This is a genomic window from Sphingobacterium lactis (assembly GCF_011046555.1).
GTDB classification, from domain to species: Bacteria; Bacteroidota; Bacteroidia; order Sphingobacteriales; family Sphingobacteriaceae; genus Sphingobacterium; species Sphingobacterium lactis.
Window position 1 is genome coordinate 634,384 of sequence record NZ_CP049246.1, and the last position, 461,373, is coordinate 1,095,756.

Here is a 461,373-nt window from a genome sequence, read left to right on the forward strand (position 1 = left end):
GCGTTTCTTTAAATTGTCGTGACCTTATTTTTTGGAAGGACTGTATTCCATTGCTCGGTAGGTACCCTCGGTAGCACTGAATATTTTGAATTGCACGTCATATTCTTCAGGAATATAAATTATGATCGGCATCTTTCCGTTATAGCGTACAGCGGTGGGCTGTGCCGACACGAAAAGGTTCCGTTTAGCGGCATCTGGACAGCCCATCTGCGTGCCTATCACTTGTCCATCGGTCTTAAACACATAATATGTATATCCCCAACCTTGCAAATCCAGCTGTGTCGTTTCCCCATTTAACCCAAAATGATTGCATCCGTCAACTTCCATCATCTTACCGACACTGAATTCAATACGTTTGTCTTGATCTCGATCTGAATAAGGCACATCAATGACCATCATCTTATACCCTTTTTCAGGTTTTGGAAAAATCTGGGGGTCAACCTTGGTCAAAGTTTCCTGTGCACTTGCAGAATGTACTGCAAAAATAACCCCCATCAGCAGGGTCATTAGAAATGGTAAGCGAAACAACGTTTTCATAGCTATTTTCATTTATTTTTTTGTGTCTGTTAATTTAATATCGCGAAATATAAACAAAGATGAACAAAACTTGTTTATTCCGCCAATGGATTTAGTTTCTCCGGTGCGATATTGGCGATTAGCGCGCGTGCAAGGATTCTATTGGGGTCAACCACGGGCAATCCATAATAGGACTTCTCACGCAAAGCCAGAGGGAGCTCCGTACAGCCCAAGATGATGACTTGTGCCCCTTGCCCCTTCAGCTCTTGGATTGCGGCTACCAATTCATCATGCGCTCGGTTGGTAACCGGCGAGGAATACGCCTTAATACCGTACGTTTCATCATATATAGCGGCATGGATCTTTTCTTGCAGCGCATCATTGGGCTCTACGCAGGTCAAGCCATATCGTTCCAGCACATTTTTATATTGCCCCGTATTCCGGGTGCCAATCGTAGAAAGGACGCCAACCGAAGCCTGTGGGTAGTGCTCGCTGATAAAGTTTGCTGTTTCCTCAATCATATTCAGCAACTTCGCGTTTGAACCAGAAGCATGCAACTGCTCTTTGATTACATCGAAAATCCGAGGAGCATGGGCCGTATTGCATGGCACGCCTAGAACGGTTGCCCCTGCCTGTTCGAGCTCCCTTGCGATTTCAGCGATCGCAACTCCGGGATTTTCCATTACTTTCCCCAACAGGTATTCCGTGCGGTCCGCAATGCGATGGGATTGAGAGGAAAGCAAAACGGGTAGGTGATCCTGATCACGGCGCGCATTGGTTTCTTCAATAATCTTTTTAACGATGTCGACCCCAGCTAAGGGTCCAACACCTCCTACTATACCTATCATCTTGTATATTTTTTAGTCTAATTCTCCATTTCGCCAGGCATATGCCCAGAACGTTTGTTTAGTATTCAAAAATAACGCCAATATAGCCGGCATGGTGGCAAATCCACGGTCAGAATTTGTAAAGGCAACCAGGATTTCTTGGTCCTTGGGATAGGCAAGAAAATAGCACCTGAACCCCGGGTTGGATCCGGTGTGCCAATAAGCCGTACCAACTTCATTGATCTGCATGCGCATACCTAGGGTGCAGGGTACATACGCATCCTCTGGACTGCCTTCTTTCCCTTTTTTAGCTTCCCCGGCCCGTTCCATCGCTAATTGCCATGTGCTCTCTTTCAGCCCAAACCCCTCGAACAGAAATTTCCGTATGAATCGGGCATAATCTGCTGCGGTGGTATAAAGGGTGTACGCTGCATTACTTTTTTTATACCTGCCCATCTGCCGGGCGTTTCCGTTCGCCAAATGGCCATAGGCCGCCGCTGTATCCAACCCATCTTGCCACAGAATCGCTGAATTGCCCATACCGAACGGGCGCAACACTTCTTCCTCAACTAGTGTGCGAAAAGACTTTCCGGTCACCTGCTCCATCACTTCCTGAAGGAAATAAAACCCCTCACCGGAGTACATATAATCTGTGCCGGGAGTAAACTGCGAGGTTAGCGGAGTAGCCCGCCAGGCCTCAGATGGCACATCACCTTCCCAATTCAACAACCCTGTTCGATGCGTCAGCACCATTCGTGCCGTAATTTTATTTCGGTTTGGGTTCTCAAGAAGCCGGTCATAGGGATAGTACGAATATAGCGGTGTATCCAGCGAAATCAACCCCCGGTCGAGCAGTCGAAAGAATGTATAGGCCGCAACCACCTTTGTTAGAGAAGCCGCTTGAAAAACAGTCTGGTCATGGACTGGCTCTTGAGAGGTCACATGTTTGACGCCATAACTGTACAATGCTGTAGCTCCTCCTTTTACATGGGCAACCTGTACGCCCGGAATCTCAGCCATAGCAGCTATGCGCGCGATGTCCGAATGCCGATCCTGACCGCAGCTTGGGCTAGCCAGGAGTAATAACAGCAGCAGTACACTACTTTGAAACAGCCTTGGGCAATTTATCATATTCTAAGGCATTATATTTTTTCAAAATCCGCAGGGTCTCCGCAATTGGCAAGGCACGGACCGTTCTCCCACGGATCCCTTTCACATCCTCTGCCATAAACATCGAGTTCAAGATAGCCTCTTCTGTCGCTTCCCAAACTGCCATAAACAAAGGAGACATATAATCATTGCCAACCGATGTAGCATTCAGTTCGATGCTATCGGATTCATGGGGAATCCTATTCTTTGGATTTGTCGAAAAAGCGATGGAATAGTCGCCACTGCCATTGGAAGAGAAGGCCCCTACATTTCCGAAAGCAATGTAGGATCGTTTCGCCAGACGCTCCAAGTTTCGCGCAGAAAGCGGGGCATCTGTTGCTATTACGATCATGCAGGACCCATCGACTTTATGGGCTTCCTTCGGTTCCTGCATATAAAAATTATGGAGTTCACGACCTACAGGCGCGCCGTTGATGGACAGCACCCCGCCAAAATTGGTCTGTACCAACACGCCGACCGTATAGCCGCCGCGTGATGCCGGCAATTTCCGCGATGCCGTTCCGATACCGCCCTTAAATCCTAAACACTCCGTTCCTGTCCCTGCGCCGACGTTTCCTTCGGCAACCGGTCCGGTAGAGGCAGCAGCGATTGCGGCAAGCACATCATCCGCCGACACATGACGACCCCGGATATCATTCAGCCCCCCATCGTTGGTTTCTCCGACGACAGCATTGACGGATTTTACCCGTTCGTTGCCCGGCAGGGCCAGCATATAGTCGATTAAGCCATTGGCTACGATTGGTGCATTTAAGGTGTTGGTCAGGAGAATGGGTGTTTCTATATTCCCGAGTTCTTGGATCTGGGAGATCCCCATCATTTTACCGAAGCCATTGCCTACATATACGGCCGCTGGGACTTTCTCCTGAAAAAGGTTGCCCTGATGAGGAATGATTGCGGTTACTCCCGTTCGAATGGAGTCGCCAGCCATCAGGGTTTTTTGGCCTACGGAGAGGCCGGGCACATCGGTGATCGCATTGTGGGTGCCAGTGGGTAAAATACCAATCTGCAGGCCGAAATCGCGTGCGCGACCTCGTTTCTCCTGGGCATTTCCCATCTGGAAAAACAGCATGATGGCGAGAGCCACCAAAGAATAGCGTTTGCTCATAGTGTTAGATTCATGTAGATGAGCAAGTATACAGAATTCTTTGAATAGGCGGTCTACTCTTCCGCAAATTCTTGCTGCAGCTTATCCATTCGGCGTTTTATGGACGCTTCCACTCGGTAATCGTCGATCTTATCGATCGCTGTCTTCTCCACATTCACACCCGTGTCGGATTCGTAATCATGGATTTCCCGTTGATTTTTCAACGCATTGTCGTACGAGTCCTTCCCACTCATCAATTTAACGAAAACCGGTAAGCATTCGAAGAAGATAAATAAGAGCGCTATGAAGATAACGGCGTATTCCGTAGATTTATTGACGGTGCCATCAGGCTTTTTATGGAGATTGCTCAACGCGGCATTCCGGTCGGCAAACCCCGCTACATTGATGGCACTATCGAGGGTTTTATCGGACAATATGCGCTGGTTCATTAACCCTTCTGCGGTTTTCCGTTGCAGGAGATCGGTCTCCTTCAATTGGATACGGCTGCGCAATGAGTCCAGATACACCTCCTGTTTGATCAGTTCGGCTTCTTTCATCTTCGCATAGGGGCCATAGCCCATCACACCGGAAGTTTCTTCCGTTTTTGTTCCGAAGATTTCATGGTTCATCTTCTGCCGTGCAGTTTTGATGCTCGATTCCATGGTATCAGCCTGTACTTTCAACGAAGCCAATTGGCTGTATTCCACTTTATATTTATTGGCAAATGTTTTATTCAAGGTGTCTATCTTCGCATTCTGCTGCACCAGGTATTCCGCACGGAGATATTCTTTGATCTCCTTATCGAAGATCTTCAGTTCCAGGGGACGTGAAATGATCATACCGATCAGGATGGCGAGCAAGATCCTTGGCAGCGCCTGGAGAAATTGCATCCAGGGTTTTCGACTTTTGTCAATACTCAAAACAATATAACGGTCAAGGTTAAAGATCGCCAAACCCCAGATCGCCCCGAAAATTAACGCGTAGAAAATGGCAAACGAGGTGCCACTGAACACGAAATACAAGGCATATCCTCCTGCTAATGCAGCAAATAATCCTGTAAAAAATATCGTCGCACCAATGCTGATGTATTTGCTGTGTTCTTCAGGATACCGATCCAATGTTTCCCGATGTACGCCTGAGCACCACCAAAAGAATTCCTTCATATCATAAATCTTTGTCAGTTAGACGCTAACACGCTAACTTTGTTACAACGAAGATGGTAAAAATTTTAGATTTTCTTACGATTTTGTAGTCGCCATATCATTACAAAACTTATAATATAATACTTACCTTTGCACAAAATTGAAACAAACTATTAAAGTATAATGAGCAAAACAGGTTTTTTACCTTACTGTCTGGTTATTGCCAGCATGTTAGTAGGGTGTAACAACGAAACTAAAAAACAAGAAACTGTTGATTTGAAAAATCCATTATTAGCCAAGTACGAAACGAACTTTGAAGTCCCTCCTTTCGACCTGATTAAGGATGAGCACTTCAGACCTGCCTTCAAAGAGGCATTACGCATTCACGAGGCAGAAATCGACTCCATCGTTAAAATCGATGCCGCACCGTCTTTTGAAAATACAATTGTTGCGCTAGAACACGCAGGGCAATTGTTGGGTCGCGTTTCGACGGTATTCTTCAACCTGAACAGTGCAAACACCAACGACACCATCCAAGCGATCGCGAAGGATCTTGCACCCGTTCTATCAGCACACAATGATGAGATCAATTTGAACCCGGAGTTGTTCAAACGCGTGAAAACAGTTTACGAGCAGAAGGACAATCTAGGTCTGGATGCGGAAGACCAAAAGCTGTTGGAGGAAACCTACAAGGGTTTTGTCCGTTCAGGCGCGAACTTGAACGACAAGGATAAAGAACGCTTAAAGAAAATCAACGCAGAGCTTTCTGTATTGTCCACGACGTATGGTCAAAATTTATTGGCAGAGAGCAATGCTTATGAATTGGTCATTGACAAGGAAGAAGATCTTGCAGGCTTACCCAAAGAAATAAGAGAAGCGGCAGCTGCAGAAGCAAAGACCAAAGGTAAAGAAGGCAAATGGGTGTTTACTTTACAGAACCCTTCGGTTATGCCTTTCCTACAATATGCCGACAATAGAGCGTTACGCAAAGAAATCTGGAATGCTTACCAAATGCGAGGCAATAACGGCAATGGAAATGACACCAACGATATCTTGGTGAAGATCGCCAATTACCGTTTGGAGAAAGCAAAATTATTGGGTTATAGCTCACATGCAGCTTATGTTCTGGAAGAATCCATGGCGGAGAACCCCACCAATGTAAATGCCTTGTTGAACAAACTATGGGCACCAGCTTTGCAAAAGGCAAAACTGGAAGCCGCAGATATCCAAAAAGAGATCGATGCTGCCAAGGACACCTTCCAGGTTGCTCCATACGATTGGCGTTATTACCAAGAAAAAATCCGTCAGAAGCGTTTTGCGCTGAACGAAGAGGAAATCAAACCTTATTTCAGTTTAGCGGATGTGCGTGAAGGAGCTTTTGCCACAGCGAACAAATTGTGGGGATTAACTTTCGTAGCCTTGAACAATGTTCCAGTTTACCATCCTGAGGTAGAAGTTTATGAAGTACGCGATAAAGACGGATCACATTTGGGATTGTTGTATGCGGATTTCTTTCCACGTGCTTCCAAGCGCTCTGGCGCATGGATGACTTCCTACAGAAGTCAGGATAGAAAAAATGGAAAACGCATCGCTCCGGTTATTTCCATTGTTTGTAACTTCACCAAACCGGTAGGTGATAACCCCGCATTATTGACTTTTGACGAGGCAACCACTTTATTCCATGAATTCGGACATGCCCTTCACGGTTTGTTCTCCAATGTGAAATATAAAAGCCTAGCTGGAACTTCTGTTCCTCGTGACTTTGTGGAATTGCCATCACAGATCATGGAAAATTGGGCGAGTGACCCAGAAGTGTTGAAAACATACGCTAAACACTACCAAACCAAAGAAGCTATCCCTGATGCCTTGATCGAAAAGATGCAGAATGCAGGAACATTTGACCAAGGGTTTGCTACGGTAGAATACCTGGCCGCATCCCTATTGGACATGAACTACCACAGTGCGACCAGTCCGATCAAAGGCAAAGCCAATGATTTCGAAAAAGCTGCGATGGGCAAGATCGGATTGATCGATGCCATTATCCCGCGCTACAGAAGTACCTACTTCCAGCATATTTTCAGTGGTGGTTACTCCGCAGGTTACTACAGCTACATCTGGTCTGAAGTACTTGACTCCGACGCCTTCGCGGCATTTAAGGAAAAAGGTCTTTACGATCAAGCAACAGCGGCAGCATTCCGCAGCCACATCTTAGAAAGAGGTGGAACAGGAAATCCTGCTGAAATGTACCGCAAATTCCGCGGTGCAGATCCAAACCCAATTCACTTGATGACAAAGAGAGGCCTTAATTAAACCCGGCCAATCCACATATAAAAAGAGCGCTGTTCCATGGAATAGCGCTCTTTTTATATATAGCCTTCAGCCGATAAGCATTGGATTTAAGCAATGGGATTCCTGAAGAACACCAATGCTTTATTTCCTTATCCTATACCCGCTGAATTAAACTGCAGATCGTATAATTTTCTGTAATGGCCATCCATTTCCAGGAGCTCGTGATGGGTACCCATTTCCTTGATCTCCCCTTTGTCCAATACGATAATCTTATCCGCTTTCTGAATGGTTGATAACCTGTGCGCAATGACGATGGAGGTCCGTCCATCCATGAGGTTTTCGATCGCATTCTGGATCAATCCTTCCGTTTCCGTATCGATGGAAGATGTTGCTTCGTCGAGGATGAGAATCTTCGGATCGTGCACCAAAGCACGGATAAAGGAAATCAACTGCGCTTGTCCGGCAGACAGGGTAGAACCACGTTCCTGAACCTGATAATTGAAATTCCCCGGGAGACGCATGATAAAGTCGTAGGCACCTACCTTTTTTGCAGCATCGACGATCCGTTCGTAGGAAATATCGGGATTGTGCAGGTTGATGTTGTGCAGCACGGTATCCGAAAAAAGAAAGACATCCTGCAAAACCGTAGCTATTGTCTGACGTAGAAATGTCAGGTCATACTCCCGGATATCAACACCATCCAATAAGATTTCGCCCTTCTGAATTTCATAGAATCGGCTCAAAATATTGATGACGGAAGATTTACCGGCGCCGGTAGCTCCAACCAGTGCAAGCGTCTCGCCAGGCTTCACGTGAAAGCTGACATCCTTTAGCACCCATTTTTCGCCATTGTAAGCGAACCATACATGCTTAAAAGTAATTTCACCGCGAACATGTTCCGGTTTATATGTTCCTTCATTCGGTGTGAATTCATCCGTATCCAGTACATCAAAGATGCGTTCGGCAGAAACCATACCCATCTGCAGGGTATTGAACTTATCGATAAGTTCGCGGATCGGCCGGAAAATCATGTTGATGTACATGATAAAGGCAACCACGACCCCTGGGGAAATGGCGTCTGCCAAGATCTGTCTGGAGCCGTACCAAACCAAGAGACCTGTGGCAATGGCCACAATGATTTCCAAAACCGGAAAGAAGATAGAGAAATACCAGTTGGCACGGATGTGCGCATTCCGGTGTTCTGCATTGATTGCTTTGAATTTACGCATCTCCTGATCTTCACGAGCGAAATATTGGATCACATTCATTCCCGTAATATGCTCTTGCAAGAACGTATTCAGGTTGGAAACCCACAATCGAACACTCTGAAAGGCTGATTTCATGGCCTCCTTAAAGATATAGGTCGCTGCAATCATCAGCGGCATCGGCACGAGCACCACTAGGGTCAATTTCCAGTCCGTATAGAACATTACCCCCAGGATCACGACCAACTGCAACAGGTCACCGATGATCTGAATCAATCCTTCGGAGAAAATGTTCGCTATCGTTTCCAGATCGGAGATTGTCCGAGTGATCAATCTTCCGATAGGTGTATTATCGAAATATTTTAAGCGCAGGTTCGTAATGTGATTGAATACCTGAATCCGGATATCACGGATGACGGATTGCCCGAGGGTGTTAGTCATCAAGGTATGGAAATACCGAACCACTGTTTGTGCAATCAACAGGGCAAACATCAGGAGCAGCATATTGGTCAGGCCCTCGCTTTTTCCCGACAGGATATAATGGTCGAGGGTGTATTCCACCAACAGTGGCAGGGCGGGTGCTACCGCAGCCAATAAAATCGTCAGCACCACAGAAATCCAGAATACAGTCTTATAAGGGCGGATATATTTCGCTAATCGCCCCAATAGTTTACTGTCGTAAGCATTTCCTGCAATTTTTTCTTTTTCCAATCTATTTCGAATTATCGATATACGGATAGACAACTGAGGTCAGGTACAAGCCGCAAGCAGGAACGGAAGTTCCTGCCATTGCGCGATCCTTACTGTCAATTACCGCTTTAATATGTTCTATAGGTTTCTTGCCTAGGCCGATTTCCATCAGGGTCCCCACAATGGCACGGACCATATTCCGTAAAAACCGGTCCGCTGTGATGTGAAACACCAAATCTTCCCCTTCCCAACGCCATTCTGCATGTTTAATATCGCAAATATTTGTGAATACTTGGGTATTGGACTTGCTGAAACAGGAGAAATCCTGCTTTCCTAACAAATCACGGGCAGCAATGTTCATTTTCTCCGCATTGGGCGTATCGCGCAGTTGCCATGATTTCAAATGGCGGAAAGGATCTTTTCGGAAATGCACGTGATAGGCATAGCTCCTTTCCGTGGCGTCGAATCGAGCATGTGCATCTGCTGCTACAGGAATCAACCGGTATGCGGCAATATCAAATGGCAGCAGGGCATTTAGGGAGTGGATAAATTTCTCCTTATTCTGTAATACTGCAGCTTCACTGTCAAAATGCACATACAATTGTTTTGCATGAACGCCAGCATCTGTCCGCCCCGCACCGACAGTCTCTACTTCCGTGCGCAAAAGGACCGATAAGGCGGCATTTAGCTTCTCCTGAACGGAAACAGCATTATCTTGAACCTGCCATCCGTGGTAGGCCGTTCCATCATAGGCAATCTCTAAAAAAAACCTGGGCATTTGTTCTTCCACTTTACAAAGGTAATTAATAATGGAATAGCGCAAACCGGTAAAAGTAAAGTGCCGGTAAAAAATAATCCGTTCGCTGAACTTGACTTTTAACGGCCCTTCACAACGGAAATACGGCAAACTTACCTGCTGTAGGGCAAGCTGCATTCATGGTTTTCAAGTACAAATTTTGACTAAAAAGTGGGTATTTATCTCCCTCCCTAATTCCCCTACCTTAGCTTTATAAATTTTAAAAAATTGGATATGAAAAAGTTAGTATTAATACTTGCCCTTGTTTTTTGTTTTTCGGCGGCCAGCCGAGCACAGGGCTTATTGGACAAAATTGAGGGTGCACTGAACAAAGTGGAGAACACCTCAAACAAAGTGGATAGAAACGCGGAAAAAGCAAACCGCATCGGTGGTAAGTTAGGCGGTCTCATGGGCAAAAAAGGGGCTAAGGCCACAACTTTCACGGTATTGATCGAGGGAATGAAATTGGCGGAGTTGAAATCGTTGGCCAGTGATCTGGAATCCAATAAAAAAGTGGCCGAAGTAAAGACCAAGTATAATGCTAGTGGCTCTGCATTGACTGTACAATTCTCAGGAGATTCAGAAGACCTGCTCAACCTGTTGAAAAAGAACAGCCCGAAGATTACAGATGATACAGTACAAGCGATTGAGGATGATGGGATATCCATTAAAGTTGAAAAATAGTTTATCTTTATACCCATCATGCATAGGCAGTGATAGCTCACTGCCTTTTCTATTTAATGAAACCGGTTCGAACGGACGCCTATGAACTTACGCAAGCTGTGTTTGCTTTCCTTGTTGATGCTGTGCCTGTGTGGCTACAGCAGCGCATTACAGACTCCTATCCCCTATCAAAAGGAGATTGACAGCCTATTGCAAAAACTGAAAACCAAGGAATCAACAGAACAGGTTGCGGAAGACCTATTCGAACTATCTCTATATTATTCCTATTCTGATTCGGCAAAAGCTCATCAATACCTGTTGCAAGGCAAGCGTTTGGCAAAAAACTCCCCATACATCCAAGCACTGGGAAACCGATATGAAGGTATGTTTTTCATGGATTATGATCTGCCAAAGAGTATTGTCCTCTTGGAACGATCAGTAGAACAGCTTAAGCCGCTCGGCACACCGCAAGCCAAGCTAGCCCTTGCACGTGCCTACAACACGCTGTCAACAGCTTACCAGTGGCAGGACAACCACATGCGGATGCTGGAAATCCTGATGAATGACGCTCTGCCTGCAGCGGTCGCCTCCAAAGATGATGTCCTGATTGGCACCGTCTACTATAAGATCGGCCTTAATTATTGGAACAACCTGCAATATGAGTTGGCAAGCACCTATTTGCAAAATGCCATCACCTATTTGCAAAAGGGAAATTATGATCCTTACATCTTGAATGAAAGCTTTAAGCTACAGGTGATCGCTTTGGGTGTTACGGGAAAACGCGAGGCCTCGAACACCATGATCGAGAACTTTCGACAATTCTTCAACACCCACCGCACCGAACTTCCAGCCAATGAATACCATTATGTGCTTTCTGCATACTACAGATACGCCAAACAATATCGGCAGGCAAGAACAGAAATTGACCGTGCCATTCAGGAACTGAAAAAGAATGAAAAAGTAAACCCTCGGGAGCTTGCTTCCTACTACTACCAACGTGCGCTGATAAATTTTGCCGACCTGGAATTCAAAGCTGCCTTGGCAGATCTTGATGTGAACGATGAACTGTTGATAAACCCTGGCTTAGGCTTTTTTCAGGACAGCCTCAATATCTCCGCACTCAAAAAAAGAATCTACGAGACCCTTGGCGATTACAAATCGGCCGTATTCTGGTCGAACCAAACTGATGTACTGAAAGACACCTTGCTGAATCGCCGCATTCGGGAATCCATCCTGGCAAATGAAATCAAATACCAATCGCTCCAGAAGGAAAATGAGATAAAAACCCTCCTAGCTGAAAAAGAAAAAACTGCCAGTGATATCCGAAATACACGGATCATCATCGTGCTCATCATGACCATCCTGATCTTGATCGGTTATTTTATCTTCAAAAATCATCAGAAGAACAAGCGTCTGCTGCACCATCAGGAAATCAATGCCCTACAGAAACTGCAGGAGGAGAAACAGAAACAGAAATTGGTATCCTTGGATGCGATGCTCCAAGGGGAGGAAAAAGAAAGAAACCGGCTTTCACGGGACCTTCACGATGGGCTCGGTAGTGTCCTGGCGTCCATACGTTACAAAGTACTCGATCTCCAACTTTCCCAGCCAAACGATCGGGTCGATTCGGTGTTAAAGGATATGGACTATGCTATTTCCGAAATGCGCCGTATTTCGCACAACCTGATGCCTGAAGCATTGCGCCGGTTTGGTCTGGAAATATCCCTGGAAGATCTGTGCAAGAGCCTGCAGAACCCGCAGACCAAAATCGAACTCCAATTATACGGCTCCTTCCGAGACCTCTCGATGGACCAACAGACACATATTTACCGCATAATCCAGGAATTGCTCTACAACTCGCTGAAGCACTCTTTTGCAAGCAATATTCTCGTACAGGCCAGCTTGGAGGATCACATGGTCTTTATTACGGTAGAAGATAATGGTGTGGGCTTCCCGATGGAAATCCTTGATGAGGAGTCAAAAGTCGGTGTAGGCCTTAACAATGTTAAGATCCGGGTCAACTATCTGCATGGAAAATTGGACATCCGTTCCGAAGAGGGACGCGGCACAAGTGTGGATATTGAGCTGTTCGTATGATTATTTTCCTGAATGTCGCATTCCGAAGGCTAAACCAAAACCATTTTCCTTTGTTTGTATTATATTTGTGAATAAATAAACTATACATATGATACAGCGCATCCAATCCATTTGGCTTTTAGTTTCAAGCATCGTCCTCTTGGGTTTATTTCTATTCCCCTACGTAAGCTACATCGACCTGGTCGGGTTGGGCAAGAACATTTATGTAACCGGTGTTTATTCCTCGGCGAACAACGTGACGAACAAGGAATCCGGATCTTTATTGATGACCATTGCTACCGTCGTATTGGCGCTGATCCCTCTGTTGATTATCTTTCAATATAAAAACCGCAAGTTGCAGCTCAAGCTCATCTTCGTACAGGTGGTGCTGATCTGTTTGTTTGCCATCTGGATGTTCATCCACGCGAACAATATCTTGGGCTTAATCAATCAACATATTAATGCCAGCAATATCGGGATCGGATTTTTCCTATTGCCGGTATCCATCTTATGTTTGAGCTTCGCTATCCGTGGTATCCGCAACGACGAAAAGTTAATCAAATCTGCGGACAGACTACGTTAATTCACATACAATGAAAAATATCTTTCTCAGCCTGTTTTTTGCCCTGGCACTGACCATACCACATTTGGGCTTTGCCCAAGAACAGGATACGACACTGAATGTAGTCGATGATATACAGTTTGACCTCCATTCGGTCACCACTTCCGGCGACAGCTTGGTAATCGATGTGTTCGTCATTTCCTACGACAAGAACCCTCGAGAATTTCGATTGAATGTATTCGCTTCGGCAATAATCGATAGTGAAGAACAATCGCATATGTTAACCACCGCACAGATGGATCGAGTGATTGTCAACTTGGATGACCGGCAGAACTACCTCAACTTCCTGCTGCATCAGGACAAACCTGCTGCCATTAAAATCAAACTTTCTCCGCTAACGGAAGAAATTAAGCAGGCCAAGCTCTTGAAGCTGGTGTTCAATGCACTGGATGATGAAGGGCAATTTCTGGAGGCTTACATCGACCTGGATAAAGAATAATATTTCGGACAAAGGTAACAAAAGTCCTGCGCCCGAAATGAACCAGCATACTTGCGCAGGTAGCCGCAACAATCCGGATGGAGCACATCCGGTCAAAAGAAAAGGAGATGCTTTTGGCATCTCCTTTTCTTGTTATATGTTCAATGTCTATCTGGAATAACGGAATTGTTGTTTGTCCATCATTCCCATTTGTGATTTCATCATTTTAATTTGCTCCTCCAGCAATTTATTCTTGTCGGCTTTCTTCGCTTCGGCCAACAATTTCTCAGCTTCGCGCTTGTTGCGTTTCGCCATGGCGATTCCTGCCAAACTTAATTTGGCAAGTGCCACATTGTGGTCCATGTGCAAGCCCATCTGTAAAGCTTTCTTGAAGAATTTCTCGGATTGTAACGGTGCACGCTGTGATTCGATCAATCCCAAGAGCATATGGTAATAACCATGCTGAGCGGAAACCAACTCCTTTTCGTAGTTCTTGATTTTGTTCAACCACACTTCTGCTTTATCCATCCGCTCCTTGCGTAGGAACCATTGTGCAATAAGCATTTTTTCATTAAAGAAAACGGTTATCCAAGCGATAATGGTTACCAAAATGGCCAAGATACCCCACCCCCATTGCCCAAACCAGAACAATGCCACGGTGCCAATAACCATTAAACTACAAATGATAATACGAACTATATTTGACATAATTATACTGAATGCTGTAAGTTTGCAAATATCCGTTAATTTGCTGTGTTATACAACTTGTTTGCAGCAAAATAATGTAATTTTTTAAGCTGAAATGATGTCAGACCGCTATGATGCCTCGTGGGGGCAGTTAATCGACCCACTTTTTGAAACACCAAAGTTAAAAGCGCTATCGACCTTTGTACAGGCGGAGCGACAAGGCCATACTGTCTTCCCGCCTCGGGAGCTGGTCTTTCAGGCATTCAGGTTAACCCCTCTTCAAAACCTGAAAGTTGTTATCCTTGGACAGGACCCCTACCACAACGATGGACAGGCTCATGGGCTATCTTTTTCTGTTCCCGAAGGGATCGCCATTCCGCCAAGCCTACGGAACATTTATGCCGAGTTGAGCACCGATATCCCGGGTTTTCAGGTGCCTAATCACGGCAACCTGACCAAATGGGCAACACAAGGTGTCCTGCTGCTCAATGCAACACTTACCGTACGGGCGCATGCTGCAGGGTCACATCAGAAAAAAGGTTGGGAATACTTTACGGATGAAATCATAAAGGGCATCTCCGACCGCACGGAACATGTGGTCTTTATGCTTTGGGGAAGTTACGCGCAAAAAAAATCCGTATTGATCGATCAGGACAAGCATCTGGTGCTAACATCAGTCCATCCTTCCCCGCTCTCGGTATACCGTGGATTTTACGGATCTGCACCATTCTCCAAAGCGAATGCGTATCTGCGTGCGCATGGAAAACCAGAAATCGATTGGCAGGTTTAATATTTGCTTTCGGTCCCGAGCCACACTTTACGCATAACGCTCAGCAAGATTTTTATAGCGGAAATCCTCTATCGGCAGGATTTCGAGATGCTTGATTTTTATTTTCTGCCCATTCTGGATGATATGGGTGAACAACAGGTGACTATCATAGGTGATATCCCAATCGGCATGGAAATCTATTGGACTGGTCGCTTCACCGAGGACAACATATTCCAGGTAACCTTGGGTACTGTATCTGGAAATCTCAATGTGCGCATCGGGCCGTTCATTCAGGAAATACCAGGCACCATCTCCTACTCCACCCAGATACTTGGCCTGTTTCGGCACCGCAATTGGCTTGGAGCCAAACTGAACAGCCCCAATAATGATATCATTGGGCAAGAGACTGGCTTTGCGTCGGAAAACATTGTCTCCAAGTTGCTTTACCAGGAAGAAAAAGGATTGCCAACGGTTCATCCGAAAGGTCCGCACACCTTCTTCCGGCGTATAGCTGCTAACTACGCGATCGCGGCAGGCATTCACAACGTTGCTGATGGGGCTCGCCTTTATGGTCTCGGGCAGGTTGATGCCGTGCCAGAAGTGGTATTTATCGGAAGCTTTCATGAGCATGCGGGTAATGAATCGGGAGCAGTTGTTATTATTCCGTGCCACGGCCCCGTATGGGTAAGTACCCTCCATGACGCACTGGTCGCCATACGCTTTGGCAATACCGAAATCAATCTCCTTGGCGATTGAGAAAAACAATCGACCTTCCCCATACATGGCCGCTTTCATATCCTCAAAGTACCTTACGATTTCTTCAATGTTCTGCACCTGACCATTGTTGATGACCGCTTTTAGGGAAATGGTCAGCAGGGGATCTGAATCCTTAGAACGCGCCCTTCCATAACCTCTCGGCGTAATGTACCGACCGAAATCATAGAACAGCATTTCACCGGTCTGGTGATTCACCAGAACAACGCCTGTATGGCCAACTTTAAAATTAAGGTTTTTCACAAGGCCGATCTTCTTAAAGAACATCATCCATTGCTCGTCACCTCGGATGGTCGCATCCGGCCATGTTAAAATGATTGCAAAATCCTGATAGGCCATTCCAAATAAATTAATATTCTAGGGGAACGATTGGTTCTTTTTTACTTGTTGACATGATCATCATGGTCTGGAAAGTTTTCACGAACGGAATCTTGGAAATCTTCTCCATGATGACTGCCTCATATGCCTTGATATCCTTCACATACACCTTGAGCATAAAGTCGCAATTGCCCGTCACGTGATGACACTCGGTCACTTCGGGGATGGCGCGCACGGCTTCCACAAATTCGGGAATCGCGTTATGGGTATGGAAATCCAATGAAACCTGTATAAAAGATTTGATGCCCAGGCCTAATTTCTCCTCATCCACAAAGGCATGGTAACTCTTAATGAACCCAGAATTCTCCAATTTCCGAACCCTCTCCAAGGTTGGTGCTGGGGATAACCCAATATTGGTGGCCAATTGCAAATTGGTGATTCGACCATTCTCTTGCAATAGTTTCAGAATCTTCAAGTCCGTTTTATCAGGTTGGTAAGACATAGGCTTTATATAAAATTAAAGAACGCTAAATATACAAAATTAAATTTGGTTTAATACTTTTTTCAATGCCACATTATTGGTACGCTTTGCAATAGATATAAATTATAATGTTTGTAACAATTAATAAACAACAGCTATTAGAATCATGCTATTGTCAAAATATAAACATTCTAAATAGCCCCAAAGGGTTGATAAATGACATTTGTCATTTTTTTTATGAAAAACCATTTAGGAAGAAGCGGAAATAAGCGTTTTTCTGCTTAATAAGTCGTAACTTTGCGAATCAAAACCATTGGGTCCAATCCCATTTTTAAAGTGAAAGAGATATGAGCACCAAAGATGACGATTTACTGAAAGAGTTAGAGCTCGAAGAATATAAGTACGGTTTTACGACAGATATCGAGATGGAGATTGCCGCGAAAGGTCTTAATGAGGACACCGTGCGCTTTATTTCGAAGAAGAAAAATGAACCGGAATGGCTTTTGGAATGGCGTCTAAAGGCGTACCACCACTTCTTGAAGATGAGCATGCCGACTTGGCAGAACTTTGAGAATCCCGAGGTGGATTTCCAGGACATTTCCTATTACGCTGCACCTAAGCCCAAGAAACAATTGGAGAGCATGGATGAAGTTGATCCGGAATTGCTATCGACTTTTGAAAAGTTGGGTATTCCTTTAGATGAACAGAAGATCCTGGCGGGTGTAGTAGCGGTGGATGCCGTTTTCGACTCCGTGTCCGTAAAGACTACCTTCCGTGAGAAATTAAAGGAGCAGGGCGTTATTTTCTGCTCGTTCGGCGAAGCTGTTCAGGAGCATCCTGAGCTGGTTAAGCAATATTTAGGTACTGTTGTACCGCAGACCGACAACATCTACGCTGCTTTGAACTCGGCAGTGTTTTCCGATGGGTCTTTCGTATACATTCCAAAGGGCGTTCGTTGTCCAATGGAGCTATCGACTTATTTCCGTATCAATGCACAGAACACCGGACAGTTTGAGCGCACGCTGATCATCGCCGATGATGATTCCTATGTATCTTATCTGGAAGGGTGTACCGCACCGATGCGTGATGAAAATCAATTGCACGCAGCGGTTGTTGAGCTGATTGCCAACACCAATGCAGAGATCAAATATTCAACAGTGCAGAACTGGTATCCTGGCGATAAGGATGGAAAAGGTGGAATCTACAACTTCGTTACCAAGCGTGGTATCTGTAAGGGCAACCACTCCAAGATTTCCTGGACGCAAGTGGAAACAGGCTCGGCGATTACATGGAAGTATCCGGGTGTTATTCTTAAAGGGGACCACTCCGTTGGCGAATTCTATTCTGTGGCAATGACCCGGAACAGACAGGTTGCCGATACAGGAACCAAAATGATCCACCTGGGTAAGAATACCCGTTCGAAGATCATCTCCAAAGGGATCTCGGCAGGATTCAGCCACAACAGTTACCGTGGATTGGTCCGTATCGGTCCAAATGCAGACAACTCTAGAAACTTTACGCAATGTGATAGCTTGTTGATTGGCGATCGCTGTGGGGCACATACCTTCCCATACATCGAGAGCAAGAACAAAAGTGCACAGTTGGAGCATGAAGCCACAACATCGAAAATTGGTGAGGACCAAGTGTTCTATCTCAACCAACGTGGTATCGATTCAGAAAAAGCCGTTGGCCTAATCGTGAACGGTTATGCCCAGGAGGTATTGAACCAATTGCCAATGGAATTTGCCGTAGAGGCACAAAAACTTTTGGCGATCTCCCTTGAAGGATCGGTAGGATAATAAATTAGAAGGAATTGATTGGGCGTGCAGATGCCCGAACACACTATACGCAACAAAAAGAATATGTTAAGCATTAAGAATTTGCATGCGTCAATCGACGACAAACAAATATTAAAAGGATTAAATTTAGAGGTTAAAGCAGGTGAAGTACATGCCATTATGGGGCCAAACGGTGCTGGAAAGAGCACGTTGGGCAATGTATTGGCCGGTAGGGATGCCTATGAAGTGACCGAAGGCGAAGCCAACCTTGACGGCGTGGATCTATTGGATCTATCCCCTGAAGACCGTGCTCGTGAAGGTCTATTCCTTGCCTTTCAATATCCTGTGGAAATCCCAGGAGTATCCAATATCAACTTCTTGAAAACTGCGGTGAACGACATCCGTGAGTATAAAGGCCTTCCGCCAATGGAAGCCAAAGAATTCTTGCAGATGGTAAAAGAGAAACAGAAGTTGGTCGAATTCTCTGCAAACCTGGCTAACCGTTCTTTGAACGAAGGCTTTTCAGGCGGTGAGAAAAAACGTAATGAGATTTTCCAATTGGCGATGTTGAATCCGAAGTTATCCATCTTGGACGAAACGGATTCTGGTCTTGACATCGATGCATTGCGTATTGTGGCAAACGGAGTGAACAGCTTGCGCAGCAAGGACAATGCATTCATTGTGATTACCCACTACCAACGTCTGTTGGATTATATCGTGCCTGATTTCGTGCATGTCCTGCACAATGGTCGCATCGTAAAATCGGGACCAAAGGAATTGGCATTAGAATTAGAAGAAAAAGGTTACGACTGGTTAAAAGAATTAGATACGCAGAATGCCTAATCGGTCGATTAAAGAAACGAGGTAATGAGCGGATTGATAACAAATAACATGAGTACACTAGTAGCAAACTCCTTATTCCAACAGTTGACTTCAACATTTCAGGAATTGGAAACCAGCAACGATACAGCAGCTGTAAAGGCGCTTCGCGAAGAGGCCTTTGCACATTTTTCATCGCAGGGTTTCCCGACTGTAAAGAATGAGGACTGGAAATATACCAATATCCACAGTTTGATCAACAGGACGTACCTGTTGAATGAGGACGTGGATGTATCGAACATTGATCTGCGGGCGGCCGACATCCCTGAATTGGATGCGCACCGGATCGTATTGATCAATGGGCAATATGTTCTGGCATTCTCCTCCCTTGAGGATGAAATCGGCCTGATCGTGAAACCTATCGAGGAAGCACAGGATGAACCGCAGTTCCAGCAACATTTTGCCAAGCATGCCGACAAGACAGAAAGCGCAATGGTCGCGCTAAACACGGCATTCCACACGTCGGGAATCTTCCTTCAGGTGAACAAGAACAAAGTGGTATCCAAACCGATACAGATTGTCCATGTCGCTACAGGAAGTCAGGATTTCTTTGCGCAGACACGTAATCTTTTTGTCCTTGAACAAAATGCAGAAGCGGAGATCATCGAAACATTTGTGTGTCTTGATGGCTCAGCATTCAACCTGAACAACAAGGTAACCGAGATCGTGGTGGAAGAAAATGCCAAACTTCAGCATTATTACCTGCAGTTGGCTACGGAAAAAAGCCACTACATCAACCACATTGAAGTTTACCAGACGAAGCATAGCTTGTACAACAACTACAACTGTAACTTCCCTGGCGTTTCCTTTGTTCGCAATGACATCAATGTGCGCCTGGATGCCGAGCAAGTGGAGTCCCACCTATACGGTATCAACCTATTGGCGGACAAGCAATTTGTCGATAACCATACCGTTGTAGATCACATGAAACCACACTGTGAATCCTACGAATGGTACAAGAATATCCCTCAGGACGAATCCATTGCCGTCTTCAACGGTAAGATCTTCGTTCGCGAGGACGCACAGAAGACGAATGCCTTCCAACAGAACAACAATATGTTGATTGGCGATAAGTCAACGGTGTACACCAAACCGCAATTGGAGATATTTGCTGACGACGTGAAATGTTCACATGGATGTACCATGGGGCAATTTGATGACGACGCATTGTTCTACCTCCGTGCGCGTGGTATTGGTGAAGAAAGTGCACGCATTTTATTGGTGCACGCTTTTGCTTTCGACGTGACGACCCGTTTCTCCAATGAAGCCGTGAGAAACTTTGTGGAAGAACGCGTAGCAAAAGGTCTGGAAAAGAAATAATAGTAGTGTAGTTTTAGTAATAAGGCGTTCTGGTGCAAACTAGAACGCTTTTTTTATTTTACCCAATAATTTTAAGGGAATTGCATTACCTTTGAACCATGAACACGTGCAATTATACGGCATTGATCAAAAGCCCTTTGCTTTACTGAGTTAGCTATTCCCTTTGGGAACTTAGTAAGGACCAGCGAATCTACTTCCTGGTTTATTTTCGTATATATTCAATTTTAATTTCATGGAAAAGAAACATTGGTTCAAAACCTATATCTATATATGGGTAGGGCAATTTGTCTCACTGATAAGTAGCTCTGCCGTAAACTTCGCGATTATCATCTGGCTTAGTCTGGAATTCAAATCCGCCGAAGTGCTTGCCTATGCAGCCATTGCTGCGCTGCTTCCGCAAGCGATGATCGGCCCCTTTGCAGGCGTATATATCGACCGCTGGGACCGCAAGAAAGTCATGATCTTTGCAGATGCCTTTATTGCAACCTGTACGCTATTAATGACCTTTACGCTGCGAGATGGGAACATTCAGCTAGACCTCATGTACCTGTTGATGGTCTGCCGTTCCCTGGGTTCCGCATTTCACCAGCCAGCTATGCAGGCCATTGCGCCATTGATCGTCCCTGAAGACGAATTGCTTCGGGTGTCGGGAATCAACCAGATCCTTCAGTCGGTCAGCAGCATTGCCGGACCAGCTTTGGGAGCCCTGGCCATCGCCAATCTGCCCATTAACCAAGTCCTTTACCTGGATGTGATAGGTGCTGCATTCGCCATCATCAGTTTGCTGTTTATCAGCATACCGTATATCAAGTCAGACAGTAAAGCGTCCATCCACCAGGTATGGCGCGATCTAAAACTTGGATTCCTGGCGATACACGAGAATAAGGGACTCAACAGGATGTTCCTTTACTCGATCATTGCGACAATGGGTATTATGCCGGTTGCCATCATGTTTCCACTGATGACGATCGAACATTTCGGTGGCGATAAGTTCGAAATGAGTGTCATCGAAATCATCTGGGGCATTGGCATGCTCATCGGCGGATCGCTATTGAGCATTTTCAAAGTAACTTACCGAAAGGTGTTGATGCTGAACTGCATGCATATCCTGCTAGGATTGACCTTTGTGCTATCGGGTATATTGCCCGCAAAAATGTTCATCATATTCGTTGCTCTGACTGGGTTCGGGGGTGCGGCAATGTCCATCTTCAGTGCTGTATTTATGACCATCATTCAGGAACAGATTGCACCGAATATGCTGGGGCGGGTATTCTCGCTCTACTTTAGCTTTGCTATCATACCTAGCCTAATCGGGCTGCTCTTTGCCGGAAATATTGCAGATTCCATCGGTGTGGCCAATGCCTTTATCATTGCCGGAGGATTATGTATCCTACTGGGGATCGTATCGTTTATGACCCCAAGCTTAATGCTGCTTGGAGAAAATAGAAATACCGAACAGGTAAATTCATAAAAATAGCCCGTCAAAGCGACGGGCTATTTCTTTGTATGGTAAGTTACTTGTATAGCTGGATTGATTTTCAGAAGCTCCTGCACAAAGGATACATTATCCGTTGGAGAGATATAGAATTCATCGTACCTGTTATAATACACAATTATACCGTGTCTGGCAATTGCTGGGCGCATGCCCACATGCAGGGTCTTTCCCACATCCAATTTATGGATATCCCGGATTCGGGCTTTTCCGAAAAACACCAAACTACGATAACGGAGGTATTCACCATCAATCGTATATTCGGTCGTCCAGTATACGATCAGGATCAACATGGTACAACCTCCCAATATACAGGCCATAAAGATCCCCCACTGCTGCAAGCTGGCATCGGTCAGGAAAAGGATAATCGAAAATAAGGGAACCATCAGCAGGCACATAAAATAGAGGGTAAAGGGTTCCCATCTGGATCGGTAACGAATTGGCATACCTAAAAATACAAAAAGCTTCCGAAAATCGGAAGCTTTTTAGTGGAGCGAAAGACGAGATTCGAACTCGCGACCCCAACCTTGGCAAGGTTGTGCTCTACCAACTGAGCTACTTTCGCTTGAAGTGCTACAAAAATACGATTATTTTGTTTATTGACAACATTAACGCGGATTTTTTTGAAAATTTTTCTGTAGCTGCTTTATCTTTTTATTGCATCGATGCAGTTCATTCCGTCGATTGCGGCCGAGACGATCCCACCGGCATAGCCTGCTCCTTCAGCACAAGGGTATAAACCAGCTACTTGCGGATGTTGCAGCGTATCTTTATCTCTCGGAATACGAATTGGCGAGGACGTCCGCGATTCTACCCCGACCAGGATGGCCTCATTGCTGTAATAGCCTTTCATCTTCTTTCCAAAGATAGGCAAGGCCCCACGGAGGGCTTCATGAACAAAGTTTGGCAGCACTTCGCGAAGATCTACCGATCGTGTTCCAGGTTTATAGGAGTTCTCCGGTAAATCCATCGACACCCGATTTTCCACAAAGTCCACCATGCGCTGGGCCGGTGCAACCAATTGGCCACCGCCCAGGGTAAAGGCCCGTTGTTCGATTTGACGCTGGAATGCCAGAAGCGCAAAGGGATCTTGATCAGCACCCACTACGTCTTCCAAATTGATCTGGATAACGGTACCCGAGTTGGCATGTGGGTTATTTCGTTTGGAGGGCGACCAACCGTTCACTACGATTTCATCCGCATCTGTCGCGCAGGGGGCAATAATCCCTCCCGGGCACATACAGAAGGAGAACACCCCTCTCCCGTCCACCTGTTCGACCAAACTGTAATACGCTGGCGGAAGGTTTTCAGGACGTACGGAACAATGGTACTGCGCCTGGTCGATAACTTCCTGTGGATGCTCAATACGGACCCCCAAGGCAAACGGCTTGGCTTCCAACAACCAGCCCTTGGAACGGAAGAGCTCAAAGATATCCCGTGCGGAATGGCCCGTTGCAACCACGACATGCTTGGCATGCAGGGTGCCCGCCGTTGTTGTGTGAACACCTTGCACATGCCCAAACTGTTCGATGATATCGGTTACCTTGCAGTCGAAATGCACCTCTCCACCGTATTCCAATATACGCTCGCGAATGCTTTCAATGATATGGGGAAGTTTATTGGTACCAATATGTGGGCGTGCATCCACCATGATATCTTCAGGCGCTCCATGTTCTACGAATATGGAAAGGACCTGCTGCACATCCCCTCGCTTATTGGACCGGGTATAGAGTTTTCCATCGGAATAGGTCCCAGCGCCACCTTCACCGAAGCAATAGTTGGATTCGGGATTCACCAATCCTTCACGATTGATCTTGGCCAGATCACGGCGGCGGTCTTTCACCTGTTTCCCCCGTTCCACAACAATCGGTTTTAATCCCAATTCCAAACAGCGGTATGCTGCAAAAAGACCTGCTGGACCAGCGCCAATAATAATGACCGGCTCAGCATCCTGAACCGACTGAAGCTTTGTTGCATACACCGGCGCGGCCGCTGGCTCATCGATAAAGTAGACCACCCGCATACGGAAGAGTACCTGCCGACCTCGCGCGTCGATGGACCGCTTGCGGACATGGAAACCCTGGATACGTTTTTCTGGAATACGGAGCTTCTTTGCCCCCTCGGATAGGATGCGCTGCTCATCCTGCACTTCCGCAGGAATCAAGGCGATTTCAATTTCTTTCTGCATATGCCTGTTGGGGTTTTATCCCAAAATTTTACGCAAAGATATCAAAAACTGACATTATTTCTTCAATATTCAGGATTGGTATGTGGTTTGATACTGCCTTTATTAAAACAAATTATTACTTTTAAGTATTACTAGAAAAAACATTACACATGAAAAGATTATTAATCGTATTTGTAGGCTTGCTTACGGCTCTTTCTTTTAGCTCTTGTGGTTACAATACCATGGTTTCAAAAGATGAAAATGTAAAAGGAAAATGGGCTCAGGTAGAAAATGCCTACCAACGTAGAGCGGATTTGATCCCGAACTTAGTCAATACCGTAAAAGGTGCTGCACAACACGAGCAGGGAACCCTGACCGCTGTAACAGAGGCACGCGCGAAAGCGACCTCCGTACAGGTTGACCCGAATAACTTGACAGAAGAGTCGATTGCAAATTTCCAACAAGCACAGGATGGTCTTTCCCAATCCTTAGGCCGTTTATTGGTTAGCGTGGAATCATACCCTGATTTGAAAGCAAATGCGAACTTTCAGGAGTTGCAGGCACAATTGGAAGGCACGGAAAATCGCATCTCTGTAGAACGCCGAGCGTATAATGAAGCTGTTCAGGATTACAACACGACGGTGCGTAGCTTCCCGAACAACATTATGGCAGGTATTTTCGGATTCAAGGCTAAAGGTACATTCAAGGCTACTGAAGGATCTGACAAGGCGCCTACCGTTCAGTTTTAATGAATTTTTTATTGTTGTTAATATCACGTAAAGATGAATGTTTGGGGGGCATATCTTCAACATTCATCTTTTCTATTTTGAGGCCAAATGGAAATATTCAATCAAGAAGAACAAGAGCAGGTTGTCCAGGCGATTAGCTTGGCAGAGAACCTCACCTCCGGTGAGCTTAGATTAGTGGTGGAACGGAAGACACACGGTCTTGAAGCCTATGAACAGGCTAAATCTTATTTTGAAAAACTCAAGATGCACCAAACGGCGCAACGGAACGGCGTATTGATCTACCTAGCGATCGACGACCATCAGTTTGCCATTATCGGCGATGCCGGAATCAATGAAAAAGTACCTGCAGATTTCTGGGAGTCCACCAAAGAACTGATGCTTTCCCATTTTAAGCAGGAAGATTATGTTCACGGTCTCATTGTGGGCATTGAAAAAGCAGGACAGCAGTTGGCGACCTTCTTCCCGAGAAGAGAAGATGATGTCAATGAGCTTCCAAATGATATACATTTCGGTAATTCGTAATTATTATGCACAGAAAAATTAGCCTTAGAACCTTTTCAACAAGCATTTTCTTCACCATATTATTGGCCTTTGTCGGCCAATTCCAACTGTTCGCACAGGACTTCCCTCCCGTGCCGAATGCCTTGGTTACGGATTATACGAACACGCTGTCCTCAGGACAGAAAGCGGAACTGGAGCAGAAGTTGTTGCGTTTTGAAGACTCCACGAGCATACAGATCGCAGTGGTCGTTATGACGTCCACGGGGGATTATGATGTTGCAGATTATGGCGATCGCCTGGCTGCAAAATGGGGTGTCGGGAATAAAAAGTTCAATAACGGTATTCTGTTCTTGGTAGCTTTAGGCGATCGCGCAATGACCATCCGGACGGGTTATGGCCTTGAGGGTGCTGTTCCCGATGCTATCGCTTACCGCATCATTGAGAATGAGGTAAAGCCAGCTTTCCGTCAAGGCGATTACTTCACAGGGATCAACCGAGGAACAGATGCGATTATTTCCTATTCCAAGGGTGAATACAAGGTCGATCCGAATGATTCCTACTCCACGGAAGGTGGGGGCGGCATTCCGATCATCTTTATCATTATCGTGATCATTGTCATCATTTCGGTGATTTCAAAATCCGGTGGTGGCGGAAAAAATGGTGGCGGTCGGGTCATGGGCGGTCGTGGATCGTCTGACTTATTCTGGTGGACCTTACTGAACTCCCTGGGCGGCGGCGGTCGTGACAACGATGGTGGCGGCTTTGGAGGTGGCTTCGGTGGCGGTGGCGGCGGAGGTTTTGGCGGCTTCGGCGGCGGAGGCTTCGGCGGAGGTGGTGCCAGTGGCCGGTGGTAATTGGAACAGTATATGTTGTATATAGTAAAAATATAAAATAAGTAATATGAAAAAAGCAATTGTAGGAGTACTTGCAGCAATCCCTTCCCTGTTGTTCGCACAGGAGGATTTCTCTATCAAGGGCTCGTTAAAAAATGTGGATGCCCCAGCGAAGGTATTTATGATGTATGCGGAAAATGGAGAGCGCCATATCGATTCTGCCATGGTACAAAAAGGCGCTTTTGCCTTCAATGGCATTGTTGCTGAGCCTACGCAAGCGCAATTGATCATGTCTCCGGAGGGGAAATCCCTACAGGAGCTGGCAAGTCCCGGAAAAACAATTGATATGACCATGCTCTATCTGGCAAAGGGTGTCATTCAAGTACAAGGTGATAACCTTGCTTCCGCGAACATCAGCGGAAATGAGATCAATAAAGATTTTGCAGGTTACAAAACCGCGATAAAAAGCTTTGCCGATCAATTTGCCGTATTGGAGAAAGAATTCCAATCCGCTACGCCTGAGCAACAGCAAGATGAGGAATTCATCAATAGCCTGCAGTCTCGTGCGGAGAAGCTTTTTGCCGAACAAGCACGGATCAATGAAGACTATGTGAAGCAAAACCCGAACAGTTATGTCAGTCTTGGCCTACTCTCGGAACTGGTAAATGCCGAAAATGTAAATTCGGTGGCTGTCCCGGCTTATGGTAAAATGTCTGCAGCGCTCAAAAATACGGCTCAAGGTAAGCGCCTGGGCGAGAAAATCGAAAAATTGAAAGCTGTAGCGATCGGTTCCGTAGCACCGGAAATCGCGTTACCTGATACTTCAGGAAACGTCGTTAAATTATCTTCCCTTCGCGGAAAATATGTGCTGATCGATTTCTGGGCAAGCTGGTGTGGACCATGTCGCCAGGAAAATCCGAACGTAGTTGCAGCATTCAATAAATACAAGGACAAGAACTTCACTATTTTTGGTGTATCCTTGGATCGTGAAAACGGAAAAGAAGATTGGATGAAAGCGATCAAAGATGATAAATTGGAGCAATGGACACAGGTTTCAGATTTGAAATTCTGGCAATCTCCAGTTGTTGCACTATATGGTATCGAAGGTATTCCACAGAACTTCCTGTTGGATCCAGAGGGCAAGATCATTGCAACAAACCTTCGCGGTGAAGCACTTGAGGCTAAACTTGCTGAAGTTATTAAATAGCAGATCAGTCTGCGATAAAAAAAGGCGAGCTTGTGTAAAGCTCGCCTTTTTTTATCCGAATAATATCCGGAATACATCCTCGAGGGTCGCCACGGGCCGTACTAAAATCTGGTACCGTTTGACATCCAGCCCCTTGGTATTGTATTTGGAAATAAATATCTGTTCAAAGCCTAATTTTTCGGCTTCCTGAATGCGCTGTTCAATACGGTTCACTGCCCGAATCTCACCCGACAGGCCGACTTCACCCGCAAAGGTGATGTTTGCTGGAAGGGGGATATCCTGTTGCGATGAAATCAGCGAAGCAATGACTGCAAGATCCACGGCAGGATCTTCAACACGTAAGCCACCGGCAATATTCAGGAACACATCCTGTGCGCTCATGCGGAAGCCAAATCTTTTTTCCAGCACGGCCAATAACATATTCAATCGCTTGGTGTCAAACCCCGTTGAGCTACGCTGCGGTGTGCCATAGGCTGAGTTGGAAACCAATGCCTGTACCTCAATCATCAAGGGGCGCATACCTTCCAGCATGGCGGCTACCGCTACCCCACTCACCTGTTCCTCCCGTTGCGACAGCATAATCTCCGAAGGGTTGGAAACTTCCCGCAGACCGGACCCTTGCATCTCGTAGATCCCCAATTCCGATGAAGATCCAAATCGATTCTTCACGGCACGCAAGATCCGATAGACATGGTTTCTATCGCCCTCAAACTGCAGCACGGTGTCCACCATGTGCTCCAGCACCTTTGGCCCTGCAATGGAACCATCTTTCGTAATATGGCCCACGATGAAAACAGGCGTATTGGTCTCTTTAGCAAATCGCAATAGCTCTGCGGTACACTCCCGAACTTGGGACACCGATCCCGGAGCCGATTCGATCTGCGCAGAATGCAACGTCTGGATCGAGTCGATGACCACCACATTCGGTTCTACCTGATCGATCTGTTTGAAGATGTTCTGCATACTCGTCTCCGTGAGGATAAAGCAATTGGCATTGGAGCTCTGCGACAATCGCTCCGCCCGCATCTTGATCTGTTGCTCGCTTTCCTCCCCTGAAATATACAACGTCTTCACTTTCGGAATGGAAAGGGCCAATTGCAACATCAAGGTTGACTTGCCGATTCCCGGCTCGCCGCCGATCAGTACCAGTGAGCCCGGCACGATGCCCCCACCTAGAACACGGTTAAACTCCTTATCTGGAGCTTCTAGCCGCTGTTCTTCGGAGTAGACAATCTCATGGATTATCGCTGCCTTGTTGGTACGCTTCGTCCCCGTATTTGCCACAGTGGAACTCCGCCATTCCGGCACCCTACTGGAGGATTTCTCCACCACCTCTTCCACAAACGTATTCCATTGCTTACAGGATGGACACTGCCCTAACCATTTCGGGGATTCATACCCACATGATTGACAGAAATATGCTGATTTTGTCTTCGCCATTGAGCGAATTTAAAAAATTGTAAGAACATTTGTAACAATACCTTACTATTGTCGACAAATACCCATACATGGCAAACGTCCTAGAACAAGAATTCGTGAACCTGCTGGAGGAAAACCAAAATATCCTCCACAAGATCTGCAAGCTGTATACCACAGATCTCGCGGCTCACCAGGATCTGTTCCAGGAAATGGTCATCCAATTGTGGCGATCCTATCCCAAATTCAAGGGCGATGCAAAATTCTCCACGTGGGCCTATCGGGTATCCTTAAACACGGCCATCTCCTTATATCGCGGTAGCAAATCCAAAATTCAAACCGTTGAATGGGATCATGACTTATCCAATATCCGCTATGAGGAATACAATACCGAAGCCGATGAACAGCTGAAATTCCTGTACGATGCCGTCAGGCAGCTGAACGATATCGACAAGGCTTTGGTCTACATGTACCTGGAGGACAAGGATTATGCAGAGATTTCCGAAACGTTGGGTATCAGCGAAGGGAATGCCCGCGTAAAGATGAATAGGATCAAGAATAAATTAAAAGAAATGCTTAGCAGGAAAGGAGTCGTATAATGAATGAACTGGATTTATTGAAGCAACATTGGCAGCAGGACAATAACTTCCCCCAGGTAAAGAGGAATGAGATCCGCAAGATGCTGTACAAAAGCTCATCTTCACTGGTGAAATGGATATTCTATATTTCCATTATCGAGCTGTTCGTGGGAATCGGATTGAATATCTGGTCTTCCCAGCTCAACCTGGATGATAAGGCTGATCCAATTTTCTATCAGATCGCCATAACGGTGGTCGATACGTTGGCCTACATCTTTATCCTATATTTCATTTACAAGTTTTTCACTTCTTACCGAATGATCCGGAGCACCAACAATACCAAAAAGTTGTTGGAAACGATCTTGGATACCAGGAAGACGGTCTATTTGTACATCAAATTCAATATTTACCTGATTATCTTCTCCATGATTCTCGGTGCTGGGAGTGTCATCTGGCAGGAAAATTTCGGCGTCAAATCCGTTGGGGAAATCATCTTTTATACCACCGCAATGGCCATTGTGCTGTTCTTGATGGGCTGGCTCGTCATATCCGTTATGCGGCTCTACTACCGTCTGATCTATATCCGATTGGTCAAGAAACTCGATAAGAACTATGAGGAGCTTGTCCGGCTGGAAGAGGAGGAAGAGCACGGAAAAACACCATAGATTAATTATATAGTTAAATTCAGAAAATGAAAAGGGCGCTTGAATTAGCGCCCATTTCATTTTGTCGATCTTTTATTTTGTGATTCGCTTCCACGTTTCCGTGCGTCCCAATAGGCTGATGCCCATATACCCGCGAATATCAAGTTGATTATCTCCCTTTAGGGTCATCTTACAACTGTAGGTCTTTCCCGATTTTGGATCATAGATCTCACCATCTTCGTAGGTCTTTCCTTTTTTAGTGAATCCTGTTAGGATCTCCAGCCCTTGGATATCACGCGTGCGCAAATTTGGGTCGGGGTTCTTCGCGTCTTTCCTACCCGCATTCTTGATCCAATAGAGCTTTCCATAGAACTTATTGTTTTTCTTATAGATTTCAATACGTCCCTCACCACTTGGATTTTCCCATTTTCCTAAAATGGGATCGTTGTTTTGCCCAAAAACCATCATTGTAAATAGCAGGGCACAAAATGTTGCAACTAGCTGTTTCATAACCAATACGTTTAAAATTGTTAAGTGAATATACGTATATTTTTATATGTTGGCATAATATTATTTTTAATACAGCTAATTAAAACCAGTAAAAAAGGGTTATTGGCATTAATTTTGTCCATTTAGGGTACACACAAATAATTTAAGTTATGAGGTTCATTATTAGTCTCTTAGTTACAGGTTTAGTTGTTGCTATAGCATCATGGATCATCCCTGGAGTTACAGTTGCGGGATTTGGATGGGCAATCCTTACGGGTTTGGTCATCGGTCTGGTTAATGCTATTGTTGGCGGAATTTTACGATTATTCACCTTTCCTCTGAATTGGTTGACATTTGGTTTGGTATCCTTTATCATTACGGTATTGATGATCATGCTATCTGACAGTATCATGGGATCAAAGTTTGATGTTGATGGATTCTGGCCTGCGGCACTTTTTGCTATCGTTGTTGCGATTATCGAAATGATCATCGGCAAATTGGGAAGTGACAAAAAATAAAGAAATTAATCGAGGAGATCGTAAAAACGACCTCCTCGATTTTTTATGTCCTTACCTGGATGAACTTCCGTTTCTCCCATGAAACAGAAAAGCCAGGTGCCCCTAAGGACCACCCGACTTTTCGCTGCTAATTCGCTATTGGGTATTTGGATTAATAAATGCCGATATATTGATTTCCGGTTTTATTGATCAATTTGGCGCCTTTCTCCATCTTGTCTGAATTTTTATCGAACACATAGATGTTGCCATTCTCCCCTACTGGTGCAACAGCTAGGAATACATCGTTACCTTCCATTCCGACATGTTGGATCTGACCGAACCGCAATTTATCTTCATTCGGTAGGTTATACTTTTTGGCCGTACCTGCATTCAGGTCAATCTTTGCAAAGTAACCACCTTTTCCAGCGATTTTGTACACGACAAATCCCTTGCCTCCACCTGTATACAACCAGGTTTCAATGTAAGAATCTGTAATGCCCAATGCTTTATCCAGGTTGAACTCGAACGTATTATCATATTCATTGGTTTCAGAATTGATCCTTAAGATGCGTGAGCCCCCGGTTCCAGCAGTTTCGCCAGATGTTGCCTGGTACACATGGCCATCCGTTCCCAGGTATTGCATTGGTGCTCTGTACCCATTGGTGCTGCCCTTCGTCTTGGTAGAGGTAATCAATTTTGGATTGGCTAACGATGGATAATCCAATACCAACGTCTTGGCAGCAATGCGCGGAGCGTTTCGATCCACTGGATACGAAACTACCCCCTTGTCATCTGCTGTAGGCGAAGTGGTGTTCTTTTTAGATGTAGCAACGCCAATGAAAACTTTATTGTTTGCTTTATTCAGCACAGGCATATCGATCCGACTGACATAGTACCCAGCAGCAACCTCATCAGGAGAAAGCTTCAAATCAAAGCTATTGGTTTTGGTAATTTTCGGATCTTTCAGGTCCAAGGTAATCACATCGGTCTTGGCACTGGTTTCCACGTAGGTTAAATTAGGAAATGTTCCCGTATATTCAGATGCTTTAGCTTCCGCACGTACACCGACACCGACGCCATCCGAAACCTTCAACCACCTCGGGGTTTTGCTGACGTAACTCGCAGTTGCAACCTGAGGGCCTTCAGGACTGATACGATTCCCGCCAAGGACGCGGTATTTTTGGAACACACCGCCGTCGTCTCCCAAATATTGAATGTTGAAGAGGTATTTCCCATCTGAAGAGGCCTGCAAGCGTGCCGTCCGTTCGGATTTTATTTCAGCCCCACCATCAAAGACATTGACTTCGAAATTTGGATTTTTGGCATCTTCAACAGTCAGGCTGAAAACCCGGCCGCCGCCGTTTCCATCGCCTGCCGTTGTCTGCATCAATGCACCAGAAACTGTAATCCAACGGGTGTTGTCATCCTCCTTTACCGGTTCTGATCCTGTTTTGGTACAACTCGTCGTTGTTATAGCCGTAACGGCAAATCCCATCAAGGCTAATTTTAAAAATGTGGCTTTCATTGTATACTTATTTATTAAAATTTAAAAAGTGAATAACTCAGTTTTAGATAGTACCCTCGCCCAGGTTTCTGTACCCCGAAGTTGTCATAGACCTCCGCATTGAAGAGATTCTTGACATCCACACTAGCAATAAGGCGCCGGGAAGGGAAGGTATAGCTCGCACCAACGTTCTGGGCCCATTGGCGTGGGGTAATAAACCAATCCGTTTCCGGCCAAATCGTCCGGAAAGGCGCTACATAACCCACCGTATAGAACATGTTCAATTGCGAATTTCGCTGAATCAGGTTTTCGAAACGGTAATGAACATTTCCATTGATGGTAAAGAAGGGTTCATTGGGAACCTGTTTGTTATAATAAGTCATTTCGCGCCCCTCATCGTCATATTGCTGTTTGAATAGCGAGTTGAATTTGGAGAAGTTTACCATCGCTGTCAGCTTATTCTTATAGCCATAGGTAAATTCACCTTCGAACCCCAGGGTCTGTGCCCGACCGAGATTGATAAATTGTGTCACCTCGATTTCTTGCGCACTGATATTCTCGTTGGCTTTTGGCATGATCCGATCTTTAATGTTTCGCCAGAATGCATTTCCCGACAGGGATAACCTATGGTTGCCAAATTCGTACATGCCCAACCGGAATCCTGCATTATAATTGTCGGAGACCTCTGGCTTAATCGAAAAATTGGATAGTACATTGTCCTCGGGACTGCCAAACGTTTCGGAATCCGCAGGCATACGCACTGCTCGTTCTGCAGAGGTCAGGAGGTAAACTTTAGGAATGATGGCATAGGATACAGAAAGACCATATCCCGAATTGGTGCGCGCATCCCGGACCTCTTCCTTGACCGCCACTGCTTGCTGCCCTACCTGCGCAGACGTATACCAGGTATTCCCGATGGTTTGCTGATAAAGCTTATAGAACAGATTGGTCAACAATCGGTCATTCAGGGTTGAAGCCTCATAATTAAAGGAAAAAACATTTTTTGAGAGATCATTCTTACTTCTGAACTCCTGAGCGGCAACCACATTGAGCAGGTCGGTGTCCTTTCGGTCCACGGTATAAAAGACATGATTTGCGGAAAGACGATGGCCTTTGAAGACCTCATACGCCAAATTCGATCGGATATTGGCCACTTGCCTGTCGATATCGATATGCGTTGGTTTACCTTGTTGTGCGCCAGTGAGTGTCTTCAAGGGTTTGCCGTTCAGGTCCAAACGAATGGCACCATCCCAATTATAGGCCCATGGTACGGTATCGAGTATCGCGGTATTGCGGAAACTGTACACCCCATTCACGTTGAGACTCAACCCCTTTACGAAAAGGTCCCGTTTATTGTAATGTAGATTGAGAGCGTTAGCCTGTCCTTGTGATGTCCTTCCCATATAGGGTGTTCCCATCGTCTGCCCATGCTGGATCTCATTGTACACGTCTGAGAAGTTATAGCCCAAGAAAAAGGAATCTGCCCATTTCACATCGGAGAAACCAAACTCAAACCGGGCCGTCGCAGAACGGTATCCATCGAAGAATCGCTTCGTCCTGAAATTACGACGGACAACACCGTTGGGTTCGATGTATTTGGAGAATTTACCCCAGATCTCATAGTCATTATCCGAATTTAGGAATGCTCCGGATATACGGGTTGTAAAGCCGGTCTTCTGATCACGGTAAAATCCACTGACATCTGCTTGAGTTGTGTTGAAGGAACCGTAGGATAGGGACGCGTTCAAGTTGTTCTTGACGTTCCTTTTGTTCAGCACGATATTGATGGCACCGCCCAACAGGTCTCCGGAAAGATGTGCCGGGAGGACACCTTTGTAAACTTCGATCCGTTCGATCATGGCCGGCGGGATGTTATTGAGGTTAAAGGAGGCACCATACGTGGAAATCTCGATACCATCCACGAAAATGCCGACCGAACGACCGGTCATTCCGTTCAGGTTGTACTGCACTTCAGCACCGACACCGCCACTCTGCCGCACACGGACACCTACTGTCCGGTCTAATAACTCATTGGTCTGCACATTACGTGTTGCCGCCTCTTGGGTTTCAATGACGTTGACCGCAAAACCACTTGTTTCAATCTTCCGCTTTTCCGTTTTCCCTTCCACTCGAACTTCTTCCAATCCAATATCTCCGCGAAGCTCCAATGCTATCGGCAAAACGTGCATCCGGCTCTCCACCAGCACTGGCAGACGTTTCGGTTGTATTTCAACAGAAGTGACCACAATGTGCTGCTGCCCATACGGCACTTCCTTTAATTCATAACCACCATCTTCATTGGTCACTGACACAATCTTAGTCCCTTCCAAACGGACCGTTGCTTTGGCAATGGCCTTACCTCCTGTAGATTGCACCTTCCCCCGGATTGTAGCCGTTTGCCCAAAAACTAACGTACAGGTTAATAAAAATAATAGGATGAGGTAAAAATGTTTCATTATTCCAGATTAATACACTACTTTTGAAGTTCTTTAGAACAAGTCTAAATAAATACTGCTGCAAAACTAGAATTATTCTAAATAGCAAAATGACGCAATCAGAAAAAAAGATTTCACAATCGGAAATATTACCACCTTCTTCCCTAGAACCTGCTAGAAATATGCAGGAATTGGGTACTCAGCTGTATTTTACGGTGCTGAAAGGTAGGCAACGGTTCCGCTTTACCTCGCCGATTGATGGTTATCTGAATTTCTTGCTGGATGAAGATTCCAACCATTGCAGTGTGGTCATCGCTAACCAGGATTACCTCGTGCAAGCCGGCGAAAACATCCTATTTCATCTGAAGAAAGGCGATCAAATGGAGCTGAAGAGTATCAATTCAGACAACAACATGTTACTGATGCTCATTCCAAGCGATAAATTCCCAGCATACCACGATAAATACCAAGCAGATGAAACACGATTCCGCAACGGGATGCTCACCAAGGCGGATAAACGGATTGGGTTGGCACTCCAACAGATCTTTCACCTGTACCTTGCCGATTCCTACCTCAATCAACTGAAGATTCAATCCCTTATGTTGGATATTATCATCCACCAGGTGGAAACCCTTTACGTGGAGAATGAAAATAAGGAGATCTTGGTCAACAAGACCCACTTTGATAAAATCCAGCTGGCTAAAAAAATGATCGAAGAGGATCTCAGCCGCAACCACACCATATCCGAATTGGCAAAAGCCGTGGGTACCAATGAGCAGTACCTCAAGAAGCATTTTAAGCAGTATTATGGGAAAACAGTCATGAATTTCATTACGGAGATGAAAATGGAGCATGCCAAGCGCTTGATCATGATGGGGAAATACAGGATTTCCGATGTCGCTCGAATGACGGGATATAAGCACTCAACTCATTTTACGACCGCCTTCAAGAAATATTTCGGGATTATCCCCAATTCCCTACGCTATTCTTTCTTGGTTGCGCATGAAGGTATTTTGGCGATTCCAGATTTGATTTCTTCGTTTACCGTATAACTGAATACAGCAGGCACAATAAACATAAAGAGGCCCACGCTACTACACGTGGGCCTCTCCTATTCTTTACGGCTGTACGCTTAGTTAAACTTCCAGCGAACAAAAGCTTCGATTGCTTCGTAATTTGCCAATCCCAATTGGTGGTAAAGGCCAGCAGTCTCACTCGTACGGTCTTCCGCGCGCACCCAGAATTCTCTTGGATCATCTCCTGGGAAAACAGGTAGATCCTTCTGTGATTGGTGCTTGAAGATCGCCAGACGCTTGCGTTTCACTTCCTGTGGAGAAAGCGGAACGGCCATTTCGATATCATGGATTGGGTATTCATGCCATGCGCCACGGTATAACCACAACCAACAGTCTTTCGTCCATTCGTCGGTTTCACGAAGGCGCATCAAAGCTTCAAGGATAATATCGAAACATACCTTATGCGTTCCGTGCGGATCAGCGAAATCTCCTGCGGCAAATACCTGCTCAGGTTTAACCTCGCGCAACAGGGCCATGGTCTGTTGAATATCATCTTCAAAATCCACTTCTTTGGAGAATTTTCCACGATCGTAGAACGGAAGGTCCATAAAATGGATATTTTCGTCCGGAAGGCCCACAAAACGAGCACCGGCAATGGCTTCACCCTTACGGATCAGGCCTTTGATGGTACGGATAATTTCCGGATCAACCTGATTGGGTTGTTTTACCTTGAAGAATGCACGTGCTTCATCGTAAATATTACGTGTAATGCCGTTATCATCCTCAATGGCAACCGCGAAATCCTGAACAAATTCCAGATAACGAAGGACATCATCGTCCCATACGGCTGTATTTCCGGATGTTTGGTACGCCACGTGCACATTGTGCCCTTGATCCGCCAAGCGGATAAAGGTACCACCCATGGAAATGACATCATCGTCTGGGTGCGGTGAAAACAGAATGACGTTCTTATGTGCTGGTTCAGCACGCTCTGGACGGTTTGAATCGTCCACACCTGGCTTACCACCTGGCCAACCGGTAATCGTACGCTGCAATTCGTTGAAAATGCGGATGTTGATGCTGTATGCAGGACCCTGCTCGGTAATCAACTGCGCCATACCGTTGTTGTTGTAGTCGTCATCCGTAAGCTTCAGGATGGCTTTATCCAAGTGAAGGGATAACCATACCACGGCTTTCTTTACCAATTTGTCTTCCCAAACCACATCGTGCGCCAACCAAGGCAGGTTGAAGCGTGTCAGTGCGGATGCAGCATCCTTATCCAGGACAAACTCCACATTGTCTGACATCTGCAGATAGGTTGCTGGAATATCGGAAGAGATTTCGCCTTCGACAGCTTTCTTCACGATTTCTGCTTTCTTCTCGTTCCAGGCCATCAATACAATTTCCTTGGCTTTGAAAATTGTACCTACTCCCATGGTAATCGCTTTTGTCGGTACGTTTTCCTTTCCCCCGAAATCGCGTGAAGCGTCTCTACGGGTAAGGTCATCTAAGGTTACCAAGCGAGTACCGGAGTTTGGCGCAGATCCCGGTTCGTTAAAACCGATGTGACCTGTACGTCCAATACCTAAAATCTGAATATCCAATCCCCCAAGGTTGGAGATCTTCTGTTCGTATGCAATACAGAAAGCCTGCACATCTTCAGGTGCTAACGTACCATCAGGAATGTTGATATTCTCCTGTGGAATGTTGACATGGCCGAACAGATGCTTTTCCATAAACGCAACATAACTCTGCTCTGCAGTGGGTTGCATTGGGTAGTACTCATCCAAGTTGAAGGTTACAACGTTCTCAAAACTCAAGCCCTCTTCCTTATGAAGACGGACCAATTCTTTGTAAACCTTAATGGGTGTAGCACCGGTTGCAAGGCCTAGGACTGCCTTTTCCCCTTTCGCCTGCTTATCCTGGATGATACCGGCGATGCGTTGAGCAACTTTAACAGATGCCTCATCTTGTGAGGGGTAAACCGTAACGGGAACTTTCTCAAAACGGGTTTCCTCTAATAAATTTAATCTTGCCATTTAAAATGAAAAATACCTTAGTGAGCCTCAAATTTAACAATTTATTAGGCTGAGCGCATAAAAAATGCAACTTCTTTTTATGAATGTAGCTTTCACTGATGAAAATCATAACCATGTAAACTTTTTTATTCAATAATTAGCTAATTTATACGTTATACCTAAATGAACAGGTGCGCACGTTATCATCGCACTTATTTTACAAATAAAATCTACTAGACCAGTAGTTTATTTTTACATTTGTACAAACGACAGCATGAACATGAAGAAATTACTCCTATTGATAATCTGCCTACCTACCTTTCTTTTCGCACAGACGAAAGAAGAATTGATCAATCAGGTAAAGGCAAACCCGGCTGACAAGAACAGCATCCGCATCATACAAAAGGTTGGCGGTTACTTCCCGGATTACAATGAACTGAACACCTTGTTTAAGGGGTTGGATAAGAAAGTCCGAAAATCCACCGAAGGCAAGATTTTCGAACGTTATCTGGATGCACTCAAGAATACAATGGTCGGCAAAAAGGCGCCGAGCATAACGCAGTTTGATCTGAATGGGGATCCTTATTCCCTTTCCGACCTGAAGGGCAAGTATGTCCTGATTGATTTTTGGGCATCCTGGTGTCCGCCATGTCGGGAGGAAAATCCCAAACTGGTGAAAACATATGCTGAATTCAAGGACAAGAATTTTGAGATATTGGGTGTATCCTTCGATAAGGAATTCACCGCTTGGGAAAAAGCCATTAAGGACGATAACCTGACATGGAAACATGTTTCCGACCTGCAGGGTTGGAACAACTCCGCCGGGCAATCCTACGGTGTCAAGGCGATACCGCAGAATCTGCTGGTGGATCCAGAGGGCAAGGTGATCGCCAGGAACCTCCATGGGGAAGAGCTGAATGCGAAACTCCGCGAACTCCTGAAGTAAAATAAATTTGGCGAACGGAACTTCGGCCCGTAACCCAACAAAAAAAGACCGCTTATGCCCAGGTGCACAAGCGGTCTTTTTATATATTCAGTAATGAATTAATCCAATTTATAAGCCACCACGCTATTGTTCAAGAACGTTGGGACATACAAGATCTTCTCTTTCTGGTTGTATCCTAAATCAGCTGTTTTCATCTTATCGCGTACATCCAGCAATTGTGTGACCGTACCGTCCGCTTTGATATGATAGATCAGCCCGCCCCAACAGGTCACTAAAAAGCTCCCATCACCAACAGGCTCCAAGCCGTCTCCGCCCAAGGCCAATCCTTTGGCAATTACCGTTTTGTTCTTATTGTTATCTATCTTCCACAATTCGGGACCCGCCATGGCATATAACGAACCGTTCACCACGCGCAAGCCATTCACATCTTTCACATCCTTCATGAATAAGCTCGATTTCCCATTATGGATCAGATGGATCTCCCCTTTGCGGGTATCGGATACATAGACCTTACCGTTATCATCCACCGTGACATCATTCAAGAAAACAGACTCCGGAACCTTAACCTGATTGATCACATTTCCGGTCACTACATCAATCACCACTACCTCATCGATATCTGCTACATACAGCAGGTCTTTGTAGAGCGCCATCCCTTTCGGGGCATTCAATCCCTGAACCCAGGTCGCATCTTTCATGGTGCCATCCATGTTCAGTATAGCGACGCCACCCTTGCCATCCTTGGCACTGCCGTCACCATCGATCAAAGAAACATATAATGCCGATTGTCCGGGCACATAAAGTACCGATTCTGGCGTTGGAAGTTGCTCCGTGGATTCCCACAGCTGCGTTAATTTACTTTGGCTGAAACCGACTAGGGAGGTACAGGCTAATACAAGAGTTAAAATGCTCGTTTTCATAGTTAACTTATTATTTCACAAACTGTTAATTAATAAATATAACATTTTTTGAGCCATATTGTTAGAAATTAGTGTATAATTCCTTAATTTTCCGCTTCTTTCAATTCTAAACTTAATACTAAGACGAAACGAAATATGAAGCCATTCCTGGATGATAACTTCCTCCTGCAGAGCAGCATTGCGGAAGAGCTGTACCACAACTACGCAAAAGACCTGCCCATTATCGACTACCACAATCACCTGCCTCCGCAAGAGGTTGCCGAGAACAAAAAGTTCAAGAACATCACGGAGATCTGGTTACAGGGTGATCATTACAAATGGCGGGCCATGCGTGCGAACGGCATTCCTGAGGAATACATTACAGGCCAAGCTTCGGATCGGGATAAATTCCGCCAATGGTCGGAAACTGTTCCCTATACCCTTCGAAACCCCTTATACCACTGGACTCACCTGGAACTGCAACGCTATTTCGGCGTCCATGACCTGCTGGGACCGGATACGGCCGATAACATATTCGACCGCGCAACATCCATGCTGCAGGATGAGCAGATGCGTGTCCATGGCTTGCTCGAACAGATGAAGGTCGAAGTGATCTGTACGACGGACGATCCCATCGATTCCCTGGAATACCATCAGGCCTACAACGAGAAGCCGGGAAACTTTGCCATGTATCCCGCTTTCCGGCCGGACAAGGCGATGAGTCCGGAAATCCCCGAAGTCTTCAACACCTATGTGGAAAAATTAGCCGCGGCTTCCAACAGCGATATCAATACCTTCCAGCATTACCTGGATGCGCTGAAATCACGGCATGACTTTTTTGCAGCTCAAGGTTGCTGCGTGTCGGATCATGGCTTGAGCCACCTCTATGCCGATGATTATACAGCAACGGAAATCGCTGCGATCTTCGATCAGGTCCGCTCTGGAAAAACGTTAAATACAGATCAACTCAATAAATTCAAATCGGCGATGCTCGTTCAGTTCGCAGAATGGGATCACGAAAAGAATTGGGTTCAGCAATTCCATGTCGGCGCCTTCCGAAACACCAATACCGGTGCACTACAGAAATTGGGTCCCGATACGGGGTTCGATAGCATTGGCGATTATCGACAGGGCGATGGCTTAGTGAAGTTCTTGGGAAAAATGGCGGAAAAGGACCAACTCGGCAAGACCATCCTCTACAATTTGAATGCTGCGGATAACGATCTTTTTGCGGCCATGGCCGGTAACTTTAATGATGGGAGTATTGCCGGGAAGATGCAGTACGGGTCGGCATGGTGGTTCCATGATCAAAAGGATGGCATGACCAAGCAGATCAACAGCCTATCCAATATCGGATTGATCAGCAGGTTTGTCGGCATGTTGACCGATTCGAGGAGTTTTCTATCCTTCCCGCGACATGAATATTTCCGCAGATTGCTCTGCAACATCTTTGCCGAAGATGTTGTCAACGGAGAATTGCCTAACGACACCAAATGGATCGGGAAAATAATCCAGGACATCTGTTATTATAACGCCAAGGCCTACTTCCCCTTTCCCAAAAAGTAAGGTTATGTACTGGCGATATTGAGCCATTTCGGAACAGGTGGTGCCTCAAAGGATTCCATCTGTTCCAATAGATCTTCGATATTATCGGAATGGAGAATCATCTTTTGGTTTTCTGCTTTTAACAGGCCTGTATCGACCATGTGCTGTATAAAGTTGATCAGGTGATCATAGAAGCCATCTACATTCAAGATGCCGATAGGCTTTTTATGCAGACCTAGCTGTCCCCAGGTGGTCATCTCGAACAATTCTTCCATGGTACCAAATCCGCCGGGCAATGCGATTACGCCATCACAGAGGTTATTCATCTTTGTCTTGCGCTCATGCATGGTATCCACCTCGATCAACTCCGTGATTCCGGTGTGCCCGATTTCCTTGCTGTTCAGGAATTTGGGGATGACCCCAACGACCGAACCGCCATGCGCCATAACCGAATCGGCCACCGCACCCATCAGCCCGACACGCCCACCACCAAATACCAACCGAATGCCACGCTCCACGAAAACCTGACCCACAACTTTCGCCGCTTCTACGAAGCTCGGACCGTGCCCCGGACTCGAAGCACAGAAAACAACAATGTTCTTTAATTTCATACCGAAAGGTAACGATAAGAAATTAATTTACCAGCCCCATCATAAAAATTCCCAACCCCAAACAAAATCTTTCCCCCACAATCATAACCCCCTCGAGCTCACCCACCCAACAACACCCTTCATAGGTCTTAAAGCTTCACTCTAAACAACCTCATGATATCACAAATCTCAAATCTCACTTCTCATATCTAATCTTAATACTTAATTCTAACTACTAAATACTTTAAAAACCCATGATATCGCAAATCTCAAATCTTACATCTCATATCTAATCTTAATACTTAATTCTAACTACTAAATACTAAACAAAAGCCCCCATAATCACTACGGAGGCTTTAACTTAACTAAACATTGAAACAAATATTGTTATTGCGATACGCGATCTTTCTCTTCATTTCTGGAGTCACTCTTCCGGATCTGCTGTTTCAGGTTTCCGAATTTGTAGGTATAGGTCAAGCGTACAGTCTGTCTGTCGTTGTACTGACGGATCTTGGACTGGAACTCATTGAAGTTAGTCGTCAGGTTATTCCGATTGCTTCTGAATACATCGGTCACGGCCAGCTTCAAGGAGCTCTTCTGGTCTTTGAAATTGTAGTTGGCGCCGATATCTACCCCGATCCGTGCATGGATCTTGAACAGGTTATACACAAATGGTGTATTTCCATTGATGGTGGCTTCTGCCGACCACTGCTGGCCCAACCTGAAATTGTGGTAACTGTTCCCTTGGATAAAGAAGGATCCCTTGTCGATCTCATATCCAGCAATTGGCCCTTTAAAGTGCATATAGAGCGCCGTAATGTTGTTGTTCATCGTCCAGAACTTACCCACGCGGTAAGGGATATTCATGTTCAGGTAAGATGTTACGGATTTTCCAAGGTTTTCCTTCGTCACCCAAGTACGGATAGAATCCTGACCCATACTTTCCACGATGGCATCGTTCGTAATGTCGGTACCCAGGGTAAAGTTGAACATCTTCATCAGGGTATAGTTCAGGGAGAACCCATGGGTGTACTGGGGATTCACGTATGGATTACCCAACTGATACGTCAATTTATCGATATAATACCGGAAAGGATTCAGCGAACGGTAATTCGGACGGCTTACCTTCTTGGCATAACTTAACGATAGGATATGGTTCTCATTGATGTTGTAACCAATATTTGCCGAAGGGAAAAAGTCCAGATAATCGCGTTTTACGGTTGAGTTGTTCGTGACCAAGTTTCCATCAGAGATGGTGTATTCGGCACGGACACCTACTTTTGCAGACCATTTTTTTCCCAATGGGCGGCTATAGTCCACATATCCTGCCGAAATCTGCTCGGTATAGATAAAATGGTTGGTCCGGTCCTCGACATTCTCCCAAGTGGAACCCACCAGCCGCTCGAACATCATGTTGTTGTCTGATTTGACATTACTGTATTTCAATCCCGCTTCAAGACTTCCCTTCTTCAACGGTTTGATATAATCCAACTTCCCTACATAAATATCGATATCTGTAGGCATGTTGCTATGCTCTCGTTCCTCAGGGTAGAACAGTGCCCCGGTATTCGGATGTTCCGTGCGGTACACGTAATCCATGTCCGAACGGTTCTTAAACAAACTGTAGTCCAGATCCAGGGTTAATTTTGATCCCAAGGTATCGATCTTATACTCGTTGTTCAGGTTGAACGATATGCGGCCAAAGCTCATATCCACAATGCTCGGCGAACGTAGCACCGTATCAATCGTCGTCGGTGTGAATCCGATATTGGTGATACTGTTGTTATTTGCATCCTCCAGGTAATTATTTCCGGACACCTGGAACATCAGGGTATTGCTGTTGGAGGTCTTCTGCTCCACGCCTACACGGAAGGTGTGGGATTGGTTCTTCTCGATCATGTCAGCTTCCTGATTGAAATAAGTGGTCCGCTCCTTCCCCGCGATATCACGGATGATGTCAAGTTCATTGATTTCCTTGTTGTTCGTATAGGCATAGGACCCAAAAAGGGTGGTATTTTTCTTTTTATAGTTCAATGCAAGGGAGCTGTTCCCGCGGAAGTACTTTCCATGACCGGCACTGGCCACAAAGCTCCCGTTGAAACCCTCGGTATTGTTCTTCTTCAATACGATATTGATGGTACCAATGGCTCCTTCGGCATCATCCTTTGCCTGTCTGGTCGTTGTGACTTCCACACTCTTAATCTGTGCGGCATCGGTAGACTTCAGAAAGGTCGCCAGTTGCTCTCCGGACATGTAGGTCAGGCGTCCATCGATCGTCACGTTTACGCCCTGTTGTCCCATTAGCTGCAGGTTATCGTCCTTATCGACGCTCACGCCCGGTGCACGTTTCACCACCTCCAGCGCATTGTTGCCGGCGGCCAGTGTCGAGTTCTCCACGTTCAACACCAGCTTCCCATTCACATTCTTTACCGTTGGCATTTGGCCCTGCACGGTCACGGTTTCAATCGTTTGGCTGGCCGGTAAAAGTTTGATGTCTTCCACGGTGACCAACTTGTCGTCCAGGTCAAAGGCAGCAGAACGGGCCTTGCCGTAGCCCACGGACGTCACCTCAATATAATAATTTCCTTTCGGCGCTTTTAGGATGGTATAAGCGCCATTCTCGTCCGTTACGGCACTTTTGATCAGCACATTGCCCGTGCTGGACATCAGGTAAACCGATGCGGAAGCTACCGGTTGATTTTCCGGGTTGACGACTTTTCCTTTTATATCTGCATCCTGTGCACGTGCTGCCGCGTAGGAGTGATTTAGTAGTGATGCTACATACAGGATTAGGATTGCGATAATACGTCCCATTTCTTTTCTTGGTTAGATTGTTTAATTGTTAATATTTGGTTTGGATTTTGTCTTATGCTCTGCTGTCCGCGGCGGATGACTCACCATCCCCCGCTGCAGCTTCGCTATTTTCTTTTTTCTTTTCTTTTTCTAGTTCCTTCGCCTCTTTTTCTAAGTCCTCAGCACGTTCCTTCGCTTCTTTCGCACGCTTTTCAGCATCTTCCTTCGCATCTTCCAATGCTTTTTCTTTTTCCTCTTTCAACTTCGCCACACATTTCAGCCCATCTTTTGTCATGGTGAATTCCGCATATTTCGCTTCATCATTCACCCGGCAATCGTACGCCCAGATATCACGGACTTTATAATCCAGATCCCGGTTCAGCATCACCGTTGTCCCAACCGGCAGATAAACGACCATCTGCACCCTTTGGTCTCGGATCAACTGCTTTTCCTGCAGGGCAAAATGACTGTCGAACAAGATATTCTCACCATTCTGCACAACTTGGTACTTTATCTTAGATGCACGAGCGGACGCATCTCCATAAGAATTTCCTTTCGCTTGGTAATTATATTGCAAATAAGGTGCTTTTAGGGAGTCCAAGGGTTCGAAACGGATACCGATGTCATCACGCAGGTGGTTGCCAATCAAGCCATATTTCCCAAGGTTCAGATTTTTCTTGCTGAACTCCTCATCCGAGGTCTTGATGACGCGAACATCATTCATCGACAGGATGTAGGTATCCTTTTTCTCCAGCGGTTTCTCCACGGAAATTGTACTCTCCTCGATAAAATCCTGATTCGTGACGATCACAAAATAGAGGATCATCACAATGGACCCTACCCAGGCAGCCCACAGGGACATACTTGCATAGTTGTTCATCGGGTTTGATTTGAACACTACACGCAGCATAATGAAGAACAGGGCCAGGAATGGAATGCCCACCGCCAATGTTCCGGCCAACAAGGCAAAAAAGCCAGATGTGGAATCCATGATTTCCAATGGCGGGAAGAAGATTGGGTTCTGATAGCCCATCAGGTTCAGCGCATTGAAAACAAAGAATATAAAGATCCCCACAACGTTCAATCCGGCAAAGATCAACAACAGCACGGCGAGAACCTTTCCAATGACCGAGAAAATGCGGCCCAATGAGTCGCCAACCGAGCGAGCGCCTCGATTAAAATGCTCGCCGGCCCCCGAAAAATTTTCGCGCACCCCCTTCATTTCCTCATCGAAGGATTTTTTGAAATTCTGCAGATTGGGTTGTTCGCCACGCATCGCTAATCTATCCGCGCGGGTGATCGCCTTCGGCATCACCGCCATCAATACAAAGTACAACAGCACACCTGATCCACCGAATAGGAAGAAAAGGACAAAGATAATCCGCACCCATTTCGCTTCGATGTTGAAGTAATGGCCCAAGCCACTACATACCCCACCGATAATCTTATCGTCCGGATCGCGCATCAATTTCTTGGACGTCAGGTATTCCGTAAAGGAAGGTTCCGAATCCACTTTTTGCTCCTCCGCTTGGGCTTCACCACCAAGTGCAGGTTCCTCAGGTTGAGGTTCCGAGCTGAAGGCAGCCTGTGCCGAAGCAGGTTCTTCCACACGCGGTTCTTCACTGAACTCCGATTCAAAGTCGCTCACACGACCCATCTGTGCAATCACCTGATCTACATCCTCCCGATTGATCACCTCCTTACGGCCAGTTTGGATACGCTCCGAAAACATCTCCGCAATACGGTTCTCGATATCCTCTAGGATCTCCCGGCTATCCTCCGATTTACCAAAGTGTCGCTTGATTTCGATCATATACGATCGAAGGGTTTCATAGGCATCCTCCTCAATGTGGAAAACGATGCTATTTATATTGATAATTATGGTCTTGTTCATGATTCTATGTTAGTTAAATGGTTGACGTTGATTATAATTCTCGATTCTGCAAGGATGTCTCCACTGCGAAAAGCAATTCTTTCCAGGTCACATCCAACTTCTTCAGCACCTCCATCCCTTCGGCGGTGATCTGATAATATTTACGCGGTGGCCCTGATGTCGACTCTTTCCAGCTATAACTCAACAGACCGTTATTCTTCAATCTGGTAAGCAATGGATATAAAGTACCCTCAACCACCAACAGCTCAGCTTTCTTCAATTCGCTGATTATGTCTGAGGCATATATTTCTCCCCGAGAAATAATGGATAGAATACAGTATTCCAGTATTCCCTTCCTCATTTGGGTTTGTGTATTTTCAGCTATCATAACAATACAAAGATATATCCTTTGGACAGTACTTTGCAATACATAGTACTATATTTTTTGACAATATTTTTCCAACACACTGATTTTCAGTGCAATAATTTTTCAATGTCATTTTAGGATCGCTAGATTTACGCAAAAAAAAGAGCTATATACTTTTTATTCTGACAATTAAATCCGACTTTTATCCATAATGAATTGGATTATAAATTACGCCTGGGCCATACTTTGGGCAATCATCATGATGGTCCTTCTGTTACTTCCTCCGAACAACCTCCCTTCCGTTGGGTATTTCCCAGGATTCGATAAACTGGTGCATACCGGATGTTTTTACCTCCTGACTACCTTGATCATCTTCGGTCGCGTTGTGGATACGAAAAGGAGAGCGACAAAATTGAAGACATTTATTATTGTCTTCTGTGTGGCATCCGTGTTTGCATTCATGACAGAAGCCGCCCAGATGTATTTCACAAAAACCAGACAGGCCGATTGGCATGATATTTTTGCAGATTACGTAGGTATCGGTATGGCCCTGTTCAGTTATCTATTGCTTTACAACAGAAAATTTCAGTACTAACGGCGTTAGGCTTTGGCAATGGTCAGGATGGAGACCCTGCATTGCGGAAAAGCTTCCTTAACACATTCCACTGCGGCGCATAAGGTTGCCCCGGTCGTGAAGACATCGTCCACGATCAGGATATGCTGATCGGAGATAGCATCCAAGTGGCGGCATTCGAAGATATTCTCCACATTCTGTGCCCTTTCCACCCGGGATAGACGCGTCTGACTCTTGTGATGTATCCGCCTGTATAGCAAATTCAAATCAATCGGTTTTTCCATGCTCCGACTCAACCCTTTGCAGATGTATTCACATTGGTTGTAGCCCCGCTTTGCCCGCCGGTCCGGATGCAGGGGAATGGGCACCAAAACATGGACCGCCTCAAAAACACATGCTTTCTGTAAAATATGTCCGTACATCTCCCCCAGTCGTTCCCCAACCTGAGGATGATTCTTATATTTCAGGTTATAAATCAGGTTCTGCACAATGGTTTTGGGAAAAAGAAACAGCATAGCGGTCCCAAATTCCACGTCAGCCCGCCCTTTCACCTGTTGCATGACCGGATTGTTGGGATCCAAGTGAAAATCTGTATACGGCAGGTGATACAGACATTCACTACAGATTAAATTTTCCTGGTCGAATAAAACAATTCCACACCCCATACATAATTCGGGGTAGATCAAATGGAGCAATGCGCGCCATAAACGAGATAAAAACATAATAAAACTTTTATGAAAGTTACCAATTCGATATTAATTAATAATTAATAACAGGCAATTAAGTAACCTTCTTTTCTTAACATATATCAAGACTTATGAACATAAATGCCGGTACCTTTGTCTTATACTTAGAAAAGGAAAACAAATGATGGAATTAGGAATAGGAATGTTTGGGGATTTACAGATAGATGCCCAGACAGGAAATATACAAGCCCCGCAGCAACGGTTGCAGGAAATAATCGAAGAAGTAAAATTGATGGATGAAGTCGGCGTGGATTTCTTTGGTATCGGTGAGCATCACCGGCCGGATTATGCCGTGGCTTCACCGGAGATCGTTCTGGCTGCGGCCGCAACGGTTACCAAACGGATCAAATTGGGTTCGGCAGTATCTGTCCTGAGCTCTACCGATCCGGTAAAACTCTACCAGAACTTCGCCACCGTGGATCTGATCTCCAATGGACGGGCGGAAATCATGGCCGGGCGCGGATCGTTCATCGAATCGTTCCCACTGTTCGGCTACGACCTGAAGGATTACAGTTCCCTGTTCGAGGAGAAATTGGACCTGCTGCTGAAGATCAACAAGAACCAAACGGTCAATTGGACGGGTAAGCATCGGGCAAGCTTGGTTAACCAGTCGATCTACCCACGTGCCGTACATGACAGCATGCCGATCTGGATTGCTGTTGGCGGTACGACCGAGTCGGTGATCCGTGCGGGACGATTGGGATTGCCGGTTATGTTCGCCATTATCGGAGGCTCACCAATCAACTTCAAACCGCTGTTTGAGGTGTATGAACAGGCCTACCAAGACAATGGACATGACATGAGTAAATTCCAGGTCGGCGTGCACATGCACTCTTTCTTCGGCGAGAATTCACGTGAGGTCGCTGATTGGTATTACCCATTCTATTCGGCCCAGATGAACCGCATCGGGGCATCCCGTGGATGGCCACCGTATCAACGCACGCAATACGATTACGGACGCTCCAACCATGGGCACCTGATCGTCGGCGACGTGAATGAATCCGTGGATAAAATCCTAGCTCTGCAGGAATCCTTCGGCCTGACCCGCTTTTCTGCGCACATGGATGTGGGCAGCCCAGACCACAGCAAAATGATGAAAGCAATCGAGCTTTACGGAAATCAGATCATTCCGAAAGTTAAGGATGCTTTAAAATAAGAGAAACATATTTGTCTATTTCGTTCGATAGCAGCCATGGAGGTCAAAGCCCATGGCTGTTTCGTTTACAAGCCATCTTGTTCACAGCATGAGCAGGCGAATGCAAGGCTCCCAAAGCTCCCGCAGCAGACCAAAAAGGCAAGATTGAACTTGCCGCTACCGCTTCCATACGATCCATGCATGCAGGTAAAAACCAAATTTTTCTACCTTTTACGTGGTTTGCGGTAAGCAGCAAAGTAAAACACCCGAATAAACGATTAATCCATATTTTACAAAACACCCCGGAAAAGCCATAACCAATTGTATATCTACATATTACAGAATTTTATCAATAAAAATCATGTCAATCGCACCTGGACCTTGTCTGAGGTGAGAGCGTGGTGAGAGCGTACTGAGAGCGTACTGAGAGCGTGTCTATAGGCACGCTCTCACCACGACTGCACCTCGCTTACAGTACGGCTTCACCTCGGACAAGGTCTAGGCAGGCTGGGCGCGGATTCGGCGTGAACCTTGGATTTCGAAAAGTAAAAGCGGGTAAGTACACGAAATGGAAAGGGCGAAATGCTAGAGCGTGTTGGCGTTATGAAACCAGAAAGAAAAATGGGAATTCGTTATGGATCTATCTATATGTGGAGAAAAGGTTGATTTCGAGAATTACTGTACCTAATATACGGAATATCCAGCCGATTGCGCCAAGATAAGTATTTAAGTTGTGCCAGCAGGTCCATACAAAAAAAGATAGTCCGCTATTATGGAATCTGGAGAACTTCGGCATCCCTACCTAAAGCCATGACAATGAAAAGAAAGATCATCTGGGGCATCCTTCTGTCTATGACATTGGGAGCCTGCAATCAAATACAGGGCGTAAAGGACGAAATGGTGGCGCCGGAAGCTGAAGCGTATGGCATGGCCGCCACAGGGGAAGTAGCCGCTGATGCGGCGGCCGTGGAAGGGAAAGCTGCCGCAGCACCACAACAGGCGGAGCCCCAAAAGTTTGTGGACAACGGGATCAAGATCGTCCGTACTGGGAATCTCTCCCTTGAATCCAAGGATATCAATGCCAGTAAGCAGAATCTCGATCGATTGATCAAGCGTTTCCAGGGGTATTACGAAGAAGAATCCGCTAACAACACCCAGGATTTCACTTCCTATAACCTGATCATCCGCATACCCTCCACATCCTTCGATCAGTTTCTGACCGCCATCTCATCAGGGAGTGATAAGGTGACATCGAAAACGATCTCCGCCTCGGATGTGTCCATGACCTATTTTGATCTGGCCTCCCGGTTGAAGAGCAAACGGGCGTACCTGGAGAAATATCAGGCCATGGTGGCAAGTGCCAAGAACGTGAAGGAATTATTGGAAATCCAGGAACAGATCCGCCAACTGCAGGAAGATATCGATAGCAGCGAGAGCCTGATGCGGAACATGAACAGCCAGATCAAGTACAGCACGCTCACGATAAACCTTTTTGAATACCAGGCCAATCTGCCCATGGGCACGAATTCCTTCTGGATACAGCTGAAGGATGCCCTGGCATTCGGGATGAGCCTAATACGCTCGATCGTGTTGGGGATTATCGGACTGTGGCCAATCTGGATCGTCACTGCACTTGCCGTTTGGATCGTCCTGCGCATCCGTAAAACCAGAAAAGCGAAAAGTATAGGTCAATAAAATTCTTGCGGTAGTATGTATATGTTTTCCCGGCAATCAATTGATTGTCGGGATTTTTAGTCCACCTCGACGGCCAACTGTGTATCCAGCGTGTCCTTGGGCTGCTGAAACTGTCCTTTTGAATTCCGAACAAAGAAACTTGCCTTTCGATCCACAAACAGGTAGCTTCGCGAAAACACCTCCTGTTGGATATAATCCGTAAAATCGCATTTCCCTTTCTCCAAACTCAGGATTTGCGCTACCTGGTGATCTTTGATAAAAGCAATATGGATGAGGTGCTCTCCCTTTTCACGCAGGGTCGGTGGAATCCGTATCCCCGTTTCTTCCAGGATCTGTTGGTCATAATGGTAGGATGTGATCAGCATCAGCGAGTCCCAAGCGAAGCAATGCACCGCGTTGAAATCCACATCCGCCATCATGTTTGGATCCTGCAGGTCTGCTTTCAGGGCTGTCAGGCAACTCGGCTCATCCCGATCGGCGCACGAGAACAACAGGGCTATCGCAACCAGATTAGCCAATAAGAAAATATTGTGAGACAAGCTTTTAACCATTCCAACGGCAATAATAAAAAATAGGAAAGGATCCCGCGCCATAAACCCAAAGAGATAACAATTTCATAATATTTAGGTATCACGGAAACAAGCGCTAGCCGGGCTTGGGTATTTTATTACTTCTAGCTTATATTTTTTGATGTATCTTTGCATTGTGGAAAAAGCAGTAAAGACAGTAGATATCAGGAGTTTGAGTTTAGCTCAATTAAAGGATGCCCTAGTGAACATGGGGGAGCAGGGATTCCGTGCGAAGCAGATTTATGAATGGCTATGGCAGAAATCCTGTACTGATTTTGATGAAATGAGCAACCTGAGCAAGTCCCTTCGCGAGACGCTAAAACAGCATTTTACCATCAATGCTGTGCGTGTAAAGGAGTCACAGATCAGCGCCGACAAAACCATCAAGAGTAGCTTTTTCCTGTACGATAACAACGTCATCGAAGGTGTCCTGATCCCCGCAGAGGACCGCATGACGGCATGTGTGAGTTCCCAGGTAGGCTGCAGCCTGACCTGTAAATTCTGCGCAACGGGCTATATGGACCGGAAGCGCAATCTGAATGCCGATGAGATCTATGACCAGGTGGTTCTGATCGCAAAACAGGCGGAAGATAAATACAACCACCCGCTTACCAACATCGTGTATATGGGCATGGGCGAGCCGCTTCTGAACTACAGCAACATGATGAAGTCTGTCGAGCGCATTACGGCACCCGACGGTCTGAACATGGCCGCGAAACGGATCACCGTATCCACGGCCGGAATTGCCAAGATGATCAAAAAATTAGGTGATGACCAGGTTCGGTTCAATCTGGCGCTTTCCCTGCACGCGGCAAACGATAAGAAAAGGAATGAGATTATGCCCATCAATGAGCAGAACTCCCTGGCAGCATTGGCCGACGCCCTGAAATATTTCTATGCCAAGACCAAGAACCCCATTACCTTCGAATACATTGTCTTCCACCACTTCAACGATGAACTGGAAGATGCAAAGGAATTGGCGCGTTTCTGTAAACATGTTCCATGCAAGGTCAATATCATTGAGTACAATCCGATTGCCCTTGCCGATTTCGTCAATGCGGAAGCGGATAAAATCGAAGAATTTGCCGATTACCTCCGCAGTCAGGGCATCATCACCAATGTTCGCCGCAGCCGCGGAAAGGATATCGATGCAGCCTGTGGCCAACTCGCCATTAAAGAAAAAGATAAAGAAGCAGATCCGGCTTAAACAGCATAAAAAAAGGGACAATGTTCATGACATTGTCCCTTTTCTTTTGGGAACCTCTTCCGTTCCCAATACCTTTAGTGCCTGTTATATCCTTTATCAATTCCACCACTCCCTACCCATGGATATGCTCCTTCTTTCCATAGGATTGTATCAACTCTCCTTCAAATTCCAGCCATTGTTTCCAGCGTTTATCCACGTCAACATCGGTACTATACTTCTTCGCGAAGTTCAGAAAAGTGGTATAGTGATTTGCTTCGGAGACCATCAAGTCATGGTAGAACTTGGCCAGCTCCTGGTCATTAATATTCTTCGACAGCACCCGAAAGCGTTCGCAGCTCCGTGCTTCGATCATCGCTGCAAAAAGTAACCTATCGATGAAGGCCATATTCCTGGAACCATCTTTTTTGGCGAATTTCATCAATTGCCCCACATAATCATCCTTACGCTCGCGCCCCAGGGTATATCCTCTTTCCTGGATAATATCGATCACCATCTTAAAGTGTTCCATTTCCTCAATGGCAATCGCTGTCAGTTCATGCACCAGGTCCTCATGCTCTGAGTTCTGGGTAATCAGGGAAATGGCATTCGATGCGGCCTTCTGCTCGCACCAGGCGTGGTCGGTCAAGATCTCCTCCAAATTCGATTCCGCAATATTAGCCCATCGTGGGTCCGTCAATAGTTTTAATCCTAACATAGTCTTGAATATATGCACAAAGGTAATGAAAACAAAAACATCCCCCCAATAGCGGAAAATATGTTACTTTGCAGTATGGGAAACAGGACGTTGATCATTGGGCTGGTGTGGCCGGAGCCGACCTCTTCGGCGGCGGGCTGGCGTATGCTGGAACTTATCGAGTGCTTTCTGCAGGAAGGCATGGAGGTACACTTCGCTTCGGCCGCCACCCTCTCCGAATTCTCCCACCCCCTGGCCGACATCGGTGTTACCCAACACCAAATCTTACTGAACGACTCTTCTTTTGATACCTGGATCAGTGCGCTCCAACCGGACATGGTGCTGTTCGACCGGTTTATGGTCGAGGAACAGTACGGTTGGCGCGTTGCCGAGCAGTGTCCGAATGCGATCCGGATCCTGGATACCGAAGATTTGCATTTCGTGCGCCATGCCCGACAGGCCGCCTATAAGAAAAAAGTGAAATTTGAACCAGACCAGCTGTACTCGGATATGGCCAAGCGGGAGTTGGCCGCCATTTACCGGTCCGATTGCAGCCTGATTATTTCCCAAGCCGAGATGGACATCCTCCTCCAGCAGTTTAACGTGCCGCCATCCATCTTGGCCTATCTTCCGTTTCGTATGGTAAGGAAGGGAGACCCCAAGGTCCACCCTGGTTTTGGGGATCGGCAACACTTTATGTTCATCGGAAATTTCATCCATGAACCGAACTGGAAAACCGTGCAGGTGCTAAAGGAGATCTGGCCCGACATCCGGAAAGTTCTTCCTGCCGCCGAGCTCCACATCTATGGCGCCTATCCTACCGAAAAGGTCTGGCAATTGGACAACGCCAAACAAGGCTTCCGCATCAAGGGTAGAGCTGTAGATGCCGTGGAAACCATGAAAGATTATCGCGTCCTGCTTGCGCCGATACCCTTTGGCGCAGGGTTAAAAGGCAAATTTATCGATGCGCTGCATGCACAGACCCCATCGGTATGTACCGCCGTTGCCGCCGAAGGATTGACAGGGGGAATACATTGGCCGGGTTACATTGCGGAGGACCTATCCGATTTCATCGAAAAGGCACAGCTCCTCTATTCCGATGAGGAATGTTGGAACAAAGCGGTGGACTACGGACAGGAGATGTTAAAATCCGGTCCCGATCCGGATTGGGGGAAAAACCTGATGGCACGTATTGCAGCGATCCGTGCAGATTTAAACCAGCACCGCAACCACAACTTCATCGGCCAAATCCTGATCAGCAATCAGTTCCAGGCCACGAAATACATGTCGCAGTGGATCGAACTGAAAAATAAAAAAGCGCATATGTAGTACATATGCGCCCGCTCTCATATTAAGTCTATTCTTAACGTCTCTTGAATACAATTTTATCGGTCTTCCCGTTGGTGGTACTCGTTCCGGAGAACTGTTTCAATCCACCGATCAAGCTTTGTTCAATCTGGTACGTAACGCCATCAAAAATCAAGACCTGTTTCTCAGGCATGCTGTACGGGATGGCAGGTCCAAAGTTTTTATCTGACTGCATGATGTACGCAAAATCGTTTGCACGGAACTCAATGTATTCCGTTGTTTTATCACCCACCAAGGTGTCCGAGGTATTTGCACCGTTTACATCATTGTATTTTACCACATCGTACCATTTATTGGCACGTAGCAGGTTCAATGCCGTATCACGTTCTGCATAGCTCAATGTTTCCTTGCTGCATGACGCAAAACCCAATGCCACTAAACCCAAAATCATTAACTTTTTCATATCCGAATATTCTAGTTCCCTGTATAAAATTAATTTTAACCTATGGGCATTCTTCCAATCATTATGCCAACAATTTATAACCTAGGCAAAACAGACATAAACTTCGGTTATATATTTAGCCCTAAGCGGCTATATTGTAGCGGTTAGGAAAGTATCCTACAGTCCACATCCGGGAACCTTTTCTCTTGAAAAAATATTTTCCCGCAGGCGGTTGCCGGTGCGGTTTCTCCTAAAATTAGCGCAATACGGTTGCCTTGTCCGACAGTCAGTTGGCAGGTCGTGTGGAGAAAATAGTGTGCGGAATACACTATTTGATTCTGGAATTATTATATTTAGGGAAACTATTAATTTATGAAAACATTAAAAGGACCGGGTATTTTTCTAGCCCAATTTATAGCTGAAGAGGCACCGTACAACAATTTGGAGAGCATCAGTTCCTGGGCGAAATCCATAGGATTCGAAGGGGTTCAGATACCGACGAATGATCCGAATTTCTTCGATATGGAGAAAGTTGCGGAGAGCAAGACCTATGCCGATGAAATCAAGGGCAAGCTGAACGAAATGGGTGTTGCGATTACCGAACTGTCCACTCACCTGCAAGGGCAATTGGTGGCTGTTCACCCTGCCTATGACAAGCTTTTTGACGGTTTTGCGCCAGCAGAATACCGCAACAATCCTGCTGCACGCACAGAATGGGCCATCAACCAATTGAAATTGGCGGCCAAGGCTTCGGCGAATCTCGGTCTGAATGCGCATGCCACCTTCAGTGGCGCTTTGCTGTGGCACATGGTGTACCCATGGCCGCAACGCCCAGCAGGTGCGGTAGAAACGGGCTTTAAAGAGCTTGCTAAACGCTGGACCCCTATCCTGGATGAATTCGATAAGTACGGTGTGGATGTGTGCTATGAAATCCACCCTGGCGAGGACCTGCATGATGGCGTGAGTTACGAGCGTTTTCTGGAAGCCGCAAACAACCATCCCCGTGCATGTTTGCTGTATGATCCTTCGCATTTATTATTGCAGGGCATGGATTACCTCAGCTATATCGACCACTATCACGAACGCATTAAAATGTTCCATGTGAAAGACGCCGAGTTCAATCCAACGGGTAAACAGGGCGTATATGGCGGTTATAGCGGCTGGGTTGAACGAGCCGGCAGATTCCGTTCTCTTGGTGACGGGCAGGTAGACTTCAAGGGAATTTTCAGCAAACTTGCGGCGTACGATTTCGATGGATGGGCCGTTATGGAGTGGGAATGTGCACTGAAGAATAGTGTCGACGGAGCCATTGAGGGTGCTGAATTCATCAAGAAAAATATCATTAAGGTTACGGATAAAGCATTTGATGACTTCGCTGCAACCGGTGCAGATGAAAACTTTAACAAAGAGATATTGGGCATTAAATAAAGCCGATCACACATTTTAAGCGGAAGGGATATCAGGAATGGTATCCCTTTTTTTGGGCCGCGAAATCAAGCAGCTCGGTTAACTCTTGTGCAATGTTCAACAGGAACCGGAAACCCAACTTATACTTCCCAACCCGTATTGCTCCATCACTTTCAGTCCATTCCCATTTCTACCTACGACCGGCTCATGGAACACCCTCATCCCAAGGCATTTTAACGCTAAATTGATTTTTTAGGAAATATTTTCATTTTATTAACAACAAAATACGTTTAGGTGCGTTTAGGTAGTGCGCACTTATGTAACAAACTTGATATAAATTACTCCAAGTATTGGCTGTCTATGCGGTCAATGCTGCTTGCTTTGTGTGCCTTTTATGCGAATTACATTCTATAAGCACTCTGATATAATAACTACGTATGATGCACTATCTCTACCGAACGCTTTTTATCACATGCGCGTTCATGCTTTTCAGCCAAATAGGCACCGCGGATCCAATCCGGAAGAGCAATCCCACACCTTTACATGTCCTCACTGCACATTCCACTGCGCTTGATTCGCTGGAAATTGTCGGCAAGATTACCGACTCGGTGGGAACAGCCGTTGCCGGCGTTGTGGTCACTGAAAAAGGAACCACCAATAGCGCCCTATCCAACGAAAATGGAGAATACAAAATCTCCGCCAGCCCCAATGGCATTCTTGTTTTCCTGAAGTCGGGATTTGCGACCAAGGAAGAACATGTGAACAACCAAAAGCAGTTGGACATTCAGCTTACCGTTGCTACAGCAGCAACCGAAGCACAGGAACAGCAGGAAAATGCTGCTGGTACGGACAGTACAGCAACCGCTGTGGACAGTACGGCAACTACCCCGGACAGCACCGCAGTGGTGCCGGATAGCACGCAGCAGACAGGCACTGTTCCTCCGACCACTACTGCTCAGGACAGCGCTGGGACTGCACCTGTTCCAACCGGACAGCAAGTGGTTTCGGGAACAGTGACGGGACCATCGGGTCCACTTCCAGGCGTAACCGTACGCGTTGTAGGAACAGACCTAGCCGCCAACACCGATGAAAACGGGAAATTCCAGATTGCCGCAGGCCCTAAGAACAGACTCCGCTTCTCATCAGTGGGTTTCAAAACCGTCACACAGGCCGTGGGTACCCGAAAGGATATCCAAGTGGTACTGGCAACGGAAACCAATACCATCGAATCGGTACAGGTTGTTGCCGTTGGATACGGTACAATGAAACGTGCGACCCTACCGACTGCCGTTTCCAGTATCGGCGCCAATGAGATTGAAAACGAAGTACTCCCTAGTGTTACCCAGGCCATCCAAGGTAAGGCCGGTGGTGTACAAGTTACCCAGAAATCTGGTTCACCGGGCGGTGGTATCTCCATCCGCGTGCGCGGTACGACATCCATCAATGCGAGTTCCGACCCACTCTATGTGGTCGACGGTATTCCGGTGAACAGTGCCACAAATTTCACAGGCGGATCAACCTTTGATTTTGGTGGTGGTACCCAAGGGATCAATATCCTGTCTTCTCTGAACCCATCGGATGTCCAATCCATTGAGGTTTTAAAGGATGCCGCATCATCGTCCATCTATGGTTCCCGCGCCGCCAATGGCGTGGTCTTGATCACGACCAAAAAGGGTGCCGCAGGACAGAGTCAGTTTAACTTCAACATGTACGAAGGTTTCTCGCAGGTACCGAAAGAACGGTATTACGACTTTATGAATACCGAGCAATACCAAGACTACATGCGCGATTATTATGATATCCTAAAGAAGGAAAAACCGGAGACGGTGGTACCTGAACAGATTTTCTCCAATCCCGGCGTCAGTACTGATTGGCAGGATGCCATCTTCAGAACATCTCCTACCCGCAGCTATGAGCTATCGGCAAGCGGAGGCAGCGACAAAACACAATACTACACTTCCGTGGGCTACATGCGCCAAGGCGGTGTGCTCCTATACTCCGATTTCGATCGCTTGAGTGGACGATTGAACCTCAATCATCAGCACAACGAAAAGTTGAGATTTTCCACATCCATGAACATCACCCGCGCGACAAACAAGCGTGTGCAGGAAGAGAACTCCAAGCAAGGGGCAACCAAGAATGGTATCTTTGCGCCTCCTAACCTTGCGGTGTTCGACGGCAACGGTAATTATGTGTATGACAATGTGAGTTTGGTTCGTGAGAATCCGGTGGCGATGTTGGAATTACCGGTGAATGAGGCAAATACATACCGCATCCTTGCCAACGCCAGCGCTGAATACAACATTATCCCGAGCTTATTGCTGAAAACCAGTTTCGGTACGGACCTAAGCTTTATCGACGAAACATTTTTCATGCCGCCAACAGGGCTCCGTTCTTATACGGGACAGGGCGGTATCGGTGCGAGCCGCAGCACGCGCGATCAACTGTGGATCAATGAGACCACATTGACGTTCGATAAGACCTTCGGTGACCATTACCTCAATGCATTGGGTGGGTTTTCCGTGCAGGGCTCACGTTTGGAATTTACGCACGCACAGCGGGCGAACTTCCCGAACAATGATATCCCGTACATTGTTGCCGGCGGTGTCATCACCGGTGCCAATGCCTATCCAGAAGAATGGGCCATTGCCTCTGGCTTTGCGCGGGCAACCTATGTATACAAGGACCGCTATATCCTGAATGCCAATATCCGCACGGATGGTTCTTCCCGATTCGGTGCAGACAACCGTTGGGCGGTATTCCCATCCCTGGCCGGTGCTTGGCGTATATCCGAAGAGGACTTCCTGAAAGAGAACAAGACATTCAGTGACCTGAAGTTGCGTGCCAGCTGGGGGATCACGGGTAACCAGAATATTGGCAACTACGCTGCGCGTTCGCTTTATTCCGGTGGATACAACTACATGGGCGGTGCGGGTTTCGTACCGAATGTATTGGGAGACCGTGGCCTAAAATGGGAAACCACCCGCCAATGGAATGTCGGTGTTGATGCAGGATTCTTCAACGACCGGATTTCCCTATTAGCGGATTATTACTACAAAAAGACGTCTGACCTGCTGATCGGTCTGCCGATCTTACAAAGTTCTGGTTTTGTGAACCGTTTCACGAATTCGGGAACCATCGAAAATAAAGGTTTTGAATTCGAGATTACCTCACGCAACCTGGTGGGCGAGTTCAGGTGGTCCACTTCCCTGAACATGACCTTCAACAGAAACAAGGTATTGGACCTGCCTGAAGGACTAACCGAAATGCGTGGTGGTGTGGGCGATCTGAACAGAGCCATCCCAGGACAGCCACTGGGTGTATTCTATGGCTGGCAAGCTGCGGGCGTGAACCCGGAAACTGGAATGATCAACTATATCGGAAAAAATGGGGATATGGTGCGCCCGAACAGCATGGAGGATCACGTCATGATCGGGGACCCGAACCCAGACTTTTTCGGTGGTATTACCAACAATTTCGAATACAAGAATTTTGACTTGAGTGTCCTGGGGCAATTCACCTATGGAAACGACATTTTCAACTATAACCTGGCATCCGGACTGGAAGGTTTCAACCCAAGTTCCAATGCTTTTGTAGACTTTGTCGACAGATGGAAAAAACCTGGCGATATAACCGATGTACCGCGTCCTGCACCTGGAAACCTGGATAATGGTGCCGTATCCTCCCGTTTTGTGGAAGATGGCTCCTTCTTCCGTCTTCGGAACATCACCTTGGGCTATACCCTACCGGAAGGTGTTGCTGAACGCATCAAGATGAAACGCTTACGTTTCTATGTGACGGTACAGAATGCCTATGTATTCACCAAGTACAGAGGTTATGACCCAGAGGTAAGCTCCAGTCATGGCGGCGCCAATACCGGTCTGATCTATGGTTATGACTATGGTAGCTACCCGCAGCCACGAATTTTCACTACAGGTATCAACTTAACATTCTAAAAGCCATCACATGAATATCAGAAATAAATTTTTAACCTATTGTTCCGTTGCAGCCTTGGCTTTTTCAATGACCTCCTGCAATAAATTCCTGGATAAGGATCCGCTGGGGCAAACGGCGGAGGACGAGTTCTTCAATTCCGAAACGAATGCCAACGCTGCCGTTCTGGGGGCTTACCGGTCCATGATGAACTCCTTTTCCTTTGGGCAGTCGGTGGTCATCGTACCGGAGTTTTCTGCGGTTCACGTACGCCATGCTGCCGTTTACCCAGAGTATGAATTGATTGCACAACATGCCATCGACGCTACGAATCCGTGGATTGCCAATATGTGGCAAGCCACCTACGCAGCCATCAATGCGGCAAACAACATCATCGATGAGGTCCCGGCAATGGAAGCGACCGCTATATCTGAAGAGAAAAGAAAACAATTCGTTGGGGAAGCGAAGTTTATCCGTGCCCTGAATTACTTCTTCCTTGTTCGCGCCTATGGGCGGGTACCGCTGAAACTTAAGGCCACGAAAGAAGGAGACGACATCGATACACCACAGGCAGAGAAAAAGGCGACCTACGAACAGATCGTTAAAGATCTGACCGAAGCCATTGCTGCTCTTCCGAAAACAAACCCCAATACAGGCGATGCGGCTCGTGGACGGGCTTCCCATTGGTCTGCCAAAGCCCTCTTGGCCAAGGTCTACCTGTACCAAGCGAGTATCACCAATGATTACAAGAAATCGGCCGATTTAGCCAATGAGGTCATTACGGCGGGTGGATTTGGTTTGGTCAGTGATTTCAGTACCATCTGGACTACCCAGAATACGAACGAGGCCATCTTCGAAATCCAATTCGATGACCAGGCGACCAATCCATTGGCATCCGTTGCTAACGACAATGCCAGTGTGCTGTTCTTCGCGAAGGACACCACGGTGTTGGACCTGTATGAAGATGCCGATAAACGCGCAGCTTTTACCATCAAAAAGGGCAGTAAGAATAATTATTTCATGGGCAAGTTCCCGAATTTCTCCCCTGCCAGCCAGAACCTGCCGGTCATCCGCCTGGCAGAGCTCTACCTGATCCATGCCGAGGCCAAAGCCAGAGTGGACGGTTCGGTTACTCAAGCGGCATACAACAGCCTTAAGAAAGTACAGGAAAGAGCTGGTGTTGTCAAACCCATGAGCACCTATACCTCACTGGCGAACTTTATAACAGCAGTTCAGGAAGAGAAAGAAAGAGAGTTGATGTTTGAGGGAGAAACCTGGTTCGATTTTGCACGGACCAAGCTGGCACTCAAGAAATACAAAACATTAACGGATGAAAATGACCTGATCTATCCGATCCCGGCCACCCAGATCGGCCTTGGAGAAGGATTGACCCAGAACCCTGGATATTAAACGCATAATTCGGTAATCAGGAACTTCGGTTCCACTAAAATCCCCAATTCATTTGGGGATTTTTTATTGCTCACCGCTTTCGGTTTAGGTCAGGGATTATTGGTTACACACCTACTTCCTGCAGGAAAGTTTCCAAGTCACTCTCCTTGGGTAACCCAAATTTCTGCTTTAATCTATACTTGAACATCCGTACACTCTGCGCTTCCACATGCAGTACTTGGGCAATCTGCTTGGTAGACATCTGCAAATAGATATATGCACAATACCGTAAATCCAAAGGTGTCAATTTCTGCGTGGCCTTTTCGATCAGCTGCTGAAAGAACGTGGGATGCAATTGTTGGATCTGCCACTTGATATCCTCAAAATCCGCATTCAGCATGGTTTCTTCGCGTAGGAGCTTCTGCACATCACGCGGATCCCCATCCTGTAATTTCGTCTTGATCTGCTTGAGCATATCGTTCTTATGTTCGATAATCAGGGAGTTCGCCAAGGCTTCCTTTTGGAGTTGCTGGTGTTTCAACTCCAGTAAGTCCTGTTCGGCTTTGAGGCGTGCCTGTTCTTCTTTTTCTAATTGCATCTGCATTTCCGCTTGTCGCTGGGCGTCCTCTTTGTCCTTGGCCAGCTTTTTCTCGCGTTCGATGGAATAACGCAATTTAAAATGATAGGAACGGAACATAAAGGCCAAGCCCAAGATCGCCAATATGGCCAAACCACCGTATAAGTAATTCTGGCGCTGTCTTAAAGATGCTGTTTCTGTGAGGAGTTTCAGTTGCTCATCTTTCTTCTCAATTTCATATTGAATATCCAGCTTCTGTGCACTCATGATCATCTGCTGGTTGAAGTTATCGCTCAGGATCTTTTCTGCAGTTTTCTGATAGTTCAAGGCCGATTGCAGGTCGCCCTTTTTCTCGGATAGGCTTACCAATGCTTTATAGACGGTATATTCGAGTTTCAGCAGGCTGTTGTCCCGCCTTCCCTGGACCCTGCTTACGGCTTCGATAAGGTACTGTTCAGCTAATGCCAGGTTGCCCTGCTTCATGGCAAACTCACTGCGGATGCCGTAAATATTGATCCAGCGGCTGAACCGGGCTCTATTGTTCTTTAACTCCACCTCTGCCGCATCCAGGTACCGGTAGGCCTGTACCCGGCGCTCCTCCAAGGGAGCCGTTGAAAATTCCAATAGGTTGTTCGCTAAATTGACACTTACCACAACGAAGGTATTGCTGCTCACCTGTTCCGGATGATCCTGAAAGAGTTTATAGGCTGCTTGCAGGTGCTTGTAATTACTATCCAGATCCGCTTTTTGCTTTTCTTTCCGGTAACGGTTTATGTACACGCTCGCCTGACCCAAATGTACATTCGCGATCAGGTTGGGATCACCGGACTGCACGGCATAGCGCTTGCATAAGTTGATGTACTCCTCCATCTTATCGCTTTCGTTCCAACCACTGTAAACGGCATAGATCAGGTAGTTCAGAAAATACTTCATTCGATCCTCACCCTCAACATGCTCCAGCAGTTTCAATCCCTCCTTGGAATCCTTTATCACCAGGTCTGAAAGGTTCAGGACACTGTTCATATACGCTCTTGCCCGATAGGCCAATGCTTTAGAAACTGGGCTCTGGGTATTCTTGGAAAGTTCCATTACCTCATCGACCAATTGACTACCCAGTTTAAGGCTGTCAATTTCAAAGTACTTGCCGCTTAGGTGACTTTTCAACAGAATAAGGTCATCGGTGGTGTTTGCCGGATTCTTCAGGGCGTTTTCAATCAGTTGAATTGCTTTGTCATCTTGATTCTTTAGATCAAAGCGTTCAATTTCCTTGATCACCTCACGCGTACCCTTCAGCAGATCTTGCGCCATCACCGTATGGCAAACAATAAATAAAACCAGCAGTAATTTTCTCATAGTCGTGGATAAATAAGTAGGATTGGTCTTCCTTAGCTCCTTCTTAAGGTAGTATAATTTAGTTAAACGCAAAAACCTAGCCAAGTCATAATATACGCTTATTTGCTCAAATTTAAAGGTTTGTAGACAACGTGTATATGCCTAAAGAAAATCCGTATATGATTTGTAAGGACTGCCATTTAACTTACTTCTAAAAAATTATCCATCTTTATCTATGGATAATTCTTGCTCAGGTATCCATCGTAAAACCGAGCAATTTGTATTAAATTTTAAACACGGATAAGATGTCAGAACAAAATTCTTTAGTCATTCGGGTGCATATCAGCCCTGAAAAATTGGCGCAAATGCACCAATCTGCACCTCAAGCAATTGTGTTGGACGAAAATATGAAGACCTGGTGGGCAAGCAGGGAAATGTACGGGAAGTCGGATTTAACAAATGTACCAACGTATACTGTCCGAGATAATCGAGAACTCCTAACTGAGTTGGTTCGTGATCGCTATCTTATTGCTCGGGAATACTATGATGAAGAACGGCAGATCTGGACTTTCTTTGCGCTGCAGTTTAGCGAGAATTATTCGGAAATATTGCCGATGATCAGCTGGATTATAGGTTTGGCAGCGTATCTAAACCAAGGAGATACTGGATTTGCGATCATTTACGATTACCAATGGGGCAGCGAAGATGTTATGGCCTATATCAAATTGGAAGACCAAAAAGCCAAGCTCACCAATGCCAAGCATATATCCGCGATACCCCAAGAAGACTATTTACAAGCAAAGGGCATTCTCGATAAATTTATGGACGAAATGCAGGATCAGTAAGTAAAATCAATCCACTAGAAGAACTCATCATGATAGAAATAAAGATTATTTTCCTGATTATCGGCACCTTCTTTATGCGGGAGAATCCATCCTTAATTGCGAAAAAGGCGATCGTTACGGTTGATCCCACACAAAAGACCGTTTCTGTTGATATGTTGGACTTGGTGGCACCCTTGGCTAAAACCGCAGCGAACAAAACCGAGGAATTTGACTTGCTCGAAAAGGGGGCTATTTCTTGGATTCCCGAACTGCAACCTTTTACAGCAAAGACATGCACATTTCAGGAAGACAACGGCATACATGGTGCAAGAATCAGTTTTTCCTATGCGCATCCGGAAGACCTGCAGGTAATGGGAATCCAATTCCATGAATCGAAATTTTGGGTCTTCAAAGATGAACAGACTTCCAAAGTCACGGGAACAGCTATCGAAGAGAAGAACAGCTTGGGATTTGCCGACACGACACCTTTTAGTTTCCAGATTGCATTACCTGCAGATTGGGAAAACAGGGTCCGCGAACAACAGGCTGCGGGTTTGGGACTATGGTCACCGCGTTCGGGTATGATCCGCGGTACGGAATGGCTGGAAACAGACGAGACCTGGACTACCAAAACAAACAGCAAGCTCTTCTTTGCAGAGTTGAAATCGGAATTTACGCACGATGAAAAGGAGGGCGAAGTTTCCTTTTTGGACAATGATATCTTGGTGACATCCCACAATCTATCGGATAAAACAGCAAGTAAAACCCGGTACAGGTATAGTATGGATCATCAGCAAATGCGATTGACCTTAATTCCAATACATGCGGATGGAAAGGAAAATACGGAAGGAAAGACGTTATATTTTGTCTTTGTTCCTAAAACTGAAGGGTAATGGATGAGCGTGGAAACTGACACAACGTTATAATATTGCACACCGAAATGCAAATCATCTACGAATCAACGTTTTACACACATTGCTTCGCAACCATTAACCAATATGAAGAAGAGTAAATGGAGCTTGTAAAGCTTACTTGGACTTAAGGAGGCTGTTCAAGTGACTCAACTTCAAAACTGCTGGGGTCAGACTCAAAACCGCTGCGGAAATAAATACGATTTCCATTAAGTCTTGGTCACCCTTTACGAATGTTTCAATGGTAAACAGCATTAATATGGTAAGTACTATCCCACCAAAAATAATGGCATAAAGGAATTTGCGCTGCAAATTCACTTCTCGAATCGATATTCCTGAAATTCTTGCCTGTTTCATCTTTAACTCGCTAATATTACCGAATAAAACATATTTTAAAAGCATTGTAACAAATTGGCTTTTTTAAAATATGTAGATACTAATTTACAAATGATCATACAAATATTCAAAAAAATAAAAACAATTTGTTGAAACTTTGGTATTCATTTTCGGTAAGCATGCCAGCAATTCACATATTAATTCGTCGAACGAGTTGATTTTGGGCATACAAAAATCCCATGAACAGCGCAATGTTCATGGGATTTTACTTAGGTAAAGTTTGTTTATTCTTAGAATAGGCTAACCTGTACAAAACCGCCGATATTTTTGTCGGTTATTTTTTGTGGGCCGTAAAAGTCAAAGTTTGCTCCTACACCGAATGTCACATCCCCAAGCGTTACCCCTGCCCTGGCCATGATGTAGCTTCTTGCATGGTAATCATTACTTACGTTCTGGGTGTACAACCCCTGTAATCTGGTATACAGTTTCAAATTCTCCTTCAACTGTGGTTTATATTCCGCTAAGGCAAGCACTTCACCATTGGTATCCTTAGTCAGGTCTATTCTTGGATTTGCCACCACAAGCCAAGTTGGGTTCGCATAGGTGTACATGATCCCTGCGGATGGGCGAATTCCCTGGAAAGGGACCCAGATAAATCCGGAACTGATATCCAAACCCTTGATGATTTCAAAGGTTAGGTTTCCTTGCATCATATAATCTTTCATCTCGGAAGATTTCCAATCCGTTTGAAAGTTCATAACGGAGAAAAACCCGAGACGGGGAACACTTTGGAATTTCTTATTGACGATCATTTGGTAGGAAAGTCCACGACTACCAACCAACATTTCCATATTCAATGGTGGGTTCTGAACCCGTAAAGCTGGTCCTTCTTGGCCAAAAGCGGTGCATGTTGTACCTATAGCGAGAAATGCTGCAAATAAATAAGTTAAGAGATTTTTCATGATTGCTTAATTTATCGGCAAAATTAAGGCACAAAACCCCGAAAAATAGGGTAAAATCGGGTATAAATTAGTAAAAATCAATCCTTTTACGGTACACGGCAGGTGACTCGCCTGTATGCTTCTTGAAGAATTTTCCAAAATATCCACTATCATCAAAGCCAAGTTGCAGTGCGATTTCAGCAATGGAGTCATTCGTTTGCAGGAGCAAAACCTTGGCTTCCTGTATTTTGATTTCATATAAAACGTCCGAGGCAGAACGATGAAGATATCGCTTCACGGTTTTATTGAGGTGGTTCGGTGTCACCTGCAAACGCTCGGCATACTCGCCAACATTCCAATCCCGCATATAATGGAGACGGATAAGTTCTTGATAGGCTTCCACGAGTTTGGCTCCCTTTTTCAGGACCGCCGGATTCCGGTCGCGCACGGAATGGTACAGTTCCGCCAACAGTACCTTGAGGTAACTGCCAATCAGCAATTGGTTGAATTCGGCATCATGCGCAGTTCGGTAAAGCTCATAGATAGTCGTGAACAGGGTTTTGACCCTTTCCAGTGCCGCGCCATCGAAATGATTCCACCGTTGATGTTCGGATAGGGCAAGTAATTTCTTCAAATAAATGGAGGATCCCAAGAAGTCATCGCTGAAATGGCAGTAGTATCCTTCGATATCCTCGGACATCAATTCCGTATTGGAGATGGAGGAATTCGGCACCAGAAGGAGATCTCCGGCCTGCAGGTCATACTGCGTGAGACCGATCTGCCTGCGGGATTGTCCTTTCGTCACGAACATGAGATCGGTAACCGTTTTTCGATGAATGGGAAGTGGCAAACGCAACTCCACCTTATCGTCGCGGAATGAATGGATAAAAAAATGCTCCACATCAAACTTGAAGATCTCCTTATCAAAATGATTGTTGATAAAGATGCTCTTAAAGGCCAACGGACGGAAAGTGTTGATTTTCTTCATGTGCTTGCGACAGCCAAATTTACAACGCTTGGTTGGGGTATACAAATTACCTATACTATCTCCATAAAAAATAAAAGACGGGCCCCAGGCCCGCCTTTACCGATTAATTATACTAACAACTAACTAAAACAAACAATTTAAACTCATCATTATTTGCTAGTTACTCTTACTGGCAACTGATCTGTATAGCCAGATCCGCCTTTTATCCATTTTGCTGCTTCCCCAGTAATCCATAGGTAATGGTCGGTAGGCAGGTGGTTTTCAATTCCTATAAATTTCAATCGGTCTCCATTCAAAGGTACTTCATTTGCGCGTGCGCTTTTGAAGATTGCCGTTGCTTCATCGATTTCATCGAACATCGCAATGTAGAGGGATTTGGACCCGGCTTTGATCAGCGTCGCGATTTGTTTCCACATAAAGGTTCCGCCCTCACGTGGGATCTGGTCATAGCGGGTCGGGTCATTGTGCATATTTCCCCAGCTAAAGCCCGGGAATGCCAAAGGCACATAGGTTACATTTTGCTGGGTCGCCCAAGCCAGATCGTCTCGCACTTGATTGGGGTTAAAATCGCCGGAGCTGTAGCGCCCTACTGCCCACGGCATGATGATATCCACCTTCTTAATCAGGTCATGCAAAGCTGTACTGTTTTCCGTATCCTTGTCCAAGGTCCGCCAATAATACGGTACGCCCAACATGATGGACACCTTCTTTTCTCCGGACTTCAGGTTGGTCACCATTTTATCTACATCAGCAATGCTGTATTTTCTTCCGTCGCTAAAGCCAACCCCCCAAAGGGTCATTAACGGCTTGGCGTTATGCCAAAGGTAGGTCGGATTCTGGGCTTTATCATACAGTTTATGTGTTTCCACCAATTCCTTCCAATCGGCTTCCAGGTATTTGAAATCTTCCGGAGCACTTCCGCTGAGGTCATACATAATGGAAATGGCGCGTCCATATTTCTTGGCGGCTTTCAGTGCGCTGGTCAAAACTTTGTTGAAGTGCTGCTTGCCCGAAGGATTGGTTGGCTTTACCTCGCCCAAGAAGCGCTGCATGTGTACACCGTCGATACCGTAATCCTTCATCCATTTGAAGTGGAGGTCGATTGTTTCTTCATCGTAGCTACTGAATACGTAGGCATCTGATCCATCGGGAAACTGAAACGCAGTTTTATACTTCTTGGTATATTCACTCATATCGGGCCAGAAATCGACATTCGTTATACCCGGTTCAAATTTCTGATCGGCACCTCGATAATGGTACCATCCCCGATCCGCACCGTCACCAACGGCATTGAACCAGCCTTGATATCCGGCCATTACCAAGCCTTCATATTTGGGATATAAGAGGCCCGACGTGTCGTAGCCCGTATCGTCCCTTCCCGGCTCCTCTTTTGGTGGTTCTTTCGTTGGCGGCGGTTCGGGACTTGGCGTTCCTCCTTTTGAACATCCCAATAGCAAACCCATTCCCAACAGCATCCCTACAAATTTTAATCTATTCATAGCCTATCATTTTTATGAGGCTGCTTGCGCAGCCTCAGGTTAAACATCATTTTATGGCACTTTTATGGTCACCACTTCCGAGTAGTTGAATTTTTCGAAGGTATCCCGAACTTTCGCCCCCATGCGGAAGAAATAGGTATACCCGGATTTTAAGGGCATACCATTGATGGTATAGGTTTCATTGCCCTTTCCGGTCTGCATATTGCCGATCTCGTCCCAATTCTTATTGATCAGCACGCGGAATTCGTCCTTGTAATAGCCATCGATACGGCTACCTGCTCCACAATAGGGCGTCAAACTTAAGAATGGGCGAACTTCGATGACCTGCGGCAATCCCTGTGTCTGTGGCGCCTCCAAGGTACAGGAAACACTCAGTGTTTTGTCAGCCTTTACTTCCCATTTTACATTGGTGACCTTCAGGTAGGGTTTAACCGTAAAATCCTGCGTTCCGGATCCGTTCAGCACAAAATCTGCTGTTGGATCCACAGGCCAGAAAGCGCCACCATAGGGCTGTAGCGAATAGGTTGCGTTGAAGAGCTTGGTATTCGCGTAGGTACCATCTTGTTTTACCGGCAGGTCCTGCGGAGCAGGATTCTCGCCCCAACTGGTTTCCAGCATCCGGATCACAAATTCACCCGGTCCTGTCAATAGCGGGGCATTGGTGGTCTCATCGATGATGGTTCCCCGCAGGGTCGCATCCGGTGCGTTATAATTATCGATCTTTGCACATGAACTGAACCATAGAAGCGGTGCAGCGGCAAATAATAGAATTAGCTTTTTCATGATTCGTCAATTAATAAATTGGGTTCTGTGGATATAGGTTCGGATTCTTGTTCAGCTCGCCCCCTGGAAGTGGCTCATAATACCATTTCTTCTCAAAGTTGAACGTCTTGTTCCACGGTTCTTTTTCTTTCAGGAAGATGTACGAATTGATGCGCTGCCCTTGGGCATTGTACTTCATTTCATCCAATACCAAGTAAGGCATCAAACAGTTTGGCACAAAATTGTTCAGCTCCACATCGGCGGTCCGCCAGCGGCGCATATCCCACCAATGGTGGTTCTCGAAGCACAATTCCCTATAGCGTTCCTCCCGGATAAACTGAAGATTCTCATCCAATGGATAGCCATATTTATTGATGTTGCCCGCAGCGGCGTTAAACGTTTTCGGCGTCGCGCCTGCACGCTCCCGGATCCGTGCGATATAGGTGAAGGCCTCGGCTTTCAGTGCATCATTGTTCGTGATCAAGCCCAGCTCATACGCAGCTTCAGCCTTGTTCAGGATAATTTCCGCTAAACGGATGGTCTTCCACGGTTGGGTACTGTTGTAAAGACGGACATCCTTACTGGAGATTTTATAATTGATGTACTTGCGCACATAGAAACCCGTTCTGGTGTTGTTGGCATGGCCATCTTTCCACATCCCATGCTCTCCCGTGATATTGATCTTGGTTCCCTTATAATCGTACTGCGCGTTCTTCGGACCGGCAAGGATACGGTTGGCCTGGCTGTTGATCGGCGCATTGGTGGATCCCATCTGCGCATCACTTGCTTTTCCAGGAAAAGTCAAGTAAAGTCCGCGTTGCATATCAAAAGCCATACGTTCCGATCCTTCCCGAAGTTCCATTCCCGAGAAGTACACGATGGCACGCATACGTGGCTCCAAGCCAGCGTATAGGTCTTTCCGGTTGGTGTAGCGGATAGGTTTCCCCTCTGCGTCCGTAATCGGTAAAGCGCCAAAAAGCTCCACCAGATCCAGAACCGGATAGGCGCCGGATTCCACCTCGGCCGCTAAACTTGGGCTCGGGAGAAAGTTCGCATCGTAACTGTGCTTTAACCGCGTTCCATAAGGCGCAGTAATGTCATATTGCTTGATAAAGATATCTTCCGGACTGTCCGCATCCAGAAACAAATCCACATAATTTGCTTCCTTATCATTCGGTTTCTTGTTATATAGGGAGTATGGCCCGTTCATCACGACCGTTGAGGCATCAAATGCTTTTTGGTAGAACCACTCAGCCTCTTCCCTTGCGATTCCTGCAAAGCCTTTGCTCGCTGCTTCCCCGCCTAAATTTGCATAGGAACCGTATTTGGCGATACTGCCGGCATAGAGCATGGCACGGGATAGCAGCGCTGCTGCCACATATTTGTTGGCACGCCCCTTTTCGCTGGTTTCGCTCATATTGTCGATCGCAAACTGCAGGTCTTCCTGAATGAAACGGTACACTTCAGACTCCTTGTTCCGCGGCACCAATAACGATTCTTTATCGGCCGTTGGGTCCTGAACATCCTTTACGATAGGCACTCCGCCGTAGCGCTTTACCAACGAAAAGTAGAAAAACGCACGTAGGAAATGAGCTTCCCCTAGGATGTTGTTGTAACGGTCTTCCGCAAAATTATCCTTATAGGTCGGTAATCCGACGATAAAGGTATTGATGTTCCTGATCCGATCGTATGGCCAATAGCCGAAGCCCTGAGCGCCGACCACGCCCCAGAACTGTCCGGTCATTTCGCCGGACATCGCCGTTAGGGCTTCGTGGTTCTGCCAATAGTTATCCCAACGGAATCCGCGCTCCGGGTGGTATACAAAGTCCTCGATCGGGAGGTGCCCATAGATGGCGGAAACAAATTTCCGGGCGCCGTCCTCATTTCCGAACAGGGCCTTTTCATCCAATACGCCCAAAGGCTCCAGATCCAGTTTCCTGCAGGAAGCGGCGCTCACAAGCAGAAGGACTGATAATATCTTGATGATTGTTGATTTCATAATGTACGAGATTGATGTTAGAATTTAATCGATGCTCCAATGTTGTAGGTTTTGTTCAATGGATATTTATAAGTATCCACCATATGCGAGGAGGATCCTCCCGCGGAACCCGGATGTTCCGGATCGGTATATTTCATACCTGTCCAGGTCATCAGGTTATAGCCACTGGCGTAGATTCGTAAGCTCTTCACCTTTAGAGACTGTAACCACTCCGTCGGGAAGGTGTATCCTATCTCCAGCGTCTTCAAGCGGATATAGGATGCATCCTCGATGGACCGACTTCCTTCTGCCATCGCAGAGCCTGTAGAGGGATAATAACCCGAAACCCACTCCGTATTCGGATTGAACAAATCCGCATTCGGATCTACAGGTCTCCAGCGATCCAGAAACTGCTCCAAAGCGCCACCTTCAAATTGCAATGGTGCAGCTAATACCTCAATATATTGGGCATATACCTTGGAAGCACCTTGGAAATTCATGGCTAAATCCACTCCTTTCCAAGAACCTCCAATACTCAACCCATAATTAATCAACGGCATATTGAACGTGGCAATCGGATGGTCATCAGCACCATTCACGAAGCCATCGCCATTCCAGTCTTTATAGTAGTAGTCTCCCGGCAGGGTTCCGCTGCCCACCTGTGTTGGGTGATTGTAGATCTGCTCGTACGAAGTAAATTGGCTGTCGTATTCCTTGCCCCACCAGATATCCTTGTAACGGTCTGCATAGCGGTTCCGCCATTGATCGTAGGAGTTACCGGCGCGTGATTCGATACGGTCCATAAATTGATTTTTCGTCGTCGATACCTGACCGGACACGAAATAATTAAAAGCATTGATGCGGTTGCGATGCGTTAGGGAAACCTCATAACCAAAGGTCCGGTCGCTTTCCAGGTTTTCCTGTGGCAGGTTGGCCCCAACTGTTCCCGGTACCAGGTCCAGACGTGTCGCCAAGAGACCGTCACGACGGCGGTCGAAATAATCGAAAGTCATGCCGAATTTGCCATTCCATAGATCCACATCCAAACCAAGATTGGCAGTTCTAGACGTATACCAAGTCAGGTTCGGATTAGGAATTGCCGTTGGCAAAGCTCCGCTTACCAGATCCTCCCCGAAGATCCAACCCAAGTTGAATGGATCCAGTGCATAGCCTACAAAAGTTGAAGGATAGTTTCCAGCAGAACGGTCATCCCCGAGCTTACCATAGGACGCACGGATTTTCAGGTTATCGATAAACGTCACGTTATCCTTGATGAAGTTTTCCTCGGAAATACGCCAGCCCACGGAAGCCCCAGGGAAGAAACCCCATCGCTTGTCTTTCGGGAATTTGGATGATCCATCATAACGGAAACTGAACTCCGCCAGGTATTTTCCCTTGAAATCATAGTTGAATTTTCCAACGAGACCACGCGCGGTTCGCTCGCCAACACCTTCCATATCTGCAAGCTGATTTTTGGCCTCCCCGGCAAACAGGTATTCCGAATTCACCTTGATCTCCCGTTGGGCATAGAAACTATCCCATTTGTTGTATTCCTCAACAAATAATAATAGAGCGGATAGGTTATGTTTATCCAGGAAGCTCTTGTTGTAGTTCAGGGAGAATTGCATCAAGGTATGGTAATCCGGATAGGACGTCCTCCGCACGGTGGAAGGTGAGTTCTTCTCATGTGCATTGTACTTCTCCGGAGTGACTACCTCGCCGTTCTGGCCCAATACCGCTGGGGTATGGCTGTAGAGGAAATACGAGCGTTTATAATCCGTATTGTCGGCATATTTAAAGTCATAGTTATAGGTTCCCTTTGCCGTTAGGCCATCCACATACGGAATTTTATATTCCAGGGATAGTATACCATTGAATTGCTTGCGCAAGAACTTCCGATAACCGGTTTGGTCGGCATCCGTAACCACCACTGGGTTCTCGTTGTCGATCATGTCGAAGTTTGGATACAAGGGGTTATCATTGGCATAGATCGGTTTATCCGGTCGCTGACGCCATGCTTGTTTATACACCGCCCAAATATCTGTGCGGGGTTGGTTAGTTTCGTCCGCGTATCCACCGAGATCAACTGAAGCCTTTAACCGATCCGTGATCTTTACGTCCACATTGGACCGGAGGTTATATCGGTTATAATTTAAGCTCTTGCTCTTGTAGGACCCCATTTGATCCATGTATCCTAAGTTGAAGAAATAATTGACCTTTTCGGATCCACCATTCAGGCTCAGGTTATGTTGCTGTTGCGGCGATGTCTTGTCGAATGCCGCATCCAAGTAATTGTATGATTTTTTCGTGCCGTCCAAATAAGCCGCGATGTCCTGCTCGGACCAGGTTGGCGGTAGACGGTTGGGATAATTGTTGTTGAAGTTTCGCCACAATTGTTCATTCTTGAGGGTCATGAAATCCGCAGCACCTACTGTATTCGGCACATAAAGAAACTGTTGGAAACCTTGATTAAAGGAATAACCGATTTCAAAGGCCTCTCCTGATGTTCCCCGTTTTGTTGTGACCAAGAGCACACCATTGGCAGCACGCACACCGTAAACCGCAGCAGATGCATCTTTCAATACGGATACACTTTCAATTTCGGTAGCATCCATCCTGGAGAAATAATCCTTATCCCGTGGAATTCCATCGACCACGATCAAGGGCTCGCCCATACCACGGATGTCGATATTTGATTCAAATGCTCCCGGTTGTCCGGTCTGTTGGGTAATGCGCACGCCGGGAAGTTTTCCCGTCAGCATATTGATGACGTTCTCATTTTTGGTAACCGTCATTTCCTTATTGGTGACCGATGATACGGCTCCTGTCAAAGTCGCCTTTTTCTGCGTGCCGTAACCTACGACAACCACATCTTCCAGCGTGGTATTATCTGTTGGCATTTCCACCACCACGGTGGCTCCATCGCCAACAACAATTTCCTGTCCCTGATACCCGACGTAGGTAATGATCAGGCGATCTCCTGTCGACACAGGAAGGCTGAAATTACCTCGCGCATCGGTCGTGGTGCTCTGTCCACTTTTTGCTACCCGAACGGTCGCTCCAGAAAGCGGTTTGTTATCATCCCCACGTACTGAGCCGGAAATATTCCGCTGCTGTCCAAAGACAGTCCCCGAGGATAGCGCCAATAGTGGAATGAGCGCCCATTGCCAGGATAGGTTTTTTACTCGCTTGCCCCATTTGCCGGTGCAAGAAGTGATACTTCTAAATCCCATAGTGTTAGTTTAAAAATTGGTGATCATAATCAGGGCTAAAGCCCCATGTATAGTTAGTTTTGTACGGTAAATTTCCCTTACCGCATGGGACGGTACTTCCTTACTTATCAAGGAAGCGTACGCAGAAGTAGAGTAGTTTTTCGTTTCATAAGTGATTTATAATTGATTATGAAACAAGGATAATTTTAGGCCTATAACAAAGCATTAATAAAACATTAACGGCCAGAAACTATCTTTTAAATAGCTGATAATCAGCAAAATAAATTTTCAAATAATTTTTCCTCAATAACGAATCCTATAGTAACCACCCAGCGTATTTGACCTTATTTGCAAGGGGTGAATGTCGGTTATCCTAAGGATTCACCGGCAAAGGCCTTGGGAATATGAGGGATTAAATTCCCCAACCTTTAACTTTAACGTTCTACCAAACCAGTCGTAAAAATACCCGGATGTAAAAAATCACTTAACGAATAAAAGTGGGCCCGAAAGCCCACCTTTACCGATTATTATTACTAACTACTTATTTACTGACAACACCTTTACCTTTTGCCAGTAATCCTTTTCGGTAACTGGTCGGAATAACCAGTTCCTCCTTTTATCCATTTTGCGGCTTCTCCCGCCAGCCAGAGGTAATGATCTGTTGGCAGGTCGTTCTCAATGCCCACGAATTTCAACTTATTTCCATTTTCTGGGGTATCTTCCTCACGCGCGCTCTTAAAGATTGCCGTTCCTTCATCAATCTCATCGAACATGGCGAGGTAAAGGGAAATAGCCCCTGCATTGATGGCCGTGGACATTTGTTTCCACATAAACTTTCCTTTTTCCCGAGGGATAGCGTGATAGATCGTTGGGTCGTTGTTCATATTCGCCCAGCTGAACCCAGGAAAAGCCAATGGCACATAATCCACTTTATTCTGGGCGGCCCATTGCATATCTTCCTGAATCTGCTTCGGATCGAAATTCGCTAGCTTATACCGACCGACGGCCCAAGGCATGATAATATCTACTTTTTTGATCAGGTCGTACAGCATGGGGTCATTTTCGGTGTCCTTGCTCAGCGTGCGCCAATAATAGGGCACACCCAACATAATGGACAATCCCTTTTCACCACCCTTCAACCGATCAACCAAGCGATCGACATCCTGTACGGTGTACTTCCGGCCATCGTTGAAACCAACTCCCCAGATGGTCATCAATGGTTTTTCATTGTGCCACAGGTAGGTTGGATTGGTTTCTTTATCGTATAGCTTGAAAGTGTCCACCAACGCTTTCCAATCCTCTTCGAGGAATTTAAAATCTGCCGCAGTACTGCCGCTCAGGTCATACATCACGCTGATGGCGCGATCGTATTTCTTCGCTGCCTTAAGGGCACTGCGCAACACTTTATTGAAATGTTTTCGTCCCGAGGGATTCTGCGGATTCACTTCTACCAAGAAGCGCTGCATATGCACGCCATCAATCCCATAATCCTTCATCCATTTGAAATGCAGGTCTATGGTTTCCTCATCGTACGAACTGAAAAGATAGGCATCCTGTCCATCGGCAAATTTAAAGGGGGTTTTGTACTTCTTGCTGTATTCGGTCATGTCCGGCCAGAAGTCGACCTTGGTTGATCCCGGCTTAAATACGCGCCCTTTTCCCCAGTAATGATACCAGGAACGATCTGCACCATCTCCCTCGGCGTTGAACCAACCTTGGTAACCGGCCATCACCAACCCTTCATATCGGGGGTACTTTAACCCGGAGGTATCATATCCCTTTAGGGTGTCGGTGGAATTCGGTGGGTTCTGAGCTTGGCCGTGCTTTCCTGACGTATGCGAACAGGACAGCAAGGCCGCGAGAGATAGCAACAATGGAACAATGGATAATCTTATCATCTTTAGGTTGTTTATGGTTATGTGTTTTCGTTTCTGCAAATACGATGGTTCGCCTTATTTATGCGGCGTTGGGTGTTCCTGTTGTACAGGAGCTTCCCTCCTCAACATCTTTCCCGCATCCTTTGTCAGGCGGAGATAGAAGTCTGAAGATACTTCAACACCATCGGCATCCAAGGTGAGGAAATATTGATTTGTCGGGATCTGGGAACTATTTTCCGCTGCTTTGGCAATGGCCGTTCCTTCGTCATATTCGTCAAACATGGCGATATAGACATTCTGCATGCCCAGCTCCACAATATTCTTGAATTGACGCCACATAAAGTCGCCGTGGAGGCGAGGGATTTCATTCCTTGGCGTACCGGGTTTCCAGTTTGACCAGGCAAAGCCCGGGAAAACTACCGGTTGGTAATCTTGTTTGTTGGCCGTCAGGAACTCCAGATCTGCTTTCAGATCCTTGATGTATTCATCCACCTTTTCTAGGTTGCGCATGGACCCCACAGACCATGGGGATACCATATCGGCCGCTTTATAGGCTTCCATATTGGCTGTATCGGAACGCCAGAATTTGGCTACCCCAATAATTACGTAATACCCTTTCCCTTTAAACCAGTTGATCAGGTCTAAGTAACTGTTTACATCGCCTGGGCGATTGGCAACACCTAGCCCCCAAATACTGACAACGGGTTTTCCATTTTGCTTGGCATACATAGGCGAGCTGACATGGGCCTCCATTTTATTGGTCCAGTCTTCTTTCAATTCGGTGGAGAAATTGGTCCATCCCGAAATATCATAGGCTACATAGAATTTCACTTGATGCGCTTCTGCAGCGACCTTTGCCTTCTGCATAACACCATCCTTAAATCCACGATCGCGGGCATCTTTCAGGAGATAATTGCCGAAGCGCTGTACCGCAGCAGTCTGTACCCCATATTGCTTCATCCATTTGAAATGCAGGTCCACGGTTTGGTCATCCCAATGCGAAAATAGATTCGCAGGGTTGCCATTGCCCAGTGCAGCATAACCTGTTGCATAGGTCTTGCTGTATTCCCGAATATCCGGATAGAGCTCAAAAGATTGATTGTTTGGCGCCGGTGCTCCCGATACCGCCCAATGCCGCCAGGAGTTGAAAGGCGAACCGTCACCTGCCGCTCCGAACCAACCCTGATAGCCTGCGACCACCTTTCCTACGACATCACCTTTGGGTGAAGGCGACACAATTGTCGAATCCTCTTCCTCAACAGGGGTATATTCTCCATCCTTACACGACGTAATAAATAAGCTGCAGATCGCCAATCCCAATAGGCCTCCTGCAAATAACCGAGCCACCCATTGCTGGATCGACAGGTTTTGTTTGTTCTTTAATGTCTTCATTTGGTTTAACGTTGATTGTTTTAAAATAATAACATCTCCCGCTCATCCTGAGACTCCCGCTTCCACAGGACGTGAAAGCGGAGTCTAAAGATTTCGGGTTTATTGGCCGATTAACCATTAGGAACTGTAACTGTTTTAATCGTTGTGTAGTTGTATTTTTTGTATGTGTCGTTCACCCGCGCGCCAATGCGTACAAAATAGGTCGTTGCGTACTTCATCGGTTGGAGTGAGGTAATGGTAAACGTATCGTTCGCTTGGGTGTTGGTAATCTTTACGGGCTGACCGACACGGGTACCGTCAAAATTATTGTTCCCTACGTACTGAGTCGTGGAAATAAACAGCTGGTAATCCATAAGATCCGGCATATTCTCGCCATTCGGACCGGCATTACGCTTCAATTTAAAAGAAGCCGTTACCTTGTTATCTGCAGTTAGCGCGGGTTCACTCACCCATTCCAATTCAAGATAAGGTACAATGGAAAAGTCATGCTTGTATTCACCGGCCACAGCAATCTCCTGTCCCTCTTGGGGGTAGAAGGCTCCTTCTACCAAGGTCGCCAAGTAGGTGCCTGCAAAGAACTTGGTATTTACATAACTACCATCCTGTCTAATATTCAGGTAAAGTGGCACCGGATTTTCACTCCAGCTGGTTTCCTCTAGTTTTATACGTCCGGAACCCTGTCCCTGTTCAAACTGGACAGCTTTACCGTTTTGGTCGACAATTGTCCCTTGAATCGAAGCATCAGGTCCTTCATAATTATCTATTTCACATGATTTGAACATGACCGCAGCCAGGACCATCATGCCTAAAAATATCTTTTTCATCATCATTGGATTAATATTCATCATTCTGTTCCATGTTCGGGTTGGAAGCAATCTCATCGCCTGGAATCGCTTCATAGTATGCTTTTGTAGGAATGGAAACCCGACCATTGCGTTCATCGAAACGGCAGTCAAAGATGTACTTCCCGCGGACATAGTCTGTCAATTCCGGTTTTGCGCCTTTGGCAAATAAGAACGGATTCAACTTTCGCCACGTGCGCTGGTTGACTTCCACATCTGCCGTTCTCCAACGGAGCATGTCCCACCACAGCTTGTTCTCGAACGCCAATTCTTTACGGCGTTCGATCCGGATGATCTGTAATCCACGGGTCGGTGCCAATACATAGGAGCCTACCCCTGTTCCTGGGGCTAGTGGTGCGCCGGTGGACAGTTCCGCATCTGAGGTTAGGAGGACGGCTCCTGCCCTTTCACGGATCTGGTTGATGCAGTTAAAGGCATCGGCCTGCAGGGAAACCCCATCGACGGAAGACACGCCGTTCTGTGCTAACTCCAATGCGGCCTCCGCACGATTCAGGACCACCTCTGCATAGCGTAGGTCAATCCAACGTTGGGAGGATCGGTGCAATTCTGTCGCGGAAATTTCCAAATTAGGATTTAGGTATTTGCGACCGTGGAAGCCTGTTACCGTTGCATTGTTTGAAGACGTTGGACCATCCATCCCAGTTGGGTTGATCTTCTCGCCCGTCGATAATGTGATCGGTGTCTGCTGGTTCCAGGTACCCGATTGTTTTACATTGGCGGCATAGAATGGGTTGGACGTGTAAGGAGCCGTTAATCCCTCTCCAATGAATTTTTGAATAGGCACTGCAGGATCTACACTTTCAACCAAGGTGCCGCGCCGGATATCGGTTCTGGCCTTCTTGAATGGCATCCCCGGCAGCAGCACGGTTCCGCGCAGGCGCGGCTCACATTCCTCAAACAACTGTTCCACATAATCGTAGACGATATAGGTTCCATCATCATTTAGGGTTTTCAGCTCCCCGCGTTCGTTCTTTGGTAGGCCATCGAATAATTCTACGTAATCCAAAGTCGGATTGAAGCGATCACCATAGGTGGTAGTCATGTGTGGTGGGCTAAATACCGCATCAAAACTGTGAACAGAATTCGGGTAGAAGTAATCTTTATAAAAGATCGTTTCCGAACTGCTGTTATCCAGGAAAAGTGCGGCATAATTGTCCGCTGTTGCTTGCTTGTCCGTTGCGGACCAATTCTTCTTATAGAGCGAATATTTGCCTTCGATATTCTTTGCCGCTTTGAAAGCCTGAGTGAAATAATCGTTGGCCCTTGCTTTCGGAATCCCGGTGAGCATCACACCCTCAACAGTGTATGGAATACCATAACGCGCCTTTGATCCAGCGTTTAGTGCCACCCGGGATTTAAAGGCCTCGATAATGTACTTGTTGGCGCGTCCGGGTTTTTCACTAGCCTCCGGCATGGCGACCATGGCTTCATCCAAGTCCTTCAGGATAAAATCATAGGTTGCTTCCTCGCTGCTTCGCGCAATCTGAAGGGGTTCCACATCCCCGTCGAGGTATTGCAGGACCTGATCGGTTATCGGCACCCCTCCGTAGCGGCGCGCCAGCGCAAAATAAGTATAGGCACGGATAAATTTCGCCTCACCAATCCAGCGGTCGATCTTATCTTGACCCATGGTACTCACGTATTCCGGTAAATGTTGGATCAGGTAATTGGCGTTCCGAATCACGACATAGGCATTGTCCCAATAGCCGCGTGCCGGGTTAAAGTATCCATTTTGGTTTCTGTTGGCATTCTCGCCGGTATTCAGGCTGGGCAGCCAAATCTGGTTCCAGGTATTGAAACCATCGTTCTCAGAGCCACTGTAGCGGAAGTCCTCCATAGGAATTCTACTGTACAGGGCAGCCATGTAGGCTTGCATCCCATCATCCGTAAAGACCACCGGGTCTTGTACAATATTGATCGGTGCTATATCTAGGTCATTACAGGCTGTAAATCCTCCCATGAGGAAAGCTAAAGCCAATAGTTTGAATCTCTTTTTCATCTCATACTGTTTTAATAGTCAACAATTTGCTCACATTAGAATGTTAAGCTTATTCCAAAATTGAATGTCCGGCTCAACGGGTATAGATACCCGTATACTTCGGAAGGGTGCTCAGGGTCTACGCCTTTTACACCGGTAACCGTAAACAGGTTATACCCATTGGCGAATACGCGCACGCCTTCAATTTTGGCCCTATCCAATAGAGATTTTGGCAAGGAATAGCCCAGTTCAGCACTTTTCAGACGGACGTATGCTCCATTTTGAATGGCACGTCTGGAGTTTTCATTGATCACCGTTCCTGTAAAAGCATGGTATCCCTGGGTCCATTGTGTTGCTGGGTTGTATGGATCAGCCGTTGGATCGGTCGGTCTCCAGCGGTCCATAAAGATGTCCAGCGCATTCCCATCGAATGCCAGCGGCATGATCAACTGCTCGCCATAGGATACGTAGGACATCGCCCCGCCCTGGAAGAGGAGGTTGAGGTCAAACCCTTTGTAGTCGAAGTTGAAGGTTGTACCGAAGGTCATCAATGGAATATTTCTTCTTGCCCCACCCCCAGAAGCGGATGAGCTGTTCGGGTTGATGGATGTTGCAATTGGATGCCTGTCCATATCATCCAAAACGCCATCGCCATTCCAATCTTCATAGATATAATCGCCAGGAAGAACACCTCTGCCTACGAAGTAGCTGTGGTTTGCGATGTCACTATAGTTCTGGAATTGACCGGTATAGCCATAGCCAAACCATATATCGTTATAGCGTTCCAACGGGTTGTTCCGCCAATTGCTGTATGAGTTTCCATCACGGTTTCTTTCTGCGTACATAATCTTTGTCCGCGTAAGAGCTACCATTCCGCTGATGCTGTAGCGGAAATCGCCGATCATATTCTTGTGGCTCAGCTGCAATTCAATACCACGCGTCTGGTCCTTGTTCAGGTTTTCCTGTGGCAGTGGCGTACCGAACATGCCCGGTACCGTAACGGTTCTGTTGCCCAATAACCCGCTGCGATCCCGTTGGAAAAGCTCCAAGGTCACCCCCAATTTGCCGTTCCACATCTCGGCATCCAACCCGACATTGATCATGTCGGTTGTGAACCATGTGATATTCGGGTTGGGTGCAATCCGGAAACCAAGGGAGTTGATGAATTGCCCATCGATCACGTGTCCGCCTGGTAGCCCCTGCCCATTTCCGTTGAAAGGATAATCATAGCCAGAGATAAATTGGTAGGAAATCGCGGAGTCATCCCCCACTCGCCCGTATGAACCCCGAATCTTCAGGTTGTCGATAAACGCAAGGGACTCATTGTCCTTGATGAAGTTCTCTTCAGATATACGCCATCCCACCGATGCCGCCGGGAAGAAACCCCAACGCTTGTTCTTCGGAAATCGGGACGAGCCATCATATCGGAAGCTCAGCTCTGCCAGATATTTACCGGCGAAATCATAGTTTACCCGCCCCACATAGGCACGGGTTGCGTTTTGAAAGATTCCGCCTGCATCTGCCAAGGCCACTTGGTTTTGGGTAATCCCGGCAAACAGGTATGGAAGGGGAATTCCCAGCTCACGCAGGGCGTAGAAGTTGTCGCCACTGCTCTTGCCTTCTTCGTACAGGAATAATCCTTTCACATTATGAACCTCGCCAAACGTTTTATCGTAGTTCAGGGATACCTGCAATAACGTGGACGGATTGTTTCCATAGGCCCGACGCACTTGATTTGGGGCATTGTTCGTGGCCGGGTTGAAAGAGTTATCGGCCGCATTGTACTGATACACATCAAATTTCTTGCGGAAATTTTGATTGTCATTGAAACGGGTATCATACGCGAAGGATCCTCTAGCAGTCAGGCCTTCCACAAATGGAATGCTGTAATCCAAGGATACCTGACCCTGTAGCCACGTATTTTTATCTTTTGCAAAACCTGAAATCTCATCATCAGAGAACGCGCCAGGGTGCACAAAGGATAGCCTGTTGAGGTAATCGGGGTTATCATTGGCGAAATACTGCTCATTTGGCTGTGCACGCCACAATGCGCGGAAGATCTCCCAGGATGGTAGCGTCGGGTTCTGCTTGATTTCGTAGATTCCGTTGATTTTAACACCTGCCGTCAGGTCTTCCGTAATTTTTGCGTTCAGGTTTGTTCTAAAGTTATATCGATCATAGCGTAAGCTGTTGCTCTTCCAGTAGCCGTCCTGACGCGCATATCCTGTATTAACGAAATAGTCGATCGCCTGGTCTTTAGAGGAACCGCTGATGCTGAGGTTGTGCTGCGATTGTGCGGCCGATTTCTTCATGACCATGCCATACCAATCCGTACTGGTTCTTGTACCATCCAAGAAAGGGGCAAAGTCATCCTCATTATAGGTGATTGTCGGTGCATCTACATTGTGCATGGACCGTTCATTGAAGAGGGTATAGCGGTCGATTGCCCCAATTGGGCTCGGCAATCCGATGGGTTGCTGAAATCCGAGGAAATTGGAATAATTGATATTAGCCTTACCAGACTTTCCGCGTTTGGTGGTAATCAGGACCACCCCGTTACCGGCGCGAACACCGTATACGGCTGCAGCAGCATCCTTCAGTACGGAGATGCTTTCGATTTCATTGGGGTCCAATCGGGTCAGGGTACCGCGAGGCACGCCATCCACGACGACCAATGGCGAACCGAAGCCACGGATATCGAATTCATTGGAAAAGTCCCCCGGCTCTGAGGTTTTCTGTACCACACGCACGCCCGGCACCTTACCGGTCATCATATTCTGAACGTTCTGTGTTTTTGTTGTCTTGAGCTCATCGCCCGATATCGTCGATACCGCTCCGGTCAGGGTGGCCTTTTTCTGTGTACCATAGCCCACCACTACGACATCCTCGAGCGTGGTGTTGTCATTGGGCAATAGCACTTCAATCGAGCTGTCACTGCCGATAACGACTTCTTGACCTTGATAACCGACATAAGTAATAATTAGTTTATCGCCGGTATTCACCGGGATGCTGAACCGACCGTTGGCATCGGTAGTCGTGCTGACACCCGTTTTTGCCACTTTAACAGTTGCTCCAGAAAGAGGTTTGGCGTCATCTCCACGCACAGAACCCGTCACATTTTTTTGTTGGCCAACCGCCGTCCCTACGGACAGCAATAAAAGTGGAACCATAGCCCACCGCCAGGAAAGTTTCTTCAAATTCTTGCACCATAGGGACGTGCAGGAATTCTTTTTTCTAAATCCCATAATAGTTTGTTTAAATTGGTGAATGCTATTGATGAATGCCATCAATAGGTCTCATAATTAGTTGTTAGTGTATTCTGCTTTTCTGTTCTTTTTTATCAATCGGTATAAAAAAGAACATCATGTATCCGGCAGAATCTGGAATTCAAGCTTTCGTTTCATCGTATTTACAATTGATTATGAAACAAGATTAACTTGAAGACCATAACAAAACCTTAACAAAGTATTAATAAGGGTATAATAAAAAATAAAGCGCTGTTAGTCAGCGCTTTATTTTTTATTTAATTTTCATTAATGACGTTACTTAAATAATTTCTCGGTAGGATTTTCCGTAGGATTCGCCATATAATTGCTGATAGACCTGGCAAAAATTTTCAAAACACTGATGCGCAAGACTGTGATAACCAAGCTGAACCAGCGCCTTGCATTTATATACCATCGCTTCTTCATGGACGGAGTCAAAATGGAAAATGCGATTTGCGATTTCTACAATGAATTCCGCATCGGTGCTCAATGCGAGGCCACGAAGGGTTTCGTTCAGAATGGTTGTTGTATGGATGGAAATTTCGTCTTTAATGACATCCAGCCACTCATAGTCCGTTTCGAAAAGGAAAGAACCTTTGTCTAGAATACGCAGGAGCTTGGAGAGGCTGACCCGATCGAGTTTCTCTTCCTGTTGTAGGATTTTCATGTATTCCGCAAAGTCAATGCAGATCTGTTCGGAACCATCCAGACACCAATACCCACTTTTTTTAGAAATCTTGACATCGCCTACACTTTCCAGCAAGCTGTTGATCTTGGCGATGTTGACCGAACGGTTGTTGTTCGCACTAGCGCTAGATTTGTCTGACCAGAACAACTCAACCAATTTTTCAGAACTGATGCCGCGCCCTCTGTAAATTGTATAGACCACGAAAAGGCTAAACAACTCCTTTAACAATGGGGAAAACTGCTTGGTAATCTCATCCCCATGTGCATTGATGATTTGAATATCTCCTCGGAAGAGATAAATAGCTGATTTTTTATCCTCGCTGCATATTTCCTCTTTAGCAGGAATGGTCACTGTAGCTTCTGCTATAGGAAGCTGCTGAGGTTCTTCACTGACCGATGGAAATGGTGATACATGTTTTTCTTTTTCGTCTTCTTGGCGCCTACGTCCTTTGAACTGCAGCAACAAAATGAAACAAGCAGCAATAGAAACTGCACCAGAAGCATACCAAACCCATTTTTTAGTTCCAGATGTTGCGCTGCTCTCATCCAGCTCGTAGCGCATGGCTGGTGCCAGCAAGGAATAAATCCGAACCCTGCTCTTATTAGATTCACTGTCGAAGTATAAGGTTACTGCCACATAGCGATTGGATGCCGGAGAATAGAACAGATCTGCGAAAGATTTAATATCGTGGAAATCGAAGGGAATCATACTCCCCAATTCCTGCAGCTCCTGTCCATCTAAAGAAACAGAAACCAATTGGAGGGACGACTTGAATTTATTCTTCGGAAACATCAACCCAAACAATTGCTGACCCGGCCCCACGGCCAGGGAACTCGCCCATACAGCATTCTGGTCAGGAAAGGTAATTTCATTTATCTTTTTGAATTTTCCTCCAAACAGGTCCATCTGCATCAGGTCATTGGATATCCGTGGATTCAGCATCTGATCGCCGGTATTGCTGCCATACCCGCCCAAAAGGTACACTTTACCATCGCAGAAACCCAACGCCCCAAGGTAATGAGGGAAGAGCCTGTCGCCGGTATAGGCTAAGCTATCCCATTGCTGGGTCGGGACATGGTACTTATGCACGGAATTTTGATAATGGAAATGCCCGTAGCCGCCCACCATATAGATGCTGGAATCTTGCGGTGAATAGAATTTATTGAAGGACAGGTAGTTTGTTCCTCGACTCGGATAGGTAAAAGGTTTGCTCCAGGATCGGCTCAGCGTATCGAACGTGGAAACGATCTTTTGGTCTATGGAGATGCAATGTACCTGTCCAAGATGGGGGTCGAATAGGGATTGGCTGCCGTCTGCAATATGGAGTGGAGCATTTTGGTAGGCCCAGGAGTTGCTGCTCCGCGACCCAAGGAAAGTCCGTACGAGGGAATCTTCAGACACTACGTACACACATTCCCGCTTGGGATCAAAGGTAACATTCGCCTGCCCCGAGACCTCATAATCATTCTCCATGCGCCATTCTTGCCGCTGCCGCTTGATCCAAAAAGGATTGGAGACCCCACCCTTAATCTTACCGACAGCGTCCTCTGCCTGGAGACCGGTTGCCTGATCCAGTTTCCAATGGTGCTCAAGGTGTTGACCATCTTTGATCCGTAAATCCTTGATGCGCATCGGCGGTAGGTCGGAGGATTGAAATTGCTTGTAATTGCTTAATCCAAAGAAAGTTTGGAATTTATTAAAACCATTTAGCATTACGCTATAATGATAAGTTTTACCCTGGCAGGTGAAAATAAGTTGGTTCTTATCTTTGTCCATAACCAACTTAATAGGATTCCATTTATAGAATAGCTGCTCACCTGGAATATTAAATGCAATATCGGTAAACTTATCGCCCACCACCAGTTTAAAATGGTTGCCAATTCCCGGTCTGCGGTCATAGATCAGATCAATGTTCAACTTATCGTTTAATATGATCCGAAATATATACCCGAAATAGTCGTGTTGATAGGGCTTGAATTGTAAATCGAAGGAAAGCTCTGTCTTCGGAAACAGGGTCACAGCTTCCTTTTCCCCAATGGAAAGACTCGTCCGTTTATCCAATTCACGCTCATGACTTGCAAATTCAAGACCGTACTGAGCCGCTGCTTTCTGGCAACAGAATATCAAAAAAAAGGCAAAAACCGCAGAAATCAGGTTTATTTCGTTTCTTCTCACAAGTTTAGAATTGGCTAGCTAGTCTTCAAATATAACACTAGCTTTTTGAAATTTAATCTTTTATTATAGGAATAAAAAAAGAGAAGTGCCCAATTATCCGTATCCATATCCATCCAACTATCGTTAAAGTTGCTCCAAATGCCTATAAACCAGTAAATAAGAATTAGACAAAGGATAGATTTGTAACAAGACTTTTTTCTTGCTCGTTGGCTAAAAATATTTCAAATTTCCTCAACATAAAATTTCTGATTTTGGAAAAACATTTTTTAATCCCTCTTTGAAACATGAGGGTATATTACATTAAAACACAACATCTATTTATTTTTTTATAGCTGAATTACAATTAGTTATATTATTTTTAAATAAATCCTATAGAATTAGTAGACATTATTAAAATTATGTCTTTACATTTGTTGGTATACCAGAACAAGATACCTGATGCAAAAGAAAAAAAATTATTATTCGATCAGTACCGAACGTAAGCATATATACCCACATTCAACTCGTGTTTGTCGAATGTGTCCTTAAGTCTATCTTCCCCAATTAAATAGGATTTGTAGGGAAGGGTCACTCCTTCCCACTTATCCCTCGATTCAAGTTATCCACCTAACCAACATCCAAAATGAATACGAAAATTAAATTAGCCATTGGCTATATAGGCATCCTTATGTCCATACTCCAGGGAACAAGCTCGGCTCAAGAAATTCCGAAAGCGATTATTAATTCCACCCTTAGCGGGACAGTTGTTGACTCCGTATCCGGGGCTCCCCTCTCCGATGTTACCCTGAAACTTGATGGGGTAACCCACCAGGTCAAGACCGATGCCGAAGGATTCTTCAGCTTTGTGACCGGACAGAAATTACCCCTCAACCTGACGGTCAGCCGCGTGGGCTACCAAACCCAACGGATTGAGGCAAAAAACCCTGAAATCACAATTCGATTACGTGCTCAATCGGAAGTTATCGATCAAGTAATCGTGACTTCCCGAAGGCGAAAAGAGCAACTCCAATCCGTTCCCATTCCAATCACGACGCTGACCGGAACAGCGATTGAAGACGCGGGGGCATTCAATGTGAACCGTGTTAAGGAAGTAATCCCCTCCGTCCAGCTATATGCCTCGAATGCAAGGAACACCACCTTGAACATCCGTGGTCTAGGCTCCACCTACGGACTTACGAATGACGGAATCGATCCAGGAGTTGGGTTTTATCTTGACGGTGTATATATCGCCCGCCCAGCGGCGACTTGGCTGGATTTTATTGACATTGAGCAACTGGAGGTCTTACGCGGTCCCCAGGGTACACTATTTGGCATGAACACCACCTCTGGCGCATTTAACATCAGCACACGCAAGGCTTCCTTTGACCCATCGGCCACCTTTGAACTGAGTTATGGGAACTACGGTTTCCTGCAGGGAAAAGCGACCTTAACAGGCCCTCTGACCAAAACACTGGCGGTGAAGGTTTCCTTTTCCGGTAGCCAAAGAAATGGAACACTGCACAATGTACAGACGAACCGCCCCATCAACAACCTGAACAATTTGGGTGTTCGCGCGCAATTGCGCTATCAGCCACATGAAAACCTGGAAATTACCTTATCTGGAGACCGCAGCGCACAGCGTCCGGACGGTTATGGCTGGGGTGTGGCCGGTGTTGTCGAAACCCAACGTGCGGCATATCGACAATTTGATGCCATAACTAAGGACTTGGGATATGAACTCCCCTACGCGAATGCATTTGAAAGAAAAGTAGACCTGAATACCCAATCGAAAGCGGACAACGAACTCGGCGGCGTGGCGCTGAATGTGGAATATAAATTAAAGCGCGGCACGCTAACCTCAACTTCCGCTTGGCGCTATTGGAAATGGGTACCGCTGAACGACCGGGACTATATCGGACTACCGGTCTTTACAGTATCGGCCGGAAATTCAGCCCATGATCAATATTCACAGGAGTTCCGCTACGCAGGGGATATACGGGAAAATCTGACGTTGGTGGCTGGACTATTTGGTCTATATCAAGACCTGCGGACAGATCCGGTACATACTGAAGAAGGAGGATCAGCTTTATGGCGGTTTGCCCAGAATTCAACCTCGGAACTCTGGAAAACACCTGGTCTTTTCGATAATTTTGGCATCAAAACAATATACGGTATCAAGACCACCAGTCTGGCAGCTTATTCCCAATTGGACTGGGCTATTACATCCAAGTTCCATGTCCTTCCTGGCCTACGCTATAACTATGATAAAAAGGAAGCACATTATAATCGCCAGACTTACGGTGGCCTGCAGACAGATGACCCGGCCTTATTGGCTTTAAAAAATGGCGTGTACACGAACCAGGCATTCGAAACTAATGCTTCAGCAGGTAATTTCTCCGGTCAGCTCTCCATTCAATACCGGCCAAATCAACAATTGAATGCATATGCTACGTATGCCATCAGTTATAAGCCTGTCGGCATCAATGTCGGCGGGTTGCCTACGGCCAAAGGGGAAGTGCTGTTGGATCTTGCCCGGGTGAAACCGGAAGCTGTTCGACATAAAGAAATTGGCCTAAAGAGCAGTCCGGATCGGCAATCCCTCCTCAACCTTTCTCTATTTCAAACGGATATCACCGATTTCCAGACCTTGGTACAGACCCCTGAACCGGGTGTCAACCGCGGGTACCTCGCGAATGCCGAAAAAGTGCGTGTACAGGGTATAGAACTTGATGGCAGCCTGCGGTTAGGGCAGATCGCAAAATTTAATGGTGCCCTGTCCTATACGGATGGTAAATACATTAAATTCAGTAATGCCCCAGTTCCTCTTGAAGAGGTTGGTGGACCCGAAGCCTTTAAGGATATATCCGGAGGAAGATTGCCCGGGATTTCCAAGTGGTCTGCCACATTGGGCGGAGAGTGGAGTCAAAAAGCACGTCTATTAAACTTAGATGGTAGATTCTACATTGGAGCCGATGTTTTTTACCGATCGGAATTCTCGTCCAGCCCCTCGCCATCGCAATACCTCAATATTGAAGGATACGCTTTATTGAATGGACGCATTGGCTTCCGTGCGGACAACGGGTTAACACTATCCATTTGGGCACGCAATATTACCGACAGCAACTATTACGAACAGCTTCTGGCCGCTCCGGGAAGCTATGGCCAATATGCGGGCATCATTGGTGATCCACGCACCTACGGCGTCAGCATCCGGTATGCAATAAACTTCTTTTAAATAGAAATCGAAGGGGAACGGCCCAACCAGGTTGGTCCGGCCCCTGAATTTTTTTTGGCCAGCGACTGCCTCGATTATTGTGCTTTAAACATTAAGACATAATCTCCCGAAAAGGGGTCTCCCTGCATCTTGCTCTCGCCAATTATAAGTTTATAAGGTCCCGGAGTCTTAACCTCGTAATCCAATTCTCTCCCGAATGGACCATCCGACGAACCATCGGGCATGATGATCTGGTTGATACGGATATTACCCAAGGAATCCGCAGCGATCTCGGCCTGTATACGCTTAAAATTGGGATTGTTCAGGATTATAGTATCCTGCTTGCTTATAATTTTGTGACGCGCCACAGAGTCCCAATCCGTTTTTAAGATCAAACTATCCTGAGTAATGTCTCCAACAGGTGAAGTGTTGATCGGAATACTATCCTCCTGCCCCATCACGGTATCCTGGTGAGTCTTTTCTTGCGACTGGTTGCAGGATTGGATGACAGCAGCCAAGCCTATCGCTAAAGGAATTATACTATATTTCATCTTTATCTTTTTAGGATAATTGCCCAATTTGCATACCAAAACGAAGAATGCAGGATTGCAGTACTCCAATTTGATTTATTACAGGATGGAAGGACAAGCGCTATTTCAGCTGATTGATCCATTGCCTGATCAGCGCCACAGCTTCTTTGTGCACCAATGTTCTCGCCAGCTCCGGCATTGCCACTCCAGGCTCGGTGCTGTTCATCCGGTAGTGCAGGATCGACTGTTCCGCATGTCCCGGTACCAAATCATAATTAAGCCCACCAGCTCCGGCGCCAGCTGAAACCGGCGACTTGTAGTACCCTAACCTTGTGGTATCCCTTTGGGTATATTCCAAGAACAAGCCAGTATTGTAGGCATCCCCTCCTTCACGGTGGCAGTGGGCACAATTGATATCCAAATACGCCCGCGCCCGCTGGTCGAGGGAATAGTTTGCCTTATCCAACCAGTTGGGTAGTGCTTCGACCTCCGAAAGATCCGGCAGACCGCCGATTTGTCCCGCCCTGGCCAGCTTTACCAGCTGGTTTTGACTTCCACCCGGAATGCTAACATTTAAGTTTCGGGGTTTCGGCCCGATGGGCAGTAACTTGCCGTCCTTATTGTGGCACCGCTTGCAGTCGTTGGTATTCGGCACGAGATAATTCGTGCGCTGCAGGTCCCCGGCATCATCCTTCAGAACAATGGGCACCGAGGCACCTCGGATATGCTTCACCGCATCCTTTTGATCTTCAGACCAAAGGTAGTTCATGACTTTCCATGCGTGGTCTGCTGGGTCCTTCACCAGCAACCGTGTTTCAATCATTATCTTTTTATCCACTGCATTTAGGTAGGAGAAATTCTTGATGATGATCGTGGAATCAGGGAAATCAAGCTCCTCACTATTCACAAATTTCAACTTTTGGCCTTTCGGCAATACAATGAACCTATCTTTTAAAGCATAGTCGGTAAAGAGTGTCGAACTGAGCGTATAGGGAATAAGGTGATCTTTTGGATGTAATTCCGCAAGAGCCCCACTAAAAAAGCCATAGTCCGACAATCGCTCCAGGAAAACAAAACCTTGCGTGGATTTTTCTTGATTCGGCTGTTTGTTTTGGCAGGCTTGCATGGTCAACACCACTAGGAACAACACCAGACCGACATATCCTATTTTGTTTAACTTACTCACAGGCAAAAGGTTTACTATCCGAAGAAGGCTTCCATGCTGCCGGTGTTGACAGATTGCCGAAGTCAGCACGTACGAACATGTTCTCTCCAGGCTGTTTGATGCAGATTTCATCGGGGTTGGGCGCGATGCCCTGATTGAGCACGTTGCTCGTAACTCCATCATAGAGGATAGCAGGAATCCTTTTGTAAGCTCGGTTGGGCTCGACCTTATTCAGTTGACTTTCCGTTGCAATCACGAGCTGCCCAATGTGATGGACACGTGCCGGCTCGGGAAAAGAACTCCCCATACGAATGGTATTTCCGTACACTTTGATTTTCTTCGGAATCGGGAAGTACTTTTCATTTATCTTTTCTGCAGCTTTTTCATCCACACTGAACCCTGAAGCGATCATAATCGCAGAAGTATTGTTATCCACGATCTCATTGTCATAAATCTGCACATCAGAGGTCGCCAAGATGATCACACCACTGCCCGGAGCGGCATTGCCAACACCCCACGACGTCCCAAACGAACCGGACTTCGCGAAATTCCGAAAGTTATTGCCATATATCTTGTTGTTATAGGCTTTCACGCGACCACCCCGCTGGGAAAGATCCGGCAGGTCAAACACTAAGAATCCAGCCGTATTGTTATAGAATTCATTGCCATAGACCTCGGCATCCGTAGAATTCTCGATTTCACATCCGGCAACATTTTGAGATGCCTTGGAATTACGGACGATTATACCATTGGACTGCCCTACATAAATACCGGCATCCGAAGCACCTTGCGCATAGCAATTTTCGATGAGTACATTGTTGCACAGCACAGGATAGATCCCATACCCTCCATTACTGGAATCGGGAGTATTCCATACTGCGTGCAAGTCCATGATTTCAATGTCATTCCCCTTATTGATTTTCAGGAGATCCCCTTTGGAATTTTGGATCAACATCCCGGAAATCTTAAAATTCCGTACATCTGTAACCCGTATCCCCTCACCGCCCTGTTTCTGATTCTTAAAGTCCAGGATGGTCTTTCCGGAACCTTCCCCACGAATGGAAATATGCTTTACCTGAGCAATGCTTAGGGTCTCAAAATTATAGGTACCGGCCTTTAAAAGAACTTCTGTGCTATCTGTTAAAGAGAGGAAAGCTTCTTCAATCTTTGTTTCCTCGCCCGGACCAAAACTGAGCTGAGTGGTATAATCCGAATCGTGCCGAGGCCCCTGCTTGCAGCCCAGCATCAGAGCCGATAAGAGGACGGCCATCCATGTTAATTTTTTCATGTTTTTTTCTATTTAAGTTTATAATTCGACAATTAGCCCTCCTGAAGGAACCCCGTAAGGAATCATCTTCCTTCCATTTTTCCCGGACATACAAATACCGGTAAACAGGGGATTCCTCATTCGGATAATCGCCTATCTGCCTCATTGTCATTGGGCTACTTAAATTTATTACGCATTGCTTATATTTCAAATCAGGGGCTTTAAAAGTTCTTGATCTGGATATCACTTCTAACAAAACACGTGTTCTACAAGCCGTTATCCTTATCATATCCTTAAAAAATGTGAAACAGGTTGCATAGGCCAAGGTCGGTCTCTTTTAAGATTCATTAGGTAACTTTAAATATTTTGCTACATTTGCTTTTACAAAAGGAAATGGTGTTCTTCCTTACCCAACCGCTCCACGAGAGCTGATGACGCCTGATTAAATTAAGTGATAAGCATTTAATCAGCAACGTTATGCCAAATAGAAAACAGATGTCGTCAGCCAAGAAAGCCACAATATCCATCCGATTATTTTTCAGGAAATATCCTTCCATTGGCTATATATTCCGATGGACGCTCATTTGCATGTTATTGGGACTCTGCATTGGTACCGCATCGGCAGGATTTCTGGTTTCCTTGGAATGGGCGACCACTTTTCGGGAAAACCACCTGTGGTTGATCGCGCTTTTGCCGATTGCCGGATTTGCTGTTGGCTTGCTCTATCATTATAGGGGAAAAGGGGTTGAAGCAGGAAACAACCTGCTTATCGATACGATACATGCACCCGGCAAGACTATCCCCTTCCGGATGGCTCCATTTGTTTACCTTGGCACTATAGTGACCCATTTTTTCGGCGGGTCGGCAGGTCGAGAGGGCACGGCTTTGCAAATGGCCGGCGCGATAGCCGATCAATTCAGCAAACCGTTACGACTCAAACCTGAGGACCGCCAGGTATTGATCATTGCGGCGATTGCCGCCGGTTTCGGATCTGTTTTCGGCACCCCGATCGCAGGCGCAATATTTGGATTGGAGGTTTTCCTTATCGGTCGGATCAAATACAACGCCCTGTTTCCAGCTTTTATGGCTTCCATCCTAGCAGATTTGGTCACACGGATGTGGGGCGTACCGCATACCCATTACCATATCGAGATGGTTCCACAGATCACTGTCCAACACATCCTGCTTGCCATCCTTGCCGGCGTGCTGTTCGGCATCTGTTCAGCAGGTTTCAGCAAGGGGATGCATACATTGACCGGATTTTTCAAATCCAAGATCGCCTATCCCCCATTGCGTCCCGTCTTGGGTGGAGCTGTGGTAGCCTTGGCCGTGCTTGCTTTAGGTACAACAAAATATATTGGCCTAGGCATACCTACCCTTGTAGATTCCTTCCATGTCCAAATGGAGCCCTATGACTTTTTATTGAAGATGCTACTGACCATCATCACCTTATCCGCAGGTTTTAAAGGTGGAGAAGTTACTCCCTTATTCTTCATTGGCGCTACGCTGGGAAATGCGCTTTCACTTTTCATTCCTTTGCCGATGGGCCTTTTAGCAGGAATGGGTTTTGTAGCGGTATTTGCCGGAGCGACCAATACCCCCATTGCCTGTACGTTAATGGCCATAGAGCTGTTCGGTGTGGAATGTGGGGTATATGCTGCTGTCGCCTGTATTGTCGCTTACTTAGTCTCCGGGAATAACAGCATCTATGGAAACCAAATCATCGGCGAACCCAAAAACCGTAGATTTCTTGCCCACATTCGAAAAAGAATTGGGGACCTATAAGACGTTTTCAGCACTCCATGGTTATTTGCTCCAAGAAAATCAGGATGCCATATTTAATATATCCTTAATGAAATTTTAATCTCTTGTTAAGGTAGGTTGAGCATTGAGTTAATATTGCGAAGTTAGTTTTGCGCCATAGACAACCAACGAACAACTATGTTAAAACAATCTACTCTAAAGTTGGCCCTTACCTGCTGGCTACTTTTCTTACTTCTTCTGATAACCCACGGACATGCTTTCGCACAAGGCACGCAGGCCGTAATCAGCGGTTCGGCTGTTGATAAGTCCGGGAATTCCATTCCCAATACGACTATCCGCGTGCGGAACACGTCTACAGGCTTTAGCACGACCACAGTTACCAATGAGCGTGGTAACTTCGAAATCAAGCAATTGCCTCTGGGCGGCCCTTATACGGTTACGGCGACCAACTTGGAAAACGGAGAAGGTTCCGTGACGGGAGTCATGCTGAATCAAGGTGATGTTGCCCGTGTGAAGATCGAAATGATCTCCAATGACAATGTAATCGATGCGGTTGAAGTAACAGGAACGTCCTTGAAGAACAGTAAGGACTACTATGGTGCTGCAACAGCGTTTTCTTCAAAGGATATCAACTCTCTCCCGGTAAACGGACGAAACTTTACATCCCTCACAGATCTTTCTCCACTGGCAAGTGGTAGCAGTATCTCAGGGCAGTTGGGTTCCTCAACCAACTTTACCATTGATGGGATGAATGCCAAGAACCCGACTTCTGCAGGGAGTACGACAAGTCGTTCCGGCGCACCTTATTCTATCTCAATGGAGGCGGTTCGCGAATTCAAAGTCGTAACGAACCAATATGATGTTACTTTCGGCCGTAGTGGCGGGGGTACCATTTCCGCAGCTACAAAAGCCGGTACGAATACACTGACAGGATCTGCATTTGTCTTTGGTCGTACAGATTGGTTGGCCAGCAAATACGATATTAAAGGCGCTAAGCGCGCCGGTGATTACGACACCTATCAATTCGGTTTCTCCCTAGGCGGACCTATCATCAAGGATAAATTGCACTACTTCTTGGTTTGGGATAGACAGCAGGACAACCGTTCCTTGGCCATTGCCAACATCCAATCTGCAGCAGATGAGGAATTCTACAAGATCAACCAAAATTCATTGGATCGTTATCTGGAAATTGCCCGTGCGAAATATGGTGTTTCCGATGCTGCACAGATCGGCGAGCTTCCAAAGAAGAGAACTTCAGACGCCGTTTTCCTACGCTTGGATTACCAGATCAACGAGAAAAACCTTTTGACGGTTCGCAACAACCTTACTCATGACAAAAATCCATTGGGATTGGGTGACAATACTCCGATTAACCTGTTGGAATCTTATGGTAATGATAAGAACTTCGACAACTCTTTCTTGGCGACTTTACGTACAGCAATTTCTCCAAGAATAACGAACGAATTAAAGGTTCAACACTTGTATGTTTACCAAAACTCCACACAGGGAGATCAGATCCATGCCCCTTATATCCCACGCGCCATAGTTGAGAACATTTCTTCTGAAATCGGAACGAAGAACTTGGCGACTGCTATTCAATTGGGTGGACACCGATTTGCACAGGAAAGCTTCAAGAACAATGTTTTCCAATTGACGAATAATTTATATTACGATACGGACTTCGCGAAATACACCTTCGGTATCGATTTGATGGCAACGAATTCCAAATCCATCTATGGATCTGAAGTAAACGGTAGATTCCATTTCAGTAACGCCGGAGATATCACTTCGTTGGAGAACTTCAACAACTTAAAGCCTTACCGTTACTACCGTGAGGTTCCCCTAAAGGATGATGTTTCCGTTCGCGGCACGATTATGAACTTTGGGCTTTATGGGCAGATGCGCAAGAACATTGCCGCCGGTCTGGAAATGACGGCAGGTATCCGCATGGATTATGCTTCCTACCCGAAAGCGACCTACAATAAATTGGTCGATGAAGAATTGGGTATTCGTACCGACAATAAATTGAGCTCATTTATTTTACAGCCAAGATTACAATTTACTTGGGATATCAACGAGAACCAGACCGACTACCTTCGCGTAGGTGCCGGTATCTTTGCCTCAGATATCAACAACTACATGATCATCAACAACCTGACATTTGATGGCTCTAACTTTGCGACGGTCGATGTCCGTGGTGCAAATGTACCGGCTGTTGATTTCAATGCCTACCGTCAGGATTACAAGAACATCCCTAGTTTGGCCAATCACCAGTTACCGACGATCAACTATACAGGAAAGGATGCAAAAGTACCTACGGTTTATAAAGCAAACCTTTCCTATTCACGCCTGATCTCCGACAATGTGAAACTGGGCATCACGGGATTCATGACCATTGGCCGCAACAACTATACGTACATCGAACGCAACATGGTCGAAGATCCGATATTCATCCTTGCAAACGAAGGAAATCGTGGTGTCTATGTACCTGCCGATAAAATCCCTGCCAACAATGGGCAGCCGGATTGGAAGGATGCGCGCATTTCGAATAAATTAGGACGTGTATTGGAATTAACCTCTTTAGGAAAAGTGAATCAATTTGCGGTAGTGGTTGATGGAACCTACCGTTATTTCCGTGATGGTGAGATCACTGCAAGTTACACGTGGAACGACACCAAGGACAACACGTCCTTCAATGGGAATGTGGCGAACACAGCGACTTTGGTACAGCCTGTAAAGGATGATCCACGGGATTTGAGCGCCATTACCTATTCGGACAACCAATTCCGTCATAAAGTTGTTGTTTACGGAACATTGCCGACTTTCTATGGCATCCATATCGGTGCACGCTATACCGGTGTCGGTGGAACCCGTTTTACGGTTCGCTCCGGCGGTAACACCAATGGTGACTTTGTGACTTCGGACAATGATTTGGCTTTTATCTTTGACCCGAACAGCAACAACACTCCAGAGGCCATTCGTAATGGAATCCAAGCCATCTTGGATAATCCAGAAGCTAGTCAGAGCTTGAAGAACCTAATCACTGATTATGCAGGAAGAATTGCGGAGCGGAATGCTGGAGTCAATGGTTTCTACGGAACCATCGACCTGAAAGTGAGCAAAACGTTCAAAACCTACAAGACGCAGCAAATCGAATTCTCGGCAGAGATCTTCAACTTCGCAAATATGTTGAACAAGGAAAAAGGCGTAAACCACAGTTTAGGAAACCAAGCGCTTTACGGTGTGACTGGATTCAATCAAGCAACCCAAGAATTCAACTACAAGGTGAACAGCATTGGAACCAAAGGTTTCTCAGGAAGACCTTGGCAGATTCAGCTGGGCGCAAGGTACTCGTTCTAAAAAGAGTCGAATACCAATAGAAATCCCTCACACGGTCCATATTTGGATCTGTGTGAGGGATTTTCTATTTAAACTTATCTTTAAATTTTAAAGCTGGTTGTTCCACATAATGCCAGGAAAGGTAAGCTAATAAATATGTCACAGGTAAGGCAAAGGCCGTCAGGGCATAAGGGCATAAGGGCGAAGTTCAAAATATTACTATAGCTAATTTCAGCAAGGGCAATAGAAAACTGAAAATCAACGGCTTATTTTAGTGTACTTTTCACACTATACTGATGGTATATTAAAAGATTTCTTCTACTTTTGCACAAATATCTTCGCTATGACATCATTAGAGGGAGTGGGTCTGCACATCTCGAATCAAATGAAAAAACGCATTCGGTTAGCCGTTTCCCTTTTCTATTTTGGCCAGGGTTTAGGGTTTGCTTCTTGGGCAAGCCGCATTCCCAGCATAAAAACAGCCTTGGGTCTCTCTGAAGCACAATTGGGCACCTTATTGTTAATGATTCCCATAGGCCAATTGGTTACCATGCCTCTTTCAGCGGCGTTGGTAAATAAATACGGAAGTCATAAGATATTGCCCATTACCGCAGCTATATATGCCATTGTACTTTTCTTGATCGCTTTTGCGCCGAATATATGGATACTGGGGGCCATTTTATTTCTATTTGGCGTGTCCGGAAATATGTGCAACATTTCCGTGAATACCCAAGGGGTTCTGGCCGAACAATTGTATGGCAAACCGATCATGTCTTCCTTTCATGGCGCATGGTCACTAGCTGGTTTTACCGGCGCTTTATTGGGACTACTCAGCATGAACTTCCAAATCGGTACGGTAGGTCATTTCGCCGGCGTATTGGTATTACTTTTGGTCAACATTGTCCTGAACAGGAATTTCCTCGTTGCCGAAGAGAGCAAGGAAAAATCCACCAAAAAGAAAGAGAAATTCAAACCGGATTGGCTGATCGTACAATTGGGCATCATTGGCTTCTTTAGTATGGCCACCGAGGGAGCGATGTTCGATTGGACGGGTGTTTATTTCAGTGATGTTGTCCAGGCTCCGGAGAAGTGGATTACTTTAGGGTATGCTTCCTTTATGGTCATGATGGCAGCCGGCCGCTTTATCGGGGATGGCGTCATCGCCAAACTTGGTAGACAGCGCACTTTGCAGATTAGTGGCTGCATGATGTTCGTCGGCATGCTCACCTCTGTTCTCTTTCCGAATCTATGGATCTGTACCTTAGCCTTTATGATTGTTGGGCTAGGGGTTGCCTGCAATGTCCCTACAGTATATAGCGTAACGGGAAGCCATAAAACCATTCCTGCCGGTGTGGCTTTGGCGATGGTTTCCAGCATTTCTTTTCTAGGCTTTCTCGTTGGTCCCGTGCTGATCGGCTATATTGCTGAGCTTTCAAGCCTTCGCTATTCCTTTGCTGTGTTTTCCCTGTTCGGGGTACTGATGTTCTTTATGGTGAGCCGATTAAAGATATTCAATCAGTAATTCCTGTTTTTCCGGGGATGGTCACCTCAGCATCTGTAAGCTCATTTCAGATTTTGGTATTCTTGCGCGGACACACGAAAAATACTTCCATGGCGTATTCCCTCGGGCATTTCCAATTGCTCGGTAAGATCTTCCCAATGCTGGAGGTCCTTGGAACGTATCACGCCAAAATGATGATCCGTATACCGATCGAAGTAAACATAAAAGTATCCATCCTTTAGGAGCACCGTCGGCCCTTCTGCCCAATAGTCACCGGTGATCGGCTGAGAAGCTTCCGAATAGGGGCCATCCAACTCCAATGCATAGGCCAACTTCAGGTTCTTTTGAACAGGTTCCCGCGTTTCATCCTTAATCACCATTGTCCATTTGCCCATATGGTTCAGGATCGTCGCATCGATGCTATTGAACCCCGGGTCGTACAGCAACATTGTTTCCGAGTAGGTTTTGAAGTCCTTGGTTTTCGTAAAATACATCCTGTGATTATATGCATCATCGGCTTCGATCTGTGTTTCTGGAAACTCCCCGGTTACTGTACTGGCCCAGTAGATCATATACTCCTCGGTTTCCGGATCGTATGTAATTTCTGGAGCCCATGAGTTTCGTGCATTTTCCTCATATTCCATCACGGGAATATACTGCTGCTCCGACCAATGGATCAGGTCTGGGGAACTGGCATAACCGATTCCTTTCTGTGTCCAACTAACCGTCCACACCATGTGGAAATTTCCATCCCCGCCTCGGATTATACAGGGATCACGCATGAGTTTATCAGGACTCAGCTCGGGACGCAGGAAGGCACTACCCTCCCGAACGGCCTGCCACTTCATGCCGTCAATACTCGCCGCCAAGTGCAGTCCGTCTTCTCCGTTTCCCTTAAAGTAGGAGAACAGATAGATCGAATCCTGCTGGGCAAATCCGAGGAGCGAAAATAGGGACATGAATATTGTAAAAATGGGTTTCAGCTGCATGGTTTAGGGTTTTAGGTTAAACCAAATATACTGAATTTCCCTAAAACACCACAGCTTTCAGGAATTCGATCACCTCTCCATTAGGACTATAGACTAGGCCATTGTGCACAGTAACCTGTTTATCCCCATGGCGAAGGTCAATTTCCCACGCGCCATCACTTAAGGGTTTCGCTCCAGCGGCGATCGCATCCCGAATGGCCGATTCGACGTCTTTTACCACAAAACAAATATGCAACAGTGCATTTTCAATATAACCATCTCCTTCAACCCGCTTCCGCCCCTGGGTTGGCATTTCGGAATCGGCATCACAGATTTCCAGGTAATAGCCGATGTTGCTATTGAAAAGCATCACACAGCGTTCCATGTTGAAATCCGGAAGCGACCACTCGTGTACAATAGTAAAACCCATTTCCTCATAGAAACGAATCGTGGCATCAAGATCCTGGGCTTTTATGGATACGTGATGAAATCCTATTATATTTTCTTTCAAACTCATCTTGATCTCATTTTTACTTCTTTTTACTTTAGCAATTTTCTCTAATCGAACCAATAGACCCCGTTATTCATTATTCGCCCGCTGATATGCAGTGGGTGTGCCTGCTTTTAGTTTCCATTGTCTTCCATTTTATGCCTACACAAATTTATTGGCTACCTTTAGGGATAACAAGAACGCACAAAATTGTGGGTACCCAAATAGGACAGCATATGAGAAAAGAGTCATCGACCAACTTCTTAAATGAAAAGGATCTTACCGAACATTGCGGGATGTTCTTTACCCTAAAAGTAATCGGTGGAAGGTGGAAGGTCAGCATTCTTGCGGCACTCCTGGATGAAGAGGAACTTCGCTATGCTGAAATCAAGAACCGACTGCCGGGTATTACCGAACGCATGCTCATCAAGCAATTGAAGGAATTACAGGATGATGAAATCTTAACCCGAATTGAACTCAGCAAAAAGCCGCTTAAGGTCGCTTATCGCTTAACCAATCTGGGCGAAAGCCTAAGATCGGTGATGGAACACATGTTGCAATGGGGAAAGGAAAACAAGCCTCGGTAATAATGTCGCCTCACAGCCAATATGCGAGAGCGAACTTTCTGCAGGTTAAATGTTTAAAACCTTGCTCTCAATAATCTTTATAATTATCTTTAGGCAACCAAGATATAAACTATGAGCATTTTATACATCCTATTTGCTCCTTTGGCGCTATACATAGTGAATCAGCGCATAACATTTCTTTCTACTGCAATTCAGGAAAAGAAAGGTACAGGAGCAGTTAAATCAGAAAGCCTATTCTTAGGCATCACCTTACTATTTGTTGCCTTAATGGTAATTGTCATTCAGTCCGTTGGTCCTTTAGGATAAGGCATGTGATTCAACAGCAATCTCTAACTTAAAATTATTGGCGCTATTGATCAAAATATATAAACAATGAGCATCCTATATATATTGTTCATACCGTTGTTTACTTATGTATTAAGCACACGGATCTCTTTTCTCTATTTAGCTTTTCGAGAAAAAAAAGGCCCGGGAGCAATTAAGGTCGAAGTGTTATTTTTAAGCCTTACCTTATTTACCGTATTATTTATGGTATTAGTCATTGAATCTGTTTTTTGGCCTAAATAAGATCAAGGGGATAACAGAAAAAAGAGGCGCCGTACTGGCGCCTCTGCGTTGCTTAGTTATGTATTGTTTAGGATATTTAAGATTTTAAGGTGCCGTAATTATGGCTGAACAGTACAATTAATGCGATTTCGACCATATGCTACCCCGTCCATATTGGTCGGCCCAGAGTTAACCTGTGAAGCATGGATGGTATTCGTCTGCCCAACATTCCATACAATGTTCGGGTTCAAGCGCGCTTGATAGTAATACCGTATGGTTGTCTTATGATCATTGTTCAGAATCGGGCCTCTCTTTTCGGTCCATATTTCAATTTCTTCCAATTGGCCATAATCCTCTCGGCTTCCATAAAACTTAATCTCTCCCGATGGCAGAATATGGATTCGGAAAATAGGATGATCGGGATCTCCCTCGATGAAATAGATCTCTGGAATGTCCGGCTCAGTAGCACCATTATATTTTATTCCCCATCTCTTCTGATCGCTTTTGAAACGGATATTCTGCACCAATGGCGGCACATCCGTATGTAGGTCAACGAACTGAAAATCATAATTCCGGATCTCGTTGATCTTCTCTACCCAACGGTATTCCTGAAAAGGCCAAATACCCACCTGTTCATATCTCTCCTCAATAAATCGTCTTTGTAAAAGTGCTTGACCATTGATTTGCAGGTTCAGGGAATTATCCAAGTAATACACATCAAAAATAAACCCATAATCAGAAGGAGGTGCTGTAAACTGTTTGGATTCCCCATTGGATAGGCTGAAATCCTGAATAAATACACGCTCGGTACATGGTGCGTTTACCGTCAGTCGGAGATTATATTTCTTACCTGGGTTAAGTTTCAGGTTTTCAACAGTCAACGGTTTATTGAGGTCATTAATGCTCAATTCCGCTATCGTTAAAGTCCCATTGGTGATTGCAGGAGAGATCATGATAAGCGGATCACTGCTTATGGTTGGCTTGTTTACTTCGGTATCCTGAAAATTAAACGCTTTAGCTTCTGAAGCTGTTGCATAGGTTACTGCCCCATCAGCCAATTTAATGGACCCCGATACGCGTGAAGAACTGAAAATTGGACCCTCCACAAAATTAACAACTCCACCATAGGATCCCGTGTTCACAATGAGGGTTACTTCACTGTACACATGTTTCAGAATAATGGAAAGAAGATTATCCTCATTGCCGTTCATCATTTGCTCTGTCCGAAACCACATGAAATCAGCATCAACATTCTCAACAGACACAGTGTTCAAGGACGATTTGTTCACTGCCTCTGGAAGATCCGTTTCGCTGTTTACCGAATAGGAAAAAAAGGTATAGGTTTCCCCTCCATCTAAATACATTGGTTGTACCGTCCCTTCTTCCCCATGTTTTAAGGATCTTTCTTCAACAAGAGTACCATCCAAGTACACCAAAATTTTATACATGATTCCTATATCCAGATTGTACCGTTCGATGGCCGCCCGTTTATCTCCCGAGCTCTGTCTTTTCATCGTTGAAATCCCTCCATTGCCCTTGTTTCTTTTTTTCCCTGTATGCTTAACCTCTTCCAATTCGGCCAAAATCTGCATATCCTCGGCAAAAGGAATTAACGAACGTTGGGTATTATCCATCGATATGCCCTGGTTAGCCTTGGCCATGACCTCTTTTACATCATCCTTATTGGGTGTGATATCCTCTTGGTCATGCTCCCCTCCCATGAGTTCAAATTTTACTTCTGCGGGACCCGTATTAACATTCATCCCCATTTCCTTTTGACATCCTGTCAGCAGGAAAAACAGCAGAAACGCTGTTGTTATTGTTTTTATAGACATGTTTTTTCTAATAATAAATCACCAATCCCATTCATAATCCCGGTTATCATCTGTTTCCGTTTCCCATTCATGCTGAACATCAGTAGAGGTACTAGGATCATACACCGCCGAATCTGCGGCTATCCCATTTTCGAGAAAAATATCCTCTCGCTTTAATTGTGGCGTTTTGTAGATCATTTTAAAATAGTTTTTCATGGTTCGCTTCATGCCTGCTAAGCACAACGCTTTTAAGTAATTGCCCCCAAAATTATTTTATTGAGCAATAACTTTATTACAAAAACAATGAATTATGTTTTTTCGTCAATTTTTTCCTACAAAGACGTACAATTAAATTATAAAAATAATTATGGTAAATATATGTATAGGATATCTCAAAATGTGTTTAAACAATGTTTTATCGGGGAATGTGCCTTCCTATTTTCTAGAGTTTTAAATTACAGGTAAACAAAACCCATTATCCGGAAATTAAATGGATGATGAGTTGTCAGAAAACTAGGAGCATTAAAACAAAATCTCCTTTACACTTATTTAATTAAAAGTATGTATTTATAAACGCTAATATGAAAAATCACGAATCACACCATAATGAACCCATTTATACCTGCCCCATGCATCCGGAAGTGCGCGGCAACAAAGGGGATAAATGCCCAAAATGTGGCATGAACCTCGTTGCAACAGATGGAGGAACATCTACGGAACACGAAGTTGATCTTCAGGGCGCGGAAGATATTAAAGAACGACAGCAGGTAGAATTGAGTTTTCGCTATTTAACGAAGGGAGAATCAATGCCACTTGAAATATCGCATGAGAAGAAAGTGCATTTGATGGCCTTCAATGAAAATCTGACCTGGTTTGCTCATTTGCATCCGTTGGAAAGAGATAATGAAGTTTATACCGTCTTGGTCACTTTCCCTTTTGGGGGTAAATACTACCTGTTCTCCGATTTGAAACCGAAAGGTGGTGCAGGCTTTGTAGACAAAAAGACCATCACCGTAGCGGGTAACACTAACCCGCCGGTTGAAAGTACCGCATTAAAACTTACGAGCCAAGTCGATGGACTCACGGTTAAGATAGAAAATGGGAATGAACTCCAGGCCAAGGAGAATCAAGGCATCAACATAACCGTGGAAAAGGGCGGAGAAAATCTAAAGGATAAAGATATCCAACCCTATCTGGGAGCCAATGCACATATTGCTTTGGTCGGAACGGAGGATAAAATGCTGATCCATATTCACCCCATGGAAAATGAACATTATCCCATCTATGCTGAAACGCATTTCGAAAACCCCGGCATATATAGGATGTGGGTGGAGTTTAAGACCAGTGGGATTGTCCACACAGCCGATTTTACGTTGCATGTAAAGGCAGGTAAAGAAAGCGGCGGATCGATGGACCATGGCAGCCATAGCCATTAGCTGCAATAGCAAATTTAAAAAACGGAAAAAGCGACCTGAGAGTCGCTTTTTGTAGCCCCGAGCAGAATCGAACTGCTATCAAATGTTTAGGAAACATCTATTCTATCCGTTGAACTACAGGGCCGTGCTGCAAAACTAAGATTTTAAGCAATGCCAACAAATAATATTTTTTTGAAAACACCAATTTTGGGTCTGTAGAAAAGACCTTCAAAACCAAGTCTTTACACAAACCACAACAATTACCGCTGAATCCACCATTATTTCCAACCCGCTATCAACCAACGAATAATGAAATTCTGATATAAATCATATTTATATGTGTTTATTGTCAAAAATAGACAAAATTGATAATCAATTGTAAATATCAATACCTTTAGGCTGATTTAAATCGTATCTTTGTAGCACAAAAAAGAAAAGAAAAATATTATGAGTTTCACAGGTAAAAATTTCCCGAACATTACAGTAGATGCGATTGACTATTTAGGTGATAACTTCACCGTTAATGTTTTCGAAAAAGCACAACAAGAGAATAAAAAAATCGTGTTGTTCTGGTATCCAAAGGATTTCACTTTTGTATGTCCTACAGAATTGCATGCTTTCCAAGAAGCTGTGGCAGAATTCGAAAAAAGAAACACGATTGTTATCGGTGCTTCTTGCGATTCAGCTGAGGTTCATTTTGCTTGGTTAAACACAGCAAAAGATAACGGTGGTATCGAAGGTGTTGAATATCCTTTGATCGCGGATACAAACCGCAACCTTTCCAGCGTATTGGGCATCTTGGAAATGAAAGAAGTTGAACACCCAGAATACGGCACATTGGTAGAAGGATCAGCAGTTTCTTACCGTGCTACCTATTTGATCGACGAGACAGGAAAAGTATTCCACGAGTCAGTAAACGATATGCCTTTGGGTCGTAACGTAAAAGAATACATCCGTTTGATCGATGCTTATACGCACGTTCAGAAACACGGTGAAGTTTGCCCAGCGAACTGGGAAGAAGGTAAAGAAGCGATGAACGCTACACGTGATGGCGTTGCTTCTTACTTATCGAACAACTAATAACCCACAATAAAGGAGAGGAGGCTCCCTCCTCTCTTTTTTCCAAAACAAAATCATTATGTTAGAAGAATTAAGCGCAGATAATTTACAAGAAATCATCGACAGCAATGACACTGTCATGGTCCAATATGCAGCATCTTGGTGTGGTAACTGCCGCATCATGAAGCCAAAGTTTAAGAAAATGGCGGGCGAGAATGAAAACGTAAAATTCATCATCGCTGATGCAGAGAAATTCCCGGAATCCAGAAAACTTGCGAATGTCAATAACTTACCTACTTTCGCAGCTTTTAAAGGCGGAAAACTGGTGAATCAAGTACAGACAAACAAAATCGAAGGATTAACAGATTTATTAAATGAAGTTACCAATAATTAAGCACCTCACGGAGTTCATCGCTGAAAACGATGCGGACTTTGTCTTGGAAACCATTGAAACTTTAGAATCCCTGACAGAAGTTTCCCAGTTGAAGGACGAGGAACTGGATGTTATCGGCGAGTTGATTTCCAATATGTACGGCGCCATTGAGGTGAACAAGCTTGTACAGGAAGGAATGCCGCAAAAAGAAGCCCTCAATACGTTTATGAAACGTGTTATGGGGTCAATCGACAAGTAAACACATAATCAATACATAGGTCAATCAGTTGACTACTATTCTTTTCCACAAAAACCTGTGCATAACTGCGTTTTTGTGGAAAAGTTTTTTATAAATATCTCCCTGAAAAAGATTCATTTATCTTACTTTTATAGTCATTAAAGGTTAGACCAAAAAAGCGCATCATCCTGCTAAAAAAATGAACCATCGAACGATAAGTCGTGGTTTTAAGTCGAAGATTTTTAATTGTTGGTAAAAGGAATCAAAAATATTTTGATTCCTTTTATTTTTTAAGGTTAATCTTCCTATTTTTAAGCATGATTAACAGAATCTTAAGCCTGATTATCTTCTATCTAGCCTCTTTCTCCCTTGCATTTTCTCAACAGGAATCCAATGCAGCACAGATAAAGCTGAAAATGGATAAGCTTTCCGTGCTGGGTACAGCCCTTTATTTTGCAGCGCATCCTGATGATGAGAACACACGCTTGATCGGTTGGTTGGCAAATGAACGGAAATACCGGACCGCTTATCTATCGCTGACCCGTGGAGATGGCGGACAGAACCTGATCGGCACGGAACAGGGAATCGAACTGGGCTTAATCCGGACGCAGGAACTCCTGGCGGCACGGGGCATTGACAAGGGCGAGCAATTCTTCACCGCAGCCTATGACTTCGGCTTCTCCAAGACCCATGAGGAGACTTTTACCTTTTGGAAGAAGGAAGATGTCCTGCGTGAGGCCGTTTACCTTATCCGTAAGATTCAACCTGATGTGATCATCAATAGATTTCCGCCCGATACCCGTGGGGGCCATGGGCATCACCAAGCCTCAGCCATCCTTGCCAAGGAGGCCTTTGAAGCAGCAGCCGATCCAAAGCGTTTCCCGGAACAGTTAAAGGAGCTTAAACCGTGGAAAGCAACCCGGGTGGTATGGAATACCGCAAATTTTGGAGGCATGAACAACACAAGTGAAGATCAACTGAAAATAACACTCGATGATTACAACCCATTACTGGGGTATTCGTATGGTGAGATTTCAGCATTGAGTCGGTCACAGCACAAAAGTCAGGGTTTCGGTGCAGCATCGCAAAGAGGAACTGTGGTTGAGTATTTTGATGAAGTTGCCGGCAAGAAAGCCGATGCAGATCTTTTTGACGACGTGAATACGACCTGGTCACGCTTAGGGGAAAATACGCAGCACATCCAGGATAGAATACAGCAGATCCAAAGTTCCTATAGCATCAACCATCCCGAGAAATCAATTCCCGAACTGGTACAACTCCATACCGAAGTAAAAAGGCTAAAGCCATCGGTATACAGGGATAGCAAATTAAAGGACATCGAAGAGCTAATCCTGGATTGTTCAGGTATCGTTCTGGCCTCTGTCGCAGCGCAGCCAAACTTCGTGGTCAACGAACGGTTTCCGATCACCCATGAGGTTATTCTCCGGGCACCGAACACAACGGTTCGATTGACGGCCATTGATCAAAAAAACATAGGCGAAGACCTTCCTTCGCATGAAACCAAGATATATACTGGCGAAAAGACATACAGCCATACTACACAGCCCTATTGGCTCGTGAAGCCCCACTCCGTGGGTAAATTTGAGGTTGAGGAAGCCAATTTCGGTGCTCCAGAAAATCTGGATAACCCAAAAACACTGTTTCAACTGGAAATTGCCGGAATCCCTATTCGCGTAGAGCGACCGATTCGCTACCGTTTTGTGGACCCCGTCCGTGGAGAGGTGAACCAGCCAATCAGCATTTCGCCAGTACTTACGGGATCACTGAGCAGCAATCAGGCCCTTTTGGAGCAAGGCGGCAAGAAAATGTTCACGTTGCTGACCAAGAACAATAGTGGCCAACAGCAATCGACCAAATTGACTTTTAAGCAGAGCGATGGGTTGCAGATCACACCATCCACAAGCACAATTGACATCCCGGCAAAACAGAGTAAAGCGGTGGCCTTTGAAGTCAGCAACCCGAACGATACCGAAAAAAGTACGATCGAACCGCTTTTAGATGGCCAACCGATTGCCGGCTTCCAGCGTATTGCCTATGACCATGTTCCGGATATCACTTGGTTCCCTCCGGTAAAACTTGAGGTAAAGCGTCTGGCGATGAATAACCCGATAAAAAGAATCGGATATATCCATGGCGCAGGGGATCTGGTGCCAACAGCATTACAGAACGTGGGCATACAGGTGGATATCCTTAATCCGAATCAGATCAATGCGGCAGCGCTTCAACCCTATGACGCGGTAATCGTTGGCATACGGGCCTTCAATGTAAGCGCCAATGCAAACCAATGGTATCCCCGTTTGTTACGTTATGTGGAAGATGGCGGCACCGTAGTGGTTCAATATCAGGTGAATTCCCGGATGAGTACGGATCAGTTAGGGCCGTATCCATTCAAGATCAACCGAGATCGGGTCACGGAAGAAGATGCGAAAGTAACTTTTACAGATCCCCAAGACCCCTTGTTGAACTATCCGAACAAGATTACAGCGCAGGACTTTGAGGGTTGGGTACAGGAAAGAGGCCTTTATTTCACTACGGATATCCCAAAGGAATACCGCACACCTTTGACGATGGCCGATCGAAATGAAAAGCAGAACCGGGGTTCCTTACTGGTGGCAAATCATGGAAAGGGCAAGTTTGTCTATACGTCGCTGTCCTTTTTCAGACAATTACCTGCCGGAGTGCCCGGAGCTTACAGATTATTTGTAAATTTGCTGGCTAAGAACGTAAAAAACTAAATCACATAATGGAAAATCAAGTCGAAAATCAAATCAACGCAAAAGGAATTATCTTATTGGTAGGATGTATTTTGGGCGCAATCACAGCATGGGTTGCTAACGGAACTTTCTTGGGAGTAGTCGGTGGATTAGTGGGCGGATTAATCTTCGCGATCATCTTCATCAACGCTTTATTACCACACAAACCGCATGACAGATAAGGGACTACCGCCATTCGTACGTAGTTGGAGACAGTTTTACTGGTTAATTGTCCTCTGGCTTGTCGTTTGCATAGTTCTCATGTATATCTTTACAATCTACTTTGGATGAGTAGTATCGACTGGATAGTACTCATCCTTACCTTGCTTGCCATCGTAGCGTATGGCATTTACAAGAGCAAGAACGTCAAATCCATTGACGGCTATATCCTCAGTGACCGTTCCTTACCTTGGTATACGGTCGGTCTATCGGTCATGGCGACCCAGGCCAGTGCAATCACCTTTCTTTCTGCACCCGGATTGGCCTATAGCTCAGGCATGAGCTTTGTCCAGTTCTATTTCGGATTGCCCCTGGCCATGATTGTGCTCTGTATTACCTTTGTCCCCATCTTTCATAAGCTTAAGGTCTACACAGCGTATGAGTTCCTGGAAAAGCGATTCGATGTGAACACCAGGATCCTTACCGCAGCACTATTCCTGATACAGCGGGGAATTTCTACAGGTATCACCATTTTCGCTCCAGCTATTATCCTCTCTGCGATCCTCAGGATAGATCTAACGTTAACGACCATAGGTATTGGGGCTCTCGTGGTAATCTATACCGTATATGGAGGCACAAAAGCCGTTTCGTATACCCAGTTGCTACAGATGTCCATTATCTTCGGAGGACTGCTCCTAGCGGGAGTTTTGGTGGTCAAGCTCCTTCCGGAAAACATCGGTTTTTCCGAAGCCCTGCATATAGCGGGTAAATCCGGAAAGGCCAATGCCATTGATTTTAAACTGGATCTCAGCAATCAATACACCGTATGGACAGGTCTGATCGGTGGGTTTTTCCTGCAACTCTCCTATTTCGGGACAGATCAGAGTCAAGTTGGTCGGTACCTGACGGGCGCGTCCGTGAAGGAAAGCCGCATGGGACTGTTGATGAACGGCCTACTCAAAGTGCCCATGCAGTTCTGCATTCTGCTGATCGGTATCTTGGTATTTGCTTACTACCAATACCATACCCCACCCCTGTTTTTCAACGATCAAGAGATTGAGAAACTGGAAAACAGCGGCTATCGCGATCAGTATAATGATATTATGGCTCGACATGAGCAATTGAGCACAGCAAAAACAGTGCATATCAACGAACTTACAGCGGCACTCAAACAGGAGGATCAAGGGCAAATTGAAGGTATCCGGGAGAAACTCCAGGATTTCAACGAGCAAGATCAGGCGTTACGGACCGAACTGGTCGACCTGATCGAGAAAAACGACCCCAATGCTGAGACAAATGACAACAACTATATCTTCTTGCGTTTCGTTATTGATAGTTTCCCCAAGGGCCTAATTGGCCTGCTGATTGCCATTATATTCCTGGCATCTATGGGTGCGACGGCCAGTGCCATCAATTCGCTTTCTTCAACGACTGTAATCGATATCTATAGGCGCTTTATCCGTAAGGATGGAAACGACGCCCACTACCTGAATGTTTCACGCATCACCACCCTATGTTGGGGCCTTTTCACCATTGTAATTGCCCTATATGCCAGTAAACTCGGCAACCTCTTGGAGGCGGTCAATATCTTAGGCTCCTTATTCTATGGAACCATCTTGGGAATTTTCCTTGTGGCTTTCTATGTAAAGGCGATTGGTGGCAAAGCGGTCTTCTGGGCGGCGGTCATTACAGAATTTATCGTCATCGGCATCTACAGCCTCGACGTCATTGCCTTCCTTTGGTTAAATCTGATCGGATGCGTACTGGTTATCCTGATCGGCCTGCTGCTGCAGTTCCTGCTGCCCAACTCGCCTCAAACACAAAGAAAAACCGCTTAGCGGTTCTTCACTAAGCGGTATCCATGCTTAATAATATTTTCTGTAGAGGTCATACAGTACGGCTTTATCGTGTTCCGTGAGTATGCCCGAAAGGTCACTTTTGATGTACTTCCTCTTGAAGGCTTTAATCGCGTATTCCTGATTGGTCAAATCATAGCCCATTAACTTCAGGGCATCAATGGGATTGAAGGTAATCGGTGGTTGTACGAGGTAATTTGGATTGTACCAGATACCGAAACCACGTTCGGCAAGCAGTTGCCACGGGAAGAACACATTTGGATCATCCTTTCTTCCGGGTGCAAAGTCTCCATGTCCAATGAAGTTTTTCTGCGGAATGCTGTATTTCGTTTTCAAGGTATCCAGGAGCACCAACAGGGAGTTAATCTGTGCGTCGGGAAAAGGCTCCCGTCCATTGTTATCCAATTCGATACCGATGGATACGGAATTCATATCCGTTATGGCTCCCCATTTTCCACGTCCTGCATGCCAGCCGCGCAGGTAATCGTTTAGCATCTGTACCACACGTCCATCCCGACCGATCACATAGTGGCTGCTCACCTTGGTATGGGCCAATTGAAATGTTCTTACAGTCTGCGCAAGGCTCGACTGCGAGGTATGGTGTATCATGACAAACTGGGGCTTGCGCACATCATAGTGCATGGCCGCGGCAAAGTCGTAATTCTTGTGCAATCCTTCGCGGAACATCTCCCAAGCCTTTTGCTCTGGGGTAAGGGTGTTGTCTATAACGGCAGGGTTGTTCGCTGCTGCCTGTTCTTGTACCGCTTCTTTAATTGCCACTACGGTATCTAAACGGGGTGCTGTTTTTTCCACGATTTCGGAAGGTGCGATCAAAGGCGCCTTTCCCTGTTTTGATGCCGTATTCTTTGGAGCCGAGCAGCTCCCCATAATCACTAACCCACATAGCGCAAACAACAGTTGCACGGTACTTCTCTTCATCTATCTTATTTTGGTAAATTTAATAGCAATCCCATGGAAAGCATTTGGTTCCACTGTACTTTACCATCTAACGCAGAATCATATAAAACAGTACCTCCCAGGCCAACATTTATCAAAGAAGTGATTTTGGCGGTCAGGGTTGCATCCAAACGGTGTGCAGGATCATTGATGTCCTCATAGTCTGCAAACAGGTTATAACGTGCTTTAAGATTCAGGTTTTTGGAAAGATTACGGTTTAGATCCGCAGTCAGCTGGAATGCGAGTTCATTCTTGAACGTTCTGCCCTCTTTTACACCGAAGATTTCACCGGTTCCTTTGGTGACATCATCCGGATTCGGGTAGCGTCCGTACTTCTCGTAATAGTCGCGTGCATTGCGTGGCTTCAGGCGATCGTCCAGGATCAAGGTCTGTCGCGCAGTACCCGTACCGAAACGTAGCGAGAAGGTCTGATCAGGCTTGTACTCCAAACCGAAGGATTCCGTAAAATACCCCGGTGCCATAAAGGAAGATTTCAATCCGGTAATGATCTCATCGCCGTTCACATCCTTGCCATAGAGAAAGGCATTGTCAAACTGCGTCTCATAGGTCAACGCCAAATAGACCGCCCATGATTTCGCCAATTTATAGGAAAGTTTATTATCCCAGAATATACGGTCGTTGTTCGGTTTTGCTAATTGGCCTTCATTCTTCACTTTACCGTATTTCATGTCGATTTCGGATGTAAAGTTGAAGTTGTTGCGGTTAAACTCCGATTTGTGCCACAGGATTCCCCCGATGGCATAGGAGTTCAATCCCCCCAGGCTCCAGTTTTCACTGAATTGCGCTTGGTTGAAATTGATACCTACTTTTGTCCAATGCTTCCAATAGTTAACCTGCAGGTCCAGCTTGGGAATTGGAACGTTGATGTTCTTTATGGTCAAGGCATCGCCGTCGACATTGTTTGAAATCGTGCTATCCGGTTTTACGCGCAGTTCCCGCAAATCTTGCGCCTGCACCTTAATAGCGCCCAAAGAAAGAATGAAGACAGGTAATAGGTAAAATTTAATATGCATACTAGTTTTCTTTTTTTACATCCATTTTTATATCCGGTAATTCTCGCAAAGGTCGCAAATTTGGATGTAGTTTAAACACCTCGTACTTACTTTTTATATATTGGACCATTTGGTAATAGCTAGCTTTTGATACAAATTCGTAACTCGGCCTGAACAGTTGCATGAAGGCTTTCAGATCGTCGCCTTCCAATCCTATCAAATTCCGTACTAATTCTGGCGTAAATCGAAAATCTACGATATTTTCTTCGTGAAGTTTCTCGATAAAGCCTGTAAACCGGCGCGCATTCCGTGCTTCTTTGCTCACTAAATTATAAAGGGTATTGATATTCAGACCTGCTCCGGTCATGCCTACGGAGAAGGCCTCTCCTGGTGTGGCTAGCTCGAATGCCTTCCGATATTCGGCCTTGATTTCCTTCAGGACTTCATCGGGATCCCGCCGGCCCACCACCGTGACGGCCTCGATACTCTTGACGTCCTCCCGTAGATTGATGATTAGTGCTTGTTGGTTATTATAATGTAGGGTATCTGGAAAATAGCCTGCCTTCCGGAAAACAAGGATATCTCCGGCAGAGACATTTGTCTTGAATTCCCCGCGGGCATCGTTAAAGATATATTTTTGGGTCGTCAGGTTGCGCACCTGCACCTCCCCTAGGCGTCGCTTCGTTTCCGCATCATAGACAATACCTTCCAGCCGCTGTTGCGCATGCAACAGAATAGGGCTAAACAAACAGATACAGCACAGAATACGGATCAAGGTTTTCACGCGTATAAAACTACATCTTAGATGAATAGCTTGCTAATTTTTAACATCTTTTAATGGGAAGTGTAACTATTTTGATACGACCAACAGCTGCCCTTGGTAGACATTATCTACGGAAAGGCCGTTCCATTGTTTGATATCTTCAACGGAAACATTGTTCTGACGGGCAATAGCCGACAAAGTATCACCGATTTTCACCTCATAGATCTTCATGACCACGGGTTTCTTGATTTCTTCAACGGGCACTTCCGGTTCTACTTCTTTCTTGATCTCGATGACCTCTTCCACCTTCTCCACGCGAGCGATCGCTTCTGCGGGTTGCTCTGCGCGATCGTATTGCTGCAGGTCATACCGTTCGATCAGGTCGATCAACAATTCGGGATAGCGCGGGTTGGTGGCATATCCTGCCGCTTTGAGGCCTCTAGCCCAGCCTTTATAATCATCCTTGCGTAGGGTGAATAGTTTTTCGTAGCGTTTGCGGAGCAGGAACTGCGAGTGGTCCCGGAAGGATTGTTCCGGATCGTTATATACACGGAAGCAGTCGTTTGCGGTATCATCGGGTCTATTGACGGAGCGTCCTGACCAGGAACCGCCACACTTGATGCCGAAGTGATTGTTTGCATTTGTTGCCAGGTAGCTGTTTCCATTTCCGGATTCCAGGATCGCCTGTGCAAGCTTGATGCTGGCAGGGATGCCGTACTTGTTCATTTCCTCGATGGCGATGCCTTTATACCGGTCGATATAGGCCAGCCCACTCATGGAAGTTCCACGGTTGCCGGAAGAAGAACTGCTACTGGAACTGCTGGTTTTCCCAGCGGGATGCTTAACCGTTGAGGATCTTTTAGTTCCACATGAAACAAAAAATAAGGCCAATATTAAACTGGCCAAAATAAACTTCTTCATCTTTACGATTCTTGAACTTAGTTAAGACTTACCTTTTCGTCGTATTTCTCCAGGTTGTAACGGTCAATGGTGGAGATCACCTTGCGCGACCAGTCGCCGGTTTCGGAGTAACCGGATCGTGCGATCCCTTTTACCCAGCCTTTATAATCCGATGAGGAATGATTGTCGAATAACGGCTTTGTTGCTTTTCTGCGCTGAAGCAGGCCGACAAAATCACGGTAAGAATCCAGAACGGAACCATAGCCTTTGTAAGCGGAACGGATCTTGGTGCTGTTGTTCTTGCCCTTGATGCCGAAGTGGTTGTTCAGGTAACGGGCAATTCTACTGTTCCCGTATGCGCTTTCGTGGATCGCAACAGCTAAGATAACCGATGCAGGAACCCCTGTCTCACGCATTAATTTCTGTGCAGCAGGACTGTGCTTTTCAATGTAAGTCCTGGTGGTGTAGTCTTGGGCTTGAAGCCCGAATGTAGTCAATACAGTAAGTATACATACTGCAAGAATCTTTCTACAATGTTTTAGCATAAAAACTTGTTTAGTTTAACACTACTTTTTGCGTAGCACAAAAAGCCCATCACGTATCGGCAGGATCAACTTCTCTACGCGGTTGTCCGCTGCCAGTTTTTGATTTAATTCAATCACTTGTTGTGTCTGTTTATCCGGATTTGCCTCGAAAACCTTGCCCTTCCATAGGACATTGTCCAAAAGGATCAGACCGCCCGGGCGAACCCTATCGATCAATGTCTCGAAGTAATACAGGTTCCGCTTTTTATCAGCATCGATGAAGATCAAGTCAAACTCTCCAGTGATTCCTGGAATCACCTCCGCAGCATCTCCAATGTGGTACTTAATCTGCTCCCCATAAGGTGAAGCATCAAAATACCCCTGAACGCGCACTTGCTGTTCTTCATTAATGTCGATCGTGTGTAAGATGCCATCCTCCGCTAACCCCTCAGCCAAACACAAGGTGGCATATCCTGTAAAAGTCCCAATCTCCAAAGCCAGTCGCGGTTGTTGCAATTTGCTCATCATCGACAAGACCCGACCTTGAAAATGTCCCGACAACATGTGCGGCATTGTCTCCTTCAGATAGGTCTCTCGATTGACCTTTTTTAACAACGAAGATTCTTCGTCGGTAGTATCTTCCAGATAGCTGTTCAGTTGTTCGGACTCTAAAAACATACCCGGCAAAGATAAACAATCAAAAAACAATAGAAAAGAAATTTTTTATCAAAACATTGACAATCAACAGTTTAGTTCGTAACGTGTATGCGTTAAATCTGTGTTTAAGCGCTCTAAACACCGATTTTGAAAACATGAAATCGAGGCAATTTTTTTCACAAAAAAGCAAAAAACGTCAGATTTCTAGCCTTTTCCAGATTTCGGTGACAAATACAAATGAGGGAAAAAGAGGACGTGATCATAAGGCAATTACCGATAATCCTTAAAGTCAGGAGATTTCAAAGCGATCCTTATGCTCCCTATGGTAGCTACTTCAAAAAAGAGCGCCCATGCACGGGTTAAAAGTACATGGGCGCTCATCAGCTGCGCTGTATCGTTGTGTTATTTTTAGCCTAAAGAAGCCGTGATCAGGCGCAGGAATTCAGAACGTGTTACATCATTCTGGAATGCACCCGTAAAGGCAGATGTCGTCGTTACAGAGTTCTGTTTCTGCACGCCGCGCATGGCCATGCACATGTGCTTACATTCAATAACCACAGCAACGCCTGCTGGGTTAAGGGTTTCCTGGATACAGTCGCGAATTTCATTCGTTAAACGCTCCTGAACCTGTAGCCTTCTCGCGAAAATATCCACCACACGCGGAATCTTGCTCAGGCCTACGATATGGCCATTCGGAATGTAGGCAATATGTGCCTTTCCGAAAAACGGTAGCATATGATGTTCGCACATGGAGTATACCTCAATATCTTTAACCACGACCATTTGGCTGTACTCTTCCTGGAACATAGCACCGCGCAGTACTTCTGCGGGATCCACGCCATAGCCATGTGTCAGGAACTGCAAAGCTTTTGCAACCCGCTCTGGCGTCTTGATCAGGCCTTCGCGCGTAGGGTCCTCACCAATGGCTTCTAAAATATCCGTATAATGTTCTGCAATTCGTTCAACAGCCTTTTCGTTGTATTGGTCGATTTTTAAGTAACCTTCCTGTTCTGCTTCATCAAATTGTTGAATTTTACTCATTCTAATCCTTGTTTTGGGGGTTATTCGCCGAAATATTCGACATAATTGTTCTCTGTTTCGTGTAATCTCACCACATGGAGGATTACATTTTCCTTATCGAAGAATGGTTTCAGGATATTGAAGATCTCCACAGCGATAACTTCGGTCGAAGCCATCTTTCCTTTCATGAAGTCAACATCCAAATTGACGTTCTTATGATCCAATTTATCGATGACCTCACGAATGATGATATCCTTCATCACCTTCAGGTCAATCAAGAAACCTGTTTCCGGGTTGATATGTCCTTTTACGGTAACAAAAAGGTCGTAGTTGTGTCCATGCCAGTTTGGGTTGGAACAGTTGCCAAAAACCTTCTCATTTTCTTCCAATGACCAATCTTCACGATAAAGTTTGTGGGCTGCGTTAAAGCGTTCACGTCGTGTAATATATATCATATGGCAAAGATAAATTAAATTTAATGTAAATTAGTCCTTCGATATGAAAACTCTAATCGTAGCAGCCACAGAGATGGAAATTGCAGCGTCCATTCCTGCACTTGTAGAAAATCGGATGGATTATTTAGTAACGGGTGTGGGTATGCTGGCCACTGCTTTCAGTATGGGACAAAACCTACGTGAACGGCAATTTGACCTGCTTGTCAATGTGGGTATTGCAGGTTCTTTTCAAGCCCAGCACACCTTGGGTAGCCTCTTCAAGGTCCGCAAGGATCATGTGTATGAATTCGGTGCTGAAAATGACCGGGAGTTTATCCCTATCGATCAGATGGGGTTTGGCAGTTCCATCTACAGCGAACGACTGCCTGAGCGCCCCATGTCTGCTGCCTTTTACCAGCTACCCTATATCGACGGTATTACCGTGAACAAGGTCCATGGTTCCGAGGAGGGTATACGACGGGTATTCGAACAGCATGGACCCAATACCATTGAAAGCATGGAGGGTGCAGCGTTCTTCTATGCCGCCCAAAAGCACGGGCTTCCCTGCATCCAGGTACGCAGCATTTCCAATTGGGTCGAGAAACGTAATGTTGAGCGCTGGAATATCCCCTTAGCGATAAAGGCATTAAATGAATGGTTGATTGCTTTCGCTCAGGAGCATGCTCAGAAATAAGTATGGGAAAGGTCCATTGCATCGAAAATAGTACAATGCCCTTACGGAAATTCGAGAAATAATAGTATTTTTGCGTATCTAAACAAAATTCACTATCTGTAATACTCATGAGAGAAATACAATTCAGAGAAGCGCTTCGTGAAGCAATGAACGAAGAAATGCGTAAAGACGAAACAATCTTTTTAATGGGCGAGGAAGTCGCTGAATATAATGGAGCCTACAAAGTGAGTCAAGGTATGCTTGATGAATTTGGCGCTAAACGTGTAATCGACACGCCTATTGCTGAGCTTGGATTTGCGGGTATTGGTGTTGGTGCAGCCATGAACGGTTTAAAACCGATCATTGAGTTCATGACATTCAACTTCTCCCTAGTTGCTATTGACCAAGTGATCAATGCGGCAGCAAAAATCCGCCAGATGAGTGGTGGTCAGTTTTCCTGCCCGATTGTATTTAGAGGACCTACAGGTAATGCAGGCCAATTGGCGGCACAGCACTCACAGAACTTCGAAAACTGGTTTGCAAATACTCCAGGTCTGAAAGTAGTTGTTCCTTCAAACCCTTACGATGCGAAAGGATTATTGAAATCCTCGATCATCGATCCAGATCCAGTAATTTTCATGGAGTCGGAAGTGATGTACGGTGATAAAGGAGAAGTGCCTGAAGAAGAGTACTACCTTCCAATTGGTAAAGCGAACGTAATCCAAGAGGGTAACGACGTGACAATTGTATCATTTGGTAAAATGATCCCTCGTGTTGTGATCCCTGCGGTAGCAGAATTGCAAAAAGAAGGAATCAGTGTAGAATTGATCGACTTGCGTTCCGTACGCCCGATCGACTACCCTGCGATCTTGGAGTCTGTTAAGAAAACCAATCGTTTGGTTATCGTTGAAGAAGCATGGCCATTGGCTTCCATTTCTTCGGAAATCACTTTCCATGTACAAAAGAACGCCTTCGATTATTTGGACGCGCCAATTATCCGCGTTACATCAGCAGATGTGCCTTTGGGCTATGCCCCTACGTTGGTTGAAGCGACCCTTCCAAGCATCGAAAAGGTAGTAAAAGCGGTGATAGACGTTTCTTACATCAAAAAATAAGGTTTACACCTCAAAAATATAACGCCCTGGTAATTTCTTGCCGGGGCTTTTTTATGGAAAAAAATTGTATTTTTAAAGAAATTATAATCGCATTAAAGAGAAACTAATTAAAAACGTATAAACCCTTATCAATGAAAAAATTATTTGTGCTATTTATGTTTTCAACAGCTGTGATCTGTACGAAAGCGCAAGAAGTAAACTTTAAACTTAAAATGCCCCTGAATCAGCCGTTGAAATCCGTGGTGACAATGAAAATGGATATGGAGGGTGAGCAATCCATGATTATGGATATGGTAACGAAATCAACAATTGCGGCAACGAAGTTCGAAAACCAGAACTATACCTTTGAGAATATAACGGACGCGATTAAGATGGATATGGATGCAGGTGTCATGACAATGAGCTATGACTCTGAGAAACCTACCGAAGACCCAATGGCGGAAATGTTAGCCGCACAGATGAAACCTTTGATCGGCAAAAAGATCACCATGATCCTGGATGAAAAAGGAAAGATGATCGAAACCAACACCGATGAGATTGAAGGTTCGGAAAATCCTTACGAGAATATGGGTATGACCGCTACGTATCCGGACAAACCTGTAAAGGTTGGTGATACCTGGACTTCTGAAGCCGAAAATAAAGGCATGAAGACCAAATTGACGAACAAGTATGTTGCTAAAACAGCGGATGGCCACGTGGTAGAAACGGCTGGTGACCTATTCAATGAGAAAGAGGAGAAGATCGGCACCATGAAATCAACATATACCGTTGACCCGGAAACATTCTTCACGAAGACCGCAACGGTGAACATGGAAATGGATGTCGAAGGAAAGAAGGTAAAAATGAATATGCAAATGGATATCCAGAAGTAATACTAAGAATATCCATAAAATAAGAAAGCCCGATAATTAAACATTATCGGGCTTTTTTATGCTTTATGCTGTTTATGCGTTTACTTCAGCTTTGTAATCATCTGCGGACATCAATGCATCAACATCTGCAGTATTGTTCAATTTAACACGGATAATCCATCCTTCACCATAAGGATCGGAGTTTACCAACTCTGGGTTAGCGTCGATTGCATCGTTTACTGCAACCACTGTGGATGTAACAGGCATAAATAGATCAGAAACCGTTTTTACAGCTTCGATTGTACCGAAAACTTCGTTGGCAGCAACTTCATCACCTACACTGTTGATGTCGACGAATACGATATCGCCCAATTCGCGCTGTGCGAAGTCAGTAATACCAATAACAGCTTCATCACCTTCCACACGAATCCATTCGTGATCTTTGGTGTATTTTAATTCAGAAGGAAAATTCATGTCTTTTTTGTATTTGTTTTTCCCCCAAAAATAGGATTAAACCCGGAGAATACAAAAGTTATTGTATTTTTATCAGATGAATCCTGGTATCGCTAAATTATCGCAAATCGCACAGAAAAAGGAACGTCTCATCATCGGTCTGATGTCCGGCACTTCCCTCGATGGATTGGATATCGCACTGTGCCGCATCCAAAGCAGCGGAACAGCTACCCAACTCCACCTGGAGCGTTTTGAAACCATGGATTACCGCCCTTCCTTCCGGACAAATGTGCGGGAAATATTTGCGAAGCGCAGCATTGATCAACAAACACTTTGTGGGTTAAATCCCTACATTGCGGAAGTACATGCGGACTTGATCCTGCAGGCACTTCAACAGTGGGGATTAAAGGCAGCAGCTATCGATTTAATCGCCAGCCATGGCCAAACCGTATACCATGCACCTCAATCCCTGACCGGAGATCGCGCCTTACCCAACAGTACCCTACAACTGGGCGATGGCGACCATATCGCCGTTCGGACCGGTATCATCACGCTATCGGATTTCCGTCAGAAACACTTGGCTGCCGGAGGTGAAGGCGCTCCATTGGCCGCTTATGGAGATTACCTCCTCTTTAGCGATCCGACCGAGAACCGCATCCTTTTGAATATCGGTGGCATTTCCAATTTTACCTTTCTTCCTGCCCAAGCAACAACTGCACAGGCATACGCAACGGACCTTGGGCCCGGCAACACCATGATGAACCAATACATGGAGGTTCATTTTCAACAGGAAATGGATAAGGATGCTGCATTGGCTCGACAAGGAAAGGTCATTCCGGAGTTACTGCAGGAACTTCAGTCGGAAGATTTTCTAAAACTGGACTTTCCCAAAACGACGGGACCTGAACTGTTCAACTTACGGTTTCTGGAACAGGCAATACAGCGGCTTCGTACGCAGGAGTTAGCACATGCGGACATCATGGCCACACTGAATCATTTTGCTGCAAGCAGTATAATCGATGGAATTCAGCGAGCAACCCGGCATTTGGATGGCTTCACTGTTTATGTGAGTGGTGGCGGTTTGCACAATCCGCTTCTATTGGAGCAGATTCAAGCGGCTTTTCCCGGAGAGGTTCACTCTTTTACAAAATTGGGGTTGAATCCGGATGCCAAGGAAGCGTGCTTATTTGCTGTTCTGGCCAATGAAACGTTGGTAGGAGAACCGTCATCTGTTTCACAAATCAAAGATTCTCCTGCTATCTGTATGGGGAAAATTAGCCTTCCCTACTGATCCAAAGCTTGGTGGATAAAGTTCTTGAACGGAATCATAGACGCATACACGCCTATAACGGTTTCTAGAGCGCGTGGAGACTCCATTTCCTTTCTTCCAAGGCTCTTGTGCAGAATGAAGCTGCGGTGCTTCAGCAGCTCGATATGGGGGTTGTCAGCAGCATAGCCATTCGGTGGCCTTTGCAGCCTATCTTCTGCGGATAACTCCTCCGCTTGCCAACCGCCCTCCTTCAATGCCTTGAAAAGATCCTCAGCACTGTAATCAATTTCCTGACGGATGGCTTCCAAATGCTGTTTTTCGGGACGCCAATACCCTACAGCTAGGAAAGTACCTTCTGGTTCAATATGAATATAATATTCCGGACCCGCCAACTTTCGGCCATCAATGGAGATGCCCGCAGCAAACCAACTTTTATAGGGATCCTTATTCTTGGAAAAACGGACATCCCTGTAAATCCGGAACAGACATTTCTTCGCTGAAATCTCTCGGTTGATATGGGGATCTAGATCGGAAAGACGATCAATGATCTGCTCGATAAATGCCGTAACATTGACCAGTGCCGCTTCGTATTCGCCCTTATGCTCTTGGAACCATTCCCTATTGTTGTTTTCCTTCAGGTCGTTTAAGAAATTAAAGGTTGATTTTTCGATTTTCATAGCGATTAGATTAGCATTAAAAAGATATAGACCAATGGAGCTGCCATTAGCAGACCATCAAAACGGTCCAGAAAGCCACCATGACCCGGCAGTATATTGCCCGAGTCTTTGATCCCCAAGCTCCGCTTTAGCATGGATTCAACAAGATCCCCCAAGGTACCAAAGGCACCGATGATCACGGCAATGCACACCCACTCTAGGCGGCTGAGCGTTCCATAGAAATACTGTAGACTCAAACTGATCGCTACAGCCAATAGAATCCCGCCGATAAAGCCTTCCCAGGTTTTATTCGGGCTAATCCGTTCGAAAAGCTTGGTCCGACCAAATGCCCTTCCCGCAAGATAGGCTCCCGTGTCATTTGCCCAGAGCATGATCAAGAAACCCATGGGAACGGCGAAATTAAATGACCCGTCCAAAAATCCAAGACCTACAAAAAAGAGAAAGGGTATGGTTCCATAACAGATCCCTAAAATGGTATAAGCGATATCATGGAATGGCTTTTCTCTTTTCAGATAAAGCGAGGAAATAAAGAGCAGGGCAAATAAGGGTACAATTGCCGCCAGATAAGCCAGCGGGCTCAAACCCAAGAAATAACCGGAAACCAACAGGCCCAACCCTAGGGCTATCAGTATCCCAACAGTCTTTAGGGGTTTAGTCTCTGGGGTGGTGGTAATCACAAAAAATTCACGTGCAGCAAAGACGCCTACCAAACTGAAGAACGCAGCAAAAACGTATTGGTTGAAGATTGTTGCACATACCAACACGATAATAAAAAAGAATCCTGTAATTGCTCTTGTTTTCATTTATTCGTCTTCTTCTCCATAACTATCGATCAATGCAGCGGCTTCCGCAAAATGATCATTGTCCACATACAGTTCGATCACGCCGAATAAATAGGAGGAGTCCTGTTTGTTCAGCACGACGGCAGGGATATTGTTCTCTACCAACATCTGTTTGACGATTTCCGCCTGAACAGCATTAGTATAAACCTTGATCTTTGTCCAATTTGGATTCATGGGTTAGTTTTTGTTGATTTGATTGCTTATAAAAATAATAGCCGATGGCGATACAGCCGATTATGCTCGCGATATAGATCGGCACGCTGTACACTTCGGAAGCCTGCAGTTCCTCAAAGGTTTTGCCTTCCTTTGCATAGGTATAGGCATAGATCGTCACATAGGCATTGTTCACAAAGTGTCCAATGATGGGAATCCAGATATTATTGGTCCAGAGCAGGGCATAGCCAAATATCAAACCCAGGATCATCCGCGGAAAAAACCCATAGAACTGTAGGTGTATTGCGGAGAATATTATGGCCGTCACCCAGATGGCTACATGTGCATTCCTGAACATCCTGCCGAAAATATGTTGCAGGGATCCTCGGAAATAGAATTCTTCTACAACTGCGGGAATGACTGCCATCACCAAGAGATTTAACAGCAGCAACGGAATGCTGTCCACCATCACTATGCGACGGATCAAATCACCCATGTTGTCCTCATTCGTTCGCATCCAATTTTCCAGCGCATCCAGACCGGCAGGCAAATTCATGCTCTTGTTCCAATCGCTGATCAATGCCATCATTGGCCCGCTTGCCACCATAAACAGCAAGGTCAGGACAATGTACAGGCTTGCTCGCTGTGGTTGAGCCGGAAAATATAGATATTGGCGCTTTTCGATCATTTGCAAAATCAGGGCCGGTATCAGAAAAGTCGACAAACTGCTCGCTCCGAGCAGCACATAGATCACGAACGTATTTTCAGGATTGGGTTGCCCCGTCGTGAAATCAATGACCTGTGTATCAAATCCCGAAAAGATCAACACGAGGATAATCGCGAAAAACTGAATAAACAGGGAACACGCAAAGGTCAGCCCCAATAGGATAATCAGGGATTTCCAAGCGGGATTTTTCGGTTCCTCAAATAACATTGTTGGTTCCATGGTTAAATCGAACAAGAGTCATCGGTACAACTTGGCGCATCCTTGTCCGGGTTCAGGAAGGTAATCTTTGGGTTGCTCTCGCGCCATTCGGAGAAACTCTTTTCCAAAACTTCCACAAAGGCATCCGTTGGCTGTGCGCCGGATACCGCATATTTACGGTTAAATAGAAAGAACGGTACCCCACGGATACCAATCTGCTTGGCTTCATTCAAATCCTGCTTTACCTCATAGGCATATGTATCGGATGATAGTGCTTCCTTGGTCCCGGCAGCATCAAGTCCCACCTCCGTGGCCAAGGTAACCAGGACTGATTCATCCTCGATGTTCAGGCCCTCCTCAAAGTGTGCCTTGAATAGACGTCCCTTCATTTCAGTCCCCTTGCCTACACTTGCCGCATAATGGATCAATTCATGGGACTTGAATGTATTGGCAGGGATGCTCCTGTCAAAATCAATTACCAATCCCGTTTGTTTCGCCATTTGGACAACTTGCCCAGTCATGGCGCGAACCTGGTCGATAGGCATACCCTTGGACTGACTCAGGTAGGAATACGTCGTATCACCAGCCTGATGGTGGTAATTCGGATCCAATTGGTAGCTTCTGTACACCACTTCCAATTCATCCTTAAAGCTCAGCTGTGCCAAAGCTTTCTCAAAATGATCCTTGCCGATGTAGCAGAAAGGACACATGATATCTGACCAGATTTCTATTAACATAGTCAAAAATAATCTTTTAAAACCACTAATACGAATAACAGCCTAACCGAATGGTTAGGCTGTTCCAATTTTTTTAGTTCACACGAACGGGATCGTTCGGTTTCTTAAGTTCTTTGTATGGATAGGTTTTCATCTCTTCCAGCAGCAACTGAACCGTTCTCTCCAGCTGTGGGTCTCGTCCGCTCAACAGGTCTTTCGGGGTTTGCTCCACAAAGATATCCGGCGCTACGCCTTCATTTTCAATGATGTAGTTTCCATTCAGGTCAAAAACACCGAAGTTCGGCGAGGTTACACTACCTCCATCCAATAGCGGCGGATAACCGGAAATACCCACCAGGATACCCATGGTCGTCCTACCGACCAATTTGCCTAAGCCCTTGAACCGGAACATATACGGCATCATGTCTCCACCAGATCCAGCGTTTTCATTAATGATCATCGCTTTTGGACCGAATATGCCGTTTCCAGGTGTGGTAAAGCTTCGTCCATCACGAATTCCCCAGCCTGATATCAAGTCTCGTGACAACAGGTCGATGACGTAATCGGCAACCGATCCACCACCATTGTTTCGCTCATCCAATAGAAGGGCCTTTTTGTCCATCTGCGAGAAATAATACCGGTTGAAGGATGTGTACCCTTCCCTACCCGTGTTCGGCATATAGACATAGGCTATCTGTCCATTGCTCAATTGGTCCACCTTCTTTCTGTTGTTCTCCACCCATTCCTGGCGGCGAAGGGCGACTTCGTTGCCAAAGGAAATAGGTTTAACGATGATATCGCGTGCGCCAGATAGGCTTGGTTTGTCGTTTACCTTCAAACTGACTTGCTTGCCAACGGTAAAATCAAATAAGCTGTAAATATCGATATCAGCCGTCAGCTCCTGACCATTCACGGCCAGAATATACATTCCTTCCCGTAGATTTAATCCCGGCTCGGCCAATGGGGCTTTAAAGCTTGGGTTCCAATCCATACGGTTATAGATTTTCGCAATTTTGTACCTGTTGTTATCGATGACATAGTCTGCACCCAATACACCTGCGGAAACCGACGGTGCGGTTGGCTCATCACCAGGATAAATATAGCTATGGCCCACGACCAACTCTCCGAGCATTTCATTCAGCAGGTAGCTCAGGTCGGAGCGGTGGTTCACATAAGGCAGGAATTTAGCATATTTCTTTTTTGCAGCTTCCCAATCAGCGCCATGCATGTTCTCCACATAGAAGAAATCCTTCTGCATCGCCCAAACTTCGTTATAGATCTGGTTCCATTCCGCTTCCGGATCCACCTTGAGCTTAATGTTCTCCAGTTTCAATTTCCCGGCATCGCCCGCAGGCTTCTGTCCGGCAGCAACGATATAATATCCCTTTTGGTCACGATAGAACATCTGTTTCCCATCTGCGCTGATCTCAAAGCCGCCCGCATTCTCAACCAACTGTTTCTCTTCCATCTTCTTCAGATCATAGGCATAAATATTCCGATTGCGCATATAGATCAACATATTCTCTACGGTACCATCAAAACCATAGGAGCCCGACTCGATCGGAAGCGCCATGATCCGGTTGTTGATATTGGCAAAGTCAACCTTGATCTCCTTAGGTGTCTGGACCTCCTTGGTCTTCTCGTCCTTGCCGTTTTTGGTCGTTTTCTTATCGTCTTTCTTTGTGTCTTTATTTTTATCCGATTCTTTCTCCGCAATGGCACCTTCCGTTACTACGGCTTCTTCATCGCTTTCGTTCTTGAAAATAGACGGGCTGTCACTGGAAAGGATAAATGCATAAGGCGCATACTCTGTTGCACGGTCATAGGCGGTCATGTGTAGGCCCGAATTGGTCAATCCGACATTTGTACTTGCCGTAAAGATCAGGTACTTGCCATCCTTGGTAAATTTAGGCTGACGTACCGCACTCATCCCGTCCGTAATCTGTTGGGTCTGTTTGCTATCGATATTATACATATAAACGGCATTCACCCCGTTTTTCAACGTCTTCAGGTAGGCAATCCATTTGGAATCCGGAGACCAACTGGATTGGAAATAGTTGTACCCGCGTCCAGTATGTGATCCCAGGTAATCATCGGCAACTTTCGTTATCTTTTTACTTGCCACATCCACGAAATACAGATTCAGGTGTGCATCGTTATAGAACAGCTTTTTGCTGTCCGGAGACCAGGTCGGCTGGAAGTAGTAATTATCCTTGCCCAAGCTGATATACATTGGTTCATCCACACCTTTCTGATCCCGCAGTACGAGTTCGTACCGACCATTTTTATCCGAAATATAGGAAATCCACTTTCCGTTTGGCGACCATGCAGGGAATCTTTCGTGGCTACCCGGTGCATTGGATATATTCCGTGCATCACCTTTCTCTTTCGGAACCGAGAATATTTCCCCGCGGGATTCGAATAACGCGCGTTGCCCTGTTGGTGAGATTCCAAAACCACGGATATCATCCTTCATCTCCACATAACGCGCCCTTTTCGACAGTGCATCCGCCTGTATGTTGATTTTCAGAGGTGAAGAGGTTTTATTCGCCGTATTCAGAATATGGAGCTTGCCGGCTTGTTCGTAGATCAATTCCCCATCCCGTCCCTGCAAGGTACGCACATCGTAGTCCGTAAAATTCGTCAGCTTCTCCACGCTCTTGCTTTGCACATCATAAGCGAAGATATTGACGATCTTATCCCGATCGGATAGGAAATATACCTTTCCACCCAACCAGATCGGTTTCACATCGTTGGATTTCTCTCCCGGAACCACCTGGATATCATGCGTCTTGGAATCGAAAATCCAAATGGAAGGCATACCGCCACCACGATAGCGTTTGAACGCTACACGCTCGCGCTCGGTCGGATCGGAATTCTTGATATACGCCCAGTATCGGCCATCAGCAGATGGTGATCCCTGATAGGCTTCCGGCATCAGCAAGGGATAGTCCACCGAACCGTTCAACTTTGTTTTGTATAACCGGCCACCTAAAGAGTAGGTCAACTCGCGCTGCGTACTGAAGTAAACTTCATCGTTTGAGATCCATCCTCTTAACACATCTGCTGCCGGATGGCTGGTTACCCGTTGGGGATCACCACCATGGATAGAAATCACATACACATCCGTATTGCCATCATAATTTCCTGTAAAGGCGATCTTGCTGCCATCAGGCGAGAAAATAGGATTCTGCTCAACCGCAGGGTTTACGGATAACCGACGTGGATTACTGCCGTTCTTATCGGCGATCCAGATGTCACCACCATAGACAAAGCTGACATGGTTCGCGCTGATACTGGGATTCCGGAGCAATAAAGTTTCATCTGTTGTTTGGGCCATGCTCAGTTGTGCTGCAGCCAAGGCCATCATGGTAAGGATATTCTTTAGCATTATGTGTTAATTGGATTGATCATAAAAATAGAAATTTATTGCAACTAACTAAAAAATTGCCCGCATATAACCTAAATATTACGTATTGGCGTTTAATTCTTGTTTTTTCACCCCGCAAGTCCCAAAAATTACTCAGGAATTGGCAGCACCTTGTCCGACATGAGAGCGTGGTGAGAGCGTGGTCAGAGCGTGGTGAGAGCGTGTCTATGACACGGTCCCACCTCCTATGGAATACGGACGCACCACGGGCGCATGTCGGACAAGGTCTAGCCCAAGTTTCCCACTAATTTTCACTCCAAATGGACTAATCCACAGAAAATTATTGAGTGGGCCACAACCAAAGGGCATAAAAAAAGGAGATATCGAAACGATATCTCCCTTATATTTTTAAATCTGTTAAATCTATGCTTCTTCTGATGCGATTTCTTCGTCAACTAGAATACGGCCACAGTGTTCACAGATAATGATTTTCTTTCTTTGGCGAATTTCAGATTGCAACTGAGGTGGTATTTTGTTGTGGCAACCTGAGCAGCTATCACGCTCGATAGAAACTACGGCCAATCCGTTTCTGAAGGATTTGCGCAATTTCTTGATCACTTTCAATAAGCGGTCATCGATGCTCTTTTCTGCTTTCTCAACCTCGCCTACCAACTGATCTTCTTCTTTCTGTGTTTCAGAAGTAATGGTTTCAAGTTCTTGTTTCTTGGCATCCAATTCACCTTTGCTGAAATCAACATTCTTTACAGTTGCTTCGTAAGCTTCTGTCTTGTTCTTGATCTCAAATTCAGCTTCACGAATACGCTTCTCGTACACTTGAATTTCCAACCCTTGGATTTCAATTTCCTTGGAAATTGCATCATACTCACGGTTGTTCTTTACCTCATTCAGTTGTGTTTCGTATTTCTTGATCGCAGTTTGCGAATCTTTGATCATATTCTTGCGCTTCACGATTGAATCTTCCAATTCATCCAGCTCATTACGAATTTTTTCGATACGTGTGTCCAAACCCGCGATCTCATCCTCTAGGTCAGCTACCTCAATAGGTAGTTCTCCACGTACTTGGCGAATTTTATCAATCTGTGTTTCCACGGATTGCCATGCCCATAAAGCTTTTAGTTTTTGTTCTACGGTTTGTTCCATTAACTGTAGTATTTATTAGATATATTGTAACTAACTATTTATCAGCGATATTACACACTGCTCGGTATGTTTAAATGTCCGATTTAAACGGTTTAATGCAGCTAAATTACTGAAATAAACCCAAATGAGACATTAACAGCATGCAAAGATACTATTTTTTCCTCAAAACTTTTTCCTTATAATTTGGAACGCAACACATGAAATTCACTTTTGGCGAAAGAACTGAATTAACCTATTGATTATTAGCACGATAATAACGAAAGAGCTATCATGGATATATTTATTCCCGACCTTTCCCCTACTGGTTGGAGAAAATGATCGGGAATATGAAAAATGTAGCATTTAGGTATTAATTTCCTATTTCAGCATAGGTCAGCACAACCTTTACCAGTGCATCAGCTGGAGCAGTACGGTTACCGGATCCTTTAAATTCCGCAAAGAGCCCTATCCTGCCGACCGAGTAGTTCGCCGAAAAGCTGTACTGTCCAAAATAAGAAGGAATAATTTCATAGAACTTCGGATTATCATCGAAAGAAAGCGCCATGTTTACATAGCCGTCTTCAAAGATCGCTTCATCCAATTCTTTGATGTCAATATTGACAAAGTAAAACCCGTTTTCCGAATCATATTCCCAGTTTGCGGACTTCACCTGGTACACATAGCTTGCGCTTTCGGATTTGCCGCGGAGAGAAATGGCTTTTCCCCAATCACCCTTATTCCGTGGACCATAGAAATCCATATTGGTCAAGTTGATGTAGAAATCTCCATCCCTACCATCCTTGATTGTTGGAGCACCATATCCACTTAAGATTGTGTTCCCATCGGTTCCATCAATACCGTCCTTACCATCCGTTCCGTTTGTCCCATTGGCTCCGCCGGTCAGGCTAATGCCTGTTCCCCATTGTCCATTGGATTGTTTTGGCCCAAAAAGTTTCTTGCTGGTCAGGTTGATGTAGAAATCACCAACATTTCCGATCGCTGAAGTGGGGTCGGTCGTTCCGCTGTGTGTCTTTGTCCCGTCCTTTCCATCCTTACCGTCTTCCCCAGGCACACCCTGAGTACCTTCAGGTCCCTGCGCACCGGGATCTCCATCCTTACCGCAGGAAATGAAAAAGGAAAGCAGCAGCAAAAAGCCGAGCTTGCGAAATAAAAATTTCATGTTCATCATGTTAATTGGTTTTAATGAATAAAAAATAGAAAATTATTGTTGTTTTATTTTAAGGCAACAACACATTGCCTCTCCTTTGACGCAAGAAATGGGAAAAAGTAAAACTCAATATTAAAATTTTTATCTTTTTTTTTATGGGCTGGCGTCGGAATACCGGGTAGTACACACAACGATTGCCCAATACACCCTCCATTCAAATGGGATTTAAAGGTGCATTGGGCAATAGATGGGCAAATTAATTTTATTATGCCCTGAATAGCATAGCAGGTTCTTCCCTAGCTAAAATAGTGTATTGGATTGGTTTCGACCTCCGTCAGCAACACTGCGGCATGGGCAAACTTTTTCTGGATAATATCCAGCAAAAGTTCCTGCGTAAACTGTTCACTTTCGAAATGACCGATATCGGCAATGATCAATTGACCTTCCGCATCGAAGAATTCATGGTATTTGTAGTCGGCCGTAATAAAGATGTCCGCTCCGGAGCGTTTTGCGTCGCCGAGTAGAAATCCTCCAGCTCCACCACAGACCGCTACGCGGCTAATGGGTTTCCCCAAAGTTTCGGTATGGCGGATCACCTGCAGGTTCATCCTGTTTTTTAGATACCGTAGGAATTCCCGTTCCTCCATCGGTTCGATCAGGTTTCCGATAACCCCCGAACCGACATACGTATGTGGGTTCTCGATAGCGACGATGTGGTAGGCCACTTCTTCATAAGGGTGGCTGGCCAACATGGATACGAGTATCTTCCGTTCCAATTGTGCGGGGTAGATCACTTCGATCTTTGTTTCCTCCACACGTTCCTGCTCGCCCACCTTTCCGATTGCCGGGTCAGCGCCCTCCAAAGGACGGAATGTGCCATATCCCGCGGTGTTATAGCTGCATTCATCGTAATCGCCGATAGCACCGGCACCCGCTTCGAAAAGCGCAGCTCGAACATCCTCAACATTCGCACGTGGAACATAGACCACGAGTTTCTTCAGCAATCCCGCCTTTGGGCGCAGGATCGCCTGATCGACCAGGTCCAATCGCTCGGCCATCTTCGAACTAACACCCCCCAGCACATTGTCCAGGTTGGTGTGGATGGCGTATAGGGCAATGTTATGTTTTATCGCCTTGATCACCACGCGTTCCACATAATTCTTACCCGTAAACTTCTTCAGACCTGAAAATACGATCGGGTGATGGGAAACGATCAGGTTACAGCCTTTGGCGATCGCATCATCGACCACAGCTTCCGTACAATCCAGGGAAACCAATATTTTCTGAACTTCTTCCTGCGCGTCACCAACAATGAGTCCCGAATTATCATAACTTTCCTGGTAGGTCAATGGAGCGACCTCCTCCAGGTATTGGATTACTTCTTTAATCTTCATGTTTATCTTCGTTTTCACGGCGTGCTTCCTGCCACTTGTTATGCTCCAAGAGCAGCACACGGTATTGATTGATCTTGAACCAGTAGGAAATAAAATAGACGAAGCAGACGATCATCGCCAGCATCCGGATAAAAGGCGGAAAGGGCAGATGAAAGACCAGGTAGGACCAGGCATAGATCATACCGGCGTTGTAGCCTGGATTTTCTTCCACGGCGATCTTGCGATCGAAAAACTCATTGTTCAGGGAATAGGATAAACGCCTAGCCACTTCGAAATTCCAATAGATATTGAAAAAAGGCAGCAGGAGGAACCAGGACTGACTGGGCAGAATCGCTTGGTTTTCCTTGGCAATCAAACGTAAGGTGTTTCGGACTGTGTTTGCAAATAGTGCCCACACGATCAGCATGACAACCCCAAAAAATATACTTAATCGCTCTATCTCGGCCGCCAGTTCCGGCGTCATAACATCATTCATCTCCGTACTATTTCGCTGTCAATAATATCTGAACCAGTTCTTTTAAATGTTTTATTTGGGGGTTATGATCTGCTTCCATTCCAACAACCTGGAAATTGTGTTTCTGGGCGCGTGTCGAAAAGAAGTAGAAAGGATCCTTTTCCTTGCCACCCAACGCACTTTCATACGTAAGAATATAGGTCGTCGGGATCTTCAACCGTTCGGGATTGTCCAATTTGATCTTTTCCTTTAAGGTTGCGATCGGATGGGGTACATCCCGCGGAAATTTGGTGGTATCCTTCACCCAGTTTGGCTTTACGTAAAGTCCGTCTTCGCTCTGCAGCAAGTCCGCATCTGGATTTCCCTGCAAGTAGAAAGCTACGCTTTCGCCGTCCTCAGGAAGGAAGGCATCCAGATAGATCATCTTTTTGATCTTTCCGGGAATGCTATCCGCCACACCGGTGATTACCATCCCCCCATAGCTGTGGCCCACAAGAATAACGCTATCCAGACCTTCAAACATGATGGCATTTACCACGTCGGTAATATGGGTACTTAGGTTCACCTCGGGTGAAGCCAAATGGTAACGGTCGCCCAAACCGGTCAAGTTTACGCGGTATACGTTGGCACCCTGCTGGGTCAGCTGCTCGGCGGTTTTCTTGAACTGCCACGCTCCACCCCAAGCGCCGTGCACAAAGACATAGGTAGGCTGTTGCGCTATCACTGTTGCTGAAAGGAACAGTAAGCTGCAGGTTAGGTATAGAATAAGTTTATTCATCTTTATAAAAATACGATTTTAAGACGCATAAATTAAAAATATACACGGTTTCTTATGAAAGTCGTAGGTCAATCCCTTCCATTTCGAAATTGTGGTACTGATAATCTGTTCGTCTGCTGCCGTAATATTGCAGGCAACGCACAATCGGGTATTCGGTTTACAGGTCTTCAATAATTCAGCCAAAAGCTGGTTGTTCCTAAAGGGTGTTTCAATGAATATCTGTGTACATTTCTCCCGTAGGCTCTGCCCTTCCAAGTCCTTGATGGCTTTATTGCGGGCGGACTTATCAATTGGAAGATATCCTTTAAAGCTAAAATTCTGTCCATTAAATCCGGAGGCCATCAGACTGAGCAAAATAGAACTCGGCCCGACCAGTGGCACAACCTTAATTCCACGCCTATGTGCCTCAGCAACAACATCCGCACCCGGATCGGCAATCCCTGGGCAACCCGCTTCCGACATCAATCCCACATCCTTCCCAGCTTCAAGATTTTTAAAGAGGATAGAATAATCTACCTTATCGCGAATATGCTTTCCATAATCATGGATGATCAATTCACTTTGCGGAGTTTTCAGTCCCGCTTCCTTCAAGAACCTCCTTGCGGTCTTTTCGTTTTCTACGATATATTCCTTGATCGTATTGATCAGCTCGTAATGCAGCAGACTGTACGACTTCCTTTCGGCCTGTTCCGCCAAGGGTACCGGTAAGAGATATAGGATTCCTTTTGCCATACTGCAAACCTACTTATTTTGTTGCTTAATTCGAACATCCCTGTGGGTGCAACACATTGTTACATCCTAGCTATAAAGATATTACACAAAGATTTGTAATTAAAAATATTTGTTTGTTACTTTAATTCAAACAGTTATAGCGTATAATTGTCTAATAATTGTAAATAAGGGCTGGTGAAAAGCAGATATTTTTGCGCAAAAAGCCAGTTTCTATATATTTGGTTGAATATGACAACACAGACAACCTCGGGCGTAAAGATTTCGGTAGAATCCACCTATCAAGCGGAATATTCCAATCCGGAAAACGAACACTATATGTTCGCCTATAGGATATCGATAGAGAACCTTAGCGGCTATACCGTTCAATTGTTGCGTAGGCATTGGAATATCTTTGACTCCATTGGCATGAACAAACAGGTTGATGGAGAGGGTGTTGTTGGGGAACAGCCGGTGCTGGAACCGGGAGAAGTACATCAGTATGTATCGGGCTGCAACCTGAAGAGCGATATGGGTTTTATGGAAGGCTATTATGAAATGGTCCGCGAAATGGACAATTCCATCTTCCACGTACATATCCCCCGCTTTAACCTCATGGCGAGTTACCGATTGAACTAACGCCAATCTTGCTAAGTCATCTACTTGCTACTTTTCATCTAAAAAAGATAAGTACTGATAAATATTTAATAATTTTGTGCTTGGATTATTACGTCAAGACATCAGCGTGAGTATATTAAGCACAGAACAGGTAAGTCATTCCTTCAATGACAGGTGGCTATTTTCAGATTTACATTTCGGATTACTAAAAGGAGACCGAGTGGCCTTGGTCGGGATCAATGGTACGGGGAAGTCTACCCTACTGAAGATCTTGGCGGAAATCGTTGAACCTACTAAGGGTCGCGTCGTCAAGGAAAAAGGCTTGCGCATCGGTTACTTGCACCAGGATCCGGATTTTTCTGATCTGAAGACCATCAATGATTTCATCTACAGTGCTGATAACGAACAGCAACAATTAATTAAGGAATACGAACAATTAATTGAAAATCAAGATGTTACATCAAAAAAATTTCTAGAAGTTACGGAAAAGCTCACTGCTTTGAATGCGTGGGAATATGAAAATAACATCAAGACTATCCTAAGCAGGTTCCAGATCACCAACTTTGAGCAGCGTATCGAATCATTGAGCGGTGGACAGAAGAAGCGACTGGCTCTGGCCAAGCTCCTGATCGATGAGCCCGATATCTATATCCTGGATGAGCCGACCAACCACTTGGATATCGAAACGATTGAATGGTTGGAAAAGCTCCTGACAACGGGAAGTAAGACCGTTCTCTTGGTATCGCACGACCGCTATTTTCTGGACAATATCTGTACGGAAATCCGTGAGCTCGACAAGGGCCAGGTCTATACCTATAAGGGTAACTACGCCTTCTTCTTGGAAAAGAAAGCAGAGCGCGAGGCAAACGAAATCCTTGCAGCGGATAAGGCCCGGAACCTGTGGCGCAAGGAACTTGAATGGATGCGTCGGCAACCTCAGGCCCGCGGTACGAAAGCGAAGGCTCGTATCGAATCCTTCTATGACTTGGAGGAGAAATCCAAGGGTCCACGCAAAAAGGACCAGGTAGAACTGAGTGTGCAAGTCGCACGTCAGGGCAACAAAATATTGGAGTTGGAAGGCGCTGGATTTTCGGTTCCCGGAAAGACAATCCTCTCCCCTTTCACCTATACGTTCAAGAAGGGCGACCGCATAGGTTTGGCCGGGAAGAACGGTAGCGGGAAGACCACCTTCCTGAACCTGATCACTGGAAATATCCAGGCCACTACGGGCAAGGTCGACGTTGGTGAAACAACCAAATATGGGTACTATCGCCAAGAAGGTTTGCAGTTCCAAACCGACGAGCGCGTATTGGATATCGTCAAGAATGTTGCTGACTATATCGAAATGAAGAACGGCGAGGTCATCACGGCTTCCCAACTGCTGACCAAATTCCTCTTCCCTCCGGAGAAGCAATTTGGATTTGTGAACAAGTTGAGCGGTGGTGAAAAGAAGCGTCTTCAGCTGATGCGCGTGTTAATGGCAAACCCCAACTTCCTGATCCTCGATGAGCCGTCCAATGATCTGGACATCGACACCCTGAATATTCTGGAAGAGTTCCTGGAGAATTACCCTGGGGTACTGATCCTTGTATCGCACGACCGTTACCTCTTGGACAAGTTGACCGATCAACTTTTCATTTTCCCGGGGAACGGCGAAGTCGTGATCTATAATGGAAACTATGCCGATTACAAACTCGAGCAGGAGGCGCTGATCAAAAAACCAGAAAAGAAAGTAGAACGGGAGAAGCCAGTCGAAACCAAAAAGAAACTGAGCTTCAAAGAGCAGAAAGAATTCGAGACTTTGGAACAGGAAATCGAAACGCTGGAGCAGACGATCGGCAGCAAGACCGAAGAACTATCGGGCACCACGGATCATGTGGAGCTGCAACGGATCGCGAACGAGATCGAAGATATTAAGAACACGCTGGATGAAAAGACAGCGCGTTGGATGGAATTAGCAGAATTTATTTAAGCGTTCCACGTGAAACTCCGAACAGCAGTTTCACGTGGAACTTGAAAGAGTGACATATGTTCAATAAGTATAATGTAATAGTAGTGGGTGCCGGTCATGCCGGATGTGAAGCGGCAGCGGCAGCAGCAAACCTGGGTTCATCGGTTCTTTTGATCACCATGAATATGGGGGTCATCGCACAGATGAGCTGTAACCCGGCCATCGGCGGTGTAGCGAAAGGACAGATCGTTCGCGAGATCGATGCCATGGGTGGATACACCGGTATCATCGCTGATAAGTCCACCATACAGTTCCGCATGCTCAACCGTTCCAAAGGTCCGGCCATGTGGAGCCCACGTACACAAAACGACCGCATGCGTTTCGCCGAGGAATGGCGCTGGCAACTGGAGTCCATACCTAACTTGGATATGTGGCAAGATACGGTCAAAGAAGTAATCGTCGAGAACGGAAGAGCCAAAGGTGTGGTAACCTCAATGGGTATCCGCATAGAAGCAGACGCTGTGGTCCTGACGAACGGTACGTTCCTTAATGGTGTGATCCATGTCGGCGAAAAGAAATTCGGTGGAGGTCGTACAGGAGAGAAAGCAGCAACCGGACTTACCGAGCAATTGGTATCCTTGGGTTTTGAATCCGGAAGAATGAAAACCGGAACCCCTCCCCGGGTGGATGGACGGAGCTTGAATTACGCGGCCATGGAAGAACAGTGGGGCGACGAACAACGCGGAAGATTCTCCTATACCGACGTGGAAATTCCAACAGAACAACGCTGTTGCTGGATCACCTATACAAACGATAAAGTACATGAAATTTTAAAAACGGGATTTGAAAAATCTCCGATGTTCACCGGTCGAATCAAAGGATTGGGACCTCGGTATTGTCCTTCTATTGAAGATAAGATCAATCGCTTCGCCGAACGCGAACGCCATCAGATCTTCGTAGAACCAGAAGGATTCCGCACTGTGGAAATTTATGTGAATGGATTCTCCACTTCCCTACCGGAAGATGTACAGTTGAAAGCACTGCAGCTGATACCAGGATTTGAAAATGCCAAAATGTACAGACCGGGATATGCCATCGAATACGATTATTTTCCGCCGATGCAATTGGACCTTACACTCGAAACCCTGGCCGTGAAACACCTTTTCTTTGCCGGACAGATCAACGGAACAACAGGATATGAGGAAGCCGGTGCGCAGGGATTCATCGCAGGTATCAACGCCCACCAACGTATCAATGATGAACATGAGTTGATCCTTAAAAGATCCGAATCGTATATCGGTGTCCTTATCGATGACCTCGTAACGAAAGGTACGGATGAACCATACCGTATGTTCACCTCCCGGGCAGAACACCGGTTACTATTGCGCCAGGATAATGCAGATATCCGCCTCACCCCTATCGCACATAAATTAGGATTGGTTTCCGACGAGCGCTTGGATAAGGTCAAGGCCAAAATTCAAAATTCAGATGCCATTGTCGACCACATGAAAGCTACGTCTATCGGTATGGCAGAGATCAATCCGATCTTGGAAGAAAAAGGCTCAAGCGCAATCGTACAGAAAACTAGATTGATCAATATCCTGAGCAGACCTCAGATTGCAATCGAAGACATCGCGAAAGCCGATCCTGAATTCTCGGAATACCTAAACACCTTCGACGAGGACACCATCGAACAGGCAGAGATCAAAGTGAAGTATGAAAGCTACTTTGAAAAGGAAATGGAGATCGTGAATAAAATGAAGAAAATGGAGGATAAAGAAATCAATCCAGAATTTGATTATAATTCACTAACTTCACTCTCCATTGAGGCACGTCAGAAACTATTGAAGGTGAAACCGAGGACGCTGGGACAAGCATCCCGAATTTCAGGTGTTTCACCAGCCGATATTTCGGTTTTAATGGTACATATGAGTTAAATATCTGATTATCAGTATTTTAAATAAATATAAAACAACTTAAAATAAAGCGATATAAGACATTATTTTAAATTTTATGACTCCGTATTCCAAAAAAGATAAAAATTCAGCAGAGCGCTTAAAAAGTAGCTTATTTCAAAAATTACTCTTTTTAAGCTTTGCGATCATGCTATCTTTAAGTTTCACCCAATGTGCGAACATGCAGAAGCCAACAGGGGGACCCAAAGATTCCATACCACCAAAACTTTTGCAGGTAACTCCGGCGAACCTGAGCAAAAATTTCAAGGAGAAAACAATTACCATGACTTTTGATGAATATATCAAAACTGTCAATCCGGGTAAAGAATTCAGTATCTCTCCTGATGTGGAAACACAACCGATCTATAAAGTGAAGAAAAAGAACTTTATTATCGAGCTACCGGATTCTTTGGAAGCCAACACAACCTATACCATAAACTTTGGAAAAGGTTTGGTGGATTACAACGAAGGTAATCCATTTATCAATTACAACTACGTATTTGCCACAGGTGACGAATTGGATTCCTTGAGTATTGCTGGAAAGGTCATGAACGGATATACCAAAGAATTCGATCTGGAAAAGGATAAGGAGGTAATCGCAATCCTGATCCCAACCAGCCGCGATACCATATTCGGAAAACGGAAAGCATCATACTATACGACCGTGGATTCATCCGGTAATTTCAAATTCAATAATCTTCGCGAAGATACCTACCGTGTATATGCCCTGAAGGATATCAACAACGATAAAATATACAATGGTAACGATGAATGGATCGGCTTCCTGAACGATAGCTTAGTCCTAAATGCCAATATATCCGGTTTACATCTGGAATATACAAAAGGTAAACCACAGATATTCAGAAATTTAGAGAAGAAGGTAGAAAAAGATGGGGCAGTCCTATTGACCTTTAATAGGCCGTTGGAGGAACCTGACCTACGCATTATTGACCCGCAGAACCTCGAGGCCAATAAATTGGTGAAATATTCACCAACCTTGGATACAGCAAAAATGTACCTGGAAAATCTGGAGTTCGATTCACTTAAGATTGAAGTAGCCGAATATAACGAACCTGTAGATACGATATTGATCCGTAGAGCACGCAATATTAAAGTCGACAGAACGATCGAACCGAAGTTGAACATCGGTAATAAAGTGGACCGGATCAAACATATCGAACTGACTTCCTCCTACCCTATCGCTTCGGTGGACAAGAATAAGATCCAGATCCTGGAAGATTCCGTATCCCGACGCAATTTCCAGTTGCAGCAAGACTCCCTGAATAGAGAAATGTACCATATCCGCTTCAATTGGAAACCGAAACGGAATTACGAACTTGTCCTTCAGGAAGGAGCAATCCTAGGTCCATTCGATGAAACCAATAAGGAGAGCAAAACACAGTTTACCCTGAACGAAACAGAAAACTATGGCGATATCATTCTGACATTCACAGGATTGGATAGTGCCAATAATTATATTGTCGAACTGATTGATGAGAAAAAGGAAAAAATATTCGATGTACGCACGGTAGGACCTGATAATAAACTTTCCTACATCAAATTTCCGGGAGGAAAATATACCTTGCGGATCATCGAAGATGCGAACAAGAATGGCAAATGGGATGCTGGAGATGTATTTACCCGGAGGCAGGCCGAAAGAATCTGGTATCTGGACAGAACCTTCACCATTCGGGCCAATTGGGAACAGAACGAAACCATTGATGTCAAAATGGAATAGTACTATTCCATGAACCAAGAACTATAAAGCACATAATTGTGCGGTAATTTCTTTAATAATTGAAGCTGCTCCGCTGTGAGCGGCTTTATTTTTTTAGCCGGTACTCCCGCATATAGGAAACCAGATTCACAGACTGTATTTTCCAGAACAACGGCACCAGCGGCAATAATCACATTCGATTGGATATGCGCCCTGTCCATCACGATGGCACCCATACCTATCAACGCGTAATCATCTATCCTACAACCATGTACAATGGCATTATGACCGATATTAACATAGTTACCAACATCTGTTCCGTTCTTCTCAAACGTCCCGTGAATGGTCACATTATCCTGGATATTGGAATAATTACCGATTTTAATGTAATTCACATCGCCGCGGATTACAGCATTGAACCACACAGAACAATGATTTCCAAGTTCTACATCCCCAACAAGGGTAGAATTAGGCGCTATAAAGCAATCGTTTCCAATTTGAGGGACTTTATCCTTTACGGGCAATATCGTTGGCATATCCTTTAAAATTAATCTTATAGTACAGTATCTTCTAAATAGTCAGCATGTTGTGGATAATCCGTTGTGTAATGCAACCCTCTACTTTCCTTCCTGTGCATCGCGGATTTCACGACCAGATAGGCCACTTGGATCACATTCCGCAGTTCACAAAGCTTCACCGATAGTTTCGTGTTCTTATAAAAGGATTCCGTTTCTTCATGCAATAGGCCCAATCGACGCATCGCACGATCCAATCGAAAATCGGAACGCACAATGCCCACATAGTCACTCATTAATTTCTGTGTTTCACGTAGATTATGCGTCACCAAGATATCTTCATTGGATAATTGTGTATTGGATTCATCCCATGATGGGACATCATCTTGAAAATCGACACCTTGAACTTTCTTTGCGGCATCTTCAAATATACGATGTGCATAAACAGCAGCTTCCAATAAAGAATTGGATGCCAATCGATTAGCACCATGCAATCCCGTAGAGGAACATTCCCCACAGGCATATAACCCTTGAATGGATGTAGCGCCGTATTCATCCACCATAATACCGCCACAAAGGTAATGTGCAGCTGGACTAACAGGAATGAGATCTTTGGTCATGTCCAAACCAACAGAAAGACATTTCTCATAAATATTCGGGAAATGAGAAAGAATATCCGCTTTTGAACGGTGCCTGATATCCAGGTAAACATAATCCAGTCCAGATTTTTTCATTTCCGCATCGATCGCGCGGGCAACGATATCCCGCGGAGCTAATGAACCACGTTCATCGTATTCCTCCATAAAGGATTCGCCATTCGCACGCTTCAATATTCCTCCGAAACCACGTACAGCTTCAGAAATCAAAAAAGCAGGATATTCCCTTGGATTGTACAATGCAGTCGGATGGAATTGGATAAACTCCATATTCCTCACCTTTCCCTTTGCCCTATATACCATGGCTATGCCATCGCCTGTAGCAATGGTCGGATTGGTCGTACTGGAATAGACATGCCCAGCACCTCCGGTAGCCATTAGGGTAATCTTGGAAAGGATCTTTTCCACATGCCCCGTTTTGGTATTCAGGGCATATATACCATAGCAATTGATATCCTCCGTACGTTTATCCACATGTACTCCCAAATGATGTTGGGTAATAAGGTCTACAGCGAAGTAATGTGTTAATATCTCAATATTGGGATTGGCATGTACCTTTTCCAAAAGAGCACGCTCGATTTCATACCCCGTAATGTCCTTATAATGAAGGATTCGATGTTCAGAATGGCCACCTTCCCGCGCAAGATCATATTCTCCGGAAGCTTCCTTATCGAAGCTCGTGCCATATGCGATCAGCTCGGCAATCCGTTCCGGACCTTCCTTTACCACGTTTTCCACAACTTGTGCATCACATAGCCCATCTCCCGCAATCAGGGTATCCTTGATATGCTTTTCAAAACTGTCGTCCTCATCCGTCACAACGGCCACTCCGCCCTGTGCATATTTTGTATTCGACTCATCCTCATTGGCTTTCGTCACAATGAGCACCTTTCCTAGGTCTGCAGCTTTCAACGCGAAGCTTAATCCGGCAATCCCGGAACCTACAATCAAAAAATCTACTTTTCTATCAAGCATGTAAACAATACGGTTAATGCTACGTTTAATTAAAACTGAACCAACAAATTAACAAATAATGTGGAAAACGTGTAAATAACACGTGAATTAAAATTCAAAACTTTCTTTTATTCCACAATACTAGGGAATTTCACACAAGTATTGATTAAATATTAAGAATATATGTAGCGAATATTAACAACTTCCACACAATAGACATTTCACATAAAAATATGGAAAAAATAAAAGGTGAAAAATAAGAGTCTTGAAAATCAAGAGTTAAGCATCCCAAGGCTGTGGATAAAATGTGAATAAATATAGAATATCGACTAAAGGAAATAAAAGTTCACGGATTTATCCCCACTTTCCACAGGCTAATAAACAATAAGATTCTTCTTTAATAAAAAGATTATAATTTATTGAAAAAAGGGAATGTGGATTTCGTTTCGTTTTCTTTCTTTACTTTTGTGCTCAAGGAGAGTCCAAGTAAGGAGAGAATCAATTTACTTAAACCAGATGAATACAACATTTGAAAGAGATCTAGATGCCAAGGGCTATATTGATGTAGCAGTAGACCCAAGCCTGGATATAGTACAAGAGATTGCAAGATTGAAGAAGGAGAAGAATGCGGTTATCTTAGCGCATTACTACCAAGAGTCTGAAATTCAAGATATTGCAGATTATATTGGAGACAGCTTGGGCTTATCGCAGCAGGCTGCCAAAACAGATGCGGATGTGATCGTCTTTGCCGGTGTGCACTTCATGGCCGAAACGGCTAAGATCCTGTCGCCGAGCAAGAAGGTGCTTCTGCCGGATCTGAAAGCTGGCTGTTCCCTATCCGACAGCTGTCCGCCACATCTGTTCGCCAAGTTCAAGGAAAAATACCCGGATCACTTGGTCATTACCTATGTGAACTGTACCGCCGAGCTGAAAGCACTATCCGATATCGTCTGTACATCGAGTAATGCCGTACAGATTGTGGAAAGCCTTCCTGCCGACCAGAAGATTATTTTCGGTCCGGATAAGAACCTCGGGGATTACGTGAAGAAAAAAACAGGTAGAGACCTGGTTTTATGGAATGGTGCCTGTATGGTGCATGAGATCTTCTCCCAAGATAAGATCGATGCCCTACGTGCGGAATATCCAGAAGCGAAGTTCATTGCCCATCCGGAATGTGAGGAACATATCCTGGCGCAAGCCGACTATATCGGATCCACATCGGGGATGTTGAAATTTACGATCGAAGATCCTTCCAGTACATTTATCGTGGCAACGGAAGCAGGTATTCTGCACCAGATGCAAAAGGCATCCCCGGCAAAGACCTTCATCCCTGCCCCACCGAACAACTTATGTGCATGCAACGATTGCCCGCACATGAAATTGAATACGCTGGAAAAACTATACAATTGCTTGTATTACGAGCAACCGGAAATTACGTTATCTGAAGATATCATCGCTAGAGCCCAAAAACCGATTGAGCGTATGCTGGAGATATCTGAAAAATTAGGACTATAAAATGAGCATGTTTGAAAACAGTGATCGGACCAACCTGAATGAGCTTGGCGAATTCGGATTGATCGATCACCTGACCCAAAGTATACAGTTGACGCAGAAAAGTACGGTCAAGGGCATCGGTGATGATGCTGCCGTATTAGATTTTGCGAACAAGAAGACACTGATCTCCACCGATTTATTGTTGGAGAACGTGCATTTCGATCTGCGCTATGTTCCCCTCAAGCATTTGGGTTACAAAGCGATACAGGTCAACTTAAGTGATATCTATGCCATGAATGGCATAGCCTCACAGGTGACCATTTCGATCGGTTTATCCTCTAAATTCCCCTTGGAAGCGGTAGAGGAAATCTATGAGGGTGCCCTATTGGCCTGCCAGAACTACAACGTGGACCTGGTGGGTGGCGACACGAGTACTTCCCAACAGGGATTGGTACTTTCCGTAACCAGTATCGGTTATGCGGATACTGACGCCATTGCCTACCGTTCCGGTGCGCAAGAAGGCGACCTGATTTGTGTTTCCGGCGATCTTGGTGGTGCTTATGTTGGTCTGCAGTTGCTTGAAAGAGAGAAACAGATTTTCTTGGAAAACCCGAATATTCAACCCGATCTGGAAGGAAAGGATTACATTATCGAAAGACAGTTGAAACCCGAAGCCCGTAAGGATATCGTGGAATTGCTGGCATCCCTGGACATCAAACCCCACGCGATGATCGATGTATCGGATGGCCTGGCCTCGGAAATCCTCCACATCTGTAAGGCTTCCAATGTAGGCTGTAAGCTATATGAGGAAAAGATCCCATTGGATCCCATGACCTATGAGACAGCTCGCGAATTTGGATTGGATCCGACGGTTTGTGCGCTGAGCGGTGGTGAGGATTATGAACTGTTATTCACGGTACCACAATCCGATTACGATAAGGTTAAGAATCAAATGGAAATTACGGTGATAGGCCATATCACAGAGGCTGCAGCAGGTTACCAGTTGATATCGAAATCCGGAAATGTACATGATATTAAAGCCCAAGGCTGGAATGCCTTCAAGAGTGAAGAGTAAACCGCGGGCAGTTATAAATTGAAACAAAAAGAGCTTTGAATTTCTCAAAGCTCTTTTTTGTTGAAATTAGGTCTGTATTACCCCTACATTGTATCTCCCAATTTCTGTGTTGTGGGATGCCGCTTCAATACCCATGGAAATAATTCTCCGGGTATCTGCCGGATCGATCACACCATCCACCCATAAACGAGAAGCAGCGTAATATGGACTCAATTGTGCATTGTACGTCTCCTCGATATCTTTGAGCAGTTTATTCTTATCTTCCTCCGAAAGGCTAACGCTTTTAGATTTTAATGCAGCCTCTTGGATCTGCAGCAAGGTTTTTCCGGCCGCTGCGCCACTCATGACCGCAATTTGTGCTGTAGGCCAGGCATAGATCAACCGTGGATCATAGGCCTTTCCGCACATCGCATAGTTTCCTGCACCATAGCTATTGCCGACCATAAAGGTGAATTTTGGAACGACCGAATTGGCCATGGCATTCACCATTTTTGCACCATCCTTAATGATACCACCGTGCTCGGAACGCGAACCCACCATAAATCCCGTGATGTCCTGGAAGAACACCAAAGGAATTTTCTGCTGGTTGCAGTTCATGATGAATCTGGCAGCTTTATCTGCGGAGTCCGAATAGATCACACCGCCCATCTGCATTTCCGTTGCATTAGCTGGTTTCTTCGCTTTCACGACTTCGCGCTGGTTTGCCACGATGCCGACTGCCCAACCATCAACACGCGCCAAGGCACAGATCAAGGTCTTGCCATAATCCTTCTTATATTCTTCCAGGGAGTCCTTATCTACGATACACTTCAATATTTCCAGCATATTGTAAGGTTTCAAACGATCTTCCGGAAGGTAATCATACAGTTTTTCTATTGGGTATTCAGGAGCAATGGCTGCTACACGTGAATATTTGAAAGTTGGTTCTTCGCCGAATTTATCAACAATGTTCTTGATAGCATCCAAACAGCTCTCATCATTTGGATATTTGTTGTCCGTTACGCCGGATATTTCACTGTGCGTACTGGCACCACCCAAGGTTTCATTGTCGATCACCTCACCAATGGATGAACGCACCAGATACGATCCTGCCAAGAAAACCGAACCTGTACCTTCAACAATCAATGCATAATCCGACATAATGGGTAAATAAGCACCACCTGCGACACAGGAGCCCATAATGGCGGCAATCTGCGGAATGCCCATCGATGACATTTTCGCATTGTTGCGGAAAATTCGGCCAAAATGTTCCTTATCCGGGAAGATCTCTGCTTGCATCGGCAGATAGACTCCAGCGGAATCAACAAGATAAATAATGGGAATATGGTTCTCCATGGCAATTTCCTGTGCACGGAGATTCTTTTTGCAGGTCATTGGAAACCATGCGCCAGCTTTTACGGAAGCATCATTCGAGACGATGATACAGAGACGACCCTGTACATAGCCCATCACCACGACAACGCCCGCATTCGGACAGCCACCGTGTTCCTGATATTGTCCATCGGCGGCAAAACTACCGATTTCCGTAAAATCCCTGTCTGTATCCAAAAGGTACAACACCCGTTCCCATGCGGATAACTTGCCTTTTTCATGCTGTTTCTGGATTTTATCCAAGCCACCGCCTAAAAGCAACTTCTCACGCTTCTGCTGCAATGTTTCTAATAGCTTACGCATAGATTGTTGATATTATGTAATTTATAACTGGTTGAATTATTAAATTTCTATAAATATCATAAAATATAATTTGTTTTTTACCATATTTGTATAAAATATTTATAACCCAAATATAAACTTAATTAAAATAATATTATGTATAACCTAGGTTCTAAAGAACAATTGGCGTTGGTGAAAGAGAGCGCGCGTAACTTTGCGCAGACTTATATCAAGCCGAATGTGATGAAGTGGGATGAGGCACAGGTTTTCCCTGTTGAGCTATTTAAAAATTTAGGCGACCATGGCTTTATGGGCATTATCGTACCAGAGGAGTACGGTGGTTCCGGCCTTAGCTATCAGGAATACATCAGTATTTTGGATGAAATTTCCAAGGTATGTGGATCGATTGGACTTTCCGTTGCTGCACATAATTCCCTTTGTACAAACCATATCTTAAGCTTCGGTAATGAGGAGCAAAAACGCAAATACCTTCCTAAATTAGCAACAGCAGAGTTTATCGGCGCTTGGGGCTTAACCGAACCTGGTTCAGGATCGGATGCCGGTGGCATGAATACCGTAGCTGTGGCGGATGGCGATTATTTTGTTTTGAACGGTGATAAAACATTTATCACGCACGCCATTTCCGGAGATGTGGCTGTTGTGATGGCACGCACCGGTGAAAAGGGCGACAAACGCGGTATCTCGGCTTTTATCGTTGAAAAAGGTACGCCTGGATTTACTGCAGGAGCGAAAATGGATAAATTAGGCATGCGTGCCTCCGAAACAGGATCCCTATTCTTTGAGGATTGCCGCATTCATAAAGATCAATTGATCGGTGAAATCGGTGATGGTTTCGTTCAGGCATTGAAATTATTGGATGGAGGACGTATTTCCATCGCAGCGCTGTCCTTGGGTATCGCTCGTGGTGCCTATGAATGTGCATTGAAGTATGCCAATGAACGAGAACAATTCCAAACAAAGATCTTTGATTTCCAAGCTGTTGGTTTTACCTTAGCGGATATGGCAACCAAGATCCAAGCTTCGGAATTATTGATCCGTCAAGCGGGTGATTTGAAAGACCGTGGTGAGAAGATTACGAAAGAAGGCGCTATGGCCAAATTATATGCTTCGGAAACGGCAGTAGAGGTTTCCAATGAAGCCGTTCAGATTTTGGGTGGTTATGGGTTTACCAAGGATTTCCCTGCTGAAAAGTATTTTAGAGATGCCAAATTATGTACAATCGGTGAAGGAACCAGTTCTATTCAGCGCATGGTTATCGCCAGAGAAATAAAGAAAGATGTCTAATCCAAATGCTGTAAGTCTTGTTGATTGCCCTCGGGATGCCATCCAGGGCATAAAGCACCAAATTCCAACAGCGAAGAAAATAGCCTACATCAATCAATTGATTGCCAGTAAGCTCTTCGATTGTATCGACTTTGGAAGCTTTGTGTCGCCCAAGGCTGTACCGCAATTGAGCGATACCTTGGCGGTATTGGATGGGATCGAAAAAGATCCTACCGTAGATCTATTGGCGATTATCGCCAATAAACGGGGTGCGGAAACAGCTGCAGGTTTGGAGAAGATTGACTTTCTGGGCTATCCATTTTCCATTTCGGAGACCTTCCAGAAGAACAATACCAATGCGACCATTGCACAGGCTTTTGATACCGTTAAGGAGGTGTTAGAATTGATGGCAAAAGGTAAGCAGGAATTGGTGATTTATATTTCCATGGCTTTTGGGAATCCCTACGGGGATCCTTGGCACATGGATCTGGTCGAGGAATGGGTAGGTAAGCTGGAGCAGATCGGAGTAAAGCACTTCTCCCTTGCGGATACCACTGCGGAGGCAACGGTTGATAATATTCGGTTATTGTTCAAGCAATTATCTCTAGTCTATCCACATATCCCATTCTCATCCCATTTCCACTCGAATGTGGAGAATGCACTATTGAAGATCGATGCAGCCTATGATTCGGGCTGTCGACGGTTTGAGGGTGCTATTCTGGGATATGGAGGCTGTCCTTTTGCCAAGGATGAGCTGGTGGGGAATATGCCATCTGAACTGTTGGTTGACAGGTTCCAAAAGGGCTCCTTTGAAGAGGTTTCCAAGTTAATGCAAGGATTTCAAGATTTAATCAGGAATGACGTATAATTTTATCGAAACAGCCATCAATGGTCATGTTTTTGAATTGACCTTGAACAGGGAGGCCAAAAGGAATGCCTTTACACCGACTATGGTAAATGAAGTAGCTCATGCCCTAGCCGAAGCCAATGCGGACGATCGGGTAAAAGTGGTGGTGCTTCGTGCCAACGGACCGGTATTCTGTGCAGGAATGGACCTGAAGACCTTTCAGGACCGCAGTTTGGATCAGCTGAATCCAGAGATCACCAATAAGGAGATTTCCCTTGGTGAGGTTATGGATAGTCTGAATAAGCCATCCATAGCGCTCGTAGAAGGTGATGTGATTGCTGGTGGCTTTCTGTTTATCTTGGGCTGTACCTTTGTATTTGCACAGGAGCAGGTACGTTTTAAACTTCCGGAGATAGCCTTGGGGATCTTTCCTTTTCAGGTCATGGCGGGTCTGAAGCGTATCATGTCCGAAAAGCGGGTATTGCAGCTGTGTTTGGATGCTGAGTTCTTTAACTTACAGAAAGCAATCGATTTTGGTATTGCCGATGGAATCCTCGAAGATGTTCAAATAAAGGCGCTGATCGACAGTTTTGCCGATAAAAGTGTATATGCACTGCAAGCGGGAATGGAAGCTCTGAAGGGCATGCGCGAGCTGGAGGGCAGCGAACAGTATGCTTATCTCTTGAAGAGCTTGAACGCCCTACGAGATAGGCCGGAAGTAAAAGCCTTTATGGAAGCGAAATTAAAGAAATAACGACCGAATGATCCATTCGTTCATAAATAAAAAGTCTCCGCTTCCAAGATGAAGCGGAGACTTTTTATTTATTGGTTTCCTTTTTAGGATACTTTCTTTTCGATCCAAAAATTATTGAAGCCTAGACCGATCTCGATGTTCAGCAATTTCTGTTGCAGCATTTCGAGCATCGCCAGGAAATTATAGACAAATTGTACTTTATTTTCCGAATTCTTGGCGATTGCCGAGAAGTCCAGTGATTTATTGATTTCGATAAGTTCAGCAATGGCTTTTTTCTGTTGTTCGATGCTATAGGGGTATTTCACCACGGTATGTGTTACTTCCTGTACCCGATGGGTGAAATTGTACATCATCCGTTCGTAGACCAGCATAAGTTTGTAGAGGTCGAATGTTGCCAATTCCTCTTCCAGGGTCTGGGCCTTGGCATCACGGGCGATCTTCAGGTCGTAATTGATATTTCCACGGGCATATACTTTCCCACGGTTGTCTTCCAAAATCCGGAGTTCTTCACAGATTTCCTTGAACTGCTTGTACAGGACAAGTTTTTGGACCAACTCTTTCTTCAGGTCGATCTCGTTCTCTTCATCATCCAATTCCGGACGGGGAAGTAACATTTTCGCCTTGATGCGCATGAGGGTCGAGGCTACGAAGATAAATTCCGATGCCAGTTCGATATTCAGGGACTGCATCTGTTGAATGTAATCCAGGAATTCATCGGTGATCTGGGAGATGGGAATATCATGGATATTCAGTTCATCCCTTTCGATAAAGAACAACAGCAGGTCAAAGGGACCTTCGAATTGCGCTAATTTGATTTCGTAGTTTGTAGAATCCATAGAACAGCTTCAAAAATAAGGATTTGCCGGGATATATTTTTGGTCCTCTTTTGAATAAAAGTAAAACAAAGGGCATCATAAAATTGTAATATATTCCATAGTTAAAATAATAAATTGTTACTTTGTATCTTATTTTGAAATTTTTCGATTATGCAGGTAGAAGCAGGACCGCTATTACAAAATATTACATTTCCGGATGATCTTCGTTCGCTGAAGGAGACTGATTTAGAGGAGGTTTGTAAAGAGCTGAGACAATATATCATTGATATAGTTTCTGTAAATGGTGGACATTTTGCAGCGAGTTTGGGCGTTGTAGAGCTTACCGTAGCGCTACATTATGCACTGAATACCCCTTATGACCAGATCATATTTGATGTGGGCCACCAGGCCTATGGCCATAAGATCTTAACGGGCCGTCGGGAGGAGTTCCATACGAACCGGATCTTGGGTGGTATTTCGGGATTTCCAAAGCGTAGCGAGAGTGCATACGATGCTTTTGGTGTCGGCCACTCTTCCACTTCTATTTCCGCGGCATTGGGTATGGCCGTAGCATCAGCCTACAAGGGTGAAACCGACCGGCAGCATGTTGCCATTATCGGTGATGGCGCCCTGACCGGTGGGATGGCTTTCGAAGCTTTGAACCATGCGGGAATTGAAAAATCAAACCTATTGGTCATTCTGAATGACAACTGTATGTCCATTGACCCGAATGTGGGTGCAATGAAAGAATACCTCACGAGCATCACCACCTCCAAGAGCTACAACCGCTTTCGGGACGATCTGGTATCCGTATTGGCGAAGATCTCCAAGAAGGGTCCAAATGCTTATGGATGGGCTAAGAAATTGGAGCAGAGTATTAAGGGAACCCTATTGAAGAACTCTAACCTCTTCGAGTCCTTGAATTTTCGATATTTTGGTCCTGTTGATGGGCATGACGTGAATAAATTGGTGAAGACCATTGAGGATCTGAAGCACATTAACGGTCCGAAGTTATTGCATGTCGTTACGGTAAAAGGTAAGGGCTATGCTTTGGCGGAGAAGGATCAAACGAAATGGCATGCTCCGGGTCTTTTCGATAAGATAACGGGAGAGATCAAGAAATCTGTTTCCGACAAGCCGCAGCCACCGAAGTACCAGGATGTTTTCGGACATACCCTAGTCGAGCTGGCGGAGGAAAATAAGAACATTATGGGGATTACCCCAGCGATGCCGAGTGGCTCGTCCATGAATATCATGATGAAGGCCATGCCGGATCGTGCATTCGATGTGGGTATTGCCGAACAGCATGCAGTAACTTTCAGTGCAGGATTGGCTGCACAGGGATTGGTACCCTTCTGTAATATCTATTCTTCATTTATGCAGCGTTCCTATGACCAGGTGATCCATGATGTGGCCCTGCAGAAGCTGAACGTTGTGTTCTGTTTGGATAGAGCGGGATTGGTGGGTGCCGATGGTCCTACACACCATGGTGCCTATGATATTGCCTTTATGCGCTGTATTCCGAATATGATCGTTGCGTCCCCGATGAATGAGGAGGAGTTGCGCAACATGATGTATTCTGCACAATTGCCAGATATCGGTCCATATACGATCCGTTACCCGCGCGGAAACGGTGTGATGCCGGATTGGAAATTACCGTTCAAGGAAATTCCGATCGGAAAGGGCCGGAAATTGGTGGACGGTGAGGAAATTGCCATCCTGACCTTTGGGCATATCGGTAATGAAGCGACCAAGGCGATCCGTAATCTCAATGCCGATGGTATCCATCCGGGGCATTACGACATGCGATTTGCAAAACCATTGGATGAAGCTTTGTTACACGAGGTATTCCAGAAATATAATAAAGTGATCACCGTGGAGGACGGCTGTCTTCCGGGCGGTATCGGTTCGGCGATCTTGGAATTCATGGCGGATCACAACTACGAGGCACATGTGCAGCGTTTAGGGATCCCAGATGGCATCATTGAGCATGGCGAACAGGCGGAGTTGTGGAATATCTGTGGGTATGATGCGGCAGGAATCGAGAACGAAGTGCGCAAGATGACAAAAGGGATAAAAACAGAAACTTTGGTAGGATAATTGCTATAGTTTTATCAGATATTTCAGTGACTATCAAAAGTCTAACAAAGGAAGCTCTACGCTTCCTTTTTTCATTAAAAGTTTTCCACATTTAAAATTCAGGTCATCATTTTTTAATGAAAAAATAAAGTAAAAAACCCTAGAAAATTTTGGTGTTAATAAAATAATTTGATACACATATTTTAGCTGATTTTCGGTAAAAATTACAATTAAAATACTGGTTTTCAGGGTATTTTCTTTTTTTTACTTTTTTAATTTTTTAGCTCATTTTTTTTTGTCATATTCGTTGTAGGCAAAAGTTATGAACAGAATTTTTGTCAATTATTGGTTTTCAAGTTATTAACAAATATAGAATGGAAAAAACGTGTACAAGTGTTTGGGAAAGTTGTCTTGCAGTCATAAAAGATAACATTCCAACGCAAAGTTTTAAAACATGGTTCGAGCCCGTTAAAGCTGTACGTCTAGAAGGAAACGTTTTAACTATTCAAGTACCAAGTTTGTTTTTCTACGAGTGGTTGGAAGAGCATTATGTTGGTATTCTAAGAAAGACAGTTAAAAAGTTTTTAGGGGAGCAGGGAAGATTGGAATACAACATCGTTGTAGAGAAATCTTCGGCCAACCCACCTTATACAACAAATATTCCTTCGAACGGTAATGGTGCAGAGGGAAAGAAGCAATCTATACCTGTACCTGTTGCATTAAATAAGAATATCAAGAATCCTTTTGTGATCCCTGGATTGAAGAAATTACAGGTTGATCCACAATTGAATCAGAATTATACGTTCGATAATTTCATCGAGGGCGAGTGTAACCGTCTGGCGCGTTCCGCAGGCTATGCCGTGGCCAACAAACCCGGAGGTACTTCCTTCAACCCATTGATGGTCTATGGAGATGTAGGCTTGGGAAAAACACACTTAGCGCAAGCGATCGGTAATGAAATCAAACGTAACCTACCTGATAAGCTGGTTATCTACGTATCCTGTGAGAAATTCTGTCAGCAATTTGTTGACTCCCTAAAGAACAACACGATCAATGATTTCGTGAACTTCTATCAGGCGATGGATGTGATCATCATGGATGACGTTCATAATTTTGCGGGTAAAGAGAAGACTCAGGATATTTTCTTCCACATCTTCAACCACCTGCACCAAACAGGAAAACAGATCATCCTGACTTCGGATAAGGCCCCTAAGGACCTTTCCGGTTTGGAAGAGCGCTTATTGAGCCGTTTCAAATGGGGGTTATCTGCGGACATCCAAGTGCCTGATCTGGAAACCAGAATGGCGATCTTGAAGAAGAAGATGTATTCCGACGGTATCGAATTGCCAGAAAACGTGGTGGAATATGTTGCCAACCAGATTGACAACAGTGTTCGTGAGCTGGAAGGTGCCATGGTATCCTTACTTGCGCAATCCACATTGAACAAGCGGGAGATTGATCTTAACCTGGCGAAGTCCATGTTAAAGAACTTTGTGAAGAATACGCACAAGGAAATCTCCATGGAATATATTCAGAAATTGGTATGTGAGTACTTTGAAGTTCCTGTGGAAATGGTGAAATCGAAAGTCCGCAAGCGTGAAATCGTTCAAGCGAGACAGATTTCCATGTACCTGGCAAAGAACCATACCAAATCATCCCTTAAATCCATCGGTAACTTCTTTGGTGGCCGTGACCACTCTACCGTTATCTATGCGTGTCAGACCGTCGAAGATCTGATCGAAACCGATAAGAAATTCAAAACCTACGTACAGGATATACAGAAAAAGCTGAAAGCTTCATAAAAAAAGGAAGGGCTGCGAGAATCGCAGCCCTTCCTTTTTTTATGAAGCAGAATTGATTTGTTAGTATTGAGATTTGAGTATTGAGATATGAGATAGAAAGCGGGCCGGAACTGCTGTTTTTTCCCATGATTTCACAAATATCACATCTCCTTTTTCCCATCTAATCCTCCATATTCACCCTTAATATCTCATATCTCATATCTCACATCTCAGATCTCATATCATAAGAAATTGAAGGCTGCGAGAATCGCAACCTTAATTTTTTATATAGTATTGAGATATGAGATAGAAAACGTGCTGGAACTGTTGTTTTTTCCCATGATATCACAAATATCACATCTCCTATTTCCCATCTAATCCTCCATATTCACCCTTAATATCTCACATCTCATATCTCACATCTCATATCTCATATAAAAAAATAAGCTGCCCCCTATCGGGGGGCAGCTTATTTTTTTATGAAACATGAATACTAGCCAGCTTATTGTACTGGGGGAGCTGCTGGAGTTTCAGCTTTTTTCGCTGCTCTAGCTTCTACGATTTTCGCGTACAATGGTTTTTGCTCGTCAGTCAATAAGTCGCTAACTTTTTTGTCTAAGTCTGCACTTAATGCATCGATTTGAGTAGCCTTCGCATCATCTGCTACTGTAGTATCAGCTTTCAACGCTAATTTTGCTTTTTTGTGTTCCAAAACTACATTGTAAATCTGAGTTTGTTGGTCTTCAGTTAAGTTCAACTGAGAAGTCCATTCAGTTACGGTTGCTTTTGCTTTTTCTTCAGGATTTACTTCCTGTGCAAATGTTAGTGATAATGAGAATAATACTGCGGTTACTGCTAAAAATAACTTTTTCATGATTTTTAATTTTTTTGTTTACACTTAATTATTTACTCCGTTTCTGTACATTAATAACAGCAGTTTGGGGTCGATTATTATATGTTTGTATCATGTTTGTTACTTTTTAACATTTCTTAACAGGTTAAGGGATTTAAAAGCAATGCAAAAAAACTGCCCTTAGATATACGTAAGGCTACTTTTTTAGCATTTTCAATTAAAATATCATGATTTCTAAATATTTTTCGATTTTGATACAATACGCGGTCGCTAAATAGAACTGCAGCAAAAATATTATCGATAAACGGGATGTTTTAGGAGATGAATCCTGCTATTTTTTGAAGGAAGTCTTCTTCCTGTTCCAAGGTGACCTCGATGGGAATATAAAAGACGGGTATGCCCGCGAGGTAGTCCAGGCCTAGGCGTTGGGCATCCTTTTCCGTGGTCATGACGACGGTCCCCTTATCTTTCAGGAAGGTGTAGAGCTTTTTGATCTGCTTGTAATCGAATTCATCAAAGGCATGATGATCGCCAAATTTCAGGTGCTTGACGCGCGAACCTTTACTTTTCAGATAGTCCACCAATGGATCTGGATTGGCGATCCCCGTGATCAGGAGGATATCCTTTGGCCACTCCTGCATCGTGAAATCGCTATCAGGCTGCAAAGGCACCGGCGGCAGATAGGAAATCTTGCTGTAATAAATGGGTGCCTGTGTGTTGTACCGACGTATTTTTCGTTCGATCTGTGCAATTTGCTCCTGCTTTAACTGTTCCGGACATTTGGTGATGAGGATGAGATCCGCACGTTTTGTCTGGTCGAATGTATCCCTATAGTTCCCTGTCGGTAGCAGGAGGATAGGATTCAGGATGGACTGGAATTCAAACAGCAGGATGGAACAGGATGGCGTGACCTTGCGGTGCTGAAAAGCGTCATCCAGGACGATGAGGTTATGGTCCTTACTTAAAATTTGGATCCCTTCGGCTCTGTTTTCATCGACGGCTACGGTAATATGGGGATGGTTCTTCTTAAATTGCAAGGGTTCATCGCCGACATCCTTGACATGGTCTTCTACGGAAACCAGGCGGAATCCTTTGGTCTTACGACCGTATCCCCTACTCAGGCTGGCCACGGTATGGTGCTGTTGGAAATGGTTGATCAGCTTCTGCGTCAGCGGACTCTTTCCTGCGCCCCCAACGGCGAGGTTGCCGATCACTATGGTCGGGACAGTAAAGGTCTGGCTCTTGAATAGACCAATATCATACAGCTTATTGCGGACCCATATAATCAGGGTATACAAGATGGTAATCGGGAATAGTAACCACCGTAACAACTGCATAGCTATTTCTTTATGATCTTAATACCGACATCATTGATGCCCCGCAATGGATTTTCGTGCATGTTATGCTCCAGGGATAAGGTATATTTCCCGGTATCGGGGAAAGAAACGTTTTCCTTGACCAGTGCGGATTGTTCATAGAGATTACCGGCGGAGTTACCCAGCCATTTGCCCTCATCTTCGGCCAACTGAAGTTCATACCGAAAGGCCGTATCGCGGAGGCCCTTTCCCTTTTCATGCAACAGCAGAAAGAGGTTATGGTAGGGATAATAGGCGTTGTGACGGATATTCACGAAGATGTCGTAGCGGGCTTGCTTATCATCCACATCAATGGTGTACTGTGGCTGAAAATCGTAATCCCAAAGCATGTTTGGGATTACGGTATTTTTTTCAAAAAAAGCGCCTTCTTGGCAGGACGCCAACAGGAAGATCAATAATGCTGTTGTGAATAACTTAACCATGCTTCAGGGATTAACCTTCGGATTTAGAATCGTTGTTCCTGTTATTGTTGTTTCTTCTGTTTCTATTCTGTTGCCTACGGCGGTTGTTATTGTTACTGCGCTGACCTTGTTGGCCCTGCTGCTCGCCAGGATTTGCATTGGCTTCCTTCGAGCGTTGCTGCCCTGCAGGTTGATTGCGGTTTTCACGCGGTTCCTGTTTCGGTCTTGGCGCTCCTTCGGCCGTGTTTTTCTGCTGGTTGTCGCCTCTGTTAGACGGATTTGCCTTTTTGGGCTTGCGCTTTTTCTTCTTTCTGTTTCTGTCGTCAAGACGGGTCAGGCTATCCTGGCCGACTACGTTTTCATAATCCGGAGCCACAGCTTTCGGTGTCTCTTCCTTCTCAGGAGAAGCAAGATCTTGTGCTTTTTTGCCCTCGGCATTCAATGCCGCCAATTCCTTCACCTTTGAGGCGTGCAATGGAATCCAACTTTCTGCACCCGGATAGGAGAACCACATGGTCTTCTTGAAAATATCCGTTTTCTGCAGATAGGCTATACCCGAAAAGGTCTCGATGCGATCGATGTTATTCGGGATATCCTTGAGGGCATCCATATAACTGTCCAACTCATAGTTCAGGCAACATTTCAGCTTACCACATTGACCGGCCAATTTCAGGGTGTTCAAGGATAGGTTCTGATAGCGTGCCGCAGAAGTGGAGACGGTTTTAAAATCCGTCAACCAGGTCGAACAGCACAGCTCGCGCCCACACGAACCGATACCACCGAGGCGACTCGCCTCCTGGCGCATACCGATCTGGCGCATTTCGATCCGTATCCGGAAAGCTTCCGCCATCCGCTTGATCAATTCCCTAAAATCCACACGCCCTTCCGCCGTATAGTAGAAGGTAGCCTTCGTCTTATCGCCTTGATAATCCACATCGGAAATCTTCATGGATAGGCCAAGCTCCAAGGCCAGGTTCCTGGCACGGTGCATGGTCTCCCATTCCAAATCCTTGGCAAGATTATACTTCGCCACATCATTCTCAGATGCCTTGCGGTAGATCTTTTTAACAACGTCCTCAGGTTTAACGTTGTTCTTCTTTAGTTGTAGACGGACCAATTCACCCGTTAGGGAAACATGGCCAATGTCGTAGCCACCCGTATTGGGCTCTACGGCGACCATCTCGCCCATTTCAAGGTAAATATTATCCGTATTCACGAAAAACTCCTTACGGGAGCCTTTAAAACGAACTTCTACAATATCAAAAGGTTTATAGTTAGATGGAAGGTCCATATCGACCAACCAATCGTAAACATCCAATTTATTACATCCGCTGGTCATGCATGTACCGTTGTTATTGCAACCTGCTGGTACTGTGCCTAGCGTACTGCTTCCGCAGCCACCACCGGATGAGCAACTGCCACATCCCATATTTCTATAATTATATATATTGAGTTCCCTGTGGGAACGTATTGTATTTAAATAGTAAAACTAACTGCAAAGATAAATCTAAAAATAATATTTTAGGATTTGCATTTCTTTCAACAGAATAATGCGTTTTCTCCAGCTGCTCAATCGCTACCTGGAGCTTATCCAACGTCGTAATCTCACTGAACTTCTGCACAAATTCCAACTCGGCATCCTTCAGGAAGACCAATTGGTCCAGTCCCTGGTTCAGCAGGACAATCTGCCGCAGGATATTGATCGCATAGATCAGGAACAGCTTTTGGTTCTCACGGCCCAGTTTGCTGAATTCCTCGTCGCACATCTGGATGATGTTCAATCCCGAATCGGTAACAATACAGCGCAACCACCGGATCAGCAGGTCGAAATTCGTGTTCGACTCCTCTTGAAGCTGCTCCAATGCCGACTGCATATTGCCGTCCGCAATAAAGGCAATCTCGTTCGCCCGATTGACGTCTACCTGCTTCACATTGATCAGGTACTGCGTCAGCTCATCGTGGGAAAGCTTGTTCACCTTCACCAATTGTGTACGAGAGATGATCGTATTCAGGATCTTATCCTGATTCTCCGGCACCAACAGGAAGAGTGTCTTTGCCGGCGGCTCCTCGATCAGTTTCAGCAGGGCATTCCCTTGGGTATCCAAATATTCGGGAAGCCACATGATCAAGACTTTGTATTCCGCCTCAAAAGCCTTCAAGCTCAGTTTCTTGATGATATCGTGTGCCTCGGCGATATTGATATTGGCCTGTTTATTCTCCGCATCCAGTTGGTTACGCCAATAGTTCAGGCTCATGTAGGGGTTATCCAAAAAGGCCTTCCGCCAATCCTCCATATAGGTCGATGCCGTTTCTCCGGAACCCTTTGCGAAAAAGGGAAAGGAAAAGTGCAGATCCGGATGGATGATCTTCTCGTACTTCAGGCAGGACGGGCAATTCCCGCAACTATCATCCGGCAGTTTATGCTCACAGTTGATGTATTGCGCATAGGCATGGGCAAGAGCCAGGTTCCCCGATCCCTCAGGGCCCAAAAAAAGTTGTGCGTGACTAACCCGGTTTTCCTGAACCGTCGACAAAAGCTGCTGCTTGAGTGCCTCGTGGCCTACGATGTTTTTAAATTGCATACCTTATCTTACAAATGTACAAATTAATCCGCACTGCTTTATTCTTTGTCTGTTGGAAGTGTGATTTGCTTTGCAAATAATTAGATTCTTTTGCTTATTATTGCATTAAAATCTATTAGCGACAAGAAATGAGATTCATAGTATCAACCTCTATATTACTTAAGCAATTACAGGCGATTAGCGGTGCTTCAAGTTCCAGTACCGTATTACCTATCTTAGAGAACTTTCTTTTCGAAATCAAGGACAATATCCTAACAATTTCAGCTACTGATTTGCAGACCAGTATGGTTACGAATTTGCAGATCGAGGCGAAAGAGGAAGGTCGCGTGGCGATGCCTTCCAAGATCTTGATAGAAACGTTGAAAACTTTACCGGATCAGCCGGTAGCATTTTCGGTTGATACCAATACATTGGCGATAGAGATCAGTGCGGGTGACGGTAAATATAAATTGAGCGGCGAAAATGCGGATGATTTTCCGAAGATTCCCGTAATCGAGAATATTTCCACCGTTAACATCCCTGCTGCTGTGCTTCTGGAAGCCATCAATAAAACAATCTTTGCGGTTTCCAATGATGAGCTGCGCCCAGCAATGTCTGGTGTGCTGGTGCAATTGGCGGAACAGTCCACAACATTTGTGGCAACCGATGCCCATAAATTGGTGCGCTATCGCCGTACCGATGTAGGTGCTGAAAAACCGACATCCATTATCTTGCCGAAGAAAGCATTGGCACTTTTGAAGTCATCCCTGCCTTCAGACGATGTGAATGTTTCCATTGAATACAACAACACGAACGCATTCTTCCAGTTCGGAAATATCAACCTGATCTGTCGCTTGATCGATGAGCGCTATCCAGATTATGAAGCGGTAATTCCACGCCTGAACCCAAATAAACTGACTGTTGACCGTTCCTTGTTCCTGAATACCCTACGCCGTGTCGTAATCTTCGCGAACAAAACCACACATCAGGTACGTTTGAAAATCTCAGGAAGCGAATTGCACATCTCTGCTGAAGATTTGGATTTCTCCAATGAGGCACATGAACGCTTAAGCTGTCAATTTGAGGGCGAAGACATGGAAATCGGCTTCAATGCGAAATTCTTGGTGGAAATGTTGAACAACCTGGCTTGCGAAGAGGTGGTACTGGAAATGAGTACGCCAAACCGTGCCGGTCTATTGGTTCCTGCGATCAAGGAAGACCATGAAGATGTATTAATGTTGGTGATGCCAGTGATGTTGAACAATATTTAATTAGACCGTTTTGGATATAATCTACGCGCTAATTGACTTTATCCTCCATATCGATGATCATTTGGTGGAAATCGTCAATAACTATCAGACCTGGACTTATTTGATCCTTTTCCTGATTATTTTTGCAGAAACCGGATTGGTGGTAACCCCTTTCCTACCCGGTGATTCCCTACTGTTTGCCACAGGAGCCATTATTGCGAAACCGGAAACCGACCTGAATATTTTGTTTATGTGGGTGCTGTTGATGGTTGCGGGTATCCTTGGCGATTTGGTGAATTACCATATCGGTAAATATATCGGTCCTAAGGCCTTTTCCGGCAAATACAAGTTCCTGAAAAAGGAATACCTGGAGAAAACAGAGAAGTTCTACGATAAATACGGCGGCAAGACCATCATCTATGCCCGTTTCGTGCCGATCGTGCGTACTTTCGCTCCATTTGTGGCCGGTGTGGGAAGCATGTCCTATGCGAAATTTGCATCCTACAACGTAATCGGTGCCATCCTTTGGGTGACCTCATTCCTGTTCATCGGATATTTCTTCGGCGGTCTGCCGATCATTAAAGATAACTTTACGATAGTAGTCTTCGCGATTATTATCCTATCCATATTGCCGCCGATCGTTGAAGTGGCAAGAGAAAAATACGGAAAGAAAAAAGGAGCTGAATAAGCTCCTTTTTTTGTAGTTCCGCACCGGAAAGTACTTGTCAAGCTCTTTTCCCTTCGCGGAGTATGCAGCTTGGTGCAATTGTTGCTCCAGCAAGAACGAATACAAGAACATGGAACTATTAAGTAATCTTATCGACTTTATCCTGCACATCGATAAGCACCTCATCGATATTACCCAATCCTATCAGGCTTGGACATACCTGATCCTCTTTCTGATCATCTTCGCTGAAACGGGACTGGTGGTAACACCTTTTCTTCCCGGAGATTCCGTACTGTTCGCCATGGGGGCCTTGATCGCCAAGCCCGAAACAGGGCTGAGCCTATGGGTAATGCTTTTTCTATTGATTGCCGCGGCGATCCTCGGCGATTTTGTCAATTATGAGATCGGTAAGCATTTCGGAAATCGCGTCTTTCGAAAGGACTCCCGCATCTTCAAACCCGCCTATCTGGAGAAAACACAGGCATTCTATGAAAAGTATGGTTTGAAAACCATTATCTATGCGCGCTTTGTGCCTATCGTAAGAACGTTTGCCCCCTTTGTCGCCGGCATCGTCAAAATGCCGTATTCGAAATTCGGCCTCTACAATATCGTGGGAGGAATATTATGGGTGACCCTCTTCTTGGTGGGCGGATTCTTTTTCGGGCAGATCTCCTTTGTCAAGAACAATTTTTCCATTGTTGTGCTGGCAATTATCGGCATTTCCCTGCTTCCTGCCCTGATTGAAATCTTTCGGGAAAGGTTCAATAAAAAGAAGACCCTATAGATTGCATGTTTTAAACGTTTATTCGGAAAGACAGTCTCAATTTAAAATTTCAGCCTATGCGATATCTTGTATTTGCCCTATTCCTGTGGGTTCAGCCCTTATTTGCCCAGCGCATCAACGTTGACCGTGGAGAAGCCAAGAAGGCCTACCACTACCTGAACGACTTTCGGATGAATCCGAAGAAACATGGCCGCGCCATCCGAGTGAACAACCTGCGCGGGGTTACCCAGACCCGGTTGGTCTGGAACCCGACTTTGGCCAAGGTGGCCGAAGAGCGTGCCAAGGATATGGCTCGGCGCAATTATTTTGACCATACCGATCCAGATGGCTATGGTCCCAATTACCACATCAACAAGGCAGGCTATACCCTGAACCCCGATTGGTTGAAGAAGCGCAGCACCAATAATTTCGAGTCCATCGGTGCGGGACACCCGACCGCAGTGGACGGCATCAAATCCTTTATCATCGGAAAGGGTTCTCCGGGCTTTATGCACCGGAAGCACATGCTGGGGCTGGATGACTGGAATGCATCCCTGCAAGATGTGGGGATCGGTTTCGTGCGCGTGAAACGGGGAAAGGGCTATGCGACCTACCTCTGTGTGATCATCGCAAAACATGATTGGTAAATAGCATCTTTCTTTTCTTGAAGTTTTATACCTTTGCATATGATAAAATCAATGACAGGCTATGGTATCGGTTCGGCAGAAAATGCCAACGTGAAGTATACCGTAGAAATCAAGTCCCTCAACTCGAAATTCTTGGAGTTAAACCTCCGTCTGCCGAAGGCGGTGTCCGATAAGGAATTGTTCCTTCGCGGCGAAAGCAGCAAGCTTATCGAACGCGGTAAGGTCAATATCAATATTTCCACTGAATATGTGAACCAAACGGCGAAAGCCGCGAATATCAATGCGGAGCTTTTGAAAGCCTACTATCAGCAATTGGCATCAATCGCTAATGAATTGGGCGATAAGAATCAGCAGCTCTTTGAAATGGCATTGAATATGCCGGAAGTTATCAGTCATGATGATGAGGTGGTTGAAGAAGAGGGTAAGGTACTGGTGGATGCATTCCATCAGGCTGTTAAGAAATTCAACCAGTTCCGCTCGGATGAAGGCGCTGTGCTGAAGCAGGACCTGGAACACCGTGTCAGTTTGATTTTATCCCACCTGACCGAAGTGGAAGGCGTGGAAGGTAGCCGCATCCCTTTGATCCGCGAACGTATCAACCAATATATGGAAGAAGCGGTCGGCAAGGAGAATGTGGATATGAACCGTTTTGAGCAAGAGTTGGTGTTCTATATCGAGAAATTGGACATTACCGAAGAGAAGGTTCGCTTACGTAGCCACTGCAACTATTTTATCGAGGCATTGAACAGCCAGGATTCCAACGGTAAGAAATTGGGCTTTATCTCCCAGGAGATGGGCCGTGAGATCAATACCTTGGGTTCGAAGGCCAATAATGCACAGATCCAACAGATCGTCGTGAAGATGAAGGATGAATTGGAGAAAATTAAGGAACAATTATTAAACGTATTATAGGATGAGTGGTAAGCTTTTGATATTCTCAGCTCCTTCGGGTGCGGGCAAAACAACAATTGTGCGCAGAATCTTGGAGAAGCATGCCGATAAGTTCTGTTTTTCCATTTCCGCCAGCACGCGCGAACCGCGAGGTACAGAAAAGGATGGTGAGGACTATTACTTTATCTCAAAAGAAGATTTCCTGCACAAGGTTGCCAAGCATGAGTTCATCGAATTTGAAGAAGTATATTCCGGAACATTCTATGGGACGCTCCGTTCCGAGGTGGAACGCATCTGGGAACAGGGCAAGCACGTCATCTTTGATATCGATGTGATCGGTGGATTGCGCCTGAAATCGAAGTTTCCTGAACAGGCCCTTTCGATCTTCGTGAACCCACCATCGTTGGAAATATTGAAGGAACGCCTGACCGGGCGTGGTACCGATTCGGAAGAGAAGTTGAAGGAACGCTTTGCCAAAGCTGAGCTTGAGCTTAGCTATGCGGATAAATTCGATGTTATCCTGCAGAACAATGACCTGGAAACGGCATGTGCAGAAGCAGAAAAACTGGTCCTTGAATTTATCAATACCTAGTCGCGATGAGTAAGGTTGGATTATTCTTCGGGTCATTCAACCCGATTCATATCGGGCACCTCATTATTGCCAATTACATGGCCAATTACACATCCTTGGATGAGGTTTGGTTCGTGGTCTCCCCACAAAATCCCTTTAAGGAGAAAAAGAGCCTTGGCAATATGTACGATCGGATGGAAATGGTGGAACTGGCGATTGCCGGTGCCGATAACCTCCGCGCCAGTGATATCGAATTTAACCTTCCCCAACCCTCCTATACCATTGATACGCTGGTGCACCTGGCGGAAAAACACCCGAACAAGGAGTTTCTCCTGATCATGGGTGAAGATAACCTGCAGGGCTTTATGAAATGGAAGAATGCCGAAATTATCCTCCGAGATTATAAGATCGTGGTCTATCCACGTCCGGGTTATGATGGAGGTGAGCTCAAGAATCACCCTTCCATTCAGATGACCGATACGCCGGTGATGGAGCTGTCCTCAACCTTCCTGCGGCAGGCCATTAAAGATGGACGGTCCGTGAAGTTCTATACCCCTGATGCGGTTATCGATTTTATAGATAAAAAAGGATTGTATTCGTAAACGACTGATAGCTAATAGTATACTAGTCTTTCGGCAACTTACCCTAAAAACTTTTTAAGATTTTATAAAACCAATTTGGTTTCATGGTGTTCTATTAGTGTATTTATCATTTAAATAATAGGAGGATTATAAACATGGACAAATTAGATTTAAAAGGAAAGTGGAACGAATTAAAAGGTAAAATCAAACAACAGTACGCAGATTGGACTGATGATGATTTAGCTTATGAAGAAGGAAAAGACGACGAGTTATTAGGTAAATTACAACAGAAACTTGGTAAATCAAGAGAAGAAGTAGTTGACTGGTTGAACAAACTAGGCTAATACGTCTTTTTCGACATAAAGGAGAGGTCGGCAGTGTATGCCGACCTCTTTTTTTGTTTGACATGGAAAGTGTTAGTCGTATACCATAGTAAATTATTCTGTAGGATTTGCATTTCCCCTTTTGTTTGTTACCTTTATATCACGAAGTAACCCCGTAAAGTATTCATAAATAGCAGTTTACCATCATTTTCAAAATTTGATGCTAGATGGTTATTTTCCTTGCAAAATTCCTACTCTTACCACGCTCTCGCATCAACAAGATTGGAAGAAATCCCGTTATTTTCTTGAAAATTTCACAATGGCTGTCCGCAGGTAAATTGGCCCTGGCGATATGCTGGACCTTGTTCGAGGTGCATCCGTGGTGCGCCCGTATTGTAACCGAGGTGGAACCGTGTCTATAGACACGCTCTCACCTCGCTCTCAGTACGCTCTCAGTACGCTCTCACCATGGACAAGGTGTAGACATGGTAAAGTGGTTATTTTGGTTAGGTTTGCTGTTAAGGTATTGATAATGTGTTGTTTGTGTTGATTTTTTGGCAAGGAGTAAATTGGGGGTTTAAACGGTTAATCAGTGGGTATAGGGGTTCTTCTGCGCCTGCTAAAATAGTTACACCCCTAGCGGGGTTACATGGCGCATAATCGTATCAACGTTTGCTGGTATAATTTTATGCCTGAAATATTGCCATAGGCACAAGAGAGCCACCGCACAGGCCTGCCGCACAACTCTTGCGCCAGCTTGATGGCGGGATATGCCTGAAATATTGCCGAAGGCAAGAGGGCCACCGCACATTCCCCGCGCACAACTCTTGCGCCAGCGTTACTGCATCCTACCTAGCACACACCGCCACCCTTGTTTAATTTCAAGTAAATCTTTGGTTAAACTACGGGTTGTCGAGGATGGAATGCATGCATAATTTCCTAACTTAGCGGTATGACAAAGAAGAAGCCTACTATATTGGTCGTTAACGACGATGGCATCACGGCTCCGGGGATCAAGGTCCTGTTGGAGGTGATGCAGGAGATTGGTGAAGTTGTTGTTGTTGCTCCGGATAGTCCGCAGTCGGGAATGGGACATGCCATTACGATCGGGAAGCCTTTGCGCCTGGACAAGATCGACCTGTATCCGGGTGTGGAGATGTACAAATGTTCGGGCACACCGGTGGATTGTGTCAAGTTGGCGGTTCATAAAATCTTCAAGGGCAAAAAACCCGACCTTTGCGTCTCGGGTATTAACCATGGATTGAACTATTCCATCAATGTGCTGTACTCAGGCACGATGTCCGCAGCGGTGGAAGGTGCCATCGAAGGTATTCCTTCCGTGGGGTATTCCTTAGATGACTTTGCGTATCATGCTGATTTTGAGCATACCCGTGTGTGGGTGAAGACCATTGCTGAACAGGTATTGAAGAACGGCTTGCCGAAGAATTCCCTATTGAACGTTAATTTTCCGAATAAATCCGTAGAGATCAAGGGCATTAAAATCTGCCGTCAGGCCAATGCGAAGTGGTTCGAGGAGTTTGATGAACGCCTGGACCCCTATAAACGCGAGTATTTTTGGATGACGGGCAACTTTGACCTACAGGATCGCGGAGAGGACACCGATGCGCACGCCATTAACAATGGGTATGTTTCCATCGTGCCGACCCAGTTCGATATGACGGCGCACCATGTGATTCCGGAACTGAATTCCTGGTCTTTTGACATTTCGTAAGCAATGAAGAACAGTATATTGGTGGGGTTCCTATTGGGAATCTTAGCGCCCATTGCGGCATTTCTGTTGATGCGGTACACGGATGTGCAGATGGAGGTATTCCCGGACAAGCCAACGGCGCTGTATGTGATCGCGGCGGCCATCAATCTGGTTTCCTGCTGGATATGCTACAAGCAGGAAAGGGATAAGATTGGCAACGGGCTGGTATTGGCCACCTTTGTGGGCATGATGATCTTGGTGCTGACCAAGAACATCCAAATTGATATGTAAGTAATGAATGAGCAGATGAATTTAACCTTGGGCTTTTCGCCCTGTCCCAACGATACGTTTATTTTTGATGCGCTGATCCACGACAAGATCGACTGCCATGACCTACGGTTTCACGTGGAATATCACGATGTGGAGACCCTGAATGCGAAAGCTTTCCGTGGGGAACTGGACATCACGAAACTCAGTTACCATGCCTTCGCGTATGCGGTGGAAGACTACGAACTGCTGGATGCGGGAAGTGCCCTGGGCTTTGGCGTCGGGCCGCTGCTGATCTGCAAGGATGCCGAATTGGCGGAAGAATTGGCGCAATATATCGGCGGAGAGCTACCGGAGCACCTGCGGGACCTCCGCGTAGGCATTCCTGGAAAATATACTACGGCTAATTTCCTGCTCGGTTTGGCCTTCCCTACCCTACAGCAGAAGGAAGAGCTGCTCTTCTCGGAAATCGAGGAGTCCCTTTTGGATGGGCGTATCGATGTAGGCTTGATCATCCATGAAAATAGGTTTACCTATATGGACAAAGGGCTGCACAAGATTGCCGATCTTGGTGATTTCTGGGAAAAGACAACCGGTTCTCCGATCCCATTGGGTGGAATCGTGATCAAAAGAAGCCTCCCCGATGCGGTAAAGAAACGGGTGAATGCATTGATCACAGAAAGCGTACGCTTTGGCTTTGCGAACCCTAAATCGGGACTGGACTATATCCGTTCGCATGCCCAGGAAATGAACGAACAGGTCATGTACCAACACATCGAACTCTACGTCAACAAATATTCCGAAAATCTTGGTGAAATCGGGCGTGAGGCCATACAAAAGCTGTTTGATCAGGCCCGAGCGCTGAACTTGGTCCCTGTAACGGAGAAAAATATATTTTTAGAAAAATAAATTCATAAAAAAGAAAGGGCGAAAGCATTAGTTATCAACCTTAATAACTAAATTTGCCCGATTAATGTCAAAATGTCTGCTTGTTTTGTTTGGAGTCATTATTGTACATGCGAATAGAGAAATAGAATATTATGTTAAAGTTTTTAAGCAAATTATTTGGTAGTAAGTCTGAAAGAGATATCAAAGGCGTACATCCCCTAGTAAATAAAATCAAGGAAGAATACGAGAAACTTTCTGGTTTAACGCATGATGAGCTCCGGGCGAAGACCACAGAATTCAAGGAAAGAATCAGCACCTATTTGCAGGATATTGACAAAGAGATCGATGAGTTGAAAGGTCAGGCCGACGCAACGGAGGACATGGAAAAGAAAACTTCCATCTACGACCAAGTTGACAAATTGACAAAAGACCGCGACAAGAAGCTTGAGGAAATATTGTTAGAGATATTACCTGAAGCTTTTGCTGTTGTTAAGGACACGGCACGTCGCTTCACAGAAAATAAAGAAATTGAAGTTACAGCTTCCCAATTCGACCGTGACTTGGCAGCCCGTAAACCGAACGTACAGGTCAATGGCGACAAAGCGATTTGGAAGAACACCTGGAATGCTGCCGGAACGGAAGTAACCTGGAACATGGTCCACTACGATGTACAGTTGATCGGTGGTATCGTGTTGCACCAAGGTAAGATTGCCGAGATGTCTACGGGTGAAGGTAAGACCTTGGTAGGAACATTGCCTACCTACCTGAATGCATTGGCAGGTCAAGGTATCCACATCGTAACGGTGAATGATTACCTGGCACGTCGTGACTCCGAGTGGAACGGACCGATCTTCGAGTTCCACGGAATGAGCGTAGACTGTATCGATAAATATCAACCGAACTCGCCACAGCGCCGTCAAGCGTATATGAGCGATATCGTATACGGTACGAACAATGAATTCGGTTTCGACTACCTACGTGACAACATGACCAACACGAAGGAAGCCATGGTGCAGCGCAAGCTTCACTTTGCGATGATCGATGAGGTGGACTCCGTATTGATTGACGATGCGCGTACGCCATTGATTATCTCCGGTCCTATCCCTATGGGTGACCAACACGAATTCCATCAATTGAAGCCACGGATCGAACGATTGGTAAATGCACAGAAAGCATACATCAATACCGTATTGAACCAGGCGAAGAAAGCCATTGCTGAAAATGACACAGACCCTGAAAAGGGAGGATTGGCGCTGTTCCGTGCTTACCGCGGTTTGCCGAAGAACAAAGCGTTAATCAAATATCTATCCGAAGGCAACCACCGCCAGATCCTTCAGAAGGTGGAGAACTTCTACATGTCGGAGCAAAACCGCCACATGCCGAAAGCAGACGCGGAATTGTTCTTCGTCATCGATGAAAAGAACAACCAGGTTGAACTTACCGATAAAGGTATTGAGCTGATTACGGCTTCAGGCGAGGATCCAAGTTTCTTCATCCTTCCGGATGTCGGTACGGAGATCGCTGAGATCGAAAAAGCAGATATCGCATTGGAGGAGAAAGCAGCGAAGAAAGAAGAGCTGATGCGTGATTACTCGGTGAAAGCTGAGCGTATCCACTCGATCAACCAATTGTTGAAGGCATATACCCTATTCGAGCGTGACGATCAATATATCGTTGACGAGGGCAAGGTAAAGATCGTCGATGAGCAAACGGGCCGTATCATGGATGGCCGCCGTTACTCGGACGGTTTGCACCAAGCGATCGAAGCCAAGGAAAACGTGAAAGTAGAGGATGCTACGCAGACCTACGCGACGATTACCTTGCAGAACTACTTCCGGATGTACCACAAGCTATCGGGTATGACCGGTACGGCATCTACGGAAGCGGGCGAGCTTTGGGAGATCTATAAACTGGATGTGGTTGAGATCCCAACGAACAAAGGCATTCAACGTGATGACCGTCAAGATTTCATCTACCGTACAGCACGTGAGAAATACAATGCAGTGGCACAGGAAATCCAGACCTTGACAGAACAGGGCCGTCCGGTATTGGTCGGTACGACATCAGTTGAGATCTCGGAACTATTGAGCCGTATGCTGAAACTACGCGGTGTGAAGCACAACGTATTGAACGCGAAATTGCACCAGAAAGAAGCTGATATCGTTGCGGAAGCTGGTCGTCCGGGTCAGGTGACCATTGCGACGAACATGGCCGGTCGTGGTACGGATATTAAGCTGACCGAAGAGGTTATCAATGCTGGCGGTTTGGCGATCATCGGTACGGAGCGCCACGAGTCCCGTCGTGTTGACCGTCAGTTGAGAGGTCGTGCGGGACGTCAGGGTGACCCGGGTTCTTCGCAGTTCTTCGTATCCTTGGAAGATCCGTTGATGCGTCTTTTCGCATCGGAGCGTATCTCCAACCTGATGGTGAAGATGGGTGTGGAAGATGGTGAAGTGATGCAACACAGCATGTTGACCAAATCCATCGAGCGTGCACAGCGCAAAGTGGAGGAAAACAACTTCGGTATCCGTAAGCGTCTATTGGAATACGATGACGTGATGAACTCCCAGCGTACAGTTATCTATACAAAACGTAAGAATGCCCTATTCGGTGAACGTCTGGATGTTGATTTGAACAACACCATCTATGATGTGGTGGAAGATGTGGTGCTACAAGCCAAGGAAGATAATTCCTTCGATGAGTTCCAGATTGAAGTGATCCGTATTTTCGCTGTCAACCCAGCGATTACACAGGACGAATTTACATCGACCTCTGCAAATAACTTAGTGGAAAAATTATTTACACAGGTTATTGATCATTATCACCAAAAGGCAGAAAATATCGCTAACCAGACGTTACCAGTTCTTACGAACGTATTGGCAGAACGTGGTGGCATGATTGAAAATATCATTGTTCCATTTACCGATGGAATTCGTGGCATTCAAGTTGCTACAAACTTGAAAAAAGCTGTAGAGACGAACGGTAAGGAAGTCTTCAAATCCTTTGAGAAAGGTATCGTGCTTGCGCTGATCGATGAAGCGTGGAAAGAGCATTTACGTGAGATGGATGATTTGAAGCAATCCGTACAGAACGCTGTTTATGAACAGAAGGATCCGATCATTATCTATAAAATGGAGGCTTACAACTTGTTTAAGACGATGTTGGCCGGCATGAATAAGGATATTGTGAGCTTCTTGTTCAAAGGTGAGATCCCAGGACAGCAGCAAGAACCGGAAAACGTACAGGCAGCGCGTCCAGAAGCACCAAAGGTAAAGGTTAAAGAAACAAAAGAAGAGTTGGCTTCCCCAACTGGCGTATCCGAGGAAGACCTGAATACACAGGCACCACAGGTGACCCAGCCGATCCGCAAAGATCAGGAAGTTGGCAGAAACGATGAATGTCCTTGTGGTTCTGGATTGAAGTACAAAAACTGTCACGGAAAACAATAAGGATAATAAAAAATGAAATACCCAGGATTTTTAGTAAGCTGTTTACTTTTATGTGCATTGAGCAGTTCTGCACAAACACAGGAGAGTAAAGTTGTAGTAGAAAAAGATTCGTTGATCGATCTTCTTCAGCAAGCAAGAACACATTTTGCTTTAAATCCGACATCGACAAAAACGGTACCCTTGGAACCTAAAGTCCTCGATAAGTCGCGCGCATCCCGTGTGAAGGTTCGGGGCTTTAGGGTCCAAATATATTCAGGAACGAGCCGTAGTGAAGCACAAACTGTACAGAACAGCTTTATACGTCAGAATTCCGGCACCAATGCCTACTTGGACTATGTAGAACCGAACTACCGTGTTAAAGTTGGCGATTTTACCAGTCGTTCTGCAGCTACCGAGTACATGCGGCAACTCCGCGGCAGATATAGAAATGTATTCGTATTCGTTGAAGATGTATGGACCTGGCGTTAGCGGAGGAAAACCATGTCAACAACAAAACAAACCGTACAGCAATTCGCCCAATCCTTTTTTGAGGATACCCTGAACAAAAGAAGATTTCTTCACCAAAACCCCGAACTTTCTTTCGAGGAATATAACACATCAGCTTTCGTCAAGCAGGTATTGACCGACTTGTGCATACCGTTTGAATCCATGGCGGACACCGGCGTGGTGGGCTTGATCCAAGGGGAACTGCCCTCGGACAAGGTCATTGCCCTGCGTGCCGATATGGACGCACTGCCGATCACCGAGGTGGAAGGACGCAGTTACGGGTCCCAGAATATTGGCGTGATGCATGCCTGTGGGCATGATGTGCACACAGCTTCACTATTGGGGGTTGCCAGGATATTGATGGCCATGCGTGCGGAATTTGGCGGAACGGTGAAATTGATCTTTCAGCCAGGGGAGGAACGTTTGCCTGGCGGAGCATCCCTGATGATCAAGGATGGTGTGCTGGAAAACCCGAAACCTCAGGGAATAATCGGGCAGCATGTCATGCCTTTTATCGAAGCGGGGAAGGTGGGCTTTCGCTCGGGCAAGTATATGGCGTCCTGCGATGAGCTGTTCATGACCATCCGCGGTAAAGGTGGACATGGCGCGCAACCCCATCAGAATATTGACCCCATTGCGATTACTGCCCAGGTCATTACGGCCATGCAGCAGGTGGTGAGCAGAAATGCCGATCCAAGGATCCCTTCGGTCCTTTCCTGGGGCAAGATTATCGGCAATGGCGCAACCAACGTTATTCCCGACGAAGTTTACCTGGAGGGCACCTTCCGGACCTTTGACGAGAAATGGCGCGCTGAAGCCCATGAAAAGATGACAAAAATGGCTGTCGGTATTGCCGAAAGTATGGGTGCCACCTGTGATTTTCAGGTTGCCAAAGGATATCCCTTCCTCATTAACGAACCCCAGATCACAGCAGCTTCTCGCAGGTATGCGGAGGAATATCTGGGCGCAGAAAATGTAGTGGAACTGGACCTCTGGCCAGCCGCTGAGGATTTCGCCTATTATTCCCAGGAAACCAATGCATGTTTCTACCGCTTGGGGACAGGGAATGTGGAAAAGGGAATAACCTCTGCCGTACATACGCCAACCTTTGACATCGATGAAACCGCCCTACAGACCAGTATCGGTCTGATGGCCTACATTGCTTTACGACAACTGGAAGCTTAAGCGATGTCCTCACATCATATTGTTCGGGAAAATCAGGAACCGGCACTCTTTATCGCCGATCCCCATTGCCTGCAGGAAGGCTATCTCCATCAATTATTGGAATGGAGCCCGACGATTATTACCCTAGCTCAGCATTATGAACACCTGCAATCGCTACAGATCAAAGTAGATGTGCTACTTGCGAAGGAGGAAGTTTCCGGAATGGATCTGGAGGAACACCTACAGGTCGTTTCCTATGGAGACAGCAGCCCAACTGCAGCCTTATTTACTTATCTGCACAGCAAGAACAATTATGCGGTAAACATACTGACCAATGACGAGCAGATTTCGCCATATATCCCCTTTCTGTCCGATTTCACCATTATTTTCCTAAATGACGGGGGAAAGCACCTTTTGGTGAGAAAGTACGAGAAATGGCTTCCTAAGGGTTTTGTATTGGGCATAGCCGGCGTTGAAGATATTACGGATCTGGAGAACCTAGATGCAATATCCGACGGAAAATTTACGGTGCGTGCGGACGGATTTGTCCGGATCACCGAGCAGCCACACTATTTTAGGATTACGGAAGAGTTATGATAACAATACGAAAGGCAACCGCAGAAGATGCGGTCTTGATTCACGAACTGGCGCATGCCATCTGGTACCCCACCTATGGTCCGATCCTTTCCCAGGATCAAATAGCCTTTATGTTGGAGAAGATGTATGCCACGGAAGTGTTGGAGGCTGCAATTTTGGAGGACCAGGTTCAATTTTATCTCCTGTATGACCAAACGGATAATGCCGTTGGCTTTCTTGGGCTACAACCAAAAGCAGATTGCCTACGTATCGAAAAGATTTATCTCCTCCCGATTACCCAAGGAAAGGGTTATGGGAAATTATTAATTGAATTTTCTGCTGACCGCGCGAAAGAACTGGGCCTTCCGGAATTGGAACTGAATGTGAACCGTGGAAACCAGGCGTATCATTTTTACCTTAAACAGGGTTTTGAAGTAGTAGAGGAAGTAGATATCCCCTACTACGGTTATGTTATGGACGATTACGTTATGCGTAAGCGTTTAATCTCTTAATTTTTCTACACGTGTCGGTGTCTGTTCCCCTTTGACAATACCGATCGCACCTGCGGCAATAGCCTCAATACTCGATTTTATATTGTTGATATCCAACGTGCTGACCTCATCCTTAACGGTGTGGTAGTAGCTATCCTTGTCGATCTGAGAGGTCGAGAAGGTATGTGCCGGTACCCCCAATGCCGCTAATACCGCGTTATCGCTACGATAGAACAGGTTCTGTGTGGTATATGGATCCGGGTGGAAGGTAAAGGCAGAACCTTTCAGGTTCTCTTGCATCAGTTGACCTAGGTTGGATGCCGTGAAACCAGTGATGTACATTGTATTCGGGCCGAATTTTGAATCCTTACCGATCATTTCAATATTGATCATGGCAGCCACTTTCTCCGGATCGATGTTATTGGAAAAGTATTTGGAGCCGAACATACCGATTTCCTCAGCTGTAAAGGCCACGAAAATTAATGTACGCTCGTTGTTGTTCAACTTTTTATAATAGCGGGCCAATTCGATCATTGCAGTCGTACCCGAGGCATCATCATCAGCACCATTGGCAATGGAATCCTGCCCTACTGCTTGGATAATACCGATATGGTCGTAATGACAGGAGAAAACCACATATTCATCCGCTTTGGATTTTCCAGGAATAATGGCTGCTACATTGGCCATCGTGAAATCGTTCCCTGTTTTCTCTACCTGAACCGTATAATCTGCAGGAATGGATTCTGCCACGACGAATACTTTTGTCGGTGATTTCGGTCTTTCCTGGCCCTTGATGGTAATCTGCTCGCGGTTATAGATTTTCTTGAAGCGCGCTAGGAATGCCGCATGCTTCTTATCCACTGCTATGATGGCATCTTCCGGATCCTTCTGAACGATTTCGCGGAATTTCTGCGAGAAATCATCATCCGCAGTGATCTGCAGGGTCTTGATCTTATTTTCCTTGGCGGAAAGTGATCCTTGGAAATCCCCAAAGATTAGGAAATCTTCATCAGCTAACTCCTTATTCGCTATGGTTACGCGTTGTGAAGACACTTTGGATCTGTTTACGGCGAACTCCTGTTTGAAGTTATTGCCAACATACGGCTGAAGGCCGATTTCCTTAAACTCGGCAGCAATGAAGTCTGCCGCGCGATCGATATCGGCGGGTACCAAGGCTGAGCGGCCGCGCATCTCATCGGATGCCAGTGTATTTAATATTCTACTGATGTTCTCGGTTGTCGTTATTTCAGCGACCTGCGCATAGGATAACTGAAAAAATAACCCAAGGCTACATAAGGATAAAAAGTGTTTAATCATGATCTATAATTTGCGATGAAAATACTAAATTATTAAAGTAATGATAGGGTATTTGCTATTAAAAATTATTTATCTTTGAGAAAAAGGATACTATGAAAGAAATAAGCGTTCAAGAATTGAAGGACATGATGGACCACAATACGGAGTTCCAATTGATCGACGTACGTGAGCCTTTCGAATATGAAGTTTCTAACCTCAACGGGGTAAACATTCCATTATCGGGTGTTGTAATCGAGTCGGATAAGATTTCTAAGGATCTTCCGGTAGTGATTCACTGCAGATCAGGAAAACGAAGTGCGCAAGCAATTATGTTGTTGGAGCAGGAAGGCTTCACCAACCTATCGAATCTTCAAGGCGGTATTTTAGCTTGGAAAGAAGCATTCGACCCAGAAATGGATGTCTATTAACAGTCATACAAAATAAGAAAGCCCGATTTTATCGGGCTTTCTTATTTTGTATGACAGATATGAGATGTTAGATATGAGATATGAGAAAGTCTGGGTGCTATTAGGCAACCATTAGTAATATCTGACAGATATGAGATGTTAGATTTGAGATATGAGAAAGTCTGGGTGCTATTTGACATCCGTTAGTAATTTTCCGAGCTAACTTTCATTTTATCCCATCTTCCATTTTCCATCTTCCAGTCTAAGTTTTCTATCTATCTCTCAACATCAGGTAGCCCACTTAATAACGCAAATCTCATATCTCTAGTCTCACAGTTTAGGTTTTACATCTCTCCACCCTCTTCAAATAACACACTTTCTATCTCAAATCTCACATCTCACATCTCATAGTCTAATAATGCCATTCTTTCAATTCTGCGGTATGATTGTTAAAAAACCGAAAAAAATTCGGTTTTTTTCGGATATTATATTGTTAAATTATTAAAAGCATTACCTTTATACTAAAGTACCAAATGTAAACAAAAACATTATTTATGGACAATCAATCCAACAATACCTACACATTTTTTGAGGGGGTAGCTCGTAACTTCGATAAAGCGGCGAAGTTCACGAAATTTTCATCAGGGATCCTTGATCAGATCAAAGCCTGTAACTCGATTCTGCGGGTAAAATTCCCGGTTAAGATTGGGGATAACATTGAGGTTATCGAGGCGTATCGTGTCCAGCATTCGCACCATAAGTTGCCGTGTAAGGGCGGTATCCGTTTCAGTATGGAGGTCGATCAGGATGAGGTTATGGCGCTGGCATCGCTGATGACCTATAAGTGTGCGATCGTGAATGTTCCTTTCGGTGGAGCAAAGGGCGGTATCAAGATCGATAGCAAGAAGTACTCCGAGTACGAACTGGAGAAGATCACCAGAAGGTATACTACGGAATTGGTGAAGAAGAATTTTATCGGTCCGGGCACGGATGTTCCTGCTCCAGATTATGGAACAGGAGCGCGTGAAATGAGTTGGATCGTGGATACATATACGACCCTAAACCCGAATGAGATCAATGCACAAGCCTGTGTGACAGGTAAACCGATTTCTCAGGGTGGTGTGCGCGGACGTACGGAAGCAACCGGATTGGGTGTTTTCTTCGGTGTTCGGGAAGCATGTAAGGTGCAAGAAGATATGGAAGCACTTGGATTGACCGTCGGTGTGGAGGATAAGCGCGTGATTGTTCAGGGATTGGGAAATGTGGGTTACCATGCCGCAAAATATTTCCAAGAGGCAGGTTCCAAGTTGGTGGGATTGATCGAATATGAAGGAGCCATCTACAACGCCAATGGTCTTGACCTAGATGCCGTTGTTGCGCACCGCAAGACAACCGGGTCCATTCTGGATTTCCCGGGCGCAGAGAATGTTGCAGATTCCGCTAGAGCGTTGGAATACCCATGTGACATCCTGATTCCGGCAGCATTGGAGTCCGTGATCAACATCAGCAATGCCGACCGTATCCAAGCACAGATCATCGGTGAAGCTGCGAATGGTCCTTTAACACCTGAAGCGGACGAGATCCTGAACAGCAAGGGCAAATTAATTATTCCGGATATTTACCTGAACGCGGGCGGGGTTACAGTTTCGTACTTTGAGTGGTTGAAAAACTTAAGCCATGTGCGTTACGGACGTTTGGAAAAACGCTTCTCAGAGAATATGTACGCGGAAATCTTGAATATTATTGAGTCCATGACCAATCAGAAGGTGTCCAAATTGGAACGCAAGATTATCTTGAGAGGTCCGGATGAAGTGGATTTGGTTTACTCCGGTTTGGAAGACACCATGATCGGATCTTACCAGGAGATTCACCAGATCTGGAAAAATACAGAAGGCGTAACGGATCTGCGTACAGCAGCATTTATCTGTGCTATCAACAAGGTGGGCGAGTCCTACAAAGAATTGGGTATTTTCCCATAGACTTTGGCGGGATTTTATCCTAACTTTGCTTCATGAATAAATTATTCCTCCAGACTAAACAGGCTTTCCTATTTAGTCTGGCTTTTTATATCTTCTCCCTTCTCTTTCTGTTGCTGAAGATAGGCTTCGCTCCTATCCTGCTGAGCATCGCGATGCTGGTGTCGCTGATCTGGGTGGTGCTGGTGTTGTTGGAGATCATCAAATCGACACGAATATCCGATGGCGAACGGCTTTTATTGGTGTTATTTGTCATTGTGGGGAATATTATCGCCGGAATAGTGTATTTTTATTTCGTTCGCGAACGGGTTACAGGATATAAAGTAATAAAGAAGAAATGACGAAGAAGTTTATATTGAATATTTTGCTCAATCTGGGCATTGTGTTTTTGGTACTGAGTGCTTGGGCAGGCTATAACAGTGGACAGATGCTCTACCTGGGGATTTCGATCGCCCTATTGGTCGTCCTGATCTATCTGAAGGTCGTGCTAATTAAACAGGTCAAGCGGGATGTACGTGCGAAGGAGGAAGAAAAGATCAAGATGGCACAGCAACAAGCAAGAAAAAAGAAAAGGGCTAAATAATCATTAGCCCTTTTCTTTTTTCTTCTCGCTGCTTTCTATTTTACGAAAGGAGGTTTTTTAACAACCGCTTTGATTGGCGTGTTACGGATAGAGACAAAGATCTCTGTGCCCTCTTTAGCGAAAGCGGTATCCACATAACCCAAACCAATGGATTTCTTTAAGGATGGCGACTGTGTACCGGAAGTCACACGACCGATCTTGTTTCCTTCAGCATCTACGATTTCATAATCGTGACGAGGAATACCTCTGTCGATCATTTCAAATCCTACCAATTTCTGGGAAACACCTTGCTCCTTTTCAGCTTTTAGGTTTTCCGAGTTCACAAAATCCTTCGTGAATTTTGTTACCCATCCCAAACCTGCTGCCAATGGTGAGGTGGTATCGTCGATGTCGTTTCCATATAGACAGAATCCCATTTCTAAGCGTAAGGTATCACGTGCGCCCAAACCGATCGGCTTGATGCCATATGCTTTACCCGCTTCCATGATGGCATTCCATACTTGTTCTGCATGTTCATTGGCTACATAGATTTCAAAACCTCCAGCACCGGTGTAACCCGTTGCGGAAACCAATACGTTTTCCACGCCGGCAAAAACACCTTTCTGGAACGTGTAGTATTCCATCGGTGCGAGTTCGATATCGGTTAATTGCTGCAACGCATCAGCCGCTTTAGGCCCTTGGATCGCGAATAGGGATGTTTCATCGGAAATGTCCTTCATCTCTACACCTTCGGTGTTGAACTTGCTGATCCAGTTCCAGTCTTTTTCAATGTTCGACGCATTCACGACCAATAGGTAAGTGGTATCGTCGATCTTGTAGGTCAAGAAGTCATCCACGATACCTCCGTCTTCGTTCGGAAGGTAACCGTATTGTACTTTGCCATCGTATAGTTTTGAAGCATCGTTTGAGGATACTTTTTGAATCAAATCCAAGGCCTTCTCTCCTTTTAGGATGAATTCGCCCATGTGGCTTACATCAAACATACCAACGCCAGTACGCACTGTCTCGTGTTCGTCGTTGATACCCGAATATTGAACAGGCATATTGAAGCCAGCAAAAGGAACCATTTTCGCTCCTAAGGCAATGTGAACGTTTGTTAACGCAGTATTTTTCATGTTATTGGAATGAGTTTATATTTTCCACAAAAGTAGCAAATAGATATGAGATATGAGATGTGAGATTTGAGATAGAAAGGTTAAAATGGAAGATCAGACAGATTTTGGGAGATGATATACGTATGCAGGAAATTTTATTAGACGGGATAATACTCTTACCATCTCATATCTCAATACTCACATCTCAAATCTCAGCCTCAATACTCACATCTCACATCTCAGCCTCAAACAAGCTAACAGCCTTACTATCTCAAATCTCAATACTCACATCTCACATCTAAAGAAGCTATGTTTAGCGCCCTCTTAAACTCGGGTTGGAGTTGGGCTTCGATAAAGATTGTTTCTTTTGTTCTGGGATGTTGAAATTTGATGTTCTTGGCGTGGAGCAGCATGGTATCGTGCTGGAATGTTTCTTTCCAGAGCTTGTTCTGTTTATTGCAGCCGTGGGGCCTATCCCCGATGATGGGATGGAAAATATGGGCAAAATGCCTTCTGATCTGGTGCATTCGGCCGGTTTGCGGTCTTGCCGATACAAGGGCATAGCGGGAAGTCGGGAATTTGCCGAAGGGCAGGTCTATTTCCGAAAGTGCTATGGTGGTATAATGGGTGAGTGCGTCCTGGAGGGTTCCGTTTTCCTTTTTCAAGGGATAGTCAATGGTGCCTGCAGGTTCGGTATGTCCGCGCAGGAGCGCCAGGTATTCCTTTTCGATTCGATTTTCCGCAAATGCTGTTTGGATTAGGGAATCCATCTCCTTGTTCAGGGAGAAAAGAAGTACACCGCCTGTCTTGCGGTCGATGCGGTGCGCCGGGTAGACCGGTTGTCCGATCTGATCGCGAAGCAACTGAAGGGCGAACTCCGCAGTGTCCGCAGCAATGGAAGATCGGTGGACCAATAGCCCATGGGGCTTGTTGATCGCTATCAGATCCGCGTCCCGATAAATGATCTCCAGCATTATTGATTCTTTAATGCCTCGATCAGGACTTCTGCCTTCTCATCCAACTTCGGACTGATCCATACCTTTCCGAAAGCACCGCCACCAATGATATATTTCTCGCCGTTCCAGGAAATCTTCGTCAGGGAGAACAGGTAGTAGTTGTTGGTATAGGTATAGCTGTTCACAAATTCGCGAACCACCTGGTCGCCAAAGAGCATCATACCGAAATCGACGGCATCTTTATGTTCGTAATTCAGCTGTTTCTTCAATATATCTTTGGCCTTCACGGTCAGGGCCTGCTCAATTTTCTCCTTCGGTGGGTTGGTGAATACGGCAATCAATAAGATGGCGATCCCCAACAATGCAAATATTCTGGTCTTGCTCATGGGTACAAAAGTAGCTTAATTTCAGGAAATCCAGATTAGAATATCCACTCAAACAAGGAAACGGTTAGGTAGTACATCAAATAGATGAACAGTACCATCAGGATAAACAGGATGATTCCAAAGGTAATCAACATGCGCTTTGCACTGCCCTGATGCTTGTTTTCGTAATAATGCTCCTGCAAGAGCTTAATGTTCTTTTCGTTGGCCTTGTTAAAGAAGTCAAAGACATTACCAATCAGGGGTATAGACCCAACTAAAGCATCCCATGTCACATTCCAGAGCATCTTGACGGCCAGCTTGCTGCTGGCGCCATTGCGGTACATCACGATGACCAGGATCAGGGAAATGGTCAACGTCGCGATCTGCCCGGCAAAGGGAATGAAGTTCAGGAGCGGGTCCAAACCGAATTTGAAATTTCCGATACGGAAACGACTATCCATTAAAACGGATAGTCGCTTTACCCAAGAGAAATCCTTGTCTATTTTCTCCAGGTTATAATGTTCTTGACGTGGCATGTTACTTTAATTCAAAAACAGCATCAATGTTGCAGGTCAATTTGATCGGACGAACCTCCAATTCCGGACCTTGGGCCGAGCCATCTTCCAAAACGGCATTTGCAGATTTCATGGCATACATACGCGGTTGTGGCGCAATGTCATTCCAGTTCAGGCTGGAGTTATCATTGATCATCAGCACCTTCCCTACGCTCTCGCCATCCGCTGCTGCCAGGATATCCGCATTGGTACGTGCATCCTTAACGGCCGCCGTCTTCAATTCCTTTTCAATCTCGCGCTTCTGGCTATGGTCGTATCCATTGATCGACGTGCTCTGGATTCCGCGTGGGTCCACTTCTTCCAACATCGGGTTCAGTTTCTTCAGGTCGGTCACCTTGATGCGGTATTGACGGGACTGCATGATCTCGTTTGTTTTTTTCTTGTCTACGGTGTTGTAGCTATAGATGTTCTGGATGGTAAAGTCCTCCTTGCGCACGCCGTTTTTCATGGCTGCATCAAAAAGCTGCTTTTCCAACTGTTCGATCTGCACCTTCTTCTTTGTATTCCCGTCTTGGTAATATTCCTTTAGGGACACAGAAAGATAGATGATATCCGGTGTAACCTCTTTTTCCGCATATCCGCGGGTTGCTACTCTCCTGCTGTTTTCCATTGTATTTGTCTGTGCGCTTGCTGTCGAAATCAATCCAACCAAGGCCGCTAGTACCATTAATTTTTTCATATGTTTCATAAATAATGTAGGACAGGGCAAAAACCCTTCCAAATAAATATTACTGAATAGACATAGCGATTTAAAAAATGTTTAATGAAATTATAAACTAAAATTTACAGGTATTAAAAAAATAATGATACCTTTAGGAAAACATTAGTTAATATTATTATGCAAGAAGGAGTAGTAAAATTCTTTAATGAAGCCAAAGGTTTCGGTTTCATCATTCCAAATTCCGGCGAGAGCGAAATCTTCGTTCACGTTTCAGGTTTAGTAGACAAAGTACGCGAAAATGATCATGTATCTTACGAAGTACAACAAGGACGTAAAGGTCTTAACGCGGTAAATGTAAAGCTTATCTAAGATTAGGTTACGATATATATTTATTGTGGAAAACCCGTTGCATCATACGCAACGGGTTTTTTATTGCCCAATTTATGCGTTCAGGATAGCAACCGTATTGGTTGGAGGGGACTTAATTTCCGAAAATTTCCTCGAGAATAAAGAGGGAATTGATTTCCCCAAAGTTTTCGGTATGCAGGCGGTAATAATCTACGAGTTTCTGCAGGAGATAAGACCGGTCCTCCCTGCTCAGCCGGATATCCTTGCTGTTGGAGAAGCTTGCGCGTAGGATCTGGCGCAGATACCCACTGTAGGGCTCCTGCAGGGTGTAGGTATGGGCCGGCAGCAAACTGCTGAACTGCCCCTCAACCAAGTCAAAATAAGCCTGTTCTGTTACAATTGGCCGAAAACCTAAATAATGGCTTAGTTTGGCCAGAAAGACCAAATGGTAATTGGCCAGGCCTTCATCGGTTTCATCGAGCCAACTGATGGCGCTTTCCAGGAAATGGAAAAGCTGCGGCTCGGGATGTTGATGGCGAAGAACCTTATAAAGTACTTCGTTCAAGAAGATGGCGATGGAACTCTTGACAATATCCAAGGGGATGCTTTTCAATACAGGGGTCTGCTGCGCTTCCTTGATCCGCTGCAGGTTGTTGTTTTCCTTGTTGTACACCACCAGCTCCAAGAGATGGAAAGGTTGCAACATATTCGTGGAAATCTTGGCCTTTGGTTTCCGGGCGCCATTGATCAGGTAGGATTGTAGGCCAAGGGCTTCGGTATAGATTTGTGCAACCACACTACTTTCCGAATAATTCGTCAGTTTCAGGGTAATGCCCTTGGTTCGTTGTAACATCCCCTACTTCTCCTTCTGATCCGATTTGCGGTTCTCCATGATGGTGTCGCGGTCGATCTTCCGGAACATCCGGTAAACAAGCGTAATGAAGCCGAAACCGAACAAAATCACACCTACAGACAGCAGGACCTTGTACCAATTGTTTTCCGGACCCATGATCTGAAGACCATAATATAGACAGGCAATACCTGCTATGGTAAACCCTAATCCTTTGAGTAAATATCTGTTCATTGTGAATTGTTGAAAACTATTGTTGGCCCACTTTTAAAATATAATGCAAAATACAGTATTTTTGTTGACTTCTACCCTCCTAACAGATTATTTTAAAATAATTCGAGATTTATTATTGTATTTCCCAAAAGAAATATAGATATTTGCACACTCGTTTCTAAGGGAACGTTTTAATATTTTAAGAACAACAATAAAAATCGAATATCATGTCAAGAATTTGTGATTTAACAGGCAAGACGGCATTAAAAGGAAATAACGTATCTCACTCGAACGTTAAAACAAAACGTAAATTCTATCCTAATTTACAGACTAAGCGTTTTTATATCCCTGAAGAAGATCGTTGGATTACGTTGAAAGTATCTACTTCAGCTATCAAAACTATTAACAAGAACGGTATTACCGCTTCTATCGAGAAGTTCATTAAAAAAGGTCATATTTAATAGATAGCGCCTGTTTTAATCAGCAATAACTAGAATCATGAAATTCACCCGTGAGGGTATAAATAAGTAAGGCAATGGCAAAAAAAGGAAATAGAGTACAAGTAATCTTAGAATGTACTGAGCACAAAGAAAGTGGTCTTCCAGGAATGTCTCGTTACATTACCACAAAGAACAAAAAGAACACTACAGAACGTTTGGAGTTGAAAAAATTCAACCCAGTATTGAGAAAAGTAACCGTTCATAAAGAAATTAAGTAATCAACATTTGAATCGCACGATTCAGTATTAAAAATATTATACCATGGCAAAGAAAGCAGTTGCATCATTACAAAAAGGTGGTGGTAAAGAGTTTACTAAAGTTGTTATCACAGCTAAATCTGCAAAAACTGGAGCTTATACTTTCAAAGAAAGTATGGTACACAATGACAAAGTAAAAGAGGTTGTTGCTGCGGCTTCAAAATAAGCAGTAAGATATTCCTTTTTTTAAAGTTTTTCTTTAAAAATCTTAGAAATAGCCGTTTTGGTAACTCCAAAAGGGCTTTTTTAGTATGCTCTATTTCAGTATATTTGGTTCATTTTCAAGTCCAATAGCTATAACACGTCCAAGATGGGATTATTTGATTTTTTTAAAAAGAAGCAGGAGACACCAGAAGCTCAAGAAGCACTGGATAAGGGATTAGAGAAGACCAAAGAAGGTTTTTTCTCCAAGATAACCAAGGCCGTTGTAGGGAAATCGACCATAGATGACGATGTCCTGGACAATTTGGAAGAGGTGTTGGTGACTTCCGATGTCGGTGTTACCACGACCCTGAAGATTGTGGAGCGTATCCAGAAGCGCGCTGCACAGGATAAATACGTCACAACCGATGACCTGAACAGGTTATTGAAGGATGAGATTCAGGGGTTATTGGCGGAAAACAACAGCAATGATTTCGAGAGTTTCGAATACGGAAACCAAAAACCATACGTCATTATGGTGGTGGGAGTGAACGGAGTAGGGAAGACCACAACGATCGGAAAGCTGGCCCATCAATTGAAGGAAGCTGGCAACAAGGTCGTGCTGGGTGCTGCCGATACCTTCCGTGCCGCTGCTGTGGATCAGATCCAGCTATGGGGTGAGCGCGTCGGCGTTCGTGTCGTGGCTCAGCCAATGGGTTCGGACCCTGCGTCCGTAGCCTATGATACGGTGAAATCTGCCGTAGCCAATGGCGATGATGTAGCGATTATCGATACGGCTGGACGATTACACAACAAAGTCGGCCTGATGAATGAGTTGACCAAGATCAAGAACGTGATGCAGAAGGTGATCCCGGATGCACCACACGAAATATTATTGGTGCTGGATGCATCGACTGGCCAGAATGCCATCGAACAGGCCACCCAATTTACACAAGCAACAGACGTGAATGCCTTGGCATTGACAAAACTCGATGGAACTGCCAAAGGCGGCGTGGTCATCGGGATATCCGATCAGTTTAAGATCCCTGTTAAATACATTGGGGTGGGCGAGAAGATTGGTGATTTACAGTTATTTAACAAAAAAGACTTCGTAGACTCGCTATTTAAGTAGGTCTACTCATACTATGAAGACGAAACAAGCAAAATCAAGCCCGGTGCTTACAAAACCGCGTGTGAACGTGGTTACCCTGGGCTGCTCGAAGAATATCCACGATAGTGAGGTGCTGATGGGCCAATTGAAAGGCAATCAGATGGAAGTGGTACATGAAGCTTCCAATATCCAAGCGAATGACATCGTGGTCATCAATACCTGTGGGTTCATTGACAATGCGAAGCAGGAATCCATTGATACCATTCTCCAGTTCTCCGACCTGAAAGAACAGGGCAAAGTGAATAAGGTAATCGTTACGGGGTGTCTTTCCGAGCGCTATAAGCCAGAATTACAGGACGAGATCCCGAATGTAGATGCCTTTTTCGGTACCAACGACCTTCCGGATCTGTTGTCCACCATCGGCGCAGACTACCGTCATGAATTGCTGGGTGAACGTCTATTGACCACACCTTCACATTTCTCATATTTCAAGATTGCCGAGGGTTGCAATAGACCATGTTCCTTCTGTGCCATTCCTTTGATGCGCGGAAAGCATGTGTCTAAATCAATCGATGACCTGGTTAAAGAGGCTAAATTTTTAGCTTCCAATGGAACGAAAGAATTGATCTTGATCGCGCAGGATCTGACTTATTATGGATTGGATATCTACGGTAAGCGTAATCTTTCCGATTTGATGCGTCATCTATCCGATGTGGATGGCATTGAATGGATTCGCCTGCAATATGCTTATCCTTCGGGATTCCCAATGGATATCCTGGATGCGATGAACGAGCGCTCCAATATCTGTAACTACTTGGATATGCCGTTGCAGCACATTTCTGACCGCATGCTTACCTCTATGCGTCGCGGTACCAGCAAGCAGAAGCAAATCGACCTGGTGAACAAGATCCGCGATAAAGTGCCCGATATCGCACTTCGCACGACCTTGATCTGTGGCTACCCCGGAGAAACCGAAGCGGACTTCCAGGAAATGTTGGAATGGGTGGAAGAAACCCGTTTCGATCGCTTGGGCTGTTTCACCTACTCCCACGAGGAAAAGACCCATGCCCATAATCTGGAAGATGATGTGCCAGAGGAAGTGAAACAAGATCGCGTAGATCAGATCATGGAAGTTCAGCAGGGTATTTCCTACGACATCAACCAAGAAAAGATCGGCAATACCTACAAGGTGTTGGTGGATCGGGTTGATGGTGATTATTTTATCGGTAGAACGGAATATGACTCACCGGAAGTTGACAATGAAGTGGTGCTGGATGCCAAAACGGACTATGCCCGTATCGGGGATTTCGTACAGGTGAAAGTGGATCGGGCAGAGGACTTCGATCTTTACGGCCATATTGTCAAATAACTGAAAGTTTTGGGGCTTTCATCCGTCCTTGTGATAAATTTTTGTAATTTGTACCTTATAGCCTTGTACATTTGTAAAAGTTTAAAAGAGGTAGATGAAAGCCACATATATTGATTATAGCGACACTAACAGCTTTTCCAAAACCCTAATCGCCTATCTGAACAATGATGCCGCCCTTGCGCCATTCTATGGCAATAGGCCAGATTTGGCAGGTTTTAAGGATCAGTTGGAACAGAAAAAGAACTTTGCGCATCGGGAGCTGCTGAGCAAGGCATTGACCGACCAATATGGTGATCTTTTATCATCCTCTCCGGAGGTTGCGCAGAATATCCTTCGCCTGAAGGATGCCAATACCTTTACCGTTACGACGGGACATCAGCTGAATATCTTCACCGGACCGCTATATTTTATTTTTAAGATTGTCACGGCCATTAAATTGGCGAAGGACCTGAAGGAGGCCTATCCGGAGCACGAATTTGTGCCGGTTTATTGGATGGCAACTGAGGACCATGACTTTGCGGAAATCAACCATACTCGAGTATTCGGAAAGAAGATCGCTTGGGATATTGACGCCCTAGCAGCGACAGGAAGGATGAATACCGAGTCCATTGGCGAAACGGTACGGCAGTATGCCAATACCTTCGGTCTGTCGGAGAATGCGACGAAACTTACCGAATTGGTGGAAGAGGCCTATCTACAGGGTTCCAGCCTTGCCGATGCCACCCGCACCTTTGTCAATTCCCTGTTTAGGGAATATGGGTTGGTCATTATCGATGCCGACCGCAAGGAGTTCAAGAAGCTCTTCGCGGCGACCATTGAGCAGGATATTGTCAAAGAAAAGAGCTTTCACGCCATAGAGAAAACGTCTACAGCATTGATGGACGCCGGTTTCAGTACGCAGGTCCATGCCCGCGAGATCAATTTCTTCTACCTCACGGACGAATACCGCGAACGGATCGTACGCACGGATGATGGACGGTTTGAAGTATTGCATCAAGATCTGTTTTTTACGGAAGAGGAACTTAAAAAGGAAATCCATGCCCATCCGGAGCGCTTTAGCCCCAATGTGGTCATGCGGCCCCTGTATCAGGAAATAATACTGCCCAACCTTGCCTATATCGGTGGGGGCGCCGAGATTGTCTATTGGCTCCAGTTGAAAGCAAATTTCGAACAGTATAAGGTACCTTTTCCGATCCTCATTCCGAGGAACTCGGCCTTGATAACCGATGACCAGACGGCCGGCAAGATCTTCCGCCTGGATTTTACCTTCAAGAGCATCTTCCGTTCATCGGAAACCCTGAAGAAGGATTACGTGAAGCGTATCACCAAGCACCGCTTAAACCTTACCGATGAATGGATGGAATTCAATGCCATCTTCGGAAAGATCAAGCTCCGCGCACATAAAATAGACCCAAGTTTGGGACCGAGTACCGATGCGGTAAAAGCTCGCCTGAAGAAAGCAGTCAACAGCCTCGAAAAGAAACTGCTGAAGGCCGAAAAGCGAAACCATCAGGATGCGCTGATCCAGATCGACCGACTGAAGGACCGCCTGTTCCCGAACGGTGGCCTGCAGGAACGTACCGAGAATTTTGCCGAGTTGTACCTGAAACATGGTGATGAGCTTGTGCGGGAGCTGGTGAAAAGTTTTAAACCCCTAGATTTTAAATTTACAATACTGTATTAGCATGACTGACCAGGAGCTGTTGGAGACAAATTTCTTCCGTTACTACCATGAGAAAGTGGGCATGAGTGCCGATGAATTCTTGCGGTTAAGCCCGTATTTTGAATTCCGCGACTTGGCACACAGTCAGTATATCCTGCGGGCAGGAGAGGTCTGCAAGCATTTTCTGTTCGTAGAGGAGGGGCTGTTGCTGTTCATTTCACTGGATGAGAAAGGGACGGAGCATATCTTGCAGTTCGCCCCGGAGAATTGGCTGATGGCCGATCGCTCGTCGATGTACTTCGATGAGCCATCGCTGTACTACATCAAGGCCATCGAGCCCAGCAAAGTGGTGTTCCTGCACCCAAACTTCTTTACGGAAGCCGCAAAGATCAAATTTGAGTTCGGGATGTTCACCGAGAAATCCCTGCAGCGTAGCATCTATTACCTGCAGAAACGGATCAACTCCTTATTGGCGATGACCGCCAAGGAACGCTACTTGGAGTTTATCGAATTGTATCCGAATTTGCTGCTCCGCGTGCCGCAATGGATGATTGCTTCTTACCTGGGCATCACCCCGGAAAGCCTTAGCCGTGTCAGACGGGAAATAGCGAAGGATAGCTTCTAGTTTGGGAGATGTGAGATGTGAGATAGAAAGGGGGAGGACTGGGACTAGGCCATTCAATTTGATTTTAGGAAGGAGAAACATTTCGTTTTTTCCAAAAAATAGAATAAACAACCCCACACACTGTTGGAGTTGTTTTTTTGTGCAGCTTTTCTAATTAAATTTCATTATATAAATATCTCGGCCATCATGCATCTGGCGCTTCCGCCGCCGAATTTTTCGATGCTATAAAGGGGCGCGTGGATAATGCGGCCGTGTTTTTCCAAGCGTTCTATGGTTTCGTCATCGAGTGCTTCGTATGCCTGGCTGCTCATGCAGATCAAGGGATCGCCGGTAATGTTCTTGACTTCGAGGATATTGCCGGCAAAATGGTTCATCTGGTCTTCAGTGATGGCAATGATTTCCTTGCCACTCATAATGAGCAGGTTCTCGAGGTTGTTGCGCTCGCGGGCGTCGCGCACCGTATCCAGACAAATCAGGCAGAAATTCTTGCCAACGGACATCATCACGTTCGTGTGGTAGATGGGAAGAAACTGCCCATCGACTTCCTGTGTTGCATAGAACATAAAGGGTTTGTAGCCTTGATCCTTGCAGAATACATGCAATAATTCCTCATCGGCACGATCCGAAATGGAGCAATAGGTAATCTTATGATCCCGATCCAAGATCAGCACACCTGTGCCCTCCAGGAATTGCTTCCTATCCTCATAGGCGGTATAGTCCTCTGTTTTTTCGAAGTGGAATCCTGCTTGATCCAACTTGCCCAAGTAATTGAGCTTTCGTTCTTCCCGTCTGTTTTCTGCAAACATGGGGTAGAGGATGGCCTTGTTGTGGTGGAAGGAAATGACATTGTTGGGGAAAAGGCTATCCGGAGTATCAAACTCGCCCGTATCCTGGACAACGAAGACCTTAACGCCAGCATCCTTAAGGACTTGGACGTAATTGTCGAACTCGGCCAGGGCAAGGTCCGCTACGCGCTCGGTCTGTCCGCCCTCGGACTGGAAATAATTGTTGACCGCGGTTTCTTCGTTCATACGGAATGCTGCCGGGCGCACCATCAAGATGGAGTGTGTTGTCTGCATGTTATTTTCGAATGAGTGGTAATGTGGAACAGCGAAGCAGGCCTTCCTGTTTTCCGATTTCGTGGTAGGGGATTTCCTCCACAATGAAGTTCTGTTCCCGCAACCAATTGTTCAGTCTGGTGAAGTTCCGTTCGGAAACAACGACATTCGGGGCGATGGAAAAGACGTTGGAGAACATCTCGTACATTTCGTCGCCAGTAATCTCAAATAGATTCTCAGGGCCGAAGAGATCCCTTAAAAAGGCATAATCTGCTGGATTGCGGAAGCCACCCGGATAAATAATGGCTTTATCAGCACCCACGGGCTGGAAACAGCAATCTAAGTGCAGCGCATTGGCGCGGGCATTGGTCATGGACTTGATCAGGTCAAAGGAAACAACTTTTCGATCTGGAAACTTACTCTTGATAAATTCCACACCCGCAAGGTTGGTTCTGGCCGTGTTGATCTGTGCATAATCCTCGCCGGTATAGGTTCCGATGAAGATGTATTCGTTCCACAGGATCACGTCGCCACCTTCCATATGGAATTCCTCAGGGGCCGTAATCAGTTTATCAGGAGCAATCTGGTCGATGATGTACTGGATGGCTTCCCATTCTTGGGCACGGTCTGGGAGGATATTGGACTTGATGAAATAATCGTCGATAACGAAGCCGATATCACGGGTGAATATCTGGTTCAGACCTTCGATCAAATCCGGACGGTATACCTCGACACCGTAGCGGTTAAGGACATCTTTGAAACTGTTCAGCTCAAAGACCATATCGCTCTCCTGCGGATAGGTGCCGGCAAGGATATGTTCAAGTGATTTGGGATCATAGGCCTCCTCCGCGGTTGGCGTCGGCCCGTTACTGTTGGCAATTCCTAATATTACGGCATGTAAACGATTGGATTCATTCTTTACCTGTAAATTCAGCATATAATTTAAGTTTTGTTATGTGCCTAATTTAGCAAAGTTATGCTGCTTAAATAAGAGGATAAAAATTATTGTAAATATTTAATTTTAAAGAGTTTAATACTGAAAATCAGGTGTTGATATTCGGTAAATCGATGCTTTATTTTAAATGGAAAAGGGGTTTAATTGCCGTTTTTTTAATGAGGAACCCGCTGTGGTTCGAATGTGAAAATGATATGACGCAGCCCTCGATTTTGCATATTGAAATGTTTTCGGGTAAAGCCTGTTTTATTGCTAATCAATCCCATGATATATTGTTACCGACGCAATAAAAAGCGCAATCGATTGATGTGTTAATAAAAGTATAGCGCGCTTCATGTATCTTAAAAATTAGGTATAAAAAGCGTATCTTTGCACATCTAAATTCTTTATCAGTCTTTCTGATGAAATAATGTGGATAACAGATAGTTAATCAGTCTCAAAAGTTACAATCAATACTTAAAATGAGTAACGTATTTTACCAAGAAAAATTTGAGGATCGTCACAATGGTCCAAGCTCTGCACAGGTAGAGGACATGTTGAACGTGTTAGGCGTTTCATCTGTGGATGAATTAATCGAGCAAACTGTACCAGCGCAAATCCGTAAGAAACAAGCGTTAAATCTTCCAGCGGCACTTAGCGAAGTTGCCTACCTGGAGAAGATCGCGCAGATTGCGGAGAAGAACAAGGTTTTCAAATCGTATATCGGTCAAGGTTACAACGATGTAATCCTTCCGGGTGTTATTCAGCGGAATGTTTTTGAAAATCCAGGATGGTACACACAATATACGCCGTACCAAGCTGAAATTGCACAGGGTCGTCTTCAGGCCTTATTGAACTTCCAAACCATGGTTTCTGACCTAACCGGTCTTGAGATTGCCAATGCGTCCCTGTTGGATGAAGCAACAGCGGCAGCCGAGGGTATGTTCATGCTGTACAGCGCTAGAAAAAACAAAGATGCGCATGTATTCTTGGTAACACCGAATATCTATCCACAGACTTTAGATGTATTGCAGACACGTGCCGTACCTTTCGGTGTGGAGATCCGCGTGGCTGACCTGACTGTAGAAAACTTAACGGATGATGTATTTGCAACGTTCGTTCAGTATCCTGCTGCAGATGGTTCCGTAGCAGATTATAAAGAGTTCGCAGCGTATGCGCACGATAAGGATATTACCGTTTGTGTGGCTACAGACCTGATGTCCCTAGCGTTATTGACGCCTCCGGGAGAATGGGGAGCTGACGTTGTTGTGGGTAACTCCCAACGCTTCGGTGTACCGATGGGCTTCGGTGGTCCGCACGCAGCATTCTTTGCAACAAAAGATAGCTACAAGCGTAATATCCCTGGCCGTATTATCGGTGTGACGTCTGACTCCAATGGTGAATACGCGTTGCGTATGGCATTGCAGACTCGTGAACAGCACATCCGTAGAGATAAAGCATCGTCAAACATCTGTACTGCACAGGCTTTATTGGCAATCATGGCTTCCTTCTATGCCGTTTACCACGGACCAAAAGGAATCACCAATATCGCGAAACGCATCAATGACTTGGCGAAATTAACAGATAAAGCCATCCAATCTTTGGGTTACAGCCAATTGAACACATCCTACTTCGATACCTTGCGTTTCGATGCTGGCGATCAAGTGGGTACCTTGAAAGGTGAGGCTTTGGACAATGAAATCAACTTCTTCTACCAAGATAATATCGTTGGTATTTCCATCGACGAAACAACAACTTTCGAAGATGTACAGACCATCGTTAAGGTTTTTGCTAAAATCAAAGGAAAGAATGCTACAGATGTAGATTTGGACGCTTTGGCGAATGAACTTGGCCAATCCATTCCTGAGGAATTGGAGCGTGGTTCTGAGTTCTTGACACACCCTGTCTTCAACAGCTACCACTCTGAAAGTGAAATGCTTCGCTACATCAAGTCATTGGAAGCGAAAGACCTTTCCCTTTGTCATTCCATGATCCCATTGGGTTCATGTACCATGAAATTGAACGCAACGACGGAAATGGTTCCTGTAACATGGGCACGTTTCGGTGGGTTGCACCCATTCGCTCCAGCGGATCAGACTACAGGTTATATGCAGTTGATCAACGAATTGAACGATTGGTTGTGTGAGATTACAGGCTTCGCGAAGATGTCCTTCCAACCGAACTCCGGTGCACAGGGTGAATATGCGGGATTGATGGTAATCCGTGCGTACCACCACAGCCGCGGTGACTTCGACAGAGATATCTGTTTGATCCCGGCATCGGCACACGGTACCAACCCAGCATCAGCATCCATGGCCGGCTTGAAAGTCGTTGTGGTAAAATGTGATGAGCGTGGTAATATCGATGTGGAAGATCTACGTGCTAAAGCTACAGACCATGCAGCACGCTTGAACTCCCTAATGGTAACTTATCCATCCACACACGGTGTATTCGAAGAGCCTATTATTGAAATCTGTAATATCATCCATGAAAATGGTGGTCAGGTATATATGGACGGTGCAAACATGAACGCACAGGTTGGTCTGACCAGCCCGGGCTACATCGGTGCTGACGTATGTCACTTGAACCTGCACAAAACATTCTGTATTCCACACGGTGGTGGTGGTCCTGGTATGGGTCCAATCGGTGTTGCGGCACACTTGGTGCCTTTCTTGCCGAACCACGAAGTGGTAGAGATTTCCGGTGAAGAAGGTATCTCCGCTGTTTCTGCAGCTCCATTCGGCTCTGCATCGATCTTGATCATCTCTCACGCATACATTGCGATGATGGGCGGTGAAGGATTGACCAATGCAACCAAAACAGCCATCTTGAATGCCAACTACCTGAAAACACGCCTAGAGCAGCACTACCCTGTATTGTACGCTGGTGCGAATGGCCGTTGTGCACACGAGATGATCTTGGATTGCCGTGGTTTCAAGAACATCGGTATCGAGGTTGCTGATATCGCAAAACGCTTAATGGATTATGGTTTCCACGCACCGACCGTTTCCTTCCCAGTGGCAGGAACATTGATGGTAGAGCCTACGGAATCCGAGTCTAAAGCGGAATTGGATAGATTCTGTGAAGCACTAATCGGTATCCGTAGCGAGATTGCTGCGGTAGAAGATGGTACAGCAGATCAAAAAGAAAACGTATTGAAACATGCGCCGCATACAGCTCGCGTGGTAACTGCCGACACTTGGGATAGACCATACTCGAGACAGACCGCAGCGTATCCAGTTGAATACTTACGCGTAAACAAATTCTGGCCTTCGGTAGGTCGTGTAAACGACTCTCAAGGTGATAGAACATTAATCTGTTCTTGTCCTCCAATCGAAGCGTACGCAGAAGCATAAGCAATAGTTTCTGAAAGCATATAGCCGCTGTGTATTACACACAGCGGCTTTTTTATGTCCAATGTCCCCTTTGTCACCATAGCAACACCCATTCTTCTGGAATTTTTAGGTACGGTGAACCTGTACCCATTCAAGGACAGTACTTCCTCCAAAAATTGTTTATCTTAGGCTATGCAATACGTTCAGCCGATATTCCCCAAAGCACTTCTTTTCTTGGTTATACTGCTGTTTTCCATTTGCCTACCGGTATCTGCGCAGCAAGCACTCTTCCAATTTGGTGTGGAAAAGCAGTTTGATGACCTGATCGGTGGTCAGGAGGGAGGCAAGCCGATCCAATGGATCGATGTGAACACGTCCGATTCGACTTGGCATGTAAATGGCACGGTCTTGGAAAACAATGGGGAGCCCATTGGTGTCGTCCGTTCTGCGGAGATGTACGAGAACTTCATTATGCGGGTGGAGTGGCGACACTTGGAAAAGGGTGGTAACTCGGGCATATTTGTCTGGAGCGACGCCAAAGCAGACTCCCAGACGCGACTTCCCCTAGGGATGGAGGTGCAGATGCTGGAATTGGATTGGGTGAACCAGAACGCCGTCAATGGCGTCCCACAGCCGATAGCCTATGTGCATGGGGAACTGTTCGGGGCTGGCGGAATGACCGCATCTCCGGATAATCCGCGCGGTGAGCGCAGCAGGTCGCTGGAGAACAGATGCCTGGGAGTAGGGGAGTGGAACACCTATACGGTGATCTGTGTGGATGGGACAGTAAAGCTGGCCGTAAATGGTAAATTTGTGAACAGTATCCGCCTTGCCTCAAAACGGAAAGGGTATATCTGCCTGGAAGCCGAAGGCGCAAAAATGGAATTCCGAAACCTGCAGGTCATTCCTTTGGAACCCGGCATGGACCGCCCGGAATTCGTCGTTGAAGAAATTAAGGAATAATAAATCAATAGATTGAATATAATGAATAAATACTTTTCACTCCTGGTCGCCGCAGCTTTGTTGAGCTCATGCGGGGGCGGGAAATATGCTAGTACGGAGAAAATCTATAAAAAGAAAGCGAAGGACTTTGCTGAGCTGTACGAAGCGGCGCCTGTTGAAGATCAGATCGCGAAAATTGCTGCAGCCAATAAGGAATGGATAGCCTCCACGAACTTTGGCGTGCGCAAGCCCAATTATGTGATGATCCACCATACGGCACAGGTGTCGCTGGATCAAACCATCAAGACATTCCATAATCAGAAAGTGGGGGTGAGCTCGCATTATGTCATCGGTAGGGACGGCAAAATCGTACAGATGGTCAATGACCTCTATCGTGCTCACCATGCCGGATTAGGGCGTTGGGGCAACGATACGGACCTCAACTCGTCCAGTATCGGTATCGAATTGGACAACAACGGCACAACAGACCCTTGGCCGGAAGCTCAGATTACGGCACTGACACAGTTGTTGGCCTACCTGAAGGAAACCTATAAAATTCCGCAGGCCAACTTTATCGGCCACATGGACTATGCCCCGACTCGGAAGAATGACCCTTCTCGCTTCCCGTGGAAGACCCTCGCGGATAAAGGTTTCGGATTCTGGTATGATGGCGTCCTGGAAACACCGCCCTATGGTTTCGACCCGAAACTGGCGCTACGGATCATCGGCTATGATGTCAAGAATACCGACTCCGCCATCAAAGCATTCAAGCAGCATTATATCCAGAAGGACACCAACTCGGCCGTATTGAACGAACAGGATCTCAAAATCCTCTACGCAATATTCAAGAAGTTCCTATAAACGGATCGGAAAAAATTCCGGTGGCACTGACCACCAAGAGCAAGCCCCACTGCCGTTAGGCAATGGGGCTTGTTTATGTACGTTGGTTTTGTTCGAAATCGGATTATTATTAGACCGTTTTCACGAATTTCTCGTCGTAGTTTTCGATATCCACAATATATCGGTTGCTGATCAGGAAGTCAAACAACGGCTTGGCTTCTGGCGATACCGGCATGTTCTTCGTGGTCACGATTTTCTCGTTCTTCTTGTCCAAATACGGGTAAGCATATAGTTTCACGTTCTTGCTGAACATTCCTGAAATGTAGGTCAAGAGCTCGTTTGTATAGTTTTCCTTGTTGTAATTGTCGGAATTGAAGATGTTCTTCAAGTTGGATACGTTGGTCGCAATACCGATGTGTTTCGGGCGCAGGGTCTGCACGAATTCCGCCAAGTGGTTGTTCCGTCTGAAGTTGGACACCATGATGTTGTTCCCTGTGGAACATAGGTATTCGGCACGTTCCGCAAAATAGATCAGATCCTCGTCCGTAATGCTGGAATTCTCGTCCAGGACATTCCCCATCAGTACCTCGATCAGTACGACCGTATCTTCAGGAATGGCTCCCGTATTCTTCTTGAATTCCTCCACGGCAAGGTTGAAGAGGTCAAAGTTCGGGTTGGATTTCTGACGGTATTTTGTCCGGAGGATAATGATGTTCTTCTTGTACAGGTAATCCTTGATCTGCGCCGCTTTACCATCCGGTTTGAAGATGGCGGCCTTGGAGAATCCCTTCGCGATCAGGTACAGGTTCAATAAGCGTTCGTTTGCAGATTCGAATAAAGGACCTGAAACCTTGACTAAGTCGATTTCCACCGATCCTACAGAAAGGTTATCCACAAGGGATTCGATCATGGTCTGCGGGTTTTCCGCGTAATAGAAGGCCGCAAACACCAGGTTTACACCCAATATACCCAGCACTTTGGTCTGTAGTCGGTTGTCACTGTCCAATAAGCGGACGTGGATGACGATATCGTTGGTTGGGCCGTCCACTTCGTGCTGGAAACGGATACCGATCCAACCGTGAGGCTCATTTGTTTTCGTAAAGTTTAAGGTGGTTACCGTGTCGGCAAAGGCAAAGAATTTTTTGTTGCAGTATTTCTCTCCGTGCAGGCGCTCGGTCAACAGTTCGTATTCATGGACGAGCATCTTGTTCAGGCGGGTCCTGCTGACGTAGCGTCCCGACTCCTCAACCCCATAGATGGCATCACTGAAGGCCATGTCATACGCGGAGATGGTCTTCGCGATGGTTCCCGATGCGGCTCCGGCCTCGAAGAAATTCCGTGCAACTTCCTGACCTGCTCCAATTTCCGCAAATGTACCGTAGATATCCGCGTTTAAGTTAATTTTAAGTGCCTTACGCTTGGTTTCGTAAATTTCTCTTGCCATACGGCAAAGGTAAGAAAATAGCGTTAATTATTGTGGGAATTGGCGGGTGTAAAGAATAAAATTAGGCAAGATTACAGCTTGCCTAACTTTTTTAAGGTATAGAATAGGGCCGCACTGTGCAGCGCCTGTCCGATTTTGTTTTCCAGGAGGAATTGCTTCGCTTCTTCGATGCTCATGTGCACCACCTCGATGTCTTCCGACGGATCCAGCTGCTGTTCCTGCACCTTCTTTCCACCTGTCAGTAGGTAGGTATAGGTCAAGTTGCCGGAAGTCGCCGGGTTGGCGAACAGCTCGCAGACGTAGGTGGCTTCGCCAAAAGCATAACCCGTTTCCTCCATCAGTTCGCGGCGTGCCGCGTATTCAGGATCTTCCCCTTCTTCCACAACACCCGCAGGGAGCTCCACCATCACCTCGTTGGCACCATGTCGGTATTGCCGAACGAACAGGATTTCTTCCTCTTCGGTAATACCGACCATATTGACCCAAGTTGGGTACTCCAGCACATAGTACTCTTCCTTAATGTTGCCGTTGGGCATCTCTAGCTTGTCCACGCGCAAGGTCGCCCATGGCCGCTGAATGATATAGGAAGAGTCCAATACTTTCCATTTTTCCATTAGTCTTTTACGATATCGTCCATCATCAACCTAACTTTATCATCCAATCGGTTGGAAACTTGTCCGAACTCCGAAGTAAACTCCAACTGATCCTTCACCGAGCAATAGAATTTGATTTTCGGTTCGGTCCCGGAAGGGCGAGCAGAAATCACATCTCCATCCTTGGTGATAAATTGTAGTACATCCGATTTCGGAAGATCGATCTTGGACTTCTTGCCGCTCTGCATGTCCGTGGATTCACTGTGCTGATAATCGCGCACTTCAACCACTTCAATGCCGCCCAATGTTTTTGGCAGGTTTGCTCGCAGGTCCGCCATCATTTGCTTGATCTCGTCAGCACCGGCTTTGCCTTTCTTCGTTAGGGAGATCAATTTCTCCTTGTAGTAGCCATATTCCAGGTACAGCTTCATCAAGACATCATATAGCGATTTGCCTTCCTCCTTGAAGTATGCCGCCATTTCAGCGATGAATGCACAGGAGTTTACCGCGTCCTTATCGCGTACAAGGTCGCCGACCAGGAAGCCATAGCTTTCTTCACCACCCACCAGATACGTTTCTTTACCCAATAACTTGGTCATCACTTCTCCGATAAACTTGAATCCCGTCAGGGTCTCATAGCATTTGACATCGAATGATTTGGCGATATCGGCAAATAGGTTGGACGTGACGATGGTTTTCACGATATATTGATTGTCCTTTAATTGACCGAGCTCTTTCTTGCTCGATAGCACGTAGTAGGTCAAGAGACTACCGATCTGGTTCCCATTGATCAACTGGAACTCTCCGGATGGTAATTTCACGGCTACACCCACGCGGTCAGCATCGGGATCCGTTGCCATCACCACGTCGGCATCGATTTCCTGACCTTTCTGCATGGCCATGGACATCGCTTCTTCCTCTTCCGGATTTGGATAGACCACCGTTGGGAAATTGCCGTCAGGTTTGGATTGTTCATCCACCACCGTAACGTTGGTGAATCCCCACGCTTCCAACATCTTGGGAACAATGGTGATTCCCGTTCCATGGATCGGGGAATAAACGATCTTCAGATCCTTCTGTGCCTTTACGGCTTTCGGGTGCAAGCTCAATTTAAGGTTGGCATCGATATACAGTTGATCGAAATCTGCACCCACCATGTGGATGTTCTTCTCGTTGCGGTCGAACTTGATGTCCTTCACGGAGGTAATGGCATTCACTTCCGTAATGACGTTCTTATCGTGCGGCGCCACCAACTGTCCGCCATCGTTCCAGTACGCTTTATATCCGTTGTATTCCTTCGGGTTATGCGATGCGGTCAACATCACCCCGCCCTGACAGCCAAAATGGCGTACAGCGAAGGAAAGCATCGGTGTCGGTCTTAATTCCTCGAAGAGGTACACCTGAAAACCGTTCGCGGAAAAAACATCCGCTACGAGGTGACCGAAAGATTGCGAGTTGTTGCGGCTATCGTACGATACGGCCACTTTGATCTCTTCCTTCGGAAATTCCTTCTTCAGGTAGTTGGCCAACCCTTGGGTCGCCTTGCCGATCGTGTATTTATTCATCCGGTTGGATCCCACGCCCATAATGCCGCGCAGACCGCCTGTACCGAACTCCAATTCCTTGTAAAAGGAATCGAGCAGTTCCGTTTCCTGTTCCTGATCGATCAGGTCCTGGACATTCTTTACGGTTTCAGCATCGTATTCGTCTGAAAGCCATTGATTTACTCTTGCTTGTGTGTCTTTATCTAAATTGCCCATAAGGTGCTCATTAATTTCGTTGTGATCGGGTTGATGTGCTTATGCGTCGCAGTTTCCGTAGGAACGGTCCAGCAGGGTAACATACCATGCGCCATCAAATTGTTTAACATGGAAAATCAAAAAGTGTTCTTCCGCAGGGTTCAAAATGACACGGAAACTTCCATTTTCCAGGTTGCTGATCTGGGCTTTCATGGTATCGTCGAATTTAACCTCGTTATATTCATCCTGGAACTTGGCGATGGTTTCCAGAACCTGCGTTTTGCTGGTGCTGGTGGAATCGCAGAAGAACCCCAATTTCGTCCATTTATCGGTGTCGCATTGGAATTCCGGTAGGGCTTCAAATGTCAATACCTTATCGTTCGGGAAGGTGGTGTAGGGATAGGATTCCGGAACGGGTTTGCTGAAATCCAGACTGTCCACTACCGTAAAGTTATCCATGGCGCCCGGGCGGTACACAATGGCAATGCCATGGTCCGGATGGATGAGCGCATTCGCCTTTCCATTGTCCTGACTTTGGTAGGCACGCACGAACCGGGTGATGACCTCAGAAATCTGCTGAATCTTCTCCGGGTTATCCAGCGCCACGCGGGTCACGGTATCCGTAGCACCACTGGCTTGCTTTTGTTTGTTGTTACAGGAGCCCAGGAAGAGGGTAAGGGCCACAAAGAACAGGATGTATTTTCTGATCATGATTATTTGTTGTTTTTCCGTATAGTTTGTTCGATGGTATCCCACATTTCTGCAGGGATGGCTTCCATGCCGTTCATCTGTCCGGCGCCTTGCAACCATTCACCACCATCGATGCTGATGATCTCCCCATTGATATAGCCGGCAAAGTCCGATATCAGGAACGCCGCTAAATTAGCCAATTCTTGGTGTTCCCCAACACGTTTCAATGGAACACGGTTCTTAAAGTCGAATTTTTGTGCCAATTCTCCCGGAAGGAGTCTATCCCACGCCCCTTTGGTCGGGAATGGACCTGGCGCAATCGCGTTGTGGCGAATGCCGTATTTTCCCCATTCCACCGCTAAGGACTTGGTCAGGGTGACCACGCCGCCCTTGGCAACTGCAGAAGGTACAACATAGCCGGAACCTGTGAAAGCATAGGTGGTCACAATGTTCAGTACATTCGCCTCCTGTTTATTCTCGATCCAGCGCTTGCCAAATTCCAGCGTACAGTTGACCGTACCCTTCAGCACGATGTCGATGATCGTGGAGAATGCATTCGCCGAAAGGCGCTCCGTTGGGGAAATGAAATTGCCGGCAGCATTGTTCACCAGCACATCCACACGGCCGAAGATCTCCTCCGCCTTTTCGCGCATCAGTTTTATCTCCTCTGTCGAACGGATATCGCAGGCAACCGGCAGTACCGGATTGCCGGTCTTCGCCTGTATTTCCTTGGCCGTTTCTTCCAACACCTCCAATTTCCGGCTGCTGATGACCACATTGGCGCCAAGCTCCGAAAAATAGGTGGACATGGCTTTTCCCAGTCCTGTTCCGCCACCCGTTACCACAACGGTCTTGCCCTTGAGGGCATCTTTCTGTAAGGCTCCTTGTACTGCCATATATTTATTTTTTTGTCAGATTAGTAATGATTGTCTGTAGGATGCTCCGCGTTGATGGTCGCCACCACTGCTCCAAGACCTGGTCGATGGCCGCACCTTTGGTCGCTTCAATATGCTGCAGCAGTCCCTTGCGGATATTCTGTTTCGACGATTGCCACGCATGTCGCTCAAATTGCATGTATTGTTTTGCCTTCCGCGTTGCGGTGTTCATGATGATATCAAAATCGACCACCTCATCCAGCAACCCGACCGAAAGCCCTTCCTGCGGTGTCAATAACTTCCCTTCCAATAGGAACCGTGCGGCATTGCCCGATCCGATCCAGAAACTGTACAGTTCATAGATGCTGTTCGGCACGATGATGCCAACGGGAACTTCGTTCAGGCCGATAATGTATTCCCCCGCACTCATGATGCGGTAGTCCGAACATAGAGCCAACACACAGCCACCAGCAGGCGAATGCCCGGTAATTGCCGAGATCAAGGGCTTCCGGAAGGAAACCATCTCCTGAATCAAAGAAATAAACTTATCCCAGAATGTACGCATCTGCGCTTCATCGTATTGGAACAGCGTGATCAGGTCTAAACCTGAGGTGAAGAACCCCTCTTTCCCGTAGAGAACAACCGCCTGAACGCTCTCGTCTTCCGCCAATCGGCTGAAGGTTTCGGAGAGTTCCTCGATCATTTCCAAGTGCATCGCATTGGATTTCCCACGGTCCAATTGGAGGTAGCATATATTATCGGTTACCTGTGTTTTTGTAAATGTGCTCATATTGAAAGTTTACGTGCTATGATTATCGAAATTTACGTAAAAAATATGCTACATGACAAATAAACAGTCCTTATTTGCGCCAAAAAGGACTGTTTATTTTAACGGCGTAGCGTATTGTTGATGGTGAATTACTGGACCTCAATTGTTTTGATGGCATGAACGATCCGACCATGGGTATCGATCCCTTCCACGATGATACGGTAGGTGCCTGGTTGGTCCGAGGTATAGAAGTCGAACTGTGCCTTTCCCTGCTTATCCGTGATGATATTGGGCTCCCAATGGATTGTTGTCCGCTGGTCGTTCTGGAACTGCTGTGTCGACCCTGTGGCATAGGAAGGTTTATAGAATTCCTTCGTGATGGAGATCCCCGGTGGCGTGATGGCCAAAATCCCCGTCGGGTTGTAGGCTGGTGAACTGATGGCATCGCGTCCAGTTTTCGACGTGATAATAATCACACCGTTACCACCGAAGCTACCGTAGATTGCTGTGTATTCCGGGGAACGGAGCACCTCGATACTCTGCACATCAAACGGCGTAATCTGATCCAGCATATCCGCCTCCACGTACATCCCATCCAGAATTACCTGCATTTCGGAATTGCTGCGCATGCTGAAGGGTTTCCCGTTTCTGAAGTCCACGCCCGTCAGGCGGCCAGTAAGGCAAGCGGCGAGGGTGACACAATTGCCCAATTCATCGGCCGTGATGGTTTGGTTCGCGCGGCCAGGGCCATTCAGGTTGGAGGAGTTCTCGGAAGCCTTAGGTCGCTCCCGACGGATAACGATCTCCTCGATCAGAATCGCCTGATCCATTAACCCTTTCTGTTCCAGTTCCCGATGGAAGGATTTGTTGGCCTCCAGGAACTGCTGGTAGGTGCTGTTGATATCTTTGCGAATGCCATTGGCACTCAGGTTCATGTCTACCGGAGGTCCCAACCGGGGGGCATAGTGGATATCCACGTTGTTCTTGCCCTTTTGATTTCTTGCGGAAAGCAGGAACTTGACGCTGTCGGGATAGATCAAGTCCTGAAACAGGAATTCGCCCTGCTCATTGGTGACCGTATCGATAAAGTCAAAAAAGTCGTTGGTGGAAATCAATTGCAGGGGAGCCTTCGGTACAGGCGCCTTTCGGCCAACCCGACGTACTGACCCGGCAATGCTGAGTCCTTTTTCCGGTGCAAAGGCCGGTTGGACGCCGATCAGCGAATCCAACTTGTCTACATTGATCTTCCGCCACGCCTGCGTCAGCATCAGCTCGTCCATTTCCTTTTCGCGAATGCGGCCATCCGGCAGGAAATAGGAACCTGGTTTTTCTATATAGCCCTGAATATCCCCATGCAGAAAAAGCGAACTGAGGATATTGCCATTGACTTCAGCTTCATCTTGGTAATTGTTCATGTTGACCACGGCTGCAGAAAGGGCTGCCACGCGCGCGGTATCGGTTTCATGACCGACTTGGATGGTGTTGCTCACCAATTCCCGTTGCCCGTAGGATGGCTTGTTTTGCTGAATGGTAAAGGGCAAGTTGCTCGATTGTTCATACTGGAAAACCGCGCGTTCCGCCAAGGGAATGAATTGCTGATTCAATAGGGTGACGGTGAGTACACCGGTCGGTATGTTCTCTTTTGGAATGGTGAATAGGACATTCCGTTGTCCGGCTTTCTGTTTCGCCATGTATAGGATATTGCCCAGGTGCTGCAGGCAGACATACAGGTCCTCGCGGTTGACCTTGCTTTCTGACATGTTCGCCTGTACGAAGAGTTTCTTGCTGTCGCCCGTATTCAATGCCAGCGAATAACCTTCCTCGACTATACCGCTGAGGGGCTGCTCTTGGGTGGTGCCATCACTAAATTGCACCTGTACGGTGTAGGTTTCTCCCTTCGCGATGGGGGTGTTCACCGAACCCATACCCAAGTTATTCAATGTTACGGTTGTTGCAACCTCCTTTTTCGAGGTCAGTACCTGGACAGTTGCCGGAATGCCCAAGCCATTTGGATTGAGGGCCTTAAATGCGATTCTATTGACCTCGTCTGCAAGCAGAACACCGCCTTCCGGAAAATATTGCAGGCTGTTCTGCGCATGGAAACCGGCAGTAACGATCTGTTTCTTGACGATGGACTTGTTTATATTGGTAAAGCGCAGGGCAATGGTCTTACCCCTGTTCTTGTCTGTCACGCGGATTTTCAGTGTCCCGTCGGACGCGATTCCCTCCCTGCCGCGATCGATCACGTTGTCTCCATCCAACACCTCGTAGTGGACCGTGGTTTTTGGCCAATCCCCACCCTGTGGGTTCACCAGGTGCAGGCGGTAATATTCCTTGCCTTCCTCGGTGATCAGGCTGCTGCTGCTCGCCACATTATCCGAACGCAGGTTTCCGATATTGATAATTTTCTCAAAGAAATAGCTGGTCGGTGCATTCCGCATCCAATTGGTGTAGGCGCGCATCCTGTAGGATCCCTCCACCAGGGTATCCACCAGTTCGATATCCCCCATGCCCACCCCCGAGAAAACGGTGTTGATCTTCTTGGAAACTATGGCACCCGAAGGGTCGATCAGTTCGACATAGGCGATGTTGGAGAGCTGCGACAGGCTATTGCGCAAACCCAGCGTTGAATAGAGCTTGTAGAAAATGGTTTCCCCCGCACCATAGATCTCCCGATCGGTCTGCATGTGGATTTTCTCCTGTGGGTTATTGGCCGCATAGGAATCCATCTGCTGTTGGAAGACATGGGTTTGTGCCGATAAGAAAATAGGGGATAGGGAGCTGCAGAGTAGAATAATCAGGGCTATAAAATGCTTCATCATCAAGCTGGTTAATATTCTATAATTATACGAAATTCTTTAAAAAGTTCACAAAAGAAATTTTAAAGAGCGGAATTTCTCATCTGCTTCAATATCTTTGCGGTATGAATATTCTAATCATCGGCTCTGGAGGTAGAGAGTCTGCCTTTGCCTATAAGATCGCTCAAAGCCCCAAACTAAGCAAGTTATATATCGCACCGGGAAATGCAGGTACCGGACAATATGGTGAAAATGTTGACCTGAAGGTTACCGATTTTGATGGCATTGCGGACTTCGCCCTGAAAAATAAGGTGGAGATGATTGTCGTAGGTCCGGAAGAACCGTTGGTAAAGGGTATTCATGATTATTTCCTGTCACGCGAAGACCTAAAGGGTATCGCCGTGGTAGGGCCTCAGCAGGAAGGTGCCCAGCTGGAAGGATCCAAGGACTTCTCCAAGGAGTTTATGATCCGCCACAATATCCCGACGGCAGCGTTCAGATCCTTCGATAAATCCAATGTGGAGGAAGGATTGGCGTACCTGGATACACAGAACCTCCCGATCGTGCTGAAAGCGGATGGCTTGGCACAGGGTAAAGGGGTGTTGATCCTGGATTCGTATGAGGAGGCTAAAGCGGAGCTTAAAGCCATGATTACAGATGCGAAATTCGGCGAGGCGAGCAGCGTGGTCGTTGTGGAGGAGTTCCTGAAAGGGATTGAACTTTCGGTATTTGTCCTGACGGACGGTAAGGACTATAAGGTCTTGCCATCGGCAAAGGATTACAAGCGTATCGGCGAAGGCGATACTGGTCTCAATACGGGTGGTATGGGTTCCGTTTCCCCGGTTCCATTTGCCGACCAGGAGTTCTTGGATAAAGTGGAACAACGCATCATCAAACCAACCGTGGATGGCTTGAAACAGGATGGTATCCCGTACAAAGGATTTATCTTTATCGGCCTGATGAACGTAGGTGGTGATCCGTATGTGATCGAATACAATGTCCGCATGGGCGATCCGGAAACGGAATCGGTATTGATCCGTATCGAATCGGATCTTGTGGATCTATTGGAAGGTGTGGCGAAGGAAGATCTGGCGTCACGTTCCTACACGGTAACGGATAAAACCGCAGCAACGGTTATGATTGTTTCCGGCGGCTATCCAGGTAGCTACGAAACTGGAAAGGCAATCGCCAATATGGAAAATGTGAAGGAATCCATCGTGTTCCATGCCGGTACCAAGTTGGACGGACAGCAGGTCGTGACCGCAGGTGGTCGTGTCCTTGCCGTAACAGCCCTTGAAGATGACCTATTCTCCGCCCTGCAACAGGCAACTGCCGACGCCGGACGCATCTTTTTCGAAGGGAAATACTTCAGAACAGACATCGGTTTCGATTTAATTTAAAAATATCGGTTTCAAAGCCAATGAGTTATATTTTTGCCGATGGAAATATTTTGGAGGATAGAATAAAGACTCTATATTTGCATCACCAAAGCAAAAAGGCCCGTTCGTCTAGGGGTTAGGACGCAAGATTTTCATTCTTGAAACAGGGGTTCGATTCCCCTACGGGCTACGGAAAAATGCTCAGCGAAAGCTGAGCATTTTTAGTATGTAGTAGTTGGTATTTAGAATTAAGACCTAGGGGGGACTGCTTTGTCCTTCCGAACTTATCCATTGCTGTTGCTCCTTTCCGTCATAGTCTCGATATCGTTCCTGTGATAGTAAAGTCTTCCTCTTATCTTACGATAGGTAATAATCTCCTGATGCGTAGATTCTGAAGGGTTCCAGGAGATATCTTGAGCAATTGCCTGATTCTGCACTTTTGAGCCATACCCGCTCGTTGCTATTTTTTGCATTAAGGTTGAAAATTTCCTTCATCTCTTCAAACAGCTCCATCTTGAGCTGACGAAGGTCTTCCATCGTCACTACTTTGATTTCCATATCTTATTTCGTTTAAATACACAGTGCTTTGTTAAAGAACATTTTGGAAAGGGGAAATAAAACTAAGTAAATCATCATAAACAAAAGAAACTGTTTAGATTTTAGATAGGATTACCTTTCCACTACCGAAGGGAATTTTTAAGTAATTCCGAATAGGGGACTTATTAGCAATGAAAACAGGAAAGTATCTCCGGAGGATACTTAAAAGCCCGCATGCGTAGCATGAAAGGTGAAAAAGTAGAGCTTGCCCAACTTCTGCTTGCTTACATGTATTATCAAATGCTTTTATAATAATTCATATTTAAAACGATTTGCTCAAAAAACCATACCAATTACTCATTTTCCATTTAGATAATCATTTCAAAATCCCATATTCGAGTAACGAATTATGAACATGAAAATAAAATTGCTTACCAGTATCCTAACTATTATTTCATTTCAGGTTATAGCTCAGGATATAACTGGAAAAGATTATTTCTTCGGCAACAACTTCCACTTTCATGGTTATCGAACTGATTTGAGGATGATGCAACATGGTTCAACGATTTTTCAAACTTCTGACACTATGGTTTGGCGAATTTTTGAAACCTTTAATAATACGAATAAGTTCAATCAGCGGAGTAAAAATATAACCCCCAAAAGCCCGATTTTACTTGGGATAAAATTGTCGCCAATGCTCAAGAATTTTTTTACTGCAGAGGTGCCTAATTACAGCAAAACATATTACAGTTATCTGATCCCTGACTCAAGTGAAGCAACTGTTATTGCGATGGGAATTAATGAAAACAATATTTCTCATTACCATTATCGTTTAGTGCTAAATGATAGTATCGAAATCAAAAAATGGTCACCTATTCCAGGATTGCAAATGAAATATGGAGCAAAAGCTCCGTATGGAAATATTGGTACTTTTAAATATCCCGGAAAAAAACTGTTGGTCGAGGTTGCGCATAAAGACTCTATTGGGATTCGCGATGGATACATTATAGATTGGTCAAAAAAAATTAATCCTAGAATTGAACAAATTATTGTAAGAGGTTCAAGTCAATATGGATATTACGGATTGAATTTAGACAGTCTAAAAAACTTAAATCAGGCAAACTCTTCAAACAGAAATATCAATTTGTTCGAATGGACCTTTGAAAAAGATTCTGTAAATGAATTTGATTTGTATTTTGAACAACATGAAACCCGACCCTATTCAATATATTTAATTCGAAAAACAGAAAATAAAAAAGACACTATTTCTTTAGAATGGTGGAAGATTGATAATCATTTTACGATTTCTAATAGATTTTTAAGAGATGTTGGACAGTATACTTTAATAGTTCAAGAAACAGGTCAGTTTGGTGTTTTCCCCAAAGACGAAGTGACTCAATTTGGTTTTAATATCATTGAACCTAAAATTGATCAGAAACCAAAAGGATATACTTTTAAGCAAATTTTACCTTTCATATTAGCATTACTTGTACTTATTGCTTTAGGATTTGTTTTCTATAGATGGAAAGTTAGAAGGAAATTGATAAAATCAGAAAGAGATAGGGAATTATTAAAAATTCAAATGCAAGGGATCCGTAGCCAACTGAACCCACACTTTATGTTCAATTCCATAAATTCAATTCAAAACTTGATTCAAAAAGGAGATATAAAGTCTGCCAAAAATTACTTAGTAACATTTTCTTCAATGACTAGAGAGGTACTGGAAGATTCAGAAAAAGAATTGCATAGTCTCAGTTCAGAGTTGAAATTAATTAATGATTATTTAATAATGGAACAATTGCGATTTGGTTTCAAATACAAAATAAATTCTAGCATTGCCATTCATCCTGATAACTTGGATATACCTGTCATGTTGCTCCAACCTTTTGTAGAAAATGCTGTAAAACATGCAGTTTCCAATTTAATGGAAAAGGGCTATATCGAAGTCAATGTTTCAAGTTCCGAAAATGATGTAATGCTAGAAGTCCTGGATAATGGAAAAGGAATGGATACTAACCAACAAAGTTCTGGATTTGGAATAAAATTGAGTAGAAAAAGAATCGAGATATTAAATAGACTTTATTCTCAAAACCAGATTGAATTGACCTTAATGGATAACCATCCTGGCTGTAAGATTCAAATTATTTTAAAAGACTGGTTAAGTTAAATGAATTTAGATTTTATTTTAACTAGAAAAAATATTTAAATGATTAACTGTTATATTGTCGATGATGAACCAAATAATGTAGATTCCTTACGCTACATTCTGAAGAATAACCATCCTGAATTATTTGTTTTAGGTTATCAAATTGACCCTAGCAAAGCTATAGCTGAAATTAACCAATTAAAGCCAGATCTACTGTTCCTAGACATTCAAATGCCCAATAAAAATGGATTTGAATTATTAATCGATATTTCTCATAAAGGTTTTGAAGTAATTTTTATTACAGCCTATGATCAATATGGAATTCAGGCCGTTAAGATTTCTGCTTTAGATTATCTTTTGAAGCCTATCGATGAATCAGAATTAGCTAAGGCTATTGAAAAAGCAGAAACCAAAATTAATGCAAAGAGAAAAAATAGCAATCTGGAAAATCTATTGAGAAATTTCAACGACGAAAAGACCGATTCTAAAATTGCTTTAATCATTGATAAACAAACTAAATATGTCCCAATTTCTGAAATTGTGCGATGTCAAGCTGATAATAATTATACTGAAGTCTATTTAATAGATGGACGTAAAGTTATTTTGAGCAAAACCTTAAAGGATTTTGAAGAAATGTTAGCGGGATTTGGTTTTCTAAGGTGTCATCATTCCCATCTGGTCAACATAAAATATATACAGGGAATTCAAGGTCCTGGATTCAATAAAATTTTGTTGAACAATGATGTTTTAATTCCGATTTCTAGAATGAAAAAGGAATTAATCAAGAATACAATACCTAAATATAAATGATTATGAAAAATCTTAAGATATTAGTTTTTGCACTCTGTTTGCTGAATCTATGTGCTACAGCACAGGAAAACGCAACCCCAATCACTGATGTAAAATTCGATAACGAATATGCCAATCGGACAAATCCAATTATTAATGGTAAAATAATAAACGCTTCAGAACAGGAGTTACAAAATATCACACTGGAATTCACATTAGTTCGACCTAATGAACCTATTCAAACAAAACTGACAACAGGAATAGATAAAGATGGAAAATTTCAACTTATCATACCAAGCAAATTACCTTATCAGCAAATATGGTTTTCTTTGGGTGAGTATGTTTATTCTTGTCTCTATGCAAACGAGGAACTCAATCTAGAGTTTGATTTACAAAAGCTTAAAAAACAAAACGTATATATGCTGGGAGATGGAATGTCGTTTTCAGGAAAAGACGGTGAGATCAACAAAACTCTTAATGCATATATCATGTATAATAAAAAGCATCTTCCAGAATTTTATAAAGAAATTCAGAATCTGAATGAACAAGACTCAAATGCATTGAATAAGCTGGATTCACTTTTCAATCTACAAAGAAAAATAGATGTGGACTTCTTAAAAGACAACAATAATAAAGCGAAGAAAATTATTGAGAGCGAAACAGAAGCAGAATACCTATCTAAAAAGATATTATTGTTACTCAATAACAACGAAGTAGTATTGGACAATAAAGAATTAATGCTGCCCATTTTTGCAGTTACCAATGGAACTACGAGTTTTTTAAGGTATTTACATTGGTATATTTCCAATAAAAAATTGTCTAATAAGGACGAAAGGGTAAATAGGACAATTAAATTTTCAAAGCTCGATTCCATACTGCCGAAACCTTATGCTGACCTTGTCAAACTACAGGTTTACAGTCGTGATTTACCAGAACAATTGGCTATTAATAAGGAATTAATTAAATCATTGAATACGAAATGGATTTCGCAATACCTACTTCAGGAGAATGCAGATCTGAATAATAAAATAAACAAAATGCAGGAACTGCTTTCTGAAAAAGCAGATAGTACATTTAAAAAGAATATTGGAAAATTTCTGAAAAGGACAAGTTTCAATGGAACCCTATATTTAAATGAATCTGAAACAGGGGGAAATTTGCTCAAATCAATAATGGCAGCTTTTCCTAAAAAAATAATTATTTTGGATTTATGGGCTACCTGGTGCTTTCCTTGTTTAAATAATATGCCTCATTCAAAGCAATTATTCCAGCAAGTGCAAAATGAAAAACTTCCAGTGGTATTTGTTTATTTGTGTACTGATTTACAGTCTTCTGAAACCCTTTGGCAGAATAAAATAGCTGAACTAGAGCAACCAGGTGAACATATTTTTGTCTCAAATAAGCAAATGAATGAATTGATGGATCTATTTAACACCTCAGGATATCCAACCTATGCGATAATAAAACCAGATGGACAAATTGATACCAAAACAATAAACTTGAATAGAAATTTTAGTATTGATGAGCTTAAAGAATATTTATCAAAAGAAGCGGGATTCCAATAATATCTTTCAACAAGACTAAGGTCCCATAGGTTGGTATTTAGAATTAAGACCTAGGGAGGTGGTATTGGTTGGACCCTAACTCGCTTTGCTCATTTACGGTGAATTTCTTTCGTGCCACACAGGGCTTTCTTTTCTTTCGCCAGCCGATAACGAACAATTTTATTTTTTAGTAACTTTAGGGTGGTATCATTAAAATGTGCGGATATGGAAATCACAATAAAAATAGATAAGCGAAGCAAGCAGGCAAAAGCATTCTATGAATACCTTAAAACACTTCCTTTTGTAGAGATTGTAGAGCCTCGTTACAATAAAGATACTGAAAAGGCGATTAAGGAGGCAAAATCGGGCAAGGTGACTAAAATCACGCTTGAGGATTTCAGAAAAGAACTTTACTCGTAATGTATCAGCTTGAATAGACTGGAAAGTTCAAAAAAGATTAAAACTAATTTCTAAACCTAAATAAAAAAACCATCCAATTATCTGATAATATTTTGCGTATCAAGCAAAGAAAGTAAAGACCGAATTGACTCGTCAACTGATAATTTAAAGGATATGCTAAGTGATCGATCTATCCCCCCAACCGGTACCCTTCCCTGCAATTTTCCCGCGATTTTATCAATTTTTCAAAAACAGCTCTCAACCCCCTCTAAACCCCGATTTTCCTAAAATTCCCTCCATTTCGCCCATAAAACTTACCTGGACCTTGTCTGAGGTGAGAGCGTGGTGCGAGCGTACTGCGTCCGGGGTGAGTACGTGTCTATAGGACGTCTACAGTCCGATTGCACTCCGTCCGCACCTCGGAAGCACCTCGAACAAGGTCTAGGTTACCTCAGGGCACTTTTTGCAATGTGCTTGGAAAATGAAATCAATATGGAATACCCTTGAGTGATGAAAATATCATACCACGAGAGCGTGTCGGGATTATACTTTTAGCATTAAAAAAAGGGGTACGGTGCGGAATTGATAAATCCAGCAAAAAGGTGAGAAAACCGGTGCTATTTGCACCTAACTGTCTAAATATACCATTTTTATAAGGGATTATCCTAAGGATTCGTTTAAAAATTAATTTTGATATATAGGGTCTGTGGGAAGGTTGGGTGTATTAGAATGGTAGCCATTCAGGGCCTATAGAAAAGACTCCTTCCCAGTCTTTGTCATTTTCCTCCTTATTTAGGGAAAAGTAGTTTTCTTTTCAAAACATATCCCACAAAACCACGTTGATTTATAAGAAGTTATTTCAAACAATTAATTCTTTTGATATGAAAATTGACCAGCTTGTTGCATTATTGGGAGGGGACGAACTATTGACCTACCAAAACAAATCGGTTTCCAAGGATTTGCTGCATATCCCATCTCCAACGTTTATAGATGATGTCTATCAGGTTACCGACCGCAATCCGCAGGTGCTGCGGAGTCTGGGCAGCCTTTTCGGGCATGGGCGATTGGGCGGTACGGGATACCTGAGCATCCTTCCGGTGGATCAGGGCATCGAGCACAGTGCAGGTGCATCCTTTGCCGCCAATCCGCTGTACTTCGACCCGGAGAACATCGTAAAGCTCGCCATGGAAGGTGGCTGTAATGCCGTTGCGTCTACGTATGGGGTATTGGGGGCGGTCGCTCGGAAATATGCGCATAAGATTCCCTTTATCGTAAAGATCAACCATAACGAATTGCTGACCTATCCCAATAAGAGCGATCAGATCCTGTATGGTAATATTCGGGAGGTCTGGAATATGGGTGCTGTGGCTGTTGGAGCAACCATTTACTTTGGTTCTCCCGAGTCCGGGCGTCAGCTGGTGGAAATCAGCAAGGCGTTCGAGGAGGCGCATTCGCTGGGCATGGCAACGGTGCTGTGGTGCTACCTGCGCAACGATGCGTTCAAGCAGGAGGGTAAGGATTACCATTGGGCGGCCGATTTAACGGGGCAGGCGAACCATCTTGGGGTTACCATCAAGGCGGACATCATCAAGCAGAAGTTGCCGGAACTGAACGGCGGCTATAAAGCCCTCAATCTCGGAAACAGCAGCTATGGCAAGCTCGATGACCGCATGTATACGGAATTGAGCAGCGACCACCCGATCGATCTATGTCGCTATCAGGTTCTGAACTGTTTTGCTGGCCGCGCCGGACTGATCAATTCAGGAGGTGCTTCGGGACAAAATGACCTGGCGGATGCGGTGCGCACGGCCGTTATCAACAAAAGAGCAGGCGGAACTGGCTTGATTAGTGGCCGTAAAGCGTTCCAGAAGTCGATGGCAGATGGCGTTGCGCTGCTAGAAGCGATCCAGGATGTGTATCTGTCGGATGAGGTTACAGTGGCTTAGGCAGTAGTAAGGATATAATATTATCCAATGTGCATAAAACAAAACAGGACGCTATAGCTGGCGTCCTGTTTTTATATTTACTATTGATAATTCTTCATTAAAAGGAGAGCCCCACACGGATATACGGCAGAACCGCTTCCTTGCTGACGCCCACGGTTGCCTGGATCACCATCAGGTCGCCAGGGATAAAATACAATCCTCCGCCGACGCCATTGTGCCAGGTGTTGGAGCTTTCATTCGGCATCCACACGCGGCCGACATCGTAGAAGGCAATGGCACCTACCGTACCCGGCACGAGGTAAGAACTGAAGCTGAACAGCTTGATGCGCGCATCCAAGTTGTTGTACACCGCTGTTTTTCCCGTGAAACGTTGGGAGTTGAACCCACGGAGGCTTGTTTCGCCACCAATCATCGCGTGCTGGTAGAAGTACGGGTCGCCCCATACGGCCTGGACGCCGGTTCTGTTCGCAAGGGTCAGGTAGTCATTGAATACGGTTTTATAAAAACTGACCGCACTTTCCGTAGCGGCGTAATTGCGTCCCTGGCCTGCTATTTCGGCCTTCCAATCCCAACGGCTATACAACCGATAACCTCGCTTAGCATTGGCCATATTGTCCCGCTTATCCACATCGATTCCGACAGCTGCACCGGTAAAGAATTTGGAGGAAAAGATATCCTCCCCGGCATGCGTATGGTTGAAGGTGTGGAAGAAATGGTCGGTGTTATCTTTGGCGCGGCTGGTGTAAAATTCCGAGCTCGATCCATAGAATAGCTTCGCATTTTTTGATAGGGGATATTCCAGGAAGGCATCTGCATTGATGTTGTCATAGCGATTCCGGAAGTAGGAAATCTCGCGGTCGTCGCTATTCTCAAATTCGGTATTGTTGCCATACCCAAAGAAATTGCTCTGGTTGAACGGTCCCAATGCGCGCAAATGGATCGCCAAGTCCTGTTCGCCCCAGATCTTTTTCATGTTTCCCTTGTATTCGAACATAAAGGACTGCCTGCCGGTCAGGTAACTGGCCAGGATTTCATGCCGATAGGCGTATGGGGACTTACGGAACCCTTGGTTCTCGATGATATAGCCCAACCCCATAATGAAACCACGGTCTATCCCGTAGTTCAGGTTGACTAAAACACCCTTCCGGTCGTATACAAAGTTGTCGTACTGGTATTGGTGTACGGCAGTATCGTTCTTCAGATGGTAGCGGATATTTTTGAGGTTGGCGAACGTATTGCTGGTGTCGACTTTGCTATCGTAGACATGTACCTTTCTGTTGTTGCTGAAAGCGTCAGTCGCGGTAAATTGGTCGTGACCTTTTCCGCCGATTAATCGCACCTTGATGGGTGATTTTCCGGCGCCCTTCAGCTTGTATTCATCTTCGCCTGCAAGTCCATAGATGCGGATCTCTTCCGTCTCCAATGGATCGAAGCGACGTTTCAATAGGCGTGCACCCTCCGTACCGTCCTTTTTCTTGTTGTGGACATCTACGGTTATGCTTCCATCTTCTTCGAAATCAACCTCAATGAACTCACGTTTCTCGGAAAGAGGGATATCCACATACTTGGCGAGGGACTGAAAGTATTCCATCGCCGTCGTGCCGAGTTCATCTCGGCGGGAGCGGATATTGGTTTCCAGTTCCGGCGCACTCAGTTTCACGATGGTATCTGGCATCTGCAACATGGCCTGATGGATGAGGGAATCGGTGAGGGTCTGCTGCACATAGGCAATTTCCTCCTCCCAAACGGACTTACCGATGCGGTTCAGGAAAAAGCGGTCGAAATGGCGGGCATTGAAATTCCAATGGGACACATTCCGGATGTGTGGACTGAAGGGCTGTAGATGTGCCTTTAGCCACTGCATGGAAAGCAGGACGGGAAATACACCCGAGGTTTTATAGTACACCTTATCGCGATCGCGCGGAACAGGTGTGTAGATCTTTTTGCCTTTTTCTTTTTCGGGATCCCAGCGCCAGTTATCCTCATGGCGGTCCCAGTCGCCGAGCACAAAGTCCAACAGGCGTGCCCGAAGGGTAATGCGCTGATCGACCTTGGTATCGTTATCTTCCAGGAGTTTCTGGATCACCTTGGCGGAGTTATCGGTCTTTTCATTTTCGAACGGCATGCGTGCCTCGAACATATAGGGGCGATTCTTGAAGATCGGTCTATACTCACCGAATAAGGGGTCATCGCCGACGAAGACGAGCTCCGGCGCGGCGTGTGGGATATCCAAGGCACGGTTGAATGTGGGTACGGTAAGTGCTCCGAACGGATGTGCAATGGAAATCTGGTCCTGCACGATATCCTTAGCAATGGTCTTGCGCAGGCTTTCCGGGAGGCTGCGCTCCGGAAACTTCTGGATGGACCGCAAGACCCATTCCGTCCCTGTGCTGTCCTTCAAGCGTAAGGATTGGGTCTGCATACCGCCTCCGAGCTTTACGATGGATAGCCCGCCTTTCTCCGTGGCGAGGTCCATGGTACGCATCTTCACCGGCGTGTTATAAAGCACACGGTAGCTGTCGCCGAGCCAGAACCGGTGGATCGGCCCGACTTGGTCGTATTCTGGGGCAATGACGGCAACGGTACTGTCCGGTGTCTGTCCGGAAGCCTGTGCCGCGATAAATAGCAGTAAGCCACTTAGAATCTTAGGTAGATTTTTTCGCATGGATTACGAGTTTTAAGGGTTAATGGTATTGGTTTCGTTCAATTTTATTTTTACCCGAATGGCTTTCAGATCACTTACCCCCTGGAGGTTCTCCAACTCCAGTTCTTCGTATTCAGGTTCAATATAATTCAATTTGATGACCTCTTGCAGGCAGGTCCGCAGCTCGCGCGCCACCTGATTCCTGCTGTAGACAATCGCAATGGTGCCCGGTTGTACCAAGCGTTCGGTACTGTCCTTCAGGTGTGCCTTATCGATCCGTTTCTTGATGATCTGATACCGGATGTTGTAGGAACCTTCCACATCGAAACGGCGCTCATCCTCACGGAAGCTGATATCGATGGGGTTCGGGTGGATAAAGATCAACTGGGTCGTTTGCAATGGGATGGGCAGCTTGCTGCGCAGGGCATGCGTCATGGCACCGATCTTGGCGATGTTGATGATCTGCAAAACCCGTATCTGCTTCAGGATGCGCAGGTCAAAAGGCGTTACGGGGGAGATCGACTGCCCCACGTACAGGTCATATTCCACGCCATCCGTACGGAAGGTCTCAAAATAGGATGGAAAGATCTGCTGGATCTCCGCATTGAACTCCTGCATGTTCTTCACGATCAGCTGGTTGAGCTTTTTGAGGGACTGCTCGAAGGACTCGTTGCTGGAGTTGAACTCCTTGTAGCTGTACTGCAGGTTCTTCCGACAATTGCGCAGGAAGCTGTGTGCCTCGGGGTATTTCCCTTCCATGCGATCCAGGAATTGCGGTACGTCTTCCTGGAAGAAGGCCAGTATATCCAACAGGTAATGGTCGAGGTTGTTGCCCGTGGACCACTCGTAGACTTCGTCAAAACGTTTCACGAAGCCTTCCTCTTCCTCCAATTGGGTCGTCCGCTGCGCTTCTTCCATCAGGTTGCGGATGTAATTCATCCGGACCTGGATATCTTCCCGATAGGATTTGTTGCGCAGGTAGCTGGAGTCCTTCACATCCACGGCAGCATAGAAAGGATAGACCTCTTTGAATGCTATTTTTTCCAATTCGGGCTGTTGATAATTGTACAGCACCTCGCCAAGGTATTGCGCAGCCACCTGGTTAAACTTCCATTCCACGGCCGGTTGTAAGGCCGTATAGCGGTGCAGGATAATGTTGTTCAGCTCGTTCCGGAAGCCCGATACAATCTCATTGGCCAATTGCGCCAAGAGGGGATAGAAGGTCTGGATCTGGATGAGCATATTGCGGGTGAGCTGCACACCGGTTTTGCTGTACACTTCAAAGATGCCGACAAAAGTATCGTTATGAACCAACGGAAAGCAGACATAGCTAGAAACACCCGTTTTCACCAGGCTCTTGATGAGGTTGGTGCTCGCTGTTTCCAGACCATCCTCCACGCCGTAGGAAAGGATGTGCGGTTTTTCCAGATACTGGTAAAGCTCACCCTGATTGATATAATGCTGGTAAAAGAAATCGTCTGCCAGCAGAAGACTGTCCTTGGCCAAGTCCGGCGAAAGGATCGGCGCATCGTTCAGCTTCAGGATCGGATAAAACGAAGTCTTGATACCTTGAAAGTACGCAATATTGGTCAGGATCTCGTTGATCTTTATTAAGCCGTCCTGCCCCTTGAATATATTCAGGTTATTGATGAGGCTCTGTAGACTCTCCGTCACATATTCCTGGTGGCAATCCACAAAAGTCAGGATGCTGAACCCCGAAAAGGTGAATTTCGACAGGTCGAACAGGTCCAAAATCGGTTCGATATCACTGTATTCGATGTTCTCTTTTTCCTTGATGGAGGAGAGGTCGAGGATCGGCAGGTCTGCGGTGGTCTGCACATCCACGAAGGTGAAGTCGATCAGCAGTTCGTAGTACTTGCTGAAGGTCGATTCCCTCTTGACGTAGCGCCGTTTGGCCCCCAATGGAGGCATATCGTAAAAACGCTCCAGCAGGAGCAGGAATATCTGTTTGTTCAGGAATTCGATGTTGAATACGCGATGTCCCTGTTCGGTGGTGACACGGTCAAAATCGGTGCGTACCAGTTCATAGAAGTCCTCCGTTCCGAAGAAAACGCGGTCCGGAATCGGGTAGCCTAGCGCCCATTTGACCTTCTTGTCTGTCGGGACGCCTTTGGCGAGGTGATAGATCATCTCGAACACAGGCGCAAAGGCAGCGACATTGTCCTGTTGGAGGTCTCCGTTTGCTGCGATGGACGAACGAATGTGCGCTTCTGCCAACTTGGGCAGCAGCATATCCGTGCCTTCATGGGCAATGGTGCGCTCCACATAATTTAGAAATGGCCATAGCGATAACCGCTCCTGGAACATGCCGTTCTGCTGGATGTCATTATCGATATTTACGACTTCTTGCAACATAGGTTGGTTTGGATTTGGTACTGATTATTTTGTATTCTCGAAATCGAGCACGGTCTCAAAGGATTTCGTCAGGGAATCCTTTGGGCTGTCGATATAGAAGGTTAATTTAAGATCGTTGTTGTCCAGGCAGTCCAGCACGGCAAAGCCTTGCTTTTCGTAGCGGTACTTCAGGTTCTTGTTCTTGCGGATGGAAGACGTTTTGGCACCGGAGCCACTAACGATCTGGCGGTTCTTCCCTTTCAAGATATACTGCAAGCCATGGTCGTGACCCGCGAGGAATACCACGCGCGGATGTTCGCTGACTGCTTGTTCTATGCGCTGAATCAAATCCTGATACTGCGGATGCGGTAGGTCCTCCGGCGATTTGAAGGCTGTTTTCCGGAAGATCGGATACAGGGATCCCAAACCTGGAAGCGGCACGTACAGCGGTCGCCACAGCTTGGTCAACGGAAAGAGATGGTCGCGCCAACCGAACCGCAGGTTGTGGTCGCCAAAGGAGGCCATGGGGTGGTGCGAAATCAACAACAGGGCCTTGTCCTTATTTTGGTTGGCCAGTTCGGCCAATGTGGTCATAAATTTATCTTGCTCCTCCGCGATGCTCTCCGGATGGTGTGGGAACAGCCAGTATTCGCTGTCGTACACCAGTGCCAGGACATGTTCGGAAATGGCGATGCGGAATGGTCCCAATGTACCTGCCTGTGGAACAAACTGCAATCCGGGGTCGTTGAAGCTCTTCAGGTAAGCCTCCTGGGCCTGTACTTTCGCCAAGCCTTCCTCGCCGGTATGGTCCCAATCGTGGTTGCCCGCCAGGAAATACACGGGGACATCTTCCTTGCGGAAGCCTTCGAATTGCGAACGCAGAATGGCTGCAGTCTCCTCGCTCTCGGGTGGGGTAAGTCCCATGCCCGACGGGTAGATGTTGTCGCCCATGTAGAAGACCGTTGTCTTGCCCGGTAGCTGCAGGTGGTTCGCCTTGTCGATCAGGAAGGTCTGTTTCGAATTGGTCTCACCAGCATCTCCGAAAAGGATAAGGCGCCTCTCGACCTCCTGTCCAAAGGTGCAGACACTAAGAAAGAGAAAATAGATCAGTACGAAGTGGCGCATTAGCGAATGGTGTTAAATTGATAGACTACGGCGTTTTCACCTTTATTTTTCTCACTGCTGATAAACAGGCGATCCTGTGCATCAAAGGCAATTCCCTCAGGTTGTTCGAACTGTTTCTTTCCGAAGCGTATCACCCGTTGGGGAACCCATTGCTCATTGAGGATAATCAAAAGGTTATCCACCGCGGAAAGCACGAACCATTGGTTGTTGCCCCGCTTAGTAATAGCCGATGGGCGCATGGATTTCATGGTTTTGCCCGCCATTTCGCCGACCTTGTTCAGGTCCAATTTAAATTCCTGTTGCAGGGTCAACGTGCCGTTGGTACCAATATTCAGGATGTACCCCGATACCGCTGGATTTCCCTTGTCCTGCTTGCATTCCTTGCAGAGCACATAGATGTTCTTGCTGGTCGGATCGTAGGCCATGGATTCGTACTCGCCTTTGCCGAGTAATCCTTTGGTGGTAACTACCTGATCCTTGGGTGCGTCCAGGCTGGTCGGGAAACTGAAGATGGTCCCATCACTGCGCAGCACGTAAAAATTAGTGCCATCGGTGGTAATGTCCTCATAGTCGCCGGAACCCGCAAATTTATAAGCCGATTCGGTAGTTCCATCGTTGAGGTTGTAGGTAAATACGGCCCCCAGTTCGTCCTGAACGGCATACAGCAATTCCGGTTTCACAGCAAGAAAAGTATGTCCGGAGATCTCGTCCAACTGGCGGTCCAGGATAAAGGTCTTGTCCGCCAGCAGCTCCTGGCCCAGGGTGTCCTGCGTCATTTCTGCACTGTCGGCTCTCGAAGCCGAATTTCCTGTATTTGGTTGGCATCCTGCTAATACCGATAGCAGGTACATGCCGAAGATTGTTTTTATTCCCATGTTATTTTGAAAGGATAATGGCCACGACAAAAGCGGCAATGGATAGGACCAAACCGAACATGAATACTCCGTAGGCATAGCGTAGGAGCCTATATTTCCGGCCCAGGACCACACCCTGCGAATAGACGTCCTTGGTCAACATGCCGTACAGGAAGTCCTTATCGTCCATGGCTTTGTTCATGGCGCCTTGGTAGTCGTTGAATTTCGTTTTATAAAAGTTTCCGAAGAAAAGTAAATTGACGGATTTCTGCTCCACGTCCTCCGGTTTGAAATAACCGTCCGGTATTTTGGGGATTGTCGCTAGGATGGCCAAGACCATCGTCGTCACGGAGCCCATCATCAACAGGCAGGTCGGGATGATCAGGTGTGGGTTACTGTCCAGCGCCTTTAGCAGGACTGCCACAATGACCGATAGGATAATGGAGTTAACCGTCAACAGGATGTTGGACTTGTTGTCGGCCATATCGCTGAGCCGCTGGCTGTTGGCTGAGGTGATCCGGAACATGGTCTCGATACCACGCTCGGGCTTCCGCGATTTTTCCGATGTTGCCTCTACCTTTGCCTGGCTCTTCTTCTGTTTCTTCTTCAAGGCATCGAGATTGACCTGTTTGCCCTCCTCGAGGTGCTCCTGCGCATAATCCGTATGGTATTTGTGCTTTTCCAGCAGGCTGATGGTCAACATCCGCCAGGTGCTTTTGTCGATCTTCACCCCCTGTACCTTCTCTGCTTCCTGGAGCATTAGCTTGTTGCGTTCCTCAAAGGTCGCCTTGCCCAAATGGAACAGATCCGCATCGCAGAGGATCTTCTCCAATAGGTTCCGCGGTGATTGGGGCATGCGCGTGGAAAGGATGCAACCTTCCACTTTTTCAATGACTTCCACCGAGACGCCGTTATCCCGCAGGAATTGGGTTGCAGCGTCAGCACTGCGCTGTTCGTGATCCGTGGCCCCGCCGGAAAGATAACCCAGGTCGTGGAAATAAGCCGCCGTGAGCACGATGAAATGATCCTCGTCACTCAGTTTATAGTGCCGGGACATTTCCTCCGTGGCTTTGACAACATCCCGCGTATGCAGGGCGTTGTGAAAACAGTACGATTGGCCGTTGTTTCCGCTTTGTGCGGAAAGGTGTGTCTGTATCTTGACAAGTAGTGAACCGTAATCCATTGGCGTTTAATTTTGCGCTAGATGCAAAAATAGTTACAATATTCATACCTAGGATATTGGCCGTGTAAAATGACATCCTGCGGGCAAATCAATGTTCTGACACGTAATTCGATTATCTAAACGTTAGGAAATCAGGATTATGGAAAACTCGATTTCAGGTAACATGCGAAATATTAGCTTGAAAATCTTAACTTAACATTGACTTAACATCCTATTAAACCGTAAGACCTAAGTTTGCCGTAATTAACTTCTAAACACATGAAAAATTTATACTGGTCCCTTCTTGCCTGTCTTTTGACCGGCACAGCCATGGGGCAAGAGCTCGCCAAGGGTACCGTTTATGTCGATGCCAATGGCAATGGTCGCCAAGACCGTAAAGAAATGGGGATTCAGGGCGTATCCGTTAGTAACGGTTACGACGTGGTGCAGACCGATAAAAGCGGTCGCTATGAACTGCCCGTAAAGAATGACAACATTATTTTTGTGGTAAAACCTTCGGGGTATGCATTGCCCGTAGATCAGGACAATCACCCCAAATTTTACTATATCCATAAACCGAATGGTTCGCCAAAGTTGAAATACGCCGGCGTGGAGCCAACAGGACCGCTACCTAAAGCCATTGACTTTGGATTGAAACCTGCCGAAGAGCAGACCAAATTTTCCGCTTTCGTATTTGGTGATCCACAAGCTTATACGCCTGAAGAACTGGAATTCTTCAAAAGGGGAATCGTCGATGAGGCCAAGAATAAGAAAGGTCCTTTGTTCGGAATCAGTTTGGGAGACTTGGTCGGTGATGACCTTTCCCTACATCCAGGATACAAGCAGACCGTTGGACAAATGGGCTTGCCATGGTTCAATGTGATGGGGAACCACGACATGAACTACGATGTGCAGCAGGATTCGCTTGCGGATGAAGGCTTCGAGCGTTCTTTTGGCCCAGCGAACTATGCGTTCAATGTGGGAAATGCGCACTTTATCATCCTGGACAACATCATGTATCCGCATCCAGAAACTGGAGAAGGCTACCAAGGTGGGTTGCGCAAGGAGCAATTGGACTTCTTGGAGAACAACCTGAAATTCGTGCCTAAGGATAAGTTGGTCGTGCTTGCTTTCCATATCCCGTTGAATCCGGATAATAATAAGTCCTTCCGTGATGCCGACAGACAGCGCATTTTCGATCTGCTAGCGGAATACCCAAATACTTTGGCGCTATCGGCACATACACACTACCAACAGCAGAACCTTTATACGGATAAGCATGGCTGGAAAGGCAGCAAGCCGTTCCATGAATACAACGTGGGAACAACATCCGGGGACTGGTATTCCGGACAGATGAATGCCCAGAATGTTCCGGCCTCAACCATGCGCGACGGAACACCAAAGGGTTATGCCATCCTGGATATCGATGGGAACACTTATAAATTCGATTATAAGGTAGCAGGTAAGGAAGACAATTACAGCATCGGTGTTTTCGGTCCTTCGGTAATCAAGGCGAAATATGCAGGAAGATACCACGTCTATGCTAACTTCTTCCTGGGTTCGGCAAATGACAAGGTGCGTTATAAAATTGACAATAAGGATTGGAAGGAAATGATGCGCGTAGTTGCTGAAGATCCTGCGTATGTCCGCGATCTATTGGTATACGACGGTGCCGATCAGTTGGTGGCCGGCAGAAGACCAAGCGACGCAACAAAATCCGAACACCTGTGGCGCTTGAAGTTGCCAAAACTGAAAGCCGGCAAACACAGCATCCAGATCGAAGCAACGGATATGTTCGGTAGAGTACATACCGCCACAAAGGAAATCGAAGTCGTAGAATAAAAATTGGAATTTTTATAAATAAGCCTTAACGAGGAAACTTGTTAGGGCTTTGTTGTTGAAAGGGGTATGGTGATGGCCTGAATTGAGGTGTTTGGAAATAGGAATCAACATAGACGGGAATTCGTCTGGTTGAAATGTCAGAAATCCGCAAAAATTATTAGAATTTATTTGATTTTTTTGGCAGGTCTTGTACCTTTGACTCATCATACGACTTCGTAGCTCAGTTGGTAGAGCAACAGACTCTTAATCTGTGGGTCCTGAGTTCGAGCCTCAGCGGGGTCACAGAAAAAAGCAACTCCATAAGAGTTGCTTTTTTAGTATTTAGTAGTGAGTATTTAGTATTTAGACCTATGGCGCCATGCCTAAATCTTGTCTTTCGTTCACTTAAACCTTTAAAAGTAATTCCTAAAATCGTCAAATAAATGCCTCTCGTGATGCTTCAGAGCATTGTTGTTACTAACAAATTAGCAAACATGCCCAAGAAATTTAGTCTTTAAAGTTTTTATCTTTAATAAAATGAGACTGGTATGAAAACAGGCGATAGAGTTTTAATAGCTCCCCAACTTATATCTCGAATATATACCTAAAATCAAACGATTGGCGGAAGAATTGTATTTCGATTAAACAGTTGTTGGGCTTGCTTGTTCTTTCTAAAAGAGCAGGTATGAAGGAAGCAAGCATCAAGGTTTTGGTTATTTTGGGGCATCCCCGTAAAGACAGCTATAATGCGGCCTTGGCCGAATCCTATGTGGCAGGGGCAAAGGCAGCTAGGGCGCATGTGGAATTCCTACATGTGGCTGACCTTCACTTCGATTTGCATGTTCAGATTCCTTTCCCGCAGGACCAATTTGAAGAGGAGGATATCAAGGAGGCCAAGCGATTGATCAAATGGGCGGATCATCTTGTTTTTGTCTATCCGACCTGGTGGGGAAATATGCCTGCTTTATTAAAGGGTTTTATCGATCGAGTATTTGTTCCTGGATTTGCCTTTTACGAGATTCAGCCGGATGCCTTTAAAAAATTGCTCCGCCCAAAAACTGCCCAGTTGATCATTACCATGGATACGCCTGTATTGATAGACCGTTTGATTAATGGAGCACCTTCGAGAAGATCGTTAGAAAATGCTACCTTAAAATTCTGTGGTGTGAGTCCTGTAAGGAGCATGCTGATCAGTCCGGTAAAGCATTCTTCTGATGAAAGGAAGGAGGAGTGGCTTACTAAGGTCTATCATCAAGGAAAATCGCTTGAAAATGGCGTACTTACTCCTTGGGAAAAGTTGATGGAGCAGATCATGCCCTGGATCAAGGCGATTCGATTGCAATTCTATCCCATGACCTTCTTTGCCTATGCTATTGGTGCCTTTTTATTTGCAGAACTAGCAGGGACTTTTAACCCTTGGATTTTCATATTGGGATATCTTGTTTTATTTTTGATCGAGGTGATCACGGTTTTCAGTAACGATTATTTAGATCGAGAAAGCGATCGGTTGAATAAGCATTTCAGTACATTTTCTGGGGGATCAAGGGTATTGGTCGATGGTGTGTTGAGTGAAAAAGCTTATACCAATTCCTTGAAATATCTGTTGGTAGTATTGGCGGTTCTCTGTGTGTTCATGGGCATGTTCGCTATTGCCTCCGTTATGCATGTTTTGTTGGTTACTGTCCTCTTATTTTTGATTGCGGTTTCTTATACAGCCGCGCCGTTACGTTTTTCCTACAATGGCTGGGGCGAGATAGTGGTGGGATTTACGCATAGTTTTGCCGTTATTATCTGTGGTTTTGTTTATCAGGGTGGAGCATTGAATAATATTTATTCTTGGGTGGTTGGTATTCCCTTGTTCTTTTCCATTGTTCCGGCGATTATAATGGCTGGAATACCTGATCATGATGCCGACCGAGCTGCTGGAAAAGGAACCTTGGTGGTTAGGCTTGGAAAGGTGAGGGCGACCTATTTGGCGGGGCTTTCCGTCTTGTTGTCCATGAGTTCTGTCCTGCTTTTGAAGAAGGATGTGCTGTTGGATAGGATTTATTCGGATATTATTTATATAGCCTTTTTGCACGGTGCCTGGTTGTTATATTTACTTTACCAATACATCAATAAAGCAGAAAAACCTGCTCGTATTGATGGCATTATGGGCATTGCGCTTATGTATATCCTTTGGTATACTTTAGTGCCCTTTTTTAATCTTTTATAAAGTTTCAAATTTTGAAATATTATTAAGACACCGTTCTGCGCATTGAGCGAAAGTCCTCGAAGATAAATACGCAAGCATAATTTCCCCTATTGTTTCTTGTTCCTTCCTGCCACACCTTTTTATTGTTTATCATCAAATTTCATAATTGGCCCAGTGTTATCGGATTGCATAATATATAAATATTTAATGTTAAAAGACGCTTATAAATATTGATAATTAAATAATTTTCTTTGTTATATTTAGTCTGCTTTAGATGTGTTTGATTTTCAAGATTATAATTGATTATACAAACCATTGCTTATGAAAAGAGGGTTGTTTTTCTGGGGATAGGTATTCGCATATTGTTGGCGAGATGATGCATTTTTTATGGCACCCAGACTATGGTGCTTTTCTATCAATTCAACTATAAATAATAATTTGGATGATTAAATGTATTGTAATAGATGATGATGAATTGACGCAGGAGATGCTCGTGTCAACATTGAATAAGATTCCAGGTGTAGAAATCCTTGGTGTTTACGACAATGCAATAGATGCGATGAAGGTAATAAAGAAAGGTGAAGTCAACCTGGTCTTTTGTGAAATTCTGATGCCCGATATGGATGGGATTACATTATTAAAAAGTTTTAGGAGTCCACCTTTCTTTGTTTTTGTTACGGGCAATCCATACTACGCTGTTGAAAGCTTCGAATTGAACGTTGTCGATTATGTCATTAAGCCCTTTGGTTCTGATCGACTATTAAAAGCAATTGAAAAAGCGTTGATTTTTATCGACTCCGAAAAAGGAATTAATCAAACTACAAATCATTTGATCATCAAAGATCGGTCGATTATTATTATTACCCCCTATGATGAATTGTATTATATAAAAGCAGATAAGGATTATGTATGGCTTGAGACCAAAGAAAAAAGGTATAATCTATGGAAGAAATTAATTGACATGGAGAGTGCGTTGGTATCGGCAAGGCAGTTCGTTAGGGTCCATAAGTCCTTTATTGTAAATTTGGATTTTGCGAAAAGAGTGGAGGGGAATGTAATAAAAATGAGAGGAAGCATAAAAGATATTCCCATAGGAGGACAGTATAAATCCGAGCTCTACAAAAGATTAGGATTGAATGAATAATTTCTGTTTTTCTCCTTTTTGGAGTCTCCATGGATAATCGTTATTACCAGTGGGTATGAGTTGAACCTAAGAAAACTAATGTTTTACAGTCGAAGATTCATGTTTTTCTAACTCCTTAAATACCAAACAGCACCAAAATATAGCGTTCTATATTGATAATGTTCGTAGCTAAAGCTGCTATAATCCCGACTGTAATTAGGGCGCATAGCATTCTTCGTATTAAGAACATTGTTCATGGAAATAAATGCAGCTAACGAAATGGTTTTTAATCTGAAGAACTTAGAAAAAGAAACATCGAATCTATTATATGTGGGCAATTGTTTATTAAAATAAGTGCTGTTAAGAATTGGAAAATATATATCCAGATCTTCATTGTACACCGCTCTATCTATCGAATTCACAAAAGTTCCTGGACGCCCTAAATAGGTTAGAGAAGCTGAGAAGAGGGATGGGTTATTGTATTGTACAAATGTCTTAACAAAGTATTTTAAATGGCTTGGACCGTTATAAGATCGGTCTTGGATATAAAATTTTTGATCAATAAATGAATTCGATAATGAATATTTGAAATACTCAAAAAATACTTTTTCAAAGTATAGTTCTGCACCAAAAGTTTTGAGCTTATTTAATGTTATATCGTTTAATTGCAGGACATGACGATCGCCAATTTCGTTTTTATAGTATAATGCGCCCTTGATTAATAAATCTGCGTTTTTAAACTGATAATCTATCGATACCTGATTACTTTTCATTAAATCGAATGAAAGGGAGTAGGTCGTTGGAATAGCATAATTATGATATTTTCCTCCTCCCAAGATAAAACTATGATATCTTGAAGGTTTATAATTGATGCCCATTTGATAGCTAATATAGTTTTCTTGATTATTCGTGGGGAAATTTTTCCTTCCTCCAGCATATACCGATAAGGTATTGTCTAACTTCCAATTCATGAATAAATATGTTTCAAGGTTTTTATTCATTACATCAGTATTGGAAAACTTACTAGGTGAAGACGGAGATATCGCATAATAATAAACTGGAACACGATCATTGAATGAGCCTTTATTTACACTATAGTCTGCGCCGGCTTGCAGTTCCAGCCTTTGCCCTATAAATTTTTTATAGTTCATTGAAGAAAATAAATTTGTCCCATTATTATCAGACGATAGATTTCCAAACGTGAACTGCGAATTTGAGATATCGTAACCAATATTCAACATAAAAACCCCTCCGGTAGTATAATAAACAAGACTGTTCACTGAAAAAAATCGGTTATTTTTTGAACGCAAAGGACCGTAATAATTGTTTTCATTGAATAAACCATTAAAGTTTTCATTGATAAAATAATTGTAAGATTTCAGCTCAACTTTCCGTCCTAGTTTATGAGTGTAACTTACCCCTACATCCCGATTCGAAAAGTCCTTGATATTTTTAAATGAACTTGGTTGAATACCTGTAAAAAGACCAGAAAATTGAAAATTTGAATAGGCCTGTATCAACCCATTGCCCTTATCGATGTTTTTTGTCACGAGCATTCCAATATTCGCTAAACTAGTCGACACCTGAATCTGATCCATTACAGGGGGCTTATTTGTATGGATATCCACTACTCCTGAACTCGCATTTCCATAGATTAAAGGAGGATTGCTTGCATACACATATTGTCTGTCAATAATTTCTGGATTGAACAGACTGAAGAACCCTTGGCTATTTACATTCTGTGCTCTGACTGGATTCACCAACGGAACACCATTTAAACGGACTGATGTTCTATTGCTTGAACTTCCTCTCAACGATGGTAAAGCAGATTCATCCGTCGTGGTTGAACTTGGTAAAATTGTAATCGCCTTAAGGGGATCACCTTGGGAAAGGGGATTCAGATAAATATCAAACTTTTCTATCTTGGAGACGGAAAAACGACTTGAAATCGGATCCTCTGCCCTAATGACAACTTCTTCCAATGTCATCGAAGACTTTTTCAAAGTAATTTTAGTGTCCGAATGAATATCCATTTCGGCTATAGGTAAGATTTGCGTATCAAACCCAATATTTGAAAAAACTAACGTATCTTGAATGTCATCGACCTGAATACTGAACTTTCCCTGCTGATCGCTTGCTGTTGATATTTCCGAATTGTTTTTTAGTTGTACAGTTGCTAAATAAACGGGGCTGCCATCTTTTTCAATTATGGTTCCCCTTATAGTCGTCTGTGTATAAGCATGGAGAAATAGCAATATGAAAACGCAGGTGAGTAAATGTTTCATGGATTTAAGCGTAGAATTTACTCCATTACTTTCTCCTTTAAAGCCATTAGTTGATAGTTCCTTGAATAATTTTTGGAAGCTTCTTCAAAATATTTTTTCGCCTTATCCTTTTCCCCGTTCTTCAAATAGAGGTTAATGAGCATCTCATAAGCCTCATCTTTCCCCCAAGTAGGTTCATATTTTCTTTGGTCTTTTTGGTTCGGAAGTTCTATTGCATATAGTAAATATTGCTCTGCTTTTTTTCCTCCTCCAAAAGCGGGAGGTGTGTAATAATCGATAGCGCCAAACACAAAATTTGCCCTTAAATTATTTTTATCAAGTTGCAATGCCCGCTGAATATTGTCGTTCATACTTTTGGATAGCGACATCATATGCATTCCTGCAAATTGCAGGGCAATACTTTCGAGCCTAGCCAAAAGGGTGAATTCCTCACTCGATTTATTGGATAGATTATTTAGAATGTCCATGCCTAACTCAACTTCCGCCTTAGCTTGATCTTTTTTTCCGGTTTGCGAATGCAAAATAGTGCTATAGAATTGTAGATAGGACCTCCAATACATTACGGTCCGGTTTTGATTGCCTTTGTCAATTTCCGTTAATTGGTCCTTGAGCTTGTCTAGCGTAGAAGTTTGCTTTGAAATATCAGAGACAAAGGCATTGTAGATCTTGCCTTGTATGTTGTTTAAAATGGAATCCGAAACACTGTCAAAGACTTTAGCTTCAGTTTTCTGCATCATCAATAATAGGCAGAAGAAACATATCAATATGTTTGATTTCATAAAATGTGGTTTTTAAGTTTTACTAAAAGATGCTGTTTTGGATAACTTCTGATCTGTATGATTTATAGATTAATTAGTTATACACCTTCAATTTATAGCATGCTTAATTTGAAACAAAAGAATATCGACCAACTCCAGTTTGACCTATATATCTTTTGTGTTTCACTCGATGAAATTATTTGGGGGTAATGGAAAGACAGGGTATTAAGGAGGTTATTATCTGGTGATATAATACGGGCTTACTTCTTCTTCGGTAAGAGAAGAGTTAGTGGGGTTGAGCTATTTTTTCAAATTCTGTTAACTCCAGTCGTATATAATTTTATTAATTATTTCTTTCCTACTATTAGGAAAATCCGAAAAAATACTTGATTTCTTCTTACTTATTAATATGAACATAAATATTTGGATGTCATCATTTAGATTTATACTCCTTGAAAATTTCCATGCCCCCCCTTGCTGGACAAGCTCATAATAGCTGGCCGATTGCGAGTTGAACTTGGATTAGTTTAAAAAGTCAGCAATGACGATTAAATGAGTTATACGGAAACTGTAGAAGATAATTTTGATAATGGAATAATTGGTGGGAATAACGAAAATAATGACAATATCGAAGCTTAATTGATTAGTAGGCAAGCAATGCTTTAAAAGCTGGAGTGTTTATCAAAATAAAATAATTTAGGAATGTAAATGTAGAAGTGATTGCCTAGGTAATAAATATTAATAACAATGAAGCTCTATAATTAAAATACGGGAAACCGTTTTATTTATAGCTTGGTTTGCCGTATATTAATGGCGGTAATTCCAAAACGGAATCCCTTGTTTCCAAAATAAATTAATTATGTTCATAAGTTCTATAAATATTAAAGGTCTTCATGGTTATATTGATAAAAAATTAGATTTTTTTAATGATACAACTCTTCTTGTCGGAATAAATGGAGCAGGGAAAACTAGCATTTTAAATTTAATAAATTGGTTAATTCAGCCATCGATTTCTCACTTATGTGTAACGAAGTTTAAATCGGTAACATTAAAGTTAACTTTTAAAGATATTGAATATACAATCACCTGTAAACATTTAAAATCAACATTTACATATAGTGTAATTAATTCTAAAGGAGAAAAATTTCCTCCATTAGTTGTAAGAAGAAAATATAGTTTTGAATCGATAACAAATAATCAAGATCTTTTTGATAAAGCATTTGATAGTTATACTGGGTTAAGGCCTGATGATAATGAAGTAAAAACTTGGGAACTTATTAAGAACTTTCCGAGACCAACGATAATTGGCCTAGATAGACATTTATATGCAGAGGAAGCAGATACGATTTATTTTGATGAAAATATACGTCCTAATATAAATTCAAAAAGAATAAATAAAACTTTAACACCTATTGATAGGGCTAAGAATCTTATTAATGAAGAATATAGAATTTCAAAAAACTCGATATTAAATTTAACAAATGATTTAAAAAATCATTTGATGTTATCAACATTTTCAGACAATATTAATTTGGATTCTTTCGGAACTGGAATTAAACAAAAATTAGATATAGGTCAAATAGATAAAGCTCAAAAAAGAGTGAATGAATATTTTGCAGAATATGCTAATATTGAATTAAAGAGTGAAGATTTACGAATTGTAAAAGATTATTTTAATAATCTAAGAGAAATTACATTAAAATATATAAACACACCAACTGACCCTAGAGTTGAATTATTATACGGATTAAATGCAAATCAATATACAAAAATAAAAAAATTATTGACTGCATTTGAAAAATTTGAAAAACAATCTAAATCCGCTAAAAAGAAAATAGATGACTTTTTAACAACAATAAATTTCTTCTTTAAAGATTCCTCAAAAAAATTAATCTTTAAAGAGGAAACGTCAATCATAGCGTATAAAAGTTTAGATAAAAACCAAAATTTTATTGGTGATTTTAGAGATATAAGAAATTTGTCTTCAGGAGAACAACAGATATTAATTCTGTTTTCGTATATAGCATTTAATAGTGGTGACGGAAAAGTTTTCATTATTGATGAACCAGAACTTTCATTACACATTAAATGGCAGGAGGATTTTTTATCATATTTAGATCAAATAAAACCAACTGGCGTACAGGTTATTTTGGCAACGCATTCCCCAATACTGGCAAATAGAAAACGTGATAAAACAATAGTGTTACTTCCTTATAATGAATAAATTTGGTTTCCCAGAGTTGTCCCAGACCTTTCTTATGGGGCAAGACCTCATGTATAAGCAATTTAATGAGGTTGATTTTTTTGTAGAGGACATTGAAAGTGAACATATGTATTTCAACATTTTTAAAAATGTATTCTCTCAAGTTAAATTTGAAAAAATATTTCCGTTAGGAGGAAAGGAAAACGTAATAGAAGCTGCAAAAAAGACAGTAGCTAATAAAGATAAAATTTATTTTGTCGACCAGGATTTTGATGGAATTCTTGAAACTAAATGTAATTACCCTAACATTTTTTATCTTAAAAAATATAGTATAGAAAATTATCTAATTCAAAAAGAATCAATATTTGAGATTATAAGAATTAAACAGCCTAAATTCAAAGACAAAGAGATTGAAGCAATTTTCGATTATAAAAAATTATTATTTGAAACGACTGAATTTTTAAAAGAAATGTCAATTTACTTTGTGGTAGTTCGAAAATTTAAATTGAACGATGAGTATTTAAAAATAATCGTTCACAGAGATTTTGATGAAAACACAACTTCACCTTATTACAAGGGTAACCATATAAAAAATTATATAAAGCAAATAGAAACATCCTTAAAATCTAGAGATGGCAGAATATCTATAAATAAGCATAAGAAATTGATTCAAAATCACTTTAATACCCTTGAAGCATGCCTAAATAATATTCCAGGCAAATATTTATTGTCTATTATAAAGCAAAGATTGATATCAAAGAAATTAATTAATGCAAATAGTGATGAAACATTTATATATTCACTTTCAAAAGAATTCAACCCTAGAATATTTAACGATATAAAATTAGAAGTAATTAATTTTAGAAACTTAAATAATACTGGTTAAGATTAACCAATCATAAAGGTGTCTAATGAATTAAAGAGGGTAGACTTATCTGTTTTTGCACCCTTTCTCAGACAAGCTTTTTAACTTGATTAGCATCATTTTTATTTAAAAGATTGGACTTCAAAACATGCTCCTAAAACACTTTTAAAATTTCCGTTTCCAAACTTAAAATATCGAATTGTTTATCTATATTCAAAAAATAAAAAACCAAAAAATCTTTAAAAAATATGAATTGGGTAAAACAAATGAAAGACTTCCAGAAGCAAATAATGATATTCATGTAGTGTTGGTAACAAAGGTAAATTTCACATTTCTAGCAGTGGGACTTTACATGAGACTTGAAAATAAATGGTACTATATGGATAAGGGTAGACCAAGTGATCTAGTCATTGAAAATGTTAATGTTTGGGTAGAAAATATTGGATTACATTTAACATTCTAATTTATTCGACAGAACATCCATAATAGATAATTTTGAATAGTGGCTGAATTATAGAAAACAGCCACTATTAATTTTAGAGTTCGGCACTATGGATGCCATTACAAAATCATCATCACGTGATTCCTTCAATGCTTCTATAAAATTATCTGACTCATCAACTATAAGGGAATTAAGGTTCAAATAAGGTTCTAAATCATTCATTGTAAACTCATAGATCCTCCTTAATAAAGTATTTGTGAAAAATTTACCAATCATTTCCTCACATCTATAATCAAGATTATAACTTATATAGTATTCACACCTTTGATTACAAGCTAAAACAATATCACAGAATAATGTGATTGTCTGATGTAATAGATTGTAGTTACCTCCCCTTTCTTCCCACATAACGTCAACTTTAGTACATAACTTTTCTTCTTTCATCCAAGACTGTGTACGATAAATGGTTTCCAGAATATTCAAGTAAGCCTCATGAACACGATCATTTCGATCCCTAACTTCGTACGAACAAAACTCCGTTAACCAAGTATGCTTGAAATTTGCAATGAACCAATCAATAAATTCCGAATCACTGGCATTAGGGTACTGCAACGAGTAAACAGATTTTGCTTTTAAGATCGTTTCATCAAGGGTTAGATTGTAATGAAGTGCATCGCGTTCAATTTTGTAAAGATTATATTTTGATAAATCCATATCCTTGGCAGGCAGAATACTTTGTTCAGATGTACAAAAAGCATGTATTAAAGAGTGAAAATTTTTATTATTCAAAACAAAAGGGCTATTTAATTTGATGAGCAAATAATTTTATTTGATAAGCGTTTTCTCCAAAACCCAATTCTGACAAGTGATAAATTTCTTGAAAATAGACATTTATCCTGCCATTTCCATTGTCGAGACCTATCACATAAATAACAATATCACTAAATTTATCATTTCTATTTATATAAAATGAATAGTGATCCTTATAGCGATAATCCCTTTTTAAATGGAAAGTTTGACCTGGTAAAAATAAAGTCACATGATCCCCAAATTTCTCAATTTTAATAGTTTTATTTAAAAACTGGTTTTGAGTAAGACGAGAAAAATCACCTTCAACATTTTTAGTTGTTAAATTAGAAATTTTGTATGTAAAAAATTTGGACTGTGAATATCCTAAAGATAATGTACATAAATAAAATAATGGATAAAAGATGTTTCATAGGAATAATTCAAATAATCAATTGGTGTTAAGTAGAATGGTTATCAAATAAGAAGCGTGGGACAAATAATAGTTAACGCTTTCAAAAGTAAAACGAGATAATCAATAATAAATACGGTAAACCGTAGTCCAATAAAAAAATGGCTTTATGGCAATCAGCTCTCCAAAAGATCAATTAGTTAATAAAAATACCGTGCGAAATTACCTAGAACGAAATTGCTGTGAGAGGAACTTGGGAGAAACCTACACAACATAAAAAATTAGTCCATCCAAGGATTATTATACCTCATAAAAATCAGCCAATCCATTCTTGTTTTACCTTTCACAATTCCTACTTGTATTGTTTCAAAAACTTCAACCTAACATAATTACATGAATGCTATTTCCTATATTGCATTCATAATAATTTTAACAGAGATTTCATCAAATATTGCGCATTAAATGAGTGAAAGTAATTTAAATCTTCTAACAGATGAGGAATTGTTAGGGAGAAAAAAGAAAGCAAAATCAAGCCAAATTATTTCTGCGGTTTTGATCGGGTTTTTGGTAGGAATAGCTGTTTATAGCACAATAAATAAGGGGATTGGCTTTTTCACCTTCTTTCCATTGTTTTTTGTCTTTTTATTGGTTAAAAATTCAAGTGATATAAAGAATATTGAGCAAGAAATAAAGAAAAGAAACTTGAATTAGGATGAATGTTTTACGCAAAAGCTGTGGTAAATAAGTATAATTAATATTTTTGAAATGCAAGATCTATGAGGTTGGCAAATGATACCTATTGAATTGTATTCTCTAATAAGAACCCTCTAACTTTCATCAAGTTAGAGGGTTTGATTTTTATGGTTAAAAACCATTACGGATTACTATTTAATCTGATTCACTTATTTCTACCAAACGAAATGGGTGTTATAACTTTGTTTGTTGTGCTCTTCATCTCCTTGCTCGATGGCAACGAGTTTGTTATTTTTAAACACAAACAAGTGGTTCGTAGTTGTCGTGCTCCAAGACCATCCCCCATCATCCCAAGTTTTTTCTTTGTAATAAAGAATCTCTTGTAGATTTTCTTCTTTATCATATTTTGCGGAACGTTTAAAAGGTTTTCCCGCAGTTTTTATCACCTGTTCTTTGGTCATCCCCAAACTGACCTTGTTGGAAAGAGTAGTTTGTGTTGCACAACTAGTAATAAAGATGATCACTGTAAAAAGTGCTAATGCAAAAAAAGTTTGTTTCATAGTTTTAATAAAATGGTTGTAGTTTGTTAATAGTCTATTTCATAGAATCTCTAATTCATGAACAAAAATACATAATTATTTTATTAGGATAAATTTTTATTCAAAACAAACTAACATGGCTTTTGAATTAAATTTTAATAATGTTATGATGTCCTTTTCCAAGCAACTATTTTAGGGATTTTACTTCTTGTAGACAGGGCAGTAGGTTTAGCGTAAGTGACGTTGAATATGTAAAGACTATATCTTCTGAAGATATTGTTGATTTTGGGTATTCATTGCGGTAACCTTGGAGACCTCATCGCACGCTAAAAACACATCCACTATACCCCCTAACTATACCGCTCCACCCCCGGCGATTTCCATTCTTTTTTGGCACTTAAGTACGCCATCCAGAAAGAAATATTACTTTCGGCACCTTGATTTTTATTGATGCCGTGTTCATCGAGGCCATCGTAGCAGGCCATTTGTTCAAAATTGAATAGGCCTAATTTTTTATCATTCTTGCCTAAAAACCAGAGAAACGCCGTGCGGATCCTTTCGGAACAATCAATTGCCGTTTGGTATTGCTTAAGTTCTTCGTAGAGCATAATGATGCTGGCGACCTCAATGGGTTGCTGGCCAAATTCGCTAATGGGGTGGCCGATGCGGTACCAGCCGTTGTTGCCAATTGTGGATAAGTGTCCATGGCGAAATAATATTTTATCCAAGAAAATCACGCTTTCCAGGGCGATGTCGGCTATTTCTTTGTTTTTCAACATTTTTGCCGCCCGTAACAATGCCAATGGGATGATGGCATTATCGTAGGAAATGATCTCTTCGTACCAGTGCCAATTTTCGCGTCTGCAGCTTTTGTATTCCTTCATGATAAACTGCACCAGGGTCTTGAGCAACTTCTGGTGGAACTTCTCTTTGGGATTGGCTTCCAGGAAATGCAGGATGCCCAGGGTATTATAGGCTACTGCACGAATGGAGCGGCTGCTCTGCACATGATGGATGGCACGATCGAAAATCTCGCGTGTAACGTCATGGAATTGGGAAAATCGTTTCTTCGAAAGAAGGTAACCCAGGGTCCACATGGTGCGGCCCATGCTATCTTCCGATCCGATGGATTCCAGGAATTGCAGGTCGTAGGACATGAAGTTGCGGAACCAACCCTTCTCTTCCTGCGCATACAGGATAAAAGCCAGGTAGGTTGATAGGAGTCTGCTGTCAATGGGTTCTCCTTCCGTATCCGCCATCAAAAGTAACAGCAAAGCACGGCAATTATCATCCAGGCAGTAGCCGTGGTGGTAATTGGGGATATTGAATTTTCCGTGCTGAAAAATTCCTGTTTGGGTGCTGAACCGCTCCAGGTATCCCCAATCGACTTGGGGAACATCCTTAAAAAATTCCCTTAAGTCCCTCATATTTTTGCTTCCTTTCAAACGATGGCCTCCACGATCTATGATGAAATGAGGTTTCTTGTCTTCCCTGCCGGTAAGAATTTCAAGGCACTTTCCCATTTCAACTGTTTCACTTTGGGCTTTGTACTCACCAAAGACGAGATCAGTTTCAGATGGGACTTTCCGACATTGTACCACGACATGCTCTTGCCGAAGTTGGCGGCATTATCCCGGTAGGATTGCATCAATTTTGGATCCTTCAGTAGATTGTCGATGATTTTAGCCAATCCATCCGAATCGTTGAAGTCGAATAGACAACCCCTGTTGTCTGCAAGAAGGTCCTTAGCATACCAATACGGGGTTGACAGTACGGCAGCACCGGCACCCAGCGCAAAGGAAAGCGTTCCACTGCTCATCTGGTTTTCATTCGGATACGGCGTCACATACATATCACAGGCTTTCAGGTAGACCTGAAGCATTTCATCACTCACGAAGTGGTCGACGAAGAATAGCTTCCCCGAGAGGTTAAGCTTTCCGGCCTGGCTGATTAGGCTATTCTTGTAGCTTTCACCTTCCACCTTCAAAACATTGGGGTGGGTGGCACCAAGGATGATATAGATAAAATCGTCATCTTCAATTTTGGACAGGGCATCAATGGCCACTTCGTAGCCTTTGTTCCTGCCGAGTAATCCGAAGGACAGCATCACCTTTTTATCCTCGAGTCCTAAGCGGGCTTTCGCTTCCTTGCTGCTGATCTTGAAATCAGGAACCCCATGGGGAATCAGCTCCATGTCATCCGCCGTAAGACCATATACTTCCTTCATCATGTCCACGCCACGTTTGGTCATCACGGTGATTCTATCGCTCAGGGTCGCCAAGGTTTGAATCACCTTGAACTCTTCGAGATTTGGTTTTTGCAGGATCGTATGGAGGTTTGTAATCGTGGGCATCTGTACGTGCTGCATGAAATCCAGAATAAAATTCCCCGCATCGCCTCCGAAGATACCGAACTCATGCTGCAGGATGCAGCAGTCGTAATTTTGTTTATTTGCCCAATCTGCTGCGGTCGTATAAGTCGCCTTATTGTCGCGCACGATTGTATGCTTCACTTCGGGAGGGAATGAATTTTCCGAACCATCAGAAATTGCAATGATGTCAACATCATTTGAGTGGTCTGCGAGAGACTGGTACAGATCATGCGTAAAGGTGGCAATACCACACTTTCTAGGCATGTAGGTTCCAATGATTAAAACTTTCATATATCCTTTTGCTTTTTGTTAAACTGATCTTAGATAGATAGTGTTGTGCAATAGGAACAGTTGATAGCCATAAATTGTTCGTTTTGGTATTGTAACAAATTAAAGATGACAATTTGTAAACAAGTCGGGATTTCTCGGGTTATTAAAAAAGTTGTAATTAAAACATAAAAGGAATACTATGGGAATCACGGTCACGCGTAAGAATATATTTTTCAAGCCCAAGTTGGACAGGGTGTTGGCGCGACGGTTCAATCTGTCGCCCGAGAGGTCCAAGAAGATTATCGAACGGGTTCTGAGCCTATCCGAGGAGCGGCAGAAAAGTTTGATCACCCAGATCTTAAGGAATTATGCCCGCCGGCATCGCAGCATCATCCAGGTGCTAGAGCGTAACTTTAAAATGAAGGAACCGGAGCTCAAGGAAATGAAGATCGATAAACAGAAGCTGAGCGATGTGGAAAAACTATTGATAGGTTCCTATTTCACAATGGAGTATTCTATTGAGGCCGCAGCCTATTTCAACCCATCGATCGTTTTCTCGCCCGATCAATCACAGACCCATGACGAAGAGCGTCGCGTTATCTTAAGTTTTCGCGCTGTGGGCGAGGGGCATTTGTCCTCGTTGGTCTTTCGGTCAGGGATTATCGATAAACACCTGAACATTCAGCTCGATGAGGTGGGGATTTTGTTGGATAAGCCAAAGAATGTTACCAATACCCGTTATAAAAAAGAGGAATTTCTGCAGAAACTGCAACAATTGCACAACCTAGATGAGGATCTATTGGAGGTTATCGAGAAGAAGTTCACGGATTCCTTTATTTACGATGAGCTGATCCGTTTTGTGGCAGAAATCGAAGAAGAGAACGAGATTACGCATGAGGGAGAGATCATCATGAAGCAGATCCGTTGGCTGGCATCTTCACATTATGAGATCAGCTACTCCCTGGATACCTCCATTTCCGAACGGGTGATCTTTCCATTCAGTGACACCGAAAAGAATGGGATCGAGGATGCGCGTTTCGTTAAGTTCCGCAGCTCCAATGGGAAGGAGACCTACTATGCGACCTATACCGCGTATGACGGGCATTCCATCCTGCCCAAATTAATCTCCACGAAGGATTTCATCAATTTCAAGATACAGCCGATCAACGGAAAGATCGCGAACAAGGGTGCTGCGCTGTTCCCTCGGAAGGTGAATGGCAAGTACGCCATGTTGTGCCGTGTGGATGGAGAGAACAGCTATGTGGCCTTTTCGGATAGCCTGATCAACTGGCACGATGAGGTCCACCTGGTTGCCGAGCCGGAATACCCTTACGAGTTCATCCAGGTCGGAAACTGTGGTTCGCCATTGGAAACGGAGAAAGGATGGTTGGTGATTACCCATTCCGTGGGGCCGATGCGGGAATATGTCATCGGAGCGATGTTGCTGGACCTAAATGATCCAACAAAAGTGTTGGGTAAACTTGCCGAGCCTTTGTTGTTTGCGAATGAGGAAGAACGCAATGGCTATGTGCCCAATGTGCTGTATTCGTGTGGGCAAATTATTCATAACAATCACCTGATATTGCCTTATGCATATTCTGACCATGAATCCACCTATTCTACCATCTGCTTGGATGAATTGTTGTCGACCTTATTGGGTGAGTCGCCGGAATAAATTAATCCATTGATTTAGAAACATCTATGGAAAGTCGTTTAAACACCTTTTTTGTCGATAGCGTTTATGGTTTGATATTTGTGAAAATGGGAACAGACTATTAATAAAAAACAATTTATCATGAAAAGAATGTTAATGATAGGCGCACTGTTACTGATGGGAGCAGGAGCGTATGCACAATCTGGACCACACTTCAAAGCAGGTGTGAATGTGGGTATTCCTACGGGTGATGTTGCAGACCTTTCCTCCTTTACCTTAGGTGCTGATGTGGCCTATATGTGGCCTGTTGCGCCAAGCCTACATGTGGGTGTGGCTTCGGGTTTTCAGAATTTCTTCGTGAAGTCGGAATTTAAGGATAATGATTTCGTGGATTTAAACTACGTTCCTGTAGCTGCTTCGGGCCAGTTTTCCGTAACGCCTAATCTCTTTGTAGGTGCGGATTTAGGGTATGCTTTCACGACAAGTGGTGGAGAAGATGCGGGAGGTTTCTATTATTTGCCAAAAGTCGGCTATCAGCGTGATCGCTTTGAAGTGTTTGGTGGATACCGTGCTGTTTCCAGCGATGTGAATTTTGGCGCCGCAAATATTGGCGTGAACTTCAAGTTCTAGAAAAATAGGATAACAAACATAGGCCCAAGTTCTGGTAGTATTACCGAGCTTGGGCTTTTTTATGCCTGGGTGGTTCGGGTATGCCCGATCTAATTTTGTTAGCGTTTGAAAAATTTATGGTAAACCCTTCTTGCGAGGGACTTCTTGCGGGAATTCTTGTCAAAATTCTCCCAATCCTTGCTGTCTTCGTTTGACCCCTGCCTTTTCACAAAGATGGAATTGTGGCCCTCTGGAATAACAACATGCTCTTCTGCGGGTCTGCCATTGGAATAGTAGTAAAGTGCCAAGGACTTTCTGGAGCGGTCGGCAGGGCAGGTAAGCTCATTCGGATGACCATGATAGGAAACCGAAGTGGTGGAGAACATAGCGATGGAATTGAAATGGGGGGTAAATTTATTGACACAGCTATTCATGTCGCGGTCCCACAGTTCAAAGTGACCGCCGTATTCTTCTTTCCAATCCTTATTCAAATAAATGATGAAGTTCACCCGTCTATCCAGATTCGTCACGGGATGCTTGTTGAAATCTGCATGTACCTTCAATAAGCCTCCGGGCTTAATTTCATGCAGTCCGGCACCAGAGAAATAGGCATCACCATGGAGTTGCTCCTCAATTCCGGTTATGGCGTTGATAAATTGGAGGAAAGGCTCGGAGTTTAGGTAATGCATCAAAGCCTTGGTCTTTGGTCCGAAAAGCTCTTCACCATTGCCGGCAAACTTCTTCTGTAAGGGATCGTGATACCGGATGCTGTTGTTCTTTGCGAGATCTGGAAATTCGGCCAAGACTTCCGTAAGATACGCTTCATTAAAAAAGTTGGGGATATGAATGCTGGGGAATGGTTGGGCAGCGAGATATTTCTCTCTAAGCTGTTTGGCCAAGAGCATCAAATCCTGATTTGATGAACTCAGATAGGGATTCATAATGGATAATATTTAACGTTAGTGTGTGTGTGTGTTGCTGGGAACTGTGTGATTCCGGTTACAAATTTCAAACAAAATTCCTTGATTTCAACATTTTATCTTCGAAAGTTGCGAATTTTAAAAGTTATGTCGCTTTTATGCTACGAAGATTCAGGTGATGGGAGGTGGATTATGGGCGGCTAAAAATTATCGCCTGTTCAAACATTTATAGCTGGCTATTGTTATTAATCTCAATTGAAACTAAAATTACCAAATATGAAAAGTAACATGCTTATTAAAATGGGTCCATTGGCATTATTGACCTTTTTATTTCTTTCGGTCCAATCCTTTGCACAGGAAAAAGGGTTGGATATCAATGTGGATATCGATAAGGGCGATGATGCTGGCTTATTCACCAAGCCGTGGGTTTGGGTAGTTGGAGGAGCGGTATTTATCCTGCTATTGGTCGCGTTGTTGCGCGGTGGTGGCCGAAAAGCATAAAAAAAGAAAAGGAAGGTATCCCCGGTTTGGGGACCCTTCCCTTTAGGAACTAAAAAAAGAAAATCTTATTTACGCAGATTATATTGGATACCTATCATCGTAGATAATGAACCTTCGTAATTCCGATTACCGATCTCTCCATCGAAACCATCACCCATAATATTTCCCATTACATCGACTGTAAGATCCAACTTGTCCGTCAAACGGAAAGTCTGCAATAGACCTAAGTTCGGGCTGAATTTCACAGATCCTGGATCGTTGGTAACCACGGCAAGACCAATTCCGGCGTACGGAATAATGTTGTAGAATCTGTTCAGGTTCTGGCCATCGGCATCATTGAACCAGTGGAACATCAAATCGGCATGTACATTGAAATAATTGAACTTCTGTGTTTCTAACCATTGGGAAGCATCATATACCTCTCCGGTGCTGTACATGTGTGTTTGAGTCAATCCCTTGATCTTCCATCCATTAACACCAGCGCGGATACCAAAGCTTTCGTTCAGCCATTTACCGCCATAGATTTGGAATTTCCCCGTAATGCGGTCTCCGAAATCCATCTGTTTATCGTGGTCCCCGAAAAATACCTGGGCGCCACCATTCACACCGAAGAACCAGTCGTTGAATTCCCCGCGTTTAATTACTTGTGTAGTTGCCTTTGTTTCAGAATTTGTTGATCCTGTCTGACTAAATGCAGAACCGGTTATTAGCAGTCCCAACATTAAAGCAATAAGTTGTTTCATATAGATGTTGACTATTGAGTTGTTAATTAGGAATTAAAGGTATAACATGCAAATCTTTTATAATAAGGTTAAACGGCAATTAATTGTTTTTGTAGTGGCAGCACGACATATTAACCGATATTGGTAATTTAATATTTAAATTATAGAATAATTAAATGCACTATTGGTGTCGATTTTAAGGAAATGAAATTCGAAAGTAGGCTTGATGGTAGGGATAGGGCGGATTGTTACAAAAAACACTCCGGAAGATTTTGTCTTCCGGAGTGTTTCCAAGTTCCCAATAGGGAATAATTAATGGTAAGTGTTTTTTCAACTTAACTGATCATCTCGTGGCAGGCGAATGCATTCTTTCGCTTCTATCCTTGATAATATAGGACATCTTGCTGCATTGGCTGCAAGAATAACACCTCAAGGGTAGAAAAAATAAAAATGATTTAACCCACCAAGGTCTTCTAACCCTGGAATACAGATACGCATCTCTACAATGCGGACACAGCGGATGAGATTGAGACATCTCGGTCCTTTTTTCGGTAATAATTTTCATAATTAATTTTCAATTTTTATTAATAGTTACCATGGCGTGTGAAACCATGGATTTTAGGCGTGTTAAGAGTATAACGCACGATTATACGATTTAGTTTGAGCTGATTATCAGATAATTATGTGTAATAACGTATATGTTATAACAGGCGATTGAAATGTGTCAGTAATTTATTGAGTCGTAATAGGTTACTGAATTAGGTTGCGAAGTGATAATTGGAATAAAAATTTAAAATTTTTTAAAAAATTTTAAAAAATATCCCTCCGAATTACTGTTTTCGTGTTAAATGGGCTTATTTATCGTCAATTTGATCTCTTTTTTTTTCGTGTTGACCTGCAATAATTTGCATCTAAAATTCTTTAATTTTGGACTACTTATTGTATATTATATAATTGTTAAATTTATTAGCTCGTATGCGTAAAATCATTCCCTTGTTGCTCCTTTTCATGTCCCAATTTGTGACGCTATTCGGTCAGGATCGTCCTAAAAAGGCGGATGGTTGGATCTTTGGCCCTTCCATAGGTTACCAATATCAAAGTGGGAGCTTCCTGAAGGCTTCGGCATGGGGGTTGTTTGCGCCGAATCAATCGCAATACATCAAGATTGATGGAGGAGCGAATTTCACCTGGATGATGGATGGAACAACCGTCATCCCTGAACTTGGGGTGACCTATTACCTGAATAATGTTGCGGTTTGGCCATTTGTGAAAGGGGAAATCACTCCGCATACAGCTACTGCTAAAGCCGGCATCAGTGTGTTCTCCATCTTGGAGCTTTCCGCAGGATACGGATTTGACATCAATACCAAAAAGGATTTTAAGCCAATTGATGGATTTACTTTCGGGGTCGGCTTGAATATCCCCCTGAAATTCCATCTGTACTAGTTCCATATTTTCTAGCTAGCCCAGCCATTTCTTGAAGTCGCCGACACGCTCCCTGCTGACAATGACTTCCGTGCCGGGATAATGCTGAAGTTGGATGCGCAATCTGGAGGTAGAGTGCACATGGATCTGTTTGATGCAGTGGATATTGATGATATACCTCCGGCTGATACGGAAGAAAGTGTGCGGATCTAATGTGTTTTCCAGCTCTTCCAGCGTTTGGTCCAAAAGATTGGTGTCATTGGCCGCGGTGTACGCGTATGTTCCCTTATTTTCTGAAAAGAAGCAAACGATATCCTTTACCGTCAGGATTTTGATGTTTTGGCCGACTTTTGTGCTCAACCTTTCCCGGTAATTGGTTTCACCGCCTGTTAAAAAGGTCTTCAATTGCTGATAATCCAAGGCCGGTCGCTGTGTATGCCATTCCTTGAATTTCTCGAGGGCAAATACCAGCTCTTCCTCATCAACAGGTTTCAGCAGGTAATCGATGCTGTTCAATTTAAATGCTTTTATCGCATAATCATCGTAGGCAGTCGTGAAAATGATGGCACTCTTGATTTCGATGTCCTCGAAGATCTCAAAGGAAAGTCCATCGGAAAGTTGTATATCGAGGAAGATGAGGTCGGGATGCTTGTTTTCGGTGAACCATTGTTTTGCCTGCTTTACCGAATGGAGCATATCCATGACAGGATAGCCCAACCCTTCCAATTTGCGGCTCAACGATCTCGCTGCCGGTTTTTCATCTTCAATGATCAATATCCTTATCTCTTCCATTCGCTTAATATGGGTAATTTTACGGTAAAATGGGTGTTGGTTTTCGAAACTTCGATTTCTTTTTTGCTCACCAGCCTATACCGATCCCGGATATTCGCCAATCCAAGCTTCGTGGATCGGTGATTATGTTGCTTTTCCTGCAGGTTGTTCTGTACGACGAGGTGTCCATCCTCAAAATAAATTGAAATCTGTAAGGGTTCTTCTTCCGAAGCCTTGTTGTGCTGAATGCAATTTTCCAACAGGAGTTGGAGCGCCAGCGGCACGGTGTAGCCCTGTTCCAATTCGGGGTTGTTGGCAATATCCAGTTGAATCGCCTCCTCAAAGCGTAACTTGAGCAGGCCAACGTAATTTTTCGTAAAGGAAATCTCATCTTGGATCAGCACGGTATCTTGGTCCTTGTGTTCTAGGATATACCGGTAGATCGTGGAAAGGGACCGGGTGTAAGAAATTGCTTTCTTTTGATCTTCTTCGATGAGTCCAATCAGCACGTTCAAGCTGTTGAACAGGAAATGGGCGTCAATTTGATTCTTAAGAGATTCCAGTTGCGCAATGGCTTTACCCGCAATCTGTTGTTGCTTGGCAATCTGCTCGTTTTTATAGGCTTTATAGTAATAGAACGCATGGAAGACCAATCCTATGGAAAGCGAAAGAATCGTTAATGGAACATAGCTCATCCATGATTCAGTCCTTAGGAATTCGGAAAAGGGTTCGCGGAACCACAGCACATGTATGGATAGATGAATAAGAAAGATGGTCACTGGAACCAATACCACCACTGCTGCAGAATAGATCAGGATTCGTTTCAGTGGGGACAATTGTGGATAGAAGTAACCCAGGGATTTGCCAATCGCCACACCCAACAGGTACAGGAATATGCCATAGGCAAAACCAGCGACTGACTGTGGTGCTTGAATAAAGGACATTTCCAAACGGCCATGTTGAAACAGATAAACGGCCGCAATGCAGGAGTAGATGACTACACTGAATAGTATGGCGTAAATAATGGTCGTTAGAAATGTCCGCATCGCTTTGGGTTATTTACAGTCTTTTAATAAAGTTTCAGCCCTTTCCTTTCCCCAGGTAGGATAGAACGGTGTTTTGTTCTTTTCGGCAGCAAATAAAGGTAATGCTTTTGTTAGGCTTTCGCATTCGGCTTTGGTATCCCCACCGGTAAATCTTTTGGAATTGATGTTGAACTCTGCCAAACTCACGATTGCCCTTGGGTTGTTCGGCTCCAGCTGCAGGGCGGCCTCATAATAGCCCATAATTTCCGGAGTAAGGGTCATTGCCTTGGTCATGGGGTCGGAGATGAGGTCCGATGTTCCGGCAAGGCCTTTCAGGATGAGCCATTCGGCATTCAAATCCTTCGTGTCCGTAGGGAATAGGGTATTGATCTTTGCCAGGGCATTGGCTTTTTCGGTTTCGTCCTGTATGTAAAAGGAGCTGCTGATCAGGGTCAGCGCTTGGTAATACTTCGGAATCCAATTTCCTTTTTCCGCAGCGGCAATCTTTTCGAATTCAACCGCCGCCTCTTTTGCTTTTCCAGATTGCCACATGTTCAGGGCCTGGCCCATGGATTTTTCATAATTGGTCTGTGCAAAACAGCCCAAGGAAGTGAACATGATGAGTGTGATAAGTAGTGTTTTCATGATGTGTTCTTTTTTTTATAAATATCTCCTTTTGGCAGATGGTTTTCAGATTCTTTCGGATGAACTGTTGATAAAAGGGGATGAACCGTTAAATGTGGAGTTAGAAAGGTTTTTGTACCTTTGTATACATAACATGTACCATGACCTCTTTTCGTAACCTTAACCAAACCACAGGAAGACTCATTCATCAGCACGGACAATATTATTTGTTTTTTGGCGGCACAGCTTACTTGGGCTTGCTGAACAACCCGGCCTACATTTCCTTATACAAAGAAGGAATGGATGCATTGGGTTTGAACAACGGGACGTCCCGCACCAATAATGTGCAATTGGGCATCTATGAACAGGCAGAACAACAGCTGGCCAAACGCTTCGGATTTGATGAATCCATTTTGGTTTCCAGTGGTTACCTGGCGGCCCAGTTGGCGGTCCGGCAATTGGCCAAGGGTAGGCAGGTGCTGTATGCCCCCGATACCCATCCCTCGCTATGGTTGGACGACAACCCGATGGTCGGTGGCACATTTGCCGAATGGCTTGAACGGGCCGTAGCGGAAATCAACGGGGGAGCAGCCGAAGAATATCTGGTCATCGGAAACGCAATCGATAACCTGACGCCGCAACTGTATGATTATACGGCGCTGTTGCAGGTGTCGGCCAAGAAGAAAATCACCCTTGTTCTGGATGATTCGCACGGATTGGGTGTTATGAAGTTGAACAGTGCGACAGTGGATGTCTCTGCGCTTCGTGATGGACATATAGATGTTGTTGTGGTTGCTTCCTTAGCGAAAGGCTTGGGTACGGACGCAGGCATCATTCTTTCTGACTCCACGGCGGCCGATTCCATGAGGCAGCACCCTATCTTTACAGGCGCATCACCATCCTCACCGGGAGGGGTCTATGCCCTATTGCATGGACAGGATATCTACGAACAGGCGTTTTATCGGATGCAGGCCAATGCAGATCTGTTACGTCCGTATCTGAAGGAGTTACCAATCCATAGCCTGCCGCATTTCCCGGTTTTCAGTTCCAGTGCGCCACATCTCTATAGGCACCTGATCCAGAAGAACATCTTGGTGTCAAGTTTTCCATACCCCCTGCCGGAAAGTCCATTGTTAAATCGTATTATTGTGTCCGCAAGTCATACGGACGATGATATTCGTCACCTAGGAGAAATTTTGTTGTCGGAAAAGTATTAAAACTTTGATTGTCAACAAAATAATTGTAGCTTTGCAAGCCTTTTGAAGTGTAAAATTGGGGAGTAAGCTACTAAATCATTGAATGATAGTGGTTTGGAATTTAAAAAAACATAAAAAGATTTCCATTACTCATTTTAAAAAGATACTTTTGCATCCCCAAACGGGCTGTTAAGCTTAGGGTATAGATTAATTAGAGTAAAAATAGATATGACTAAAGCAGAAATTATTGCAGAAATCTCTAACAAGACTGGTTTAGAGAAGGTTGACGTTCAAGAAACCGTTGAAGCATTTTTTAAAGTTGTTAAGAACGCTATGATCAGCGGCGAGAATGTTTACGTAAGAGGTTTTGGAAGTTTTGTGGTGAAGAAGAGAGCGGAGAAAACAGCACGTAACATTTCAAAAAATACAGCTATCATTATTCCTGAGCACTACGTGCCTAGCTTTAAACCTGCAAAAGTTTTTGTAGAGAAAGTAAAGAACGGAAATAAGAAATAATTCATTTTATGAAAAACACCAAGCAAATTCAGATCATCGTTATTGTAGCCGTAGTCCTGGTAATGGGCTTCCTATTCTTACGACCTGTAAAAGGCTTGGTAACCAAAGTGGATGAAACTGCAGAAGCCTCTGGCACAGAAGCTTCTGCACCACAATTCACTTTAGCCACCGTATCCGAGGCGGGCAAACGCGGATTGAACCCAGCGATTGCACAAGAGATTACCGATTTAGAGAAAAAAGTAGAAGAAGCAGAGGGCGAAGAGAAGCTCAACCTGTATCAGCAACTGGCTGATAAGTGGAATGATGTGGAAAAAAACGTTCCTCAGGCTTATGTTTACGAAGAAATGTCTAAATTGGCACCCAAGAATCTGACGTATTTCCTGAAAGCTGGAGATCACTTCCGTAAAGGATACACCAATCTACAGGACAGTACGTTGGCTGTTGCCCTCAATAAAAAAGCGATTGACGTTTTCCAGAAGGCCGTAGACCTTGATGGCGCTAACTTAGCGGCCAAGACAGGTTTAGGTGCTGCAATGGTGACGGGTACCAACAATCCAATGGCCGGTATTGCGATCCTCCGTGAGGTGGTGCAAGCCGATCCAAAGAACTTGGAAGCCAACAAGACATTGGGTTTATTCTCCTTGCAGTCCAGGCAGTTTGATCGCGCAATCGATCGTTTCAAGACTGTCATTGAGCAGAAACCGGATGCTGAGTCGTATTTCTACTTAGCAACGGGCTATGAAAATATAGGGATGAAGAACGAAGCTATCGCTGCTTTCCAGAAAGCAAAGGAATTGGCTGCCGATCCGAGTCTCTCCCAGTTCATCGATCGTAAGGTTGAAGAACTAAGTAAGTAATTAACACATTTTAGAATCATTTAAAAACATTAAAGCTATGCCAAGCGGAAAAAAAAGAAAAAGACACAAAATGGCTACTCACAAACGTAAAAAACGTTTAAGAAAAAATAGACACAAGAAAAAATAGTTAGTTCGCTAACGCTTTTTAAAGTGGAAACAATCTATGATCGCTTACCGCATCATAGATTGTTTTTTTTCAAGAAACGGTTTTATGTTTAACCGGACACCAAAAGTTATGGAGCGAGTCCATAGCTGTCCTTAATTGAGTAGCTGTTGGTAAAGGAATTAATTATCGATTCAGTCCCCGAAAAGGGGGTGACTATTGCTTTACTACAGGACAAACAACTTGTTGAGTTAAATCGGGAACAAGCAGGCAACCATTATGCCGTAGGCGATATCTACCTCGGAAGAGTCAAGAAAATCATGCCCGGGCTGAATGCCGCTTTCGTGGATGTAGGCTATGAAAAAGATGCCTTCCTCCATTACCTCGATCTCGGACCACAAGTGCAATCCTTGAGCAAATTAACAAGGGTAGTAAAGAATGGCAGTTATCAAGAAAAACTGCTCAATAGTTTGAAACTTGAAAAGGACATTGACAAGGCTGGAAAAATATCCGATGTTTTAAGCCGAAACATGCTACTACCCGTGCAGATAGCCAAAGAGCCTATCTCCACAAAAGGCCCGCGCCTAAGTTCTGACTTATCCATTGCGGGCAGGTTTGTAGTATTGGTACCATTTTCAAGTTCGGTATCTATTTCCAAGAAAATTAAAGGCAGCGCTGAACGGAACAGACTCAAGAAAATTGTGGAAAGTATTAAACCCGCAAATTTCGGCGTTATCATCCGTACAGTATCCGAAGGAAAGGGAGTCGATGAACTCCAAAAAGACCTGCTGGACCTTATTTCAAAATGGGAATTGTTTACCAAACGCCTTAAAACAGCTGAACCTCCCCAAAAAGTGCTCGGAGAAATGGATAGAGCTTCTACCATTCTGCGGGACATCCTCACCGATGAATTTACACATATCTACGTAAATGATAATGAGATTTTTGAGGAAGTAAAATCGTACATCCAAGAGATATCTCCGGATCTGGAGAAGATCGTGAAGTTCTACAAAGGAAAAGAACCCATATTCGATCATTTTGGAGTCGAAAAGCAAATTAAGGCATCCTTTGGCAAGACTGTGAACCTGCAGGGGGGAGCATACCTGGTCATCGAACATACTGAAGCACTTCACGTAATCGATGTCAACAGCGGGAACAGGATCGCCAACAAAGAAAATCAAGAGGATAACGCACTCCTTGTCAACAAGGAAGCTGCAAAAGAAATTGCCCGACAGCTTCGGCTGCGGGATATGGGCGGAATCGTCGTGATCGATTTTATCGATATGCATAAAGCCCCTAATCGGAAGGAATTATACGGATTCTTAAAGGAATGTATGGCCAGCGACAGAGCCAGACATACCATATTGCCCCCTAGTAAATTTGGATTAGTACAGATCACTAGACAACGGGTACGACCAGAAATGAGCATCGTGACGAATGAAAAATGTCCCGCATGCGACGGAACTGGCGAAATAAGATCCAGCATCGTATTATTGGATGATATTGAGAATAATTTGAGTTTTATTCTACAGGAACAAAATGAAGTCGGTGTAACCCTATGTGTGCACCCGTACATCGCTGCTTATATCAAAGCAGGATTTATTTCCAGAAGAATGAAATGGTTCTTTAAATATGGCAAATGGATTAAAGTCAAGGAAATGAGCTCCTACTACCTGACCGAATTCCATTTCTTTAACGCCAAGGAAGAAGAAATCAAATTGTAATAAAACAGAAAAGGCAACCCCAACAGGTTGCCTTTTTTGTTTCTTATCGCTATACTGTTTCGTTGATTTCTGTCCATCAATCTTCCGTAAACCCCTTGGCTAACCAATGGATGGTGATGCCATCCTTTTCCATCTTCCGGAAATAGGTCATCTGCCGCTTGGCAAACCGATGGATCTCGGTGGTCAGTTTGGCCAGGAATTCCGCTTCCGATAGTTTACCCAAAAGAAAATAGGAGGCATATTTATACTCCAGCCCGAACCATTGCAATTGTTCATGGGATATCCCCATTTCCAGTAAATCCTTCACTTCCTCAATAAAACCCGCTTGGAGCCTTTCGCTCAATCGGGTATCTATTCGTTTTCGTCTCGTTTCCAGATCGGGGTCCAAGCCTACGATGAGGTAGTCCTTCACCAGGGGCGCTGGTACTTCCGGCATGGGATTGTGTTGCAGGTATTCCACGATCTCCAACGCCCGGATCAACCGTTTATGGCTGTTGGTATCGATGTGGAAATCTGGGGGAACGGAATGTTGTCCAATTGCTTCCAGCAATTCCTCTCGCGTCCAGGCTTCATGTGCCTGATGGAATGCGCCATCTTTGGGGATGTGGCTATAGGGTTGTTCCTGAAGAATCGATTGGATATAGGAACCGGTTCCTCCGCAGAGGATGGCTTGCTTCCCGCGTGTATGGATCGTTGTATAGGCCTGAGCAAAATCTGCCTTGAAATCTTTTACGGTATAGGTTTCTTCTGGATTCCGGATATCGATCAGGTGGTAGGGAATATCATCATATTCGTGGAGGTCCTTACCCGTGCCGATATCAAGCCCGCGATAGACCTGCCGGGAATCAACCGATATAATCTCCCCGTCCAGGGCTTTGGCGAGGCGTACGGCAAGCTTGGTCTTTCCGGATGCCGTAGGGCCCAGGATGACCAAAAGAAAATCAGGCGAAAGATGTTCTTTCGCCTGATCAATACTATTCAGCAGATCTTTAAATCGCTTTAGATGACGAATTTCGTCCATTTTTCCGTGCTTGTATTGCTTTTTACGACGGTGTCGATAAAGGCCATGCCACGTACACCGTCTTCTACATTTGGAAAATCCAATTGTTCCGGTGTCGGCGTTTTGCCTTCCATCTTTGCCGATACGGTCAGGGCAAAGTTCCGGTAAATATTGGCAAAGGATTCCAATAGACCTTCCGGGTGTCCGGCAGGAATTCGGGTGTTGTGCGTTGCGAAAGAGCTTAGGGTATAAGGTGCTGCATAAGCATTTCCGGTGCGGTAGTATTGGCGAGGCTGATCCAACATTTTAACGATCAGGTTGTTCGGGTCCTCATTCGCCCATTCCACACCACCTTTTTCACCATACACGCGAATGCGAACGGCATTCTCTTCTCCGGCACAGATCTGTGAAGCAGAAAGTACGCCTTTCGCTCCATCTGTAAAACGTAACAATACGGATCCATCATCATCCAGCTGGCGACCTTCCACGAAAGTGGTCAAGTCAGCACATACCTCTTCAATGCGTAATCCAGTCACGTATTCCGCCAAGTGTGCCGCATGCGTTCCGATATCGCCCATGGCCAATGATTTTCCCGATTTCTTCGGATCTGTACGCCATGCTGCGCCGGAATTCCCCTCACGCTCCGTCAAACGGCTCAACCATCCCTGTGGATATTCAACGATGATTTTGCGGATCTTCCCAAAATGACCTTCCTTAACCATTGCTTTAGCCTGTTTCACCATCGGGTAGCCCGAGTAAGTGTGCGTCAGGCATAGCGTACGACCGGTACGGTCCACAATGGCTTTCAATTCTTGAGCTTCTTCCAAGGTTACCGTCATCGGCTTCTCCACAACAACGTCAAATCCATTCTCCAAGGCCAGCTTGGCAGGTTCGAAATGTAGGAAGTTTGGCGTCACGATCGTGACAAAGTCCATGCGTTCGCCTTCGGGAAGTGTAGCTTCCTTGGCGATCATTTCCTGATACGTTTCATAAATGCGCTCTTCAGGCACAAAAAGATCGCGACCGGAAGCCAACGATACCTCTCTATTTACACTGAAAGATCCACATACCAATTCTATTTTACCATCCATAAAGGCGGCGATTCGGTGCACAGCGCCAATAAAGGCATCATTGCCGCCACCGACCATGCCCATCCGTAGTTTGCGTTTCATAAGGATTAAATTTCGATTGATTAAAGTTTAAATATAATGATTTTACCCTGCTTCTAAAGAGTAAGTCGCAATTTTGTGCTGCCAAACTGCGCAAGCAGGTACCCCTCGGGATGTGCTAGGCGTATGCTGGCCAGTTGGTTAGGGTCTGTCAAGGGGATCTGCCGATCCGCAGTCAACCACACTAGGCCACCTTCCAGAATCCCAACTTCCTGAAAGCCGATACGCTTCAGCGAAGAGTCCTGGGACCAGGCCCGATCGACATAGGTCATGATGTCCTGTGGGTGGAAATCCGCCGCAAAACCGTGGATAAGCTTGGAAAGTCCACCAATGACAAGTATGTCGGATTTATGGCAGAATCGGATCAGCTCAAACGATCGGTAGTCCGGTCCAAGGTCGCGCATGTTGCGACCGGCACTGAATATGGCAATGGATACCAGTTCCCCATTGTGGAAGAGGCCATATCGGTATTTTCCCGGAAGGGCAACCTGCAGGTGATGTTCCTGCTGAAATTCCATGGCCTGTCGCTTATCGATCCGTGCCAAAACCGTCTGCCGCGCATACAGGCGCTGCGCATGGCCAGCGAGGACCTTCAAGCGTCTGCCTATTTTCGGGAAATCCCTATCCAGTTGTTCCGAAAAAAGGAAAATGGAATTCCGACGGTCGGTGACACCCGTGGCCTCCCAAGGTGCTGTTGCATCCAGATAGAGGTCGAATGGCAAATCGGGCAACCGGAAAACGGCAGCTTGCTCACGCCGTTCTAGCGTGAACCGACACTGCAGTTCGGATTCGATAAATTCCACCATCCGGGAGATCCCCTCGTCTTTCATGCCCTAAAATTACGGCAATTCAGCTGAATTACCCCGCAATCCCAAATTATTAATACCTTTGTAGCGAAAATAGAAACAAATGAAATTACCTATAGTAGCATATGGCGACCCGGTTTTGCGCCAAAAGACCGAGGAGATCGATGAGGATTACGCTGGATTGAAAGAGTTGATCGACAATATGTTCGAGACCATGTACGCCGCAAACGGCGTAGGTCTGGCGGCACCACAGATCGGATTGCCGATACGCCTGTTCGTCATTGACGCAAGTCCTTTTGGGGAGGACGATGAGGACGGACCGGGCGATCCAAGCGCAAAAGATTTTAAACGGGTATTCATCAACCCGATCCTTGTTGAGGAAAGTGGTGATAAATGGGCGTTTTCCGAAGGATGCCTGAGCATTCCGCACATCAATGAAGAAGTGATGCGCCAAGAGAATGTAATCATCAATTATTTGGATGAGAACTTTGAGGAGCAGGAAGAGGAGTTGACAGGATTGGCCGCACGTGTGGTGCAGCATGAATACGACCATATTGAAGGCAAGCTCTTTATCGACAAATTGGGGCCCTTGAAAAAGGCCATGCTAAAGGGGAAACTGGATAATATTTCCAAAGGGCAGGTTCGGGTGGCTTACAAGATGAGTTTCCCACAGCTCAAGAAGAAAAGATAAGCATATCGATAACCAAAGCCACATGAAAATGTGGCTTTTTTTATTTTAATTTCTATTTTAGGGTACATAAATTGAACCATGCGTAAATTCGTTGCCTCCCTATGGTGCTGTCTATTCTTCCTGTCTTCCATGGCGCAGCAAAAAGCCGTTGAAGAAATTGTTGACCGTTTTGTGGATACCCTGGCAGCTCATTCCTATATGCAGCAGAACATGGATTTTGAACAATTGCGCAAGGAAACAAAATTGAAAGTTCAAGATATGACGGCGACGGATTCGCTGCTTCCGGTGCTTCGTCAGGTTGTCAAAGGTCTAAAGGACCATCATTCGAATGTGTTCCAGACGGATGAAAAGGAGGATGAGCTTGCCTTGTTGAAATTGATTGCGACCACGACCTACGAACAGGCCGGAATGCCACCGCGAAACTTTCAGCACCGCATGATTGAAGGGAAGTACGCCTATATCAATGTGCCGGGTGTTGCGTTAGAGCACAAGCGGACAATCGATACGCTGCAAAAACAGATTGCCCATCTCGATAGCCAAAACCCCAAAGCCTGGATCATTGACCTGACCGAAAACGATGGCGGTAGTTATCACCCCATGATTTATCCCTTCCATTATTTGATCGATACCGTGCAGACATTTTCATTTGCTAACGGCAAAAAGGATGTACATGGGAATGATGTCCTGGAGAATCCTTTTAAGGTACCATCGAATGGCTTGTATATCGATAATAGCTTAGAAGCCCGAACCATAGGAATTGATTCTGTACAGGCCAAGCCGATACAGCACCACGATATCCCGATCATCGTGCTGATCTCCAATATTACGGGAAGTTCAGGCGAAATTACTGCAGTTCATTTCAAAGGGCAGAAAAATGTGACATTGGTGGGGAACAAAACCTCTGGATTAACCTCTAGCAATTCCGTATTTGCCATAGGAGGAGGATACTACCTGAATCTAATGACCGAATTACTACATGACCGCACCGGAAAGACATACGCCATCGGTGAAGGTGTTGATCCCGATATTCCTGTGGACATCAAGATGCCGGCCGATCTGAAGAACTTTCAACAGCGCCTTGCCTATGTAAAAGCCAATAAGGACGTCTTTCTACAAAAAGCGATTATGGTTCTGGAAAGTTTAGAGTAAATATAGACTGTATTAAGTGTTATCCTTTGTTTCCACTTCCTCTACACTGGGAAGGCTGAAATTATAACGTACGGCAAGAAAGCGGATGCCGAACACAACCACTACACTGATAAATGCGTTCAGATCCGGACTGATTTTGGTCAGGCTGAGCAGAACATAGGTGATTGCCCCTGCAAGACAGGCCGAGGCATAGATTTCCTTGCGAAGGATCAAAGGTGTAACGTTCATCAGGACGTCACGGATCACCCCGCCCATACAAGCTGAGAACATCCCCAACATCACGGCAGAAATAGCGCTGCTTTCATAGGCCAGTGATTTTTCGACCCCTACAACGGTAAAGAACCCGATACCGATGGCGTCAAACAGGAACAGCGTCCGCGCGAAATTATCCAGTCTTTTATTGAATAGGATGGAGATGGTCACCCCGATCAGAATGGCAATTAGGTAATTGCCGTCCTCTACCCATACCGGACGGATGTTCAGGAACACATCCCGAAGCGATCCCCCGCCAATGGCTGTCACAAATCCCATGAACGTAGCCCCGAAAACATCGATACCGTATCGATTGGCAGCCATCGCACCGGAAATGGCGAAAACCATTGTACCCAATAAATCAATGTAATAGATTAACTCCATTTGGATATATTTTTCTCTTGCAAGTATAGGGATTAGATATGAGAATCCTGAAAAACTATTTCCGATTATGCTATAATTTCAATCTGTATGAAAAAAGGCCTCCTGGCGGAGACCTTAACTAAAAAACTAAACAACGAAACAAATATGTTTAACAAAGATTTTATTGTGCTTTGGATTTTTTATGCATCAAATCCTGCACCTCCTGATGGTATTTTTCGTTTATCTTCTTGAACTCCGGATCATCATGCATATCTGACCATTTCTTAACTTTTTCCTTCCATTCCGGACTTTCGAAATAAGCGGTTACCTTCTTGGTTTCTTCCGTTATCTTGGCCATTTTTTCTTTCCATTCCGGAGAGTCAAAATGTTCCTGGATCTTAGCGGTTTCCTTTTCGATGCTAGCCATTTGCTTTTTCCATTCGTCGGATTCGAAATATGCGGAAACATCCTTGCCTGATTTTTCCATCGCCTCGACCTTGGCTTTCCACTCCGCAGAAGTGAATTGTTCTTGTACTTTAGCGGCATTCTTTTCGATTTCGGCAATCTTAGCCTTCCATTCTGGAGATTGGTAATACGCCTGGATTTTTTCGGCCTCGGCCTGCACATTCTTGATGGTCGCCTTTACCTCAGCAGGTAATACGGTCGTGTCTTGGTTGGCAAGTGGTGCAGGTGCTGCCGGAATAGCCAATTGTTGATTCTTCGGTGCAGCAGGATGCTGAAGTGGTTTTGGTGCCACGGTCATGCTCTCGGTACTGGTTACCGTGCTGATAACCTGGCTGTTTTCCAGGGTAGTGCTTTTTTGGTCATAGGTGTCAGTGCCTGGGATAATAAAGCTCAGGCCGACCAATGCGGCGCCGCTCAATAGCAATGCGGCAAGCTGCGGTTTTACGTTTTTGTAATTCGTTTCCATTTTGGTAATTCTTTTTATTCTGTTCAATAGGTGATTTCTTTTTCCGGTTGCTGCCATGGCCAACTTCGGACGCATCGCCATGCGCAATTCTTCCAATTCCATCAGAGCCTGAGCGTAAGTGATCGGTTTCGTGATATGCTGTAGCACCAGATCATCGCAGGCATGCTCACGTTCCCGCTCGATTACTTTGGAGAGCGCCCAGACGAACGGATTGAAGAACATCAAAGTCTCAATGCATACCTTGATGAGGTTGATCAGGTAATCCCGACGTTTCACGTGGGCAAGTTCATGCAGCAGGATGGCTTCCACCTGGTTGATGTCCATTTTATTGGCATAGGCAATCGGAAAGAGGACAAATGGCTTCAGATGACCCAAAGTCAGGGGCACATCGATCTTCGTGGACAGGAACAATTGTACCCCTTCGGGGATGTTGAGTTTCTGCCGTGCAGTCCTGAACAGTTCAGACCATTCCAGCGAAATGCCTTCCAATCCTTTAAACCTGATCTGCCGCATTTTCAGGATACTCTGAATGAGCAATCCTATCTGGAAGAACATACCAATGACGTAGATCAGGACGATATAAGGTATAAAGCGTTCGATCTGCAGTGGGTTCTGTTCCAATTGGATCAGCTGGTTTGCCGCTATTCCATTTTCAAATCCGTGGAAGGTGGGCTCCTGAATCAGTCGCTCGAAGAAATAGCAGAAGGTTGCCATGAAGCTGACCATGATGCCGACCTGCATGGCGAAAGCCAGGTTGTGCTTGGTTGCTGCGGATCGATTCTTCAGGGCAACATTCATCAGGCAATATATAATATACCAAATGGCGGCCTGCCAAATCGAGTGGATAATGCCCCAGCCTAGGGCAGTACCTATATGTATAGCAGTTGTTTCCATGGCTATTCGTTTTCTAGGGTTTTCAGAAAAGCTTTGATCTCATCCAATTCCGCCTTGCTGGCCCGCTCATTGCCCAGGGCCTGCATCACCAGTCGCGAAGTCGAACCATTATACACGGCATCGATCATTTTATCGAGCATCTTCTCCTGGATTTCCTCCTTGACCAATTTTGCACGATATATATGTGTCCTGGCGGAGGTATCACGATCCACCATTCCTTTATCGTGCATGATCTGCATCAACTTCAGAATGGTCGTATAGCCGACATCCTTTTTGTCCAGTGTTTCGAATACTTCCCGAACACTGCTGTCTCCGCGGTCCCATAGGACCTGTAAGATTTCCAATTCGCTATCCGTTGGTTTCATAATGTTGAAATTAGTATCTACGAATGATTTCGTATTCAAATATACGAAGCTTTTCGTATAATGCAAATGTTTTTGAAAATAGATTTGAGATGTGAGTATTGAGATATGAGATAGGAAGGGTGGCTGGGTGCTGGCTCACTTCTTTTGCAGTGGGCTGCGTGGTGGCGGTGCTAAAATAGTTCAACCCCTCTGGGGTTGCATGGCGGATAGATATCCAGCCAACCGTCGGTTGCCCCGTTTCCGACCCGATCCCTCCGACGGAATCGCTGGCGCACTTGTGCCCTAAACACCGGCCCAGCCGAGAAGACCCGCACATGTCCCTGTGATTTCAACTGATTGGCGCCACGTAACCCCGGAGGGGTGCAACTATTTTAGCGCTGGTGATTAGGTTAAGATTGCCCGACCGCCCCGTTTTTTGGTTTGCTTCAGCAAACCAAAAAACGGGGCGGTCGGGCTTTGGGGATGTGTAGGCGCACTGCTAAAATAGCTCAACCCCTCTGGGGTTGCGTGACGGATGGAGGTCCATCGCCCCGAAATCCCCCAGACATCCCTTTTCCCGCCTTTTCCGTCGGTTGCGGTAATCGCACCGACCAAAAACCCGATATAAACGCTTAACCTGCATTCTGCTTTTCGGCCGAAAATCTCGTCCTGCGCACGAGGAACGGCGATTCTGCCCTAAATTCTCCTTTTTTTACCCGCATTACCTGCCTGGACCTTGTCCGAGGTGAGAGCGTGGTGAGAGCGTACCGAGAGCGTGGTGAGAGCGAGTCCATGGGACGCTCTCACCTCGGTAGCACCACGGACGCATGTCGGATGCACCTCGGACAAGGTCCAGGGAAGCTGCAATCGGGATCCTGCACCGGTATGGGATTTGGAAAATGGCAACAGGGGCCGTGCCCGTTTTGCGGAATGGACAATGCGAGAGCGTGGTGGGGTTGCGGATCTTTTTATGAAGAGGGGGTTTTGCCATGGATCTGGCAACCGGGGATGGTGGCCGCGGAAATGGCAGCCGCCGGAATGAATATAGGGAATATATTTCTGATGGGGAGGATATTAAGCGCTTAATATAATATGGGAGGGGAGACGCTGACTGGGTTTCTCCGACGGGACCGCTGGCGCACGTCTTTTGTTGTGGGCGGCGGGTTGGCGGACTTGTGCCCCGGGTAATCTCTAAGGGCAAAATATAAACAATCCCTCCACCCCTGGGCACAAGAGATCCACCGCACTTGCCCTCCGCACAACTCTTGCGCCAGCCTCCGCACTGCCCGTTCCCCGGATAGCACGTTGGCAAACCCCGGAGGGGTGCAACTATTTTAGTACAGGCGATTAGGATATAATTGACCCACCGCCCCGTTTTTTTGTTTGCTTCAGCAAACAAAAAAACGGGGCGGTGGGTCTTTGTCGTTGTGTAGGCGCGCAGCTAAAATAGTTCAACCCCTCTGGGGTTGCATGGCGGTTAGGCCATCCCCCCGGGCACAAGAGATCCACCGCACTTGCCCTCCGCACAACTCTTGCGCCAGCATCCGCACTGCCTCCGCACTGCCCGACAACCGTCCCCGGACCGCCCCCTTTACCCCCGCAACCCCCTTTCCGCCGCGCTTCCCCGAAAATTATCCACCATTGGCATAGGCAGTTACGCTCTATCCCCAAAAATTCTTTCCGGCACCCCTTGGAGATATGGATTGTTTTGTCCTATCTTTGCACCACTCCGCAAGGGAGGGACGCCGGAAACGGCACTGACATCAGGGTAATTGGAACGGATCGGAAGGTCGCCCCTGGGCACCGGAAGATGACCGGAAAAAAGCCCCCGAAAATTATTTCAAAATAAATTTGGGGGAATCGAAAAAACCTCTTACCTTTGCAGTCCCAACTACGGGGAACGGCACAGGGCGCGACGCCCGGAGCCGCAAAACAATGACAGATCAGGACCCTTTTTTGGGTCACGATATAACAGGCCGAGGCGCGATGCGGAGGCCGCAGAAGTTCTTTAAATGATCATGTAGCGCAGCGATTAGTCGGAAGACGAAAGCTGAAGATTTATTAAGTTAAGTCAATTCAGAAAATCTCGGGAGCGGGAGAACAACATTAATACAGACGATTCTATTTTTATAAATAGTCTCGATCGAAACTTCATTTTACAATGGAGAGTTTGATCCTGGCTCAGGATGAACGCTAGCGGCAGGCCTAATACATGCAAGTCGGACGGGATCCAGGGGGTAGCTTGCTACCTTCTGGTGAGAGTGGCGCACGGGTGCGTAACGCGTGAGCAACCTACCCATATCAGGGGGATAGCCCGGAGAAATCCGGATTAACACCGCATGACACAGCAACCCCGCATGGGGACACTGTTAAATATTCATAGGATATGGATGGGCTCGCGTGACATTAGCTAGTTGGTGGGGTAACGGCCCACCAAGGCGACGATGTCTAGGGGCTCTGAGAGGAGAATCCCCCACACTGGTACTGAGACACGGACCAGACTCCTACGGGAGGCAGCAGTAAGGAATATTGGTCAATGGGGGCAACCCTGAACCAGCCATGCCGCGTGCAGGATGACTGCCCTATGGGTTGTAAACTGCTTTTGTCGGGGAATAAACCCCACTACGTGTAGTGGGCTGAATGTACCCGAAGAATAAGGATCGGCTAACTCCGTGCCAGCAGCCGCGGTAATACGGAGGATCCGAGCGTTATCCGGATTTATTGGGTTTAAAGGGTGCGTAGGCGGCACTTTAAGTCAGGGGTGAAAGACGGCAGCTCAACTGTCGCAGTGCCCTTGATACTGAAGTGCTTGAATGCGGTTGAAGACGGCGGAATGAGACAAGTAGCGGTGAAATGCATAGATATGTCTCAGAACACCGATTGCGAAGGCAGCTGTCTAAGCCGTTATTGACGCTGATGCACGAAAGCGTGGGGATCGAACAGGATTAGATACCCTGGTAGTCCACGCCCTAAACGATGATGACTCGATGTTTGCGATATACAGTAAGCGTCCAAGCGAAAGCGTTAAGTCATCCACCTGGGGAGTACGCCCGCAAGGGTGAAACTCAAAGGAATTGACGGGGGCCCGCACAAGCGGAGGAGCATGTGGTTTAATTCGATGATACGCGAGGAACCTTACCCGGGCTTGAAAGTTACTGAAGCATCCAGAGACGGATGCGTCCTTCGGGACAGGAAACTAGGTGCTGCATGGCTGTCGTCAGCTCGTGCCGTGAGGTGTTGGGTTAAGTCCCGCAACGAGCGCAACCCCTATGTTTAGTTGCCAGCATTTAAGGTGGGGACTCTAAACAGACTGCCTGCGCAAGCAGAGAGGAAGGCGGGGACGACGTCAAGTCATCATGGCCCTTACGTCCGGGGCTACACACGTGCTACAATGGATGGTACAGCGGGCAGCTACACAGCAATGTGATGCCAATCTCGAAAAGCCATTCACAGTTCGGATCGGGGTCTGCAACTCGACCCCGTGAAGTTGGATTCGCTAGTAATCGCGTATCAGCAATGACGCGGTGAATACGTTCCCGGGCCTTGTACACACCGCCCGTCAAGCCATGAAAGCTGGGGGTGCCTAAAGCATGTAACCGCAAGGAGCGTGTTAGGGCAAAACCGGTAATTGGGGCTAAGTCGTAACAAGGTAGCCGTACCGGAAGGTGCGGCTGGAATACCTCCTTTCTAGAGCCCGCCCCGAGAGGTCGCTGCGCGACATCATGATCATATATTGAATAAAAAGAAGACATTCAGAAGAAAGTGCCCGCCCCGCAAGTGGGAGGTACCGAGAGATGAGAGAGATAAGCTAGTCCCGTAGCTCAGTTGGTTAGAGCACTACACTGATAATGTAGGGGTCAGCAGTTCAAATCTGCTCGGGACTACGACGCGAAGGGGAATTAGCTCAGCTGGCTAGAGCACCTGCCTTGCACGCAGGGGGTCAACGGTTCGAATCCGTTATTCTCCACGAATCCTGAACGATCCGGAGATAGTATGTGGACCACGGTCTCACATCTCATATCTCAGGTCTGATATCTGGATAAAGAGTTCTTTGACATATTGGAAGAAAAGAGATAACAAGAGAAGACAACAGAGGCACGGTCATTCCTTCGGGGATGGTACGGCCAAGAGCAACCTACCACTTGGCAAAAGGGGTGGTAGCGTGAAGAAAGTAAACAAGGGCACACGGGGGATGTCTAGGCTCTCAGAGGCGATGAAGGACGTGATAAGCTGCGATAAGCCACGGGGATCGGCAAATGCGAATCGATCCGTGGATTTCCGAATGGGGCAACCCGGCATGTTGAAGACATGCCATCAAATGAGGCGAACGCGCTGAACTGAAACATCTAAGTAGGCGTAGGAGGAGAAAATAACAATGATTTCCCAAGTAGTGGCGAGCGAACGGGAAAGAGCCCAAACCATGTTTGTTACGGCAATCATGGGGTTGTAGGACCACGACATTGTACTGTGCTATGAACTGGAAGCAGGTGGGAAACTGCGCGATAAGGGTGAGAGCCCCGTACAGGCAAAGAATACAGGCATAGTGGTATCCTGAGTACCGCGGGACCGGAGAAATCCTGTGGGAATCCGCCAGCACCATCTGGCAAGGCTAAATACTCCTGAGAGACCGATAGTGGACCAGTACCGTGAGGGAAAGATGAAAAGAACCCCGAACAGGGGAGTGAAAAGAACCTGAAACCGTGTGCTTACAAGCGGTCGGAGCGGAGCGATTCCGTGACGGCGTGCCTTTTGCATAATGAGCCTACGAGTTACTCTTGTCCGGCAAGGTTAATCGATTAAGTCGAGGAGCCGAAGCGAAAGCGAGTCTGAACAGGGCGCATAGTCGGACGAGGTAGACGCGAAACCTTGTGATCTACCCTTGGGCAGGTTGAAGGTGCGGTAACACGTACTGGAGGACCGAACCGATAAACGTTGAAAAGTTTCCGGATGACCTGAGGGTAGGGGTGAAAGGCCAATCAAACTGGGAAATAGCTCGTACTCCCCGAAATGTTTTTAGGAACAGCGTCGGCATATGAGTCTAGCAGAGGTAGAGCTACCGATTGGGTGCGGGGGAGTCAAATCCTACCAAATCCAGACGAACTCCGAATGCTGCTAGATATGGCCGGCAGTGAGGCTTTGGGTGCTAAGGTCCAAGGCCGAGAGGGAAAGAACCCAGACCATCAGCTAAGGTCCCCAAATCCGTTCTAAGTTGAACTAACGAGGTCCGGTTGCCCAGACAGCTAGGATGTTGGCTTGGAAGCAGCCATTCATTTAAAGAGTGCGTAACAGCTCACTAGTCGAGCGGCCGGGCGTGGATAATAAACGGGCATCAAGAACGGTACCGAAGCTATGGATTGCAATTTATTGCACTGGTAGGGGAGCATTCCATCGGGGGCGAATCCGCAGGGTGACCTGTGGTGGACCTGATGGAAAAGCAAATGTAGGCATAAGTAACGATAAGGCGGGTGGGAAACCCGCCCACCGAAAGACCAAGGTTTCCTGATCAACGCTAATCGGATCAGGGTCAGTCGGGACCTAAGGCGCATCCGAAGGGAGGCAGCCGATGGCCAACGGGTTAATATTCCCGTACTGTTGATGACTGCGATGTGGTGACGGAGTAGTGACACTGCCGCGAGCTGACGGAATAGCTCGTTGAAGGGCAAAGGTATTGGACCGGTAGGCAAATCCGCCGGTACAGCTGAAGCCCGATAGTACGGCAAACCCTCGGGGGCGCCGATAGTGCAGGTAAGCAGACTTCCAAGAAAACCCGCTAAGCTTCAGGTCATCAAGACCCGTACCGCAAACCGACACAGGTGGTCGAGGAGAGAATCCTAAGGTGCTCGAGTGAATCATGGCTAAGGAACTCGGCAAAATGGCCCTGTAACTTCGGGAGAAGGGGCGCTTCCTCCAGCGATGGAGAAGCCGCAGTGAAAAGGCCCAGGCGACTGTTTAGCAAAAACATATGGCTTTGCGAAATCGAAAGATGAGGTATAAGGCCTGACACCTGCCCGGTGCTGGAAGGTTAAGAGGGGATGTCATCCGCAAGGAGAAGCATTGAATCGAAGCCCCAGTAAACGGCGGCCGTAACTATAACGGTCCTAAGGTAGCGAAATTCCTTGTCGGGTAAGTTCCGACCTGCACGAATGGTGTAACGATCTGGGCGCTGTCTCAGCCATGAGCTCGGTGAAATTGTGGTATCGGTGAAGACGCCGGTTACCCGCAACGGGACGGAAAGACCCCATGAACCTTCACTATAGCTTAACATTGAAATTGGGTACAGGATGTGTAGGATAGGCGGGAGTATGTGAAGCGGTTTCGCCAGGAATCGTGGATACAACCTTGAAATACCGCCCTTTCTGTATTCGGTTTCTAATCCCGCTAAGCGGGAGACATTGTTTGGTGGGTAGTTTGACTGGGGTGGTCGCCTCCAAAAAGGTAACGGAGGCTTTCAAAGGTAAGCTCAGTACGCTTGGTAACCGTACGCGGAGTGCAATGGCATAAGCTTGCTTGACTGTGAGACCTACAAGTCGACCAGGGTCGAAAGACGGACATAGTGATCCGGTGGTTCTGTATGGAAGGGCCATCGCTCAAAGGATAAAAGGTACTCTGGGGATAACAGGCTGATCTCCCCCAAGAGCTCATATCGACGGGGAGGTTTGGCACCTCGATGTCGGCTCGTCACATCCTGGGGCTGGAGAAGGTCCCAAGGGTTGGGCTGTTCGCCCATTAAAGTGGCACGCGAGCTGGGTTCAGAACGTCGCGAGACAGTTCGGTCCCTATCTGTTGTGGGCGCTGGAAGTTTGAGTGGATCTGACCTTAGTACGAGAGGACCGGGTTGGACGGACCGCTGGTGAACCTGTTATGCCGCCAGGTGTACGGCAGGGTAGCTACGTCCGGGATAGATAAGCGCTGAAAGCATCTAAGTGCGAAACTAGCCACGAGATGAGACTTCCTCATAAGGGTCGTCGGAGATTACGACGTCGATAGGCCACAGGTGTAAAGGTTGAGAGACCAAAGCCGAGTGGTACTAATAGCCCGAAGCTTTCCAATGCGGATAGTCTGTTGTCCTCTCTCTTTTTTGATCTTTTCTTCCAATAACATGTCAATGATGGAATCATCCATCAAAAGGTATTCAGGTGCCTATATCGGCGGTGTCCACCTCTTCCCATTCCGAACAGAGAAGTTAAGCCCGCCAGAGCCGATGGTATTGCCGTAACAGGTGGGAGAGTAGGTCGGTGCCTAATTTTATACAGAAGGCCATCCTTGCAAAGGGATGGCCTTTTTTGTTAGTACCTGGTACTTAGTATTTAGTATCAAGTATTAAGAATTAAGACCCATGGCTTCCTTTCCGGCACGCTTGGGTCCAAATACCAACTACTAACTACTAATTACTGCCAAAAAGCCCCATGTTTCCTTACGGAACATGGGGCTTTTTGGTTTATGGGTCTAAATACTTAATACTAACTACTAAATACTAAATTCAGGTTATGCATACTTTGTATGCATAACCTGAATTTACTCTTCATCCTCATAGAACTCTACCAGGGAAGCGATATATGTATCGTTCCATCCTTCGACGATGTCATCGTAAGCTTCGTCGGGAATATTGGTATGTTTGATCTCCAGGGATGTTCCCTTTTTGTGTTCGTGGAGTTTCATGGTGACGATCGAGTCTTCCTCCTGTTCTCCGAAGTACCATTGCTGTACAATCTTGCTGTTCGGCTCCAGTTCAAGGAATTTACCGGTTATGGCTCCATCCCAAAGGGAAAACTCACCGCCCGGTACAGGATCGATTTCGACCAGATCACCAGTCCATAGGTGTATGGTCGTAGCTGTGGTCAAGGCCAAGTATAGTTGTTCCGGGTCTGTGTTAATGATATAATATTTTTTAAATTCTTTCATGCTTACTGTAACTAGAAAAAGATAATTCCTGTAAATTTACATAGATTTATTAGCATAGCATGAGTAATTTTCTGCCGAATGCCCTAATTAAAAGATTAGGTACCAACCCCAAATTCGATCAAGAAGCATTTATTGCCGCCCATCGTGATGGCGAGAAGCTGACCTCCATTCGCTTAAACCCGAATAAAGAGGTCAAGCTATCCTTACCCTTAGCCGGTCAGGTTCCTTGGTGTTCCTATGGCTATTATCTGGAGGAGCGGCCGCAGTTTACATTGGATCCCCTCTTTCATGCTGGTTGTTATTATGTGCAGGAAGCTTCCTCCATGTTCATCGGGCATATCCTGAATCATCTGAAGGTGGGAGATTCCCCTATCCGGGCATTGGATGTCTGTGCAGCGCCGGGTGGAAAGTCTACCCTATTGAATTCCTATCTGGATGGGCAGAGCTTGCTTGTGGCCAACGAAATCATCAAGAGCAGATCAGTAGTCCTCCAGGAGAATATGATCCGCTGGGGCGCCGCAAATGTCGTCGTATCGAATAATGATCCGTCCGCATTTCGCCGCTTGCCCGGCTTCTTTGATCTTGTCCTGGTAGATGCGCCGTGTTCCGGATCGGGTATGTTCCGCAAAGATGAGGATAGTATCGATGAATGGTCAGAAGCCAACGTCAAGCTATGCAGTGAAAGGCAGCAACGGATCCTTTCCGAAATCATGGGCAGCATAAGTACCAATGGCTATCTCCTGTATTCCACCTGTTCTTATTCAGCGGAAGAGAATGAACAAATCCTCGATTGGTTGATCGATACATATGAATTGAAGAGCGTGGATATCCCGATTGAAGAACAGTGGGGGATTGAAAGAACGACCTCTGATGTCCACGGAGCTCACGGTTATCGCTTTTATCCACACAAAGCGCAGGGTGAGGGTTTCTTCATCGGTGTCCTGCAAATGTCGGGCATCAATCCCTCTTTTCCCCTAAAGAAATTGAAAACGGAGAAAGCCCCGGTTTCGAGAGATGCGCTTAAAGGATGGGTACAGGATCCAGATCAATTCGGTTATTTTGTGCACAACGACAATATCCATATCTTCCCCAAATCCTTAGAACTGCCTATAAAAGCTGTGCAGCAGGTATTATACCTGAAAAATGCTGGGACAATGATCGGTAAATGGCTGGGCAGGGAATTGATCCCTTCTCATGATCTCGCCTTAAGCATCCATCAGGATTCTGACATACGATCGGTGGAACTGGAGTTGGACGATGCGCAGAACTTCCTGCGTAAGGAACCATTGCCTGTGGAATTATTTGCCGATGTGAAAAAAGGCTGGTGCCTGGTAACCTTTCAGGGTGTATCGATCGGATGGGTAAAAGTATTGGGGAATAGGGTGAACAACTATTATCCAAAGGAAGTCCGCATTGCGAACCTTTAAGATAGTTGTTGCAAGATGAGGTGGCAGATATCAATGGCGACCTCTTCTTTTGACTTCAGGTCGAAAGCCATAACCTGGCCATCTTTTTGAATTACCGTGACCTTATTGGTGTCGTGGGCAAAGCCAGCACCTTTATCCTGCATGCTATTGAGGACGATAAAATCAAGGTTCTTTCGTTTTAGCTTGTCCTTGGCGTTTTCCAGTTCATTGTTGGTCTCCAATGCAAAACCGACTAAAACTTGGTCAGGACGCTTCTGAGCACCCAATGTGGCTAAGATATCTTTGGTTTTCTGAAGTGCGATGGAAAAATCTTCAGCTTTCTTCTTAATCTTCTGATCAGCGACCTCTGTTGGGGTGTAATCGGCTACGGCCGCACTCATCACCGTGATATCTGCAGCAGGAAAGTGTTCTGCGCAGGCATCAAGCATCTGTTGCGCCGACTTCACATCAATTTTCCGTACGCCTTTGGGTGTAGTTAGTGCAGTTGGGCCGCTTACCAAAGTTATCTCAGCTCCAAGTTTTGCCAATTGCCCTGCGATGGCATAGCCCATTTTACCGCTGGAGTGGTTTCCAATGAAACGAACGGGGTCTATGGCTTCATAGGTAGGTCCGGCGGAAACCAATGCTTTTTTTCCCTTCAGCGGCAAGTCCTGTTCCAGATTCATGCTGATGAAATCGAGAATTTCTTCCGGTTCGGCCAAACGTCCTTCACCAACTAGGCCACTCGCCAATTCTCCATTTCCAGGTTGAATGATCAGGTTGCCGTAAGATTCCAGAAGCGCGATATTATTTTTTACAGCAGGGTGGATCCACATATCCAAGTCCATTGCTGGAGCGATATAGACTGGGCTTTTCGCTGATAGATAGACTGCTTGGACCAGGTTGTCGCAGAGTCCCTGCGCACATTTCGCCAAGGTATTGGCCGTTGCCGGGGCAATGAGGATCAGGTCTGCAGCTTGGGCAATATGGACATGGTTATTCCACTCCCCAGTTTTAGGGTCGTAATAATCGACCAGAACGGGGTTACCGGATAGGGTGGAAAGGGTAAGGGGAGTAATAAATTGGGTCGCCTCTTCGGTCATGAGGACTTGAATCGACGCACCCGCCTTTCTCAGTAAACGGACCAACGTTGCAATTTTGTAAGCGGCAATACTGCCACTTACAGCAATTACAATATGTTTGTCCCTTAAAGGCATCTTTTTCTGATTACTCTTGTTCTTTAGATGGGTTTCTAAAGTATACTTTATCGTGCAAGAATTCGTCAACCGCTACCAATGTAGGCTTAGGCATACGCTCATAATGTTTTGAGATCTCGATTTGCTCACGATTTTCGAACACTTCCTCTAAATTATCATTGCTGCTCGCAAATTCAGAAAGCTTTTGGTTCAACTCTTCTTTCATGTCCACAGCGATTTGGTTCGCACGTTTGCTGATTACGACGATAGATTCGTACAGGTTGTCTGTGCTCTGGTCCAACTCTCTTAAGTCACGAGTTACCGTGCTGTTTGGAACGGTGTTTTTATTCTGGTTCATATATATAAAAATATAGATATATTATTCAATTATTTTGCTTCAGTTTCGATAGGGACGCCATTAGGTGTAGAGACACCCAAGTCCTTCTCTTGCTGTTTTCTGTTTTTCTCATCATTGGCCAAGATCTTCAGTGCCGTTGCGATCTTGCGGTCTGCGGAACTTCGCAATCCGTTCGCCTCACTGATGTACTTGCTTTCTGGATAATGTTCAGCAAAGCTGTCGTAGTAATCGATCATTTGGTTGAAGCGCTCTTCCTGACGGTGCGGATAGCTGTTGTCGGCAAAGAGGTATTGCGATTTCACCAAAAGGAATTCGATTTCTTCAGCATGCTTGGTATCTGGATACTCCTTCAACACATTCTCCAATGCGATAACGGCCGCACGGTAATCATCCGGTAAGCCCATGTTGTAGTACAACTTGGCGTTATCGAAGGCTTTCTTTTCCAATTTTTCGCGAAGATTCTGGATCAGGTCACCGGCTTCCTTGGCGCGCTCCGACTCCGGATAGAGATTTACAAAGAGCTGCAATTGATCGATCGCTTTACGGGTATTCTCTTGATCGAGGTTCGACCGTGGAGAATCGAGGTAATAACAGTAAGCAGACATAAACCGACATTCCTCGGCACGCGGGGAGTTCGGGTAGCTGGTTGCGAAATTACCAAAGTGAAAGCGAGCCGAGATATAATCCTTCAACTTGTAAGCCGAATAGGCTGTATAATAGTTGAGATCTTCTGCATCGGCGGTACCGCGATATTTCGTTAGGAGTTCCTGGAATAAGGTCAATGCCTTGGAGTACTTCTCTTTCTCGTAGTACTTTACAGCCTCCTGATACTTCATTTGCACATTATTGCTGGCACGTAGTTTTTCGAATTTACTCTTACAACTGCCCAGACTCAATAAAAGAAACAAGCCTACAATTAGGCTAAATACATGATTCTTTAAAAACATTCCACAAAGATACGTGAATTAATACTAATATTCAATTATAAATGATATGCGAAAATAAAGGAAATCAACATTTATGGTCCCATATATAACCCGTTTTAACAATCTTTAACTATCATTGGCGGTACCAAAGCACATTATTAGCTAGGTGGCTAATTTCGAGGCTATTACCTAGGGACGAGCAATTCACGTAATTGCACCGATAGGCAAGGGGATAAATGCTTTGATTTCTATCGCTTTTCACTTCGTTTCGTCAAAGCAATGTTGAAATCCATTGTAATTAGAGTTCCTTTATTTAAAAAATAGCTATATTTACATTTAAAATAAATTATTGAATAGAACAATGACCTTATTAGATAGAGTAGAGCAAGCACTGGATACCATGAGACCGTACTTACAAACTGATGGTGGTAATGTTTCTATTGAAGAGATTACGCCAGATAATATTGTGAAATTGAAATTGTTGGGAACTTGCGCCAATTGTTCTATGAGTATCATGACCTTTAAGGCCGGTCTTGAACAGGCCATAAAAAAGGCTGTTCCGGAGATCGTGGCTGTAGAAGCCATCAATCTAACGGACATGAATGATCCAAATGCAATTAATCCCAACCAATTGTAATAAAAATATTAGGTACTGTTAACACAATTTAACAGCGACCCAACACCGATTTTCCATAGTTTTGTGGTAATGAAAGCCTTATATAAATATCTATTGCTTATTGCCCTTTTTTCTATTTTCGGATCAGTCAATGCTCAGGAAAAGAAAATCGTGCAATTTTCCGGCTATATCATAGCAGAGGGAACGGATGTTGCCGTGCCTTATGTGTCGATTCGGAACAATAGCTATGGCAATGAGGGCTTCACGGCCAATCATGAAGGATTTTTCTCCTTCGTGGCGCATGTTGGAGATGTCATCGAATTGACCTCCATCGGTTATAGGAACGTAAAGGTTACTATTCCAAATGTGAGCAGTGATAAATATTCAACCCGGATAGAAATGATTCCCCTGATCGAGGAACTTCCGGTAGTTACCATTGGTCCGCCACTTCCATGGGCCAGTATTGAGGAGTTCAACATGGAGTTCTTGGCGTTAAATATTGGCTATGATGATGTCCTTACCGCCAAACGGAACCTATCTCCACAGGCAATGGCTGCGCTATCCCGCATCGTTCCCCGGAGTGCTGAAGAAATCCAAGCGTACAGCACAATGCAGCGCCACCTCAATATGTCCAATCGGAACATCAATCCAAGCATGAACAATCCATTACTGAATCCCTTTGCATGGGGCAGCTTGATCAACCAGATTAAGCGTGGAGATTTCAGCAGGCAACGGCTGAAGTACTAGAGTTCATTTCATTGGGCAAGTAGTCGCAAGCCCGTTCCGTTATACACTTTTTAAGCCGTTAAAGCCTTTTACATTGAGGCGGGACGCCATGTAGGATACAATGGTGGATACGATCATGACCGTGACAAAGATCAACACCAGATCCATATAGCGAACGTCGACTGGATAGGACTCAAAGAGCGAGCCTTCTCCTGTTTTAACGAATCCGTATCGTTCCTGCAACAGACAGAAAATCAAACCGATTACCGCGCCAACGAAACTTCCGATCATGGCGATCATCATCCCTTGGTAGAAAAAGATGTTTTGGATCAGGTTATTGTTGGTACCCAGACTGTTCAATACGACCATATCCTGCTTTTTATCGATAACCAACATGGTCAATGACCCGATGATATTGAAAATCGCAATGATGCCGATGATGGTGACAATAAAGAACACGATCCATTTTTCCGACTTAACGGTCTTGTATAGTGTAGGGTTCTGTTGTTCCCTGTTCTTTACGGTGTACTTGTCTCCAATGATTCCCTGAATTTCTTTCTGGATCTTTGTGGAATTGTCATTGTTCGCATAGATCTCGATGGCCGAGATTTGGTCGTGCTCATTGAGCAAATCCTTTGCAAAGTCCAACGGAACAATGATGAGGTCTTCAAAGCCTGGTTGATAGCCCAGGATTCCGCTCGGCCTGATCGCTCGGGATCGGATATCTTCCAAAGGATTGATGTTGGAAGGGGAGGCATGTTTGTCCGGTATGTTGAGCATGACTGAATTATCTATGCCATGCAGGGGGATCTGTAGGTTGGCCTGCACCGTTGTGCCGAGAATGGCGAAATAGGTGCTGTCCTGCTGGATAGAAAGATTTCCCTCCAAGAGCATGTCGCCATTGGACATATGCTGTAGGCTGCTCGATTCCACTCCCTTCAAACGCCCGACGAATTGCTGGTGGTGGTATTCCGCCAAAACCTTGTCCTCCAAAACTTCACTATAGGATGTGATCTGTGGTAAGTTCCGGACTGCAGTAAACACCTCGTCCTTACCGGAAAATACCTTTCCAGAAGTTGGTTCTATGCGGTATTCCGGAGAAAATATACTGTATTGCGAAAGAATGAATTTTTCCAATCCATTGTAAAACGAGAGCACGATCACCAAGGCTGCCGTGCTGACCAACACGCCGACCATACTGATCGTCGAGATGATGTTGATCGCGTTGACCGACTTCTTGGAGAAGAGGTATCGTTTTGCAAAGAATAATGGAAGTTTCATAGCCTTAACCTCGTATAAATGGATTCGATTGCTTTTCCTCTTTTACGGTCGTTGTCGGGCCATGACCTGGGTATACAACAGTTTCCTCGGGTAAGGTATAGATCCTTGTCGCAATGCTGTCTAAAAGCTGTTGATGATTGCCTCCAGGGAGATCTGTCCTTCCTATGCTGCTTTTAAAAAGCACATCTCCTCCAATGAGGAAGTTGTGTTCTCGGCTGTAGATGCACAGGTGTGCCGGAGAATGGCCAGGTGCCAGAATCAGTGACAATTCTTCGTCTCCCAGTTTCAGGATATCACCCTCATTTAGGAAAGTTTCCGGGATAGGGGAAGGTTCGTATCGGATGCCCATTTGTGGCGCGTAATTCTGTACCTGGATCACAAGGGGCAACTCACCTTCATGGAATTGCGGCGTCAGCCCGTATTTTTCCGAAACAAATTTATTGCCCAGTACATGATCGATATGCCCATGCGTATTGATTAAGAGCACCGGTTTGAGTTGATTCTTTTCGATATAGTCACTGAAATAGTTTTCCTCCTGGTAGTTGTGCATACCCGGATCAACTATGATGCATTCTTTTTCATCGTTATAGATGACATACGTGTTTTCCTGATAAGGATTGAATGTAAATGTTTGAATGTGCAGCATAGCCAAAAATAGAAATTATTTCAGTTATTCCCTATTGGAAAGGTTAATGGAGAAAAATAGATCCCCAAAAACCATTATTGTGGTTGGTTCCAGATCTCCCAGTTCTTTTCCGCTTGGAGGATGAGCATTTCATAGCCATTTTTAATGGTGGCTCCCCGCAGTTTGCCTTGCTTTAGGAAAAGGGTCTCTTCCGGATTGTAGATGAGATCGTACAATAGATGATCCGCTGAAATGTCCTCATATGGGATATCCGGACACTCCTCAACGTTAGGATAGGTGCCCAGAGGGGTACAATTGATAAGTAGTGGGGTATTGCGGATGAGCTGTTCATCCAGATCTGCATAGGATAGGTTTTCCGCTGTCTTCGTTCGGCTAACGATCTGAAACGGGATGCCCAGTTTTTGGAGCGTATAGGTAACAGCTTTTGTCGCACCTCCATTGCCGAATACCAAGGCACGCTTGTGCTGTGGTTTAAGTAGGGGCAGCAGGGATCCCTCAAAACCGAAAGCATCGGTATTGAAACCTTTCAGGTAGAACTTGCCGTCCTTGTTATGGATCTGGATACAATTTACCGCGCCCATCTCTTTTGCTTCCGGAGAAAGCTCGTCCAGATAGGGGATGATGTCCTGTTTATAGGGGATCGTTACGTTCACCCCATAAAAATTTCCATCCCTCTGGTAAAGGGATGGAAATGCTGTAATATCGGCTAAAGGGTAAAGATCATAGGCTATGTCTTCAATGCCCTCTCTTTCGAATTTGTCTAGGTAATATTTCTTGGAAAAGGAATGCCCCAATGGGTATCCTATTAATCCGAGTCGTCTCATCTATTTTCGCTATAACGTTTAATGATGTCCACAATGATCTGATTGCCCTGCAGTTGGGGCAAGTATTCGAACAACAGATAATGCTTCTCTGGGTCTACATTCAAGGCCAATTCTAGATAATTCAGTGCATCATTGTACTTGCCGGATGCGAACAGGTAAGCCACCATTCTGTAATATAGCGTAGCAACTTCCGGATTGCATTTGATGGCATCGGAAATCACCTCGATAGCATCTACCAGGCGTGATTGTTCAAACAAAAGTGATGAATAGTCCAACCATGCGTCTGAATCCGTAGGATTTAATTCCACGACCTTTGCATAGGCTTCAATGGACTGATCAAACTGTTTAAGTTTATACCGTGCATCGGCAATCGCGAACCAATAATCAGGATTTTCCGCATCGAGTTCCAACGCTTTCTTGTAGAAATGCAAGGATTCAAAATAGCGCTCCTCAAAATCCAGGGTTACACCAATGCCAAACCAGGCGTCACTCTGTCCACTGTCCAGTTTAACGGCCTTTTTATAGTATTGTCTAGCTTCGTCCATGCGCTCCAACTTTTCGTAACACTCTCCGATTGCACAGTAAGTGTCTGCACTTGGCGTTTCATGTTCAAAGGTCTGCTTGTAGACGTCAATGGCTTCAGCATAGCGGTCAAGATTCACCAATGCATTTCCCTTATTGAAATAGGCCGATGAGAAATTATCCTTGATCAGGATGGCATAATCGTACGCATCGATGGCTGCGTCGAAATCCCCGGTCTTGTGGTAGGCATTACCTAAGTTATACCATGCTGCAAAGGAATAAGGATCCGTATCGATGAATTTAAGGTAGAACTTGATGCTCTCCTCTTGCTTTTCCATGATGTCATAGCAATAAGCAATCTCATAGAGTGCATCTTGATTATCCTTGTTCAGCTTAAGGTTCTTCTGCAGATAATGTATCGCTTTATTGAATTCTCCCCGTGCCTGATACAGGTTTGCCAATTGATAATACACTTCCTCTTTGGAATCGGTCAACTCCAATGCCTTCATGTAATTCTCCTCCGCCAGTTCATCCTGACAGGTTGCGGAATATACACTTCCCCTGAACAGATAGATATCTGATTCCGAAGGTTCCAATAATTCGGCTTTGGCAAGTACGGTTAACGCATCATCAAAGTTCAGTGTGCTAATTAATAGCTGTGCTTTGCGTAATAAGAATGAGGTTTCGAATGGATGTTGGGATGATGCAAATTCAGTAACCTGCAATGCATTGACGAAATCGTTTTTGGAAAAGTAATATTCGATAATGCTTTCGAATGCTTTTGCATCAAAGAAATACTGATCTTCATTTCTCAACATCTCTTCATATCTGTCTACCGAGAACTTCTGTTCTTCTGGTGAACCAAACTCAAAATCTTCTTCCATTATTCTCCTCCCTTGTTAATATGTTGGCTAAATCCACAAATACATAATGAAAATACTATTTTTCCACTATTGAAAATGCATTTGTTTTCCACATATTCACATTTATAGACTTAACCAATTGACAAAGGTAAAGTTTTAATAATAATTTAATTGTCAATTGTTACGGTTAACGCTGTGGATACGTTAAGTTTTTGATGGCACTGTATACAAAAAAAGCCAGCTTTTCAGCTGGCTTTCTTTATTTAAAATTGTTAATTAATTAACAATTATTTTTTGATTTCAACACGACGGTTTTGAACGCGTCCTTCTTCTGTGTCGTTAGAAGCAACTGGGTTAGATTCACCTTTACCAGAAGCATTGATGTTTGAAGCAGATACACCAGCGTTAACTAGGTATTGTTTTACTGCGTTCGCACGGTCAGTAGACAAGTTCATGTTGTAAGCTTCAGTACCTTCTGCAGATGCATAACCATCTAAAGTTACAGTACCGTTAGAATCTTTCAATTCTTTAGCTAATTTATCCAAAGTTGAGTAAGATTCAGTTTTCAATACGGAGCTATCGAATTCGAATTGAATTGGAGCGTAGTATCCTGAAACTGTTCCGTCAGTAAGTTGTTGAGCTTCTGGGAATTTGATTGGACAACCAGAACCGTCAACTACTGTACCAGCAGGAGTACCTGGACATTTGTCAAATTTATCAGAAACACCGTCACCATCAGAGTCTTTGCTCAATTGATCAACAGTACCTTCTAAAGTAGATACGCGTTGTTTCAAAGCTTCAACTTCGTTACGTAGGGATGGATCTTTCAACTCATCGTACAATGTAGCAACTGGGTTAGCGAAAGTTAAGTTTTCTTTATCACGAGAACCTAAAGTGAACTCTAAACCACCGTATACGTTAGAGAATTTTTGTTTTCCGTCGTAACGAGCTGGACCGTATAACAAGTTGTCATCAGTGAAGTTCATTGTGTAACCTAAGTTCAAGGCAACAACTTCAGACAATTTGAATTTAACACCAACACCAACTGGAACGTATCCTGTTAAACGGTTGTCACGATCACCAACTTTTTCACGGTCACCGAAGATCTCTTCACCCCATTTACCTTCGTTGTTGTAAACTGGAGTACCTGAGAAATCGTTGCTAGCGTATTGAACTGGGTTATGAGCCATAACACCTAAACCTACTTTAGCGTAGAAGTTAACTGCATTCTCTCTTCTCATGAAGTCGATAGTACCTAATTGGAATACACCATTTAAGCTAGCTGCCCAGTTAACAGAAGTTTCAGCAGATTTTGCGTTTAAGCCGTTCTCAACACCTGCAAGGTCATGGTTGTAAGTTTTGATACGACCACGGTTACCTTCTAATTCTAAACCGAATAAGTGAGAGAATTGTTTACGGATAGTTAAACCGTAGTACTCACCTACTTTGTTTTGGAAGTAACCAACTTTTTGACCGAAAGCGTTTTGGCCACCTAAGATCGTGTTAGGAGTAGTGATACCACCTTGAACACCGATTGACCAAGTTCTGTATTGTGATCTACCACCAAATACAGTTGGGGTTTGTGCTTGTGCAGTTTCAGCGAAACCTAAAGCGGCTACTAAAGAAGCTGCAACAGCTGTTTTTTTAATTGTAGAATAGTTCATACTCTTTTTTTTAAGGTTATTAAAATTTTTAATTGTTTCTAGTTGTTCAAAAAAATCAATTTAACATAACTTAACAATAACGATGCCAAAAAATGTTAAATTGAAAAAAGGCTATTTTTTATTCATATATAGCACTCTTGACGCGTAAAAATACTTATTAACAAGATACAACGCAAATTTTTTGTTAAAACTTTATTATATTTCAATAAAGACAACCGCACTTTTTGCAAGTTGTCTGATTTTTACTACAAGATATAGTGGATTACTGCTAAAGTTAATCCGCCCAACAGCGCGCTTACAGGAATCGTTAAGATCCACGCCCAGAGTAAACTAATGGTTACACCCCAGCGAACTGCGGAAACACGCTTCACCAAACCTACTCCGATGATCGAACCCGTAATGGTATGCGTAGTCGATACCGGAATACCGAAGTGCTCCGTGATACCTAAAGTAATGGCTCCAGCCGTTTCTGCACTCACGCCTTCTAATGGAGTTACTTTCGTGATCTTGGTTCCCATTGTTTTAACGATCTTCCAACCACCGCTCATAGTTCCAGCAGCGATTGCTACATAACAGGCTAGCGGAACCCATCCCGGCATCTCTTCAAATGTGCCTATCACGTTTCCGGCAATTAAGGCCGTTGCGATAATACCCATTACTTTCTGCGCATCATTACCGCCGTGAGCAAAACTTAAGGCTCCTGAGGAAACCAATTGGAGAAACTTGAACCATTTCTCGGCAACGGCAGGTCTTGAATTTTTACAGATATTAATAATGATAAGGGTAATGATGATAGAGATGATCATACCCATTAAAGGAGCGAGTACGATAAAGGATACAATTTTCAGTGTTGCGCTGATATTGATCGCTTCCAAGGGATTGACGCCTTGAAAAACTGCGAATGCCATTCCCGACCCTGCGAAACCACCGATCAAGGTATGGCTGGAACTGGAAGGGATGCCGTAATACCAAGTAAACAGGTTCCAGGAAATCGCTGCAACCAAACCTGCGAAAATAACTTCCAGCGTTATGTATTCTTCAATTACCGTTTTGGCAATGGTGTTAGCGACCTTATGGTCTGTGAACACGAAGTATGCAACGAAATTGAAAAATGCTGCCCAGAGTACGGCCACAAATGGCGTCAGTACTTTGGTAGAAACTATGGTTGCAATCGAATTGGCCGCATCATGAAATCCATTGATATAATCAAAGGCAATTGCCAACACAATTACAACTACTAATAATGTTATCATATATAAAAATGATTCTGAGTCCTAAATTCCGACTACGCGTTCTTTACAAGAATGCTTTCCAATACGTTTGCAACATCCTCACATTTGTCCGTTGCATCCTCCATCGCCGATAACACTTCTTTGTTCTTGATCAGGTTGATGGCATCCTTTTCATATTCGAAAAGTTCTGCAACCGCTTTATCGAAGATATAATCCGCTTTATTCTCTACACTATTAATACGTACACAAGAATCAGTGATGTTGCGGATGTTCTTTAGGTCCTTCAACTCGAATAGGGCTTTGGCCACATGTTCGGTCGCTTCCAGGATCAGGCTGGAAATTTCTTTCATCGCTTCGCTGGTTTCTGTAACCTTATATAACTCCATGCGGTTAGATGCACCATGGATGAAATCGGCAACATCATCCAATGAGCTCGCCAAGGCATGGATATCCTCACGGTCAAATGGAGTGATGAAGTTTTTTCCTAGTTCAAGATGGATCTGGTGAGTTAGGTTATCTCCTTTGTGTTCCAAGTCTTCCAAAACCTTGGAATTATCTTTACGAAGTTGAAGATCAGTGGTATGTACACTTTCCTTTAGCAATTTGGCCATTTCGATGAGGTTAGATCCGGCCTGCTCAAATAGGGGGAAAAATTTCTTGTCCTTAGGGACAAAGTATTGAAAGATGCTGTTCAAAGACATAACTTTTATTTTAAGTAGCGCAAAATTATGCACTTAATGTTAAGTTAATGTTAAGTTTTCATAAAAGGCGAATTTTAAGCCTTTTCCAGCGTAAAAGAAAAGGTCGTTCCGATGCCTTCCGTACTGCGGACATGGACATTCTGCTGGTGCGCTTCAATAATATGTTTGACGATCGCCAAGCCCAATCCAGATCCCCCAACTTCCCTTGAACGACTCTTATCGGCCCGGAAGAATCTTTCAAAAACCCGAGAAAGGTTTTTTTCTTCGATACCATGACCGTTATCCGTAATTTCTATCAATACCTGATCGATTAGGGGCAATACCTTAATATGTGTCTCGCCACCTTTTTTACCATATTTAATGGAGTTGTCAATAAAGTTGATGAGCACCTGTTGGATTTTCTTTCTATCGGCGCGTACGAAAATTGGATAGTTACCTTTCGTATTGTAATTTAAGGTGATGTTATTTTCCTTGGCCTTATAATCCAAGTCATCGATGGTTTCCTTAATTAAAGGATTGAGATCAAATTTCTCCTTTTTGATGATCACCTCTCCAGATTCCAGCTTTGCTATCTCATCCAGGTCATGGATCAAGTAACTCAGGCGATCCAAGTTACGTGATGCTTTATTTAAAAAGTTCACCGCCATGGTCGGGTTTTCCTCCAGCATACCATCCTGTAGGGTTTCAATATATCCTTGGATTGCAAACAGCGGCGTCTTGAACTCGTGGGAAATATTGGACAGGAATTCCTTTCTGAATTTTTCCTGAGCTTTCAATTGGTTGATTTCGGTAGTCTTCTGCTTTGCCCAGTCCCGAACTTCTTTTTCCGCATCGCCGATCGGGTCTTCCGATTTGTGGTCGCCCAGGGCATCCTTAAGTTCCTTACCCAGTTTGAGGTTATGGATGAGTTTGTATACGGCCTTTATCCGCTCGTACACAAATTTCTGGAACACATAGTTTAGTAGGCTGAACGAAAGGACAAAACTTAATATCAAGATGAATAGAAAAGTAGGCAGATCGCGTTCATAGTAATAGTTCATCCCCGAGAGAGCCAGGGAAAAAATAAAGCTTATGATTAAGATCAGACTACGAAAATTCATCTTTTCGTTATTTATAGCGATGGGATATTACGAGAATTGACCAATGATGGTTTTTCCGCCGGTTACCTTATCTCCAATATTGACATTGATTTTCGTGTCCAACGGCAGAAATAGATCCACACGGGAACCGAATTTAATAAAACCGAATTCATCACCTTGTTGCACTTCTTGACCTTCCTTTACATACCAAACGATACGGCGAGCCATTGCGCCGGCAATTTGGCGGAACAGTACCTCCACTCCAACAGAGTTCTTCACAACTATGGTCGTACGTTCATTGTCCGTGGAAGATTTTGGGTGCCATGCCACCAGGAATTTACCAGGGTGGTATTTAAAGAAGCTGACGATACCCGTCATTGGGTTCCTATTCACATGCACATTGATGGGTGACATGAATATGGACACCTGTAGACGGCGTTCCTTGAAATATTCAGTTTCCTCTGCTTCCTCGATAACCACAACTTTTCCATCTGCAGGGCATAGGATTACCTTTTCATCCAATGCAATGGTCTTGATGGGGCTTCTGAAAAACTGAACGATTGTAATAAAGAGAATGGCCGATACGATATAGATGATCCACTTAACCACAGGACCTGCGTCATAATAATGGGCGACGGCATTAATGATGAAGATAAATAATACAACTAACGCTAAACTCGTATATCCTTCTTTATGGAATTTCATGGTAATAATTTTGTGCAAATATAATTATATCTTGCTAATAGCTATGATTCATTTTTGCGCTCAACTGCGATCGAATGAAAGACAACCGCACCGGTTTGATTTTTATCAAATTTCCCACGGATGGTCAATTCATCGTCGATGTACTTTTCATCAACGAAAGAAGGTACATAATGTTGTAATCCTTCAACCTGTGCCTTGAACAATTTACGCATTTCCTTGGGTACATCTTTCTTTATGGAAGGTTTTGATGCCTCTCCATTTCTGTCAACATGGACCGTATATTCAAAATCTCCCGATGCAACCTCCATCGGCGCATCAAAATCTGCAAACGGAGCAGTAAAATAATCGTTCAGGTACATAGTGAAACCGATGAAGTCATCATATGTACACGGTTTCGACACCAAAAGTTCTCCACGAAGAAAGGGTTCCGGTGGTAAAAGGCTAAAGCGTGGCGCTGCGTATTCTGTTTCAGTCAACAGGTCTACCGCTTGTAACAAATACCCTTCCTTGTATATTTCTTCCGCAACAATGTCCTTTATTTTATCGGTTTCATAAAAGATCTGCCAATAGCCGTGAGGCAATCCATTTTTCATTTTGCCCTTAAATCCAATATATGGATAGCCATAGGGGTTGTATCCCTGAAAAGGTACTTTGAATTCATAGGTGCCTTCACCCTCGAGGACGCGAGCACGCCCTTTCTGGTCGTAGAAATTGACGATTTTTGCAAAATCGCCGCTAAAGTCGACTGTCATCATCAATTTTCCATCCGGGTAATAGTATTTCCACTGTCCGGTTGGGGAGTTTTCGGCATAGGTCACCTCCCATTTCATGATTCCATTGGGATGGTAAGCCTTGAAGAGACCTTCTTTTGAACCATTTGTATAGTTTCCTTCCAAAATCACGCGTCCAGTGAAATCAAAATCCGTAAACGTACCGTTCAACTTGGCCGTGTTTGCATCAAAAGCACCTACACGCTCGATGGTCCTAAACTCGCAATTTTTGTCCACAAGGAAATAATTCTGATCGTAATAGAACCTAACTTCTGATCCTGAGGATTCAAAATAAACAGGCTTAGTTTCCTGCGCCCAGGAAACAAGTGTTAATAAGCAAAAAAGGAATCCCAATGTGAACTTCATCATATACATGTATTAATGTGCTTCAAGCCAATTTCTACCCTCACCGATTTCGATTTCGATCGGAACCTGCATTTTAATGGCATTTTTCATGCGATCGGCGATGATTTCCTTGAAAATAGCGACCTCTTCCCGAGGGACATCAAACACAAGCTCATCATGCACCTGCATGATCATTTTACCTTTTAGACCCTTGGTTTTGATATCCTCTTGAATTCGGATCATCGCAATCTTGATCAAATCTGCCGCAGAACCTTGGATAGGTGCATTGATGGCATTTCGTTCTGCAAAACCACGAACCGTCATATTTGCGGAATTGATGTCACGCAGGTACCGACGGCGTTTCAATACGGTTTCGACATAGCCATTTTCTTTAGCAAACTCAATCACCTCACCCATATAAGTACGAATGCCTGTATATTGTTTGAAATACTGCTCAATGATTTCTGCAGCTTCTTTTCTGGAAATGCCCAAGTTCTGAGAAAGTCCAAATGCGGACTGGCCGTAGATAATGCCGAAGTTCACGGCTTTGGCATTCCGGCGCATGTTGCTATCCACCTCTTCCAGTGACACGCCATATACCTTGGCTGCCGTAGCGCGGTGAATATCCAGACCCTGATTAAAGGCATCCAACATATTCACATCCTTGCTCAGTTCCGCCATGATGCGCAGTTCTATCTGCGAATAATCCGCCGACAACAGCACCCAATCATCGGACCGGCTGATAAAGGCCTTGCGTACCTCGCGACCTTTTTCGGTACGGATGGGGATATTTTGCAGATTCGGATTTGTCGAGCTCAAACGACCTGTTGCCGCAACAGCTTGGTTGTAGGAGGTGTGGATGAGGCCAGTGTTCGAATTGATCAATGCCGGAAGTGCATCTACGTAAGTAGATTTCAACTTCTGTAACTGGCGGAATTCCAGGATATCCTGTACGATATCCGATTTGTTCGCCAAGGCCAGAAGCACGTCCTCACCGGTTTTATACTGTCCGGTTTTGGTCTTTTTGGCCTTCGGATCCAACTGCAACTTATCGAATAGCACTTCCCCAAGCTGTTTCGGGGATGCGATGTTGAAGGTCACGCCTGCTTTTTCATAGATCTGCTGTTCCAATCTTTTCACATCCTTCTCGATATCCTGTGAAAATGTGCCCAATGTGGCTACATCCACTTTCACCCCATTCTGTTCGATTTCCGCCAATACTTTCAGTAAGGGGAATTCAACCTCCTGCGCTAACTGCAATGTGGAGGTTTCTTTTAATAGGGGTTCAAACTTCTGTTGCAATTGCAAGGTGATATCAGCATCTTCCGCTGCATATTCCTTAATTTTTTCCAGTTCTACATCCCGCATATTCCCTTGGTTCTTGCCCTTGGCACCGATCAGGTCAGTAATGGAAACAGGGGTGTAATTCAGGTATGTTTCGGACAGATAGTCCATGTTATGCCGGGTATCCGGATCGATCAGGTAATGGGCGAGCATGGTGTCAAAGAATTCTCCCTGAACATCAACGCCATACCTGGACAACAACAGGATGTCATATTTTAGATTCTGACCAATCTTCAGAATGGCCGGGTTTTCGAACAATGGCTTGAATAGGTCCACAGTTGCCTGCGCCAAGGTTTGATCAGGACTCACTGGAACATAGTAGGCTTCCTTCTCTTTTATACTGAATGAGATGCCCACTAGTTCGGCTTGCATGGCGTCCAAGCCTGTGGTTTCTGTGTCAAAGCAGAAAGATTTTTCGCTGCTTAGGCGGTCTATTAATGCTTTTTGATCATCAAACGTTTCGACCAGGGTATAAGTATGTTCGGTGTTTTCAATGTTCGTAAGGACAGGGCTCTCCTCAATGGTACCGGACAAGGACGCAGCTTTTGCACCATCGATATTGGCATCCACATGCACCGCGAACAGGTCCATCTGTCCCGATTTTGGGCCAGTGGTCTCGGTAATGCTAAAGGCTTCACCGAATACCCGTTTACCGAGTGTCCTGAATTCCAGCTCGACGAACAAAGGCTCCAATAATTCCTTCGATGCCGGGTCTAATGTTAGCGCCTGTTCATCCAGTTCCACTGGAACATCCAGTTGAATGGTGGCTAATCGTTTGGAAATTAATCCCTGTTCGGTAAAATTCTCAACGTTTTCCTTTAGTTTTCCTTTTAATTTATCCGTATTCTGTACCAGGTTTTCGATGGAACCAAATTCCTGGATCAGCTTTTTGGCGGTTTTTTCGCCGATACCCGGAATGCCTGGGATATTGTCGACGGCATCACCCCACAGCCCCAAGATATCGATCACTTCATGGACATTGTTGATTTCCCATTTTTCAAGGATCTCCGGAACGCCCAATATCTCGGCGCCATTGCCCATGCGCGCTGGCTTATAGATAAAAATGTTCTCGGACACCAATTGACCGAAATCTTTATCGGGGGTCATACAGTAAACGGTATAGCCCGCCTGTTCCCCTTTCTTTGCCAAGGTTCCAATGATATCATCGGCTTCATACCCGTCCATGGTAATGATCGGAATATTGAAGCCCTCAATCAACCGGTGGATATAGGGAATGGAAGCCGCCAGATCTTCGGGCATTTTTTCACGTTGGGCCTTATAGGCCTCGAACTCTAAATGCCGATTCGTTGGTGCCGCCGTATCGAATACGACCGCGATATGGGAAGGTTTCTGATTGTTTAAAACATCCAGTAAGGTGTTACAGAAACCCATGATGGCTCCTGTATTCAATCCATATGAGGTAATTCGGGGAGTCTTGCTCAGCGCAAAGTAGGCACGGTATATCAATGCCATCCCGTCTAATAGAAATAACTTTTTCAAATTCTTAAGGTTTTGCCTTTCCAACAAAGTTAACAAAATCAATTTCACGTAAAGATTAATTATTTTTTCCATTTTTGCGGAAGGATAATCTAAAATTTAGGGTAAAGGCTATGCGCGGACTAGTTACAAAATCTACAGGCAGTTGGTATCAGGTACTTGACGAGAACGGAAATCGCTACGAATGTAGGATTAAAGGGAAATTCAGGACGCAGGGTATCAAAACCACCAATCCGGTTGCGGTTGGTGACTGGGTGGATTTTGAAGTGGAACATGGTCAACAGAGTGCGGTGATTACCAAACTGGAGCCCCGTAAGAATTACATTATCCGGCGATCGGTAAATCTCTCCAAGCAGACCCAGATTATCGGTGCTAACTTAGATCTTGCCCTATTGGTTGTTACATTGGCCTCCCCGCCGACATCAACCGGTTTTATCGATCGATTCCTGGTCACGGCGGAAGCCTATAGCATTCCAGCAGCTTTGGTATTCAATAAGCTCGACCTATTCTCAGAGGAAGGCTTGGAAATTCTACAAGTCTACATGGATATCTATGAAAACCTGGGCTACCCTTGCTTTGCCGTTTCTGCCCTGGAAAAAGAAAACATAGAACCCCTTAAAGAGTTGCTGAAGGATAAGATCACGCTGGTCTCTGGGCATTCAGGGGTTGGCAAATCCACCCTGATCAATTCGCTTATCCCGGATCTCAACTTGAAAACGGGAGATATCTCGGAATGGTCCGATAAGGGAAAGCATACGACAACCTTTGCGGAAATGTTGGACCTGCCATTCGGCGGTAAATTGATTGATACCCCCGGGATCCGTGAGCTCGGCATCGTGGATATTGAACCGCAGGAGCTCTCGCATTACTTTCCGGAAATGAGAAAGCTGATGAACCAATGTAAATTCCACAATTGCAGGCATATCAATGAGCCTGGTTGTGTCGTTCTGGAAGCGGTTGAAAATGGTGATATCGAGCCATCCCGTTATGACAGTTACCTGTCTATTTACGGGAATGAGAACAATAGAAATTAATCGTGCTATTCCCTTTTGATTCAGTTAGTTTACAATAAGGGTATCAAAATTCGACAAGCAGGAAAATTTATTTTTCAATTTAAACATAATGGCTGTATTATTGTTTTATAGTACTAAGTATTATTGAAAACCTTTTTGTTTGAATTTATGAAACCGATTTGGAAGTGGATCATTGGGATTTTATTGCTCTTGATTATAGGAGTAGTGTGTGTTGGGTGGTATTATAGCCGCAATTGGAAGCCATTGGTGGAGGAAAAACTGAAAGAAACCGTGGCCAAATCTACAAATGGGCTTTATTCGTTGAAATACGATGACCTAGATTTGAATATTACCTTGGGAAATGCGACCCTCAAAAATGCAGAACTTATCCCAGATTCGGCCGTATATCAGCGTATGGTTCAAGCCAAGGAAGCCCCGAACAGTAGGTTCCACATCAAACTCTCTTCGCTGAAGGTAAGGCGTTTCAATATCTGGGATATCATTAAGAACCGCAAACTGTACATCAAACGTATTGAATTTGACTCACCGGATATCCACATGATGTCCGAACGTCATGCTTACAACGATACGATCCAGCCAAAGGAAACAAAAACCCTGTACGATAATATCAAGGATGTCTTCAGTTCCATCAATGTGAAGGATATTGAAATCGAAAATGTAAAGTTCAAGTTTTCCAAGATCGAGGAGGGTAAATCCAGTGATATTGTTTTGGACAGTGTCGGCATTAAAGTACACGATATTTTGGTGGACGAGGCTTCCATAAAGGATACCACGCGCTTATTTTATACGAAAATGGTCGAAGTCGAGGTGCCGAAGTTCTCGTATGATCTGTCCAATGGCATTTACCGAGCAAAATTTGATCGCCTCGTGTTGAACACACAAGACCAAAATGTCCTGCTGACGAAAGCAGAATATGCCCCGAAAATGAGCAAAGCCGCTTACTTCAAAGCGCGTAATGAAAACATCACCATGGCCGTCATGAAATTCGATACCCTTCGTTTTGAAAAACTCGATTTCAAAGAACTGATCGATAACCAGCAGACCATTGCACAAAATGTGCAGATTAAGAATGGATCCGTCTCCCTCTATAACGATAAGCGCTATCCAAAGAAATCCGTTTCCAAGGTTGGAAAATCACCTCATCAGCAATTGATGAAAGCGAAACAATTGATCCGGATCGACACGGTATTCGTGGATAATGTTGATGTGCTATATGGGGAAATGAGCGGCAAATTCCATAAGGAGGGAGTTATTACCTTTACCAATGCCAAAGGAACTTTGACCAATGTGACGAATGACAGTACTCATTTGATCAAGGATAAAATGATGCGGGCCAATTTAAGTGCAAACATTATGGGCTCCGGTTTACTTTCCGCTCAGTTTGGTTTCGACATGTTGAGCAAAGATGGGTACCATACCTATAAAGGTACTTTGGGCAGGATGCAAGCACCTGCCTTCAATAAGATCTTAACACCCCTATTGAATGTCGGCATCAAATCGGGAAATATCCGAAAGGTAAGTTTTAATATGCAGGGTAATGACCATAGAAACTGGGGAGATTTCCGTTTCGATTATGACCATTTGAAGGTTGACCTTTTAAATTCCATGGGCGAGGACATGAGCCGAACCCGCAAAGGTATCCTATCGTTTGTGGTGAACAATATCCTGATCAATGACAGTAACCCGGATGCCAATGAAAAATACCATATCGGGAAAGTAAATTACCGACGTGTTCCCGAGCATACCTTCTTCAAGACTTTATGGCAAAGTTTACTCGAAGGGATCAAGCAATGTGCGGGTATCAGTAAGGAAAGGGAAGCAAAATTAATGGGCGCTGCAGAAACCGGTAAAGAGGTTGTTGATGAGACCAAAGGCGTGATCAAGAAAACTGGTAATTTCTTCAAGGGACTTTTCAAGAAAAAGGATAAAGGCGAAGAAGAAGAAAAGAAGGACGAAAAGTAGAAGTAGTTTCACGTGAAAGATTGCATTCCTTGCTTTTAGTTAGTAATTCCTATGTTTGTAGTTCATGGATTCCATTTTTAGTTTTCTAAAATATCTCTTCCGATACAAAAAAGGAATTGTCGATCAGGTTGTTTTTTATGCCAGCCTGCTAAGTACCATTGTCATGGTGCTGCATGTTGGCTACATCACCAATCCGGAAATTGCCGACATCACCCAAAGAATCGTCGTCGCTTCCTATTATGGGTTGTTCCTGTTTGAGATCTTTCGGACGGTATCCTCGATTTTGGTGGCACGGCGGATCACTATGGCCCATTATTCGGGGGTACTGGTCAGCGCATATTTTCTCCTCATTTTCCTTTCCCGGCACAGCGGGGGGCTGCTATCCAGCTTTGCAAAGGATGAATGGCTCTATTTGGGTATTGCCATTATCTTTATTTCTGAGCTTTCCAAAAGCAGCTTATTCTTCGATAACTTTTATTTCAATCCTACCATTCTCTTTGTTGTCAGCTTTCTGGGGTTGATCGTCCTTGGAGCATTTCTGTTGATGCTGCCCCGGACAACCTTGGAAGCACCATTGAGCTTTGTGGATGCCTTTTTTATGGCCACCAGTGCCGTCTGTATCACAGGTCTTTCGGTAACGGACATATCCACGAATTTCTCGGTATTTGGCCAATCCGTGATCATGGCCCTTATCCAGGTCGGCGGACTCGGGATTATGACGTTTACCGGATTCTTTGGCTATTTCTTTTCCGGCGGATTTTCCTTTAAGAATCAGCTGATGTTCGGCGAGATTTTGGGCGAGAATAAATTGAATTCCGTGATATCAACGCTATTGACCATTATTTTCATTACCCTGCTTTTCGAATTTATAGGTGCAATCCTGATTTTCTTCTCCTTGGAGGCTAAGCATTTCGATTCTATTGGCGAGCGTATATTTTTCGCTGCTTTCCACGCGATTTCGGGATTCTGTAATTCCGGATTCACGATCGTTAAGGATGGTATCAATAGCGACACGTACCGGTTCAACTATAATTTCCAGTTGGCCGTAGCCGCGATGTTTATCCTGGGTAGCTTCGGTTTCGGAACAATCTTTAATTTATATACGCTGGTCAAGGAGCGGATCAATGCCCTGATCTGTAAGTTTATCAAAAAGCAAAATTATAGGCATAAACCTCAGGTTTTCACCTTCAATTCCCGATTTGTGGTATTGTGCAATGTTATCGTGATCATCTTGGCTACCGTATCGTATTATTTTCTGGAAAAGGACCATTCCCTAATGGCGGACAAATCGGCCTATGGAGATTGGGTTACTTCGATTTTTATGGCCAATTCGGCTCGATCTGCAGGATTCAATAGTGTTGATATCAATTTTGTGAACATTCCAACGTTGATCATGATCGTTACACTGATGTGGATCGGTGTATCTCCGGGATCGACGGGTGGTGGGGTCAAGGTCACTACCATTGCCATTGCGCTGATGAATATTGTGGCGCTTGCCCGTGGGAAGGAATCCATAGAGATATTTAAACGGAAGATCGCCTCTGAATCGGTGAATAAGGCCTTCGCCATTATTCTACTTTCAGTCCTGACGATTACACTCAGCTTTATCCTGCTGAACTTTGCCGATCCGGAGCAGCAGATGATTCCGTTGCTGTTCGAAACGGTATCGGCGTATACCACTTGTGGATTGTCGCTGGGCATTACTGCCTCGCTGTCGGCCACGAGTAAGATTATTTTGATGTTCACGATGTTTGTCGGACGAGTGGGCATGTTAACACTCTTGGTGGCATTTATCAAAAACACGAAAAACAAGAGTTATATTTATCCAACGGAAAAGATTTTGTTTTAATAGGTATGAAGTATATTGTATTAGGTTTAGGGCATTTTGGGCGATCTTTGGCGATCCACCTGACAGAGTTGGGTCATGAGGTTATTGCGGCGGATAAGAATCTGGCAATTGTTGAACAGACCAAGGACAGGATTACCCACACGGTCTGCTTGGACAGCACGGATAAGGATGCGGTGAGCTCGTTGCCCCTTCGGGAAAGCAATGCGGTCATCGTGGCCATCGGCGAGGAAGAAGGCGCCAGCCTCTTGACGGTTGCTCTATTGAAACAGCTGAAAGTCAAGCGGATTATTGGTCGGGTCGTATCTGATCTTCAGAAAACGGTATTGGAGGCCATGAACATCGATGAGTACATCATGCCGGAGGAAGAAGCCGCTGAACGGTTGGCCATGCGCCTGGATAATATCGATATTGTCGATTCCTTTAAGGTTTCCGACAAATACTCCATCATTGAAACGAAAGTACCGACCAAATATGTGGGCAAAACCCTAAAAGAGGCAGATTTGACCAATAAATATAAAGTAATCGTGCTAACTACGGTCCACGTAGAAAGTGAAACCCAAAAGGACGGCTCCAACCGAATCAACAAAGAGGCCTCGGGAATCGCAAAATCCGATACCCTCCTGCAAGAAAATGACCTATTGGTTCTATTTGGCGAATTGTCCAATATCAAAGACCTAATCCAAAAGGGGTAAAATCCCCCTTTTGGAACGAAGGACTCTCTACAATTGAGATTACATCCTGCTAATCTTAATCCACCGCTGCTAAATAGTCCCTGTTATGAATCAGATAACATCGCACATCTCACGTCTCTTATCCCCCATCTATTCTCCCCCTTTGCAATTCCCGCTTTCTATCTCACATCTCATATCTCATATCTCACATCTATTTCCTATTTTTGGGGCTATATCATTAATAACCCTAGCAATAGATGAAAAATTGGTTTAAGGAAAATCAGAACCACCTGATCATTATTGGCGTTTTCTTGCTGATGGTGGTCCTTTATTTTACTCCGGTGTGGCAAGGCAAAACTTTGCTCCAAAGTGACGTGATGCAGGCCAAAGGTAGCCAAAAGGAAATCTTCGAATACAGAGAAAAGGATGGTAAGACCCCGTTATGGACAAATTCCATGTTCGGTGGGATGCCGACCTATCAAATATGGTACGACCATGCGAACAATATCACTACGCATATCGGACCAACCATCAGAGCGGTATTTCCGCCACCTTCCGATGTGCTTTTATTGTTCCTATTGGGCGGGTATTTCCTGTTTTCGGTATTAAAACTGCGGCCCTGGGTGGCTGCATTGGGGGCGATAGCACTCGCTTTCTCGTCGTACAACATGATTTACGTGGAGGCAGGACACCTCAATAAGGCCTATGCTATTGCCTATATGGCACCGATTATCGGTGCGGTTATCCTGTGTTACCGTGGCAGCAAGTTCTGGGGGCCATCTTTATTGGCGTTATTCCTGGCATTGGAAATCCGTGCAAACCACATCCAGATGACCTATTACCTATTCATTGCGCTCCTTATCTTGGTGGGTTTTGAATTGTACTATGCCATCCGTGATAAGAAATTGAATAAATTCATCCAGGCAACGGGATTGCAGCTGATCGGTGTGGTCGTGGCTGTTTTGGTGAATGCTTCGGTGTTGTTCCCTACCTATGAATACAGTAAGTTGACCATCCGTGGAAAGGCGAACATCGAAAAAACGGACAGCGATGGAAAAAGTTCCGCTGGTCTGGAAAAGGAATATGCCTATGCTTGGAGCCAAGGGGTGGGAGAGAACATCACCTTCCTGATCCCGAATGCGTATGGCGGTAGGAATACGGGCGTGAACTTAACGGAAGAATCCAATACGGTAAAATCCCTGACCAAATTGGGCATGCCTGAAAGCCAGGCCATCCAATTTGCAAACGGAGCATTGCCATCCTATTGGGGCGAGAAGTCCATTACTTCCGGGCCATGGTATTTTGGAGCCGGTATTATGTTCCTGTTCGTGCTTGCCCTGTTTGTTGTTAAGGATCGCCTGAAATGGTGGATTCTTTCCGCAACGATCCTGACAATTTTCTTGGCATTTGGTAAACACCTGCCCTTTATATCCGATCTATTCTTCGATTACTTCCCGATGTACAACAAGTTCAGGGCTGTAGAATCCATTCTGGTCATCCCTTCGGTCCTAATTCCGTTATTGGCGGTGATGGGCTTGAATGAGATCATCACGCGTGGAAGTGAAATCCCGGACCTGCAGAAGAAGGTATTATATTCCGGAGCCGGTGTTGCGGTTGTCTGTTTGGCGATCGCTCTGATGCCGAATCTATTGGATCTGCGCAATTCCCAACATCAGGAATTTGTGGCTGCTCTTCAGCAGAATGTGGGTGATGCGACCATTTCCAACGAGTTGGTGAGTGCATTATTGAAAGATCGTGCAGATATGGCCTCAAAGGATGCATGGCGTTCCTTCTTCATTGTGGCATTGACTTTTGCTTTTGTGTGGTTCTTCATCAAGAAGAAACTCAACATGGCAGTTATGGTTGGCGCAATTGCGGTGATTACTTTGGTAGATCTTTGGTCCGTAGATAAACGGTACTTAAACAACGAGTCCTTTGTCGATAAGAGCATCTATGAAAAACCTATTCCTGAACGTGAAGTCGATCAATTGATCCATTTGGACAAGGATCTTTCTTACCGCGTTCTTGATCTGACGACAAGTCCATTCAATGATGCCAGTGCGTCTTATTTCCATAAAAGCTTTGGTGGTTACCATGCAGCCAAGCTGATGCGTTTCCAGGAAGTTTTGGAAAATCAGTTCAACGGCAACATCAATGAGGATGTATTGGATATGATGAATGTTCGCTACATCATCACCAAGGATCAATCCAATAACTCCGATCGTATTTCCCGCCGCAGTTCGGCATTGGGTAATGCCTGGTTTGTCAATGGCGTAAAATTCGTCAATGGAAACAAGGCAGAGATGGATGCTTTGGGAACATTCGATCCACGGAAAGAAGCTATCGTTAATGAAGGCCTGAAAGGTGAGTTTGGTGACAAGACCATCGGTCAGCCGACCAATGCACAGATCAAATTGGTCAGCTACCACCCGGATACCTTAAAATATGAATACTCGGCAGGCAACAATGTCTATGCTGTATTTTCTGAAATGTTCTACGATAAAGGCTGGAAAGCATACCTGGATGGCGAGGAAGTGCCGATTATTCGCACGAACTATCTGTTGCGCGGATTGGCCCTGCCGGGAGGAAACCATAAGGTTGAATTCGTATTCGAACCGGCATCCATGAAAATAAGTAACATGATTTCCCTGATTGCTTCCATTGTCCTTGTGCTTGGCTTAGGCTTGGCTGTTTGGCTTTCCCTGAAACATCGGAAAGAACGGACTGCGCCTCAGCAACCCAAGACGAAATAAGAAGTTAGTAAGATAAAATACGTTGAACCTTCAGAATAAGGATAGTTGTGGATCCGAAACTCTGAAGGTTTTTCTATGGTGTGGGGTCAAGCCCAGTTGGATAACCGCTTGACGATGTTTAATCGTTGGATATCCTTTGTTTTTCAACCAATCATAATCCGGGAAGTCATTTGCAATCCCTGCCATATATTCATCCCGATAGGTCTTCGCCAAGATGGAAGCCGCCGCAATGGATAGGTATTTTCCATCACCCTTTACGATACAGGTATAGGGAACCTGCTGATAGGGGATAAATTTATTGCCATCGATCAGGAGGTAGCCTGGCTTGATATTCAGGGCATCGAGCGCCTTGTGCATGGCAAGGTAGGACGCCTTATGGATGTTGATTTTATCGATCTCTTCGGCCGATACGCTTGCCACGGCATAGGCCAAGGCCTCCCGCTCGATGATCGGGCGTAATTCCATGCGTTTCTGTTCGGATAGTTTCTTCGAGTCATTCAAAATGGGGTTGCAATAGCCAACCGGAAAAATCACCGCTGCAGCAAATACAGGACCCGCCAAGCACCCTCTTCCTGCCTCATCACATCCAGCCTCCACAAGAATTTCCTGATAGTGGGATAACAAAGAAATCGCTTTTTCCATACAACAAAGATAGGGCATCACAAGGAGAAATGGTAATGGTTAATAATGTGAGCCTTACATTGCCCTTATCTTATAATCCAATCCATCACCCGAATTCCCCTTCGAACCATAACCCACCTCAAACCAAAAAATTTATTTGAGTCATATTATATTGGTCAAAACAATCCAGTAGATGAAAAAGGCCAGGATCGGATTATAAATAGTAAATTTGCAACTGAATGAAAAGGTTAATCAGCATATTTATTTTACTGTTTTTGGTGGGCAATAGCTTCGCCAAGAATGCTGATTTTTTGGGTGTAAGGGAAGTAGTTGCCGCTAAGACGAGTACGAACGTTTTATCCAAAGGAGACCTGTTGAGAATTGAAAACGCAGCAATACGAATTAACAAACCCATTACAGTTATGGGTAGTCGAGCAAAAGGTACAGCAGGGGCATATTCTGATTGGGATTATTTAATACCAGGGCTTAATAGTAAAAATTGGAATACTATTAAAAACTCCTTGCCTGATTCTCGTTCGATTTTGGATAATACACCTCGAAATATAGATATTTTTAAAGGACCTCTTGATGGAACAAAACCTCATATAATAATAAACCCTCGCCTTAAATAATGAAAATAGAACACGAAATATTAGTTAATAAATATGGACAGGGGCTTGTCGGTACAGAACTACTTTTAAATTTATTTGGAAGTTTTGATATGGATTCTCAGAAGGTGTTTTTAAGTGAAATACAATTTCTTATTCTTCAATCAAAACCGAAAGAAAAAGATATTGAACCAGCTATAATAAACAGTGGTCTGAAATCTACATACACACCTTGTGTATTACTCAAAAAGGGTGTTGCAAATCATAATTTAGAAAAACTTGTAAACCTGCCTGAAAATGAACTGACAAAAGCGTTTCTATTGCTTTTAAGTTTGTTTAGGATAGCTTATAAGAGAAGGTTTGTAGTAGAAAAAGACAACCCTGATAAATGGTGGTATTGGGATTTATCTGACGAAACAAATATTAACAGAATACCGCAAAATAGATAACAATAGCAAAGCCTCGATTTTGCAATGTCCTTAAATAGTTAAACACTTTCTGGGGGGTGAAAATCAGTTTAAACAGCAAGGAAGCCAATTATTCCTCGCTGCTTAAATTTAAAAAATAGTCCCATTCTTCCCCCCATCCCAGTATTCCCCTTTCTATCTCAAATCTCAAATCTCAAATCTCCCATCTCACATCTCCAATGTAACTTCCTTGCGACACTATTTCGTTTACATTAATTTACACTTCTTCTTTTTTTCTTTGTTGCGTATTCGGAATGCTAAACTTTTTTCCTATACTGCTGTCAATAAGAAGTATACCAAAAATAGTATGAAAAGGATCATCATTATTGCTTTGCTATTGACAACGAGTTTTCACTTGTTCGCACAGCGGAAAAAAGACCGATTTGACATGTTGCCAAGTTTTCCTGTTTCAGTTGATGGCGATTTGAAGGAGTGGGATAACAAGTTAACTTGGGTTGATCAGGATTCTACCTGGGCATTTGCTGTTACAAACGACAGTGAATTTATTTACGTTGCAGTTAAGGTGAAGAACCTGGCGCTGCAGCAGGAAGCTGCCCGGAATGGAATCATTGTCAACATCAATCCTGAAGGGAAGAAAAGGGATGCCGCACGCTTGGTATTCCCGATCCCGGACAGCGAGTCTGTACGTGCGATGGTCAACGATGAAAATCTTCCGAATATGAACGTGCGTGAGGAGCTGATCAAGAGGAGTAGGGGATTTGGTGTGGTTGGATTCGCTCGGATAGTTGATGGAAGGTTGTCATTCGATAACACTTATGGTGTTAATGCAGTGGCAAAGTTGATGGATGATGATATGATGGTATACGAATCGAAGATTCCGATCGGTGCCATTGGGATGAAGAATCTGAAGAACCCCGTTGCGATTCAGATCATGATCAACAACCGATTTTCCATGTTGCAAAAAACTATCAAGAGTAGACCGGACCCGCGGATGCGGGGCTACGGAAGCTACACGCCGACAGTAAAGAACCCTTATAAGAAGACGGATGTCTGGATTATAGGGGTGCTGGATAGGCATTAGTTTAAATTGATATATGGATAAAATTATGAAGGCCCTGATGCTACTGTGCATCATGGCTATGAGCGCTTCTGTTTTTGCGCAATCAGGTCGTGTGGTGCAGGGCATGCTCCGCGACACCGAATCCCGGCCGATTTCCGGCGCTTCGGTACGATTGTTCTCCGATAAGGATACCATGGCAACGAGTTCCAACAATGCCGGGTTCTTCACCTTTGAAAATGTGAAAGGGACGAAATTGACCGTCCGCGTTTCTAGCCTTGGATTTTCCACCTTCGAGAAGGAAGTGGATTTCCCGGAAGGACAGAAACAGATCCAGGTGCCTAGCTTCGAGCTTGCCGTGAATGAAAACCAGATTGAAGAAGTTGTCATCCAGGGTGTGCCGACCGTACGTGTCGTTGGGGATACCGTGGAGTATACCACCAGGGACCTCAAATTACGCGAAGGATCCGTTGCAGAAGATGCACTGAAGAAATTACAGGGCGTGGAAGTGGACAAGGATGGAAATGTGACGGCACAGGGTGAATCCATTACCCGCGTACGCATCAACGGTAAGGATTTCTTCGGCGGTGATGTGAAGACTGCCACCCAGAACTTACCGGCGAATATCATAGAGAAAATCCAAGTTGTCGACGATTATGGCGATATGGCCAATGTGACCGGCAATAAAACTGGCGATTCCGAAAAAATCATCAATATTCAGATCGACCCGAAATACAACAAGGGTTATATGACGACCTTGCGTGCCGGTTATGGTACGGAGGATCGGTACCAAGCCACAGCCATGTGGATGGGTATGACCGATAAAACCCAGGTTTCCGTTTTGGGTAACCTCAATAACATCAATGCCCCTTTGTTTGACTTCAACACCATGGGTGGTGGAGCAAGACGCAGACAGGGCGGAGGTGGCAGACCTGGTGGCGGTGGCGGCATGTTCGGCCGTCAGGATGGTCTGACTAATGTCGGTTCCGTAGGTGTCAATATCCGTCATGATTTCTCTGAGAAATTAAAAGTGTACGGTAATTATTCCTATGGACGCGACGATAACAATACAGTAACCAATAGGTTGAACCAATATTACTTCGATGCAGGTACGCAGGAGGAAAAATCGGAGTCTGATGCCAATAATATTTCCGCAAGCCACCGCTTGGAGGCCAATCTGGAATGGAATATCACCGATAAAGATTACATCAAGTTGACCCCGCAATTTGGGTTCAATGATAACAGCGTGCGATCAAACTCCTTCAGCCAGTTCTTCGATATCAATCGCGCCTTGCAGAATCAGGATGCCGATACGTTGATCAATGGATCCAATGCGCCACGCTATAGCATTTCCGGTTTATACAACCGAAAGCTTAACGATAGGGGAAGAAACTTGTTCATTAACTTCAACTATGACAATGCGGCAACCAATAGCGATTTCGACCGAATTTTGGACAGGTTGATCAATGACCCGAACAATGCCGAGGCGACAACGGAAGAAATCTACCAACGCACCCTCCAAGAAGTGAAAAATAAAAGCTGGAATGCCGGAACATCCGTTTCCTATACAGAGCCGTTATCCAAGAATGGAAAGTTGGAGGTGACGTATGATTTCAACAAGAACAGTTACGACAACCACAGGTTCCAGGAAGCAAGGAATGAAGATGGTACACTTTATCCAAATGACGACTTGAGTATTGTGAATTTCGATTACAACCAGGACTATTCCTTCACCACGCACCGTATTGGAGCAAATTTTGCGTACGAAAACGATAAGATCAAATATTCCCTGGGAGCTGCCGTACAACCTTCACTATTGAAAGGTGTCGCTTCGAGTTCCGATGAATCGACCATTATCGATCGCAACAACTTCAATATCATTCCGATTGCGCGTTTTGAATACAAATTCTCGCGCCAAAAGAATATCAGCATCAATTATTCGGGAAGATCGAATGAACCGAGTGTGGATCAGATCCTGCCGTATGTAGTCAGCCAGAATGAGACGAACAAGATCTATGGTAACCCGGAACTGAATCCGGAATTCCGCCATCAGATGATGTTGCGCTTCCGTTCCGGTGATTTCCAGAAAGGGAATACCTTCTTCGCCTTTATGAATGCAAACCTGACCAACAACAAGATCGTTTCCTTTATGAAACGCGTTCCGGGAACGGAGAAAGGGATGTTGCAGGAAACAAGATACCTGAATGAAACTGAGGAGCCGATCTATGGCGTAAATTCTTTCTACCATTTCGGAAAATCGTTGAAGCAGAAAACCTACAACCTGATGTTGATGGGTGGTGTGAATTACAACAAGAATGTTTCCTACACGTCCAACGAGATTGCGGCCGTTGAAGGGATGAAGAATATTGCCAACAACTTTATAATTATGCAGGGCTTGTTCTTCCGCTACAATCCATCGGAGAACCTGGAGCTGAATCCTGGCGTTCGTTATTCCTATAACTTCACCAAAAACTCCATTACCGATAACAATTCGGAAGTATCCACATGGACACCGACCTTCATCGGATCGGTCAACATTACGCCTTCGACTATTTTTGGTGCGGATGTATCCAAATCCTTCAACAAGGGTTATGGAAGCTTGAGTAATGCAAATCCATTCATCATCAATACCTATATCGAGCAGAAACTCTTGAAAGGCCAACGCGGAACAATCCGCCTACAAGCCTTCGACTTACTGGATGAGCAGGTGAACCTGGCCAGAACGGTACAGGATAACTTCTCCTCAGATACGCAAACAAACCGTCTGGGAAGATACTTCATGCTGACATTTACGTTCAAGCTGCAGAAATTCTCCGGGATGGCACCATCTGAGGAAAGCGGATTCCCAGGCATGCGTAGACCACGGATGTAGTGTTAGAGATGTGAGATTTGAGATATAAGATTTGCGATATGAAGTGCGAGACTGGGGGATAAGGACCATGGAATGTGAGGATGAGTTTACAAATCATTAGCAGAATCATAAACAAGAGTTTTGTAACCATGATATCTCATATCTCACATCTCACATCTCAATACTATAACTCATATCTCACATCTCAAATCTAATCCCTACCAATACCTTGAAAAACAAATTGGGGAAACGGCCGAAAGGCCGTTTTTTTATTGGGGTGTTTTGAGCAAAAGCGTGTTTTTTGTGAAATTTTAAATTTTTACTGTAAACCTTGCGTTTTCTTCGTGCGGGTAGGTGATTCTGTTGGTTATATCTTTATTAAAGTGGGTTTTGTCTTGCTATTTAGATTGTGTGTGGCTATAGAAACTGGAAGAATTTGTTTGGACCTTGTCTGAGTTGAGAGCGTGGTGAGAGCGTACTGAGAGCGTGGTGAGAGCGTGTCTATGGCACGACTGCACCTCGCGTTGACCTCGGACGCACCACGGGTGCATGTCGAACAAGGTCACCTAATAAATGCGGGCGACCGGTATTGGGGGATTTGTGGGCTCAGGTGCTTGATGCTGCTACTTATTTCCTACCTTTGCTCCATTACACATGCATATGGTTCATAAAATTTTCCAGCTTGAAAATGGGTTGCGCATTTTGTTGCAACCGAATCCGTCGGCGATTACACATGCCTGCCTATTGGTTGATGCCGGTTCGAGGCACGAGCAGGAAGGCAAGTTCGGGACGGCCCATTTTATTGAGCACCTGCTCTTCAAGCGGACCGAACGCAGGAGCACCAACCAGATCCTCAATAGGCTTGAGGTGGTCGGTGGAGACCTGAATGCCTATACCACGAAAGAATATACCTGTATCCATGCATCCTTCCTGAATCCGTACCTGGATCGGGCATTGGACCTTTTTGAGGACATTCTGTTCCATTCGGTTTTCCCGAAGGACGAGATGGAAAAGGAAAAGGGTGTGATTCTGGATGAGATGGCTTCCTATCTGGATAGCCCTGAGGAGGCCATTATGGATGATTTTGAAGACTTGGTCTTCAAGGGGTCGGGTTTGGGCCATAATATCCTCGGCTTGGAGGAAGACCTCAAGAACATCTCCCAAGGTGATATCAAGCAGTTCGTGGATCAGCATTACGATATGCACAAGATGGTCGTTGCGATCTCCGGGAATTATTCGGAAAAGAAGGTGTTGGCGATGGCCAATAAGATTTTCGGCAAGGTGAAATCGGCAAGCTGGGATAAAGTACAGGAGGATCCTGTTAAACAGAAGGTACAGCACATCACCCTGGAACGACCAATCAATCAAGCGCACGTGGTCATGGGGGGATACGCCTATGGCATTCATGATTCCCATAAGACCGGCCTGTTGCTGTTGAATAATCTGTTGGGCGGGTATGGGATGTCCTCTATCCTGAACCTGAACATTCGGGAGAAATACGGTATTGCCTATACCATTGAATCCAATTACAGCCTCTACTCGGATACTGGCCTGTTCAGTATCTATTTCGGGACCGACGACGAGAAGGTCGAAAAGACCATGAAGTTGATCCATAAGGAACTCGATAAATTGAAGGGGGAGCGACTTCGTCCGAATGCGCTGGAGAAGGCCAAGAACAAGTTCAAGGGACAGATTGCCTTAGCGGAAGAGAACAGGATGAGTCTGCTGATCGCTGAGGGGAAGAATATCCTGGACTATGGCCACATCATCAGTTTGAAGGAAGTCTTCGATAAGATCGATCGAGTGAACAGCGATGAGGTCCTCGAGATCGCCAATACGGTCTTCAGTACAGAAAATCTTTTCACGCTTTCTTTTGTACCCGAAGATTAAGTATATTTTTGTTGATATAAACTATTGTATATGAAAACAGCATACATTTTTCCAGGTCAAGGTGCGCAATTCGTAGGAATGGGCAAGGATCTGTACGAGAGTAATGAAGAATCGAAAGCCCTTTTTGAGAAGGCAAACGAAATATTGGGCTTCCGCATTACAGATTTAATGTTCGAAGGAACAGAGGAAGATCTGAAACAGACGAAAGTAACACAACCTGCTATATTCTTACATTCGGTTATCTTGGCGAAAGCATTGGGGGATCAATTCCAACCGGCGATGGTTGCGGGACACTCCCTAGGTGAATTCTCAGCTTTAGTTGCCGCTGGTGCATTAACTTTTGAAGATGGCCTTCGTTTAGTGGCACAGCGTGCAAATGCGATGCAGAAAGCGACCGAATTGGAGCCGGGTACCATGGCTGCCATCTTAGGGCTGGATGATGTTATCGTAGAAGAAGTCTGTGCGCAGGTAGATGATATCGTTGTTCCGGCGAACTATAACTGTCCGGGGCAATTGGTGATCTCGGGTTCCGTATCCGGTGTGGATATGGCGTGCGAGAAATTGCTGGAAGCTGGCGCGAAACGCGCACTGAAATTGAATGTGGGCGGTGCATTTCACTCGCCATTGATGGAAGCTGCGAAACAAGAGCTGCAGGCGGCCATTGAAAATGTGGAAATTCAGATTCCGGTTTGTCCGATCTACCAGAATTACGACGCACTACCTTACCAAGATCCTACCGCTATTAAGGATAACCTGATTGCACAATTGACTGGTGCCGTACGCTGGACGCAATCTGTAGAGACGATGTTGGCAGATGGTGCAGAAAACTTTGTGGAAGTTGGCCCTGGTGCCGTACTGCAAGGTTTGGTGAAGAAAGTAAACCGCCAGATCCCGACCTCTTCGGCAGCGATTTAAGTATCTATATAAAAATACAAGAACAGCGCCTCGCAACAGCGGGGCGCTGTTTGCTTTTATCTGCCGTTCCGACTATATATACAAAAAAAGCTGTATCTCGTATGCGATACAGCTTTTTCTATATTAAAGAGCTTCTTTTCTTATAAACCGAATGCTTTTTTCACTTGGTCAACATAATCCAGTTTTTCCCAGGTAAAAAGATCAACTTCGACGGTTTTTGATTCGCCGTTTGAATTTTCGAAGGTTTTGGTAACGGTTTTAGGTGTCCTACCCATATGTCCGTACGCTGCGGTTTCCGCATAGATTGGGTTGCGCAATCCTAAACGTGTTTCGATGCCGTAAGGTGTCATGTCGAATAGTTCAGCAATGATCTTAGCAATCTCACCATCCGTTTTGTCCACCTTGCTTGTGCCGAACGTGTTCACATAGATACCCATAGGATCTTTTACACCAATGGCGTAGGAAATCTGCACCAACAGTTCATCAGCTACACCTGCTGCCACCAAATTTTTTGCGATATGGCGGGTAGCATAAGCTGCAGAACGGTCTACCTTGGACGGATCCTTTCCGGAGAATGCACCACCTCCGTGCGCACCTTTACCGCCATACGTGTCAACAATGATCTTTCTGCCCGTTAGGCCAGTATCGCCATGTGGACCACCGATAACGAATTTTCCAGTTGGGTTGATGTGATATTTGATCTCATCGGTAAATAGAGCCTGTAATTCCGGTTTCAACTGCGCTTTGACACGCGGAACCAGGATATTGATAATGTCAGTCTTGATTTTATCCTGCATTTCCTGCTCGCTACCGAAGTCGTCATGCTGCGTTGAGATCACGATGGTATCAATGCGGACAGGTTTGTGGTTGTCATCATATTCCAGTGTTACCTGGGATTTCGCATCTGGGCGAAGGTATGTTATCTCTTCATTTTCGCGTCTTAGCGCGGCAAGTTCGTATAATAAACGGTGGGAAAGGTCCAATGCCAAGGGCATGTAGTTTTCGGTTTCGTTGTTCGCATACCCGAACATAATACCTTGGTCGCCAGCGCCTTGTTCCTGTTTGGTCAGGCGGTCAACACCTTGGTTGATATCTGCAGATTGCTCATGGATAGCCGAGAGCACACCGCAGGAATTCGCTTCGAACATATACTCGGATTTAGTATATCCGATTTTCTCGATTACCTGTCTTGTAATTTTCTGCACATCCAAGTAAATCTTAGACTTGACTTCTCCAGCTAGGACAACCTGTCCCGTTGTTACGAGCGTTTCGATAGCGACACGCGCATCTTCATCCCAAGCTAAAAAGTTGTCGATCAAAGCGTCCGAAATTTGGTCTGCAACCTTGTCAGGATGTCCTTCAGAAACAGATTCGGAAGTAAATAAATATGCCATATTATTTTAAACGTATTGGAGGGAAATGCCGACAGTAGGTGAAAAATCATTTGTCCCGAATGGTTTTAGCACTTTTTTACTGTGGTTGCAATCTCCCATTTACATTGATATAATGCAAAATGCAAATCAGTCCACATTTTGTGTGGCACAAAGCTACGATACTTTGCATTATTTAAAAAGTATTTCATTCAAATTATTATCTTTAGCGGATTAAATGACGGAAATGAGAAAGAAGCGCATACTGTTTGTAATCAACCCGGTATCGGGTGGAAAGAAGAAAACAGCTTTCAACAAACAGGTCTTAGAAGTGCTTGATCTGAACCGGTTCGACCCGACCTTTAAGATCACGAATCATGCTAACCACGCCCATGAGCTGGCGATTTCAGCGATCGAGGAGCAGTACGATGCGGTCGTTGCGGTTGGTGGCGATGGGACGATCAATGAGATCGGTACAGCCCTTGCGGGTACGGATATGCCATTGGGAATCGTGCCTGAAGGCTCCGGAAACGGGCTGGCGTATTATTTGGGTATCCCGATGAACGAATCCGCGGCATTGCGCCGGATCAACCGATTTGATACCATGGCGATTGATTGTGGCCGGATCGGCGAACGTTGCTTCTTCAACATAGCGGGGATTGGTTTCGATGCCTCCGTTAGCGATCGCTTCGCATCGGAAACTGTCAGGGGCCCGATCGGGTACTTGCGGACGGTACTCAATGTGATCAGTGGCTATAAACCGAAGAAATATAAACTGAAGATTGATGGCAAGGAATACGAACGCGAGGCGTTCATGATTTCCGTTGCCAATTCCCCACAGTATGGCAATAACGCTTACATAGCACCCAATGCTTCCATCAATGATGGCCTCTTGGATGTATGTGTCGTGCATAAATTTCCGTTATATACTTTACCGATGATGATCTTTCACCTCTTTAATAAGACGGCGGATCAGTCGGAATATGTGGAGATCATCCCCGGCAAGCAGATCTGCATCGAGCAGGAGGGGAAGGCGCCCGTACATTTGGATGGCGAACCGATGGATTTGGGCCAACGGGTGGAGATCACCGTCGAGCAGCAGGCATTAAATATAATATGTTAAAGTTATGAGCAAGCAAAAGAAACAGCGATTTGAGGGAATTGTCTATTCAACGGCATCGGATTTTGATTATGTAGATTTCGAGGGTGCTGCTGATTTGGATACCCTGCCAAACGAAAAGCAGAAACTTAAGGTTGGCTTGGATAAGAAAGCGCGCAAGGGAAAGGTAGTTACATTGGTTACCGGATTTGTTGGTCAGGATGAGGATTTGCAGGCATTGGCGAAGGTGCTCAAGCAGAAATGTGGCGTTGGGGGAAGTGCGAAAGAGGGTGAAATATTGATACAAGGTGATTTTAAGGAAAAAATTATCCAATATTTGCTTTCTGAAAAGTACCAAGTTAAATCGTTTGGGGGTTAGGAATGGTAATCTGCCGTAAACGATTAAAAAACAAAGAAATAGTAGCCATAAATGGGGAAAATAGGGTGATGAGGGTCAGGAATATAGTAAGTAAACCCTCACTTATTTTTAACATTTAACGATTTGATAATTTGCATATCAAAAAAAAAATGGTTTTCATTGTAAAAAATATGGAATATTCAACCGTTATGTGATACGACAAATAAAGCATTGATTTGAGAACTGCTGAAGAACATCAATGAGTAGGTAGCACAGCCTAAAAGTTAAGAAATCAGATATCTTCAAATTAATTTTGTTTTTAATAGAAAATGCTATATTTGTTTTGAATTTATGTAATATAACGGCATTTAGGTTGCATAAAATTGAATTTAACTTAATAATTAAACAACAGTAAAAAATCTAAAAATTAGTAAAAAATGGCAAACGCACCAAAAACTACTACAGCCCCAGCTAAACAAGAGAGTGGCAACGCGGGTAATCTATTTGCAAGTTTAGCAATTATCATTTGTCTAGTAATTGGTTTCTTGGTTTACAAATTTGTGATGGGTGATCCTAGCAACTTCGTTGACGGAAATGTAGAAAACAGACCTCTTCCAGGAAACTATTTAGGAATGGTTTACCACGCTGGTTACGTTGTACCTGTATTACTTGGTTTATTCTTAATGGTATGGGTGTTTTCAATCGAGCGCTTTATTGTTATCGGTAAAGCATCTGGTACTGGAAACGTAGGTAACTTTGTAAGAAAAGTACAAGGATTATTGAGATCAGGTAACATCGACACTGCGATTGCAGAATGTGACAAACAAAAAGGTTCAGTTGCGAACGTAATCAAAGCTGGTCTTTTAAAATACAAAGATGTAGAAGCTCATCCAGGTTTGGATACAGAAAAATCTGTATTGGCTATCCAAAAAGAAATTGAAGAAGCAACTACATTAGAAATGCCAATGTTAGAGAAAAACTTAACAGTTATTGCAACGTTAGTTTCCATCGGTACATTAACAGGTCTATTAGGTACGGTAACAGGTATGATCAAGGCGTTCTCGGCTTTGGCAACTGGTGGTACTCCTGACTCGGCACAATTAGCAAACGGTATCTCTGAGGCCTTGATCAACACGGCAACAGGTATCGGTACATCTACTATTGCGATTATTTTCTACAACATCTTAACTTCTAAGATCGATACATTAACGTACTCTATTGACGAAGCTGGTTTCTCTATCGTACAAACATACGCTGCAAACCACAAATAAGAAGGTTCGGAAAAAAGTTGAATTATTTTTATGCAATGTTCAACCCTTCCGCATCATTATTAAAACGAATTAGAGTGTTCACCTTAAAGAAGTAAAGAAATGGGAAAAGCAAAAGTAAAAAGAGCCAGCACAGTCATCGACATGACGGCGATGTGTGACGTATCTTTCTTACTTCTTACCTTCTTCGTATTGACCGCTACGGCGCGTCAACCTGAGACACTGATGGTAGATACTCCTGCTTCCACAACCTTGGACAAATTGCCAGATGATAACTTATCGATCATCACGGTTGGGGATAACGGAAAAGTATTCTTCACGATCAAAAACCCGAATGTGCGGGAAATGACCTTGAAGAACATGTCTGCCAAATACGGTGTTGCATTCTCAGAGGAAGATTATAAGAAGTTCAAGAGCTTAGAGGATTTCGGTGTGCCATTCAAACAGGTTCGCGCATTATTATCCCTGGAGCCGGCAAAACGTACCATCGAGGTACAGCCTGGAATTCCGGTTGATAGTACCGAGGAACTGTCAAATGAATTGTACCACTGGGTTCAGCAAGCTCGTCTAGCGACAGTTGAGTTCAACCGTGATCGTGAGTCTGAAGACAAAAACTTCACAAACCCGGGCGCAATGACCGTAGCTATCAAAGCGGACGCTGAAGAGAAATACGCAGTAATGAATTTGATCATTGAAACCCTGAGAAACCAGAAACAGAACAAGTTCAGTTTCGTTACAGGTTTACGTCAGGAAAAATAAGCATTAAGAAATGGCAGAATTAAATCAAGACGGCGGCGGCGGCAAAAAAGGCGGCAAAGTAAGGTCGAAGAAAAACGGGGGACGTGTAGATTTAACCGCGATGGTGGATTTAGCATTCCTTTTGATTACCTTCTTCATGCTTACGACTTCCTTGAACAAGCCTCAAGCTATGGACGTGAACATGCCTGATAAGAATAAGGATAAGAATGAATTGAATCCCGAGATCGAAATCGCGGATAACCGTTCCATCACCTTATTGTTAGGGTCAGATAACAAGATCGCTTGGTATTATGGCCAATTAGCAAATCCAATCTCTGCACCTGCCGTAGTAGACTACAGCAAAGAAGGAATCCGTAAGATCGTGCTTGAAAAGAAAGCACAGGTTCCTCAGGTGTCAGGTGGAAAAGACTTAATTGTCGTAATCCGTCCAAGTGACAAGTCTGTTCAGCGTAACCTCGTTGACATATTAGATGAAATGAAAATCACTGATGTGAAGCGTTTCATGATTTCGAAGATCAAACCTGAAGAAGTTGAGGTTTTGAAAACCAACGGAATCTATAACGATTAAATCATCAGATAATTAGGAAAAACATGATTGGTTCAAAATTAGATTTATTTAAGAAAGAATGGCTTGACGTCGTTTTCGAGAATAGAAATAAAGAATATGGAGCTTACGAATTGCGTAAGTATGCGCCAAAGGCGACCAATATTGCTTTGTTTTCGGTTTCGGCTGTCGTACTTGCTTTCGTAGCAATAAAGGCATTCAACATCAATATTTTTCCTGAGAAACCCGTTGAAGAAGTGGAAGTTGTTACACCGGTAACCTTGGAGGACTTGGAGCTTCCTGAACCACCGGAAGAAGAGGAACCACTTCCTCAAGAAGAGGAGCCACCTCAACGTATTGCAGAGGAACCACCTGCGGAAGACCTAATCCGTTTCCCAGAGCCTAAGGTTGTCGATGCAAGACAGGTGAAAGAGGAGGTTGTATCTCAGGAAGAAATTAAAGAGAAAAACGCAACTCCGGCGCGTATTACCTTGAAAGGTACACCAGGTGCTTCTGGTGTTCCAACTGGGGAGTTCGGTCCGAAGAAAGTAGAAGGTGCGATCACCGGTAGTACCAAAGGTACACCAGATGGTGACCCCAACAAAGTATACGATTTCGAGGCGGTTGAGGTACCTGCATCTTATCCAGGTGGTATCAATGAGTTCCGTAAATTCGTAACATCTGCTTTCGTTTATCCACAGGCAGCTATGGACGCCGGTGTGAAAGGTACTGTAGAGTTATCTTTCGTTATCGACAGAAATGGTAACCTGACAGATATCAAAGTTGTTAAGGATGTATCCTATGGTACAGGACAAGCAGCGATCACTGCATTGAAGAAGTCCAAGAAATGGCAACCGGCCGTACAGAACGGTCGTCCAGTTCCGGTTCGTTATTCATTGCCTATCCGCTTAGACTTGTCGAATATGTAATCCCTATGTCGGAACAACCAACAAGAAATAATTTTAGACAGAAATCGCCCACACAGCGATTTCTGTCCATTTTAGGGCTGGCCATGTTCGCTTTTTATTTTACCCTTGGGATGGTGATCATTTTCTGGGACAATTTCCCCATCACCATTGACCCAACCTATAAAAAGCTATTCGGCATTCTCCTAATCGTCTATTCCTTTATGCGTTTTGCCCGCTTATGGCAAAATAATTTCAGGAACAATTAATCCTATTTGTTTTATTACAATCAAAGTTAGTATGAAGGTTAAGTTCTTTGAATATCTCATCCTAATTGCGATCCTAGCTTTTGTGGCATCGTGTGCCCGTGGACCGGAGCGTTCCGGCGATGGACAAGACACGACGGCAAATGCAGGGAGAGGTGGACAACTGTTAACCGGTGAAGCGACGATTATCGTCGATGAGGCGGCATTGCCCATCGTGAATGAACAAATTGAGGTCTACAAGACTTCCTATGAAGGGTCGAACATTAACGTGTTGGCACTTCCGGAACGCGAAGCCATCAATGCGTTGATTCAAGGAAAAGGCTCCATTGCAATTTTGGCAAGAGAATTGAGTACTGAAGAGAGTGCAGGGTTCAATAAGCGTAAAATAAAACCTCGTGTTTTCCCGATTTACCATGATGGTGTGGTTTTTGTAAATAATATCACAGCGCCAGATACTGCAATCGATGTTAAAACGTTAACATCTGTGTTAAAAGGTGAATCTGATGCGTATACCCTGGTCTTTGACAACCTGAATTCCAGTACGGTTCGCCGGGTGAAGGAATTGACAAAGGTAGCGCGTATTTCAGGGCGTTCGGTAAAACCGCAGAAGACCTCCAAAGAGGTGTTCGAACAATTGCTATCGGACCCTAAAAGCATAGGTGTAGTATCCTATGGGCAGTATTTAGAATACCGGAGGTTGTTTGGAGAAGAAAATAAAATTCGTATCTTAAGCCTTCAAAGTTTGAAAGATGGTAAGGAACTTGGATATTTCAAGCCATCGCAGTCAACTTTTGCCACAGACGAGTACCCATTGGAGACAAATTTTTATGTGTTGAACTATCAACCGAATATGGGCTTAGGAATTGGTTTTTCAGCATTTCTAACTGGGGATCGTGGGCAGCGAATCGTTCTTAAATCAGGGTTGTTGCCCGCAACAATGCCTGGTCGGGAAATTATCATTAGAGACGGAAACGTAAATTAGTTTATAACAAAGAGTAAATAAGAGATTATGACAAACAGCAAATTATTTTTAAGCCTTTTACTTGCAGGTGCTGTTGCCACAGGTACAGCAGAAGCTCAGAGTTTGAAAGATGCAAAAGCTGCATTGCAAGCTGAGCAATACGACAAAGCAAAAGGCATGTTGCAGAACTTGGTACAGAAAAAGGCCAAAGATGGTGAGAACTATTTTTACTTGGGTCAGATTCACTTGATCAATGATAAAGTGGATTCGGCACAGATTGTATTCCAAGAGGGTGTAACAAATGCACCAAAAGAAAAATTGAACACGATCGGTTTGGGTATCGTTGATCTTGAAAAAGGCAATGTTAGCGCAGCTGAGACTAAATTCGCAGAAGCAACAACTGGCTTAGGCAAGAAAGATTATCTTCCATTGTACTACATTGGTAGAGCTTACATCGATTCACCAAAACCAGACTATAAAAAAGCGGTTGAGTACTTGACAAGAGCGAAAGAAATGAACCAAAAGGATGCATTGATCCCTACAGCATTGGGTGATGCATACGCTGGATTACGTGAAAGTAGCCCTGCATTCGTGGCTTACCGTGATGCGATGACCTTGGATCCAAATTTATTGGCACCAAAAATCGGTCAGGCGATCATTTCCCGTAGAGCACAGGCTTACGATGTGGTTCTTGAGCAATTGACAACGCTAGCAGGTGAGAACCCAGAGTACGGACCAATCTACCGTGAGTTGGCAGAGACTTATTACTTGTCTTCAATCAAAGCTCCGGAAGAGCAATACCGTGAAATCAACCAAAAAGCAGTAGAAAACTACAAGAAATACTTGTCTTTAACTGGTGATAACTCTGTAGAAGCGAAAGTACGTTACGCTGACTTCTTGGTATACTCTGGTAACTACGATGAGTTGAAAGAAGTAGCAGGCCAATTGGCGAATGTACCTGGCGTTGATGCTAAAGTACACCGTTACTTAGGTTATATTTCCTTCTTGCAGGATAAAGATTATGCGAAATCTTTGGAAAGCATGAACAAATTGTTCGCAGAGGTAGATACTGCTCGTTTGATCGGACGTGACTACTTGTACGCAGGTTTGGCAAATGTCATCACAGGTGATGCTGCTAAAGGATCTGAATACCTAGCTAAAGCGGTTGAGAAACAAACTGAAGATGAGAACTTGGATGAAGAGATCGCAGAAACTGCATTCTCCAAATTCCAAGAAGGTGAAACAGAAGTGGCAGCAAAAATCTTTGCTATCCCTGCTGCTAACCCGAAATCTGAGTACTACTACGATGCGAACTACTACAAAGGTCAAATCGAGTACGGAATCGGTTCTAAATTGGTTACTATGAACCAACCGACTCCAGAAGAGATTGCAACGAAAATGGCTGAGGCAAAACCGCACTTGGATGCAGCTGTAGCAGCATTAGCTATCGTAACAAAAGCAGATAACCCAGAGAAATTGAAGCAATATCAAATCCCTGCGTTATACTACAAAGGTTTATCAGAGCTTGCATTGGATAACGTAATGTATGCTCCTGAAAAATCTACAGGTTTGTTCGTTGATTCATTCAAACAATTGTTGACTGCAATCGCAGCATCAGGAAAACCAGATGATGAAACTAACAAAACATACGCTGCTGATGCGCATAACTACTTAGGTTACAATGCATACCTAAAACAAGATAATGCAACAGCAAAACAACATTTCAGTGAAACATTGAAGTTGAAACCAGAAGACGAATTCGCAAAGTCAATGGTAGAAGCACTTTAATAATAAAACAAGAAAGGGCCGCAAGTTTTGCGGCCCTTTTCTTGTTTTATATTTTAGTATTGAGATGGGAGATGTGAGATGTGAGACCTATGCCGGGAGTTGGATGGGACTTTGGGGTATGGTATAGAGATGTCTGGGCTATAGGGTTAGAAATAGAGAGCGTTGGTTTTTGTCGGCTCTCTTTTTTTTGTTGTCGGCAAGAAATAGTGGGGGGAATGGTTGATGATCACTGAAGAGGGTAAGGAAAGGGTGCGGTGAGGGGTGCTAAAGTTTCTTTTGGGGAGAGATTATTTATAATGATTCAAAATAGCAAAAAGCCTTAATGTCGTGGGTTGCAGCACTTTTTATATTGACATATTTTGTTAATTTTGTTAGACTACTAATACGAATAAACTAAGATATGAACGAACTAGCCGGGCAAAGTGCGCCTATAGATTATATCCCTATTCTAATTCAATTAGCTGTAGCTGTAGGATTCGGTGTTACAACCATTATTGCTACCCACATGATCGGTCCGAAAGTGCGGACTGAGAAGAAATTGGGTTCTTTTGAGTCTGGTGTTGAGGTGATTGGAAATGCGCGTCAACCGTTCTCCATTAAGTATTTTCTGGTTGCTATCTTATTCGTAATTTTTGATATCGAGGTGATCTTCATGTACCCTTGGGCGGTAAATTTCCGTGAATTTGGTGTGCAGGGGTTGATCGAGATGTTTATTTTCATGGGGCTCCTGCTTTTGGGCTTCATCTATATTATTAAAAAGAAGGCATTGGATTGGGATTAGTACGCCATGCTGCGTGTTGATCAAGCTAATATACATTAAGATGAGTAACATCACATTATCAGATGCGCCTCCAGGAGTTGAAGGGGCGGGATTTTTTGCGACGACCTTGGATAAAGCCATTGGTCTGGCGCGGGCCAATTCACTTTGGCCGTTGCCATTTGCTACATCCTGCTGTGGTATTGAGTTTATGGCCACGATGGGATCTACTTATGATTTGGCACGTTTTGGTGCAGAGCGTCCGAGCTTCTCCCCAAGACAGGCGGATATGCTGCTTGTCATGGGAACGATTGCGAAGAAAATGGCGCCCGTGCTGAAACAGGTCTACATCCAGATGGCCGAGCCACGATGGGTAATCGCCGTGGGCGCATGTGCCTCCAGTGGCGGTATTTTCGACACCTACTCCGTTCTACAGGGTATTGACGAAATTATCCCCGTGGATGTCTATGTACCAGGTTGCCCTCCGCGACCTGAAGCGATCTTGGATGGCGTTCTCCGCTTGCAGGATATCGTTAAGAACGAATCCCTGAACCGGAGAAATACACCAGAGTATAAAGCATTATTGGAAAAGTACGGAATCGCAACAGATAATGGATAAGTTGACTAATCAAGTGCTGATCGAAAAATTGCAGTCGCGATTTGCTGATCAGGTATATAATATTTCAGAACCGAAGGGCTTGCTGACCCTGGAAACAGCAAAAGAAAGTATATTGGATATCCTGGAGTTCATCAAAACCGATGAACAATTGGCGTTTATATACCTAACGGATATCACAGCGGTTCATTATCCGGAGTTGGAGAAGCCATACGCCGTAGTTTACCATGTGCACAGTTTGGTGCACAATGTACGCATCCGCATCAAGGTATTCCTGGAGAAGGATAACCCGAGCATCCCAAGTGCGACTTCCCTATGGAATGGAGCGAACTGGATGGAACGCGAAACATTCGATTTCTTCGGGATCGATTTTGCGGGGCATCCCGATCTGCGCAGGATCCTGAACATGGATGACCTGGGTGTTTTCCCAATGCGTAAGGAATATCCTTTGGAAGACCCGAATCGCGTGGACAAGAAAGACTTTTATTTCGGGCGTTAATCTGACAGTTATGAGCAAATCGATTTCTAAAATATCAAGTAATGCACCTGTCTTTGAGGATAACGATCCTCAGGACGAGTTGATTACCCTTAATATCGGCCCTACCCACCCCGCCACACATGGGGTGTTCCAGAATGTGGTGCAGATCGATGGTGAGCGTATCGTAAGTGGAGTTTCCACGATCGGTTATATCCACCGTGCCTTCGAGAAGATTGCCGAACACCGTCCGTTCTACCAGATCACGCCGCTGACCGACCGCTTGAACTATTGTTCTTCGCCGATCAATAACATGGGTTGGCACATGACGGTAGAGAAACTATTGGACATCGAAATTCCTAAGCGTGTGCAGTATATGCGTGTGATCGTTATGGAGCTGGCGCGTATTGCGGACCACATTATCTGTAACGGTATCCTCGGCGTTGATACGGGCGCATTTTCAGGATTCCTATACGTGATGCAGGAACGCGAATTTATCTACGAGATCTATGAAGAGATCTGTGGTGCTCGCCTAACGACCAATATCGGCCGTATCGGTGGTTTCGAGCGTGACTTCAATGACGTGGCATTCGAGAAGATCCGCGAATTCCTGAAGCGTTTCCCACCGGTATTGAAGGAGTTCCAGGAATTATTTGACAGAAATAGAATTTTTATCGAGCGTACCTCCAATGTTGCCGCGGTTACTGCAGAGGAAGCTTTGGATTATAGCTGGTCAGGTCCTATCCTTAGGGCGACCGGTGTCGACTATGACGTGCGTGCGCACTCGCCGTACTGTTCCTATGAGGAATTTGATTTTGATGTTCCCGTAGGTACGAATGGAGATGTGTATGACCGGTTCATGGTTCGCAATGAAGAGATGTGGCAGTCCATGCGCATTATCGAGCAGGCTTTGGAAAAAATTGATAAGGAGCCTAAAGGTATTTTCCACGCGGATGTGCCTGACTTCTATCTGCCTCCAAAAGAGCTTGTCTATACCAGCATGGAAGCATTGATCTATCACTTTAAAATCGTTATGGGAGAATGGGATTCGCCGAAGTCGGAAATCTACCATTCCGTGGAAGGTGCCAATGGGGAATTAGGGTTCTACCTGGTTCATGACGGCGGCCGCACACCATACCGATTGCATTTCAGAAGACCATCTTTTATCAATTACCAGATGTTCGCACCGATGAGCAGTGGCATGTTGATCTCAGATGCGATTATTAACATGAGTAGTTTAAATGTTATAGCAGGAGAATTAGATGCTTAGTGTCAAAGAAAATATGATCGTAGATTTTTCCACTGAACTGTTGGGGAAATTTGCAGAAGTTGTTAGCCGCTATCCTGAAGGCAAGCAGAAATCAGCTTTGTTGCCGATTTTACATTTGGTACAAGCGGAATATGGATGGTTGAGCGTGGATGCTATGGAAAAGGTTGCGACCTTCCTGGATATCCAACCGATCGAGGTATTTGAGGTTGCGACCTTTTATACGATGTACTTCTTGCAGCCTCAAGGGAAATATAACCTGGAGATCTGCCGCACAGGTCCCTGCTGTCTGGTGGGAGCCGAGAAGATCATGGGCCACCTGGAGCAGACCTTGGGCGTGAAAGAAGGCGAAGTGACGGCCGATGGCCTATTTATGTGGCGCGGTGTGGAATGTCTGGCTGCATGCGGTTATGGACCGGTATTGCAGATTGGCCCGAGCTATACATTTTATGAGAATCTGACACCTGAAAGTGTCGATCAACTCATTACCGAATTGAAGGATAAAGCAAAAAGCGAAGCATAGTATATGGGACGTAAGTTATTATTAGAGCATATCAATGTACCCGGGATAAACACTTTAGCGGTTTATCGGGAGAAGGGCGGTTACCGTGCGGTTGAGAAAGCCTTAAAGACGATGAGTCCGGATGACGTCGTGGAGGAAGTGAAGAAATCAGGCCTTCGCGGTCGTGGTGGCGCAGGTTTCCCGACGGGCATGAAGTGGAGCTTTTTGGCTAAGCCGGAAGGCGTGCCCCGTTATTTGGTATGTAACGGTGATGAATCAGAACCCGGAACGTTCAAGGATAGGTACCTGATGACCTATATCCCACATGCGTTAATCGAGGGAATGATCGTTTCCAGTTACGCCCTGGGAGCAAATACATCCTATATCTACATCCGTGGCGAAATGATGCCACAGATCCGGATCATGGAAAAAGCCATCGCCGAAGCAAAAGCTGCCGGCTTATTGGGCAAGAATATATTGGGTACGGGTTATGACCTGGAGATTTACGTACAGCCAGGAGGCGGTGCTTATATCTGTGGGGAAGAAACTGCCCTATTGGAATCCCTGGAGGGAAAACGAGGTAATCCACGGATCAAACCTCCTTTTCCTGCGGTTGCGGGTTTATACGGACGACCTACAGTTGTCAATAACGTAGAATCTATTGCGGCGACTGTTCCCATTGTCAACGACGGTGGAGAAGAGTACGCAAAGATCGGAATCGAACGCAGTACGGGCACCAAATTGATCTCCGCATCCGGAAATATTGCAAAACCGGGTGTTTATGAGATAGAAATGGGTATTCCTGTTGAGGAATTTATTTTCTCGGATGAATATTGTGGCGGAATGGCGAATGGGAAGCGCTTGAAGGCTGTTGTGGCCGGCGGTTCATCCGTTCCTATTTTACCGGCAAACCTTATCGTGAACACCATCAATGGCAATCCGCGATTGATGACCTATGAATCCCTAGCGGATGGAGGTTTTGTGAGCGGTACGGCGATGGGTTCCGGCGGTTTTATCGTATTTGACGAAGATCAGTGTATTGTTCGCAATACCTATAATTATACACGTTTCTACAGACATGAAAGTTGTGGACAATGTTCACCATGTCGGGAAGGAACGGGATGGATGGAGAAGATCTTGTGGAAGATCGAGTCCGGACAGGGCAGCATGGAAGACATCGACCTGTTATGGGAGGTGCAGCGCCGCATCGAGGGGAATACGATCTGTCCATTGGGTGATGCTGCGGCATGGCCCGTTGCGGCAGCGATTCGCCATTTCCGCGATGAGTTCGAATGGCACATCCTCAATCCACAGGAATCGCAGACCAGAAATTACGGGTTGGCACATTACGCAGATCCGCTAGCACCAGTAACAGAACAGTAATTGTTCTCAGAAACGACAGCGACAATGGCAGAAGAAGTACAAAATTTTAAGGTGACGATCGACGGAATAACAATAGATGTTGCTCCGGGGACGACGATATTAAATGCGGCAAGGCAGATCGGTGGGGATATAGTTCCGCCGGCCATGTGTTACTATTCCAAATTGGAAGGTACCGGTGGTAAATGCCGTACTTGTTTGGTGAAGGTGAGTAAGGGATCCGAGAAGGATCCGCGCCCGATGCCCAAACTGGTAGCATCCTGCCGAACTACCGTTATGGACGGTATGGAAGTGGAAAACATCACTTCACCCGATGTGGTCGATGCCCGCAAGGCTATCGTGGAGATGTTGTTGATCAACCACCCTTTGGACTGCCCGGTATGTGATCAGGCAGGTGAGTGTAAGTTACAGGATCTGAGCTATGAACACGGTGCCGGACAATCGCGCTACGAATTTGAGCGCCGCACGTTCGAACGGATCGATATCGGTGAAAAAATCCAATTGCACATGAACCGTTGTATCCTGTGCTACCGTTGTGTCTATGTGGCGAACCAGTTGACAAATAAGCGCGAGCACGGTATCCTTTTCCGTGGCGATCATGCCGAAATATCAACCTATATCCACGAAGCCCTGGACCATGACTTCATCGGCAATGTTATCGACGTATGTCCTGTTGGGGCATTAACGGATAAAACGTTCCGCTTTAAGAACCGGGTATGGTTTACCAAACCCGTAGATGCCCACCGTGACTGTCCGAAATGTTCCGGAAAAGTGACCTTATGGTACAAAGGTGATGATGTTATCCGTGTAACGGGCCGTAAGGACGAATACAACGAGGTGGATGAGTTCATCTGCGACACCTGCCGTTTCGAAACGAAAAAAACATCCGATTGGACGTTGGAGGAGCCAACAAAAATCAGTGATACCTCCGTAATCGCATCCAATCATTATCATACTTTCCAACCGCCTGCAGTCATTCAGGATAATCCGATGTTGAAGGAAGCAAATGTGGAGCAGTTGGCTAGATCAGAAAAATTAAAATAATAGGGGAAAGATGGAAACAGCTTTTATTTTAGAAAAAGTAATCTTGGCGGTTGTAGTCTTCGTGATCACCTTGGTCATCGCGATGTACTCGACTTTGGCCGAGCGTAAGATTGCTGGATTTATGCAGGACCGGTATGGTCCGGACCGTGCAGGTCTATTCGGGATCTTACAGCCCCTATGCGATGGTGGGAAATTCTTCTTTAAAGAGGAGATCATCCCTGCCGGTGCGCACAAGACATTGTTTATCCTTGGTCCTACCATAGCGATTATTACCGCATGTATCAGTTCAGCGGTTATTCCTTGGGGACAGAACCTAACCTTTGGTGATACCGTGGTGACCCTACAGGTTGCCGATGTGAATATCGGTGTGCTGTACATCTTTGGCGTTATTGCTTTGGGTGTATATGGCATTATGCTTGGTGGATGGGCATCGAACAATAAGTTCTCCTTGATGGGGGCAATTCGTGCCGCTTCGCAGAGTATTTCCTACGAAATTCCGATGGGCTTATCATTGATAGCTCTATTGATGGTTACTCAGACCCTATCCATCGGAGAAATCGTAGCGCAGCAATCGGGATTCGTGAATTGGAATATCTGGGCACAGCCACTGGGTTTCCTTATTTTCATGGTCTGTGCATTTGCAGAATGTAACCGCGTACCGTTTGACCTTCCGGAATGTGAAACCGAACTGGTAGGTGGATACCATACGGAGTATTCGTCCATGAAGTTGGGACTGTATATGTTCTCTGAATATATCAATATGTTCGTTTCTTCGGCCTTGATGTCGGCTTTATACTTTGGCGGATACAACTTCCCGTTCATGTATGATTTAGGTCTTTCCGAAAATTGGATTACCATCATCGGAACGTTGGTGTTCTTCTTGAAGATCTTCGGTTTTATCTTTTTCTTCATGTGGGTCCGTTGGACGTTGCCACGTTTCCGTTACGACCAATTGATGAATCTGGGCTGGAAGATGTTGATTCCGTTGGCCATTGCGAACATTGTTTTAACGGGGATCATAACGGTTGTAAAGGATACTTATTTTTAATCAGGAGGGAATATGCAGTCATTATCGAATAGAAAAAAAGTATTAGAACAGAAGCCGATGAGCTTTTGGGAGCGCATTTATCTGCCTGCCATTGCCAAAGGGCTTTCGATCACCATAAAACACTTCTTCAAGAAAATCCCTACGGTAAAATATCCGGAGGAGATTCGTCCTTACTCCAAGAATTTCAGGGGACAACACTCCCTGAAGCGTGATGAGTTGGGACGCGAGCGCTGTACAGCCTGTGGTTTGTGCGCGCTATCCTGTCCTGCGGAAGCCATTACCATGACGGCTGGCGAACGCAAGAAAGGCGAAGAACACCTGTACCGTGAGGAAAAGTATGCCGTAGTCTATGAAATCAATATGCTGCGCTGTATCTTCTGCGGATTGTGTGAGGAAGCCTGTCCGAAAGAAGCTATTTATTTGGATGGACACCATGTGACCGCAGATTACCTGCGCAAGGATTTCATCTATGGTAAGGACAAATTGGTTGAACCGGCATTTGATATTACCAAACTATCACAGAAAACCTCAAGTAACTAAGCGATGACGATATTTTATTTTGTAGCCTTTTTATCTATTTTCTTCGCTCTGATGACCATCTTTACGAAGAATCCGGTACACAGTGTACTTTATCTTGTCATTACCTTTTTCACTTTTACGGTACATTATATCCTCTTGAACGCGCAGTTTCTGGCGGTCGTGAATTTTATTGTGTACATGGGGGCCATCATGGTGCTTTTCCTGTTCGTGTTGATGTTGTTGAACCTCAATAAGGACACGGAACCTATGAAATCGCATCTGGTGAAATTTATGGGAGCTATTGCAGGCATGTGCCTATTGGTGACCTTCCTGGGCGCCTTCCGCGTGCTGGAAAGCAACAACGAAATGGTTATGGCACATGAAAACCTGGGTTTGGTCAAGAATTTAGGAAAGGTATTGTTCCGTGATTTCCTCCTACCGTTTGAGTTGTCGTCCATTCTGTTGTTGACAGCCATGGTAGGTGCGGTATTATTAGCGAAGAAAGAATCTAGAATTAAGCAAAATGCCTAGTATAGTTGAAAATTTACAGGGAATTCCCTTGAACCATTACCTGATCTTCTGTAGCGTGATTTTCGCGATCGGTGTAATCGGGGTATTGATCCGTCGGAACGTGATCATCATTATGATGTCCATTGAGTTGATGTTGAACTCGGTGAACTTGTTGTTGGCGGCATTTTCTGCATATCGTGGGGATGCAAGCGGACAGGTTTTCGTATTCTTTATCATGGCATTGGCAGCGGCAGAGGTGGCTGTGGGTCTGGCGATCATTATTATGGTGTACAGGAACACCAAATCAGTGGATATTGAGTCCCTGAATAAACTGAGGTGGTAATTTAAGATATTAGAGAGACTTTTATGAAAGAATTGATTTGGATGCTCCCCTTGATTCCCTTTGCCGGGTTCCTGATAATCGGGCTTGGTCGCAAGAGCTTCCCCAATCCGTTAATTAGTATTATAGGCTGCGGAACGATCCTCGTTACCTTCCTGTTGAGTTGCGGTATCTTTAAAGAAATTTACGATGCCCGCCAGGCAAATGCCGATGCGGTCATCTATCAGGAGCTGTTCAATTGGTTCAGTGTTGGGAATTTCAGTTTCAACCTGAGCTTTATGATCGATCCGTTGAGTTCCATCATGTTATTGATCATAACTGGGGTAGGGTTTTTAATCCATCTCTACTCGGTATGCTATATGAATCACGATGAAGGTTTCGGTAAGTATTTCTCGTACTTGAACCTGTTCATTTTCTTCATGTTATTGCTGGTAATGGGCTCCAATTATTTGGTGATGTTCATTGGCTGGGAAGGCGTAGGGCTATGTTCATACCTACTGATCGGTTTCTGGTTTAAGAACAGCAGCTATGCAAAAGCAGCGAAAAAGGCATTCGTGATGAACCGTATCGGTGATTTAGGGTTCCTGATAGCAATGTTCTTTATCCTAGCAAACTTTGGCTCACTGGAATTCAATACGGTCTTTGCAGCAGCAGGACAGCTTCCTATGGGAGATAGCATGCTGTTGGTGATCACCTTATTGTTATTTGTGGCCGCGACAGGTAAATCCGCACAGATCCCTTTGTTCACGTGGTTACCGGACGCGATGGCAGGCCCTACACCGGTTTCCGCCTTGATTCACGCAGCGACGATGGTTACCGCTGGTATCTATATGATCGCACGTTCCAATATCATGTTTACCCTATCCCCAATAACCCTGGAGGTCATTGCCATTGTGGGTATTGCTACGGCGTTAATTGCAGCTTTTATTGCCATTACACAGAACGATATCAAGAAAGTTTTGGCCTACTCTACCGTTTCCCAATTGGGTTATATGTTCTTGGGTTTAGGTGTCGGCGCATTCACTGGCGCATTTTTCCATGTATTGACGCATGCCTTTTTCAAAGCGTTGTTGTTCTTGGGTGCCGGCTCGGTGATCCATGCGATGAGCAATGAGCAAGATATGCGGTCCATGGGAGGGCTGAAAAAAGCTTTGCCGATAACGTATGCGACGATGTTGATCGGAACGATTGCGATTTCGGGAATTCCGCCTTTGTCTGGATTCTTTTCCAAAGATGAAATCTTGGCGTATGCCTTTGAGGCCAATCCGATATTCTGGGTGTTGGGATTCTTAGGCGCATTATGTACGGCCTTCTATATGTTCCGTCTCTTGTACATGACTTTCTTTGGGAAATTCCGCGGAACGGAAGAACAGCGCCAGCATCTCCATGAATCGCCATGGCAAATGACCCTGCCGTTGATTATTCTTGCGGTTCTCGCTGTGGTGGGAGGGGCATTGAATATTCCTTCTGCCCTGGGTGGTGGACATTGGTTGGCCGATTTCCTAAGCCCCGTATTCGCACAGACCAACGCCATTAAAGAACCTATCCACTTGTCACACAGTACTGAGTATATTTTGATGGCAGCATCGGCAATCGGTGCCTTGGTGATGGCATTCGTGGCCTACTCGAAATATGTTAAGAAAGAGGATATTCCGCAAGCCGGTGCTGAAGCACAGGGATCCGGATTGTATAAGCTATCCGCAAATAAACTTTATATTGATGAGCTTTACGATACATTATTTGTCAAACCGTTGAACGGCCTATCGAAACTCTTCCACGCGTTCGTGGAAAAAGCCGGCATTGATGGGTTGGTAAATGGTATCGGTGATTTATTTGTCTCTTCGGGGAAAGGGATTCGCCAATTGCAGAGCGGAAGTGTCGGATTTTATATTTTCATGATGGTACTCGGTGTCGTTGCTTTCATGTTATATGGCTTGTTAACTATCTAGATTAGAACTTAAGATTCAATGGACAACCTATTTATACTGCTATTATTACCTGTTATAAGTGCCCTGATTCTGGCATTTATAAAAACCAATTCAGCCAAGTGGGCGGCATTGTTGCTGTCGTTGGTGCAATTGGGTTTAACCATTCCTTTTATCTGCAATTTTGTTCCGGATGCGAGCATTCAGTTTGCGCAGAGCTGGAATTGGATCCAAAGTCTAGGTATACAATTTAAGATTGGCTTGGATGGCATCAGTTTACCGATGTTGATCCTAACCAATGGTCTTATTCCATTCATTATCCTGGCGAGTTTTGGCCACGATCAAAAAGGCGGTTTCTACAGCCTTGTCTCTTTCATGCAAGCTGGTCTGGTGCTGGTATTTATCTCATTGGATGCTTTCTCCTTTTATGTAGGGTGGGAGGCAGCGTTGATCCCGATTTACTTTATCTGTGCCCTTTGGGGTGACGGAGACCGTATCCGTGTGAACATGAAATTCTTTGTGTACACTTTCTTCGGCAGTTTATTGATGCTGATCGCGATTATCTATCTGTATCAGCAAACGGGAGGTAAGGATGTTTCATGGGCAGCATTGACCCAATTGGAACTGGCTTCAGGCGCTCAAAACTGGATGTTCTGGGCTTTCTTTATCGCTTTCGCCATCAAGATTCCATTGTTTCCATTGCATACATGGCAACCGGACACCTATACACATGCACCTGCGGCTGGTACCATGCTGCTTTCGGGTATCATGTTGAAGATGGGACTTTTCGGCCTACTTCGCTGGCTTTTGCCACTCGCACCGGATGCTGTGGCGCAATATGGATACATTGCCCTTATTATGTCCGTAATCGGTGTGGTCTATGGATCCATCATCGCATTTAAGATGAATGACGCCAAACGGTTGATTGCCTATTCCTCCATTGCTCACGTCGGATTGATAGCGGCAGGTATATTCTCCCTCACACAGGAAGGTATTCAGGGCGCAATTCTACAGATGTTGAATCACGGTATTTCCGTGGTTGGGCTATTCTTTGCCATCGATATCCTTCAGCGCCGTACCGGTACTCGGGAGCTTTCGCAATTGGGCGGTTTGGCAACGCAGATGCCTATATTGGCGATTTGTTTCCTGATCATCATCATGGGAGCAATCGGTTTGCCATTGACAAACGGCTTTATCGGTGAGTTCCTGTTATTAAAAGGTCTTTTCAGTATCCCGGAATACGGCGTATGGTATGCCGTAATTGCAGGGACAACATTGATTTTCGGTGCCGTATATATGTTGCGCCTGTTCCAGAAAACGATGCTGGGCCAAATAGACGCGAAGCATGTATCGGTTGCAGATATTAGTGGATATGAATTTTTGGTATTGGGTCTTATCGTAATCCTGGTTGTGGTTATCGGTATTTTACCCAACGGGTTATTGCACCTCTCTGAGGCATCGGTAACCAATTTGATTCAACAAGTAAAATAGAACAAGTTTAACAATAGATTATGGGTGCGATTATTACGCTTTCTTTATTAGGTATACTGATTTTGTATGTAGGCTTGTTCAAAGCAAAGAATGCGCTGTTACCGGTTAGTATCCTCGGGTTATTGGTAGCACTTGGTTTCGAAGTATCCTACTGGAACCAAACTGCCGAACCGCTATACAAAGGTATGGTGATCTTCGATCACTTTTCCCTATCGTTCAGTATGTTGTGTATTGGGCTAACCATACTGATCCTTTTCCTTTCCAAGGAATATTTCAAGGCATATTCAGAAAATATTGCAGAGTATTATACGTTGATTATCTTCTCCCTCACCGGAGCCATCATTGTATGTAGTTTCCATAATTTTGCCATGCTGTTCATCGGTTTGGAGATTATGTCTGTGGCATTATATATTCTAGCGGGTATCCGCCGTCGGGATAAGGCGTCCAATGAGGCGGCTTTGAAGTACTTCCTGATGGGTGCTTTCTCCACAGGTTTCCTGCTATTCGGTATTACGCTGATGTACGGTGCTACAGGATCTTTTGATATTACGGTAATCAAACAATATATCGTTGAAAATCCAACTGGCATTTCCCCACTATTATATGGGGGTATCCTGTTGTTATTGGTTGGACTTTGCTTCAAGGTCGGTGCGGCGCCTTTCCACTTCTGGACCCCAGATGTGTATGATGGTTCCCCGATTTTAATCACCAGCTTTATGAGTACAGTGGTGAAGATTGCTTCATTTGCAGGCTTCCTGAAGTTGTTCAGCTATGTGCTGGTACCACTGAATGAGTTCTGGACACCGATTTTATTGACTGTGGTAATCATTACGCTGTTGATAGGAAACGTGTCGGCATTGATGCAGACCAGTTTCAAGCGCATGATGGCCTATTCCAGTATATCACATGCAGGCTATATGCTGTTCGCGATTCTATCCATCGGACCGAACTCTGCATCTGGTATCTTGGCTTACTCTGCTGCCTACGGATTGGCATCTATCGTCGCCTTTGGCGCCTTGATCTTGGTGAAACGTCATATCGGTTCCGACCAGTTTGAATCGTTCAACGGTCTTGGTAAGAAAAATCCATGGTTGGCCTTTGTCATAACAGTTGCCATGCTGTCCCTTGCGGGGATTCCATTGACTGCCGGTTTCATCGGGAAATTCATGATGTTCAGTAACGTGATGAATGATTACCACACCGTGCTTTTGGTTATTGCTGCTATCAATGCTGCCGTGGGTGTATATTATTACTTGCGCGTGGTCGTACATATGTACTTCATGAAATCTAAAAACGAAGAAACTTTGAGTTTGCCGATGAATTACAGTTTGGTCTTTGGACTTGCTGTCCTATTGACTATTGTACTCGGGGTGTATCCTGATTTGATTCTGGGCGTATTCTAGAAATAATAAGATCGTATCCCATTGGCATCCATCGGGATAGCTTTCATACAAGACAAAAAGCCTGCATCTGCAGGCTTTTTGTCTTGTATAGGGACAGAGATTAACCACAGTAACATATTAACCTGGAAGGTAAAGTGATTATCGCACGCATTCAGCGGAAAGGGAATGCAGAAATGGATATCTGCAAAGTCGATAATTCTTCCGTAAGCAATTTGTACATGAAAAATCAACTAAAATGTATCATTTTGAACGTTTTTTCGTTTAATAATTTGAACTTTCACAACAAATTGTATCTTTATAAAGTTCAGGTTGTATTATGAGAAGTAGCTTTTTCTACTGTTGTTTATGCTTTCTATTTATCTATACGTGTGTAACTGTTAGCCCAGTTTGGGCACAGACTGTTGTGCAGGGTAAGATCGTGAGCAAGGAAACCAAACAACCTATTGCAGGAGCTACCGTAAGTGCTGTCGGCAGTAAACAGGCGACATCAGCAAACCAGCTCGGTGAATTCCGACTGCCCGTGGATACGAGCTGCAAAGAGCTTGAAATCCGCGCGATGGGACATAAGACCCTGCGGACACCCATCCCTGCCAATCGGGAAGCCATGACGATACAGCTCAGCCCCAACGCAGAAACCATTGAAGAGATTTCCATCAATCATAGGAATAAAGAGAAATACAGCAATAAGAACAATCCTGCTGTGGAATTGATTGACTTGGTCATCCGTCATAAAAGCAAGAATCGCCTTTCCGGGAAAGATAGCCTGAGTTTTGAACAGTATGATAAATTGAAATTCGGATTCATCGATCCCAAGATTTCCAAGCGAAAGGGCATGCTCGGGCTAAACTTTATCTTCCAGAATGTGGACTCCGTAAGCTATCCAGACAAGAAATTACTTTCGCTATACCTGGAGGAATCCAATGCCAAGGTCTACGGAAAGAAGAACCCCTCGAAGTTCAAAAAGGTGGTATACAGCAACCGCAAGACTGAATTCGACAAACGATATATCAACAATCCCAATATCCAGCAGTTCATGAATTTCATCTTCCAACAGGTCGATGTGTATGACGAGAGTATATTTTTATTGAACAGGCAATTCCTGAGCCCGATTGCGGACAATGGGAAGATTTTCTACAAATACTATATCCAGGACACGATTTTCAACGAAGAGGGCTATTTTATCCGGTTGAATTTCCAGCCACGCAACAAAACAGACCTGCTTTTCAAAGGAACATTGGAAATCAGCATGGATGGCTCCTATGCGGTAAAGAAAGCAAGCCTTCGGGTGGATAAGGAATCCAACCTGAACTGGGTGAAGGATGGAGAGATCGGATTCCATTATTTGAAGAACAAAGATGGAGTGATGCTGTTGGACAGCACCCGTACCTTTATGGTCTTCAGCGTCCGGAAGGGGGAAACCATTTTTGCCGACCGGATCAGTATCAACAGCAATTACGACCTGCAATCGGAATTCCCGAAAGGCGTATTTGAAGGTGCGCCGATCGAATATGCCACAAATGCCGATCAGGCACAGCCGCGTCGACCTATTCCGCTCAACAATGCGGAGCAGATGACCTATACCAACACGGAGCGGTTGAACAACAATCCAACCTTCAAAACCCTATTGGCAGTAGGTTACCTCGTGTCTCAGGGCTATTATAGCCTCGGGGCTTTTGAATTGGGTCCGTTGGAATATGTGTATAGCAGGAACAACATTGAGGGCAACAGATTCCGCCTCGGTGGTCGTACCACGCAGGCGCTTACGGATAAAGCCTTTGTGGAGGGTTATGTCGCTTACGGTATGGATGACGCCCGCGTTAAATATTTCCTGCGCACGGCCGTATCCCTGAATGGCGAATCCATTGTGACTTTTCCAGCGCATTATATCGAAGGATCCATTCAGAATGACATCATGGAACCCGGACAACAGATCGGATTCTTGAAGGGCGATAGCTTTTTCCGGTCCATCCGCAAGAATAGGCCAACGAAATGGTTCGATACCCGTGCCTATCAAGTACAGCACGTTTATGAATTTGGCAATCACATCAGTATTACCACGGGATTAACACACGCCGAGCGGCAAACCATCGGCGATCTGCGCCTAATATCCTCCGGCAATCCCGATCAGTTGCTGACCGATATTGTCAGTAACGAAGCGCATATCGATCTCCGTTGGGCGCCTTTTGAGAAATTCTTCTACCGGAACTTGACCAGAAAGACCGTTATTGAAAAGCACCCGGTATTTAATCTTGTCTATACCAAAAGTTTGTCGGGATTCTGGAATACCACCTATAACTACGACAAAATCAGCCTTTCCGCTTCCAAGCGTTTATTCTTAAATCAATTGGGCTACGCCGATGTGCGTGTCGTTGGGGGAAAGATCTGGGGCACTCTGCCGTATACCATGCTGGAATTACCGAATGTAAAACAGAAGGACGACCGTCATCGGATCGATTTCGATATGATGAATCCCATGGAATTCGTCGCCGATGAATATGTCAAGTTGGGCTTTACCCACCAGATGCAGGGTTTCCTTTTTAATAAGATCCCATTGATCAAAAAACTGAACCTGCGTGAAATCTGGGGTGCGCAGATGTTCTATGGCAAGCTTTCCGATCGGAATAACCCTTACCTAAGTGATGATGTGGTGCATTTCGACACCAATTCCGATGGGGAAATCCTGACCCATGTGCTGCAAACAGAGCCCTATTGGGAAGGAACAGTGGGCATAGACAATATCTTACGGGTTTTACGTGTAGAGTACGTCAAGCGATTCAATTATAAAACTTTACCGAACGTCCCAAAAGATCGGTTTAGATTATCCATAAACATATCCTTTTAATTATGAGCTATCAGAACATCCTTGTTGAGGTTCAGGGGAAAACCGCGAAAATTACCATTAACCGCGAAACCAAACTGAACGCATTGAATAAAGAAACTATTGGGGAATTAAAGACGGCATTGGCGGAAGCGCTTGCTGATGATCAAGTGCGTGGCATCCTGCTTATCGGTGCTGGTCCTAAAGCATTTGTGGCCGGAGCTGATATTCAGGAATTTCTGGGTAAATCCAAGGCCGAGGCACAGGATCTTTCGCGTTTTGGTCATGAGTTAATGGATGGTTTGGCAAACAGTCCGAAACCGGTCCTTGCGGCGATCAATGGTTTTGCCCTGGGCGGCGGATTGGAGCTGGCGATGGCCTGTCATTTCCGTATCGCCTCTGAGAATGCAAAAATGGGGCTGCCTGAGGTTTCTTTAGGACTAATTCCAGGCTATGGTGGGACACAGCGCTTAACGCAGCTTGTCGGTAAGGGAAAAGCTTTGGAGATGATCCTGACAGGGGATATGATCGATGCACAGGATGCCCTGAAATGGGGATTGGTGAACAAGGTCGTTGCTATCGAAGCATTGGAAAAAGAGGCGAACGGTTTGTTGGAAAAGATGTACAGCCGCTCCGCATCCGCAATTGCTGCAGCCATTAAAACCGTCAATGCAGGATATGATTCCAACCAGGATGGCTATCAGGTAGAAATCGATCAATTTGGACATTGCTTTGGTTCCGAAGATTTTCAGGAAGGGGTGACCGCATTTTTAGAAAAGCGTAAACCAAATTTCTAAATTGTTGTTTATATGATTTGAGATGTGTGTCACACCACGCTTCACTGGTCAAATCAATTTCTACTATGAGTAACAACGACGTTTTTTCACAAAAGGAGCGTAATATCATCATCTTGCTCATCATTCTGTTCTTGGGCGGAGTGATTGTCTATGCAACTTCAGGCATATTCAGTGCGTTTTTGGGGACAATGGTGATGTATACCTTGTTCCGTAACCTCAATATTTTTCTCATTGAGCGATGGCGCTGGCCAAAGCCCGTTTCATCGGTATTCATTATTATTCTTTCCATCTTTATCATTGTGCTTCCCTTTGTAGGAATCGGTAAGATGTTATTTAATAAGGCTGTGGAATTGCAGCAGAACCCGCAATGGATCAACAAGATATTGGATGCCATCAACCATTTCGTAGGGGATAAGCTCGGCCAACCCGATCTGATCGCTAAACAATTGGAAGCATCTTCGACCTATTTAGCAGGTCTACTGACGGGTGCATTGGGTGGTGCTGCCAATGTTTTTCTGGAAGTTACGGTCATGTATTTCCTACTGTATTTCCTGTTCGTGAATTATAAGGGATTTGAGGGGAGCCTGATCCATTACCTGCCCTTTGATGATGAGAGCGCGGTGAAGTTTGGTGAGGAGCTCAAGAACATCACCTATTCTAATATTATCGGGCAGACGATTATTGCGATCATTCAAGGGGCGTTTCTGGCTGTGGGGTTCTGGTTGTTCGGAGCCAAAGATCCTTTGTTCTGGGGTGTGATTTGTGCGATATTATCTTTCATCCCGTTATTGGGCCCGCCGCTGATCTTTGTTCCTGCTGCCGTCGTGCTGTGGTCAAATGGTGCTACTTGGCAAGCGGTCGGACTCTTGGTGTGGGGATTTGGTCTGGTCATCAATATTGACAATGTCCTGCGTTTGGTCATTGCCAAGCGAATTGGCGATATTCACCCCATTATTACCGTTGTGGGCGTGATTATTGGTATTCCGTTATTTGGATTGATCGGTTTGGTATATGGTCCCTTGCTATTGGCCTACTTCCTGATTGCTGTTCGGATCTATAAAGCGAATAAGCGGCTATCCCTCAAGAAGGACCGTATCATCGATGATCTGGATATGGAATAATTATTCGACGGCATAAGCCAGCATATATTCATTGAATCGCTCGTAGTATACTTGGTAGGTGCGGGCGTGTTCTCCCTTCAGCAATTCCAATTGCATGACCCCCTGTGGGGTAAAGGTGAAGGGTTTGATCTGCATATCCTGTAGAAAAGATACGCCTTTGTTCCCCTGAAGTTTATAGACCGCTTCCTTCGCACTCCAGCAGGCATATAATTGATCCACTTCATGTGCCGGATCGATAAAGGCCAATTCCTCCGGTTTTAGAAACTTATCCTTTATGCGGACCACTTTCTCCTTGACGATTTCCAGGTCAATGCCACATAAGCCGGCCGTACTCAACATCACGCCAGCATAATCGTAGGAGTGGGTCAGGGAAATTTCATACGGAAAATCCGGAAGATAGGGCTTGCCGTTGGCGTCGGATGGGCAATGTATGTATTCCTGTGTTTGCAGGAGATAACGCAGGAGCACACGTGTTGCCAGCCAGTGCAGTGAGCGCTTGCCGCGCGCCAAACTTTTGAGCTTAGCCTGCTCTTCTTCATCCAGCTGCAGTTTGCCGATCATCTCGGCTTCTGTTTCTTCAATCTTCCATAGGGCGATGCGGCTGTGGGCATCTATTTCTTTGAGGTATGCTAATCCCATAGTCAAATGTAGGGATTTGCCATGAAATGTATGCAGGCATAATGGAGAAATCGCCGTACCCGAAAGGTCTTAAGTCACGGGTCCTAATTTCCACGTGGACTGGGCTGTAGATATATGAAAAAATAATGTATTTTTGAATCCCGTTAATCAACAGCGGTTTAACTATGATATTATCAGATAAGCGGATTTTAGAAGAAATCGAGAACGGCACAATTGTAATTGAGCCTTTTGATAGGAAATGCCTTGGAACAAATTCCTATGATGTGCACTTGGGTAAATACCTGGCAACCTACAAGGATGAGGTCTTGGACGCTAAGAAACATAACGAAATTGCGCATTTTGAAATTCCTGAGGAAGGATATGTCCTTCAACCTGGAATCCTTTATTTAGGTGTAACCTTGGAGTATACCGAAAGCCACGGGCATGTGCCATTTTTGGAAGGTAAATCGAGTACGGGTCGTTTAGGGATTGACATCCATGCCACCGCTGGTAAGGGAGATGTTGGTTTCTGTAATACATGGACGCTGGAGATTTCCGTTGCGCAGCCTGTACGCGTATATGCGGGTATGCCCATTGGTCAATTGATTTACTTTGTGGTTGAAGGGGATATCGAAACGATGTACAACAGCAAGGGCAATGCGAAATACAACAATAAGACAATTCGCCCAGTAGAAAGTATGATGTGGAAAAACGCGTTCTAAGGAACGGGTTGGCAGCCATACCATGTCTTTTGGAAAATATAAAAATGAGATCTCCTAGGTCTCATTTTTTTTGTGCAATAAAATTTAATGTAGCCGGAATCCGAAGGGAATCAATAGAGGAAGGATAATTTTTATAAAAATGGATTAAAAAAAATTGTCTATTCAAGACAATAAGTTAATTTTAATTATAAATTTAACTGCTTTTCTAAATTCTTGAAAAGTGAACTGTAATCATTTATCAAAATGAATAAAATAATTCTAATTATATCAATATTATTCTTAACAACATCCATTAAAGGACAAGTCTTGCTAGTAGATTCAATTACAAACGAGCCTATCGTTGGAGCAACGATATATTCTAATGACGGATTATCATTAGATGTATCTGATATTAATGGAATTATAGATATAAGTAAATACAATACAGATAGAATTTTAATTCAACATGTTTCATACGAAAGCAAAGAAATATCTACTAAGATGTTAAGCAAATCAAAAACTATTATAGTAAGCCCTCGTAATATCCAACTAGAATCTATCCTAGTACAAGATCCAAACAAATATGATTATGTAGTTTTAAAAGGATATTTCAGAACTTATTTTATCTTTAACAATAAGCCTAATTATTTCTATGATGGAATTATAGAATATTATATACCCATAAAAAATCAGCGGAAAGTATATCACAAATTATTAGAGTATCGCTACTTTCAAAATAACGAAAGTGTTAATGATTATGTCCATATTTTTGGAATATCCTTATCATTTCCCCCAAAAATTTTCCCTTTAGAATCAAAATCATCTATAAATCAAATTCCTAAAGGAGTTAATCATATTGATAAGGGAGATAAGATTTTCTTTATGAAAGATGGTTTAAATATGGGGTTTATACAAAAAACAAAAAGTGGTAATATTCAATTTTATTTTGATAAGGTTCCCCCACAAAAGAAAATTTCTCGAACTCTTTTTAAAATAAAGGGCGAACTATATCGAGGGCTCACTATAGAGAATTATTCCGAAACAGATATTAAAAATCCATCTTTAAAAAATTTAATTAATGGAACAAGACTTGCCATTGGAGCAGTACAAATCAAAAAAGAACATGGTTTCATCCCAATGGAAACTTTTGAAGAGTTCTATGTTATAGAGCGTAGCTATCTACAAAAAGCAGATGTTGATAAACTAAAAAAATCCTTTACTAAAAGTATTTATTTAGATACAAAAAGTAATTATAGCAGAGAATTTTGGAAAGATTTAAAAGACTACAATATCTCGCCATTATCAAATAATATTTTAAAACAATTAAATACTGTTTTAGAAGAAAAGTAACTAGGCGCTGTCCTTACGGAGACATCTTTTAATACAGCTACACATAAAAATACACTGTTTTACAAAGTGTGAAAATATAAAAATGAGATCTCCTAGGTCTCATTTTTTTGTGCCAAAAAAATCCAGCCCTCGGGGAGATGACTGGATCCTAACTAATTTACCTAATAAACTATGATCGTTTTTAAAATGTAAGGCGTACGCTCGCTAGATACGTTTGTGAATAGGGGTCATATCCAGGAACAATTGCTATGGATTTCTTGAGATGCTTTTTCTGATCTTGGTAGATTGATTTGGCCTGGATGTATGCCGGACTGTTTCGGTCTTTCGCCCCGTAGTACCAGTTGGCAAAACCAAAAGTGGTGCTCAGAAGCGTGCCAAATCCCAAAACGATACCTGGAATCAATTTTTTGTTGTCCACATCATAATCGTAATAATCACGCTCGGGGTCAATCAAAGTTTTGACTTGGGATTCCTTGATCATTTTGACGCTATAGTATCCCATAACTGGTGCGGAAAGCAAATAGATGGGCGTTTTGATGTAAGCACTGCGGATGGACTTGCGCGTGGTTAGGTAATACTGCCCGGCATTGGTCAGGTATTCCGTGTAGTACTTTTTGGCCAACGCATTTCTCTTATTGAACCCCAGGTCGTAGAGCACGTCCATTTTCTGGATGTGCGCAGTTTTATCGTTTCCTTCGGTATAGAGCTTATCATAGGCGTCCAACATGAATTTTAGTCCGCTGTTATCTCCAGACTGCACGTAAGGTAGCGTTTCTGCGATCATGGCACTATACTTCTTTCGGGACAATTCCTGCCTTGCTTTTTCCTTATCTGCATAGGCACGTTTTCTATCCCGACTATCTCTTGAATTTTGAATAATGGAGGCGATTCCTTCCCCCATGGCAACCGCTGCTGTGGTCACTTCGCTTACCATGGCTTCGTTCTGTGCCTGTTTTTGCCGATCCAATTCATATCGAGCCTCCAACTCGGCCAACTTCTCATCAAGACGTTGGCTTTCAGCACTTGGGGAGGTTGGTTCACCTGTCCTTCTTGCTGTTGTGGCGATGGTTGCCTGGGTAGGAGATTGATTAATCGGTTGACTTCCGACCTGAGCTGTTTTTGGTTTCTCTTTGTCCTGCGCATTCAGGTAATTCGGCAATGCCGTACTGTGCAATGAAGGAGGGTCAAAACTGATGTTCGAAACTTGCAGCCCCTGATCATAGACCTGTTTCATCTTTTCACGATCCTTTGCGATATCGTCAACATTGGGTTTGACGCCAAATACCTGATAATAGGAGAGCGGTCGCTGGGTGATTACATTTGCGATGTGGTTTCCACCACTGGCTACGTCGAATTTTATATTGTGGAAACGCAATTCCTGTTCAGCATTTTGAACAATATTATTGGGCAAGGAACTTGCTGCAAGGGTTTGTCCATTCTTTCCCACGACACTGATCAGTTTTACGCCGATCACCTTCGCATTTAAACCTATCGTGGCACCTCCTGCAGAATTGGTCCCCTGAAAGCCTGCTATAACTTCCACTTGGACATCCACCGTATGGATGCGGTTGTAATTGTTGACAGTTGGATTGGGCTGTTCCCAACGGATAGTTCCGTTGTAGATGCTTTTCTGCCCATACGCCCAAACGCCGCACAGCGACATTAGCGCTAATAGAAAAATAGTTTTCATGTCCATTAATTTTTCATTAATAATTGTTGTCTAAAGGTAAAGTCATTATATTCACGGTAAAATAGCTAGGTCTAGCCATTTTTAGATTTTAGAACCAAACAGATATTAACCACTATTATTAATTTATCTAACTGATACATGAAATTAACGTATTATGGACACTCCACATTAGGGATTGAAACCAATGGACACCATCTGCTCATCGATCCTTTCATCAGTTTCAACCCTGCAGCGGCACATATTGTGCTGGATAACATCAAAGCCGATTACATCTTGATTACGCATGCACATTATGATCATGTGATGGATGTTGAAGCGATCGTTCAGGCAACGGGTGCTACCCTGATTTCCAATTTCGAGATTATCACCTATTATGAAAAGAAAGGCATCAAGGGTCACGCGTTGGGGTTGGGGGGAAGTTTCACCTTTCCTTTTGGTACTGTGAAAATGGTCAGTGCGCAGCATAGTTCATCCTTTCCTGATGGGGCTAATGGTGGCAATCCTGCGGGATTCGTGCTTTCCAACTCCGAGAATACGATTTATATCGCTGGTGATACCGCGCTTACACAGGATATGAAACTGATTCCGTTGTTCTTTAAACTGGATTTAGCCATTTTGCCGATCGGAGGTAATTTTACCATGGATGTGCAGGAGGCAATTTACGCATCGGATTTTGTGGCCTGCAATCGTGTCCTTGGTGTACATTATGATACTGCAGAGCTAATTCAGATAGATCATGACGCCAGTAAGAAGCAATTTGAGGAGCAGGGCAAGGAACTTATTCTTTTGGGAATCGGAGAGGAATTTGACATTTAATAATTGCCAGTGAAAAACCCAATCTTAACGGACATCTATAAGAATTGGGCGGAAATAGGAAGATTTAAGAGTCGTGAAGAACTGCAATTGGACCTGGAGCTGTACAAGAAGCTCTTGGATATCGTGCAGGTTGGCGATTCCTACTACTTTCTATTCGACCCATTTCTCCGCAAAATGGAGATGACCTCGGCCATGGTCGAAAAAGTCGTGGGCATTCGTCCCGATGAATTGGATGTGGACTACCTGATGAATAACATTCACCCGGAGGACCTTCCTGTTTTTGGTGATTTCGAAGCAACGGTAGTTGAATTCAAGAAGGCCTTGCCGATCGATAAACTGACCAAATACAAATCGAGGTACAATTACCGCTTTCGGACCAAACGGGGAGATTATGTGCATATCCTGCAGCAGTCGATCACGGTACTCGCCGATGAAGATGGCACCATTCTCAGAAATTTGGTGATCCATACTGATATTTCGGAAATTGCGCCCTTCCAACGCATGAAACTATCGTTTATTGGCTTAGATGGCGAGCCATCTTTCGTGGATGTCAAACCCCGCATGCTGTTCAGCAAAACCAAAGCAATATTTTCCAAAAGCGAATTAGAGGTCCTCAAGCTGATGGTGCAGGGCCTGAACAGTGAATCCATTGCCAATCAATTATTCCGAAGTATACATACCATACGCAATCACCGAAAGAATATTTTGAGGAAATCAGGCTGTCTGAATGTGCAGGAACTATTGGTGAAATCAGTGAAGGAAGATTGGGTCTAATCAGCTTTTATTCCATACGGCGCCGATCGGCGCTTTTTTTTTCATTAAAATTTCGTTACAAAGCTTTTTGTGTTTCGTTGAATGAAATGTAATAACGCAAAAGTTTTATTTTCTATCTTAACACGCTTTAATTAAACTGTTAAGCACCTAAAATGTTTATTTCGCGCATTAATTATCGAATAAAGCCAAAAACTTTTATACAGCACCCTTAAATTTAATCCAAAAGAACTAATTTTGCATTTGTAATAATTTATTATAAGCTAAAGCCGTTTTTTTATGAAGAGTCCTATTCGCAAGAATAAGAAATATGTAAGCCCCAAGATTGAAGTTACTGAAGTATTGCTGGAGGACAGTTTTGCCAACACATCTTCTACCGTTGAATTTGGCGGTCCTTCAAATGAACCTAAAGTGGAGGAATGGGATATTGATTCCGGAGGGAAATACAAGAATTTCGACCTATAGTTGGATAACCATTTTAGACGATTAATCATGCTACACTTTATTTCAAACAGTTGGGGATACTACCTCTGTACACTTTTGTTGTTATTGCTATTTTCGTGTGAGAAAATAAAAAGCGGTCCGGATCAGGAAGATTGGGACCATGAGGTTCAATTTGAGATTCAGGGCGTACAGGATGTCGAGGAAGTTCCTCTACTTGCTAGAAAGGCTTCGACCAGCGCTGCGCCTGAAATGCAGCAGCCATCAAAGGTCATGGTGCATACCGATCTTGTGGATATGGGCGGTTTTGATGCAGTGATGTCCATCACGGAAGACGTGCCGACCCAATTTATGGGGAGAGGACAACCAATTCGAACGGCTGAAAGGAACAGGGCAGCTACAGGACAAGCTGTTGCAGCGCGTCATATTACGAGCCTGAGCCCGGGCAGTCGGTACCGTATTGTCCTCTTTAAAGTCGGGGCAACACCCAATGACCTGACCTATGTTGGGCAGCGTGAGGGCATTGTTGGTGGCTCGGCAATCCGCATAGGAACCTACAGAAATACGCAATACCGATGGTATGCGTACTCTTTCAATAACCCTGCGGCCATCGATACATTAACCCCAAGTTTGGGCACAGTGCCTATCCAGCCCACTGGAGGGAGCCCGTCAAGTCGGCAGGACTTTGCCTATGCTACAGGGGTCCTGACAACAGGTGATGTGATCGGTGGGGTCAATAAATTGCAGGATATCGTCCTGACGCGGAAGACCTCGCGGATTATCGTCGAGATAAACGGGCGTGGTATGTTCTCTGGAATACATCTGGCAAATCCACGTTTTGGAAACAATGCCGGATTGATACGGGGAAATTTCAGGTTGTCGGATAGTAGCTACCGCGAAATCAATGGGGATTTGGGGGCGAATAATAGTGCGTCCAACCCACATGCCGATGGTTATTCTGTGCCGATCGGCCAGGATTCGGTGAGGGGGTTGGACTTCAAGCGTCGATACACTTTCTATACCCCTGCGGATGGTGTATCGTCCCGGGAATTGATCGTCAGTATCGATGAACTGCACTTGCGGAGTAGCCGTGTACGGGAGGATAATGGTGTGCTGGAGGATCGCATCCGCCAATTTAATGGGTTAACTTTCCGTTTTCCCGGTTTTATCCCGAAAGCAGGAAAGAGCTATTTTGTGTCCATCAAACTGGTGGAATCGGCAATTACCATAGGGACTACGCAATGGGCCCGGCATAATGTCTTTCGAAATGCGACTGGCCCTTCGACGGAAGATGGAATCAAGGAATACCTGTTCAGGTATGACAATCCGTTATACCATAATCATGCAGCCTCTCCACCGAACGATTACTTTAAAAATGACATATATAGCATTGTTCGGGGAAAGAATATCTGCGAATTGATCTACCCTGAGAATACGTGGGACCTGCCGACGCCAGCAGATTTCCAAGCCTTGGAAGTCCTGTCCGGCAAGCGACAGCCCATGCAGGATAACAATTGGTCGATGGTGATCACCCCAACGGTCAGCGCGGCAGGTGCGCCGGGCTACCCGCATGGAAATCTCGTATTCACACCTGTAGGTTACAAAGCTCGTGATGGGGTTGGGGAACCCATTCAGGAGTACAACCCTCGATCTGGCTTCTTTGCGGGAACAAAAGGCTATTGGCGAACGAAAACACCAGCGACCTTCGCACAGGTAAACTATAGCCTCTTCAATACGGGGATGATCGACGTGGAGAATTTTCCAGAAACTAGGCTGGCCAATATACGCTGTGTGCGGAAGAAATAAGAAAGCAAAGAAAAAGCCTGATGGTTCTGGACCATCAGGCTTTTCTTTATACATTCCTTACCCCCCGAATTCCATGAGGTAAGCTTTGAGGAACTCATCCAGGTCGCCATCCAAGACCGCTTGGGTATTGGAGGTTTCCACACTGGTCCGCAGGTCCTTGATCATTTTATAAGGATGCAGGACATAGTTTCGGATTTGGGATCCCCATTCTATTTTCTTTTTGGAACCTTCGATTGCTGCAGTGGCTTCCTGGCGCTTCCGCATTTCGATCTCATAGAGCTGGGATTTCAATAAACGAAGGGCATTCTCCTTGTTCTGGAGCTGCGAACGTGATTCCTGGTTTTTAATGATAATGCCGGTAGGCTTGTGGTGTAACCGAACAGCGGTTTCCACTTTATTGACGTTCTGTCCACCAGCACCCCCAGATCGGAAGGTATCCCATTCAATCTCGGAATCCTTAACCTCGATTTCTATATTATCATCCACTAAGGGATATACATAGACTGATGCAAAGGAGGTGTGGCGCTTGCCGTTGGAATCAAATGGCGAAATACGCACCAAGCGGTGCACGCCATTTTCACCTTTCAGGTAGCCGTAGGCAAAGTTTCCAGAAAACTGAAGGGTCACGGATTTTATTCCGGCCACATCGCCTTCTTGATAATCCTGCTCGGTAACCTTGCAGCCATGCTTCTCGCCCCACATGATGTACATACGCATCAACATGGCAGCCCAATCACAGGATTCCGTACCACCGGCGCCTGCGGTAATCTGCAGGATGGCATCCAGCTGGTCCTCCTCGGCACTCAGCATGTTCTGGAATTCCAGTCCTTCGATATTCGTTAATGCGATGGCATACTGCTCGTCCAGCTCTTGCTCGGTTGCATCACCGCTCTGAAAGAACTCGTAAAGAACAACGACATCCTCCACCGAAGAGTTCACCTCGTCGTACTGATCTGTCCATACTTTGTTGTTCTTGATGCTGTGCAAGACCTTTTCGGCATCTTTTGGGGAATCCCAAAAGTCGGGTTGCAGGGTTATTTCCGTGTCTTTGGCAATCTCCTCTTTCTTGACATCAATGTCAAAGGTGCCTCCTCAGGGATACCATTCTATCCCTCAAGTCTTGGATTTGTTCTTTGGTCATAATTACAAAGATAATAGAAATCAAATATTCATTCGCCTGTAATTCCTTATCTTTGACTAAAACACACGATTTTATGTTACCAAAAATTGATTTTACAACAACCCAAGCCTACCAATACCTAGCAGATCATTTTATCAGTATAAACGAACACAGCATCAAGGATCTCTTTGCGAACGATCCGGAGCGGTTCCAAAAATTCCACCTATTCTTGGGAGATATCCTTTTTGATTATTCCAAGAACCGTATTGACGAACAGACCATGGCCTTATTGTTCCAATTGGCGCGTGAGTGCAAATTGAACGATGCCATCGAAGCGATGTTCTCCGGGGAGAAGATCAATGAGACGGAAAACCGGGCCGTATTGCATACCGCGTTGCGCAATCGTTCGGACAAACCGGTGATCACCGATGGCGCAGATGTAATGCCGGATATCCGTGCTGTCCTGGACAGGATGAAATCCTTTACGGAACGCATACTTTCTGGTGCATGGAAAGGATTTTCAGGAAAGGAAATTACGGATGTTGTTAACATCGGAATCGGCGGTTCCGATCTAGGACCAGTGATGGTTACCGAAGCCTTGAAAGCTTATAAAACCCGGTTGAACATGCATTTTGTTTCCAATGTAGATGGAACACATATCGTTGAAACCTTGCAGGGCTTAAATCCGGAGACTACTTTATTCCTGATTGCTTCCAAGACCTTTACAACACAGGAAACCATGGCCAATGCCAACAGTGCGAAGGAATGGTTCTTGAAAAGTGGCGCGAAGGAAGCCGATGTGGCGAAGCACTTTGCGGCGTTGAGTACCAATGCGGATGGCGTATCGGCGTTCGGTATTGATACCCAAAACATGTTTGAGTTCTGGGATTGGGTAGGTGGTCGTTATTCGTTGTGGTCCGCTATCGGATTATCCATCAGCTTAGCGATTGGGTTCGATAAATTTGAAGAACTCCTTACCGGCGCATTTGAAGCCGATGAACATTTCCGTAATACCGAATTGGAGCAGAATATCCCTGTCGTGATGGCCTTATTGGGCGTCTGGTACAACAATTTCTTCGATGCAGAGAGTCAGGCGATCTTGCCATATGATCAGTATCTGCACCGTTTTGCCGCCTATTTCCAACAGGGTGATATGGAGTCAAACGGGAAATATATCGACCGGAACGGCAAACGTGTAGATTACGAAACAGGGCCGATTATCTGGGGTGAACCTGGAACCAATGGTCAACATGCGTTCTATCAATTGATTCACCAAGGGACGAAGTTAATCCCATGTGATTTCATCGCACCGGCAGTTTCCTTGAACCAGGTGGGTAACCACCATGAATTGTTGCTGTCCAACTTCTTTGCTCAGACCGAAGCCCTCATGAACGGGAAAACGGAAGCGGAAGTCATTGCTGAATTGCAGAAAGCAGGGAAATCGCAGGAAGAAATTAATAGATTGACACCTTTCAAGATTTTTGAGGGCAATAGACCGACCAACTCCATCCTGATCAAAAAGATTACACCACGCACATTAGGTGCATTGGTTGCCCTTTATGAACATAAGATCTTTGTACAGGGTGTTATTTGGAATATCTTCAGTTTCGATCAATGGGGTGTCGAGCTTGGTAAGCAATTGGCCAATAAAATCTTACCTGAATTAAAAGGGGAAGCAGAAGTGGAAAGCCACGATTCGTCTACCAATGCCTTGATCAATCAATACAAGGCCTGGAGAGGATAAATAAAACGTGGGCCGTAGGCCAAAAAATATAATTGCTGAGGGGGAAGAATTTCGTGTCGCGGGGCGGCTCGAAAGTCTTCCCCCTCGTTCTTTCTGACTGCCGTGGTCGCTTATGTCCTTAAAATGTTAAGCCCATTTTGCCCGGAATTATGAAAGGTCTTAACCTAACATTTGGGTTACATTCCATCGATTTTGCCCTTTCCTTAGTTTTAATCGATATATTTTTTCGAACTTAGGGAAACCCTAACATCAACAATTGAGCTAAATATGAAACATCTAATTTCAACCAGTATGAAAGCAGGGGCGTTCGGCCTGCTGTTTATTTTTTCAAGTATACATGATAATCCTGTGCATGCCCAGCGGATGCAGCAACAGGCACCCAAGCCGGTTGACCCCGTTGTGGAGCGCATCGTGAAGGAAGCCAAGGAAAATTCCGAATTGGAATTGCTGGCCTTTGAGCTGTTGGATGTCGTTGGCCCACGTTTGGTCGGCACACCGGGCATGACCAAAGCCAATGAATGGGCAGTCAAAACTTTTGAACGCTGGGGTATTCCTGCAAAGAACCAACAATTTGGGGAATGGCACGGCTGGGAGCGGGGCATTTCACATATCGATATGACCCACCCACGGACGAAGTCCATTTCAGGAACGCAATTGGCCTGGAGTCCAACCACCAAGGGGAAGGCAATTGAAGGGGAAGTGATCGCTTTGCCGGAATTCCAGGACTCCTTGGCGTTTCGGAAATGGTTGCCACAGGTCAAAGGCAAGTATGTGATGGTGTCGATGCCGCAGCCAACGGGACGTCCCGATTGGAACTGGAAGGAATATGCAACACCTGAATCCTATGCGCGTATGCAAAAAGTGAAGGATTCCATTAATGTGGCCTGGGGTCGCCGCATTCGTGCAACAGGACTGGCGCCCAACTCCATCCCTTCCGTTCTGGAAGATGCCGGAGCCGTTGGTATTTTGAGCAGTTATTGGTCCGGAGAGTTCGGGGCGAACAAGATTTTTGGTGCTAGAAGCCATAAGGCGCCGTCCTTGGATATTTCCCTGGAGGATTATGGTATATTGTACCGCCTAGCTGAAAAGGGATACGCACCGCGCATCAAAGTGGAAACTTCATCCAAACATGTGGGCAACGTCCCATCATTCAATACGATTGCAGAAATCAAGGGATCGGAATTTCCGAATGAATACGTCATCCTATCTGCGCACTTGGACTCCTGGGAAGGTGGATCCGGCGCTACGGACAACGGAACCGGTACGATTGCCATGATGGAGGTTGCCCGCGTATTGAAGCAAGTATTGCCGAATCCAAAAAGAACGATCCTGATCGGCCTGTGGGGCAGTGAAGAGCAGGGTTTGAACGGTTCAAGAGCCTTTGTTTTGGATAACCCAGAAGTTATCGAAAAAACCCAGGCGGTTTTCAACTTGGACAATGGAACGGGACGCGTGGCCAATATCAATGGATCTGGATTTGTCCATGCCTACGATTTCATGGGCCGTTGGCTGGAGGCCGTACCTCGTGAGATTACCAAGGATATCCAGACGCAATTTCCAGGTTCCCCTGGTGGCGGCGGGTCGGATCATGCCTCTTTTGTGGCTGCCGGCGTACCGGGTTTTATGCTGAGCTCCCTTTCTTGGGGGTACTTCAACAACACGTGGCACACGAATCTCGATACCTACGACAAATTGGTGTTTGACGATTTGCTCTCCAACGTGATTTTAACGGCTGTGTTGACCTATAAGGCTTCAGAAGAACCAACCCTCGTGAATCGCGAGAAACGTGTCCTACCGGCAGGCAGAGACGGCAGGGGATCCGATTGGCCAGCGATACGCCAGCCTAGAAGATCAGGGGTAGGGTATTAAGCAGAAAACAATACAATTACAGATATATGCAAAAAGGCGGCGCTCCATATAAGGAGTGCCGCCTTTTTTTATGCCTAACATCCTGCATGGTAATATGGATGTGCTATTTTCCGTGGGAGCCCGTGGTAGAAGGAAAGAATTTAACGGTATCAACTATGCTTTATAGTCCCGATGATTTCCAGAAGCGCTATGGCGCAGTGTGGCTGTTGTTCCCCTAAATGCAAACGAGCTGACCATTGGCCAGCTCGTTTGCTATGTTTATTTATTCTTTAGTCGGATAAAGTCTGTCAGGACATTTGCGCTTTCCTCGAGCACGAAGTCGTATTCGAGTTTAGGCTGAGGTTGTCCTTCTTTCCAAAGTGGTTTGCCCATAAAGGAAAGCTGTTTGTTAATGCGTTCACGATTTTTGATTCTATTCTTTTCGCGCTCCGCTTTTAATGTTGCTTCATTCAAGCTTACGGCAGGGATCGTTTCATTCTTATTGAATTCAGCGATATCCTCCAACAGGAATTCATACGCCGGTGATTTTGCCATGCGTGCTTTATGGATTTCCTCCAATTGGCTGTTGATGGTTTTCAAGTTACCGACCTGTGTGAAGTTGGATGGTTTGATCTGATCCCAAGGTAGGGCCGAAGGTTCAGAGCTTTCACCAAATTTCTCCGCAGAATATTGGGTTGGGAAAACCACATCTGGTGTTACACCTTTATGTTGGGTACTGCTTCCGTTGATGCGGTAGAATTTACCCATGGTAATGTTGATCTGGCCAAACTGCGGTGCACCGGTCGGTGTATCCGCGTCGGATTCGCCTGCGGCTTTGATCAGAAGTTTGTTCGTTGCCGAAATAAAACGGGACATATCCACGGCATTCTGCACCGTACCTTTACCATAACTGGTGGAACCCAATACGACACCACGGCCATAATCCTGGATCGCGCCAGCGAAAATCTCCGATGCGGAAGCTGAAAAACGGTTGATGATTACACCGAATGGACCATCCCACGATACGCCATTTTCCTCATCACTGTCCACTTGAACACGGTTTCTCGTGTCGCGAACCTGAACAACAGGACCACGATCGATGAATAGACCTGTCAATTCGATGGCCTCCTGTAGGGAACCGCCACCATTGTTTCGCAAATCCATCAATACAGCATCTACACCGTCTTGCTTCAAGCTATCCAATAATAAACGCACATCGCGTGTGGTACTCTTATAATCTTTGTCGCCACGACGTACGGCATCAAAGTCGATATAGAATTTCGGTAAGTTGATCACACCGATTCTGTATTCTTTGCCATCTTCACCTTTAACGGTTTTGATCTCGCGTTTTGCGGATTCCTCGGCAAGGACAATCTTCTCTCGTGTTAACTTTACGATGCGTGGTGTAGACGAAAGTTCTGCACCTGCTGGTAAAATCTTCAAGCGAACGGTCGTACCTTTCTTTCCTTTGATCTTGGCTACGGCTGCATCGATTCGCCAACCGATGATATCTTCAAACTCACCCGACTCCCCTTGGCCAACGGCAATAATCCGGTCGTTGATGTGTAATGTCTTGTCCTTAAATGCTGGACCGCCGGCAATGATCTGTTTGATCGTTACCATCTCGTTTTCCATCTGCAGGGAAGCACCGATACCTTCAAGGGTATTGGACATGTTCTCATTGAAAGCCTGTGCAAATGCAGGGTTGTAATACGTTGTATGTGGATCTACGGCATCCGTAAGGGAGGTCATGATCAATTGGAACGCATCGTTCGCATTTGTTTTCTTGATCTGTGAAATCAAGTTGTTGTAACGGCTGCGCAATGTTTCCTTGTTCTTGGCATCATCGGATTTCGCCGAATCTGCTGCGGTCAGGCGCAGGTTCAATAGATCGTACTTGGCACGCTTTCTCCATTGATCCTTCAATTCTGCTTCTGTTTTGAAATAAGGTAGTTTCTCACGGAAGCTGTTGTACGACTCGTCTTTGGTGAAATCGTGGTTCGCATCGATCGCCTCCAAGGCATAGTTCAGTGATTGGATATATCTTTCGATGTACCTATTGAACATAAAGAAGGAGCTGGAAAGGTCTCCAGCCTTGAAATCCTGGCTGATGGAAGTTTTATATTTCTGGAACTCATCAATATCGGACTGCAGGAGATAGTTCCTGCCCTGGTCCATTCCTTTAACTAGATTATCAAATACAATATTGGATAGTGAGTCCCCCATTGGAACCCGCTTATAGCTGAAGTTCTCCAATAGATTGGAAACTTCCTTAGCGATCACCTCATGTTGTGTGGTAGGTTTTAGACCTAAACCTGTCTGCTCTTCCAGGTTAACGCGTGGTTTCGAACCACAGGCGACCACAGAGATTAATGCAAGAGCAATTAAGAGATTTTTAAACATATAGATTGTTTTCTTGAATTTATTCATTAGCTAGCGTCTTCCACTTCTTTTCTCGTAAAGACCCGCTAAATTTAATTATTTTTTAAAATCAATGTATGATTGTCAACGTAAAATATTCATTTCAATTGCCAAATACACACTTTTTGACATTAATTAACTTTTTAGTGGTGGAAATCTAGCCCTCGGAGGACTGAAACAGTTCTCTGCGCAGTTGCCAATAACTTGCCAGTTCTTTTTCGGCTTCCTTGAAATTGCCCAGTCTCAAGTAAATATCGCCAAGTTTATCGTGGATGGCGAGCTTAAGGACTTTGTTATTTTCGTTCTCTGCCAATGTTCTCGCCTTTTCGAATTCCGCAACGGCAACCTTGTAATTCTCCTGTACATATTTGGAATAGGCCAGCATAAATTCAATTTCGGGAAGGTCCTTTTCCAAATTCCTGCTATTGGCCAGGTCACGTGCCTGAATCAGGAACCATTGCGCTTCAGTATGTTTGTTCTGCAACTGGTAAATGCGGGAAAGGCTCAGCAGGGCGAACACCTTACCGGCGTGGTTCTTGGTCTTGTTGTAGATCGGAATGGCTTTTCGGATAATGGTATTTTCAGCTGCCTTGTAGCTCTTCGTATAAGCCTGCACCAAGGCGATGCGCACCAATGTGTTCGCCTGGTCGATGGATTCGCGGTTATCAACGGCTTTCTTCAGGAAAGATTCCTGCATGCGGGAGGCTTCATTCAGATTTCCGCTTAGCAGGTAAGCATTCGCCAAGTTGTGCTCCAGGGCCATTTTTTCTCCAGAACCGCTCGCTTGTGCAGCATTCAGCCCTCTTGTCAAAACAGCTAGCGTTTTGTTGATGTCCCCTTTTTGAAGCAGACTGTATGCGTACTCATTCGCCAAGCCAGCAACCAGCGCATTGTTGTTGCTTTGCTCCGTCTTGGTCATGAGCGCATTCCAATCCTGATCGGAGGTTGGAAATGGGTTGTAGTTCTTCCGAAGGAACGAAGCGTTTGTCGTAAATTTATAATCATCCACCGCACTCTGGAAATCCAGTTGTCGGGCAATGGAGTCGTAAAATCCCTTTTTTTCCTTGTAAAAGTCGACCAATTCTTCTTCTTTGGTTCGCGGAGGAGGCAGTACATAGACTTTCGGGCCTATCCCTGCAAAAGCAGGATTGTATTTTGTAACATACCCCGCAGGGTCTAATGGTTTATCCTGGTTCTGAGCCATCAGGCCAAAGCTTGAAAAAACAAAGCTCAAAGCCACTATAGCGCGCACTTTATCAATCATTCGCAGTTCATTTTTTTCAAAAGTATCAATTTATTTAATTAAATAATCATTCCAAGAATTATATGCCATTTAAATTATAAAGTGATGACCGTTAGTAAAATGGCAAATTATATGCCATTAGCTAAATTGCCACAATTGTATGACGAATTCCCGAATGGGATTGGGGATGCAGGCAAAATTCGATAGCTTTGTGAATTATGGCTACTCGAATACCCTTAGCGGAACGCATGCGACCCCAATCGTTGGCTGATTATGTTGGACAACAACATATCATCGGTGCGGGAGCGGTATTACAGAATGCCATTGAGCAGAAGGCCATCCCTTCCATGATCTTTTGGGGGCCGCCCGGTGTGGGCAAGACCACCCTGGCCTTGCTGATTGCCAAATCCCTTGACCGGCCTTTCTACAGCTTAAGTGCCATTCAATCGGGGGTAAAGGATGTCCGTGAGGTCATCGATAAGGCGGAGCAGATGCGCCAGTTCAATCAGGAACAGCCGATTCTGTTCATCGATGAGATCCACCGTTTCTCCAAATCCCAACAGGATTCGCTCTTGGGTGCCGTGGAGCGGGGAACCGTCACCCTGATTGGTGCTACAACAGAGAATCCTTCATTTGAGGTGATCTCTGCCCTGTTATCGCGTTGCCAAGTGTACGTGTTGAATGAACTTTCTAAGGACGAGCTGATTCAAATTGTGGATCAGGCTGTAGAGACGGATGAGTACCTCAAAGCGGATAAGATCCACATCAAAGAATATGAGGCTTTATTGCAGCTTTCCGGTGGAGATGCGCGCAAGCTCTTGAATATTTTGGAGTTGGTGAGCCAGGCTTCAGTCCATAGCCAACAGGAAATTACAAATGATTTTGTTGCTAAGCATGTGCAGCAAAATCGGGTCCGTTACGATAAGTCCGGCGACCAGCATTACGATATCATTTCGGCTTTCATCAAATCCATCCGGGGCAGCGATCCCAATGCAGCAGTCTATTGGTTGGCCCGGATGATCGAGGGTGGAGAAGATCCGAAGTTTATTGCGCGCCGGTTGCTGATTCTCGCATCTGAGGATATCGGCAATGCCAATCCGAATGCACTGCTGTTGGCGAACAATTGCTTTCAGGCGGTGAATGTCATTGGCTGGCCCGAATCCCGGATCATCCTCTCACAGGCCGTGATCTACCTGGCGAGTTCGGCCAAGAGCAACGCCTCCTATGAAGCCATCAACAAGGCGCAGGCCTTGGTTCGGAAGACGGGGAGCCTATCCGTTCCCATCCATCTGCGAAACGCACCGACCAAACTCATGAAGGAGCTGGACTACGGTACCGAATATATGTATGCGCATGCGTATGCAGGTAATTTCGTCGAACAGGAATACCTGCCGGATGAGTTAAAGGGCACTAAACTGTATGACCCCGGCAAGAATGCCGCGGAGGACAAGCTCCGACAATCCCTTCACGATAAGTGGAAAGGGAAATACGGTTATTAGAATTTTATAAGTAGATTTATATAAAGAACATGATAAAGACCTTTACAGCAATAGATTTTGAGTTGGCTACTGCAAAGTACAGTAGTGTTTGTGCTGTTGGCATTGTGGATGTGGTGGATGGTGAGATTGTGAAGGAATTTTATAGCTTGGTACAACCACCGCAGAACAAGTATATGTGGCAAACCTCCCGGGTACACGGTATCAAGCCTAAACATACCGCTGCGGCGCCGACATTTCTGGAACTCTTCCCGACGATTCAGCCGCTGATACAAGGGAAACATATGGTTGCCCACGACGAATTGTTAGATCGCAGTGTTTTACGTGAAACAATGCAGTACTATCGATTGTCTTATACAGAGCTGGGCTTAGCGCCGGTTTGGGACTGCACCAGTAAAATTTACAGATCCTTGGGATTTGAAAGGACAAAATTAAGTATATGCTGCGAACTGATGGGAGTGGAGCTCAATCACCACGACGCCCTCTCGGATGCGCGCGCAACGGCAGAACTCTATCTGAAGATCGAGGATGCCATTCAATTAAAGAAATTAGGTTAACATGGGGAAAATCATCAATGTCGTTTTATCCGGAGGTGTTGGGTCACGCCTTTGGCCACTTTCACGCAAAGCAAAACCAAAGCAATATCTACCGATTTTCAACGGTAAAACGTTGTTTGAGTTAACAGTGGATCGGAATCAGGGCATATCCTCTAAGGTTATCCTGGTGGGTTCCGAACAGAACAAGACCCTGGCGGCACCATTTCTCGATGGAAAAGAGAATGACGTGATCGCAGAAACCGTTCCCCGCAATACGGCGGCAGCCATAGCCTTCGCGGCATTCCATTGCGAACCCGATGATATCCTTATCGTTACGCCATCGGATCACCTGATCGAAGGGATGGACCATTATGAGGAAGCCATCAACCAAGGGATCATGTTTGCCCAGGAAGGGTACATTGCTACCTTCGGCATTGTTCCGAACCGCCCGGAAACGGGATACGGTTATATCGAACATGAAGGCAATTCCGTATTGTCCTTCCGCGAGAAACCAAATGAGGATACCGCACGGGATTTTTTGAAAAAAGGTAACTTTTTATGGAATTCCGGAATTTTCTGTTTTAAAGCTGGTGTATATTTGGAGGAGTTGATGCGCTTTGAGCCAAAGCTGTACTCTGCAGCCGAAGTAGCCTTTGAATACGCTACTGGATTGGTGATGGATGAGGAACACTCCAAGTTAATTCCTTCCAAGAGCATTGACTACGCTGTACTGGAGCGCTCTGACTTGATTAAGGTGGTTCCAGCACGTTTTAAATGGTCCGATATGGGGGCGTTCGATTCTTTATATATTTATTTTAAGGAAAATGGACACCCTGTTGACGAAAGTGGCAATATTGTTGTAGGTACAAACAAGCATACTGTTTTTGTTGGGTTACAGAACTGCATGCTAATCAATACGGAAGATGCTGTATTGGTGCTTGATAGAGCATATGCCCAAGACGTAAAGCGGGTTTATGAACAATTGGAGAAAGAGAGCTCTCCTTTAATTTAAGGTAACGTGTAGCAAATACTGGATTAACACCGTATTAATAACACATCAATAAATGATTAATGACCGATTACAAGTTGGCTACATGTACCGAACAACTTTACTTTAAAAAACTATGGGATTTTGGAGCAATTTATTTGGAGGAACTAAGAAAGAAACCAAAACATATCACAACCGATTAAGTTGGGTTGGTTGGGATATGCACAACCACTTGTTGCCGGGGATCGATGATGGAAGTCCGAACGTAGAGGAATCAATGATTTTAATTCAAGGGTTAAAGGACCTCGGGATTCATTCCTGTGTTTCTACCCCGCACGTGATGGCAGGCGTACATAACAATACCCCGCAGACCATTAAGGAAGCACATGGGAAATTAAGCAATGCCATCCAATCCGCCAATGTTGATTTCAAAATTCACTTCAGTGCCGAATACATGATCGATGATCAAATCGACCAATGGGTGCAATCCAACAACCTATGCTTGATCAATGATAAGTATATGTTGATCGAGATGTCCTATCTTTCGGAATCCAAATCACTGTTTACCATAATCAAAGCCATTCAGGACTTAGGGTACCAGCCAATCTTGGCGCATCCCGAACGCTACAATTACTACCACAATAACTTTAAGATCTTCGAAGATATCAAAAATGCGGGCTGTATGTTGCAGTTGAATCTACTTTCGATCAGTAAATATTACGGAGAGAATGTGAAAACGGCGGCATTGACTCTTATCCGTGCAGGGATGTATGATTTTGTGGGTACTGATATGCACCACAGAAAACACTTGGATGCGCTGAAAGCCGTTGTTAGCAAGTACGATACCAAGGAATTGTTAAAGGACAACCCGATCAAAAATGCCAAGCTTTTCGAAGCGAAGAGCGAAAAGCGGACAGCTTAGTTTTTTGCCTCTAAAATACGGCAACCCCCAAAAGCGTTACCGAACAGGTAACTGTCCATAAAATATTCGATTGCAGCCCATAGGGCTGCTTTTTTTATGCCCAATTTGATCCGGATACCCAAAAAAAACCTCATGGGTGTTAAAAATCGCTATTTTTCATGGTAAAATGCTTAAACAGAGTGTGTTGTGAGGTACGGAAAGAGTTTTTATCCTAAATTCTGAAAAAAATTAAGCTGGACCTTGTCTGAGGTGAGTCCGAGGTGAGAGCGTGTTGAGAGCGTGTTGAGAGCGTGTCTATGGCACGTCTACACCTCGGTTAAAATACGGTCGCACCACGCTTTCACCTCGAACAAGGTCGGGGGGTGAGGAATCAAAATTTAGACCCGCAATCTGATCGTTCAACTCTTGGGTAACCAGGTTTTTTTTGGAATGGTTACAGACCTGACACATCCATTGTGAACACTTTTGGTCCTAGGGTGGCGGAGTAGGTAGATGTATCGATATTAGAAATAATGCTACAATTAATTTCAAACTAATCTGGGCTTGAATCGTTAATAGATTTAATTTCTTTATTTTGTAGCATGAACAAGACTATTCTTATTACTGGAGGTGCGGGCTTCATTGGTTCTCACGTGGTTAGGACTTTTGTCAACAAATATCCAGACTATCATATCGTTAATTTGGATGCATTGACCTATGCCGGAAACCTGGAAAACCTAAGGGATGTGGAAAATGCCGCAAATTATACATTTTGCAAGGCTGATATCCGCGATATGGACAGTATGCAGCAGGTCTTTTCAGAATTTAAGCCCGATGCGGTAATCCACCTGGCAGCAGAGTCCCACGTGGACCGCTCCATTACGGATCCCATGGCTTTCGTCAATACCAACGTTATCGGTACGGTGAATCTATTGAACGCCGCCAAGGAACTGTGGGGCGCGGACTTTGCCGGTAAGCGCTTTCATCATGTATCCACGGATGAGGTGTTCGGTGCGTTAGGGGATACAGGATTCTTTACGGAAGAAACCAAATACGACCCACATTCACCCTATTCTGCTTCAAAAGCAGCTTCCGATCATTTCGTACGTGCGTATCACGATACCTATGGTCTTCCCATTGTTTTGACGAATTGTTCCAACAATTACGGCCCGAATCATTTTCCGGAGAAGTTGATTCCACTCTGTATCCTGAATATTTTGAACAATAAACCATTGCCGATCTATGGCGATGGAAAATATACACGCGACTGGTTGTTCGTCATCGATCACGCCCGTGCGATCGATACAGTCTTTCATGAAGGTGTAAATGGACAATCCTATAATGTTGGCGGCTTTAACGAATGGAAGAATATCGACCTGGTTCGGGAGCTTTGCAAGCAAATGGACGAGAAATTGGGCCGTGAGGCAGGAACTTCTGAACAACTGATCCAGTTTGTGAAAGATAGACCTGGTCATGATTTGCGCTACGCCATCGATGCGAGCAAGATCAAAGCGGAGTTGGGATGGGAGCCTAGCGTAACATTTGAGCAGGGGCTTTCCAAAACGATCGACTGGTTCCTGAACAATCAGGAATGGCTGGAGCAGGTTTCTTCCGGCGACTATAGAAAATACTACGCGAATCATTACGGTGCGGTTTAATATTTTGTTACTTTTAGGGGTATTAGCGCAAGAGATCGTATGAATGTTATAGAGACGAAGCTGAAAGGCTGTTTTATTTTGGAACCCCGTATCATTGGCGATAGCAGAGGTTATTTTTTTGAGAGTTACAATCAGGCATCCTTCGCGGAGCTGACCGGGCATCAGGTGAATTTTGTCCAGGACAACCAATCCTTTTCCAGCCGTGGTGTCATCCGTGGCCTGCATGCGCAGGCAGGCGAGTTTGCGCAGGCGAAGCTGGTTCGGGTACTGCAGGGTGAAGTGGTTGATGTTGCCGTTGATGCACGTCCGGATTCGCCGACCTTTGGTCAGCATGTGGCCGTCCACCTATCTGCAGAGAACAAGAAACAACTTTTCGTTCCACGTGGATTCCTGCATGGATTTGTGGTCCTGTCGGAGGTGGCTGAGTTTTTCTATAAATGCGACAATTTCTATAAAAAAGATGCCGAATGGGGTGTAATCTTTAATGATGAGACCCTCGGAATAGACTGGGGAATCGATGCTGAGGAACTGATCATATCTGAAAAGGACCAAATACTGCCTACATTTAACAAGGCAATAGCTGCCCTGAAAACAACGTAATACAGGATGGCAAAGAAAAGAATAGTGGTGACAGGGGTATCGGGACAATTGGGTTCAGAGTTGGAATCCTTATGGCGTGATGCCGGACATTTCGATGTCGTTTACCTCCGTCGAGAGGATCTTGACCTCGCCAATCCGGAGAGTATTTCCTCCCGTTTGGCCAACTATGCACCAGACTATATCGTACATGCCGCTGCCTATACCGCAGTGGACAAGGCCGAATCCGAGCCGGAGCTCGCCGATGCCGTAAATCACCTGTCGGCAGTTGAAATCGCCAAGTATGCGGCTCAGCATGGCGCTAAGTTGGTGTCTATCTCTACGGACTACGTATTTGCCGGTGACCAGGATTTTCCGTTGGATGAACAGCAGGATACGGCACCCATCAATGTATATGGCGAGACCAAACGTCAGGGCGAACTCGGTATACTGAATGTCTGCCCGGAGGCGATAATCATCCGAACTTCCTGGGTGTACTCCACCTTTGGGAAGAATTTTGTCAAGACCATGCTGCATCTGATGACGACTCGGGACGAGATTTCTGTGGTGAGCGACCAGATCGGTTCGCCAACCTATGCGCGGGATCTTGCCGTTCTGATCGACCATATCATCGATAAGGGCCCTTGGATCGGCGGAATTTATCACTACTCCAACGAAGGACAGTGCAGCTGGCACGAATTTGCCATCGCTATCCGGGATTTATCTGGATTGACTTGCCAGGTACATGCTATCCCAACGAGTGCATTTCCTACGGCAGCCAAAAGACCGCATTACTCCCTGCTGAGCAAGGAAAAAATTAAGGAAACCTTTCATGTTGCCGTTCCGCAATGGAAGGACAGCCTGAAAGAGATGCTTTTGAAATTAGAAAAGAACATATAAAACTACACCTATGAAAGGAATCATTTTAGCTGGCGGATCCGGTACGCGTTTACATCCCTTGACCCAAGTGGTGTCAAAGCAATTGTTACCGGTGTATGATAAGCCGATGATCTATTATCCGCTGTCCGTATTGCTTTTAGCGGGCATAAAAGAGGTACTCATCATTTCTACACCGCAGGATCTTCCGAATTTTCAACGACTGTTCGGTGATGGCAGCCAGCTGGGGATATCCATTCAATATGCCGAACAGCCTTCTCCAGATGGCTTGGCTCAGGCGTTTATTATTGGTGCCGATTTTATCGGTGATGACGATGTATGCCTGATCCTAGGGGATAACATCTTCTATGGTGCCGGGCTGCAGCAACAATTGCTGGAAGCTAAGGCTAAAGTAGAAAACAATGAACAGGCTGTGGTATTTGGCTATTATGTCGATGATCCGGAACGCTACGGTGTAGCTGCGTTCGATAGCAACGGCAAAGTATTGGATATCGAGGAGAAACCGAAATCGCCGAAGTCAAACTATGCCATCGTCGGTTTGTATTTCTATCCCAATTCAGTGGTTGAAGTGGCTAAAGGCGTAAAGCCATCCGACCGCGGGGAGCTAGAAATCACCACCGTAAACCAGGAATACCTGAAACAGGATGTCCTCCAATTGCAATTGCTCGGAAGAGGATTTGCATGGCTGGATACCGGGACCCATGAATCCCTGTCCGAAGCAACAGAGTTCATCAAAACCATCGAAAAGCGAACATCCCTGAAAGTGGCTTGTCTGGAGGAAATAGCCCTCTCCAAAGGCTATATCCAGAAAGATGAACTCTATAACCGTGTAAAGGACCTGAAGGGCGTGTACTTTGACTACCTTAAAAAGATTTCAGGGTAAAATGGAATTTTACCCTGAAATCTTTTAGTAGTGAGATGTGAGTATTGAGATTTGAGACCTATGGCGGATAAGCTTAAACGTTGGTGGGGGGATAAATAGGCGCTATTATATTATGCCTTTGGCTCAAGAGACCCATCACACAGTCCTGCCGCACAACTCTTGCGCCAGCGTTATTTACGGCTTTAAAAGGGGCGTTTTTTTGGGAGAGTAAGGGCGCGCTCTGCGCGCCCTTACTCTCCCAAAAAAAACGCCCTAACCGCGTCCATTCGCACGCTGGCGCAAGTCTTTTGATGTGGGCCGAGCGGTGGCGGACTTGTGCCTAAAACATGCCATAGGCACAATAAATTTACATATGCCCTTACCCAGGCGCCAGCGGCATCGCGGTTCCATCAAAGGCACAAGAGACCCACCACACAGTCCAGCCGCACATCTCTTGCGCCAGCATGATGGATCCCTTCCCCCATACCCGCTACATTTTCCTGTAAGGTTATGAAATTGTTAATTTTTTTATAAAATCAGTATAAACTTGATAATGCAAAAAGCAATGAGTACTTTTGTTGCTCACTTTCAATGTGTATGCTGGATTCGATCATTACATCCAAAACTCGTTTAAAGCTGCTGATTAAGTTCTTTGTAACTTCTTCAAACAAAGGCTATTTGCGGGGTATTGCCGAGGAATTTAATGAGTCAACGAATTCAATTCGTAAAGAATTGAATCAGCTGTCCGATGCCGGGTATTTAATCAAATCCCAAGAAAACAATAAGATTTATTATCGCGCGAATATAGAGCATCCCCTGTTTGGGTCGCTGCAGAAGTTGGTGCGGACCTATCTGGGATTGGATGAGACCATTGATCAGGTCTTGGAGCGGACCGGTAACGTGAAATTAGTGGCCCTGTTGGGGGATTATGCCCGGGGAGTAGATTCTGGAACCATTGAGGTCCTGATCTGTGGAGATGGATTGGATGCTGATTACCTGACCCGTCTGACCGAGAAAACCGAGCAGTTTCTTGGTAAGAAGATCGTAATCTATCCGCAGATGCCCGAAGGTGTGCTTCAACAAATTATTTTATATCAAAAAGAAGATTAAAATCGTAAATTGGTAGCTAGCCAATTTTTAATCGGTTTAACACGAATGGAAATCAAAAAGATTGCATGTATAGGAGCAGGATATGTTGGGGGACCAACCATGTCCGTGATTGCTCAAAAGAACCCTGGCGTGCAGGTGACGGTTGTCGATCTGAATAAATCGCGAATCGAAGCCTGGAATGCAGAAAACCTGGACGAACTTCCGGTCTATGAGCCTGGCCTAGATGCGGTCGTGGCGGAAGCACGCGGAAGGAACCTGTTCTTCTCAACCGACGTGGAAGGGGCGATCGCCGAAGCGGACATGATCTTTATCTCCGTAAACACGCCGACCAAGACATACGGTAAGGGAAAAGGACAGGCTGCCGATCTTAAATTTATAGAACTGTGTGCCCGCCAGATCGCCGATGTGGCGACTTCAAGCAAGATTATCGTCGAGAAATCCACGATCCCTGTACGAACAGCGGCAACCATAAAAAGTATCCTGGACCACACTGGAAAGGGAATTCAGTTCCACGTGCTCTCCAACCCAGAATTTCTGGCCGAAGGAACAGCAATCCAGGATCTGCACAACCCCGACCGTATTTTGATCGGTGGGGAAGATAAAGGCGCCATTGCGGCGTTGAAGTCAATATATGAGGCTTGGGTGCCATCAGAGCGTATTATTACCACGAATTTGTGGTCCTCGGAATTGTCAAAATTGGTGGCCAACGCCTTTTTGGCGCAACGGGTGTCCTCGATCAACTCCATTTCGGAGCTGTGTGAAGTCACAGGTGCCAATGTGGATGAAGTGGCCCATGCCATCGGGCAAGATTCCAGGATCGGGTCCAAGTTCCTGAAAGCATCTGTAGGATTTGGTGGCTCATGCTTCCAGAAGGATTTGCTCAATCTGGTCTATATCGCACGGTCCTATAACCTGAAATCGGTAGCAGACTATTGGGAACAGGTCATCCTGATCAATGATCACCAGAAGACTCGTTTCGCCGAGAAAATCATCCAATCCATGTATAATACCGTTAATGGCAAGAAAATTGCTTTCATGGGCTGGGCATTCAAGAAGAATACGAACGATACCCGAGAATCCGCAGCAATATATGTAGCCGATCACCTGCTGGATGAACAAGCACACATCGCGGTATATGACCCTAAGGTTCAAGCCGATCAGATCTATAAGGATCTCGACTACCTGGGAACACGAACCGCTGATGAAAATAAGGAATTACTGTCCGTAACACCCGATCCATACGAGGCCGCACAAGATGCACATGGCCTTGCCGTGTTGACGGAATGGGACGAATTCAAAGACCTCGACTGGAAAAAAATTAAAGATAGCATGAAAAAACCCGCTTTTATCTTCGACGGAAGGAAGTTGTTGGACAGAGAGAAACTGGAAGGCCTTGGGTTTGTGTATTATGCAATCGGTGAGTAACAATATATTTGATTCAACAATTAACCACATGAAAGAATCGACAAAGGATGCTTCAATAGCGAAGAAGCAAGCAGATTATAATCCTGGACCAAGGGTCGGGATTACATTCAGTACATTCGACCTGCTCCATGCAGGACATATCATGATGTTGGCCGAAGCAAAACGCCAATGTGACTATTTGATCTGCGGTCTGCAGATGGACCCAACATTGGATAGACCCGAAAAAAATGCACCTACGCAGACGGTAGTGGAACGTTATATTCAATTAAGGGGATGTGTGTACGTGGATGAAATTGTTCCGTATTCAACGGAGCAGGATCTGGAGGATATCCTGAGATCATTCAAGCTGGATGTGCGTATAGTAGGCGATGAGTATATCGATCGGGATTTTACGGGACGAAAATATTGTGAAGAAAAGGGAATTGAGCTGTATTTTAACAGTCGGGATCATCGGTTTTCGAGCTCAGGGCTGAGAAAGATCGTAGCGGATAAGGAAAATCAAAAGGACGGAAATAGCAATTAAACATCATAAATGAGTAAAATATTAATTACTGGTGGTGCCGGTTTTATCGGTTCAAACCTTACTGAGTATTTTTTAGGAAAAGGACATCAGGTAGTGGTGTTGGATAATTTCGCAACAGGGCATCGTCATAATATCGCCCAGCATGAAGGAAATCCAAATTTTGAATTGATCGAAGGTGATATCCGAAATACAGCAGATTGTGAAAAAGCTGTTCAGGGTGTGGACTATGTACTGCATCAAGCGGCATTAGGTTCTGTTCCACGTTCGATTAAGGATCCGCAAACTTCCAATGAAGTCAATGTGTCAGGCTTTTTGAATATGCTTGTTGCAGCACGTGATGCAAATGTGAAACGCTTTATTTACGCGGCATCTTCTTCAACTTATGGCGATTCAGAATCCCTTCCAAAGGTTGAAGACAAAATTGGAAAACCATTATCGCCATATGCCATTACAAAATATGTAAATGAATTGTACGCAGAGATCTTTTCCAAAACATACGGTATGGAAACGATTGGTCTGCGTTATTTCAATGTGTTTGGTAGACGCCAAGACCCAAACGGCGCTTATGCAGCAGTAATTCCATTGTTCGTAAAAAAATTCATGAATCATGAAAGTCCGGTCATTAATGGCACAGGAGATTATTCCCGTGATTTCACCTATGTGGATAATGTCATTCAGATGAATGAAAGGGCCATGTTAACGGAAAATCCTGAAGCAATAAATACAGTTTACAACACTGCAGTTGGTGATAGGACAACTCTTAATCAATTGGTGGGGTATTTGAAAGAGTTTTTAACGGAGTATGATCCGGAAATTGCCCATGTCGAAGTAATCCATGGTCCTAATCGGCAAGGCGATATCCCACATTCCCTAGCTTCAGTTGATAAAGCCAAGAATCTGTTGGGGTATGCACCTTCACATGTTATTAAGGAGGGTTTGCGCGAAGCAACCAAATGGTATTGGGATAATTTAAAATAATAGTATGGGCTATTTACCTAATTATGCAATTGCTTGGAAGTATATAAAAAGTGATTTTGTTAGATATGGTTATTCGCTAGATTCAAAGAAAATTGTATTAAATGCACTTTTTGCCTTAAATCATTGTTTTACATATTCTTTTTGGTTCAGATTAGCTAAGGTTAAAACGGGATTATTATACCCCTTAGCTAAAATAATGCATAGACGACTTTCAAGAAAATATGGAATTCAAATTCCAGTCAATACAGAAATTGGTTTTGGACTTTATATTGGTCACGGAGTTGGGCTTATTATCAATCCAACTGCAAAAATCGGAAATAATGTGAATTTAAGTCAATTTACAACTATTGGTGCACATGGGAAAGCTGCAAATATTGGAGATAATGTATATATAGGGCCTTCTGTATGTATTGTTAATGAGGTGAATATCGGGAATAATTCAACAATAGGAGCTGGCGCGGTTGTAGTTAAAGATGTTCCTGATTTTGCTACGGCAGCTGGTGTACCGGCAAAAATAATAAATTATAATAGTACTGGTGAATTGGTTAATAATAGATTTAAATTATAAAAATGAAGAATTCATATAAAATAGCAACTATTGGTTTGGGTTATGTAGGATTGCCACTAGCAAGATTATTTGCTACAAAATATCCAGTCGTTGGTTTTGATATTAACCAGAAAAGAATCGATGAACTTCGGTCTGGAAAAGATCTGACCCTTGAAATTGAGGATGATATTCTTCAAGCTGTATTGGTTGGAGAAAGCCCATTAAACAAAGATGGATCAATAGGTTTATTCTGTTCAAATCAATTATCCGATATTGAAGACGCTAATTTTTATGTAGTTACCGTTCCTACTCCTGTAGATAAACATAATAGACCCGATTTAACACCATTATACAAAGCCTCTGAAACTGTTGGAAAGGTGTTAAAAAAGGGTGATATAGTCGTGTATGAATCTACCGTTTACCCAGGCGTTACGGAAGAGGAATGTATTCCTGTGTTAGAAAAGGTTTCCGGATTGAAATTCAATGTAGATTTCTTTGCTGGTTATTCCCCAGAACGAATTAACCCAGGAGATAAGCAGCATACAGTTGAAAAAATCCTTAAAGTTACTTCAGGCTCCACACCCGAAATAGGAAAAATTGTTGATGAAGTTTACAAATCGGTTATTACCGCAGGAACTCACTTAGCGCCTGCAATTAAAGTGGCCGAAGCAGCGAAAGTGATTGAAAATTCTCAAAGAGATATCAATATCGCATTCGTAAATGAACTGGCAAAAATCTTTAATATCCTTGATATCGATACGCATGCTGTTCTGGAAGCAGCTGGCACAAAATGGAATTTTCTTCCTTTTAAACCGGGATTGGTAGGTGGACACTGTATTGGCGTTGACCCTTATTATTTGGCTCAAAAAGCACAAGAACATGGGTATCATCCAGAAATTATTTTAGCTGGTCGTCGATTGAATGATTCCATGGGCGAATATGTAGCTTCCCAGGTTGTAAAAACAATGATTAAGAAGGGAATTAACGTGAATGGTGCAGAAGCATTGATGTTGGGTGTGACTTTCAAGGAAAACTGTCCTGATGTTAGAAATACGAAAATTGTTGATGTGATCAAAGCACTGGAAGACTATGGTATTAAAATAACAACTTATGATCCTTGGGCAAATCCTGCGGAAGTGAAACACGAATACGGTATTGACAGTGTTTGTGAGATACCAGAAAAGCAATATGATGCAATCGTATTAGGAGTGGCACATAATGAGTTTTTAGCTATTGATTTTGGGGGCTTGAGGAAGGAGAATTCAGTAGTTTATGATGTGAAAGGCATTTTGTCTGAGAGTGCGGATGCTAAACTTTAATTTATTATGAAGAAAAAAAATCTAATAGTTTTTGGAACACGTCCTGAAGCTATCAAAATGGCTCCTTTGGTTAAAGCTTTTCAAAATCAACCAGATTTTGAAACTAAAGTTTGTGTAACTGCACAGCATCGAGAAATGTTGGACCAAGTTTTGGAGTTCTTCGCTATCCAACCTGATTTTGATTTAAATCTAATGAAACCAAATCAAAATCTTTATACCTTAACAGCAGATATCATTACCGAATTAAAACCCGTACTTGAGGAATTTAAACCTGATTATGTCTACGTGCATGGTGATACAACGACGACCATGGCGAGCAGTATTGCTGCATTTTATTCAGGTGCTCAGGTTTGCCATGTCGAAGCGGGATTGAGAACCCATAATAAGCGCTCGCCATTTCCGGAAGAAATCAATCGACAGGTTGCAGGTAGAATTTGTGATTACCATTTCGCCCCGACGGAGGCATCAAAAGCTAATCTGTTGAGAGAGAATATTCAAGAAAAGGATATTTTGGTTACAGGTAACACCGTAATTGATGCGCTTTTCGATAGTTCCGAACGGGTAAAGGATTTGAACAATCCTGAAATTGAGAAATTGAAGGGAATTGTAGACACTGATAAAAGGTTGATTTTAGTTACTGGACATCGAAGAGAAAATCATGGGCAGGGCTTTATCAACATTTGTGAAGCACTGAAGGAAATTGCATTGACAAATCCAGATGTACAGATTATTTATCCAGTACACCTTAACCCGAATGTGAAGAAACCTGTTTATGAAATTCTATCGGATGTGTCGAATATTCAATTAATTGACCCATTGGCTTATCCAGCCTTTGTTTGGTTAATGAATAAATCCTATTTGATTATCACCGATTCCGGAGGTGTCCAGGAAGAGGCACCTAGTTTAGGTAAGCCTGTCTTAGTGATGCGTGATACCACGGAAAGACCTGAAGCAGTTGATGCTGGGACAGTCATTCTAGTGGGTACCGATAAGGGGAAAATTATTAAGGAAGCTCAAGATTTATTGAGAAATCCAGGAAGATATCAAGATATGTCTGCTTTACATAATCCATATGGAGATGGGCAGGCATGTGAAAGAATAGTAAATTTTATTAGAAACTTAAAATAAGGAAAAGATATGCACGCAAAAGTTGTTACCGTAGGTTTAGGATATATAGGTTTACCTACATCCGCATTAATTGCCAATGGCGGGATTCCAGTTCACGGTGTTGATATTTCTCAGCATGTCGTTGACACCATCAATGCAGGTAAAATCCATATTGTAGAACCAGAGCTGGATAAAGCAGTAGCTAAAGCTGTCCAAGATGGCTTTTTAAAAGCAGGTACAACCCCTGTTCCCGCGGATACCTATTTAATCGTTGTTCCTACTCCATTTAAAGGAGATCATGAACCGGACATATCTTATGTACAAGCGGCAACTGAGGCGGTTCTTCCTTTATTGAAAGAAGGCGATCTTTATATTATTGAGTCTACTTCTCCAGTAGGAACAACTGAAAAAATGATGTCTCTGATCTTTTCGAAGCGTCCTGAATTGGAAGGGAAAATATACTTGGCCTACTGTCCTGAACGCGTTTTGCCTGGAAATGTGATGTATGAACTAGTACATAATGATCGAGTGATTGGTGGGGTGAATGAAGAGTCAACTAAAAAGGCTATGGAATTTTACGGTCAATTTGTAAAAGGAGAGTTGCACCCAACAAATGCAAGGACAGCCGAAATGTGTAAGTTAACTGAGAATTCATCGAGAGATGTGCAAATCGCATTTGCTAATGAGTTGTCATTGATCTGTGATAAAGCAGGGATTAATGTTTGGGAATTGATTAAGTTGGCGAACAAGCATCCTAGAGTTAATATTCTACAACCGGGTTGTGGTGTAGGTGGACATTGTATCGCAGTAGATCCTTATTTTATTGTGTCAGAATTCCCATTGGAATCAAGGATTATTGGTAAAGCTCGTGAAATCAATAACCATAAAGCATTCTGGGTAGCAGAAAAAATTAAAGAAGCAAGGAAAGAGTTCCAATTAAAGAACAATAAAGAGCCGAAAATCGCGCTAATGGGAATGGCTTTTAAACCTAATATTGATGATTTAAGAGAGTCACCTGCAAAATACATCGTTCAGCGTGTTCTGCAAGATGCAAATGAAGAAGAATATTTTATTGTTGAGCCAAATATCCACGAGCATAAAATCTTTAAGTTGACGGAGTATCAAGAAGCAATTGAAAAAGCTGATATTATTGCGTTCTTGGTTGCACACAATGAGTTTAAAAATCTATCATTTGATGAAAATCAAATTGTATTGGATTTTTGCGGAGTAACAAATAAATAATGGAGAATAAAAGTAGCAATACGCAGCAGGTCTTTTGGGTTTTAATTGGTAGTATTTCTGCATTCGCATTTTCAATATTAAGCTCTATGTTATTGAGCAGATATTTTAATAAGCAGGATTACGGGACATACAAACAAATTATGTATGTATATAGTTCTTTAACCATTATTTTTACCCTAGGTCTGCCTCGTGCATTTAGCTATTTTTTGCCTAAAATTGATAAGGGAGAGGCAAGGGACGTCATTGACAAGATAAATTGGATATTAATGGCCTTGGGTTTAATAATGTCTCTCTTCTTTTTTTTTGGTGCTGGATATATTGGCAAACTATTAAAGAATGAGTCTTTAATTTTACCTTTGAAGTATTTTTCCTTAGTGCCATTTTTTATGCTCCCTTCCTTAGGTTTGGAAGGGATTATGTCCACGTATAGACAAACGAAGTTTTTAGCATTATATAATACGTTAACTAAAGTCTTTATGTTGCTGTGTGTTGTGGTACCTGTAATTTATTTTAAGGGAACTATATTATCTGCGATAATTGGTTTTACGCTATCGTCCTTTTTATGCTTTATAACATCCTTATATTTTAAAAATAGACCGGTAAAAGGTATCCGTAAAATAAAAAGCAGGTATTCCTATAAAGATATTTTAGCCTATACATTACCGCTAATGGGGGCTAGTTTATGGGGGGTGTTAATAAATTCTGCAGATCAATTTTTTATCAGTCGTTATTTTGGTAATGAAATATTCGCAGATTTTGCAAATGGATCATTAGAACTACCATTTGTAGGAATGATAATTGTGTCAACTGCAACCGTTCTATCCCCCGTATTTGTAAAGCAGGTCCATGAAAAAGGTGATGATGCGAAACAGGAGGTTTTAAAATTATGGCGATCTGTATTAAGCAAAACGGTTAAGATAATTTATCCCTTGGTGATTTTTTGCTTCTGTTTTGCAGATGTTATTATGGTGCTATTGTATGGAGAAAAATATCACACTTCAGGAATTTATTTTCAAATAAAACTAATTGTGAATTTTTTTACTGTAATTACGTATGCTCCATTACTATTTGCCATTAATGGCCAGAAATTTTATTACAATGTTCATATGTATGGGGCAATCATACTTATTGTTTTAGAATATTTAGTAATAAAATTATTCAATTCTCCTTATTTGGTTACTGCAACATCCGTATTGTGCCAAATTGGTAGAATTGCATTTATGATGAGTTACATAGCAAAATATTTCAAAATTCCTTTAAAAGATTTGTTTCCTTATAAATTAGTTTTGGAGATTATTATTCCTTCAGCAATCATCATTTTTTTATCAAAATATCTTTTTGAATCCATTTTACAATTGAATTTGATTTTCACAATCATTTCAAGTGGGGTAGTTTATTTGATATTTTTTGGTATATGGACTAAGTTAAGAGGAATTGATTATTTTTCAATAATCCAACCGTTATTGATACGAATTAAGAAGTAAATAAGATTAATGAAAAAGAGAATTTTAATTATCTCGAGTGTTTTTTATCCAGTGAATTCTCCCAGATCCAACAGAACTGTTGAGTTGGCTAAGGAGTTTGCTAGACAGGGACATGATGTTACAGTATATGCACAATTAGGGAGCTATGACTATTCAAGTTTTGAAAAGGATAATAATGTTAAAGTGAAAAATCTAGGTAAGAATCCTTTTTCTAATTTTAATTCAGATATAGGTCAAATAAATAAACAATCTCTAATAACTAAGATTGGTAAGAAGCTTCTTGGAAGAGCTTTAGAATTTCCAGATATTGGAGTATTAAGTCTTGTAAATAAAGCATTAATAACTGAGACTAAAGCAGATTTGCCAAATATAGATTTGCTAATAACAATTGCAGTTCCTTATCCAATTCATTGGGGGACAGCCAAGTTTCGAGAGAAATTTCCTGAAAAATTACAAAATACAACTTGGGTAGCTGATTGCGGGGATCCTTATATGGGAAATCCATTTGTTAAAAAACCATTTTATTTTAAGTATGTTGAAAAATGGTTTTGTAGGTATGCAGATTTTTTGTCAATTCCTATCAATGACGCAAAGGATGCTTATTATCCTGAATTCCAACATAAGATTAAAATTATTCCCCAAGGTTTTGAAATTGGAAACGAAGATTATTCTATAAATTTTGTTGGAAATAGAGTGCCTACATTTATCTATGCAGGTACTTTTTATAAAGATAAAAGAGATCCACGTCCTTTGCTAGAATACTTAATAAAGAAAGGGGTGAGGTTTAAATTTAAAATTTACACTAAAACAAAGCATCTTTTATTGCCTTATATAGACTCTTTGGGTGATTGCTTAGAAATAAATGACTATCTCCCAAGAGAGCAACTATTGGTTGAGATGAGTAAGGCAGATTTTTTACTTAACATTGAAAACAATAGTAATCTTCAATCTCCTAGTAAATTAATTGATTATGGTTTAGTCAAACGACCTATTTTAAATATTAAGTCTAATGGCAATTTAAATGAATCAATTGTTGATGAGTTTTTGGAGGGGATTTACATAAATGGAATAATTATAGATGATATAAGTGAGTTTGATATAAGGGTGGTTAGTAAAAGATTTTTAGATTTAATTTCAAATAAATCATGATAAATTTAATAAAGTCGGAATTAGAAAATTTCAAACGAAACTTTATTTTCTATAAACGGACGCAAGCATTTAAAAAGCGGTATCAAACAATAAAAAAAGAATTATTTGTAAAAAATATTCCTGAAAATATACTTCAGGAGTATAGAAAAAAATGGTCTATATTTGGTAAAAAGGTTGAAACTGAAACTCTTTTGTTATGCTATAATTTATCAGGTAAAGTAGATCTAAATATTGTTCCAGAAAATATTTTTTCTGCGATAATTGAGACTAAACTTAATCCTCATAAAGAGATAGCTTTTTTTGAATTAAAAAATGTCTATGAAAAATGGTTTAATAACCTCGAGGTTTTCCCTAAGTCTTATTTCCATAAAATTGAAGGAACCTATTACGACCGAGATTTTAATATAATCGAAGACATTTCCCAATTTTTAAATTCAATTGATTTTAATTATCCATTAATATTAAAATCTAGCAGAGACACTTATGGAGGTGAAGGGGTAAGGAAGATTAAAAGTCTAGAGGATCTTTGGACTGGAATTGAGGAGTTTCGAAGTTTAGTTTGTCAAGAATTAATAATACAAAATGAATCTCTAGGAAGTATTAATAACTCAAGTATAAATTCAATTAGAACATGTCTTTTAAGGACAGAAACTGGCGAATTCAAAGTAATTAATAATTCAATACGATTTGGAATAAATGGTAGTCTAGATAATGAGACTTCAGGAGGAATAGTTTGCAGTATTGATGAAAATGGGATATTTAATGAATATGCAGTTAATAAGTATGCTCAAAAATATTTTTCCCATCCAAATAGTAATGTGGAATTTAAAGGATATAAACTTCCTTTTTATGAATCATTAAATTTAACCGCTGAAAATATAGCAAATCAAATCCCATTAGCGAATTTAATAAGTCTTGATATGTGCCTTGACAATGAGAATATTTGGAGGTGTATTGAAATTAATCTTAATGGTCAAACAATTAGGTTTGCCCAATATGCTGGGAAAGGCTTTTTTGGAAACTTAACTAATCAGATAATTAACAAAACTAAATAATTCATATTATGAAAACGGTAGGATTCCCCATCAGTCAAAAAAGTAATGAAAAGAGACGCTGTATATTGCCTCAACATATTAACAACATAAAAAATAAAAACGCTATTTTTATAGAAAAAGGGTATGGAGAAGTTTTGGGATTTAGTGATGCGGACTATATTCAAGCAGGTGTACAAGTAGTATCTCAAGAAGAGGTTTTGAGTAAAGATATTATTTGCGATGCAAAAATTGGTGATGCAGCTTATCTTAAAGACCTGAATAACCAAACTATTTTTGGCTGGGTCCACGCTGTTCAAAATCGAACAATCACCGATATCCTTATTGATAATAAAATAACTGCCTATGCCTGGGAAGATATGTTTGAGAGTGGGCGACATACTTTTTGGAGGAATAATGAAATTGCTGGTGAAGCAGCAGTTATGCATGCGTATACCTTATTTGGATTATTCCCTTATGATACCAAGGTGGCATTAATTGGAAGGGGCAATATAGCCAGGGGAGCATTGAAAATTTTAACCTTCATGGGGGCTGATGTAACTATTTACGACAGAAAGACTGAAAAGTTATTCCAAAAGGAATTAGAACAATTTGACGTGATTGTCAACGCTATATTGTGGGATACCAGCAGGAAAGACCATATAATTTATAGAGAAGATTTACAGAGGATGAAAAAGGGTGCTATGATTATTGATATTAGCTGTGACCGTAATGGCGGGATTGAAACCTGTATTCCAACATCAATGACCGATCCTACGTATGAGGTGGATGGCGTTCTTCATTACGCGGTTGACCATACACCATCTATATTTTATAAAACAATTTCTGCTTCATTAAGCGAGGAAGTTAGCAAAACAATTGATTCATTAATTGAAGATAGACCAAATAATGTGCTAATTGATGCTCAGATTTTTGTCGATGGCGAAATAAAGGATCAGCGAATTAAAGAGTTTCAAAATAGATAGGTTTTGTCTATTTAATTTAAGATGACTAATGAATTATAAGCAGTTAGCAAAGCGTTTTATTTTATCTTTTCCTGCTTTCCAGGAGAAATATAAAAATAAATTGATATCGATTAAACATATCGAGCGCTATGAGGATCAGGTGGCAAACTTGGAGGAAGCAGAGAAAGTACTTTTTGAGGAAACTTTAGGGAAAGATATAGGTTTAATAGGACTTGTAAAGGATGCTGTTTTTGAATACGATGAAACGTACATATCGCCGAGATCCTATTACCCAAAATATGAAAGGTTCTTAAATAATAACGGGTTACAATATGAGTATTATGATATATATTCAAGTGACTGGCTGGAAAGAGCGTCAAATTTTGACTATATCATCTGGCATACTGCATCTGACCCCGTAACCCAAGAAATAGCTCAAAATAAGATTTATATTTTGGATAAGATTTTGGGAAAAAAATGTTTGCCTTCTTTTGATGAGATATGGTCTTATGAAAATAAAATAAACGCACATTACTTGTTCAAATCTAAGGATTTACCCGAAATACCAACCTATGTATCGCATTCAAAATCAGATACTGTAGCATATTTGAATAGCATTAAGTTTCCGATTATATCGAAATTAAGCACCGGTTCGGCATCTTTTGGTGTTGAAAAATTAGATTCCAAGGAAGAAGCCCTAAAACTCGTTAATTCGATTTTTAGTTTTAAGGGTCGCGGTACATATTTCCCATCCATAAGACAGAAGGATTACGTTTATTTTCAGAGCTTTGTAGAGGACGCAACGTTTGATTTAAGGATTATAACGGTTGATAATAAAGCATTTGGTTATTATCGATTCCCCAATAAAGGGGATTTTAGAGCATCTGGAGCTGGTAATTATGAGAAAACTGAAATTCCTGCTGAAGCCTTGGATTTAGCATTTAAGGTTAGAGCGTGTTTTGGTAGTACTTGCCTTGCAACGGACTTACTCTACAGCAAAAAGTACAATAAATATTTTATTATCGAAAGTTCAATTTTTATTGGAATAGATACGTGTTCTCAATTAGAAATAAATGGAGAGGCTGGATATTATGAGAGATTAGGAGAAGGGTTATATGAATTTCGTCGAGGAAAATATTGGATCCAAGAACTTACGTTATTGGAGTTCTTTAAAAAATAAAAATGAGAATAGCAATTCATCAGAGTAAGGGGAGTTTTTCAGATCAGTGGATAGTATTTTGCGAAAAAAATAATATCGATTTCAAAATTGTCAACGCGCTTGATTCGGATATTATGGCTCAATTGCAGGATTGCGATATTTTTATGTGGCATCACCATCACGGGAATTATAGAGATGTATTAGCCTCAAAGCCTGTTTTATTTGCACTTGAACAAGGTGGGGTGAAGGTTTTTCCAAACTTTAATACCGGTTGGCATTTCGATGATAAGGTTGCACAGAAGTATTTGTTCGAATTTTTTGATTTTCCATTAGTGCCTAGTTATGTGTTTTATGAAAAAGATGCAGCACTTCAATGGGCGGAATCTACCATATATCCTAAGGTTTTTAAATTGAAAGGTGGCGCAGGATCTTCAAACGTAAAATTAGTAAACAGTAAATACGAATGTAAAAAGTTAATCAGAAAAGCTTTCAAAACTGGATTTTCTCAATTTTCTAAAGGACATTATTTTAATGAGCAACTTATCAAGTTTCGCGAAACCAGGAATGTACTTTTTATTTTAAAGGCGTTTGCAAGGCTTTTTATCTTGCCTGAATTTGCGAAAATGGGGAAGGAAGAAAAGGGTTATGTTTATTTTCAGGATTTTATTCCTGGTAACCATACGGACTTCAGGTTAAAAATTGTTGATAATAAATGTTGGGGCTTTCAGCGTCAGGTTAGGAAAAATGATTTCAGAGCTTCAGGAAGCGGTCATTTAATTTATGATAATGATTTAATTCCTCAATCCATGATCAAGTTAGCCTTTGAAATCAGTGAAAAATTAAATTTGCAGAGTGCTGCATTTGACTTCATAGTCCAAGATTCCAAGCCGCTTTTAGTGGAGATGAGCTATGGATTTGGTATTGATGCAGAAGAGTTTAATTATGGATACTGGACCAAAGATCTTATTTGGCATGATGAGAAATTTGTTCCACAATATTGGATGATTGAAAATATTTTAAGAAATGAAATCTAGCAGAGGAGATACTTCCATTAAATATCTTTCATTGTTAATTTACCCTTGGGTTTCGCTATTTTATTCCCTAAGGAGTTTGAATACGCGAAGTACATTTTTCGTGATCTTCGTGTTTTCAGTCCTTTTCGGATTGGCATTTACTCCTGATCTCAATTCCAAATTAGATTCAGCAAGATATTTAGAATATTTTCACTTAAACAGCAATTTAACATTAGCTGAATATTATCGGGATTTAGTTTCATATTTCAATTTTGAAGAAGGTCGAAAAGATTTCTTTATGCATACAATGACCTTTCTGGTGTCCTCTTTTACGCATAATTACCACTTCTTGTTTGCCACATTTGCGGCGGTGTTTTCGCTTTTCTTTTTGAAATCATTTAAATATTTTACATTTAATGCAGCGTTTGACAACAAAAATGCTTTGTGTTTGATGTTGGCTTTGATGTTTGCATTAAGTAACCCAATCTTTAATATCAATGGAGTAAGATTTTGGACCGCTTCTTGGTTCGCCATTTATCTTTTATTTAAAATTGTAATTGAGGATAAAAAATCATTTTTATTATTAGGTTTGCTTTTGCCTATCATACACGCTGCATTTTGGATTTTCTTTTTCTTTATTTTCATCTACTACTTAGTTAGAAATAATAAAATATTAATTGTTTCTTTTTTTGTGAGTTTTGCGATTTCTGGGTTTATGATAACCTTTGTGAAGGACCTGAGTCAAATTTTGCCGGGCACACTAAGTAGATTAATCGAAATCTATACTTCAGAAGATTATATGAGTTATAGAAATGAATTGACTGGAAATGTTAATTGGTATATTTCACTTTTAAATACATTGAAAACGATCTATCCCAATTTTTTGATTTATTTCATAATAAGATCACGAAATAACACATCCAATCCTATATTTCATCAAATCCTCGCATTGACTTTAATTATTGCAATCTTTTCAAATTTGACTATCTCTATTCCCTCATTAGGGAATAGATTTCAAATGCTTTTATTTCCCTTTATAAGTTTACTTTGGCTATTAAATATCAATTCCCTAAGGCGATTTAAATATTTGATTTATTGTTTTCCAATAGCATGGATCGTTGATATCCGTTTAATGGTTGAATGGACCATTGATTTAATAGATCCTTATTTTTATATTTCTCCAACTCCCTATTTTATTTATCACATAATAACGATTTAAGATAACTATGGATTCTAAGGAAACGAAAGTTAATAGGCCAAAAATTATAATTGTATCCGGGTTTTATCCAATTTTTAAGGGTGGAGCGGAATATCAAATGAGATTAATTGCTGATGAATTAAAGTCTGATTATGAAATCGTATTCCTATATCTAGGAGATGTTCCTGGTGCTGCGGTAGGTAAAACTTACTTTGAGTATCATGATGGATATAAAGTTTATTTTATCCAAGGACCTTCAAAGTTAGACGGGTTGTTTCTAAGATATTTTTATAGCCGGAGATTATTCAAAATTTTGCAGATTGAGAAGCCAAAATTTGTTTATCAACGTGTTTATAAGTTTATTTCCTTTTATTTTTCGGTGTTTCAGAAGGAATTAAACTTTCAGCATTTTATACACGTTGCTGATTTGTTTACGATTGATTTTAAGCAATCTACGCTGAGGGATAAAATAAACTTTAGATTTTTTAATAAAACAAAAGATAATGGGTCTAAGTTTATTGTACAAACATCGGAGCAGAAAAAGGTTTTGAATTCATATGGTATTGAACCTGTACTGCAAATATATAATATGCATCCAACGATTGAATTGGAAATTCAGCAAATTGCTGAAGAAAAATATGCCAATCCAGTAAAGCATATTGTTTGGGTCGCTAACATCAAACCAATAAAACAACTTGAGGTATTTATTACATTAGCAGAGGAATTTATCGAATCTAAGAATCTGGTTTTTGATGTAATTGGTGATTTACAAGACATTGAATATGGAGAAGCATTAAAGCTAAGAATGAATAAGTTGAGTAATTTAAATCACTATTCTGATAAGGATAACAGCTTTGTAAATCAGTTTATTTTGGATTATGCTTTTGTGGTAATGAATACAAGTAAAAGTGAAGGTTTTTCAAATGTATTTATCCAAAGCTGGCTAAGGGGTGTTCCTGTTATTTCTTTAAATTCCAATCCAGATGAATTATTTGATAAAATTTCCGAGTTTGGGTTCTTTTGTGGCAATTCGACGGTGACCCTTAAAGAGTCCCTCTCCTTATTACTAGATAATCGTGATTATGTCAGGAGATCTTCAGTCTGTTATAAGAAAAGTAAGGAATTGTTTTCTTTTTCAAATATTGTTAAAATTAACAAACTTCTATCTGATTGATAATGAAAAAAATACTCTTGATATCTAGAGGAATTCCTAGCAAACAGGATCCCATGTGGGGGAACTTTGAGTTGGATCAAGCCCTAGCATTAAAAAAATTTGGAAACGATGTAGTTGTAATGTCAATAGATCGAAGGATTAGATTTTATTGGAGGAAAATTGGAATCTCAAAAGAGACGGTCAAAGGAATTCATATGTATAATTTTTTCTTTCCATTACCTTATAAAATTCTTCCCAGATTCATTAATAATTACTTTGTTGATTTGTTTGCAAAACATTTGTACAGATTTATTGAGAAAAATGAAGGAACCTTTGATATCGTTCATGGGCATTATTTACCCAATATTAGGATTGCTAATGTTATTGGTGAAAATTTCGGAATTAATACTGTTGGAACTGAACATTGGAGTGAATTAAAACGCAAACCTATTAAAAATTCAGTTAAACAGGATGCAAAGGAAACCTATCCTCACATTGATAGGGTTATTTCAGTTTCTAAACCGCTGGAATTAATACTTAAAGATGAATTTAATGTAGATTCAACCTTTGTAGGGTGTGTGATTGATGATGTATTCAAATATGAACCCAAAATTGGGGATCATAAATTTAAATTTATTGCTGTTGGATCCTTGTTTAAAATCAAAGGATTCGATATTGCGATCAAAGCTTTTTCTGCAGCTAATTTTGGTGAAGATATTGAGTTCCATATTATTGGGGAAGGGGATCAAAGAGCTTATTTGGAGGAAATAATTAAAGAAGAAAATGTGTCCAACCAGGTTAAATTGTTGGGCCGAAAGACAAGATCGGAAATTATGGAAATAATGCAATCATCTTCAGCATATATTCTAAGCTCTAGATCTGAAAATTTTGCAACAGCTTGTATGGAAGCACTAAGTGCAGGACTTCCGGCCATCATGACAAAATGCGGAGGGCCAGAAGATTTTGTAGATGAAACTAATTCAATATTAGTTGAAGTAGATAATATACAGGAGATGGCAGAGGCTATGGAATTCATGGTAAATAATTTTAGTAGATATAATTCCGAATTAATATCAAAGTCCGTTAAGAGTAAATATTCCGCAACAGCGATAGCAACTCAATTAAACAAAATTTATGAAAGTATATAATAAAGAAATGGTAACTGTTTTGGTAACATGTGTAGGTTCTGGGGTGGGTCAATCAGTAATTGATTCCTTAAATCTTACGCGAGAATTTAAAATTATTGGTTGTGATGGGAACCCTAATGTATATGCTCATAGTTTTTGTGATGAATTTTTTGTGGTTCCGGGTTTATATTCAGAAGGATACACGGATCACATTTTGCAGCTTTGTATTTCAAACGGTGTAAATGTTTTAGTTCCTGGCCACGATCATGAGTTGGTACTTTTCGGGAAAGATCTTGAAAAATTCAAAGAAAATGGTATTCAGGTCATAGTTTCAAATCCTGAAATAATTGCAATCAGTAGGGATAAGCAAGATTGGTATGACTATTTTGCGCCATTGGGCTGCAAAATTGTACCAACAATTTCTGTTAAGGAGTTTTTGGAAAATCCAGATGAAAGTATTTTGCCCGCAATTGTTAAGCCTTCAGGTGGTTCTGCATCACAAGGAATTACAATTATCAATGAATTGAAAGAAATTGAGGGTTTAATACCGGAGGATATTATCCAACCTTATTTATTCCCTGAAGAATCGGATCCTAACTATGAAAAGATTGTAAAAGCAGTTAAGAACGGGAATTTTCTGCAGATGTCTGAGATATCAATTCAATTGATTTTTAACAAAGATTCAAAATTCTCTGGGGTTTTTATCTCAAAAAACACGCTCAAAAATGGTGTTCCAATTTTCGTTGATCCAATTGATCCACAAAATTTCGAATACATTGATGAAATTATGAGATTTGTTCCGATTCTTGAGGAAAGATCTGTTCGAGGCCCTGTTAATATACAGGGTAGGATTACGCCAACCGGTTTGTTCTTCTTTGAAATGAATATGCGTTTTACAGGTATTACCGGTAATAGAGCGCTATTAGGCTTTAATGAAGTTAACTTTTTGGTTCGTAATTTTTTGGGAATTGAGGCAAAGCTTGATGGTTACGCCTATAATAAGGTTGGGGTTCGCCAAGTGGCTTGTTCTACCATTCCAAGACAAGAACAAAATTTCTCCGATACCGTTACAATATTGGGCGCAGGAAGTAATATAGGAGTGGCTTTCATGAAAGAGATTTCCAAAACTTCAAAAACCATTAACTTAATTATTCGGGAAGGTTCAAAAGAAAAATATGTTGAACTTTTTAAGGAATATGCTAATGTCGTTTATTTTGAAGCTAATGACCCTAATCTCGCTCAATGTCTATGTCAAACGGATTGTTTGATCAATTTTGTCAGCGCATTAGCCTATGAAGAAGATTATAAAAAATTTGAAGCTATTCGATTTATTCAGAATATTTCAACTTTAATTGCTAAAGCGAAAATCAATAAAATTATTAATATATCATCCCAATCGGTATATTCTCAAAAATTAAATATAGAGAAGACAGAGAGCGATGCTGTAAGTATAAATACTAGTTATAGTTTTCAAAAAGTAATAATTGAAGATATTTTTAGTTCGATAAAACTATTATCCCCTTTAAGTCGTGTGGTTTCATTAAGGTTACCGAGGGTGATAATACCTCAGATTAAAGGACAAGCTGGTTTTTTTGAAAAGATCATCAGAGATTACCAAAATGGTAATGAGGTGCTCATCCCTAATCCTAGCAATAACACCAACTTAATTCATATCGATGATGTTATTTCGGCAATCCTATTTGTATTAGGTAAAATGAAGTCTGGAGATGTTCAAGAAATATTAAATGTTAGTGGACAGAATGTTAGCTTGAGAGAATATGTTGAAGTTATTCAACAAAGCTTAAAGGGAAGCGGTTCTTTTAATCTGGGTGATTCTGAGGATGTTCAATCATCTTCCATGTTGGACGGACGACTTTTAAATAATTTAGGCTGGACAAACAGTAAATCTGTAAATGATATAATAAATGACCTTAAGTAATGTATAGAAATTTTATTAAACGAGGTATTGATCTAATTATTTCTTGCTTAGCATTTTTAGTATTAAGTCCAATCTTTGTCATTTTGGTAATTTTACTTTCAATCGCTAATCAAGGGGCGGGAGTATTCTTTTTACAAGAAAGACCGGGGAGGGATAGAAAAATCTTTAAGGTTTTTAAATTTAAAACGATGAATGACAAAAGGGATTTAGAAGGCAATTTGCTACCCGATATACATCGTATTACCAAAATTGGGAAATTTGTAAGATCTGCTTCTCTAGATGAACTCCCTCAATTATTGAATGTCATAAAAGGAGATATGGCATTAGTTGGTCCAAGGCCATTACTAGTGAAGTATTTACCTTTATACAATGAATTTCAAAATAGACGACATGAAGTGCGGCCAGGCATTACTGGTTGGGCACAAGTGAATGGACGTAACTCTATTACTTGGGATCAAAAATTTTCATTGGATATTTACTATGTTGATCATGTGTCGTTTATGTTTGATCTAAAAATTCTTCTGTTAACAGTCAAAAAGGTATTTGTAAGAAGTGGAATAAATTCTTCTTCTGAAGCGCCAATGGAAAGTTTTAAAGGTGATATTGGAAAAAAATAATATATGACTCTCCCAAAAAAATAATCCAATCATTAATTTGATTGGATTATTTTTTTTAATTGAGTAATTGATTCACCTTTTGTATTATCATAAAGTGCGTTAATCCCGTAAAGATTTAAATGTCCTCCATCAAAATACATTATCTTGTTTTCATAATATGGCCAATCATGTCCAAGTTTGGAAAAATCAAATGTCAAATAATAAACTTGTTTTTTATCGTTAATTGTTTTGATTACGTAACTCGGAAGTTTTTGATCAAATACTACATCGTTTTGGTCGAATTCAGCAATTTTGTACTGTCCTCGATTTTGACGCATTGGAAATTTCTTTAAAACTGGGAAGTCTTGTAAAATTATTACCTTCTGATTTGGTCCTAATTGTTTAATGAACATATTATATGCCTTTTCTAGACTTGGAATTTTCTTTGACCAAACTGAACACAAAATAATATATTTCGCATTTTTTAATTCCGACTGTACGGAATGGCTTATCTTGAGATATTGTTCATAAGTTTTTTCAGAAGTGAAGTCTTTCTTTGAAATTCCCTTAAATGGAGGATATAAATTATTGGTAGCAGTTCTAAAATTAAAGTTATATTCCTTACCAAGTGCCTCAAAGTAAAATTTATACATTAATGCGTGACTATCTCCAATTAGAAGAATTGAATCTGATTGAGCAGGATTAGATGCTCCGAGGGTTATAGGTTCCTTAAATGTATCACCGTGTGAACTTAAATGTATTTTTGGCCTAAGAAATTCCTCAGGAATGTCTATTACCTTAGCATTTAACTTTGTAATTGCAAAGATTGACACTCCCATTAGTGAGTAGAGTGAGGCTGAAAAAATGATTGTGTTTTTATTTGTAGATTTCCTGAATTTATCTTCTATAAAAGTAAAGGATAGATAAGATAAAATATAAGTAACTAAAATTATCATCAACATTTGAATTATTGAAAATTCATAGTTTGAATAATAATATCTAATAAATGCCATTATTGCCCAATGCCATAAGTATATTGAATACGAAAGTTTCCCTATGTGTACTAAAATCTTATTTGACAAAATTTTAGTGTTGATTGAAGAATTCACGGTCTTAAGAAGTATACAAACGGCCAATAATGGAATAATTACCCAAATTCCTGGAAAAGGAAATTGTTCATTATAGAATATTGCACATAGAATAATAACTAGTACGGAGAGAATGGCAAGGAAGTTTTGAATAATTTTATTCTTAAATTCAAAATGTTTTGCACCACTGGTAGAAAGTAAACATCCTAGTAATAATTCAGGCATCCTAGCCGGTAATGAAAAATACATTTTGGACGAGTTGTCAATATAATATGTATTATAAATTGAATATGCAAATAATAATAATGTTAATCCTCCTAAAAGTAATGTGTGATATTTATTTTTCACCAGGATTAATAATAAAGGTAAGATAAAATAAAACTGCATTTCAATAGAAAGGGTCCAGGTGTGAAGCAGAGGATTTTCACTACTAGCCGCACCAAAATAATTATCTAATGTCATTAAATAATTATTTGAATTAAAAATTGAAGCGTGGAAAAGGTTCCTCCTTAATAAATATATATCTGCTGGTAACCAAATGATTGCACCAGCGATTGCAATTATTAATAAAAAAATGATGTAAACAGGAATAAGTCTCTTGATTCGTCCAAGATAGAAATCAATGAATTTAAATTCATTGATTTCTTTTTTTCTAATAATATTTGTAGTAATTAGATATCCGGAAATGACGAAAAAAATATCTACTCCAATAAATCCACCAGATAAATAATTGGAGTTTAGATGGAATAGAAAAACTAAAATAACAGCAATAGCCCGTAACCCTTGAATGTCTTCTCTAAATTTCATATTGTAATTGGAAAATCGAGCCAAATATAATATAAAATTTAGGTATAAATGCTTTTAAATTTTTCTCAACTAGCTAGAATGCTTAATCTGCATTTAAGAATTTCAATTAAATTTATTTAAGTGAATTTAAAGAATTAATAATATTTTCAGATATAATTTCTGATGTATTCTCATTAAATCTACTTACTGTTAGCCAAGTCTCATAACCACCTTTTTTATATTGATTTGGGGTTGGAAGATATCCCCACTGACCATTTGCTAACCCAATAGTAAAATAATCTTTAAATGGACTTAATTTTTTAATTTTCAGTCCTGTTTCTGCAAATACTTCAAAGGGTATAGCCCCAATTGCAAGGTCTCCAATTTTAAATACTTGTAAGTTTATCTGAGGGGATTGGGGGTAGTTTTTCTCCATAGCGCCAACTCTAACAGCATAATATCTTTGTTGTTTTTCTTTAGCATTATTGCTTTTTGAAGATCTTTTTTGAGCATTGCCCATGTTCCGTCTCATAACTGTCGATGGACCTCGTAGTTTGATAGAAATCTTTTTATTGACACTCTTAAGCGGAACCCAGGATTGAAATTCAAGAGAATTATATTTCTTTATCAAATTGTCCGCTAAATCATTTGCTACCTTATTGATTTTAGAATAATGTTGAATTGATTCTTTTGGGGCACCGTAATCTAATGAATTTATATCCCCGGATGTGCCATTGGACATAATGCCAATAAAATCTGTAAGATTGTTTACACCAAATTTATTGGCCAATACTTTTCCAAACTCACCATAATAATCTGCCGATATATCTGTTGAAGGAACACCTATGTAATGCACTGAATAATTCGCAAAAATGGCCATAGGCTTGCCGTCTGAGGATTTAAGTGCTATAAAGCTAACTTCGGGATCTGTAGGACCAGCAGGTTTTATTAAATTTTTCTGATTTGTATATCCTGGATTTGTGGTAACTGAATCCATTAAACCAAAAGGATTTGAATTAGCAGTTTTTGTGTACCATCTTCGGTTGTGGACATATCGAGGTTCATTAAAGCTTCCCCAAGCAATTTGGGCAGGTTTTAAATTGTTAAAAGCAGATTTTGCGCTCTCTGCCAATTTTCGGACTAAAAGGTTCTGATAGTTGTCGAAAGATTTATTTGTGTTAACCGGACTTCCTGCATAAATACCGGAATGGGTATGGGTTGAAGATATCATGATATTTTCAATTGGTATACCCGTTTCTCTTTCAATTTTGGTTTTTGCTTCATCAATAATCCATCCTGGAATACCTTGATTGTCAGCTACGATCATCGCTATCTTAGTAGATCCGTCATCAAGTACTAATGCTTTTGCATATAGTTTATCATGAATTTTCTGAGAAGTAGCTGTTTTGGAATCTTTTTTAGCAGACCTGTTATAGGGTAGGGTAATATCTACCGCACCAATGCCTGCCTGAAAAACAGCTTGTTTTGCTGAACTTTTCGATGAAACAGGTTCCTTGCTTGGTGTTTGATTGGAATTGTTTTGTAAAAGGTTATTGGGCGTATCATTTTTGACAATCGGAGTATTCGTACTTTCTGTAGTTTGAATAGGATTGATTCCCTCACTTTTTTTGGTTTTGAAAATGTAAATTAATGAGCCAAGCATAATTGAAATTATACCTACCCAGATTATTTTTTTTGACATTTTAAGAATAGTTTGATTTTTATATTTTTGTCTTAGAACAATATAACCTTCCATCATATTAATTAAATATTATTAATAACACTTCGCAATGGTTGTGCCAGAATTTCTTTAATTACACTGCCAAATTTTGTAATATTTAATACGGCTTAGTATGTAATGAATAATTTTTAAACCTAAATTGATAATAATTAAAATTGTACATTTGAATTTTAAAATACATATATATGTCTGACAAGATTTGGCTTTCGTCCCCTCATATGGGTGGTAATGAATTGAAATATATTCATCGGGCTTTCGATGAAAATTGGGTAGCTCCCCTAGGACCTAATGTAAATGAATTTGAAAAGAGCTTAGAAAATTTCTTAGGAGATGATGTTCAAATTGCTGCTCTTTCCGCGGGTACTGCCGCCTTGCATTTAGCTTTAATTGAATGTGGCGTTGAGTATGGGGATGAGGTAATATGTCAATCTATGACCTTTTCAGCTTCTGCTAATCCTATTGCTTATCAAGGGGCTGTTCCTGTTTTTGTAGATTCTGAAGCTGACACCTGGAATATTTGTCCCATAGCTTTAGAGGAAGCTATTAAAGATAGAATGGCTAAAGGCAAAAAACCAAAAGCTATTGTTGCAGTTCACCTGTACGGTATGCCTTTTAAAGTGGATGAAGTGATGGCAGTGGCGAATAAATATGAAATTCCTGTTATTGAAGATGCTGCTGAAGCTTTGGGTTCTAAATATAAAAATAGATCTTGTGGGACTTTTGGTCGTTTTGGTGTGTTAAGTTTTAATGGTAATAAGATTATAACTACATCAGGAGGAGGTGCTTTGGTTTGTCATACAGAAGAGGATAAAAATAAAGCGGTTTTTCTTGCTACACAAGCAAGGGATGATGCTCCTCATTATCAACACTCCCATATTGGCTATAATTACAGAATGTCTAATATATGTGCTGGAATTGGCAGGGGCCAAGTTGAGGTTTTGGAAGATAGAGTGCAGGCAAGAAGGTTGATGTCAAAATTCTATGTTGAATTATTTAAAGATATTCCGGGAGTAACCGTATTCACTGAACCAAATGCTGATTATTTTTCTAATCATTGGCTATCAGCCATTACTATAGATCCTCAAAGTGCCGGGATAAATAGGGAAGATTTACGTCTTGGTTTGCAAAATGTAAATATTGAATCTAGGCCACTGTGGAAGCCAATGCATATGCAACCTATATTTTCCAATTCTCCGTATTATGGAAATAACATTTGCGAAGATTTGTTTGAAAAAGGTTTGTGCTTACCTTCTGGTTCTAATTTAACAAATGATGATAGAGATAGAATTTCAGACGCAATTTTTAATATTATTAAAAATAAGTAACTTCTTAACAAACTATTAATGCAAAAACATTCCTTTTCTTTTTATATCGCTTTTTATTTGGATTGGTTTTTGTAGAGTAATCAAAATTAAAATTCTCAATATGGGTCAAAATACTTTCAATTTAGTTTTTTCTATTTTGGTGTTGGTCATGTTTTTATTCTCTTCATGTGCAAGTCGTAAAGATTTAGTCTATTTTCAACCTGATTCCACTTCTCTGCATACAGCATATGAATTGAATGCGCCAAAGTTACAAGCTGGAGATATTTTGGCAATCTCTGTTACTGCTGACGATGTAAGGGCTACCGTTCCATTTAATCAAGTATCTCCTTATCAAGGAAGTTCTGGAGCAATTCAGAATACCAACCCTTTTATCCCTACCTATGCTATCGATGTTAATGGGGATATAGATTTTCCCAAGATTGGGAAGGTCAGATTAGCTGGTAAAACTAGAACTCAGGCGATGGACTTTTTGAAAGAAAGAATAAAGCCATTTATTATCGATCCAGGCATCAGTATGGAAATACGAAACTTTAGGGTAACTGTACTCGGTGAGGTTAAAACTCCGGGAACATTTTCTGTAAATAATGACCGCATAACTATTTTGGAAGCTTTGGGGCTTGCAGGTGATTTGACTATCAATGGAGTTCGAAAAAACGTTATGGTAGTTCGGGAACAGAACGGTAAAAAGGAAGAATTTCGAGTGGATTTGACAAAAAGAGATGCATTAAATTCTCCGGTTTATTATTTGGCACAAAATGATGTTGTATATGTTGAACCAAATGGAGCTAGAATTCAATCATCTAAATACACGCAGAATACATCTATTTTTGTTTCCATTGCTAGTGTAGTAATTACCGTGATTTCAGTATTAACAAGAAATTAATTATATAAGTATTCATGGACAACTATTCACCTTCTAAACCTAATAGTGAAGAACAAGATATAAATCTTAAACAAGTTTTTGAACAGTATGCTTATTATTGGAAGTGGTTTTTAGCCTCAGTATTAATTTGCTTATTTTGTGCATTTATCTATTTAAGATATGCTGATAAAATCTATAATATAACAGCCAAAATTCTCCTTCAGGATGAAAATAAAGCTGCTGGAGAATTAGCTGCACTAGCAGAGTTGGGAAATCTATCAGGATCTAGCCCGGCATCTGCATTTGTATTGGATCAAATAGATGTAATGAAATCTCGACGGATTTTTCGCAAAGTGGTTGAGATTAATAGACTTAACATTTATTATCAGAATAAAGGAAATGTTAAAACTTCAGATTTAACGGAACAGCAATCACCCATTAGAGTTGTTTTATTAGAGCCTAACCATCCGCGTTTGGACTCTGTTCGATATAGTTTTAACATTAAAAAATCAGGAAACACATTTGTTATTAATGATGATCGAAATAATAATTTTGATTATGCATTGGGTAAAAAAATTAATACACCATTAGGGCCAATTATGCTTCTGCCCCAAGCAGGCAAAGTTTTTGATTCGGAAATGGTGATTACTTATTTGCCAGAAAATGTAACTGTTGACAATCTTTTAAAAATTATTCAAATTTCCCCTAACAAAGAAAAATCTTCCTATGTTGTGAATTTTTCAATGAATTCTGGAAATATTTCTAAGGCGGAACTGATATTAAATTCATTAATTGAGCAATATAACAAAGACGTAACAGAGGATAAAACAAGGTTAAGTCGGGCAACTACTCAATTTATTGATTCAAGATTAGAGTTAATTTCAAAAAACCTATCTAGTGCAGATTCAAAAGTTGCTGAATATAAGGATAGAAATAATTTGATTGATATGTCTTCTGAAGCGCAGTTGTATATGCAGAATGCAACTGAAAATGAGCGAAAATTAGTCGAATATCAAACACAAGTGCGAATTGCTGATATGTTGGGAGGAGTGGTTAATTCTAATGCAGGAAATTTATTGCCTAGCAATATTGGATTAAATGACCCTTCTATCCAAAATGCGCTAAAAAGCTATAATGACCTTGTATTAGAAAGAGATGACCTATTGAAGTCTGCAACGCCAGACAACCCCGTTGTACAAAACTTGACTAAGAATATCAATGATTTGGGGCAGAATTTGAAAAACTCGCTGAATAACTATAGGCAATCTCTACAGAGCAATGTTAATTCCCTACAAAGCCAGAAAAATAAATTTGAGGGTAAACTAAATCAGTTGCCTAATCAAGAGCGAGGGTTTAAAGATATTTCAAGGGAACAACAAATTGTTGAATCTTTATATTTGTTCTTGCTTCAAAAGCGAGAAGAAACAGAAATTCAAGCTTCTGCTACTCCAGCGATCATGAAAGTAATTGATGAAGCTTATGGAGCAAGCAGTCCAGTCGCTCCAAGAAAAGCTATTATTGCTTTTGGAGCTCTTTTAGCTGGGATACTATTGCCGTTGGGAATTTTGTATCTTAAATTTCTTATGGATAACAAGGTGCATTCTAGAAAAGATGTTGAAGAAAAATTCAATGCACCAATTCTTGGGGAGATCCCATCATCTGATGACCCTATTGTTAAGGATAATGATCGATCGTCCCTTGCAGAGGCATTCCGTATCCTTCGGACGAATATCTCCTTTATGTTGGGTGCTAAAAAGGATTCCGCGGTAATCTTCGTGACTTCCACGACATCCGGCGAGGGTAAATCATTCGTGTCTACCAATATGTCCCGTATTCTGGCCATGTCTGGAAAGAAAGTATTGTTGATCGGTGCGGATATACGTTCACCAAAAGTTTTGGACTACTTGGGACTATCGCATTTACAGCACACGAATATCGGTATCACGCAATACTTGATCAATCCGGATATGCCAGTGGATAATATTATTATCCGCAAACCAGCACCTTATGATTTTGATATTATCTATTCAGGTTATATTGCGCCAAATCCAGCGGAGTTATTGATGAATGGTCACTTTAAGGAAGTAATCGACTACGGTCGTGAAAACTACGATTATGTCATTGTAGATACTGCTCCTGTTAGTTTGGTTACGGATACATTATTGATTTCGGAGTTTGCGGATCTGACGGTTTATGTCGCTCGTGCGAACTACCTAGATAAGCGTCTATTGAACGTACCGAAAGAACTTTACGAAGATGGCAAGTTGAAAAACATGGCTGTCGTACTGAATGACGTGGATTTCGCGAGAGGTTATGGATATGGTTATGGATACGGCTACGGTTATGGCTACGTCGATTCCAGTTCGGTTTCCATTCGAGCGAAACTCAAAAAACAATTCAAGAAATTATTCAATAAAAAATAGGAAATGGGGCGAATGCCCCATTTTTGTTTTAGTGCTTTTCAATAAAACATTGGCTTAATATCCTTTGTTAACTCCCCATTGATTTCCCTATTCTGTTAAATAATCTCTTTACAGGATACATGCAAACGTTTTCGTTTATTACTGCTAAAAATAGTTAAGAATCCCCCGGTTATTTGTTGTAGCTTTGTGCTAATCTAACTAATTATTTGATGCCAATAGGGAAATAAATTACCCCTTCTGGCTGAAATGCTTAGCACTAATTACTGTTTTTAGGGAATAGAGTGGCACTAACTTTGCAGTTGTAGGGTGAATCACCTAAACGTATAGCCAACAGTTTAGAATTTAGATAGCAGAACGATAATTTAACATATTCATGGATATAGCTGGTTTGAGAAAATATTTTCGAAAGGATAGCCCACGTTGGGTTATACTTTTGATAGATGTGTTGATTGTTGTATTCTGTTACTACTTATCCAATTTTGTCATCAATAGTTTCAAGGGGCGTTTCGGTGTTGAATTGATGGTCAAGAAATCCTTTGTAGTATCGTTGGCCTACCTGATTTCCTTTCTGTATTTCCGAACTTATAAAGGCATTGTTCGTCAGACCGGATTCCGTGATGCCTGGGGTATTTTCAAGGCTGTTTTTGTGGCCTTCGCTGGCTTAATGCTGATTTCCTTTATAATCCGTTTGAATTTCAGTCAGACCTCGGAGATGGGCCAGTTTTTCCGTTTATCATACGCCGTATTGTTTACGCACGCATTTTTTACTACGGTGTGTTTGGTTGCCGCTCGGGTATTTTACCGGACTCTATACGAAAGCTTTTTCTTTAGTGGACGTGAGGTGGAGAATGTGATGATCTTTGGTGCTGGAAATATGGGAATGACCACCCTGAACCTGTTACGTAACGACTCACGTCGTAAGCGGAAGATCCTTGCCTTTGCGGATGATAACCCCAATCGGATCGGGAAGATGATCAATGGCTATAAGATCATAGGGATAGACCAGTTGACTGCTGAATTCGTTGAACGATTAAAAATTGATTCCATCATCATCGCTTTGGATGATAACAATAAAGACCGACTGTCAAAGATCTCTGCGCAGATCGAACCCTTGCCGGTCAAATTAAAGATAATGCCTACCTCTGCCAAATTAATGAGCGGTAAGGTGGCGACACGGCAACTACGGACCCTTAAGATCGACGATCTTTTGGGAAGGGAGGCCATTAAGCTGGAAAATCCGGTGATCCATGAGATGATGCGTGAAAAAGTCATCTTGGTGACGGGTGGTGCAGGTTCGATCGGTTCGGAGTTGGTCCGTCAGATTAGTTTTACTGATTTCGACAAGCTGATCATTATTGATCAAGCCGAATCGGCACTCTATGATATCCAGCAGGAACTGAAAGGCAATTGCCATGGCGATACGCTGTTCATGGTCGGTAACGTCCGTGACCGAGCATTTATGGATTCCGTATTTGACCAGTACCGTCCGCAGATCGTTTTCCATGCCGCAGCCTACAAGCACGTGCCATTGATGGAGCAGAATCCGTACGAATCGATCCTGACGAATGTGTGGGGTTCGAAGAACCTTGCGGATATGGCAGATAAATATGGTGTCGAGAAATTTGTGATGGTATCGACAGATAAAGCGGTGAACCCGACAAACGTCATGGGAGCAACGAAGCGTGTCGCTGAAATCTATGTATCCGGCCTGAACCGGAACAGCAAGACGAACTTTATCGTCACCCGCTTTGGGAATGTGCTCGGTTCCAACGGTTCGGTTATTCCACTTTTTGAGAAACAATTGAAACGCGGTGGACCATTAACGGTAACACACCCAGATATTACACGTTACTTTATGACCATTCCAGAGGCCTGTCAATTGGTACAGGAAGCTGCAGTAATGGGTCAGGGCGGTGAGATCTACGTCTTTGACATGGGTAAACCAGTTAAGATCATGGATCTGGCGATCCGCATGATCCGTTTGAAAGGATTCAATTATCCGGAAGATATCGGCATTGAAGTAACGGGACTTCGTCCAGGTGAAAAGATCTATGAAGAGCTTTTAGCCGATAACGAAAACACAACAAAGACGCACCATGAGAAAATCATGATTGCGCGCGTCAATACCGATGATGTTGATGCCAAGCGCGCGAAGATAGAGCACTTGTGCCAACAGGTTGTTGTGCAAGGGGCAGACCATAATCCTATGGTATTGGTGGAATTGATCAAGGAAATTGTTCCTGAATATATTTCCCAGAACTCCGTGTTTACCCAATTGGATAAAACGGCGGTTTAAGAAATAGTGAATAATAATATAATGGATATACAAAGCGACCTTCAGGGTCGCTTTTTTGTTTGTCAGCTGATCAGGAAACATTCCATGGGTGAAAAATGAATTGAAAATAGCATGTGTTTTTAGTTGATCTACCGTTTAGCCAAACGAAGCACACTTACGCACTGGGAGGCAGGCTAATGGGTTAAAGTAGAACGCATATTGGTTTGTTAGCACAGTTATGCTATTTCCAAATTCCCCGCGAAGCCTTATCTTTGTTAAGCATGATCAAGAAGGAAACGATAGAAAAGGTATTGGATGCCGCTCGGATAGAGGAGGTTGTTGGGGATTTTGTGGACCTTAAGAAACGAGGGACCTCTCTGATCGGTAATTGCCCTTTCCACAATGAAAAGACGCCATCTTTTCACGTTTCTGTATCCAAGGGCATCTACAAATGCTTTGGTTGTGGTGCGGGTGGAGATTCGTTGAAGTTCGTGATGGAGCATGAAAAATATGCCTATCCTGAAGCCATCCGTTATTTGGCGAATAAATACAACATCCCGATTGAGGAAGTGCAGCGCAGCCCTGCTGAGCTGGCCGCTCAGGACCGCCGGGAGAGCCTGTATGTGTTGAATCAATGGGCAGGCAAGTACTTCAAGCATACTTTATGGGAGACGGATCTTGGGCAGAGCATTGGCCTGAGCTATTTCCGCGAGCGGGGATACCGCGATGAGACGATCAAGAAATTCGAATTGGGCTATTCTCCGGAAGCGTGGACCAGTTTGGTTGATGCCGCGCAACAGGATGGCTATGCCAAGGAGTTCCTGGTGGAGCTTGGCTTGGCTGTCGAGCGCGATGACAAATCCCTCTATGACCGCTTTCGTGGCCGCGTTATTTTTCCCATTCACAACCTGACGGGCCGCGTCATCGGTTTCGGTGGCCGGACCCTGAAGACCGATAAGAATGTACCGAAATATGTGAACTCACCGGAGAGTGAGATCTACCATAAATCCAATGTGCTATACGGCCTACATTTGGCCAAAAAAGCAATCTCAGATAATGACCTGGTCTACCTCGTTGAAGGATATGCGGATGTGCTGTCCTGTCATCAGGCAGGTGCCGAGAACGTTGTTTCGTCTTCGGGAACATCCCTGACCACAGGACAGATCAAATTGATTTCCCGGTATACCAAAAATGTGGTTATCCTTTATGATGGGGATGAGGCAGGTATAAAGGCTTCCCTACGGGGTACGGATATGTTACTGGAGGAGGGATTGAATGTAAAGGTTATGCTGTTCCCGGATGGCAATGACCCCGATTCCTACATCCAGAAATTCGGTGCTTCAGCATTCAAGGATTACCTGAGTAAGCACCAGGAAGATTTCGTATTCTACAAGACCAATATCCTGCTGCGCGATGCGAAGGACGACCCGATCAAACGCGCCGAGGTCATTCGGGAAGTGGTGAACAGTATTGCGCTCATTCCGGATGAGATCAAGGTATCGGTCTATCTTCGTCAATGCAGTAGTCTTTTGGATATCGAAGAGCGTGTACTGCTTTCGGAATTGAATAAGATCCGGTTGGATAAGGCGAAAGCCAAGGACCGGAAGGCGGCAGCACAAGCTGCACCGGAAGGCATGCCTCCTGATTTTGGTGGCGATGACTTTATTCCTGCGGAGCTGTTGGCAGCTATGCAGGCAGAGGGCATTGCACTGCCAGAGCCACCAAAACAGATCACTCCGGATATCCTGATGGAGCGGGAGCTGGTGCGCGTAATCCTGAATTATGGACGCGAGCTGGTTTCCTGGGAAGGTGATGGGGATATCCCCGTTGCGCCCTATCTGTTGGCGAGCATGGATGATGTCGAGTTTGAGGATAAACCCAGTAAGATCATCATCGATGAGTTCAAGCGGCAAGCGGAGAACTATGAAGTGCCTGAAGCGAAGTCTTTCTTTACGCACGAAAATGAGGAGGTCTCCAAATTGGCAGTCGATTGCATTGCTACGCGTTATGAGATCAGTCCGAACTGGAATGATGACAAGCGGAAGATATTTGTTCCGGAGGAAAAGGATCAATTGAAAGATCTGGTGAACCAATTGATCTTCCGGGTAAAGAAAAGCAAGATCGAACGGCAGATGTTCCAGTTACGTGAGGAGCTAAAGACGGTAACAGATCCCGATGATATGCAGATGCTCCTAGCCAAATACCAGAAGTTGAAAGAAGGGGAGAAGCTATTGGGCGATCTACTGGGCAATATCATCATTAAATAATATGGAAAACCGCAAGATCCGTGGCCAGAAAGGTGAGGAGATGGCGGTTTTGTTCTTAAAAAGAATCGGATTTCAAATAATTGCATTAAATTGGCGTTGTAAAAACTTGGAGGTCGATATCATTGCGATGGATGTGGGGATGCTGGTTTTTGTGGAGGTGAAGTACCGCAGTTCGGGCAATTATGGCGACCACCGGAACCAGATCAGCACACAGAAGATGCATGCACTCTTCCGTGCCGCGCAGGCCTATCTCGAGGAGTCCGCTTACCAAGTTGAGATTAGATTTGATGTGGTCTGTTTTGTGGACAACAAATTGAATTATATAAAAGATGCATTCTGGAAATATTAATATGAATAGAAGATTTAAACAGGCGGGCATTATCTTGGCGATGTTGCCCATTTTATTTGTCATCAGCTGTAAGACACAGAAAGGTAAGTTCGAATTCGTGAACCCTGCGAATGAAAGTCGCATCCTGAAGGGAGAGAAAGTAGCGCTGAAACTGAACTTTCCACAAACAGAAATTGACTCGGTCGTTTATTCCGTAGATGGAGATATCTTCGAACGGAAAACGGATACCTCGTCAGTGGTCTTCAATACCGATGACTTTAGTTATGGAAACAAGCGATTGAGCGCTAAACTCTACGCCCAGGGGAAAGAGGATATTGCTTATTCCGAGATCACCTTAGTGCCACCAGCACCAAAGCCATACGCCTTTGAAGTGGTAAACACTTTCCCGCATGATGAAACTGCCTTTACCCAAGGCTTATATTACGATAATGGTACCCTTTACGAATCCACGGGACGCGAAGGTGAATCGACCCTACGGAAGGTCGATCTGGCAACGGGCAAAGTCCTGCAGAAAATCGACTTGGCTGCCAATGAATTTGGCGAAGGCATGACCATTGTCGGAGATAAGGCTTATATGTTAACCTGGTTGAATAAAAAAGGATACATATACAACAAGAATACCTTGCAACAGGTGGGGTCTTTCGATTATCAGAACAGTGAAAAGGGATGGGGCCTGACCCACGATGGGAAGCGTTTCATTAAATCCGACGGCACCAATAAACTCTACTTCTTGGATCCGGTAACCTTGAAAGAAACAGGCTCGATTGCGGTATTCGACGATAATGGTGAAGTGCCAAACCTGAATGAATTGGAATATGTCGATGGAAAGGTGTATGCCAACCTATATTATGGTGACCGTGATGAGATCGCTATTATCAACCCGGAAACCGGGCTGGTAGAAGGTAAAGTTAATTTCGTGGGGCTGTATGACGGCAAGCGCGCGGCAGTTGACAATGAATTCAACGGCATTGCCTACAAGCCGGATACCAAAACTTTCTTGGTTACCGGAAAGCTTTGGAATAAGCTTTATGAAGTGCGCATCAAAGAACGCTAGATCAACTTATTGTCGCTGGCAATCTTGATCAGCGACATCATATTCTTTGTTTTGAACTTGCTCATCATCCTTTTCCTGTGGGTTTCGATGGTGAGCGGGGACAAAAACAATTCTTCACCTATCTGGACGGAAGTCTTCCCCGAGGCAATCAGTTTCAGAATTTCCGTTTCCCGTTTTGTAAGTTTTGGTAAGAGTGGCAGATCCGAGCTGATTGGGTTGGCAATGATTTCCTTGACGGCATTGCTGAACACCATCTGCTTGTTGATGGCTTCGTCAAGACAGGATTCCAGTTCTACGATATCGATATTTTTCAAGAGGTAACCCGATGCGCCATTCTGCATCAATTGCAGGATAACGGATCGTTCTGTATGGTTGCTTAGGCCAAGTATGATGACCTGCGGGGCAATGCGTTTGATCTCCAGGCACAGGTCGATGCCGTTGATATCCGGAAGGGAAATGTCGAGAAGCACGATGTCAATGGGTTCCTTCTCCAGGAAAGTCAGCAGATCGTTTCCACGGGTAAAGGTCGCAAGGACCTCGTACTTGGGGATCCTGCTGAGCAGGCTCATCAATCCCTGCAAAATAAGGGAATGATCATCCACAATAGCGATGCTATGGTTCTGCTTGTACATACTTCTTCATGTTAAACGTAAAATCCTAGCCAGGCCGGTTCAGTGGGGAAACTGCATGCCTTGGTTTATCTTCTATCAATAATTAATGTAGCTAAAGATAAATAACATTTTTCCAAAATGCATGGCTTCACCTAATTTACCTGTTTTCAGGTACGAATTAAGGTCTAGGGCTTCCTTTTTTGATGAAGAAGGACGGTTTTTCCGTTAGATGTTCATACTCCACTTTCTCAGATTCTTCAATCCGATCGGGAAAGAGGATGCCATACAAGTGGTCCACCTCATGCTGGAAGATAACGGCCGTGAAACCCTCGATCAGCTCTTCTTGAACCTTGCCGGTTTTGTCGATATACTGCAACTTAATCGCGTAGCTTCGTTTTACATCTTCCCGAACATCCGGAATGGAAAGGCAGCCTTCGGCACCCTGACGGATCAGTTTAGATCGCCAGATAATCTTGGGGTTCACGTAGAACTCAAAGGGCTCTCCGGTTTTGTCCAAACGCTGTACCCAGATTACATTCTTGGAAATGCCGACTTGTGGACCCGCGATACCGACACCTTCATGTGCCGGATCATTCACGGTTTTCAGCATGCGGGCAGCTAATTTATCAAGCAACGGCTCATTGTATTTGATATCCGTGGCAGGGGTGCGCAACACCGCCAGCTCCTTTGCATCCGTAATCTGGTAAACGTGCAGTATTTGATCTTCCGTTCCAGAGTTGATGATTTCCTGTTCTTGGGCATTAAACCCTTTCGCGTTGTTCGTGTTCACGGTTCGTTCGTTTTTGGGTCCTTTGTATTTTTTCTCCCCAGCCGGTATGGCCAGGTTTAAGATGTTTTCGCGTGGAGGTTGCGGACAGCGGTAACCATTGCTGTAGGCACAGTACGGGTTGTAAGCCCGGTTGAAGTCGATGGTGATCTTCCCGTTCTTGATGTCGGCGATGCTCAGGTCGATATATCGACCGCCCTCATAGGTTTCCTCGCCATTGGTCAGGTCCATAAAAGGCAGGAAAAGGTGGTTTTTATAGGCTTCGTTCTGGAAAAGGGAAACGGACTGGTATGCCGTTAGTGCATAGGATTTCCCATCCAGGTTGAATGTAAGGATTGCGTAACGTTTATAGGGATTGGATGTCCCGTCGTAGGTTGGCATCTGAAAGGTTGGCTCATTGAACAGTTGCTCAACTTTTGCCTCGACCACATAGGCTGGTGCGGCATCGTAATAGCTCAGGTAGGCAATCTGGTCTTTCTTCAATGGTCCAAACGCATCCTTGGTCATTTCTTGTGCCTCCTCCTTCCGGTATTCGGCCAATGCTGAAGAAAGGTCCTGGGCCATGCTGATGCAGGGCAGGAGGCTGCAGATGATGAGGAATATATTTTTCATTTCTTACGGTAATATCTACCAAAAGTATAGATATTTTACGAGCTATTCCATAGGATGATTACTAAAGTTTAATTGTATTTTTGTGAAAATTGCATGCTGATGAGATTAATGGCCTTTGATTACGGTACCAAGCGCATTGGAGTGGCAGTGACCGACAGCTTACAGCTGATCGCAACAGCCCTGAAAACGGTACACCCCGTTGATGTATGGACCTTTTTGGAGACCTACCTGCAAACCGAACAGGTAGAAACCTTTGTCGTTGGAAAACCTTTGCAGATGGATGGCACCGCTTCGGAATCCGCTCAGCATGTCACTGGGTTTGTCCGCAAATTGAGGAAGACCTATCCACAGATTCCTGTTGTGGAAGTAGATGAGCGCTTTACTTCCAAAATGGCTTCGCAGGCAATCGCCGCATCGGGCATGAAAAAACACAAACGTCAGGATAAACAATTGGTCGATCAAGTTTCCGCGGTCATTATCCTGCAGACCTATATGGAGCGTAAAGCATTTTAATATGGCAATGAAAGATATACAGTTCTTTTCGGAGGACATCGAATTTACCCTAAAGAACAAACAGAAAGTACGGGAATGGATCGGAAATAGCATTAAAGCCGAGGGCTTTAAGCGCATAGGCGAGTTGAATTTTGTGTTCTGTTCGGATGCGTATCTCTTGGAGATCAACAAGCAGTACCTCAATCACGATACCTATACCGATATTGTAACCTTCGATTCCTCGGAATCAGCAGACACCATTGCCGGGGATATCTTTATTTCTGTGGACCGGACACGGGAGAATGCCGCAAAATTTGGCGTCTCCGAAACCGATGAACTGCACCGGGTTATTATCCATGGTGTGATGCACCTCTGCGGATATTACGATAAGAAGAAGGAAGATAAGGCCTTGATGACGGAAAAGGAGAATACCTACTTGGCGAAGCGGTAATCCAGTGGATGGAATGGGGGGGGCTTTGAGAGCAAGGGCAATTCCTGTTAGATAAAAAAAGGGGCTACATGATGCAGCCCCTTTTTTTTATTCGGGTATTCTACTAGAATCTCTCGAATTGAGAGAAGAAGAAGTTTCCTTCGATTTCAGCATTCTCATCGGAGTCAGATCCGTGGATTGCGTTTGCTTCGATAGATTTCGCGTATTTGTTACGGATTGTACCTTCGTCTGCTTTTGCAGGGTCAGTAGCACCGATCAATGTACGGAAAGCCTCAACTGCGTTTTCTTTTTCCAAGATTGCAGCAACGATAGGGCCTGAAGTCATGAAGTTCACCAACTCTCCGTAGAAAGGGCGTTCTTTGTGTACAGCATAGAAGTTTCCTGCGTTTGTTTCGCTCAATTGAATGTATTTCATCGCAACGATTTTGAATCCGCCAGCGATAATGTCATTCAAGATTGCACCAGTGTGACCATTTGCCACAGCATCTGGCTTAATCATTGTAAATGTTCTGTTTGTAGCCATCTTACTCTAAAATTTTTGCAAAGTTAGTGATTAGAATTGGAATGAAAGAAAGGAGATGTAGATTATTCCAACTGGCTCAAAAAACGCATTATCACATCTCAAATCTAATCACTAACTTTGTATTATGTCTAAAAACTTGCAAGTTACGATCGATAAGGACTCAGGATTCTGTTTTGGGGTTGTGTATGCCATCGATATGGCGGAGGAAATCCTGGAAGAGGAAGGTTATTTGTACTGTTTAGGGGATATCGTGCACAATGATGAAGAAGTGGCCCGCTTGAAAGCAAAAGGCCTCCGGATCATTGCACACGCTGATCTGGAAGGGCTTCAGAATGAAAAGGTACTCATCCGTGCCCATGGCGAAGCACCTGAAACCTACAAAACGGCACTCGAAAATAACATCACCCTCATCGATGCATCTTGTCCTGTGGTTCTGAAATTGCAGAACCGCATCAAAACTTCCTATGATGATCAGGAAAAGATCTTGATCTTCGGAAAACACGGGCATGCAGAAGTAATCGGCCTTCAGGGACAGACGCAGAACGAAGCCTTGGTTTTTCAGGATATCGATGAACTCGATCAAGTCGATTTGCCGGCGAAATTTACCCTTTACAGCCAGACGACCAAAAGCGTTGACCGTTTTTATGCCATTAAAGACGAGTTGATCCGCCGTGGCTATGAAGTGAAAGCAAATGATACGATCTGTCGGCAGGTGTCCAACCGGTATGAAGACTTGGGGACTTTTGCGCAACAATACGATAAGATCGTCTTTGTTTCTGGCAAGAAATCTTCCAATGGCAAGGTTCTGTTCGATGTCTGCAAACAGGTTAATCCGAATACATTCTTTATCTCCGATCCGGCAGAACTTGATGAAACGATCTTTGCGGAAGGAGAGACCGTGGGTATCTGTGGCGCAACATCGACCCCAATGTGGTTGATGAAAAAAGTGAAAGATACACTGGAAGCGTTTTAATCGTCATCTAATTATAAAATTCATCTACGCAGCAGGTCGAAACCCTATGATTTGACCGACAATGCTGTATATATTACCTATTTTTGCGTGTAGTATGAGCAAGAAAGCAACAAAGGGCGTGTTGTTAGTGCAATTGGGCACCCCTAATTCACCGACCACGGGCGAGGTTCGGAAGTACTTAACTGAATTTTTAATGGATCCGCGCGTGATGGATATCCCTTATGTTTCCCGGACTTTATTGGTGAAGGGTATCATTGTCCCTCGGAGAGCCTCCAAATCAGCCGCGACTTACTCAACAATCTGGGACGAACAGACGGGATCCCCCCTGATGTACTACAGCGAATTGCAGCAGCAAATGCTACAGGCAGAATTGGGTGATGAGTATCATGTTGAGCTTGCCATGCGCTATCAGGAACCATCCATTCCGGGTGCTCTCAAGAAATTGGAGGGCATGTTTCTGGAATCTCTGGTGGTTATCCCTTTATTCCCGCAATATGCCTCTGCCACAACAGGTTCGGTGATCGACCGTGTCATGGAATTAATACGTTCTTGGCAATACTTTCCGAAGCTAAGATTCGTTAGTAGTTATTGTGATAACCCACTGATGGTGGATGTTTTTGCGGAGCATGCACAACAGCATAACCTGGAGGATTACGATCACTTCCTGTTCAGTTACCACGGTCTTCCCGTGCGCCAATTGGGGAAAGTGGATCCCAGTAAACAATTGAAGTGCCCTGACTTTGGATGCGATTCGTGCAAAACAGAAACAAATCCATATTGTTATTTATCACAGTGTTATGCCACTACGCGCGCCATCGCGACGAAGCTGAATCTACCGGAAGATAAGTTCACGGTTTGCTTCCAATCGCGATTGGGCAAGACGCCATGGATTCAACCGTATACCTCGGACACCCTGCACAACTTGGCTAAAGCGGGCAAGAAAAAGCTCTTGGTGTTCAGTCCGGCATTTGTGGCCGATTGTATCGAAACATTGGACGAGATTCAGGTGGAATATGCCAACGAGTTCAAGGAAATGGGCGGTGAGGAAGTGCATATGGTGGAAAGCTTGAATGCCAATCCAAAATGGATTGAAGCATTGAAGCGGATGGTTTTGGAAAATGGAAATTAGAAGATGTTAAAATTAAACGCAGTACTGCTCTTTATATTGGACTTTTATATATTCTTTGCCCTCCGTGCAACGAATATCAAGTTCATTCGGACAACATGGTTCACCGTGCTCTGGTGGGGATACTCCCTATCGCTGTTAATCGGTCTGTTCATATCGTTCCAGTACAGCATCCCCTTGATGATCCGTTCGATTATCTTGGTGGCATTTTTCCTAACCGCAGTTTCTAAATTTATTTACGCTATCGTTCTGATTGTCGATGACGCCCGAAGGGGTGGCATCTGGCTTTCACGCTTGTTCTCCAATAAGAAAGGGAAAGACCTGGAAGAAAGCGTGGAGGAATTGGAGAAGCCTTTGCCTGAAGTACCTAAAAAAGGAATCACTCGTTCGGATTTTCTATTGAAATCCGGCATTGTGGTTGCCGCTTTACCGATGATACCCTTAGCTTGGGGCGTGATCTCGACGGCTTACGATTACCGCATTCGAAGACAGAAATTGGTGTTGCCCAACCTTCCCAAAGCCTTCCATGGCATGAAGATCGCACAGATTTCCGATGTGCATTCCGGTTCGTTCTACAATAAAAAAGCTGTTATGGGTGGTGTCGAGATGCTTCTCGGCGAGAAACCCGATGCCATTTTCTTTACCGGTGACCTGGTAAATAATGTGGCCTCTGAAATGCGCGATTACCAAGATATCTTCAGTAAGCTTCATGCGGATCTGGGTGTGTTCTCCACGCTCGGTAATCACGATTATGGAGATTATTATTACGGCCCCGGCGATTCACCAGCGAAGCGCAAAAACTTGCAGGATGTTATTGATACCCATAAGGTTATGGGGTGGGATTTGTTAATGGACGAAAACAGGACATTAAAAGTGGGCAACGAGGAAATCTCCATTGTGGGAGTGCAGAACTGGGGAACCGGGCGCTTTCCGAAAAAAGGAGACCTTAAAAAGGCCTTGATGGGCACGGAAGATAAAGCCGTGAAACTCTTGCTTTCCCACGATCCATCGCATTGGCGCGCACAGGTGCTGGATACTGATGTAGATGCCATGTTTGCAGGCCATACACACGGTATGCAATTTGGTGTTCGTGGTGAGAATTTTCAGTGGAGCCCCGCAAAGTTTATCTACAAAGAATGGGCTGGATTGTATACGGAAAAGCAATCCCAGCTTTATGTAAATGTCGGTTTTGGCTTCTTGGGTTACCCAGGTAGGGTCGGAATAGCGCCAGAAATTACGGTTTTCGAACTCGTTACAGCTTAAGCTGTTCAACAATAAAGACATTCAAGCGGCTCCATGGCCGCTTTTTTTGTGTGCTAAAATTCCACCCTATCCTTTGCGAGATAGTTCCAAAACGAGAGGGAAACTTATCGTTGCCCGCCAGTAAAGATGCTATGGTGAAAGGAAAGGAGGATATGGTGTCCCGGTTTTGCCGGACCGATATGCTGAAGCATGTAGCCCAGTTGAATGCCCAAGTTGTCCTTGGCCTTAACACCAAAACCGCCGTAGAGCCTGTTCCGGTCAAAAACATCAACTTCAGCTGGTTTGACAGCATTCAGGAAGACCTCATCATAGAAGGCCAGATACATTCCTCCTTGCTTGAATTTTTTTTCCGTTATTGGGATATCGGCAAAGAGGCAATACCGAAAGCGACCATTGAAATCCGCATTTTCGATGAAGCGTTCCTCCAAACGGATGCGGTGTCGCAAGCTAGTGGACCTTATCGGCGTGCTGACCATCAATTCCTGGTATATGCGGTGCTCCTGTATAGGTAAGTTCGGTGAGCCCGCTTGTTCGGTATGGATAAATCCATAGCCTAGTGTTCCTTGCAGATGCGGATTGAATCGATATTGGCCACCTACCCGTACTATCCCTTGATGGAAATCCCCGATCATTTGATGATCTCGAAGCTGGACTTCATGGTGAATGCTGAAGGGGGAATCCTTAATTTGGGTCTGGCCAAAATAAATGAGCCATCCCTTGGTCTGTTGGCCATAAGAGATGGTACTGAAAAGCAGCATAAGAAAAAGCGATATAAATAGTTTGTGCATGCGCTAAAAATAAAAAACGAAGCAAGAGGGAGCTGTATGGGAGAGTAACAATTCAAATATAATCTCGTTAAAAAACGCTTCCATGACATTAATTGCCGATAAACCGCGCTTTTCATTCTATACTTTGACAAAGATTGTTAGTTTTGCTAATCAACCTAATCGCTGTCAAGCAAAATAATCTTATGAAAAACCTATTCACGCTGATTGCCGTATTCTTTTTTGTTGCTGTCCATGGGCAGGAAACTGTTGTCTTTCGTTCCGGAGAAGATGGTTATGCCAGCTACCGCATCCCCGCGATCATCAAAAATGCCAATGGGGATCTTATTGCATTCGCGGAGGGCCGGGTGGATCACGCTGGCGACTACGGCAATGTGGATATTGTCTACAAGGTCAGTTCGGATAATGGTAAGCATTGGGGGAAATTACAGGTTGCTGCAGACTATGATCGCTTACAAGCAGGAAATGCGGCACCGGTCGTTGATCTGATGGACCCGAATTATCCAAATGGTCGGATATTTCTGTTCTACAATACGGGAAATAATCATGAGGGAGAGGTGCGTAAAGGCAATGGCCTACGAGAATTGTGGTACATCACCTCCACCGATGGGGCAAAGTCTTGGTCTGAACCAGTAAATATTACCTTACAGGGGCACCGGCCGTTGCAACCGGAGGTAAACCCTGCTTATAACTTTAAGGAAGATTGGCGCACCTATGCCAATACGCCAGGGCATGCCTTTCAATTTGTCTCAGGGCCTTATGCAGGTCGAATCTATATTGCGGCGAACCATAGCGCTGGTGACCCGGATAAGCAGGGAAAGGATTGGAATGCACATGCTTATTATTCGGATGACCATGGCAAATCCTTCAAGCTGAGTGAAAACGTGCCTTTTCCAGGGACCAACGAATCTTTGGCGGCCCAGGTTGGTGAGCAGGAAGTCTATATGAGCTCGCGCAACCAGCAATTGACACCTAAGCAACGAATTATTTCCCGTTCCAAGGATGGCGGTCAGCAGTGGGTATCCGCTGTGGCGGACCCCAATCTGCCAGACCCTATCAATCAAGCAGCGGTTCTGTCCTGGAAGGAAGGGGGTTCTTTTATCCTGGCGCACATAAATGCCGCAAGCCAGACAAGCCGCGACAACTTAACCCTTCGTCTATCCCGAGATAAGGGCAAAACATGGTATTTCAATAAGGTCATTGCGAAGAGTCCGCAGGGCTATAAAGGGGATTATGCCGCCTACTCGGACATCGTTCTGCTCAAGAAAAACCTGATGGGGATCATGTATGAGCGAGATAATTACAAAGAAATCGTCTTCGTCTCCCTAGATCTGAAGCCACAGCCTTAAATTCTTGTGTAAAAAGTACACCCAGAAATATGGTTTACGGTTGGAATTTGTATCTTAGGATTACATAACTAACAACCTATGTCCAAAACTATGATCGAAGATCTTCCGCATCTGCGGCTGAACCTCTTAACAGGGGAGCGCATTCTGGTGTCGCCACATCGGAGCAAGCGCCCATGGCAGGGTCAGGTGGAAAAACTAAGCAATGAAACGCGTCCTGCTTATGATCCCGCATGTTACCTCTGTCCCGACAATACGCGGGCAGATGGAAGCCAGAATCCCCAATACACGGATAGTTTTGTGTTCGTCAATGATTTTTCCGCCCTTTTGTCGGATACGGAAGAGGCTGTTATGGATGAAGAACAGCTGCTCGTAGCCGAGACCGCACGGGGAATCTGTAAAGTCATCGCTTTTACACCAAGGCACGACCTTACCTTAGCGGAAATGAGCGTGGCGGAAATTACAAAGGTCGTGGGTGTTTGGAAGCGTGAATTTGTCGAGCTATCCAAAACGGAATGGATCAACTATATCCAAATCTTTGAAAATAAGGGTGCGATCATGGGATGCAGCAATCCACATCCCCATGGGCAGATCTGGGCGGTCAATGCACTGCCTGAGGAGTTGAAAAAAGAAGACAACAGGCAACGGGAATATTTCGAAAAACATCGTCGTTCGCTGCTATCGGCCTATCTGCAGGTAGAACTTAAGAAACAGGAACGCATACTGATCGATAACCCTCATTTCGTGGTTTTGGTCCCTTTTTGGGCGGCCTGGCCGTTTGAAACGATGATCGTCAGTAAGCGCCATATACAGGATATCAGTCAATTTACCGAAGAAGAGGAAGCCGCCCTGGCAGCCTGCCTTCAGGAACTCTGTATCCGGTACGATAATATATTCTCCACGTCATTTCCGTATTCCGCCGGTATGCACCAGGCACCGGTCAATTCAGGGCCACAGGAACACTGGCATTGGCACATGCATTTCTATCCGCCTTTGTTGCGGTCAGCTACCGTCAAGAAGTTTATGGTAGGTTATGAAATGCTTGCCAACCCACAGCGGGATATCACCGCGGAAAAAGCCGCTGAAATCATACGAAATCAATCTACAACCCATTATAAACAACAGCATGATCAGTAACGAGGCGCTATTAAAGCGATTCAAGGAAGTGTTCCAGGAAGAGGCAGAACTGATTTGTAAGTCTCCGGGACGAATCAATATTATCGGAGAACATACCGACTATAACGAAGGCTTTGTGTTGCCTACGGCTATCGACAAAGCGATATATGTGGCCATCCGGAAGCGGGACGACCAAAAGCTGAGGTTGTATGCGGCAGATTTCGAACAATTGTTTGAGGTCCCTCTTGATCTCATCGCCCCCACAACCTTGGGGTGGCCGAATTATATTTTAGGCGTGGTGCAGCAAATTGTGGATCGCAAGTTGGAAATTTCAGGCTTTGACCTTTATATCGATGGGGATATTCCTGTCGGAGCCGGTCTATCTTCTTCCGCGGCGGTGGAATGTGCAACAGGATTTGGTCTGAATGCGCTGTTCAAACTCGGTTTGGATCGGGTGGAGATAGCCAAGATGGGGCAGCTCGCCGAACATACCTATGCTGGTGTGAAATGTGGTATTATGGATCAGTTTGCATCCATTTTGAGCAAGGAAGGCCATGTTATCCGGCTGGATTGCCGCGATTTAAACTACACTTACGTGCCTTTGGCATTGGGAGATTATGAAATTGTGCTCCTGAACACCAATGTAAAACATGCATTGGCTTCTTCTGCTTACAATGACCGACGTGCCTCTTGTGAAACCGCTGTTGCACTCGTCCAGCAGATGTATCCCCAAGTGAACAGTCTCCGTGATGTGAGCCATGGCATGTTGGAAGAGATGGTGAAGGCGGTTGACACAGATGCTTACACAAAAGCAAAATTTGTTGTCGAAGAGAATGAACGATTGGCCACGGCTTGTGCCGCTCTGGAAGCTGGGGATATTGAAGCACTTGGGGCGCAAATGTTTCGTGCCCATCAAGGGTTGAGTCAGGAGTATGAAGTTAGCTGTCCGGAACTGGACTTCCTGGTTGACCAAGCCAAAGCATTTCCGGAGGTCTTGGGTGCGCGCATGATGGGGGGCGGTTTTGGCGGCTGTACCATCAATATTGTCAAAAAAGGATTCGCCAAAGAGTTGGCAGAGCTACTTGCTCCCGAGTACCAAGCGCAATTCAACCTGCAATTGACCCCTATTTTTGTGCATACAGATCATGGATCGAATTTAGTATATTCGAGATAATTATAACCTTATGAGAAAACCTATTATACTTATAATGGCGTGTTTTGTCCTTTTTGGATTCCAAGCATGTCAGCAAAATAAAGAACAGAAACAGGCTGCAACCGTGGATACCATTCAGGTTACCTTGGATTCAGCGGATTTTTCCGAGAATATAAATGGTGCTGCGGTTAAGTTGATAACCCTAAAGAATGCTACCGGGGCGACCGCCTATCTCAGCAATTTTGGGGCTCGATTGGTCGGTCTTTTGGTGCCCGATCAACACGGCACTTTGGTCGACGTGGTGCTCGGATTTGATAAAGCATCCTTATACCACAACCCGGAAGAACCTTATTATGGAACCATCGTCGGCCCATTCGGCAACCGCATAGCCAACGGCAAATTCAAATTGGATGATGAAGAGTACCAATTGCCGACAAATAACGGAAAGAATACGCTCCATGGCGGCATGGAAGGCGTCCATTTTGCCAATTGGGACATTAAGGAGGCGAATGGTAAGGTGGCTACATTTGCGTACACCCTGCCCGATGGGAAGGAAGGATTCCCGGGGCCCATCCATATGGAGGTGACCTATAGCTTATCCGACAACAACGAACTGACCATTTCTTATAAAGCGACAACAGACAAGAAAACGGTCGTGAACTTAACAAATCATGCGTATTTCAACCTCAATGGCGAGGGCAGCGGCTCCATTTTGGATCATACACTGAAATTGTATGCCGACAAGATTACGCCGGTGGACAGCACGCTGATCCCGACCGGTGCATTGCAGGATGTGGAAGGAACGCCCTTCGATTTCAGGACGAGCAAAACGATCGGTGCCGATATCCAGGCGGATGATATGCAGTTGAAATATGGGAAGGGATACGATCATAACTTTGTGCTGGATGGCACAAAAGTGGATGGATTAAATCATGCCGCTACGGTGATCGGTGATAAGACCGGCATTAAAATGGAAATCCTGACCGAGGAACCTGGCATTCAGTTCTATAGCGGTAATTTCATGGCCGATCGCGTGACGCTGAAAAAAGGGGTAAAAGATAGCTTCCGCACAGGATTCTGTCTAGAGCCGCAACATTTTCCGGATTCTCCGAATCAGCCGAATTTCCCGACAACAACACTAAATCCGGGCGAAACCTATACCAGTAAATCTATCTATAAATTCACGACTAATCAATAACCAATGGGAACCAAAGATTATATCGTTTTCCTGTTCTACTTCCTTATTGTAGCAGGCTATGGTCTATATATTTATTACAAGAAGAAATCCGCGACGAGCGATTCTAAGGATTATTTCCTAGCCGAGGGATCCTTGACCTGGTGGGCCATTGGTGCCTCACTGATCGCTTCCAACATTTCTGCGGAGCAGTTTATCGGGATGAGCGGATCCGGCTTTAAGATCGGCTTGGCGATTGCCACCTACGAATGGATGGCCGCAGTGACCCTTATCGTGGTCGCTGTGTTCTTCCTACCGGTTTACCTCAAGAATAAGATCTTTACCATGCCGCAGTACCTGAATATGCGGTATAACAGTACCGTATCGATGATCATGGCCGTATTCTGGTTGCTGTTGTACATTGTCGTTAACCTGACTTCCATCCTGTTTCTTGGGGCATTGGCCGTTTCTAGTATCTCGGGACTTGATTTCCAGCTTTGTATGATCGGATTGGCGGTGTTTGCCATCGTGATTACCCTTGGAGGAATGAAGGTAATCGGCTATACCGATGTTATCCAGGTATTCTTCTTGATATTGGGCGGTCTGGCAACGACCTATCTGGCCCTGAATATGGTGTCTGACCATTTTGGCGGTGCCGGCGTTTTGGACGGATTCGGAATTGTCCATGAGAAAGCAAGCGATCATTTCCATATGATCCTGAAACCGGATAACCCCAATTACATCGACCTTCCGGGGCTATCTGTACTGATCGGGGGTATGTGGATCATCAACCTGAATTATTGGGGCTGTAACCAGTACATCACGCAGCGCGCCTTGGGCGCTGATTTGCCAACAGCCAGAAATGGTCTCCTGTTTGCTGCCGTGCTGAAGCTTTTGATGCCTTTGATCGTCGTATTGCCGGGAATTGCTGCCTATGTGCTGTACAATGATGGCTTGTTCCAACAGGAAATGATCGCTGGCGGTGAACTGAATCCAGATCGCGCCTATCCTGTGCTGTTAAATCTGTTGCCAACAGGTTTGAAAGGACTTTCCTTTGCGGCCTTAACAGCTGCCGTGGTGGCCTCCCTAGCAGGAAAAGCCAATTCTGTAGCAACCATCTTCTCCCTCGATATCTATCAGAAAATATTCAATAAAAATGCAACCGAAAAGAATTTGGTGAATGTGGGCAAGATTACGATTGTCGTATCCATGATCCTGGCGATTATCATTGCGCCGCACTTAGGCATTGATAAAAAAGGTGGTTTCCAGTACATCCAAGAATATACAGGTTTCGTATCGCCGGGTATTTTTGCCATGTTCCTATTGGGTTTCTTCTGGAAAAAAACGACCTCCAATGCGGCATTGTTTGCCACCGTGGGTGGGTTCCTGATGTCTATCTTCCTGAAATTCTTGCCGGGCTACATGGATTTATCCTTCTTGGCGTCTACAGGGTTTGCCATTCCGGTAAACGGTGTCTATGAAATTCCATTCATTGACCGAATTGGGTTTACCTTTATTTTCTGTGTCGTGGGGATGGTCATCATTTCCCTGTATGAAAACAGTAAAGGGGTGGTGCCACGCGGATTGGAAGTGGATACAAAGATGTTCAAACCCCATACCGGTTTTGCAATCGGTGCCTTACTCGTATTGGGCATTACCGCCGCACTTTATACGTTATTTTGGTAAAGCAATCCGGTATGATAATAGAAAAAGCCAGCTGAAATTAGATTCAGCTGGCTTTTTTCTTTCAGCGTTGTATTACGCTGCGGTGTTCATTTATCAGCTGTCCTTATCGGGATAAGCCTGTTAAGGCTTGTTCGAAATCAGCAACCAGGTCCTCGATGTGCTCAATGCCGACAGATATGCGCAACATGCCCATGGTAATGCCAGCGCTTGATTTTTGGGTTTTATCATGGTGGGAGCCCCACATGCTCGCCGGATGAACGACCAAGGATTCAACGCCACCCAAGCTTGCGGCATTGGCAAATACCTGCAATTTGCTGAGAACTTGCTGTGCATTTTTATAGGCCTGTTCTTCACTATCGCCAATGACTTCTATGCAGAGCATGCCTGTTCCTCCGCGCATCTGGCGGTTTGCCAATTCAAATTGCGGATGGCTGGAAAGGCCTACGTATCCGGTATACTTAACGGCAGGGTGGGTAGAAAAGAAATTGGCCAGCTGCAACGCATTGCTGTTGATCTGTTTTACCCGCATGGCAAGTGTTTTCATGCCCCGTAGTAGCAGCCACGAGTCGAACGGACTCAATGCACCACCAAGTACCAAAGCACGTCTCCAAACGCTCTTGATGTAGTCCTTGCTGCCACAAACCGCGCCAGCAGTTAGGTCACTGTGCCCACCCAGGTATTTGGTAGCCGAATGCAGCACGATATCGATGCCGAAATCGCGAGGCGTTTGGTTGATCGGAGAGGCAAAGGTATTGTCGACCATGGTCGTTATTCCGTGTTTTTTGCCCAATGCTCCTATAAACGCCAAATCTGTGATGTCCAGGTTTGGGTTGGACGGTGTCTCCACGTATATCAATTTGGTGTTGTCCTGGATGGCATTGGCAAAGGCTTCGTTGTCCTTTTGATCTACAAAAGTAACCGACACCTCATAATCCGCCAGGAATTCCTTGAAGAAGAGCATGGTCCCCGAATACAGCGACTGTTGCGTAACGATATGGTTTCCCGCTTTTACGACGGCCAAAATAGCTGAGCTGATCGCGGCCATGCCTGTGGCAAGCACAAGGGCATCTTCCGTTTTTTCAAGGCCAGCGAGGATCGCTGCTGCCTGAGAATTGGTGGGGTTGCCATGGCGTTGGTAAAAGTGGGGGTGCTTCGCTTCCGTTGCCGCAACGATGTAAGCACTCAGATCCGCATCCGCTAAATAGGTCGAGGTCTGATAAATCGGCGTAACAACAGCTTTACTTTCATTGAATTCGCGTCCCAAGTGGATTAAGTCGGTTTCTAGGTGTGACATGATGGTTGATTTTAAAAATAAAGAATAGAAATTTAAATATTTTAGTTGTAAATCGTTAATTTCAGCAGAATTTTATTGATTTATTAGTCCTAAATAACCTTTTTTATGTTGAAAAATTTGCTGGCCATCTTGGCTTGTATGCTGTTCGGTTTCTCGTATGGGCAGGTAAAATCACCTGCCGAATTCTTGGGTTATCCCGTTGGAACCAAAGTGACTCCGCATTGGAAGGTGCTGGCCTATTATGACCATATCCTAAAACAAGTGCCTGGCCAGGTGAAGATGGAATCATATGGAGAATCCTACGAGGGAAGGCCGCTACGGGTCTATTACATCTCGTCGGCCAAGCATATTGCGAACCTGGACCAAATCCGTACGAACAACCTGAAATTGGCGCATGCCCTGGAAGGTGATGGAGACAGCAATGGACCGGCCATCGTTTGGATTAGCAATAATATTCACGGGAATGAGACCTCTTCCATTGAAGCGTCGATGCTGACGCTCTATGCGTTGGTCGACCCACAGAACAGCAAGAGCAAAGCCTGGTTGGAGAACACCTTGGTTATTCTGGATCCCTGCTTAAACCCCGATGGTACAGAACGGTATAACAACTGGTACAATGGGGTTGTCGGCAAGAACTATAATCCGCAACTGTATGCCAGGGAGCATCGTGAACCGTGGCCTGCCGGTCGGTATAACCATTATTATTTCGATATGAATCGGGATTGGGCTTGGCAGACCCAGCAGGAAAGTGTCCTGCGGGCCTCAATCTACAACAAATGGCTGCCGCATATCCATGTCGACTTTCACGAACAGGGGATCAACTCGCCCTATTATTTTCCGCCGGCAGCAGAGCCACTCCATGAGGTCATTACCCCTTGGCAGCGGGAATTCCAGACGACCATCGGAAAGCACAACGCGAAATACTTTGATAGCAAGGGCTGGTTATACTTCACCAAGGAGCGGTTCGATCTCTTTTACCCATCCTATGGCGATACCTATCCCATTTATTCCGGGGCAATCGGTATGACCTTCGAGAAAGCTGGAAACGGATCTGCCGGACTTGGCGTATATACGGACGATAAGGACACCCTTACATTGGTGGATCGGGCCATACAACATCATGCTTCGGGACTGAATGTCATTGAAATCGTATCGCAGCATGCGCCAAAGGTGGTTGCTGAATTTAAGAAATTTGGCGATGATGCCGCTTCGGGGAAATTGTCATCTTTCCAGACATACATCGTAAAATATGATGCTTCAAGGGAAAAGACCTTACGTGCGCTGTTAACCCTGTTGGATAAAAATAAAATTAAATATTATGCAGCTTCAGGTTCGGTGCGTGGTTTTGATTACTTCAGCAAGAAGGATGGAAACCATACCCTGCAGGAAAAAGACCTCGTCATCCCGGGGAATCAATCCAAAGGTGCGCTAATCCGTGTGCTTTTTGAGCCGGAAGCGAAATTAACAGATTCGGTAACCTATGATATCACGGCTTGGTCCCTGCCTTATGTGTATGGTTTGCCGACCCTAGCCAGCAAGTCCAAATTAGCGGATCTGCGTCCGTATAGTTTGGATTCCATACAAAATACGGTAGGCTCGAACTTCGGGTATGCCATTAAATGGGATGGCTTCTCTTCTGCCCAATTGCTGGGTGCACTCTTGAAACAACAGGTTACGGTTAAAGCATCGGACCAGTCCTTTAAGATTGGTGCCGAGGAGTTTCCGAAAGGTTCGCTGCTGATCATGAAGAATGGGAATAAGCAGAAGGAAGTCGATAAACTAGTAAAAGCGGAAGCGGATCGATTGCAGGTAAGGGTCTATGCCATCCAATCGGGCATCATGGAGGGCGGGAAGGACCTTGGCAGTTCAGACGTCAAGACCCTCAAAGCGCCTAAGGTGTTGATGATGGCAGGCGAAGGATTGCGTGCCACCAACGTAGGCGAGGTATGGCATTATTTCGATCAGCAATTGCAATATCCCATTGTTTTGGTTAACCCGACGGATTTTTCCCGTGTGAAGTGGGATGAGGTCGATGTCTTCATTATGCCGAATGGGAATTATGCATTCCTGAAGGACAAAGCACAATCTGCCGAATTTGCCAGCTGGATCCGAAAGGGCGGCAAGGTAATCGCACTGGAAGGTGTGGTCTCGCAACTGGCGGCACAGGAATGGTCAGCGATGAAGGTCGCAAAGCAGGATAGTGCAACCAAGAGCAAATCCAACCCATTGAAAAAGTATGGTGATCGGGAGCGGGGCGCACTTGAAAATTATACCGCCGGAGCCATCTACAAAGTGACCATTGACAACAGCCATCCCTTGATGTTCGGCATCAAGGATTACTTTACCCTGAAGCAGGATGCCAATCTTTACCAATATATGGAAAACAACGCTGGTTGGAATGTCGGCTATATCCAGGAAAATGCAAAGATGAGTGGATTTGTTGGCCATCAATTGGGTAAAAAACTGAAAAACGGAATGGTCTTCGGAACACAGAAGCTCGGTCAGGGAACAGTGGTCTACCTTGCGGACAATGTGCTTTTCCGGAACTTCTGGGAGAGCGGTAAGTTGGTCATGGCCAATGCTGTTTTCTTTGCAGTAGAGTAAAAGGCAGGTAGGAACCATGGATTATCATCCAATGGTAGCATATGGAGTAGTTATCTTTCTCCTTGTATTTTCTATGATTGCCATATCGTGAGCCGTACGCAGGGCTCACGATACATTAAACGCTTATCTCTACCGCTAGCGCAAGGATTTTTAGTACATTAGATTTAAAGTCAGCCAAAACGGACAATACATCCCCAGATTGCAATATTATCAGGCAATACCCCTATTTTTTCTCGATTTGATGATGTCACCACGCTCTCGTGGTATGAAATTCTAATTGAGTTTACGTCTCCTCTTTCGAAACACAAAATACGCTCCTTGGTCAAAACCTGCGTTTAAAGTTGCTGGACCTTGTCCGACATGCATCCGTGCTGCGACCGAAGTTTAAGCGTGGTGAGAACGTGTCATAGACACGTTCTCACCACGCTCTCAGTACGCTCTCACCTCGGACGCACCTCAGACAAGGTCCAGCCAAAATTTAAGTGTCAGTAGCATAGGATTTTTAGTTAATATATTCATAGTTAGCGTGTTAAGTGTTTTTACTAGGATAAAGCAAAAGTCGGTGTTAAATGTTTATTTCGGCCACCTTGGTTAGGTGATTACCGCAAACGAGAAGAAATTGGATTTATGCTGGCGTAAGGGTTGTGTGGAAGGCCTTGTGCGAAGCGTCTCTTATGCCTTTGGACAACCTCGTTAGCGGTGTAACTATTTTAGGATATACCCTAAAATCGGATGCAACCCCAGCGGGGTGTAACTATAAATTCCATAAAAAAAATTAGTCTGATGCTTTGTAGCGGTGTTTCTAAAATAGTTACACCCCTCTGGGGTTATTTCGCACCCCTGTTCAAGAGCTAAAATAGTTACACCCCTCCGGGGTTGGTATGTGTGCTAGGACAATTATTCGTAACATTTGCTGCCGCAATGTGTTTAAAGGATTCGCAGGCTGTATCTTTTGTGCCTACAGCATGTTTTAGGCACAAGTCCGCCACCGCGCTGGCCACATCAAAAGACTTTGCGCCAGCGTGCGAATTGACGCCCCTTTTAAAGCCGTAAACAACGCTGGCGCAAGAGTTGTGCGGTTGGTTAGTGCGGAGGGTCTCTTGTGCCTTGGATAGAACCAAAAGGTTATTACCCTATAGCCTTTAGAGATAATCCTATAGATTGAACACCTAGCCGCCTTAATATCGCACATCTCATATCTCACATCTCAAATCTAATTCTCATATCGCAAATCTCATATCTCATATCTCACATCTCCAAGCAATATACCTTATTATAGGGATTGCCACCTATCCATAGACCCGCTAATTTTGAAACACACTAATTATTCGATTATGAAAAATGAAAATCTACCTCCCGAAGAAAAATTACGATGGATTGATTACCTCCGATTTGTCATGGGTTATTTTGTCTTCCTGTATAAATCCGGTATCAAACCCTGAGCTATACAGCTTTACAACCCTTAATATCGCACATCTCACATCTCATATCTCAAATCTTTGTCACTGCATCTGTTTCAAGAGCTCAATCGCGTAGGCAATACTATTGACATTATTGATCGCTATGCGCAATTGCCCTTTCACTTCTTTGAGGTTAGAGATGCTGCCATATTGCTGCACAAACGCCAGCACCTTGCCAAACTGCTCGGATTGGTAATAGCTGGATTTCGGATTGTTCACAAAGAAACCTTTCAGCGTATCCTTTTTGTAGGATATCTTCTCCAAACCGATTTCCTTACCGAGCCATTGCAAGCGAAGGGTATTGAATAGCTCGTATACTTGGTGCGGAATAGGGCCGAAACGGTCGATCAGTTCTTTTTCAAAATCCTGCAGCTGTCCTTCATCCTTAAGCTTGGAGATGTCGGTATAGAGGTTGTACCGCTCGGATACATTGGTCACATATTCATCGGGAATCATTACCTCCAGGTCGGTATCGATCTGGGTGAACGAAACATATTTGCGGTTCTGCTCATCGGCGAAGAGTTCGCCGAATTCATCATCTTTCAGCTCCTGAACGGCCTCATCCAGGATCTTGTTGTACATCTCGAAGCCGATTTCAGCAATAAATCCAGATTGTTCGGCACCCAATAGGTTTCCTGATCCGCGGATATCCAGGTCACGCATGGCGACATTGAAGCCTGAGCCCAATTCCGAAAATTCCTCGATGGCCGATAACCGTTTGTACGCTTCACTGGTCAAGGTGGAAAGTGGTGGACTGAGCAGATAACAGAAAGCCTTTTTGTTCGATCGCCCCACGCGTCCCCGCATTTGGTGAAGGTCACTCAGACCGAACATATGCGCCTGATTGATGATGATGGTATTGGCATTTGGAATATCCAGGCCTGCCTCGATAATCGTGGTCGCTATCAGCACATCGTAATCGTGGTTGATGAACTTCAGCATAACGTCCTCGAGGTCATCTCCCTCCAGCTGTCCATGGGCAATGCCAACACGGGCACCCGGAACGAGCTTGCGGATCAGCATCCCCAACTGCGGAAGATCTGCAACGCGGTTATGGATAAAGAATACCTGTCCGCCGCGGTCGATCTCAAAGGCAACGGCCTCTTTGATCAAGGTTTCATTGAAGACATGCAGCTCCGTCTGTACGGGCTGCCGGTTGGGTGGCGGTGTCGAGATAATGCTCAAGTCGCGAGCACCCATGAGCGAGAAGTGCAGCGTCCGTGGAATCGGCGTTGCCGTTAGGGTCAGTGAATCCACATTGGCACGCATTACCTTCAACTTCTCCTTCACGGAGACGCCGAATTTCTGCTCCTCATCGATGATCATCAAGCCGAGGTCCTTGAACTTAACGTCCTTGCTGACCAATCGATGCGTCCCGATGATGATATCTATTTTTCCTTCTTCAAGGCGCTTCAGGGAGTCTTTGATCTGTTTGCTGGATTTGAAGCGGTTGATGTAGTCAATGTTTACGGGCAAGCCTTTCAGGCGTTCGGAGAACGTACGGTAATGCTGTAGGGCAAGGATGGTGGTCGGGACCAGCACGGCAACCTGTTTACTATCCGCAACAGCTTTGAATGCTGCACGGATGGCCACTTCGGTCTTTCCAAATCCCACATCTCCGCAGACCAGTCGGTCCATTGGGTGTGGAGATTCCATATCCCTTTTCACATCGGCGGTCGCTTTCTCCTGATCGGGGGTATCCTCATAGATAAAGGAAGCCTCCAATTCTCGTTGCAGGTAGGTGTCCGGACTGAATGCGTTCCCTGTCTGGGCTTTCCGCTTCGCGTATAACTGTATGAGGTCTCGGGCAATATCCTTGACCTTCTTTTTGGTCGTTTTCTTCAGTTTTTCCCAGGCATCGGTTCCCAGTTTGTTCATTTTCGGAACCGTACCTTCCTTACCCGAATATTTTGAAATCCGGTTCAGGGAGTTGATGTTGACATAGAGCAGGTCGTTGTCGGCATAGACCAAACGGATCATCTCCTGGCTTTTGCCGTTCACATCCACCTTTTCCAGTCCGGCATATTTACCCACACCGTGGTCAATGTGCGTGATGTAATCGCCAGGTTTCAGTTCACCGAGTTCCTTCAGGGTAATGGCCTGCGAACGTTCATAACCTTTCCGGCGTTTGTACTTGTAGTATCTGTCGAAGATCTGGTGATCGGTATAACAGGCCATTTTCAGGCTGTCATCCCTAAACCCTTCCCGCAATGCTTTGTAGATTGGGGTAAAGGTTACAGTTTTATCCAGGTCGTCCAGGATCGCATAGATCCGCTCGACCTGCTTGGTGGAGTCTGAAAAGATGTAATTATGAATTCCATGCTTCTCATTTTCCTTCAGGTTATGGATCAATAGGTTGAAATCCTTATTGAACGATGGTTGCGGGTGGGTATCAAAGCTCAGTACCTCATCTGCATTGTAGAAAAACTGCTTGCCGAATTCGACGATCGGAAATTCGAACAGCATGGCGTTGAAATTCTTATCGTCGGTAAAGGTGAATCTGGGATCCACCCAATCTGGATTTGCCTGTATGTCCTTTTCGGTCAGGGCTTTCCAGAACTGGGAAGCCTTTTTATACCCTTCTTTAATAATATCGAATGTGAACTGAACATCCTTGATCCAGATCACCGAATCATCATCGATGTATTCCAATAAGGAGATGTGATTATTGGATAGGAATTTAGCCTGGACATTGGGCACAATGGTCACCGAGTTGATCTTTGCTACCGATAATTGGGTTTCAATATCAAATGTTCGGATGCTTTCGATTTCATCACCAAAGAATTCTACCCGATAAGGCAGGTCATTGGAAAAAGAGAAAATGTCGACGATTCCGCCACGGATGGCAAATTGACCGGGTTCATAGACAAAATCGACACGTTCAAAATCGTACTCGTATAAAAATTCATTGATGAAGTCAATGCTCAGTTTTGTGTTGACACGGATCTCGAGCGTATTTTTTTCAAGATCCTGTTTGTTGATCACCTTTTCGGAGATGGCTTCGGGATAAGTGACGACCACCCGCGGTAAATCCGACTGTCGGCTCAGCGAGCTGAGGGTTTCGGCACGTTGTAGGACGTGCGCACTGTCCAATAGGGTAAATTCAAAAGCTTTGCGGTAGGATGCCGGGAAGAAGAGGACTTGGTTATCAAAAAGACTCTCCAGGTCACTGAGGAAGAAGGATGCATCCTCATGGGTCGGCAGAATAAACACATTCAGTTTTTTCTCCCGCAAGTAGCATGCGGCAGCAATCATCGCATCCGATGAACCTACCAGTCCTTTCAGTTGGATTTTTGGCTTTCCTGATTGGAGGCTCGCCGCTAATTGTTTTACGTGTTCGGAAAGGCTGTATTTTTCTAATAGTTCTTGGATATTCACGCGAAATGATTTTTGCAAATTTAAGAAATTTTGAAGCTATTCGTTTTTTAATTCCCGATGGAAATTCCCTGCCGTTTCGAAAGCCACAAAACGATATTACAATTCATGGTCCAAACGATGGTCTGCCGCAAAGGAAAGAACACTTTTCATCAGGGCATTCAGGTCAAACTGCAGATCCTCATGCAATTTTTCGAAGCTCTTCACGGCATTCTTCAATCGGGCAGCCATGTATTTGTGCAATTTAAAAGCTGGCGACAATGCCGAAGGACCAAAGAGAGCGGGATACCGGGTGAATGCCTCATCGAGAATGATCAGTCGACATTCCACAACGGAAAACTTATCCTTCGTGATTTTTTCATGTTCATTGACCATGCCGCTGGCCTGCCGAAGGACACTGCTCAAATTTTTATAATTCGAATACATTGGGATATTCTTGATCTTCCCCACCTGTTGTTCAAATAGGTTCTCCAAACGATCCTTCAGATCCGTAATTCGATCCTCAAGATCGGTTTCATCCTCCAAAAGCTCATAGTGAAGCTGTTTCAACAGCATCTTGTCCTTGCTGATCAGCCTGACAAGTAACTTGTCCTTTTCTTTGTCCGGTAGATTTAAGACAGCTTCTTTGAGTTCGAGGTCTTTATGTAATGACATAGTATAAAGATAGGGATTGCACGTATATTATACAATTGGTACCATGCCCTTGTTTACAAATGGTACTATTTCATGCGATATTCCCGATGATATAAAATTCAAAAGTAAATAACACCATTGATAAGCTTTTTTATACCATGATCCGTGGTAGTTATTGTCTACCTTTGTAGTGTATGAACAAGATACCTGTTTTAGAGCAATGTACGGTTTCCTATCAGGAGGATAAGCATTTTTTGGCAGATCGCTTGGAGATATATTTGGGCAAGAATAATAACCTTGTTTTTCCTCATCGGCACAATTTCTACCAAATGGTGTTATTTCTTTCCGGAGGGGGAAAACATGAGATAGACTTTCGGGAATATCAGATAAGCCGCGGGCAGGTGTATTTCATGGGGCCGGGGCAAGTGCATACATGGATGTTCGAGGATAACATAACAGGATTTATCGTGAACTTTGATATCGATTATTTTAAATCCTTGTTGCTACAGCCCGATTATATCGAGAACCTCAATCTGTTCTCTACTTTACAGACGGGTGTCTTTGATTTGGATGAGGTCGTGGTCCGTGAGGTCACCTCACTGCTGCATCAACTGATTGATCTGAACACGCAAGCGGTGGGTATAGATGTCAAGCGGTCGTTATTGTTATACATCCTGTTGAAGTTGGACCAAGCCTACCGGCCGAGCCATTCCAACAAGACAATTGATTACCACATGGTGTTGATCAAGAACTTTAAATCGTTGGTGGACCAACATTATAAAGCGTTGCACCTGCCTAAGGAATATGCAGAATTGCTTTTCGTAACACCGAACCACCTGAATTCCGTTTGCAAGGAATATCTGGGACAGCAGGCAGGGGAGGTCATTCGGAATCGGATTTTATTGGAAGCAAAGCGGTTGCTCATTCTACCGGACTGGACAGTATCGCAGGTTGCCTATGAACTGAATTTCAATGACAACTCATATTTCACGAAATTTTTTAAGAAAATAGTCGGGATGACACCCGAAGAATTTAGGAGATCACAATGGAAGCAAAATTAAAAATGGATACACACTATACAATACCTTCGGAATTAAAGAGCGCAATTGATGGGAAATGCCCAAGATGTAGAACAGGGAATATGTTTGCCGCGCCATTATTTAGCTTTAAATCGCAGAAAATGTTGGTGAGATGCCCGGCATGTGACCTGAAATTCGAGAAGGAACCGGGTTATTTCTACGTAGCCATGTACGTAAGCTATGCCATGAGCGTGGCTGAACTGATCGCCGCCTGTGTGGCCACCTATGTATTGACAGGAAACTTGGAAAGCCCTTGGCTCTATGTCATTGTCGCCCTAGCCGTGACTTTGATCCTGGCGCCATTCAATAACCGGTATTCCCGAATTATCCTCCTGTACTGGATGACCCCATCCTTCAAATTCAATGAACAGGTATTCCAACGGGTAAACAACGAAGCGAATACAAAGAAATAAGATTAATCAAACTGTTATAAGCAGACAGGAAAATCTCATTATCAAAGAATATGATATATAAAAAGGCGGCCAAAAAAATAGCCGCCTTAATATCTCACATCTCAAAGAGATTTAAAGCCCAATTATCTTAAGGATTTTTATCATACTCCTCCAATAGCCGCCTTACTATCTCAAATCTCACATCTCAAATCTCAATACTTATACCTCACATCTCACTACTCAATGGGATTGTCCTTCAAATATTTTTCCCAAGCCCATGCTGAGGACATCATTTCGTCAATGCCCAGCTCGGCGGTCCAGCCCAATTCTTTGGTGGATTTTGTGACATCGCCCCATACCTTCACGATATCGCCTTCACGACGTGGACCGATGGCATAATTCAATTTCTGACCAGATGCTTTCTCGAATGCCGAAATTGCCTCCAATACGGAATATCCATTTCCTGTACCCACATTGAATACATCGTAATTTCCGGCAGGGTTACCTTTTTCCAATAATTTTATTGCAGCGACGTGTGCTTTAGCTAAGTCAACGACATGAATGTAATCGCGGATTGCGGATCCATCCGGTGTATCGTAATCAGCACCGAATACCGTAACTTTCTCACGCTTACCGATTGCTGTCTGCGTAATAAATGGCAACAGGTTCTGCGGTACGCCGATTGGCAATTCGCCGATCATCGCTGAGCTGTGCGCACCTACAGGATTGAAGTAGCGCAGTGCAATGATGTTGTAGTTTTTCGCTGCTTGAGCGGTTTCTTCCAATATTTCTTCTGCAATCTGCTTGGTGTTTCCGTACGGGGAGGTCGCTTTCTTTACTGGAGCGGACTCCGTCACAGGAAGGGTGTCAGGTTCTCCGTAGACGGTACAGCTTGAAGAGAACACGAAATTGATCGGCTTTTCACGGTATGCCTCCAATAGGTTGATCAACGAGAAGAAGTTGTTATGGTAATATTTTAACGGATTCTGAACGGATTCGCCCACTGCTTTCGATGCAGCAAAGTGGATGATTCCCTTGATATCTGGATTTGCGGCAACAAAAGCGTTCACCTTTTCGGTATCACATAGATCGAATTCATGGAACTCGGGTCTTACACCGATAATCTTTTCAATCTGATCGAGAATCTTAACAGAGGAGTTGGACAAGTTATCGATAATGACAGGTGTATAACCTGCATTGTGCAATTCTACTACGGTATGGGATCCGATAAATCCTGTTCCTCCGGTTACTAATATTTTGCTCATATGATATGCTATTTATTTTCTGTTTTGTTGAATAATGTCTTGTAATAAGCTATTGTTTCCAATAGGCCATCTCTCCGCGACACCTTGGGTTCCCACTGCAAGATTTCCTTTGCCCTGCGAATGTCCGGACGGCGCTGTTTTGGGTCGTCGATCGGTAAGGGTTGGAAAATAATCTTTGACGTACTTTCCGTCAGCTGAATGATTTCCTTGGCCGCATCCAAAAGATTCATCTCTTCGGGATTTCCAATATTGACCGGAAGGTGGTAATCGCTGAACAACAATTTGCAGATGCCCTCTACCTGATCGGAAACGAAGATAAAGGAGCGTGTCTGCGTGCCATCGCCATAGACGGTCAGGTCATGGCCTTGCAGCGCTTGTGCGATGAAGGTGGGCAATGCACGCCCATCCTGCAGGCGCATGCGTGGACCAAATGTGTTGAAGATTCGAGCGATACGGGTCTCCAGGCCATGGAAATTATGGTAGGCCATGGTCATGGCCTCCTGAAAGCGCTTGGCTTCATCGTAGACGCCACGTGGGCCAACCGGATTGACATTTCCCCAATATTCCTCATCCTGTGGGGAAACCAGCGGATCGCCATATACTTCAGACGTAGAGGCCACCAAGATGCGTGCCTTTTTACTTTTGGCCAGGCCCAATAGGTTATGTGTTCCCAAGGAACCGACTTTCAGCGTCTGAATGGGTATCTTCAGGTAATCGATGGGACTGGCAGGTGAGGCGAAGTGCAGGATATAATGCAGTTCTCCCGGTACGTGGACAAACTTGGAGACATCATGATGGTAAAACTCAAAGTTCGGCAGGTGAAAGAGATGCTCGATATTCTGCAGGTCACCGGTCACGAGGTTATCCATTCCGATGACATGAAAACCTTCATCAATAAAGCGGTCGCATAGGTGAGAACCTAAGAAACCTGCAGCTCCAGTGATCAGTATTCGTTTGCGCTTGTTTTCCTGCACAATTATGAATTTAAAAAGGTTTAAATATCTTTGACGAAGATAAGTATTATTTTAACATCATGCGTTTACTTTACGATTTGGGGATATTTCTATACGGTGCACTGCTGCGGTTGCTTGCACCATTCCACGCGAAGGCCAAGCTATGGGTCGACGGCCGGAAGGATATCTTCAAGCACATAGAGCAAACGGTTGAACCCAACCAGAAATACATTTGGTTCCACTTTGCGTCCCTCGGTGAATTTGAGCAGGGAAGGTCCGTTATGGAGCAGATAAAACAGCACTATCCGTCGGAAAAAATAATTGTAACTTTTTTTTCGCCTTCGGGCTATGAGATCCGAAAAAATACGCCCTTAGCGGATCACGTATTCTATTTGCCAGAAGACACAGCCAGTAATGCGCGGCGATTACTGGACCTCATCCAGCCCAAATTTGCCGTGTTTACCAAATATGAATATTGGTACCATTATTTCCGTGAACTCCGGAAAAGAAAGATCCGTTTATTGATGATTTCGGCCATCTTTAGGGAAGAGCAACTGTTCTTTAAGAATTATGGCGGGTTTTACAGATCCATATTGAAGGACGTTTCATTTTTCTTCACGCAGAACACCGAGAGTGTCAACATGTTGAAATGGATCGGGATCACGAATGCCGGTCTTGCCGGCGATACCCGCTTTGATCGGGTGGTGGAATTGCCTAGACAGCATCGGGACATCCCCGCAGTGCAGCAATTTGTCGGCCACCATCCTACATTGGTTGCCGGAAGTACCTGGCCAGCCGATGAAGAGCTCCTGCATGCTTTGTTGGCAAAACATGCCGATTGGAAGGTGGTGATTGCTCCCCATGAAATCCATGCCGAACATATCCAGCAATTAAAACGTCTTTTCCCCGATGCACTTTTGTATTCAGCATTCAGCAGCTATACAACCACGCAGATTGTTGAAGCCAGCGTATTACTGATCGATAATATCGGGATGCTGTCTTCCCTTTACCATTACGGTCGGATTGCCTATATCGGTGGTGGGTTTGGCGCCGGAATACACAATACCCTAGAAGCGGCAACCTACGGTATGCCGGTGATTTTCGGGCCCAAATACGAAAAGTTTCAGGAGGCGGTGGATCTGATCGAGCTGGGAGCGGGATTCTCCATTTCTACTGCTCAGGAGCTGGAAGATGTTTTCCATGCCCTTCAGGATAGCGGAAAGGTCAGGATTGCGAGCGATGCCGCGAAAAGATATGTTCAACAGCGTTCCGGTGCAACCCAAATTGTGATGAAGTATATAACTACGGAGAAGTTATTGGGTTAAAATCACCATATCGGCAATCTTTGCCAAAACAAAAGGGGGCGGTAAAACCGACCCCGATTGCATGTGCTAAATCATGAAAAAATTGTCCTAATTCTTATTTTGTGGTTCCCCAGTTGCGGTTCGCCTTCGGCCCCATGACAAACTCAAGTGTCCCTCCCTGCAGGATATCTGCATGGGAAATCTGTGGCTTGTTGAGTTCACGTCCGTTCAGGCTTGCCGATTGAATGTACTTATTGGTATCGGATGCCCCTTTGGCAATTACGGTGAAGGTTTTGCCATTAGAAAGTGAGATGGTCGATTTTTCAAAGAACGGGGAACCAATGCTATATACTGGTGAACCCGGTGTGACAGGATAAAAACCCAATTGGGAAAATACAACGAATGAGGAAAGGCCTCCGCCGTCTTCATCGCCCGGTACACCCATCAGGTCGTTGCGGAACCATTGTTTGATCAATGTTTTGATGCGTTTCTGGGTCATCCACGGTTGACCTGCGTAATTGTACAGGTAAGGGATATGCAGAGATGGTTCATTGGCCATCGAGAACTGACCGACATTTCCGGTATGGTCTGGCAACTGCTGGTAGAAGTCAAATTTCGATTTTCCCAAAGGTTGGATGAACATCTCATCCAAGTAATGGACAAATTGCTCGTCTCCTCCCATCAAGTTGATCAGATCAGGGATGTTGTGTTGCACGTCCCAACGATAGATCCAGGCATTGTTTTCCCCATAATATTCACGCGCACCCTGTCCTCCAGAAAAGACATAATCGAATGGTTCGATGAATTTGCCAGCTTCATCCTTTGGATGGAAGAATTTCGTCTGCTCATTGAATACATTTCTATAGTTGAAAGATTGCTTCATGAATTTATCGTAGTCGTCCATTTTGCCTAAATGTTTGGCTAATTGGGCCAAACACCACAGGTCATACGAGGTTCCTAGGGTAACGGCAATGGGTTGTCGTTTTTCGAAGTGATGGACCTCTGGGTAGATTTCTTTTTCACCAGGATATAATGCTGGGATATAGCCCTTTTCCTTGAAAAATTGGTCCATTTTGCCGGCAGCTTTGCCCGACCATGGTGCCAACGTTTTTTCCGTAATACCTCCTTTGGCAGCACGGTAGGCTTCCTCGATGTCAAAATTCCGAACTCCCTTTTCGTAGGCATCCAGAATTGCCGCAACACCGTGGTTGGAGTTCATCCGGCGGCTATCGCCATTGATCTCCGGAAAGGTAGGCAGCCAGAAATTATCCATCTGTTCGGACATGCGGACAAAGGACTGTAAGATATTACCTTCCTTTTCCGTGTCGATCAGCACATTGAGCGGGTGATGCGCACGGTAGGAGTCCCAAATCCAATCATCCGTGAAGAATGGCTTGCCGCCATCGTTATGGACCTTCCCGTCAAATGCGGAGAAATACCGCCCCCCTTCAGAGATGTTCACCGGTCTTTCAAAGGTGCGGTATAGGGACGTATAGAAGATGTGTTTGTCCGTTTCATTGGTGCCTTCCACCTTCAGCTTGCCCAATGCTGCATTCCAGATGGATTTCCCTTCTGATTTTACTTTCGCAATATCATAATGTTTTATTTCACGCTGTAAATTGGCTTTGGCCTGTTTTGCGTCAATAAAGGAAATGCCATAGCGTACCTTGAGATCCTTTGCATCTCCTGCGAAAGAAAGTACAAGATTGGCCTGATCGCCAGAAACAGCTTTGCTCTTCGTCAATTTTCCGTCCTTAACCTGATCGATGGATTGGGGCTGCTTATCAAATTCCGCATAAAGGTAAACTTTGGTGTTGTTGCCAATATCCTGGCTTCCCGACAGTCCTTTGCCATCCCAGGTCAGATCGCCCTTTTTGGTATTGAAAATCAATTGTGGGTTGCCGGGCTTTTCAAAGCGAAGCGCATAGATTGCCGCTTGGTGAGAAACAGCGTAGTCTACCTGGATCTCATCGCGATCCAAATATACCGAGTAGGTGTAGGGTTTAATTTGCTCCTGATCATAGCTGTATTGCAGGACGGGCGCTAATTCGCGACTTCCGGCGCTGATCGGACTCAGATTGAATGCCGAACTACCGCGGTGGCTCGTAACGATCAATGGAAGACCCTTTAATTGATCCGAGGTATAATCAGCCCTTTCGGGATATACCCTCAACAATGAATTGGGCAGGTGAACCGTAGGGTAGGTGGGTACCAATAGGTGGGAAATATTACCCATATACGGGTTCACATAATCTACCTCGGTCTGTTGGGCCGTAACCGCTTGGCCAGAGATGCAGAATAAGACAACGGGCAATGCCATTTTCCCCCGACGCCAGGCAGAACGTAGTCTCGAAAGATTGCTCTTGAACATATTTTCAGTGATAAGTTTAGTTTATAATTTAGTGTTTACCCATACCCAACTAGAAATGGTCATGAAATATGCTTCTTTTTAGGTTGAAATGTAGGTTAAACCAAATGTAATAAAAAAGGATTAAAAATTGGTTAAGGAAATAGAAAAAGGTTTTAGCTAAAGTTTTAGTAATCGGTTGAAACTAAAAAAACGACCGTTTTGAGGTCGTTTTTCTGCTTTATTCGATGGCATTAGATTAGGGAAGATCGGCATAAGGGTAATCGGTGCAGTATTCCTTGACACCCAATTTCAATACCCGATCAATTTCTGCTTTATTATTGGTATTTCCGCACAACAGTTTAATGCCTTTCTCGGCGCATTGCTGAACCAATGCTGCATCGATCAACGCCGGTATTGGTGCGTAGTAATCCAATTTAAACGTTAATCTCGCCAAATTTTCCTCCAAGGTACCTTTACTGACGTTCAGCATGGTTTTTACTTTGGGGAATTTGCTATGGACTATTTCCAAGGTCCGCTCGTCAAAAGATTGGATGATCACGCGATCACCAATTCCTTTGGAAATGACGACGTCCATGAGAATGCGGACAAATTCCTCCGGTGCAGGAGTCACTTTATGATCCCGTTTTGGTGAAGTCTTTGTCTCGATGCTGTACCAGGGTTTCGGGAGTCCTTTTTCCTGCACATAGTGCTCAACGGAATCGATTAGGTCGGCCAACCGAGGAATGTAAGTTGGAAAGTTCTGCTGCTTAGGGAAGTCGGGATGCTGTTTGGATCCGACATCAAAGCTTTTTATTTCCGCATATGTATAATCTTGTATCGGTTTGTCCTTGGTATTTGTTATGGCGCTGCCTTGGGCATCCAATGTGATCAAAGGGTCCAACCACGGATCATGGGATATCACCGCTTGTTTATCCTTGGTGATCGCAATGTCCATTTCCAGGATATCGGCGCCATGGTGCAATGCATTTTTCATGGCGGGGATGCTGTTTTCGGGCATCAATCCCCGGAACCCCCGATGGGCATAGATTACGGTGTCTTGCGCATAACTGTGCATGTGTAGTGAAACGCTGCTAATCAGCAACAGGATGATTTTTACGATTTTCATAGGTCGATTTTTGAAAGGGTAAAATTAATAAGAAATCAATCCCTCACTTATCCAAAAAGACCTTTTAACAAAAACTTAATCTGCAGGACTGCGTTGCAGATGTTCCAGATGTTTGCCCATCAACCATTTTTCACCAACTACTTTGAAACCCAGTCGTTCGTAAAGTCGCTTGGCATTTGGATTGTCGTCGTCCACCAAAAGCCCTAAAGTTGCACCTCTTTTTTCCACATACTCATCGATCAAGTGGTGCAATATCTTGGAACCTATTCCTTTTCCCTGCTGATCAGGACTTACACCGATACAGTCTATATAATACTCCCCGCCCTGGGTCTCATCTTCGGGATTGAAATCCTTGCCATAAGCGTCTTGAACCAAGGCAGCAACAGGCTTGCGCAATTCGTGGAGTTGAGATCCGTCGTAAACCAACGCGGTTGCTACCACGTGTCCATTTTCCTCAACAACCCAATTGTTATCGTAGGAATATTGGTTGCCCTGTTGAGCGACGAGTGTTTCTAAAAAACGTAAGGCCAGGGATTTATCTTCGGCACCAATGAACAGGTAAGCAATATCTTCCATGGCCAATAAGAGATGGGCAGCAATGGCTCCAGCTTCATCCTGTTTTCCTTGTCTAATAATCATGATACTGTTTTAGTCTATCCTGACTAAAGGTAGTGAACTTAATGCTGAGAAGGGTTGTTGGGGTGTCACTTTTTGCTGAAAGTAACCATGTGCAATTTGTAGCCCTGTGCGGTACGTAGAAATTCGGCAGACTGTTGCTGTGGGTCTCCACCTTCCTCAGGCCCGAAATAGACGATCATTGTTGGGTAGCGGAAATCATTGGTTTGTCCACAGTTATCCAGGTATTGATGGTATGCGGGGGAGTCAAAAATAAAGTTGTTGAAACCGCCCTGGGAAATCATCGTTTGTGTAGATAACGATTGTCCGTCCCGAATTTTCTGGAATAGGTTTTCTAATTTCGTCATATGCTGATCCAGAAATTGTGAGCTAGCCGTAAAGATCCATTCCTGTTTATCCTCGTTCCAAGAAACGATGCTATCGGCACAATGCGAAGCCATTGTTTGTTTATTTATGCCTTGCTGAAGCAAGTCGTTCAGGAGATGCTTGAATTCCTTTTCGTAGTGGATAAAATTATAATACTTACCGTTCTCCCCTTTCAAGCTGACCCATTCCGGACCGACATGAGGAGCTTCCGATATGTCCATGGCATAATAGTTTACCTCTCCCAGATAGGGGAAATCATTTATTAGCACTTCATTGTTTGCACTCACTAACATTTGTTTGCCACCGGACCAAGAATAATGTTCCTTATCATCCCCATCATATTGTTTTTTTGCACCTTTTAACGCGACGAACATGCCATTATGCATCGGGGTGACTGCACTGTACATCGCCGGAACCTGCTCGCTACCAGCTGCATTGAAAAAACCGACCAAGTCCGTATTTCGGTCATGAAACCTGATAAACCCCTCCTGTTCGCAGTCAGGAGTGTTGTCGAAGAAATGCAGACTGTCGCGCCCAAATTTTCTGCCCTGTGCATTCATGAAATAACTATCGCTTGCTTCGGAATCCATATCGATTACGGACACCAAGTCCGTGAACTTTTCCGGCATCCCAAAATTGGCATTGATCGTGGCCGGAATGACAATTTTCCCGTGCATATCTTTGTAGCCGATCCTGCTGCTATCCGCATTGTAAAATGCGCGCAAGGGGTTTTGACCTTGGCCCATGGCCAACACAACATAGGAACAGCTCAAAAAAAACAACAGGAATCTTTTCATAACTTGTGGTGCAATTAACGCTTTTTCTTCTTACTTTTTTTCTTCTCCAAGAGGTCTATGCGATCCGTTAGGGCAGAAATGGTGATCTCTTGGGATTGGATGGTTGCTTGTTGCGCATTGATCACTTTTTCAAGTGCCGTATAAATGGTTCTACTTTCCACATGGGAGTCAATTTTGGAAGGTAGGGTAATGGCGACACCATCAAATTCACCATGTTCGGATTTAAACATCTCACCGATACCGATGACCAACCACTCGGGGTTTACATCTGGATAGTTGGATAAAATAGTAGCTATTGCGTCCGAGCCCAGAGCCGAATTCTTCTGAACACCCTTGAAATTGGCATAGGAAAGTTCTAATCCTTTAAAAAAGTCTACCTTTTGAATTCCTTTAGCCTCTGCAATTAATAATACGCGCTCTTTAATATTGGTCATTTTTTGTTACTTTTTACTTGTTGTGGATAAAATATAATCTAAAATATTAAATATTTTAAGAATAACAACTGTTTAACAAAAACATAACATTAAGGTGCTATATCAGGACTGCGAGAATTGCTGTTTACTATTTGTTTATAAAAACTATTTTAAGAGTATGCTGGGTCTGATTGGCCTGCTCGTTCACCTTTGGCTTTTGTGTGCCCCATTGATTCAAGGTTAAGACATTTTTATGGAAGAATCCAATTTGGAAGTTTTTTTCCATTGCCTGGGCTAAGTTAATTGTTCGTGCCTCTGCCAGTTTTCTGGATTTGGGGTCCAACTCTCCATTTTTGTCGAGGCAAAGATCTTCACTTATATTCCGCAGGGGCTCATAGAATTCAGGAATCAAATAGGCTTGCTTAGTGGTCCAACCGTCACGGATTGTAAACTCCAGGTGCATGGCGAACTCCTGATTGTTCATGGGCACGCTGTGACCCAATAATTGATGCTTCATGTATTCCTCCCTTCGGATTTCCCTGTCCATAAACTCCGGGATCTGTTTACCCTTCATCATTTCGTAACTGATATAGGTCCTGAAAAGCATTACCGATTCGGACTTCATGATACCTAAGGCTACTCCTTCTTCACTTGTTGCAAATATCCTCCGCCCTGAAATTGATTCGCCATGCTCCTCTGCAAATTGATTGTCCCTATATAGGTTGTAATTCTTGATGAAGTATTGGCCGATAAGATCAATCCCCGTCTTCGGTACATCGAAACGTTGTTTATAACGACGGAAAAAATGAGGCGCAAAAATTGATATGCCAGATTCCTTCCGTTGACCATCTCGGTCATACACATCGCTTCGCATAAATGCATACATTCCCTTAGTAAACTGACCTACACAGATAAAGGTAGTCTCTTGTTCGATTTTATAATTTTTATCTCGCTTTTTGTAAGCCCTGTAGATGACAATCCAGGTGTTGCGTCGGGAAGTGCGAATCGTAATGGGGGCAGAACTCATCGGGAATTTTCCACCCTTAATAATTTGCCGACGGAATTTATTGATCACTTCGGATTTTCGTGAAGCTTTATAGATGACTTCGGGATAATCATATGCCAGTTGCATGGCAATCTCGCTATCCGACATGGTCTCCACTATCATGGCAATCAGGTTATTTGTTACAACTCTTTACTAATTACAGAAGATAAAAGATTCCTTACCGCTCCTTAAAGTAATCCCCGGAAAACAGTAATCGGTATTCTATAAGATTTAACCACTGTCTCAGATCAAGATACATCGCTTTAGGAATTTGAATAAATATAAAGCTATGATTGTTAATTATTTATTAAGTTTTTATCTTGTTTTTGTGAGCAAAGGATCTGCTGTTTAACTCCTGACAGACGCTGTCATGAGGAGCTCCTATCTTCCGTATTGAAAAGCACATAAACTATGAAAACAATCATTTGGAAAAGCACCTATTACGAATCACTCGAATATATGCAGTGGAAAAAGGAAGCCGAGCTGAATATCTTCCAATCCACCGTTATTGGACTGAAAGACGATAACCACTGGCTTTTGCAATACCAGGTCATAACAGATTTGCAGTGGAATTTGAGATCCTTTCAATTGCATGCGATGGTGAATGCCGTTGATTGGGTGGTCGAAGGTCAGTTTATCCATGGCAAATGGAGCATCAATGGTCAGGAAAGATCGGAATTCGAAAACCTGAAATTTATCGATATTTCCTTAACACCCTTTACCAATAGCCTACCTATTCAGCAATTGAATCTCCAATTGGGGGAAGAAGAGCCCATCGAAGTAATGTATATCGATGTAGTCCATAAGGAACTATCACGCGTTCAACAAAGCTATGTTAAGCTGGACAAAGAAACTGTTCGATATGCTAATGTGCCAAAAGATTTTCAGGCGCATATCACAATTGATGAGGAAGGGCTGGTGGTGGACTATCCGGGATTATTTGTTCGCGAATGGTAGTAAGGGGGAATAATTAAGTCAATTTTTGGAAAGGGAATTTATTATGTGAAATGAAAACTCTTGCGCCAGTATATTTTTCCAATACTCAAACCCAAAATGCCTAATCACCTCGCCGGCACAAGGTAGTATGAACAAATACAAATAAATTCGTCTATTTTTTTTAACTTTATCTAAGTTGAGGAAACAGGGATCGGTTCACCGGTTCGGTTTACCTTGTGTAGTGCCGATTTATCAATCGGCACACTTTTTTTACCAACAATATCCCCGTTCTCCACTCTCTTCCTTTTCTGGCCTATCCATACATGTTCCTCGTCGAAGTCCACACCGGTCTTCCAGAGCGCCATATAGCGTGGTCAAGAGTTTTTTCTGCATCGCCACGTTGTGGTTGATTTAAAAGAGGGAGGCAGAAGGCTCAAGAGATCCACCGCACAGATCCAGCCGCACAACGCTGGCGCAGGTCTTTTGTAGTGGCCTGCGATGTGGCGGACCTGTCCCTAATACATGCCATAGGCACAAGGGATTGGCCAAGCCGCCTAAACGTGATTCATCCAAATTAGTCTTCTTAATAATCTATAATTTTATCATTTACCAAGCTAACAAGCTTAGCCGTTTGTAAATCACTTTTGGTTATTTTTGATTATCTAATAAATTTGATGTCTATAAATTTTTATCAATCCATCTACTAAATAGCCTTACCTTTGCCAAACAAAAACTGAGCGGGCACCGAGAATACGCAATTGCATTAAAAATCAGCCAGTTGTAGTTTTAAAGTAACAAATAGAAAACATAGAAGTTTCTAAGTATTTTGACAATAGGATTATAAATTCTTAGGAAAAGTTTGAAAAGAATCCCACTACGTGACTACACGACTACGCTTTATAAATATTTTGATATATTAACACTATTAACAATTAGAGCAAATTATGACACTATTAGAATTTATTACAAAAGGGTTTAAAAACAATAATATTATAATTGATATTGAGGAATTATTACTGTTTCTGAAATCATATAAAATTGACTCACAAAAAAGTACAGAAGATTTATCTGAAAGCGATTTTGTTAAAGTTGGGAGAGTTTTAACTGAGTTTTTTAATAAGAAAAACATTATTTCTGATTTAGATAGAGCTAACTTTACAATTGAGACAATTGAAGATAGTAATCTAAAAATTACTTTAGAACAAAGAACTCCTCAGGAAAATGATCCGTTCGCATTTGCTTTAATATATGATCTAATCAGAGAAAATTATTTTGAAAATGAGGATGAAATTCTTAACAAGATTTTCAACGATTACCTTATTAAGAGTCACAACAAATATAATTTTAAATTAAAACCTAACATAAACAATATTAACAAGGATAATATTCGACAATCAGAATATTTATTAGTTATTTATCAATTAGAGAACTACCCAAACAAAATTTATTATTATACAACAAATGAGAAAACTCCCTCGTATGATCAGATTTCAAAATTTTTAAATAAATAAGGGGAGCCTAAAACTCCCCTTATCATTTTATGAAACTTGTAATGCCTCATCACTATCATCCTTCTTTTTCAAATAAGTTAACAAAACTGTCCTCCAATTTTCGAGATTGTGATGAATAATTCTAGCTAAAAAAGCTGGATGCCTTTTTGCATTCGTTTTATCTAATGCGAAATTTTTATCATACTTCTTCAAGTCGAAGATATATGTCGCATTTCCACTTCTAAGATTCTCAAGAATGACTATATTGTCATTTGAAAATTCAAAATGAAAATACTCATTAAAGCCTCCTTCTCCATTATAAATGTCAGTTACATTAAATTCTTGAAGTACTGAGAATCTATAACTGTTACCAGTATTATCTGATTTAATTCCATTTCCAAAAAATTCCTTTTTCAGATCCTCAAGCTTACTTTGAACATTCCCCGTCCCCTTTGATAAGATTTTTCTATTCAGAGTAGCAGTTATTTTCATAATTGGTTCTAATTTGTCGTCGTAAATTTGAAAATATCCGCCCAAAATTATACAAATGTTCATCGCTGACTTAGCTTTGTATAAAAGCGTATTATCATTAGAATCAAACACCATTTCATCAAAGTAAAGAATAACTTCTTCTTGTGGTGAAGTTCCTCGTTTTAATTTAAGCCCAAATTTATGAAGCAGCTCTTTTTCCCAGACCTCAAAGTCACGATCGTACTGAATAAATACACCATCTTTTCTAGTATACTCAATATGTTTATTGATTACTTTTTTGTTTTCAGGTTGTTTCCTTACAAACTTTCCATGAATATTCTCTCTTAAAGGCCCCTTTTTTCCTCTAACTAATAATTCATTAATATTTCCTTTTATTAATTCATTTAGATCTCTGTAATGAATACCTTCAGTTGATAAGGATTTGACACCGAATCCGACTTTAAATTTATCTCCATTTCTTAATACCCCTTCCAAATGAGGTAATGAGTTTATTATTCTACCCATTATCATCTTCCTTTCTTATACCTTTAAATTTCCCTCCAGATGTTTTTACATCCATAAATTGACCAGTTTGCGTATCACGCTTAGTCCATAATCCAGTTTTAGGATTATGAGATTGACTACGTCCTCCGACGTATCCATGACGACGATTGTCGCCTGTTTTTCCGTTACCTGCCATTTCTATTTTTTTTTGCAGATTAGTATTACCCATATGTATATATAGGCTATTAATTAACACTGAACGCTATTGGCTTAAAGGAAACAGGCTAGGTCAAGCCTATCTAAAGATATATGAAAGAAAAAATTAACATTAAATATTGCTATATAATCCCAATCTTACGTATGTTTGTTTCGTCAAAAACATTTTTACTTTATTCAGATACATCTTTCAATGAAGTTTGCGAGTGTTAATTGTTTAAGTCTTTTAACACTCGTATTTATCATTTCCTCTTTTTAATCATTTTTACTTATTCATATTATACACTTCTTTTAAGTTTGTTACATCTTCTATTATTTCCTCGACTGGAATACGCAATTCATCTCCCATTTTAATTATTTCATCAGGATATGTATTGTTTAATAATTTCATTAATGCATAATAAATTGGCTTAAACCGTTCCTTAAGGATTGCTGAATTTTGATTAAAAATCTCATATAGAAATTCATATTCCGACTTCGCTAATAAATTAATCATTAAAGTATTGATATTCTCTATATCATCATCATCAATTCTCCATAGAGTTAAAACGTCCATAATTAACTCTTTATCTAGAATATTATTAACTAACAATACTATTGCCTTCATTACTAAAAAGGGATAAAAGTTTTGATCTGATTTTCCCTCAATTCGCTGAATAAGATTGAGACCTTTTGAATAATCCCCTAATAAATCAACATAATGAGATAAAAGTAACGATGCACAAAGCATAAAATTTTTGCTTTGAATTTTTTTTCCTTTGTTTTCTTTTAAAAACAGATCTATAGATTGTTCTAACTTACTTACATCTTGGCTATTATCTTCTCCATGATTAGTATTATTATCATCATCAGTAATCCCTATATCAAGTAAGTACAAATACAGATAATATTCTCCATTCTTTGGTGACAAAATCAAATATTCTTTCAGTTTATCACTATCTTTAGCATAGAATGCATAGAAATTTAGTAACTCAGAAATATCAACAATGCTCATGTTGAAACCAGTTAATAATAATCCCTCCATTTTTTTAAAATCTCTAAGATTAAATAAAGAAGAGATCATTTTTCCATAGGCATCAACATTTCCGAGTTTATATGCTATTTCAAAATGGTTGTAAGCATTATTATAAATTTGCTGATCATAATATGCCTCCCCAATAACATATTCAACATTTGATTTAATGAGTGAATCTTTACTTCTATTCAATACTTCAAAAAACAGGTCAAATTTATCAAAGTAGAAACAGATCTTTTCAAAAAAAATAAGATCTATATCAGTAATATATATTATGTGATTGAGGAGTTCTATTGCTAAATTATCTTTGCCAGTTTCTATATAAATCTGAGATAATATAAGAAGCTTACTAGTATCGTTTTCTTTGATGCTATTCAAAATATTAATAGCTTCATCAAACTTATTTTGTTGATACCTTGTTATTGCAGCCGTGATTTTTCTTGAATTTACTAAGTCTGATAAATGCTTTACCTCATTATCGTTGAAAAGTTTTGTCGTATGCCTTAAAATATCATCCAGTTTCAAAGGATTAAATTTTTCTGAATTTGCCAAAGCTTCAAAAACAAGAAGTGCCGATGATGGAATATAGTTACCAGAACTAATTGCATTTATATGCTTCTTTATAAAAATTTCTTGACTATCTTCATCATCATACCAAATTTCTAAGAATTTAGTTAGCCAAACTACTCTTTTTTTATCTCTTCGATCCCCGTTTCTCATAAGGTACCAGATATTAAAAAATCTCTCTTTTATTTGATATAAGTTATTCTTGTTTGAAGTTGATTTTTTTTCAATAACATTATTTTTCTCCAATTGATTCAATTGAGCTGAAACAATTTTTGTAGAGATTCTTTTGCCATCTTCTCTTATTTCATTTGCAATTTCTTTAGCACTAGTAGCATCCCATTTTCTAGCAATTACATCAACAATTTTTCTTTGCTGAATCGGTAAATCTTCTATTCTATGTTTGTACAAAGGAGTTACCTTGTCAAGAATTTTTTCTAGGTCATCTAATGCTTTTCCGTAAGGATCATCTAACAAAACTTGATATAACATCATTATCGTTCTGATTACCCCCCCAGTCAGAATAGAAAGAGTTTCAATTTTTGCTTTGCTTTTATTCAGATTAATTTTTGAGTCTGCGGAACAATTCTCTTGCAACTTTTTTATGAGTTCCAATGTTTCATTTGCATTTAAACCTTTTAAGAAGAAAATATTAAATAAATCGAAAAATCTCTCACCGTTTATTTTGAAATTATCCAAAACGACAGCAGAAGAGCCTATGACTTGAATTAAAGGGCAGTTTAACAAAATTGAATATAGTCTCTCTTTATCTTTCTGTTTAAGAATATCAAGAAAAAGTTCTCCAAAATTATCAAAGAATAATACTATTTTTTTGTTTTTGGACCTTATAACATTTATTAAATAATTAAAACATAGTTCCTCATAATTCTCATTATCAACAAAGTCCTCAGTGCTATTGTAGTAAAGACCATCTGTATTATAATATTCATCTAAATATTTTAATAACTTCTCCCATAAAGTTGCCAAGCTATTAACATCATATGATTCTTCACTAAAATATACAGGCAAAATGCTTTTCCTTAATTTATTATCTCGCTCGATTTCATATTTTAATCGAAGTAGTAATGTTGTTTTTCCTAAACCTCTTTGCCCTTGAATAAGTATATGAGATTTATTGTTAGTCGATTCTGTGTTACTAATTATTTCAAATATATCTTTGAACAATTCAGTTCTGACAATAAAGCCCTCTATAAGGGTGTCTTCACTCAATGATGCAGGATTATATAATGTCAATTCGTTCATTTAATAAATATTTAAACAAATATAGTGACAAAAAATTTATTGTCAAAATTTTTGACAATAAATTTTTTGTCACTATGAATTGCTTTTTTTATTTATTCAAATGATAGCCAACACATAAAACAAGATGTCAAAAACAGCAATCCAAAAAACAGCAACAAATACTTATTCAGAAAAAAACCTTTCAGAGCCTTATTTAGTTGATTTGATGCATCAGCTGAAGTTTTACTAATTACAGCATTATACATCTTCAACTCCGAACAGTCAACAGCTAGTTTTGAGTTAGTTATTGAATTATTTATACGCTTTTCAAGCTCATATATACTCTGAAGAATTTTCTTTTGTTCTTGTAACGTTTGTTTTTGATTCTTTTCAAAGTTTTCCATTAGAGATGCTAACGCAATGCCTAATTGATGATTGGTAAGTGATTTTTGATTTGACATAATACTATCTTCTAAACTTATAACCTCTGTTAACATTTTGCTTTTCTTCTTTCAAGTTTGGTCCAGAATTCTGCAATAGTGAATCTATTCTGCCAACAGTCAATTTTCGATCTATGTCCGATGCTTTGTGACCTTTGATGCTATAGCCGCTCAACTTTCCTGTAACCTTGCTATAAACTTTCCTTGGTTCAAGTCCTTTTTTATCAAGAAATTCTTAAAATCGCTCAAAAGAGGAACTCTATTTTCACTTCATTCCTTATGTCTGTGTCCGTTTTTCAGCCGTGTGATAATTTGATCTTCTCTGCTCACTCTTGAGTCTTCTTGATATCCAGATATCATAATAAGCCTTCTTATTTCATTTTCAGTTGATTATCGCAAGTTTATAAACCTTACCTGTCGAATTATGAATGGTAGAAATATACTGATGATTTTTCATACCTAAGTGTTCTAACTATTTATGTTGTATTTCTCTCAATTGTCCGTTTGTCAAATTCTTGCCAACATAAGTATATTGACTAATTAAATAACACATTATTAGATGGTTAACTTAATGTAGCGTTAATTTCTATCATAATTTATCTATACTTATATTTGCACCCATGATCTATTTCCACATTCCATTCTGCAAGCAGGCATGTCATTATTGTGACTTCCACTTCAGCACTTCCTTAAAATACAGGGAGGACCTCTTGGCAGCAATGCACTTGGAGATTGAAAAGCGTGCGGCGTACCTTAGCGAAGACGTGCATTCCATCTATTTCGGCGGAGGTACCCCCTCAATCTTGGAAGCTGACGAAATACAGGGTTTAGTCGATAAGGTTTCTCAGCATTTTCATATCAGCACCGATGCGGAAATTACCTTGGAAGCTAACCCCGATGATCTTCACAAAAAGAAAGTCCAGGCTTTGCGCGGTACAGCCATTAATCGATTCAGTATTGGTATTCAGTCATTCTTTGAGGAGGATTTACGGTGGATGAATCGGGCGCACAATGCCGAAGAAGCCACATCCTCCATTATGCGGGTGCAGGATGCGGGGTTTGAAAATATAACCTGTGATCTGATCTATGGCTATCCTTTGCTGACCAATGCGAAATGGAAAAGCAATATGCAGCAGCTGATCGATCTGCAGGTCCCTCATATTTCTTCCTACTCCATGACCGTGGAGAAGAAGACAGCACTTGACCATATGATCAATAAGGGAAAAACCCCAGCCTTGAATGAGGCGCAGAGTGCCGATCAGATGCTGCTCCTGATTGATACGCTGACCAACGCTGGCTATGAGCAATATGAAATCTCTAATTTTGCTTATCCGGGCCGACATGCCAAGCACAACAGCAACTACTGGATGGGCAAACCCTATCTTGGCATCGGTCCATCCGCTCATTCCTTCAATGGAGATTCCCGATCGTGGAATGTGGCGAACAATGCGTTGTACATCAAAGGTATACTGGCCAATGAGCTTCAATTGGAAACCGAACAACTCACCAAGAATGATCGCTATAATGAGTATATCATGACCGCTTTACGGACGAAATGGGGCGTGGATAAGCACTTTGTAGAAAAGGAATTCGGATCCGATTATACCAACGAATTGCTACATGGACTTGCAGCATATATCCATAACGGCGAGGTACAGGAAGCATCTTCCGGTATCATTACACTCACGGCAAGTGGGAAGTTGTTGGCCGACCAGATTGCTTCGGAACTGTTCATTGTCGAATAAAAGAATAAAGGGACTGATTGTGGCAGCCCCTTCTCCAAATTAACCTAATATATAACCTGAATCTTAACGTTGATTCCGTTTTCAATAACCTAACCATATATAATTACCAATGCATGTGCCAAAGCAGTAATCCAGGCAATTCGCAGCCATGGTAACCAAAAATAAGACGCTCTCTGTGAAATTGATAGGTTTAGAACGTAAGTTAGATTAATCTAATATAATAACTAATTGGCAAGAAACCATAAGCTGCATTGAAAAATTTCTGTTTTTAAGGAAGCGTTCGAATCATTCCACCTGGATTCCTCCATTTTCAGTGCAAAAAGCGTTTAGCAAATGAATAATATATGTTTGAATAATTCATAATTAGCTTGGTGTATTTTTGACAATATCTAAAAACAACTACATTTATAAGGATGTTTTTTGCGTTTTTCTTAAAATAAGGGGTTCGGAGAATTATAATTTAGCTATGTTTGCATCAAAATTCTATTATAAACAATATGACACAAGATTCTACTTTTGAGGGGCAGATCAAAAGTTACAAAACAAATCAAAATGCCTGTGTAAAGCTTATTCAAATCGTAAGCGATCTATGGTACAATCAATCCGTTGAACTGGTACTCTTCAGGAACCAATTGATAGACAGAAGAGTGAGTTTTATCCTCAACCTCCATCAGCAATCGAAAGATTATTTGGGTACCGAGCTCAGTATCTTGGAGACCCTTAAAGCCGCGGAAGCTATCCAGGAATTGGGCATCAATCCTTCCCGTATCGATATCGGAAAACTAGCGCTAAACATCCGGAAGGAAGGAGTTGCAGATGATGATGTTCTCGCTTTTGTGAAAAAGGAACTTGAGCCTGCAGCGGCTCACCAGGGTTTCAAACCGAAGGATGTAGTGCTTTATGGTTTTGGTCGTATCGGCCGCCTGTTGGCTCGTGAGCTGATAAGCAAAGCAGGGGCAGGTAGACAATTACGCCTTCGCGCCATCGTGACGCGCGATCAGGTAGATGAGAAAACTTTGGAAAAGCGTGCCAGCCTATTGCGCCAAGATTCTATTCATGGCAATTTTGATGGAGAAGTCAGTGTTGATGTGGAAAAAGGGGCATTGATCATGAACGGCATCCCAGTATATATCATCTCGGCAAAGAATCCTGAAGAAATTGATTATACCCAGTACGATATCAATGATGCATTGGTTATCGATAATACCGGTGCATTCCGTGATGATAAGGAGTTGGCGAGACACCTGCAATCCAAAGGAGCGGGAATGGCCCTATTGACCGCGCCGGGCAAAGGTGTGCCTAATATTGTATATGGGGTGAATGAGAATGATGTAGATACGAAGAAGGATAACATTTTCTCTGCTGCATCTTGTACGACCAATGCAATTTCCCCAGTGCTTGCTGTGCTAGAGGCGGAATTGGGTATTGAAAAAGGACACATAGAAACGATCCACTCGTATACGAATGACCAGAATCTGGTGGATAACATGCACAAGAAATCCCGTCGGGGTCGTGCCGCGGCTTTGAATATGGTGATTACGGAAACCGGGGCAGGTTCAGCTGTTGCTAAGGTACTTCCACAATTGGCAGGGAAATTAACCTCCAATGCCATCCGTGTTCCGGTTCCAAATGGCTCCCTAGCTATCCTCAACCTGGAATTGAAAAAGGGAACCTCAGTAGAATCATTGAACGAAATCTTACGGAAAGCTGCTTTGGAAGGGGACCTAGTGGAACAGATCAGCTACATGAACAATTCCGAGTTGGTTTCTTCCGATATCGTGGGGACATCCGCTGCCTCAGTTGTTGACGCGCCTGCAACAATTGTCTCTGATGACGGGAAAACCGCGATTATCTATGTTTGGTATGATAATGAATATGGCTATTCCCATCAGGTGATGCGATTGGCCAGACATATTGCTGGAGTAAGACGTTATACCTATTATTAACAGCACGCTAAATACAGTGCAATCAGTCTTTTAAAATAAGTTTAAGCCATAACGCTTTTGTGTTATGGCTTTTCTTTTCTGACAGTAGGGTATTGTTCGCCATGTGCGTGCTGTCCAAATTTGGCATAGACAGGATAATGTCTTATCTTGTCTATTCACTCAACCTTACTGTTTATGCGATTTTCAGGCTTTTCTACATTCAGGGCTTTTCTTAGCTTATGCTGTTTTATTCCATTTTTATCGGTCGGCCAAGAGAAGCCGAATGTGCTGATGATCTATGTGGATGATCTGGGCTATGGAGATGTGGGCGCCTATGGTGCAACAAAAATACATACCCCACATATCGATAACCTCGCCGCGGAAGGTATCCGATTTACCAATGGGCATGCTGTTGCCGCGACCTGTACCCCTTCGCGTTATGCGTTGATGACCGGGCAATACCCCTTTCGGAAATCCGGAACGGGCGTGCTCCCTGGCGACGCAGCACTCATCATCGATACTGCACAATTCACTCTTCCCGATCTCTTCCAGGATCAGGGATATGCGACAGCGATCATTGGTAAGTGGCACCTCGGTTTGGGTGATCAGGTAGAGAAGAATTGGAACGCAGCTATTACTCCGGGACCAAATGAGGTTGGCTATGGTCGGTCCTATATTTTTCCCGCAACCGCGGATCGTGTGCCGACGGTGTTTATGGACAACCATTGGGTTGTCGGATTGGATCAGGATGATCCAATCACCGTTTCTTATGTAGAGAAGGTCGGGAATGACCCCACAGGAGCAGAAAACCCCGAGTTGCTGAAAATGAAAGCGACACCCGATCATGGACACAATCAAACGATCGTCAATGGAATTGGCCGTATCGGATGGATGACTGGAGGGACGCGTGCGCGCTGGGTGGATGAGGAAGTGACCCTGACCTTTGTCGACAAGGCCAAAGCATTTATACGCGAACAGCAAGGCAATCCTTTTTTCCTAAGTTATCATGCAACCGAACCGCATGTGCCACGTATGCCGTCCACCATGTTCAAGGGGAAAAGTGGCTTAGGCTATCGTGGGGATGCGATTCTGCAACTGGACCATACTGTTGGCGAACTGGTGAAGGAACTTAAGCATCAAGGTGTGTATGACAATACCATCATTATCTTCACGAGCGACAATGGCCCTGTCCTGGATGACGGTTATGAAGATGATGCTGTTACGGAATTAAATGGACACGACCCCTTTGGTGGATTGCGCGGCGGTAAGTACTCCGCGTTCGAAGCTGGTACCCGAGTGCCTTTTATTATCAGTTGGCCGAAGGGAATTGAAAAGGGAAAGGTATCGGATGCCCTCGTCAGTCAAGTTGATTTTTTGGCAAGCTTTGCCCATTACTTTCAGGTGGCATTGCCTGCCACGCAGAACATGGACAGTCAGAACATCTGGGATGCCTTTGCAGGAAAAAAGAGGGTAGGCCGTGGGGAATTGGTGAAATCATCGGGAACTTTCTCCCTCACCTCTGGACCCTTTAAATACATCAAACCCAACAAGGGGCAAGCCGTGGCAAAGTTGACCAATATAGAACTTGGAAACAGCCCAAAGGATCAGCTCTATAACCTCGCCGACGACCGAGGGGAAACGCGGAATCTGGCCGAAGACCAAGTTCAAAAAACAGAGGAAATGAAAAATCGGTTGGAGGAAATCCTGAAGAACAAATAATCTATTCAATTGGCCATAAAAAAATGGGATACTCGACCGAGTATCCCATTTTTTTATCGCTTCATTCGGTTTATTGACCGTATGCGTTATCTTCGTAGTTGATGTCTGCAAGACGCTGAGTCGGGTCAATCCAAGCTTTTTTTACCTGTTTGCTGACCGGAATGGTATAGCTAGGCTTTGTCCAGAACCAGTCCGGAAGTACCGTACGTTTCACGCCCTGATAAATGTCAAACTGTTCAGCTGGTTTTTCACCCCGCATCTCACGCAAAGGGATGTAGAACAGCTCCCGGCTACCATCCTGATACTCCACCAGTAAGTCGATCGGCATCGCTAAGTTGGACTTGTTCTTGATCTCGATCTGCTGATCGGAAACTTCGCCAATAGCGTAATCGATCGTCCGCGTGGTGTTGATGAACAGGTTGAAGTACCATTTCAGGTTGATGTCCGCAGTCTGTTCGGCTACGCGTTTAAAATCATTCGGAGTGGGGTGCTTGAATTTCCATTGGTCGTAAAACGTCAGGAATGTTTTCTGCAGGTTTTCCTTGCCGATAATGTATCCTAATTGTTCGGCCAGTACAGCGCCTTTATTGTACGCTTCATTACTGTATGCGAAATTCGTGTTGTAATAATCTGCAAGCAGACTCATAGGCTCCTCTTTTCCTGATTTTGCCAAACGGTAATAACCGTTATAGGCCATGCCTATTGGATTGAGTTCGCGAACTTTGGGCTTCAGGAAAATTTCCTGATAGGCTAGTTCTTCGATATAACTGGTAAAACCTTCGTCCATCCATTCATCAACGGTTTCATTGATGCCGAAAAGGTGCTGGTACCAAGAGTGTGCAGCTTCATGGAAAATGACGCCTACCAATCCCTTTAGATTACGGCCGCCGGTGATCAGCGTTGCGGTTCCATATTCCATCCCACCGTCTCCACCCTGAACGATCGTATAAGTTGACCAAGGGTATTGACCAAAATGCTTACCTGTAAAGTCGAAGAATTCAGTCGCCATACCCAGCGCAGTTTTCCAATTTCCGATCACTTCCTGGTCAGTTGGCAGGTATACCGTGTAAATGGTGGTGCCCGTTTGAGTTTTCGCAGAGTCAACCACTAACTTTGGATCTGCAGCCCAAGCAAAGTCATGAATATTCTCTGCTTTATAGTGCCATGTAGCCTTGTTATTTTTTGCTTTGATCTTTGCATTATTAAAATAACCCTTCACTTCGGTAGGATTCTGTAGTTTTCCCGAAGATCCGATGACATAATCCTTATTGATATGGATCTTAACATCGAAGTTTCCGAAAGGGGCTATAAATTCACGGCCGATGTATTCATCCAAGTGCCATCCGAATTCATCGAATTGTGCCATCTTAGGATACCATTGTGTCATGGAAAAAGCGATGCCTTCTTTGGAGTTTCTTCCGCTTCGGCGGATCTGTTCCGGCACCTGTGCTTCCCAGGTCAAGTCAAACTCTACAGTTGATGCATCTTTGATGGCTGTCGGTAGGTTAACCTCTAGGATGGTCCCGTCTTCTTTAAAAGGAACATCCACGCCATTGTATTTCACGGTTTTGATTTTCTGATAGCCGACCTGTTGTGGGCTAAGGGTAGCGATCCGGCTGGTAACAACAGGTTTTTCCTTTGTTCCAGACCGAGTAACCATACGGGCATCAGGGTCAACGATGTTCTTTAATCGCTCATCCATCATGCTGCCCGGTTGGAAAGCGTTGAAGTAGAGGTGAAAATAGACTTTATTCAATTCCTGACCGGAATTGTTGCTGTATTTCAGTTTCATTTTGCCATCGTACTGGAACGTTTTTTCGTTCACATCGATTTCCATGGCATAATCCACCTTTTGATCCCAGTAGGTTTTGCGCTGCGCAAAACCCATGACGGACGTCACAGTCAATAAGAGTAAGGTAATGCTGGTTTTTAAGTTCATAATGCCAAATATATAAAATTTAGCATTGTCATCCATCAGGTGCTTAGCCCAACACGATTTCGATCTGCAGCTCCCGGAACTTGGGGATGAGTTTGTCGAAATCGTCATCTGCCATGAAAAGTTTGTTGCGCCAAAACCGGAAAGGCCCTGATTTACTATGTCTATGGAGAACAATGAGGTTTCCACCGGAACGCATGTGGTTCTTCACGTAGGCGATATCGGCAACCGGAATTTCAGTCGTCTTATTTTCTTTGGTAATGCGAATGTTACTCGATTTGATTTCCCAAACGGATGAGGAGCGGTTTAACCGAACGGCAAGCCACATCAGGACGGGTATGCAGAACAATAGCGTCAGAATTTTGGTTAGCTCAGAAAGTGGGAATTGGGCAAGCACAAAGCCAACCAGAAACAGCCCCCCTAAAAGAACCCAGATAAAACGCCCCCTGTTGAGTGTATTGATATTAAATTGTGTCATCTTCCAGAATTTGTTCCCCTTTGGTATTGATGTAATACTCATCTTCGGCATTGTTTTTCATTACTGATGCCCTACCGTTAGAAAAGGGAGTGATATAGCTGTATTCCATCGGGAGGATAAGTTCACCATTTTTGTTGGCCAATCCAAAACTGTCGGCATCTTTGGATACCACGAACAGATCCTTTTCTCCGGTCAATAAGATGATGTCATACCCTTCAAATACCAACTTCTCATCCACAATGGTATATACCTTTGGCCCATTTCCCGTGTCGGAGATGTAATGGTACTGATCGCATTGGTCGATACCTCGTGGAGCCAACGGCACAACTGAATTGCCGTTGTGATCGATGATCCCCATCTGCTCACCTTCCATAACGATAGCATATTTCTGCCCCGAACTTTCTACCTGATCATAGGCATGCGGCCAAATCTGCTTTCCTTGCTTGTCCATCAGACTTGTCTTTCCGTTTTTTGAAAAAAGGTAAGCATCCCTGTGCAGAAAAAAATCAATGTAATCGTAACGTTCTCCACCGATAATCTGTCCGTTCAGATCGATCAAAACTGCAGCATCCTCCGGTAGGGTAGCGATGGCCACATCATCATGATATGGTGTGATCGTCACGAATTGTGGTTTCGCCAATACTTCATTTTTCTCATTTTTTATGCCGTATAATGTATTGCCGGATTCCATAAATGCTATCCTATCCTCGCCCAGGTCCATATCTTCAGCATGCGGATCAAGCAGCAGGGTTAAAGCCTCCACGTCGGTTTCTTTGTAATTATGGGGAATGGAGAAAATTTCTGGGTTGATGTTTTCTTTCTTTACACGAATGGCTTCATAGGTATATCCGTCCACCGCTAATCGGAGAACTGCGCCAGGAACTTCTGCCAAAAACTGGTAATCTTTCCAGTATACTTTTGGGAGGTTTTCGGTATACCAGACCTTATAGGTCATATTGCCGGTGTTCATTTCATCGTTCGATGCCTCCAAAATAGCCGCCTTGCAGTTTATGCCAGCTATTTCGGCAGTTTCCTTGAGGACAGTCGTTTTAAGCACTGAAGTTTGAACGTCCTCTGGCAACCCAGCATAACGTTGGGAAACGGAATCCAATAGATATACTTTATTGTTCTTTTTATCGACCAGTTGGGTTGATTTACCAACGGGATGGAATTTGCTTAGCACCATCTCAGAGGTTACCCACGTACGAATGGATGCCTTGCCTTCCATGTCCAGATAATCCGAAAGTCTTTTTCGTGTGTGCTGATCCATCTCCTCTTGGGAGGTGTCGCGAATAAAATCCTTGAGTTTCTGGTCCAATCGGATAGTGTATTCAATGCGATAGCTTTCTTGGGCAACACCGGAGAAAGTGATAAATGTCAGGAGGATAATGCTAAACAGCGATTTCATTTGTCTGGAAGTATAAGCGCAAACTTCATCTTTTTTGTTGATTCTACAAAAGGAAATGCTATCTTTTTGATGGATGTCAGTAGAGGGCACAGAGCATGTGGGTGTGGATGCAATTGGAGACATTCAATAAACCCTTTTTAGGTGAACAAATTCCATTGGAAAAATATCATGAGAAACGGAAAAAGGAGAACCTTTCAATATAATATCATCGCTATAATTTGTATTTTACTATTGCTGCATACCGGAGCTGTTGCACAAGTTCGAGATTCTTTGTACGCTCGTTTTGAACAGGACAAGAAGACTTTTTCAGTCTTTGAAAAGGAACACCGTAAATTTGTTAAGGGCAAACATCACAAACTTGCTTATCTGCATTGGGGTGAACCTTCCGAAAAGGTATTTGTATGGCTTCCGGGAAGTTTCCTTTCGGCATACGATTTCCAGCCGTTTGCTGAATCGTTGACTGCCATGGGCTACTACGTTATTGCGGTTGATCATTATGGACATGGTCTAACTGCTGTCCCGAAAAGCGATCTTGATTTTTGGGATTTTGCAGATGACCTTAATGTTTTATTGGATAAGGAGCGGATCGGGAAAGTAGTGCTGGGTGGTTTTTCACGCGGGGGTTATCTGGCTACAGCCTTTTATGACCGATATCCCGATCGTATTTCCGCCTTGGTGTTGGAGGATGGTGGATCCGTACGATTCCAGGCTCTGTTCAACGAGATGACTGAGCAGGAGCGCGAGACATTCTTTCAGGGGGTAGAAACGCCAGAGTATGTTAAGGAAAAGCTGTTTTCCCAGTCAGGCTCAGCCTTTGATCTGTATAAGAATATGCTGGACTTCAGCAAGCCAGATCAGGGATATCAACTGTTTGGCTTCATGAAAAAGGTAAAAGGGAAGTGGGTCGGTTATTATGGACTGGATGAATACATGCATATGCAAGATGGGAACCATTATAGACAGGTGCTTTATAATTCAGATTCCGTAAGTCGATATGCGTCCTCGATGGTGCGCATTGATCCACTTAATACCTTTAGATACCTGAAGGTGCCTCTGTTAATTCTCGATGCGACAGGTCAACCCGATGTTTTTAAGTCCGGAAAGGGGAACCAACAATTGCAAGAACTCCATCCCCATTTCGTCACACACCACACCTTCGATTGTGCTGAACACAACATCCATTTTGAATGTCCAGAAGAATTTCTGCAGGAACTGTTGGGATTTTTGGATAGCTTAGAGTAGAATATGCAAGTTCGACCAGCTACCCATCATAGGTCTTAATACTTAATTCTAACTACTATACACTAACAAAAATGCCTTCGAATTTATTTCGAAGGCATTTTTGTTAAAAAATTAATGTCTTTTCGGGGTTGATCTTGGTCCCATGACTAAGCAATTCATAATGCAAGTGTGGTCCAGTGGATCTTCCTGTACTTCCCAATTTGCCAACCTGCTGTCCGGCGTCTACTTTCTGTCCTACGCGAACATTGGTGCTGGACAGGTGCGCATAACGGGTTTCCCAACCGTTGGTATGTTGAACGATAACAACCTTTCCATATTGACCTTTGTATCCTGCATGCACCACCTTGCCGGCAGCTGTTGCACGGATTGCTTCTCCTGTTCTCCCTTTGATGTCGATTCCCGAATGCATTTCAATGCCGCGGTTGGTGAAAGGATTTCTTCTGTAGCCAAATCTGGACGTTATGCCGCCATTGTGTGGTCTTCCCAAGGGAATACCCTCTAAGTTTTTGTCTAATTTTTTAAGCTTTGCTTCGTAATATTTGCTTAATTCATTCAAATTAACCTCATCTTCTACGGGTCCACCCGCATTTTTCAGCTTCGGTGCGAATTCTTTTAATCCTCTTTTGCGCATTTTGGCATTAATTTGGTTTAATGCACTATCAATAGATTCAAAGGATTTTTGAATTTGCACGGCACTTAACTGATTTGTCGCTTCTTCCAAGGCTAAGTTCTGCTTCGCCTCCTCAAGTGCTTCAATCTGTTTCGTCAGCTCTTGTTCGTAATGATCACTCGTAGATTTTGTAACTGCGAATACGATTAATCCGAATATTAAGCAAATGGTGAAGATTCCTCCTGCAAGGCAGTACTTCCAATTTTTTAGAATAACAGTTGGAATTTGAATCTTCAAATTCGAATCGCCGTTGGAGTCTAAAATTTCCACGGCAGTCTTCTTTTTTGTCATATTTTTAACTCTCCCAATTTTGTTAGCCGGGCGTAAAAATAGAGTATGTTAAAATATTAACAAGATTTTTTAACATTTTATAACTATTTGATGTTATAAGAAGGCTAATTTTATCATCTTTGCATTATGTCTTTTTCGGAACGCATTCTAACCTGGTATGCTGCGCATAAAAGAGCGCTGCCATGGCGAGAAACCAAGAATCCCTATGTCATCTGGTTATCAGAAATCATCCTTCAACAGACCCGTGTGGAACAGGGAATGCCTTACTTTCTGCGTTTTTTCGAAACATTCCCAAATGTAACAAAATTCGCGGCCGCTGAGGAGTCCGAGATCCTACGTTTATGGCAAGGCTTGGGCTATTATTCGCGTGCGAGAAATATGCATAGGGCTAGTAAACAGGTGGTTGAATTGCATGCGGGGGATTTCCCTACGGCATATCAAGCGTTGTTGGAGCTCCCCGGAGTTGGTGAATATACAGCAGCAGCGATCGCTGCATTCTCGAAAAATAGCCCTCATGCCGTCCTCGATGGCAATGTTTTCCGCGTTTTATCCCGGTATTTCGGGATCCATGAGCCCATCAATAGCACGGCTGGAAAGAAGCTGTTTTCCAAACTGGCGCAGGAAATGCTAGATCGGGATCATCCTGGAGATTATAACCAGGCAATCATGGATTTTGGTGCCCTACAGTGCAAACCAAAAAATCCTGACTGTAGCACCTGTGTCCTGCAGATTGACTGTGTAGCTTATCAGGGCTCCCTGGTGGATCAACTGCCCGTAAAGCTGAAGGGTAAGAAAAGTAGGGACCGCTTCTTTCATTATTTTGTGATCGAAAAAGAAGGGGAGGTCATGATGTCCCAAAGAGGAGAGGGCGATGTCTGGGCGAATCTTTTTGAGTTCCCAATGCTGGAAACCACTGAGCGCTTGGCTGTTGATCAATTGATGGAGAACGAAGCCTATCAGCAACTTTTCGGGGATGCAGTGCCGGCGGTGTTAGGTGCGGAAGTCAAGCATTTGCTCAGTCACCAAAATATCTATGCGAGGTTCTACAAATTGCCTGCTGAATCGTTACAGATTACCAAAAAAAGGGAGTGGAATTATTATTTGTTAGAAAATTTAGATAAATTAGCTAAACATAAACTGATTAGTTCCTTTGTGGAACAAAATTTTTAGTGCTCACTAAATCCTAAATTATCATATGTCAGGAGTAAATAGAGTTATTTTAGTAGGTCACCTCGGGAAAGACCCCGAGATCCGGTATTTGGAAGGAAACGTCAGTGTTGCGAGTTTTCCCTTGGCAACATCGGAGACATTTAACAAGGATGGACGTCGAGTAGAACAAACCGAATGGCACAATATCGTCCTATGGCGCGGATTAGCAGATGTTGCGGTAAAGTATCTGAGCAAAGGCAAGCTGGTTTATATCGAAGGCAAACTTCGAACGCGGTCATATGAAGACAAAGAGGGGGTACGACGTTATACCACGGAAATTGTAGCCGAGAGCTTCAATTTATTGGGGCGCAAGTCTGACTTCGAACCTCAGCAAAACCAAGGAGGGAATACGACTTCGCCTTCCACTGGTAACGATACTAAAGAAGATCAGGTCGATTTCACCGAGAATGACGGTGATAACGACGGGCTACCATTTTAATCTACCTAATTAATTACCGTAGCATTTCCCTATTTTTTTAAAAATTGCCGTATCTTTGGCGCATGTTGCAAGATAAGATAACGCAGTATACCGAAGAAATTGAGGCTTTTGCCCCAGCTTCGGCACAGGATGTAGAAGCATTCCGATTGAAGTTTTTGGTGTCCAAGGGCATCGTTAAAAACCTATTCGAAGAATTCAAGACCGTATCCAGCGAGGAGAAACGAGTTTTGGGTAAGGTATTGAATGAGTTTAAGCAGTTGGCGGAGACAAAATTCAAGGAAGCATCGGAACAATTTGCAGGCCAAGGAGATTCGCAGTCTTCCCGCAAGGAAGGTGATCTGACCTTGCCAGGTCCTGGTTATACGCTTGGCTCACGCCATCCGTTATCTTTGGTGCGTAAAGAAATCGTTGAGATTTTCAAGAAATTGGGTTTTGTCGTTGCGGAAGCCAATGAGATCGAAGACGATTGGCATAACTTCTCTGCGTTGAACTTCGCACCGGAGCATCCGGCTAGGGATATGCAGGATACGTTCTTTATCAAGAAACAGGAGGGCAATGACCTGGTGTTGCGTACGCATACTTCCTCTGTGCAGGTGCGCCTGATGGAAGCTGGGAAACCACCTTTCCGCGCGATTATGCCAGGACGTGTGTACCGAAATGAAGCGATTTCAGCGCGTGCGCATTGCTTTTTCCACCAGATAGAAGGCTTGTACATCGATGAGGACGTGTCATTTGCCGATTTGAAACAGACACTTTACCACTTCGTGAAGGAACTGTATGGTGAAGATACGAAAGTGCGATTCCGCCCTTCTTACTTCCCATTCACGGAGCCTTCCGCAGAAATGGATATTTCCTGTACCATTTGTAAAGGAGCAGGTTGCCAGATGTGTAAGTATTCCGGATGGGTAGAGATCCTTGGTTGTGGTATGGTCGATCCGAATGTTCTTGAAAACTGTGGAATCGATAGCAAGAAATATGCTGGCTACGCCTTTGGTATGGGAATCGAGCGGATTACCAACTTGAAATATGAAATTCGGGATTTGCGTCTTTTCTCTGAAAATGATGCCCGCTTCTTGTCCCAATTCGAAACAGAAATTATTTAATCGATCTTCGGATCCCAAAAGCCCACCCGGGTTATAGGAATACAGATTTATCGGGTGGCTTTGTGCAGCGCGCTGCTTTAGAACAGAATCATTCATGGAAGATAAAATAGTCATAGCCATAAAGAAATCCGCAAGGGATCTATTTAGGAAATATGGTTATTATAAAACTAGCGTCAATGAGCTAGCCAAGAATGCCTGCATTGCCAAAGCCACCTTCTACAAACATTTTGCCAGCAAGGAACTTATTCTGCATGCCGTACTGATGGATTATATCCAAGATAATGTGTATGATATTCTGAATAAGCATGTGAAGGAAAATGATCTTGCACTCTTTCTCGCCAATACCATCCTGCGGGTCAGCCGCGTCACGTATACTGTCTGTAATGAATTTGTCGGTTGGGAATTTATCCGGGAATCTGCAAATGCGCAAGAATACCTGAAAATCCTTTCGGAGGACCTCGAATTCCTCCTCCTGCGTTCGTTTATGCAAAATGAAACCATTGGCAGCGTGATCCCTGAAGAACGCTTGAACTTCCTGATAAAATCCAGTAAGAACATCGTTTTTTCGTTTGCTTTTACAGCCGTATCAGAAGCCGATGTCCGGAAGAACTTTATTTCCTTCCAAAAGGAAATGCTCCCCTATTTGGTTCAGGCCACACTCATGGACGATAGAGGGTAGCCTGCATCTATTTTTCCTTTTCTGAGCAAACCCTGATTCACATCCCTTTTAAGTCTATACTGTTATGGCTAAATTTTTCAAATATTAAGCGTATTTTTGCACCCACTATGGGAAGAAGAATACCTCAAGAGAAGAAAATGGTTTCGGATGTCGCGATCGTGGATATTGCGGAAGAAGGAAAAGGTGTTGCCAAGCACGATAATTTGGTATTATTTATTGAGCGCGCCGTACCGGGGGATGTGTTGGATGTGGAGCTGTTCCGCAAGAAGAAGAATTTTGCCGAAGGCAAGATCGTGGAGATCAAGCAGCCATCAGCACATCGTGTCGATCCATTCTGTTCGCATTTTGGGGTTTGTGGCGGTTGTAAATGGCAGCAGATGACCTATGAGGCACAGCTGCAGTTCAAGGAACAATACGTCGGAAATGCACTATCTCGCATTGGGAAAGTTGATGTTTCTGGCATGGAGCCAATCCTGCCGTCAAAAGAGACGACATATTATCGGAATAAATTGGAATTTACCTTCTCCAACAAGCGTTGGCTGACAGACCTCGATGAGGTTGTGCCTGGAGATTCCATGGATGCCCTGGGTTTCCACGTTCCGGGTAGGTTCGACAAGATCTTGACAGTGGACCATTGCTATCTACAACAGGATCCTTCCAATGACCTGCGAAATTCCATATTTGAGTTTGCTAAGGCCAATGAAATATCGTTCTATGACCTTCGCGAACATGCAGGAGCATTGAGAAACCTGATTATTCGGACTTCATCCACTGGTGAGGTTATGGTTATTGTGGTTTTCGCCTATCCAGAAGAAGGACAGGTGGAACTATTAATGTCCTTTATCCAGGAGAAGTTCCCGAATCTAGCATCATTGCTGTACATTATTAACCAAAAACGAAACGATACGATCTTTGACCAGGATATCCATATCTATGCAGGTCGTGATTTTATCTACGAGGAAATGGAAGGCCTGAAGTTTAAGGTTGGTCCGAAATCCTTCTACCAGACGAATTCCCTACAGGCCTATGAACTGTATAAGGTGACCCGCGAATTTGCGGATTTAAAAGGGGACGAGTTGGTATACGATTTATATACAGGTGCCGGAACGATTGCAAATTTCGTTGCCAGATCAGCGCGTGAGGTTGTTGGCGTGGAATATGTGCCCACGGCAATAGAAGATGCGAAGATCAATTCAGAAATCAATGGCATTAAGAACACGAAATTCTATGCCGGTGATATGAAGGATGTACTCACCGCGGATTTTGTTGCTGCCCATGGCAAGCCAGATGTGATCATCACGGATCCTCCGCGTGCGGGCATGCATGCTGATGTGGTGAACAGAATTTTGGAAATGGAAAGTGAGAAGGTGGTGTATGTGAGCTGTAATGCCGCAACACAGGCACGGGATTTGGAGATGTTAGCTGCCAAGTACGATGTGACGCGAATTATGCCGGTGGATATGTTCCCGCATACGCAGCACGTGGAAAATGTGGTGTTGTTAAAGTTGAGGAAATAATGGATTTACAGGATTTATTGAATCAAGGGCCAGAAGGCGAAGGAAAGAAAAAGACCGATAGCCCTTTATTGAGTTTAAAGACGGATTTGGATTTCTATAAGGAATCCATTCAGGAAGTTTCTGCCGAAATGATGGCAGAAGGATATACGCTATACCCAATTTTTGTTGCCCATCAGCATCAAGTGGATCTTGGCGAAATGATTTTGGATCGCGGGGAGCTCAACACCCAGTGGAGCATTCAAGCGAGTTCCTTGGAAGAGTTTGTGGATAGGGGTATCATCAAGGAAGACCGAAAGGCGTACTTCGAAAAGCAATTCAAACCGGCCAATGATTTCATGTGCCTGTTTGTCGTAGTTCCCGAGGGAGCGAACTTTGTTTTCTATCCGTATGCGTAAATCGCATTTAAAACTTTTTAACACTTTCTAGTCTAAAGTATTATTACCTTTAAAATCGGATGTATAATAAAGTAAGATATATTACCCTTTTTTGTTTTCTTTTTGTTTTGGCAATCGCTGCAAACGGCCAAGCACAGGATAACATGGTTTCAGGCTTAGTTCTGGAAAAGGGCGCGAGCACTAGAATAAGTGACGCCAATGTCGTCAATTCACGGACGAAGGTCAATGTGCGGACGAATAGTTATGGTGTATTCACCATCGAAGTGAATGTCGGTGATACGCTGACAGTTTCAAAAATGGGTTATGGACCTATCAAAACCCGTATCAATACCCTAGAGGATATACTTTTGGACATGGTGCCTGGTGTGAACCAGATCGAGACGGTTGTTGTGACCCGCAGTACGAAAGAAGCGGAGTTACGGAATACGCTAAGAGATTACCAGGGCAAAGGGGTATATAATAACGGGCACAATAAATTCGGGACGTATATTGCCAGTCCGGCCACCGCGCTGTACAACCTATTCGGTAAGGAAGCAAAAAACGCTAGGCGTTTTGAGCAATATATGAGCCAGGAGTTGGAAGCAACAAAAGTAGACCGTATATTTAACCGCAGTATTGTTCAGCGATTGACCAAGCTGGAAGGTGAAGAGCTAGGTGCGTTCATGGATTTGTACCGTCCATCGCCTTCGACTGTGGAACGGTGGGGTGAATACGACCTGATGAACTATATTAACAACTCATTTAAGACATGGAACAATCAAGGTAGGCCAAAACCACAACGGTTGCCGAAGCTAGATGTTCATATCAATGAAAAATAACATATTGAAAACCAGAGAATTAACTTTGGTTTTTTTGTTTAAAAAAGCTTTTGGCATTGGCTTTGCAAATGGAATGCTTATTAGTATAAAAGTATTTTAGTAAAAAAGATAAATTATTTGATTATGAAAATGAATAAAAGATTTGCGGTATACGGTTTGACAGTTGCGACTTCAGCTATGTTATTTGCAAGCTGTTCAACTATTCAAAATACAAGTAGCACAACAAAAGGTGCTGTTGTAGGTACAGCTGCTGGTGGTGCGTTAGGTGCATTGATCGGTGGTAAAGCAGGTAATACTGCAGTAGGTGCAATTGCAGGTGCAGTTATCGGTGGTGCAGCAGGTACCCTGATCGGTAAGAAAATGGATAAACAAGCGAAAGAAATCGAGAATACAGTTGCTGGTGCTGAAGTTGAGCAAGTTGGTGAAGGTATCTTGGTGAAATTCGATTCAGGTATCCTTTTTGATTTCAACAGTACAGCATTGAAATCTACTGCAAAAGAAAATATTGCGAAATTGGTGGAGACATTGAACAAAGAACCGGATACTGAAATCTTAGTGTTGGGTCACACTGATAACGTAGGTACATTGAGCGCAAACCAGAAGGTTTCTGAAGGTCGTGCAGCATCCGTAAAATCTTACGCTGTTTCTCAAGGTTTAGCTGGTGGTCGTATCAAGACTGAAGGTAAAAACTTTGCAGAGCCAATCGCTTCTAACGATACTGACGCAGGACGTGCTGAAAACCGTCGTGTAGAAATCGTAATCGTTGCAAGTAAGAAAATGCAAGAGCAAGCAAAACAAGAAGCAGGTCAATAAGATCTCGTTTCCTAACAGATAAATAAGGCGTCAATGCAAATTGACGCCTTTTTATTTGTTAAATTTTGGTCAACTGCTGACAAACTGTCATTTGTTTAAGAGATAATTGCTAACTTTGTAGTCTTTGAAAATTGACTATGTTAGAGTTAGCACATACAACAAAAACACACGATGAATCACGTCAAGGTGAGGCATTGGATATGATTCCTACCGGGCAGTCTACCGGCCGTAAGCTTTATATCGAGAGCTACGGTTGCCAGATGAATTTCTCGGATAGTGAGATCGTGGCTTCCATCCTGATGGAAAATGGATTTGAGACGACGAAGGATTATCGCGATGCGGACGTTGTATTCATCAATACCTGTTCGATCCGGGAGAACGCTGAGCAACGCGTTCGTAATAGACTGAAGGAATTCGAGGCAGCAAAAACCAAGAATCCGGGAATGGTCGTTGGCGTTTTGGGCTGTATGGCTGAGCGCTTGAAGGCTAAATTTCTGGAAGAAGAGAAATTGGTGGATGTTGTGGTCGGCCCGGATGCTTACCGTGATTTGCCGAACTTGATCGGCAAGGTAGATGAGGGTGGCCGTGCGGTAAACGTCCTTTTATCTCGCGAGGAAACCTATGCGGATATCAGTCCGGTTCGTTTGAACTCCAATGGTATTTCTGCATTTATCTCCATTATGCGTGGTTGCGACAATATGTGTTCCTTCTGTGTTGTTCCTTTTACACGCGGTAGAGAGCGTAGTCGTGATGCGGCTTCCATCGTAAAAGAGGCGCAAGACCTATTTGATGCGGGTTATAAAGAAGTGACTTTACTGGGGCAGAATGTTGACTCCTATAAATATACAGCTCCTGTGGCAGAGGGAGAGGCGCCAGGGGCGACCATAAACTTTGCGCAGTTGCTTGCCTTGGTTGCGGAGGTAAGTCCTGAATTGCGAATCAGGTTCTCTACTTCTCATCCGAAAGATATTACCGATGAGGTATTGTACACAATGGCAAAGTACGAAAACATCTGTAAATATATCCACCTACCGGTGCAATCCGGTAATTCCCGTGTTCTGGAACTGATGAACAGAACCTATGATCGGGAATGGTACATGGAGCGTGTGGATGCCATCCGTCGCATTATTCCGGAATGTGGAATTTCCACAGACGTAATCACCGGATTCTGTACGGAAACAGAAGAAGAGCATCAAGAGACACTATCCATGATGGATTATGTGAAATACGATTATGCCTATATGTTTGCCTATTCGGAACGCCCAGGTACATTGGCAGCAAAACGCTATACGGATGATATTCCAGAAGAGGTGAAGAAACGCCGCCTAACGGAAGTTGTCGACCTGCAGCGCGAACATAGCCTGTACCGTATTCAGAATTTTGTCGGCAAAGTGCAGAAGGTTTTGATCGAGGGTTTCTCGAAACGCTCAGATCAGGATTTCTGTGGTCGAAACGATCAGAATACCATGGTAGTATTCCCGGTTGACCCTAGGTATAAAGTTGGAGATTACGTAAATGTATTGGGCGAGACCTGTACATCCGCAACGTTAATCGGAAAAATTGTAGACTAAAGATCAACACTAAAAACTAATAATGGATCATCAAGATATTAAAAGCAGGTTTGGTATCATCGGGAATTCCCCGTTGTTAAACCGAGCCATAGATATTGCTCGCCAAGTAGCGCCTACTGATATATCCGTTTTGATTCAGGGAGAAAGTGGTTCGGGTAAGGAAGTTTTTTCGCACATCATCCACCAATTGAGTGGCCGTAAGCATGGTCCTTTCATTGCGGTGAACTGTGGTGCGATTCCCGAGGGTACCATCGACTCCGAGTTATTCGGACACGAGAAAGGTTCCTTTACTGGCGCTCATGAGGCCCGGAAGGGATACTTTGAAGTTGTCGATGGCGGGACCATTTTCCTGGATGAGGTTGGGGAACTTCCGTTAGGGACCCAAGCGCGTTTATTGCGTGTCCTGGAATCGGGTGAATATATCCGCGTAGGTTCTTCCAAAGTACAGAAAACCAATGTCCGCGTAGTGGCGGCAACAAACGTCGATGTGTTTGAGGCCGTAAAAAAGGGAAAATTCAGAGAGGATCTGTATTACCGTTTGAATACGGTGCCCTTGCGGATCCCACCTTTACGCGAGCGTAAAGAAGATATTGTACTCCTATTTCGCAAATTCGTAGTAGATTTTGCTGATAAATACCGTTCCCCGGGCATACAATTGACCGAGGATGCGCAGGAGATGCTCAAGAATTATTCATGGCCGGGCAATGTGCGTCAATTGAAGAATATTGCCGAACAGATTGCTGTCCTTGAAAAAGAACGATTGGTCAATGCGCAGATCCTAAGCAATTACCTGCCTGCAGAACAGCAGAGCAGCTTACCTGTTCCGCTACGTGACCAATCCAAAGAGAATTTCTCAGAACGCGATTTACTCTACAAGGTTCTTTTTGACATGAAAAAGGATATGGTCGATCTGAAGAAACTTGTTGTGGAATTGATCCAAAAAGGATTCAATCCAGGCACGATTGAGCAGAATTCTCCTTATATTAATCAACTATATCAAGAGATCCGTCCGAACTCGCCAGCATTGGGCTCGGAAGAATATGGTGCTAATCCGAATCCAACGATTACCATCCATAATCCGGGACAGGCGAACGGCAACAATGATGACTATTTGACCTATGATACGCAAGATGTAGAAGAGGTGGAGGAGTCCTTATCGCTATTGGACAAGGAGTCTGATTTGATCAAGAAAGCCCTACGGAAGCACAAAGGCAAGCGTAAGGCGGCTGCCCAGGAATTAGGGATTTCCGAACGGACGCTTTATAGGAAGATTAAAGATTTAAATCTAGATTAAGCACATAAGATGAAAGGAACTTTTGTCGGTTATATTCTTTTGGCAGCGCTCATGGTCTTCACCATTCAAGGCTGTGGCGTAAAATATAGCCTTAGCGGTGGTTCGATTCCCGAAGGGATGAACACCTATTCCGTAGAGATTTTCGAAAATATTTCCCCCTTTGTTTCGGCAACATTGAGCCAGCAGTTTACGGAAGGTTTGAAGGAGCGCATCCGTACACAGTCCAAATTGAGCCAGGTGAACCAGGATGGCGATGCCATGTTCTCGGGTGTGATCACAAATTATGCGATTACGCCTGCAGCGGTAGAAGCTGGAGTCGACCGGGCAGCATTGAATAGGCTTTCCATCACCGTAAAAGTGAAGTATGTCAACCGAAAAGATGAATCCGGGGAAAGCGATTTTGAAGAATCCTTTACCCAGTTCAAAGAGTTTAGGGGAGAGGTGAGTACACAGGAAAGTTCGCTGAACAGCGAAATCGTTAAGATGTTGACAGAGGATGTCTTCAATAAAGCCTTCAATAATTGGTAATATAAGCGTTGTTGTTAAGCATGGATCAAAGAACTGTATTTAGGAAAGCCCTTGAGAATCCCTTGGATGTATCTGTTGCCGAATTCGAGCAACTTGTTCGCCGATATCCCTATGCGCAACCTATTGTATTTGCCTTTGAACGGAAAAAATTCCTGGAAGGGCTACCGGTAGATAAACAGCGAACACTCATTTACGCAAGCAATCCCTATTGGTTGAAAGATTACTTGCAGAAGCCTGTGCCGGAAGTTCCTGAATTGGAAGTGGATACTACAGATGACTATATCGCATACGAAGAACTCGAGGACGAAGAAGTGGTAACGACAGATTCGGATGAAGAGCTGTATGTTGAAGATGTAGCAATTGCTGAGGATGAGGAGCAGGAAGAGATTTCCATGGAGGGAGAGGCAATTAGTGAATCGACAGTTGAAACTGTTGTCTCGGAGGAAACGGAAGAAAAGGAGGGAATCGATGAAGAACCTGCCATAGAGCCGTTAGCATTCGATCCACCTTCGACCTACAATATCGAGAAAGAGTACGCAGAGGAAGCTTACGAGACCGAAGTGGAAAAACCAACGGAAGCGCTGGAAGTCCAAAACGAACGAACCGCAGAGGAAAACATCAGTCTGTACAATGATGAACTGATGCCTTATAGTTTCCGTTGGTGGTTGTATAAAACCAGGCTGGAGCATGCGGACACCTATCAACCGTTTTCTACGCCAAGTTTTCCGAAAGCACAGAAGGGTCAATTTGATCCACGGAAGCTGGATGAAGCCATTCTGGATCAGCAGATCCGCGAGAACATCTTCCATCTGCAGAATCCGGAGGATAAGCTGAGTGCAGAAAACCAGAAAAAAACGGTGGAGTTTAAATCCTCTGAGAAGATGGATGAGGTCATCGATAAGTTTATCCGGGAAGAGCCTCAAATCCAGCCGCCAAAAGCTGAATCCATCAATAATGAAAACAAGGCACGTCGCAGCTCAGAAGATCAGCTGAATGTTGTAACAGAGACGCTAGCCAACATATACGAGTCCCAGGGCATGTATGAAAAAGCAGTCATGGTATTTAGAAAATTAATTTCGGAGAATCCAGAAAAAAAATCGTACTTTGCGACCCGAATTAAAGAGATTGAACAAAAGTTATAATACAAATATAGAAAATGGACATTTTATTTATTATCCTGATTATCATTGTTAGTTTATTATTAGCATTTTTCGTATTGATCCAGAACCCAAAAGGGGGCGGTCTTTCAGCAGGATTCTCAGGTGGAGCAAATTTAATTGGTGTACAGCGTACAGGTGATATCTTAGAAAAAGGTACATGGATTTTTGCAATTGGGTTGATGATTTTCTGTATTGCGATCAACATCATGGGGCCATCGGCATCCAATGCTGGCGGTTTAGGTGATCAGATCGAAGCACCAGTGCCAACAAACAACTTGAACTTAACTCCGAATGCTACACCGAACCAAGGTACACCAGCACCAGGAACTACTGCACCTGCAACAGCAGCACCTGCAGCAACGGATACCACCAAATAAGGCGTATCTGCATAAAGAAATCGAAACCCCGTCTATTTTTAGATGGGGTTTTTGTTTTTACTATCATTTTGGTGTCATGATGGCATTACCGAACAAATGACTGACAATAAAAAATGACAGTTAATGCAAAAATGGCAAAAAAAAATCCCTATTTTCAATTGGCATAGTTCGTGATGCCCTAGGAATAGAGTTAACGCAAAAAATAAAAATTGATATACAATTATGGCATTAAGTATTAAACCTATCGGAGACAGAGTGGTTGTTGAACCAGCTCCAGCAGAAGAAAAGACAGCATCTGGAATCTACATTCCCGACACAGCAAAAGAAAAACCATCCCAAGGAACAATCGTAGCTGTAGGTGCTGGAAAACCGGAAGAACCTCTTACTGTGCAGGTCGGCGATAAAATCTTATACGGTAAATACGCTGGAACAGAGATTACCTATGAAGGTAAAGAGTATTTAATCATGCGTGAGTCTGATATCTACGCTGTTTTATAATCAAAAATCACTAAACTTTATTCAATAAGACTTGCATTTCCGTTGGAGAGCAAGCATAGAATTTTCAATTTCATATAACAATGGCAAAACAAGTAAAATATAATGTTGAAGCGCGTGACGCACTGAAAAGAGGTGTGGACACATTAGCTAATGCGGTTAAAGTTACCTTAGGTCCCAAAGGACGTAATGTTATTATCGAGAAGAAATTTGGTTCACCAGCAATCACTAAGGATGGTGTTTCTGTGGCTAAAGAAATCGAATTGAAAGAGCCCCTAGAGAACATGGGCGCGCAGATGGTGAAAGAAGTAGCATCCAAAACTGCTGATCAAGCAGGTGATGGTACGACTACCGCTACGGTATTGGCGCAAGCAATCGTTGCTCCAGGTATCAAATCCGTTGCTGCAGGTGCAAATCCAATGGATTTGAAACGTGGTATCGATAAAGCTGTAGCTGCTGTCGTTGAGAACCTTAAAACACAGTCGCAAGTAGTAGGTGCTGACAACAATAAAATCAAACAAGTAGCATCTATTTCCGCTAACAATGACGAAGTGATCGGTTCATTGATCGCTGAAGCTATGGAAAAAGTTGGAAACGACGGTGTAATCACTGTTGAGGAAGCAAAAGGTACAGAAACTGAAGTAAAAACTGTTGAAGGTATGCAGTTTGATCGTGGTTACCTTTCTCCATATTTCGTAACGAACTCTGACAAGATGGAAGCGGAATTAGAAACGCCTTACATCTTGATCTACGACAAGAAAATCAGCAACATGAAAGAATTGTTGCCGATCTTGGAAAAACAAGTACAGACTGGTAAACCGTTGTTGATTATTGCTGAAGACCTTGATGGCGAAGCGTTGGCAACATTGGTTGTAAATAAAATCCGTGGTTCCCTGAAAGTTGCTGCTGTTAAAGCGCCAGGTTTCGGTGACCGTCGTAAAGCCATGTTAGAGGATATCGCTATCTTAACTGGTGGAACAGTGATCTCTGAAGAAAGAGGTTTCAAATTGGAAAATGCTGAACTATCTTATTTAGGTCAAGCTGAGAAAGTCGTTATCGACAAAGATAACACAACGATTATCAATGGTTCTGGTAATGCTGAAGATATCAAAGCACGCGTTGCACAGATCCGTTCACAAATCGAGACAACAACTTCTGACTACGATCGCGAGAAATTGCAAGAGCGTTTAGCGAAGTTATCCGGCGGTGTTGCTGTTCTTTACGTAGGTGCTGCGTCTGAGGTAGAAATGAAAGAGAAAAAAGACCGCGTTGATGATGCGCTTCACGCAACTCGCGCTGCGGTTGAAGAGGGTATCGTTGCTGGTGGTGGTGTTGCTTTCATCCGTTCTACAGAAGCTTTGTTGAACCTAAAAGGTGAAAACGAAGATGAGCAAATCGGTATTGATATCATCAAACGTGCAATTGAAGAGCCATTGCGTCAAATCTGTGCCAATGCAGGTATCGAAGGTGCTGTAATCGTTCAGAAAGTAAAAGAAGGATCTGCAGATTTCGGTTACAACGCACGTACAGATAAATTCGAAAATTTGATTTCAGCAGGTGTTATCGACCCTACAAAGGTTTCACGTGTAGCATTAGAAAATGCAGCTTCAGTTGCAGCAATGTTATTGACTACAGAGTGTGTCCTTGCAGACGAACCTGAAGAAAATCCAGTAGGTGCAGGTGCTCCTCCAATGGGCGGTGGCATGGGTGGCATGATGTAATCTGCCCCAATTCCTATAAGTATATAAAAGTGCTGGCCCTTTGGCCAGCACTTTTTTTGTGGATATAAAGTATACCTTCCGCCCCTCAGATTTTGTATATTCGTGTAGGTCGTTTAATGCTGTTGCTTTATGGAAATGTATAATATTATTGTGCTGATCGTTCTTTTCGTTGCGGGATGTGGATTGATCTATTATGTTCTGAAAAATGTAGGGAATAAAAAAGTAGTCAATGCCGTCATTCCGGACATCGATACAATTCGGGAGGTGCTGCATGCAAAGGTCGATTTTTTCAATAAACTCAAACAAGGGCAGCAGGAGGACTTTATTCAACGTGTGTCCTATTTCCTCCATACCACCAAAATCTCACCGGAGAAAGGAGCAGTGATTACCGATGAACATCGGATATTAATAGCGGCCAGTGCAACCATTCCGCTCTTTCATTTCAATACCTGGTCCTATGAAAATTTAGATGAAGTCCTGGTTTATCCCGGAACCTTTGATGAACGCTATGGTACAGAGGATGCTGACCGCAATATCCTGGGAATGGTCGGGGATGGTGCCATGCACCGTAAGATGATCATTTCCCTTCAAGCACTCATGGGTGGATTCAGTCAGCATGCAAACAGCAATACCGCCATACATGAATTCGTGCATCTGATCGATAAAGCAGATGGAGATGTGGACGGCGTGCCGGAATATCTGATTCCAAAGGAACTCATCAAGCCTTGGATCGATGAGATGCATGCTACTATTTCTGCAATTCGACGGGACCGGTCTGATATCCGAGACTATGCCGCTACCAACCCGGCTGAATTTCTGGCCGTGGTGTCAGAGTATTTCTTTCAGAAACCGCAAATGCTCAAATCCGATCATCCCGAACTGTATGAATTGCTTGATGAGATTTATGTCGGTAAGAAGACGATCAAGGAACCGATTTAAGCAAGGTGCTGAAGGGAAGCTGAATTTTTAGCGAACAAAAGGTTCCAACTGGGGTTTTCAAATTGGGAAAACATATAGACATATAAACGAAAACTAAAGAGATATGGAATATAGAAATTTAGGCGATAGCGAGATCAATGCTTCAGTGATTGCTTTTGGCGCATGGGCGGCAGGCGGTTGGATGTGGGGCTCGACCGATCGGAAGGATGCTGTGGAAGCCATTATAGCCAGTTTTGAGCATGGCGTCACGAGTATTGATACAGCGCCGATCTACGGACAGGGAACCAGTGAAGAGATTGTCGGCGAAGCATTAAAGAATATCCCCAGAGATCAGACGCAAATCTTGACCAAGTTTGGGATGCGTTGGGATTTGGCAAAAGGAGACTTTGCCTTTCATAGCAAAATGAACAATGGCGACGATATCGAGATCTATAAATATGCAGGTAAGGAAAGTGTTATCCATGAGTGTGAGCAGAGTCTCAAACGATTGGGAACAGATTACATCGATCTGTATCAAATCCATTGGCCTGATTCAACAACACCATTGGATGAGACATTTGAAGCTGTGGTCCAACTGATCGAACAGGGGAAGGTACGCTACGCCGGCGTCTGTAATTATACCAGTCAGTTGATGGCAGAAGCCGAAATGACTGTTCCATTGGTATCCAATCAGATTCCTTTCAGCATGGTCAACCGCGCGGTTGAGGAAGATGCCGTACCTTATTGCATCAAGCACAATAAAGCGGTGTTGGCCTATAGCCCAATGGAAAGGGGCTTGTTGACCGGGAAGATCCATCCGGGTTATGAATTCAAGGAAGGCGATCATCGTGCGAAATTACCACACTTCCAACCTGATTTTATAAACCGCACAAATATACTCTTGGAACGAATCAAGCCATTGGCAGATGATAAAGGGGTTACCTTGGGCCAATTGGTACTGCGTTGGACGGTGGATAGACCTGGGATTACCGTGGCCTTAGCAGGCGCAAGAAACGCCAAGCAATCTGTCGAAAATGCGAAAGCAATGGATATCCTCCTTACGGATGAAGAGTTTGATTTTATCAGCGCGGTCGTTGACGCGTTCTAATTCTTAAAGATCAAAGGCCTCGATTTCGAGGCCTTTGATCTTTAACTAATATCCCGAATGACGGAAATCTTGCCGTCCTCATTGAATTCGAAGATAGATCTGCCCTGCAGTTTGATCTGGTCACCTTGCTTATGTTCCTCGGAAAGGTCCATCGCTAGCGTAGCTACATAGTCAATATCTACTTCAATGTAATTCTCGAAATAGCGAATACCTGTAATGGTCTGCTTCCGCTGCGAAAAGAAATCTTTCGCCGAATTCGCTTGTTCCCAAAAGGCATCCCGACCTTCCAATGAATCCGTTACTACTCCTGCCTGGATGTTCTCGAAGATCATGTTGTCGGCCAGGTTCTCGGTCATACGGACCAAGTCATAGGCGTTATACCCTGCTATGTAATTTCTGATGATGCCTTCCCTAGGATCGGCACCATGGTTTACGTCCTGATTTGCCATTCCTAAAAATAGCAAATATCTCAAGATGAAGGAATTATTTTATTGCTTTAATCATCGCGGTAATCCTTTCTTTGCCTTTTTGGAACAATTCACCACCATATTCTTCACTATCCAAGGAAATGGTTTCAATTTCGCCAATACCAATAATCCGAAAGATGGTCTCCACATATTTTGATTGAAAGTTCATGTGTTCGTTCCGTTCGCCACATCCATAACCATTATCGCCCCGAGCCGATAGGATATAGGCCTTTTTTCCGGACAACAGTCCCACATAGTTGCCATCGGGTTCCCCAGATTCGAATTTCCACGTTTCA

The 461,373-nt window shown here is 44.1% G+C and carries 398 protein-coding genes, 6 tRNA genes, 3 rRNA genes and 1 riboswitch (1 of these 408 only partly in view); of the genes, 238 read left to right on the plus strand and 169 right to left on the minus strand.

What is annotated here, in order from left to right; genetic code table 11:
- Positions 1-24: 24 nt before the first annotated feature.
- The 5 genes from G6N79_RS02805 to G6N79_RS02825 form a co-directional block, all read right to left on the minus strand.
- Positions 25-537, minus strand: coding sequence for an ecotin family protein (locus G6N79_RS02805; protein ID WP_234993202.1), 513 nt, complete (start codon positions 535-537; stop codon positions 25-27).
- A gap of 74 nt (positions 538-611) precedes the next feature.
- Positions 612-1,364, minus strand: a complete 753-nt coding sequence (gene cuyB, locus G6N79_RS02810) for a cysteate racemase (RefSeq protein WP_103906476.1) — start codon at positions 1,362-1,364, stop codon at positions 612-614.
- A gap of 12 nt (positions 1,365-1,376) precedes the next feature.
- A complete protein-coding gene (locus tag G6N79_RS02815; RefSeq protein ID WP_103906477.1) occupies positions 1,377-2,474 on the minus strand; it encodes a serine hydrolase domain-containing protein in 1,098 nt (365 codons plus the stop codon).
- Positions 2,443-3,618 carry a DmpA family aminopeptidase gene (locus G6N79_RS02820; protein ID WP_103906478.1) on the minus strand — a complete coding sequence of 392 codons (1,176 nt, stop codon included), beginning with the start codon at positions 3,616-3,618 and terminating at the stop codon, positions 2,443-2,445. Before G6N79_RS02820 ends, G6N79_RS02815 begins: the two co-directional genes overlap by 32 nt.
- A 53-nt stretch (positions 3,619-3,671) precedes the next feature.
- Complete coding sequence (locus G6N79_RS02825) at positions 3,672-4,760, minus strand: DUF4407 domain-containing protein (protein WP_103906479.1); 1,089 nt, start codon at positions 4,758-4,760, stop codon at positions 3,672-3,674.
- Between the two features lie 255 nt (positions 4,761-5,015).
- Here G6N79_RS02825 and G6N79_RS02830 point away from each other — a divergent pair, with 255 nt between their 5' ends.
- Positions 5,016-7,049: a M3 family metallopeptidase gene (locus tag G6N79_RS02830; protein ID WP_234993203.1), complete on the plus strand. Its 2,034-nt coding sequence runs from the start codon at positions 5,016-5,018 to the stop codon at positions 7,047-7,049.
- Between the two features lie 128 nt (positions 7,050-7,177).
- Here G6N79_RS02830 and G6N79_RS02835 read toward each other — a convergent pair whose 3' ends face one another.
- Together G6N79_RS02835 and truA are read right to left on the minus strand one after the other, a co-directional pair.
- Entirely contained in the window at positions 7,178-8,944 is a 1,767-nt protein-coding gene (locus tag G6N79_RS02835; RefSeq protein ID WP_103906481.1) for an ABC transporter ATP-binding protein, read from the minus strand.
- A gap of 1 nt (position 8,945) precedes the next feature.
- Complete coding sequence (gene truA / locus G6N79_RS02840; protein WP_394341706.1) at positions 8,946-9,857, minus strand: tRNA pseudouridine(38-40) synthase TruA; 912 nt, start codon at positions 9,855-9,857, stop codon at positions 8,946-8,948.
- Positions 9,858-9,953: 96 nt separating this feature from the next.
- Here truA and G6N79_RS02845 point away from each other — a divergent pair, with 96 nt between their 5' ends.
- The 4 genes from G6N79_RS02845 to G6N79_RS02860 all read left to right on the plus strand — a co-directional run bounded on the left by G6N79_RS02845 (position 9,954) and on the right by G6N79_RS02860 (position 13,519).
- The gene (locus tag G6N79_RS02845) at positions 9,954-10,403 is read left to right on the plus strand and encodes a hypothetical protein (RefSeq protein WP_103906482.1); all 450 of its coding nucleotides are present in this window, start codon (positions 9,954-9,956) and stop codon (positions 10,401-10,403) included.
- An 81-nt stretch (positions 10,404-10,484) separates the two neighbouring features.
- Positions 10,485-12,479 carry a sensor histidine kinase gene (locus G6N79_RS02850; RefSeq protein WP_103906483.1) on the plus strand — a complete coding sequence of 665 codons (1,995 nt, stop codon included), beginning with the start codon at positions 10,485-10,487 and terminating at the stop codon, positions 12,477-12,479.
- Positions 12,480-12,567: 88 nt separating this feature from the next.
- Positions 12,568-13,041, plus strand: a complete 474-nt coding sequence (locus G6N79_RS02855) for a DUF4293 domain-containing protein (RefSeq protein ID WP_103906484.1) — start codon at positions 12,568-12,570, stop codon at positions 13,039-13,041.
- Positions 13,042-13,051: 10 nt separating this feature from the next.
- Positions 13,052-13,519: a hypothetical protein gene (locus G6N79_RS02860; RefSeq protein ID WP_103906485.1), complete on the plus strand. Its 468-nt coding sequence runs from the start codon at positions 13,052-13,054 to the stop codon at positions 13,517-13,519.
- A gap of 147 nt (positions 13,520-13,666) precedes the next feature.
- Here G6N79_RS02860 and G6N79_RS02865 read toward each other — a convergent pair whose 3' ends face one another.
- Positions 13,667-14,206: a tetratricopeptide repeat protein gene (locus tag G6N79_RS02865; protein ID WP_103906486.1), complete on the minus strand. Its 540-nt coding sequence runs from the start codon at positions 14,204-14,206 to the stop codon at positions 13,667-13,669.
- A 97-nt stretch (positions 14,207-14,303) separates the two neighbouring features.
- Between G6N79_RS02865 and ung the strand changes: the two genes are divergently transcribed.
- A complete protein-coding gene (gene ung / locus G6N79_RS02870; RefSeq protein WP_103906487.1) occupies positions 14,304-14,975 on the plus strand; it encodes a uracil-DNA glycosylase in 672 nt (223 codons plus the stop codon).
- Positions 14,976-15,002: 27 nt separating this feature from the next.
- Here ung and G6N79_RS02875 read toward each other — a convergent pair whose 3' ends face one another.
- Both G6N79_RS02875 and G6N79_RS02880 read right to left on the minus strand, forming a co-directional pair.
- Positions 15,003-16,067, minus strand: a complete 1,065-nt coding sequence (locus G6N79_RS02875; protein ID WP_103906488.1) for a DUF6695 family protein — start codon at positions 16,065-16,067, stop codon at positions 15,003-15,005.
- A 10-nt stretch (positions 16,068-16,077) separates the two neighbouring features.
- Complete coding sequence (locus G6N79_RS02880) at positions 16,078-16,548, minus strand: Lrp/AsnC family transcriptional regulator (RefSeq protein WP_103906489.1); 471 nt, start codon at positions 16,546-16,548, stop codon at positions 16,078-16,080.
- Between the two features lie 326 nt (positions 16,549-16,874).
- Here G6N79_RS02880 and sufB point away from each other — a divergent pair, with 326 nt between their 5' ends.
- From sufB to G6N79_RS02900, 4 genes are all read left to right on the plus strand, one after another.
- Positions 16,875-18,326 carry a Fe-S cluster assembly protein SufB gene (sufB, locus tag G6N79_RS02885; protein WP_103906490.1) on the plus strand — a complete coding sequence of 484 codons (1,452 nt, stop codon included), beginning with the start codon at positions 16,875-16,877 and terminating at the stop codon, positions 18,324-18,326.
- Between the two features lie 63 nt (positions 18,327-18,389).
- Positions 18,390-19,148: a Fe-S cluster assembly ATPase SufC gene (gene sufC, locus G6N79_RS02890; RefSeq protein ID WP_103906686.1), complete on the plus strand. Its 759-nt coding sequence runs from the start codon at positions 18,390-18,392 to the stop codon at positions 19,146-19,148.
- Positions 19,149-19,196: 48 nt separating this feature from the next.
- Positions 19,197-20,504 (plus strand): Fe-S cluster assembly protein SufD, encoded by a 1,308-nt coding sequence (sufD, locus tag G6N79_RS02895; RefSeq protein WP_103906491.1) that lies wholly within the window; start codon positions 19,197-19,199, stop codon positions 20,502-20,504.
- Positions 20,505-20,736: 232 nt separating this feature from the next.
- Entirely contained in the window at positions 20,737-21,975 is a 1,239-nt protein-coding gene (locus G6N79_RS02900) for an MFS transporter (RefSeq protein WP_103906492.1), read from the plus strand.
- A 23-nt stretch (positions 21,976-21,998) separates the two neighbouring features.
- On the opposite strand, the gene G6N79_RS02905 is transcribed toward G6N79_RS02900, so the two are convergent.
- The 3 genes from G6N79_RS02905 to G6N79_RS02915 form a co-directional block, all read right to left on the minus strand.
- The gene (locus tag G6N79_RS02905) at positions 21,999-22,442 is read right to left on the minus strand and encodes a PH domain-containing protein (RefSeq protein ID WP_103906493.1); all 444 of its coding nucleotides are present in this window, start codon (positions 22,440-22,442) and stop codon (positions 21,999-22,001) included.
- Between the two features lie 43 nt (positions 22,443-22,485).
- Positions 22,486-22,561, minus strand: a tRNA-Gly gene (locus G6N79_RS02910).
- 81 nt (positions 22,562-22,642) lie between these two features.
- The gene (locus G6N79_RS02915; RefSeq protein ID WP_103906494.1) at positions 22,643-24,184 is read right to left on the minus strand and encodes an NAD(P)/FAD-dependent oxidoreductase; all 1,542 of its coding nucleotides are present in this window, start codon (positions 24,182-24,184) and stop codon (positions 22,643-22,645) included.
- A 149-nt stretch (positions 24,185-24,333) separates the two neighbouring features.
- On the opposite strand from G6N79_RS02915, the gene G6N79_RS02920 reads away from it, so the two are divergent.
- The 4 genes from G6N79_RS02920 (at position 24,334) to G6N79_RS02935 (ending at position 27,453) form a co-directional block, all read left to right on the plus strand.
- Positions 24,334-24,912, plus strand: coding sequence for a LemA family protein (locus G6N79_RS02920; protein WP_103906495.1), 579 nt, complete (start codon positions 24,334-24,336; stop codon positions 24,910-24,912).
- 87 nt (positions 24,913-24,999) lie between these two features.
- On the plus strand, positions 25,000-25,434 hold the full coding sequence (locus tag G6N79_RS02925) for a TPM domain-containing protein (protein ID WP_103906496.1): 435 nt from the start codon (positions 25,000-25,002) through the stop codon (positions 25,432-25,434).
- Between the two features lie 5 nt (positions 25,435-25,439).
- Positions 25,440-26,267: a TPM domain-containing protein gene (locus G6N79_RS02930; protein WP_103906497.1), complete on the plus strand. Its 828-nt coding sequence runs from the start codon at positions 25,440-25,442 to the stop codon at positions 26,265-26,267.
- A gap of 46 nt (positions 26,268-26,313) precedes the next feature.
- Positions 26,314-27,453, plus strand: coding sequence for a TlpA disulfide reductase family protein (locus G6N79_RS02935; protein WP_103906498.1), 1,140 nt, complete (start codon positions 26,314-26,316; stop codon positions 27,451-27,453).
- A gap of 51 nt (positions 27,454-27,504) precedes the next feature.
- On the opposite strand, the gene radA is transcribed toward G6N79_RS02935, so the two are convergent.
- On the minus strand, positions 27,505-28,893 hold the full coding sequence (gene radA, locus G6N79_RS02940) for a DNA repair protein RadA (RefSeq protein ID WP_103906499.1): 1,389 nt from the start codon (positions 28,891-28,893) through the stop codon (positions 27,505-27,507).
- A gap of 68 nt (positions 28,894-28,961) precedes the next feature.
- Between radA and G6N79_RS02945 the strand changes: the two genes are divergently transcribed.
- Entirely contained in the window at positions 28,962-29,468 is a 507-nt protein-coding gene (locus tag G6N79_RS02945) for an RNA polymerase sigma factor (RefSeq protein WP_103906500.1), read from the plus strand.
- Positions 29,468-30,112, plus strand: coding sequence for a hypothetical protein (locus G6N79_RS02950; protein WP_103906501.1), 645 nt, complete (start codon positions 29,468-29,470; stop codon positions 30,110-30,112). Before G6N79_RS02945 ends, G6N79_RS02950 begins: the two co-directional genes overlap by 1 nt.
- A gap of 72 nt (positions 30,113-30,184) precedes the next feature.
- Here G6N79_RS02950 and G6N79_RS02955 read toward each other — a convergent pair whose 3' ends face one another.
- A complete protein-coding gene (locus G6N79_RS02955) occupies positions 30,185-30,601 on the minus strand; it encodes a DUF2147 domain-containing protein (RefSeq protein ID WP_103906502.1) in 417 nt (138 codons plus the stop codon).
- 149 nt (positions 30,602-30,750) lie between these two features.
- Here G6N79_RS02955 and G6N79_RS02960 point away from each other — a divergent pair, with 149 nt between their 5' ends.
- Entirely contained in the window at positions 30,751-31,098 is a 348-nt protein-coding gene (locus tag G6N79_RS02960; RefSeq protein WP_103906503.1) for a phage holin family protein, read from the plus strand.
- A gap of 151 nt (positions 31,099-31,249) precedes the next feature.
- Here G6N79_RS02960 and G6N79_RS02965 read toward each other — a convergent pair whose 3' ends face one another.
- Positions 31,250-32,602: a hypothetical protein gene (locus G6N79_RS02965; protein WP_103906504.1), complete on the minus strand. Its 1,353-nt coding sequence runs from the start codon at positions 32,600-32,602 to the stop codon at positions 31,250-31,252.
- A gap of 14 nt (positions 32,603-32,616) precedes the next feature.
- Positions 32,617-35,037 (minus strand): TonB-dependent receptor, encoded by a 2,421-nt coding sequence (locus G6N79_RS02970; protein ID WP_103906505.1) that lies wholly within the window; start codon positions 35,035-35,037, stop codon positions 32,617-32,619.
- Between the two features lie 89 nt (positions 35,038-35,126).
- Between G6N79_RS02970 and G6N79_RS02975 the strand changes: the two genes are divergently transcribed.
- On the plus strand, positions 35,127-36,068 hold the full coding sequence (locus G6N79_RS02975; RefSeq protein ID WP_103906506.1) for a helix-turn-helix transcriptional regulator: 942 nt from the start codon (positions 35,127-35,129) through the stop codon (positions 36,066-36,068).
- Between the two features lie 80 nt (positions 36,069-36,148).
- On the opposite strand, the gene nagB is transcribed toward G6N79_RS02975, so the two are convergent.
- A complete protein-coding gene (gene nagB / locus G6N79_RS02980; RefSeq protein ID WP_103906507.1) occupies positions 36,149-38,071 on the minus strand; it encodes a glucosamine-6-phosphate deaminase in 1,923 nt (640 codons plus the stop codon).
- 259 nt (positions 38,072-38,330) lie between these two features.
- Between nagB and G6N79_RS02985 the strand changes: the two genes are divergently transcribed.
- Positions 38,331-38,996 (plus strand): TlpA family protein disulfide reductase, encoded by a 666-nt coding sequence (locus tag G6N79_RS02985; protein ID WP_103906687.1) that lies wholly within the window; start codon positions 38,331-38,333, stop codon positions 38,994-38,996.
- Positions 38,997-39,094: 98 nt separating this feature from the next.
- Here G6N79_RS02985 and G6N79_RS02990 read toward each other — a convergent pair whose 3' ends face one another.
- Entirely contained in the window at positions 39,095-39,916 is an 822-nt protein-coding gene (locus G6N79_RS02990; protein ID WP_103906508.1) for an SMP-30/gluconolactonase/LRE family protein, read from the minus strand.
- Between the two features lie 135 nt (positions 39,917-40,051).
- Between G6N79_RS02990 and uxaC the strand changes: the two genes are divergently transcribed.
- Positions 40,052-41,461: a glucuronate isomerase gene (gene uxaC, locus G6N79_RS02995; RefSeq protein WP_103906509.1), complete on the plus strand. Its 1,410-nt coding sequence runs from the start codon at positions 40,052-40,054 to the stop codon at positions 41,459-41,461.
- 2 nt (positions 41,462-41,463) lie between these two features.
- Here the strand turns inward: uxaC and G6N79_RS03000 are convergent, their stop codons facing one another.
- The 4 genes from G6N79_RS03000 to G6N79_RS03015 form a co-directional block, all read right to left on the minus strand.
- Complete coding sequence (locus tag G6N79_RS03000; RefSeq protein WP_103906510.1) at positions 41,464-42,051, minus strand: LOG family protein; 588 nt, start codon at positions 42,049-42,051, stop codon at positions 41,464-41,466.
- Positions 42,052-42,417: 366 nt separating this feature from the next.
- Entirely contained in the window at positions 42,418-44,844 is a 2,427-nt protein-coding gene (locus tag G6N79_RS03005; protein WP_103906511.1) for an outer membrane beta-barrel family protein, read from the minus strand.
- A gap of 52 nt (positions 44,845-44,896) precedes the next feature.
- Positions 44,897-46,717, minus strand: a complete 1,821-nt coding sequence (locus tag G6N79_RS03010; RefSeq protein ID WP_103906512.1) for a PspC domain-containing protein — start codon at positions 46,715-46,717, stop codon at positions 44,897-44,899.
- A 31-nt stretch (positions 46,718-46,748) separates the two neighbouring features.
- Positions 46,749-47,084, minus strand: a complete 336-nt coding sequence (locus G6N79_RS03015) for a PadR family transcriptional regulator (protein ID WP_103906513.1) — start codon at positions 47,082-47,084, stop codon at positions 46,749-46,751.
- Between the two features lie 190 nt (positions 47,085-47,274).
- Here G6N79_RS03015 and G6N79_RS03020 point away from each other — a divergent pair, with 190 nt between their 5' ends.
- Positions 47,275-47,658: a VanZ family protein gene (locus G6N79_RS03020; protein ID WP_103906514.1), complete on the plus strand. Its 384-nt coding sequence runs from the start codon at positions 47,275-47,277 to the stop codon at positions 47,656-47,658.
- Between the two features lie 5 nt (positions 47,659-47,663).
- Here G6N79_RS03020 and G6N79_RS03025 read toward each other — a convergent pair whose 3' ends face one another.
- Positions 47,664-48,359 (minus strand): ComF family protein, encoded by a 696-nt coding sequence (locus G6N79_RS03025; RefSeq protein ID WP_103906515.1) that lies wholly within the window; start codon positions 48,357-48,359, stop codon positions 47,664-47,666.
- A gap of 145 nt (positions 48,360-48,504) precedes the next feature.
- On the opposite strand from G6N79_RS03025, the gene G6N79_RS03030 reads away from it, so the two are divergent.
- Complete coding sequence (locus G6N79_RS03030; protein WP_317046377.1) at positions 48,505-49,539, plus strand: LLM class flavin-dependent oxidoreductase; 1,035 nt, start codon at positions 48,505-48,507, stop codon at positions 49,537-49,539.
- Positions 49,540-50,334: 795 nt separating this feature from the next.
- Positions 50,335-51,213 (plus strand): DUF4349 domain-containing protein, encoded by an 879-nt coding sequence (locus tag G6N79_RS03035; protein WP_160003744.1) that lies wholly within the window; start codon positions 50,335-50,337, stop codon positions 51,211-51,213.
- Positions 51,214-51,269: 56 nt separating this feature from the next.
- On the opposite strand, the gene G6N79_RS03040 is transcribed toward G6N79_RS03035, so the two are convergent.
- Positions 51,270-51,764 carry a hypothetical protein gene (locus G6N79_RS03040; protein ID WP_160003746.1) on the minus strand — a complete coding sequence of 165 codons (495 nt, stop codon included), beginning with the start codon at positions 51,762-51,764 and terminating at the stop codon, positions 51,270-51,272.
- Between the two features lie 139 nt (positions 51,765-51,903).
- Between G6N79_RS03040 and rlmN the strand changes: the two genes are divergently transcribed.
- Positions 51,904-52,989 carry a dual-specificity RNA methyltransferase RlmN gene (rlmN, locus tag G6N79_RS03045; protein WP_103906519.1) on the plus strand — a complete coding sequence of 362 codons (1,086 nt, stop codon included), beginning with the start codon at positions 51,904-51,906 and terminating at the stop codon, positions 52,987-52,989.
- Between the two features lie 112 nt (positions 52,990-53,101).
- On the opposite strand, the gene G6N79_RS03050 is transcribed toward rlmN, so the two are convergent.
- A complete protein-coding gene (locus tag G6N79_RS03050) occupies positions 53,102-53,683 on the minus strand; it encodes a MiaE family protein (protein ID WP_103906520.1) in 582 nt (193 codons plus the stop codon).
- 75 nt (positions 53,684-53,758) lie between these two features.
- Between G6N79_RS03050 and G6N79_RS03055 the strand changes: the two genes are divergently transcribed.
- Positions 53,759-54,991 carry a glycosyltransferase gene (locus G6N79_RS03055; protein WP_103906521.1) on the plus strand — a complete coding sequence of 411 codons (1,233 nt, stop codon included), beginning with the start codon at positions 53,759-53,761 and terminating at the stop codon, positions 54,989-54,991.
- A gap of 34 nt (positions 54,992-55,025) precedes the next feature.
- On the opposite strand, the gene G6N79_RS03060 is transcribed toward G6N79_RS03055, so the two are convergent.
- Positions 55,026-55,433: a hypothetical protein gene (locus G6N79_RS03060; protein ID WP_103906522.1), complete on the minus strand. Its 408-nt coding sequence runs from the start codon at positions 55,431-55,433 to the stop codon at positions 55,026-55,028.
- Positions 55,434-55,784: 351 nt separating this feature from the next.
- Here G6N79_RS03060 and G6N79_RS03065 point away from each other — a divergent pair, with 351 nt between their 5' ends.
- The 3 genes from G6N79_RS03065 to G6N79_RS03075 all read left to right on the plus strand — a co-directional run bounded on the left by G6N79_RS03065 (position 55,785) and on the right by G6N79_RS03075 (position 62,162).
- The gene (locus G6N79_RS03065) at positions 55,785-56,840 is read left to right on the plus strand and encodes a sugar phosphate isomerase/epimerase family protein (protein ID WP_103906523.1); all 1,056 of its coding nucleotides are present in this window, start codon (positions 55,785-55,787) and stop codon (positions 56,838-56,840) included.
- A 416-nt stretch (positions 56,841-57,256) separates the two neighbouring features.
- Positions 57,257-60,775, plus strand: coding sequence for a SusC/RagA family TonB-linked outer membrane protein (locus G6N79_RS03070; RefSeq protein WP_103906524.1), 3,519 nt, complete (start codon positions 57,257-57,259; stop codon positions 60,773-60,775).
- 10 nt (positions 60,776-60,785) lie between these two features.
- Positions 60,786-62,162: a RagB/SusD family nutrient uptake outer membrane protein gene (locus G6N79_RS03075; RefSeq protein ID WP_234993204.1), complete on the plus strand. Its 1,377-nt coding sequence runs from the start codon at positions 60,786-60,788 to the stop codon at positions 62,160-62,162.
- Between the two features lie 103 nt (positions 62,163-62,265).
- Here the strand turns inward: G6N79_RS03075 and G6N79_RS03080 are convergent, their stop codons facing one another.
- Positions 62,266-64,071 (minus strand): helix-turn-helix transcriptional regulator, encoded by a 1,806-nt coding sequence (locus tag G6N79_RS03080; RefSeq protein WP_146060624.1) that lies wholly within the window; start codon positions 64,069-64,071, stop codon positions 62,266-62,268.
- A 284-nt stretch (positions 64,072-64,355) separates the two neighbouring features.
- Here G6N79_RS03080 and G6N79_RS03085 point away from each other — a divergent pair, with 284 nt between their 5' ends.
- Positions 64,356-64,895, plus strand: coding sequence for a hypothetical protein (locus G6N79_RS03085; protein WP_103906527.1), 540 nt, complete (start codon positions 64,356-64,358; stop codon positions 64,893-64,895).
- Positions 64,896-64,924: 29 nt separating this feature from the next.
- A complete protein-coding gene (locus tag G6N79_RS03090) occupies positions 64,925-65,767 on the plus strand; it encodes a hypothetical protein (RefSeq protein WP_146060625.1) in 843 nt (280 codons plus the stop codon).
- A gap of 135 nt (positions 65,768-65,902) precedes the next feature.
- Here G6N79_RS03090 and G6N79_RS03095 read toward each other — a convergent pair whose 3' ends face one another.
- The 13 genes from G6N79_RS03095 to G6N79_RS03155 all read right to left on the minus strand — a co-directional run bounded on the left by G6N79_RS03095 (position 65,903) and on the right by G6N79_RS03155 (position 87,740).
- Entirely contained in the window at positions 65,903-66,142 is a 240-nt protein-coding gene (locus G6N79_RS03095; RefSeq protein ID WP_146060626.1) for a hypothetical protein, read from the minus strand.
- Positions 66,143-66,411: 269 nt separating this feature from the next.
- On the minus strand, positions 66,412-67,083 hold the full coding sequence (locus G6N79_RS17515) for a hypothetical protein (protein ID WP_200818797.1): 672 nt from the start codon (positions 67,081-67,083) through the stop codon (positions 66,412-66,414).
- A gap of 67 nt (positions 67,084-67,150) precedes the next feature.
- Positions 67,151-68,050 carry an AraC family transcriptional regulator gene (locus G6N79_RS03105; RefSeq protein ID WP_103906530.1) on the minus strand — a complete coding sequence of 300 codons (900 nt, stop codon included), beginning with the start codon at positions 68,048-68,050 and terminating at the stop codon, positions 67,151-67,153.
- Between the two features lie 149 nt (positions 68,051-68,199).
- Positions 68,200-69,549 (minus strand): glycoside hydrolase family 99 protein, encoded by a 1,350-nt coding sequence (locus G6N79_RS03110; protein ID WP_103906531.1) that lies wholly within the window; start codon positions 69,547-69,549, stop codon positions 68,200-68,202.
- Positions 69,550-69,600: 51 nt separating this feature from the next.
- Complete coding sequence (locus G6N79_RS03115; RefSeq protein ID WP_103906532.1) at positions 69,601-70,332, minus strand: DUF3823 domain-containing protein; 732 nt, start codon at positions 70,330-70,332, stop codon at positions 69,601-69,603.
- 10 nt (positions 70,333-70,342) lie between these two features.
- Positions 70,343-72,310 (minus strand): RagB/SusD family nutrient uptake outer membrane protein, encoded by a 1,968-nt coding sequence (locus G6N79_RS03120; protein ID WP_103906533.1) that lies wholly within the window; start codon positions 72,308-72,310, stop codon positions 70,343-70,345.
- Between the two features lie 17 nt (positions 72,311-72,327).
- Positions 72,328-75,522 carry a SusC/RagA family TonB-linked outer membrane protein gene (locus G6N79_RS03125; protein WP_103906534.1) on the minus strand — a complete coding sequence of 1,065 codons (3,195 nt, stop codon included), beginning with the start codon at positions 75,520-75,522 and terminating at the stop codon, positions 72,328-72,330.
- A 539-nt stretch (positions 75,523-76,061) separates the two neighbouring features.
- Positions 76,062-77,399 (minus strand): glycoside hydrolase family 99 protein, encoded by a 1,338-nt coding sequence (locus G6N79_RS03130; RefSeq protein ID WP_103906535.1) that lies wholly within the window; start codon positions 77,397-77,399, stop codon positions 76,062-76,064.
- Positions 77,400-77,453: 54 nt separating this feature from the next.
- The gene (locus G6N79_RS03135) at positions 77,454-78,770 is read right to left on the minus strand and encodes a glycoside hydrolase family 99 protein (protein ID WP_103906536.1); all 1,317 of its coding nucleotides are present in this window, start codon (positions 78,768-78,770) and stop codon (positions 77,454-77,456) included.
- Positions 78,771-78,880: 110 nt separating this feature from the next.
- Positions 78,881-79,618 carry a DUF3823 domain-containing protein gene (locus tag G6N79_RS03140; protein ID WP_200818798.1) on the minus strand — a complete coding sequence of 246 codons (738 nt, stop codon included), beginning with the start codon at positions 79,616-79,618 and terminating at the stop codon, positions 78,881-78,883.
- On the minus strand, positions 79,605-81,632 hold the full coding sequence (locus tag G6N79_RS03145) for a RagB/SusD family nutrient uptake outer membrane protein (protein WP_103906537.1): 2,028 nt from the start codon (positions 81,630-81,632) through the stop codon (positions 79,605-79,607). Before G6N79_RS03145 ends, G6N79_RS03140 begins: the two co-directional genes overlap by 14 nt.
- A gap of 35 nt (positions 81,633-81,667) precedes the next feature.
- The gene (locus G6N79_RS03150) at positions 81,668-84,856 is read right to left on the minus strand and encodes a SusC/RagA family TonB-linked outer membrane protein (RefSeq protein ID WP_103906690.1); all 3,189 of its coding nucleotides are present in this window, start codon (positions 84,854-84,856) and stop codon (positions 81,668-81,670) included.
- Positions 84,857-85,157: 301 nt separating this feature from the next.
- On the minus strand, positions 85,158-87,740 hold the full coding sequence (locus G6N79_RS03155) for a Kelch repeat-containing protein (protein WP_103906538.1): 2,583 nt from the start codon (positions 87,738-87,740) through the stop codon (positions 85,158-85,160).
- A gap of 622 nt (positions 87,741-88,362) precedes the next feature.
- On the opposite strand from G6N79_RS03155, the gene G6N79_RS03160 reads away from it, so the two are divergent.
- Positions 88,363-90,954 carry a TonB-dependent receptor gene (locus tag G6N79_RS03160; protein WP_103906539.1) on the plus strand — a complete coding sequence of 864 codons (2,592 nt, stop codon included), beginning with the start codon at positions 88,363-88,365 and terminating at the stop codon, positions 90,952-90,954.
- A 74-nt stretch (positions 90,955-91,028) separates the two neighbouring features.
- Here G6N79_RS03160 and G6N79_RS03165 read toward each other — a convergent pair whose 3' ends face one another.
- From G6N79_RS03165 to G6N79_RS03175, 3 genes are all read right to left on the minus strand, one after another.
- Positions 91,029-91,484 carry a hypothetical protein gene (locus G6N79_RS03165; protein ID WP_103906540.1) on the minus strand — a complete coding sequence of 152 codons (456 nt, stop codon included), beginning with the start codon at positions 91,482-91,484 and terminating at the stop codon, positions 91,029-91,031.
- Positions 91,485-91,584: 100 nt separating this feature from the next.
- Positions 91,585-92,649, minus strand: coding sequence for an SO2930 family diheme c-type cytochrome (locus tag G6N79_RS03170; RefSeq protein ID WP_160003748.1), 1,065 nt, complete (start codon positions 92,647-92,649; stop codon positions 91,585-91,587).
- Positions 92,642-93,916 carry a parallel beta-helix domain-containing protein gene (locus G6N79_RS03175; protein WP_103906542.1) on the minus strand — a complete coding sequence of 425 codons (1,275 nt, stop codon included), beginning with the start codon at positions 93,914-93,916 and terminating at the stop codon, positions 92,642-92,644. The genes G6N79_RS03170 and G6N79_RS03175 overlap by 8 nt, the downstream gene beginning before the upstream one ends.
- Positions 93,917-94,275: 359 nt before the next feature.
- Positions 94,276-94,343, plus strand: a riboswitch (Fluoride riboswitch).
- Between the two features lie 29 nt (positions 94,344-94,372).
- Between G6N79_RS03175 and G6N79_RS03180 the strand changes: the two genes are divergently transcribed.
- The 3 genes from G6N79_RS03180 (at position 94,373) to G6N79_RS03190 (ending at position 100,520) form a co-directional block, all read left to right on the plus strand.
- On the plus strand, positions 94,373-95,680 hold the full coding sequence (locus tag G6N79_RS03180; protein ID WP_234993205.1) for a voltage-gated chloride channel family protein: 1,308 nt from the start codon (positions 94,373-94,375) through the stop codon (positions 95,678-95,680).
- A 156-nt stretch (positions 95,681-95,836) separates the two neighbouring features.
- Positions 95,837-99,019, plus strand: a complete 3,183-nt coding sequence (locus G6N79_RS03185) for a TonB-dependent receptor (RefSeq protein WP_234993206.1) — start codon at positions 95,837-95,839, stop codon at positions 99,017-99,019.
- 322 nt (positions 99,020-99,341) lie between these two features.
- Positions 99,342-100,520, plus strand: coding sequence for an MFS transporter (locus G6N79_RS03190; RefSeq protein ID WP_103906543.1), 1,179 nt, complete (start codon positions 99,342-99,344; stop codon positions 100,518-100,520).
- Positions 100,521-100,561: 41 nt separating this feature from the next.
- Here the strand turns inward: G6N79_RS03190 and G6N79_RS03195 are convergent, their stop codons facing one another.
- Both G6N79_RS03195 and G6N79_RS03200 read right to left on the minus strand, forming a co-directional pair.
- Positions 100,562-101,458: a glycoside hydrolase family 43 protein gene (locus G6N79_RS03195; protein ID WP_234993207.1), complete on the minus strand. Its 897-nt coding sequence runs from the start codon at positions 101,456-101,458 to the stop codon at positions 100,562-100,564.
- A gap of 70 nt (positions 101,459-101,528) precedes the next feature.
- Positions 101,529-101,984 carry a VOC family protein gene (locus G6N79_RS03200; RefSeq protein WP_103906545.1) on the minus strand — a complete coding sequence of 152 codons (456 nt, stop codon included), beginning with the start codon at positions 101,982-101,984 and terminating at the stop codon, positions 101,529-101,531.
- A 209-nt stretch (positions 101,985-102,193) separates the two neighbouring features.
- Between G6N79_RS03200 and G6N79_RS03205 the strand changes: the two genes are divergently transcribed.
- Complete coding sequence (locus G6N79_RS03205) at positions 102,194-102,544, plus strand: winged helix-turn-helix transcriptional regulator (RefSeq protein WP_103906546.1); 351 nt, start codon at positions 102,194-102,196, stop codon at positions 102,542-102,544.
- A 111-nt stretch (positions 102,545-102,655) separates the two neighbouring features.
- Positions 102,656-102,850 (plus strand): hypothetical protein, encoded by a 195-nt coding sequence (locus tag G6N79_RS03210; RefSeq protein ID WP_103906547.1) that lies wholly within the window; start codon positions 102,656-102,658, stop codon positions 102,848-102,850.
- Between the two features lie 359 nt (positions 102,851-103,209).
- On the opposite strand, the gene G6N79_RS03215 is transcribed toward G6N79_RS03210, so the two are convergent.
- Positions 103,210-104,925: a fimbrillin family protein gene (locus G6N79_RS03215; RefSeq protein WP_103906548.1), complete on the minus strand. Its 1,716-nt coding sequence runs from the start codon at positions 104,923-104,925 to the stop codon at positions 103,210-103,212.
- Positions 104,926-104,943: 18 nt separating this feature from the next.
- Positions 104,944-105,102, minus strand: a complete 159-nt coding sequence (locus G6N79_RS03220) for a hypothetical protein (protein WP_200818799.1) — start codon at positions 105,100-105,102, stop codon at positions 104,944-104,946.
- A gap of 383 nt (positions 105,103-105,485) precedes the next feature.
- Here G6N79_RS03220 and G6N79_RS03225 point away from each other — a divergent pair, with 383 nt between their 5' ends.
- Positions 105,486-106,340 carry a heavy metal-binding domain-containing protein gene (locus G6N79_RS03225; protein WP_146060627.1) on the plus strand — a complete coding sequence of 285 codons (855 nt, stop codon included), beginning with the start codon at positions 105,486-105,488 and terminating at the stop codon, positions 106,338-106,340.
- Positions 106,341-106,392: 52 nt separating this feature from the next.
- Here the strand turns inward: G6N79_RS03225 and G6N79_RS03230 are convergent.
- A tRNA-Arg gene (locus tag G6N79_RS03230) sits at positions 106,393-106,464 on the minus strand.
- Between the two features lie 302 nt (positions 106,465-106,766).
- On the opposite strand from G6N79_RS03230, the gene G6N79_RS03235 reads away from it, so the two are divergent.
- The 6 genes from G6N79_RS03235 to G6N79_RS03260 all read left to right on the plus strand — a co-directional run bounded on the left by G6N79_RS03235 (position 106,767) and on the right by G6N79_RS03260 (position 112,760).
- Complete coding sequence (locus tag G6N79_RS03235; RefSeq protein WP_103906551.1) at positions 106,767-107,399, plus strand: peroxiredoxin; 633 nt, start codon at positions 106,767-106,769, stop codon at positions 107,397-107,399.
- A gap of 58 nt (positions 107,400-107,457) precedes the next feature.
- Positions 107,458-107,772 carry a thioredoxin family protein gene (locus G6N79_RS03240; RefSeq protein WP_103906552.1) on the plus strand — a complete coding sequence of 105 codons (315 nt, stop codon included), beginning with the start codon at positions 107,458-107,460 and terminating at the stop codon, positions 107,770-107,772.
- The gene (locus G6N79_RS03245) at positions 107,753-108,010 is read left to right on the plus strand and encodes a DUF6952 family protein (RefSeq protein WP_103906553.1); all 258 of its coding nucleotides are present in this window, start codon (positions 107,753-107,755) and stop codon (positions 108,008-108,010) included. Before G6N79_RS03240 ends, G6N79_RS03245 begins: the two co-directional genes overlap by 20 nt.
- A 296-nt stretch (positions 108,011-108,306) precedes the next feature.
- Positions 108,307-110,745 (plus strand): PIG-L family deacetylase, encoded by a 2,439-nt coding sequence (locus tag G6N79_RS03250; RefSeq protein WP_103906554.1) that lies wholly within the window; start codon positions 108,307-108,309, stop codon positions 110,743-110,745.
- 8 nt (positions 110,746-110,753) lie between these two features.
- Positions 110,754-110,945 carry a hypothetical protein gene (locus tag G6N79_RS03255; RefSeq protein WP_103906555.1) on the plus strand — a complete coding sequence of 64 codons (192 nt, stop codon included), beginning with the start codon at positions 110,754-110,756 and terminating at the stop codon, positions 110,943-110,945.
- Positions 110,946-111,050: 105 nt separating this feature from the next.
- Complete coding sequence (locus tag G6N79_RS03260; protein WP_103906556.1) at positions 111,051-112,760, plus strand: sodium:solute symporter family protein; 1,710 nt, start codon at positions 111,051-111,053, stop codon at positions 112,758-112,760.
- A gap of 27 nt (positions 112,761-112,787) precedes the next feature.
- On the opposite strand, the gene G6N79_RS03265 is transcribed toward G6N79_RS03260, so the two are convergent.
- The 8 genes from G6N79_RS03265 to G6N79_RS03300 all read right to left on the minus strand — a co-directional run bounded on the left by G6N79_RS03265 (position 112,788) and on the right by G6N79_RS03300 (position 119,067).
- Entirely contained in the window at positions 112,788-113,717 is a 930-nt protein-coding gene (locus G6N79_RS03265; RefSeq protein WP_234993208.1) for an N-acetylmuramoyl-L-alanine amidase, read from the minus strand.
- A gap of 5 nt (positions 113,718-113,722) precedes the next feature.
- Entirely contained in the window at positions 113,723-114,769 is a 1,047-nt protein-coding gene (locus tag G6N79_RS03270) for a DUF3078 domain-containing protein (RefSeq protein ID WP_103906558.1), read from the minus strand.
- A 1-nt stretch (position 114,770) separates the two neighbouring features.
- The gene (locus G6N79_RS03275; protein WP_146060628.1) at positions 114,771-115,532 is read right to left on the minus strand and encodes a hypothetical protein; all 762 of its coding nucleotides are present in this window, start codon (positions 115,530-115,532) and stop codon (positions 114,771-114,773) included.
- Positions 115,533-115,598: 66 nt separating this feature from the next.
- A complete protein-coding gene (locus G6N79_RS03280) occupies positions 115,599-116,432 on the minus strand; it encodes a glucosaminidase domain-containing protein (protein ID WP_103906560.1) in 834 nt (277 codons plus the stop codon).
- A 17-nt stretch (positions 116,433-116,449) separates the two neighbouring features.
- Positions 116,450-116,956 (minus strand): glycoside hydrolase family 73 protein, encoded by a 507-nt coding sequence (locus G6N79_RS03285; protein ID WP_234993209.1) that lies wholly within the window; start codon positions 116,954-116,956, stop codon positions 116,450-116,452.
- A gap of 21 nt (positions 116,957-116,977) precedes the next feature.
- On the minus strand, positions 116,978-117,613 hold the full coding sequence (locus G6N79_RS03290; protein ID WP_103906561.1) for an O-methyltransferase: 636 nt from the start codon (positions 117,611-117,613) through the stop codon (positions 116,978-116,980).
- A gap of 387 nt (positions 117,614-118,000) precedes the next feature.
- Positions 118,001-118,633: a GTP cyclohydrolase I FolE gene (gene folE, locus G6N79_RS03295; protein ID WP_103906562.1), complete on the minus strand. Its 633-nt coding sequence runs from the start codon at positions 118,631-118,633 to the stop codon at positions 118,001-118,003.
- 20 nt (positions 118,634-118,653) lie between these two features.
- Positions 118,654-119,067: a 6-pyruvoyl trahydropterin synthase family protein gene (locus tag G6N79_RS03300; protein ID WP_103906563.1), complete on the minus strand. Its 414-nt coding sequence runs from the start codon at positions 119,065-119,067 to the stop codon at positions 118,654-118,656.
- Between the two features lie 43 nt (positions 119,068-119,110).
- On the opposite strand from G6N79_RS03300, the gene mqnB reads away from it, so the two are divergent.
- The 3 genes from mqnB to G6N79_RS03315 all read left to right on the plus strand — a co-directional run bounded on the left by mqnB (position 119,111) and on the right by G6N79_RS03315 (position 121,706).
- Positions 119,111-119,740 (plus strand): futalosine hydrolase, encoded by a 630-nt coding sequence (gene mqnB / locus G6N79_RS03305; RefSeq protein ID WP_103906564.1) that lies wholly within the window; start codon positions 119,111-119,113, stop codon positions 119,738-119,740.
- A gap of 107 nt (positions 119,741-119,847) precedes the next feature.
- Complete coding sequence (locus G6N79_RS03310) at positions 119,848-120,834, plus strand: pyruvate dehydrogenase complex E1 component subunit beta (RefSeq protein ID WP_103906565.1); 987 nt, start codon at positions 119,848-119,850, stop codon at positions 120,832-120,834.
- A gap of 131 nt (positions 120,835-120,965) precedes the next feature.
- Entirely contained in the window at positions 120,966-121,706 is a 741-nt protein-coding gene (locus G6N79_RS03315; RefSeq protein ID WP_146060629.1) for a DUF6263 family protein, read from the plus strand.
- A gap of 72 nt (positions 121,707-121,778) precedes the next feature.
- Here G6N79_RS03315 and gcvH read toward each other — a convergent pair whose 3' ends face one another.
- Positions 121,779-122,159: a glycine cleavage system protein GcvH gene (gene gcvH, locus G6N79_RS03320; protein WP_103906567.1), complete on the minus strand. Its 381-nt coding sequence runs from the start codon at positions 122,157-122,159 to the stop codon at positions 121,779-121,781.
- 76 nt (positions 122,160-122,235) lie between these two features.
- Here gcvH and G6N79_RS03325 point away from each other — a divergent pair, with 76 nt between their 5' ends.
- Positions 122,236-123,429 carry an anhydro-N-acetylmuramic acid kinase gene (locus G6N79_RS03325; RefSeq protein WP_103906568.1) on the plus strand — a complete coding sequence of 398 codons (1,194 nt, stop codon included), beginning with the start codon at positions 122,236-122,238 and terminating at the stop codon, positions 123,427-123,429.
- On the opposite strand, the gene G6N79_RS03330 is transcribed toward G6N79_RS03325, so the two are convergent.
- The 12 genes from G6N79_RS03330 to G6N79_RS03385 form a co-directional block, all read right to left on the minus strand.
- The gene (locus G6N79_RS03330; RefSeq protein ID WP_103906569.1) at positions 123,423-124,085 is read right to left on the minus strand and encodes a DUF2461 domain-containing protein; all 663 of its coding nucleotides are present in this window, start codon (positions 124,083-124,085) and stop codon (positions 123,423-123,425) included. The two genes, G6N79_RS03325 and G6N79_RS03330, sit on opposite strands and share 7 nt — an antisense overlap.
- Before the next feature lie 5 nt (positions 124,086-124,090).
- Positions 124,091-124,888: a phosphatidate cytidylyltransferase gene (locus G6N79_RS03335; RefSeq protein WP_103906570.1), complete on the minus strand. Its 798-nt coding sequence runs from the start codon at positions 124,886-124,888 to the stop codon at positions 124,091-124,093.
- Positions 124,889-125,101 carry a putative signal transducing protein gene (locus G6N79_RS03340; protein ID WP_103906571.1) on the minus strand — a complete coding sequence of 71 codons (213 nt, stop codon included), beginning with the start codon at positions 125,099-125,101 and terminating at the stop codon, positions 124,889-124,891.
- Positions 125,064-126,026 carry a CPBP family intramembrane glutamic endopeptidase gene (locus G6N79_RS03345; protein ID WP_103906572.1) on the minus strand — a complete coding sequence of 321 codons (963 nt, stop codon included), beginning with the start codon at positions 126,024-126,026 and terminating at the stop codon, positions 125,064-125,066. The genes G6N79_RS03340 and G6N79_RS03345 overlap by 38 nt, the downstream gene beginning before the upstream one ends.
- A 2-nt stretch (positions 126,027-126,028) precedes the next feature.
- Entirely contained in the window at positions 126,029-126,742 is a 714-nt protein-coding gene (locus tag G6N79_RS03350; protein WP_103906573.1) for a DsbA family oxidoreductase, read from the minus strand.
- Positions 126,743-126,815: 73 nt separating this feature from the next.
- Positions 126,816-130,112, minus strand: coding sequence for a S41 family peptidase (locus G6N79_RS03355; RefSeq protein ID WP_103906574.1), 3,297 nt, complete (start codon positions 130,110-130,112; stop codon positions 126,816-126,818).
- A gap of 402 nt (positions 130,113-130,514) precedes the next feature.
- Complete coding sequence (locus tag G6N79_RS03360) at positions 130,515-131,252, minus strand: zinc ribbon domain-containing protein (protein WP_103906575.1); 738 nt, start codon at positions 131,250-131,252, stop codon at positions 130,515-130,517.
- Between the two features lie 349 nt (positions 131,253-131,601).
- A complete protein-coding gene (locus tag G6N79_RS03365; RefSeq protein WP_146060630.1) occupies positions 131,602-132,411 on the minus strand; it encodes a collagen-like domain-containing protein in 810 nt (269 codons plus the stop codon).
- 284 nt (positions 132,412-132,695) lie between these two features.
- Positions 132,696-133,793 (minus strand): Nif3-like dinuclear metal center hexameric protein, encoded by a 1,098-nt coding sequence (locus tag G6N79_RS03370; protein WP_103906693.1) that lies wholly within the window; start codon positions 133,791-133,793, stop codon positions 132,696-132,698.
- Positions 133,783-134,268: a hypothetical protein gene (locus G6N79_RS03375; protein ID WP_103906577.1), complete on the minus strand. Its 486-nt coding sequence runs from the start codon at positions 134,266-134,268 to the stop codon at positions 133,783-133,785. The genes G6N79_RS03370 and G6N79_RS03375 overlap by 11 nt, the downstream gene beginning before the upstream one ends.
- Positions 134,269-134,275: 7 nt before the next feature.
- Positions 134,276-135,025, minus strand: a complete 750-nt coding sequence (locus G6N79_RS03380) for an alpha/beta fold hydrolase (protein WP_103906578.1) — start codon at positions 135,023-135,025, stop codon at positions 134,276-134,278.
- A gap of 18 nt (positions 135,026-135,043) precedes the next feature.
- Positions 135,044-135,757, minus strand: a complete 714-nt coding sequence (locus G6N79_RS03385; protein ID WP_103906579.1) for an SAM-dependent methyltransferase — start codon at positions 135,755-135,757, stop codon at positions 135,044-135,046.
- A gap of 228 nt (positions 135,758-135,985) precedes the next feature.
- Between G6N79_RS03385 and apaG the strand changes: the two genes are divergently transcribed.
- The 4 genes from apaG (at position 135,986) to G6N79_RS03405 (ending at position 141,995) form a co-directional block, all read left to right on the plus strand.
- The gene (apaG, locus tag G6N79_RS03390; RefSeq protein WP_103906580.1) at positions 135,986-136,372 is read left to right on the plus strand and encodes a Co2+/Mg2+ efflux protein ApaG; all 387 of its coding nucleotides are present in this window, start codon (positions 135,986-135,988) and stop codon (positions 136,370-136,372) included.
- Positions 136,373-136,478: 106 nt separating this feature from the next.
- Positions 136,479-138,323: an ABC-F family ATP-binding cassette domain-containing protein gene (locus G6N79_RS03395; RefSeq protein ID WP_103906581.1), complete on the plus strand. Its 1,845-nt coding sequence runs from the start codon at positions 136,479-136,481 to the stop codon at positions 138,321-138,323.
- 56 nt (positions 138,324-138,379) lie between these two features.
- Positions 138,380-140,239, plus strand: coding sequence for a tRNA uridine-5-carboxymethylaminomethyl(34) synthesis enzyme MnmG (gene mnmG, locus G6N79_RS03400; protein ID WP_103906582.1), 1,860 nt, complete (start codon positions 138,380-138,382; stop codon positions 140,237-140,239).
- A gap of 199 nt (positions 140,240-140,438) precedes the next feature.
- On the plus strand, positions 140,439-141,995 hold the full coding sequence (locus tag G6N79_RS03405; RefSeq protein ID WP_234993210.1) for an Ig-like domain-containing domain: 1,557 nt from the start codon (positions 140,439-140,441) through the stop codon (positions 141,993-141,995).
- Between the two features lie 2 nt (positions 141,996-141,997).
- Here G6N79_RS03405 and G6N79_RS03410 read toward each other — a convergent pair whose 3' ends face one another.
- Together G6N79_RS03410 and nadB are read right to left on the minus strand one after the other, a co-directional pair.
- On the minus strand, positions 141,998-142,510 hold the full coding sequence (locus tag G6N79_RS03410; protein ID WP_103906584.1) for a gamma carbonic anhydrase family protein: 513 nt from the start codon (positions 142,508-142,510) through the stop codon (positions 141,998-142,000).
- A gap of 17 nt (positions 142,511-142,527) precedes the next feature.
- A complete protein-coding gene (gene nadB / locus G6N79_RS03415; RefSeq protein WP_103906585.1) occupies positions 142,528-144,120 on the minus strand; it encodes an L-aspartate oxidase in 1,593 nt (530 codons plus the stop codon).
- 495 nt (positions 144,121-144,615) lie between these two features.
- Here nadB and nadA point away from each other — a divergent pair, with 495 nt between their 5' ends.
- Positions 144,616-145,614 carry a quinolinate synthase NadA gene (gene nadA / locus G6N79_RS03420; protein WP_103906586.1) on the plus strand — a complete coding sequence of 333 codons (999 nt, stop codon included), beginning with the start codon at positions 144,616-144,618 and terminating at the stop codon, positions 145,612-145,614.
- Positions 145,615-145,621: 7 nt separating this feature from the next.
- Positions 145,622-146,668, plus strand: coding sequence for a thiamine-phosphate kinase (gene thiL, locus G6N79_RS03425; RefSeq protein WP_103906694.1), 1,047 nt, complete (start codon positions 145,622-145,624; stop codon positions 146,666-146,668).
- Between the two features lie 66 nt (positions 146,669-146,734).
- Here thiL and G6N79_RS03430 read toward each other — a convergent pair whose 3' ends face one another.
- Positions 146,735-148,342: an acyl-CoA carboxylase subunit beta gene (locus G6N79_RS03430; protein WP_103906587.1), complete on the minus strand. Its 1,608-nt coding sequence runs from the start codon at positions 148,340-148,342 to the stop codon at positions 146,735-146,737.
- A gap of 135 nt (positions 148,343-148,477) precedes the next feature.
- On the opposite strand from G6N79_RS03430, the gene G6N79_RS03435 reads away from it, so the two are divergent.
- From G6N79_RS03435 to G6N79_RS03445, 3 genes are read left to right on the plus strand one after another with little or no spacing between them, the layout of a single operon-like run.
- The gene (locus G6N79_RS03435; protein ID WP_103906588.1) at positions 148,478-149,626 is read left to right on the plus strand and encodes an acyl-CoA dehydrogenase family protein; all 1,149 of its coding nucleotides are present in this window, start codon (positions 148,478-148,480) and stop codon (positions 149,624-149,626) included.
- Positions 149,619-150,473, plus strand: a complete 855-nt coding sequence (locus G6N79_RS03440; RefSeq protein ID WP_103906589.1) for a beta/alpha barrel domain-containing protein — start codon at positions 149,619-149,621, stop codon at positions 150,471-150,473. The genes G6N79_RS03435 and G6N79_RS03440 overlap by 8 nt, the downstream gene beginning before the upstream one ends.
- Positions 150,463-151,206 (plus strand): enoyl-CoA hydratase/isomerase family protein, encoded by a 744-nt coding sequence (locus tag G6N79_RS03445; RefSeq protein WP_103906590.1) that lies wholly within the window; start codon positions 150,463-150,465, stop codon positions 151,204-151,206. Before G6N79_RS03440 ends, G6N79_RS03445 begins: the two co-directional genes overlap by 11 nt.
- Positions 151,207-151,289: 83 nt before the next feature.
- On the opposite strand, the gene G6N79_RS03450 is transcribed toward G6N79_RS03445, so the two are convergent.
- Positions 151,290-152,042, minus strand: coding sequence for a segregation and condensation protein A (locus G6N79_RS03450; protein ID WP_103906591.1), 753 nt, complete (start codon positions 152,040-152,042; stop codon positions 151,290-151,292).
- A 150-nt stretch (positions 152,043-152,192) separates the two neighbouring features.
- On the opposite strand from G6N79_RS03450, the gene dxs reads away from it, so the two are divergent.
- Both dxs and dnaA read left to right on the plus strand, forming a co-directional pair.
- Positions 152,193-154,121, plus strand: a complete 1,929-nt coding sequence (dxs, locus tag G6N79_RS03455) for a 1-deoxy-D-xylulose-5-phosphate synthase (protein WP_103906592.1) — start codon at positions 152,193-152,195, stop codon at positions 154,119-154,121.
- Between the two features lie 353 nt (positions 154,122-154,474).
- On the plus strand, positions 154,475-155,902 hold the full coding sequence (dnaA, locus tag G6N79_RS03460; RefSeq protein ID WP_099369238.1) for a chromosomal replication initiator protein DnaA: 1,428 nt from the start codon (positions 154,475-154,477) through the stop codon (positions 155,900-155,902).
- Between the two features lie 481 nt (positions 155,903-156,383).
- On the opposite strand, the gene G6N79_RS03465 is transcribed toward dnaA, so the two are convergent.
- The 5 genes from G6N79_RS03465 to G6N79_RS03485 all read right to left on the minus strand — a co-directional run bounded on the left by G6N79_RS03465 (position 156,384) and on the right by G6N79_RS03485 (position 161,093).
- Positions 156,384-156,755: a hypothetical protein gene (locus G6N79_RS03465; RefSeq protein WP_103906593.1), complete on the minus strand. Its 372-nt coding sequence runs from the start codon at positions 156,753-156,755 to the stop codon at positions 156,384-156,386.
- Positions 156,756-157,048: 293 nt separating this feature from the next.
- Positions 157,049-158,071 carry a tetraacyldisaccharide 4'-kinase gene (lpxK, locus tag G6N79_RS03470; protein ID WP_103906594.1) on the minus strand — a complete coding sequence of 341 codons (1,023 nt, stop codon included), beginning with the start codon at positions 158,069-158,071 and terminating at the stop codon, positions 157,049-157,051.
- A 2-nt stretch (positions 158,072-158,073) separates the two neighbouring features.
- Positions 158,074-158,532, minus strand: coding sequence for a gliding motility lipoprotein GldH (locus tag G6N79_RS03475; RefSeq protein WP_103906595.1), 459 nt, complete (start codon positions 158,530-158,532; stop codon positions 158,074-158,076).
- A gap of 10 nt (positions 158,533-158,542) precedes the next feature.
- Positions 158,543-159,850 (minus strand): PSP1 domain-containing protein, encoded by a 1,308-nt coding sequence (locus tag G6N79_RS03480; RefSeq protein WP_103906596.1) that lies wholly within the window; start codon positions 159,848-159,850, stop codon positions 158,543-158,545.
- A 100-nt stretch (positions 159,851-159,950) separates the two neighbouring features.
- Positions 159,951-161,093, minus strand: coding sequence for a DNA polymerase III subunit (locus G6N79_RS03485; RefSeq protein WP_103906597.1), 1,143 nt, complete (start codon positions 161,091-161,093; stop codon positions 159,951-159,953).
- Positions 161,094-161,221: 128 nt separating this feature from the next.
- On the opposite strand from G6N79_RS03485, the gene dnaN reads away from it, so the two are divergent.
- From dnaN to G6N79_RS03565, 16 genes are all read left to right on the plus strand, one after another.
- Positions 161,222-162,343, plus strand: a complete 1,122-nt coding sequence (dnaN, locus tag G6N79_RS03490; RefSeq protein ID WP_103906598.1) for a DNA polymerase III subunit beta — start codon at positions 161,222-161,224, stop codon at positions 162,341-162,343.
- Positions 162,344-162,353: 10 nt separating this feature from the next.
- Entirely contained in the window at positions 162,354-163,010 is a 657-nt protein-coding gene (locus G6N79_RS03495) for a DedA family protein (protein WP_103906599.1), read from the plus strand.
- Between the two features lie 109 nt (positions 163,011-163,119).
- Positions 163,120-163,773, plus strand: a complete 654-nt coding sequence (locus tag G6N79_RS03500) for a DedA family protein (RefSeq protein WP_103906600.1) — start codon at positions 163,120-163,122, stop codon at positions 163,771-163,773.
- 56 nt (positions 163,774-163,829) lie between these two features.
- Complete coding sequence (locus tag G6N79_RS03505; RefSeq protein WP_103906601.1) at positions 163,830-164,399, plus strand: CAP domain-containing protein; 570 nt, start codon at positions 163,830-163,832, stop codon at positions 164,397-164,399.
- A gap of 39 nt (positions 164,400-164,438) precedes the next feature.
- A complete protein-coding gene (locus G6N79_RS03510) occupies positions 164,439-165,311 on the plus strand; it encodes a YicC/YloC family endoribonuclease (RefSeq protein WP_103906602.1) in 873 nt (290 codons plus the stop codon).
- Position 165,312: 1 nt separating this feature from the next.
- Positions 165,313-165,882 (plus strand): guanylate kinase, encoded by a 570-nt coding sequence (gmk, locus tag G6N79_RS03515; protein WP_103906603.1) that lies wholly within the window; start codon positions 165,313-165,315, stop codon positions 165,880-165,882.
- Between the two features lie 5 nt (positions 165,883-165,887).
- A complete protein-coding gene (nadD, locus tag G6N79_RS03520; RefSeq protein ID WP_103906604.1) occupies positions 165,888-166,463 on the plus strand; it encodes a nicotinate (nicotinamide) nucleotide adenylyltransferase in 576 nt (191 codons plus the stop codon).
- Positions 166,464-166,597: 134 nt separating this feature from the next.
- Positions 166,598-166,786, plus strand: coding sequence for a CsbD family protein (locus tag G6N79_RS03525; RefSeq protein ID WP_103906605.1), 189 nt, complete (start codon positions 166,598-166,600; stop codon positions 166,784-166,786).
- Positions 166,787-167,717: 931 nt separating this feature from the next.
- On the plus strand, positions 167,718-168,497 hold the full coding sequence (surE, locus tag G6N79_RS03530) for a 5'/3'-nucleotidase SurE (protein ID WP_103906606.1): 780 nt from the start codon (positions 167,718-167,720) through the stop codon (positions 168,495-168,497).
- 3 nt (positions 168,498-168,500) lie between these two features.
- Positions 168,501-168,767: a hypothetical protein gene (locus tag G6N79_RS03535; protein ID WP_103906607.1), complete on the plus strand. Its 267-nt coding sequence runs from the start codon at positions 168,501-168,503 to the stop codon at positions 168,765-168,767.
- 15 nt (positions 168,768-168,782) lie between these two features.
- Positions 168,783-169,652 carry a 1,4-dihydroxy-6-naphtoate synthase gene (locus tag G6N79_RS03540; RefSeq protein ID WP_103906695.1) on the plus strand — a complete coding sequence of 290 codons (870 nt, stop codon included), beginning with the start codon at positions 168,783-168,785 and terminating at the stop codon, positions 169,650-169,652.
- A 131-nt stretch (positions 169,653-169,783) separates the two neighbouring features.
- Positions 169,784-173,080, plus strand: coding sequence for a preprotein translocase subunit SecA (gene secA / locus G6N79_RS03545; protein WP_103906608.1), 3,297 nt, complete (start codon positions 169,784-169,786; stop codon positions 173,078-173,080).
- A gap of 12 nt (positions 173,081-173,092) precedes the next feature.
- Positions 173,093-173,548, plus strand: a complete 456-nt coding sequence (locus G6N79_RS03550; RefSeq protein WP_103906609.1) for an SPOR domain-containing protein — start codon at positions 173,093-173,095, stop codon at positions 173,546-173,548.
- A gap of 12 nt (positions 173,549-173,560) precedes the next feature.
- Positions 173,561-174,751, plus strand: a complete 1,191-nt coding sequence (locus tag G6N79_RS03555; RefSeq protein WP_103906610.1) for a M20 metallopeptidase family protein — start codon at positions 173,561-173,563, stop codon at positions 174,749-174,751.
- Positions 174,752-174,754: 3 nt separating this feature from the next.
- Positions 174,755-175,327: a hypothetical protein gene (locus G6N79_RS03560; protein ID WP_103906611.1), complete on the plus strand. Its 573-nt coding sequence runs from the start codon at positions 174,755-174,757 to the stop codon at positions 175,325-175,327.
- The gene (locus tag G6N79_RS03565) at positions 175,324-175,818 is read left to right on the plus strand and encodes a GNAT family N-acetyltransferase (protein WP_103906612.1); all 495 of its coding nucleotides are present in this window, start codon (positions 175,324-175,326) and stop codon (positions 175,816-175,818) included. Before G6N79_RS03560 ends, G6N79_RS03565 begins: the two co-directional genes overlap by 4 nt.
- On the opposite strand, the gene G6N79_RS03570 is transcribed toward G6N79_RS03565, so the two are convergent.
- The gene (locus tag G6N79_RS03570; RefSeq protein WP_103906613.1) at positions 175,807-177,114 is read right to left on the minus strand and encodes a M28 family metallopeptidase; all 1,308 of its coding nucleotides are present in this window, start codon (positions 177,112-177,114) and stop codon (positions 175,807-175,809) included. The two genes, G6N79_RS03565 and G6N79_RS03570, sit on opposite strands and share 12 nt — an antisense overlap.
- 92 nt (positions 177,115-177,206) lie before the next feature.
- Between G6N79_RS03570 and G6N79_RS03575 the strand changes: the two genes are divergently transcribed.
- From G6N79_RS03575 to G6N79_RS03590, 4 genes are all read left to right on the plus strand, one after another.
- Positions 177,207-177,521: a rhodanese-like domain-containing protein gene (locus G6N79_RS03575; RefSeq protein WP_103906614.1), complete on the plus strand. Its 315-nt coding sequence runs from the start codon at positions 177,207-177,209 to the stop codon at positions 177,519-177,521.
- Between the two features lie 533 nt (positions 177,522-178,054).
- Positions 178,055-179,479 (plus strand): Glu/Leu/Phe/Val family dehydrogenase, encoded by a 1,425-nt coding sequence (locus G6N79_RS03580; protein ID WP_103906615.1) that lies wholly within the window; start codon positions 178,055-178,057, stop codon positions 179,477-179,479.
- 32 nt (positions 179,480-179,511) lie between these two features.
- The gene (locus G6N79_RS03585) at positions 179,512-179,817 is read left to right on the plus strand and encodes a hypothetical protein (RefSeq protein WP_103906616.1); all 306 of its coding nucleotides are present in this window, start codon (positions 179,512-179,514) and stop codon (positions 179,815-179,817) included.
- Complete coding sequence (locus G6N79_RS03590; protein WP_103906617.1) at positions 179,814-180,059, plus strand: DUF6358 family protein; 246 nt, start codon at positions 179,814-179,816, stop codon at positions 180,057-180,059. Before G6N79_RS03585 ends, G6N79_RS03590 begins: the two co-directional genes overlap by 4 nt.
- Positions 180,060-180,094: 35 nt before the next feature.
- On the opposite strand, the gene gcvT is transcribed toward G6N79_RS03590, so the two are convergent.
- The 5 genes from gcvT to G6N79_RS03615 all read right to left on the minus strand — a co-directional run bounded on the left by gcvT (position 180,095) and on the right by G6N79_RS03615 (position 183,728).
- Entirely contained in the window at positions 180,095-181,174 is a 1,080-nt protein-coding gene (gene gcvT / locus G6N79_RS03595) for a glycine cleavage system aminomethyltransferase GcvT (protein ID WP_103906618.1), read from the minus strand.
- A 257-nt stretch (positions 181,175-181,431) separates the two neighbouring features.
- Positions 181,432-182,127 carry a pseudouridine synthase gene (locus G6N79_RS03600; RefSeq protein ID WP_103906619.1) on the minus strand — a complete coding sequence of 232 codons (696 nt, stop codon included), beginning with the start codon at positions 182,125-182,127 and terminating at the stop codon, positions 181,432-181,434.
- Positions 182,127-182,495 carry a hypothetical protein gene (locus tag G6N79_RS03605; protein WP_103906620.1) on the minus strand — a complete coding sequence of 123 codons (369 nt, stop codon included), beginning with the start codon at positions 182,493-182,495 and terminating at the stop codon, positions 182,127-182,129. The genes G6N79_RS03600 and G6N79_RS03605 overlap by 1 nt, the downstream gene beginning before the upstream one ends.
- A gap of 35 nt (positions 182,496-182,530) precedes the next feature.
- The gene (locus tag G6N79_RS03610) at positions 182,531-183,010 is read right to left on the minus strand and encodes a DUF4112 domain-containing protein (RefSeq protein WP_103906621.1); all 480 of its coding nucleotides are present in this window, start codon (positions 183,008-183,010) and stop codon (positions 182,531-182,533) included.
- Between the two features lies 1 nt (position 183,011).
- On the minus strand, positions 183,012-183,728 hold the full coding sequence (locus G6N79_RS03615) for an SIMPL domain-containing protein (RefSeq protein ID WP_234993211.1): 717 nt from the start codon (positions 183,726-183,728) through the stop codon (positions 183,012-183,014).
- Between the two features lie 159 nt (positions 183,729-183,887).
- Between G6N79_RS03615 and G6N79_RS03620 the strand changes: the two genes are divergently transcribed.
- Positions 183,888-184,079: a cold-shock protein gene (locus G6N79_RS03620; protein ID WP_093100014.1), complete on the plus strand. Its 192-nt coding sequence runs from the start codon at positions 183,888-183,890 to the stop codon at positions 184,077-184,079.
- 112 nt (positions 184,080-184,191) lie between these two features.
- Here G6N79_RS03620 and recO read toward each other — a convergent pair whose 3' ends face one another.
- Positions 184,192-184,911, minus strand: coding sequence for a DNA repair protein RecO (gene recO / locus G6N79_RS03625; protein WP_103906623.1), 720 nt, complete (start codon positions 184,909-184,911; stop codon positions 184,192-184,194).
- A 3-nt stretch (positions 184,912-184,914) separates the two neighbouring features.
- Entirely contained in the window at positions 184,915-185,142 is a 228-nt protein-coding gene (locus G6N79_RS03630) for a signal peptidase (RefSeq protein ID WP_103906624.1), read from the minus strand.
- Positions 185,143-185,348: 206 nt separating this feature from the next.
- On the opposite strand from G6N79_RS03630, the gene rpmB reads away from it, so the two are divergent.
- The 7 genes from rpmB (at position 185,349) to G6N79_RS03665 (ending at position 190,787) form a co-directional block, all read left to right on the plus strand.
- Positions 185,349-185,582: a 50S ribosomal protein L28 gene (gene rpmB / locus G6N79_RS03635; RefSeq protein WP_094258637.1), complete on the plus strand. Its 234-nt coding sequence runs from the start codon at positions 185,349-185,351 to the stop codon at positions 185,580-185,582.
- Positions 185,583-185,656: 74 nt separating this feature from the next.
- Positions 185,657-185,839 (plus strand): 50S ribosomal protein L33, encoded by a 183-nt coding sequence (gene rpmG / locus G6N79_RS03640; protein WP_002998409.1) that lies wholly within the window; start codon positions 185,657-185,659, stop codon positions 185,837-185,839.
- A gap of 43 nt (positions 185,840-185,882) precedes the next feature.
- Positions 185,883-186,044, plus strand: coding sequence for a DUF4295 domain-containing protein (locus G6N79_RS03645; protein ID WP_103906625.1), 162 nt, complete (start codon positions 185,883-185,885; stop codon positions 186,042-186,044).
- A gap of 144 nt (positions 186,045-186,188) precedes the next feature.
- Positions 186,189-187,151 carry a signal recognition particle-docking protein FtsY gene (ftsY, locus tag G6N79_RS03650; RefSeq protein ID WP_103906626.1) on the plus strand — a complete coding sequence of 321 codons (963 nt, stop codon included), beginning with the start codon at positions 186,189-186,191 and terminating at the stop codon, positions 187,149-187,151.
- A 13-nt stretch (positions 187,152-187,164) separates the two neighbouring features.
- Positions 187,165-188,499, plus strand: coding sequence for a 30S ribosomal protein S12 methylthiotransferase RimO (gene rimO / locus G6N79_RS03655; protein ID WP_103906627.1), 1,335 nt, complete (start codon positions 187,165-187,167; stop codon positions 188,497-188,499).
- Positions 188,500-188,593: 94 nt separating this feature from the next.
- Positions 188,594-190,183, plus strand: a complete 1,590-nt coding sequence (gene bshC, locus G6N79_RS03660; RefSeq protein WP_103906628.1) for a bacillithiol biosynthesis cysteine-adding enzyme BshC — start codon at positions 188,594-188,596, stop codon at positions 190,181-190,183.
- A gap of 1 nt (position 190,184) precedes the next feature.
- Positions 190,185-190,787, plus strand: coding sequence for a Crp/Fnr family transcriptional regulator (locus tag G6N79_RS03665; RefSeq protein WP_103906629.1), 603 nt, complete (start codon positions 190,185-190,187; stop codon positions 190,785-190,787).
- Positions 190,788-190,951: 164 nt separating this feature from the next.
- Here G6N79_RS03665 and ctlX read toward each other — a convergent pair whose 3' ends face one another.
- Positions 190,952-191,866, minus strand: coding sequence for a citrulline utilization hydrolase CtlX (gene ctlX / locus G6N79_RS03670; protein ID WP_103906630.1), 915 nt, complete (start codon positions 191,864-191,866; stop codon positions 190,952-190,954).
- A 1-nt stretch (position 191,867) separates the two neighbouring features.
- On the minus strand, positions 191,868-192,782 hold the full coding sequence (locus G6N79_RS03675; protein ID WP_103906631.1) for a dimethylarginine dimethylaminohydrolase family protein: 915 nt from the start codon (positions 192,780-192,782) through the stop codon (positions 191,868-191,870).
- A gap of 479 nt (positions 192,783-193,261) precedes the next feature.
- Between G6N79_RS03675 and gcvP the strand changes: the two genes are divergently transcribed.
- The 3 genes from gcvP to G6N79_RS03690 all read left to right on the plus strand — a co-directional run bounded on the left by gcvP (position 193,262) and on the right by G6N79_RS03690 (position 197,917).
- On the plus strand, positions 193,262-196,135 hold the full coding sequence (gene gcvP, locus G6N79_RS03680; protein WP_103906632.1) for an aminomethyl-transferring glycine dehydrogenase: 2,874 nt from the start codon (positions 193,262-193,264) through the stop codon (positions 196,133-196,135).
- Between the two features lie 171 nt (positions 196,136-196,306).
- Positions 196,307-197,077 carry a 3-keto-alpha-glucoside-1,2-lyase-like domain-containing protein gene (locus G6N79_RS03685; protein WP_103906633.1) on the plus strand — a complete coding sequence of 257 codons (771 nt, stop codon included), beginning with the start codon at positions 196,307-196,309 and terminating at the stop codon, positions 197,075-197,077.
- Positions 197,078-197,098: 21 nt separating this feature from the next.
- Positions 197,099-197,917, plus strand: coding sequence for an N-acetylmuramoyl-L-alanine amidase (locus G6N79_RS03690; protein ID WP_103906634.1), 819 nt, complete (start codon positions 197,099-197,101; stop codon positions 197,915-197,917).
- 109 nt (positions 197,918-198,026) lie between these two features.
- Here G6N79_RS03690 and G6N79_RS03695 read toward each other — a convergent pair whose 3' ends face one another.
- From G6N79_RS03695 to G6N79_RS03725, 7 genes are all read right to left on the minus strand, one after another.
- Positions 198,027-199,340 carry a nicotinamide mononucleotide adenylyltransferase gene (locus G6N79_RS03695; protein ID WP_103906635.1) on the minus strand — a complete coding sequence of 438 codons (1,314 nt, stop codon included), beginning with the start codon at positions 199,338-199,340 and terminating at the stop codon, positions 198,027-198,029.
- 71 nt (positions 199,341-199,411) lie between these two features.
- The gene (locus G6N79_RS03700) at positions 199,412-199,954 is read right to left on the minus strand and encodes an NUDIX hydrolase (protein WP_103906636.1); all 543 of its coding nucleotides are present in this window, start codon (positions 199,952-199,954) and stop codon (positions 199,412-199,414) included.
- Positions 199,954-201,693, minus strand: a complete 1,740-nt coding sequence (locus tag G6N79_RS03705) for a phospho-sugar mutase (protein ID WP_103906637.1) — start codon at positions 201,691-201,693, stop codon at positions 199,954-199,956. The genes G6N79_RS03700 and G6N79_RS03705 overlap by 1 nt, the downstream gene beginning before the upstream one ends.
- A 39-nt stretch (positions 201,694-201,732) precedes the next feature.
- Positions 201,733-202,383, minus strand: coding sequence for a hypothetical protein (locus G6N79_RS03710; protein WP_103906638.1), 651 nt, complete (start codon positions 202,381-202,383; stop codon positions 201,733-201,735).
- Positions 202,384-202,385: 2 nt separating this feature from the next.
- Positions 202,386-203,258 carry an SDR family oxidoreductase gene (locus G6N79_RS03715; RefSeq protein WP_103906639.1) on the minus strand — a complete coding sequence of 291 codons (873 nt, stop codon included), beginning with the start codon at positions 203,256-203,258 and terminating at the stop codon, positions 202,386-202,388.
- Positions 203,259-203,262: 4 nt separating this feature from the next.
- The gene (locus G6N79_RS03720) at positions 203,263-204,027 is read right to left on the minus strand and encodes an enoyl-CoA hydratase/isomerase family protein (protein ID WP_103906640.1); all 765 of its coding nucleotides are present in this window, start codon (positions 204,025-204,027) and stop codon (positions 203,263-203,265) included.
- 128 nt (positions 204,028-204,155) lie between these two features.
- On the minus strand, positions 204,156-206,828 hold the full coding sequence (locus G6N79_RS03725; protein ID WP_103906641.1) for a TonB-dependent receptor plug domain-containing protein: 2,673 nt from the start codon (positions 206,826-206,828) through the stop codon (positions 204,156-204,158).
- 101 nt (positions 206,829-206,929) lie between these two features.
- On the opposite strand from G6N79_RS03725, the gene purD reads away from it, so the two are divergent.
- On the plus strand, positions 206,930-208,204 hold the full coding sequence (gene purD / locus G6N79_RS03730; protein ID WP_103906642.1) for a phosphoribosylamine--glycine ligase: 1,275 nt from the start codon (positions 206,930-206,932) through the stop codon (positions 208,202-208,204).
- 97 nt (positions 208,205-208,301) lie between these two features.
- Positions 208,302-208,373: transfer RNA gene (locus tag G6N79_RS03735), tRNA-Glu, on the plus strand.
- Between the two features lie 167 nt (positions 208,374-208,540).
- Here the strand turns inward: G6N79_RS03735 and G6N79_RS03740 are convergent.
- Positions 208,541-208,741 carry a hypothetical protein gene (locus G6N79_RS03740; protein WP_234993212.1) on the minus strand — a complete coding sequence of 67 codons (201 nt, stop codon included), beginning with the start codon at positions 208,739-208,741 and terminating at the stop codon, positions 208,541-208,543.
- A gap of 394 nt (positions 208,742-209,135) precedes the next feature.
- On the opposite strand from G6N79_RS03740, the gene G6N79_RS03745 reads away from it, so the two are divergent.
- The 5 genes from G6N79_RS03745 (at position 209,136) to G6N79_RS03765 (ending at position 215,544) form a co-directional block, all read left to right on the plus strand.
- Positions 209,136-210,887 carry a sensor histidine kinase gene (locus tag G6N79_RS03745; RefSeq protein WP_160003750.1) on the plus strand — a complete coding sequence of 584 codons (1,752 nt, stop codon included), beginning with the start codon at positions 209,136-209,138 and terminating at the stop codon, positions 210,885-210,887.
- A 39-nt stretch (positions 210,888-210,926) separates the two neighbouring features.
- On the plus strand, positions 210,927-211,676 hold the full coding sequence (locus G6N79_RS03750; RefSeq protein ID WP_103906644.1) for a LytR/AlgR family response regulator transcription factor: 750 nt from the start codon (positions 210,927-210,929) through the stop codon (positions 211,674-211,676).
- 2 nt (positions 211,677-211,678) lie between these two features.
- Positions 211,679-213,220: a TlpA family protein disulfide reductase gene (locus G6N79_RS03755; RefSeq protein ID WP_160003752.1), complete on the plus strand. Its 1,542-nt coding sequence runs from the start codon at positions 211,679-211,681 to the stop codon at positions 213,218-213,220.
- A 204-nt stretch (positions 213,221-213,424) separates the two neighbouring features.
- Positions 213,425-213,619, plus strand: coding sequence for a hypothetical protein (locus G6N79_RS03760; RefSeq protein ID WP_103906646.1), 195 nt, complete (start codon positions 213,425-213,427; stop codon positions 213,617-213,619).
- 860 nt (positions 213,620-214,479) lie between these two features.
- Positions 214,480-215,544, plus strand: coding sequence for a class I fructose-bisphosphate aldolase (locus G6N79_RS03765; RefSeq protein ID WP_103906647.1), 1,065 nt, complete (start codon positions 214,480-214,482; stop codon positions 215,542-215,544).
- Positions 215,545-215,641: 97 nt separating this feature from the next.
- Here the strand turns inward: G6N79_RS03765 and G6N79_RS03770 are convergent, their stop codons facing one another.
- From G6N79_RS03770 to G6N79_RS03790, 5 genes are read right to left on the minus strand one after another with little or no spacing between them, the layout of a single operon-like run.
- On the minus strand, positions 215,642-218,209 hold the full coding sequence (locus G6N79_RS03770) for a BamA/TamA family outer membrane protein (protein WP_103906648.1): 2,568 nt from the start codon (positions 218,207-218,209) through the stop codon (positions 215,642-215,644).
- A 12-nt stretch (positions 218,210-218,221) separates the two neighbouring features.
- Complete coding sequence (locus G6N79_RS03775) at positions 218,222-220,564, minus strand: hypothetical protein (RefSeq protein ID WP_103906649.1); 2,343 nt, start codon at positions 220,562-220,564, stop codon at positions 218,222-218,224.
- A gap of 24 nt (positions 220,565-220,588) precedes the next feature.
- The gene (locus G6N79_RS03780) at positions 220,589-221,668 is read right to left on the minus strand and encodes a metallophosphoesterase (protein WP_103906650.1); all 1,080 of its coding nucleotides are present in this window, start codon (positions 221,666-221,668) and stop codon (positions 220,589-220,591) included.
- A complete protein-coding gene (locus G6N79_RS03785; protein ID WP_103906651.1) occupies positions 221,668-222,543 on the minus strand; it encodes an SdiA-regulated domain-containing protein in 876 nt (291 codons plus the stop codon). Before G6N79_RS03785 ends, G6N79_RS03780 begins: the two co-directional genes overlap by 1 nt.
- 1 nt (position 222,544) lies before the next feature.
- On the minus strand, positions 222,545-223,705 hold the full coding sequence (locus G6N79_RS03790) for a Pycsar system effector family protein (RefSeq protein WP_103906652.1): 1,161 nt from the start codon (positions 223,703-223,705) through the stop codon (positions 222,545-222,547).
- Between the two features lie 258 nt (positions 223,706-223,963).
- Between G6N79_RS03790 and G6N79_RS03795 the strand changes: the two genes are divergently transcribed.
- From G6N79_RS03795 to G6N79_RS03810, 4 genes are all read left to right on the plus strand, one after another.
- A complete protein-coding gene (locus G6N79_RS03795; protein ID WP_103906653.1) occupies positions 223,964-225,526 on the plus strand; it encodes a calcineurin-like phosphoesterase C-terminal domain-containing protein in 1,563 nt (520 codons plus the stop codon).
- Between the two features lie 209 nt (positions 225,527-225,735).
- A tRNA-Lys gene (locus G6N79_RS03800) sits at positions 225,736-225,808 on the plus strand.
- Between the two features lie 382 nt (positions 225,809-226,190).
- Positions 226,191-227,720, plus strand: a complete 1,530-nt coding sequence (locus G6N79_RS03805; protein WP_103906654.1) for an NAD(P)H-dependent oxidoreductase — start codon at positions 226,191-226,193, stop codon at positions 227,718-227,720.
- Positions 227,721-228,141: 421 nt separating this feature from the next.
- Positions 228,142-228,843 carry a LytR/AlgR family response regulator transcription factor gene (locus G6N79_RS03810; protein WP_103906655.1) on the plus strand — a complete coding sequence of 234 codons (702 nt, stop codon included), beginning with the start codon at positions 228,142-228,144 and terminating at the stop codon, positions 228,841-228,843.
- A 107-nt stretch (positions 228,844-228,950) separates the two neighbouring features.
- Here the strand turns inward: G6N79_RS03810 and G6N79_RS03815 are convergent, their stop codons facing one another.
- Together G6N79_RS03815 and G6N79_RS03820 are read right to left on the minus strand one after the other, a co-directional pair.
- On the minus strand, positions 228,951-231,107 hold the full coding sequence (locus G6N79_RS03815; protein ID WP_103906656.1) for a TonB-dependent receptor: 2,157 nt from the start codon (positions 231,105-231,107) through the stop codon (positions 228,951-228,953).
- Between the two features lie 17 nt (positions 231,108-231,124).
- Entirely contained in the window at positions 231,125-231,886 is a 762-nt protein-coding gene (locus G6N79_RS03820; RefSeq protein ID WP_146060632.1) for a tetratricopeptide repeat protein, read from the minus strand.
- 838 nt (positions 231,887-232,724) lie between these two features.
- On the opposite strand from G6N79_RS03820, the gene G6N79_RS03825 reads away from it, so the two are divergent.
- The 3 genes from G6N79_RS03825 (at position 232,725) to G6N79_RS03835 (ending at position 235,396) form a co-directional block, all read left to right on the plus strand.
- The gene (locus G6N79_RS03825; protein ID WP_103906658.1) at positions 232,725-234,089 is read left to right on the plus strand and encodes an AAA family ATPase; all 1,365 of its coding nucleotides are present in this window, start codon (positions 232,725-232,727) and stop codon (positions 234,087-234,089) included.
- Complete coding sequence (locus tag G6N79_RS03830; RefSeq protein WP_103906659.1) at positions 234,082-234,954, plus strand: DUF4435 domain-containing protein; 873 nt, start codon at positions 234,082-234,084, stop codon at positions 234,952-234,954. Before G6N79_RS03825 ends, G6N79_RS03830 begins: the two co-directional genes overlap by 8 nt.
- 178 nt (positions 234,955-235,132) lie before the next feature.
- On the plus strand, positions 235,133-235,396 hold the full coding sequence (locus tag G6N79_RS03835; RefSeq protein WP_103906660.1) for a hypothetical protein: 264 nt from the start codon (positions 235,133-235,135) through the stop codon (positions 235,394-235,396).
- A 48-nt stretch (positions 235,397-235,444) separates the two neighbouring features.
- Here G6N79_RS03835 and G6N79_RS03840 read toward each other — a convergent pair whose 3' ends face one another.
- Positions 235,445-236,194, minus strand: coding sequence for a hypothetical protein (locus tag G6N79_RS03840; RefSeq protein ID WP_146060633.1), 750 nt, complete (start codon positions 236,192-236,194; stop codon positions 235,445-235,447).
- An 841-nt stretch (positions 236,195-237,035) separates the two neighbouring features.
- Here G6N79_RS03840 and G6N79_RS03845 point away from each other — a divergent pair.
- On the plus strand, positions 237,036-237,284 hold the full coding sequence (locus G6N79_RS03845; RefSeq protein ID WP_103906662.1) for a hypothetical protein: 249 nt from the start codon (positions 237,036-237,038) through the stop codon (positions 237,282-237,284).
- A gap of 197 nt (positions 237,285-237,481) precedes the next feature.
- Here the strand turns inward: G6N79_RS03845 and G6N79_RS03850 are convergent, their stop codons facing one another.
- From G6N79_RS03850 to G6N79_RS03860, 3 genes are all read right to left on the minus strand, one after another.
- Entirely contained in the window at positions 237,482-237,826 is a 345-nt protein-coding gene (locus G6N79_RS03850) for a DUF2845 domain-containing protein (protein ID WP_103906663.1), read from the minus strand.
- A gap of 329 nt (positions 237,827-238,155) precedes the next feature.
- A complete protein-coding gene (locus tag G6N79_RS03855; RefSeq protein WP_146060634.1) occupies positions 238,156-239,328 on the minus strand; it encodes a hypothetical protein in 1,173 nt (390 codons plus the stop codon).
- A complete protein-coding gene (locus tag G6N79_RS03860) occupies positions 239,268-240,467 on the minus strand; it encodes a glycosyltransferase family 4 protein (protein ID WP_103906665.1) in 1,200 nt (399 codons plus the stop codon). Before G6N79_RS03860 ends, G6N79_RS03855 begins: the two co-directional genes overlap by 61 nt.
- A 178-nt stretch (positions 240,468-240,645) precedes the next feature.
- On the opposite strand from G6N79_RS03860, the gene G6N79_RS03865 reads away from it, so the two are divergent.
- A complete protein-coding gene (locus tag G6N79_RS03865) occupies positions 240,646-242,121 on the plus strand; it encodes a glycoside hydrolase family 130 protein (protein ID WP_103906666.1) in 1,476 nt (491 codons plus the stop codon).
- 120 nt (positions 242,122-242,241) lie between these two features.
- The gene (locus G6N79_RS03870; RefSeq protein ID WP_103906667.1) at positions 242,242-242,730 is read left to right on the plus strand and encodes a hypothetical protein; all 489 of its coding nucleotides are present in this window, start codon (positions 242,242-242,244) and stop codon (positions 242,728-242,730) included.
- Positions 242,731-242,828: 98 nt separating this feature from the next.
- Here G6N79_RS03870 and G6N79_RS03875 read toward each other — a convergent pair whose 3' ends face one another.
- Positions 242,829-243,650, minus strand: coding sequence for a 2OG-Fe(II) oxygenase (locus G6N79_RS03875; RefSeq protein WP_200818801.1), 822 nt, complete (start codon positions 243,648-243,650; stop codon positions 242,829-242,831).
- Between the two features lie 255 nt (positions 243,651-243,905).
- Between G6N79_RS03875 and G6N79_RS03880 the strand changes: the two genes are divergently transcribed.
- Entirely contained in the window at positions 243,906-244,130 is a 225-nt protein-coding gene (locus tag G6N79_RS03880) for a hypothetical protein (RefSeq protein WP_103906668.1), read from the plus strand.
- Between the two features lie 65 nt (positions 244,131-244,195).
- On the opposite strand, the gene G6N79_RS03885 is transcribed toward G6N79_RS03880, so the two are convergent.
- A complete protein-coding gene (locus tag G6N79_RS03885) occupies positions 244,196-244,873 on the minus strand; it encodes a hypothetical protein (RefSeq protein ID WP_146060635.1) in 678 nt (225 codons plus the stop codon).
- A 954-nt stretch (positions 244,874-245,827) separates the two neighbouring features.
- Between G6N79_RS03885 and G6N79_RS03890 the strand changes: the two genes are divergently transcribed.
- Positions 245,828-246,298 carry a hypothetical protein gene (locus G6N79_RS03890; RefSeq protein ID WP_103906670.1) on the plus strand — a complete coding sequence of 157 codons (471 nt, stop codon included), beginning with the start codon at positions 245,828-245,830 and terminating at the stop codon, positions 246,296-246,298.
- 15 nt (positions 246,299-246,313) lie between these two features.
- Here G6N79_RS03890 and G6N79_RS03895 read toward each other — a convergent pair whose 3' ends face one another.
- The 3 genes from G6N79_RS03895 to G6N79_RS03905 are packed head-to-tail and all read right to left on the minus strand — an operon-like array spanning position 246,314 to position 248,718.
- Positions 246,314-247,069, minus strand: a complete 756-nt coding sequence (locus G6N79_RS03895; protein WP_234993213.1) for a LytR/AlgR family response regulator transcription factor — start codon at positions 247,067-247,069, stop codon at positions 246,314-246,316.
- On the minus strand, positions 247,057-248,094 hold the full coding sequence (locus tag G6N79_RS03900) for a sensor histidine kinase (RefSeq protein ID WP_103906671.1): 1,038 nt from the start codon (positions 248,092-248,094) through the stop codon (positions 247,057-247,059). Before G6N79_RS03900 ends, G6N79_RS03895 begins: the two co-directional genes overlap by 13 nt.
- A gap of 9 nt (positions 248,095-248,103) precedes the next feature.
- Entirely contained in the window at positions 248,104-248,718 is a 615-nt protein-coding gene (locus tag G6N79_RS03905; RefSeq protein ID WP_103906672.1) for a hypothetical protein, read from the minus strand.
- A 140-nt stretch (positions 248,719-248,858) separates the two neighbouring features.
- On the opposite strand from G6N79_RS03905, the gene G6N79_RS03910 reads away from it, so the two are divergent.
- From G6N79_RS03910 to G6N79_RS03925, 4 genes are all read left to right on the plus strand, one after another.
- A complete protein-coding gene (locus G6N79_RS03910) occupies positions 248,859-249,914 on the plus strand; it encodes an aminotransferase class I/II-fold pyridoxal phosphate-dependent enzyme (RefSeq protein WP_103906673.1) in 1,056 nt (351 codons plus the stop codon).
- Between the two features lie 207 nt (positions 249,915-250,121).
- The gene (locus tag G6N79_RS03915; protein ID WP_103906674.1) at positions 250,122-250,409 is read left to right on the plus strand and encodes an HU family DNA-binding protein; all 288 of its coding nucleotides are present in this window, start codon (positions 250,122-250,124) and stop codon (positions 250,407-250,409) included.
- 8 nt (positions 250,410-250,417) lie between these two features.
- A complete protein-coding gene (locus G6N79_RS03920) occupies positions 250,418-251,266 on the plus strand; it encodes a tetratricopeptide repeat protein (protein ID WP_103906675.1) in 849 nt (282 codons plus the stop codon).
- Between the two features lie 273 nt (positions 251,267-251,539).
- Positions 251,540-253,093: an Rne/Rng family ribonuclease gene (locus G6N79_RS03925; RefSeq protein WP_103906676.1), complete on the plus strand. Its 1,554-nt coding sequence runs from the start codon at positions 251,540-251,542 to the stop codon at positions 253,091-253,093.
- 76 nt (positions 253,094-253,169) lie between these two features.
- On the opposite strand, the gene miaA is transcribed toward G6N79_RS03925, so the two are convergent.
- The 3 genes from miaA to G6N79_RS03940 are packed head-to-tail and all read right to left on the minus strand — an operon-like array spanning position 253,170 to position 256,092.
- The gene (gene miaA / locus G6N79_RS03930) at positions 253,170-254,114 is read right to left on the minus strand and encodes a tRNA (adenosine(37)-N6)-dimethylallyltransferase MiaA (RefSeq protein WP_103906677.1); all 945 of its coding nucleotides are present in this window, start codon (positions 254,112-254,114) and stop codon (positions 253,170-253,172) included.
- Positions 254,093-255,265 carry a Gfo/Idh/MocA family protein gene (locus G6N79_RS03935; protein WP_103906678.1) on the minus strand — a complete coding sequence of 391 codons (1,173 nt, stop codon included), beginning with the start codon at positions 255,263-255,265 and terminating at the stop codon, positions 254,093-254,095. The genes miaA and G6N79_RS03935 overlap by 22 nt, the downstream gene beginning before the upstream one ends.
- 53 nt (positions 255,266-255,318) lie before the next feature.
- Positions 255,319-256,092: a hypothetical protein gene (locus G6N79_RS03940; protein ID WP_103906679.1), complete on the minus strand. Its 774-nt coding sequence runs from the start codon at positions 256,090-256,092 to the stop codon at positions 255,319-255,321.
- A gap of 79 nt (positions 256,093-256,171) precedes the next feature.
- Here G6N79_RS03940 and def (G6N79_RS03945) point away from each other — a divergent pair, with 79 nt between their 5' ends.
- Together def (G6N79_RS03945) and G6N79_RS03950 are read left to right on the plus strand one after the other, a co-directional pair.
- Positions 256,172-256,759 carry a peptide deformylase gene (gene def, locus G6N79_RS03945; protein ID WP_103906680.1) on the plus strand — a complete coding sequence of 196 codons (588 nt, stop codon included), beginning with the start codon at positions 256,172-256,174 and terminating at the stop codon, positions 256,757-256,759.
- 78 nt (positions 256,760-256,837) lie between these two features.
- Positions 256,838-257,908: a S41 family peptidase gene (locus G6N79_RS03950; RefSeq protein WP_103906681.1), complete on the plus strand. Its 1,071-nt coding sequence runs from the start codon at positions 256,838-256,840 to the stop codon at positions 257,906-257,908.
- A gap of 12 nt (positions 257,909-257,920) precedes the next feature.
- On the opposite strand, the gene G6N79_RS03955 is transcribed toward G6N79_RS03950, so the two are convergent.
- From G6N79_RS03955 to G6N79_RS03965, 3 genes are all read right to left on the minus strand, one after another.
- Positions 257,921-258,544, minus strand: a complete 624-nt coding sequence (locus tag G6N79_RS03955; protein ID WP_103906682.1) for a trimeric intracellular cation channel family protein — start codon at positions 258,542-258,544, stop codon at positions 257,921-257,923.
- 160 nt (positions 258,545-258,704) lie between these two features.
- Positions 258,705-260,348: a M56 family metallopeptidase gene (locus G6N79_RS03960; protein ID WP_103906683.1), complete on the minus strand. Its 1,644-nt coding sequence runs from the start codon at positions 260,346-260,348 to the stop codon at positions 258,705-258,707.
- A gap of 2 nt (positions 260,349-260,350) precedes the next feature.
- On the minus strand, positions 260,351-260,713 hold the full coding sequence (locus G6N79_RS03965) for a BlaI/MecI/CopY family transcriptional regulator (RefSeq protein ID WP_103906698.1): 363 nt from the start codon (positions 260,711-260,713) through the stop codon (positions 260,351-260,353).
- 2,137 nt (positions 260,714-262,850) lie between these two features.
- On the opposite strand from G6N79_RS03965, the gene G6N79_RS03970 reads away from it, so the two are divergent.
- From G6N79_RS03970 to rrf, 5 genes are all read left to right on the plus strand, one after another.
- Positions 262,851-264,379 (plus strand): 16S ribosomal RNA (locus tag G6N79_RS03970).
- A gap of 123 nt (positions 264,380-264,502) precedes the next feature.
- Positions 264,503-264,576, plus strand: a tRNA-Ile gene (locus G6N79_RS03975).
- Between the two features lie 9 nt (positions 264,577-264,585).
- A tRNA-Ala gene (locus tag G6N79_RS03980) sits at positions 264,586-264,659 on the plus strand.
- Positions 264,660-264,857: 198 nt separating this feature from the next.
- Positions 264,858-267,742: ribosomal RNA gene (locus G6N79_RS03985) — 23S ribosomal RNA — on the plus strand.
- A gap of 82 nt (positions 267,743-267,824) precedes the next feature.
- Positions 267,825-267,936 (plus strand): 5S ribosomal RNA (gene rrf / locus G6N79_RS03990).
- The 16S, 23S and 5S rRNA genes sit together here with 2 tRNA genes alongside, the layout of an rRNA operon.
- A 271-nt stretch (positions 267,937-268,207) precedes the next feature.
- On the opposite strand, the gene G6N79_RS03995 is transcribed toward rrf, so the two are convergent.
- Complete coding sequence (locus G6N79_RS03995; RefSeq protein WP_103905645.1) at positions 268,208-268,594, minus strand: SRPBCC domain-containing protein; 387 nt, start codon at positions 268,592-268,594, stop codon at positions 268,208-268,210.
- A gap of 59 nt (positions 268,595-268,653) precedes the next feature.
- Here G6N79_RS03995 and G6N79_RS04000 point away from each other — a divergent pair, with 59 nt between their 5' ends.
- A complete protein-coding gene (locus G6N79_RS04000; RefSeq protein ID WP_103905644.1) occupies positions 268,654-270,021 on the plus strand; it encodes a methyltransferase RsmF C-terminal domain-like protein in 1,368 nt (455 codons plus the stop codon).
- Here the strand turns inward: G6N79_RS04000 and coaBC are convergent.
- Genes coaBC through G6N79_RS04015 form a run of 3 tightly spaced genes read right to left on the minus strand, consistent with a single transcriptional unit; the run spans position 270,018 to position 272,501 of the window.
- Positions 270,018-271,217 (minus strand): bifunctional phosphopantothenoylcysteine decarboxylase/phosphopantothenate--cysteine ligase CoaBC, encoded by a 1,200-nt coding sequence (gene coaBC / locus G6N79_RS04005; protein ID WP_103905643.1) that lies wholly within the window; start codon positions 271,215-271,217, stop codon positions 270,018-270,020. The two genes, G6N79_RS04000 and coaBC, sit on opposite strands and share 4 nt — an antisense overlap.
- 10 nt (positions 271,218-271,227) lie before the next feature.
- Entirely contained in the window at positions 271,228-271,554 is a 327-nt protein-coding gene (locus G6N79_RS04010) for a DNA-directed RNA polymerase subunit omega (RefSeq protein WP_103905642.1), read from the minus strand.
- A 29-nt stretch (positions 271,555-271,583) separates the two neighbouring features.
- A complete protein-coding gene (locus tag G6N79_RS04015; protein WP_103905641.1) occupies positions 271,584-272,501 on the minus strand; it encodes an outer membrane protein assembly factor BamD in 918 nt (305 codons plus the stop codon).
- Between the two features lie 340 nt (positions 272,502-272,841).
- Between G6N79_RS04015 and G6N79_RS04020 the strand changes: the two genes are divergently transcribed.
- Both G6N79_RS04020 and G6N79_RS04025 read left to right on the plus strand, forming a co-directional pair.
- The gene (locus tag G6N79_RS04020; RefSeq protein ID WP_103905640.1) at positions 272,842-273,117 is read left to right on the plus strand and encodes a NifU family protein; all 276 of its coding nucleotides are present in this window, start codon (positions 272,842-272,844) and stop codon (positions 273,115-273,117) included.
- Between the two features lie 69 nt (positions 273,118-273,186).
- Entirely contained in the window at positions 273,187-273,843 is a 657-nt protein-coding gene (locus tag G6N79_RS04025) for a hypothetical protein (RefSeq protein ID WP_103905639.1), read from the plus strand.
- A 39-nt stretch (positions 273,844-273,882) separates the two neighbouring features.
- On the opposite strand, the gene G6N79_RS04030 is transcribed toward G6N79_RS04025, so the two are convergent.
- The 11 genes from G6N79_RS04030 to polA all read right to left on the minus strand — a co-directional run bounded on the left by G6N79_RS04030 (position 273,883) and on the right by polA (position 287,298).
- Complete coding sequence (locus G6N79_RS04030; RefSeq protein ID WP_103905638.1) at positions 273,883-275,103, minus strand: ABC transporter permease; 1,221 nt, start codon at positions 275,101-275,103, stop codon at positions 273,883-273,885.
- 4 nt (positions 275,104-275,107) lie between these two features.
- Positions 275,108-275,749 carry an MBL fold metallo-hydrolase gene (locus G6N79_RS04035; protein WP_103905637.1) on the minus strand — a complete coding sequence of 214 codons (642 nt, stop codon included), beginning with the start codon at positions 275,747-275,749 and terminating at the stop codon, positions 275,108-275,110.
- A gap of 74 nt (positions 275,750-275,823) precedes the next feature.
- Complete coding sequence (locus G6N79_RS04040) at positions 275,824-276,573, minus strand: shikimate dehydrogenase family protein (protein ID WP_103905636.1); 750 nt, start codon at positions 276,571-276,573, stop codon at positions 275,824-275,826.
- On the minus strand, positions 276,570-277,979 hold the full coding sequence (locus G6N79_RS04045) for a tetratricopeptide repeat protein (protein WP_103905635.1): 1,410 nt from the start codon (positions 277,977-277,979) through the stop codon (positions 276,570-276,572). The genes G6N79_RS04040 and G6N79_RS04045 overlap by 4 nt, the downstream gene beginning before the upstream one ends.
- A gap of 266 nt (positions 277,980-278,245) precedes the next feature.
- Positions 278,246-279,622, minus strand: coding sequence for an OmpA family protein (locus tag G6N79_RS04050; protein WP_103905634.1), 1,377 nt, complete (start codon positions 279,620-279,622; stop codon positions 278,246-278,248).
- 245 nt (positions 279,623-279,867) lie between these two features.
- Complete coding sequence (locus tag G6N79_RS04055; RefSeq protein WP_103905633.1) at positions 279,868-280,875, minus strand: inorganic phosphate transporter; 1,008 nt, start codon at positions 280,873-280,875, stop codon at positions 279,868-279,870.
- A gap of 32 nt (positions 280,876-280,907) precedes the next feature.
- Complete coding sequence (locus tag G6N79_RS04060; protein ID WP_103905632.1) at positions 280,908-281,555, minus strand: DUF47 domain-containing protein; 648 nt, start codon at positions 281,553-281,555, stop codon at positions 280,908-280,910.
- 74 nt (positions 281,556-281,629) lie between these two features.
- The gene (locus G6N79_RS04065; RefSeq protein ID WP_103905631.1) at positions 281,630-282,655 is read right to left on the minus strand and encodes a sensor histidine kinase; all 1,026 of its coding nucleotides are present in this window, start codon (positions 282,653-282,655) and stop codon (positions 281,630-281,632) included.
- A 27-nt stretch (positions 282,656-282,682) separates the two neighbouring features.
- Positions 282,683-283,339 (minus strand): phosphatidylserine decarboxylase family protein, encoded by a 657-nt coding sequence (locus tag G6N79_RS04070; RefSeq protein WP_103905630.1) that lies wholly within the window; start codon positions 283,337-283,339, stop codon positions 282,683-282,685.
- A 41-nt stretch (positions 283,340-283,380) separates the two neighbouring features.
- Positions 283,381-284,478 carry a toxin-antitoxin system YwqK family antitoxin gene (locus G6N79_RS04075; protein ID WP_160003664.1) on the minus strand — a complete coding sequence of 366 codons (1,098 nt, stop codon included), beginning with the start codon at positions 284,476-284,478 and terminating at the stop codon, positions 283,381-283,383.
- Positions 284,479-284,487: 9 nt separating this feature from the next.
- Positions 284,488-287,298 (minus strand): DNA polymerase I, encoded by a 2,811-nt coding sequence (polA, locus tag G6N79_RS04080; RefSeq protein WP_103905668.1) that lies wholly within the window; start codon positions 287,296-287,298, stop codon positions 284,488-284,490.
- Between the two features lie 110 nt (positions 287,299-287,408).
- On the opposite strand from polA, the gene rsgA reads away from it, so the two are divergent.
- The 5 genes from rsgA to G6N79_RS04105 all read left to right on the plus strand — a co-directional run bounded on the left by rsgA (position 287,409) and on the right by G6N79_RS04105 (position 295,564).
- The gene (gene rsgA / locus G6N79_RS04085; protein ID WP_103905628.1) at positions 287,409-288,329 is read left to right on the plus strand and encodes a ribosome small subunit-dependent GTPase A; all 921 of its coding nucleotides are present in this window, start codon (positions 287,409-287,411) and stop codon (positions 288,327-288,329) included.
- A 147-nt stretch (positions 288,330-288,476) separates the two neighbouring features.
- Positions 288,477-290,291, plus strand: a complete 1,815-nt coding sequence (locus G6N79_RS04090; RefSeq protein ID WP_103905667.1) for a hypothetical protein — start codon at positions 288,477-288,479, stop codon at positions 290,289-290,291.
- Between the two features lie 64 nt (positions 290,292-290,355).
- Positions 290,356-292,140, plus strand: a complete 1,785-nt coding sequence (locus G6N79_RS04095) for a TrkH family potassium uptake protein (RefSeq protein ID WP_234993165.1) — start codon at positions 290,356-290,358, stop codon at positions 292,138-292,140.
- Positions 292,141-292,145: 5 nt separating this feature from the next.
- Positions 292,146-292,832 carry a potassium channel family protein gene (locus tag G6N79_RS04100; protein WP_103905627.1) on the plus strand — a complete coding sequence of 229 codons (687 nt, stop codon included), beginning with the start codon at positions 292,146-292,148 and terminating at the stop codon, positions 292,830-292,832.
- A 236-nt stretch (positions 292,833-293,068) separates the two neighbouring features.
- Positions 293,069-295,564: a YfhO family protein gene (locus G6N79_RS04105; RefSeq protein ID WP_103905626.1), complete on the plus strand. Its 2,496-nt coding sequence runs from the start codon at positions 293,069-293,071 to the stop codon at positions 295,562-295,564.
- Positions 295,565-295,594: 30 nt separating this feature from the next.
- Here the strand turns inward: G6N79_RS04105 and G6N79_RS04110 are convergent, their stop codons facing one another.
- On the minus strand, positions 295,595-296,206 hold the full coding sequence (locus G6N79_RS04110) for a ribonuclease HII (protein ID WP_103905625.1): 612 nt from the start codon (positions 296,204-296,206) through the stop codon (positions 295,595-295,597).
- A gap of 218 nt (positions 296,207-296,424) precedes the next feature.
- Between G6N79_RS04110 and G6N79_RS04115 the strand changes: the two genes are divergently transcribed.
- From G6N79_RS04115 to fabD, 6 genes are all read left to right on the plus strand, one after another.
- On the plus strand, positions 296,425-296,817 hold the full coding sequence (locus G6N79_RS04115) for a hypothetical protein (protein WP_103905624.1): 393 nt from the start codon (positions 296,425-296,427) through the stop codon (positions 296,815-296,817).
- Positions 296,817-297,242, plus strand: a complete 426-nt coding sequence (locus G6N79_RS04120; protein ID WP_103905623.1) for a DUF5958 family protein — start codon at positions 296,817-296,819, stop codon at positions 297,240-297,242. Before G6N79_RS04115 ends, G6N79_RS04120 begins: the two co-directional genes overlap by 1 nt.
- Before the next feature lie 325 nt (positions 297,243-297,567).
- Complete coding sequence (locus tag G6N79_RS04125) at positions 297,568-298,302, plus strand: hypothetical protein (protein ID WP_146060590.1); 735 nt, start codon at positions 297,568-297,570, stop codon at positions 298,300-298,302.
- Between the two features lie 13 nt (positions 298,303-298,315).
- The gene (locus G6N79_RS04130) at positions 298,316-301,150 is read left to right on the plus strand and encodes an outer membrane beta-barrel protein (protein WP_103905621.1); all 2,835 of its coding nucleotides are present in this window, start codon (positions 298,316-298,318) and stop codon (positions 301,148-301,150) included.
- A 639-nt stretch (positions 301,151-301,789) separates the two neighbouring features.
- Positions 301,790-303,019 carry a M16 family metallopeptidase gene (locus G6N79_RS04135; protein ID WP_103905620.1) on the plus strand — a complete coding sequence of 410 codons (1,230 nt, stop codon included), beginning with the start codon at positions 301,790-301,792 and terminating at the stop codon, positions 303,017-303,019.
- 30 nt (positions 303,020-303,049) lie between these two features.
- The gene (fabD, locus tag G6N79_RS04140) at positions 303,050-303,934 is read left to right on the plus strand and encodes an ACP S-malonyltransferase (RefSeq protein ID WP_103905619.1); all 885 of its coding nucleotides are present in this window, start codon (positions 303,050-303,052) and stop codon (positions 303,932-303,934) included.
- Positions 303,935-304,074: 140 nt separating this feature from the next.
- Here the strand turns inward: fabD and metK are convergent, their stop codons facing one another.
- Entirely contained in the window at positions 304,075-305,328 is a 1,254-nt protein-coding gene (gene metK, locus G6N79_RS04145; protein WP_103905618.1) for a methionine adenosyltransferase, read from the minus strand.
- A gap of 223 nt (positions 305,329-305,551) precedes the next feature.
- Between metK and G6N79_RS04150 the strand changes: the two genes are divergently transcribed.
- The 26 genes from G6N79_RS04150 (at position 305,552) to G6N79_RS04275 (ending at position 331,265) form a co-directional block, all read left to right on the plus strand.
- Positions 305,552-306,427 (plus strand): diacylglycerol/lipid kinase family protein, encoded by an 876-nt coding sequence (locus G6N79_RS04150; protein WP_103905665.1) that lies wholly within the window; start codon positions 305,552-305,554, stop codon positions 306,425-306,427.
- Between the two features lie 4 nt (positions 306,428-306,431).
- Positions 306,432-306,782 (plus strand): translation initiation factor, encoded by a 351-nt coding sequence (locus G6N79_RS04155; protein ID WP_103905617.1) that lies wholly within the window; start codon positions 306,432-306,434, stop codon positions 306,780-306,782.
- A gap of 416 nt (positions 306,783-307,198) precedes the next feature.
- Positions 307,199-308,032: a MotA/TolQ/ExbB proton channel family protein gene (locus G6N79_RS04160; protein ID WP_103905616.1), complete on the plus strand. Its 834-nt coding sequence runs from the start codon at positions 307,199-307,201 to the stop codon at positions 308,030-308,032.
- 99 nt (positions 308,033-308,131) lie between these two features.
- A complete protein-coding gene (locus G6N79_RS04165; protein ID WP_103905615.1) occupies positions 308,132-308,788 on the plus strand; it encodes an ExbD/TolR family protein in 657 nt (218 codons plus the stop codon).
- 10 nt (positions 308,789-308,798) lie between these two features.
- A complete protein-coding gene (locus G6N79_RS04170; RefSeq protein ID WP_103905614.1) occupies positions 308,799-309,356 on the plus strand; it encodes an ExbD/TolR family protein in 558 nt (185 codons plus the stop codon).
- Between the two features lie 23 nt (positions 309,357-309,379).
- Complete coding sequence (locus tag G6N79_RS04175) at positions 309,380-310,261, plus strand: energy transducer TonB (protein ID WP_103905613.1); 882 nt, start codon at positions 309,380-309,382, stop codon at positions 310,259-310,261.
- 5 nt (positions 310,262-310,266) lie between these two features.
- A complete protein-coding gene (locus G6N79_RS04180) occupies positions 310,267-310,506 on the plus strand; it encodes a hypothetical protein (protein ID WP_103905612.1) in 240 nt (79 codons plus the stop codon).
- A gap of 31 nt (positions 310,507-310,537) precedes the next feature.
- Positions 310,538-311,485: a PstS family phosphate ABC transporter substrate-binding protein gene (locus tag G6N79_RS04185; protein WP_103905611.1), complete on the plus strand. Its 948-nt coding sequence runs from the start codon at positions 310,538-310,540 to the stop codon at positions 311,483-311,485.
- A gap of 27 nt (positions 311,486-311,512) precedes the next feature.
- The gene (locus G6N79_RS04190) at positions 311,513-313,252 is read left to right on the plus strand and encodes a tetratricopeptide repeat protein (protein WP_103905610.1); all 1,740 of its coding nucleotides are present in this window, start codon (positions 311,513-311,515) and stop codon (positions 313,250-313,252) included.
- Between the two features lie 400 nt (positions 313,253-313,652).
- Complete coding sequence (locus G6N79_RS04195) at positions 313,653-314,033, plus strand: NADH-quinone oxidoreductase subunit A (protein WP_103905609.1); 381 nt, start codon at positions 313,653-313,655, stop codon at positions 314,031-314,033.
- Between the two features lie 40 nt (positions 314,034-314,073).
- Positions 314,074-314,628, plus strand: coding sequence for an NADH-quinone oxidoreductase subunit B (locus G6N79_RS04200; protein ID WP_103905664.1), 555 nt, complete (start codon positions 314,074-314,076; stop codon positions 314,626-314,628).
- Positions 314,621-315,124: an NADH-quinone oxidoreductase subunit C gene (locus tag G6N79_RS04205; RefSeq protein WP_103905608.1), complete on the plus strand. Its 504-nt coding sequence runs from the start codon at positions 314,621-314,623 to the stop codon at positions 315,122-315,124. The genes G6N79_RS04200 and G6N79_RS04205 overlap by 8 nt, the downstream gene beginning before the upstream one ends.
- Before the next feature lie 10 nt (positions 315,125-315,134).
- Positions 315,135-316,370, plus strand: coding sequence for an NADH-quinone oxidoreductase subunit D (locus G6N79_RS04210; RefSeq protein WP_103905607.1), 1,236 nt, complete (start codon positions 315,135-315,137; stop codon positions 316,368-316,370).
- Positions 316,363-316,890, plus strand: a complete 528-nt coding sequence (locus G6N79_RS04215) for an NADH-quinone oxidoreductase subunit NuoE family protein (protein ID WP_103905606.1) — start codon at positions 316,363-316,365, stop codon at positions 316,888-316,890. The genes G6N79_RS04210 and G6N79_RS04215 overlap by 8 nt, the downstream gene beginning before the upstream one ends.
- A gap of 3 nt (positions 316,891-316,893) precedes the next feature.
- Entirely contained in the window at positions 316,894-318,252 is a 1,359-nt protein-coding gene (gene nuoF, locus G6N79_RS04220; RefSeq protein WP_103905605.1) for an NADH-quinone oxidoreductase subunit NuoF, read from the plus strand.
- 24 nt (positions 318,253-318,276) lie between these two features.
- On the plus strand, positions 318,277-319,293 hold the full coding sequence (locus tag G6N79_RS04225) for an NADH-quinone oxidoreductase subunit G (RefSeq protein ID WP_103905604.1): 1,017 nt from the start codon (positions 318,277-318,279) through the stop codon (positions 319,291-319,293).
- 10 nt (positions 319,294-319,303) lie between these two features.
- Positions 319,304-320,341 (plus strand): NADH-quinone oxidoreductase subunit NuoH, encoded by a 1,038-nt coding sequence (gene nuoH / locus G6N79_RS04230; protein ID WP_103905603.1) that lies wholly within the window; start codon positions 319,304-319,306, stop codon positions 320,339-320,341.
- Positions 320,342-320,353: 12 nt separating this feature from the next.
- On the plus strand, positions 320,354-320,881 hold the full coding sequence (locus G6N79_RS04235) for a NuoI/complex I 23 kDa subunit family protein (protein WP_103905602.1): 528 nt from the start codon (positions 320,354-320,356) through the stop codon (positions 320,879-320,881).
- Between the two features lie 3 nt (positions 320,882-320,884).
- Positions 320,885-321,391, plus strand: a complete 507-nt coding sequence (locus G6N79_RS04240) for an NADH-quinone oxidoreductase subunit J family protein (RefSeq protein WP_103905601.1) — start codon at positions 320,885-320,887, stop codon at positions 321,389-321,391.
- Positions 321,384-321,713, plus strand: a complete 330-nt coding sequence (gene nuoK, locus G6N79_RS04245; RefSeq protein WP_103905600.1) for an NADH-quinone oxidoreductase subunit NuoK — start codon at positions 321,384-321,386, stop codon at positions 321,711-321,713. Before G6N79_RS04240 ends, nuoK begins: the two co-directional genes overlap by 8 nt.
- Before the next feature lie 23 nt (positions 321,714-321,736).
- The gene (gene nuoL / locus G6N79_RS04250; RefSeq protein ID WP_103905599.1) at positions 321,737-323,659 is read left to right on the plus strand and encodes an NADH-quinone oxidoreductase subunit L; all 1,923 of its coding nucleotides are present in this window, start codon (positions 321,737-321,739) and stop codon (positions 323,657-323,659) included.
- A gap of 18 nt (positions 323,660-323,677) precedes the next feature.
- The gene (locus G6N79_RS04255; RefSeq protein ID WP_103905598.1) at positions 323,678-325,126 is read left to right on the plus strand and encodes a complex I subunit 4 family protein; all 1,449 of its coding nucleotides are present in this window, start codon (positions 323,678-323,680) and stop codon (positions 325,124-325,126) included.
- A 20-nt stretch (positions 325,127-325,146) separates the two neighbouring features.
- The gene (locus tag G6N79_RS04260; protein WP_103905597.1) at positions 325,147-326,529 is read left to right on the plus strand and encodes an NADH-quinone oxidoreductase subunit N; all 1,383 of its coding nucleotides are present in this window, start codon (positions 325,147-325,149) and stop codon (positions 326,527-326,529) included.
- Positions 326,530-326,845: 316 nt separating this feature from the next.
- Positions 326,846-329,371, plus strand: coding sequence for a DUF5686 family protein (locus tag G6N79_RS04265; protein WP_103905595.1), 2,526 nt, complete (start codon positions 326,846-326,848; stop codon positions 329,369-329,371).
- A gap of 2 nt (positions 329,372-329,373) precedes the next feature.
- Positions 329,374-330,144 carry an enoyl-CoA hydratase/isomerase family protein gene (locus G6N79_RS04270; RefSeq protein ID WP_103905594.1) on the plus strand — a complete coding sequence of 257 codons (771 nt, stop codon included), beginning with the start codon at positions 329,374-329,376 and terminating at the stop codon, positions 330,142-330,144.
- 65 nt (positions 330,145-330,209) lie between these two features.
- Positions 330,210-331,265: an AI-2E family transporter gene (locus tag G6N79_RS04275; protein ID WP_103905593.1), complete on the plus strand. Its 1,056-nt coding sequence runs from the start codon at positions 330,210-330,212 to the stop codon at positions 331,263-331,265.
- Here the strand turns inward: G6N79_RS04275 and G6N79_RS04280 are convergent, their stop codons facing one another.
- Positions 331,266-331,904 (minus strand): 4'-phosphopantetheinyl transferase family protein, encoded by a 639-nt coding sequence (locus G6N79_RS04280; RefSeq protein ID WP_103905592.1) that lies wholly within the window; start codon positions 331,902-331,904, stop codon positions 331,266-331,268. It abuts the gene before it with no gap.
- Between the two features lie 164 nt (positions 331,905-332,068).
- Between G6N79_RS04280 and dcd the strand changes: the two genes are divergently transcribed.
- Both dcd and G6N79_RS04290 read left to right on the plus strand, forming a co-directional pair.
- Positions 332,069-332,605 carry a dCTP deaminase gene (gene dcd / locus G6N79_RS04285; RefSeq protein ID WP_103905591.1) on the plus strand — a complete coding sequence of 179 codons (537 nt, stop codon included), beginning with the start codon at positions 332,069-332,071 and terminating at the stop codon, positions 332,603-332,605.
- Between the two features lie 243 nt (positions 332,606-332,848).
- On the plus strand, positions 332,849-333,934 hold the full coding sequence (locus G6N79_RS04290; RefSeq protein WP_103905590.1) for a peptidase associated/transthyretin-like domain-containing protein: 1,086 nt from the start codon (positions 332,849-332,851) through the stop codon (positions 333,932-333,934).
- A gap of 181 nt (positions 333,935-334,115) precedes the next feature.
- Here G6N79_RS04290 and G6N79_RS04295 read toward each other — a convergent pair whose 3' ends face one another.
- Entirely contained in the window at positions 334,116-335,624 is a 1,509-nt protein-coding gene (locus G6N79_RS04295) for a hypothetical protein (protein ID WP_146060589.1), read from the minus strand.
- A gap of 138 nt (positions 335,625-335,762) precedes the next feature.
- Here G6N79_RS04295 and G6N79_RS04300 point away from each other — a divergent pair, with 138 nt between their 5' ends.
- From G6N79_RS04300 to G6N79_RS04315, 4 genes are all read left to right on the plus strand, one after another.
- Positions 335,763-336,440 (plus strand): metal-dependent hydrolase, encoded by a 678-nt coding sequence (locus tag G6N79_RS04300; protein WP_103905588.1) that lies wholly within the window; start codon positions 335,763-335,765, stop codon positions 336,438-336,440.
- Between the two features lie 9 nt (positions 336,441-336,449).
- Positions 336,450-337,214, plus strand: coding sequence for a LuxR C-terminal-related transcriptional regulator (locus G6N79_RS04305; RefSeq protein WP_146060588.1), 765 nt, complete (start codon positions 336,450-336,452; stop codon positions 337,212-337,214).
- Positions 337,215-337,490: 276 nt separating this feature from the next.
- Entirely contained in the window at positions 337,491-337,676 is a 186-nt protein-coding gene (locus tag G6N79_RS04310) for a hypothetical protein (protein ID WP_103905586.1), read from the plus strand.
- A 27-nt stretch (positions 337,677-337,703) separates the two neighbouring features.
- A complete protein-coding gene (locus tag G6N79_RS04315; protein WP_146060587.1) occupies positions 337,704-339,458 on the plus strand; it encodes a hypothetical protein in 1,755 nt (584 codons plus the stop codon).
- Positions 339,459-339,515: 57 nt separating this feature from the next.
- On the opposite strand, the gene prfB is transcribed toward G6N79_RS04315, so the two are convergent.
- Positions 339,516-340,599, minus strand: a protein-coding gene (gene prfB, locus G6N79_RS04320) for a peptide chain release factor 2 (RefSeq protein ID WP_146060586.1) whose coding sequence is annotated in 2 segments (ribosomal slippage) — positions 339,516-340,538 and positions 340,540-340,599 — 1,083 coding nt in all. Because the reading frame shifts where the segments join, the coding sequence is not laid out codon by codon here.
- A 73-nt stretch (positions 340,600-340,672) separates the two neighbouring features.
- Here prfB and pgi point away from each other — a divergent pair.
- On the plus strand, positions 340,673-342,322 hold the full coding sequence (pgi, locus tag G6N79_RS04325; protein ID WP_103905583.1) for a glucose-6-phosphate isomerase: 1,650 nt from the start codon (positions 340,673-340,675) through the stop codon (positions 342,320-342,322).
- A 267-nt stretch (positions 342,323-342,589) separates the two neighbouring features.
- Positions 342,590-344,191 carry a M20/M25/M40 family metallo-hydrolase gene (locus G6N79_RS04330; RefSeq protein ID WP_200818763.1) on the plus strand — a complete coding sequence of 534 codons (1,602 nt, stop codon included), beginning with the start codon at positions 342,590-342,592 and terminating at the stop codon, positions 344,189-344,191.
- Between the two features lie 258 nt (positions 344,192-344,449).
- Here G6N79_RS04330 and G6N79_RS04335 read toward each other — a convergent pair whose 3' ends face one another.
- Both G6N79_RS04335 and G6N79_RS04340 read right to left on the minus strand, forming a co-directional pair.
- Positions 344,450-346,573, minus strand: a complete 2,124-nt coding sequence (locus G6N79_RS04335) for a carboxy terminal-processing peptidase (protein ID WP_103905662.1) — start codon at positions 346,571-346,573, stop codon at positions 344,450-344,452.
- Positions 346,574-346,748: 175 nt separating this feature from the next.
- On the minus strand, positions 346,749-347,855 hold the full coding sequence (locus G6N79_RS04340) for a tetratricopeptide repeat protein (RefSeq protein WP_103905582.1): 1,107 nt from the start codon (positions 347,853-347,855) through the stop codon (positions 346,749-346,751).
- A gap of 197 nt (positions 347,856-348,052) precedes the next feature.
- On the opposite strand from G6N79_RS04340, the gene G6N79_RS04345 reads away from it, so the two are divergent.
- From G6N79_RS04345 to G6N79_RS04475, 27 genes are all read left to right on the plus strand, one after another.
- Positions 348,053-349,333 carry a replication-associated recombination protein A gene (locus G6N79_RS04345; RefSeq protein WP_103905581.1) on the plus strand — a complete coding sequence of 427 codons (1,281 nt, stop codon included), beginning with the start codon at positions 348,053-348,055 and terminating at the stop codon, positions 349,331-349,333.
- Positions 349,334-349,362: 29 nt separating this feature from the next.
- A complete protein-coding gene (locus G6N79_RS04350) occupies positions 349,363-349,887 on the plus strand; it encodes a 3'-5' exonuclease (protein WP_103905580.1) in 525 nt (174 codons plus the stop codon).
- Position 349,888: 1 nt separating this feature from the next.
- Positions 349,889-350,878, plus strand: coding sequence for a mannose-1-phosphate guanylyltransferase (locus G6N79_RS04355; protein WP_103905579.1), 990 nt, complete (start codon positions 349,889-349,891; stop codon positions 350,876-350,878).
- A gap of 112 nt (positions 350,879-350,990) precedes the next feature.
- Complete coding sequence (locus tag G6N79_RS04360; RefSeq protein WP_103905578.1) at positions 350,991-351,776, plus strand: tyrosine-protein phosphatase; 786 nt, start codon at positions 350,991-350,993, stop codon at positions 351,774-351,776.
- A gap of 581 nt (positions 351,777-352,357) precedes the next feature.
- Positions 352,358-353,413 carry a dTDP-glucose 4,6-dehydratase gene (rfbB, locus tag G6N79_RS04365; RefSeq protein WP_103905577.1) on the plus strand — a complete coding sequence of 352 codons (1,056 nt, stop codon included), beginning with the start codon at positions 352,358-352,360 and terminating at the stop codon, positions 353,411-353,413.
- A 39-nt stretch (positions 353,414-353,452) separates the two neighbouring features.
- Positions 353,453-354,013 (plus strand): dTDP-4-dehydrorhamnose 3,5-epimerase, encoded by a 561-nt coding sequence (gene rfbC / locus G6N79_RS04370; RefSeq protein ID WP_103905576.1) that lies wholly within the window; start codon positions 353,453-353,455, stop codon positions 354,011-354,013.
- 6 nt (positions 354,014-354,019) lie between these two features.
- Complete coding sequence (gene rfbD / locus G6N79_RS04375; RefSeq protein WP_103905575.1) at positions 354,020-354,889, plus strand: dTDP-4-dehydrorhamnose reductase; 870 nt, start codon at positions 354,020-354,022, stop codon at positions 354,887-354,889.
- A 10-nt stretch (positions 354,890-354,899) separates the two neighbouring features.
- The gene (gene rfbA / locus G6N79_RS04380) at positions 354,900-355,769 is read left to right on the plus strand and encodes a glucose-1-phosphate thymidylyltransferase RfbA (RefSeq protein WP_103905574.1); all 870 of its coding nucleotides are present in this window, start codon (positions 354,900-354,902) and stop codon (positions 355,767-355,769) included.
- A gap of 576 nt (positions 355,770-356,345) precedes the next feature.
- Positions 356,346-356,858 (plus strand): helix-turn-helix domain-containing protein, encoded by a 513-nt coding sequence (locus G6N79_RS04385; RefSeq protein WP_103905573.1) that lies wholly within the window; start codon positions 356,346-356,348, stop codon positions 356,856-356,858.
- 45 nt (positions 356,859-356,903) lie between these two features.
- Positions 356,904-358,283, plus strand: coding sequence for a nucleotide sugar dehydrogenase (locus tag G6N79_RS04390; protein WP_103905572.1), 1,380 nt, complete (start codon positions 356,904-356,906; stop codon positions 358,281-358,283).
- Positions 358,284-358,311: 28 nt separating this feature from the next.
- On the plus strand, positions 358,312-358,806 hold the full coding sequence (locus G6N79_RS04395) for an adenylyltransferase/cytidyltransferase family protein (RefSeq protein WP_103905661.1): 495 nt from the start codon (positions 358,312-358,314) through the stop codon (positions 358,804-358,806).
- Positions 358,807-358,815: 9 nt separating this feature from the next.
- Positions 358,816-359,784: an SDR family oxidoreductase gene (locus G6N79_RS04400; protein WP_103905571.1), complete on the plus strand. Its 969-nt coding sequence runs from the start codon at positions 358,816-358,818 to the stop codon at positions 359,782-359,784.
- A gap of 4 nt (positions 359,785-359,788) precedes the next feature.
- Positions 359,789-360,352, plus strand: a complete 564-nt coding sequence (locus tag G6N79_RS04405) for a serine O-acetyltransferase (protein WP_103905570.1) — start codon at positions 359,789-359,791, stop codon at positions 360,350-360,352.
- A gap of 2 nt (positions 360,353-360,354) precedes the next feature.
- Positions 360,355-361,650: a nucleotide sugar dehydrogenase gene (locus tag G6N79_RS04410; protein ID WP_103905569.1), complete on the plus strand. Its 1,296-nt coding sequence runs from the start codon at positions 360,355-360,357 to the stop codon at positions 361,648-361,650.
- 6 nt (positions 361,651-361,656) lie between these two features.
- On the plus strand, positions 361,657-362,778 hold the full coding sequence (wecB, locus tag G6N79_RS04415; protein WP_103905568.1) for a non-hydrolyzing UDP-N-acetylglucosamine 2-epimerase: 1,122 nt from the start codon (positions 361,657-361,659) through the stop codon (positions 362,776-362,778).
- Positions 362,779-362,787: 9 nt separating this feature from the next.
- On the plus strand, positions 362,788-363,999 hold the full coding sequence (wecC, locus tag G6N79_RS04420; protein WP_103905567.1) for a UDP-N-acetyl-D-mannosamine dehydrogenase: 1,212 nt from the start codon (positions 362,788-362,790) through the stop codon (positions 363,997-363,999).
- On the plus strand, positions 363,999-365,483 hold the full coding sequence (locus G6N79_RS04425; protein ID WP_103905566.1) for an oligosaccharide flippase family protein: 1,485 nt from the start codon (positions 363,999-364,001) through the stop codon (positions 365,481-365,483). Before wecC ends, G6N79_RS04425 begins: the two co-directional genes overlap by 1 nt.
- Positions 365,484-365,492: 9 nt before the next feature.
- Positions 365,493-366,632 (plus strand): glycosyltransferase family protein, encoded by a 1,140-nt coding sequence (locus G6N79_RS04430; protein WP_103905565.1) that lies wholly within the window; start codon positions 365,493-365,495, stop codon positions 366,630-366,632.
- Positions 366,629-367,687, plus strand: coding sequence for a sugar-transfer associated ATP-grasp domain-containing protein (locus G6N79_RS04435; RefSeq protein WP_103905564.1), 1,059 nt, complete (start codon positions 366,629-366,631; stop codon positions 367,685-367,687). The genes G6N79_RS04430 and G6N79_RS04435 overlap by 4 nt, the downstream gene beginning before the upstream one ends.
- Before the next feature lie 8 nt (positions 367,688-367,695).
- The gene (locus G6N79_RS04440; protein ID WP_103905563.1) at positions 367,696-368,649 is read left to right on the plus strand and encodes a N(5)-(carboxyethyl)ornithine synthase; all 954 of its coding nucleotides are present in this window, start codon (positions 367,696-367,698) and stop codon (positions 368,647-368,649) included.
- Between the two features lie 28 nt (positions 368,650-368,677).
- Entirely contained in the window at positions 368,678-369,808 is a 1,131-nt protein-coding gene (locus tag G6N79_RS04445) for an ATP-grasp domain-containing protein (RefSeq protein ID WP_103905562.1), read from the plus strand.
- 2 nt (positions 369,809-369,810) lie between these two features.
- Entirely contained in the window at positions 369,811-370,821 is a 1,011-nt protein-coding gene (locus tag G6N79_RS04450; RefSeq protein WP_103905561.1) for an ATP-binding protein, read from the plus strand.
- The gene (locus G6N79_RS17735; RefSeq protein ID WP_103905560.1) at positions 370,811-372,019 is read left to right on the plus strand and encodes an EpsG family protein; all 1,209 of its coding nucleotides are present in this window, start codon (positions 370,811-370,813) and stop codon (positions 372,017-372,019) included. Before G6N79_RS04450 ends, G6N79_RS17735 begins: the two co-directional genes overlap by 11 nt.
- A 7-nt stretch (positions 372,020-372,026) precedes the next feature.
- Entirely contained in the window at positions 372,027-373,172 is a 1,146-nt protein-coding gene (locus tag G6N79_RS04460) for a glycosyltransferase family protein (protein WP_103905559.1), read from the plus strand.
- 2 nt (positions 373,173-373,174) lie between these two features.
- Complete coding sequence (locus G6N79_RS04465; RefSeq protein ID WP_103905558.1) at positions 373,175-374,299, plus strand: glycosyltransferase family 4 protein; 1,125 nt, start codon at positions 373,175-373,177, stop codon at positions 374,297-374,299.
- A complete protein-coding gene (locus G6N79_RS04470) occupies positions 374,286-376,217 on the plus strand; it encodes an NAD-dependent epimerase/dehydratase family protein (protein WP_103905557.1) in 1,932 nt (643 codons plus the stop codon). Before G6N79_RS04465 ends, G6N79_RS04470 begins: the two co-directional genes overlap by 14 nt.
- Positions 376,217-376,834, plus strand: coding sequence for a sugar transferase (locus G6N79_RS04475; RefSeq protein ID WP_103905556.1), 618 nt, complete (start codon positions 376,217-376,219; stop codon positions 376,832-376,834). The genes G6N79_RS04470 and G6N79_RS04475 overlap by 1 nt, the downstream gene beginning before the upstream one ends.
- Positions 376,835-376,866: 32 nt before the next feature.
- On the opposite strand, the gene G6N79_RS04480 is transcribed toward G6N79_RS04475, so the two are convergent.
- Together G6N79_RS04480 and G6N79_RS04485 are read right to left on the minus strand one after the other, a co-directional pair.
- Entirely contained in the window at positions 376,867-378,708 is a 1,842-nt protein-coding gene (locus G6N79_RS04480; protein ID WP_103905555.1) for an acyltransferase family protein, read from the minus strand.
- A 112-nt stretch (positions 378,709-378,820) separates the two neighbouring features.
- The gene (locus tag G6N79_RS04485) at positions 378,821-380,446 is read right to left on the minus strand and encodes a neutral/alkaline non-lysosomal ceramidase N-terminal domain-containing protein (RefSeq protein WP_103905554.1); all 1,626 of its coding nucleotides are present in this window, start codon (positions 380,444-380,446) and stop codon (positions 378,821-378,823) included.
- A 167-nt stretch (positions 380,447-380,613) separates the two neighbouring features.
- Here G6N79_RS04485 and G6N79_RS04490 point away from each other — a divergent pair, with 167 nt between their 5' ends.
- The 7 genes from G6N79_RS04490 to G6N79_RS04520 all read left to right on the plus strand — a co-directional run bounded on the left by G6N79_RS04490 (position 380,614) and on the right by G6N79_RS04520 (position 390,983).
- A complete protein-coding gene (locus tag G6N79_RS04490; RefSeq protein ID WP_103905553.1) occupies positions 380,614-381,753 on the plus strand; it encodes a DegT/DnrJ/EryC1/StrS family aminotransferase in 1,140 nt (379 codons plus the stop codon).
- Between the two features lie 100 nt (positions 381,754-381,853).
- Positions 381,854-382,636 (plus strand): polysaccharide biosynthesis/export family protein, encoded by a 783-nt coding sequence (locus tag G6N79_RS04495; RefSeq protein ID WP_103905552.1) that lies wholly within the window; start codon positions 381,854-381,856, stop codon positions 382,634-382,636.
- Between the two features lie 14 nt (positions 382,637-382,650).
- Complete coding sequence (locus G6N79_RS04500; protein ID WP_103905551.1) at positions 382,651-385,038, plus strand: GumC family protein; 2,388 nt, start codon at positions 382,651-382,653, stop codon at positions 385,036-385,038.
- 373 nt (positions 385,039-385,411) lie between these two features.
- The gene (locus G6N79_RS04505) at positions 385,412-387,334 is read left to right on the plus strand and encodes a polysaccharide biosynthesis protein (protein ID WP_103905550.1); all 1,923 of its coding nucleotides are present in this window, start codon (positions 385,412-385,414) and stop codon (positions 387,332-387,334) included.
- A gap of 260 nt (positions 387,335-387,594) precedes the next feature.
- The gene (gene dnaG / locus G6N79_RS04510; protein ID WP_103905549.1) at positions 387,595-389,580 is read left to right on the plus strand and encodes a DNA primase; all 1,986 of its coding nucleotides are present in this window, start codon (positions 387,595-387,597) and stop codon (positions 389,578-389,580) included.
- Between the two features lies 1 nt (position 389,581).
- Positions 389,582-389,929, plus strand: a complete 348-nt coding sequence (locus G6N79_RS04515; protein ID WP_103905548.1) for a YraN family protein — start codon at positions 389,582-389,584, stop codon at positions 389,927-389,929.
- Position 389,930: 1 nt separating this feature from the next.
- On the plus strand, positions 389,931-390,983 hold the full coding sequence (locus G6N79_RS04520; RefSeq protein ID WP_103905660.1) for a glutaminyl-peptide cyclotransferase: 1,053 nt from the start codon (positions 389,931-389,933) through the stop codon (positions 390,981-390,983).
- On the opposite strand, the gene G6N79_RS04525 is transcribed toward G6N79_RS04520, so the two are convergent.
- Positions 390,980-391,615 (minus strand): response regulator, encoded by a 636-nt coding sequence (locus G6N79_RS04525; RefSeq protein WP_103905547.1) that lies wholly within the window; start codon positions 391,613-391,615, stop codon positions 390,980-390,982. The genes G6N79_RS04520 and G6N79_RS04525 overlap by 4 nt on opposite strands.
- A 157-nt stretch (positions 391,616-391,772) precedes the next feature.
- Complete coding sequence (gene def, locus G6N79_RS04530) at positions 391,773-392,993, minus strand: peptide deformylase (RefSeq protein WP_103905546.1); 1,221 nt, start codon at positions 392,991-392,993, stop codon at positions 391,773-391,775.
- A gap of 99 nt (positions 392,994-393,092) precedes the next feature.
- Between def (G6N79_RS04530) and ruvX the strand changes: the two genes are divergently transcribed.
- The gene (ruvX, locus tag G6N79_RS04535; protein ID WP_103905658.1) at positions 393,093-393,506 is read left to right on the plus strand and encodes a Holliday junction resolvase RuvX; all 414 of its coding nucleotides are present in this window, start codon (positions 393,093-393,095) and stop codon (positions 393,504-393,506) included.
- Positions 393,507-393,513: 7 nt separating this feature from the next.
- The gene (gene ybeY / locus G6N79_RS04540) at positions 393,514-393,936 is read left to right on the plus strand and encodes an rRNA maturation RNase YbeY (RefSeq protein WP_103905659.1); all 423 of its coding nucleotides are present in this window, start codon (positions 393,514-393,516) and stop codon (positions 393,934-393,936) included.
- A gap of 103 nt (positions 393,937-394,039) precedes the next feature.
- Here ybeY and G6N79_RS04545 read toward each other — a convergent pair whose 3' ends face one another.
- A complete protein-coding gene (locus G6N79_RS04545) occupies positions 394,040-394,459 on the minus strand; it encodes a nucleoside-diphosphate kinase (RefSeq protein ID WP_103905545.1) in 420 nt (139 codons plus the stop codon).
- 124 nt (positions 394,460-394,583) lie between these two features.
- Between G6N79_RS04545 and G6N79_RS04550 the strand changes: the two genes are divergently transcribed.
- From G6N79_RS04550 to G6N79_RS04560, 3 genes are all read left to right on the plus strand, one after another.
- Complete coding sequence (locus tag G6N79_RS04550; protein ID WP_103905544.1) at positions 394,584-395,432, plus strand: 4-hydroxy-3-methylbut-2-enyl diphosphate reductase; 849 nt, start codon at positions 394,584-394,586, stop codon at positions 395,430-395,432.
- A 94-nt stretch (positions 395,433-395,526) separates the two neighbouring features.
- Positions 395,527-396,561 (plus strand): ferrochelatase, encoded by a 1,035-nt coding sequence (gene hemH, locus G6N79_RS04555; RefSeq protein WP_103905543.1) that lies wholly within the window; start codon positions 395,527-395,529, stop codon positions 396,559-396,561.
- A 3-nt stretch (positions 396,562-396,564) separates the two neighbouring features.
- Positions 396,565-397,821: a metallophosphoesterase gene (locus G6N79_RS04560; RefSeq protein WP_103905542.1), complete on the plus strand. Its 1,257-nt coding sequence runs from the start codon at positions 396,565-396,567 to the stop codon at positions 397,819-397,821.
- Positions 397,822-397,925: 104 nt separating this feature from the next.
- On the opposite strand, the gene G6N79_RS04565 is transcribed toward G6N79_RS04560, so the two are convergent.
- On the minus strand, positions 397,926-398,579 hold the full coding sequence (locus G6N79_RS04565) for a DUF2490 domain-containing protein (RefSeq protein ID WP_164527201.1): 654 nt from the start codon (positions 398,577-398,579) through the stop codon (positions 397,926-397,928).
- 212 nt (positions 398,580-398,791) lie between these two features.
- Between G6N79_RS04565 and G6N79_RS04570 the strand changes: the two genes are divergently transcribed.
- The 5 genes from G6N79_RS04570 to G6N79_RS04590 all read left to right on the plus strand — a co-directional run bounded on the left by G6N79_RS04570 (position 398,792) and on the right by G6N79_RS04590 (position 405,081).
- Positions 398,792-399,955, plus strand: a complete 1,164-nt coding sequence (locus tag G6N79_RS04570; RefSeq protein ID WP_103905540.1) for a sialidase family protein — start codon at positions 398,792-398,794, stop codon at positions 399,953-399,955.
- Between the two features lie 78 nt (positions 399,956-400,033).
- Positions 400,034-401,089, plus strand: a complete 1,056-nt coding sequence (locus G6N79_RS04575; protein WP_103905539.1) for a UDP-glucose--hexose-1-phosphate uridylyltransferase — start codon at positions 400,034-400,036, stop codon at positions 401,087-401,089.
- Entirely contained in the window at positions 401,079-402,242 is a 1,164-nt protein-coding gene (locus tag G6N79_RS04580; protein WP_103905538.1) for a galactokinase, read from the plus strand. The genes G6N79_RS04575 and G6N79_RS04580 overlap by 11 nt, the downstream gene beginning before the upstream one ends.
- Positions 402,243-402,252: 10 nt before the next feature.
- Positions 402,253-403,419 carry an aldose epimerase family protein gene (locus G6N79_RS04585; RefSeq protein ID WP_103905537.1) on the plus strand — a complete coding sequence of 389 codons (1,167 nt, stop codon included), beginning with the start codon at positions 402,253-402,255 and terminating at the stop codon, positions 403,417-403,419.
- A 3-nt stretch (positions 403,420-403,422) separates the two neighbouring features.
- A complete protein-coding gene (locus tag G6N79_RS04590) occupies positions 403,423-405,081 on the plus strand; it encodes a sodium/sugar symporter (RefSeq protein WP_103905536.1) in 1,659 nt (552 codons plus the stop codon).
- A gap of 103 nt (positions 405,082-405,184) precedes the next feature.
- Here G6N79_RS04590 and G6N79_RS04595 read toward each other — a convergent pair whose 3' ends face one another.
- Complete coding sequence (locus tag G6N79_RS04595; protein WP_103905535.1) at positions 405,185-406,375, minus strand: trans-sulfuration enzyme family protein; 1,191 nt, start codon at positions 406,373-406,375, stop codon at positions 405,185-405,187.
- A 105-nt stretch (positions 406,376-406,480) separates the two neighbouring features.
- Between G6N79_RS04595 and G6N79_RS04600 the strand changes: the two genes are divergently transcribed.
- Positions 406,481-408,979 (plus strand): M14 metallopeptidase family protein, encoded by a 2,499-nt coding sequence (locus G6N79_RS04600; protein WP_103905534.1) that lies wholly within the window; start codon positions 406,481-406,483, stop codon positions 408,977-408,979.
- 1,502 nt (positions 408,980-410,481) lie between these two features.
- On the opposite strand, the gene mfd is transcribed toward G6N79_RS04600, so the two are convergent.
- Both mfd and G6N79_RS04610 read right to left on the minus strand, forming a co-directional pair.
- Positions 410,482-413,817: a transcription-repair coupling factor gene (gene mfd / locus G6N79_RS04605; protein WP_103905533.1), complete on the minus strand. Its 3,336-nt coding sequence runs from the start codon at positions 413,815-413,817 to the stop codon at positions 410,482-410,484.
- A gap of 96 nt (positions 413,818-413,913) precedes the next feature.
- A complete protein-coding gene (locus G6N79_RS04610) occupies positions 413,914-414,468 on the minus strand; it encodes a hypothetical protein (RefSeq protein WP_103905532.1) in 555 nt (184 codons plus the stop codon).
- A gap of 173 nt (positions 414,469-414,641) precedes the next feature.
- Here G6N79_RS04610 and G6N79_RS04615 point away from each other — a divergent pair, with 173 nt between their 5' ends.
- Together G6N79_RS04615 and G6N79_RS04620 are read left to right on the plus strand one after the other, a co-directional pair.
- Positions 414,642-415,508 (plus strand): AraC family transcriptional regulator, encoded by an 867-nt coding sequence (locus G6N79_RS04615; protein ID WP_103905531.1) that lies wholly within the window; start codon positions 414,642-414,644, stop codon positions 415,506-415,508.
- Positions 415,509-415,627: 119 nt separating this feature from the next.
- Positions 415,628-415,939 (plus strand): DUF983 domain-containing protein, encoded by a 312-nt coding sequence (locus G6N79_RS04620; RefSeq protein WP_317046373.1) that lies wholly within the window; start codon positions 415,628-415,630, stop codon positions 415,937-415,939.
- 215 nt (positions 415,940-416,154) lie between these two features.
- On the opposite strand, the gene galE is transcribed toward G6N79_RS04620, so the two are convergent.
- Together galE and G6N79_RS04630 are read right to left on the minus strand one after the other, a co-directional pair.
- Entirely contained in the window at positions 416,155-417,183 is a 1,029-nt protein-coding gene (gene galE / locus G6N79_RS04625) for a UDP-glucose 4-epimerase GalE (RefSeq protein WP_103905530.1), read from the minus strand.
- 8 nt (positions 417,184-417,191) lie between these two features.
- Entirely contained in the window at positions 417,192-418,157 is a 966-nt protein-coding gene (locus tag G6N79_RS04630; protein WP_103905529.1) for a UDP-glucuronic acid decarboxylase family protein, read from the minus strand.
- 59 nt (positions 418,158-418,216) lie between these two features.
- Here G6N79_RS04630 and G6N79_RS04635 point away from each other — a divergent pair, with 59 nt between their 5' ends.
- Positions 418,217-419,461, plus strand: a complete 1,245-nt coding sequence (locus G6N79_RS04635) for a 3-deoxy-D-manno-octulosonic acid transferase (RefSeq protein WP_103905528.1) — start codon at positions 418,217-418,219, stop codon at positions 419,459-419,461.
- A gap of 94 nt (positions 419,462-419,555) precedes the next feature.
- Here the strand turns inward: G6N79_RS04635 and G6N79_RS04640 are convergent, their stop codons facing one another.
- The 6 genes from G6N79_RS04640 to G6N79_RS04665 form a co-directional block, all read right to left on the minus strand.
- Entirely contained in the window at positions 419,556-421,811 is a 2,256-nt protein-coding gene (locus tag G6N79_RS04640) for a GH92 family glycosyl hydrolase (protein ID WP_234993163.1), read from the minus strand.
- A 235-nt stretch (positions 421,812-422,046) separates the two neighbouring features.
- A complete protein-coding gene (locus G6N79_RS04645) occupies positions 422,047-422,916 on the minus strand; it encodes a glycerophosphodiester phosphodiesterase family protein (RefSeq protein ID WP_103905526.1) in 870 nt (289 codons plus the stop codon).
- A 75-nt stretch (positions 422,917-422,991) separates the two neighbouring features.
- Complete coding sequence (locus G6N79_RS04650) at positions 422,992-423,555, minus strand: GNAT family N-acetyltransferase (RefSeq protein WP_103905525.1); 564 nt, start codon at positions 423,553-423,555, stop codon at positions 422,992-422,994.
- Between the two features lie 65 nt (positions 423,556-423,620).
- On the minus strand, positions 423,621-424,715 hold the full coding sequence (locus G6N79_RS04655; protein ID WP_103905524.1) for a hypothetical protein: 1,095 nt from the start codon (positions 424,713-424,715) through the stop codon (positions 423,621-423,623).
- 14 nt (positions 424,716-424,729) lie between these two features.
- On the minus strand, positions 424,730-425,149 hold the full coding sequence (locus G6N79_RS04660; RefSeq protein WP_103905523.1) for a hypothetical protein: 420 nt from the start codon (positions 425,147-425,149) through the stop codon (positions 424,730-424,732).
- Between the two features lie 127 nt (positions 425,150-425,276).
- Positions 425,277-426,296, minus strand: coding sequence for a hypothetical protein (locus G6N79_RS04665; RefSeq protein ID WP_146060585.1), 1,020 nt, complete (start codon positions 426,294-426,296; stop codon positions 425,277-425,279).
- 288 nt (positions 426,297-426,584) lie between these two features.
- Here G6N79_RS04665 and G6N79_RS04670 point away from each other — a divergent pair, with 288 nt between their 5' ends.
- Positions 426,585-427,130 carry a putative glycolipid-binding domain-containing protein gene (locus G6N79_RS04670; protein WP_103905521.1) on the plus strand — a complete coding sequence of 182 codons (546 nt, stop codon included), beginning with the start codon at positions 426,585-426,587 and terminating at the stop codon, positions 427,128-427,130.
- A 170-nt stretch (positions 427,131-427,300) separates the two neighbouring features.
- On the opposite strand, the gene G6N79_RS04675 is transcribed toward G6N79_RS04670, so the two are convergent.
- Complete coding sequence (locus tag G6N79_RS04675) at positions 427,301-427,474, minus strand: hypothetical protein (RefSeq protein ID WP_160003660.1); 174 nt, start codon at positions 427,472-427,474, stop codon at positions 427,301-427,303.
- Positions 427,475-428,053: 579 nt separating this feature from the next.
- Between G6N79_RS04675 and G6N79_RS04680 the strand changes: the two genes are divergently transcribed.
- Positions 428,054-428,620: a hypothetical protein gene (locus G6N79_RS04680; RefSeq protein ID WP_103905520.1), complete on the plus strand. Its 567-nt coding sequence runs from the start codon at positions 428,054-428,056 to the stop codon at positions 428,618-428,620.
- Between the two features lie 27 nt (positions 428,621-428,647).
- On the opposite strand, the gene G6N79_RS04685 is transcribed toward G6N79_RS04680, so the two are convergent.
- The 4 genes from G6N79_RS04685 to G6N79_RS04700 form a co-directional block, all read right to left on the minus strand.
- A complete protein-coding gene (locus tag G6N79_RS04685) occupies positions 428,648-429,595 on the minus strand; it encodes a hypothetical protein (protein WP_146060584.1) in 948 nt (315 codons plus the stop codon).
- On the minus strand, positions 429,588-429,803 hold the full coding sequence (locus G6N79_RS04690) for a hypothetical protein (RefSeq protein WP_200818762.1): 216 nt from the start codon (positions 429,801-429,803) through the stop codon (positions 429,588-429,590). The genes G6N79_RS04685 and G6N79_RS04690 overlap by 8 nt, the downstream gene beginning before the upstream one ends.
- A 252-nt stretch (positions 429,804-430,055) precedes the next feature.
- Positions 430,056-432,632, minus strand: coding sequence for a transcriptional repressor (locus G6N79_RS04695; protein ID WP_103905518.1), 2,577 nt, complete (start codon positions 432,630-432,632; stop codon positions 430,056-430,058).
- Between the two features lie 92 nt (positions 432,633-432,724).
- Positions 432,725-433,108: a hypothetical protein gene (locus G6N79_RS04700; RefSeq protein WP_160003658.1), complete on the minus strand. Its 384-nt coding sequence runs from the start codon at positions 433,106-433,108 to the stop codon at positions 432,725-432,727.
- A 563-nt stretch (positions 433,109-433,671) separates the two neighbouring features.
- On the opposite strand from G6N79_RS04700, the gene hemW reads away from it, so the two are divergent.
- The 3 genes from hemW (at position 433,672) to G6N79_RS04715 (ending at position 438,440) form a co-directional block, all read left to right on the plus strand.
- The gene (gene hemW / locus G6N79_RS04705) at positions 433,672-434,796 is read left to right on the plus strand and encodes a radical SAM family heme chaperone HemW (protein WP_103905516.1); all 1,125 of its coding nucleotides are present in this window, start codon (positions 433,672-433,674) and stop codon (positions 434,794-434,796) included.
- Between the two features lie 497 nt (positions 434,797-435,293).
- Entirely contained in the window at positions 435,294-436,742 is a 1,449-nt protein-coding gene (locus G6N79_RS04710; protein WP_103905515.1) for a glyceraldehyde-3-phosphate dehydrogenase, read from the plus strand.
- Positions 436,743-437,012: 270 nt separating this feature from the next.
- Positions 437,013-438,440: a sulfatase family protein gene (locus G6N79_RS04715; RefSeq protein ID WP_241241727.1), complete on the plus strand. Its 1,428-nt coding sequence runs from the start codon at positions 437,013-437,015 to the stop codon at positions 438,438-438,440.
- A 70-nt stretch (positions 438,441-438,510) separates the two neighbouring features.
- Here G6N79_RS04715 and G6N79_RS04720 read toward each other — a convergent pair whose 3' ends face one another.
- The 3 genes from G6N79_RS04720 to G6N79_RS04730 are packed head-to-tail and all read right to left on the minus strand — an operon-like array spanning position 438,511 to position 442,262.
- Positions 438,511-440,379, minus strand: a complete 1,869-nt coding sequence (locus G6N79_RS04720; protein ID WP_146060583.1) for a M1 family metallopeptidase — start codon at positions 440,377-440,379, stop codon at positions 438,511-438,513.
- A 43-nt stretch (positions 440,380-440,422) separates the two neighbouring features.
- The gene (locus tag G6N79_RS04725) at positions 440,423-440,854 is read right to left on the minus strand and encodes a hypothetical protein (protein WP_103905513.1); all 432 of its coding nucleotides are present in this window, start codon (positions 440,852-440,854) and stop codon (positions 440,423-440,425) included.
- The gene (locus G6N79_RS04730; protein ID WP_160003656.1) at positions 440,841-442,262 is read right to left on the minus strand and encodes a WG repeat-containing protein; all 1,422 of its coding nucleotides are present in this window, start codon (positions 442,260-442,262) and stop codon (positions 440,841-440,843) included. The genes G6N79_RS04725 and G6N79_RS04730 overlap by 14 nt, the downstream gene beginning before the upstream one ends.
- A 168-nt stretch (positions 442,263-442,430) precedes the next feature.
- On the opposite strand from G6N79_RS04730, the gene G6N79_RS04735 reads away from it, so the two are divergent.
- Complete coding sequence (locus tag G6N79_RS04735) at positions 442,431-443,504, plus strand: alpha/beta fold hydrolase (RefSeq protein ID WP_146060582.1); 1,074 nt, start codon at positions 442,431-442,433, stop codon at positions 443,502-443,504.
- A 103-nt stretch (positions 443,505-443,607) separates the two neighbouring features.
- On the opposite strand, the gene G6N79_RS17665 is transcribed toward G6N79_RS04735, so the two are convergent.
- On the minus strand, positions 443,608-444,465 hold the full coding sequence (locus tag G6N79_RS17665) for a M23 family metallopeptidase (RefSeq protein ID WP_103905510.1): 858 nt from the start codon (positions 444,463-444,465) through the stop codon (positions 443,608-443,610).
- Positions 444,466-444,591: 126 nt separating this feature from the next.
- On the opposite strand from G6N79_RS17665, the gene mutY reads away from it, so the two are divergent.
- The 17 genes from mutY (at position 444,592) to G6N79_RS04825 (ending at position 460,610) form a co-directional block, all read left to right on the plus strand.
- A complete protein-coding gene (gene mutY, locus G6N79_RS04745; protein WP_103905509.1) occupies positions 444,592-445,635 on the plus strand; it encodes an A/G-specific adenine glycosylase in 1,044 nt (347 codons plus the stop codon).
- A 25-nt stretch (positions 445,636-445,660) separates the two neighbouring features.
- Positions 445,661-446,113 (plus strand): single-stranded DNA-binding protein, encoded by a 453-nt coding sequence (locus G6N79_RS04750; RefSeq protein ID WP_103905508.1) that lies wholly within the window; start codon positions 445,661-445,663, stop codon positions 446,111-446,113.
- A 62-nt stretch (positions 446,114-446,175) separates the two neighbouring features.
- On the plus strand, positions 446,176-447,216 hold the full coding sequence (gene pheS / locus G6N79_RS04755) for a phenylalanine--tRNA ligase subunit alpha (protein WP_103905507.1): 1,041 nt from the start codon (positions 446,176-446,178) through the stop codon (positions 447,214-447,216).
- A gap of 94 nt (positions 447,217-447,310) precedes the next feature.
- Positions 447,311-447,895, plus strand: a complete 585-nt coding sequence (locus G6N79_RS04760) for a TetR/AcrR family transcriptional regulator (RefSeq protein WP_103905506.1) — start codon at positions 447,311-447,313, stop codon at positions 447,893-447,895.
- A 107-nt stretch (positions 447,896-448,002) separates the two neighbouring features.
- Positions 448,003-449,412 carry a 23S rRNA (uracil(1939)-C(5))-methyltransferase RlmD gene (gene rlmD, locus G6N79_RS04765; protein ID WP_103905505.1) on the plus strand — a complete coding sequence of 470 codons (1,410 nt, stop codon included), beginning with the start codon at positions 448,003-448,005 and terminating at the stop codon, positions 449,410-449,412.
- Positions 449,412-449,807 carry a hypothetical protein gene (locus tag G6N79_RS04770; protein WP_103905504.1) on the plus strand — a complete coding sequence of 132 codons (396 nt, stop codon included), beginning with the start codon at positions 449,412-449,414 and terminating at the stop codon, positions 449,805-449,807. Before rlmD ends, G6N79_RS04770 begins: the two co-directional genes overlap by 1 nt.
- A gap of 107 nt (positions 449,808-449,914) precedes the next feature.
- A complete protein-coding gene (locus tag G6N79_RS04775; RefSeq protein ID WP_234993162.1) occupies positions 449,915-450,625 on the plus strand; it encodes a peptidase associated/transthyretin-like domain-containing protein in 711 nt (236 codons plus the stop codon).
- Between the two features lie 123 nt (positions 450,626-450,748).
- On the plus strand, positions 450,749-451,438 hold the full coding sequence (locus tag G6N79_RS04780; protein ID WP_234993167.1) for a YiaD family glycine zipper/OmpA-like lipoprotein: 690 nt from the start codon (positions 450,749-450,751) through the stop codon (positions 451,436-451,438).
- A gap of 137 nt (positions 451,439-451,575) precedes the next feature.
- Positions 451,576-453,009 carry a tRNA (N6-isopentenyl adenosine(37)-C2)-methylthiotransferase MiaB gene (gene miaB, locus G6N79_RS04785; RefSeq protein ID WP_103905501.1) on the plus strand — a complete coding sequence of 478 codons (1,434 nt, stop codon included), beginning with the start codon at positions 451,576-451,578 and terminating at the stop codon, positions 453,007-453,009.
- Between the two features lie 22 nt (positions 453,010-453,031).
- Positions 453,032-454,303: a sigma-54 interaction domain-containing protein gene (locus tag G6N79_RS04790; RefSeq protein WP_103905500.1), complete on the plus strand. Its 1,272-nt coding sequence runs from the start codon at positions 453,032-453,034 to the stop codon at positions 454,301-454,303.
- Positions 454,304-454,312: 9 nt separating this feature from the next.
- On the plus strand, positions 454,313-454,831 hold the full coding sequence (locus tag G6N79_RS04795; protein ID WP_103905499.1) for an LptE family protein: 519 nt from the start codon (positions 454,313-454,315) through the stop codon (positions 454,829-454,831).
- 20 nt (positions 454,832-454,851) lie between these two features.
- On the plus strand, positions 454,852-455,973 hold the full coding sequence (locus tag G6N79_RS04800; RefSeq protein ID WP_103905498.1) for a hypothetical protein: 1,122 nt from the start codon (positions 454,852-454,854) through the stop codon (positions 455,971-455,973).
- A 14-nt stretch (positions 455,974-455,987) separates the two neighbouring features.
- Positions 455,988-456,368, plus strand: coding sequence for a preprotein translocase subunit SecG (gene secG / locus G6N79_RS04805; RefSeq protein WP_103905497.1), 381 nt, complete (start codon positions 455,988-455,990; stop codon positions 456,366-456,368).
- 222 nt (positions 456,369-456,590) lie between these two features.
- The gene (locus tag G6N79_RS04810; RefSeq protein ID WP_103905496.1) at positions 456,591-456,866 is read left to right on the plus strand and encodes a co-chaperone GroES; all 276 of its coding nucleotides are present in this window, start codon (positions 456,591-456,593) and stop codon (positions 456,864-456,866) included.
- An 80-nt stretch (positions 456,867-456,946) separates the two neighbouring features.
- Positions 456,947-458,584 (plus strand): chaperonin GroEL, encoded by a 1,638-nt coding sequence (gene groL / locus G6N79_RS04815; protein WP_103905495.1) that lies wholly within the window; start codon positions 456,947-456,949, stop codon positions 458,582-458,584.
- 129 nt (positions 458,585-458,713) lie between these two features.
- Positions 458,714-459,523 carry a M90 family metallopeptidase gene (locus G6N79_RS04820; RefSeq protein WP_103905494.1) on the plus strand — a complete coding sequence of 270 codons (810 nt, stop codon included), beginning with the start codon at positions 458,714-458,716 and terminating at the stop codon, positions 459,521-459,523.
- Positions 459,524-459,626: 103 nt separating this feature from the next.
- On the plus strand, positions 459,627-460,610 hold the full coding sequence (locus tag G6N79_RS04825) for an aldo/keto reductase (protein ID WP_103905493.1): 984 nt from the start codon (positions 459,627-459,629) through the stop codon (positions 460,608-460,610).
- Positions 460,611-460,651: 41 nt separating this feature from the next.
- Here G6N79_RS04825 and G6N79_RS04830 read toward each other — a convergent pair whose 3' ends face one another.
- Positions 460,652-461,059: a nuclear transport factor 2 family protein gene (locus tag G6N79_RS04830; protein WP_103905492.1), complete on the minus strand. Its 408-nt coding sequence runs from the start codon at positions 461,057-461,059 to the stop codon at positions 460,652-460,654.
- Positions 461,060-461,093: 34 nt separating this feature from the next.
- A protein-coding gene (locus tag G6N79_RS04835) for an FMN-dependent NADH-azoreductase (protein ID WP_103905491.1) crosses the window boundary here: on the minus strand, positions 461,094-461,373 show its 3' portion. The gene runs 347 nt beyond the window's last position; only the last 280 of its 627 coding nucleotides appear in the window; the start codon falls outside the window, past its right edge; the stop codon is at positions 461,094-461,096.

What these genes read in the sequence shown, in the direction of transcription:
- G6N79_RS02805 (WP_234993202.1), bottom strand. Translation starts at nt 537, where the DNA reads ATGAAAACGTTGTTTCGCTTACCATTTCTAATGACCCTGCTGATGGGG.
- cuyB (WP_103906476.1), bottom strand. Translation starts at nt 1,364, where the DNA reads ATGATAGGTATAGTAGGAGGTGTTGGACCCTTAGCTGGGGTCGACATC.
- G6N79_RS02815 (WP_103906477.1), bottom strand. Translation starts at nt 2,474, where the DNA reads ATGATAAATTGCCCAAGGCTGTTTCAAAGTAGTGTACTGCTGCTGTTA.
- G6N79_RS02820 (WP_103906478.1), bottom strand. Translation starts at nt 3,618, where the DNA reads ATGAGCAAACGCTATTCTTTGGTGGCTCTCGCCATCATGCTGTTTTTC.
- G6N79_RS02825 (WP_103906479.1), bottom strand. Translation starts at nt 4,760, where the DNA reads ATGAAGGAATTCTTTTGGTGGTGCTCAGGCGTACATCGGGAAACATTG.
- truA (WP_394341706.1), bottom strand. Translation starts at nt 9,857, where the DNA reads ATGCAGCTTGCCCTACAGCAGGTAAGTTTGCCGTATTTCCGTTGTGAA.
- G6N79_RS02845 (WP_103906482.1), top strand. Translation starts at nt 9,954, where the DNA reads ATGAAAAAGTTAGTATTAATACTTGCCCTTGTTTTTTGTTTTTCGGCG.
- G6N79_RS02850 (WP_103906483.1), top strand. Translation starts at nt 10,485, where the DNA reads ATGAACTTACGCAAGCTGTGTTTGCTTTCCTTGTTGATGCTGTGCCTG.
- G6N79_RS02855 (WP_103906484.1), top strand. Translation starts at nt 12,568, where the DNA reads ATGATACAGCGCATCCAATCCATTTGGCTTTTAGTTTCAAGCATCGTC.
- G6N79_RS02860 (WP_103906485.1), top strand. Translation starts at nt 13,052, where the DNA reads ATGAAAAATATCTTTCTCAGCCTGTTTTTTGCCCTGGCACTGACCATA.
- G6N79_RS02865 (WP_103906486.1), bottom strand. Translation starts at nt 14,206, where the DNA reads ATGTCAAATATAGTTCGTATTATCATTTGTAGTTTAATGGTTATTGGC.
- ung (WP_103906487.1), top strand. Translation starts at nt 14,304, where the DNA reads ATGTCAGACCGCTATGATGCCTCGTGGGGGCAGTTAATCGACCCACTT.
- G6N79_RS02875 (WP_103906488.1), bottom strand. Translation starts at nt 16,067, where the DNA reads ATGGCCTATCAGGATTTTGCAATCATTTTAACATGGCCGGATGCGACC.
- G6N79_RS02880 (WP_103906489.1), bottom strand. Translation starts at nt 16,548, where the DNA reads ATGTCTTACCAACCTGATAAAACGGACTTGAAGATTCTGAAACTATTG.
- sufB (WP_103906490.1), top strand. Translation starts at nt 16,875, where the DNA reads ATGAGCACCAAAGATGACGATTTACTGAAAGAGTTAGAGCTCGAAGAA.
- sufC (WP_103906686.1), top strand. Translation starts at nt 18,390, where the DNA reads ATGTTAAGCATTAAGAATTTGCATGCGTCAATCGACGACAAACAAATA.
- sufD (WP_103906491.1), top strand. Translation starts at nt 19,197, where the DNA reads ATGAGTACACTAGTAGCAAACTCCTTATTCCAACAGTTGACTTCAACA.
- G6N79_RS02900 (WP_103906492.1), top strand. Translation starts at nt 20,737, where the DNA reads ATGGAAAAGAAACATTGGTTCAAAACCTATATCTATATATGGGTAGGG.
- G6N79_RS02905 (WP_103906493.1), bottom strand. Translation starts at nt 22,442, where the DNA reads ATGCCAATTCGTTACCGATCCAGATGGGAACCCTTTACCCTCTATTTT.
- G6N79_RS02915 (WP_103906494.1), bottom strand. Translation starts at nt 24,184, where the DNA reads ATGCAGAAAGAAATTGAAATCGCCTTGATTCCTGCGGAAGTGCAGGAT.
- G6N79_RS02920 (WP_103906495.1), top strand. Translation starts at nt 24,334, where the DNA reads ATGAAAAGATTATTAATCGTATTTGTAGGCTTGCTTACGGCTCTTTCT.
- G6N79_RS02925 (WP_103906496.1), top strand. Translation starts at nt 25,000, where the DNA reads ATGGAAATATTCAATCAAGAAGAACAAGAGCAGGTTGTCCAGGCGATT.
- G6N79_RS02930 (WP_103906497.1), top strand. Translation starts at nt 25,440, where the DNA reads ATGCACAGAAAAATTAGCCTTAGAACCTTTTCAACAAGCATTTTCTTC.
- G6N79_RS02935 (WP_103906498.1), top strand. Translation starts at nt 26,314, where the DNA reads ATGAAAAAAGCAATTGTAGGAGTACTTGCAGCAATCCCTTCCCTGTTG.
- radA (WP_103906499.1), bottom strand. Translation starts at nt 28,893, where the DNA reads ATGGCGAAGACAAAATCAGCATATTTCTGTCAATCATGTGGGTATGAA.
- G6N79_RS02945 (WP_103906500.1), top strand. Translation starts at nt 28,962, where the DNA reads ATGGCAAACGTCCTAGAACAAGAATTCGTGAACCTGCTGGAGGAAAAC.
- G6N79_RS02950 (WP_103906501.1), top strand. Translation starts at nt 29,468, where the DNA reads ATGAATGAACTGGATTTATTGAAGCAACATTGGCAGCAGGACAATAAC.
- G6N79_RS02955 (WP_103906502.1), bottom strand. Translation starts at nt 30,601, where the DNA reads ATGAAACAGCTAGTTGCAACATTTTGTGCCCTGCTATTTACAATGATG.
- G6N79_RS02960 (WP_103906503.1), top strand. Translation starts at nt 30,751, where the DNA reads ATGAGGTTCATTATTAGTCTCTTAGTTACAGGTTTAGTTGTTGCTATA.
- G6N79_RS02965 (WP_103906504.1), bottom strand. Translation starts at nt 32,602, where the DNA reads ATGAAAGCCACATTTTTAAAATTAGCCTTGATGGGATTTGCCGTTACG.
- G6N79_RS02970 (WP_103906505.1), bottom strand. Translation starts at nt 35,037, where the DNA reads ATGAAACATTTTTACCTCATCCTATTATTTTTATTAACCTGTACGTTA.
- G6N79_RS02975 (WP_103906506.1), top strand. Translation starts at nt 35,127, where the DNA reads ATGACGCAATCAGAAAAAAAGATTTCACAATCGGAAATATTACCACCT.
- nagB (WP_103906507.1), bottom strand. Translation starts at nt 38,071, where the DNA reads ATGGCAAGATTAAATTTATTAGAGGAAACCCGTTTTGAGAAAGTTCCC.
- G6N79_RS02985 (WP_103906687.1), top strand. Translation starts at nt 38,331, where the DNA reads ATGAAGAAATTACTCCTATTGATAATCTGCCTACCTACCTTTCTTTTC.
- G6N79_RS02990 (WP_103906508.1), bottom strand. Translation starts at nt 39,916, where the DNA reads ATGAAAACGAGCATTTTAACTCTTGTATTAGCCTGTACCTCCCTAGTC.
- uxaC (WP_103906509.1), top strand. Translation starts at nt 40,052, where the DNA reads ATGAAGCCATTCCTGGATGATAACTTCCTCCTGCAGAGCAGCATTGCG.
- G6N79_RS03000 (WP_103906510.1), bottom strand. Translation starts at nt 42,051, where the DNA reads ATGAAATTAAAGAACATTGTTGTTTTCTGTGCTTCGAGTCCGGGGCAC.
- G6N79_RS03005 (WP_103906511.1), bottom strand. Translation starts at nt 44,844, where the DNA reads ATGGGACGTATTATCGCAATCCTAATCCTGTATGTAGCATCACTACTA.
- G6N79_RS03010 (WP_103906512.1), bottom strand. Translation starts at nt 46,717, where the DNA reads ATGAACAAGACCATAATTATCAATATAAATAGCATCGTTTTCCACATT.
- G6N79_RS03015 (WP_103906513.1), bottom strand. Translation starts at nt 47,084, where the DNA reads ATGATAGCTGAAAATACACAAACCCAAATGAGGAAGGGAATACTGGAA.
- G6N79_RS03020 (WP_103906514.1), top strand. Translation starts at nt 47,275, where the DNA reads ATGAATTGGATTATAAATTACGCCTGGGCCATACTTTGGGCAATCATC.
- G6N79_RS03025 (WP_103906515.1), bottom strand. Translation starts at nt 48,359, where the DNA reads ATGTTTTTATCTCGTTTATGGCGCGCATTGCTCCATTTGATCTACCCC.
- G6N79_RS03030 (WP_317046377.1), top strand. Translation starts at nt 48,505, where the DNA reads ATGATGGAATTAGGAATAGGAATGTTTGGGGATTTACAGATAGATGCC.
- G6N79_RS03035 (WP_160003744.1), top strand. Translation starts at nt 50,335, where the DNA reads ATGAAAAGAAAGATCATCTGGGGCATCCTTCTGTCTATGACATTGGGA.
- G6N79_RS03040 (WP_160003746.1), bottom strand. Translation starts at nt 51,764, where the DNA reads ATGGTTAAAAGCTTGTCTCACAATATTTTCTTATTGGCTAATCTGGTT.
- rlmN (WP_103906519.1), top strand. Translation starts at nt 51,904, where the DNA reads ATGTATCTTTGCATTGTGGAAAAAGCAGTAAAGACAGTAGATATCAGG.
- G6N79_RS03050 (WP_103906520.1), bottom strand. Translation starts at nt 53,683, where the DNA reads ATGTTAGGATTAAAACTATTGACGGACCCACGATGGGCTAATATTGCG.
- G6N79_RS03055 (WP_103906521.1), top strand. Translation starts at nt 53,759, where the DNA reads ATGGGAAACAGGACGTTGATCATTGGGCTGGTGTGGCCGGAGCCGACC.
- G6N79_RS03060 (WP_103906522.1), bottom strand. Translation starts at nt 55,433, where the DNA reads ATGAAAAAGTTAATGATTTTGGGTTTAGTGGCATTGGGTTTTGCGTCA.
- G6N79_RS03065 (WP_103906523.1), top strand. Translation starts at nt 55,785, where the DNA reads ATGAAAACATTAAAAGGACCGGGTATTTTTCTAGCCCAATTTATAGCT.
- G6N79_RS03070 (WP_103906524.1), top strand. Translation starts at nt 57,257, where the DNA reads ATGATGCACTATCTCTACCGAACGCTTTTTATCACATGCGCGTTCATG.
- G6N79_RS03075 (WP_234993204.1), top strand. Translation starts at nt 60,786, where the DNA reads ATGAATATCAGAAATAAATTTTTAACCTATTGTTCCGTTGCAGCCTTG.
- G6N79_RS03080 (WP_146060624.1), bottom strand. Translation starts at nt 64,071, where the DNA reads ATGAGAAAATTACTGCTGGTTTTATTTATTGTTTGCCATACGGTGATG.
- G6N79_RS03085 (WP_103906527.1), top strand. Translation starts at nt 64,356, where the DNA reads ATGTCAGAACAAAATTCTTTAGTCATTCGGGTGCATATCAGCCCTGAA.
- G6N79_RS03090 (WP_146060625.1), top strand. Translation starts at nt 64,925, where the DNA reads ATGATAGAAATAAAGATTATTTTCCTGATTATCGGCACCTTCTTTATG.
- G6N79_RS03095 (WP_146060626.1), bottom strand. Translation starts at nt 66,142, where the DNA reads ATGAAACAGGCAAGAATTTCAGGAATATCGATTCGAGAAGTGAATTTG.
- G6N79_RS17515 (WP_200818797.1), bottom strand. Translation starts at nt 67,083, where the DNA reads ATGAAAAATCTCTTAACTTATTTATTTGCAGCATTTCTCGCTATAGGT.
- G6N79_RS03105 (WP_103906530.1), bottom strand. Translation starts at nt 68,050, where the DNA reads ATGAAGAAAATCAACACTTTCCGTCCGTTGGCCTTTAAGAGCATCTTT.
- G6N79_RS03110 (WP_103906531.1), bottom strand. Translation starts at nt 69,549, where the DNA reads ATGAATAGATTAAAATTTGTAGGGATGCTGTTGGGAATGGGTTTGCTA.
- G6N79_RS03115 (WP_103906532.1), bottom strand. Translation starts at nt 70,332, where the DNA reads ATGAAAAAGCTAATTCTATTATTTGCCGCTGCACCGCTTCTATGGTTC.
- G6N79_RS03120 (WP_103906533.1), bottom strand. Translation starts at nt 72,310, where the DNA reads ATGAAATCAACAATCATCAAGATATTATCAGTCCTTCTGCTTGTGAGC.
- G6N79_RS03125 (WP_103906534.1), bottom strand. Translation starts at nt 75,522, where the DNA reads ATGGGATTTAGAAGTATCACTTCTTGCACCGGCAAATGGGGCAAGCGA.
- G6N79_RS03130 (WP_103906535.1), bottom strand. Translation starts at nt 77,399, where the DNA reads ATGATAAGATTATCCATTGTTCCATTGTTGCTATCTCTCGCGGCCTTG.
- G6N79_RS03135 (WP_103906536.1), bottom strand. Translation starts at nt 78,770, where the DNA reads ATGAAGACATTAAAGAACAAACAAAACCTGTCGATCCAGCAATGGGTG.
- G6N79_RS03140 (WP_200818798.1), bottom strand. Translation starts at nt 79,618, where the DNA reads ATGATGAATATTAATCCAATGATGATGAAAAAGATATTTTTAGGCATG.
- G6N79_RS03145 (WP_103906537.1), bottom strand. Translation starts at nt 81,632, where the DNA reads ATGAAAAAGAGATTCAAACTATTGGCTTTAGCTTTCCTCATGGGAGGA.
- G6N79_RS03150 (WP_103906690.1), bottom strand. Translation starts at nt 84,856, where the DNA reads ATGGGATTTAGAAAAAAGAATTCCTGCACGTCCCTATGGTGCAAGAAT.
- G6N79_RS03160 (WP_103906539.1), top strand. Translation starts at nt 88,363, where the DNA reads ATGAATACGAAAATTAAATTAGCCATTGGCTATATAGGCATCCTTATG.
- G6N79_RS03165 (WP_103906540.1), bottom strand. Translation starts at nt 91,484, where the DNA reads ATGAAATATAGTATAATTCCTTTAGCGATAGGCTTGGCTGCTGTCATC.
- G6N79_RS03175 (WP_103906542.1), bottom strand. Translation starts at nt 93,916, where the DNA reads ATGAAAAAATTAACATGGATGGCCGTCCTCTTATCGGCTCTGATGCTG.
- G6N79_RS03180 (WP_234993205.1), top strand. Translation starts at nt 94,373, where the DNA reads ATGCCAAATAGAAAACAGATGTCGTCAGCCAAGAAAGCCACAATATCC.
- G6N79_RS03185 (WP_234993206.1), top strand. Translation starts at nt 95,837, where the DNA reads ATGTTAAAACAATCTACTCTAAAGTTGGCCCTTACCTGCTGGCTACTT.
- G6N79_RS03190 (WP_103906543.1), top strand. Translation starts at nt 99,342, where the DNA reads ATGACATCATTAGAGGGAGTGGGTCTGCACATCTCGAATCAAATGAAA.
- G6N79_RS03195 (WP_234993207.1), bottom strand. Translation starts at nt 101,458, where the DNA reads ATGTCCCTATTTTCGCTCCTCGGATTTGCCCAGCAGGATTCGATCTAT.
- G6N79_RS03200 (WP_103906545.1), bottom strand. Translation starts at nt 101,984, where the DNA reads ATGAGTTTGAAAGAAAATATAATAGGATTTCATCACGTATCCATAAAA.
- G6N79_RS03205 (WP_103906546.1), top strand. Translation starts at nt 102,194, where the DNA reads ATGAGAAAAGAGTCATCGACCAACTTCTTAAATGAAAAGGATCTTACC.
- G6N79_RS03210 (WP_103906547.1), top strand. Translation starts at nt 102,656, where the DNA reads ATGAGCATTTTATACATCCTATTTGCTCCTTTGGCGCTATACATAGTG.
- G6N79_RS03215 (WP_103906548.1), bottom strand. Translation starts at nt 104,925, where the DNA reads ATGTCTATAAAAACAATAACAACAGCGTTTCTGCTGTTTTTCCTGCTG.
- G6N79_RS03220 (WP_200818799.1), bottom strand. Translation starts at nt 105,102, where the DNA reads ATGATCTACAAAACGCCACAATTAAAGCGAGAGGATATTTTTCTCGAA.
- G6N79_RS03225 (WP_146060627.1), top strand. Translation starts at nt 105,486, where the DNA reads ATGAAAAATCACGAATCACACCATAATGAACCCATTTATACCTGCCCC.
- G6N79_RS03235 (WP_103906551.1), top strand. Translation starts at nt 106,767, where the DNA reads ATGAGTTTCACAGGTAAAAATTTCCCGAACATTACAGTAGATGCGATT.
- G6N79_RS03240 (WP_103906552.1), top strand. Translation starts at nt 107,458, where the DNA reads ATGTTAGAAGAATTAAGCGCAGATAATTTACAAGAAATCATCGACAGC.
- G6N79_RS03245 (WP_103906553.1), top strand. Translation starts at nt 107,753, where the DNA reads ATGAAGTTACCAATAATTAAGCACCTCACGGAGTTCATCGCTGAAAAC.
- G6N79_RS03250 (WP_103906554.1), top strand. Translation starts at nt 108,307, where the DNA reads ATGATTAACAGAATCTTAAGCCTGATTATCTTCTATCTAGCCTCTTTC.
- G6N79_RS03255 (WP_103906555.1), top strand. Translation starts at nt 110,754, where the DNA reads ATGGAAAATCAAGTCGAAAATCAAATCAACGCAAAAGGAATTATCTTA.
- G6N79_RS03260 (WP_103906556.1), top strand. Translation starts at nt 111,051, where the DNA reads ATGAGTAGTATCGACTGGATAGTACTCATCCTTACCTTGCTTGCCATC.
- G6N79_RS03265 (WP_234993208.1), bottom strand. Translation starts at nt 113,717, where the DNA reads ATGAAGAGAAGTACCGTGCAACTGTTGTTTGCGCTATGTGGGTTAGTG.
- G6N79_RS03270 (WP_103906558.1), bottom strand. Translation starts at nt 114,769, where the DNA reads ATGCATATTAAATTTTACCTATTACCTGTCTTCATTCTTTCTTTGGGC.
- G6N79_RS03280 (WP_103906560.1), bottom strand. Translation starts at nt 116,432, where the DNA reads ATGAAGAAGTTTATTTTGGCCAGTTTAATATTGGCCTTATTTTTTGTT.
- G6N79_RS03285 (WP_234993209.1), bottom strand. Translation starts at nt 116,956, where the DNA reads ATGCTAAAACATTGTAGAAAGATTCTTGCAGTATGTATACTTACTGTA.
- G6N79_RS03290 (WP_103906561.1), bottom strand. Translation starts at nt 117,613, where the DNA reads ATGTTTTTAGAGTCCGAACAACTGAACAGCTATCTGGAAGATACTACC.
- folE (WP_103906562.1), bottom strand. Translation starts at nt 118,633, where the DNA reads ATGAGTAAAATTCAACAATTTGATGAAGCAGAACAGGAAGGTTACTTA.
- G6N79_RS03300 (WP_103906563.1), bottom strand. Translation starts at nt 119,067, where the DNA reads ATGATATATATTACACGACGTGAACGCTTTAACGCAGCCCACAAACTT.
- mqnB (WP_103906564.1), top strand. Translation starts at nt 119,111, where the DNA reads ATGAAAACTCTAATCGTAGCAGCCACAGAGATGGAAATTGCAGCGTCC.
- G6N79_RS03310 (WP_103906565.1), top strand. Translation starts at nt 119,848, where the DNA reads ATGAGAGAAATACAATTCAGAGAAGCGCTTCGTGAAGCAATGAACGAA.
- G6N79_RS03315 (WP_146060629.1), top strand. Translation starts at nt 120,966, where the DNA reads ATGAAAAAATTATTTGTGCTATTTATGTTTTCAACAGCTGTGATCTGT.
- gcvH (WP_103906567.1), bottom strand. Translation starts at nt 122,159, where the DNA reads ATGAATTTTCCTTCTGAATTAAAATACACCAAAGATCACGAATGGATT.
- G6N79_RS03325 (WP_103906568.1), top strand. Translation starts at nt 122,236, where the DNA reads ATGAATCCTGGTATCGCTAAATTATCGCAAATCGCACAGAAAAAGGAA.
- G6N79_RS03330 (WP_103906569.1), bottom strand. Translation starts at nt 124,085, where the DNA reads ATGAAAATCGAAAAATCAACCTTTAATTTCTTAAACGACCTGAAGGAA.
- G6N79_RS03335 (WP_103906570.1), bottom strand. Translation starts at nt 124,888, where the DNA reads ATGAAAACAAGAGCAATTACAGGATTCTTTTTTATTATCGTGTTGGTA.
- G6N79_RS03340 (WP_103906571.1), bottom strand. Translation starts at nt 125,101, where the DNA reads ATGAATCCAAATTGGACAAAGATCAAGGTTTATACTAATGCTGTTCAG.
- G6N79_RS03345 (WP_103906572.1), bottom strand. Translation starts at nt 126,026, where the DNA reads ATGGAACCAACAATGTTATTTGAGGAACCGAAAAATCCCGCTTGGAAA.
- G6N79_RS03350 (WP_103906573.1), bottom strand. Translation starts at nt 126,742, where the DNA reads ATGTTAATAGAAATCTGGTCAGATATCATGTGTCCTTTCTGCTACATC.
- G6N79_RS03355 (WP_103906574.1), bottom strand. Translation starts at nt 130,112, where the DNA reads ATGCTAAAGAATATCCTTACCATGATGGCCTTGGCTGCAGCACAACTG.
- G6N79_RS03360 (WP_103906575.1), bottom strand. Translation starts at nt 131,252, where the DNA reads ATGGAACAAACCGTAGAACAAAAACTAAAAGCTTTATGGGCATGGCAA.
- G6N79_RS03365 (WP_146060630.1), bottom strand. Translation starts at nt 132,411, where the DNA reads ATGAAATTTTTATTTCGCAAGCTCGGCTTTTTGCTGCTGCTTTCCTTT.
- G6N79_RS03370 (WP_103906693.1), bottom strand. Translation starts at nt 133,793, where the DNA reads ATGAAGATTAAAGAAGTAATCCAATACCTGGAGGAGGTCGCTCCATTG.
- G6N79_RS03375 (WP_103906577.1), bottom strand. Translation starts at nt 134,268, where the DNA reads ATGAATGATGTTATGACGCCGGAACTGGCGGCCGAGATAGAGCGATTA.
- G6N79_RS03380 (WP_103906578.1), bottom strand. Translation starts at nt 135,025, where the DNA reads ATGAATAAACTTATTCTATACCTAACCTGCAGCTTACTGTTCCTTTCA.
- G6N79_RS03385 (WP_103906579.1), bottom strand. Translation starts at nt 135,757, where the DNA reads ATGGCAAAAGGAATCCTATATCTCTTACCGGTACCCTTGGCGGAACAG.
- apaG (WP_103906580.1), top strand. Translation starts at nt 135,986, where the DNA reads ATGACAACACAGACAACCTCGGGCGTAAAGATTTCGGTAGAATCCACC.
- mnmG (WP_103906582.1), top strand. Translation starts at nt 138,380, where the DNA reads ATGTTCAATAAGTATAATGTAATAGTAGTGGGTGCCGGTCATGCCGGA.
- G6N79_RS03405 (WP_234993210.1), top strand. Translation starts at nt 140,439, where the DNA reads ATGCAGAAGCCAACAGGGGGACCCAAAGATTCCATACCACCAAAACTT.
- G6N79_RS03410 (WP_103906584.1), bottom strand. Translation starts at nt 142,510, where the DNA reads ATGCCAACGATATTGCCCGTAAAGGATAAAGTCCCTCAAATTGGAAAC.
- nadB (WP_103906585.1), bottom strand. Translation starts at nt 144,120, where the DNA reads ATGCTTGATAGAAAAGTAGATTTTTTGATTGTAGGTTCCGGGATTGCC.
- nadA (WP_103906586.1), top strand. Translation starts at nt 144,616, where the DNA reads ATGAATACAACATTTGAAAGAGATCTAGATGCCAAGGGCTATATTGAT.
- thiL (WP_103906694.1), top strand. Translation starts at nt 145,622, where the DNA reads ATGTTTGAAAACAGTGATCGGACCAACCTGAATGAGCTTGGCGAATTC.
- G6N79_RS03430 (WP_103906587.1), bottom strand. Translation starts at nt 148,342, where the DNA reads ATGCGTAAGCTATTAGAAACATTGCAGCAGAAGCGTGAGAAGTTGCTT.
- G6N79_RS03435 (WP_103906588.1), top strand. Translation starts at nt 148,478, where the DNA reads ATGTATAACCTAGGTTCTAAAGAACAATTGGCGTTGGTGAAAGAGAGC.
- G6N79_RS03440 (WP_103906589.1), top strand. Translation starts at nt 149,619, where the DNA reads ATGTCTAATCCAAATGCTGTAAGTCTTGTTGATTGCCCTCGGGATGCC.
- G6N79_RS03445 (WP_103906590.1), top strand. Translation starts at nt 150,463, where the DNA reads ATGACGTATAATTTTATCGAAACAGCCATCAATGGTCATGTTTTTGAA.
- G6N79_RS03450 (WP_103906591.1), bottom strand. Translation starts at nt 152,042, where the DNA reads ATGGATTCTACAAACTACGAAATCAAATTAGCGCAATTCGAAGGTCCC.
- dxs (WP_103906592.1), top strand. Translation starts at nt 152,193, where the DNA reads ATGCAGGTAGAAGCAGGACCGCTATTACAAAATATTACATTTCCGGAT.
- dnaA (WP_099369238.1), top strand. Translation starts at nt 154,475, where the DNA reads ATGGAAAAAACGTGTACAAGTGTTTGGGAAAGTTGTCTTGCAGTCATA.
- G6N79_RS03465 (WP_103906593.1), bottom strand. Translation starts at nt 156,755, where the DNA reads ATGAAAAAGTTATTTTTAGCAGTAACCGCAGTATTATTCTCATTATCA.
- lpxK (WP_103906594.1), bottom strand. Translation starts at nt 158,071, where the DNA reads ATGCAGTTGTTACGGTGGTTACTATTCCCGATTACCATCTTGTATACC.
- G6N79_RS03475 (WP_103906595.1), bottom strand. Translation starts at nt 158,532, where the DNA reads ATGGTTAAGTTATTCACAACAGCATTATTGATCTTCCTGTTGGCGTCC.
- G6N79_RS03480 (WP_103906596.1), bottom strand. Translation starts at nt 159,850, where the DNA reads ATGACCAGCGGATGTAATAAATTGGATGTTTACGATTGGTTGGTCGAT.
- G6N79_RS03485 (WP_103906597.1), bottom strand. Translation starts at nt 161,093, where the DNA reads ATGCAATTTAAAAACATCGTAGGCCACGAGGCACTCAAGCAGCAGCTT.
- dnaN (WP_103906598.1), top strand. Translation starts at nt 161,222, where the DNA reads ATGAGATTCATAGTATCAACCTCTATATTACTTAAGCAATTACAGGCG.
- G6N79_RS03500 (WP_103906600.1), top strand. Translation starts at nt 163,120, where the DNA reads ATGGAACTATTAAGTAATCTTATCGACTTTATCCTGCACATCGATAAG.
- G6N79_RS03505 (WP_103906601.1), top strand. Translation starts at nt 163,830, where the DNA reads ATGCGATATCTTGTATTTGCCCTATTCCTGTGGGTTCAGCCCTTATTT.
- G6N79_RS03510 (WP_103906602.1), top strand. Translation starts at nt 164,439, where the DNA reads ATGATAAAATCAATGACAGGCTATGGTATCGGTTCGGCAGAAAATGCC.
- gmk (WP_103906603.1), top strand. Translation starts at nt 165,313, where the DNA reads ATGAGTGGTAAGCTTTTGATATTCTCAGCTCCTTCGGGTGCGGGCAAA.
- nadD (WP_103906604.1), top strand. Translation starts at nt 165,888, where the DNA reads ATGAGTAAGGTTGGATTATTCTTCGGGTCATTCAACCCGATTCATATC.
- G6N79_RS03525 (WP_103906605.1), top strand. Translation starts at nt 166,598, where the DNA reads ATGGACAAATTAGATTTAAAAGGAAAGTGGAACGAATTAAAAGGTAAA.
- surE (WP_103906606.1), top strand. Translation starts at nt 167,718, where the DNA reads ATGACAAAGAAGAAGCCTACTATATTGGTCGTTAACGACGATGGCATC.
- G6N79_RS03535 (WP_103906607.1), top strand. Translation starts at nt 168,501, where the DNA reads ATGAAGAACAGTATATTGGTGGGGTTCCTATTGGGAATCTTAGCGCCC.
- G6N79_RS03540 (WP_103906695.1), top strand. Translation starts at nt 168,783, where the DNA reads ATGAATTTAACCTTGGGCTTTTCGCCCTGTCCCAACGATACGTTTATT.
- secA (WP_103906608.1), top strand. Translation starts at nt 169,784, where the DNA reads ATGTTAAAGTTTTTAAGCAAATTATTTGGTAGTAAGTCTGAAAGAGAT.
- G6N79_RS03550 (WP_103906609.1), top strand. Translation starts at nt 173,093, where the DNA reads ATGAAATACCCAGGATTTTTAGTAAGCTGTTTACTTTTATGTGCATTG.
- G6N79_RS03555 (WP_103906610.1), top strand. Translation starts at nt 173,561, where the DNA reads ATGTCAACAACAAAACAAACCGTACAGCAATTCGCCCAATCCTTTTTT.
- G6N79_RS03560 (WP_103906611.1), top strand. Translation starts at nt 174,755, where the DNA reads ATGTCCTCACATCATATTGTTCGGGAAAATCAGGAACCGGCACTCTTT.
- G6N79_RS03565 (WP_103906612.1), top strand. Translation starts at nt 175,324, where the DNA reads ATGATAACAATACGAAAGGCAACCGCAGAAGATGCGGTCTTGATTCAC.
- G6N79_RS03570 (WP_103906613.1), bottom strand. Translation starts at nt 177,114, where the DNA reads ATGATTAAACACTTTTTATCCTTATGTAGCCTTGGGTTATTTTTTCAG.
- G6N79_RS03575 (WP_103906614.1), top strand. Translation starts at nt 177,207, where the DNA reads ATGAAAGAAATAAGCGTTCAAGAATTGAAGGACATGATGGACCACAAT.
- G6N79_RS03580 (WP_103906615.1), top strand. Translation starts at nt 178,055, where the DNA reads ATGGACAATCAATCCAACAATACCTACACATTTTTTGAGGGGGTAGCT.
- G6N79_RS03585 (WP_103906616.1), top strand. Translation starts at nt 179,512, where the DNA reads ATGAATAAATTATTCCTCCAGACTAAACAGGCTTTCCTATTTAGTCTG.
- G6N79_RS03590 (WP_103906617.1), top strand. Translation starts at nt 179,814, where the DNA reads ATGACGAAGAAGTTTATATTGAATATTTTGCTCAATCTGGGCATTGTG.
- gcvT (WP_103906618.1), bottom strand. Translation starts at nt 181,174, where the DNA reads ATGAAAAATACTGCGTTAACAAACGTTCACATTGCCTTAGGAGCGAAA.
- G6N79_RS03600 (WP_103906619.1), bottom strand. Translation starts at nt 182,127, where the DNA reads ATGCTGGAGATCATTTATCGGGACGCGGATCTGATAGCGATCAACAAG.
- G6N79_RS03605 (WP_103906620.1), bottom strand. Translation starts at nt 182,495, where the DNA reads ATGAGCAAGACCAGAATATTTGCATTGTTGGGGATCGCCATCTTATTG.
- G6N79_RS03610 (WP_103906621.1), bottom strand. Translation starts at nt 183,010, where the DNA reads ATGCCACGTCAAGAACATTATAACCTGGAGAAAATAGACAAGGATTTC.
- G6N79_RS03615 (WP_234993211.1), bottom strand. Translation starts at nt 183,728, where the DNA reads ATGAAAAAATTAATGGTACTAGCGGCCTTGGTTGGATTGATTTCGACA.
- G6N79_RS03620 (WP_093100014.1), top strand. Translation starts at nt 183,888, where the DNA reads ATGCAAGAAGGAGTAGTAAAATTCTTTAATGAAGCCAAAGGTTTCGGT.
- recO (WP_103906623.1), bottom strand. Translation starts at nt 184,911, where the DNA reads ATGTTACAACGAACCAAGGGCATTACCCTGAAACTGACGAATTATTCG.
- G6N79_RS03630 (WP_103906624.1), bottom strand. Translation starts at nt 185,142, where the DNA reads ATGAACAGATATTTACTCAAAGGATTAGGGTTTACCATAGCAGGTATT.
- rpmB (WP_094258637.1), top strand. Translation starts at nt 185,349, where the DNA reads ATGTCAAGAATTTGTGATTTAACAGGCAAGACGGCATTAAAAGGAAAT.
- rpmG (WP_002998409.1), top strand. Translation starts at nt 185,657, where the DNA reads ATGGCAAAAAAAGGAAATAGAGTACAAGTAATCTTAGAATGTACTGAG.
- G6N79_RS03645 (WP_103906625.1), top strand. Translation starts at nt 185,883, where the DNA reads ATGGCAAAGAAAGCAGTTGCATCATTACAAAAAGGTGGTGGTAAAGAG.
- ftsY (WP_103906626.1), top strand. Translation starts at nt 186,189, where the DNA reads ATGGGATTATTTGATTTTTTTAAAAAGAAGCAGGAGACACCAGAAGCT.
- rimO (WP_103906627.1), top strand. Translation starts at nt 187,165, where the DNA reads ATGAAGACGAAACAAGCAAAATCAAGCCCGGTGCTTACAAAACCGCGT.
- bshC (WP_103906628.1), top strand. Translation starts at nt 188,594, where the DNA reads ATGAAAGCCACATATATTGATTATAGCGACACTAACAGCTTTTCCAAA.
- G6N79_RS03665 (WP_103906629.1), top strand. Translation starts at nt 190,185, where the DNA reads ATGACTGACCAGGAGCTGTTGGAGACAAATTTCTTCCGTTACTACCAT.
- ctlX (WP_103906630.1), bottom strand. Translation starts at nt 191,866, where the DNA reads ATGCAGACAACACACTCCATCTTGATGGTGCGCCCGGCAGCATTCCGT.
- G6N79_RS03675 (WP_103906631.1), bottom strand. Translation starts at nt 192,782, where the DNA reads ATGCTGAATTTACAGGTAAAGAATGAATCCAATCGTTTACATGCCGTA.
- gcvP (WP_103906632.1), top strand. Translation starts at nt 193,262, where the DNA reads ATGAGTAACGTATTTTACCAAGAAAAATTTGAGGATCGTCACAATGGT.
- G6N79_RS03685 (WP_103906633.1), top strand. Translation starts at nt 196,307, where the DNA reads ATGCAATACGTTCAGCCGATATTCCCCAAAGCACTTCTTTTCTTGGTT.
- G6N79_RS03690 (WP_103906634.1), top strand. Translation starts at nt 197,099, where the DNA reads ATGAATAAATACTTTTCACTCCTGGTCGCCGCAGCTTTGTTGAGCTCA.
- G6N79_RS03695 (WP_103906635.1), bottom strand. Translation starts at nt 199,340, where the DNA reads ATGGCAAGAGAAATTTACGAAACCAAGCGTAAGGCACTTAAAATTAAC.
- G6N79_RS03700 (WP_103906636.1), bottom strand. Translation starts at nt 199,954, where the DNA reads ATGGAAAAATGGAAAGTATTGGACTCTTCCTATATCATTCAGCGGCCA.
- G6N79_RS03705 (WP_103906637.1), bottom strand. Translation starts at nt 201,693, where the DNA reads ATGGGCAATTTAGATAAAGACACACAAGCAAGAGTAAATCAATGGCTT.
- G6N79_RS03710 (WP_103906638.1), bottom strand. Translation starts at nt 202,383, where the DNA reads ATGATCAGAAAATACATCCTGTTCTTTGTGGCCCTTACCCTCTTCCTG.
- G6N79_RS03715 (WP_103906639.1), bottom strand. Translation starts at nt 203,258, where the DNA reads ATGGCAGTACAAGGAGCCTTACAGAAAGATGCCCTCAAGGGCAAGACC.
- G6N79_RS03720 (WP_103906640.1), bottom strand. Translation starts at nt 204,027, where the DNA reads ATGAGCACATTTACAAAAACACAGGTAACCGATAATATATGCTACCTC.
- G6N79_RS03725 (WP_103906641.1), bottom strand. Translation starts at nt 206,828, where the DNA reads ATGATGAAGCATTTTATAGCCCTGATTATTCTACTCTGCAGCTCCCTA.
- purD (WP_103906642.1), top strand. Translation starts at nt 206,930, where the DNA reads ATGAATATTCTAATCATCGGCTCTGGAGGTAGAGAGTCTGCCTTTGCC.
- G6N79_RS03740 (WP_234993212.1), bottom strand. Translation starts at nt 208,741, where the DNA reads ATGGAAATCAAAGTAGTGACGATGGAAGACCTTCGTCAGCTCAAGATG.
- G6N79_RS03745 (WP_160003750.1), top strand. Translation starts at nt 209,136, where the DNA reads ATGAAAATAAAATTGCTTACCAGTATCCTAACTATTATTTCATTTCAG.
- G6N79_RS03750 (WP_103906644.1), top strand. Translation starts at nt 210,927, where the DNA reads ATGATTAACTGTTATATTGTCGATGATGAACCAAATAATGTAGATTCC.
- G6N79_RS03755 (WP_160003752.1), top strand. Translation starts at nt 211,679, where the DNA reads ATGAAAAATCTTAAGATATTAGTTTTTGCACTCTGTTTGCTGAATCTA.
- G6N79_RS03760 (WP_103906646.1), top strand. Translation starts at nt 213,425, where the DNA reads ATGGAAATCACAATAAAAATAGATAAGCGAAGCAAGCAGGCAAAAGCA.
- G6N79_RS03765 (WP_103906647.1), top strand. Translation starts at nt 214,480, where the DNA reads ATGAAAATTGACCAGCTTGTTGCATTATTGGGAGGGGACGAACTATTG.
- G6N79_RS03770 (WP_103906648.1), bottom strand. Translation starts at nt 218,209, where the DNA reads ATGCGAAAAAATCTACCTAAGATTCTAAGTGGCTTACTGCTATTTATC.
- G6N79_RS03775 (WP_103906649.1), bottom strand. Translation starts at nt 220,564, where the DNA reads ATGTTGCAAGAAGTCGTAAATATCGATAATGACATCCAGCAGAACGGC.
- G6N79_RS03780 (WP_103906650.1), bottom strand. Translation starts at nt 221,668, where the DNA reads ATGCGCCACTTCGTACTGATCTATTTTCTCTTTCTTAGTGTCTGCACC.
- G6N79_RS03785 (WP_103906651.1), bottom strand. Translation starts at nt 222,543, where the DNA reads ATGGGAATAAAAACAATCTTCGGCATGTACCTGCTATCGGTATTAGCA.
- G6N79_RS03790 (WP_103906652.1), bottom strand. Translation starts at nt 223,705, where the DNA reads ATGGATTACGGTTCACTACTTGTCAAGATACAGACACACCTTTCCGCA.
- G6N79_RS03795 (WP_103906653.1), top strand. Translation starts at nt 223,964, where the DNA reads ATGAAAAATTTATACTGGTCCCTTCTTGCCTGTCTTTTGACCGGCACA.
- G6N79_RS03805 (WP_103906654.1), top strand. Translation starts at nt 226,191, where the DNA reads ATGAAGGAAGCAAGCATCAAGGTTTTGGTTATTTTGGGGCATCCCCGT.
- G6N79_RS03810 (WP_103906655.1), top strand. Translation starts at nt 228,142, where the DNA reads ATGATTAAATGTATTGTAATAGATGATGATGAATTGACGCAGGAGATG.
- G6N79_RS03815 (WP_103906656.1), bottom strand. Translation starts at nt 231,107, where the DNA reads ATGAAACATTTACTCACCTGCGTTTTCATATTGCTATTTCTCCATGCT.
- G6N79_RS03820 (WP_146060632.1), bottom strand. Translation starts at nt 231,886, where the DNA reads ATGAAATCAAACATATTGATATGTTTCTTCTGCCTATTATTGATGATG.
- G6N79_RS03825 (WP_103906658.1), top strand. Translation starts at nt 232,725, where the DNA reads ATGTTCATAAGTTCTATAAATATTAAAGGTCTTCATGGTTATATTGAT.
- G6N79_RS03830 (WP_103906659.1), top strand. Translation starts at nt 234,082, where the DNA reads ATGAATAAATTTGGTTTCCCAGAGTTGTCCCAGACCTTTCTTATGGGG.
- G6N79_RS03845 (WP_103906662.1), top strand. Translation starts at nt 237,036, where the DNA reads ATGAGTGAAAGTAATTTAAATCTTCTAACAGATGAGGAATTGTTAGGG.
- G6N79_RS03850 (WP_103906663.1), bottom strand. Translation starts at nt 237,826, where the DNA reads ATGAAACAAACTTTTTTTGCATTAGCACTTTTTACAGTGATCATCTTT.
- G6N79_RS03855 (WP_146060634.1), bottom strand. Translation starts at nt 239,328, where the DNA reads ATGGGAAAGTGCCTTGAAATTCTTACCGGCAGGGAAGACAAGAAACCT.
- G6N79_RS03860 (WP_103906665.1), bottom strand. Translation starts at nt 240,467, where the DNA reads ATGAAAGTTTTAATCATTGGAACCTACATGCCTAGAAAGTGTGGTATT.
- G6N79_RS03865 (WP_103906666.1), top strand. Translation starts at nt 240,646, where the DNA reads ATGGGAATCACGGTCACGCGTAAGAATATATTTTTCAAGCCCAAGTTG.
- G6N79_RS03870 (WP_103906667.1), top strand. Translation starts at nt 242,242, where the DNA reads ATGAAAAGAATGTTAATGATAGGCGCACTGTTACTGATGGGAGCAGGA.
- G6N79_RS03875 (WP_200818801.1), bottom strand. Translation starts at nt 243,650, where the DNA reads ATGAATCCCTATCTGAGTTCATCAAATCAGGATTTGATGCTCTTGGCC.
- G6N79_RS03880 (WP_103906668.1), top strand. Translation starts at nt 243,906, where the DNA reads ATGAAAAGTAACATGCTTATTAAAATGGGTCCATTGGCATTATTGACC.
- G6N79_RS03885 (WP_146060635.1), bottom strand. Translation starts at nt 244,873, where the DNA reads ATGAAACAACTTATTGCTTTAATGTTGGGACTGCTAATAACCGGTTCT.
- G6N79_RS03890 (WP_103906670.1), top strand. Translation starts at nt 245,828, where the DNA reads ATGCGTAAAATCATTCCCTTGTTGCTCCTTTTCATGTCCCAATTTGTG.
- G6N79_RS03895 (WP_234993213.1), bottom strand. Translation starts at nt 247,069, where the DNA reads ATGGAAGAGATAAGGATATTGATCATTGAAGATGAAAAACCGGCAGCG.
- G6N79_RS03900 (WP_103906671.1), bottom strand. Translation starts at nt 248,094, where the DNA reads ATGCGGACATTTCTAACGACCATTATTTACGCCATACTATTCAGTGTA.
- G6N79_RS03905 (WP_103906672.1), bottom strand. Translation starts at nt 248,718, where the DNA reads ATGAAAACACTACTTATCACACTCATCATGTTCACTTCCTTGGGCTGT.
- G6N79_RS03910 (WP_103906673.1), top strand. Translation starts at nt 248,859, where the DNA reads ATGACCTCTTTTCGTAACCTTAACCAAACCACAGGAAGACTCATTCAT.
- G6N79_RS03915 (WP_103906674.1), top strand. Translation starts at nt 250,122, where the DNA reads ATGACTAAAGCAGAAATTATTGCAGAAATCTCTAACAAGACTGGTTTA.
- G6N79_RS03920 (WP_103906675.1), top strand. Translation starts at nt 250,418, where the DNA reads ATGAAAAACACCAAGCAAATTCAGATCATCGTTATTGTAGCCGTAGTC.
- miaA (WP_103906677.1), bottom strand. Translation starts at nt 254,114, where the DNA reads ATGGACGAAATTCGTCATCTAAAGCGATTTAAAGATCTGCTGAATAGT.
- G6N79_RS03935 (WP_103906678.1), bottom strand. Translation starts at nt 255,265, where the DNA reads ATGAAACGCAAACTACGGATGGGCATGGTCGGTGGCGGCAATGATGCC.
- G6N79_RS03940 (WP_103906679.1), bottom strand. Translation starts at nt 256,092, where the DNA reads ATGAAAGACGAGGGGATCTCCCGGATGGTGGAATTTATCGAATCCGAA.
- def (WP_103906680.1), top strand. Translation starts at nt 256,172, where the DNA reads ATGAAATTACCTATAGTAGCATATGGCGACCCGGTTTTGCGCCAAAAG.
- G6N79_RS03950 (WP_103906681.1), top strand. Translation starts at nt 256,838, where the DNA reads ATGCGTAAATTCGTTGCCTCCCTATGGTGCTGTCTATTCTTCCTGTCT.
- G6N79_RS03955 (WP_103906682.1), bottom strand. Translation starts at nt 258,544, where the DNA reads ATGGAGTTAATCTATTACATTGATTTATTGGGTACAATGGTTTTCGCC.
- G6N79_RS03960 (WP_103906683.1), bottom strand. Translation starts at nt 260,348, where the DNA reads ATGGAAACAACTGCTATACATATAGGTACTGCCCTAGGCTGGGGCATT.
- G6N79_RS03965 (WP_103906698.1), bottom strand. Translation starts at nt 260,713, where the DNA reads ATGAAACCAACGGATAGCGAATTGGAAATCTTACAGGTCCTATGGGAC.
- G6N79_RS03995 (WP_103905645.1), bottom strand. Translation starts at nt 268,594, where the DNA reads ATGAAAGAATTTAAAAAATATTATATCATTAACACAGACCCGGAACAA.
- G6N79_RS04000 (WP_103905644.1), top strand. Translation starts at nt 268,654, where the DNA reads ATGAGTAATTTTCTGCCGAATGCCCTAATTAAAAGATTAGGTACCAAC.
- coaBC (WP_103905643.1), bottom strand. Translation starts at nt 271,217, where the DNA reads ATGCCTTTAAGGGACAAACATATTGTAATTGCTGTAAGTGGCAGTATT.
- G6N79_RS04010 (WP_103905642.1), bottom strand. Translation starts at nt 271,554, where the DNA reads ATGAACCAGAATAAAAACACCGTTCCAAACAGCACGGTAACTCGTGAC.
- G6N79_RS04015 (WP_103905641.1), bottom strand. Translation starts at nt 272,501, where the DNA reads ATGTTTTTAAAGAATCATGTATTTAGCCTAATTGTAGGCTTGTTTCTT.
- G6N79_RS04020 (WP_103905640.1), top strand. Translation starts at nt 272,842, where the DNA reads ATGACCTTATTAGATAGAGTAGAGCAAGCACTGGATACCATGAGACCG.
- G6N79_RS04025 (WP_103905639.1), top strand. Translation starts at nt 273,187, where the DNA reads ATGAAAGCCTTATATAAATATCTATTGCTTATTGCCCTTTTTTCTATT.
- G6N79_RS04030 (WP_103905638.1), bottom strand. Translation starts at nt 275,103, where the DNA reads ATGAAACTTCCATTATTCTTTGCAAAACGATACCTCTTCTCCAAGAAG.
- G6N79_RS04035 (WP_103905637.1), bottom strand. Translation starts at nt 275,749, where the DNA reads ATGCTGCACATTCAAACATTTACATTCAATCCTTATCAGGAAAACACG.
- G6N79_RS04040 (WP_103905636.1), bottom strand. Translation starts at nt 276,573, where the DNA reads ATGAGACGACTCGGATTAATAGGATACCCATTGGGGCATTCCTTTTCC.
- G6N79_RS04045 (WP_103905635.1), bottom strand. Translation starts at nt 277,979, where the DNA reads ATGGAAGAAGATTTTGAGTTTGGTTCACCAGAAGAACAGAAGTTCTCG.
- G6N79_RS04050 (WP_103905634.1), bottom strand. Translation starts at nt 279,622, where the DNA reads ATGAACTATTCTACAATTAAAAAAACAGCTGTTGCAGCTTCTTTAGTA.
- G6N79_RS04055 (WP_103905633.1), bottom strand. Translation starts at nt 280,875, where the DNA reads ATGATAACATTATTAGTAGTTGTAATTGTGTTGGCAATTGCCTTTGAT.
- G6N79_RS04060 (WP_103905632.1), bottom strand. Translation starts at nt 281,555, where the DNA reads ATGTCTTTGAACAGCATCTTTCAATACTTTGTCCCTAAGGACAAGAAA.
- G6N79_RS04065 (WP_103905631.1), bottom strand. Translation starts at nt 282,655, where the DNA reads ATGAATTTTCGTAGTCTGATCTTAATCATAAGCTTTATTTTTTCCCTG.
- G6N79_RS04070 (WP_103905630.1), bottom strand. Translation starts at nt 283,339, where the DNA reads ATGAAATTCCATAAAGAAGGATATACGAGTTTAGCGTTAGTTGTATTA.
- G6N79_RS04075 (WP_160003664.1), bottom strand. Translation starts at nt 284,478, where the DNA reads ATGATGAAGTTCACATTGGGATTCCTTTTTTGCTTATTAACACTTGTT.
- rsgA (WP_103905628.1), top strand. Translation starts at nt 287,409, where the DNA reads ATGCGCGGACTAGTTACAAAATCTACAGGCAGTTGGTATCAGGTACTT.
- G6N79_RS04090 (WP_103905667.1), top strand. Translation starts at nt 288,477, where the DNA reads ATGAAACCGATTTGGAAGTGGATCATTGGGATTTTATTGCTCTTGATT.
- G6N79_RS04095 (WP_234993165.1), top strand. Translation starts at nt 290,356, where the DNA reads ATGGATTCCATTTTTAGTTTTCTAAAATATCTCTTCCGATACAAAAAA.
- G6N79_RS04100 (WP_103905627.1), top strand. Translation starts at nt 292,146, where the DNA reads ATGAAGTATATTGTATTAGGTTTAGGGCATTTTGGGCGATCTTTGGCG.
- G6N79_RS04105 (WP_103905626.1), top strand. Translation starts at nt 293,069, where the DNA reads ATGAAAAATTGGTTTAAGGAAAATCAGAACCACCTGATCATTATTGGC.
- G6N79_RS04110 (WP_103905625.1), bottom strand. Translation starts at nt 296,206, where the DNA reads ATGGAAAAAGCGATTTCTTTGTTATCCCACTATCAGGAAATTCTTGTG.
- G6N79_RS04115 (WP_103905624.1), top strand. Translation starts at nt 296,425, where the DNA reads ATGAAAAGGTTAATCAGCATATTTATTTTACTGTTTTTGGTGGGCAAT.
- G6N79_RS04120 (WP_103905623.1), top strand. Translation starts at nt 296,817, where the DNA reads ATGAAAATAGAACACGAAATATTAGTTAATAAATATGGACAGGGGCTT.
- G6N79_RS04125 (WP_146060590.1), top strand. Translation starts at nt 297,568, where the DNA reads ATGAAAAGGATCATCATTATTGCTTTGCTATTGACAACGAGTTTTCAC.
- G6N79_RS04130 (WP_103905621.1), top strand. Translation starts at nt 298,316, where the DNA reads ATGGATAAAATTATGAAGGCCCTGATGCTACTGTGCATCATGGCTATG.
- G6N79_RS04135 (WP_103905620.1), top strand. Translation starts at nt 301,790, where the DNA reads ATGGTTCATAAAATTTTCCAGCTTGAAAATGGGTTGCGCATTTTGTTG.
- fabD (WP_103905619.1), top strand. Translation starts at nt 303,050, where the DNA reads ATGAAAACAGCATACATTTTTCCAGGTCAAGGTGCGCAATTCGTAGGA.
- metK (WP_103905618.1), bottom strand. Translation starts at nt 305,328, where the DNA reads ATGGCATATTTATTTACTTCCGAATCTGTTTCTGAAGGACATCCTGAC.
- G6N79_RS04150 (WP_103905665.1), top strand. Translation starts at nt 305,552, where the DNA reads ATGAGAAAGAAGCGCATACTGTTTGTAATCAACCCGGTATCGGGTGGA.
- G6N79_RS04155 (WP_103905617.1), top strand. Translation starts at nt 306,432, where the DNA reads ATGAGCAAGCAAAAGAAACAGCGATTTGAGGGAATTGTCTATTCAACG.
- G6N79_RS04160 (WP_103905616.1), top strand. Translation starts at nt 307,199, where the DNA reads ATGGCAAACGCACCAAAAACTACTACAGCCCCAGCTAAACAAGAGAGT.
- G6N79_RS04165 (WP_103905615.1), top strand. Translation starts at nt 308,132, where the DNA reads ATGGGAAAAGCAAAAGTAAAAAGAGCCAGCACAGTCATCGACATGACG.
- G6N79_RS04170 (WP_103905614.1), top strand. Translation starts at nt 308,799, where the DNA reads ATGGCAGAATTAAATCAAGACGGCGGCGGCGGCAAAAAAGGCGGCAAA.
- G6N79_RS04175 (WP_103905613.1), top strand. Translation starts at nt 309,380, where the DNA reads ATGATTGGTTCAAAATTAGATTTATTTAAGAAAGAATGGCTTGACGTC.
- G6N79_RS04180 (WP_103905612.1), top strand. Translation starts at nt 310,267, where the DNA reads ATGTCGGAACAACCAACAAGAAATAATTTTAGACAGAAATCGCCCACA.
- G6N79_RS04185 (WP_103905611.1), top strand. Translation starts at nt 310,538, where the DNA reads ATGAAGGTTAAGTTCTTTGAATATCTCATCCTAATTGCGATCCTAGCT.
- G6N79_RS04190 (WP_103905610.1), top strand. Translation starts at nt 311,513, where the DNA reads ATGACAAACAGCAAATTATTTTTAAGCCTTTTACTTGCAGGTGCTGTT.
- G6N79_RS04195 (WP_103905609.1), top strand. Translation starts at nt 313,653, where the DNA reads ATGAACGAACTAGCCGGGCAAAGTGCGCCTATAGATTATATCCCTATT.
- G6N79_RS04200 (WP_103905664.1), top strand. Translation starts at nt 314,074, where the DNA reads ATGAGTAACATCACATTATCAGATGCGCCTCCAGGAGTTGAAGGGGCG.
- G6N79_RS04205 (WP_103905608.1), top strand. Translation starts at nt 314,621, where the DNA reads ATGGATAAGTTGACTAATCAAGTGCTGATCGAAAAATTGCAGTCGCGA.
- G6N79_RS04210 (WP_103905607.1), top strand. Translation starts at nt 315,135, where the DNA reads ATGAGCAAATCGATTTCTAAAATATCAAGTAATGCACCTGTCTTTGAG.
- G6N79_RS04215 (WP_103905606.1), top strand. Translation starts at nt 316,363, where the DNA reads ATGCTTAGTGTCAAAGAAAATATGATCGTAGATTTTTCCACTGAACTG.
- nuoF (WP_103905605.1), top strand. Translation starts at nt 316,894, where the DNA reads ATGGGACGTAAGTTATTATTAGAGCATATCAATGTACCCGGGATAAAC.
- G6N79_RS04225 (WP_103905604.1), top strand. Translation starts at nt 318,277, where the DNA reads ATGGCAGAAGAAGTACAAAATTTTAAGGTGACGATCGACGGAATAACA.
- nuoH (WP_103905603.1), top strand. Translation starts at nt 319,304, where the DNA reads ATGGAAACAGCTTTTATTTTAGAAAAAGTAATCTTGGCGGTTGTAGTC.
- G6N79_RS04235 (WP_103905602.1), top strand. Translation starts at nt 320,354, where the DNA reads ATGCAGTCATTATCGAATAGAAAAAAAGTATTAGAACAGAAGCCGATG.
- G6N79_RS04240 (WP_103905601.1), top strand. Translation starts at nt 320,885, where the DNA reads ATGACGATATTTTATTTTGTAGCCTTTTTATCTATTTTCTTCGCTCTG.
- nuoK (WP_103905600.1), top strand. Translation starts at nt 321,384, where the DNA reads ATGCCTAGTATAGTTGAAAATTTACAGGGAATTCCCTTGAACCATTAC.
- nuoL (WP_103905599.1), top strand. Translation starts at nt 321,737, where the DNA reads ATGAAAGAATTGATTTGGATGCTCCCCTTGATTCCCTTTGCCGGGTTC.
- G6N79_RS04255 (WP_103905598.1), top strand. Translation starts at nt 323,678, where the DNA reads ATGGACAACCTATTTATACTGCTATTATTACCTGTTATAAGTGCCCTG.
- G6N79_RS04260 (WP_103905597.1), top strand. Translation starts at nt 325,147, where the DNA reads ATGGGTGCGATTATTACGCTTTCTTTATTAGGTATACTGATTTTGTAT.
- G6N79_RS04265 (WP_103905595.1), top strand. Translation starts at nt 326,846, where the DNA reads ATGAGAAGTAGCTTTTTCTACTGTTGTTTATGCTTTCTATTTATCTAT.
- G6N79_RS04270 (WP_103905594.1), top strand. Translation starts at nt 329,374, where the DNA reads ATGAGCTATCAGAACATCCTTGTTGAGGTTCAGGGGAAAACCGCGAAA.
- G6N79_RS04275 (WP_103905593.1), top strand. Translation starts at nt 330,210, where the DNA reads ATGAGTAACAACGACGTTTTTTCACAAAAGGAGCGTAATATCATCATC.
- G6N79_RS04280 (WP_103905592.1), bottom strand. Translation starts at nt 331,904, where the DNA reads ATGGGATTAGCATACCTCAAAGAAATAGATGCCCACAGCCGCATCGCC.
- dcd (WP_103905591.1), top strand. Translation starts at nt 332,069, where the DNA reads ATGATATTATCAGATAAGCGGATTTTAGAAGAAATCGAGAACGGCACA.
- G6N79_RS04290 (WP_103905590.1), top strand. Translation starts at nt 332,849, where the DNA reads ATGAATAAAATAATTCTAATTATATCAATATTATTCTTAACAACATCC.
- G6N79_RS04295 (WP_146060589.1), bottom strand. Translation starts at nt 335,624, where the DNA reads ATGAAAACTATTTTTCTATTAGCGCTAATGTCGCTGTGCGGCGTTTGG.
- G6N79_RS04300 (WP_103905588.1), top strand. Translation starts at nt 335,763, where the DNA reads ATGAAATTAACGTATTATGGACACTCCACATTAGGGATTGAAACCAAT.
- G6N79_RS04310 (WP_103905586.1), top strand. Translation starts at nt 337,491, where the DNA reads ATGAAGAGTCCTATTCGCAAGAATAAGAAATATGTAAGCCCCAAGATT.
- G6N79_RS04315 (WP_146060587.1), top strand. Translation starts at nt 337,704, where the DNA reads ATGCTACACTTTATTTCAAACAGTTGGGGATACTACCTCTGTACACTT.
- pgi (WP_103905583.1), top strand. Translation starts at nt 340,673, where the DNA reads ATGTTACCAAAAATTGATTTTACAACAACCCAAGCCTACCAATACCTA.
- G6N79_RS04330 (WP_200818763.1), top strand. Translation starts at nt 342,590, where the DNA reads ATGAAACATCTAATTTCAACCAGTATGAAAGCAGGGGCGTTCGGCCTG.
- G6N79_RS04335 (WP_103905662.1), bottom strand. Translation starts at nt 346,573, where the DNA reads ATGTTTAAAAATCTCTTAATTGCTCTTGCATTAATCTCTGTGGTCGCC.
- G6N79_RS04340 (WP_103905582.1), bottom strand. Translation starts at nt 347,855, where the DNA reads ATGATTGATAAAGTGCGCGCTATAGTGGCTTTGAGCTTTGTTTTTTCA.
- G6N79_RS04345 (WP_103905581.1), top strand. Translation starts at nt 348,053, where the DNA reads ATGGCTACTCGAATACCCTTAGCGGAACGCATGCGACCCCAATCGTTG.
- G6N79_RS04350 (WP_103905580.1), top strand. Translation starts at nt 349,363, where the DNA reads ATGATAAAGACCTTTACAGCAATAGATTTTGAGTTGGCTACTGCAAAG.
- G6N79_RS04355 (WP_103905579.1), top strand. Translation starts at nt 349,889, where the DNA reads ATGGGGAAAATCATCAATGTCGTTTTATCCGGAGGTGTTGGGTCACGC.
- G6N79_RS04360 (WP_103905578.1), top strand. Translation starts at nt 350,991, where the DNA reads ATGGGATTTTGGAGCAATTTATTTGGAGGAACTAAGAAAGAAACCAAA.
- rfbB (WP_103905577.1), top strand. Translation starts at nt 352,358, where the DNA reads ATGAACAAGACTATTCTTATTACTGGAGGTGCGGGCTTCATTGGTTCT.
- rfbC (WP_103905576.1), top strand. Translation starts at nt 353,453, where the DNA reads ATGAATGTTATAGAGACGAAGCTGAAAGGCTGTTTTATTTTGGAACCC.
- rfbD (WP_103905575.1), top strand. Translation starts at nt 354,020, where the DNA reads ATGGCAAAGAAAAGAATAGTGGTGACAGGGGTATCGGGACAATTGGGT.
- rfbA (WP_103905574.1), top strand. Translation starts at nt 354,900, where the DNA reads ATGAAAGGAATCATTTTAGCTGGCGGATCCGGTACGCGTTTACATCCC.
- G6N79_RS04385 (WP_103905573.1), top strand. Translation starts at nt 356,346, where the DNA reads ATGCTGGATTCGATCATTACATCCAAAACTCGTTTAAAGCTGCTGATT.
- G6N79_RS04390 (WP_103905572.1), top strand. Translation starts at nt 356,904, where the DNA reads ATGGAAATCAAAAAGATTGCATGTATAGGAGCAGGATATGTTGGGGGA.
- G6N79_RS04395 (WP_103905661.1), top strand. Translation starts at nt 358,312, where the DNA reads ATGAAAGAATCGACAAAGGATGCTTCAATAGCGAAGAAGCAAGCAGAT.
- G6N79_RS04400 (WP_103905571.1), top strand. Translation starts at nt 358,816, where the DNA reads ATGAGTAAAATATTAATTACTGGTGGTGCCGGTTTTATCGGTTCAAAC.
- G6N79_RS04405 (WP_103905570.1), top strand. Translation starts at nt 359,789, where the DNA reads ATGGGCTATTTACCTAATTATGCAATTGCTTGGAAGTATATAAAAAGT.
- G6N79_RS04410 (WP_103905569.1), top strand. Translation starts at nt 360,355, where the DNA reads ATGAAGAATTCATATAAAATAGCAACTATTGGTTTGGGTTATGTAGGA.
- wecB (WP_103905568.1), top strand. Translation starts at nt 361,657, where the DNA reads ATGAAGAAAAAAAATCTAATAGTTTTTGGAACACGTCCTGAAGCTATC.
- wecC (WP_103905567.1), top strand. Translation starts at nt 362,788, where the DNA reads ATGCACGCAAAAGTTGTTACCGTAGGTTTAGGATATATAGGTTTACCT.
- G6N79_RS04425 (WP_103905566.1), top strand. Translation starts at nt 363,999, where the DNA reads ATGGAGAATAAAAGTAGCAATACGCAGCAGGTCTTTTGGGTTTTAATT.
- G6N79_RS04430 (WP_103905565.1), top strand. Translation starts at nt 365,493, where the DNA reads ATGAAAAAGAGAATTTTAATTATCTCGAGTGTTTTTTATCCAGTGAAT.
- G6N79_RS04435 (WP_103905564.1), top strand. Translation starts at nt 366,629, where the DNA reads ATGATAAATTTAATAAAGTCGGAATTAGAAAATTTCAAACGAAACTTT.
- G6N79_RS04440 (WP_103905563.1), top strand. Translation starts at nt 367,696, where the DNA reads ATGAAAACGGTAGGATTCCCCATCAGTCAAAAAAGTAATGAAAAGAGA.
- G6N79_RS04445 (WP_103905562.1), top strand. Translation starts at nt 368,678, where the DNA reads ATGAATTATAAGCAGTTAGCAAAGCGTTTTATTTTATCTTTTCCTGCT.
- G6N79_RS04450 (WP_103905561.1), top strand. Translation starts at nt 369,811, where the DNA reads ATGAGAATAGCAATTCATCAGAGTAAGGGGAGTTTTTCAGATCAGTGG.
- G6N79_RS17735 (WP_103905560.1), top strand. Translation starts at nt 370,811, where the DNA reads ATGAAATCTAGCAGAGGAGATACTTCCATTAAATATCTTTCATTGTTA.
- G6N79_RS04460 (WP_103905559.1), top strand. Translation starts at nt 372,027, where the DNA reads ATGGATTCTAAGGAAACGAAAGTTAATAGGCCAAAAATTATAATTGTA.
- G6N79_RS04465 (WP_103905558.1), top strand. Translation starts at nt 373,175, where the DNA reads ATGAAAAAAATACTCTTGATATCTAGAGGAATTCCTAGCAAACAGGAT.
- G6N79_RS04470 (WP_103905557.1), top strand. Translation starts at nt 374,286, where the DNA reads ATGAAAGTATATAATAAAGAAATGGTAACTGTTTTGGTAACATGTGTA.
- G6N79_RS04475 (WP_103905556.1), top strand. Translation starts at nt 376,217, where the DNA reads ATGTATAGAAATTTTATTAAACGAGGTATTGATCTAATTATTTCTTGC.
- G6N79_RS04480 (WP_103905555.1), bottom strand. Translation starts at nt 378,708, where the DNA reads ATGAAATTTAGAGAAGACATTCAAGGGTTACGGGCTATTGCTGTTATT.
- G6N79_RS04485 (WP_103905554.1), bottom strand. Translation starts at nt 380,446, where the DNA reads ATGATGGAAGGTTATATTGTTCTAAGACAAAAATATAAAAATCAAACT.
- G6N79_RS04490 (WP_103905553.1), top strand. Translation starts at nt 380,614, where the DNA reads ATGTCTGACAAGATTTGGCTTTCGTCCCCTCATATGGGTGGTAATGAA.
- G6N79_RS04495 (WP_103905552.1), top strand. Translation starts at nt 381,854, where the DNA reads ATGGGTCAAAATACTTTCAATTTAGTTTTTTCTATTTTGGTGTTGGTC.
- G6N79_RS04500 (WP_103905551.1), top strand. Translation starts at nt 382,651, where the DNA reads ATGGACAACTATTCACCTTCTAAACCTAATAGTGAAGAACAAGATATA.
- G6N79_RS04505 (WP_103905550.1), top strand. Translation starts at nt 385,412, where the DNA reads ATGGATATAGCTGGTTTGAGAAAATATTTTCGAAAGGATAGCCCACGT.
- dnaG (WP_103905549.1), top strand. Translation starts at nt 387,595, where the DNA reads ATGATCAAGAAGGAAACGATAGAAAAGGTATTGGATGCCGCTCGGATA.
- G6N79_RS04515 (WP_103905548.1), top strand. Translation starts at nt 389,582, where the DNA reads ATGGAAAACCGCAAGATCCGTGGCCAGAAAGGTGAGGAGATGGCGGTT.
- G6N79_RS04520 (WP_103905660.1), top strand. Translation starts at nt 389,931, where the DNA reads ATGAATAGAAGATTTAAACAGGCGGGCATTATCTTGGCGATGTTGCCC.
- G6N79_RS04525 (WP_103905547.1), bottom strand. Translation starts at nt 391,615, where the DNA reads ATGTACAAGCAGAACCATAGCATCGCTATTGTGGATGATCATTCCCTT.
- def (WP_103905546.1), bottom strand. Translation starts at nt 392,993, where the DNA reads ATGAAAAATATATTCCTCATCATCTGCAGCCTCCTGCCCTGCATCAGC.
- ruvX (WP_103905658.1), top strand. Translation starts at nt 393,093, where the DNA reads ATGAGATTAATGGCCTTTGATTACGGTACCAAGCGCATTGGAGTGGCA.
- ybeY (WP_103905659.1), top strand. Translation starts at nt 393,514, where the DNA reads ATGAAAGATATACAGTTCTTTTCGGAGGACATCGAATTTACCCTAAAG.
- G6N79_RS04545 (WP_103905545.1), bottom strand. Translation starts at nt 394,459, where the DNA reads ATGGCTACAAACAGAACATTTACAATGATTAAGCCAGATGCTGTGGCA.
- G6N79_RS04550 (WP_103905544.1), top strand. Translation starts at nt 394,584, where the DNA reads ATGTCTAAAAACTTGCAAGTTACGATCGATAAGGACTCAGGATTCTGT.
- hemH (WP_103905543.1), top strand. Translation starts at nt 395,527, where the DNA reads ATGAGCAAGAAAGCAACAAAGGGCGTGTTGTTAGTGCAATTGGGCACC.
- G6N79_RS04560 (WP_103905542.1), top strand. Translation starts at nt 396,565, where the DNA reads ATGTTAAAATTAAACGCAGTACTGCTCTTTATATTGGACTTTTATATA.
- G6N79_RS04565 (WP_164527201.1), bottom strand. Translation starts at nt 398,579, where the DNA reads ATGCTGCTTTTCAGTACCATCTCTTATGGCCAACAGACCAAGGGATGG.
- G6N79_RS04570 (WP_103905540.1), top strand. Translation starts at nt 398,792, where the DNA reads ATGAAAAACCTATTCACGCTGATTGCCGTATTCTTTTTTGTTGCTGTC.
- G6N79_RS04575 (WP_103905539.1), top strand. Translation starts at nt 400,034, where the DNA reads ATGTCCAAAACTATGATCGAAGATCTTCCGCATCTGCGGCTGAACCTC.
- G6N79_RS04580 (WP_103905538.1), top strand. Translation starts at nt 401,079, where the DNA reads ATGATCAGTAACGAGGCGCTATTAAAGCGATTCAAGGAAGTGTTCCAG.
- G6N79_RS04585 (WP_103905537.1), top strand. Translation starts at nt 402,253, where the DNA reads ATGAGAAAACCTATTATACTTATAATGGCGTGTTTTGTCCTTTTTGGA.
- G6N79_RS04590 (WP_103905536.1), top strand. Translation starts at nt 403,423, where the DNA reads ATGGGAACCAAAGATTATATCGTTTTCCTGTTCTACTTCCTTATTGTA.
- G6N79_RS04595 (WP_103905535.1), bottom strand. Translation starts at nt 406,375, where the DNA reads ATGTCACACCTAGAAACCGACTTAATCCACTTGGGACGCGAATTCAAT.
- G6N79_RS04600 (WP_103905534.1), top strand. Translation starts at nt 406,481, where the DNA reads ATGTTGAAAAATTTGCTGGCCATCTTGGCTTGTATGCTGTTCGGTTTC.
- G6N79_RS04610 (WP_103905532.1), bottom strand. Translation starts at nt 414,468, where the DNA reads ATGTCATTACATAAAGACCTCGAACTCAAAGAAGCTGTCTTAAATCTA.
- G6N79_RS04615 (WP_103905531.1), top strand. Translation starts at nt 414,642, where the DNA reads ATGAACAAGATACCTGTTTTAGAGCAATGTACGGTTTCCTATCAGGAG.
- G6N79_RS04620 (WP_317046373.1), top strand. Translation starts at nt 415,628, where the DNA reads ATGTTGGTGAGATGCCCGGCATGTGACCTGAAATTCGAGAAGGAACCG.
- galE (WP_103905530.1), bottom strand. Translation starts at nt 417,183, where the DNA reads ATGAGCAAAATATTAGTAACCGGAGGAACAGGATTTATCGGATCCCAT.
- G6N79_RS04635 (WP_103905528.1), top strand. Translation starts at nt 418,217, where the DNA reads ATGCGTTTACTTTACGATTTGGGGATATTTCTATACGGTGCACTGCTG.
- G6N79_RS04640 (WP_234993163.1), bottom strand. Translation starts at nt 421,811, where the DNA reads ATGTTCAAGAGCAATCTTTCGAGACTACGTTCTGCCTGGCGTCGGGGG.
- G6N79_RS04645 (WP_103905526.1), bottom strand. Translation starts at nt 422,916, where the DNA reads ATGAAAATCGTAAAAATCATCCTGTTGCTGATTAGCAGCGTTTCACTA.
- G6N79_RS04650 (WP_103905525.1), bottom strand. Translation starts at nt 423,555, where the DNA reads ATGATTATTAGACAAGGAAAACAGGATGAAGCTGGAGCCATTGCTGCC.
- G6N79_RS04655 (WP_103905524.1), bottom strand. Translation starts at nt 424,715, where the DNA reads ATGAAAAGATTCCTGTTGTTTTTTTTGAGCTGTTCCTATGTTGTGTTG.
- G6N79_RS04660 (WP_103905523.1), bottom strand. Translation starts at nt 425,149, where the DNA reads ATGACCAATATTAAAGAGCGCGTATTATTAATTGCAGAGGCTAAAGGA.
- G6N79_RS04665 (WP_146060585.1), bottom strand. Translation starts at nt 426,296, where the DNA reads ATGATAGTGGAGACCATGTCGGATAGCGAGATTGCCATGCAACTGGCA.
- G6N79_RS04670 (WP_103905521.1), top strand. Translation starts at nt 426,585, where the DNA reads ATGAAAACAATCATTTGGAAAAGCACCTATTACGAATCACTCGAATAT.
- G6N79_RS04675 (WP_160003660.1), bottom strand. Translation starts at nt 427,474, where the DNA reads ATGGCGCTCTGGAAGACCGGTGTGGACTTCGACGAGGAACATGTATGG.
- G6N79_RS04680 (WP_103905520.1), top strand. Translation starts at nt 428,054, where the DNA reads ATGACACTATTAGAATTTATTACAAAAGGGTTTAAAAACAATAATATT.
- G6N79_RS04685 (WP_146060584.1), bottom strand. Translation starts at nt 429,595, where the DNA reads ATGGGTAGAATAATAAACTCATTACCTCATTTGGAAGGGGTATTAAGA.
- G6N79_RS04690 (WP_200818762.1), bottom strand. Translation starts at nt 429,803, where the DNA reads ATGGGTAATACTAATCTGCAAAAAAAAATAGAAATGGCAGGTAACGGA.
- G6N79_RS04695 (WP_103905518.1), bottom strand. Translation starts at nt 432,632, where the DNA reads ATGAACGAATTGACATTATATAATCCTGCATCATTGAGTGAAGACACC.
- G6N79_RS04700 (WP_160003658.1), bottom strand. Translation starts at nt 433,108, where the DNA reads ATGTTAACAGAGGTTATAAGTTTAGAAGATAGTATTATGTCAAATCAA.
- hemW (WP_103905516.1), top strand. Translation starts at nt 433,672, where the DNA reads ATGATCTATTTCCACATTCCATTCTGCAAGCAGGCATGTCATTATTGT.
- G6N79_RS04710 (WP_103905515.1), top strand. Translation starts at nt 435,294, where the DNA reads ATGACACAAGATTCTACTTTTGAGGGGCAGATCAAAAGTTACAAAACA.
- G6N79_RS04715 (WP_241241727.1), top strand. Translation starts at nt 437,013, where the DNA reads ATGATCTATGTGGATGATCTGGGCTATGGAGATGTGGGCGCCTATGGT.
- G6N79_RS04720 (WP_146060583.1), bottom strand. Translation starts at nt 440,379, where the DNA reads ATGAACTTAAAAACCAGCATTACCTTACTCTTATTGACTGTGACGTCC.
- G6N79_RS04725 (WP_103905513.1), bottom strand. Translation starts at nt 440,854, where the DNA reads ATGACACAATTTAATATCAATACACTCAACAGGGGGCGTTTTATCTGG.
- G6N79_RS04730 (WP_160003656.1), bottom strand. Translation starts at nt 442,262, where the DNA reads ATGAAATCGCTGTTTAGCATTATCCTCCTGACATTTATCACTTTCTCC.
- G6N79_RS04735 (WP_146060582.1), top strand. Translation starts at nt 442,431, where the DNA reads ATGAGAAACGGAAAAAGGAGAACCTTTCAATATAATATCATCGCTATA.
- G6N79_RS17665 (WP_103905510.1), bottom strand. Translation starts at nt 444,465, where the DNA reads ATGACAAAAAAGAAGACTGCCGTGGAAATTTTAGACTCCAACGGCGAT.
- mutY (WP_103905509.1), top strand. Translation starts at nt 444,592, where the DNA reads ATGTCTTTTTCGGAACGCATTCTAACCTGGTATGCTGCGCATAAAAGA.
- G6N79_RS04750 (WP_103905508.1), top strand. Translation starts at nt 445,661, where the DNA reads ATGTCAGGAGTAAATAGAGTTATTTTAGTAGGTCACCTCGGGAAAGAC.
- pheS (WP_103905507.1), top strand. Translation starts at nt 446,176, where the DNA reads ATGTTGCAAGATAAGATAACGCAGTATACCGAAGAAATTGAGGCTTTT.
- G6N79_RS04760 (WP_103905506.1), top strand. Translation starts at nt 447,311, where the DNA reads ATGGAAGATAAAATAGTCATAGCCATAAAGAAATCCGCAAGGGATCTA.
- rlmD (WP_103905505.1), top strand. Translation starts at nt 448,003, where the DNA reads ATGGGAAGAAGAATACCTCAAGAGAAGAAAATGGTTTCGGATGTCGCG.
- G6N79_RS04770 (WP_103905504.1), top strand. Translation starts at nt 449,412, where the DNA reads ATGGATTTACAGGATTTATTGAATCAAGGGCCAGAAGGCGAAGGAAAG.
- G6N79_RS04780 (WP_234993167.1), top strand. Translation starts at nt 450,749, where the DNA reads ATGAAAATGAATAAAAGATTTGCGGTATACGGTTTGACAGTTGCGACT.
- miaB (WP_103905501.1), top strand. Translation starts at nt 451,576, where the DNA reads ATGTTAGAGTTAGCACATACAACAAAAACACACGATGAATCACGTCAA.
- G6N79_RS04790 (WP_103905500.1), top strand. Translation starts at nt 453,032, where the DNA reads ATGGATCATCAAGATATTAAAAGCAGGTTTGGTATCATCGGGAATTCC.
- G6N79_RS04795 (WP_103905499.1), top strand. Translation starts at nt 454,313, where the DNA reads ATGAAAGGAACTTTTGTCGGTTATATTCTTTTGGCAGCGCTCATGGTC.
- G6N79_RS04800 (WP_103905498.1), top strand. Translation starts at nt 454,852, where the DNA reads ATGGATCAAAGAACTGTATTTAGGAAAGCCCTTGAGAATCCCTTGGAT.
- secG (WP_103905497.1), top strand. Translation starts at nt 455,988, where the DNA reads ATGGACATTTTATTTATTATCCTGATTATCATTGTTAGTTTATTATTA.
- G6N79_RS04810 (WP_103905496.1), top strand. Translation starts at nt 456,591, where the DNA reads ATGGCATTAAGTATTAAACCTATCGGAGACAGAGTGGTTGTTGAACCA.
- groL (WP_103905495.1), top strand. Translation starts at nt 456,947, where the DNA reads ATGGCAAAACAAGTAAAATATAATGTTGAAGCGCGTGACGCACTGAAA.
- G6N79_RS04820 (WP_103905494.1), top strand. Translation starts at nt 458,714, where the DNA reads ATGGAAATGTATAATATTATTGTGCTGATCGTTCTTTTCGTTGCGGGA.
- G6N79_RS04825 (WP_103905493.1), top strand. Translation starts at nt 459,627, where the DNA reads ATGGAATATAGAAATTTAGGCGATAGCGAGATCAATGCTTCAGTGATT.
- G6N79_RS04830 (WP_103905492.1), bottom strand. Translation starts at nt 461,059, where the DNA reads ATGGCAAATCAGGACGTAAACCATGGTGCCGATCCTAGGGAAGGCATC.